Annotated in this window: 342 protein-coding genes, 3 tRNA genes, 3 pseudogenes and 4 riboswitches; of the genes and pseudogenes, 97 read left to right on the forward strand and 251 right to left on the reverse strand. The window is 71.1% G+C overall.

The genetic code is table 11. The features are described 5' to 3' along the window. Positions 1–385 precede the first annotated feature (385 nt). Both EIL87_RS13125 and EIL87_RS13130 read left to right on the forward strand, forming a co-directional pair. The gene (locus tag EIL87_RS13125; protein WP_125090707.1) at positions 386–2,749 is read left to right on the forward strand and encodes a LuxR C-terminal-related transcriptional regulator; all 2,364 of its coding nucleotides are present in this window, start codon (positions 386–388) and stop codon (positions 2,747–2,749) included. Positions 2,750–2,878: 129 nt separating this feature from the next. Then, positions 2,879–3,721 (forward strand): transglycosylase SLT domain-containing protein, encoded by an 843-nt coding sequence (locus EIL87_RS13130; RefSeq protein WP_233576220.1) that lies wholly within the window; start codon positions 2,879–2,881, stop codon positions 3,719–3,721. 82 nt (positions 3,722–3,803) lie between these two features. Here the strand turns inward: EIL87_RS13130 and EIL87_RS13135 are convergent, their stop codons facing one another. Then, on the reverse strand, positions 3,804–4,496 hold the full coding sequence (locus tag EIL87_RS13135; protein ID WP_125090708.1) for a FadR/GntR family transcriptional regulator: 693 nt from the start codon (positions 4,494–4,496) through the stop codon (positions 3,804–3,806). A gap of 168 nt (positions 4,497–4,664) precedes the next feature. Between EIL87_RS13135 and EIL87_RS13140 the strand changes: the two genes are divergently transcribed. Both EIL87_RS13140 and EIL87_RS13145 read left to right on the forward strand, forming a co-directional pair. Further along, on the forward strand, positions 4,665–6,053 hold the full coding sequence (locus tag EIL87_RS13140; RefSeq protein WP_125090709.1) for a GntT/GntP/DsdX family permease: 1,389 nt from the start codon (positions 4,665–4,667) through the stop codon (positions 6,051–6,053). Positions 6,054–6,329: 276 nt separating this feature from the next. Next, on the forward strand, positions 6,330–8,579 hold the full coding sequence (locus EIL87_RS13145; RefSeq protein WP_199740419.1) for a HelD family protein: 2,250 nt from the start codon (positions 6,330–6,332) through the stop codon (positions 8,577–8,579). A 3-nt stretch (positions 8,580–8,582) separates the two neighbouring features. Here EIL87_RS13145 and EIL87_RS13150 read toward each other — a convergent pair whose 3' ends face one another. The 3 genes from EIL87_RS13150 to gltB form a co-directional block, all read right to left on the reverse strand. Continuing rightward, positions 8,583–9,083: a hypothetical protein gene (locus tag EIL87_RS13150; RefSeq protein WP_125090711.1), complete on the reverse strand. Its 501-nt coding sequence runs from the start codon at positions 9,081–9,083 to the stop codon at positions 8,583–8,585. 747 nt (positions 9,084–9,830) lie between these two features. Then, on the reverse strand, positions 9,831–11,333 hold the full coding sequence (locus EIL87_RS13155; protein WP_125090712.1) for a glutamate synthase subunit beta: 1,503 nt from the start codon (positions 11,331–11,333) through the stop codon (positions 9,831–9,833). Further along, a complete protein-coding gene (gene gltB / locus EIL87_RS13160) occupies positions 11,326–15,876 on the reverse strand; it encodes a glutamate synthase large subunit (protein ID WP_125090713.1) in 4,551 nt (1,516 codons plus the stop codon). The genes EIL87_RS13155 and gltB overlap by 8 nt, the downstream gene beginning before the upstream one ends. A 554-nt stretch (positions 15,877–16,430) precedes the next feature. Between gltB and EIL87_RS13165 the strand changes: the two genes are divergently transcribed. Genes EIL87_RS13165 through EIL87_RS13175 form a run of 3 tightly spaced genes read left to right on the forward strand, consistent with a single transcriptional unit; the run spans position 16,431 to position 19,149 of the window. Then, positions 16,431–17,372, forward strand: coding sequence for an ABC transporter substrate-binding protein (locus tag EIL87_RS13165; RefSeq protein ID WP_125090714.1), 942 nt, complete (start codon positions 16,431–16,433; stop codon positions 17,370–17,372). Then, positions 17,369–18,382, forward strand: coding sequence for a FecCD family ABC transporter permease (locus tag EIL87_RS13170; RefSeq protein ID WP_125090715.1), 1,014 nt, complete (start codon positions 17,369–17,371; stop codon positions 18,380–18,382). The genes EIL87_RS13165 and EIL87_RS13170 overlap by 4 nt, the downstream gene beginning before the upstream one ends. Further along, complete coding sequence (locus EIL87_RS13175; protein ID WP_125090716.1) at positions 18,379–19,149, forward strand: ABC transporter ATP-binding protein; 771 nt, start codon at positions 18,379–18,381, stop codon at positions 19,147–19,149. Before EIL87_RS13170 ends, EIL87_RS13175 begins: the two co-directional genes overlap by 4 nt. 536 nt (positions 19,150–19,685) lie before the next feature. Here EIL87_RS13175 and lgt read toward each other — a convergent pair. The 6 genes from lgt to EIL87_RS13205 form a co-directional block, all read right to left on the reverse strand. Further along, entirely contained in the window at positions 19,686–20,858 is a 1,173-nt protein-coding gene (lgt, locus tag EIL87_RS13180; RefSeq protein ID WP_125090717.1) for a prolipoprotein diacylglyceryl transferase, read from the reverse strand. Positions 20,859–20,985: 127 nt separating this feature from the next. Then, positions 20,986–21,765 carry a tryptophan synthase subunit alpha gene (gene trpA, locus EIL87_RS13185; RefSeq protein WP_125090718.1) on the reverse strand — a complete coding sequence of 260 codons (780 nt, stop codon included), beginning with the start codon at positions 21,763–21,765 and terminating at the stop codon, positions 20,986–20,988. Next, entirely contained in the window at positions 21,765–23,024 is a 1,260-nt protein-coding gene (trpB, locus tag EIL87_RS13190; protein ID WP_125090719.1) for a tryptophan synthase subunit beta, read from the reverse strand. Before trpB ends, trpA begins: the two co-directional genes overlap by 1 nt. A gap of 42 nt (positions 23,025–23,066) precedes the next feature. Continuing rightward, complete coding sequence (gene trpC / locus EIL87_RS13195; RefSeq protein WP_125090721.1) at positions 23,067–23,879, reverse strand: indole-3-glycerol phosphate synthase TrpC; 813 nt, start codon at positions 23,877–23,879, stop codon at positions 23,067–23,069. A gap of 266 nt (positions 23,880–24,145) precedes the next feature. Continuing rightward, complete coding sequence (locus tag EIL87_RS13200) at positions 24,146–24,742, reverse strand: Trp biosynthesis-associated membrane protein (protein WP_125090723.1); 597 nt, start codon at positions 24,740–24,742, stop codon at positions 24,146–24,148. Then, positions 24,726–26,288 carry an anthranilate synthase component I gene (locus EIL87_RS13205; protein WP_125090725.1) on the reverse strand — a complete coding sequence of 521 codons (1,563 nt, stop codon included), beginning with the start codon at positions 26,286–26,288 and terminating at the stop codon, positions 24,726–24,728. The genes EIL87_RS13200 and EIL87_RS13205 overlap by 17 nt, the downstream gene beginning before the upstream one ends. Before the next feature lie 85 nt (positions 26,289–26,373). Between EIL87_RS13205 and EIL87_RS13210 the strand changes: the two genes are divergently transcribed. Next, the gene (locus EIL87_RS13210; protein WP_233576222.1) at positions 26,374–26,976 is read left to right on the forward strand and encodes a TetR/AcrR family transcriptional regulator; all 603 of its coding nucleotides are present in this window, start codon (positions 26,374–26,376) and stop codon (positions 26,974–26,976) included. Positions 26,977–27,354: 378 nt separating this feature from the next. Here the strand turns inward: EIL87_RS13210 and hisI are convergent, their stop codons facing one another. The 8 genes from hisI to EIL87_RS13250 form a co-directional block, all read right to left on the reverse strand. Further along, positions 27,355–27,702: a phosphoribosyl-AMP cyclohydrolase gene (gene hisI, locus EIL87_RS13215; protein WP_125090728.1), complete on the reverse strand. Its 348-nt coding sequence runs from the start codon at positions 27,700–27,702 to the stop codon at positions 27,355–27,357. Next, the gene (hisF, locus tag EIL87_RS13220; protein ID WP_125090730.1) at positions 27,699–28,472 is read right to left on the reverse strand and encodes an imidazole glycerol phosphate synthase subunit HisF; all 774 of its coding nucleotides are present in this window, start codon (positions 28,470–28,472) and stop codon (positions 27,699–27,701) included. Before hisF ends, hisI begins: the two co-directional genes overlap by 4 nt. A 53-nt stretch (positions 28,473–28,525) precedes the next feature. Beyond that, positions 28,526–29,971, reverse strand: coding sequence for an alpha/beta hydrolase (locus EIL87_RS13225; RefSeq protein WP_125090732.1), 1,446 nt, complete (start codon positions 29,969–29,971; stop codon positions 28,526–28,528). Positions 29,972–30,080: 109 nt separating this feature from the next. Beyond that, positions 30,081–30,812 (reverse strand): bifunctional 1-(5-phosphoribosyl)-5-((5-phosphoribosylamino)methylideneamino)imidazole-4-carboxamide isomerase/phosphoribosylanthranilate isomerase PriA, encoded by a 732-nt coding sequence (gene priA, locus EIL87_RS13230; RefSeq protein WP_125090734.1) that lies wholly within the window; start codon positions 30,810–30,812, stop codon positions 30,081–30,083. Between the two features lie 45 nt (positions 30,813–30,857). Next, on the reverse strand, positions 30,858–31,058 hold the full coding sequence (locus tag EIL87_RS13235) for a hypothetical protein (protein WP_125090736.1): 201 nt from the start codon (positions 31,056–31,058) through the stop codon (positions 30,858–30,860). After that, positions 31,055–31,684 (reverse strand): imidazole glycerol phosphate synthase subunit HisH, encoded by a 630-nt coding sequence (hisH, locus tag EIL87_RS13240; protein WP_125090739.1) that lies wholly within the window; start codon positions 31,682–31,684, stop codon positions 31,055–31,057. Before hisH ends, EIL87_RS13235 begins: the two co-directional genes overlap by 4 nt. Before the next feature lie 18 nt (positions 31,685–31,702). Beyond that, complete coding sequence (locus EIL87_RS13245) at positions 31,703–32,614, reverse strand: transketolase family protein (protein ID WP_125090741.1); 912 nt, start codon at positions 32,612–32,614, stop codon at positions 31,703–31,705. After that, positions 32,611–33,312, reverse strand: a complete 702-nt coding sequence (locus EIL87_RS13250) for a thiamine pyrophosphate-dependent enzyme (RefSeq protein ID WP_125090743.1) — start codon at positions 33,310–33,312, stop codon at positions 32,611–32,613. Before EIL87_RS13250 ends, EIL87_RS13245 begins: the two co-directional genes overlap by 4 nt. A gap of 85 nt (positions 33,313–33,397) precedes the next feature. Between EIL87_RS13250 and soxR the strand changes: the two genes are divergently transcribed. Beyond that, a complete protein-coding gene (gene soxR / locus EIL87_RS13255) occupies positions 33,398–33,859 on the forward strand; it encodes a redox-sensitive transcriptional activator SoxR (protein ID WP_125090745.1) in 462 nt (153 codons plus the stop codon). A gap of 313 nt (positions 33,860–34,172) precedes the next feature. Here soxR and EIL87_RS13260 read toward each other — a convergent pair whose 3' ends face one another. Beyond that, positions 34,173–34,853 (reverse strand): response regulator, encoded by a 681-nt coding sequence (locus EIL87_RS13260; protein ID WP_125090747.1) that lies wholly within the window; start codon positions 34,851–34,853, stop codon positions 34,173–34,175. Then, entirely contained in the window at positions 34,850–36,430 is a 1,581-nt protein-coding gene (locus EIL87_RS13265) for a sensor histidine kinase (RefSeq protein ID WP_125090749.1), read from the reverse strand. Before EIL87_RS13265 ends, EIL87_RS13260 begins: the two co-directional genes overlap by 4 nt. Positions 36,431–36,587: 157 nt before the next feature. Between EIL87_RS13265 and EIL87_RS13270 the strand changes: the two genes are divergently transcribed. Continuing rightward, complete coding sequence (locus tag EIL87_RS13270; RefSeq protein WP_125090751.1) at positions 36,588–37,961, forward strand: cation:dicarboxylate symporter family transporter; 1,374 nt, start codon at positions 36,588–36,590, stop codon at positions 37,959–37,961. A 117-nt stretch (positions 37,962–38,078) separates the two neighbouring features. On the opposite strand, the gene hisB is transcribed toward EIL87_RS13270, so the two are convergent. From hisB to hisD, 3 genes are all read right to left on the reverse strand, one after another. Next, complete coding sequence (gene hisB / locus EIL87_RS13275) at positions 38,079–38,699, reverse strand: imidazoleglycerol-phosphate dehydratase HisB (RefSeq protein ID WP_125090753.1); 621 nt, start codon at positions 38,697–38,699, stop codon at positions 38,079–38,081. Next, a complete protein-coding gene (locus EIL87_RS13280; protein WP_125090755.1) occupies positions 38,696–39,814 on the reverse strand; it encodes a histidinol-phosphate transaminase in 1,119 nt (372 codons plus the stop codon). The genes hisB and EIL87_RS13280 overlap by 4 nt, the downstream gene beginning before the upstream one ends. Positions 39,815–39,946: 132 nt before the next feature. Beyond that, on the reverse strand, positions 39,947–41,257 hold the full coding sequence (gene hisD / locus EIL87_RS13285; protein WP_125090757.1) for a histidinol dehydrogenase: 1,311 nt from the start codon (positions 41,255–41,257) through the stop codon (positions 39,947–39,949). Between the two features lie 225 nt (positions 41,258–41,482). On the opposite strand from hisD, the gene EIL87_RS13290 reads away from it, so the two are divergent. Then, the gene (locus tag EIL87_RS13290) at positions 41,483–42,748 is read left to right on the forward strand and encodes a M14 family metallopeptidase (RefSeq protein WP_125090759.1); all 1,266 of its coding nucleotides are present in this window, start codon (positions 41,483–41,485) and stop codon (positions 42,746–42,748) included. Between the two features lie 73 nt (positions 42,749–42,821). Continuing rightward, positions 42,822–43,499, forward strand: coding sequence for a YqeB family protein (locus EIL87_RS13295; RefSeq protein WP_125090761.1), 678 nt, complete (start codon positions 42,822–42,824; stop codon positions 43,497–43,499). A gap of 800 nt (positions 43,500–44,299) precedes the next feature. Here EIL87_RS13295 and EIL87_RS27080 read toward each other — a convergent pair. From EIL87_RS27080 to EIL87_RS13325, 7 genes are all read right to left on the reverse strand, one after another. Next, on the reverse strand, positions 44,300–44,455 hold the full coding sequence (locus EIL87_RS27080) for a hypothetical protein (protein WP_199740402.1): 156 nt from the start codon (positions 44,453–44,455) through the stop codon (positions 44,300–44,302). 67 nt (positions 44,456–44,522) lie between these two features. Next, positions 44,523–45,185 carry an ABC transporter ATP-binding protein gene (locus EIL87_RS13300; protein ID WP_233576223.1) on the reverse strand — a complete coding sequence of 221 codons (663 nt, stop codon included), beginning with the start codon at positions 45,183–45,185 and terminating at the stop codon, positions 44,523–44,525. Beyond that, positions 45,158–46,123 (reverse strand): ABC transporter ATP-binding protein, encoded by a 966-nt coding sequence (locus EIL87_RS13305; protein ID WP_233576224.1) that lies wholly within the window; start codon positions 46,121–46,123, stop codon positions 45,158–45,160. Before EIL87_RS13305 ends, EIL87_RS13300 begins: the two co-directional genes overlap by 28 nt. Then, the gene (locus EIL87_RS13310) at positions 46,120–46,986 is read right to left on the reverse strand and encodes an ABC transporter permease (protein ID WP_125090763.1); all 867 of its coding nucleotides are present in this window, start codon (positions 46,984–46,986) and stop codon (positions 46,120–46,122) included. Before EIL87_RS13310 ends, EIL87_RS13305 begins: the two co-directional genes overlap by 4 nt. Further along, positions 46,979–47,953: an ABC transporter permease gene (locus EIL87_RS13315; protein WP_125090765.1), complete on the reverse strand. Its 975-nt coding sequence runs from the start codon at positions 47,951–47,953 to the stop codon at positions 46,979–46,981. Before EIL87_RS13315 ends, EIL87_RS13310 begins: the two co-directional genes overlap by 8 nt. Continuing rightward, a complete protein-coding gene (locus EIL87_RS13320; RefSeq protein ID WP_125090766.1) occupies positions 47,950–49,533 on the reverse strand; it encodes an ABC transporter substrate-binding protein in 1,584 nt (527 codons plus the stop codon). Before EIL87_RS13320 ends, EIL87_RS13315 begins: the two co-directional genes overlap by 4 nt. Positions 49,534–50,711: 1,178 nt before the next feature. After that, complete coding sequence (locus EIL87_RS13325; RefSeq protein ID WP_125090768.1) at positions 50,712–51,380, reverse strand: DUF2848 domain-containing protein; 669 nt, start codon at positions 51,378–51,380, stop codon at positions 50,712–50,714. Between the two features lie 80 nt (positions 51,381–51,460). Between EIL87_RS13325 and EIL87_RS13330 the strand changes: the two are divergent. Beyond that, positions 51,461–52,761: pseudogene (locus EIL87_RS13330) on the forward strand (MFS transporter). Here EIL87_RS13330 and EIL87_RS13335 read toward each other — a convergent pair. Further along, complete coding sequence (locus EIL87_RS13335) at positions 52,727–53,350, reverse strand: GntR family transcriptional regulator (protein WP_125090773.1); 624 nt, start codon at positions 53,348–53,350, stop codon at positions 52,727–52,729. The pseudogene EIL87_RS13330 and the gene EIL87_RS13335 sit on opposite strands and share 35 nt — an antisense overlap. A 197-nt stretch (positions 53,351–53,547) precedes the next feature. Here EIL87_RS13335 and EIL87_RS13340 point away from each other — a divergent pair, with 197 nt between their 5' ends. Next, complete coding sequence (locus EIL87_RS13340) at positions 53,548–54,339, forward strand: carbon-nitrogen hydrolase family protein (RefSeq protein WP_125090775.1); 792 nt, start codon at positions 53,548–53,550, stop codon at positions 54,337–54,339. On the opposite strand, the gene EIL87_RS13345 is transcribed toward EIL87_RS13340, so the two are convergent. From EIL87_RS13345 to nadA, 4 genes are read right to left on the reverse strand one after another with little or no spacing between them, the layout of a single operon-like run. Beyond that, complete coding sequence (locus EIL87_RS13345; RefSeq protein WP_125090777.1) at positions 54,303–55,217, reverse strand: CPBP family intramembrane glutamic endopeptidase; 915 nt, start codon at positions 55,215–55,217, stop codon at positions 54,303–54,305. The two genes, EIL87_RS13340 and EIL87_RS13345, sit on opposite strands and share 37 nt — an antisense overlap. A 39-nt stretch (positions 55,218–55,256) precedes the next feature. After that, positions 55,257–56,105: a carboxylating nicotinate-nucleotide diphosphorylase gene (gene nadC, locus EIL87_RS13350; protein ID WP_125090778.1), complete on the reverse strand. Its 849-nt coding sequence runs from the start codon at positions 56,103–56,105 to the stop codon at positions 55,257–55,259. Beyond that, positions 56,102–57,700, reverse strand: a complete 1,599-nt coding sequence (locus EIL87_RS13355) for an L-aspartate oxidase (protein ID WP_125090780.1) — start codon at positions 57,698–57,700, stop codon at positions 56,102–56,104. The genes nadC and EIL87_RS13355 overlap by 4 nt, the downstream gene beginning before the upstream one ends. Next, complete coding sequence (gene nadA, locus EIL87_RS13360) at positions 57,697–58,710, reverse strand: quinolinate synthase NadA (RefSeq protein WP_125090782.1); 1,014 nt, start codon at positions 58,708–58,710, stop codon at positions 57,697–57,699. The genes EIL87_RS13355 and nadA overlap by 4 nt, the downstream gene beginning before the upstream one ends. Positions 58,711–58,860: 150 nt before the next feature. Between nadA and EIL87_RS13365 the strand changes: the two genes are divergently transcribed. The 3 genes from EIL87_RS13365 to EIL87_RS13375 all read left to right on the forward strand — a co-directional run bounded on the left by EIL87_RS13365 (position 58,861) and on the right by EIL87_RS13375 (position 61,474). Further along, a complete protein-coding gene (locus EIL87_RS13365) occupies positions 58,861–59,511 on the forward strand; it encodes an NUDIX hydrolase (RefSeq protein WP_125091101.1) in 651 nt (216 codons plus the stop codon). A gap of 56 nt (positions 59,512–59,567) precedes the next feature. After that, positions 59,568–60,248 carry an LON peptidase substrate-binding domain-containing protein gene (locus EIL87_RS13370; RefSeq protein WP_325049461.1) on the forward strand — a complete coding sequence of 227 codons (681 nt, stop codon included), beginning with the start codon at positions 59,568–59,570 and terminating at the stop codon, positions 60,246–60,248. Between the two features lie 452 nt (positions 60,249–60,700). Continuing rightward, positions 60,701–61,474: a hypothetical protein gene (locus EIL87_RS13375; RefSeq protein ID WP_125090784.1), complete on the forward strand. Its 774-nt coding sequence runs from the start codon at positions 60,701–60,703 to the stop codon at positions 61,472–61,474. Positions 61,475–61,742: 268 nt separating this feature from the next. Here EIL87_RS13375 and EIL87_RS13380 read toward each other — a convergent pair whose 3' ends face one another. Continuing rightward, entirely contained in the window at positions 61,743–62,354 is a 612-nt protein-coding gene (locus EIL87_RS13380; protein WP_233576225.1) for a DUF2567 domain-containing protein, read from the reverse strand. A gap of 193 nt (positions 62,355–62,547) precedes the next feature. Between EIL87_RS13380 and EIL87_RS13385 the strand changes: the two genes are divergently transcribed. Beyond that, entirely contained in the window at positions 62,548–64,518 is a 1,971-nt protein-coding gene (locus tag EIL87_RS13385) for an arabinofuranosyltransferase (protein ID WP_233576226.1), read from the forward strand. A gap of 16 nt (positions 64,519–64,534) precedes the next feature. Here the strand turns inward: EIL87_RS13385 and EIL87_RS13390 are convergent, their stop codons facing one another. The 3 genes from EIL87_RS13390 to dnaE form a co-directional block, all read right to left on the reverse strand. Further along, positions 64,535–65,773: a cytochrome P450 family protein gene (locus EIL87_RS13390; RefSeq protein WP_125090790.1), complete on the reverse strand. Its 1,239-nt coding sequence runs from the start codon at positions 65,771–65,773 to the stop codon at positions 64,535–64,537. Positions 65,774–66,496: 723 nt separating this feature from the next. Next, positions 66,497–67,711: a cytochrome P450 family protein gene (locus tag EIL87_RS13395; RefSeq protein ID WP_125090792.1), complete on the reverse strand. Its 1,215-nt coding sequence runs from the start codon at positions 67,709–67,711 to the stop codon at positions 66,497–66,499. Positions 67,712–67,815: 104 nt separating this feature from the next. Next, positions 67,816–71,400: a DNA polymerase III subunit alpha gene (gene dnaE / locus EIL87_RS13400; RefSeq protein WP_125090794.1), complete on the reverse strand. Its 3,585-nt coding sequence runs from the start codon at positions 71,398–71,400 to the stop codon at positions 67,816–67,818. Between the two features lie 199 nt (positions 71,401–71,599). Between dnaE and EIL87_RS13405 the strand changes: the two genes are divergently transcribed. Beyond that, a complete protein-coding gene (locus tag EIL87_RS13405) occupies positions 71,600–72,520 on the forward strand; it encodes an AsnC family protein (protein WP_199740403.1) in 921 nt (306 codons plus the stop codon). A gap of 191 nt (positions 72,521–72,711) precedes the next feature. Here EIL87_RS13405 and EIL87_RS13410 read toward each other — a convergent pair whose 3' ends face one another. The 12 genes from EIL87_RS13410 to ftsZ all read right to left on the reverse strand — a co-directional run bounded on the left by EIL87_RS13410 (position 72,712) and on the right by ftsZ (position 85,543). Continuing rightward, complete coding sequence (locus EIL87_RS13410) at positions 72,712–72,996, reverse strand: hypothetical protein (RefSeq protein ID WP_125090796.1); 285 nt, start codon at positions 72,994–72,996, stop codon at positions 72,712–72,714. Between the two features lie 367 nt (positions 72,997–73,363). Next, positions 73,364–74,248, reverse strand: coding sequence for an RluA family pseudouridine synthase (locus tag EIL87_RS13415; RefSeq protein WP_125091104.1), 885 nt, complete (start codon positions 74,246–74,248; stop codon positions 73,364–73,366). 41 nt (positions 74,249–74,289) lie between these two features. Continuing rightward, positions 74,290–74,901 (reverse strand): signal peptidase II, encoded by a 612-nt coding sequence (lspA, locus tag EIL87_RS13420; RefSeq protein ID WP_199740404.1) that lies wholly within the window; start codon positions 74,899–74,901, stop codon positions 74,290–74,292. Positions 74,902–75,071: 170 nt separating this feature from the next. Beyond that, positions 75,072–76,394 carry an aminotransferase class V-fold PLP-dependent enzyme gene (locus tag EIL87_RS13425; RefSeq protein WP_125090800.1) on the reverse strand — a complete coding sequence of 441 codons (1,323 nt, stop codon included), beginning with the start codon at positions 76,392–76,394 and terminating at the stop codon, positions 75,072–75,074. Between the two features lie 34 nt (positions 76,395–76,428). Beyond that, a riboswitch (SAM riboswitch) is annotated at positions 76,429–76,544 on the reverse strand. A gap of 121 nt (positions 76,545–76,665) precedes the next feature. Further along, a complete protein-coding gene (ileS, locus tag EIL87_RS13430) occupies positions 76,666–79,818 on the reverse strand; it encodes an isoleucine--tRNA ligase (protein WP_125090802.1) in 3,153 nt (1,050 codons plus the stop codon). Between the two features lie 254 nt (positions 79,819–80,072). Next, entirely contained in the window at positions 80,073–80,489 is a 417-nt protein-coding gene (locus tag EIL87_RS13435) for a hypothetical protein (protein ID WP_125090804.1), read from the reverse strand. A gap of 96 nt (positions 80,490–80,585) precedes the next feature. Next, positions 80,586–81,434 (reverse strand): DivIVA-like cell division protein Wag31, encoded by an 849-nt coding sequence (gene wag31 / locus EIL87_RS13440; RefSeq protein ID WP_125090806.1) that lies wholly within the window; start codon positions 81,432–81,434, stop codon positions 80,586–80,588. A 47-nt stretch (positions 81,435–81,481) separates the two neighbouring features. Further along, the gene (locus EIL87_RS13445) at positions 81,482–81,769 is read right to left on the reverse strand and encodes a YggT family protein (protein ID WP_125090808.1); all 288 of its coding nucleotides are present in this window, start codon (positions 81,767–81,769) and stop codon (positions 81,482–81,484) included. A gap of 20 nt (positions 81,770–81,789) precedes the next feature. Further along, on the reverse strand, positions 81,790–82,446 hold the full coding sequence (locus EIL87_RS13450) for a cell division protein SepF (protein WP_125090810.1): 657 nt from the start codon (positions 82,444–82,446) through the stop codon (positions 81,790–81,792). Positions 82,447–82,517: 71 nt separating this feature from the next. Continuing rightward, positions 82,518–83,252 (reverse strand): YggS family pyridoxal phosphate-dependent enzyme, encoded by a 735-nt coding sequence (locus EIL87_RS13455; protein WP_125090812.1) that lies wholly within the window; start codon positions 83,250–83,252, stop codon positions 82,518–82,520. Then, the gene (gene pgeF / locus EIL87_RS13460) at positions 83,249–83,968 is read right to left on the reverse strand and encodes a peptidoglycan editing factor PgeF (RefSeq protein ID WP_125090814.1); all 720 of its coding nucleotides are present in this window, start codon (positions 83,966–83,968) and stop codon (positions 83,249–83,251) included. The genes EIL87_RS13455 and pgeF overlap by 4 nt, the downstream gene beginning before the upstream one ends. Before the next feature lie 69 nt (positions 83,969–84,037). After that, on the reverse strand, positions 84,038–85,543 hold the full coding sequence (gene ftsZ / locus EIL87_RS13465) for a cell division protein FtsZ (RefSeq protein ID WP_125090816.1): 1,506 nt from the start codon (positions 85,541–85,543) through the stop codon (positions 84,038–84,040). A gap of 489 nt (positions 85,544–86,032) precedes the next feature. Here ftsZ and EIL87_RS13470 point away from each other — a divergent pair, with 489 nt between their 5' ends. Continuing rightward, complete coding sequence (locus EIL87_RS13470) at positions 86,033–86,950, forward strand: SDR family oxidoreductase (RefSeq protein WP_125090818.1); 918 nt, start codon at positions 86,033–86,035, stop codon at positions 86,948–86,950. Here EIL87_RS13470 and EIL87_RS27705 read toward each other — a convergent pair. From EIL87_RS27705 to EIL87_RS13535, 13 genes are all read right to left on the reverse strand, one after another. Continuing rightward, positions 86,941–87,903 carry a helix-turn-helix transcriptional regulator gene (locus EIL87_RS27705; RefSeq protein ID WP_125090820.1) on the reverse strand — a complete coding sequence of 321 codons (963 nt, stop codon included), beginning with the start codon at positions 87,901–87,903 and terminating at the stop codon, positions 86,941–86,943. The genes EIL87_RS13470 and EIL87_RS27705 overlap by 10 nt on opposite strands. A gap of 32 nt (positions 87,904–87,935) precedes the next feature. Further along, positions 87,936–88,730 carry a carbohydrate ABC transporter permease gene (locus tag EIL87_RS13480; RefSeq protein ID WP_125090822.1) on the reverse strand — a complete coding sequence of 265 codons (795 nt, stop codon included), beginning with the start codon at positions 88,728–88,730 and terminating at the stop codon, positions 87,936–87,938. After that, on the reverse strand, positions 88,723–89,493 hold the full coding sequence (locus tag EIL87_RS13485; RefSeq protein ID WP_125090824.1) for a carbohydrate ABC transporter permease: 771 nt from the start codon (positions 89,491–89,493) through the stop codon (positions 88,723–88,725). The genes EIL87_RS13480 and EIL87_RS13485 overlap by 8 nt, the downstream gene beginning before the upstream one ends. Beyond that, complete coding sequence (locus EIL87_RS13490; protein ID WP_233576227.1) at positions 89,427–90,866, reverse strand: ABC transporter substrate-binding protein; 1,440 nt, start codon at positions 90,864–90,866, stop codon at positions 89,427–89,429. Before EIL87_RS13490 ends, EIL87_RS13485 begins: the two co-directional genes overlap by 67 nt. 206 nt (positions 90,867–91,072) lie before the next feature. Continuing rightward, complete coding sequence (locus EIL87_RS13495; protein ID WP_125090826.1) at positions 91,073–91,270, reverse strand: hypothetical protein; 198 nt, start codon at positions 91,268–91,270, stop codon at positions 91,073–91,075. A 466-nt stretch (positions 91,271–91,736) separates the two neighbouring features. Then, positions 91,737–92,462, reverse strand: coding sequence for a cell division protein FtsQ/DivIB (locus EIL87_RS13500; RefSeq protein ID WP_125090828.1), 726 nt, complete (start codon positions 92,460–92,462; stop codon positions 91,737–91,739). Beyond that, on the reverse strand, positions 92,459–93,916 hold the full coding sequence (murC, locus tag EIL87_RS13505) for a UDP-N-acetylmuramate--L-alanine ligase (protein ID WP_125090830.1): 1,458 nt from the start codon (positions 93,914–93,916) through the stop codon (positions 92,459–92,461). Before murC ends, EIL87_RS13500 begins: the two co-directional genes overlap by 4 nt. Further along, positions 93,913–95,004, reverse strand: a complete 1,092-nt coding sequence (gene murG / locus EIL87_RS13510) for an undecaprenyldiphospho-muramoylpentapeptide beta-N-acetylglucosaminyltransferase (protein ID WP_125091106.1) — start codon at positions 95,002–95,004, stop codon at positions 93,913–93,915. The genes murC and murG overlap by 4 nt, the downstream gene beginning before the upstream one ends. A 53-nt stretch (positions 95,005–95,057) precedes the next feature. After that, positions 95,058–96,479 (reverse strand): putative lipid II flippase FtsW, encoded by a 1,422-nt coding sequence (gene ftsW, locus EIL87_RS13515; protein WP_125090832.1) that lies wholly within the window; start codon positions 96,477–96,479, stop codon positions 95,058–95,060. 4 nt (positions 96,480–96,483) lie between these two features. After that, the gene (gene murD / locus EIL87_RS13520) at positions 96,484–97,887 is read right to left on the reverse strand and encodes a UDP-N-acetylmuramoyl-L-alanine--D-glutamate ligase (protein ID WP_125090834.1); all 1,404 of its coding nucleotides are present in this window, start codon (positions 97,885–97,887) and stop codon (positions 96,484–96,486) included. 132 nt (positions 97,888–98,019) lie between these two features. Beyond that, complete coding sequence (mraY, locus tag EIL87_RS13525) at positions 98,020–99,087, reverse strand: phospho-N-acetylmuramoyl-pentapeptide-transferase (RefSeq protein WP_125090836.1); 1,068 nt, start codon at positions 99,085–99,087, stop codon at positions 98,020–98,022. Continuing rightward, the gene (locus EIL87_RS13530) at positions 99,084–100,556 is read right to left on the reverse strand and encodes a UDP-N-acetylmuramoyl-tripeptide--D-alanyl-D-alanine ligase (RefSeq protein WP_125090838.1); all 1,473 of its coding nucleotides are present in this window, start codon (positions 100,554–100,556) and stop codon (positions 99,084–99,086) included. Before EIL87_RS13530 ends, mraY begins: the two co-directional genes overlap by 4 nt. 93 nt (positions 100,557–100,649) lie before the next feature. Beyond that, positions 100,650–102,296 (reverse strand): UDP-N-acetylmuramoyl-L-alanyl-D-glutamate--2,6-diaminopimelate ligase, encoded by a 1,647-nt coding sequence (locus EIL87_RS13535; RefSeq protein WP_125090840.1) that lies wholly within the window; start codon positions 102,294–102,296, stop codon positions 100,650–100,652. A gap of 262 nt (positions 102,297–102,558) precedes the next feature. Here EIL87_RS13535 and EIL87_RS13540 point away from each other — a divergent pair, with 262 nt between their 5' ends. Further along, complete coding sequence (locus EIL87_RS13540; protein ID WP_125090843.1) at positions 102,559–103,062, forward strand: CHAP domain-containing protein; 504 nt, start codon at positions 102,559–102,561, stop codon at positions 103,060–103,062. Positions 103,063–103,962: 900 nt separating this feature from the next. Here the strand turns inward: EIL87_RS13540 and EIL87_RS13545 are convergent. Beyond that, positions 103,963–105,681 carry an IlvD/Edd family dehydratase gene (locus tag EIL87_RS13545; RefSeq protein WP_125090845.1) on the reverse strand — a complete coding sequence of 573 codons (1,719 nt, stop codon included), beginning with the start codon at positions 105,679–105,681 and terminating at the stop codon, positions 103,963–103,965. 200 nt (positions 105,682–105,881) lie between these two features. Here EIL87_RS13545 and EIL87_RS13550 point away from each other — a divergent pair, with 200 nt between their 5' ends. Beyond that, positions 105,882–107,213 carry an MFS transporter gene (locus EIL87_RS13550; RefSeq protein ID WP_233576228.1) on the forward strand — a complete coding sequence of 444 codons (1,332 nt, stop codon included), beginning with the start codon at positions 105,882–105,884 and terminating at the stop codon, positions 107,211–107,213. A 217-nt stretch (positions 107,214–107,430) separates the two neighbouring features. On the opposite strand, the gene EIL87_RS13555 is transcribed toward EIL87_RS13550, so the two are convergent. From EIL87_RS13555 to mraZ, 4 genes are all read right to left on the reverse strand, one after another. Beyond that, complete coding sequence (locus EIL87_RS13555) at positions 107,431–109,272, reverse strand: peptidoglycan D,D-transpeptidase FtsI family protein (RefSeq protein WP_125090847.1); 1,842 nt, start codon at positions 109,270–109,272, stop codon at positions 107,431–107,433. Continuing rightward, positions 109,272–109,979 carry a hypothetical protein gene (locus EIL87_RS13560; protein WP_125090849.1) on the reverse strand — a complete coding sequence of 236 codons (708 nt, stop codon included), beginning with the start codon at positions 109,977–109,979 and terminating at the stop codon, positions 109,272–109,274. The genes EIL87_RS13555 and EIL87_RS13560 overlap by 1 nt, the downstream gene beginning before the upstream one ends. Continuing rightward, positions 109,976–110,974 carry a 16S rRNA (cytosine(1402)-N(4))-methyltransferase RsmH gene (rsmH, locus tag EIL87_RS13565; RefSeq protein ID WP_125090850.1) on the reverse strand — a complete coding sequence of 333 codons (999 nt, stop codon included), beginning with the start codon at positions 110,972–110,974 and terminating at the stop codon, positions 109,976–109,978. The genes EIL87_RS13560 and rsmH overlap by 4 nt, the downstream gene beginning before the upstream one ends. Before the next feature lie 215 nt (positions 110,975–111,189). After that, complete coding sequence (gene mraZ / locus EIL87_RS13570; protein WP_125090852.1) at positions 111,190–111,621, reverse strand: division/cell wall cluster transcriptional repressor MraZ; 432 nt, start codon at positions 111,619–111,621, stop codon at positions 111,190–111,192. A gap of 521 nt (positions 111,622–112,142) precedes the next feature. On the opposite strand from mraZ, the gene EIL87_RS13575 reads away from it, so the two are divergent. The 3 genes from EIL87_RS13575 to EIL87_RS13585 are packed head-to-tail and all read left to right on the forward strand — an operon-like array spanning position 112,143 to position 116,675. Then, positions 112,143–113,174, forward strand: coding sequence for an AAA family ATPase (locus EIL87_RS13575; RefSeq protein ID WP_407690539.1), 1,032 nt, complete (start codon positions 112,143–112,145; stop codon positions 113,172–113,174). A 1-nt stretch (position 113,175) separates the two neighbouring features. After that, complete coding sequence (locus EIL87_RS13580; RefSeq protein WP_125090856.1) at positions 113,176–114,423, forward strand: DUF58 domain-containing protein; 1,248 nt, start codon at positions 113,176–113,178, stop codon at positions 114,421–114,423. Next, entirely contained in the window at positions 114,420–116,675 is a 2,256-nt protein-coding gene (locus tag EIL87_RS13585) for a transglutaminase TgpA family protein (protein ID WP_125090858.1), read from the forward strand. The genes EIL87_RS13580 and EIL87_RS13585 overlap by 4 nt, the downstream gene beginning before the upstream one ends. 244 nt (positions 116,676–116,919) lie before the next feature. On the opposite strand, the gene EIL87_RS13590 is transcribed toward EIL87_RS13585, so the two are convergent. Together EIL87_RS13590 and EIL87_RS13595 are read right to left on the reverse strand one after the other, a co-directional pair. After that, positions 116,920–117,336 (reverse strand): DUF3040 domain-containing protein, encoded by a 417-nt coding sequence (locus EIL87_RS13590; RefSeq protein WP_125090860.1) that lies wholly within the window; start codon positions 117,334–117,336, stop codon positions 116,920–116,922. Between the two features lie 292 nt (positions 117,337–117,628). After that, positions 117,629–118,351: a class I SAM-dependent methyltransferase gene (locus tag EIL87_RS13595; RefSeq protein WP_125090862.1), complete on the reverse strand. Its 723-nt coding sequence runs from the start codon at positions 118,349–118,351 to the stop codon at positions 117,629–117,631. A gap of 149 nt (positions 118,352–118,500) precedes the next feature. On the opposite strand from EIL87_RS13595, the gene EIL87_RS13600 reads away from it, so the two are divergent. Together EIL87_RS13600 and EIL87_RS13605 are read left to right on the forward strand one after the other, a co-directional pair. Next, positions 118,501–119,334: a ParA family protein gene (locus EIL87_RS13600; RefSeq protein ID WP_125090864.1), complete on the forward strand. Its 834-nt coding sequence runs from the start codon at positions 118,501–118,503 to the stop codon at positions 119,332–119,334. 4 nt (positions 119,335–119,338) lie between these two features. Next, positions 119,339–120,118 (forward strand): DNA-formamidopyrimidine glycosylase family protein, encoded by a 780-nt coding sequence (locus EIL87_RS13605; protein ID WP_125090866.1) that lies wholly within the window; start codon positions 119,339–119,341, stop codon positions 120,116–120,118. Between the two features lie 117 nt (positions 120,119–120,235). Here the strand turns inward: EIL87_RS13605 and EIL87_RS13610 are convergent, their stop codons facing one another. The 7 genes from EIL87_RS13610 to rimO form a co-directional block, all read right to left on the reverse strand. After that, complete coding sequence (locus EIL87_RS13610; protein WP_125090868.1) at positions 120,236–121,504, reverse strand: uracil-xanthine permease family protein; 1,269 nt, start codon at positions 121,502–121,504, stop codon at positions 120,236–120,238. Between the two features lie 162 nt (positions 121,505–121,666). After that, positions 121,667–122,479: a phage shock envelope stress response protein PspM gene (gene pspM / locus EIL87_RS13615; RefSeq protein WP_125090870.1), complete on the reverse strand. Its 813-nt coding sequence runs from the start codon at positions 122,477–122,479 to the stop codon at positions 121,667–121,669. Between the two features lie 19 nt (positions 122,480–122,498). Then, positions 122,499–123,329 (reverse strand): PspA/IM30 family protein, encoded by an 831-nt coding sequence (locus tag EIL87_RS13620; RefSeq protein WP_125090872.1) that lies wholly within the window; start codon positions 123,327–123,329, stop codon positions 122,499–122,501. Positions 123,330–123,616: 287 nt separating this feature from the next. Next, positions 123,617–124,051 (reverse strand): helix-turn-helix domain-containing protein, encoded by a 435-nt coding sequence (locus EIL87_RS13625; protein ID WP_125090874.1) that lies wholly within the window; start codon positions 124,049–124,051, stop codon positions 123,617–123,619. A gap of 206 nt (positions 124,052–124,257) precedes the next feature. After that, positions 124,258–124,749, reverse strand: a complete 492-nt coding sequence (locus EIL87_RS13630; protein ID WP_125090876.1) for a CinA family protein — start codon at positions 124,747–124,749, stop codon at positions 124,258–124,260. After that, positions 124,746–125,336 (reverse strand): CDP-diacylglycerol--glycerol-3-phosphate 3-phosphatidyltransferase, encoded by a 591-nt coding sequence (gene pgsA, locus EIL87_RS13635; protein WP_125090878.1) that lies wholly within the window; start codon positions 125,334–125,336, stop codon positions 124,746–124,748. Before pgsA ends, EIL87_RS13630 begins: the two co-directional genes overlap by 4 nt. Beyond that, positions 125,333–126,751, reverse strand: a complete 1,419-nt coding sequence (gene rimO, locus EIL87_RS13640) for a 30S ribosomal protein S12 methylthiotransferase RimO (RefSeq protein WP_125090880.1) — start codon at positions 126,749–126,751, stop codon at positions 125,333–125,335. Before rimO ends, pgsA begins: the two co-directional genes overlap by 4 nt. Positions 126,752–127,367: 616 nt before the next feature. Between rimO and EIL87_RS13650 the strand changes: the two genes are divergently transcribed. Further along, complete coding sequence (locus tag EIL87_RS13650; RefSeq protein WP_125091108.1) at positions 127,368–127,886, forward strand: amino-acid N-acetyltransferase; 519 nt, start codon at positions 127,368–127,370, stop codon at positions 127,884–127,886. A gap of 166 nt (positions 127,887–128,052) precedes the next feature. Beyond that, positions 128,053–128,559, forward strand: a complete 507-nt coding sequence (locus EIL87_RS13655; protein WP_125090882.1) for a phospholipase — start codon at positions 128,053–128,055, stop codon at positions 128,557–128,559. A gap of 687 nt (positions 128,560–129,246) precedes the next feature. Here the strand turns inward: EIL87_RS13655 and EIL87_RS13660 are convergent. Both EIL87_RS13660 and EIL87_RS13665 read right to left on the reverse strand, forming a co-directional pair. Next, complete coding sequence (locus EIL87_RS13660) at positions 129,247–130,488, reverse strand: sialidase family protein (protein WP_233576259.1); 1,242 nt, start codon at positions 130,486–130,488, stop codon at positions 129,247–129,249. Positions 130,489–130,741: 253 nt separating this feature from the next. Beyond that, on the reverse strand, positions 130,742–133,249 hold the full coding sequence (locus EIL87_RS13665) for an FtsK/SpoIIIE family DNA translocase (RefSeq protein ID WP_125090886.1): 2,508 nt from the start codon (positions 133,247–133,249) through the stop codon (positions 130,742–130,744). 183 nt (positions 133,250–133,432) lie between these two features. Here EIL87_RS13665 and EIL87_RS13670 point away from each other — a divergent pair, with 183 nt between their 5' ends. The 6 genes from EIL87_RS13670 (at position 133,433) to EIL87_RS13695 (ending at position 139,101) form a co-directional block, all read left to right on the forward strand. Continuing rightward, entirely contained in the window at positions 133,433–134,179 is a 747-nt protein-coding gene (locus EIL87_RS13670; RefSeq protein ID WP_125091109.1) for a lysophospholipid acyltransferase family protein, read from the forward strand. Between the two features lie 126 nt (positions 134,180–134,305). After that, positions 134,306–135,883 (forward strand): alpha/beta hydrolase, encoded by a 1,578-nt coding sequence (locus tag EIL87_RS13675; RefSeq protein ID WP_407690540.1) that lies wholly within the window; start codon positions 134,306–134,308, stop codon positions 135,881–135,883. A 237-nt stretch (positions 135,884–136,120) separates the two neighbouring features. Further along, on the forward strand, positions 136,121–136,441 hold the full coding sequence (locus EIL87_RS13680; RefSeq protein ID WP_125090888.1) for a hypothetical protein: 321 nt from the start codon (positions 136,121–136,123) through the stop codon (positions 136,439–136,441). Between the two features lie 40 nt (positions 136,442–136,481). Beyond that, entirely contained in the window at positions 136,482–137,048 is a 567-nt protein-coding gene (locus tag EIL87_RS13685) for a DUF3558 domain-containing protein (RefSeq protein WP_158628638.1), read from the forward strand. A 28-nt stretch (positions 137,049–137,076) separates the two neighbouring features. Continuing rightward, complete coding sequence (locus tag EIL87_RS13690; protein WP_199740405.1) at positions 137,077–138,273, forward strand: hypothetical protein; 1,197 nt, start codon at positions 137,077–137,079, stop codon at positions 138,271–138,273. A gap of 3 nt (positions 138,274–138,276) precedes the next feature. Next, positions 138,277–139,101: an ESX secretion-associated protein EspG gene (locus EIL87_RS13695; protein ID WP_125090892.1), complete on the forward strand. Its 825-nt coding sequence runs from the start codon at positions 138,277–138,279 to the stop codon at positions 139,099–139,101. Positions 139,102–139,150: 49 nt separating this feature from the next. On the opposite strand, the gene EIL87_RS13700 is transcribed toward EIL87_RS13695, so the two are convergent. The 5 genes from EIL87_RS13700 to thyX all read right to left on the reverse strand — a co-directional run bounded on the left by EIL87_RS13700 (position 139,151) and on the right by thyX (position 144,022). Further along, positions 139,151–139,390 carry a hypothetical protein gene (locus EIL87_RS13700; RefSeq protein WP_233576229.1) on the reverse strand — a complete coding sequence of 80 codons (240 nt, stop codon included), beginning with the start codon at positions 139,388–139,390 and terminating at the stop codon, positions 139,151–139,153. 327 nt (positions 139,391–139,717) lie between these two features. Then, positions 139,718–141,406: a ribonuclease J gene (locus EIL87_RS13705; RefSeq protein WP_199740422.1), complete on the reverse strand. Its 1,689-nt coding sequence runs from the start codon at positions 141,404–141,406 to the stop codon at positions 139,718–139,720. A gap of 43 nt (positions 141,407–141,449) precedes the next feature. After that, positions 141,450–142,382, reverse strand: coding sequence for a 4-hydroxy-tetrahydrodipicolinate synthase (gene dapA, locus EIL87_RS13710; protein ID WP_125090896.1), 933 nt, complete (start codon positions 142,380–142,382; stop codon positions 141,450–141,452). 137 nt (positions 142,383–142,519) lie between these two features. After that, positions 142,520–143,146, reverse strand: a complete 627-nt coding sequence (locus EIL87_RS13715) for a TIGR03085 family metal-binding protein (RefSeq protein ID WP_125090898.1) — start codon at positions 143,144–143,146, stop codon at positions 142,520–142,522. Between the two features lie 123 nt (positions 143,147–143,269). Next, positions 143,270–144,022, reverse strand: coding sequence for an FAD-dependent thymidylate synthase (thyX, locus tag EIL87_RS13720; protein ID WP_125090900.1), 753 nt, complete (start codon positions 144,020–144,022; stop codon positions 143,270–143,272). Positions 144,023–144,163: 141 nt separating this feature from the next. On the opposite strand from thyX, the gene EIL87_RS13725 reads away from it, so the two are divergent. Together EIL87_RS13725 and EIL87_RS13730 are read left to right on the forward strand one after the other, a co-directional pair. Further along, complete coding sequence (locus EIL87_RS13725; protein WP_125090902.1) at positions 144,164–144,796, forward strand: toxin-antitoxin system HicB family antitoxin; 633 nt, start codon at positions 144,164–144,166, stop codon at positions 144,794–144,796. 28 nt (positions 144,797–144,824) lie between these two features. After that, positions 144,825–145,808 (forward strand): DUF4097 family beta strand repeat-containing protein, encoded by a 984-nt coding sequence (locus tag EIL87_RS13730; protein ID WP_158628639.1) that lies wholly within the window; start codon positions 144,825–144,827, stop codon positions 145,806–145,808. Positions 145,809–145,814: 6 nt separating this feature from the next. Here EIL87_RS13730 and EIL87_RS13735 read toward each other — a convergent pair whose 3' ends face one another. Next, on the reverse strand, positions 145,815–147,038 hold the full coding sequence (locus EIL87_RS13735; RefSeq protein WP_125090904.1) for a winged helix-turn-helix domain-containing protein: 1,224 nt from the start codon (positions 147,036–147,038) through the stop codon (positions 145,815–145,817). Positions 147,039–147,314: 276 nt separating this feature from the next. Here EIL87_RS13735 and EIL87_RS13740 point away from each other — a divergent pair, with 276 nt between their 5' ends. After that, the gene (locus EIL87_RS13740; RefSeq protein ID WP_125090906.1) at positions 147,315–147,878 is read left to right on the forward strand and encodes a GNAT family N-acetyltransferase; all 564 of its coding nucleotides are present in this window, start codon (positions 147,315–147,317) and stop codon (positions 147,876–147,878) included. Positions 147,879–147,898: 20 nt separating this feature from the next. Beyond that, entirely contained in the window at positions 147,899–148,390 is a 492-nt protein-coding gene (locus EIL87_RS13745; RefSeq protein WP_233576230.1) for a VTT domain-containing protein, read from the forward strand. A 988-nt stretch (positions 148,391–149,378) separates the two neighbouring features. On the opposite strand, the gene EIL87_RS13750 is transcribed toward EIL87_RS13745, so the two are convergent. The 5 genes from EIL87_RS13750 to EIL87_RS13770 form a co-directional block, all read right to left on the reverse strand. Beyond that, positions 149,379–149,642, reverse strand: a complete 264-nt coding sequence (locus tag EIL87_RS13750) for a hypothetical protein (RefSeq protein ID WP_125090908.1) — start codon at positions 149,640–149,642, stop codon at positions 149,379–149,381. A gap of 64 nt (positions 149,643–149,706) precedes the next feature. Next, positions 149,707–149,898: a hypothetical protein gene (locus tag EIL87_RS13755; protein WP_125090910.1), complete on the reverse strand. Its 192-nt coding sequence runs from the start codon at positions 149,896–149,898 to the stop codon at positions 149,707–149,709. 47 nt (positions 149,899–149,945) lie between these two features. Next, the gene (locus tag EIL87_RS13760) at positions 149,946–151,184 is read right to left on the reverse strand and encodes a YeeE/YedE family protein (protein WP_125090912.1); all 1,239 of its coding nucleotides are present in this window, start codon (positions 151,182–151,184) and stop codon (positions 149,946–149,948) included. Positions 151,185–151,192: 8 nt separating this feature from the next. Further along, positions 151,193–152,833, reverse strand: a complete 1,641-nt coding sequence (locus EIL87_RS13765; RefSeq protein ID WP_199740406.1) for a hypothetical protein — start codon at positions 152,831–152,833, stop codon at positions 151,193–151,195. Positions 152,834–152,971: 138 nt separating this feature from the next. Next, positions 152,972–154,792, reverse strand: a complete 1,821-nt coding sequence (locus EIL87_RS13770) for a selenium-binding family protein (RefSeq protein WP_233576231.1) — start codon at positions 154,790–154,792, stop codon at positions 152,972–152,974. A 594-nt stretch (positions 154,793–155,386) separates the two neighbouring features. Between EIL87_RS13770 and EIL87_RS13780 the strand changes: the two genes are divergently transcribed. After that, positions 155,387–156,565: an FAD-dependent monooxygenase gene (locus EIL87_RS13780; RefSeq protein WP_125090914.1), complete on the forward strand. Its 1,179-nt coding sequence runs from the start codon at positions 155,387–155,389 to the stop codon at positions 156,563–156,565. A 3-nt stretch (positions 156,566–156,568) separates the two neighbouring features. Here EIL87_RS13780 and EIL87_RS13785 read toward each other — a convergent pair whose 3' ends face one another. From EIL87_RS13785 to EIL87_RS13830, 10 genes are all read right to left on the reverse strand, one after another. Next, on the reverse strand, positions 156,569–157,030 hold the full coding sequence (locus tag EIL87_RS13785; RefSeq protein WP_125090916.1) for a hypothetical protein: 462 nt from the start codon (positions 157,028–157,030) through the stop codon (positions 156,569–156,571). Between the two features lies 1 nt (position 157,031). Next, on the reverse strand, positions 157,032–157,775 hold the full coding sequence (dapB, locus tag EIL87_RS13790; protein ID WP_267898846.1) for a 4-hydroxy-tetrahydrodipicolinate reductase: 744 nt from the start codon (positions 157,773–157,775) through the stop codon (positions 157,032–157,034). Between the two features lie 122 nt (positions 157,776–157,897). Next, entirely contained in the window at positions 157,898–159,235 is a 1,338-nt protein-coding gene (locus EIL87_RS13795) for a M16 family metallopeptidase (RefSeq protein ID WP_125090918.1), read from the reverse strand. 100 nt (positions 159,236–159,335) lie between these two features. Next, positions 159,336–161,579, reverse strand: a complete 2,244-nt coding sequence (locus EIL87_RS13800) for a polyribonucleotide nucleotidyltransferase (protein ID WP_125090920.1) — start codon at positions 161,577–161,579, stop codon at positions 159,336–159,338. A gap of 259 nt (positions 161,580–161,838) precedes the next feature. Then, entirely contained in the window at positions 161,839–162,108 is a 270-nt protein-coding gene (gene rpsO, locus EIL87_RS13805) for a 30S ribosomal protein S15 (RefSeq protein ID WP_125090921.1), read from the reverse strand. A 151-nt stretch (positions 162,109–162,259) separates the two neighbouring features. Further along, a complete protein-coding gene (locus EIL87_RS13810; protein WP_125090922.1) occupies positions 162,260–162,820 on the reverse strand; it encodes a 2'-5' RNA ligase family protein in 561 nt (186 codons plus the stop codon). 132 nt (positions 162,821–162,952) lie between these two features. Further along, positions 162,953–163,435, reverse strand: coding sequence for a helix-turn-helix domain-containing protein (locus EIL87_RS13815; protein WP_125090923.1), 483 nt, complete (start codon positions 163,433–163,435; stop codon positions 162,953–162,955). 122 nt (positions 163,436–163,557) lie between these two features. After that, positions 163,558–164,544 (reverse strand): bifunctional riboflavin kinase/FAD synthetase, encoded by a 987-nt coding sequence (locus tag EIL87_RS13820; RefSeq protein WP_125090924.1) that lies wholly within the window; start codon positions 164,542–164,544, stop codon positions 163,558–163,560. 50 nt (positions 164,545–164,594) lie between these two features. Beyond that, positions 164,595–165,431, reverse strand: a complete 837-nt coding sequence (truB, locus tag EIL87_RS13825) for a tRNA pseudouridine(55) synthase TruB (RefSeq protein WP_233576261.1) — start codon at positions 165,429–165,431, stop codon at positions 164,595–164,597. 116 nt (positions 165,432–165,547) lie between these two features. After that, positions 165,548–166,876 carry an MATE family efflux transporter gene (locus tag EIL87_RS13830; protein WP_125090926.1) on the reverse strand — a complete coding sequence of 443 codons (1,329 nt, stop codon included), beginning with the start codon at positions 166,874–166,876 and terminating at the stop codon, positions 165,548–165,550. A 66-nt stretch (positions 166,877–166,942) separates the two neighbouring features. Here EIL87_RS13830 and EIL87_RS13835 point away from each other — a divergent pair, with 66 nt between their 5' ends. Next, a complete protein-coding gene (locus EIL87_RS13835; protein WP_125090927.1) occupies positions 166,943–167,476 on the forward strand; it encodes a CGNR zinc finger domain-containing protein in 534 nt (177 codons plus the stop codon). A gap of 8 nt (positions 167,477–167,484) precedes the next feature. Here EIL87_RS13835 and EIL87_RS13840 read toward each other — a convergent pair whose 3' ends face one another. The 7 genes from EIL87_RS13840 to rimP form a co-directional block, all read right to left on the reverse strand. After that, the gene (locus tag EIL87_RS13840) at positions 167,485–168,474 is read right to left on the reverse strand and encodes a DHH family phosphoesterase (RefSeq protein WP_125091119.1); all 990 of its coding nucleotides are present in this window, start codon (positions 168,472–168,474) and stop codon (positions 167,485–167,487) included. Between the two features lie 128 nt (positions 168,475–168,602). Next, entirely contained in the window at positions 168,603–169,103 is a 501-nt protein-coding gene (rbfA, locus tag EIL87_RS13845) for a 30S ribosome-binding factor RbfA (protein WP_125090928.1), read from the reverse strand. Positions 169,104–169,341: 238 nt separating this feature from the next. After that, positions 169,342–169,635 carry a DUF503 domain-containing protein gene (locus tag EIL87_RS13850; protein WP_125090929.1) on the reverse strand — a complete coding sequence of 98 codons (294 nt, stop codon included), beginning with the start codon at positions 169,633–169,635 and terminating at the stop codon, positions 169,342–169,344. Between the two features lie 62 nt (positions 169,636–169,697). Next, the gene (gene infB, locus EIL87_RS13855) at positions 169,698–172,631 is read right to left on the reverse strand and encodes a translation initiation factor IF-2 (protein WP_125090930.1); all 2,934 of its coding nucleotides are present in this window, start codon (positions 172,629–172,631) and stop codon (positions 169,698–169,700) included. Positions 172,632–172,723: 92 nt separating this feature from the next. Then, complete coding sequence (locus EIL87_RS13860) at positions 172,724–173,065, reverse strand: YlxR family protein (protein ID WP_325049462.1); 342 nt, start codon at positions 173,063–173,065, stop codon at positions 172,724–172,726. Positions 173,066–173,151: 86 nt separating this feature from the next. Continuing rightward, a complete protein-coding gene (nusA, locus tag EIL87_RS13865; protein ID WP_125090931.1) occupies positions 173,152–174,222 on the reverse strand; it encodes a transcription termination factor NusA in 1,071 nt (356 codons plus the stop codon). Further along, entirely contained in the window at positions 174,219–174,776 is a 558-nt protein-coding gene (rimP, locus tag EIL87_RS13870; protein ID WP_125090932.1) for a ribosome maturation factor RimP, read from the reverse strand. Before rimP ends, nusA begins: the two co-directional genes overlap by 4 nt. A gap of 263 nt (positions 174,777–175,039) precedes the next feature. On the opposite strand from rimP, the gene EIL87_RS13875 reads away from it, so the two are divergent. Continuing rightward, entirely contained in the window at positions 175,040–175,528 is a 489-nt protein-coding gene (locus EIL87_RS13875; protein ID WP_125090933.1) for a hypothetical protein, read from the forward strand. Beyond that, entirely contained in the window at positions 175,525–175,971 is a 447-nt protein-coding gene (locus EIL87_RS13880; protein WP_125090934.1) for a ferritin-like domain-containing protein, read from the forward strand. The genes EIL87_RS13875 and EIL87_RS13880 overlap by 4 nt, the downstream gene beginning before the upstream one ends. Before the next feature lie 4 nt (positions 175,972–175,975). Here the strand turns inward: EIL87_RS13880 and EIL87_RS13885 are convergent, their stop codons facing one another. After that, complete coding sequence (locus tag EIL87_RS13885; RefSeq protein ID WP_125090935.1) at positions 175,976–176,812, reverse strand: hypothetical protein; 837 nt, start codon at positions 176,810–176,812, stop codon at positions 175,976–175,978. Between the two features lie 61 nt (positions 176,813–176,873). Continuing rightward, entirely contained in the window at positions 176,874–177,899 is a 1,026-nt protein-coding gene (locus EIL87_RS13890; RefSeq protein WP_125090936.1) for an aminotransferase class V-fold PLP-dependent enzyme, read from the reverse strand. A 56-nt stretch (positions 177,900–177,955) separates the two neighbouring features. On the opposite strand from EIL87_RS13890, the gene EIL87_RS13895 reads away from it, so the two are divergent. Then, positions 177,956–178,366: a YjbQ family protein gene (locus EIL87_RS13895; RefSeq protein WP_125090937.1), complete on the forward strand. Its 411-nt coding sequence runs from the start codon at positions 177,956–177,958 to the stop codon at positions 178,364–178,366. Between the two features lie 50 nt (positions 178,367–178,416). On the opposite strand, the pseudogene EIL87_RS27850 reads toward EIL87_RS13895, so the two are convergent. From EIL87_RS27850 to EIL87_RS27710, 3 genes and pseudogenes are all read right to left on the reverse strand, one after another. Then, a pseudogene (locus EIL87_RS27850) lies at positions 178,417–179,208 on the reverse strand (phosphatidylinositol-specific phospholipase C/glycerophosphodiester phosphodiesterase family protein); the annotation flags it as partial. Between the two features lie 80 nt (positions 179,209–179,288). Next, positions 179,289–181,034, reverse strand: a complete 1,746-nt coding sequence (locus EIL87_RS13905) for a proline--tRNA ligase (RefSeq protein WP_125090939.1) — start codon at positions 181,032–181,034, stop codon at positions 179,289–179,291. A gap of 546 nt (positions 181,035–181,580) precedes the next feature. Then, positions 181,581–181,709, reverse strand: a complete 129-nt coding sequence (locus EIL87_RS27710; RefSeq protein ID WP_267898847.1) for a hypothetical protein — start codon at positions 181,707–181,709, stop codon at positions 181,581–181,583. 232 nt (positions 181,710–181,941) lie between these two features. On the opposite strand from EIL87_RS27710, the gene EIL87_RS26835 reads away from it, so the two are divergent. The 3 genes from EIL87_RS26835 to EIL87_RS13920 all read left to right on the forward strand — a co-directional run bounded on the left by EIL87_RS26835 (position 181,942) and on the right by EIL87_RS13920 (position 185,080). Further along, entirely contained in the window at positions 181,942–182,091 is a 150-nt protein-coding gene (locus tag EIL87_RS26835; protein ID WP_158628640.1) for a hypothetical protein, read from the forward strand. Positions 182,092–182,390: 299 nt separating this feature from the next. Further along, complete coding sequence (gene yaaA / locus EIL87_RS13915) at positions 182,391–183,131, forward strand: peroxide stress protein YaaA (RefSeq protein ID WP_125090941.1); 741 nt, start codon at positions 182,391–182,393, stop codon at positions 183,129–183,131. Between the two features lie 455 nt (positions 183,132–183,586). Continuing rightward, complete coding sequence (locus EIL87_RS13920; RefSeq protein ID WP_125090942.1) at positions 183,587–185,080, forward strand: DEAD/DEAH box helicase; 1,494 nt, start codon at positions 183,587–183,589, stop codon at positions 185,078–185,080. Between the two features lie 1,126 nt (positions 185,081–186,206). On the opposite strand, the gene cobA is transcribed toward EIL87_RS13920, so the two are convergent. Genes cobA through EIL87_RS13940 form a run of 4 tightly spaced genes read right to left on the reverse strand, consistent with a single transcriptional unit; the run spans position 186,207 to position 189,983 of the window. Next, positions 186,207–187,418, reverse strand: a complete 1,212-nt coding sequence (gene cobA, locus EIL87_RS13925; protein ID WP_125090943.1) for a uroporphyrinogen-III C-methyltransferase — start codon at positions 187,416–187,418, stop codon at positions 186,207–186,209. Continuing rightward, the gene (locus tag EIL87_RS13930; RefSeq protein ID WP_125090944.1) at positions 187,399–188,304 is read right to left on the reverse strand and encodes a sirohydrochlorin chelatase; all 906 of its coding nucleotides are present in this window, start codon (positions 188,302–188,304) and stop codon (positions 187,399–187,401) included. Before EIL87_RS13930 ends, cobA begins: the two co-directional genes overlap by 20 nt. Then, positions 188,301–188,912, reverse strand: coding sequence for a precorrin-8X methylmutase (locus EIL87_RS13935; RefSeq protein ID WP_125090945.1), 612 nt, complete (start codon positions 188,910–188,912; stop codon positions 188,301–188,303). The genes EIL87_RS13930 and EIL87_RS13935 overlap by 4 nt, the downstream gene beginning before the upstream one ends. 15 nt (positions 188,913–188,927) lie before the next feature. Beyond that, positions 188,928–189,983, reverse strand: coding sequence for a HoxN/HupN/NixA family nickel/cobalt transporter (locus tag EIL87_RS13940; RefSeq protein ID WP_125090946.1), 1,056 nt, complete (start codon positions 189,981–189,983; stop codon positions 188,928–188,930). Between the two features lie 78 nt (positions 189,984–190,061). Then, positions 190,062–190,186: riboswitch (cobalamin riboswitch) on the reverse strand. Between the two features lie 183 nt (positions 190,187–190,369). On the opposite strand from EIL87_RS13940, the gene EIL87_RS13945 reads away from it, so the two are divergent. Further along, positions 190,370–190,639: a DUF1876 domain-containing protein gene (locus EIL87_RS13945; RefSeq protein WP_125090947.1), complete on the forward strand. Its 270-nt coding sequence runs from the start codon at positions 190,370–190,372 to the stop codon at positions 190,637–190,639. A 122-nt stretch (positions 190,640–190,761) separates the two neighbouring features. On the opposite strand, the gene EIL87_RS13950 is transcribed toward EIL87_RS13945, so the two are convergent. The 3 genes from EIL87_RS13950 to EIL87_RS13960 all read right to left on the reverse strand — a co-directional run bounded on the left by EIL87_RS13950 (position 190,762) and on the right by EIL87_RS13960 (position 194,151). Continuing rightward, positions 190,762–191,400 (reverse strand): response regulator transcription factor, encoded by a 639-nt coding sequence (locus EIL87_RS13950; RefSeq protein ID WP_125090948.1) that lies wholly within the window; start codon positions 191,398–191,400, stop codon positions 190,762–190,764. Continuing rightward, positions 191,385–193,178 carry a sensor histidine kinase gene (locus tag EIL87_RS13955; protein ID WP_125090949.1) on the reverse strand — a complete coding sequence of 598 codons (1,794 nt, stop codon included), beginning with the start codon at positions 193,176–193,178 and terminating at the stop codon, positions 191,385–191,387. Before EIL87_RS13955 ends, EIL87_RS13950 begins: the two co-directional genes overlap by 16 nt. 118 nt (positions 193,179–193,296) lie before the next feature. After that, complete coding sequence (locus EIL87_RS13960) at positions 193,297–194,151, reverse strand: LysR substrate-binding domain-containing protein (RefSeq protein WP_125090950.1); 855 nt, start codon at positions 194,149–194,151, stop codon at positions 193,297–193,299. A gap of 91 nt (positions 194,152–194,242) precedes the next feature. Between EIL87_RS13960 and EIL87_RS13965 the strand changes: the two genes are divergently transcribed. Beyond that, positions 194,243–195,130 carry a DMT family transporter gene (locus tag EIL87_RS13965; RefSeq protein ID WP_125090951.1) on the forward strand — a complete coding sequence of 296 codons (888 nt, stop codon included), beginning with the start codon at positions 194,243–194,245 and terminating at the stop codon, positions 195,128–195,130. Between the two features lie 222 nt (positions 195,131–195,352). Here the strand turns inward: EIL87_RS13965 and EIL87_RS13970 are convergent, their stop codons facing one another. The 9 genes from EIL87_RS13970 to cobO all read right to left on the reverse strand — a co-directional run bounded on the left by EIL87_RS13970 (position 195,353) and on the right by cobO (position 205,199). Then, positions 195,353–196,777 carry an aminotransferase class I/II-fold pyridoxal phosphate-dependent enzyme gene (locus EIL87_RS13970; RefSeq protein ID WP_125091121.1) on the reverse strand — a complete coding sequence of 475 codons (1,425 nt, stop codon included), beginning with the start codon at positions 196,775–196,777 and terminating at the stop codon, positions 195,353–195,355. Between the two features lie 125 nt (positions 196,778–196,902). After that, the gene (locus EIL87_RS13975) at positions 196,903–197,085 is read right to left on the reverse strand and encodes a DUF362 domain-containing protein (protein ID WP_125090952.1); all 183 of its coding nucleotides are present in this window, start codon (positions 197,083–197,085) and stop codon (positions 196,903–196,905) included. Then, a complete protein-coding gene (gene cobJ, locus EIL87_RS13980) occupies positions 197,075–198,829 on the reverse strand; it encodes a precorrin-3B C(17)-methyltransferase (protein WP_125090953.1) in 1,755 nt (584 codons plus the stop codon). Before cobJ ends, EIL87_RS13975 begins: the two co-directional genes overlap by 11 nt. 121 nt (positions 198,830–198,950) lie before the next feature. Further along, on the reverse strand, positions 198,951–200,150 hold the full coding sequence (gene cbiE, locus EIL87_RS13985) for a precorrin-6y C5,15-methyltransferase (decarboxylating) subunit CbiE (RefSeq protein ID WP_125090954.1): 1,200 nt from the start codon (positions 200,148–200,150) through the stop codon (positions 198,951–198,953). After that, positions 200,135–201,298: a cobalt-precorrin-5B (C(1))-methyltransferase gene (locus EIL87_RS13990; RefSeq protein ID WP_125090955.1), complete on the reverse strand. Its 1,164-nt coding sequence runs from the start codon at positions 201,296–201,298 to the stop codon at positions 200,135–200,137. Before EIL87_RS13990 ends, cbiE begins: the two co-directional genes overlap by 16 nt. Then, positions 201,282–202,493: a precorrin-4 C(11)-methyltransferase gene (cobM, locus tag EIL87_RS13995; protein WP_125090956.1), complete on the reverse strand. Its 1,212-nt coding sequence runs from the start codon at positions 202,491–202,493 to the stop codon at positions 201,282–201,284. Before cobM ends, EIL87_RS13990 begins: the two co-directional genes overlap by 17 nt. Continuing rightward, positions 202,487–203,224 carry a precorrin-2 C(20)-methyltransferase gene (gene cobI, locus EIL87_RS14000; protein ID WP_125090957.1) on the reverse strand — a complete coding sequence of 246 codons (738 nt, stop codon included), beginning with the start codon at positions 203,222–203,224 and terminating at the stop codon, positions 202,487–202,489. The genes cobM and cobI overlap by 7 nt, the downstream gene beginning before the upstream one ends. Continuing rightward, the gene (locus tag EIL87_RS14005) at positions 203,221–204,591 is read right to left on the reverse strand and encodes a cobyrinate a,c-diamide synthase (RefSeq protein WP_233576234.1); all 1,371 of its coding nucleotides are present in this window, start codon (positions 204,589–204,591) and stop codon (positions 203,221–203,223) included. Before EIL87_RS14005 ends, cobI begins: the two co-directional genes overlap by 4 nt. After that, positions 204,585–205,199, reverse strand: a complete 615-nt coding sequence (gene cobO, locus EIL87_RS14010; RefSeq protein WP_125090958.1) for a cob(I)yrinic acid a,c-diamide adenosyltransferase — start codon at positions 205,197–205,199, stop codon at positions 204,585–204,587. Before cobO ends, EIL87_RS14005 begins: the two co-directional genes overlap by 7 nt. A gap of 122 nt (positions 205,200–205,321) precedes the next feature. On the opposite strand from cobO, the gene EIL87_RS14015 reads away from it, so the two are divergent. Continuing rightward, on the forward strand, positions 205,322–206,482 hold the full coding sequence (locus EIL87_RS14015) for an MFS transporter (protein WP_125090959.1): 1,161 nt from the start codon (positions 205,322–205,324) through the stop codon (positions 206,480–206,482). 783 nt (positions 206,483–207,265) lie between these two features. On the opposite strand, the gene EIL87_RS14020 is transcribed toward EIL87_RS14015, so the two are convergent. From EIL87_RS14020 to EIL87_RS14030, 3 genes are all read right to left on the reverse strand, one after another. Continuing rightward, entirely contained in the window at positions 207,266–209,284 is a 2,019-nt protein-coding gene (locus EIL87_RS14020) for a putative cobaltochelatase (RefSeq protein WP_125090960.1), read from the reverse strand. 34 nt (positions 209,285–209,318) lie between these two features. Further along, a riboswitch (cobalamin riboswitch) is annotated at positions 209,319–209,491 on the reverse strand. A gap of 55 nt (positions 209,492–209,546) precedes the next feature. Further along, entirely contained in the window at positions 209,547–210,029 is a 483-nt protein-coding gene (locus tag EIL87_RS14025; RefSeq protein WP_125090961.1) for a GNAT family N-acetyltransferase, read from the reverse strand. Positions 210,030–210,107: 78 nt separating this feature from the next. After that, on the reverse strand, positions 210,108–210,926 hold the full coding sequence (locus EIL87_RS14030) for a S1 family peptidase (protein ID WP_233576235.1): 819 nt from the start codon (positions 210,924–210,926) through the stop codon (positions 210,108–210,110). Between the two features lie 299 nt (positions 210,927–211,225). Between EIL87_RS14030 and EIL87_RS14035 the strand changes: the two genes are divergently transcribed. Then, on the forward strand, positions 211,226–211,852 hold the full coding sequence (locus EIL87_RS14035; protein ID WP_125090963.1) for a LysE family translocator: 627 nt from the start codon (positions 211,226–211,228) through the stop codon (positions 211,850–211,852). On the opposite strand, the gene EIL87_RS14040 is transcribed toward EIL87_RS14035, so the two are convergent. The 7 genes from EIL87_RS14040 to EIL87_RS14070 form a co-directional block, all read right to left on the reverse strand. Beyond that, positions 211,766–212,983, reverse strand: a complete 1,218-nt coding sequence (locus tag EIL87_RS14040; RefSeq protein WP_233576236.1) for an MFS transporter — start codon at positions 212,981–212,983, stop codon at positions 211,766–211,768. The genes EIL87_RS14035 and EIL87_RS14040 overlap by 87 nt on opposite strands. 65 nt (positions 212,984–213,048) lie before the next feature. Next, positions 213,049–213,177, reverse strand: a complete 129-nt coding sequence (locus EIL87_RS27715) for a hypothetical protein (RefSeq protein ID WP_267898848.1) — start codon at positions 213,175–213,177, stop codon at positions 213,049–213,051. 531 nt (positions 213,178–213,708) lie between these two features. Beyond that, positions 213,709–214,512 (reverse strand): S1 family peptidase, encoded by an 804-nt coding sequence (locus tag EIL87_RS14050; protein WP_125090964.1) that lies wholly within the window; start codon positions 214,510–214,512, stop codon positions 213,709–213,711. Positions 214,513–214,755: 243 nt separating this feature from the next. Further along, positions 214,756–218,433, reverse strand: coding sequence for a cobaltochelatase subunit CobN (gene cobN, locus EIL87_RS14055; protein WP_125090965.1), 3,678 nt, complete (start codon positions 218,431–218,433; stop codon positions 214,756–214,758). Positions 218,434–218,482: 49 nt separating this feature from the next. Then, a riboswitch (cobalamin riboswitch) is annotated at positions 218,483–218,602 on the reverse strand. A 317-nt stretch (positions 218,603–218,919) separates the two neighbouring features. Then, complete coding sequence (locus EIL87_RS14060; protein WP_125090966.1) at positions 218,920–219,831, reverse strand: D-isomer specific 2-hydroxyacid dehydrogenase family protein; 912 nt, start codon at positions 219,829–219,831, stop codon at positions 218,920–218,922. 62 nt (positions 219,832–219,893) lie between these two features. After that, positions 219,894–220,487, reverse strand: a complete 594-nt coding sequence (locus EIL87_RS14065; protein ID WP_233576237.1) for a bifunctional 4-hydroxy-2-oxoglutarate aldolase/2-dehydro-3-deoxy-phosphogluconate aldolase — start codon at positions 220,485–220,487, stop codon at positions 219,894–219,896. A 3-nt stretch (positions 220,488–220,490) separates the two neighbouring features. Continuing rightward, the gene (locus EIL87_RS14070; RefSeq protein WP_125090967.1) at positions 220,491–221,477 is read right to left on the reverse strand and encodes a sugar kinase; all 987 of its coding nucleotides are present in this window, start codon (positions 221,475–221,477) and stop codon (positions 220,491–220,493) included. Between the two features lie 172 nt (positions 221,478–221,649). Between EIL87_RS14070 and EIL87_RS14075 the strand changes: the two genes are divergently transcribed. The 3 genes from EIL87_RS14075 (at position 221,650) to EIL87_RS14085 (ending at position 224,717) form a co-directional block, all read left to right on the forward strand. Beyond that, positions 221,650–222,195, forward strand: a complete 546-nt coding sequence (locus EIL87_RS14075; protein ID WP_125090968.1) for a YbhB/YbcL family Raf kinase inhibitor-like protein — start codon at positions 221,650–221,652, stop codon at positions 222,193–222,195. A gap of 120 nt (positions 222,196–222,315) precedes the next feature. Beyond that, positions 222,316–223,305, forward strand: a complete 990-nt coding sequence (locus EIL87_RS14080; RefSeq protein WP_158628641.1) for a VanZ family protein — start codon at positions 222,316–222,318, stop codon at positions 223,303–223,305. Between the two features lie 14 nt (positions 223,306–223,319). Next, entirely contained in the window at positions 223,320–224,717 is a 1,398-nt protein-coding gene (locus EIL87_RS14085) for a mycothione reductase (protein WP_125090970.1), read from the forward strand. Here the strand turns inward: EIL87_RS14085 and EIL87_RS14090 are convergent. From EIL87_RS14090 to EIL87_RS14100, 3 genes are all read right to left on the reverse strand, one after another. After that, the gene (locus EIL87_RS14090) at positions 224,710–225,441 is read right to left on the reverse strand and encodes a Type 1 glutamine amidotransferase-like domain-containing protein (protein WP_125090971.1); all 732 of its coding nucleotides are present in this window, start codon (positions 225,439–225,441) and stop codon (positions 224,710–224,712) included. The genes EIL87_RS14085 and EIL87_RS14090 overlap by 8 nt on opposite strands. Before the next feature lie 48 nt (positions 225,442–225,489). Continuing rightward, positions 225,490–225,720: a type II toxin-antitoxin system Phd/YefM family antitoxin gene (locus EIL87_RS14095; RefSeq protein ID WP_125090972.1), complete on the reverse strand. Its 231-nt coding sequence runs from the start codon at positions 225,718–225,720 to the stop codon at positions 225,490–225,492. A 73-nt stretch (positions 225,721–225,793) separates the two neighbouring features. Next, entirely contained in the window at positions 225,794–227,314 is a 1,521-nt protein-coding gene (locus EIL87_RS14100) for a cobyric acid synthase (protein WP_125090973.1), read from the reverse strand. Positions 227,315–227,430: 116 nt separating this feature from the next. Between EIL87_RS14100 and EIL87_RS14105 the strand changes: the two genes are divergently transcribed. The 5 genes from EIL87_RS14105 to EIL87_RS27460 all read left to right on the forward strand — a co-directional run bounded on the left by EIL87_RS14105 (position 227,431) and on the right by EIL87_RS27460 (position 230,645). Beyond that, positions 227,431–227,874, forward strand: coding sequence for a YbaB/EbfC family nucleoid-associated protein (locus EIL87_RS14105; RefSeq protein WP_125090974.1), 444 nt, complete (start codon positions 227,431–227,433; stop codon positions 227,872–227,874). Continuing rightward, positions 227,871–228,050, forward strand: coding sequence for a hypothetical protein (locus tag EIL87_RS27455; protein WP_233576238.1), 180 nt, complete (start codon positions 227,871–227,873; stop codon positions 228,048–228,050). Before EIL87_RS14105 ends, EIL87_RS27455 begins: the two co-directional genes overlap by 4 nt. Before the next feature lie 119 nt (positions 228,051–228,169). Then, on the forward strand, positions 228,170–229,270 hold the full coding sequence (locus EIL87_RS14115) for a WXG100 family type VII secretion target (protein WP_125090975.1): 1,101 nt from the start codon (positions 228,170–228,172) through the stop codon (positions 229,268–229,270). A 2-nt stretch (positions 229,271–229,272) separates the two neighbouring features. Next, complete coding sequence (locus tag EIL87_RS14120) at positions 229,273–229,896, forward strand: DUF6346 domain-containing protein (protein ID WP_125090976.1); 624 nt, start codon at positions 229,273–229,275, stop codon at positions 229,894–229,896. After that, a complete protein-coding gene (locus EIL87_RS27460; RefSeq protein WP_233576239.1) occupies positions 229,893–230,645 on the forward strand; it encodes a DUF6346 domain-containing protein in 753 nt (250 codons plus the stop codon). Before EIL87_RS14120 ends, EIL87_RS27460 begins: the two co-directional genes overlap by 4 nt. Positions 230,646–230,658: 13 nt before the next feature. Here EIL87_RS27460 and EIL87_RS14130 read toward each other — a convergent pair whose 3' ends face one another. The 8 genes from EIL87_RS14130 to dxr all read right to left on the reverse strand — a co-directional run bounded on the left by EIL87_RS14130 (position 230,659) and on the right by dxr (position 239,894). After that, positions 230,659–231,219: a hypothetical protein gene (locus EIL87_RS14130; protein ID WP_125090978.1), complete on the reverse strand. Its 561-nt coding sequence runs from the start codon at positions 231,217–231,219 to the stop codon at positions 230,659–230,661. Positions 231,220–231,261: 42 nt separating this feature from the next. Then, positions 231,262–232,119 carry a type I methionyl aminopeptidase gene (map, locus tag EIL87_RS14135; protein WP_125090979.1) on the reverse strand — a complete coding sequence of 286 codons (858 nt, stop codon included), beginning with the start codon at positions 232,117–232,119 and terminating at the stop codon, positions 231,262–231,264. 101 nt (positions 232,120–232,220) lie between these two features. Then, entirely contained in the window at positions 232,221–232,610 is a 390-nt protein-coding gene (locus EIL87_RS14140; RefSeq protein ID WP_125090980.1) for a type II toxin-antitoxin system VapC family toxin, read from the reverse strand. A 407-nt stretch (positions 232,611–233,017) separates the two neighbouring features. Further along, a complete protein-coding gene (locus tag EIL87_RS14145; RefSeq protein WP_199740407.1) occupies positions 233,018–234,802 on the reverse strand; it encodes a penicillin-binding transpeptidase domain-containing protein in 1,785 nt (594 codons plus the stop codon). 65 nt (positions 234,803–234,867) lie between these two features. Further along, positions 234,868–235,704: a GNAT family N-acetyltransferase gene (locus EIL87_RS14150; RefSeq protein WP_125090981.1), complete on the reverse strand. Its 837-nt coding sequence runs from the start codon at positions 235,702–235,704 to the stop codon at positions 234,868–234,870. Between the two features lie 158 nt (positions 235,705–235,862). Beyond that, on the reverse strand, positions 235,863–237,017 hold the full coding sequence (gene ispG / locus EIL87_RS14155; protein WP_125090982.1) for a flavodoxin-dependent (E)-4-hydroxy-3-methylbut-2-enyl-diphosphate synthase: 1,155 nt from the start codon (positions 237,015–237,017) through the stop codon (positions 235,863–235,865). Positions 237,018–237,366: 349 nt separating this feature from the next. Continuing rightward, positions 237,367–238,650 (reverse strand): M50 family metallopeptidase, encoded by a 1,284-nt coding sequence (locus EIL87_RS14160; protein ID WP_125090983.1) that lies wholly within the window; start codon positions 238,648–238,650, stop codon positions 237,367–237,369. Further along, entirely contained in the window at positions 238,650–239,894 is a 1,245-nt protein-coding gene (gene dxr / locus EIL87_RS14165) for a 1-deoxy-D-xylulose-5-phosphate reductoisomerase (RefSeq protein WP_125090984.1), read from the reverse strand. The genes EIL87_RS14160 and dxr overlap by 1 nt, the downstream gene beginning before the upstream one ends. Before the next feature lie 103 nt (positions 239,895–239,997). Here dxr and EIL87_RS14170 point away from each other — a divergent pair, with 103 nt between their 5' ends. Then, positions 239,998–240,267: a GlsB/YeaQ/YmgE family stress response membrane protein gene (locus EIL87_RS14170; RefSeq protein ID WP_125090985.1), complete on the forward strand. Its 270-nt coding sequence runs from the start codon at positions 239,998–240,000 to the stop codon at positions 240,265–240,267. A gap of 204 nt (positions 240,268–240,471) precedes the next feature. Further along, positions 240,472–240,750 carry a DUF2631 domain-containing protein gene (locus EIL87_RS14175; protein WP_125090986.1) on the forward strand — a complete coding sequence of 93 codons (279 nt, stop codon included), beginning with the start codon at positions 240,472–240,474 and terminating at the stop codon, positions 240,748–240,750. A gap of 78 nt (positions 240,751–240,828) precedes the next feature. On the opposite strand, the gene EIL87_RS14180 is transcribed toward EIL87_RS14175, so the two are convergent. Beyond that, complete coding sequence (locus tag EIL87_RS14180) at positions 240,829–241,710, reverse strand: alpha/beta hydrolase family esterase (RefSeq protein ID WP_233576240.1); 882 nt, start codon at positions 241,708–241,710, stop codon at positions 240,829–240,831. 757 nt (positions 241,711–242,467) lie between these two features. Continuing rightward, complete coding sequence (gene rlmN / locus EIL87_RS14185) at positions 242,468–243,580, reverse strand: 23S rRNA (adenine(2503)-C(2))-methyltransferase RlmN (protein ID WP_125090988.1); 1,113 nt, start codon at positions 243,578–243,580, stop codon at positions 242,468–242,470. A 131-nt stretch (positions 243,581–243,711) separates the two neighbouring features. Here rlmN and EIL87_RS14190 point away from each other — a divergent pair, with 131 nt between their 5' ends. The 4 genes from EIL87_RS14190 to EIL87_RS14205 are packed head-to-tail and all read left to right on the forward strand — an operon-like array spanning position 243,712 to position 246,897. Further along, on the forward strand, positions 243,712–244,605 hold the full coding sequence (locus EIL87_RS14190) for a metal ABC transporter substrate-binding protein (RefSeq protein ID WP_125091127.1): 894 nt from the start codon (positions 243,712–243,714) through the stop codon (positions 244,603–244,605). Continuing rightward, positions 244,602–245,321 carry a metal ABC transporter ATP-binding protein gene (locus EIL87_RS14195; RefSeq protein ID WP_125090989.1) on the forward strand — a complete coding sequence of 240 codons (720 nt, stop codon included), beginning with the start codon at positions 244,602–244,604 and terminating at the stop codon, positions 245,319–245,321. The genes EIL87_RS14190 and EIL87_RS14195 overlap by 4 nt, the downstream gene beginning before the upstream one ends. Next, positions 245,318–246,205: a metal ABC transporter permease gene (locus EIL87_RS14200; RefSeq protein WP_125090990.1), complete on the forward strand. Its 888-nt coding sequence runs from the start codon at positions 245,318–245,320 to the stop codon at positions 246,203–246,205. The genes EIL87_RS14195 and EIL87_RS14200 overlap by 4 nt, the downstream gene beginning before the upstream one ends. A 5-nt stretch (positions 246,206–246,210) precedes the next feature. Further along, positions 246,211–246,897, forward strand: coding sequence for a metal-dependent transcriptional regulator (locus EIL87_RS14205; RefSeq protein WP_125090991.1), 687 nt, complete (start codon positions 246,211–246,213; stop codon positions 246,895–246,897). Here the strand turns inward: EIL87_RS14205 and EIL87_RS14210 are convergent. Then, positions 246,881–247,360 (reverse strand): hypothetical protein, encoded by a 480-nt coding sequence (locus EIL87_RS14210; RefSeq protein ID WP_125090992.1) that lies wholly within the window; start codon positions 247,358–247,360, stop codon positions 246,881–246,883. The two genes, EIL87_RS14205 and EIL87_RS14210, sit on opposite strands and share 17 nt — an antisense overlap. Before the next feature lie 157 nt (positions 247,361–247,517). Here EIL87_RS14210 and EIL87_RS14215 point away from each other — a divergent pair, with 157 nt between their 5' ends. Then, positions 247,518–248,285 carry a VOC family protein gene (locus EIL87_RS14215; RefSeq protein WP_125090993.1) on the forward strand — a complete coding sequence of 256 codons (768 nt, stop codon included), beginning with the start codon at positions 247,518–247,520 and terminating at the stop codon, positions 248,283–248,285. Positions 248,286–248,583: 298 nt separating this feature from the next. On the opposite strand, the gene EIL87_RS14220 is transcribed toward EIL87_RS14215, so the two are convergent. Next, positions 248,584–249,462 (reverse strand): sigma-70 family RNA polymerase sigma factor, encoded by an 879-nt coding sequence (locus tag EIL87_RS14220; RefSeq protein WP_125090994.1) that lies wholly within the window; start codon positions 249,460–249,462, stop codon positions 248,584–248,586. Positions 249,463–249,540: 78 nt separating this feature from the next. Between EIL87_RS14220 and EIL87_RS14225 the strand changes: the two genes are divergently transcribed. Next, positions 249,541–249,996 carry a carboxymuconolactone decarboxylase family protein gene (locus EIL87_RS14225; protein WP_125090995.1) on the forward strand — a complete coding sequence of 152 codons (456 nt, stop codon included), beginning with the start codon at positions 249,541–249,543 and terminating at the stop codon, positions 249,994–249,996. Between the two features lie 186 nt (positions 249,997–250,182). On the opposite strand, the gene EIL87_RS14230 is transcribed toward EIL87_RS14225, so the two are convergent. The 6 genes from EIL87_RS14230 to rpsB all read right to left on the reverse strand — a co-directional run bounded on the left by EIL87_RS14230 (position 250,183) and on the right by rpsB (position 255,283). Beyond that, positions 250,183–250,914: a class I SAM-dependent methyltransferase gene (locus tag EIL87_RS14230; protein WP_125090996.1), complete on the reverse strand. Its 732-nt coding sequence runs from the start codon at positions 250,912–250,914 to the stop codon at positions 250,183–250,185. Continuing rightward, complete coding sequence (locus tag EIL87_RS14235; protein ID WP_125090997.1) at positions 250,914–251,762, reverse strand: phosphatidate cytidylyltransferase; 849 nt, start codon at positions 251,760–251,762, stop codon at positions 250,914–250,916. Before EIL87_RS14235 ends, EIL87_RS14230 begins: the two co-directional genes overlap by 1 nt. Before the next feature lie 36 nt (positions 251,763–251,798). Continuing rightward, positions 251,799–252,356, reverse strand: coding sequence for a ribosome recycling factor (frr, locus tag EIL87_RS14240; RefSeq protein ID WP_125090998.1), 558 nt, complete (start codon positions 252,354–252,356; stop codon positions 251,799–251,801). A gap of 101 nt (positions 252,357–252,457) precedes the next feature. Then, entirely contained in the window at positions 252,458–253,207 is a 750-nt protein-coding gene (gene pyrH, locus EIL87_RS14245) for a UMP kinase (RefSeq protein WP_125090999.1), read from the reverse strand. Between the two features lie 243 nt (positions 253,208–253,450). Then, positions 253,451–254,266, reverse strand: a complete 816-nt coding sequence (gene tsf, locus EIL87_RS14250; protein WP_125091000.1) for a translation elongation factor Ts — start codon at positions 254,264–254,266, stop codon at positions 253,451–253,453. Between the two features lie 189 nt (positions 254,267–254,455). Next, on the reverse strand, positions 254,456–255,283 hold the full coding sequence (gene rpsB, locus EIL87_RS14255) for a 30S ribosomal protein S2 (RefSeq protein ID WP_125091001.1): 828 nt from the start codon (positions 255,281–255,283) through the stop codon (positions 254,456–254,458). Between the two features lie 368 nt (positions 255,284–255,651). On the opposite strand from rpsB, the gene EIL87_RS14260 reads away from it, so the two are divergent. Beyond that, positions 255,652–256,155: a M23 family metallopeptidase gene (locus tag EIL87_RS14260; protein ID WP_125091002.1), complete on the forward strand. Its 504-nt coding sequence runs from the start codon at positions 255,652–255,654 to the stop codon at positions 256,153–256,155. A 5-nt stretch (positions 256,156–256,160) separates the two neighbouring features. Here EIL87_RS14260 and whiG read toward each other — a convergent pair whose 3' ends face one another. From whiG to ftsY, 23 genes are all read right to left on the reverse strand, one after another. Then, on the reverse strand, positions 256,161–257,111 hold the full coding sequence (gene whiG / locus EIL87_RS14265) for an RNA polymerase sigma factor WhiG (protein WP_125091003.1): 951 nt from the start codon (positions 257,109–257,111) through the stop codon (positions 256,161–256,163). After that, positions 257,086–258,054, reverse strand: coding sequence for a tyrosine recombinase XerC (locus EIL87_RS14270; protein ID WP_125091128.1), 969 nt, complete (start codon positions 258,052–258,054; stop codon positions 257,086–257,088). The genes whiG and EIL87_RS14270 overlap by 26 nt, the downstream gene beginning before the upstream one ends. Positions 258,055–258,254: 200 nt before the next feature. Further along, complete coding sequence (gene dprA, locus EIL87_RS14275; RefSeq protein WP_125091004.1) at positions 258,255–259,415, reverse strand: DNA-processing protein DprA; 1,161 nt, start codon at positions 259,413–259,415, stop codon at positions 258,255–258,257. Next, positions 259,415–260,926, reverse strand: a complete 1,512-nt coding sequence (locus EIL87_RS14280; protein ID WP_125091005.1) for a YifB family Mg chelatase-like AAA ATPase — start codon at positions 260,924–260,926, stop codon at positions 259,415–259,417. Before EIL87_RS14280 ends, dprA begins: the two co-directional genes overlap by 1 nt. Then, entirely contained in the window at positions 260,927–261,328 is a 402-nt protein-coding gene (locus EIL87_RS14285; RefSeq protein ID WP_267898850.1) for a YraN family protein, read from the reverse strand. Positions 261,329–261,790: 462 nt separating this feature from the next. After that, positions 261,791–262,114, reverse strand: a complete 324-nt coding sequence (locus tag EIL87_RS14290) for a DUF2469 domain-containing protein (protein WP_125091006.1) — start codon at positions 262,112–262,114, stop codon at positions 261,791–261,793. Between the two features lie 33 nt (positions 262,115–262,147). After that, positions 262,148–262,867 (reverse strand): ribonuclease HII, encoded by a 720-nt coding sequence (locus EIL87_RS14295; protein WP_233576241.1) that lies wholly within the window; start codon positions 262,865–262,867, stop codon positions 262,148–262,150. Between the two features lie 40 nt (positions 262,868–262,907). Further along, positions 262,908–263,813 (reverse strand): signal peptidase I, encoded by a 906-nt coding sequence (gene lepB / locus EIL87_RS14300; RefSeq protein WP_125091008.1) that lies wholly within the window; start codon positions 263,811–263,813, stop codon positions 262,908–262,910. 227 nt (positions 263,814–264,040) lie between these two features. After that, positions 264,041–264,400, reverse strand: coding sequence for a 50S ribosomal protein L19 (gene rplS / locus EIL87_RS14305; RefSeq protein WP_125091009.1), 360 nt, complete (start codon positions 264,398–264,400; stop codon positions 264,041–264,043). Positions 264,401–264,595: 195 nt separating this feature from the next. Then, positions 264,596–265,387, reverse strand: a complete 792-nt coding sequence (gene trmD, locus EIL87_RS14310; RefSeq protein WP_125091010.1) for a tRNA (guanosine(37)-N1)-methyltransferase TrmD — start codon at positions 265,385–265,387, stop codon at positions 264,596–264,598. Positions 265,388–265,554: 167 nt separating this feature from the next. After that, a complete protein-coding gene (gene rimM / locus EIL87_RS14315) occupies positions 265,555–266,115 on the reverse strand; it encodes a ribosome maturation factor RimM (protein ID WP_125091011.1) in 561 nt (186 codons plus the stop codon). Between the two features lie 5 nt (positions 266,116–266,120). Then, positions 266,121–266,360 (reverse strand): RNA-binding protein, encoded by a 240-nt coding sequence (locus tag EIL87_RS14320; protein ID WP_093413382.1) that lies wholly within the window; start codon positions 266,358–266,360, stop codon positions 266,121–266,123. Continuing rightward, the gene (gene rpsP, locus EIL87_RS14325) at positions 266,357–266,833 is read right to left on the reverse strand and encodes a 30S ribosomal protein S16 (RefSeq protein WP_125091012.1); all 477 of its coding nucleotides are present in this window, start codon (positions 266,831–266,833) and stop codon (positions 266,357–266,359) included. Before rpsP ends, EIL87_RS14320 begins: the two co-directional genes overlap by 4 nt. Positions 266,834–267,010: 177 nt before the next feature. Continuing rightward, complete coding sequence (locus tag EIL87_RS14330) at positions 267,011–267,766, reverse strand: CPBP family intramembrane glutamic endopeptidase (RefSeq protein ID WP_125091013.1); 756 nt, start codon at positions 267,764–267,766, stop codon at positions 267,011–267,013. Positions 267,767–267,895: 129 nt separating this feature from the next. Beyond that, positions 267,896–268,654, reverse strand: a complete 759-nt coding sequence (locus EIL87_RS14335) for a CPBP family intramembrane glutamic endopeptidase (protein WP_125091014.1) — start codon at positions 268,652–268,654, stop codon at positions 267,896–267,898. Positions 268,655–268,796: 142 nt separating this feature from the next. Next, positions 268,797–269,867 (reverse strand): metal-dependent hydrolase family protein, encoded by a 1,071-nt coding sequence (locus tag EIL87_RS14340; RefSeq protein ID WP_125091015.1) that lies wholly within the window; start codon positions 269,865–269,867, stop codon positions 268,797–268,799. After that, a complete protein-coding gene (ffh, locus tag EIL87_RS14345; protein ID WP_125091016.1) occupies positions 269,864–271,426 on the reverse strand; it encodes a signal recognition particle protein in 1,563 nt (520 codons plus the stop codon). Before ffh ends, EIL87_RS14340 begins: the two co-directional genes overlap by 4 nt. 333 nt (positions 271,427–271,759) lie before the next feature. Further along, entirely contained in the window at positions 271,760–273,499 is a 1,740-nt protein-coding gene (locus EIL87_RS14350; protein WP_125091017.1) for a DEAD/DEAH box helicase, read from the reverse strand. A gap of 295 nt (positions 273,500–273,794) precedes the next feature. Continuing rightward, a complete protein-coding gene (locus tag EIL87_RS14355; protein ID WP_233576242.1) occupies positions 273,795–274,376 on the reverse strand; it encodes an AAA family ATPase in 582 nt (193 codons plus the stop codon). Between the two features lie 481 nt (positions 274,377–274,857). Continuing rightward, positions 274,858–275,196: a P-II family nitrogen regulator gene (locus tag EIL87_RS14360; RefSeq protein ID WP_125091018.1), complete on the reverse strand. Its 339-nt coding sequence runs from the start codon at positions 275,194–275,196 to the stop codon at positions 274,858–274,860. Continuing rightward, a complete protein-coding gene (locus EIL87_RS14365; protein ID WP_125091019.1) occupies positions 275,193–276,530 on the reverse strand; it encodes an ammonium transporter in 1,338 nt (445 codons plus the stop codon). The genes EIL87_RS14360 and EIL87_RS14365 overlap by 4 nt, the downstream gene beginning before the upstream one ends. A 120-nt stretch (positions 276,531–276,650) precedes the next feature. After that, a complete protein-coding gene (locus EIL87_RS14370) occupies positions 276,651–277,868 on the reverse strand; it encodes a CynX/NimT family MFS transporter (protein WP_233576243.1) in 1,218 nt (405 codons plus the stop codon). 245 nt (positions 277,869–278,113) lie between these two features. Further along, positions 278,114–279,655 (reverse strand): signal recognition particle-docking protein FtsY, encoded by a 1,542-nt coding sequence (gene ftsY / locus EIL87_RS14375; RefSeq protein ID WP_125091020.1) that lies wholly within the window; start codon positions 279,653–279,655, stop codon positions 278,114–278,116. A 126-nt stretch (positions 279,656–279,781) separates the two neighbouring features. Here ftsY and EIL87_RS14380 point away from each other — a divergent pair, with 126 nt between their 5' ends. Together EIL87_RS14380 and EIL87_RS14385 are read left to right on the forward strand one after the other, a co-directional pair. Further along, positions 279,782–280,966: an anhydro-N-acetylmuramic acid kinase gene (locus tag EIL87_RS14380; protein WP_125091021.1), complete on the forward strand. Its 1,185-nt coding sequence runs from the start codon at positions 279,782–279,784 to the stop codon at positions 280,964–280,966. An 8-nt stretch (positions 280,967–280,974) separates the two neighbouring features. Next, entirely contained in the window at positions 280,975–282,474 is a 1,500-nt protein-coding gene (locus tag EIL87_RS14385) for a sodium:solute symporter (protein WP_125091022.1), read from the forward strand. Between the two features lie 162 nt (positions 282,475–282,636). On the opposite strand, the gene EIL87_RS14390 is transcribed toward EIL87_RS14385, so the two are convergent. Beyond that, positions 282,637–283,290, reverse strand: coding sequence for a hypothetical protein (locus EIL87_RS14390; protein ID WP_125091023.1), 654 nt, complete (start codon positions 283,288–283,290; stop codon positions 282,637–282,639). Positions 283,291–283,489: 199 nt separating this feature from the next. Between EIL87_RS14390 and EIL87_RS14395 the strand changes: the two genes are divergently transcribed. Further along, the gene (locus EIL87_RS14395; RefSeq protein ID WP_158628642.1) at positions 283,490–283,825 is read left to right on the forward strand and encodes a zf-HC2 domain-containing protein; all 336 of its coding nucleotides are present in this window, start codon (positions 283,490–283,492) and stop codon (positions 283,823–283,825) included. 130 nt (positions 283,826–283,955) lie between these two features. Here EIL87_RS14395 and smc read toward each other — a convergent pair whose 3' ends face one another. The 8 genes from smc to EIL87_RS14440 form a co-directional block, all read right to left on the reverse strand. Then, positions 283,956–287,600 (reverse strand): chromosome segregation protein SMC, encoded by a 3,645-nt coding sequence (gene smc, locus EIL87_RS14400; protein WP_125091025.1) that lies wholly within the window; start codon positions 287,598–287,600, stop codon positions 283,956–283,958. 88 nt (positions 287,601–287,688) lie between these two features. Next, entirely contained in the window at positions 287,689–287,973 is a 285-nt protein-coding gene (locus tag EIL87_RS14405) for an acylphosphatase (RefSeq protein ID WP_199740408.1), read from the reverse strand. Between the two features lie 333 nt (positions 287,974–288,306). Continuing rightward, positions 288,307–288,648, reverse strand: a complete 342-nt coding sequence (locus EIL87_RS26840) for a hypothetical protein (protein ID WP_199740409.1) — start codon at positions 288,646–288,648, stop codon at positions 288,307–288,309. 145 nt (positions 288,649–288,793) lie between these two features. Further along, complete coding sequence (locus EIL87_RS14420) at positions 288,794–289,408, reverse strand: nucleoside/nucleotide kinase family protein (protein WP_125091029.1); 615 nt, start codon at positions 289,406–289,408, stop codon at positions 288,794–288,796. A 33-nt stretch (positions 289,409–289,441) separates the two neighbouring features. Next, complete coding sequence (locus EIL87_RS14425) at positions 289,442–290,287, reverse strand: ESX secretion-associated protein EspG (protein ID WP_125091030.1); 846 nt, start codon at positions 290,285–290,287, stop codon at positions 289,442–289,444. Between the two features lie 2 nt (positions 290,288–290,289). After that, positions 290,290–291,621 (reverse strand): PPE domain-containing protein, encoded by a 1,332-nt coding sequence (locus EIL87_RS14430; protein ID WP_125091031.1) that lies wholly within the window; start codon positions 291,619–291,621, stop codon positions 290,290–290,292. A gap of 9 nt (positions 291,622–291,630) precedes the next feature. After that, positions 291,631–292,236, reverse strand: coding sequence for a DUF3558 family protein (locus tag EIL87_RS14435; RefSeq protein WP_125091032.1), 606 nt, complete (start codon positions 292,234–292,236; stop codon positions 291,631–291,633). Further along, positions 292,233–292,598: a hypothetical protein gene (locus EIL87_RS14440; protein ID WP_233576244.1), complete on the reverse strand. Its 366-nt coding sequence runs from the start codon at positions 292,596–292,598 to the stop codon at positions 292,233–292,235. The genes EIL87_RS14435 and EIL87_RS14440 overlap by 4 nt, the downstream gene beginning before the upstream one ends. Before the next feature lie 557 nt (positions 292,599–293,155). On the opposite strand from EIL87_RS14440, the gene asnB reads away from it, so the two are divergent. Beyond that, a complete protein-coding gene (gene asnB, locus EIL87_RS14445) occupies positions 293,156–294,982 on the forward strand; it encodes an asparagine synthase (glutamine-hydrolyzing) (protein WP_125091033.1) in 1,827 nt (608 codons plus the stop codon). A 324-nt stretch (positions 294,983–295,306) separates the two neighbouring features. On the opposite strand, the gene mutM is transcribed toward asnB, so the two are convergent. The 4 genes from mutM to EIL87_RS14465 all read right to left on the reverse strand — a co-directional run bounded on the left by mutM (position 295,307) and on the right by EIL87_RS14465 (position 297,861). Continuing rightward, the gene (gene mutM, locus EIL87_RS14450; protein ID WP_125091034.1) at positions 295,307–296,191 is read right to left on the reverse strand and encodes a bifunctional DNA-formamidopyrimidine glycosylase/DNA-(apurinic or apyrimidinic site) lyase; all 885 of its coding nucleotides are present in this window, start codon (positions 296,189–296,191) and stop codon (positions 295,307–295,309) included. Between the two features lie 109 nt (positions 296,192–296,300). Continuing rightward, entirely contained in the window at positions 296,301–297,089 is a 789-nt protein-coding gene (gene rnc, locus EIL87_RS14455) for a ribonuclease III (protein WP_125091035.1), read from the reverse strand. A 14-nt stretch (positions 297,090–297,103) separates the two neighbouring features. Then, positions 297,104–297,286 carry a 50S ribosomal protein L32 gene (gene rpmF / locus EIL87_RS14460; protein WP_125091036.1) on the reverse strand — a complete coding sequence of 61 codons (183 nt, stop codon included), beginning with the start codon at positions 297,284–297,286 and terminating at the stop codon, positions 297,104–297,106. A gap of 2 nt (positions 297,287–297,288) precedes the next feature. Beyond that, the gene (locus EIL87_RS14465; protein ID WP_199740410.1) at positions 297,289–297,861 is read right to left on the reverse strand and encodes a YceD family protein; all 573 of its coding nucleotides are present in this window, start codon (positions 297,859–297,861) and stop codon (positions 297,289–297,291) included. Between the two features lie 275 nt (positions 297,862–298,136). Here EIL87_RS14465 and EIL87_RS14470 point away from each other — a divergent pair, with 275 nt between their 5' ends. Beyond that, on the forward strand, positions 298,137–298,661 hold the full coding sequence (locus EIL87_RS14470) for a hypothetical protein (protein ID WP_125091038.1): 525 nt from the start codon (positions 298,137–298,139) through the stop codon (positions 298,659–298,661). Here the strand turns inward: EIL87_RS14470 and EIL87_RS14475 are convergent, their stop codons facing one another. The 3 genes from EIL87_RS14475 to rsmD form a co-directional block, all read right to left on the reverse strand. Then, positions 298,662–299,390 carry a DivIVA domain-containing protein gene (locus tag EIL87_RS14475; protein WP_125091133.1) on the reverse strand — a complete coding sequence of 243 codons (729 nt, stop codon included), beginning with the start codon at positions 299,388–299,390 and terminating at the stop codon, positions 298,662–298,664. A gap of 231 nt (positions 299,391–299,621) precedes the next feature. Further along, entirely contained in the window at positions 299,622–300,104 is a 483-nt protein-coding gene (coaD, locus tag EIL87_RS14480) for a pantetheine-phosphate adenylyltransferase (RefSeq protein ID WP_125091039.1), read from the reverse strand. A 53-nt stretch (positions 300,105–300,157) separates the two neighbouring features. Beyond that, positions 300,158–300,718 (reverse strand): 16S rRNA (guanine(966)-N(2))-methyltransferase RsmD, encoded by a 561-nt coding sequence (gene rsmD / locus EIL87_RS14485; RefSeq protein WP_125091134.1) that lies wholly within the window; start codon positions 300,716–300,718, stop codon positions 300,158–300,160. 170 nt (positions 300,719–300,888) lie between these two features. Here rsmD and EIL87_RS14490 point away from each other — a divergent pair, with 170 nt between their 5' ends. Both EIL87_RS14490 and EIL87_RS14495 read left to right on the forward strand, forming a co-directional pair. Continuing rightward, the gene (locus EIL87_RS14490; RefSeq protein WP_125091040.1) at positions 300,889–302,952 is read left to right on the forward strand and encodes a HelD family protein; all 2,064 of its coding nucleotides are present in this window, start codon (positions 300,889–300,891) and stop codon (positions 302,950–302,952) included. Between the two features lie 126 nt (positions 302,953–303,078). Next, positions 303,079–304,416 (forward strand): MFS transporter, encoded by a 1,338-nt coding sequence (locus EIL87_RS14495; protein WP_158628645.1) that lies wholly within the window; start codon positions 303,079–303,081, stop codon positions 304,414–304,416. Positions 304,417–304,454: 38 nt separating this feature from the next. Here EIL87_RS14495 and EIL87_RS14500 read toward each other — a convergent pair whose 3' ends face one another. Next, positions 304,455–305,147 carry a GntR family transcriptional regulator gene (locus tag EIL87_RS14500; protein ID WP_267898851.1) on the reverse strand — a complete coding sequence of 231 codons (693 nt, stop codon included), beginning with the start codon at positions 305,145–305,147 and terminating at the stop codon, positions 304,455–304,457. 117 nt (positions 305,148–305,264) lie between these two features. On the opposite strand from EIL87_RS14500, the gene EIL87_RS14505 reads away from it, so the two are divergent. Further along, a complete protein-coding gene (locus EIL87_RS14505; RefSeq protein WP_125091042.1) occupies positions 305,265–306,818 on the forward strand; it encodes a thiamine pyrophosphate-binding protein in 1,554 nt (517 codons plus the stop codon). Here the strand turns inward: EIL87_RS14505 and EIL87_RS14510 are convergent. Both EIL87_RS14510 and EIL87_RS14515 read right to left on the reverse strand, forming a co-directional pair. Beyond that, complete coding sequence (locus tag EIL87_RS14510) at positions 306,795–307,874, reverse strand: Ldh family oxidoreductase (RefSeq protein WP_125091043.1); 1,080 nt, start codon at positions 307,872–307,874, stop codon at positions 306,795–306,797. The two genes, EIL87_RS14505 and EIL87_RS14510, sit on opposite strands and share 24 nt — an antisense overlap. A 363-nt stretch (positions 307,875–308,237) precedes the next feature. Further along, the gene (locus tag EIL87_RS14515) at positions 308,238–308,981 is read right to left on the reverse strand and encodes a ribonuclease activity regulator RraA (protein WP_125091044.1); all 744 of its coding nucleotides are present in this window, start codon (positions 308,979–308,981) and stop codon (positions 308,238–308,240) included. Between the two features lie 120 nt (positions 308,982–309,101). Between EIL87_RS14515 and araD the strand changes: the two genes are divergently transcribed. Both araD and EIL87_RS14525 read left to right on the forward strand, forming a co-directional pair. Further along, positions 309,102–310,832, forward strand: a complete 1,731-nt coding sequence (gene araD / locus EIL87_RS14520) for an L-arabinonate dehydratase (RefSeq protein ID WP_125091045.1) — start codon at positions 309,102–309,104, stop codon at positions 310,830–310,832. A 15-nt stretch (positions 310,833–310,847) separates the two neighbouring features. Next, a complete protein-coding gene (locus EIL87_RS14525; RefSeq protein WP_125091046.1) occupies positions 310,848–311,750 on the forward strand; it encodes a dihydrodipicolinate synthase family protein in 903 nt (300 codons plus the stop codon). On the opposite strand, the gene EIL87_RS14530 is transcribed toward EIL87_RS14525, so the two are convergent. The 7 genes from EIL87_RS14530 to EIL87_RS14560 all read right to left on the reverse strand — a co-directional run bounded on the left by EIL87_RS14530 (position 311,744) and on the right by EIL87_RS14560 (position 322,100). Next, a complete protein-coding gene (locus EIL87_RS14530) occupies positions 311,744–312,265 on the reverse strand; it encodes a hypothetical protein (protein ID WP_125091047.1) in 522 nt (173 codons plus the stop codon). The genes EIL87_RS14525 and EIL87_RS14530 overlap by 7 nt on opposite strands. A 161-nt stretch (positions 312,266–312,426) precedes the next feature. Continuing rightward, positions 312,427–315,804, reverse strand: coding sequence for a pyruvate carboxylase (locus EIL87_RS14535; RefSeq protein WP_125091048.1), 3,378 nt, complete (start codon positions 315,802–315,804; stop codon positions 312,427–312,429). A 322-nt stretch (positions 315,805–316,126) separates the two neighbouring features. Further along, entirely contained in the window at positions 316,127–318,361 is a 2,235-nt protein-coding gene (gene recG / locus EIL87_RS14540; protein WP_125091049.1) for an ATP-dependent DNA helicase RecG, read from the reverse strand. A 39-nt stretch (positions 318,362–318,400) separates the two neighbouring features. Continuing rightward, positions 318,401–318,859, reverse strand: a complete 459-nt coding sequence (locus tag EIL87_RS14545) for a hypothetical protein (RefSeq protein WP_125091050.1) — start codon at positions 318,857–318,859, stop codon at positions 318,401–318,403. 291 nt (positions 318,860–319,150) lie between these two features. Next, positions 319,151–320,101, reverse strand: a complete 951-nt coding sequence (locus tag EIL87_RS14550) for a DUF1648 domain-containing protein (protein WP_158628646.1) — start codon at positions 320,099–320,101, stop codon at positions 319,151–319,153. Beyond that, positions 320,098–320,445: a GntR family transcriptional regulator gene (locus EIL87_RS14555; protein WP_199740411.1), complete on the reverse strand. Its 348-nt coding sequence runs from the start codon at positions 320,443–320,445 to the stop codon at positions 320,098–320,100. The genes EIL87_RS14550 and EIL87_RS14555 overlap by 4 nt, the downstream gene beginning before the upstream one ends. 95 nt (positions 320,446–320,540) lie before the next feature. After that, positions 320,541–322,100, reverse strand: coding sequence for a DAK2 domain-containing protein (locus tag EIL87_RS14560; protein ID WP_125091052.1), 1,560 nt, complete (start codon positions 322,098–322,100; stop codon positions 320,541–320,543). Between the two features lie 291 nt (positions 322,101–322,391). Between EIL87_RS14560 and rpmB the strand changes: the two genes are divergently transcribed. Then, on the forward strand, positions 322,392–322,583 hold the full coding sequence (rpmB, locus tag EIL87_RS14565; RefSeq protein WP_010305739.1) for a 50S ribosomal protein L28: 192 nt from the start codon (positions 322,392–322,394) through the stop codon (positions 322,581–322,583). 130 nt (positions 322,584–322,713) lie between these two features. On the opposite strand, the gene EIL87_RS14570 is transcribed toward rpmB, so the two are convergent. Further along, on the reverse strand, positions 322,714–323,388 hold the full coding sequence (locus EIL87_RS14570) for a uracil-DNA glycosylase (protein WP_125091053.1): 675 nt from the start codon (positions 323,386–323,388) through the stop codon (positions 322,714–322,716). A gap of 360 nt (positions 323,389–323,748) precedes the next feature. On the opposite strand from EIL87_RS14570, the gene EIL87_RS14575 reads away from it, so the two are divergent. Then, the gene (locus EIL87_RS14575) at positions 323,749–325,080 is read left to right on the forward strand and encodes an MFS transporter (protein WP_125091054.1); all 1,332 of its coding nucleotides are present in this window, start codon (positions 323,749–323,751) and stop codon (positions 325,078–325,080) included. A gap of 315 nt (positions 325,081–325,395) precedes the next feature. Here the strand turns inward: EIL87_RS14575 and EIL87_RS14580 are convergent, their stop codons facing one another. Continuing rightward, positions 325,396–326,385 (reverse strand): thiamine-phosphate kinase, encoded by a 990-nt coding sequence (locus EIL87_RS14580; protein WP_199740412.1) that lies wholly within the window; start codon positions 326,383–326,385, stop codon positions 325,396–325,398. A gap of 73 nt (positions 326,386–326,458) precedes the next feature. Here EIL87_RS14580 and EIL87_RS14585 point away from each other — a divergent pair, with 73 nt between their 5' ends. Together EIL87_RS14585 and EIL87_RS14590 are read left to right on the forward strand one after the other, a co-directional pair. Further along, positions 326,459–326,692: an Lrp/AsnC ligand binding domain-containing protein gene (locus EIL87_RS14585; protein WP_125091056.1), complete on the forward strand. Its 234-nt coding sequence runs from the start codon at positions 326,459–326,461 to the stop codon at positions 326,690–326,692. A 39-nt stretch (positions 326,693–326,731) separates the two neighbouring features. Then, on the forward strand, positions 326,732–327,319 hold the full coding sequence (locus EIL87_RS14590) for a DUF3515 domain-containing protein (protein WP_233576245.1): 588 nt from the start codon (positions 326,732–326,734) through the stop codon (positions 327,317–327,319). A 50-nt stretch (positions 327,320–327,369) separates the two neighbouring features. On the opposite strand, the gene EIL87_RS14595 is transcribed toward EIL87_RS14590, so the two are convergent. Both EIL87_RS14595 and pdxR read right to left on the reverse strand, forming a co-directional pair. Then, positions 327,370–328,461: a D-alanine--D-alanine ligase family protein gene (locus EIL87_RS14595; RefSeq protein WP_125091057.1), complete on the reverse strand. Its 1,092-nt coding sequence runs from the start codon at positions 328,459–328,461 to the stop codon at positions 327,370–327,372. A gap of 77 nt (positions 328,462–328,538) precedes the next feature. Continuing rightward, positions 328,539–329,957 (reverse strand): MocR-like pyridoxine biosynthesis transcription factor PdxR, encoded by a 1,419-nt coding sequence (gene pdxR / locus EIL87_RS14600; protein WP_125091058.1) that lies wholly within the window; start codon positions 329,955–329,957, stop codon positions 328,539–328,541. Between the two features lie 60 nt (positions 329,958–330,017). On the opposite strand from pdxR, the gene EIL87_RS14605 reads away from it, so the two are divergent. After that, positions 330,018–330,662, forward strand: a complete 645-nt coding sequence (locus tag EIL87_RS14605; protein WP_233576246.1) for a pyridoxamine 5'-phosphate oxidase family protein — start codon at positions 330,018–330,020, stop codon at positions 330,660–330,662. A gap of 5 nt (positions 330,663–330,667) precedes the next feature. Here EIL87_RS14605 and EIL87_RS14610 read toward each other — a convergent pair whose 3' ends face one another. The 4 genes from EIL87_RS14610 to EIL87_RS14625 all read right to left on the reverse strand — a co-directional run bounded on the left by EIL87_RS14610 (position 330,668) and on the right by EIL87_RS14625 (position 334,993). After that, complete coding sequence (locus EIL87_RS14610; RefSeq protein WP_125091060.1) at positions 330,668–331,105, reverse strand: cysteine dioxygenase; 438 nt, start codon at positions 331,103–331,105, stop codon at positions 330,668–330,670. A 960-nt stretch (positions 331,106–332,065) separates the two neighbouring features. Then, positions 332,066–333,181: a cystathionine gamma-lyase gene (locus EIL87_RS14615; protein WP_233576247.1), complete on the reverse strand. Its 1,116-nt coding sequence runs from the start codon at positions 333,179–333,181 to the stop codon at positions 332,066–332,068. A gap of 38 nt (positions 333,182–333,219) precedes the next feature. Next, entirely contained in the window at positions 333,220–334,227 is a 1,008-nt protein-coding gene (locus tag EIL87_RS14620) for an NAD(P)H-dependent glycerol-3-phosphate dehydrogenase (protein WP_125091062.1), read from the reverse strand. Next, complete coding sequence (locus EIL87_RS14625; RefSeq protein WP_125091063.1) at positions 334,214–334,993, reverse strand: lysophospholipid acyltransferase family protein; 780 nt, start codon at positions 334,991–334,993, stop codon at positions 334,214–334,216. The genes EIL87_RS14620 and EIL87_RS14625 overlap by 14 nt, the downstream gene beginning before the upstream one ends. Before the next feature lie 121 nt (positions 334,994–335,114). Between EIL87_RS14625 and cofC the strand changes: the two genes are divergently transcribed. The 3 genes from cofC (at position 335,115) to EIL87_RS14640 (ending at position 339,131) form a co-directional block, all read left to right on the forward strand. Beyond that, on the forward strand, positions 335,115–335,762 hold the full coding sequence (gene cofC / locus EIL87_RS14630) for a 2-phospho-L-lactate guanylyltransferase (RefSeq protein WP_233576248.1): 648 nt from the start codon (positions 335,115–335,117) through the stop codon (positions 335,760–335,762). 220 nt (positions 335,763–335,982) lie between these two features. After that, positions 335,983–338,124 (forward strand): RNA degradosome polyphosphate kinase, encoded by a 2,142-nt coding sequence (locus tag EIL87_RS14635; RefSeq protein ID WP_407690541.1) that lies wholly within the window; start codon positions 335,983–335,985, stop codon positions 338,122–338,124. 38 nt (positions 338,125–338,162) lie between these two features. Continuing rightward, positions 338,163–339,131, forward strand: coding sequence for an NUDIX hydrolase (locus tag EIL87_RS14640; protein WP_233576250.1), 969 nt, complete (start codon positions 338,163–338,165; stop codon positions 339,129–339,131). Between the two features lie 281 nt (positions 339,132–339,412). Here EIL87_RS14640 and EIL87_RS14645 read toward each other — a convergent pair whose 3' ends face one another. The 3 genes from EIL87_RS14645 to leuC form a co-directional block, all read right to left on the reverse strand. Continuing rightward, positions 339,413–340,078: an HU family DNA-binding protein gene (locus tag EIL87_RS14645; RefSeq protein WP_125091066.1), complete on the reverse strand. Its 666-nt coding sequence runs from the start codon at positions 340,076–340,078 to the stop codon at positions 339,413–339,415. 232 nt (positions 340,079–340,310) lie between these two features. Continuing rightward, the gene (gene leuD / locus EIL87_RS14650; protein ID WP_125091067.1) at positions 340,311–340,913 is read right to left on the reverse strand and encodes a 3-isopropylmalate dehydratase small subunit; all 603 of its coding nucleotides are present in this window, start codon (positions 340,911–340,913) and stop codon (positions 340,311–340,313) included. Between the two features lie 30 nt (positions 340,914–340,943). After that, complete coding sequence (gene leuC / locus EIL87_RS14655; RefSeq protein WP_125091068.1) at positions 340,944–342,347, reverse strand: 3-isopropylmalate dehydratase large subunit; 1,404 nt, start codon at positions 342,345–342,347, stop codon at positions 340,944–340,946. Positions 342,348–342,436: 89 nt separating this feature from the next. On the opposite strand from leuC, the gene EIL87_RS14660 reads away from it, so the two are divergent. Then, positions 342,437–343,138, forward strand: a complete 702-nt coding sequence (locus EIL87_RS14660; protein WP_199740414.1) for an IclR family transcriptional regulator — start codon at positions 342,437–342,439, stop codon at positions 343,136–343,138. Between the two features lie 73 nt (positions 343,139–343,211). Here the strand turns inward: EIL87_RS14660 and EIL87_RS14665 are convergent. The 5 genes from EIL87_RS14665 to gltX all read right to left on the reverse strand — a co-directional run bounded on the left by EIL87_RS14665 (position 343,212) and on the right by gltX (position 346,851). Beyond that, positions 343,212–343,284: transfer RNA gene (locus EIL87_RS14665), tRNA-Glu, on the reverse strand. A 756-nt stretch (positions 343,285–344,040) separates the two neighbouring features. After that, positions 344,041–344,113: transfer RNA gene (locus EIL87_RS14670), tRNA-Glu, on the reverse strand. 31 nt (positions 344,114–344,144) lie between these two features. Further along, a tRNA-Gln gene (locus EIL87_RS14675) sits at positions 344,145–344,216 on the reverse strand. 155 nt (positions 344,217–344,371) lie between these two features. Beyond that, positions 344,372–345,139 carry an HAD family hydrolase gene (locus EIL87_RS14680; RefSeq protein ID WP_199740415.1) on the reverse strand — a complete coding sequence of 256 codons (768 nt, stop codon included), beginning with the start codon at positions 345,137–345,139 and terminating at the stop codon, positions 344,372–344,374. A 206-nt stretch (positions 345,140–345,345) separates the two neighbouring features. After that, entirely contained in the window at positions 345,346–346,851 is a 1,506-nt protein-coding gene (gene gltX, locus EIL87_RS14685; RefSeq protein ID WP_125091069.1) for a glutamate--tRNA ligase, read from the reverse strand. Positions 346,852–346,967: 116 nt separating this feature from the next. Here gltX and EIL87_RS14690 point away from each other — a divergent pair, with 116 nt between their 5' ends. Beyond that, positions 346,968–348,197 carry an FAD-dependent oxidoreductase gene (locus tag EIL87_RS14690; protein ID WP_125091141.1) on the forward strand — a complete coding sequence of 410 codons (1,230 nt, stop codon included), beginning with the start codon at positions 346,968–346,970 and terminating at the stop codon, positions 348,195–348,197. Positions 348,198–348,280: 83 nt separating this feature from the next. On the opposite strand, the gene EIL87_RS14695 is transcribed toward EIL87_RS14690, so the two are convergent. The 8 genes from EIL87_RS14695 to EIL87_RS14730 all read right to left on the reverse strand — a co-directional run bounded on the left by EIL87_RS14695 (position 348,281) and on the right by EIL87_RS14730 (position 358,094). Beyond that, the gene (locus tag EIL87_RS14695) at positions 348,281–349,063 is read right to left on the reverse strand and encodes a fumarylacetoacetate hydrolase family protein (RefSeq protein ID WP_125091070.1); all 783 of its coding nucleotides are present in this window, start codon (positions 349,061–349,063) and stop codon (positions 348,281–348,283) included. A gap of 103 nt (positions 349,064–349,166) precedes the next feature. Continuing rightward, the gene (gene cimA, locus EIL87_RS14700) at positions 349,167–350,786 is read right to left on the reverse strand and encodes a citramalate synthase (RefSeq protein WP_125091071.1); all 1,620 of its coding nucleotides are present in this window, start codon (positions 350,784–350,786) and stop codon (positions 349,167–349,169) included. A 268-nt stretch (positions 350,787–351,054) separates the two neighbouring features. Next, positions 351,055–352,098: a 3-isopropylmalate dehydrogenase gene (locus tag EIL87_RS14705; RefSeq protein WP_125091072.1), complete on the reverse strand. Its 1,044-nt coding sequence runs from the start codon at positions 352,096–352,098 to the stop codon at positions 351,055–351,057. Positions 352,099–352,368: 270 nt separating this feature from the next. Beyond that, a complete protein-coding gene (gene serA / locus EIL87_RS14710; protein ID WP_125091073.1) occupies positions 352,369–353,964 on the reverse strand; it encodes a phosphoglycerate dehydrogenase in 1,596 nt (531 codons plus the stop codon). Positions 353,965–354,230: 266 nt separating this feature from the next. Next, positions 354,231–354,476, reverse strand: coding sequence for a DUF397 domain-containing protein (locus EIL87_RS14715; RefSeq protein ID WP_125091074.1), 246 nt, complete (start codon positions 354,474–354,476; stop codon positions 354,231–354,233). Positions 354,477–354,648: 172 nt separating this feature from the next. Beyond that, on the reverse strand, positions 354,649–355,644 hold the full coding sequence (ilvC, locus tag EIL87_RS14720; RefSeq protein WP_125091075.1) for a ketol-acid reductoisomerase: 996 nt from the start codon (positions 355,642–355,644) through the stop codon (positions 354,649–354,651). Positions 355,645–355,746: 102 nt separating this feature from the next. Further along, positions 355,747–356,253: an acetolactate synthase small subunit gene (ilvN, locus tag EIL87_RS14725; RefSeq protein ID WP_125091076.1), complete on the reverse strand. Its 507-nt coding sequence runs from the start codon at positions 356,251–356,253 to the stop codon at positions 355,747–355,749. A gap of 8 nt (positions 356,254–356,261) precedes the next feature. Further along, positions 356,262–358,094: an acetolactate synthase large subunit gene (locus EIL87_RS14730; protein ID WP_125091077.1), complete on the reverse strand. Its 1,833-nt coding sequence runs from the start codon at positions 358,092–358,094 to the stop codon at positions 356,262–356,264. Between the two features lie 390 nt (positions 358,095–358,484). On the opposite strand from EIL87_RS14730, the gene EIL87_RS14735 reads away from it, so the two are divergent. Together EIL87_RS14735 and ilvD are read left to right on the forward strand one after the other, a co-directional pair. After that, on the forward strand, positions 358,485–358,955 hold the full coding sequence (locus EIL87_RS14735) for a PH domain-containing protein (RefSeq protein WP_233576252.1): 471 nt from the start codon (positions 358,485–358,487) through the stop codon (positions 358,953–358,955). A gap of 347 nt (positions 358,956–359,302) precedes the next feature. Next, positions 359,303–361,147 (forward strand): dihydroxy-acid dehydratase, encoded by a 1,845-nt coding sequence (gene ilvD / locus EIL87_RS14740; RefSeq protein ID WP_125091078.1) that lies wholly within the window; start codon positions 359,303–359,305, stop codon positions 361,145–361,147. 67 nt (positions 361,148–361,214) lie between these two features. On the opposite strand, the gene EIL87_RS14745 is transcribed toward ilvD, so the two are convergent. After that, positions 361,215–361,961 (reverse strand): DoxX family protein, encoded by a 747-nt coding sequence (locus EIL87_RS14745; protein WP_125091079.1) that lies wholly within the window; start codon positions 361,959–361,961, stop codon positions 361,215–361,217. A gap of 283 nt (positions 361,962–362,244) precedes the next feature. On the opposite strand from EIL87_RS14745, the gene EIL87_RS14750 reads away from it, so the two are divergent. The 3 genes from EIL87_RS14750 to EIL87_RS14755 all read left to right on the forward strand — a co-directional run bounded on the left by EIL87_RS14750 (position 362,245) and on the right by EIL87_RS14755 (position 364,652). Further along, positions 362,245–363,033 (forward strand): alpha/beta fold hydrolase, encoded by a 789-nt coding sequence (locus tag EIL87_RS14750; RefSeq protein WP_158628647.1) that lies wholly within the window; start codon positions 362,245–362,247, stop codon positions 363,031–363,033. A 336-nt stretch (positions 363,034–363,369) separates the two neighbouring features. Further along, positions 363,370–363,501 (forward strand): hypothetical protein, encoded by a 132-nt coding sequence (locus EIL87_RS27720; protein ID WP_267898852.1) that lies wholly within the window; start codon positions 363,370–363,372, stop codon positions 363,499–363,501. Beyond that, positions 363,501–364,652 carry a PQQ-dependent sugar dehydrogenase gene (locus EIL87_RS14755; protein ID WP_199740416.1) on the forward strand — a complete coding sequence of 384 codons (1,152 nt, stop codon included), beginning with the start codon at positions 363,501–363,503 and terminating at the stop codon, positions 364,650–364,652. Before EIL87_RS27720 ends, EIL87_RS14755 begins: the two co-directional genes overlap by 1 nt. Before the next feature lie 131 nt (positions 364,653–364,783). On the opposite strand, the gene gatB is transcribed toward EIL87_RS14755, so the two are convergent. Genes gatB through gatC form a run of 4 tightly spaced genes read right to left on the reverse strand, consistent with a single transcriptional unit; the run spans position 364,784 to position 368,329 of the window. Beyond that, positions 364,784–366,289 carry an Asp-tRNA(Asn)/Glu-tRNA(Gln) amidotransferase subunit GatB gene (gatB, locus tag EIL87_RS14760; protein WP_125091081.1) on the reverse strand — a complete coding sequence of 502 codons (1,506 nt, stop codon included), beginning with the start codon at positions 366,287–366,289 and terminating at the stop codon, positions 364,784–364,786. Further along, the gene (locus EIL87_RS14765; RefSeq protein ID WP_125091082.1) at positions 366,286–366,483 is read right to left on the reverse strand and encodes a hypothetical protein; all 198 of its coding nucleotides are present in this window, start codon (positions 366,481–366,483) and stop codon (positions 366,286–366,288) included. Before EIL87_RS14765 ends, gatB begins: the two co-directional genes overlap by 4 nt. 35 nt (positions 366,484–366,518) lie before the next feature. Then, positions 366,519–368,030 carry an Asp-tRNA(Asn)/Glu-tRNA(Gln) amidotransferase subunit GatA gene (gatA, locus tag EIL87_RS14770; RefSeq protein ID WP_125091083.1) on the reverse strand — a complete coding sequence of 504 codons (1,512 nt, stop codon included), beginning with the start codon at positions 368,028–368,030 and terminating at the stop codon, positions 366,519–366,521. Further along, the gene (gatC, locus tag EIL87_RS14775; RefSeq protein ID WP_093146731.1) at positions 368,030–368,329 is read right to left on the reverse strand and encodes an Asp-tRNA(Asn)/Glu-tRNA(Gln) amidotransferase subunit GatC; all 300 of its coding nucleotides are present in this window, start codon (positions 368,327–368,329) and stop codon (positions 368,030–368,032) included. The genes gatA and gatC overlap by 1 nt, the downstream gene beginning before the upstream one ends. 518 nt (positions 368,330–368,847) lie before the next feature. On the opposite strand from gatC, the gene EIL87_RS14780 reads away from it, so the two are divergent. Next, complete coding sequence (locus EIL87_RS14780) at positions 368,848–369,501, forward strand: ACT domain-containing protein (protein WP_199740427.1); 654 nt, start codon at positions 368,848–368,850, stop codon at positions 369,499–369,501. Positions 369,502–369,524: 23 nt separating this feature from the next. Here the strand turns inward: EIL87_RS14780 and EIL87_RS14785 are convergent, their stop codons facing one another. The 5 genes from EIL87_RS14785 to EIL87_RS14805 form a co-directional block, all read right to left on the reverse strand. Beyond that, complete coding sequence (locus EIL87_RS14785; protein WP_125091085.1) at positions 369,525–370,010, reverse strand: GNAT family N-acetyltransferase; 486 nt, start codon at positions 370,008–370,010, stop codon at positions 369,525–369,527. A 38-nt stretch (positions 370,011–370,048) separates the two neighbouring features. Beyond that, positions 370,049–372,217, reverse strand: a complete 2,169-nt coding sequence (gene ligA / locus EIL87_RS14790; RefSeq protein WP_125091086.1) for an NAD-dependent DNA ligase LigA — start codon at positions 372,215–372,217, stop codon at positions 370,049–370,051. A 43-nt stretch (positions 372,218–372,260) separates the two neighbouring features. Continuing rightward, positions 372,261–372,926, reverse strand: coding sequence for a hypothetical protein (locus EIL87_RS14795; protein WP_125091087.1), 666 nt, complete (start codon positions 372,924–372,926; stop codon positions 372,261–372,263). A 50-nt stretch (positions 372,927–372,976) separates the two neighbouring features. Continuing rightward, the gene (locus EIL87_RS14800) at positions 372,977–373,963 is read right to left on the reverse strand and encodes a DUF6461 domain-containing protein (RefSeq protein WP_125091088.1); all 987 of its coding nucleotides are present in this window, start codon (positions 373,961–373,963) and stop codon (positions 372,977–372,979) included. 165 nt (positions 373,964–374,128) lie between these two features. Then, a complete protein-coding gene (locus EIL87_RS14805; protein WP_125091089.1) occupies positions 374,129–375,160 on the reverse strand; it encodes a methionine synthase in 1,032 nt (343 codons plus the stop codon). A 167-nt stretch (positions 375,161–375,327) separates the two neighbouring features. Here EIL87_RS14805 and EIL87_RS14810 point away from each other — a divergent pair, with 167 nt between their 5' ends. Continuing rightward, entirely contained in the window at positions 375,328–375,801 is a 474-nt protein-coding gene (locus tag EIL87_RS14810; RefSeq protein ID WP_125091090.1) for an SRPBCC family protein, read from the forward strand. 78 nt (positions 375,802–375,879) lie between these two features. Here EIL87_RS14810 and EIL87_RS14815 read toward each other — a convergent pair whose 3' ends face one another. Further along, positions 375,880–377,409 carry an acyl-CoA synthetase gene (locus EIL87_RS14815; protein ID WP_125091091.1) on the reverse strand — a complete coding sequence of 510 codons (1,530 nt, stop codon included), beginning with the start codon at positions 377,407–377,409 and terminating at the stop codon, positions 375,880–375,882. A gap of 755 nt (positions 377,410–378,164) precedes the next feature. After that, the gene (locus EIL87_RS14820) at positions 378,165–378,935 is read right to left on the reverse strand and encodes an alpha/beta fold hydrolase (protein ID WP_199740417.1); all 771 of its coding nucleotides are present in this window, start codon (positions 378,933–378,935) and stop codon (positions 378,165–378,167) included. Positions 378,936–379,029: 94 nt separating this feature from the next. Here EIL87_RS14820 and EIL87_RS14825 point away from each other — a divergent pair, with 94 nt between their 5' ends. Next, positions 379,030–379,275 (forward strand): hypothetical protein, encoded by a 246-nt coding sequence (locus tag EIL87_RS14825; protein ID WP_125091092.1) that lies wholly within the window; start codon positions 379,030–379,032, stop codon positions 379,273–379,275. Here the strand turns inward: EIL87_RS14825 and mnmA are convergent. The 5 genes from mnmA to EIL87_RS14850 form a co-directional block, all read right to left on the reverse strand. Further along, positions 379,256–380,344, reverse strand: coding sequence for a tRNA 2-thiouridine(34) synthase MnmA (mnmA, locus tag EIL87_RS14830; protein WP_125091093.1), 1,089 nt, complete (start codon positions 380,342–380,344; stop codon positions 379,256–379,258). The genes EIL87_RS14825 and mnmA overlap by 20 nt on opposite strands. A gap of 3 nt (positions 380,345–380,347) precedes the next feature. Next, entirely contained in the window at positions 380,348–381,574 is a 1,227-nt protein-coding gene (locus tag EIL87_RS14835) for a cysteine desulfurase family protein (protein WP_125091094.1), read from the reverse strand. Positions 381,575–381,636: 62 nt separating this feature from the next. Continuing rightward, positions 381,637–383,004 carry an MFS transporter gene (locus EIL87_RS14840; protein WP_233576253.1) on the reverse strand — a complete coding sequence of 456 codons (1,368 nt, stop codon included), beginning with the start codon at positions 383,002–383,004 and terminating at the stop codon, positions 381,637–381,639. Positions 383,005–383,092: 88 nt separating this feature from the next. Beyond that, entirely contained in the window at positions 383,093–383,917 is an 825-nt protein-coding gene (locus tag EIL87_RS14845) for a lysophospholipid acyltransferase family protein (RefSeq protein WP_233576254.1), read from the reverse strand. Further along, entirely contained in the window at positions 383,914–384,678 is a 765-nt protein-coding gene (locus EIL87_RS14850; RefSeq protein WP_125091096.1) for a GNAT family N-acetyltransferase, read from the reverse strand. The genes EIL87_RS14845 and EIL87_RS14850 overlap by 4 nt, the downstream gene beginning before the upstream one ends. A 432-nt stretch (positions 384,679–385,110) precedes the next feature. On the opposite strand from EIL87_RS14850, the gene rnhA reads away from it, so the two are divergent. Next, complete coding sequence (rnhA, locus tag EIL87_RS14855) at positions 385,111–385,557, forward strand: ribonuclease HI (RefSeq protein WP_125091097.1); 447 nt, start codon at positions 385,111–385,113, stop codon at positions 385,555–385,557. Positions 385,558–385,614: 57 nt separating this feature from the next. Here rnhA and EIL87_RS14860 read toward each other — a convergent pair. Next, positions 385,615–385,763, reverse strand: a pseudogene (locus tag EIL87_RS14860) (electron transfer flavoprotein subunit alpha/FixB family protein); the annotation flags it as partial.

Raw genomic sequence — 385,763 nt, forward strand, 5'->3', positions numbered from 1 at the left:
CCGGGGAAGTTGCTGGTGACGATGTCGCGCAGCACCCCGCGGGGGATCACGGTGTAGGCCTCGGTGACCACGGCACGGTCGGTGAGCAGATCGGTCTGCGGCGGCAACCCACCGGCAGGCGCGAAGTACGACGGCTCGCTCAACTCCAACTCCCCACGTTAAACATTTTGTTGAATCCGCCGTCGAGCTTAAGCACCCGCGAGCGGATGCGGAAGACGTGAGCAGATGCCGCGGCCACCCGGATCGCCACCGCCAGCCCCCGTCCGAGTGAAGTCCGCGACTACCGGACGTCGGCTGATCTTCGAAGTCCCCGCGAACGAGCGACAGCGGCCAGGTGGATCAAGATCCCAGGTCAACGGCCGATTCGCGAGCTAAGCTCGGACGCGTGGTCTCCGCTGCCAACGCCCGCACACGCGAATCCGCGGGCAACCTCCCGGCCGACGTGACGAGCTTCGTCGGCCGTCGTCATGAGATCACCCTCACCAAGCGGCTGTTCTCCGAGTCGCGCGTGGTCACCCTCACCGGCCCCGGCGGCGTGGGCAAGACCCGGCTGGCCATCCGCGTGGCGACCAGCATGCGCCGTTCGTTCCGCGACAAGGCCTGGTTCGTCGAGCTGGAGAACCTCGACGACGGCACGCTCGTGCTCGACAGCGTCATCGAGCAGCTGGGCTTGGGCGGGCCGTCCTCGGCCGCGGGCCTGGAGACGATCGTCGACCAGCTCAAGAACCGCGAGATGCTGCTGGTCCTGGACAACTGCGAGCACGTCATCGAGGACGTCGCGCTGCTGGTCGACGCGCTGATGCGCTGGTGCCCGGGCGTGCGCGTGCTGGCCACCAGCCGGCAGTCGCTCGGCGTGGCCGGCGAGTCGACCGTCGTGGTGCCACCGATGCAGGTGCCCGACCCCGACCACCTGCCGCCGCCCGAGGCCTACGAGCAGTTCTCCTCGGTCCGGCTGTTCGTCGACCGCGCCAAGGCCGCCGTGCCGGAGTTCGAGGTCACCGCCGACAACGCCGAGGCGCTGATGCGGCTGTGCCACCACCTCGACGGGAACCCGCTGGCCATCGAGCTGGCCGCGGTCCGGTTGCGGTCGCTGTCGTTGCAGCAGTTGGAGGAGCGTCTCGCCGAGCGCTACGACCTGCTCACCGAGGGCCGTCGCGGCGCGCCGCCCCGGCAGCAGACCCTGCGCGCGCTGATCGACTGGAGCTACGAGCTGCTGGAGGAGCGCGACCGGCGGGCGTGGGCGCGGATGTCGGTGTTCTCCGGCAGCTTCGACCTCACCGCCGCCGAGCACGTCGTCGGCGAGGGCAAGGGCGTGGACGTGCTCACCGCCGTGCACTCGCTGGTGGACAAGTCGGTGCTGATGCGCGAGGAGGGCGGCGACGAGGTCCGCTACCGCCTGCCGCACACGCTGCGCGACTACGGCCTGGGCAAGCTCGGCCAGTACGGCGAGACCGCGCTCGTGCGGCACCGGCACTGCGCGTACTTCGCGGACCTCAGCGCGCGGTTCGCCGCCGAGTGGATCGGCCCCGACCAGGCGTCCTGGGTGAAGCGGCTGCGCCTGGAGCAGGACAACCTGCGCGCCGCGCTGCGGCACGCCGCTGAAGGCTCCGAGACCGGCGGGGTGGCGCTGCGCCTGGTCACCGACCTCTGGCAGTACTGGGGCATCCGCGGCCTGAACACCGAGGCGCGGCACTGGCTCGACGAGGTCCTCGACAACACCTCGCGCGACCTGCCCGAACGCGTCAAGGCGATGCGGGTCAGCGCTTGGTTCGCACTGCTGCAGGGCGATCTGGACAAGGCGCTGCCGACGCTGGAACGCGCGACCGTGCTGGCCACCCAGCGCGGCGACGAGGTCGAGCGCGCCTACCTGGCGCTGCTGCACGGGCTCGTCGCGTTCTTCCAGCAGGACCAGGAGCGCGGGGCCGAGCTCGCCGGTGGCGCGCTGGAGAGGTTCCGCAAGCACGGGGAGCTCGCGGGCGAACTGTGGTCGCTGCACGCGTTGGGCCTGATCAAGGGCGTCGGCGACCCCGACGAGGGGATGCGGCTGCTCGCGGAGTGCGTCCAGCTCTCCACCGAGCACGGCGAGCTGTACTGGCGCTCCTACGCGCAGTGGGCGATCGCCCAGGTGCAGATGCGGCGGGACCGCGCCGACCGGGCGGAGAACTCGGTCAAGGAGGCGCTGCGGCTGCAGCGCCAGCTCGACAACCGGCTGGGCATGGCGTTCAGCCTCGACACGCTGGCGTGGATCGCGCACCGGCAGCAGCGCTTCGAGCGCGCCGCGCGGTTGCTGGGCACGTCCTCGGCGCTGTGGGACGCCGTGCGCTCGGCGCCGGGTTTCTGGGCGCGGATCGCCGGTGACCACGACGAGCACCTGATGCAGATCCGGACCGCGCTGGGACCGGAGGCGTTCGACGACCAGTACGAGCGCGGCCGGGAGATGTCGCTGACGCACGCGGTGGACTACGCGCTGGAGCTCAAGGGCGGCCCGAGCAAGCGGTCAACGACCGCGGAGTCCGACGACAACGTGCACCCGATGCCGCTGACCCGCCGCGAGCGGCAGATCGCCGACCTCGTCGCGCAGGGGCGCACCAACAAGGACATCGCCGAGAACCTGGTGATCGCCCAGCGCACGGTCGAGGGGCACGTGCAGAACATCCTGACCAAGCTCGACTTCACCTCCCGCGCGCAGATCGCCGGGTGGGTCGCCGGACAGCGATCGGGTGACGGGGCTGACACCTCCGCCCTGTAACCTCCGTGCTGGCTGTCACTTTCAGTAGCGTTCGACCGCCTTCAAAGCGCCCGAACGGCGCAATCTAGGTAGTCGACCCCGTAGAAACCACCATGCACGGTTACGCTCCGTTCCGGAGTCTGGTTCCCCGTGACCCCCGACGAAACGAAGACCCCCGGACAGAGCCAGACCAACCCCGACACCCAGCAGGTCAGCACGACCGGCCGGCACCGTAGGGAGAGGACGGTGCCGTTCGGCGGCCGCCTGCGCGCGTCCTTCCTCGGCGAGCCCTCCGACCGGGCCCACCGCGTCGCACCGAAGGTGCGCTCGCTGCAGGTCGGTGCCGCGGTTGCCGCGTTCGGCGTGCTCGGCGTGTTCTCCGCCGCGGCTGGCGGCGACGACGTCTCGACCGAATCCGCTCCGGTGCACCAGGCCGCCGAGGTGGCCCCGATCGCCGGCCCGGCCCCGCAGGCGCCTGCCCCGGTGGCCGCACCGAAGGTCGCGCCTGCGCCCGCGCCCGTCGTGCAGCCGGCTCCCGCCGCCCAGCCGAAGGCCGAGGAGGCACCCGAAGCCGCCCTCGAATCCGCTCCCGAAGCGGCTGCCGAGGCGACCCCGGTGAAGGAGAGCAAGCCGAAGGACCAGGTCGAAGCCTGGATCAAGGAGGCGGCCAAGGAGCTGGAGAAGAACGGGGTCTCCCGTGACCAGATCGACGAGGACGCCATCCGGACGATCATCATGAAGGAGTCCAACGGCAACCCGAAGGCCAAGAACAACTGGGACTCCAACGCTTCGGCCGGCACCCCGTCGATCGGTCTGATGCAGACCATCGAGCCGACCTTCAAGTCCTTCGCCCTGCCGGGCCACCAGGACATCTACAACCCCGTCGACAACATCATCGCCGCCACCCGCTACGCGATCGACCGCTACGGTTCGGTCTCGGACGTGCCGGGCGTCTCCGGCATGCGTTCCGGCGGCAGCTACCAGGGCTACTGATCGACGCCCCCTCGGCTCCCCCGCGGCCACTCCCCCGAGGTCGCGGGGGATTCGTGCGTCCGGGGCGGGCAGCGGGGACCGATCAGGAGTCGAGGCCCTCGAGGGTGCCTTCGAGGGCTTCGGCGACGAGCTCGCGCATGGCCCACTCGGCCCGGAACTTGTCGCCCGCGCGGATGCACTCGGCGATCTCGCAGTGCAGGCGGACGGCCACCGGGCGCGGGTGCACCGGCATCAGCCCGTGGCCGGCGCGCCAGCGCAGCAGCTCCTCGACGACCTCGTGGAGCTGGGCGAACAGCTCGTTGCCGGACGCGGTGAGGATCAGGCGGTGGAACTCGACGTCGGCGTCCATGAAGGAGTCCAGATCGCCGGCGCGCGAGGTGGCCACCATCCGCTCGGAGAGCGCGACGAGCCGGGCGACGTGCTCGTCCTCCGCGCGGTCGGCCGCTGCTGCGGCGGCGACGGGTTCGACGGCGGTGCGCAGCTCGGCGAGGGTCTTGAGCTCGGCCGAGCGGTCGGCGGCCAGCCGCCAGCGGATCAGCACCGGGTCGAAGCTGTTCCACTCCTCGCGGGGGCGGACCACGATGCCGACCCGCTTGCGGCCCACGACGAGGCGGATCGAGGCCAGCGTGCGGACGACCTCGCGGGCAACGCTGCGCGAGATGCCGAAGCGCTCCTCCAGCTCCTCGATGCGCAGCACGCTGCCGGGCGCGTGGGTGCCTGCGGCGATCTCCTGCCCGAGCACTTCCAGCACCTTGCCGTGCAGCCCGCCACCCATCCCGCACGCTCCTTCGCCGGTGAAAAACGCGTCAACCAGTGCCCGAGAGTAGGCCCCGGACCGGCGTGATGGGGGTAACAAACATACTTAATCGGTACGGATACTCCAAAAGTCATACTTAATGCTTAGGCTGTGGCGCGATCCAGCTGCTCAACGAGGAGCCCCTCCATGCTTTCCAGCCTTTCCGCCCCGCTGGCCCAGGCTTCGTCCTGGACAGCGCACGACACCCGCCTGCTGAGCGCTGCGGTCGCCGGCATCGCGGTGATCGTGCTCCTGATCAGCTGGGCGAAGCTCCACCCCTTCCTCTCCCTGGCACTCGGTGCGACCACGCTCGGCGTGGTGGCCGGCATGCCTTTCAGCGACCTCGTGGACACGTTCACCAAGGGTCTCGGGGAGACCGTCGGGGACGTCGGCCTGCTCGTCGCGCTCGGCGCGATGCTCGGCAAGCTGCTCACCGACAGTGGCGGTGCCGACCAGGTGGTCGAAACGGTGATGCGCCGCACCACCAGCAAGACCCTGCCGTGGGCGATGGTGTTCATCGCCGCGCTGCTGGGCCTGCCGATGTTCTTCGAGGTCGGTGTCGTGCTCCTGGTCCCGGTCGTGGTCATGGTGGCCGCCCGGACCGAGCAGCCGATGCTGCGCGTCGGCATCCCCGCGCTGGCCGGACTGTCGATCCTGCACGGTCTCGTCCCGCCGCACCCCGGCCCGCTGGCCGCCGTCGACTCGCTGCACGTCGACCTCGGTCTGACGCTGGCCCTGGGCATCGTCGTGGCGATCCCGACCGCGGTCGTGGCCGGCCCGGTGTTCGGCTCCTACATCTCCAAGCGCGTCAAGCTGCTGCCGGTCACGGACCTGCTGGGCACCTCGCCCGACGAGGAGGAGCACCCGCACCGGCCCAGCTTCTTCGCGGCCGTGGCGATGCTGCTGCTGCCGGTCGTGCTGATGCTGGGCAAGTCGGTCGCCGACCTGACGCTGGCCGAGGACTCGCTCGGCTACACGATCCTCGACACCATCGGCACGCCGGTCGTGGCGATGATGCTGACCGTGCTGATCGCGATCGTGGTGCTGGGCCGGGGTGCCCGGTTCTCCCGCTCGCGGCTGGCCGACGTCGTCGGCGGTTCGCTGCCCGCGATCGCCGGCATCATCCTCATCGTCGGCGCCGGCGGCGGTTTCAAGCAGACGCTGGTCGACTCGGGCGTGAACGAGACCATCACCGACCTGGCGTCCGGCGCGCACCTGTCCCCGCTGGTGCTGGGCTGGCTGATCGCGGTCGGCATCCGCGTGGCGACGGGTTCGGCGACGGTGGCCACCATCTCGGCCGCGGGCATGGTCGCTCCGCTGGTCGTGGGGCTCCCGCCGGCCCAGGGCGCGCTGGTCGCGCTGGCCATCGGCTCCGGGTCGCTGTTCCTCTCGCACGTCAACGACGCCGGCTTCTGGCTGGTCAAGGAGTACTTCGGCATGACGGTCGGCCAGACCCTCAAGACCTGGTCGGCCATGGAGACGCTCCTCTCCGTCGTCTCCTTCGTCGTCATCCTCGCGCTCTCCTCAGTCGTCTGATCCCGCCCCGGGGCCGCTGCACCCCCGGCACGGGAGATCAGCGGCTCGGGGTGGTTCGAGGTGGAGGCCCTCGGTGATCGGTCGTCGATCACCGGGGGCCGCCGCTTTCTCCCGAGGTCTCGCGCTCGGCGTCGTGCGCGCCGGGGTTCCGCCTCCGGTGGGCGCGGTATATTGGCAGGTCGGGCCTTGGCGGCCCGTTGTCCCGTCCGCACCTGCTTTCGAGGTGGCTCAGTGTCCGACGCCCGAGTTGATCGGGAAGCCGTCCGCGAAGAGGAGATGGCGGCCGAGCAGCGCTATCTGAACGTGCTGTACGGCAAGCTCGACGACCTCCGAACGGAGACCACCCAGCGGCTCAAGGCCACGCTGCGCGACAGCGGTGGACCGCCGCAGGCGCGCACCGAGCGCGACATCTCCACCCGGATGTACACCGACAAGCTGAACCAGCTCAGCTCGGTGGAGCACGGCATGTGCTTCGGGCGCCTCGACCTCGACGGCGGTGAGACCTTCCACATCGGCCGGATCGGCCTGTTCGACGAGGACAACGAGTACGAGCCGCTGCTGCTGGACTGGCGCGCCCCGGCGGCGCGGCCGTTCTACCTGGCCACCGCCGCCGCGCGCGACGGCGTCCGACGGCGACGGCACCTCAAGACGAGCTGGCGCAAGGTGCTCGACTACGAGGACGAGATCCTCGACCTCGACGCCGCCGAGCAGGGCAGCGACCTGGGCTTGGCCGGCGAGGCGACGCTGCTGGCGCGGTTGGACGCCCGCCGCACCGGGCAGATGCAGGACATCGTCTCGACGATCCAGGCCGAGCAGGACCGCATCATCCGCGCCGGCATGAACGGCGTGCTGGTCGTGCAGGGCGCGCCCGGCACCGGCAAGACCGCCGTCGCGCTGCACCGGGCGGCCTACCTCCTGTACACCTTCCGCGAGCAGCTGTCCAAGCGCGGTGTGCTGGTCGTGGGGCCGAACCCGACGTTCCTGCACTACATCGGCCAGGTGCTGCCGTCGCTGGGCGAGACCGGCGTGCTGCTGTCCACTGTGGGCGGACTGTACCCCGGGATCACCGCCACCGGAGCGGAATCCGCGCGCACCGCCGAGATCAAGGGCCGGTTGAGCATGACCGACGTGCTCACCGCCGCCGTCCGCGACCGGCAGCAGGTGCCGCGCGATCACGTCGAGGTCACCTTCGACCGGGAGTCGTTGCAGCTCAAGCGCAAGGACGCCACGGCGGCGCGCACCCGCGCCCGCCGCACCCGCCGTCCGCACAACCTGGCCCGCCGGGTGTTCCAGGACGAGATGTTCAAGGCCCTGACGTTGCAGGTCGGCGAGCGGCTGGGCCTGGACCTGCTGGACCGGCGCGACCTCGACGAGATCAACGTCGAGCTGCGCGCCGACCCGGAGGTGACCCGCGCGCTCGACGAGCTGTGGCCGGAACTGACCCCGCAGCACCTGCTCGACGAGCTGCTGAGCTCGCCGGAGCGGTTGGCCACCGCGACCGCCAAGGTCCTCGACGACGCAGAGCGCGACGCATTGCTGCGCCCGGCCGGAGCGCCGTGGACCCCGGCCGACGTGCCGCTGCTCGACGAGCTGGCGGAACTGCTCGGCGAGGACGACGCGGCCGAACGCGCCGAGCGCGAACGCCAGGAGCGCGAGGAACTTGCCTACGCGCAAGGTGTTCTGCACATCATGGAGCAGGACGAGGAGATCGCCGACGAGGAGCGGTTGCGGGTCTCCGACGTGCTGGACGCGGAACTGCTGGCCGAGCGGTTCCGGACCAGCAGCGACCTGACCGCGGCCGAACGGGCCGCCGAGGACCGGACCTGGACCTTCGGTCACGTCATCGTCGACGAGGCGCAGGAGCTCTCCGAGATGGCGTGGCGGGTGCTGATGCGCCGCTGCCCGAGCCGGTCGATGACGCTGGTGGGCGACGTGGCGCAGACCGGCGCGCTGGGCGGTGCGAGCTCCTGGGACGACGTGCTCGACCGGTACGTGCAGGACCGCTGGAAGTTGGCGGAACTGACCGTGAACTACCGAACGCCGTCGGAGATCATGGACGTCGCCGCCGAGCTGCTGTCCGACATGGACACCGAACTGGAACCGCCCAAGTCGGTGCGTTCCACCGGGAACCTGCCGTGGGCGCAGCAGATCGCGCGCGAGGACCTGAACACCGAACTCCCCCAGCTGGTCTCGGAGGAGCTCGACGAAGTCGCCGACGGGCGGCTGGCAGTGCTCATGCCCGCGGACCTGCTCGCCGAGATCGGGCCCGGCCTGGCGGAGGCACTGCCGGAAGCGGTGGTCGGCACCCGTCCCGACGACCTCGAGTCCCCGGCGGTGCTGCTGACCGTGGACGAGGCCAAGGGGCTGGAGTTCGACTCCGTGCTGCTGGTCGCACCGGAGGTGGTGGCCGAGTCCTCCGACCGCGGTCTCAACGACCTCTACGTGGCGTTGACCCGGGCCACCCAGCGCCTGGGCATCGTGCACTGCGGCGATCTGCCACCCGGTCTGGCGCGCTCGTTCGAGTGAGCCTCAGCGCAGCACGGGTGCCGCGTACCGGCGCATCGCTTCGGTGAGCTGGTCCGCGGACTCGCGGACGTCGTCGACGTCGAGCAGCCGGTACCCGGTCGAGCCGTCGTGCTGGAACCCCCAGTCGTGGGGCACGCCCGGGTTGAGACCGCCGTGCGTCCACACCACCAACCAGGTCGCGCTGCGCCTCGGTTCCCCTGGCTTGGACAGCTGCCTGACGGTCGCTCCCGCGACGTTCTGCCAGCCCAGCGCCACCTTCACCCGCCTCGCCGGGTGGTCGACCAGGATGCCCCGCTCGTCGATGCGCACCTGCATCGCGCGCAGGCTCTTGACCAGCACCACGACGCCACCCACCGCCGCGACGGGCGCCAGGAAGAAGACGCCGTGGATCCGCACGCCCGATCCGCCGGTCAGTCCGCCGACGAGCATCACGGTCCCGAGCGCGCCCAGCGCGATCACGATCAACGCCACGACCGTGTTCATCCGGCTCTTCTGGAAGTCCACGCGTCCCCTCTCGATCCATTGTGGACGTGCAGCGGTTCGCCACACCGGGGAAGGATCTCAGGGATCGAGCGCCCCACGCGAGGAAGATCGACCGGATGCGAGACCGTGAACTGTCCCACGAGCTCGGGCTGGTGAGGAACGGAGCAGGAGCGGCCGATCGCGCCCTGGACGGGCACGGGCGTCACCGGAGAAGGAGCCCGGGGCAAAGCCCGGTACCACCCACCCTGGTCGAGAGAGCACTGCGGCTCGGAGGACACCGGCACCGCTGAGCAACCACCTCGTGCGGCGCCGCCCAGCAACCACCTCGTGCGGCGCCGCGGAACAACTGCGGCGTCCCCGCCCCGGCGACACGGAGTGCTGCCAAGACACCACCGGACCTGCGGCGGTCCCGCTCCCGCTCTCGGCGCCGGACGTCGGGTGCCGGGCTGAGTCCCCCCGTCGAATGTCGCGCGCATGTCGACGGCCGAAGTTCCCCCTCGAAGTTCGCGCGAAATGCGAAGACGCCTGCGCGGCGCGGGACCGGGCCTGGCGGCTGCGCCGCGTCAGGAACAGCTCCGAGGTGGCGAAGACTTCGATGTGACCGAAGTTCCGAGCCGCCGGACGCTCGAGGTGGCTGAAGCTCGAGGCACTCGAAGCCCCGAGGTGGGGCCGGAGTTCCGGGATGGCTGACACTCCGGAGCGGCTGACACTCCGGAGCGGCTGACACTCCGGGGTGAGGGGCGGGCGTTCCGCCCCTCACCGTGGGGATCAGACCGCGAGCGGCAGGGCGGTCGGGTGGACCGGCGACGGCAGCTCGGAGACGCCCATCAGGTGGGCGTCCACCGCGTGCGCGACCGAGCGGCCCTCGGCGATGGCCCACACGACCAGCGAGGCACCGCGCTTGGCGTCACCGCAGACGAACACGCCCGGCGAGGTGGTCTCCCAGTTCGAGCCGGAGCCGATCGTGCCGCGCTTGGTGAGCTCGATGCCCAGGCCGTCCAGCAGCGGCATGTGCTCGACACCCTCGAACCCGATCGCCAGCAGCGCCAGGTCGCAGGGCAGCTCCTCGACCTCGTCGGTTACCGGGACCACCTGGCGGCGACCGTTCTCGTCGCGGCGGACCTCCACGTGGCGCAGCCGCACCGCGCGGACGTTGCCCTCGTCGTCACCGACGAACGACTCGATGGCCACCGCGAACTTCCGCTCACCCGCTTCCTCGTGCGCCGGGTAGGTGCGCAGGATGTAGGGCCAGGTCGGCCACGGCGAGCGCTCGTCGTCACGCTCGGTCGGCGGCTGCGGGTAGTTGTCCAGCTGCGTGACCGACAGTGCGCCCTGGCGGGTCGCGGTGCCGTAGCAGTCGGCCCCGGTGTCACCGCCGCCGAGGATGACGACGTGCTTGCCCTCCGCCGAGATCGACGTCGGGCCATCGCCTTCCAGCTCCTTGTTGGCCGGCACCAGGTGCTCCATCGCCAGGTGCACGCCGTTGAGCTCGCGTCCCGGGACGGTGGTGTCGTCGCGGCCGCGCAGCGCGCCCACCGCCAGCACCACGGCGTCGTAGCCGGCCCGCAGGTCCTCGACCGTCAGGTCCACGCCGACCTCGCAGCCGGTGATGAACCTCGTGCCTTCCTCGCGCATCTGCCCCAGGCGCCGGTCCAGGACGGACTTCTCCATCTTGAACTCGGGGATGCCGTAGCGCAGCAGGCCGCCGATGCGGTCGTCGCGCTCGTAGACCGTCACCTCGTGGCCGGCGCGGGTCAGCTGCTGAGCGGCGGCCAGCCCGGCCGGACCGGAACCGACCACGGCCACGCGCTTGCCGGTCTGCTCCTCCGAGGTGTGCGGGGTCGCGTACCCGTTCTCCCAGCTGACCTGGGCGATGGTCTCCTCGACCCGCTTGATCGCGACCGCTCCCCCGGCCTCCGGCGAGATCGCCAGCACGCAGCCGGCTTCGCACGGCGCCGGGCACAGCTTGCCGGTGAACTCGGGGAAGTTGTTGGTCGCGTGCAGCCGGTCGCTGGCGGCTTCCCACTGGCCGCGGCGGACCAGGTTGTTCCACTCGGGGATCAGGTTGCCCAGCGGGCAACCCGCCGAACCCGAGTGGCAGAACGGGATACCGCAGTCCATGCAGCGCGCGGCCTGCGTGGAGACCTGCGCGTTGCGGTCCTCGGTGGACAGCTGCGCGTAGACCTCGTGCCAGTCGCCCAGCCGCTCGTCGACGGGGCGCTTGGGGGCGTCGGCCCGCGAGTACTTGAGAAAGCCCTTCGGGTCAGCCACGGGAAGCCTCCATGATCGCCTCGTTCACGTCGCGGCCTTCGATCTTGGCCATCCGGGTGGCGTCCAGGACTCGCTGGAAGTCACGCGGCATGACCTTGCTGAACGCCGCCGAACGCCGGGTCCAGTCACCCAGCAGCGACGCGGCCACCGCCGAGCCGGTCAGCTCGTGGTGCCTCTGCACGACCTCGCGCAGCCACTTCAGCTCCTTGGCACCGCACGGCTTCAGGTCCACCATCGCGGTGTTCACCCGCACCGGGTCCAGGTCCAGCACGTAGGCGATGCCGCCCGACATGCCGGCGCCGACGTTGCGACCGGTACCGCCGAGCACGATCGCCCGGCCGCCGGTCATGTACTCGAAGGCGTGGTCGCCCGCACCCTCGCACACCAGCTGCGCACCGGAGTTGCGGACGGCGAAGCGCTCGCCGACCTGGCCGCGCAGGTAGATCTCACCGCTGGTGGCGCCGTAACCGATCACGTTGCCCGCGATGACCTGGTTCTCGGCGCGGAAGGACGAGTCCGGGTGCGGCCGGACGACGATCCGGCCGCCGGACAGGCCCTTGCCGACGTAGTCGTTGGCGTCGCCGACCATGTCCAGCGTGATGCCGTGAGGCAGGAACGCGCCCAAGGACTGGCCCGCGGAGCCCTCCAGCTCCACGTGGAGGGTGTCGTCGGGCAGCCCGTCGCCGCCGAAGCGCCGGGACACCTCCGCGCCCAGCAGCGTGCCCACCGTGCGGTTGACGTTGCGCACCGGCAGCTGCAGCTTCACCGGCCGGGCGTCCTCCAGGGCCGCCTCGGCGAGCTGGATCAGCGTGCGGTCCAGCGCCTTGTCCAGGCCGTGGTCCTGCTCGCGGACCTTGCGGCGCACCGGCGAGTACGGGGTCTCCGGCTCGGTGAACACCGGCTCGAGGTCCAGGCCGCGGGACTTCCAGTGCTGCACGGCCTTGTCGCGCCTGAGCGCGGAGACCTGGCCGATGGCCTCGTCCAGCGTCCGGAAGCCCAGCTGCGCCAGGTACTCCCGCACTTCCTGGGCGACGAACTCGAAGAAGTTCACCACGTGCTCGACCTGGCCAGTGAACCTCTTGCGCAGGTCCGGGTTCTGGGTCGCCACGCCCACCGGGCAGGTGTCGAGGTGGCAGACGCGCATCATCACGCAGCCCTCGACCACCAGCGGCGCGGTCGCGAAACCGTACTCCTCGGCGCCCAGCAGCGCGGCGACCACGACGTCGCGGCCGGTCTTGAAGCCGCCGTCGCACTGCACGGTGATCCGGTCGCGCAGGCCGTTGAGCAGCAGCGTCTGCTGGGTCTCGGCGAGCCCGACCTCCCACGGCGTTCCCGCGTGCTTGAGCGAGGTCAGCGGCGCGGCACCGGTGCCGCCGTCGTGACCGGAGATCAGCACGACGTCGGCGTGAGCCTTCGACACACCCGCCGCGACCGTGCCCACGCCGACCTCGCTGACCAGCTTGACGTGCACGCGGGCCTGCTCGTTGGCGTTCTTCAGGTCGTGGATCAGCTGCGCCAGGTCCTCGATCGAGTAGATGTCGTGGTGCGGCGGCGGTGAGATCAGCCCGACGCCCGGCGTGGAGTGGCGGGTCTTGGCGATCCACGGGTACACCTTGTGCGCGGGCAGCTGACCGCCCTCGCCGGGCTTGGCGCCCTGCGCCATCTTGATCTGCACGTCGCTGGCGTTGACCAGGTACTCGCTGGTGACGCCGAAGCGACCGGAGGCGACCTGCTTGACCGCGGAACGGCGGTCCGGGTCGTAGAGCCGCTCGACGTCCTCGCCGCCCTCACCGGAGTTGGACTTGCCGCCGATGCGGTTCATCGCCATCGCGAGCACCTCGTGGGCCTCGGCGGAGATGGCGCCGTAGCTCATCGCCCCGGTGGAGAACCGCTTCATGATCTCCGAGACCGGCTCGACCTCGTCGATGTCGATCGGGTCGCGCCCGCTGTCGAGCTCGAAGAGCCCGCGCAGCGTGCCGCCCTCGGCCGACAGCCGGTCGCACTCCGCGGTGTACTCGCGGTACTTGTCGTACCGGCCGGTCTTGGTCGAGTGCTGCAGCAGGAACACCGTCTCCGGGGTGAACAGGTGCAGCTCGCCGTCGCGGCGGTAGGAGTAGTCGCCGCCGACCTCCAGCTTGCGGTGCGCGCGCTCGGTCGGGTTCTCGGGGTAGGCGCGGCGGTGCCGCTGCGCGACCTCCTCGGCCAGCTCGTCCAGGCCCACGCCGCCGAGCTTGGAGGTGGTGCCCAGGAAGTAGGAGTCCACGACCTCCTTCGACAGGCCCACGGCCTCGAAGACCTGCGCGGCGGTGTAGGCGCCGACGGTCGAGATGCCCATCTTGGACATCACCTTCAGCACGCCCTTGACCAGACCCTGCACGTAGTTGCGGATGGCGACCTTGGGCCGCACGCCGGCGATCTGCCCGGTCGAGATCATGTCCTCGATGGCCTCGAACGCCAGGTACGGGTTGACCGCGGCGGCGCCGTAGCCCAGCAGCGCGGCGACGTGGTGCACCTCGCGGGCGTCACCGGTCTCCACGACCAGCGCGACGCGCAGCCGCTCCTTGGTCTGGATCAGGTACTGGTGCACGGCCGACACCAGCAGCAGCGACGGGATCGGCGCCCACTCGTGGTCGGCGTCGCGGTCGGAGAGCACCAGGACCCGCGCGCCGGCCGCGATGGCCTCGGAGGCTTCGCGGCGGACCCGCTCGATGGCCTCGCCCAGCGCCTGACCGCCACCGTCCACCTCGTACAGGCCGGACAGCACCGCGGAGGAGAACCCGGGCAGGTCGCCGTCGTCGTTGACGTGGATGAGCTTGGCCAGCTCGTCGTTGTCGATCACCGGGTTGGGCAGCACGATGTGCCGGCACGACGCCGGTGACGGCGTCAGCAGGTTCTGCTCCGGACCCATGATCCGGGCCACCGAGGTGACGATCTCCTCGCGGATCGCGTCCAACGGCGGGTTCGTGACCTGAGCGAACTGCTGCACGAAGTAGTCGTAGAGCATCCGCGAGCGCTGCGAGAGCGGCGCGGGCGGGGTGTCGGCGCCCATCGACCCCAGCGGCTCGGCGCCGTGGGTGGCCATCGGCGCGAGCAGCAGCGCCAGCTCCTCCTCGGTGTAGCCGAACGCCAGCTCGCGGCGCACCACCGACTCGTGCGTGCTCACCACGTGCTCGCGGTCGGCGAGCTCGTCGAGGTTGAGCAGACCGGCGTGCAGCCACTCGTCGTAGGCGTGCTCGGAGGCCAGCTCGGACTTGAAGTCCTCGTCGTCGACGATGCGGCCTTGCTCGGTGTCGACCAGGAACATCCGGCCCGGCTGCAGGCGGCCCTTGGCGACCACCTCGGAAGGCTCGACGTCGAGCACGCCGGACTCGCTGGCCAGCACGACCCGGTCGTCGGCGGTCTGCCACCAGCGGGCGGGGCGCAGACCGTTGCGGTCCAGCACCGCTCCGACCAGCGCGCCGTCGGTGAAGGTGACGCACGCCGGGCCGTCCCACGGCTCCATCAGGCTCGCGTGGAACTGGTAGAAGGCCTTGCGCTTGGGATCCATCTCGGCGTGGTTCTCCCACGCCTCCGGGATCATCATCAGCACCGCGTGCGGCAGCGAGCGGCCGCCCAGGTGCAGCAGCTCCAGGACCTCGTCGAAGGAGGCCGAGTCGGAGGCGTCATCGGCGCAGATCGGGTACAGCCGGGACAGGTCGCCCGGGATGAGGTCGGAGGCCAGCAGCGCCTCGCGGGCCCGCATCCGGTTGCGGTTGCCGCGGATGGTGTTGATCTCACCGTTGTGCGCGACGTAGCGGAACGGGTGCGCCAGCGGCCACGACGGGAAGGTGTTGGTCGAGAACCGGCTGTGCACCAGCGCGATGGCGCTGGCCAGCCGCTCGTCGCCGAGGTCGGGGAAGAACGCGGGCAGCTGCTCGGTGGTGAGCATGCCCTTGTAGACGAACGTGCGGGCAGACAGCGACGGGAAGTACAGCTCGAGGCCCTCCCGCTCGGCCTCCCGCTCGGCGCGCTTGCGCAGGCAGAAAGCCAACCGGTCCAGCGCCAGCCCGGACTCGCCGCCCTTGCCGGCCACCAGCAGCATCGCGAAGTGCGGCATGCAGCGGCGGGCCGTGGTGCCCACGTCGGCCTGGTCCGGTGTGGTGGGCACGTCGCGCCACCCCAGGACGGTCAGGTCTTCCTCGGCGGCGATCCGCTCGACCAGCTCCACGACGCGCTCGCGCTGCTCGGCGTCGGCGGGCAGGAAGCCCATGCCGGCGGCGTAGCGGTGCTCGCCGTCCTCGGCGGGCTCGGGCAGGGTCACTCCTGCGGTGGCGCGCAGCAGCTCGTCAGGCAGCTGCAGCAGGATGCCCGCGCCGTCACCACTGGTCGGCTCGGCGCCGGCGGCACCGCGGTGCTCCAGGTTCGCCAGGGCCGTCAGGGCGTCCGCGACGATGCCGTGCGAACGCCGACCACGGATGTCGGCGACCATGGCCACACCGCAGGAATCCTGCTCCGCGGCCGGGTCGTAGAGCCCCTGGGCCGCTGGGACAGCAGAGAAGACCACTGCAGACCTCCCTCGTCGTGCTCGTGCTTGGAAGTCGGTGGTCGGTCGGTGACCTGACTTCGTCGACTTCTGGGCACGGGACGGCATTGGCCCGCAGCTGGAAAAATGATCCGGTTCTGCCGTGGAAGATTTCGGGCGCGCGCACCCGCTCGCTGAAACCGGAGCGTTTAGCAAACTTTAACAGCCAGGATACCCAGAAGCAGCACCTCAGAAGTGATGCTGACCATCTTGTTGTCTCGCCTGTCGCTGGCTGGACGCCCACGATTCGGCTGCTCAGCGCACCGCGTGGAACCGCGACAATGCACAACGCGGCCGACGTGGCGGTGAGCACGTCACACGACTCCGCGCCGACCGGCCCGCGGCTTCCGCAAGCGAACCGCACGTCGGCGGGCACGGTCCGTCATCGAATCTACCCGCTGCGTCGCGCGCTGGGTACCGCTCCGGCGAGATCCACCCTCCGGCGGCCCCCACGCACGATCTTTGCTGATATCTTTCCAGCTCAGAGCACCCACCACGGTGGGTGCTCGTTCGCCAGCTCCGACCCGAGGGAAGACATGACCGGGTACCGCCGTCTCGCCGCCCTGATGATGGCCGCGTTCGCCCTGCTCACGATGGTCACCGCGTGCGCGACCCGCCAACCCTCACCGGTGCCGGAGGTGCCCGACGACCCCGCCTCGGCGTTCCCCGCGAAGGTCTCGCTGCCCGGAGGTGAGCCGGTCACGCTGCTGCAGCAGCCCAAGCGGATCGTCTCGCTGTCACCGTCGGCCACCGAGACGCTGTTCGCGCTCGGCGCCGGCGACCAGGTCGTTGCCGTGGACCAGTTCTCGAACCACCCGCCGAACGCGCCGCGCACCGAGCTGACCGGGTTCACCAGCGACGCCGCCGCCGTGGCGAGCAAGGAGCCGGACCTGGTCATCGCCCCGGACAACGCCACGCAGCTCGCCGAAGGCCTGCGCGTGGTCGACGTCCCGGTGCTGCTGACCCCCTCGGCGGCCAGCCTCGAAGACGCCTACCAGCAGATCCAGGTGCTCGGGCGCGCCACCGGGCACGGCAACCAGGCGCGGGCGATGGTGCAGAAGATGCGCACCACCATCGCCGACATCGTGGCCAGGACGCCGAAGCCGCCGCAGCCGATCACCTACTTCCACGAGGTCAGCCCCGACCTCTACACGGCGACCTCGCAGAGCTTCGTCGGCAACGTCTACTCGCTGTTCGGCATGGTCAACATCGCCGACCCGGCCGGCGGCCCCTTCCCGCAGCTCTCGCAGGAGCACGTCGTGCAGGCCAACCCGAACCTGATCTTCGCCGCCGACACCAAGTGCTGCGGCGTCAACGCGGAGGCGATCGCCGCGCGGCCCGGCTGGGGTGACATCGACGCCGTCCGGCGCAACAACGTCGTGGAGCTCGACGACGACGTCGCCAGCCGGTGGGGGCCGCGCGTGGTGGACCTGGTGCGGGCCATCAGCGAGGCGGTCGGCAAGGCCCAGCGGGGTTGATCGCGCCGACCCGGCTCCGGCCGTGGCACCTGGTCGTCGGTGTGGTGGTGCTGGCGGGAAGCGTGCTGCTGTCGGTGCTGCTGGGCGCCGCCGAACTCGGCTCGCGGCGGGTGCTCGCCGAGGTCGTCGCGCAGCTGACCGGTGGCGTGTCACCGCTGTCCGAACGGGAAGCGGCGATCCTGTGGGAGCTGCGGGTGCCGCGCACCGTGCTCGGCGTGCTGGTCGGTGCGGCGCTGGCCGTCTCCGGAGCGGCGTTCCAGGGCGTGTTCCGCAACCCGCTCGCCGACCCCTACCTGCTGGGTTCCGCGGCAGGCGCGGGCCTGGCCGTGACAGCGGTGCTCACGGTCGCACCGCAGGCGGGCCTGTCGATCCCGGTGCAGGCGGCCGCGTTCGCCGGGGCGCTCGGCGGGGTCGGGCTGACGTGGCTCGTCGGCCGCTCGGCGGGCCGCGACACCGCCACCCTGGTGCTGGCTGGAGTGGCCGTCGGAGCGTTCCTGACAGCCGGGCAGACGTTCCTGCAGCAGCTGCGCGTCGAATCGCTGCAGCAGGTCTACCTGTGGATCCTCGGGCGGCTGAGCACCACCGGCTGGCGCGAAGTGCTCATCGTGCTGCCCCACCTCGTGGTCTCTGCCGTGGTGCTGTGCCTGTGCGCGCGGCTGCTGGACCTGCTGGGCACCGGTGACGAGGAAGCCGCCTCGCTCGGCGTCCACCCGGGGCGGGTCCGGATGCTGGTGCTCGTCGCGGCTTCGCTGGCCACCGCCGCGGCCGTGTCGGTGGCCGGTCTGATCGGCTTCGTGGGACTGGTCGTGCCGCACCTGGTGCGCTTGGCGGTGGGAGGCGGCTTCCGGATCATCGTGCCGATGTCGCTGCTGTTCGGCGGGGTGTTCCTGGTGCTGTGCGACATGCTCGCGCGGACCCTGCTGGCGCCCGCGGAGATCTCGATCGGCGTGATCACCGCGTTCACCGGCGCCCCGTTCTTCGCCGTCCTGCTGCACCGGAGCCGGGCATGAGCCGGCTCGAGGTCCGCGACCTGGCGGCCGGGTACCGCCGCACGACGGTGGTGTCCGGGGTGTCGGCCACTGTGGACGCCGGAGGGTGGCTGGGGATCATCGGCCCCAACGGCGCGGGCAAGTCCACGTTGCTCAAAGCCATCGCCGGGCTGCTCGGCCGCTCCGGTGAGGTGCTGGTCGACGGCCGCCCGCTGATGTCGCTGCCGCGCCGGGAGCGCGCCCGCACCATCGCCTACGCCCCGCAGATCCCGCAGCTGCCGATGGGCCTGACGGTCACCGACTACATCCTGCTGGGCCGCACGCCCCACCTCGGCCCGCTCGGCTGGGAAGGCCAGAGCGACCTCGAGGTCGTCAACGAGCTCCTCACCCGCCTGGACCTCACCCACCTCGCCGGTCGGGCGCTGCACACCCTCTCCGGAGGCGAACGGCAGCGCACGGTCCTGGCTCGCGCCCTCGCTCAGCGAGCGGGGGTGCTGCTCCTCGACGAACCCACCACCGGTCTCGACATCGGCCACGCCCAGGCGCTGCTCGACCTCGTCGACGAACTCCGCACCGAGCTGGGCACCACGGTCATCACCACCCTCCACGACCTGACCCTCGCGGCGCAGTACGCAGACGACCTCCTGCTCATCGCCGACGGCACCCCCGCCGCGCACGGCACTCCGGCCGAGGTGCTCACCCCGGACACGCTGCACACCCACTACGCAGCCCGCACCGAAGTGCTCCACACGCCCCACGGCACCCCGGTCATCGCCCCCACCCGCTGAACCCGCCTGCAGCACCAGCCGAGTTCCGGGCAGCGGTTCGCAGGCACCCGGCACCACGAACCCCCGCAGTGCTCCAGCCGTGAACCACGGCTGTCGGCCCCCGGTCGTCAGTGACCCGGTCACTCCGGTGATCCGCCAACCGCTGCTCTTCCGACACCCGCTCACGGCAGCAGCCCACACCGCGCCACGAGCAGAGCACCGGCATGGAACGTGCACCCGGGAACCGCCGGTGGGTGTTCGACCACCCCGGTAGATCCGGAACCCCCGGTGGTCGGGGTCTCCCACACCACACGCTGCGGTCGCCCGCGGGCAGTGTCACGGACGTCACTGCCGGCGATGAGCGTGAACCCGCACGTCGCGGTGATCAAGTGGCTGATCACCGCGGTTTTCCGTCATCCGATCACCCGGGTGATCCGCGGCAACCGACCGCGGGGGCGGTGCCGGGTGGGTGGCCGGCTTCCCGATGGGGCCTGGAGAAGACCGAGGCCGCGGCTCCTGCGGGGAGTCGCGGCCTCGGCCTTGGTCGGTGGTGGAGGTCAGGACTGGGTCTTGGCGTCCTGGTCGTCCTTCTCCGCCTTGGTGGTCTGGTCGTCCTGGGCCGACCCGGTGGGCTCGTCGCCCTCGTCAGACTTCGAGGAGGCCTCGGTGGTCTTGGCCTCCGGGTCCTCTCCCTCGGACTTGTCGTCGTCCCGCTTCGGGCTGTCGCCCGGCTTCTCGGAACCTCCCGAGTCCTCAGCGCGGGGCTCGACGTCGGAGTCCTCGGACTCCGGTGCGTCGGTTCCGGAGCCGCTCGACTTGGGTGCCGCCGTCGAGGGGATGTCCTCCGGGTAGGGCTTGCCGACAAGCAGCGCCGGGTCTTCCCGCTTGCCGCGGACCACGAGGAGGTAGATGACCGCGGCGAGGAAGACCAGCAGCGAGGTGAAGACGTTGATGCGGATGCCGAGGACGTGGGTGGCCTCGTCGGTGCGCATCATCTCGATCCACACGCGACCGGCCGTGTACCCGGCGACGTAGAGGGCGAAGACGCGCCCGTGCCCCATCCGGAACTTGCGGTCGGCCCACAGCACGAGCAGGAACACGCCCACGTTCCACACCAGCTCGTAGAGGAACGTCGGGTGCACGACGGTGATCGGCATCGGGTCGACCGCCACGCCCGCGATCGGGTCGGCCAGGCCGGTGTCCGGGTCGATGCGCCGGTAGATCTCCAGACCCCACGGCAGGGTCGTCGGACCGCCGTAGAGCTCCTGGTTGAACCAGTTGCCGAGCCGCCCCACGGCTTGCGCGATCACCAGGCCCGGCGCGACGGTGTCGGCGAACGCGGGCAGTGGAACGCCGCGCTGGCGGCAGCCGATCCAGGCACCCACGGCACCGAGCGCGACCGCGCCCCAGATGCCGAGACCGCCCTCCCAGACCTTCAGCGCGTCCAGCGGGTTCTTGTCCGGGCCGAAGTACTTGTACCAGTCCGTTGCCACGTGGTAGAGGCGCCCGCCGATGAGGCCGAACGGCACGGCCCACACCGCGACGTCGACGACGGTCCCCTCCCGGCCGCCGCGCGCGATCCAGCGGCGACTGCTGATCCACACCGCCAGCACGATGCCGGCGATGATGCACAGCGCGTACGCGCGCAACGGGATCGGTCCGATGTACCAAACCCCCTGCGGGGGACTCGGAATGTTGGCCAGTAGTGGACTCGCCGAAGCAGTGTTCACGGTGCTTACGGTATCGGGCGGCCCACCGGCGGTGAGCACCCCCCGTACCGCATCACGGCTGGGCAACGAACCTGTGACCCGTTCACGAAGATCGTTCCACCGCGGACCGCGCCGCCCCTGCTCGCGGTCAGGCTCCGCGCACGCCCGCAGCGAGGTCCTGGGCCAGCGCCCGGACGCCCTCGGGGCCGTCCTGCTGAGCCCGGGTGACGAACGCCGAGCCGACGATCACGCCGTCGGCGAAGCGCGCCACCTCGGCCGCCTGCTCACGGGAGCGCACGCCCAGGCCGACGCCGATCGGCAGGTCGGTGTGGGCGCGGGTGCGCTTCACCAGCCCCGACGCGGCCGAGCCGACCGAGTCGCGCGCACCGGTCACGCCCATGACGGAGGTGGCGTAGACGAACCCGCTGCTGGCCTTGGCGGTCAGCGCCAGCCGCTCCTCCGTGGAGGAGGGCGCCACCAGGAAGATGCGGTCCACCCCGTGCTCGTCGGTGGCGGCGATCCAGTCCTCGCCCTCGTCCGGGATGAGGTCCGGGGTGATCACTCCGAGGCCGCCGGCCTTCTTGAGGTCGCCGGCGAAGGCGTCCACGCCGTAGCGGTGGACGGGGTTCCAGTAGGTCATCACCACGGCGTTGCCGCCGGAGTCGGCGATGCCGGACACGATGTCGAAGACCTGCCGCACCCGGAAGCCGGCGCGCAGCGCGGTCTCGCTGGCGGCCTGGATCGTCGGGCCGTCCATCACCGGGTCGGAGAAGGGCAGCCCGACCTCGACGAGGTCGCACCCGCCCTCGATCATCGCCTTGAACAGCTCCTGGCTGCCCTCGACCGTCGGGTACCCGGCGGGCAGGTAACCGATCAGGGCCGCGCGGGACTCCTCGCGGCAGGCCTGGAAGACGTCACGCAGGCTCATCACGCCTCCTCGTCGTCGACGAGCCCGAAGTACTTCGCCGCGGTGTCCATGTCCTTGTCGCCCCGGCCCGAGAGGCTGACCACGATGACGCCCTCCGACCCGAGCTCCTGGCCGAGCCGGACAGCCCCGGCCAGGGCGTGCGCGGACTCGATGGCCGGGATGATGCCCTCGGTCCGGGTGAGCAGCTGGAAGGCCTGCATCGCCTCGTCGTCGGTCACCGAGCGGTACTCGGCCCGGCCGGTGTCCTTGAGGTAGGAGTGCTCCGGGCCCACGCCCGGGTAGTCCAGGCCCGCCGAGATCGAGTAGGCCTCGGTGACCTGCCCGTCCTCGTCCTGCAGCAGGTAGGAGCGGGCACCGTGCAGCGTGCCCGGGCTGCCCTCGCCGAGGGTCACGCCGTGCTCGCCGGACTCGATGCCGTGCCCAGCCGGTTCGTAGCCGACCAGCCGCACGCCGGGGTCGTCGATGAAGCCGTGGAAGATGCCGATCGCGTTGGAGCCGCCGCCGACGCAGGCCACGACCGCGTCCGGCAGCCGGCCTGTCATCTCCAGGACCTGCTCGCGGGCCTCGTCACCGATGACCCGGTGGAAGTTGCGCACCATCATCGGGAACGGGTGCGCCCCGGCGGCGGTGCCCAGCAGGTAGTGCGTGTGGTCGACGTTCGCGACCCAGTCGCGCAGCGCCTCGTTGATGGCGTCCTTGAGCGTCGCCGAACCGTTGGCCACCGGGATGACCTCGGCGCCCAGCAGCCGCATCCGCGCCACGTTGAGGGCCTGCCGCTCGGTGTCGACCTTGCCCATGTAGATGACGCACTCCAGGCCCAGCAGCGCGCAGGCGGTCGCGGTGGCCACGCCGTGCTGGCCCGCGCCGGTCTCGGCGATGACGCGGTGCTTGCCCATCCGCTTGACCAGGAGCGCTTGACCCAGCACGTTGTTGATCTTGTGCGAGCCGGTGTGGTTGAGGTCCTCCCGCTTGAGCAGCACGCGAGCCCCGCCCGCGTGCTCGGAGAAGCGCTTGGCCTCGGTCAGCAGGGAAGGCCGACCGGCGTAGTTGCGCAGCAGGTCGTCGAGCTGCGCGAGGAAATCCGGGTCCTTCTGGGCCTTGGCGTACTCGGCGGCGAGCTCGTCCTGCGCCGCGATGAGCGCTTCCGGCATGAACCGGCCGCCGTACTCGCCGAAGTGCCCGCGGGCGTCCGGATCGTGCCCCTCGGGCACGGGGGCGCCCTGGCGGTGGGCGCGCGCGGCGTCAGCCCCGACGGTCATTGCCTTACCTCCTGTGCTTCGCACGCCGCGCCACCGAGCGCCTCAACGGCTCGGACGCGGGCATGCCGGGTGCGATCCGGCCGTCACCAGCTGGTTCACCGCGGACTTCGGGTTGTCGCTGGTCACCAAGCCCTCGCCGACCAGCACGGCGTCGGCGCCGGAACCCGCGTAAGCCATCAGGTCGCTCGGGCCGCGCACACCGGACTCGGCGACCTTGAGGACGTCCTGCGGCAGCCCGGGAGCGATCCGGCCGAAGACGTCGCGGTCGACCTCGAGGGTATGCAGGTTGCGCGCGTTGATGCCAACGATTTTGGCCCCCGCCTCCAGGGCGCGGTCGGCCTCCTCGGCGGTGTGCACCTCGACGAGCGCGGCCATGCCCAGCGACTCCACCCGGTCGAGCAGCGCTTCCAGCACGTTCTGCTCCAGGGCGGCCACGATCAGCAGCACCATGTCGGCGCCGTGCGCGCGGGCCTCGTGCACCTGGTACGGGCTGACCACGAAGTCCTTGCGCAGGACCGGCGTGGTCGGGACCCGCTTGCGGACCGCGTCCAGGTCGGCCAGCGAGCCGCCGAAGCGGCGCTGCTCGGTGAGGACGCTGATCACGCGGGCGCCCGCGTCGGCGTAGTCGGCGGCGAGATCGGACGGCTCGGCGATGACGGCCAGCTCGCCCTTGGACGGGCTGCGCCGCTTGACCTCGGCGATGACGCCCACGCCCTGCGCCTTGAGGGCGGCCAGCACGTCGTGCGGCGGCGCCGCCGCGGCCGACAGCTGCTTGATCTCGTCGAACGGCACCGCCGACTCGCGCACCGCGAGGTCCTCGCGAACGCCTTCGATGATGTCTTCCAGAACGGTCACGCGAACACCTCGCCGGCTGTGCCCCGAACACTCACCCGCAATGTCCAGACCCTGCTGAATGCGCGGTTGAACAGATTGCGCTCGATCACGACACTCCCCTTCCCGCCGTGCCGTCGCATGGCCGATGCTAAACCTCGCCGAACGGCCCCCTCACCAAGGGGTGGGCCCGGAGTCCCAGCGCAACAAGGACCTTCGTCCCTGGTGCGGCGAGCGCGAACCGTCTCTCGACGACGTCGAACAGCAGTTTTGACGGACTCGGTGATCCTTCAGCGATCGTCTTCGTCAGTGGGATCGCGACCGGCGTCCAGTTCGTTCCACAGCCGCCTGTCCGGATCCTGGGACACGCGCTCCTTCGCGGTCCCCGGCGCCGAGTAGCGCGCGCCCATCGCCGGCATCCTGCCTGCGCGCACCACCACCAGCAGACCGGCGACGACCAGCAGCACCGCACCCAGCGCCATCAGCACCGGCCCGAAGGGCGAGCTGGAGAGCTCACCGATCGGCGTGCTGCCTGCCGGGACGTCCCCGCCGAACGTGACCGCTGCCCCGCTGACGTGCTGGTAGACCCGCCAGGCCAGCAGCGCACCGGCCAGCGCGATGAGCAGGCCCACCAGGCGCCGCAGCAGCCCGCCGGTGGCCAGCACCGCGGCGACCGCGGCCAGGGCCGCCAGCGCCATCGGCCCCAGCTCCGGGCGCAACACCGCGCCGGTCGCGCTGCTGGTCGTCTCGGTGCCCATCGGCGTGCTGAAGCGCTGGCTGGCCCAGGGCAGGCCCGACGCGCCCCACAACGCTCCCGCGCCCGCGAGCACCAGCAGCAGCACCGACCAGAGCAGTCCCTTGGACCGGGGTTCAGACGCGCTGGTCAACGCGTGCCTCCCGGTCGCCGGGCGCTGCCAGGGTCTCGGCCGTGGCGACGGCGTTGAGCACCGCGCGCGCCTTGTTCAGGCACTCCTGGTCCTCGGCCACCGGATCGGAGTCGGCCACGATCCCGCCACCGGCCTGCACGTAGGCGCGACCGTCGCGGACCAGCGCGGTGCGGATCGCGATCGCGGTGTCGGCGTCCCCGGCGAAGTCCAGGTAGCCGACCACGCCGCCGTACTGGGCGCGCCGCGTCGGCTCCAGCTGCTCGATGAGCTCCAGCGCACGCGGCTTCGGCGCGCCCGAGAGCGTGCCGGCCGGGAAGCAGGCGGTGATCGCGTCGAACGCCGTCTTGTCGTCGGCCAGCTGGCCGGTGACGGTGGAGACGATGTGCATCACGTGGCTGTAGCGCTCGATGCGGAAGAAGTCGACGACCCGCACCGACCCCGGCTTGCAGACGCGTCCGAGGTCGTTGCGGCCGAGGTCGACCAGCATGAGGTGCTCGGCCCGCTCCTTCTCGTCGCTGATCAGGTCCTTCTCCAGCAGCGCGTCCTCGTCCTCGTCGGCGCCGCGCCAGCGCGTGCCCGCGATCGGGTGCGTGGTGGCTTGGCCGTCGTGCACGGTGACCAGCGATTCCGGGCTGGACCCGACGATGTCGAACGGGCTGCCGCCGTTGGGGTCCTCCAGCCGCAGCAGGTACATGTACGGGCTGGGGTTGGTCGTGCGCAGCACGCGGTAGATGTCCAGCGCGTCGGCCTGGGTGTCCATCTCGAAGCGCTGCGACACCACCACCTGGAACGCCTCGCCGGCGCGGATGGCCTCCTTGGCCTCCTCGACCGCCGCGTGGTGCTCGTCGGGCTGGCGCTTGCGCACGAAGTCTGGGACCGGCCGGGCGAAGGTCGCCACCGTCGGCGCGGCCGGGGTCTGCAGCCGCTCGGTCATCTCGTCGAGCCTGCGCACCGCGTCGTCGTAGGCCGCGTCCACCCGCTCCGGGCTGTCGTCCCAGTTCACCGCGTTGGCGATGAGCGTGATCGTGCCCTCGTGGTGGTCCAGCGCCGCGAGGTCGGTGGCCAGCAGCATCACCATCTCGGGGATCTGCAGGTCGTCCTCGGTGAGGTCGGGCAGCCGCTCGATCCTGCGCACGGTGTCGTAGCCCATGTAGCCGACCATGCCGCCGGTCAGCGGCGGGAGCCCGGGCAGCGGGTCCGTGTGCAGCAGCCGAACTGTCTCGCGCAGCGCCTGCAGCGGGTCGCCGCTGTCGGGCAGCCCGACCGGCGGGGTGCCGGTCCAGTGCGCCTCGTCGTCGCGGACGGTGAGGGCGGCGGCGCTGCGGGCGCCGATGAACGACCACCGCGACCAGGACCGGCCGTTCTCGGCGGACTCGAACAGGAAGGTGCCGGGGCGGTTCCCGGCGAGCTTGCGGTAGACCCCGAGGGGGGTCTCGTCATCCGCGAGCAACCGCCGCACCACCGGGATCACCCTGCGGTCCACCGCCAGCGCTCGGAACTCCTCACGTCCTGGGCTGATGCTGCCGATCTCACCGTCGCCGACCATGCCCGCCATTGTGCCGCGCACCTGTGCCGCCCGGTGCGCGACCTCCGCTTTGCCTCGTCGGCGCCGGTGCGGCGAGGATGGGTGGGTGAGCACGACCGAACCGAAGCGGCGAGGACGCAGGCCCAACGGCGCCGACACCAAGGAGGCGTTGCTGACCGCCGCGCGCGAGGTGTTCGCCGAGCAGGGCTACGAGGCGGCCACCGTGCGCGTCATCGCGAGCAACGCCGGTGTCGACCCTGCCATGGTCAACCACTGGTTCGGTGGCAAGGAGGGCCTGTTCATCGCCGCGGTGCAGATCCCGGTGAACCCGGTGGAGATCCTGCGGCAGGTGCTCGACGGGCCTCGCGAGCAGATCGGCGAGCGGATCATCCGCGGGTTCGTCACCACCTGGGACGGCGTCGGCGGCGGGCAGTTCGCAGCTTTGATGCGCAGCGTCGCGGGCAGCGAGCAAGCGGTGTCGATGCTCCGCGAGTTCGTGCAGAACCTGCTGTTCCGGCAGCTGATCAAGAGCTTGGACGTCGACCACCCGGAGATGCGGGTGGCGTTGTGCGGCTCGCAGCTCGTCGGCCTGGGCATGGCTCGCTACGTCGTCCGCATCGAACCCCTCGCCTCGGCCGAGCCCGACGTCGTCGCAGCCACCATCGGCCCCAACCTCCAGCACTACCTCACGGGCAACCTCGACCTCTGAACCCAGTGCGGCAGAAGAGGTTTCACCGACAACTCCACCTGACGAGCACACCTCCCCCGAAGGAGAGGAAGCCCGAACGGAAACCCTCATGGGAGACCGGAGTTCCAGCCGGGCCCCGAACCCGCCGCCTCAGCTGCCGGAGTCCGACCGACACCGCCGCAGAGGACAAAGCCGTGCGCGACTCAACCCGCACCGCCCCAGCGATCCAGGGAGCCGCGGCAGCAGCCGCTCCGCCCGGTGTGGGACTCACCTCGCACCGCCGCTGAGCGGCGTCGTGGCGAGTACGCCGCGACGCCGCGCATCGACATGCTCCAGGAGCGGCGCACGGAGTCCACGGAGCCGCTCAGGTCCTGCCACCCGCACCGCCACGCAAGCCGATCAGTCGGCCGGCAGGAGCAGGTCTGCGTCGAAGCAGGTGGGGTCTCCTGTGTGACACGCGGCCCCCTCCTGCTCCACCACCAGCAGCACGGTGTCGCCGTCGCAGTCGAGGCGGACCTCGTGCACGTGCTGGGTGTGGCCCGAGGTCTCCCCCTTGACCCAGTAGGTGCCGCGGCTGCGGGAGAAGTAGGTGCCGCGGCGGGTGGTGAGGGTGCGGTGCAGCGCCTCGTCGTCCATCCACGCCATCATCAGCACCTCGCCGGTGCCGCGTTGCTGCGCGATCGCCGCGACGAGCCCGTCGGCGTTGCGCTTGAGCCGGTCGGCGATCTTCGGGTCGAGCTCGCTCATCGGACCGTGATCCCCTCCGCGCGCATGGCGTCCTTGACCTCGCCGATGCGCAGCTGTCCGAAGTGGAAGACGCTCGCGGCGAGCACCGCGTCAGCGCCGGCGTGCACGGCGGGGGCGAAGTGCTCGACCGCACCGGCACCGCCGCTGGCGATCAGCGGCACGTCGACGACTTCCCGCACCGCGCGGATCATCTCCAGGTCGAAACCCGCTTTGGTGCCGTCGGCGTCCATCGAGTTCAGCAGGATCTCGCCGACGCCGAGATCCTGGCCCTTCGCGGCCCACTCGACCGCGCAGATGCCGGTGCCGCGTCGTCCGCCGTGCGTGGTGACCTCGAACCCGGATGGCGTGGGCTGCCCGCCCTCGGGCACCCGGCGGGCGTCCACGGACAGCACCACGCACTGCGCGCCGAAGCGCGTCGACGCCTCGTTGAGCAGTTCGGGACGCGCGATCGCAGCGGTGTTCACGCTGACCTTGTCGGCCCCGGCGCGCAGCAGCCGGTTGATGTCCTCGGTGCTGCGCACGCCGCCGCCGACGGTCAGCGGGATGAAGACCTGCTCGGCGGTCCGCCGGACCACGTCGAAGGTCGTCTCGCGGTCCGACGAGGACGCCGTGACGTCCAGGAAGGTCAGCTCGTCGGCGCCCTCGGTGTCGTAGGCCGAAGCCAGCTCCACCGGGTCACCGGCATCGCGAAGATCGGTGAAGTTGACTCCCTTGACGACCCGCCCCTGGTCCACGTCCAGGCACGGGATCACACGCACAGCGACACCCATGCGCACCAGGGTAGACGTCCCCACCCCGGCTCGGGCCGGGGTGGGGACGCGGGTCACCAGGGCCGGTCGGGCCGGGTCGCGGTCTGCACCGGCTTCGGCTGGACCGGCGGGCAGTGCGCGTCCTCCTGCGGCAGCACGCCGTCGACCAGGTAGGCGTGGGTCGCGTTGAGCGTGCACTCGTTGCGGTCGTAGACGCCGTGGCCCCAGCCGTCGTAGGTGAGCATCGTGGCCTGCTCGATCTGGGAGTCCACGTTGGTCGCCCAGTTGTAGCCGGTGGCCGGGTCGTGCAGGGCGTTGAGGATGAGGACCGGGGCCTCGGTGCGGATGTCCGGGACGTGCTGCGGGTTCTGCACCGGCGCCTTCCAGCCGAGGCAGTACGGCGCCTGCACGCCACCGACGCCGGCGCGCAGGTGCGGAGCCGCCTGGTGCTGCTGCGCGAACAGCCGGGCGTACTCCTCGGCCGATCCGGCCTCGATCCGGTGGTCGTTGCAGAACGCCGCGGTGGGGTTCGGGACCGGATCCCGCTGCTGCGCAGCGGTAGTCGGCCGGCCGTCGCGCAGCTCGTCGAGCTGCGCGGCCAGCGAGTGCCAGTCCGGCCCGTAGAAGGCGCTCATCGCGGTCCGGGAGAGGTCGACCGGTGTCATCGGCTCCGACCCGCCCGGCTGCGGCAGCTCACCCGCCTCCGCCCGCTCGTAGAGCTCGTCGAAGACCGCGCCGACGTCCTCGCCGTGCAGGGCGCACGCCGCGTCCCGGTCGCACCACGCCGCGAACTCGTCGAACGAGTCCTCGGCGGCTTCGGCCTGGGTGACCACGAACCCGGTCGTGTCCTGGCTGTGGTCGAAGACGCTGTCGAGCACCAGGGCTCGGACGCGCTCGGGGAACTGCTCGGCGTACATCTGGCCGACCAGGGTCCCGTAGGAGATGCCGTAGAGGCTCAGCTGCTGCTCGCCCAGCGCCGCGCGGAACGCGTCGATGTCGCGGGCGACGCTCGCGGTGTCCACGTGGTCCACGATCGGGCCGCTGCGCGCCCGGCAGTCCTCCGAGGCGCGGCGGTTGTGGTCCTCGAGCTGCCGGAAGTGCTCGGGCCCGTCCGGACGGACGTCGGGCTGCTCCTCGATCAGCGCCGGATCGCACTGCAGCTGGTGGCTGCCGCCGAACCCGCGCGGGTCGTAGCTGACCACGTCGAAGCGGGCGGCCAGCTCGGGCGCGAAGGGGTTGCCGGCGATCAGCTGGCTCACCCCGGTGCCGCCGGGCCCGCCGGGCATGTGCACCAAGGTGCCGACGCGCTGGGCGGGGTCGGTCGCAGGACGCCGGGCCACCGCGATGTCGACCTGCTCGCCCTGCGGGTCGGCCCAGTCCAGCGGGACCCGCACGGTCGAGCACTCGACCTCGGGGTTCTGCTCGCAGGGCCCCCAGTCCAACCCGGGTTCGGCGTGCGCCGGCGCGGTCAACCCGACCAGCGCCCCGGCGGCCAGCAACGCCCCCAGTGTTCGTCGCATGGAGTTCCTCCCAGTGGTGGTTCGGACCCGTGTTCCGGATCACGACCACCACCGTGCTGATCTCGCAGCGCGACGTCGATCAGGGTTTCCCCGGAGAACGCACCGGCTTTCAGCGCACCGCGGCCAGGGCTTCCTCGAGGGTGAAGTTCTGGGCGTAGAGCGCCTTGCCGACGATGGAGCCCTCCAGGCCGACCGGGGCCAGCTGCGACAACGCGACCAGGTCGTCCACGCTCGAGACGCCACCGGAGGCGATCACCGGGGCGTCGGTGCGCTCGCAGACCGCGCGCAGCAGCTCGGTGTTCGGGCCCTGCAGCGTGCCGTCCTTGCTGACGTCGGTGACGACGTAGCGGCGGCAGCCGGCCGCGTCGAGGCGGTCCAGCACCTCCCACAGGTCGCCGCCGTCCTTGGTCCAGCCGCGGGCGGCGAGGCGGTGGCCCTGCTCGGTGATGCGCACGTCCAGGCCCACGGCGACGCGGTCGCCGTACTCGGCGACGACGCGGTCGGCCCAGTCCGGGTTCTCCAGCGCGGCGGTGCCGAGGTTGACGCGGGCGCAGCCGGTGGCCAGCGCGGCCTCCAGCGAGGCGTCGTCGCGGATGCCGCCGGAGAGCTCGACCTGCACGTCCAGCTTCCCGGTCACCTCGGCCAGCAGCTCGCGGTTGCTGCCGCGGCCGAAGGCGGCGTCGAGGTCGACCAGGTGGACCCACTCCGCACCCGCGCGCTGCCACGTCAGCGCGGCCTCCAGCGGATCACCGTAGGAGGTCTCGGTACCGGCAGCGCCCTGCACGAGGCGGACGGCCTGGCCATCGGCAACATCAACAGCGGGAAGCAAAGTGAAGCTCACGCCCACAACCCTATTCGAGCCCCGCGTGCGCGCCCGACGAGGGCCTCAGCGCTTGGACTTCTCGCTGCGGAGGATGGCCAGCACCGGCACCGCCAGCACCACCAGGCACAGCACGATCACCGCCGGCAGCGGCACCCCGGCCTGGATCAGGTACGGAGCGCCGATGCTGGAGGCCAAGCCGAGGGCGAGGACCAGCGCGATGATGCGCACGGTGTTGGGCCCGAACAGGCCGTGCCGGCGGGTCACAGCGCGTCCAACCAGTTGCGCAGCAGCCGGGCGCCGGCGTCGCCGGACTTCTCCGGGTGGAACTGGGTGGCCATCAGCGCTCCGTTCTCGACGGCCGCCACGAACGGCTCGCCGTGCTCTGCCCAGGTCACCTGGGGCGGGGCGATCGTGTCGGACGGTTCCAGCACCCACTTGCGCACCGCGAAGGAGTGCACGAAGTAGAAGCGGGTGTCGGCGTCCAGCCCGGCGAACAGCACGCTGTCGGTCGGCGCCTGCACGGTGTTCCAGCCCATGTGCGGCAGCACGTCGGCCTGCAGCCGCTCGACGGTTCCCGGCCACTGGCCGCAGCCGTCGGCCTGCACGCCGTGCTCGACGCCCTGGTTGAACAGCACCTGCATGCCCACGCAGATGCCGAGCACCGGGCGGCCACCGGCGAGCCGCTGGTCGATGATCTTGTCGCCGCCGACCGACAGCAGACCCTCCATGCAGGCCGCGAACGCGCCGACGCCGGGAACCACCAGACCCTGGGCCTCGACTGCGGCACGATGGTCGTCGGTCACCTCGACGTCGGCGCCCGCGCGCTGCAGAGCGCGCTCGGCGGAGCGGAGGTTGCCTGATCCGTAGTCCAAGATGACGACTCGTGCCACGGGTTCAGGCTACCGGCCTCACGCCACGCGCCTGCCCGCCCCGTGCAGGAAGTGCGCCACCTCGCCCGCGATGCCGGTCGGGCCGAGCCCGTGCGCCGCCTCGTGCTCCTCGGCGGTGCCGTAGGCGCGCAGCTCCCGGTCCCGCCGGACACCCAGGGACAGCACCCGGTGCGGGATGTCGACCAGCGCCGCGGTGACCTCGTGCGTCGAGGTGCCCCGCAGGTAGGGCTCGACCAGCACCACGTCCGGCTCGGACACGCGCACCGCAGCGCGCAGGCCCTCGGCGTCGAAGGGCCGGACCGTGGCGGTGTAGAGGACGGTGACGTCCATCGCGGCGGTGGCCGCGAGCACCGGACCCAGCGTCGGGCCGACCGCGAGCACCACCCCGTCCCGGCCGTGCCGCACCTGGTGCCAGCCGGGACCGGTCACCAGCGGCTCGGCGTTGACCCGGTCGGACAGCCGCAGGTAGACGGCCCCGTCATGGCCGAACTCGGGGCTGAGCAGCGCGTCGACCTCGGCCGGGTGGCCGGGCACGTGCACGGTCCAGCCGGGCAGCGTGTCGATCAGCGCGACCTCTCCGGGGGCCATGTGCGTGCGGCCCGCCTCCGGGTAGTCGTAGGAGGCTCCCGTGCTGACCGCGATCGCCCCGGCGCCCTGGTGGCCGAGGTCGAGCTTGAGCTGCTCGAAGGGGCGTTCCACGAGGAACGGCGTGATCGAGTGCAGCACCGGGCGCATCCCGGCCAGCGCCAGACCTCCGGCGACGCCGACCATGGCCTGCTCCCGGATGCCGACGTTGAACACGCGGTCGGCGTGCCGGTCGAGGGCGTCGGTGAAGCGGTCGCGGGAGACCTCGGCCAGCACCAGCGCCACCCTCGGGTCGGCGTCCATCGCCTCCGTGGTGGTGCGCACGAACTGCTCGCGCATGCTCATCGGGTTCCTCCTCGGTGTTCGACCTCGGCGACGACCGCGAGCGGCCGGCCGGTGGGGGTGCTGGTCAGGGCCTGGCGGAGCGCGGTGTGGTCGCGGCCGTCGGCGACGCGGGTCTCCCAGCCCTCGCGCGCGAAGCGGTCCGCGATGCCGCCCGGCCACCCGGTGCTGGAGGAGCGGTTGTCGACCACCACGGTGGTCAGCCGGTCCAGTCCCCAGCGACCGGCGACCTGGATCGCCTCGTGGTTGCTGCCCTCGTCGAGTTCGGCGTCGCCGACGAGCACGACCACCCGCGGCCGGTGCAACCCCCGGGTGCGCAGCCCGAGGGAGACGCCGAGGGCGAGCGGGAGCCCGTGGCCGAGCGAGCCACTGCTGATCTCCACCCCGGGTGCGAGGACCCGGTCGGGGTGGAAGCCGAGCCGGGAGTCGAACTCGCCGAAGCGGTCCAGCTCGGCCGGGTCCAGGAAGCCCTTGGCCGCCAGGACCGCGTAGTAGGCCATCGGCCCGTGCCCCTTGGAGAGCAGGAAGCGGTCGCGTTCCGGGTCGTCGACCCGGTCGGGCGCGACCGACAGGACCTGGTCGTAGAGCACCCAGAGCACGTCGAGGGTGGAGGTGGCGGCAGCGTCGTGCTTCTCGTCGCCGGTCATCCGGGTCATCAGCGGACGCAGGTCCGCGTACTGGTACTCCGTCGCGATCGTCATGCGACCAGCGTGGAACTTCGAGTTAACTCGAAGTCAAGGGTTTCGGGGCTCCACCAATGTGGAGGTTCGCGCTACCCTGTCGGACGTGACGAAACTACCTGCTCTGCTGACCATCGGAGAGGTCTCGCACCGCAGCGGCGTCGCGCAGACCGCGCTGCGGTTCTACGAGGAACGCGGCCTGATCACCTCCACCCGCACCACCGGCAACCAGCGCCGCTACCAGCGGGCCGTGCTGCGCAGGCTGGCGTTCATCCGCGCCGCGCAGCGGGTCGGGCTGAGCCTGGAGCAGATCTCCGACGCGCTGTCCACGTTGCCCCAGGACCACGCTCCCACCAAGGCCGACTGGACCCGGCTCTCCCGGCGCTGGCGCGACGAGCTCGACGCCCGCATCGACGGGCTGCAAAGGCTGCGGGACAACCTGACCGGCTGCATCGGCTGCGGCTGCCTCTCCCTGCGCACCTGCATCCTCAACAACCCGGACGACCAGCAGGCCGAGAACGGCCCCGGCGCACCCCTCCTCCGCCCCCAGACCGACCGCGCCGGCTGAGCACCCGCCCGGCGCTCCTCGAACGCTGCGGTGGTCCACCGCGCCGCGTCTTGCTCCGAGGACGCGCCGACCTCCCGAACCCTGTCACACCGCCGAGGTCCACCGCGCAGAGTGGCCTTCCGCGCGTGGGGACACGGATCATCCCGCCCACCAGGGTGATCCGAGCACCCGCGCACCCACCTCGCCCAGGGTTCCGCAGGAGATCCCACCTCCACGGTGGCCCCACACGCGAACGCATGGGCCTTCCGCGGACGGGCGGACGGATCGGAGCCCGATCACCGGGGTCGAAGCCCACGGCGTGCGTGGAGGCGGTTCAGGACTCCCCGACCCAGGTGTAGGTCATCTCCGGGCGGCCGACCGTGCCGTAGGTGGGGAGGCGTTCGACCATGCCCGCGCCGGCGAGGTACTCGAGGTAGCGACGGGCCGTGACCCGGGAGACGCCGGCAGCCTCCCCGACGGCGCCCGCCGAGCCGCCGGACGGCATCGCACGCAGGGCTCTGACGACGGCGGCGAGGGTCTCCTCCCCCATGCCCTTCGGCAGACCCGCCCGGTCGACGCCGCGCAACGTGGAGAACGCCCGGTCGATCTCGGCCTGGCCGGCCGCCTCACGGTCCTGTCCCAGCGTGGCGCGGAACCGGGCGTAGTGCTCCAGCTTCTCCCGCATCGCGCCGAAGGTGAACGGTTTGAGCAGGTACTGCACGACTCCGCTGGAGACGGCCGCGCGCACCACCTTCAGGTCGCGGGCAGAGGTCACCGCGATGACGTCGATGTGCAGCCCGGCCGTGCGCAGCGCGCGGGCCACCTGCAGGCCGTCCACGTCCGGCAGCCGCAGGTCCAGCAGCACCAGGTCGACGGTGGTGTGCTCGACGAACTGGAGGGCGGCCTGACCGGTGCGGACCCGCCCGGCCACCTCGAAGCCCTGGACCCGGTTGACGTAGGCCTCGTGCGCCTCACCCGCCACCGGGTCGTCCTCGACGACGAGCACCGTGATCACCGCGACGCCTCCGGGATCCGGACCGTGAACACCGCGCCGTCCTCGCCGCTGACGTCGAGGGTGCCGCCGTGCCGGCGCACGCTCTGCCCGACCAGCGCCAGACCGATGCCGCGGTCCCCGGACTTCGTCGACCAACCGCGCTGGAACAGCTCGGCGGTGTCGGCGGGCACGCCGGGCCCGTTGTCGGCGACCCGGATCAGCACACCGTCCGATGTGGACCGCAGCGTGACCTCCACGCGCGGGTGGGGCCGGTCGGTCACGGCCTCCACCGCGTTGTCGATGAGGTTGCCGAGGATGGTCACCAGGTCCCGCGAACCGACCTGCTCCAGCGCGGCGTCGTCGACCTCGGTGTCCTCGCCGAGCACGACCTCGACGCCGCGCTCGCCCGCCTCGGCGCTCTTGCCGAGCAGCAGCGCCGCCAGCACGGGTTCCCGGACGGCGCCGACGACCTGGTCGGTGAGCCGCTGGGCGAGGTCGAGCTCGGCGGTGGCGAAACCGATGGCCTCCTCGGTGCGCCCGAGTTCGATCAGCGAGACGACGGTGTGCAGCCGGTTCGCCGACTCGTGCGCCTGCGAGCGCAGCGACTCGGCGAAACCGCGCATCGAGTCGAGCTCCCCGCTGAGCGCCTGCAGCTCGGTGTGGTCCCGCAGCGTGACGACGCTGCCCAGGTCGCGGCCGTCGCTGCGCACCGGGGAGACGTTGACCAGCAGCACCCGGTCGTCGGTGAGGTGGACCTCGTCGCGGACGGTGCGGCGGCCGAGAGCACCCACGAGGGACGGCGGCAGGTCCAGCTCGGACACCTGCTCGCCCTCGACCTCGGCGGGATCCAGCGAAAGCAGCACAGCGGCACCATCGTTGCACAAGGTCACGCGCCCGTCCGGCGCCACCAGCAGCAGTCCTTCGCGCACCGCGTGCAAGATCGCGTCGTGGTACTCGTACATCCGCGACAGCTCCGCGGGGCGCATCCCGTGGGTGTGCCGCCGGATCCGCGCGCTCACCAGGTACGTCAGCGCCCCGCCGAGCAGCAGCGCGCCACCGGCGACGAGCACCAGGACGGTCACCTGCCTGCGGAGCTCGTCGGTGAGCACGCGGACGGTGATGCCGTCGGCCACGAGCCCCACCAGCTGCGAACCGCGGTGCACGGGGACGACCGCGCGCACGGACGGGCCGAGCGTTCCGGTGTAGGTCTCGACGAGGGTCCGGGTCGGGTCGACGTTGCCCTGGAACGGCTCGCCGATGCGTGACGGGTCGGGGTGGGTGTACCGGGTGCCCTGCGGCGACATGATCGTGATGAAGTCCACGCCTGTGTCGGCCCTCACGCGCTCGGCCAGCGGCTGCAGCGTCGCGCTGGGATCGGGTGAGACCAGGGCGTCGGCCACCGCGGGCTGGGCGGCCAGTGTGCGGGCCACCGCGACGACCTCGTCGCGCGCGGCCTCCTCGGTCCGACGATCGGCGTCGTACCAGGCCAGAGCGGCTCCGGCGAGCACGACGACGGCCACGACGATGACCTGCAGCACGAACAGCTGCCGCGCCAGGCTCCACCGCGGTGGGCGGAAGCGGTTCCGGTGCTGGGGCATGGCTCAACTCATGTCGACGGTGTGAACACAATGAACGAAAGCGAGACGGGGTCGGTGCGAAGCTCGCATAGTCTCCGTCCAGATCTTCCCGTGACCTGGGACACGCACGGTGCATCGTATGTGACCCGGAGACACCGGCCCTGCAAGGAGTTCAACAGTGGCAAGCAATGGTGCTGCGCCGGCGAAACGTCGGGACAGAACGCATTACCTCTACATCGCGGTGATCGTCGCTGTGGCGGCCGGCATCCTCGTCGGATTCGTCGCCCCTGACGTCGGCAAGGCCCTCAAACCGCTGGGCACCGGTTTCATCAACCTCATCAAGATGATGATCTCGCCGATCATCTTCTGCACGATCGTGCTCGGCGTCGGCAGCGTCCGCAAAGCCGCCAAGGTCGGCCGGGTGGGCGGTCTGGCGCTCGCCTACTTCATGGTCATGTCGGTGGTCGCGCTGGTCATCGGCCTGATCGTCGGCAACGTGCTGCACCCGGGTGAGGGGCTGCAGATCACCGAGTCGCTGCGCGGCTCGGGCGCCGAGCAGGCCAGCGAGGAGTCGAAGACCACCACCGAGTTCCTGCTCGGCATCATCCCGAGCACCTTGGTCTCCGCCCTGACCGAGGGCGAGGTGCTGCAGACGCTGCTCGTGGCGCTGCTGGCCGGTTTCGCGTTGCAGGGCATGGGCGAGAAGGGCCAGCCGATCCTGCGCGGCATCGAGCACATCCAGCGCCTGGTGTTCAAGATCCTGGCGATGGTCATGTGGGTCGCCCCGATCGGCGCGTTCGGCGCGATCGCGGCGGTGGTCGGCGCCACCGGCGTGGACGCCCTCAAGGGCCTCGCGGTGATCATGCTCGGCTTCTACACGACCTGCGTCGTGTTCATCTTCGCCGTGCTGGGCACGGTGCTCTGGCTGTTCGCCCGCGTGAACATCTTCTCGCTGCTGCGCTACCTGGGCCGCGAGTTCCTGCTGATCGTGTCGACCTCCTCGTCGGAGGCCGCGCTGCCGCGGCTGATCGCGAAGATGGAGCACCTGGGCGTGAGCAAGCCGGTCGTGGGCATCACGGTGCCCACCGGCTACTCCTTCAACCTCGACGGCACGATGATCTACCTGACGATGTCGTCGCTGTTCATCGCGTCCGCCCTGGGCGACCCGCTGTCGATCGGTGAGCAGATCGGTCTGCTGCTGTTCATGATGGTCGCCTCGAAGGGCGCGGCGGGCGTCAGCGGCGCCGGCCTGGCGACCCTGGCCGGCGGCCTGCAGTCGCACCGGCCGGAGCTGCTCGACGGCGTCGGGCTCATCGTCGGCATCGACCGCTTCATGTCGGAGGCCCGCGCCCTGACGAACTTCGCGGGCAACGCCGTCGCCACGGTGCTCATCGGCTCCTGGACCAAGGAGCTCGACCGCGCCCAGATGCAGCAGGTGTTCACCGGCAACTCGCCGTTCAACGAGCAGTCCTTCGTCGACGACGGCGACGCCGCGGACAGCGCGTCCGGCGAAGGCGGGGCGACCGAGGAGAAGGTCCCCGAGAAGGTCTGACCCCGTCGCGGAAGAACCGCCTCTCGCCCACCGGCGAGAGGCGGTTCTTCCGTCGCGCGGTCGAGGACCCCGGGAGGCGTGGCTCCCGGGGTCCTCGACCGGTTCACGAGAACCGGGTCACAGGGCGCCCTTCGTGGAGGGGACAACCCCGGCGAAGCGCGGGTCGGGCTCCACGGCGGCGCGCAGGGCGCGGGCGATGGCCTTGTACTCGGCCTCGGCGATGTGGTGCGGGTCGCGGCCGTGGATCACCCGGGTGTGCAGGTTGATCTGCGAGTGGAAGGCCAGCGACTCGAACACGTGCCGGTTGAGCACGAACGGGTAGTTCCCGCCGATGGTGAAGGCGTTGTACTGCTCCGGCTCGCCCGCCATCACGCAGTAGGAGCGGCCGGAGACGTCGACGGCGGCGTGCGCCAGGGTCTCGTCCATCGGGATCCACGCGTCGCCGAAGCGGCGGATCCCCTTCTTGTCGCCCAGCGCCTGGCGCAGCGCCTGACCGAGCACGATCGCGGTGTCCTCGACCGTGTGGTGGGCGTCGATGTGGACGTCACCGGAGGCCTTGACCTTGAGGTCGAACGCGGCGTGCGTGCCCAGGGCGGTGAGCATGTGGTCGTAGAAGGGCACCGTGGTGTCGACCTCGACCTGGCCGGTGCCGTCGAGGTCCAGCTCGACCAGCACCGACGACTCCTTGGTGGTGCGCTCGACGCGGCCCGTCCGCGTGCCCGGCTGGAAAGTGCTCACCGTTCGATCTCCTCCGCAACTGCCTTGCTCGCCGCCAGGAACGCGTCGTTCTCGGCGGGCGTGCCGATGGTGACCCGCAGGTGACCGGGGATGCCGACGTCGCGGATCAGCACGTCGGAGTCCAGGTAGCGCTGCCAGGCGCGGTGCGCGTCGCTGAAGCGCCCGAACAGCACGAAGTTCGAGTCGCTGGGCACCGGCCTGCAGCCCAGCTCGGTCAGGCCGGCGACGACGCGCTCGCGCTCGTCGATCAGCTTGCGCACCGACCCCAGCGTCGCGTCGGCGTGCCGCAGCGACGCGCGGGCGGCGGCCTGGGTGACCGCCGACAGGTGGTACGGCAACCTGACCAGCAGCAACGCGTCGATCACCGCCGGTGCGGCGGCCAGGTAGCCGAGCCGTCCACCGGCGAAGGCGAAGGCCTTGCTCATGGTGCGGCTGACGATCACCTTCGCCGGGAACCGCTCGATCAGCTCGATCGCGCTGGGCTGCGCGGAGAACTCGGCGTAGGCTTCGTCGACCACGACCACGCCTGGCGCCGCCTCGAGGATCGCGAGCAGGTCCGCCGGTTGGACCGACTGCCCGGTGGGGTTGTTCGGGCTGGTCACGAACACCACGTCGGGCTGCTTCTCGGCCACCACGCGGGCAGCTTCGGCGCCGTCGAGGCTGAAGTCAGCGCGGCGGGGCGCGGGCAGCCAGTCGGTGCGGGTGCCGGCCGACAGGATCGGGTGCATCGAGTACGAGGGCTCGAAGCCCAGCGCGGTGCGGCCGGGACCGCCGAAGGCCTGCAGGATCTGCTGGAGGACCTCGTTGGATCCGTTGGCTGCCCACACGTTCGCCGTCGCCAGCGTCACCCCGGTCGCTCCGCTCAAGTAGGCGGCGAGGTCCGCGCGCAGCTCCGTGGCGTCGCGGTCCGGGTAGCGGTGCAGGTCAGCCGCCGCGTCCCGGACGGCCGCGGTCACATCGGCGACGAGTTCCGCGGGCGGCGGGTAGGGGTTCTCGTTGGTGTTCAGCCGGACCGAGACGTCCAGCTGCGGCGCCCCGTAGGGGCTGCGGCCGCGCAGGTCGTCCCGCAGCGGCAGGTCGGCCAGCGTCGTGTCGGCGCCGAGCACGTCACTCATGGATGTCCTTCATCGTCTTCTCGCCACCTCGAGCAGCCGGGTTCCGCCCCGGGCGCCTCGCGCACCGGCGTCCCTGCGGGCGTCTGGAGTTCTCCCACCTGCGCTGCTGCGGTAGCTGAACTGTTCATCTTCTCAGAAGCGCGCGGTCACGGCCTGGCCGTGAGCGGGCAGGTCTTCCGCATCGGCCAAGGCCACGACCTGGTCCGCCACGTCGCGGAGCGCCTGCTCGCTGTAGGAGACGACGTGGATGCCGCGCAGGAAGCTCTGCACGCTCAGGCCCGAGGAGTGCCGGGCGCAGCCACCGGTGGGCAGCACGTGGTTCGAACCGGCGCAGTAGTCGCCGAGCGAGACCGGAGCGTACGGGCCGACGAAGATGGCGCCCGCGTTGCGGACCCGCGCGGCCACCGCGTCGGCGTCGGCCGTCTGGATCTCCAGGTGCTCGGCGGCGTAGGCGTCGACCACGCGCACGCCGTCGTCGAGGTCGGAGACGAGGATGCAGCCCGACTGCCGCCCGGTCAGGGCGGTGCGGATGCGCTCGACGTGCTTGGTCTGGGCGACCTGGCGCTCCAGCTCGGCGTCGACGGCGTCCGCCAACTCCTCCGAGGTCGTCACCAGCACGCTGGCGGCGAGGGTGTCGTGCTCGGCCTGGCTGATCAGGTCGGCGGCCACGTGCACCGGATCGGCGGTGCCGTCGGCCAGCACGGCGATCTCGGTGGGACCGGCCTCGGAGTCGATGCCGATGAGGCTGCGCAGGTGGCGCTTGGCCGCGGTGACGTAGACGTTGCCGGGCCCGGTGACCATGTCGGCGGGCAGCAGCTCGGAGCCGTCGGTGTCGTGGCCGCCGTAGGCGAGCAGCGCCACGGCCTGCGCACCGCCGACCGCCCACACCTCGTCGACGCCGAGCAGCTGCGCGGCCGCCAGGATCGTCGGGTGCGGCCGTCCGCCGAACTCGGCCTGCGGCGGGCTGCACACGACCAGCGATTCGACGCCCGCGGTTTGCGCGGGGACGACGTTCATGACCACGCTCGACGGGTAGACCGCCAGGCCGCCCGGCGCGTAGAGGCCGACCCGGGCGACCGGCACCCAGCGCTCGGTGACCGTGCCGCCGGGCACCACCTGGGTGGTGCTGTCGGTGCGCCGCTGGTCGGCGTGCACGCGGCGGGCGCGCGCGATCGACTCCTCCAGCGCGGAGCGCACGGTGGGGTCGAGCTCTTCGAGCGCGCGGCTGAGCTCCTCGGCCGGCACCCGCACACGTTCGGGGCGCACCCCGTCGAACTTCTCGGTGTGGTCGAGCACGGCCTTGACGCCGCGGTCGCGGATGTCCTCGATCACCGGCCGGACCCGATGCAGCACGTGCTCGACGTCCATCTCGGCGCGCGGCAGCGTGGCGCGCAGCTCGACGGTGGACGGAACACGACCGCGCAGGTCGGAACGGGTGAGCATGGGCATCCTTCCGAGCAGGGAACGTCACCGACCAGGGTAATCGCCGCCCACCCCCGGTGTCCGCGAACCCGGCCCCGGCTCACACCGACACACCGACGGCGTGTCGCAACCCCCTGTGAAATGGGGAAACTTTCACACAGCGGCCATAGTTCGCCATCATGTTGCCAACGGTCCGCGCCTCTTGGAACCTTCGGTGGTCACCTCCTGTGATCGATCGGAGACCCGATGTTCAGTTCACGGCGCAAGGCAGCGCTGGTCGCCGCGGCGGCCGGGCTCGTCCTGCTGGCACCGGTCCAGGCCGGCCTGGCCGCAGAACCGACCGAGACGCCTGGCCAGGACGAGGCGATCTACACGGTCCCCCACACCGACAGCGCGTCGCGCACGGAGATCAACCGCAGCGGCGCGGAGGTCCTCGGCGTCAGCGAGGACCAGGTCGCCACCGTGGAGGCAACGCCGGAGGAGGCCGAAGGGCTGCGCGCTCGCGGCTTCCAGCTCACCGAGCGGACCAAGGTCGCCGACGCGCTGCAGCGCCGCAACGGCACGCAGCCGAAGGCCCCCGGTGACTTCCCACCGGGCGACGAGGCGTACCACAACTACGACGAGATGGTCGCCGAGCTCGACAAGACCGTGGCCGACCACCCGGACATCGCGTCCAAGGTCAGCGCGGGCAAGTCGTTCGAGGGCCGTGACATCCCGGTGCTCAAGATCAGCGACAACGTGGCCACCGACGAGGACGAGCCCGAGGTCCTCTTCGACTGCAACCAGCACGCCCGCGAGCACCTGACCACCGAGATGTGCCTGCACATCGCGCAGCGGTTCACCGACAACTACGACGACCCGGCGGTGAAGGAGTCGGTCGACAACCGCGAGATCTGGATCGTCCCGTCGGTCAACCCGGACGGGTCGACCTACGACGTGGCCTCGGGCGAGTACCAGGGCTGGCGCAAGAACCGCCAGGACCAGGGCACCGACGTCAACCGCAACTGGGGCTACCTGTGGGGCTGCTGCGGTGGCTCCAGCGATGACCCAGCCGACGAGACCTACCGGGGCACCGAAGCGTGGTCCTCGCCGGAGGCCGCCGCGATGCGCGACTTCATCGACTCGCGCGTGGTCGGCGGCACCCAGCAGATCAAGGCGGCGGTGGACTTCCACACCTACTCGGAGCTGGTGCTGTGGCCCTTCGGCCACACCTCCGACGACGTCACCGAGGGGATGACGCAGGAGGAGTACGACCGGTTCGCCAAGGTCGGCACGGAGATGGCGCAGACCAACGGCTACACGCCACAGCAGTCCAGCGACCTGTACGTCACCGACGGCGACAGCCTCGACTGGATGTGGGGCCAGCACAAGATCCTGGCCTTCACCTTCGAGATGTACCCGTCGTCGGGCGGTGGGCTCGACGGCTTCTACCCACCAGGTGACGTGATCGAGCGGGAGACCGCCCGCAACGACGCGGCCGTGGACATCCTGCTGCGCGAGGCAGGTGCCTGACCCGTCCAGGAGGGGGATCGGGAGGGCCCGGGGTGTGCGCACCCCGGGCCCTTTCCACCGCGATAATGAGGGCATGACCACCGCGACGACGATCCGCCCGCCCGCGCTGGTGCGCCGGGGCTCGTGGATCTACTGCCCGTTGCTCGGCGCGTTGGCGGGATTCCTGCTGCGGGTCGTCGCGGCGTGGGTGGCGGGCCTGCCGTGGGCGCCGTTCCAGGGCGTGTTCGAACTGGCGGCCTCGGGCGCGGACCCGTGGGGCCTGCTCGTGGCGATCGCGCTGGGCGCGCTCATCGGCTTGGGCTTCGCCGGGTTGCTCGCCCAGGAGCGGCTGGTCGTGACAGTCGGGCCAGAGGAAGTGGTGCTGGCGACGGGCCGCCACGCGCGCGAGATCCCCGGCGACGAGGTCGACGCGGTGTTCACCGAACGCGGCCACCTGGTGCTGCTGGACGGGACGGGCGCCGAGCTGGCGCGCCGGAAGTCCGGGCTGGACCGCTTCGCGCTGCGCGACGCGTTCCGCGAGCACGGCTACCGCTGGCGCGACTCGGACCCCTACGCGGGCCGCTACGTGCTCTGGACCGAGGACACCCCGGAACTGTCGCTGCGGGGCAACACCTTGATGGCCGAGCGCGACCGCGCGTTGCGCAGGCGCGACCACAAGGAAGCCGCATTGCTGCGGGCTCAGCTGGCGGAGCAGGGGGTCGTCCTCCGCGACGGCCACCGCAAGCAGTACTGGCGCAAGACCGAGGCCTGACTCCCCCGGAACCGCTCGCGACGCACCTGAACACGCCTCACCCACCGGAGCCTCGATCACGCACCCGTGTGCGGTGTCGAGCCCTCAGCCCATCGCAGTGCAGGAGAACGCGAGAACCTCCCCGGAAGCTCAGCGGGCGGAGGCATGACGGTGTTCGACCTGACGTGCGGCGGCGAGCCGAGGAACGCTGCTGCGGTTCCACCGAAACCGCTGCAGTTCCACTGAGGTTCCCCGCGCCCGCTCAGCGAGCTGAGGCGTGCCGGTGTTCGACCTGTGTGCAGGTTGGACGCGGCGACCAGCCGCGGAACGCATGGGCTTCCGCCGAAAGCGCCGGCAGGCGGGCGCAAAGCGGTCCCGGGAGTCGCCGATGTCGAGGACAGGATGCTGGGATCCCGCTGGAACCGCGGTGGGAACGCGGCGCCAGCCGCGGAACAGCGGGAATTCCGCCGAAACCACCGGAGTGGCGGCGATCCGCTTCACCCCACCCCGGGGACCCACCATCACCACCGAGGTTTCCACCGAGAGAGGGTCAAGAAAGCGGCCGGACGGCTGTTCTGGACCCACACCCCGCGCAGGTGCCGTCGAACTTCGCGCGAAATTCGAACGAGGACCCGTCACTGCCACCGCGCGGGTTCTGGGCGGCCTCGTGCGGGCATGCCGACACGCCGGGGCGTCGTGCTCCGGCGTGCAGCAGGTGGCGGCGCACGGACTCCGCGAAGCCGTTGGGCCCTCCTCCGAGTGCTCTTGCTACGGGAACCGCTGGGATTCCCGCATCGCCGGCGAGGAGGGCGCGGGAAGTCTTAGGACAGCATCAGCACGATCGTGCCGACCACGATGCCGGCCATCACGACCGCGGCCGCCACCATCATGAGGAGGCGCATCTGGGGGCGTTCACCGGCTTCGTCGTGCACGCGCTCTCGCCACTGGAGGAAGGTGGTGCCTTCTTGCTCGCTCACGTCTGCTCCTGAGAGTCGTTCCGTACTACTTCGAGCGGCTCCCCGAGCACCGCATTGCGCCACGATGTCATATCAACTCGGATACGTGAACCACACGGTGCGCCCAGCGAGTCAGCAACGCTTCGTCGTGGCTGATGGCCAGCACGCCCATGCCGTTCTCCCAGGTCCGGCGGTCGACAACGCGCACCAGGGCGGCCGTCGTGGAGGCGTCGAGCATCGCCGTCATCTCGTCGCACACCAGGTAGCGGGGCTGCGGCGCGAGAGCGCGGGCCAGGCAGGCGCGTTGCAGTTGACCGTCGCTGACCTCGTGCGGCCGCCGGGTGAGCAGTTCCCCGGTGAGGCCCACTTCGTCGACGAGCTCGTCGACGTCCCCGGGTTCTCCGCGCGCCAGCAGCGGTTCGGCGATGATCTCGCGCAGCGTGAAGCGCGGGTCGACGGCGGGCCGCGGGTGCTGGAAGACGATTCCGACAGACCTTCGCGTTCCCGGGGGTGTGCGGTGCCGGAAACGCGAGATGTCACTGCCATCGAGCGACACCCGTCCGGACCACGGCCGGTGCAGCAACGCCAGCACGCGTCCCAGCGTGGACTTGCCCGAACCACTGGGTCCGCCGAGCCCGAGCACTTCCCCGGCGGCGAGGTCGACGCTCGCGCCGTCGAGCACCGGCCGCCCGCGCCGGTAGCCGACGACGACGTCGGTGGCGCTCAGCACGGCGCGTGGGCGGCGATCCACCGATCGCCCCGGGCGAGCAGTTCCGGGTCCCCCGTGCAGGGCGCGAAGCCCGGTTGGTCCGGACGGCGTTGGCAGTACACGCAGCCCCACTCCTGTTCGACGCGGTCGAGTTCGGTCAACGACGGCGGGTGGCCGGGGATCGGCTCGAACCCGCCCTCCGGCAGCGCCGCCAACAACGCGGCGGTGTACGGGTGCCAGGGTTCGCTCAGCACCTCCTCGGCCGGGCCTGCTTCGACGATGCGGCTGGCGTACATCACCGCGACGTCGGTGGCGACGCGGCGGGCGGCGGCCAGGTCGTGGGTGATGAGCAGGACCGCTCGGTCGTCGGTGGCGGCCTCGGCGAGCAGGTCGACTGCGTGGTGCACCAGCGGCCGGTCCAGGCCGGTGGTCGGCTCGTCGGCGAGGACGATCCGGGGGTCGCCCGCCAGCGCCAGGGCGAGCGCGACGCGTTGCGCCATGCCGCCGGAGAGCTCATGCGGGTAGTGGTCGAGGTCCGCGGGGTCGAGACCGACGCGCTCGGCGAGCTCGTCGGCCCGGCTCGGGCCGCCCAGCGCGGCGACGGTCTCGACGAGCTGGGCGCGTGCGGTGCGGACCGGCGTCAGGTGGGTGCTCGCCGACTGCGGGACGAGCCCGATGCGACGACCGCGGACCCGCCCGGCCAGCACCGGTTCCGGCGCCGAGATCAGGTCGGTGCCGTCGTCGAGGAGCGCGTGCCCGCGGACTTCGGCGTTGCCGGGCAGCAGCCCGAGCAGTGCGGAGGCCAGGACCGACTTGCCGCAACCGGACTCGCCGACCAGCGCCAGCACCCGGCCGGGCCGCACGTGCAGGGCCGCGTCGGTGACCGCGCGCACCAGAACCCCGCGCGGGAGCCGGAACCGGACCGAAAGCCGGTGCAGCTCCAGCAGACCGGTCCTCTCGGGGGCGTGGGTGTCGGTCACAGCGACAGCTCCGATCGTCGTTTCGGCACGAGCCGGTCCCGCCAGGTCGCCGCCAGCCCCGAGACCGCCAGCGTGGTGGCCACCAGCAGCGCCGACGGGAACAGCACGATCCACCAGGCCCCCAGCAGCACCGCCTCGCGGCCGTCGCCGAGGAGGTTGCCGATGCTGGCCAGGTGCGGTGGGAGGCCGAGTCCGAGGAAGCTCAGGGCGGTCTCGTGCCACACCGCGTGCGGCACGAGCAGCACCGCCGACAGCGCGGCTTGCGGCACGATCGCCGGCAGCAGGTGCCTGCGCAGGATGCGCGCCCGCGAGGAACCACCGGCGATGGCGGCCTCGACGTGGGGGCGCTGCCGCAGCGAGAGGACCTCGGAACGCACGATTCTCGCGACCGTGGTCCAGTGCGTCAGCGCGATCGAGCAGACCACCGTCACCAGGCTCCCCCGGTACAGCGCGACGACGACCACGCCCAGCAGCAGGTGGGGCACCGAGTTGACGATGTCGACCAGGCGCATCAGCAGCCGGTCGGTCCAGCCGCCGAGCCCGCCGGCCACGACCCCGACCAGCGAACCGAGCACAGTGGACACCACCGCGCTGAACCCGGCCACCAGCAACGACACCCGCAGCCCCGCCATCGACTGGACGAACAGGTCGCGGCCGTTCGAGTCGGTGCCGAAGGGGTGCAGGAGGCTCGGCGCGAGGCGTACCTCCTCGTAGCTCACGCCCTGCCCGCCCACCAGCAGCGGGACGACCACCGCTGCGAGCACCAGCACCCCGAGCCCGACGCCGGAGGCGAGCAGGCGGGAGCGTGGCCGCGCGCGGGCGGCACCGGCTCGACCGGCGGGCTTCCAGGTCAGCTCAGCCATCGGCGGCCACCCTCGGGTCGAGCACGACCGCGGCGACGTCGGCCAGCAGCGAGCCCAGCAGCACGGCGGCGGTGGCCACCAGGGTCACCATCGCCAGCAGCGGGTAGTCCACCGCGGTCGCCGCCGTGACCACCGCACCGGCCAGCCCCGGCCACGAGAAGACCTCCTCGACCAGCACCGTTCCGGTGACCAGTTCCGGGATGCGAGCACCGATCAGGGTCACGAACGGCAGCAGCGCGGTCGGCAGCGCGTGGCGCAGCACCACGATGCGCTCAGCCAGTCCGCGTGCTCGAGCACCGGTGACGTGGTCCTCGGCCAGCGATCCCAGCATCGACTGCCGGACGTGCAGCACCAGCCACGGCGTCTGGGACGCGGCCAGCACCAGGGCGGGCAGCGCGAGGTGTTCGGCCACCTGCCCGAACGACAGCTGCTCACCGGCGTCGGTCAGGCCCGCGACCGGCAGCCAGCCCAGGCCGAGCGAGAAAACCGCGATCGCCAGCAGCGCCAGCACGAACGGCGGCACGCCCTCCAGCGCGTGACCCACGGCGGTGACCAGCCGGTCCACCACACCGCCCTGCCGCCAGGCCGCGATCGTGCCGCCGACCAGCGCGAAGACCACCGCCAGGGCGAGTCCGCTGACGGCCAGCAGCGCGGTCCACGGCAGGCGCTCGGCGACGACCTGCGCGACCGGTTGCCGCAGGGACCGCGACACGCCGAGATCACCGCTGAGCAGGCCGTGGAACCACTGCCAGAACTGCTCCAGCACCGGCCGGTCGAGGCCGAGCTCGGCGCGCACCCGCGCCACGTCGGCGGCCGAGGCGGTGTAGAGCCGCACGCCGAAGTACTGCTCGACCGGGTCGAACGGCGAGGCCGCAGCCAGCAGGAACACGCCGAACGCGACGATCACCAGCACCGGGACGGCGAACGCCAGGCGCCGCAGCGCCAGGCGCGTGATCGTCCGGCTCATGCTCGCGGTTTCCAGGTCTCGACGTTCCACCACGGACCCCAGGTGGTGCCGTGGGTGTGCGGTTCGACGGGCGCCTGGTAGCCGGTGAACGAGTCGTCGCGCAGCACGTAGCTGTGGTCGACGAACGCCAGGTACACCAAGCCCGGGTCGGCGACGTAGGCGCGCTGGACCTGCCGGTAGAGCTCGGCGCGCTTGCCCGGGTCCAGCTCGCGGCGGGCCGCGTCGAGCGCCGCGTCGACCTCGGCGTTGCGGTACTGACCGGGGTTGTCGTAGGTGCCGGTGCCGATCGCCGAGGAGCTGAGGCTGGAGTAGGCCTGCGGATCCGGGTCGATCGGGTTACCGCCGCCGAGCACGATGCCGTCGGTGTCCAGCCGGTCGGCGACCGCGGAGCGGTCCACCCCGGCGAGCTCGACCTCGATGCCGATCTCGCGGGCGTCGGAGGCGAAACCCGTTGCCAGGTCGCGGCGGAGGCTGTCGTCGGCGAAGTACAGGACGGTGAACGTCGCGCGGGTGCCCCCGCGTTCGCGGATGCCGTCGGGACCGACGCGCCAGCCGGCCTCGTCGAGGACGCGGGCCGCTTCCCGCGGGTCGTGGGCGAAGGTCGCTGCGGGCTCGTGGTGCGCGCCCATCGACGGCGGGATCGGGGTGTGCGCGGGCTTCCCGTGCCCGCCGAGCAGCGCCTTGATCATGCCCTCGCGGTCGACGGCGAGGTTCAGGGCGGTTCGGACCGCGCGGTCGCCGGTCACGGGGTTGTTGTGGGGCAGCGCGATGCTGCGGTAGTCGGCTGTCTCGTGGTGCACGGCGCGGAACCCGTCGCGAGCGGCACCTCCGGCGAGCACCGGCGGGAGCACGGTGCCGTCGAACTCACCGGCCGCCAGCCGCTGGGCGCGGGTGTTGTCGTCCTTGGCGAACACGACGGTGATGTCGTGCACGGCCGGCGCGCCGCCCCAGTAGTCGCGGTTGGCGGCCCAGGTCATCTGGTCGCCCTGCCGCCACTCGACCAGCCGGTACGGCCCGGTGCCGACCGGACGGGTGTTGAGCGGTGAACTCTCCTGCGGGGCAGGCGTGCTCAGCGACTCGTTCGGCATGACGCCCAGCACGAGCTTGGACGGCCACGCGGAGTAGGGGAACTTCAGGTCGAAGCGCACGGTGTGGGCGTCCACGGCCTCGACCCCGGCGAGCATGTCGTAGTCGGAGGAGATCGTGGAGGCGTAAGCCGGATCGATCGCCGCGCGGTAGGTGGCCACCACGTCCTCGGCGTCGAAGGGCGTGCCGTCGTGGAACCGCACGCCGTCGCGGAGCTTCACCGTCCAGCTCGTGGCATCGGCGTTGGCCTGCGGCGGATCCACCGCCAGCGCGGGCCGCAACTGCGCCCGCCCGTCGAAGGCGAGCAACCCGTCGTAGAACTTCGCCGCCCCCTCGGCTCCGTACCCGAGCAGCGGGTTCAGGCTCTCCGGCTCGAAGCCGTCGGCCAGCAACAACTCCCCGGGCTTCCCCGGCTGGGAGGGCGCGGAACACCCCGCCACCACGACCCCCAGCACGAGCGACAACCCGACAACCCAACTTCGACGCTTCAGCACTCCCGCACCATAGGGGCTGTTGCAACTATTTCTCAATAACTTGAGATCTTGCTCCCCTCCACTTCGGAGGGGCCTCCGGTGCTTCGAGGCGGCATCCGGCACCCACAGAGGCTGCAGCGGCAAGGGCAAGCAGGTTCGGGGGATCGCGAAGTCGCGTAGCGGCGTCAGGGGTTCGCGCCCGCGACCTCGCCCGGTCAGGGGGATCGCGAAGTCGCGTAGCGGCGTCAGGGGTTGGCGCCCGCGACCTCGCCCGGTCACCTGCCCGCGCGAGGTGCCCGTCCGTCCGAGGTGCCCATCCGCCTGAGGTGCAGCGATGCTCACGAAGCGGAGCGGCGTGGTCCAGCAGGCAGGACCAGGTGATCGAAGACCGTCTCATCACCTCCCGCAACCGCACAGCCGCGTCAGATGCCGGGTCACCACGACGTCGACGCAGCCGAGAACGTGCTCACGAGCCGTGGACTGGTTGGTCCGGCCGCCCAAGCCGGGGAGTGGCGGACGCGGCACCCTCGCCCCTGCGGCGATCAGAGGACTCGCCCGCACCTCACGCGAACCGCTCGTTGTCGTGACCTGCGCCATCACGACGGTGTTCGAGCACCCGGGAACTCCAGCAACCCGAGGTCGGTCCACCCGGGTGATCCGGCATTCAACCCGGGGAACTGTGGACACGACGACCGCACCCCCAAGTAGCGATCAGGACACCGCGACATCTCCGCCGCAGCCTTGCGCGGACCGCTCATCCGCGGGACGTGCCCGACCTCCGGGACGATCGGCCACCGGAAACTAGCGGAATCGGGGTGCCGGATCACCGGAGATCCGGCACCCGAGCTGAGGACATGCCGACGCGACGGCCCGCAACCTCGGTAGCGATCAAGAGACCCCACACGTCGGGCGACACCGCCGGACGGCGTGACCCGCGCTCTCGCCACGCGTTCACGCACCCGTGGTCACCCCGGCGCTCGGAGGGTCGGATCACCGGGTGATCCGGCACCCGAGCTGGAGACCCTCGGATCCGACGGTCACACGCCGAGGGCGATCGCACCATCGCGAGAGCTGGCCCTCGGACTCTCGTGGACCGGTCATCCGCGGGAGCCACACCGCACCCGGAAACCGGTGCTCGGGTGCCGGACCACCGGGGTGGTCCGGCACCGAGCCCGGGACGGGAAGGCCAGCACCAGGGGTCAGGAAACCGGGTCGGGCATCTGGTTGACCTCGTAGGAGCAGGTGATGGTGCGGCGGGTGCGCGGGTCGGTGAGGTCGACGCGCCAGGTGCCCGCGAACTGGTCGACGTCCGGGAGCATCGGGATGGTGCCCGAGATGAGGATCGTGCCGGGCTCGTCCAGACCCCGGGCGCGGAGCTCGTCGAGCCAGTAGCGGGGCGTGAGCAGGTCGGCGAGGGTGCCGTCCTGGATCTTCTGGCCACCCGCCCACGCCGTGAGCGTGAGCTCGTCGAGGCGGTCCTCGACCTCGGAGAGCCGCCAGGCCTCGCGCGCGAGGACGTCCGGGCCCGCCTGCTTGCTCCAGGCCACGCCGTGGACCTCGAGCTCGCGGTCGGTGTGGTCGCAGGCGGCGGTGAGCAGCACGTCGCGGTCGGTGATCACCAGTGCCCACTCGGCCTCACCGGAGGTCCGGCCGTGCTGGACCGGGACCACGTCGGCCTGCATGGCCAGGTACGGCGCCACCGGGTACAGGCAGGGCGTGCGGGTCGGAGCGGGCACGCCGAGCTCCGCGAGTTCGGCGACGTGGGCGGCCACGTCCTCCTGGCTGCGACCGGCGTAACCGGCGTTGAGCAGCGTCGTCACCTGGACCTCGACGGTCTGGCCGTCGACGTCGAAACACAACGGGAACACGAGAACCCTCCCCAATCGGCATACCTCTTGTATACAGTTCGTATCACACTCTGCAGGTCCACCTGGAAATCGAGGAGCCCATGACGAACGCGCCCGTGACCGCCGCAAGACCGGCGCGCAAGGACCTGATCAAGGCCTTCGTGGCGAGCCTGAGCGGAACCTCCCTCGAGTGGTACGACTTCGCCGCCTACTCGGTCGCCTCGGCGCTGGTGTTCGGCCAGCTGTTCTTCCCCAGCCACGACCCGCTGTCCGGGACGTTGCTGGCGTTCTCCACCTACGCAGTCGGCTACGTCTCGCGCCCGCTGGGCGGTTTCGTCTTCGGACGCCTCGGCGACGTGCTCGGCCGCAAGCAGGTCCTGGTGATCACACTGCTGATCACCGGCATCGCCACCGTCCTGATCGGACTGCTGCCCACCCACGACCAGGTCGGCTCGCTCGGCGCGGTGCTGCTCGTGGTCCTGCGCTTCGCCCAAGGCGTGGGCATCGGCGGCGAGTGGGGCGGTGCGGTGCTGCTGTCCAGCGAGTACGGCAGCGAGAAGCACCGCGGTTTCTGGGCCTCCGCCGCCCAGATCGGACCCCCGGCGGCAACCTGCTCGCCAACGGCGTGCTCGCCGCGCTCGCCGCCGGCCTGACCTCCCAGCAGTTCATGTCCTGGGGCTGGCGGGTCGCCTTCCTGCTGTCGGCCGTGCTGGTCATCTTCGGCCTGTGGATCCGCGTCAAGCTGGAGGAGACCCCGGTCTTCCAGGAGATCCAGCAGAAGGGCGAGCAGGCGGGCGCCCCGGTGCGCGAGGTCCTCACCCAGGAGCCGCGGGCGCTGATCTCCGGCATCCTCTCCCGCGTCGGGCCGGACGTGCTCTACGCCCTGTTCACGGTCTTCGTGCTGACCTACGCCACCCAGCAGCTGGACATGGGCAAGAGCTGGGCGGTCACCGGCGTGATGCTCGGCTCCTCGCTGCAGCTGTTCCTGATGCCGCTGGCCGGTGCGCTGTCGGACCGCTTCGGTCGCCGCCGGGTCTACGCGGTCGGTGCTGTGGGCGGACTCGTGTGGCCCTTCGTGTTCTTCCCGCTGGTCGGCGGCGGTTCCGCCGGGCTGCTCATCCTCGGCGTGGTCGTCGGGCTGATCTGGCACGCGCTGATGTACGGCCCGCAGGCGGCGTTCATCGCCGAGCAGTTCAGCCCGGCGCTGCGCGCCACCGGTTCCTCGCTGGCCTACACCCTCGCCGGGATCATCGGCGGGGCGCTGGCGCCGCTGCTGTTCACCTCGCTGTACGCCTACTTCGACACCTGGGTCGCCCCGGCCTGCTACCTGGCCGCGACCTGCGCGGTGACGCTGGTCGGCCTGGGGCTCAGCCGGCTTGGAGCACCCGCCGCGTCGCGTTGAGGTGTTCGGTGATCGCCGCGGTCGCGGCCTCCGGGTCGCCCGCGGCGAGCGCCGAGCAGATCGCCTCGTGCTCAGCCAGCACCGACTTGCGCCGCCCGTCGGACCGGAACAGGGCTTCCACGCCCGCGCGGACCTGGCGGGCGCGCAAGCCGTCGTAGGTCTTGGACAGCATCTCGTTGCCCACGGCCCCGACCAGCGCGGAGTGGAACCGGTGGTCGTGGTCGATGAACTCGCGCGCCTGCTCGTCGCCGAGCTCGCGCTGCGCGTCGAGCTCCCGTCGCATCTCGGCCAGCGGCACCGCGCCGAGCTCGACGGCACGGCGGGCCGCGTAGCACTCGATCATCGCGCGGATCTCGAACAGCTCGCGGATCTCGCGGCCGCCGACCGGCGCGATGTAGGCGCCGCGCTTGGGCACCAGCTGGACGAGCTCCTCGGCGGCGAGCAGCAGCAGTGCTTCGCGGATGGGCGTGCGCGACACGCCGATCTCGTCGGCGAGGGCTTGTTCGTTGACGAACTGCCCTTGCATGCCGGGGTCGCTCAGGACGGTGTCCTTGAGGTGGGCGTAAGCGAGTTCACGTCCGGACGGCAACTTGACCCCTTGCTTGCATATCGTCGGTATACAAGCATCATATCGGTTCTCAGCAGGTGACCACTCGTCCTGCGGTGGCGTGCTCGCTGCGGAGCCGTGCAGGAACCCGGCGGTGCGCACTGCGAGGGACACTCACCGGGAAGAGGAAGTGGCTCCGCCCCTTCCGAACAGACGGTCGTCGAAGGATGGTTGTGGTTATGCGGATCGCGTTGTGCCAGATCGTGTCGGGGCCGGACCCGAAGGCGAACCTCGAGCTGGTCGCCGACGGCATCCGCCGTGCGGCCGAGGAGGGCGCCGACCTCGCGGTGTTCCCTGAGGCGACGATGGCGTGCTTCGGCGTGAAGCTCGCGCCGCTGGCCGAACCCCTCGACGGCCCGTGGGCCACCGAGGTCCGCCGCCTCGCCCGGGAAGCCGGCATCGCCGTGGTGGCGGGCATGTTCACCCCCGCCGACGACGGCCGCGTCACCAACACGCTGCTGATCACCGGCCGTGGCCTGGACACCTCCTACGACAAGATCCACCTCTTCGACGCGTTCGGCTTCGCCGAGTCCCGCACGGTCGCCCCCGGCTCCGAGCCGGTCGTGGTCACCCTCGACGGCGTCGGCATCGGGTTCACCACCTGCTACGACGTCCGCTTCCCCGGGCTGTTCCAGAAGCTCGCCGACGAGGGCGCCTCGGTGATCGTCACGCCCGCGTCGTGGGGCGCCGGCGAGGGCAAGGTCGAGCAGTGGGAGCTGCTGGTGCGCGCCCGCGCGCTGGACTCGACCTCGTGGGTCGTGGCCTGCGGTCAGGGCGACCCGCGCAGCATCGGCCGCGAGCCCTCCGGCAAGGCGCCGACCGGCGTCGGCCACAGCCTGGTGGCCACCCCGCTCGGACTGGTCCACGCCGAGCTGGGCGCCGAGCCCGAGGTCGAGGTCGTCGAGTTCGACCCGGACGAGGTCGACGCGGCCCGTCAGGCGGTGCCGGTGCTGGCCAACCGCCGCTTCTGAACCGCCCGGAAGGCCGCGGCGCCGGCCACCAGCAGCACACCGGTGGTGACGAGGCTGCCCTCGACGCCGAACCCACCGCCGGTGAGCAGCTCCGCTGATCCGGGGCCCGGTGCGAGGCTGAGCAGCGTGGCCTGGAGGTCCATCCCGGACACCTCGATCCCGGCCACGTTGCCCTGGCACCAGTTCCACACGACGTGGAACGCGCACACACCCCACAGCGAGCCCTCGGCGACCGCCCACATCCCCAGCACCAAGCCGATCAGCAGGATGTTGAGCAGCGCCACCAGGCCGACGTCGAAGTTCACGCCGTGCAGCAGCGCGAACACCACGGCCTGGAAGGCGATCGCCGCGGTCAGGCCCCACTGCCGGTAGGCGGTCTGCAGCAGGTAGCCGCGGGTCACGACCTCCTCGGTGCAGGCCTGCGCGGTGAACCCGAGCAGCGCCAGCAGCACCGCGGCGACCTGCGCCGCCCGGAGCGGCCCGACCCGGTACTGCCCGCTGAGGAGGTTCACCGCAACCGGGATCGCCAGCAGCAGCACGGCGGTCCCCGCTCCCAGCGCGAGGTGCGCGCCGATCCGCGAGGCCGGGAAGAACCCGAGGCTCGCCAGCGGGCGCCCCTCCTTGAAGCGGACCCAGAGCGCCAGCAGACCGCTGGCGCCGAGGAAGCTCAGCAGCAGCACCAGCTGCGCCTCGAGCACCACCGGGCCGTCCACCAAGGGCAACGCGGACCGGTCGAGCAGGGGGAGCCACGCCAGCGTCACCAGGGCCGGCCCGACCAGCAGGCAGACGATGACCACCAGCAGGGCCAGCAGCGGGCCGGTCGGCCGGCGCGCCGACCCGGGACCATCCAGCAGAGCCGTCGACACGTGCTCGATCATGCCCGGGTCCAGCAGGGGTCCGCTCGGTGGGGCTGCTGATCACATGTCCAGGCCCAGGTCCAAGGACGGGGAGGAGTGGGTCAGAGCCCCCACCGCCAGGTAGTCGACCCCGGTCCTGGCGTAGGTCTCGGCCACGTCGAGGGTGAGGCCGCCGGAGGACTCCAGTTCCGTGCCCGGCGAGACCGCCCGGGCCCGGCGCACGGCTTCGACGCAGTCCTGCGGGGTGAAGTTGTCGAGCAGCACGAGCGAGACCTCCTCGGCCAGCACCTCGTCGAGCTCGTCGAGGTCGCCGACCTCGACCTCCATCGGGAGGTCCGGGTAGCGGGCACGGCAGGCCCGCACGGCGGCCGCCGGGGAGCCCGCGGCCACGACGTGGTTGTCCTTGATCAGGACGGCGTCGCCCAGGCCCTTCCGGTGGTTGACACCGCCCCCGCAGCGCACGGCGTACTTCTGCAGGTCGCGCAAGCCCGGCAGGGTCTTGCGGCTGTCCCGGACCCGGCAGCCCGTGCCGGCCACCGCGTCGACCCACCGGGACGTCGCGGTGGCGATGCCCGACAGGTGCGTCAGCAGGTTCAGCGCGGTGCGCTCCGCGGTGAGCAGGCCCCGGACCGGGGCTTTCACGCGCAGCGCGCAGTCGCCCGGCGCCAACCGCTCGCCGTCGGCGCGTTCCTCGAGCACCTCGTAGGCGTCGGCGCCCAGCACCTCGTCGAGCACCAGCCGGACCAGCGGAAGCCCGGCCAGCACCCCGGATCGGCGCGTGTTGAAGGCCGCCTCGGCGATCGCGTCCGCGGGCACCGTGGCCTCGGTGGTGGCGTCGGGCCCGTAGCGCAGGTCCTCGGCCAGCGCCGTGCGGACGACCTCGCGGGCTCCGTCGACGTCGAAGATCATGCCGCTGTCCTCGCAATCCCGGTTCCGGCGGGGATCAGCCACCCCGACGCGTCCAGCCGGAGCACCGTGCTGCGCCGCCAGCGCAGGTCGTCGGTCTCCGGGAAGTCGGTGCGGCGGTGGCAGCCGCGGGATTCCTCGCGGAGCCGGGCCGCGGCCAGCAGGGCGTGAGCGGTCAGCGTCAACGACGCGTCCTCGACCGCCTGCCGGGTGCGCAGCGGGCGAACCACGGAGTGGCGGTCCAGCACCGCGCACGCCTCGGCCATGCCTTCCTCGCTGCGACCGATGCCCGCGTACCGGCTCATGGTGCGCTGCAACAGGTCTCGCTCGACGACGGCGAACGCGGGCGGCTCGACCTCGCCCACCGGCGTGCGCGGCAGCAACCCGCGGCCGATGTCCTCGGCCACCGCCGAGGCGGCCCGGCCGCCCACGACCAGGCCCTCCAGCAAGCTGTTGGACGCCAACCGGTTCGCGCCGTGCAGGCCGGTGCACGCCACCTCCCCCGCCGCGTACAGGCCGGGTACCGCGGTGCGACCCTCCCCATCGGACACCACGCCGCCGCACGAGTAGTGCGCCGCGCTGGCCACCGGGATCGGCTCGGTCAGCGGGTCGATCCCCGCTTCCCGGCAGGAGGCGTGCACGGTCGGGAAGCGCTCGGCGAACCCGGCGATCCCGGTGGCGTCCAGGAAGACGTGCTGAGCACCGGTGTCAGCGGCCCGCTGGGTGATCGCGGCCGACACGACGTCGCGCGGTGCCAGGTCACCCAGCGGGTGAACGCCGTCCATCACCCGCTCGCCGTGCACGTCGACCAGCACGGCACCCTCGCCGCGGACCGCCTCGGTCACCAGCGGACGTCGTCCGCGCGCCTCGCCCGGCGCGTAGAGCACGGTCGGGTGGAACTGCACGAACTCCAGGTCCGCCACGCCCGCACCGGCGCGCAGGGCCAGCGCAACACCGTCCGCAGTGGACACCTCGGGGTTGCTCGTCGCGGCGTAGAGGTGGCCAAGACCGCCGGTGGCCAGCAGCACCGCGGGCGCGTGCAGCACACCAGGCCGGCTGTGCCGATCCACCGCCAGCGCACCGGCGATCGCACCGCCCTCGCCGCGCAGCAGCTCGACCACGCAGTGCTCTTCGAGCACCGGGATGCCACCGCCGCGCACGGCCGAGACCAGCGCCCGCTGGACCTCGGCGCCGGTGGCGTCCCCGCCCGCGTGGATGACGCGGAAGGCCTGGTGACCTCCCTCGCGAGTGCGGGCGAGCCGGCCTTCGGTGGTGTCGAACCGCGCTCCGGCCGCGCGCAACCGGGCGATGGCCTCGGCCCCGCCGGCGAGGATCGCGCGCACCGCGTCCGGCGCGCAGAGCCCCACCCCGGCGGTGAGCGTGTCCTGCACGTGCCCGTCCAGGCTGTCGCCCGGGTCGAGGTCCCCGGGCCGGACGACAGCGATGCCGCCCTGCGCCCAGCCGGTGTTGCCGGCCGACACCGAATCCTTGCTCACCACCAGCACCCGCAGCCCGGCTTCGCGAGCGCGCAGCGCGGCCGTCAGCCCGGCCACGCCGGTGCCGACCACCAACAGGTCAGCGCCGGCTTCCCAGGTCATTCGCCACCCCCCGGCTTGCCGATGGCGATCATGCGCTCCACCGAGGCCCGCGCGCGGTCGGCGACGTCGGTGGGCACGTGCACCTCGTCGGCGCCCTCGCGCAGGCAGCGCAGCAGAGCCGCCGGGGTGATCATCTTCATGTAGCGGCAGGACGCCCGGTCGTTGACCGCGCGGAAGTCGATCTCCGGCGCGGCCCGGCGCAGCTGGTGCAGCATGCCCACCTCGGTGGCCACCAGCACCGAGGTGGCGCCGGTCTGCTTCGCGGCGGTGAGCATGTCGCCGGTCGAGAGGATCTTCACCCGATCCGGCTCGACGGTCCCCTCGCCCGCGAGGTAGAGCGCGGAGGTCGCGCAGCCGCACTCCGGGTGGATGAACAGGTCGGCCTCCGGGGAGGCGGCGGCCCGCTCGGCCAGCTCCGGGCCGTTGATCCCGGCGTGCACGTGGCACTCGCCGGCCCAGACGTGCAGGTTCTCCCGGCCGGTCTCCCGCTTGACGTGCGCGCCCAGGAACTGGTCCGGGCAGAACAGCACCTCGCGGTCGTCCGGGATGGAGCGGACGACGTCCACCGCGTTGGAGGAGGTGCAGCAGATGTCGGTCTCGGCCTTCACGTCCGCGGTGGTGTTGACGTAGGAGACCACCACCGCGCCCGGGTGCTCGGCCTTCCAGGCGCGCAGCTGCTCGGCGGTGATCGAGTCCGCCAGCGAGCACCCCGCGCGCTCGTCGGGGATGAGCACCGTCTTCTCCGGGCCGAGGATCTTGGCGGTCTCGGCCATGAAGTGCACGCCGCAGAAGACGATCGTGCTCGCGTCGCTCTCAGCCGCGATGCGGCTCAGCGCCAGCGAGTCACCGGTGTGGTGAGCGACGTCCTGGATCTCGGGCAGCTGGTAGTTGTGCGCCAGCAGCACGGCGTCGCGCTCCTCCGCCAGCCGCCGGACCTCCGCCGCCCAGGCGGCGTCGGCTTCGACGCCGGTGAACCCGACATCGGTCCGCTGCCACGTCGCAGTCGCCATCTCGTCCTCCTCGCCGGGTCCCTCCGGGGGTGCGCCGGAGACCCCGCTTCCACCCCGGATCAACGGCCCCGAGGTTTTCGCCTTAGAATCGAAAACGTGCCACATCGTAACACCGGGTCCCGCGCTCCCGGGAGAGACGCAGCTCACGAAGTGCTCGCCGGCGTGCTGCAGAGCCGCGACCAACGGCTCCAGGTGATGCTCTGGCAGCGGGCCGAGGAGCCTGCGCTGCACCGCTGGTCGCTCCCCCGAGGCTGGCTGGCCCCCGACGAGGACGTCGAAGCCTCGATCCGGCGGCAGCTGGCCGAGAAGGTCGACGTGCACAAGCTCTCCCACGTCGAGCAGCTGTCGGTGTTCAGCGCGCCCGGCCGGGTGCCGGACCGGCGGGTGATCGCCACCGCGTTCCTGTGCCTGGTGCCCGCCGACGTCGACCCCGAGGTGCCCGACGACACCCGCTGGTTCCCGGTCGACGACCTGCCCGCGACCGCCTTCGACCACGAGGAGGTCGTGCTGGCCGCGCGAGACCGCCTGCGCGCCAAGCTCTCCTACACCAACATCGGGTTCGCGCTGGCCCCCGCCGAGTTCACCGTCTCCGAGCTGCGCGGGATCTACTCGGCCGCGCTCGGCTACCAGGTCGCGGCGACCAACCTGCAGCGCGTGCTGTCGCGCCGGGGCGTTCTGGAAGCCACCGGGCGCACCCTGCCCGCCGGCCGCTCCGGCGGCAGGCCACCCGCGCTGTTCCGCTTCACCTCGCGCGACCTGCAGGTGACCGACCCGTTCGCCGTGTTCCGCCCACCGTCCTGAGAGGAGGCTGCTTGACTGGAGCAGCCTCGTCGCGACGATCGAAGTAGTTTGGGGGCGTGTTGGACACGTTGCCGCTGTTCCCCCTGGGGTCCGTGCTGTTCCCCGGCGGGCACCTGCCGTTGCACATCTTCGAGCCGCGCTACCGCGAGCTCGTGCAAGACCTGCTGAACGAGGACGTGCCCGACCGCCGGTTCGGCGTGGTCACCATCCGGCAGGGCTGGGAGGTCGGCGAGGACAACGTCGACTCGATGTACGACGTGGGATGCACGGCGGTGCTCGACCAGGCCCGGCAGCTGCCCGGCGGACGCTACGACGTCACCGCCTTCGGCGAACGGCGGTTCCGGCTGCTGCAGATCGACACCGAGTCCGCGCCGTACCTGCTGGCCCGGGTGCAGTGGCTGCCCGACGTCACCCCGGAGCGCGACTCGCCCGGCCGTCGCGAACGGCTGTCCGCGGCGGCGCGCGACGCCCACCAGCGCTACCACGCCTCGGGCATGCGCAGCGGGCCCCGCGAGGTGCCCGGTGAGGCCGCTGACCTGGGCGACCTGTCGTACCTGCTGGCCGACGACTGCGTGCTCACCACCGAAGACCGCCAAGAGCTGCTCGAGGAGACCGACCCGCTGGTGCGCCTGCGCACCGTCCGCAAGCTGCTGCTGCGCGAAGCCGAGTTCCTCCGCGAACTGCGCGCGGTGCCCGCCCCGCTGGCCGAGTTCGCCCAACAACCAAGCCTGAACTGAAGCGGAACCACCCCTCCGGAACACGCCCGCCGCGGACCACCCCGTTCGTCCGGTGCCCGATCACCAAGCGGTCCGACGCTCCCAGGCGAGGTCACCAACTCCGCTCAGCAGCGCCTGCCGAGAACCAGCGGCGGTGCACGGCGGAGAGTCCCGCCCTCGACCTCGCGAGAACTTCGACGGGGAGCTTCCGGCTTCGAACTTCGCGAGAAGTTCGACGGGGAATCGACGGGAGGAGCCCGGGCTGTCACGTTTCGCGCGAAGTCGAGGGCGGACTTCGGCCCGCGAACTTCACGAGAACGTCGACGTGGAGCTTCGGGCGTCGAACTTCGGGTGAAGTTCGACGGCACCCCTGCGGGGTGCGGGGGCGTGGGGGCAGCGGCTTCGGCGGTTCCTCGAGAGGATCCTCGCGGCACCAGGGTTGGTGAGGGGCGGTTCGATCTAGGATCGGCCGCATGTCCTCAGCTGGTGGCCCGTGGGACCCGCGGCAGCAGTACCGGGGCTTCGGCGCGTTCCCGCAGCCCGAACCGCCTCGCCGGAAGCGGCGCGGGTGGCTGATCGCCGCGAGCGTGCTGGGCGCGGTCGTCTTGATCGCCGCGATGGCGGCCGTGGTCGTGATCGGTCTCCGGGAACAGCGGACCGCGGCTGTACCGGCCCCGCCGCCGTCGCCCGAGGCGTCGGCGGTCCGAGCCGGCTGGCAGGTGGTCGCGGTGCCGAAGCGGGGCGCGGTCTACGACGTGCCGCAGGACTGGGAGATCGACGCCGACCCGGGAGCGGTGCACGCGGTCGGACCACCGGACGACGCCGTCACGCTGACCGGCGTGGCGCACCAGCAGCGGGGTTTCTGCCCTGGGGACGACAACAGCTTCCGCGCGATGTCGGGAGCCAGCGCCCGCCTCGGACCGGATGACGCCGCTGTCGCCGAGGAGACCCTCGGCACCTTCATCAGCCACGCCTTCACGCGCGGCGGGGTGGCCCCGCTCGTCGAGCAGTCGCCGCCGGAGCGCCTCCAGCTCACCGGCGGGGTCCCGGCCACCCGCGTCAACGCCCGGGTGACCCTGCCCGCCCCGACGGGCTGCGACGCGCGCAGCGTCGCGGTCGCCGTCGTGGCCACCAACAACGACGGCACGAGCTCGTTGGTCTTCGTGGGCGCGGCCGACCAGGACGTCCCCGGCGGCGTCAGCGAAACAACCCTCCACGAGGTCAGCACCTCGCTCCGCCCGCAGTGAGGCGCCTCCTGCTCAGGAGCCCCCTTGCGGGTTCTGGGCGGCAGGCCCGGGCGCTGCTGGGTGCAGCGGCGGCGCCACCTGAAGCTCCCGTTCGACGTTCTCGCGCAATGCGACGAGGAACTTCAGCGTTCGAGTTTCTCGCGAGATCCGAACGGAGCTTCTCGGGCACGGAGCTTCTCGGGCACGCAGTTGGTCGGGAACGGAGCCGCTCGAGCACGGGGTGCGGGGGTGGGAACGGCAGCTGCGCCGCGGACTCGACCCGGCGTGCTCACTGGAGGCGTCGGCCCAGGTCGTCGAAGCCGTTCCAGGACGTGGCGATGCCGTAGCCGAGCGAGAGGGCCAGCGGCATCGCGACCAGCACCCAGTTCGTGGTGATCTCGGGGGCGATGGTGACCAGGTCGCCGACCTGCGGGTTCGGCGGCATCGGGTAGAGCCCGGCCGCGAGCGACCCGCCCACCTGGACGCCCAGCCACGACGCCACCGCGGACCCCAGCACGCCGCCGAGCAGCAGCACCGGGCCGCGCCGGCCCCGCATCCGCCACAGCACGGCAGCGGTGAGCACACCGGCTGCGAAGGCCAGCAGCGCGAAGATCGCGATGCCGTCGAACTCGTGGTAGCTCTCCACCAGCAGCGGGGTCACCGAGCCGCCCGGGCGCAGCACGCTCTCCTGCGGCGGCGCCAACCGCGACCACAACCACCCCACCGGCAACCCCAGCAACGCGATCAGCGACACCGCGCTGACCGCAGGCAGCAGGTCGGCCTTGACGACGACCTTCGGCGTGGGCGGGGCGAGGACCGGGAGCAGCGCCGCGTCCTCGGGCTCGATCCGCTCGGGGAGGGCACGCGTCGTGCCCGCGTCGTCCACAGAGCTGTCGGACACCCGCCGACCTCCTCCTCGCGTCCGCCGCCACCGGTTCGGCTTGCGAAATCTTCCGGCCACCATAGCGTTTCCCCGCACGTGTCCCCGTCACCCGATGGCTGAGCACGGCCCGTGCTCAACTATTCTGCGCGAGCCCTCATGTCGGCTACGCCGAAGGACGAGTGAAGTGGTGGGAATCCTGCCGTCTCCCCAGGTGACCGGACCGAGCCCGATCGACGAGCCCAGGCAGGCCTCGGTTGTCCGGCTCCCGTTGCGCACCACCGTAGCCGAACTGATCGGTGGTTCCGCGGTCGCCGTGCTGGTGAGCATGGTGCTGCAGTTCGCCGCCACGCGGCTCAGCATCAGCGAACCCAGCAACGCGCCCGAGGCGCTGACGATGCTCAGCAGCACCCTCGTCCTCGCAGTGCTGTTCGTGGTGCTGGCCTTCGGGTACCGCGCGACGCGCCTCGGCCGCTGGGGCAAGGTCGTCGCGACCTGGGTGGCGCTGAGCGCGTTCACCACCTTGCTGCTGGCGATCCCGCTGCAGTCGACGCGCTTCTACTACGGCGGGTCCTCCACCGACAACGGCTTCCGCCTGCAGCTGATGACGCGGATGGCCTCCACGCTCGGCCTGGCCGACATGAACTACGCCGACACCGCGCCCTACTACCCCAGCGGCTGGTTCTGGCTCGGCGGACGCTTCGCCAACCTGCTGGGCTGGGAGGGCTGGGCGGCCTACAAGCCCTACGCCCTGTGCTGGGTCGCGGTGACCACGGTCGTGGCCTTCACGTTGTGGAGCGTGGTGCTGCGCCGCCGGCTGGCCGTGCTGGCCGCGGTCGTCACGACCCTGTCGGGCATGCTGCACGGCATCGTGGAGCCCTACGCGTGGCCGTCAGCGGCGTGGATGGCGCCGGTGGCGGTGCTGACCTGGCGCGCGCTGCGGCTGGACGACGGCGCACCGCGCTGGACGCTGGTCTGCATCGGCGGCTACGTCGGGTTCGCGGCGATCACCTACACGCTGCACTTCGGCTTCGCCGTCGCGCTGATCGTGCTGATGGCGCTGATCGTGGGCGTCGACCGGGTGCGCCGGGGTGACGCGATGGGCGCGGCGGTCAAGCGGCTGTTCCTGCGGCTGCTGCCGATCGGTCTGGTCAGCCTGGTCATCTCGTTGCTCGTGTGGTTGCCCTACCTGGTGTCCACCCACTTCCTGCTGGACAACCCGCGCAGCGCCGCGCAGCACTACCTGCCCGAGGACGGGGCGCTGCTACCGGTGCCGATGGCCGAGGCCTCCGCGTTCGGCGCGTTGTGCTTGGTGGGTTTCGCGTGGCTGCTGCTGCGCTGCCGCCACAGCGAGATCGCCGCCTCGATGCTGGTGGTCGTGGTCGCGATCTACGGCTGGTTCGGCCTGTCGACGCTGGCCCTGCTGGCCAAGACGACGCTGCTGTCGTTCCGGCTCAACGTGGTGCTGGACCTGGTCCTGCCGATCGCTGGTGTGCTCGGCCTGGTGGAACTGTTCGGCTACCTGCGGCCGAAGATCGACCCGCGTTACGGGCTGCAGGCCACCGCCCTCGTCTGCGCGCTGGGCCTGGGCGGCGCGGTGGCCGTGAGCCAGACCGCGCTCACCGAGGAGCTGGGCGCCTACACCGAGCAGGCCTACAGCGACTACTACCCGACCGGCGACAACGCCAAGGGAGGTCGAGACCCCGAGGAGGCGGGTTCCTGGCTCGACGACGAGATCCGCGCCGTCGACGCCCTCACCGGGCGCGAGCCCGATCAGAACGTGCTGCTGAGCACCGACTACAAGGTGATGTCGTTCCAACCCTACTGGGGCTTCCAGCAGGAGACCCCGCACTACGCCAACCCGCTGGCCGACTACGACGAGCGGGCCGCCGAGGTCGAGCGCTGGACGAAGGCCCGGACGAGCGACGAGCTGCTGGCGATGCTGCGGGACTCGAAATTCAAGAGCCCCACCGTGTTCGTGCTCACCAACCCGCGGAGCCCGCACTCCACCGCGGAGTTCCCGCCGGAGCACCAGGACGACCTCGCGGTGCAGCTCAAGGGCGACTCGTTCCCGCAGAACCCGAACGTCCGCGACTACTACGCCTACTTCGACCGCGAGCTGTTCGACTCCCCGGCGTTCGTGAAGCGCGAGGTCGGTCCGTACACGATCATCGCGCTGCGCTGATCAGCACGCGTCCGCCTCACGCTCGGGGTGTGAGGCGGACCGGCAGGGCCTGCAGCCCGTGGATCAGGCTGGAGTTCCGCCGCGACAAGTTCTCCGGAGCCGTGGCCAGCTGCAGGTCCGGGAAGTGGGCGAGCAGGCCGCGCAGCGCGATCTGCGCTTCCCTCCGCGCCAGCGGAGCGCCGAGGCAGAAGTGGACGCCGTGCCCGAAGGCCAGGTGCCCGTGGCTGTCCCGGGTGATGTCGAACGCCTCCGGCTCCGGGAACTTCTCCGGGTCGCGGTTGGCCGCGGCGAGCCCGGCCCAGACGAATTCGCCTGCGGGGATCACGGTGTCGCCGACCGTGATCGGCTCGGTGGTGAAGCGGAACGTGGCGTGCATGAGCGGACCGTCGAAGCGCAGCATCTCCTCGACCGCGCCGTCCACCAGCTCCGGGTTCGCCCGCAGCGCGGCGAACTGGTCGGGATGGGTCAGCAGCGCCAGCACGCCGTTGCCGATCAGGTTCACCGTCGTCTCGTGCCCGGCCACCAGCAGCAGGAACACCATCGAGATCAACTCGGTCTCGCTGAGCCGGTCCTCGTCCTCGGACACCTCGATCAACGCGGTCAGCAGGTCGTCGGCCGGGTGCTGCCGCTTGGCCGCCAGCAGCTCGGTGAGGTACTGCGCCATCTCCCTGGCCGCCTGCGCGGAGGCTTCACCGTCGATGTCGTCGAGCAACTGGTTGGTCCAGTGCCGGAAGTCGTCGCGGCGGCTCTCGTCGATCCCCAGCAGTTCGCAGATGACCCGGATCGGCAGCGGGAAGGCGAAGGCGTCCAGGAAGTCCACCTCGGCCTCGCCGGCCATGGCGGTGAGCAGTTCGTCGCTGATCTGCTCGATGCGCGGGCGCAGCGCCTCGATCCGGCGCGCGGTGAAGGCCTGCACGACCAGCTTGCGCAGCCGGGTGTGGTCCGGCGGGTCCATGTTGAGCATGTGCATGTCGAACCCGGCGCCGGCGAACCTGCCGTCCTCGGAGTCCTGGCGCTCGGACTCGGAGGCGAACCGGTCCAAGATCAGCCGGAAGATGGCCTGCGCGTCTTTGCTCAGCCGGGGGTCGGTCAGCATCGCGCGAGCGTCGGAGTAGCGGGTGAGCACCCACACCGGCAGTCCGCTGTCGCTGATCAACCGGTGCACCGGCCCGGCCTCCCGAAGCTGCGCGTAGCGGGCGTGCAGGTCCTGGGCGAAGGCGCTGTCGAACGGGATCGCATCGGTGTGCGCGGTCATGGAACCCCCATCCACGAGTCGTCGTCCCAGTAAACCGCAAGCGCACGACTCCGCGCCGGGGTGTGAGCTCTGCAGGTCTGCGGCTACCCCGCACCTCCAGCCGCACCCCCGCGCCGCGAAGCCACGAAGCTGCGAAGCCACGAAGCTGCGAAGCCGCGAAGCCGCGAAGCCACGTAGCTGCGAAGCCGCGAAGCTGCGAAGCCACGTAGCTGCGAAGCCGCGAAGCTGCGAAGCCGCGAAGCCGCGAAGCCACGTAGCTGCGAAGCCGCGAAGCTGCGAAGCCGCGAAGCCGCGAAGCCGCGCAACTGCGCGGGGACGTAGGTGCGAAGCCGCGTTCGAAGTTCTCGCGAAGTTCGACGCCCGAAGTTCCCCGTCGAATTTCGCGCGAAGTTCGACGGGGAAACTGGGACGGCACCGCCGCGGGTGCCCCGATGGCTTCGTGGCGAGGACTCCCGTTCGTGGCGAGTGCGTCGGTGTGCGGCGAGTGCGCCCGGACATGGCGGGAGCGCCGGTTCGTGGCGAGGGCCCTTTCTTGTGGCCAGCACGCCGGGACGCGGTGGCGCGTTCGTGGGAACGAGATGGGACGAGGGCCGCGGAGCGGCCTCTCGCTGCCGAGGACGGTCGCGATCGAGTTCGTCCGGGGACCTTTGAAGTGGTCTTCTCCCCTTCCGGGAAACGTCCGCCACCTCCGCCGCACGCGACGGTCGCCGCAGGCCTTCGGCCTTACCCGAGGTGCACCGGGAGGCGCTGCAGTCCGTGGATGAGGGTGGAGAAGCGCCACTCGACGTCGTCGAGCTCGGCAGCCCCGCGCAGGCCGGGGAAGCGCTCGGCGAGCTGGCGCAGCGCGATCTGGGCCTCCATGCGGGCCAGCTGGGCGCCCAGGCAGAAGTGGATGCCGTGCCCGAACGCCAGGTGCCCGTGGCTGTCCCGGGTGATGTCGAAGGCGTCCGGCTCCGGGAACTTCTCCGGGTCGTGGTTGGCCGAGGCCAGCCCGACCCACACGATCTCTCCCGCGGGGATCTCCACACCGCCGAAGGTCACGGCTGCGGTGGTGTGCCGGAAGGTCCCGTGCATCACCGGACCGTCGAAGCGCAGGGCCTCTTCCACCGCGCCCGTCACGCGGTCGGGGTCCTCGACCAGCGCCGCCCACTGCTCGGGGTTGCGCAGCAGCGCCAGCACTCCGTTGCCGATCAGGTTCACCGTCGTCTCGTGCCCGGCCACCAGCAGCAGGAACACCATCGAGATCAACTCGGTCTCGCTGAGCCGGTCCTCGTCCTCGGACACCTCGATCAACGCCGTCAGCAGGTCGTCGGCCGGTTGCTGCCGCTTGGCGGCGGTGAGTTCGGCCAGGTAGGCAGCCATCGCGGCAGCCGCTGCGGCCTTCGCCTCCTCGTCGGAGGCGTCGAGCAGGGTGTTGGTCCAGTGCCGGAAGTCGTCGCGGCGGCTCTCGTCGACGCCCAGCAGTTCGCAGATCACCCGGATCGGCAGCGGGAAGGCCAGCACGTCCAGCAGGTCGACCTCACCGGAGGTGTCCGCGCCGTCGAGCAGCTCGGCGGTGATCTCCTCCACGCGCGGCCGCAGCGCCTCGACCCGGCGGGTGGTGAAGGCCTTGACCACGAGCTTCCGCAACCGGGTGTGGTCGGGCGGGTCGAGGTTGAGCATCTGCTCGCTGAGGTCGTCGTTGAAGGGACTTCCGGCGGCACCGGCTTTGGTGCTGACCACCTCGCGGGTCCGCCGGAAGTCCTTGGCGAGGCGCGGGTCGGCCAGCGCGGCCCGGGCGTCGTCGTAGCGCGTGATCACCCACACCGGCAGTCCGTACGGGGTGATCATGCGCTGGACCGGTGTGGCGGAACGGATCTCGCCGTACCGGTCGTGGAGGTGGGAGACGAACTCGCTGTCGAAGGTGACCGCGTCGGTGCGCGCCTCGGTGGTGGACATGGAGTTCCCTTCGGGTAGGCGGGAAGACCCTCGAAGCCAGTGAACTCCGCTCCGCACGGCTTGTCACACAGGACCGAAGGAACGTCCCGCCACGAACCCGACGATCAGGACATCTCGAAGCAGCCCGCGCCGAGCAGACCTTTGAGCTCGCCCTGGAGCCCGTTCTCCGTCGAGACGAAGAAGTCGCTGGACAGCGCCAGCCGCGTGGTGCCGCGCGGGCTCTGCAGCTTCAGGTGCACCGGTGTCGTCCCGGAGTGCGCCCGCAACGTCCGCTTGAGCTCGGTGACCAGCGACTGGTCGACCCTGCCCACCGGCACCTTGATCACGAACGCCGGGTTGGTGCCCACGTCGGTCTCGGCCGCCGAGATGTCCACCGGGACCGCGTCCGAGGCGAACACGCTGATCGTGCCCTCCCGCTCGTTGATCCGGCCCTTGACCGCCAGCGCGGTGTCCTCCACCAGGCAGTCGGCGAACAGCTCGTAGGACTTCGGGAAGAACAGCACCTCGACGCTGGCGTCCAGGTCCTCCAGCGTCACGATCGCCCACGGGTGGCCGTTCTTGTTGATGCGGCGCTGGATCCCCGAGATCATCCCGGCGATCTTGATCTGGTCCTTGCCGTTCCCGGTCTCGCGCTCACCGCCGACGAGTTCGGCGATGCTGCTGTCCTGGTAGGGCGCCAGCAGCAGCTGCGCACCGTCGAGCGGGTGCGCGGAGACGTACAGGCCCAGCATCTCCCGCTCGTAGGCGAGCAGCTGCTTGCGCGGCCACTCCTCGTCGGTGAACTGCAGGTGCGCCAGCGGAGACGACTCGGCCGTGCCGGTGTCGTCCTCCGCGCCGAACAGGTCGAACTGGCCCATCGCCTGCTGCCGCTTGAGCCCGATCACCGCGTCCACCGCGGCCTCGTGGTGCTGGGCCAACGACATCCGGGTGTGGCCGAGCGAGTCGAAAGCGCCTGCTTTGATCAGCGATTCGATGACCCGCTTGTTGCAGGCCAGGATCTCCGCCTTGTCCAGGAAGTCGGTGAACGAGGTGTAGCGGCCCGTCTCCTCGCGGGTCTTGACGATCGAACCCACCACGTTCGACCCGACGTTGCGGATGGCGCTCATGCCGAAGCGGATGTCGCCGTCGACCGCGGCGAAGGTGTCCTTGGAGTCGTTGACGTCCGGAGACAGCACCCGCACGCCCATCCGGCGGCACTCCGCCAGGTAGACGGCCATCTTGTCCTTGTTGTCGCCGTTGGAGGTCAGCAGCGCGGCCATGTACTCGGCCGGGTAGTTGGCCTTGAGGTAGGCCGTCCAGTACGCCACGAGGGCGTACCCGGCCGCGTGCGACTTGTTGAACGCGTAACCGGCGAACGGCAGGACCGTCGCCCACAACGTGTCGATCGCCTCGTCGGAGAAGCCCTGGTCGCGCATGCCGGCCTGGAAGCCCTCGAACTCCTGGTCCAGGACTTCCTTCTTCTTCTTGCCCATCGCGCGGCGCAGCATGTCCGCTCGACCGAGGCTGTACCCGGCGACCCGCTGCGCGATCGCCATGATCTGCTCCTGGTAGACGATCAGCCCGTAGGTCTCGGCCAGGATGTCCTTGAGCGGCTCGTCGAGCTCGGGGTGGATCGGTTCGACCGGCTTCTTGCCGTTCTTGCGGTCGGCGTAGTCCAGGTGCGCGTTGACCTCCATCGGGCCCGGCCGGTACAGCGCGTTCGCCGCCACCACGTCGCCGAACTCGGTGGGGTGCATGCGCTTGAGCAGTTCCCGCATGCCGCCACCTTCGAGCTGGAACACGCCCAGGCTCTCGCCCCGCGCCAACATCTCGTAGGTCTTGGCGTCGTCCAGCGCGAGGTGGGAGAGGTCGATCTCGCGGCCGTGGTTCTCCTCCACCATCTCCAGCGCGTCACCGAGGATGGTCAGGTTCGACAGCCCCAGGAAGTCCATCTTGAGCAGGCCGATGGCCTCGCACGACGGGTAGTCCCAGCCCGTGATGATCGAACCGTCCTCACGCGCCCACAGCGGCACCGTGCCCATCAGCGGCTGCGAGGACAGGATCACCGCGCACGCGTGCACGCCGGCGTTGCGGATCAGACCCTCCAGCCCGCGCGCGGTCTCGAAGATCTGCGACACCGACGGGTCGGTCTCGATCAGCGAGCGGACCTCGGCGGCCTCGGTGTAGCGCTCGTGCTGCGGGTCGACGATGCCCGACAGCGGGATGTCCTTGGCCGCGATCGGCGGCGGCAGCGCCTTCGAGATCCGGTCGGCGATCGCGAACCCTGGCTGGCCGTGGTGCACGCGCGCAGCGTCCTTGATCGCCGCCTTCGTCTTGATCTTGCCGAAGGTGATGACCTGGGCGACCTTGTCCCGCCCGTACTTGTTGATCGCGTACTGCAGGACCTCGTCGCGACGCCGGTCGTCGAAGTCGAGGTCGATGTCGGGCGGGGAGTCGCGTTCCGGGTTCAGGAACCGCTCGAAGATCAGGCCGTGCTCCAGCGGGTCCAGGTTGGTGATGTGCAGGATGTAGGCCAGCAGCGATCCCGCGGCCGAACCACGCCCGGGTCCGACGTGGATGCCCTGCGACTTCGCCCACCGGGTCAGGTCGCCGACCACGAGGAAGTACGCGCAGTAGCCCTTGGTGTCGAGGACGTCGAGCTCGGTCTTGATCCGCTCCAGGCACTCCTGGCTGGGGCCGTCCGGGTAGCGGGTCGGCAGGTACTGCTCGACCTCGGCCTCCAGCAGCTCCCGCTCGGACTTGCCGCTGCCGTCGGTCACGCGCGGCATCCGGTCCTGGAAGGACCAGACGTCCTCGTAGGACTCCACCATCTCGGCCACCCGCAACGTGTTGTCCGCCGCGCCCGGGACCTCCCTGTCCCAGTACTCCCGCATCTCCTCGGCCGACTTGAGGTAGTAGCCGTCGCCGTCGAACTTGAACCGGCTGTCGTCGGAGAGCGTCTTGCCCGACTGCACGCACAGCAGCGCGCCGTGCGATCCGGCCTGGTCGACGGTCACGTAGTGGCTGTCGTTGGTGGCCAGCGGCGGGAGGCCGAGCTTCTTCGAGATCTCCAGCAGGCCTTCGCGGACCGACCGCTCGATCGGCAGCCCGTGGTCCATCAGCTCCAGGAAGAAGTTCTCCTCGCCGAAGATCTCCTGGTACTCCGCCGCAGCCTGCAACGCCTTGTCGAACTGCCGCAGCCGCAGCCGCGTCTGCACCTCACCGGACGGGCACCCGGTGGTCGCGATGATGCCCTCGGCGTGCTCGCTGATCAGCTCCTTGTCCATCCGCGGCTTGCGGTACTGGCCCTCGAAGCTGGCCAGGCTGGACAGCGTGAACAGGTTGCGCAGACCGGTGGCGTTGCGGGCGAACATCGTCATGTGCGTGTAGGCACCGGCACCGGAGACGTCACCGCCCTCACCGAACTCGTCGGTGCCCCGCTGCTTGGCCTCACCCCAGAAGACGGGTTTCTTGTGGAACCGGTTCTCCGGCGCCACGTACGCCTCGATGCCGATGATCGGCTTGATACCGGTCTTCTTCGCCTGCTGGTAGAACTCGTCCGCGCCGAACATGTTGCCGTGGTCGGTCATCGCGACCGCCGGCATCTCGAGCCGCTGCGCCTCGGCGAACAGCGCCCCGACCTTCGCCGCACCGTCGAGCATCGAGTACTCGGTGTGCACGTGGAGATGGACGAAGGGGTCGACAGGCACGGGTGAAGTCCTCCTTCGCGGGCGGGTCCACTGAGGTGCCAGATTAACTCCGGGCACCGACGAGACCGGCCATTCACCCAGGCGTTGCTCGTGGTTCCACGGGCCCGGCGTGTCGGAGATCATGCGCTGGTCGTCGGGGGTCTCGCCGAACTCGTGCCTCGCACCCACGCGCCCGCGGGAGCGGGTAGCGTGGCACGACGTGACTGGCCCTGATCCCGAGGACGTGCGCCTGCTGAGCCTCGTCGCCGAGATGGGCCGGGCGGCGGTCCCGGACATCGCCGGCCGGCTCGGCATGGACGTGCGCGAGGTCGGCGCACGACTCGCCGCGTTGTCCACCACCGGACTGCCGTTGATCGTCGGTGTCGAGTGCGATCAGCAGGGCATCCGCAACGCCGTCGCCGCAGCTCAGCAGTGGGCCGCGCAGAACGCCCCGCACCCGGGAGCGCAGTACAGCGGCCCGCACCCGATGTCCGGTCCGCACCAGGTTCCGGGCGCCCAGCACCTCTCGGGACCCCACCAGGTCCCGGGTGTCTCTGGGCCGCAACACGTCTCAGGACCCCGGCAGGCCACGCACGCGATGCCGCACCCCCAGCAGCCGGTCGCGCCGCAGCCGCCGATGAGCACGTGGGGCCCGCCCGGGTCCGCCGCGTGGGCGCGCGGGGACCAGCCCGCGCCGGTGCCCGCCCAGGCACCCGCCACGACAGGTCAGGTCGGCACCAGGCTGGAGGTGCAGGGCGTGTCGGGCGAGCGGATCAGCATCCAGCTCATCGAGGTCGTCGACCCGGCGGACTTCCTGTACACCGCCGCCGGCTACGAGCTGCAGCCCGGGGAGCGCTCCGTCGTGGTGCACACCGAGCTGACCAACCACGGGCAGGTGCCGTTCCCGTCGCTGCCCGACATGTACCTGGAACTGATCACCAAGGACGGTGCGCCGGTGGGCAAGGCCCCGGTGTCGATGTCGTCCCGTCCGCCGCACCGGATGGGCGTGCAGCCGGGCGAAACCGCCGGAGGCCACACGGTTTACGTGCTCCCGGAATCGACGGAGCTGGCCGCCGTCCGCTGGACCGCCCAACCCGGCGACCCGCAGCGCACGCTTCTCTGGGACATCACCGACCTCTAGGAACGGTTCACCCCACGGCGAAGCCGCGTGTTCCAGGTGCGGGCCTCGACCCGCACCTCCGAAGGTGGTGAGCGGCTTCGTGGCGGGCACGCCGGGACGCCGCGTGGTGACTGCTCGAGGAACAGCACACGGAGTCCACGGAGCCGCTCAGGTTCCGCCGCGCGAAGCGAGTCCGGACCAGTTCTCAGACGTCAGGACTCGCCCCGGAAGAAGTCCAGCGGGTTCCGCCGGGGCTTCTCGGTGCGCTGCCTGCTGCGGTACTGCAGGGTCGGCCAGTCGCCGGCGTCGTCCCGCGGGCGCTCGGGTTCGGGCTCGCCGATGACCGAGGGCGTGGCCGGTGCGACGTCCTGAGCGCTGATCACGTCACCGAGGCTGGTCAGCCCCTCCGGTGGGGTGTCCAGGTCGGCCTCCGGGTCGACGGCCGGGATGCCGCGCGGCGGGGTCGGTGCGTCCGACCCCGGGAACTCCTGAGCCATCGAAACCCCCTTGGTAGCCCGCTGAACGAACACCACGGTACCTGCTCCCAGAGCCGTGCATGACGCACAGCAGCGGCGTGTTCCACGGGCGTGGGCCCAAACCGGCACCACCGCACGACCCCAGGCGCCCCGCAGCAGCAGCCGCTTCGCCAGGCGAGGGACACCCGACACCGCAGCGACCCAGCAGCCCGCAGCAACAGCCGCTTCGCCAGGTGCGGGACACACCTCGCACCGCCGCAGGTGCTGAGCGGCTTCGTGGCGAGTACGCCGCGACGACGCGCACCGAAGCTCAAGGAGCGGCGCACGGAGTCCTCGGAGCCGCTCAGGTCCTGCCACCCGCACCGCCGCGCAAGGCGATCACATCCCTCTAACCATCCTGGTCGCGCAACTCGTCCAGGGCGTGCTGCAAGTCTTCCGGGTACTCGCTCTCGAACGTCACCTGCCCGCCCGAGGGGTGCTCGAAGGACAGGCTCCGCGCGTGCAGCCACTGCCTGGTGATGCCCAGCCGCCGCGCCAGGGTCGGGTCGGCGCCGTAGGTGAGGTCGCCGACGCAGGGGTGCTTGATCGCCGCGAAGTGCACTCGGATCTGGTGCGTGCGGCCGGTTTCCAGCTTGACGTCGATCAAGGACGCGGCGCGGAAGGCCTCCACCGTCTCGTAGTGCGTGATGCTCGGCTTGCCGCCGGTGACCACGGCGAACTTGTAGTCGTGCCGGGGGTGCCGGTCGATCGGGGCGTCGATGGTGCCGCGGCTCGGGTCCGGCAGGCCCTGCACGACCGCGTGGTACCGCTTCTCGACGGTGCGTTCCTTGAACGCGCGCTTGAGCACCGTGTAGGCGTGCTCGCTCTTGGCCACCACCATCACGCCGGTGGTGCCCGCGTCGAGCCGGTGCACCACGCCCTGGCGTTCGGCGGCGCCCGAGGTGGCGATCCGCACGCCCGCGGCGGCGAGCCCGCCGACGACGGTGGGGCCCTCCCAGCCGGGGCTCGGGTGCACGGCGACGCCGATCGGCTTGTCGACCACGACGATGTCCTCGTCCTGGTGCAGGATCTTCATGCCCTCGACCGGCACGGCCACGACCTGCAGCGGTTGCTCGGCGGCCGGGAGGGTGATCTCCAGCCACGAACCGGCGATCAGGCGCTCGGACTTGCCCGCGGGTGCGCCGTCGACGAGCACGTCACCGGCCTCGGCGAGCCCGGCGACGGCGTTGCGGGACAGGCCGAGCAGCTTGGACAGACCGGCGTCGATCCGCATGCCGTCCAAGCCCTCGGGCACCGGGAGGGTTCGGAGTTCGCTCACGAGTGGGCGGCCTTCTTCTGCTTGCGGTGGATGGTCCCGTCGAAGTCGCGGCCCAGCAGCGACAGCAGCACCACGAGGATGCCGCCGCAGGTGATGCAGCTGTCGGCGACGTTGAACACCGGGAAGACCTGGCCGCCGGGGGCCAGGAAGGACAGGAAGTCCACCACGTGGCCCTGCAGCGGGCCGGGCGCGCGGAACAGCCGATCACCGAGGTTGCCGCAGGCACCGCCGAGCACGAGCCCCAGACCGACGGCCCACCCCGGCGAGCGGAGCTTCGGCGCAAGCCACACGATGACGCCGACCACCGCGATGGCCAGCAGCGCCAGCAGCCAGGTCAGGCCGGTGGCCATGGAGAACGCGGCACCGGGGTTGCGCAGCACGTCGAGGTAGAACAGGCCGCCGAGCACCCGCACCGGCGGGTTGCCCTCCAGCTCAGCGACCACGGCGATCTTGGTCACGACGTCCAGGGTCAGGCCTGCCGCCGCCACTCCGAACAGCAGCGCCAGCAGCGTGCCGGACCCGCCCTGCCGGGCGTCGGGGGCCGAGGTCGACTTGGCGTCCTCCGCCGCGGAGTCCGCCTGCTCAGGAGGGGGTTGCTCGGTGCTCACCCCGCCATTGTCCCCGACACGGGCGAACGCCGGCGCACCAGCCCGAGCCCACGCCCTTCCCCCGGGAGGTTGGGCCTCTCCAGGCGGGGGAGGTGTCACCTGGAACTGCCCCCACCAGCGCGGTGCAGAGCCCCAGGTGTCACCACCTCCCCTCGAGGGGGAGCGCGGGGTCAGGGCAGGAACGGAGGCAGCGGCCGTGGGTCGTCGACGGGCGCCCAGTGGCCGTCGACCTGCTCGTAGGCCGCTGCCGGGCCGTCCGCGACCAGGGATTTCAGGGCCGCGACGAGCCGGTCGACGTGCTCGGTCGTGGTGCCGAGGCCGATGCTGGCGCGCAGCGCGCGTCCGGAGTCCGCGCCGGCCTTGGTCAGCAGGTGGCGGGTGCCGAGGTGGGCGCAGAACAGCCCGTCGCGGACGCCGATGGCGTGCTCGGCCGACAGCGCGGCCGCGATCAGACCCGGGTCCTGCCCGTCGAGGGTGAAGCTGACGACGCCGACCCGGTCGTGCTCCGAGCCGAACAGGCTCAGCTCGCGCAGCCCGGGGACCTCCACCAGCCCGGCGCGCAAGCGGCTGAGCAGCGCCGATTCGTGGGCGACGACGTCGCCCCACCGGGTGGTGAGGGTGCGACAGGCGGTGGCCAGCGCGTGCACGCCGACGGTGTTGGGAGAGCCGGCCTCGTGCCGCTCCGGCCCGGTGGTCCAACTGACCGCGCGCTCGGTGACCGCGCGGGACGCGCCGCCACCGGCCAGGTGCGGGTCGGCGGCGTTGAGCCAGTCGGCGCGGCCGACCAGCGCACCGGATCCGAAGGGCGCGTAGAGCTTGTGCCCGGAGAGGGCGGCGTAGTCGACGTCGAGCTCGGCGAGCCGGATCGGCCGGTGCGGGGCGAGCTGCGCGGCGTCCAGCACGGTCCGGGCACCCCGGCGTCGGGCGGCGCGGGCGAGTTCGGCGACCCGCCACAGCTCGCCGGTGACGTTGCAAGCGCCGGTGAGCACGGCCAGCCGCGGCCCCTCGGGGCATTCGGCCAGCGCCTCGTCCAAGGCTTGGACGGCCTCGGTGGGGCTCTGCGGTGCGGGGATGCGGCGCACGTGGCGCCAGGGCAGCAGCGCGGCGTGGTGGGCCGTGTCGAAGGCCACCACCGAGGTGCCGCGCGGTGCCGCCGAGGCGAGCAGGTTCAGCGCGTCGGTGGTGTTGCGGGTGAACACGACCTGGTCGCCCTGCCTGGCTCCGGTGAAGTCCGACAGCACCTGCCGCGCGCCCTCGTAGACGCGGGTGCAGACCTGCGAGGCGAACCCGGCACCCCGGTGCACGCTGGCGTAGTGCGGCAGCAGCTCGTCCACCGCGTCGCGCACGGCTGACGAGCACGGCGCGCTGGCGGCGTGGTCGAGGTTGGCGTAGGCGGCGGTGCCGCCGGTGACCAGCGGTACCCGCAGATCGGCTCCCACGACGCCGGGAACGGCGGCGGAGCGGCTCGGAACATCGATGACAGCTGGGGACATCGCGACCCTCCCAGGGCTTCGAGGGCCCTCGTCGGGCCCGCGCTTGCCGAACCGCGCTGCGCGGCCGGCCAGGTCCTCACCCGGGGCACCCCACCGCGGTAGGAGGGTTGCCGGCCAGCGAGCCGGGGCTTGGCGCTGGCGCTCATGACCTTCGCCGCGAACGCTATCGCCCGGTCGGCTCCGCGACAACGCCGTCCCACTCCGCGGGCGGAACGGCGAAGGCCCCGGGAGCTCGTGGCTCCCCGGGGCCTTCGCGCTGCTCAGCGGGGGATCAGTCGCGGGAGACCGCGACCTTGACCTCCACCCCGTCGCCGACCGCGCCGGTCGCGGCGTCGCCCGCGTCGCCGGCCTCGACCGCGTTGGCGAGGGTCTCACCCGCGATGAACTCGCGGTGCGCCTCGACCGCCGCGACGACCTCGGCCGGCGCCTCGACGACGACCCGGATGCGGTCCGAGACCTCGAAACCGGCGTCCTTGCGGGCGTTCTGGATCACCCGGACCACGTCGCGGGCCAGGCCCTCCGCCGCCAGTTCCGGCGTGACCTCGGTGTCGAGCACGACCAGCCCTGCACCGCCCGGCAGCGCCGCAGCGGCGCCCGGGTCGGTCGAGACGAGCCGCTCGGTGTACTCGCCGTCCTGCAGCTCGACGCCCGCGGCGACCACAGTGGACCCGCGGCGCTCCCAGTCACCTGCCTTGACGGCCTTGATCACCTTCTGCACGTCCTTGCCGAGCCGCGGGCCGGCCGCGCGGGCGTTCACCGCGATCTCGAAGCGACCGTGCGCGGCGACGTCGGTGCTCAGCTCCAGGCTCTTGACGTTGACCTCGTCGGTGATCAGGTCCGCGAACGGGCGCAGCGCCTCGGCCTCCGGCGTGGCCACCACCAACCGCGCCAGCGGCAGCCGGACCCGCAGCTTGTTGGACTTGCGCAGCGCCAGCGCCGAGGAGCAGACCTGGCGCACCTGGTCCATCGCCGACACCAGCGCGGCGTCCGCCGGCAGTTCGTCGACCAGAGGCCAGTCGGTGAGGTGCACCGAGCGGCCGCCGGTGAGCCCGCGCCACACCGCCTCGGCGGTCAGCGGCAGCAGCGGCGCCACCACCCGGCAAGTCACCTCGAGCACGGTGTGCAGGGTGTCGATGGCGTCCTTGTCGCCCGCCCAGAAGCGGTCCCGGGAACGGCGCACGTACCAGTTGGTCAGCACCTCCAGGAACTCCCGCACCGTCGCGGTCGCGGTGGCCAGGTCCAGCGAGTCCATCGCCGACTGCACGTCCCCGACCAGCTCGTGGGTCTTGGCCAGCACGTAGCGGTCGAGCACGTGCGTGCTGTCGGTGCGGAACTCACCGGTGGCGCCCTCGGCGTTGGCGTAGAGCGCGAGGAAGTACCAGGAGTTCCACAGCGGCAGCACCGCCTGGCGCACCGCGTCCCGGATGCCGCGCTCGGTGACCACCAGGTCGCCGCCGCGCAGGATCGGGCTGGACATCAGGAACCAGCGCATGGCGTCCGAGCCGTCGCGGTCGAAGACCTCGTTGACGTCCGGGTAGTTCTTCTTGGACTTCGACATCTTCAGGCCGTCGTGGCCCAGCACGATCCCGTGCGCCACCACGTTGCTGAAGGCCGGTCGGTCGAACAGCGCCGTGGCCAGCACGTGCAGCGTGTAGAACCAGCCGCGGGTCTGCCCGTGGTACTCCACGATGAAGTCGCCCGGGAAGTGGTGCTCGAACCACTCGGCGTTCTCCATCGGGTAGTGGACCTGCGCGAACGGCATCGAGCCGGACTCGAACCAGCAGTCCAGCACCTCCGGCACCCGGCGCATGGTGGACTGCCCGGTCGGGTCGTCCGGGTTCGGCCGGGTCAGCTCGTCGATCTCCGGGCGGTGCAGGTTCGTCGGCCGCACGCCGAAGTCGCGCTCGAGCTCGTCCAGCGAACCGTAGACGTCGGTGCGCGGGTGCTCCGGGTTGTCCGAGACCCACACCGGGATCGGCGAACCCCAGTACCGGTTCCGCGAGATGTTCCAGTCGCGGGCGTTCTCCAGCCACTTGCCGAACTGGCCGTCGCGGATGTGCGAGGGAACCCAGTTGATCTGCTTGTTCAGCTCGACCATCCGGTCCTTGAACTGGCTCACGGCCACGAACCAGGACGACACCGCACGCTGGATCAGCGCGTTGTCGCAGCGCCAGCAGTGCGGGTACTGGTGGTCGTAGGTCTCGTGGCGCAGCAGCAGACCGCGGTCCTTGAGGTCGCGGGCGATGTGCTTGTTGGCCTCGAAGACCTGCATGCCCTCGAACGGCGGCACCTCGGCGGTGAACTTGCCGTGCGCGTCGACCGGGACGACCGGCACGATGTCCGCGGCGTCGGTGACGACCTTGTCGTCCTCACCGAAGGCCGGGGCGATGTGCACGACACCGGTGCCGTCGTCGGTGGTGACGTAGTCCGCGGCCAGCACCTGGTGGGCGTTCTCGCGGCCGGCGAAGAAGTCGAACGGCGGCTCGTAGCGGATCCCCAGCAGGTCGGACCCCTTGTAGCGGGCGACGACCCGGTCGGCGATGTCCTCGCCGAGCTCACGGGCGTAGGCCGACAGCCGCGCTTCCGCGAGCAGGTAGCGCTCGGTGCCCTGCGCGGGCGCGACCAGCGCGTAGTCGACGTCGGGGTGCACGGCCGCGGCGAGGTTCGACGGCAGCGTCCACGGGGTCGTCGTCCACACCAGCGCCAGCGCGCCGTCGAACTCCCGGCCCGGGGCGGTCAGCCGCAGTCCGACCGTCACGGCCGGGTCCTGGCGCGGCCGGTAGCCGTCGTCCATGCGGGTCTCGGTGTTGGACAGCGGCGTCTCGCAGCGCCAGCAATACCAGAGCACCCGGTAGCCCTCGTAGACCAGACCCTTGTCCCACAGGGTCTTGAACGCCCACATGACGCTTTCCATGTAGTCGAGGTCGAGCGTCTTGTAGTCGTTCTCGAAGTCGACCCACCGCGCTTGGCGGGTGACGTAGTCCTCCCACTCAGCGGTGTAGCGCAGCACGGAGGTCTTGCACGCCTCGTTGAACGCGGCGACGCCCATCTTGTCGATCTCGGCCTTCGAGGTGATGCCGAGCTGCTTCTCCGCCTCGACCTCAGCGGGCAGACCGTGCGTGTCCCAACCGAACCGGCGCTCGACGCGCTTGCCGCGCATCGTCTGGTAGCGCGGAACCGCGTCCTTGACGTAGCCGGTGAGCAGGTGGCCGTAGTGCGGCAGACCGTTGGCGAAGGGCGGACCGTCGTAGAAGACGTACTCGTTCGACCCGTTGTGACCCGCCTCGCGGGCCTCGACGGAGGCGCGGAAGGTCTTGTCATCGGCCCAGAAGTCCAGCACTTGGCGCTCGATCTCCGGGAACGCGGGCTGGGCCGCCACGCCGCGCTCGTCGGACGCGCCGAAGGGAACCTTGGGGTATGCCATCGCGGAGCTGCTCCTCGCACTGTGTCGTTGCCGCCCTGGAGGACGGGGACGACCCCCGGACGCACCGGGCACCGCGGTACCACCCCGCTTGCCGACGGCGCGGAACGCCGACGGCCACTCGATTGCCGGCTGTGACGGGCCGGACCCGTCCGGTTCTACTGAGGCGCGCCGCGCCCGTTCTTCCGGAGGCTCCCCGGTGATGGCCGGATCAACGCCTGGTCTTCCCAGAGTACCGGGACTTCGCCAGTGCGCTCTCACCGGCTCCGGCGCGGCTCCGCGGCGATGGTCGCGTTGGGCGCGCACCGGGCGCACGGCGTGAAGCCGAGACCCCGGGCGTCGACCAGCGTCAGCGGCAGCGCGTCCGCTTCGCCGAGCCAGTCGCAGGTCCGCACGTGGTAGCGCGGACGTTCGTCGATCACCACGACCTCGGCGTCCGGATCGGCCGCCTCGGCAGCGTTGCTCCGCTCCTCGCCCGGTTCCTCGCCCTGCGGCCGGACCCGGGTGGTCCTCGTCCTGCTGCGGCGGGTCCGGAGCCGGTCGACGACCAGCAGCGCGGCCCCGAGGACGCTGGCCAGGACCGAGGTCCACGCGAACCCGGCCCCGGCACCGAACACCGCGGCCACCAACGTCGCGGCGGCCACCAGGACCAGCAGCAGTACGACCAGCAGCACTCGACTTCCGCCCCTTCGCCGATCCCCTCTCGGCAGATACCGGCGGTGACGGGCCATGACCTATCACCGCCGGTGCGCCAAGTCGTGAACGGGGAATCAGCCCGCTTCGGCCGCCCTGGCGCCGAAGCTGTAGCTGGTGGCCTGCTGACCCGAGGAACGGCTTCCGCTGCTGCTGCTGCTCTCCGCTGGAGCGGCGGACCCGCGGTCCTGCAGTTCTCGCAGCTGGGACTCCAGGTAGGTCTGCAGCCGGGTGCGGTACTCGCGCTCGAACGTGCGCAGAGTCTCGATCTTCTTCTCGAGGGCGTTCTTCTCGTTGGTGATGTTGCCCATCACCTCGGCGTGCTTGCGCTGCGCGTCGCGCTCCAGGCTGGCGGCCTTGTCGCGCGCCTGCCGCTCAAGCGTCTCCGCCCGCGTGCGGGCGTCGTTGAGCATCGTCTCGGCTCGGGTCCGAGATTCGTTCACCATGCTGTCGGACTTCGAACGAGCCTCGGACAGCAGCTGCTCGGACTTCGTCCGGGCCTCGGACAACATGCCGTCGGCCTCGGCCTTGGCCTCACCGGTCAGCCGGTCGGCCATCTCCTGCGCCAGGCCCAGGACCTTGGCGGCCTGAACGTGGTGATCACCACCGGGCGAAGTCTGCTCGGCAGCGGTCGGCGCCGGGACCGGGGTGAGCCGGCGCGGTTCCTCCGCGGGGGCGGCTTGGGTCGAGGCGGCAGCGGACGCGGCCTGGCTGCGGGCCTCGTCCAAGTCGACCTGGGCGGTCTGCAGCTGGTTCTCCAGCTGCTCGACCTGGCCGCGCAGGTCGTTGTTCTCCTCAACCAGCCGGGCAAGCTCGGCTTCAACCAGGTCGAGGAATGCGTCCACCTCGTCCTCGTTGTAGCCCCGCTTGCCGATCGGAGGTTTGCTGAACGCGACGTTATGCACGTCGGCGGGGGTCAGGCCCACAAGATCACCTCACGCACTCCTTCGGCTGCGGTTCGGCGGGTTCCCCGTCACCCGGCCGGTTGCACCAGTCGCATCGCGATGAACACGACCAGCAGCAGCACCATAATCGATAGGTCCAGTCCGACGCCGCCGATCCGGACCGTCGGAATCACCCGACGCACCAACTTCACAGGTGGGTCGGTCACTGTGTAGATGCTCTCCAACGCGATTGCAACCCCCCCAACGGGTCGCCAATCGCGAGCGAACACTCTCACGAGTTCCACCACGATACGCGCCGTGAGAAGGAGCCAGAAGAAGAACAGAACGTAGAACAGGACGATCTGCACTGGGTTCACGCCTTCAACTGTGCCACCACTCACCCGTAGTTGAAAAAGGCCCCCTCTGCTAGCCGCCTCTTGTCCTCGGCCGCCACGTCCACGTTGGGCGGTGAGAGCAAGAACACGCGGTTGGTGACCTTCTCGATCGAACCCCGCATCGCGAACGCCAGACCTGCGGCGAAGTCGACCAGGCGCTTGGCGTCGGCCTCCTCCATCTCGGTCAGGTTCATGATCACCGGGGTGCCGTCGCGGTACTGCTCACCGATCGTCCGCGCCTCGCTGTAGCTCCGCGGATGCAGTGTTGTGATCTTGCTCAAGTTGAACTGAGTACCGGTGTCGGTCACCGCCCGCAGACGCGAAACTCCGTCATTCCGCGGCTGATCGTTGGGCAGAGTGCTGCGGGACGCCGTCTCCGGCGCCCACTGCCGCCGGGGTCGCGGCGTCTCGCGGAACTCCTCGGCGTAGGACTCGGTCTCCGCGTCGGCCTGGAAGCCGCCGCGGGTGCCCGCTGGCCTGCGCCGGGGTGCTCCCCGGTCGTCGTCGTAAGCGATCCGGTCGCCGTAGGCGGGACGGGAGTCGTACGCAGGACGCTCGTCGTCGTACCGCTCGCGGTAGGCGATCTCGTCCTCGAACTCGTCCACCTCGTCGGCCGGGACCATGCCGAAGTAGGCCTTCAACTTGTGCAGAGCGCTCATCGGCATGCCCTTCCTCTGCGGCTCCCTGACACCGAGCACGAGGTGGCCGGCCTTCGACCCCCTTTTGACGGCTACGGCGAGGTTAACCGCCGCCCGCCGAGCAGCGCGGTTCCGACACGCACCCTGGTCGAGCCGTGCGCAACAGCACTTTCCAGGTCGGCGGACATCCCCGCCGACACGTCCACAGCTTCGGGGTGATCAACGCGCAGACGCTCGGAGATCGCCCGAAGTGTGGCGAACGCCACATCCGGGTCGCCGCCGAGCGGAGCCACCGCCATCACTCCCCGCAACCGAAGATCGCTCGTTCCGGCGATCTTGTCGGCGAGCCGCGGAACGTCGTCCGGTGGGCAGCCTCCCCTGCCGACCGTGCCGTCCAAGCTGACCTGCACCAGCACGTCCAGCGGGTGCTCGCGATCGCCCGCCGCGCGGGCGTTGGCGGTCGCGCGGGCCAGCGCCTCGGCGAGCCGCTCACTGTCGACCGACTCGACGACGTCCGCCCAGCGGGTCACCGCCCGCGCCTTGTTGCGCTGCAACTGGCCGACCATGTGCCAGCGCCGCACGGCCTGCGGACGCAGCTCGGCGAACTCGGCGACCTTGCCGCGCGCCTCCTGCTCCCGGTTCTCGGCGAACGCGACCAGCCCGAGATCGGAGAGAAGTGCCACATCGGACGCGGGGAAGGTCTTCGTCACAGCCAGCAGCTCGACCTCGTCCGCGGAGCGGTCGGCGGCGTGGCACGCCTTCACCAACCGATCCTGGACCTCCGCGAGCGACTCGGCCAGCTCCGCGCGACGTTCCTCGGGCGTCACCGGTCCTCCTCCGGGTCGATCCAGATGACCGACGCGAACCGGCCGGTCCTGCCGTTGTCCCGGCGGTGGCTGAACAGCTCCGGCGACTCCATCGTGCAGCGCGGGTCGACGCCGATCTTGGCGATGCCGACCTGCGCGAGCTGCTCGAAGAGCCCGGCGCGCAGGTCCAGTCCGGTGGTCCCCTTGCGGGTCTTGCAGGCACTTCCCGGCAGGTGCTCCTCGACGTCGGCCTGCATCGCCTGGGGCACCTCGTAGCAGGCGCCGCACGCGGCGGGCCCGATCAACGCCTCCACCCGGTCCAGCTGCGCCCCGGCCTGGCGCATCGCCTTCAGCGCTTCCACCAGCACGCCCACGCGCGCGCCGACGCGCCCAGCGTGCACCGCGGAGATCACCCCGGCCTCGGGGTCGCCAAGCAGCACCGGCACGCAGTCGGCGGTCAGCGCCACCAGGGCGAGGCCCGGTTGAGCCGTGACCAACGCGTCCGTGGCCTCCACCGGACCCGGCTGCGGACCGTCCACGACGGTCGCGGTGCGGCCGTGGATCTGCTCCATCCACACCAGGTGGTCCTCCGGCAGACCGATGCCCTCGGCCAGCTTGCGCGTGTTGGCCGCGACCGCCTCGGGCGCGTCACCCACCCTGCCGCCGAGGTTGAAGGAGTCGAACGGCGCCTTGGAGCTGCCGCCCTCCCGCGTGGTCGTCACGCGCCGAATCCGCACTTGCCCAGCCTCCTGAAAATGAATCGACACCGGAGACCAGCGGTCTCCGGTGTCGATTCTCGCCCATGCTCAGCGCCGCATGAACGGCGGAATGTCCACGTCGTCGTCGGTGTCGTCACCGACCGGAACGGCGCGGTTCGGCAGCCCGCCCGACCGCGTGGTCCCGGTCCCGGTGGAGTGCGTCGGGTAGCCGCTGGTGCGCCCCGGCACCGACACGCCCTGCTGCCCGGTCGACGAACCGTCGGAGCCGAAGGAGCGCTGCTGGCTGCCCTGCGGCTGGCTCGCCTGCTGCGGGTAGCTCGACTGCTGGTACCCGGTGGCCTGCGGAGCCGACGGCTGCTGGGAGACCGGGGTCGTCGGCTGCTGCGGAGCGGCGGGCTGCTGCGGGGCCGCTGGCTGCTGCTCGACCTGCGGGGTCGACGGCCGCTCGGGCTCCGACTGCTGCGCCGGCTGAGCTGGGGCGGTCGTCGGCTGCGCCGGTTCCGGAGCGCTCGGCGTGGCCGGGGCCTGCTGCTGAGCTTCCTCGGTCCCGTCCGGGGCCGCGGGCTTCTCGGCCTTCGGCGCGGGCGCCTCGGCCTCCTCGCTGCGGCCGCCGACCCGGGTCGGCTCCAGCTTCTTGTGCGTCGGCGTGCCCGAGTCGAAACCGGCCGCGATCACCGTGACCCGGACCTCGTCGCCGAGCGAGTCGTCGATGACCGTGCCGAAGATGATGTTGGCCTCGGGGTGCGCGGACTCCTGCACCAGCGACGCCGACTCGTTGATCTCGAACAGGCCGAGGTCCGAACCGCCCGCTATGGCCAGCAGAACTCCGTGTGCGCCTTCCATCGAGGCCTCCAGCAGCGGCGAGTTGATCGCCTTCTGCGCGGCTTCGACGGCTCTGCCATCACCTCTCGCCGAGCCGATGCCCATCAGGGCGCTGCCGGCACCGGACATGACGCTCTTGACGTCCGCGAAGTCGAGGTTGATCAGACCCGGCGTGGTGATCAGGTCGGTGATGCCCTGGACACCGGAGAGCAGCACCTCGTCGGCTGAGCGGAAGGCGTCCATCAGGCTCACGCCGATGTCGCCGAGCTGCAGCAACCGGTCGTTCGGGATGACGATCAGGGTGTCGCAGCAGTCGCGCAGCTCCTTGATGCCCTGCTCGGCCTGGGACGCGCGGCGCTTGCCCTCGAAGGAGAACGGCCGGGTCACCACGCCGATGGTCAGCGCACCGAGCTTGCGCGCGATGTTGGCGACCACCGGGGCACCACCGGTTCCGGTGCCACCGCCTTCGCCGGCGGTCACGAACACCATGTCGGCGCCCTTGAGGACCTCTTCGATCTCCTCGGCGTGGTCCTCGGCGGCCTTGTGGCCGACCTCGGGAGCGGCACCGGCGCCGAGACCGCGGGTGAGCTCACGCCCGATGTCGAGCTTGACGTCGGCATCGGACATCAGCAGGGCCTGCGCGTCGGTGTTCACCGCGATGAACTCGACACCTTTGAGCCCGACCTCGATCATGCGGTTCACGGCGTTGACGCCGCCGCCACCGATGCCGACGACTTTGATCACCGCGAGGTAGTTGTGCGGGGGCGTCATCGGATCCGCCTTCCTGATCGTGGCTGGTGTGCTCTCTGCATCGACCGCCGGGACGGCCGCTGAGCCGGTGCCGCCGATGCGGCTCCCCCTGGTCGTCGGCGCGGGAGCGGTTGTTCGACCGATCCCGTGCCCGGTTCGGACGGTAGGCGTGATCGCGCCCCTGCGTCCAGCAGCCACGCCGGTGTCGGCAGCAGTGGTGTTGTGCCGTCCACCTCGTCGTTTCCGCCCCGACGTCGTCCGTGTCGCTCAGCGGGTCCGCCCGTTGCCGCAGCGAGCCCAGTTTCCTCGTTCCTCCCCGTGCGGCGGTCACGTTCGCGAACGTGATCACCACAACGGACACCGTACCTGGCCACCCGCTCACCCGGTTGAGGCAGTCGTGATTCGAAACCGGCTTCGTCGCAGCGGACAGCGCTGGAAATCCGGACTGCGGGTGTCTGGTTCAGCTGCCACCGTCCAGCCTCGTAGCGGCACGACGGAGGAACGGTGGCCATGGCAGGGGAATTGCGGGAGAAGGTCGCGTTGGTAGCGGGAGCGACGCGGGGAGCCGGGCGCGGGATCGCGGTGGAGCTCGGCGCAGCCGGCGCGACCGTGTACTGCACCGGGCGCACGACGCGCACCCAGCGCTCGGACTACGACCGGCCGGAGACCATTGAGGACACGGCCGAGCGGGTCACCCGCGCCGGCGGGCAGGGGATCGCCGTGCGGGTCGACCACACCGTCCCGGAGGAGGTGCGGGAGCTGGTGCGCCAGGTCGAGTCCGAGCAGGGACGGCTCGACGTGCTGGTCAACGACCTCGGCGGCGAGCACCTGATGGACTGGGACAGGCCGATCTGGGAGCAGGACCTGACGAAGGGGTTGCAGCGGCTGCGCACCGGCATCGAGGCGCACATGATCACCGCGCACTTCGCGCTGGCGCTGCTGAGCCGGCGCCCGGGCGGGCTCGTCGTGGAGCTCACCGACGGCACCGCGGAAGTGCACGAGGAGTTCTACCGCCGCGAGTGCGGCGCGTTCTTCGACGTCGCCAAGACCGCGATGCACCGGCTGGCCCGCGCCGAGGGCGAGGAGCTGGCCCCGCTGGGCGGCACCGCGGTGTCGCTGACCCCGGGCTGGCTGCGCTCGGAGATGATGCTGGAGCACTTCGGGGTGACCGAGGAGAACTGGCGCGAGTCCACGACCGCCCCACCGGCTTTCGCCATCGCCGAATCCCCCGCCTACGTGGGCCGGGCGGTGGCGGCACTGGCGAGCGATCCGGACGTGGCGCGGTGGAACACGCAGTCGCTCTCCAGCGGTTTCCTCGCGAAGGAGTACGGCTTCACCGACGTCGACGGCTCGCAGCCGGACTGCTGGCGGTTCGCGCTCGAGGTCGAGTGGGTCGGCGGGCAGGGCGACCCGGCCGACTACCGGTAGAGCGCGGCGAAGCGCGCGGCGGCCCGGGCCAGGTCCTGGCGCAGCGCTTCCGGCGCCAGGACCTCGGCTTCCGGACCGAGCGCGAGCAGTTGCGAGTAGGCGACCTGCAGCGATTCGGTCCGGAACGCGGTGCGGACCCAGCCGTGCTCGTCGGGTTCACCGGCGCCAGCCTCGGCTTCGTCGGCCGCCGGACCGTCGACGGTGGCGCGCAGCCGGCGGAGCCCTGCGGTGCTGAGGCGGACCTCCACGTCGAGGGTGAGCAGCGAACGCGCGAACTCCTCGGCGGTGCGCTCCCAGAACTCGGCGAGGTCGAAGCTCTCGTCGCGGACGAACTCCTCCCCCACGACGACCTCGCGGAACCGGTCGACCCGGTAGGTGCGGAACCGCCCGTCGCAGCGCGCGACGAGGTACCAGACGCCGGCCTTGAGCACGAGACCGTGCGGTTCGAGCTCGCGCCGGACGAGCCGGTCGCCGCGCTGGTAGTCGCCGGTGATGCGCAGGTCGCCCCACACCGCCCTGCCGATCTCCGGCAGCACGGCGGGCGTGCCGGCCTCGCGGAACCACCGGGGCGCGTCGAGGTGGAACCGCTGCCCCACCCGCTGCGGCGCGTCCCGGAACGGCGGCGCCAGCGCGGCCGCCGTCTTGCGCCGCGCGGCCTCGACCGCCTCGCCCAAGCCCATGTCGACCGCGGCCCCCGGCACTCCGGACAGGAACAGCGCCTCGGCCTCCTGCCGGTGCAGCCCGGTGAGCTTGGACCGGTAGCCGCCGAGCAACCGGTAGCCGCCCGCGCGCCCGCGCTCGGCGTAGACCGGAACCCCGGCCTCGGCCAGCGCCAGCACGTCACGCGCCACGGTCCGCTCCGACACCTCCAGCTCGCGCGCCAGCTCAGGCCCGGTCATCGCCCCCCGGACCTGCAACAAGCACAACAACGACACCAACCGAGCCGCCCGCACACCCCGACGCTACGACCCACCCCCGACAAAGCTCAGCGCAGCCCGGTGGTCTTGAGGGACCGCACCAGCCAGCGCTGGCCGAGGAGGAAGACCAGCACCGTGGGCAGTGCGGCGAGCATCCCGGCCGCGATGACGTAGTGCGTCTTCGACGCGTACTGGCCCTGCAGGGACGCGATCCCGACCTGCACCACGCGCAGCGACTCGTCCTGGGCGACCGCCAGCGGCCAGAGGAACGAGTTCCAGTTGGCCAGGAAGAACAGCACCGCCAGGGCGGCCAGCACAGGCCTGCTCAGCGGCAGCACCACGTGCCAGTAGATCCGCCAGTGCCCGCAGCCGTCCAGCTGGGCGGCGTCCTCCAGCTCGCGGGGAACGCCGAGGTAGAACTGGCGCAGCAGGAAGATGCCGAAGGCGTTGAACAGGCCCGGCACGATCAGGCCGGCGTAGGTGTCGACCAGGCCCAGGGCGCGGACCACGATGAGAGCGGCACCAGGATCACCGGCAGCGAGATCAGCAGCGTCGCCACCACCGAGGCGAACGCGAAACCGCGTCCGCGGACAGACAACCGGGGCCAGCGCGTAGGCGGCCATCGAGTGCAGGAACAGGGCAATGACGGTGACGGTGACCGCCACGAAGGCGCTGTTGGCCAGGTAGCGCAGGAACGGGACCTCGGTGAGCACGTGGGCGACGTTGTCCAGCGTGAGATCCTGCGGCCAGCCGAGGCTGTAGAGCTCCGACTCCGGCCGGAAGGCGCTGAGCAGGAACCACAGCAGCGGAGCGACCGTGACGAAGACGATCAGGTAGGCGGCGAGCATCCGGGCCCTAGGCATCGATCCGGCCTCCTCTGGTCAACGCGAACAGCACGCCGGTGACCGCTCCGAGGGCCACGACCAGCAGCGCGCAGATCGCCGAGGCGTAGCCGAACCGGCCGAACAGGAACGCCTGCTGGTAGGCGTAGTAGACGACCGTGGTGGTGGAGTTCGCCGGACCGCCCGAGGTCAGCACGTAGACCAGGTCGAAGACCTGCAGCCCGGTGACCGCGTTGATCAGCGAGGTCACCAGCACGAAGAAGCTCGTCGGCCGCAACATCGGCCAGGTGACGGCGCGGAACCGCTGCCAAGGTCCTGCACCGTCCACAGTGGCCGCGTCGTAGTGCTCGCGCGGGAGGTCCTGCAGCCCACCGAGGAAGATCAGCATCTGGTACCCCATCAGGAACCACACGCTGATCAACACCAGCGTGATCAGCGCCAGGGTGGGGTCGCCCAGCCAGGAGACGTCGTCCAGCCCGGTGAGCTTCGCGACCGCGCCGGTCTTGTCGGTGAGCAGGAACTGCCACAGCAGGCCGATCACGACCAGGCTCACGGCGTTCGGCAAGAACAGCGCGGCGCGCACCACGGCGACACCCGGGAAGTGCTCCGACACCAGCAGCGCAAGGCCGAGTCCGGCGACGAACGCCAGCGGCACGAACAACACGGTGTAGCCGACGGTGATGCCGAAGCTCTTCCACAGCAGCGCGTCCCCGGCCATCAGGCGGAAGTTCTCCAGGCCCGCGCAGTCGACGTTGCCGAAGCCGTCGACCTCGAAGAAGCCCACCAGCAGCGCGAGCAGCGCGGGCAGGGCGATGAACAGCAGCAGACCGAGCGCGTCAGGCGCAGGAAGGCAGCTGCGGCGGTGGCGTCGGACCTCCTCGTGCGGCTCACCCGATCTGCGCCCTCGTAGGTGGACAGGAACGTGTCGATCTGCTCGGCGGCGGCACCGGCGACCTCCGCGGGGTCACCGCCATCGAGGTGGCAGGACTGCAGCGCGTCGGAGACTGCGCGGTAGACCTCCGGCGGGTAGCGGGGCTCCGAACGAGCCTCGGCCATCACCTCGTCGGCGAAGACTCGCATCGGACCGTCGTCGAACGCTCCACGTTCCTCCGCTGCGCGTTGCACCGATCGACGGGGCGGGATGTTGGTCTTGGCGACCGTGTTCCAGCGTCGCATGCGATCGATGCTCGCCGGATCGGTCGATCCCAGCGCCCACACGACGAACTCCGCTGCGGCGTCGGCGTTCTCGCTCCGGGCGTTGGCGACCACCGCCCAGCTGCCCAGTGCCGTGGTGTAGGCGCCATCGGCCGGAGCGGGCATCGGCAGGACGCCGTAGCGGAAATCGGGGGCCTGCTCGGCGATCTCAGCGATGCCCCAGATGCCGAGGTGCTGCATCGCGCAGTAGCCGTCGGCGATGTTGGAGATCGAGTCGTTGCCGCCGGTCCCGCGCACGCGACGAGGTGCGACGCCGAGCCTGACGGTGTCCTGCCAGAAGCGCAGGGCTTGGTGGACTCCTGGGCTGTCGAAGGCGGCGCGGCGGTGATCGGGGCTGAAGACTTCGCCGCCGGCCATCCACATCGACTGGTAGAAGGTGGAGTTCGCGTAGTACCCGGGGTTGGTCTCGAGGAGCAGGCCGAACCGGTCCCGGTTCGTGAGGCGCTGGGCGAGGTCGAGCAGCTGGTCCCAGGTGCGCGGCAGGTCGCCTTCGGAGAGGTGCTCCTGCTCGAAGATCTCCTCGCTGTAGTACAGCGCCAGCGGCTCGATCTCCATCGGCAGGCCGTAGACCCGGTCGGCGACGAGCCGGGTCTCCAGCACCAGCGGCAGGAAGTCCTCGCGCACCGACGGGTCCAGGTGCGGGGTGAGGTCGGCGAGGGCCCCGCCGTTGTAGTAGCGCAGGAAGTCGCCGGGGCTGAGCAGGAAGACGTCCGGACCAGCTCCGGCGCTGAAGGAGGTCTGCAGGGTGGGTCCGGACTTGTAGTCCTTGTTCGGGACGTAGCGCAGCCGGACCTTGATGTCGTGGGTGTCGTTCCACTCCTCGGCCAGCTGCACGAACCAGTCGCTCTGCGACTTCTGCTGTCCGCCGGGGCCGTAGAAGTTCCACAGGCTCAGCTCCCGTGGCTTGGGCGAGCACCGCACCAGCGCGGGTCCGGCCGCCACCGCGGCCACTCCCCCCAAGAACGTCCGCCGCCCCACCGATCCGGTCACTCGACCACCCCCAAGCCGGCCCAGCAAACGATTACCCCGCACGCTGGGTGACCTCGATCACCCAGTCAACACCACCCGGACGAGGCGGCTTCGTCGTCGCAGCGGTGGACGAGGAGCGTTGCGCCGCACCCGCACCCACCCGCAGCGGTGTCACCTGCTCACGGCGTCGGTGTCACCGTGCCGCCGCTGAGGTGGAAGACGGCTGCGCGGACGTCGTTCCAGCTCAAACCCGTGTCCGTCAGCGGGGTGATCAGCTCGCCGGCCAGGGCGGCGTTGCTGATCGGTCCGCCCCAGCCCGGCACCTTCACCGAGACCCAGCGGCCGCGCCGGAGGCGGCGCGCGCGACCGCGCTCCACGGTGCGGTGAACACCCCAGCAGCCGAGGAGTAGGTCACCCCGCCCGGCGAGAAGATGAGGTGGAGGTCGCTCATCGTGGCGTGCACCCGGTACGCCCGCAGGCTGAAGCCGAATCCCAGGGCGAAGAGCAGGCAACCACGAGGTGCATCGCACTGGAGAGGCTGTGGAGGCTCCCCAACGCCGCGAAGACGGCCACCGCCACCAGGCTGACCGCCGCCCCCACGGGTTGGGTGATGACCGAGATCCGCATCCGCTGGAGCTCCCGCCGGTGCGCGAGCGGCGTGCGGGTGATGGCGAAGGTCGCGGCAGGAACGGGATGCACCCGGACATCCTCCCAGCAGAACTCCGGCCGCTGCGGCCGAACGGAAGAGGAGACCCCAGCGGTGACCGGGCCTCCCGGTGATCACCGCGAGGTGCGCACCGCGGTCCCGAGGACGGCAGGGGGAAAGGGGGGCCTCCTCGACGTTCAGGCGACGGTAGGCAGGGCGGGGGTGGTCACGTCGTAGATCGTGCCCGGGCGGGTCAGCAGCGGCGGCAGGATCTGCGCCTTGCGCGGGGTGTCCTTCACCGACCCCCAGTCGACGCGGCGACCTCCGGTGAGCTCCAACCGGATGTCGTTCGGGGCCTGCGCGAGCACCGCGGTCACCTCGGAGCGGACCGGGGCCGGCAGGGCGACCAGCACCGACAGCCCCGCGCGGGTGGCGGGGTCGGAGGCGGACGCCTGGGGCGCGCGCAGTTCCGGGACTCCGGCGGGCGGGTCGGCAACCGTCTCGAACGGGACCCCGGAGACGTCGAGCAGCCGGACGCCGTCGGTGGCGCGGAAGTACGCCGCCGGGGTCCGCTCGGTGACCTGGATGCGCACCGTGGAGGGCCAGTCCAGCACCGCGCGGGCGTCGGCGACCTCGGCCAGCGCGCGCAGGTGCTCGCGGATCTGCTCCGGGTCGACCTGCAGCATCGGCGTGCCCTCGGCGACCTCGGCCGCCCGGACGACCTCCTGGGCGGGCAGGCTGTCGTTGCCCTCCACCTGCACGGAGCGCACGCCGAGCAGCGGCGAGAAGTACGCGACCAGGAAACCGGTGGTCGCCACCGCCAGCAGGCCCGGCAGCAGGAAGCGCCGCCAGGCGGGAGCGGGCGGCGCACTCCGGCGCACCGGCCGGCGCCGCGCTCGTTCCGCCGCGCCCCGGTCGGTCACCCTTGCTCCTCCCCGCTGCCGTTGCCGCCGGAACCGGCGGCACGGTCGAGTTCGCTGAGGATCTCCGGGCCGAGCATGGTCACGTCACCGGCACCCATGGTCAGCACCAGGTCGCCGGGCCGCACGAGGCCCGCGACGCGCGGCCCGGCGTCGGTGAACGACGGCTCGAAGTGCACGCTCTCCGGCGGCAGCGGGATGGCGTCGGAGATCAGCTTGCCGGTCACGCCGGGCTGCGGGTCCTCCCGCGCGCCGTAGACGTCGAGCACGACGACCTCGTCGGCCAGGCCGAGCGCTTCGGCGAACTCGGCGGCGAAGGCCGCGGTGCGGGAGAACAGGTGCGGCTGGAACACCACGACCAGCCGGCCGGTACCGGCGACCGGGCGGGCCGCCCGCAGCTGCGCGGCGACCTCGGTCGGGTGGTGGGCGTAGTCGTCGTAGACGCGGATGCCGTTGACCCGGCCCTTGAACTCGAAGCGGCGTCGCACGCCGCCGAACGCGGCCAGGCCTTCCAGCATCCCCTCCAGCGGGGCGCCGAGCTCCAGGCCCGCGAGCAGCGCGGCAACGGCGTTCGCCGCCATGTGCTCGCCGGGGACGGCGACCTGCACGTCGACCGGCTCGGACGAGACGCCCACCAGCTCCACCGAGACCACGCCGACGCCCTGCTCGGCGCGGTAGCCGACCAGCCGGGCGTCACCGTCGGCGGTGGCTCCGGCGCCGTAGCGGCGGACGCGGACACCGGTGGACTCGGCTTGGTCGGCGAGGGCCTTCGCGCCCGGGTCGTCGGAGCAGGCGATGAGCACGCCGCCGGGCTCGACGCGGCCGATGAAGTCCTGGAAGACCTCGGTGTAGGCCTCGGCGGTGCCGTGGTGGTCCAGGTGGTCGGGCTCGACGTTGGTCACGACCGCCACGGACGGGGAGAACGCCAGGAAGGACCCGTCGCTCTCGTCGGCTTCGGCGATGAAGGTGCCGCCGTCGCCGTGGTGCGCGTTGGCGCCGGACTCGTTGAGGTCACCGCCGATGGCGAACGACGGGTCGACGCGGCAGTGCTGCAGCGCGACGGTGAGCATCGAGGTCGTCGAGGTCTTGCCGTGCGTGCCCGCGACGCAGGCGACGCGGTGGTCGGCCATCAGCCCTGCCAGCGCCTCGGCGCGGCGCAGCACCGTGATGCCGCGTTCCTCGGCAGCGAGGAGCTCGGGGTTGTCCGGGCGGATCGCGGTGGAGACCACCACGGCCGTCGGCTCCTGGTCGAGCAGGTCGAGGTTCTCGGCGTGGTGCCCGATCCCGATGCTCGCGCCCTGGGCGCGGAGCGCCAGGACGGTGCGCGAGTCGCGCGCGTCGGAGCCGGAGACCTGGCGGCCGCGGGCGAGCAGGATGCGCGCGATGCCGCTCATCCCGGCACCGCCGATGCCCACGAGGTGGACCCGCTCCAGCTGTCGGTCCCTGTCGGCGGTCATTGCCCCGCCACCTCCATCACGATGCGGGCGAGCACCTGGTCGGCCTCGCGGTGACCGCTGCCCATGGTGGCCTGGCTCATCATCTGCAAGCGCTGGGCGTCCAGGGCCATCGGGATGATCTCGTCGACGACGCGCTGCGGCGTGAGCTCGGCGTCGGAGACCACCCGGGCGCCACCGGCGTTGACCACGGGCTGGGCGTTGAGCGCCTGCTCGCCGTTGCCGTGCGGCAGCGGCACGAACACGGCGGGCAGGCCGACGGCGGAGACCTCGGCGACGGTCATCGCGCCGGAGCGGCACACCACCATGTCGGCGGCAGCGTAGGCGAGGTCCATCTGCTCCAGGTACGGCACGGTGCGGTAGATCGGCGCGCCCATGACCTGCTGAACAGCGACGCTGTTCTTGGGCCCGTGCGCGTGCAGCACGCCGATGCCCGCGCGGCCGAGGGCCTGCGCGGCCCCGGAGAAGGCGGTGTTGAGCGTCTGCGCGCCCTGCGAGCCGCCGAAGACCAGGATGGTCGGGGCGTGCGGGTGCAGCCCGAAGTGCTGGCGAGCCTGCATGCGCAGCTTCCAGCGGTCGAGCCGGGTGATCGACTCGCGCAGCGGGATGCCGATGGGCTGCGCGCCGGACAGCCCGCTGTCGGGGGTGGCCGACAGGACCCGGGTGGCGAGCTTGGCGCCGACCTTGTTGGCCAACCCGGCGCGGGCGTTGGCCTCGTGCACCACGATCGGCACCCGGCCGCGCGCGGCGAGGTAGGCGGGCAGCGAGACGTAGCCGCCGAAGCCGACGACGACGTGCGCGCCGACCTTGTCGAGCACGTCACGGGTCTGGTGGACCGACTCGCGCACCTTCATCGGCAGCTTGAGCAGGTCGGCGTTGGGCTTGCGGGGCATGGGCACCGGCGGGATCAGCTCGAGCGGGTACCCGCGAGCAGGGACCAGCCGGTTCTCCAGGCCTCGTTCGGTGCCCAGGGCGGTGATCTGGGCGTCGGGGCGGACGCGTCGTACCGCGTCGGCCAGCGCCAGGGCCGGTTCGATGTGCCCGGCGGTGCCACCTCCGGCGACCACCACCGAGAGCCGGCGCATGCCCATCGTCGCGCCCTGCGGGGCACCCAGGTGGTGGATGCGGACCGTCTCGTCCCCGCTCAACGGTGTCCTCCTCGTGTCTGAGCCCGGGAGCCGGGCCCGCTGCGCGCACCTCGTGCGCGGGGTTCTGCTCCACTCCGGCGCGTCCCGGACGCGCCGGCGCTCTTGGCGCCGGGCCTGGTCCGGGGGACGGGCCGGGAAGTCTTCCGCCTGGCCGGCGGACGGTACGGCGCCGGGGTGGGCAGTCGCAGCAGCTTGCCGACCCGCCCCGGTCCCAAAGACCGTAGCGCGGCGATGGCTTCGGGTTCGTGCCGGGCGAAGTTCGCGAGCAACCCGAACACGAGCATGCTCGTGACCACCGAGGACCCGCCGGAGGAGATCAGCGGCAGCGGCAGCCCGGTGGTGGGCAGCAGGCCGACCACGTAACCCATGTTGATCACTGCTTGGCCGACCAGCCAGGTGGTCAGCGTGGCCGCGACGAGCCGGATGTAGGGGTCGGTGTTGCGGAAGGCGATGCGCATGCCGACGTAGGCGGTGGTCGCGTAGAGCATGAGCACCACGGCGCAGCCGATGAACCCGAGCTCTTCGCCGATGACCGCGAAGATGTAGTCGTTGTGCACGTTGGGCAGGTACTGCCACTTCGACCAGCCCTGCCCCAGGCCGCGGCCCACCAGCCCGCCGTCGGCGAGCGCGAACAGCGCCTGCATGGCCTGGTAGCCGTTGCCCATCGGGTCCGCGGCCGGGTCGAGGAACGAGGTCAGCCGCGCCATCCGGTACTCGGCGATCATCGCCAGCACGATGCCGCCGGTGAGCGCGCCGAGCGCCATCATGAGGAACAGCCGCAGCGGCGCTCCGGCGAACCACAGCAACGCGAGCAGCACCACGAACAGCGTGATCGTCGAGCCGAGGTCGGGCTGCAGCATGACGAGCGTGAACATCAGCAGCGCGGCCGGCACCACCGGCACCAGCAGGTGGCGGTACTGGGTCATCAGGCCGCGCTTGGTGACCAGCACGTGCGCGCCCCACAGCGCGAAGGCGACCTTGGCGAACTCGACCGGCTGGAACGACACGCCCGCGACGACGAACCAGCTGCGGGCGCCGTTGAGCTCGACGCCCACGTGCGGGATGAGCACGAGCACCAGCAGTCCGAGGCAGAAGGCCAGCAGCCCGAGGCTGTAGCGGCGCAGCAGCCGGACCGGGAGCCGCAGCGCGATGTAGAACAGCACGAGTCCGGCCCCGCAGTACATGACCTGCTTGACGAACACGCTGTAGGAGGAGCCGGCCTTGTTGAACGAGTCGACGCTGGACGCCGAGAGCACCATCACCAGGCCGAACACCGTGAGCAGGCCGAAGACGGCCAGCAGCAGGTGGAACGAGGCCAGCGGCCGGGTCAGCCACGCCGTCAGGGGGGACAGCACGGTCACCCCGGCGCGCTTGCGGGGCTCGCGCGCGCCGGAGGTCTTGGTCGCAGCGGTGGCCACGGGATCACCCGCCGCGCTGGGTCGCCGCCGGGGTCTCGGACAGCACTGCGCGCACGGCGTCGGCGAAAGCCCGCCCGCGGTGGGCGTAGTCGGTGAACATGTCCATGGACGCAGCGGCCGGTGCGAGCAGCACCACCGAGCCGGGCCGCGCGGATCCGTGCGCCAGGCGAACTGCTTCGAGCATGCCCGCATCGTCCCCCGCTGCGACCTCGTGCACGGGCACATCCGAGGCGTGTCGGCCGAGTGCGGCGGTGAACTCGCCGCGGTCGCGACCGATGAGCACGACGGTGGCGAGCCGTCCGGCGTTGGCGCGGACGAGGTCGTCGACCTCCGCGCCCTTGAGCAGGCCGCCCGCGATCCAGACCACGGAGTCGTGGGCGCGCAGCGCGGCGTCGGCGGCGTGCGGGTTGGTCGCCTTCGAGTCGTCCACGTAGGACACCCCCGCGGACTCGGCGACGACCACCGAGCGGTGCGCGCCGGGTTCGAAGGTGCGCAGGCCTTCGGCGACCGCCTCCGGCGAGACGCCGTGCGCGCGGGCGAGCGAGGCCGCGGCCAGTGCGTTGGCGACGTTGTGCGGGCCCGCGGGACGGACCTCGGAGAGCTGGGCGAGCACCTCGTCGTCACCGAAAGCCCGGTCCACGAGCCGTTCCCCGGCCACGCCGAGCTGGCCGTCGGCCGGGTCGCCGAGGGTGAAGGCCACGTGCCGCGCCTGGGCCGCAGCGACGAGCCGGGTGGACCACTCGTCGTCGGCGTTGAACACCGCGACCTCGTTGCCCGCGAAGATCTTCGCCTTGGCCTCGCCGTAGGTCTCCAGCGAGCCGTGCCAGTCGAGGTGGTCGTCGGCGAGGTTGAGCACCGCCGCAGCCTTCGGGCGCAGCGCCTGCTGCCAGTGCAGCTGGAAGCTGGAGAGCTCGACCGCGAGCACCCGGTGCCCGGCGCGGACCGCGTCGACCACCGGCAGACCGACGTTCCCGCAGGCCACGACGTCCTCGCCGTGGGCGCGCAGGATCGACTCGAGCATGCTCACGGTGGTCGTCTTGCCGTTGGTGCCGGTGACCGCGAGCCAGGTCGACGGGCCTTCGGGCTTCTCCTGGTCGAGCCACCAGGCGAGCTCGACCTCGCCGATCACCTCGACCTCGGCCGCGGCGGCGGCCGCGGGCAAGGGTGCTTCGGGACGCCAGCCGGGGCTGGTCACGACCAGGTCGGTGCCCTGCGGCGGTGCGTCGAGCCCGGGGACCAGTTGGGCGCCTTGGGCTTCCAGCGAAGCGAGCGCCGCCAGCCGGTCGGCAGAGCCGTCGGTGACGGTCACCTCGGCGCCGACCGCCAGCAGCGCTTCCGCCGCGGACCGCCCGGACACCCCGGCACCGGCCACCAGCACCCGCAACCCTCGGTACCGGCTCGCAGCCACGGCCCCGCCTCCCCACTCGTCGACAACCGAACTCGTCCTGCACGCGGACTCGCCGCTCAGCCCCACCCTAGGCACCTGCACCGCAGCGGGTTCCGGCGGCGGGGACGACACCCCGCCGCACCCGTCCGGCGACTACCGGGCCAGGGCCAGCCAGTCGGCGTAGAAGAGCCCGACGCCGAACATGCAGCTGATGCCCGCGAGCACCCAGAACCGGATGATGACCGTGGTCTCGGCCCAGCCCGCCAGCTCGAAGTGGTGGTGGAACGGGGCCATCCGGAACAACCGTCGCCGGGTCGTGCGGAACACCACGATCTGCAGCACCACCGACAGCGCCTCGACGACGAACACGCCACCGATGACGATCATCAGCAGTTCGGTGCGGGTCGCCATCGACAGGCCCGCGAGCAGACCGCCCAGCGCCAGCGAACCGGTGTCACCCATGAAGATCTTCGCGGGCGCGGCGTTCCACCACAGGAACCCGACGCACGCGGCCATGCCGGCCGCCGCGACCACGGCGATGTCGAGCGGGTCGCGGACCGTGTAGCAGCCCGGGGCCGGGCCGGCGCCGAAGCAGTCGTTGCGCAGCTGCCAGAACGCGATCAGCACGTAGGTCGCCAGCACCATCGCCGCGGTGCCACCGGCCAACCCGTCCATGCCGTCGGTGAAGTTCACGGCGTTGGACCAGCCGCTGATCGCGATGTAGGCGAAGATCACGAACCCGACCGCGCCGAACGAGATCACCGTGATGTCGCGCAGGAAGGACAGGTCCACCGAGGCCGGCGTGACTCCGTTGCGGTTGGGGAACTGGATCGCCAGGATCGCGAACAGCACCGAGGCCACCAGCTGGCCGACCAGCTTGGCGGTCTTGTTCAGGCCGAGGTTCCGCTGCTTGCGGATCTTGATGAAATCGTCGAGGAACCCGACGATGCCCAGCGCCGTCGTCAGGCCCAGCACCAGCAGACCGGTGACGGTGGGCTGCTCGCCCAGCATCAAGTGGGTGACCAGGTAGCCGCACCACATCGCGACCAGGATCGCCATGCCGCCCATCGTCGGGGTGCCGCGCTTGGCCGCGTGCGTGCCCTGCACCTCTTCGCGGATCTCCTGCCCGAAGCCCTGCCGGGAGAACACCCGGATCAGGTACGGCGTGAACAGGATCGAGACGACCAGCGCCACCGCGGCGGAAATCAGAATCGGCTTCACTGCTGCTGCTCCCCACCACCGCCATCGGCGAACAAGGCTTCCGCGACCCGCCACAGACCGGCGGAGTTGGACGCCTTGGTCAAGACCACATCACCGGGACGCAGTTCGGCGCGCAGCAGCGCGACGGCCGCGTCGATGTCCGGAACCAGCACCGACTCCTCTCCCCACGAGCCCTCCAGCGACGCCGCCTGGTGCATCGCCCGGGCCTGTTCTCCGACCACCACGAGCCGGTCGATGTTCAGCCGGACGGCCAGCCGTCCGATCTCGTCGTGCGCCTCCACGTCGAGGTCGCCGAGCTCGGCCATCGGCCCGAGCACGGCCCACGCCCGCGCGGGACGGCCCCGCGTCATGGCGGCCAGCGTCTTCAGCGCGGCCCGCACCGACTCGGGGTTGGCGTTGTAGGCGTCGTTGACGACGGTGACGCCGCCGGGGGTCTCGGCGACCTCCATGCGGCGGGCCGAGACGCGCTGGACCGCGCCCAGCCGCTCGGCGACCTGCGGCAGCGTCGCGCCCAGCTCCAGCGCGACGGCCGCGGCCGACAGCGCGTTGCCGACGTGGTGCTCGCCGAACAGCGGCAGCGTCACGCGTGCCTCGCCGGCCTCGGTGACCAGCGTGAACGTCGGCCGGGCCTGCTCGTCGACCTCGACGTCGGTGGCGCGCACGTGCGCGTCCGGGGATTCGCCGACCAGCACCACGCGCGCCCGGGTGCGCTCGGCCATCGCCGCCACCAGCGGGTCGTCGGCGTTGAGCACCGCGACTCCGTCCTCGGACAGCGACTCGACGAGCTCGCCCTTGGCCTGGGCGACCGCCTCCTGCGAACCGAACTCGCCGAGGTGGGCGTGGCCGACGTTGAGCACGACGCCGATCTTCGGCGGCGCGACCTCGCAGAGGCTCGCGATGTGCCCGACGCCGCGAGCCGACAGCTCCAGCACCAGGTGCCGGGTCTGCTCGTCGGCGCGCAGCACGGTCCACGGGTGGCCGAGCTCGTTGTTGAACGAACCGGGCGGCGCCACGGTCGGGCCCATGGGGGTCAGCAGCTGGGCGATCAGGTCCTTGGTGGACGTCTTGCCCGACGAGCCGGTCACGCCCACCACGGCCAGCTGCGGCAGCCGGTCCACGACGTGGCGGGCCAGCTTCGCCAGCGCGGCCAGCACGGCCACACCGGTCCCGTCGGCGTCGCCGGCCAGCGCCATGGCGCTGGAGCGCTCCTCGACCGGAACCGTCGGCACCAGCACTGCGGGGGCGTCGACCTCGCGCGCGGCCAGCACGCCGGTCGCGCCGTCGGCGATCGCCTGCGCGGCGTAGTCGTGCCCGTCGACGCGCTCGCCCGGCACGGCCACGAACAGCCCGCCCTCGGTGATCTTGCGCGAGTCGAACTCGACCCCGGCGCTGACGACCTCCGCACCTTCCGCACGGTGAAGCCTGCCGTCCACCGCCGAAGCGATGTCAGCGAGGCTGAGCCGGATCAACCTGCCTCCTCGGTGTTCTTGCGGGACACCCGCGCCCGGCGGGCCGGGTCGGCACCCGGTCGCCTGGTCTGCTGCGGATCAGCGGCTCGGCGCTCACGCGCCCGCTGTCGCGTCCCGCCCCCGACGATCTTGGGTTTCTTCGTTGCGGCCAAGCCTATGGCGCAGCGCGGCGGCCAACTCCTCCCGGTCCGAGAAGGGGTGCACCACGCCCGCCACCTCCTGTCCTGTCTCGTGGCCCTTGCCCGCGACGACCACGATGTCGCCGGGCTGAGCGCGTTCGACCGCGGCGATGATCGCAGCCCTGCGGTCGCCGATCTCGATCACCTCACCACGCTCGCCGGCGGGGACTTCCTGGGCCCCCGCCAGCATCGCGGCCCGGATGTCGGCCGGGTCCTCGCTCCGCGGGTTGTCGTCGGTGACGATGAGCAGCTCGGACCGCGTCGCGGCGGCCTCGCCCATCAGCGGGCGCTTGGCCGTGTCCCGGTCCCCGCCGCAGCCGAGCACGACGATCACGTCGCCGTCGACCTGCGCACGCGCCGCGTCCAGCACGGCCGAGACCGCACCGGGCTTGTGCGAGTAGTCCACCACGGCGGTGAAGTCCTGCCCGAGCGCGACACGCTCCATGCGGCCGGGCACGTCGACCTCGGCCAGTCCCTGCTCGATCGCTTCCAGCGGCACCCCGGCCGCGTGCAGCGCACCGATCGCCAGCAGCGCGTTCGCGACGTTGAACGGTCCGGGCAGGCGCAGCCGGACCGGCATCTCGAGGCCGTCGGGGCCGTGCGCGGTGAAGGTCTGCTCACCGGTCGGGTAGGCGGTGACGCCGGTGGCGGTCCAGTCCGCGTCGGCGGACTCGGTGGAGACGGTGACCGTGCCGGACTTGACCAGCCTGCGGCCCCACTCGCCGTCCACGCAGACCACCTCGCGCTCGGCGCGGCCGTCGAACAGCAACGCCTTGGCCTGGAAGTAGTCCTCCATGTCGCGGTGGAAGTCCAGGTGGTCCTGCGAGAGGTTGCTGAATGCGCCGACGGCGAAGCGGGACCCCGACACGCGGCCCATGGCCAGCGCGTGGCTGGAGACCTCCATCGCCACCGTGCGGACGTCGTGCTCGACCATCACCGCCAGCAGCGCCTGCAGGTCGGGGGCCTCGGGGGTGGTGAACGCGCTGTCCAACCGCTCCCCCGCGATGCGGGTCTCCACGGTGCCGATCTGGCCTGTGGTCCACCCGGCGGCGCTGAGCGCCGACTCCAGCAAGTAGCTGGTGGTCGTCTTGCCGGAAGTCCCGGTGACGCCCAAGATCTTGAGCTTGCTCGACGGGTCGCCGTAGATCAGCGCGGAGGCCTTCCCGAGGACGCCGCGCGGGTCTTCGTGCTCCAGCAACGCGACCCGACCTTCGCGCACCGCCGGGTGCTCGGTCAGGCCGGCGCGGAGGATGCCGTCGGCATCGGTGAGCACCGCGTGCGCACCGGCCGCCAGCGCCTGCTCGGCGAAGTCGGCACCGTGCACGCGGACGCCGGGCAGGGCGGCGAAGAGGTCGCCGGGGCGCACGTGTTGAGCGCGGAGTGTGGCACCGGTGACCGCCGCCTCGGCGGCGGGGCAACCGGGTACGCGCACCACGCGCGCGCCGATCTCATCGGCGAGCTTGTTGAAGTCCACCGGCTCGACGTGGGTGGGTCGAGGCGGGGCAGTCGCGACCGCGGAAGGCACGTCGCGACAGGCTACCGGTACCACTGGTGGGCGCATCTCCATGGTCGCCCGCCCGTTCGGCGGTGCGACCGTTGCGCCGAAGCGAGCAGTGCTCGGCGGACGCTCGTCCGCTCCGGGGGCCGACTCCCGCACCCGCCGTGCTCGTCCGTTCCGCAGCGTGACGAGCGTGCGTCCGCGATGTCCGTTCTCGCGGCTCGGAGGGGCCGTGGCGGGAACTGGTCGGCCTCTGGTCCGCGACATTCCGGACCTATAACGTTCCGCAGGTTCGTGAGAGATTCACCGAACTCTGGAGGAACCTGTGAGGAACCATCGCCTCGGCCGTCTGGCCGCCACCTCGCTCGCCACCGCCCTGCTCGCCGCCCCGCTGGCCGCTCACCCCGCCGTGGCCGACACTCCGCCCGCACAGGTCGCGCACGCCGCTGCTACCCAGCTCTCACCCGGTGACGGCACCGCGCAGGGCGCTGTCGAGTGGTTCCAGGCCAACGCCGGGGACACCTCCTACGAAGGCCTGTGCGAGATGGCCGTCGAGAACGCCTACGGGGTCACCGGTGTCTGGCCGTCGGCCATCGACCACTGGAACGGCGCGGTCGCCGCGGGCAAGGCGCACACCGACGGCTCCACCCCGCCGGCGGGCGCCTTCGTCTACTGGAACACCAGCGAGTACGGCCACGTCGGCATCGCCGACGGCAACGGTGGCTTCCACAGCAGCAGCGTCGGCGGCACCCTCGGCCACTCCGACAGCCTCTCCTACTTCCCCAACTACCTCGGCTGGAGCGACCCCCAAGTCCCCGCCGCCCGCTGAGCCACCGAACCTCCCGCGAGCCCGACAGCCACACCACCCACCTCGACTTCGCGAGAACCTCGAACGCCAACCATCCGCCTCGAACTTCGCGCGGAGTTCGACGGCCGAGTTCTCACCTCGAAGTTCGGGCGAAGTTCGAAGGCCACGCTGTCCCCGCACGTCACGGCGAAGACACGAGGGCGGGCTCAACCCCGCGCGACCCCCGCGACCTAGCTCCACCTTCGGACGCAAGACGGGTCGCTTTCCGGCCCCAGGCGGGTCGACCTCCCGGGCCCAGGCGGGTCGACCTTCCAGGCCCAGGCAGGGCCACCTTCCGAGACCCAGGCAGGGCCACCTTCCGAGACCCAGGCAGGGCCACCTTCGCACGATGTTCGAAGGCAACTCGAACTTCGCGCGAAGTTCGAAGGCCAACGTCCCGCCTCGAAGTTCTCGCGAACTTCGACGGGAGGTGGCCGCACGCGTCACCCAACAGGCGCGGGGGCCAGAAGGCTGCGCGAGGCTCCGTGGCCGGTGGCCAACCTTGCGCACGGGCGAAACACCAGGCTCGAACTCGCCCGAAGGAGTCCGGGGGGCGAATTCGCGCGGAGTTCGAAGGCCGCGCTGCCCCTGCACGTCACGTCAGAGGCACGAGGGCGGGCTCGACCCTTCGCGCGGCCTCCCGCCCTTCGCGCGACCTTCCGGCTCCTCGGCGGGTCGACCTTCCGGCCCCAGACGGGTCGGCCTTCGCGCGATGTTCGAAGGGCCACTCGAACTTCGCGCGACCTCCGGAGGCCTGCACCTCGCCTCGAACTTCGCGCGATGTTCGAAGGCCAACGTCCCGCCTCGAAGTTCTCGCGAAGTTCGACGGGCGCGACCGCGCCGAGCGGCCGGGTGGGTCGCTCGGCGCGGTTCGTCGTCGGGTCAGTGGCCGTCTCGGGGCACGTAGCTGCCGGAGCCGCCGACCAGGAAGTCCAAGTCCGCGCCGTCGGAGGCCTGCAGCACGTGGTCGTAGTAGAGGCGCTGCCAGCCGCGCTCGTAGGGGTTGTCCGGGTCCTTCCACTCGGACCGGCGCCGCTCCAGTTCCTCCTCCGGGATCTCCAGGTCCAGCCTGCGGTGGGGCACGTCGATGCTGATCGTGTCGCCGGTGCGGACGAACGCCAGCGGACCGCCGGCGGCCGCCTCCGGGGTGACGTGCAAGATCACCGTCCCGTAGGCGGTGCCGCTCATCCGGCCGTCGGAGATGCGGACGATGTCGTCGAACCCCGCGTCCTGCACCTTCTTCGGGACCGGGACGTTGGCGACCTCCGGCATGCCCGGGTAGCCCTTCGGCCCGGCGTTGCGGACCACCAGCACGGTGTTCTCGTCAACGTCGAGGTCGTCGTCCTTGCACACCGCGTAGTACTCGTCGACGTCCTCGAACACCATCGCCGTGCCCCGGTGCACCAGCAGCCGCGGGGAGGCGGCGGACTGCTTGACCACCGCGCCGCCGGGCGCCAGCGAGCCGCGCAGCACGGCGGTGCCGGTGCCCACGGCCTGGAACGGCTCGTCGAAGGAGGTGATGACCTCGCGGTTGTGCACCTCGGCGTCGGCGATGTTCTCGCCCATGGTCTTGCCGCTGACGGTGATCGCCTCGCGCTCGACCAGCCCGCCGAGCTCCTTGAGCACGGCCGGGAGACCCCCCGCGTAGCAGAAGTCCTCCATCAGGAACGTGCCGCTGGGCTGCAGGTTCACCAGCGTCGGCACCTCGCGGCTGTCCAGGTCGAAGTCGTCGACGCTGAGGTCGACGCCGACCCGCTTGGCGATCGCGATCAGGTGCACCACGGCGTTGGTGGACCCGCCGATGGCGGCGTTGGCGCGGATGGCGTTGCGGAACGCGTCGCGGGTGAGCACGTCGGAGGGCTTGAGGTCCTCGCCGATCATCTCCACGATCCGCCGCCCGGTCTGCTGAGCGGTGGCGTAGCGGCGGGCGTCCACGGCGGGCCAGGAGGCGGCGTAGGGCAGCTGCATGCCCAGCGCCTCCACGACGCAGGCCATCGTCGAGGCGGTGCCCATCGTCATGCAGTGCCCGTTGGACCGGGACATGCAGCCCTCGATGAAGTAGCACTCCTCCTGGTCGATGCGGCCCGCGACGAGGTCGGCCTCGGCCTGCCAGACGGCGGTGCCGGAGCCGATGTCAGTGCCCCGGTACTTGCCGTTGAGCATCGGCCCGCCGGTGAGCATCATCGTCGGCAGGTCGACGCTGGAGGCCGCCATCAGCAGGCCCGGAGTGGTCTTGTCGCAGCCGGAGAGCAGCACCAGGCCGTCGAGCGGGTTGGCGCGGATGGTCTCCTCGGCCTGCATCGCCAGCAGGTTCCGGTAGAGCATGGTGGTCGGCCGCATCAGCGTCTCGCCGAGCGCCATGTTCGGGAACTCCAGCGGGAACCCGCCGGCCTGCCACACCCCACGCTTGACCGCTTCGGCGATGCGCTGCTGGTGAGCGTTGCACGGCGCCAGTTCCGACCAGGTCGTGCCGATTCCGATGACCGGCCGGCCGTCGAACACCTCGTCGCTGTAGCCCTGGTTCTTCACCCAAGAGCGGGCGGTCATCCCCGCTCGTCCGTAGGCCCCGAACCAGCTGGCGCTGCGCCGCGGCGTGCTCATGCGTCCTCCCGTGCTGTGGTCTCCACCAGTGGGGACGACGTAATCAGTTCGGCTCTCGCCGCGCAATAGCTGATCCGCAATACCGAACGTCGGTTGCCATTTCGAACACGACTGTTGACGCTGGTGATCTGCACCTCTACGCTTCGGTGACCCAAATCACGAACAACGTTCGACATACCGAACCTCGCCGAGGAGGCCAGGTGCAACCCGACTCTCCGGCGCTGCACGCAGCGGTACGCCGAGTCATGGTGCGGCTGATCCCGTTCCTGTTCCTCATGTACGTCATCGCGTTCTTGGACCGCGTGAACGTCGGCTTCGCCAAGGAGGAGTTCCAAGCCCACGCCGGCATCTCGGACGCCGCGTACGCCATGGGCGCAGGTCTGTTCTTCATCGGCTACGCGCTGTTCGAAGTCCCCAGCAACCTGATCCTGACGCGGGTGGGTGCCCGCTGGTGGATGTGCCGGATCATGGTCACCTGGGGCCTCATCTCGGCCGCGATGTCGCTGGTCAACAGCGAGTTCCTGTTCTACCTGATGCGCTTCCTGCTCGGCGTCGCCGAAGCCGGGTTCTTCCCGGGCGTGATCCTCTACATCACCTACTGGGTCCCGCACGCCTTCCGCGCCCGCTGCAACGCGATGTTCTACTTCGGCATCCCGCTCGCGTCGGTGCTCGGCGCCCCGCTGTCCGGCGCGCTGCTGGAGATGGACGGCGTCGCCGGGATCCTGGGCTGGCAGTGGATGTTCGCCATCGAGGGCCTGATCGCGTGCGTCGTGGGCGTGTGGGCGTTCTTCTACCTCGACGACTCCCCGGCGCAGGCCAAGTGGCTCACCGACGACCAGCGCACCACCCTGCAGGCCGCGTTGGACGCCGAGGACGGCGCCAAGCAGGGACCGCACCGGCTGCTCTCGTCGCTGGTGGACCCGCGCGTGCTGTACTTCTGCCTGATCTACTTCCTGATCCAGTGCAGCGTCTACGGCATGACGTTCTACCTGCCGACGCAGGTGTCGGAGGCCGTGGGCAGCGAAGAGGTCGGACTGCTGGTCGGCCTGGTCACCGCGATCCCGTGGACGATCGCGCTCGTGGTCAACATCGTGGTGAACACGGCTGCGGACCGCCTGGCCCAGCCGAAGAAGCGCTTCGTCGCGGCGGCCTGCGTCGCGGCCGGCTCGGTCGGCATCGCGGCGTCGGCGGCGTTCAGCAACCCGTACCTGGCCATCGCGGGGCTGTCCGTGGCGGCTGCGGGGTACATCTCCGTCCAGCCGGTCTTCTGGACCTTCCCAGCGGCCTACCTGACCGGGACCGCAGCTGCGGCGGGCATCGGGCTCATCAACTCGCTGGGCAACCTCGGCGGTTTCGTCGCGCCGGTCGCCAAGACCTGGGTGGAGAGCACCCTCCACTCCGACACCGCGGGCCTCTACCTCCTGGCCCTCTGCGGCTTCGGGGCGGCAGCCCTCTTCCTCACCCTCTCCCGGGCCGAGGACCCCAGCCGGACCCCGCAGGCCGACGCCGACCCCGAGGCCAGCCACCACTGAGGCAGTCACGCAGGAACGGATGACGACGGTGCGGGGGGAAGTTCCGCGGAACTTCCCCCCCGCACCTCCCAGTGCGAGCAGGGAGGTTTCAGGTGGACCTCCCTGCTCGACGCGTGTTTCGAGGGTGCGCCGCAAACCCTTCTTCAGGTGTGGGACTCGAACAGCACCGGCTCTGCCACCCGCACGGCGAAGCAGAGCGAGTGCGTCCACCACCAGATCAACGGACCTGGAGCTCCTGGAAGGGCGCGGGCTCCTTGGACAGCGGGATCTGGTACCGCTGCGTGAGGAACGTGGCGATGGTGTTGAACAGCGGCGCCGCCGACTTGGATTCCCGAGCACCGGAGGGCGCGTCGAGCATGAGACCCACCACGAACCGCGGGTCGTCGGCGGGAACCATGCCGGCGAAGGTGATCCAGTACTTCGACTGGCTGTAGCAGCGGCACGCCGGGTCGATCTGCTGCGCCGTGCCCGTCTTGCCCGCCACCTGGTAGCCCGGCATCGCGGCGTCCGAGCCCGTGCCGTCGTCGGAACTGCCCGGTCCGTCCTGCACGACCGAGCGGAGCATGTCCCGGACGACGTGCGCGGTCTGCGGGCTGACCACCCGGACCGGTTCCGGGGCCGGCCGCGCGACCCGCGTCCCGTCCGGTTGCACTTCGGCCTCGATGATGCGCGGCGGGACGCGGACCCCGTCGTTGGCGATGGCCTGGAACATGCCGGCCATCTGCAGCACCGTCATCGAAAGGCCCTGCCCGATCGGCAGGTTCGCGAACGTCGAGCCCGACCAGTCCTCCCGCGCAGGGAGGCTGCCCGCGCTCTCCCCGGGCAGCCCGATGCCGGTCGGCTTGCCGAGCCCGAACGCCTTGGCCAGGTCGTACCAGCGCTGCTCTCCGAGCTGCTGGGCCACCATCAGGGTGCCCACGTTGGAGGACTTGCCCATGACACCGGTGAAGGTGAGCCCGATCGTGCCGTGCTTCCAGGCGTCGCCGACGGTGCGGTCGGCGACCTTGATGCTGCCCGGGACCTGCAGCACCTGGTCGGGCTTGACGATGCCGTGCTCGATCGCCCCAGCCGCGGTGATCACCTTGTTCACGGACCCGGGCTCGTAGGGCGTGGTGACCGACGGGTTGCCGAGGTTGCCGACCCACGGGCCGCGCGGGTCGAAGGTCTTGTCGTTGGCCAGCGCGTAGACCTCACCGGTCTTGGCGTCCAAGACCACCGCGCTGGCGCTCTTGGCACCGGCGCGCACGGCGTAGTCGGAGACCTCCCGCTGCACCACGTGCTGCAGGTCGGAGTCGAGCGTCAGCTGCACGTCCGAGCCCGGGGTGGCCGCTACCAGCTCCCGCTCGGTGCCGGGGATGACCAGGTTCGAGCCGCGGGCGGTGTCGGAGACCTTGGTGCCGTTGCGGCCGCCGAGGACGTCGTTCATCGCCAGCTCCAGGCCGATCTGGCCCTTGACCTTGCGCTCGTCCATCCGCCAGTTCGCGGCCCCTATGACGTTGGCCGCCAAGTTGCCCGCCGGGTACTCGCGGGTGGCGCGGTACTCGGCACCGATGTGCGGGTACTTCTCGGTGATCACGTTGGCCTGGCTGGGATCGATCTCCGGGCCGAAGTAGGTGAACGCGGCGTCCTTGAACAGCGCGTCGAGCACTTCGTGCTCGGTGATCTGCCCGCGCAGCGTCGTGGCGATGAACCGGGCGACCTCCTGCTTGTACTGCGCCGAGGTCGGCTTGCTGGGGTCCTTGGCGTGCTGCTCGTCGAAGTCCTCGGTGAGCTGGCGCGGGTTGGCGTAGAGCTGCCGCGCTTCGCTGGAGAAGGCGAGCACGTTGGAGTTGCGGTCCACGATGGACCCGCGTTCAGCGGGGATCGCGTCCTTGGTGATCCGCTGCTTCTCGCCCTCGCTGGACAGCTCGCCGGCCTGCACGCCCTGGACCTGCACCAGCTTGGCGCCGGTGAGCAGCAGCGCGATGACCATGAGCAACCGCCCGACCAACAGCCGCCGGTTGCTGCCGGCGACGTTGGTGCGGGCGGTGCGACCTCGTGCTCGGGTCGTGCGCGGCATCAGCGCCCCATCGCCTGCGCTCGGGCCGGGTCCTGCTGCGGAGCGTGCTGCGGGGACGCCGGGGGCGTCGGCTGCCCGGGCTCACCCGCGGGCGCGGGCGGCGCGGGCGGCGGCGCCGGCGCGGTGGCCTTCTCCGGCTCGCCCACGACGACGACCGAGCCGTCCGGCTGCGGCACCAGGTGCGCCGGGGCGGGGGCCTTGACCATGCCCAGCTCCTGCTCGGCGCGGCGCTGGATCTCCGGCGTCGATCCCATCGAGCTGACCTCGCGCTGCAGCTGTTCCTTGCGCTCGTTGAGCGCGTTGACGCGGGCTTCGCCCTCCTGCAGCCGGTAGCTGCCGGACACCGCCGAGATCGACAGCCACAGCGTCGCCGCCAGACCGGTGGCCAGCACGACCATGACCACGACGACCAGCGGGAGCCGGGCGAGGGTGTTCACGCGCTCGTGGACCAGCTGCTTGGCGCGCGGCATGGCCGCGACGGGACGCCGCTCCTCGCCGCCCTGGCGGACCTGGCGCGGGCGTCGCGCGGGCTGGTCGCGCCGCTCCTCGCGCCGCGCGTAGGCCCGCTCGGCCGCGGCCGAGCGGGTCCGCCGCTTCTCGGACTTCTTCGGTGCCTGCTTCAGCCCCGAGGGCCCGGTCGCGGTGCCCTCCGCGGTCTCGGCGCTGTCGGTCCGTGAAGCCGCGTTGGCACGTGCAGGTGCAGTCATGTCGCCTCCTCGCCGTTGCCCCCGCGGATCCGCTCGGCGGCGCGCAGCCGCACCGAAGCCGCCCTGGGGTTGGTTTCGATCTCATCGGCACCGGCCTGCTCGGAGCCCCGGGTGAGCAGCCGGAACTCCGGCCCGTGCCCGGGGAGTTCGACCGGCAGGTCGACCGGGGTGCGGGACTTCACGCGGTCGGCGAACTCCCGCTTGGTGATCTTGTCCTCCAGCGAGTGGTAGGACATGACCGCGATCCGGCCTCCCACGGCCAGCGAGTCCATGGCCGCGGGCAGGGCCCGCTCCAGCACGTCGAGCTCGGCGTTGACCTCGATGCGCAGCGCTTGGAACGTGCGCTTGGCCGGGTGCCCGCCGGTGCGCCGGCTCGCGGCCGGGACGGTGTCGTAGAGCAGCTCGACCAGCCGCCCGCTGCCGCTGAAGAGCTCCTTCTCGCGCTCGCGGACGACCGCCGAGGCGATCTTGGCCGCGAACTTCTCCTCGCCGTAGACCCGCAGGATCCGGGCGAGGTCCTCGCGCGGGTAGGTGTTGAGCACGTCGGCGGCGGTGCGCGGCGCCCCCGGGTCCATCCGCATGTCCAGCGGCGCGTCCTGCGCGTAGGCGAAACCGCGTTCGGCTTCGTCCAGCTGCAGCGAGGACACCCCCAGGTCGAACAGCGCGGCGTCCACCGTGGACAGACCGAGCTCGTCGAGCACCCGGTCCCACTCGTCGTAGACGGCGTGCACCAGGTCGATCCGGTCGGAGTGGGGGGCCAGGCGCTCACCGGCCAGGCGCAGCGCGTCCGGGTCCCGGTCCAGCCCGACCAAGCGCAACCCCGGGAACCGGGCGAGCATCGCCTCCGAGTGCCCGCCCATGCCCAGCGTCGCGTCGACGACCACCGCCCCGTCCCGGGACAGCGCCGGCTCCAGCAGTTCCAGCGTGCGCTCCAGCAGCACCGGAACGTGCCTGTCGCGGGCGGAACCGCCCTTCTCCTGCGGCTCGTCGGCCACTGCGGCCCCTCCCTCCCGCGTGCCGGACTTGCTCAGAACCACCGATCGGCGCGCACCCGGCAGTGCGCACCGACCATCTCGCTGCGTCGATCCCCCTCGTCGAGCGCCGGATCTCGTCAGGTCCCCGCCCGCCCGTCGCTTCCTGGTACCGGGGAAGATGCACCAGGAGGCGAAAGCCGAGCGGACCGAGGCCTCACGAGGCCCGACAGCCACTCCTAAAACACGCCGGGCAACACCTCCTCGCGCGCCTGCGCGTAGCCCTCCTCGTGCTCCTCGAGGTAGTTCTGCCACCGCTCCGCCTGCCAGATCTCCAGGCGGGTGATCGCGCCGATGACCACGCACTCCTTGTTGAGATCCGCGTAGCGGCGCAGCTCCGGCGCGATGGAAATCCGACCCTGGCCGTCGGGACGCTGCTCGTCGGTCCCGGCGAACAGGTACCGCTGGTAGGCGCGGACCGCCTCGTTGGTGAACGGCGCCTCGGCGACCTTGCGCGCCATCTGCTCGAACTCGTCGCGCGGGAAGACGTAGAGGCAGTGGTCCTGTCCCTTGGTGACCATCAGACCCCCCGCCAGTGCGTCCCGGAACTTCGCCGGCAGCGTCAAGCGCCCCTTGTCGTCGAGCTTGGGGTGGTGGGTGCCGAGAAACATCCCGGTCCACCTCCCCCGACCCGGATCGCCTCCGCCGACGACCGCCCCCGCGCCGGGAGCGCGGGATCCCGCCGCCGACCGGGGCAGCTACGACGAAAGCAGCAGGACCCCCTTTTGCCCCACCGGGCCCCACAGTACCCCACTTCGCTCCACGGTCAACACGAAACGCCCCGGTCACCCGAGCGTGATCGCGACTGTTTTCGCAGGTAGCACCACGTGGGGGTGAAGTGGGGGAGATCGGGGGCGCCGCGCGGCCCCCACCCCACCACGCGCCACCGCGGGTCCACCAGCCAGGATGGGCGGGGATCAGGCGAAAACCGCCGGTCAGCACGCGTGTAGATCAACTGGACGACCGGCCGGTTATGCTCAGTCCGTTCGGTGTCCGGCGCGACCGGGTACCGGTGGTGGGGTGAAGTGGGGGCAGTGCGACCCTCGGCTCCGCCGGCCCGGTCCGGGTGCCCTCCCGGCACCCCCGGTCTGCGGGCCAGACATGGCCGGGAGGGCGAGATCCAGGAGGTGGCGTGACGCCGAAAACCCAGCTGACCGGCACCGCCGGTCCGACGACCGGCGCGCCCGCCCCAGCCGCGCCCGGCATCGACCGCGTGCACGGCACGATCCAGCGCATCGCCGCCAACGTGGAGCAGGTCCTGGTCGGCAAGCCCGAGGTGGTCCGCGTCGCGCTGGTCACGCTGCTCGCCGAGGGCCACCTGCTGGTGGAAGACGTGCCCGGCGTGGGCAAGACCTCGCTGGCCAAGGCGCTCGCGCGGTCCATCGACTGCACGGTCAGCCGGATCCAGTTCACCCCGGACCTGCTGCCCAGCGACATCACCGGCGTGTCCATCTACAACCGGCAGACCGAGAGCTTCGAGTTCCGGCCTGGACCGGTGTTCGCCAACATCGTGGTGGGCGACGAGATCAACCGCGCCTCGCCGAAGACGCAGTCCGCGCTGCTGGAGTGCATGGAGGAGCAGCAGGTCACGGTCGACGGCGACACCTACGCGCTCGGCGCGCCGTTCATGGTCATCGCCACCCAGAACCCGGTCGAGATGGAGGGCACCTACGCCCTGCCGGAGGCGCAGCGCGACCGCTTCACCGCGCGGGTGTCGATCGGCTACCCGGACGCCAAGGCCGAACTGGCGATGGTCGACGAGCACTCCGGGCACGACCCATTGGGCCAGCTGCGCCCGGTCACCGACAGCGCCGAGGTCCAGGAGCTGCTGCGCGTCGTCAGCCAGGTGCACACCTCCACCGACATCCGCCGGTACGCGATCGCACTGGTCACCGCGACCCGCAACCTCGCCGAGCTGCGGCTGGGGGCCTCCCCGCGGTCGACGCTGCAGCTGGTGCGCGCCGCCCGCGCGCAGGCGGCGCTGGCCGGTCGCGACTTCGTCATCCCGGACGACCTGCAGGCGGTGGCCGTCCCGGTCCTCGCGCACCGGCTGGTGCTCACCAGCGAGGCGCGTGCCGCGCGCCGCTCGGCGACCGACCTGGTGCGGCAACTGCTGGAGCGCATCCCGGTGCCGCGCGGCGACACCCACGACGAACGAGGCTGACGTGCTCTCCGGGCTGACCATCCGCGGTCGCTGCCTGCTGGCGGCGGGCGTGGCAGCCGGGATCTGCGCGCTGGTCCTCGACGAGCGGGACCTGCTGCGGGTCTCGGCCTTCGTGATCGCCCTGCCGCTGCTGTCGCTGGCGCTGTCGGGACGGGTCCGGTTCGGCGTCGGCGCGCGCCGGGTGATCGACCCGCCGCGCGTCCCCGTCGGTTCCCGGGCCGACGTGCAGCTGCACATCACCGGCCGTGGCCGGCTGCCCGCCGACGGGCTGGTTCTGGAGGACGGCACCCCGCACGCGCTCGGCGGCCGTCCCCGCTTCCGGCTGCCGATCGTGCCGCGCCAGCGCGGCCAGGTGGTCAGCTACCCGGTGACGCCGGCGCTGCGCGGTATCCACCACATCGGGCCGCTGCGCACCTGGGTCGGGGACCCGTTCGGACTGGCCCGCTTCGAACGGGAGCTGGCCGGTCGTTCCCGGCTCGTGGCCACGCCCGAGGTCGTCGAGCTGGCCGGGTTGCCCGCCGGGTCCGGTCTGGGCACCGGCGAGGACGGGACGGCGCGGCTGCGTGCCGGGCACGGCGAGGACGACGCGATGGTCCGCCAGTACCGGCAGGGCGACGACATCCGCCGCGTGCACTGGAAGTCGACCGCCCGCCGCGACGAGTTGATGGTGCGGGTCGAGGAGCGGCCGTGGCACGGCGGCGTCACGGTGATGCTGGACCGGCGCTCGGCCGCCCACCGCGGCAGCGGCGCGCGCAACAGCGTCGAGTGGGCCATCTCCGCCGTGGCCAGCATCAGCCTGCACCTGGCGCGCAACGGCCAGCAGGTCCAGCTGGTCACCGAGGACGGGAACCCGCTGGCCCGCGAGATCGGCGGTGATGACGGGAGCCGGGAGGAAGCGCTGCTGGACTCCCTCGCCGCCGTGCGCCCCTCCCCCCAGCGCGACCTGCAGTGCAGCCGCGACCCCGGCGACGGGCACGAGCTCATCGCCGTGCTCGGCGAAACCACCACCGCGGGCGTCGCCGAGCTGACCAAGCTCCGCCCGCAGGAGACCCGCAGCATCGCGGTGCTGCTCTCGGTCCGGTCCTGGAACGGCGAGAACGGCGTCGACCCGGAGGACGCGGCGCGCAGGCTGCGCGCGGCGGGCTGGACGGTCGTGGTGGCCGAGGGTCCGCGGACCCCGATCTCCGAGGTGTGGCGGGACCTGTGCCAGCAGACCAAGTCGGCCGACCCCGCAGGAATGATGCCGTGAGCAAGGAGAACACCGGTTCCCTCGACACGTCGCTGGTGGCCGCCGCAGCCGGTGCGTTCGCGGTGCTGTGCGCCTCGGCGTCGTTCGCCGGCGTGCTCGCCGACGCCCGCTGGCTGTTCCCGGCGCTCATCACGGTGCTGGCCGTGGCGGGCGTGGGCGTGCTCGGCAGGCGCCTGAGCTGGCCGACCGCGGGCGTGGTGGCGGCCCAGCTCGTGGCGCTGCTGGAGGCGCTGACTGTGCTGTTCGCCTCGTCCAGCGCGTTCCTCGGACTGCTGCCCACCCCGGGCGCGCTGGTCGAGCTCTCCCGACTGCTGGGCGGAGCCGACGAGCTGATCCGCACCGGTGTTCCGCCGGTCGCCGCCGACCCGCCGCTGCAGGCGCTGGTGTGCCTGGGCCTGGGCGTCGTCGCGCTGCTGGTCGACCTGATCGCGGTCGGCTTCGGCACCCCGGCCGTGACCGGGCTGGTGCTGCTGTGCGTGTTCGCGATCCCGGCGTCGCTGGCCGACCGGATGCTGCCGTGGTGGTCGTTCGCGCTGGGCGGTGCCGGCTACGCGCTGCTGCTCGCCGCCGGTGGGCACCACCGCAGGTGGCGGCGGTACGAGGAACCGGACAGGGTGGCGCAGACCCTGTTCGGCCGGACCTCGGCGACCGTCGCCGGCACGGCCGGTGTGATCGCGGTGCTCGCGGGTTCGGTGTTCACCGGGGTGGGCACCGAAGGCCGGTTGCCGGGTTCGGTGCCGGAGGAGTTCGGCGGCACCGACGGCATCGGCCTGCAGCCGTTCACCTCGCTGCGCGGGCAGCTCAACCGCGACCGGGTCGTGGAGCTGTTCCGCGTCCGGGGCCTGCAGCAGGACAGCTACCTGCGGGCGATGACGCTGCGCAAGTTCGACCCGAACACGGGATGGCAGCTCGAGGGCCTGACCCAGGGCGTGGAGGCGAACGCCCCGCTGCCGCTGCCGGAGGGCACCACGATCGGGCGTGGAAGGCCCGAACGCGTGGAGGTGCAGCCGATCGGTTACCGGGACCCGTGGCTGCCGGTCTTCGGCACGCCGGTCTCGGTGTCGGGCATGGGCCGCGACTGGCGGTACGACCCGGCCGCCGGGATCGTGTTCACCCAGACCAACCAGGAGACCCGGCCCTACACCCAGCAGGTGGTCGTCCCGGACCCGTCGCCGGACGAGTTGCGCTCCGCGCGCGGGCCGATGCCGATCGACCCCGCCTACCTCGACCCCTCCGGCATCTCGCCGGAGGTCGCCGAACTGGCGCGGCAGCTCACCGAGGACCAGCCCACCGAGTTCGACAAGGTCGTCGCGATCAACCGCTTCTTCACCGATCCGGCCAACGGCTTCCGCTACGACCTGAGCACCGCGCCGTCGACCGGGCAGGACGCGCTCAGCGACTTCCTGTTCCGCGGCAAGCGCGGGTTCTGCGAGCAGTACGCCTCGTCGATGGCGGTGCTGCTGCGCTCGATCGGCATCCCCTCGCGGGTGGCGATCGGGTTCACCGCCGGGTACCAGGACGGCACCGAGCAGGTCATCACCACCGAGGACGCGCACGCGTGGGTGGAGGCCTACTTCCCCGGGTGGGGCTGGCAGACCTTCGACCCGACGCCGCTCGCCGACGGCCGCACGGCGCTCCCGCAGTTCCTCGACACGGCGCTGCACCCGCCGCAGCCCGCGGCACCGCTGCCGGGCCAGCCGCTGCCGCCGCCCGAGCCGGGCGCGCCGGCCCCGCCGGTCGCGGGCGCGCAGCCGGACCAGCCCGACTCCCGCGATCGCCCGCAGCAGCGCCGGGAGCCCGTCGAACGCGGCTGGTCGCTCACGGCCTTCGGGGTGCTCGCGCTGCTGGCTTGCACAGGCGCGGCCGCGCCGTTGGCGGTCCGCGAGATCCGCCGCGGCCAGCGGCTGCAGGCGATCACCGAGGGCCGCGAGGGCGCGGCGAGCACTGCGTGGCGCGAGGTGCTCGACGAGTTCCGGGACCGCGGCTACCAGCCGCGCGCCACCGACACCGCCCGCCAGCTCGCCGACCGCCTGGTCACCGACCACGAGCTGGACACCGAGGGCGCCGACGCCCTCAAGCGGCTGGTGACGGCCGTCGAGCGGGAGTGGTACGCGCCGACGCCGCAGGCGGACGGCACCTTGTCCGAGACGCTGAAGTCGATCACCACGAGCCTCCAGCTCAACGCCCCGATGGACCTGCGCTCCCGGCTCTTCCCGCGCTCGGCGCTCCCGCCCTGGCGCACCCACCCCTGACGGTCCCGCCTCGACGCCCACGAGCGGAAGCGCGACGTTCCAGCCGGGGTCGTCCCCGAGGCCGAACCCCGGTTCGTCGGCGGCGGTTCCAGCCGGAACCTGCCTCCCACGGGAGCGGGGACAGCTCAAGCCCACCACCGGAGATCCGTCTCCACGAAGGCTGTTCCTGTGAGCTGCGCCGGGCGCGGACAAACGAAGATCGCCGCCGGGCCCCACGGCCCGGCGGCGATCTTCGACGTAGCCCCTACTGCTCGAAGCGCTTGCGGAAGCGCTCCTCCATGCGTTGGGCGAGGGAACCGCGCGCTGCGGGACGGTTCGAGCCGCGCTTGGGCTTCTCGCCTCCGCCCCCGTCGTCCGCCGCCTGGTCGTCATCGCCGCCACCGCGCAACGCGGCCAGCACGATCACTGCTCCGCCGAACATCACGAGGAAGCCGACCACGCTCAACACCGGGATCTCCGCCGGCCGCAGGGCGGGGATCACCGCACCGATGACCAACAGAGCAAGACCCAGCACGAAGACGGCGATGCCCTGCAACCGCCGACGTCGAGATGGGCGTTGGAGCCGTCCTCCGCGCACGGTGGAGGCGAACTTTGGGTCCTCGGCGTAGAGCGCGCGCTCGATCTGCTCGAGCTGTCGCTGCTCGTGCTCGGAGAGTGGCATGACTCCTCCTCCGGCACAGGTTCTCGGTGGCGCCGGGCTTGCCGACCGGCGAACGCTTGGGGGCGTCACCATCGAGGATACGGTTCCGGCGACGCGACGACTACCCGGTCCGGCCACCGGAAACCTGCGACATCGCGGACACCGCCAGGTCGGGTGTGTGATCAACTTCGCATTTCGCCTCGGCGACCAGCGGTAATCATGCGAGGCACCCTGGGTAGTCGCGTTGGGTGATGATCGTCGCAGGTGTGCGGCCGATCGGCGGAATTTCCGGAACGAGGCGGTCCGGCACAGGTCAGGCGGGTTTCCGCGCGATCGCGTGCAGCCGCGTGGCGATGTCGCGGAGGGGCGGGCGGGTCGCGGCGGCCTGCTCCAGCTCCGCGACCGTCTCCGCCGTGTGGTCGTCGGTCACCGAGCCCGGCACCAGGTCGCTGAGCACGCCCTGCCCCTGGACGAGCTCGACGGTGAACCCGCCGGCGCTGAGGGACCGCTGCAGCGCCTCGGTGTCGAACCGGCGCTGCAAGGTCTCCGATCCCGCGTCCAGGACGCCATCGGTGTCGTTGAGCAGCCGCAGCGCCTCGCCGACCCGACCGGCCAGCGCGCGGGCGAGGACCGCCGCGTAGCGGTTGGCGACGAGCACCGACACGGCTCCGCCGGGGGCGGTGGCGGCTGCCAGCGCGGCGATGGCGGTGTCGACGTCGTCGACGACCTCCAGCAACCCGTGCGCCAGGACGAGGTCGGCACCGCCGTCCGGGCTCAGCGCTTCGAGGGCCTCGGTGTCGCCCTGCAGCGGCGTCACGCGGTCGGCCACGCCGGCGTCCTCGGCGCGGCGCTGCAAGGTCGCCAAGGCGTTGGGGCTCGGGTCGATCACGGTGACCGCGCACCCGGCCTCGGCGAGAGGCACCGCCCACACGCCGCTGCCGCCGCCGACGTCGAGCACGCGCGGTCGGCGGCCGAGCCGCTGCGCCGCGTTGGCGATCTCGGTTTCCAGCACCTCGTGGACGGCGTCCGATCTCATGGCCAAGAGCGTAATGCCGGGTGGCGCGCACCTCGCACCGGCGGGGTTGGTACGCGGCGCCGGTCCGGGCGAGGACGAGTGGCGGAGTCGTCATGAGCAAAACTCGGCCGGCACTGCTCAGGGGGTCGCCGGTTCCGTAGGCTACGTGCGTGCAGACGGTTGCGGTGCTGAGTCTCAAAGGTGGCGTGGGCAAGACGACCGTGGTGCTCGGGCTCGCCTCGGCCGCCATGCGGCGCGGCGTGCGGACGCTCGTGGTGGACCTCGACCCGCAGTGCAACGCCACCGCCGCCTTGGAACCGGAGGAGACCGCCCAAGGTCTCAGCGACGTCCTCGCCGATCCCCGCCCGGAGGTGCTGCGCGCGGCGGTGACCGCCAGCGCGTGGGGGGACGAGGTCGATGTCCTGGTCGGTTCCGAGGACGCCGAGAACCTCAACGGGCAAGGCTCGGGTGACGGACACCTGTCCCGCCTGGACGAGGCGCTGTCCGAACTGGACGACCTGATCGTCGAGGGCCAGCTCCCCTACCAGCTCGTGCTGCTGGACTGCCCGCCCTCCCTGGGGCGGTTGACGCGGTCCGCGCTGGTCGCGGCCGACCGCGCTCTGCTGGTCACCGAACCGACGATCTTCGCCGTCTCGGGCGTGCAGCGCGCCTTCGAGGCGGTGCAGGCCGAACGCGCCAACAACCCGGACCTGCAACCGCTGGGCGTGGTGGTCAACCGCGTCCGCCCGAGGTCGCACGAGCACCAGTACCGCATCGACGAGCTGCGGGACATCTTCGGCCCGCTGGTGATGCCGGTGGCGCTGCCCGACCGGCTCGCCGTCCAGCAGGCGCAGGGCGCCTGCATGCCGATCCACCAGTGGGGCACACCGGGAGCCCGCGAGGTGGCGCTGGCGTTCAACCTGATCCTGGCCCGCACGCTCCGCGCGGGCCGGCAGCGCCGCTGGGAGCCCGAGGACGAGGACCTCGTCGAGGAAGCCGAGTGATCCGGTGCCCGAGGGCGACACGGTCTTCTTCACCTGCCACCGGCTGAACGAAGCCTTGGCCGGGAAGGAGCTGGTCCGCGGCGAGCTCCGGCACCCCCGACTGTCCACCATGGACCTCGCCGGCCGGGTGGTGAGCGAGGTCCGCCCGGTGGGCAAGCACCTGCTGATCCGCTTCGAGCACGGCCGCACGCTGCACCACCACCTCCGGATGGACGGGTCGTGGCACCTCTACCGGCCGGGCGGGCGGTGGCGGCGCCCCGGCCACCAGGCCCGCGCGGTGCTGGCGACGGCCGAGCAGGTGGCGGTCGGCTTCTCGCTGCACGACATGCGGTGGATCCCGACGGACAGGGAGTCGGCGCTGGTCGGGCACCTGGGCCCGGACCTGCTCGCACCCGACTGGGGCCCGGAGCACGTGGCCGAAGCGCTGCGCAGGCTCACCGCGGACCCGGACCGCGAGATCGGGGAGGCCCTGCTCGACCAGCGGATCATGGCCGGTGTCGGCAACCTCTACAAGACCGAGGTCTGCTTCCTGCTCGGCCGCACGCCGTGGACCCCGGTCGCCCAGATCGACGCCGAGAAGGCGGTCCGGCTCAGCCACGAGCTGCTGCTGCGCAACGCCTGGCGACCCGAGCAGGCGACCACCAAGAGCCTCCGCCACGGCGACGAGCACTGGGTCTTCCACCGCCGGACCTGCCTGCGCTGCGGCACCACGGTCCGCCGCAGCCGGCAGGGGAAGCCTCCGGAGGACCGCATCACCTACCACTGCCCCCGCTGCCAGACCTGAGACCTCCCGCGCCTCCAGCAGTTCCGCCGCTCAGCGGCGCGGAAAGCAGGCATGTCACCCGTGCGAGGGAGGGGCGACATTGCACGGGTGACGGTGGAAGGACGGGCGCGCGCCGAGTCAGCGGAGGGAGCGGAGGTCGGCGAGGTTCCGGAGGAGCGGGTAGACGATGACGATGCCGATGGAGCCCCAGACCAGGCCGGTGATGCGCAGGTCGCCCACGCTGAGGGTCAGGTCGCCCACCCCGGCGATGACGGCCGTGCCGATCACCGCGAGGTTCACCGGGTCCGCGAAGTCGACCCGCGATTCGAGCCAGATGCGCACGCCGACGAGCGCGAGCATGCCGAACAGGACCAGCGTCGCCCCTCCGAGCACGCCCAGCGGGACCGTGTTGATCAGCGCGGCGAGCTTCGGGCTGAACGAGAGCACGATCGCCGCCACCGCCGCGACCAGGCACGACGCCGTGGAGTAGACGCGGGTCGCGGCCATGACGCCGATGTTGGCGGCGTAGCTGCTCACCGCCGACCCACCGGCGGATCCCGACAGCATCGTGGCGAGACCGCCGCCGATGAGCGCATCGCCGACGTAGGGGTCGAGGTCGCGGCCGGACACCGCCGCGACGGCCTTGAGGTGGGCGACGTGCTCGGCGACCAGCACGATCGCCAGCGGCAGCACGAACGGCACCACCGAGACGTGCACCTGCGGGGTGATCAGCTCCGGAACCCCGATCCACGGCGCCGCGGACAGCTCGGCGACCCGCTCCGGCACGAGCTGGCCCATCGACGCCGCGTAGACCCACCCCACCAGGACACCGGCCAGCACCGCGACGCGGCCGGCCATGCCGCGGCTGATCACCGTCAGCAGCACGACCGTCCCCAGCGTCAACGCCGCCGGAACTCTCTGCTGGTCGAAGGAGGACACCGACTGCGGTGCCAGGCTGAGCCCGATCATGAGCACGATCGCGCCGGTCACCACCGGCGGCATCGCGGTCTCCAGCAGGCGGACGCCCAGGGCCTTGACGGCCACTCCGAACGCCAGCACCACCAGCCCGACCACCATGATCCCGCCGAGCAGTGCCGCGGGTCCCGCGCCGACCTCGCTGACGGCCGCGCTGATCGGCACCACGAACGCCACCGAGGAACCGAGGTAGCTGGGCACCCGGTTGCGGGTGATCACCAGGAACAGCAGGGTGCCGATGCCCGACATGAGCAGCGTGGTGGCGACCGGGAACCCGGTCAGCAGCGGTACCAGCGTGGTGGTGCCGAACATGGCGAGCAGGTGCTGAACACCGAAGCCGATCGTCAGCGGCCAGCTGAGCCGTTCCTCGGACGTGACGACGGAATCGCGCAGCAGCCGCCGACCGTTGCCGTGCACGGCCCACAACGCCACACTGGCCTCCCCGAGCCACCCAGTCGGGCGGATTCACTGTCACGGCATGTGATGACTGGGGGAAAGATTACTATTCGGCATCACGCAATCAAGTCACACGGCCCCAGCGTCATGGAAAACATCGACTACCGTTAGTGACGCAAGCGCAGCGCGCGGTGAGGATCAGTGCTGAGCGGACCCGTCCGCTTCGCCGAACACCTCGCGCATCCCGGCGGCCAGACCCGCGAGCCGGTCGGTGGCGTCCTGCAGCAGGTGCCGCTGCTCGCCCGAGCCGCTCGCGGCCACGGCCTTGCCGGCGGCGGCGACCACTCCGCCGTACCGGGCCACGCCCTCGTCCAGCTCGGCCCGCAACCGCTCGACGTCCGCGCGCAGCTCCTCCTGCTCCGCGGACGGCGCGTAGCGCATCGCCGACTCGACCGCGACCAGCCGCTGCGCACCCCGGCGCAGCTCCGCAGCCGCCGCGTCCGCGGTCGCCCGCGCCTCGGCGGCCGAGGCCCCCGCGCCCGCCGAGGTGAGCTCGGCGAGGGCGGTGTCGAGCGTCTGCTCGGCCTCCTTGAGCCGCTGCATCGGCGGCCGTGCCGCCGACCCCGGCGCGGGGAGCAGCTCGGTGGCGCTCGGCGCGGGCAACGGGGTGTTCTTCAACTTCCGGTACTTCAACCCGGCCTGCACCGCGCCGACCCCGCCGGCCAGGGCGACACCGCCGAGACCGACCGCGGCGGTCTCCCCCGCGTACTGCCAGAAGAAGATCGAATCGACGACCGGCGTCATCCAGGAGGCGACGGCGCCCAGCCCGAAAACTCCGGCACCGGCAGCACTGGTGTTCGCGATCCGCTTGGCCGCCCGGCGCCGCCGGATCAGCCGGGCGCGCGGATCGCGCCAGTCGGCCCACCGGCGCCGGACCTCGGTCGCCACGGGCCCGCGCAGGGTCTCCAAGGCCGCCTCGCCCAGCTGCGCGAGCTCCTGCTTCCGGGACATGGCGCCGCCTCCGCCTCGGTCAGGCCTGGTCTGCCTGCGGCTTCTCCTGCTTCGTGGTCTCCGCCGGGGTGCTCGCCTGCTCGCCGCTGGAGAGCTGCTGCTGCGAACCGCCGGTGACCTGCTGCTGGTCTCCACCCATGGTCGCGCGCAGCTGTGCGAGCCGGCTGGCACCGGCCGCGTCGACGGAGGCCTGCTCGACCTCCATCATCCGGCCCTGCACGCTGTTCTGCGCCAGCTCGGCCTCGCCGAGCGCGGTGGTGTAGCGGCGCTCGATCTTGTCCCGCACCTCGTCCAGCGAGGGCGTGTTGCCCGGGGCCGCCACCTCGGTCATCGACTTCATCGACGCCGAGACCTGCTCCTGCATCTTGGCCTGCTCCAGCTGGCTGAGGAGCTTGGTGCGCTCGGCGATCTTCTGCTGCAGCACCTGCGCGTTGCGCTCGACGGCCTGCTTGGCCTGCTCGGCGGCACCCAGCGACTGGTCGTGCAGCGTCTTGAGGTCCTCGACGCCCTGCTCGGCGGTGACCAGCTGGCTGGCCAGCTGCGTCGCGGTCTCCTCGTACTTCTGGGCCTTGGCCTCGTCCCCTTCGGCGCGGGCCTGGTCGGCCATCACCAGCGCCTGCTTGGCCGAGGCCTGCAGCTTCTCGACCTCACCGAGCTGGCGGTTCAGCTTCATCTCCAACTGGCGCTGGTTGCCGATCACCGACGCGGCCTGCTGGGAGAGAGCCTGGTGCTGCCGCTGGGCCTCTTCGATGGCCTGCTGGATCTGCACCTTGGGGTCGGCGTGCTCGTCCACCTTCGACGAGAAGGACGCCATCAGGTACTTCCAGGCCTTCACGAACGGGTTGGCCATCTCCTCCGCCTGCCTTCTTTCCGCTTGCCGGCTGCCCCCAGCCGATCTCTCTCCGGTACAACGCACCACGAGCCTCGGCTGGTTCCATCGTGTCAGGTAGTTGTGTCCGCTTCCACCAAACACGGCAGATCTCCGGGTATTTCCCGGACGCCTCGCGTTGATCGAAGCAGGCCCGCCCGAGCACCGCCGCCCCGGGGCACGAACGGACGTCCCACCGTGATCAACATACGCGACCGCCCCGCGCGCCGTGGGGCACGCGGGGCGGGTCAGCGGTGTCGTCTAGTCGTTCAGGCGGCCACTACCTGCTTCCGCACAGGAGCGCTGATGCGCTGGCTGAGCACCGGCTGCAGACCCGAGCGGGACGAACCGTCCCCGGCTTCGGCGAACTGGTCGGAGTCGGAGAGCTCGGCACCGATGAGGCTCGGCACCAGCTGACCACCGTCGATGTCGGCCGTGGCGGGCTCCTCGACGACCGATGGCACGACCATGGTCCCGTCGAGGTCACCGGCAACGGTCACCAGCAGCTCTGGCAGCGGCAGGTCCAAGGCGTCGCAGATCGAGGACAGCAGCTCGCTGGACGCCTCCTTGCGGCCCCGTTCGACCTCGGACAGGTATCCGAGGCTCACCCGGGCAGCGCGCGAAACGTCCCGCAACGTCCGAGACTGTGCGGTCCGGGCGCGGCGCAGCCGTTCACCGACCGCCTCCCGCAACAATGCGGTCATCGCGCGCCTCCCTTCCTTCGTCGCCTTCCGCGTGCACTACGCGTGAACGCCCCCTACGTTACTCATCGATGGGCCGGAACGAGAACGATCGAGCCGAAGTCCGCCCAGGGCGAACGGGTCATGATCGATCGGACTAGTCCCCTCTGGGCCATGTTCGCGCAGCGCACGGGGGCGTGCGGACACATGACGGCCCGCTTGCAGATTGTTCAACGCAGCAGCCCCGTGAGGTGTTCCAGGGCCACCCGAACGGCGGCTGCGCGCACCGCGTGCCGACCACCGCCGAGCGAGGCGGTGCGCACCTGGACCCCCTGCGGACCGCAGAACCCCAGGTGAACGGTGCCCGGTGCGACCCCGTCCTGCGGGTCGGGGCCGGCCACGCCGGTCAGCCCGACGCCCCAGTCCGCTCCGCACCGCTCCGACGCGCCGACGGCGAGTTGGCCGGCGACGTCCGGGTGGACCGCACCGTGCTCGGCGAGCAGCTGCGGGTCGACCCCGGCGAGCCGGTCCTTGAGGTCGGTCGCGTAGACGACCAGGCCGCCGCGCACCACCGCGCTGGAGCCCGGCACCTCGGTCAGCGCGGCCGCGACCAGGCCGGCGGTCAGCGACTCGGCGGTCGCGACCGTCTCGCCGCGCCGCCGCAGAGCGTCGATCAGCTCCGCCACCTGCGCGAACGGCAGACCGAGGGGTTCGAGGATCATGCGTCGGCCTTCGCTCCGCCCGTGGCCCGCAGCCGCAGCGCCCGGATCACGTAGTCCAGGCCGGTCACGACGGTGGCGATCAACGCGGCGCCGAGCACGATCCAGCGCACGACGTCGGCCCAGGTGCCCAACGGCATCAGGTAGAGGCCGATCGCGATGGCCTGCAGCAACGTCTTGATCTTGCCGCCGTGGCTGGCGGCGATCACGCCGTGCCGGATCACCCAGAACCGCAGCAGCGTCACGCCCAGCTCGCGGACGATGATCACCCAGGTGGCCCACCACCACAGGTCGCCGAGCAGGCTCAGGCCGACGAGCGCGGCGCCGGTGAGCGCCTTGTCGGCGATCGGGTCGGCGATCTTGCCGAAGTCGGTGACCAGACCGCGCTTGCGCGCCACCTCGCCATCGATCCGGTCGGTGACCGAGGCCAGGACGAACACTCCGGTGGCGATCCAGCGCCACACCCCGTCGTGCCCGTCGTTCCAGAACAGCGCCACCAGGAACACCGGCACCAGCACCAGCCGGGACATGGTCAGCACGTTGGCGATGTTGAGGACGGGCGCCTGCGGGGCCTGGCCTTCGGCCGTCATGGCTGCTCCCCGGACTCCTCGACCGGGCGCACCACCAGGTCGACCCCGTCGCTGTCGACGACCTCGCACCGCACCAGCTCGCCGACGGCCAGGTCCTCGGCGTCGACGACCAGGCACTCGCCGTCGACCTCGGGGCCCTGGTGCTCGGCGCGGCCGAGGACGTCGTCCTCGTCGAACCGCTCGACCAGCACGGTGACCTCGGTGCCGATGCGGTCCTCGGCGCGTTGCGCGATGAGCTCGTCGGCGAGGGCGGTGAGCTGCTCGACGCGCGCGTCGACCTCCTCGGGGGCCAGCTTGTCGTCGAAGCCGGCAGCCTCGGTGCCGTCCTCGTCGGAGTAGCCGAACACGCCGATGGCGTCCAGCCGGGCCCGGGTCAGGAACTCCTGCAGCTCGGCGAAGTCCTCCTCGGTCTCACCGGGGAAGCCGACGATGAAGTTGCTGCGGATCCCGGCTTCCGGCGCCAGCTCCCGGATCTGCTCGATGAGCTGCAGGAACGACTCGGTGGAGCCGAACCGGCGCATCCGCCGCAGCACGGGCTCGCTGGAGTGCTGGAAGGACAGGTCGAAGTAGGTCGCCACGCCCGGTTCGGTGGCGATGGTGCGCACCAGACCCGGACGGGTTTCGGCGGGCTGCAGGTAGGAGACCCGGACCCGCTCGACGCCGTCGAGCTCGGCCAGCCGCGGCAACAGCAGCTCCAGCGCGCGCTGGTCGGCGAGGTCCTTGCCGTAGGAGGTCGAGTTCTCGCTGACCAGGAACAGCTCCTTGGCCCCGTTCTGGGCCAGCCAGGCGGCCTCGCCCAGGACCTCTTCCGGCGGGCGCGACAGGAAGGAGCCGCGGAAGGACGGGATCGCGCAGAACGAGCAGCGGCGGTCGCAGCCGGAGGCGAGCTTGAGCGCGGCGACCGGCGAGTCGTCGAGCCTCCGGCGCGAGACCTCGCGCGCGGCGGGTACCCAGCCGTGGCCGGGAACGACGACGTCGGCTGCCACCGCGGGACGCGAGACCGGGCTGATCGGCAGCATCTTCCGGCGGTCCTGCGGCTGGTGGGGCTGCACCGCGCGGCCGGCGAGCACGTCGTCGAGCCGGTCGGCGAGGTTGCCGTAGTGGTCGAAGCCCAGGACGGCGTCAGCTTCGGGCATCTGCTCGGCCAGTTCCGCGCCGTAGCGCTCGGCCATGCAGCCGACGGCGACGACCCTCGCGCCGGTGTCGGACGCGGCGAGCAGCGTGTCGACCGAGTCCTTCTTCGCGGACTCGACGAATCCGCAGGTGTTGACCACCACGACCTCGGCCTCGTCGGGGTCGACGAGGTCCCACCCCTGGCCGTGGAGGTTGCCCGCCAGCTCTTCGGAATCCACCTCGTTGCGCGCGCAACCGAGCGTGACCATGGCGACTCGGTGGTGTTGCTGCTCGGTTGACATGGGTCGAGCCTAACGTCCCTGGTGTCACCGTCCGGCAACGAGCCTGCCACCGCAGAACGCGGTCGAGCTAGCACCGTGATGACGGTCATCCGGACGACCCTCGTCACGCTGGGCCGGTGGGGCTTGACGTGGATGCCATCCAGGAACGGTCGGCCCAGGTTCGCGGTGCGCGAGCGATCAAGTCGTTGGTCGCTCGCTACGCGGGGAAGGTGTCCTCGGCGAGGAGCTCGTGACCCTCTACGAGGGCATCCAGGAGTTCCAGCTCGCCGAGCACGGCGGCCCGTCGGCTGCGGCGCGCTGCGCGTCCTCTGGGAAGACCTCGCCGCAGCCGTCGCCGTCGACCCGGCGGAGAAAGGGCGCGGCGTCGGGCGCTTCGTCGTCGACGAGCTCGGCGAAGCAGGCGGCCGCTCTGGGCCTGTCGCGGATCTTCACCTTCGAGGCGGAGTTCCTCGGCCGCCACGGCTTCCGTCCGTTCGCCGACACCCCGGTTCCGCCCGAGGTTCACGCCGAGATCCGCCGCTCCCCCGATGAGTGCGTGGCGCAGTTCCGGGGCCTGGCGCACGTCAAGCCGAACTGCTGGAGTTGGCCTGACCGTGCGCAGAGCTACGATGGCCGCATGAATGGTTATGCGCCGTCGGAGATAGTGATTCGACGGGCTCGGATCGCCGACGTGCCGACGATCAAGGCGCTGGTCGACACCTACGCCGGCGAGGTGTTGCTGGAGAAGGAACTCGTCACCCTCTACGAGGACGTCCAGGAGTTCTGGGTCGCGGAGGACGACGGCAGGGTCGTCGGATGCGGCGCCCTGCACGTGCTCTGGGAGGACCTCGCCGAGATCCGCACCGTGGCGATCGACCCGGCGGTCAAGGGGCGCGGCATCGGGCACCGGGTCGTGCGACGGCTCGTCGAACTGGCCACCGAGCTCGGGCTGTCCCGGGTCTTCGTGCTGACCTTCGAGACGGAGTTCTTCGGCCGCCACGGCTTCCGCACCATCAACGGCGCCCCAGTCAGCCGGGAGGTCTACGAGGAGATGCGCCGGTCGGTGGACGCCGGTGTCGCGGAGTTCCTCGACCTCGCCAACGTCAAGCCCAACACCCTCGGCAACACGCGCATGCTCCTCGAGCTGGACCGCTGAACCGCGTCCTCAGCTGCTGCCGGGCACCGGAAGGTCCGGGGGCGCTCACCCCGTGCAGCGTCGTTCATCCACCGTTCGCGTTCGTAAGTTCGCAACTTCCTCACAGGTACCTCTGGCTCCGGTTATAAACACCGGTGGTCATCCGTTCCACCCAGAGGAGACTGCCTTGGAACGCAACCGACGCCGTGGCCTGATCGCCACCGTGGCCGCCACCGGTGCCCTGCTGCTGACCAGCGGGACCGCGCTCGCCGCCGACCTCACCCCCGAGCAGCTGCGCAAGACCACCGACAGCTACCTGTTCGAGCACTCCCTCGACGAGTTCACCGAGACCCGCTCGGAGAAGCCGCACGCCGACCAGCTCGACTGGTCCTCCGACGGCTGTTCCTACTCCCCCGACTCGCCGTTCGGCTACGAGTTCCTGGAGAGCTGCGACCGGCACGACTTCGGTTACCGGAACTACAAGAAGCAGGACCGGTTCTCCGAGGACAACCGGCTCAAGATCGACGACAACTTCCGCGACGACATGTACTCCGCGTGCGACGGGGAAGGCGCGTGCGAGGCCACCGCGGACCTGTACTACGAGGCCGTGCGCCAGTTCGGCGGTTCCGCGTCCTCGCTCGCCGAGGCCGTCGAGATGGCCGGCGTCCCGGAGAAGGCCCGGCAGCTGCGCTGAGGCGGAAACCCCCACCCGGCAGGAGGACCAACTCCCCGGGTGGGGCGCACCGACACCCCACGCTCACGCAGGGGACCGCCAAACGCACGCGGCGGGCACCCGCTCGCGCAAGGGCACCCGTCACGACGCCCGCAGGCCCCACACTTCGCGCGCGAATGTCGACTCGGAACTTCCGGTCGCAATTTCGCGCGACATGTGAATCCCCGGCGTGTGTGCGCGCAACACGCCGGGGTGAGTCGGGACTCGGGGATGCGGGCAAGCCTCGGCGCCCTGGTCGTCTTCTCGGAACTCTCGGTCGCTTCACCGGGATCCCTGGTCGCCCGAAACTCCCTGGTCACCTCCCGGAATTCGGGTCGCCCCCAGCACTTCGTGGTCGCCCGTCAGAGAGCCCCTGGTTCCCTGGCCGCCGTATCCCGGGATTCCTGGCCGTATCCCGGGATTCCTGGCCGTATCCCGGGGTTCCCGGTCGTATCCGCGGACCTCCCGGTCGTACCCCCGACGAATCCTCGGCCGCACCGACGGATCCCCCGGTCGCACCCACGGATTCCCGGTCGCACCCACGGATCCCCCGGCCGCACCCACGGATTCCCGGTCGCACCCACGGATTCCCGGCCCCGACGGATCCCCCGGTCGCACGCACGGATCCCCGGTCGTCTCCCGGGAGGCGTGGCGGTCGGGCGCGGGATGTCAGCGGCCGATCCGGGGGTCCACCGGGCGGGTTTCGGACTGCGTCGCGGCCGATCCGCCGTCGATCGGGCCGACGCCGTAGAACGCCTCGCACGGCCCGCCGATGTAGTGCTCGAAGTCCGTGGTCACGTGGATCATGGACTTCCCGTCCGCGGTCGGCAGCAGCGTGGGGCTGAAGTTGCGGCACACGCTGCCCCGGTTGTAGCTGATCTCCACGGGCGCCGGGACCTCGCGCCACGGCCCGCCCGGGTCCTCGGGGGTGTCGTTGACCATGACCGTCTTGCCGTTGCCGGGCGCCCAACCACCGTTGTCCCCGGCGAGCATCTGGTAGGCCAGGAGCAGCCGTCCGTTGGGGTTCGGACCCGGCGCGAGCGCGACGGTCGGCGTGCCGAGCGGCTGGCCGCCGGACTCGGACACGATCTCGGTGCCGAGGTCGTACGGGTCGCCCCAGTCCCACCCGTCGGAGGAATTGCGGATCCACACCGTGCAGGTGTGCACCGGGTCGTCATTGCACACCTCGTACACCATCACGTAAGTGCCGTTCGGCAGCTTGCGAACTCCGGACATACCCGGCCGCACGGTGAACTCGTCGTTCTTCACCGTCTCCTTCAGACCAGTCCAATTCCGGCCGTCCGAGGAACGGACCTGCACCAGCTTCTGATCGTGCTTCGGATCGCCGTCGTCGGAGTAGAACGCGACCAGATCACCCTGTTCGGAAACGGTGAACTCGGGTTCCCACACACCCGGGCCGACCGGGGCCTGCACGATGTCGGAGAGGTGGCTCCAGGTGGTGCCGTGGTCGTCGCTGCGCCACACCCGGATGCTGGACTGCCGCTCCTCCGCGTCGTCGCCGACGCCGGCGGTGCCCGCCCACAGCAGCGTCCCGGCGGGCATGTCGCCGACCTGCTGCGGCAGCTCGTAAAGAGTCGAGCAGCACATGCCCTTGGTGTTCCCACCTGCGGGATCGTGGATCTCGGCGAGCGGCTGGAAGGTCTTGCCGTCGTCGCGGCTCTCGTGGATGACAGCGAACCCGGCGTTGTCCCGGTAGGTCGTCATGCTCGCCAGCACGCGGCCGTTGGCCTCGCCGGAGTGCTCCAGCCGCACCAGCCGCGGGTAGCTGGACCCGCCGACGCGCAGCAGCTCCCCCTTCTCGACGTCCTGCGCCCCGACATCACCGGGAGCGGGTGCGGACAACGCCGCGTGCTGCGCTCCGGCGGCCACCCATGCCGCTGAGAAGAGCACGACCAATGACGCGCGAATCCTTCGGACGACCATGCGCGAACAACCCCTCGACCGCGGGCGGATCAAACCGTCAGCGGCGGAAAGGTTATCTCAGGAGAATGCAGGATCGAGCCCTCTCACAATTCCGTTCAGAGCAATTGATCCCTCGCAAACGGAGCAAGTGGAGGAAAGGCGGTGAAGAGTGGTGAACGACCGTGAAAAACGCGTGGAAAAGGAGGGCCCGCGGCGTGAACTCGCCGCGGACCCTCTCCTCTCACTCCTCCTCGTCCGGCGGCGGTCCGCCGCGGATCGCGTACAGCGCGTTCTCCAGCTCGTCGGGCTTGACCAGCACGTCGCGCGCCTTGGAGCCCTCCGACGGGCCGACGACGCCGCGCGACTCCAGCAGGTCCATCAACCGGCCGGCCTTGGCGAAACCGACCCGCAGCTTGCGCTGCAGCATCGATGTCGACCCGAACTGGCTGGTCACGACGAGCTCGGCGGCCTGCAGCAGGACGTCGAGGTCGTCACCGATGTCGGAGTCGACCTCCTTCTTCTCGCCCGCCTTGGCCGCGGTGACCCCGTCGGTGTAGTCCGGTTCGGCCTGATCCTTGGTGTAGGCGACGATGCGGTGGATCTCGTCGTCGGCGACGAAGGAGCCCTGCACGCGCACCGGCCGCGAGGCGCCCATCGGCAGGTACAGCGCGTCACCCATGCCGATCAGCTTCTCGGCGCCGGGCTGGTCGAGGATGACCCGCGAGTCGGTCAGCGACGAGGTCGCGAACGCCAGCCGCGAAGGCACGTTGGTCTTGATCAGACCGGTCACCACGTCCACCGACGGCCGCTGCGTGGCCAGCACCAGGTGGATGCCGGCGGCACGGGCCTTCTGGGTGATCCGCACGATCGCGTCCTCGACGTCGCGCGGCGCGGTCATCATCAGGTCGGCGAGCTCGTCGACGATCGCCAGGATGTAGGGGTAGGGCTTGTACTCGCGCTCGCTGCCCGGGGGCGTCGTGATCTCCCCGGAACGCACCTTGGCGTTGAAGTCGTCGATGTGCCGCACCCGGTTGGCCTGCATGTCCTGGTACCGCTGCTCCATCTCCTCCACCAGCCAGGCCAGCGCCGCGGCGGCCTTCTTCGGCTGGGTGATGATGGGCGTGATCAGGTGCGGGATGCCTTCGTAAGGCGTCAGCTCCACCATCTTCGGGTCGATCAGGATCATCCTGACCTCCTGCGGGGTGGCCCGCGCCAGCAGCGACACGAGCATCGAGTTGACGAAGCTCGACTTGCCGGAACCCGTCGACCCCGCGCACAGCAGGTGCGGCATCTTGGACAGGTTCGCGGTGACCATGTGGCCCTCGATGTCCTTGCCGAGGCCCATGACCAGCGGGTGCGAGTCCTTGGCGGCCTCGGCCGAGCGCAGCACGTCGCCGAGCCGCACCATCTCCCGGTCGCTGTTGGGCACCTCGATGCCCACCGCGGACTTTCCGGGGATCGGTGCGAGCAGCCGCACGTTGTCGGTGGCGGCGGCGTAGGCGATGTTCTTGGTCAGCGCGGTGATCTTCTCAACCTTCACGCCGGGACCGAGCTCGACCTCGTAGCGCGTGACCGTCGGCCCGCGGGTGAAGCCGGTGACCTGCGCGTCGATGTTGAACTGCTCGAGGACCGCCGTGATCGCCTCGATCATCGAGTCGTTGACCTTGCTGCGGGTCTTCGGCGGCTCCCCGTCGGTGAGCACGTCCAGCGGCGGGAGCTGGTAGTCGCCCTCGACGTCGCGGCTGATCTGCGGCCGGTCGCTCGTCTTCGGCGGCTTCTCGGCCTTCTCCGGCTTCGCGGCGGGGACCTCGGCGGCCTTGGCCTTGGCGGGCTTGGCCGGTTCGTCCGGGACGTCGTCGAGGGAGAGCTGCTCGTCCTCGGAGGACATCGCCGCCTGGCGGCGCCGGGACGGCCGCCGCAGCTTGACCGTCGACGGGTCGCCCTCGAGCTCGGCCTTGCCGGGTGCGGGCTCGAAGCCGCCCTCCTCGTCGTGGCCCTCGCCGCGCAGCGTCGCGAGCACGTCGCGCACCGAGGTGCCGGTGAGCACGAGCAACCCGAACAGCCCGGCGAGCACCAGCACCGGCACGGCGACGTAGCCGGTCAGGCCGTAGGCCAGGGCTCCTCCCGCGACGAAGCCGAGCGCACCACCGGCGGTGGGCCATGCTTCGGGCTCGAGCGGGGAACCCGACAGGACGTGGATGGTTCCGAGCGTCGCGAACAGCAGCAGCACCGAGCCGATGACCACGCGCGGTCGGGCTTCGGGGCTGGTCTCGGTGCGCATCAGGATGATCGAGGTGACCAGCAGGACGACCGGCAGCACGACTGCGCCGATGCCGATGACCGAGCGCAGCGCCCAGTCGAACCAGTGGCCGACCGGCCCACCGGCCTGCCACCACACACCGGCGGCGACGATGACCGCCAGCGCGAGGTAGATCAGCGCGATCCCGTCGCGGCGGTGGGCGGGGTCGAGCTCGCCGGTCCTGCCGACCGCGCGGACGACGCCGCCGAGCCCGCCGCCCTTCTTCGCGGTGCTCTTGGCGGGGGCGCGCTTCGGGGGCGCCTTGCGGGGAGCGTGCGTCGACCCGGGACGCGGAGCGCTCTGCCCCTTGGAGGTCTTCGACGTGGAGCTCTTGGCCCCCGCTCCCCGGGACGCGGTGCTACCGCCACGCTTCGCAGTGGAGCCGCCACGCTGCGTCGCCGACTTGCCGCGCGACGAGCCCCGCCCCCCGTTCGATGTCCGGCTCGCCATGCCCCACACGGTATCGGCACCCGCCTCTCCCGTCACAACAACCACAGGGGTTCGCGCCCGTCCGGCGCCAGAGCCATGAGACCCTTGCCCATCATGGTTGCCCTGCCCAGCGGCCCGGAGCCGACACACCGGAGCGATCGCGAGGAGCTGTTCCGCGCCACTCCGAGGCTGTGGCGCGCGCTGATGCGCGTGGACCGCGCGGTGATCGCCCTGACGGGGAGGCTGGTCGTCACCGGCGACGTGCCGGACGACCTGGGCGGCCGCCCGCTGCTGCTGGCGGCGAACCACATCGGCAACCTGGACCCGCTGGTGCTGATCGCGGCCTGCCGGGAGCGGCGGATCGCGCCCCGGTTCGTGGCCACGGGCGGATTGTTCGACGCGCCGGTGCTGGGGTCGATCATGCGCGCGGGCCGGCACGTGCGCGCTGACCGGGGCAAGGCGACCGCCGCTGAAGCGCTGGACAAGGTCGTCACGGCGTTGTCGGAAGACGCGAACCCGGTTCTGGTCTACCCGGAGGGGCGGCTCACGCTGGAGCCGAACATGTGGCCCGAGCGCGGCAAGACCGGCGTGGCCCGGATGGCGCTGGCGGCGGGGACCGAGGTGGTCCCGATCAGCCAGTGGGGTGCCCACGAGGCCATGTGCTACGGCATGGTCCGCGTGGAGCGCACTCATGACCTGTGGGTCCTGTTCTCGTCCTGGCTGCGGGCGATCGTGCGCCGACCCACGATGCGGGTCCACTTCGGCGACCCGGTGGACCTCTCGGACCTGTCCGCGGACCGCGTCGGTGACGCCGCGCGCGCCCGCGACCGCATCATGCGCGCCATCACCAACGGGCTGGTCCCGCTGCGCGCCGACGAACCGGAGGCACCGCGCCACCAGGACCCGACCCGCCCGGTCAGCGAGAAGCCCACCCCCTGGCTGAGCCGCTGAGCGAACGAGGCCGCGGTCGCCGCGACGACTTCTCGCCAACTCCACTCCGCGGCCACGTCGGATCTCGTTAACTGTCCCCACTTCACCGCCGCCACCGGCGGGAGACCCGGACAGACGAGGACGATCGTGAGAAAAGCCGCCACCACTGCGCTGGCGCTCGGGCTGTTGATCGGCTCAGCGCCGATGGTCGGCTCGGCAGCCGCCGCGCCACCGCCACCCGAGTTCACCCCGACCCCGATCCAGTGGGGACCTTGCGAGAGCGAGACGCTGCAGAAGGCAGGCGCCGAATGCGGCGTCGTCTCCGTCCCCTTGGACTACGCGGACCCGGCGGGCGAGCAGGTCGAGCTCGCGGTCTCGCGCGTGAAGCACACCGTGCCCGACGACCAGTACCAGGGCGTCATGCTGGTCAACCCCGGCGGACCCGGCGGGTCCGGGCTGAACCTCAGCGTGCTCGGCCAGTACGTGCCCAAGGGCGCCGGCGCCGCCTACGACTGGATCGGCTTCGACCCGCGCGGTGTCGGCAGCAGCCGGCCGGCGCTGTCCTGCGACCCGAACTACTTCGGGTACGACCGGCCGCACTACGTCCCCGACGCCGAGCTGGAGAAGGCCTGGCTGGACCGCGCGGAGGGTTACGCGAAGGCCTGCGGGAACGCCGGCAAGCTGCTCGACCACATCAAGACGACCGATTCGGTCGAGGACATGGACAGCATCCGCAAGGCACTGGGCGAGGAGCAGATCAACTACTACGGCTTCTCCTACGGCACCTACCTCGGGCAGGTCTACGGCACGCTGCACCCGGAGCGGGTGCGGCGGCTGGTGATGGACGGCGTGGTCAACGTCGAGGACGTCTGGTACCAGGCGAACCTGAACCAGAGCCTGGCCTTCGACCGCAACATCACGATCTTCTTCGACTGGGTGGCCCGCCACGACGCGACCTACCACCTCGGCACCACCGCGGAGGACGTGGAGAAGCGCTACTACGACGCGCTCGCCGCGCTCGACCAGGCACCGGCCGGTGACGTCATCGGCTCCGCCGAGTGGACCGACCTGTTCCTGCCGGCCGGGTACTCGACGTCGGCGTGGCCGGAGCGCGCGCAGGCGTTCGCGGCGTGGGTCAACAACGGCGACTGGGCTCCGGCCAAGGCGCTCTACGACGACACCAACGCCCCCGGTGACGACAACGGCTACGCGATCTACACCGGCGTGGAGTGCACGGACGCCAAGTGGCCGACCAGCTGGGAGCAGTGGCGCAAGGACAACTGGGAGGCCCACGCCCAGGCGCCCTTCGAGACCTGGGGCAACGCCTGGTACAACGCCCCGTGCCTGTTCTGGCCCGCCAAGCCGGGCAAGCCGGTCGAGGTCGACGGCAGCGAGGTCGACAGCGCGCTGCTCATCAGCGAGGAGCTCGACGCCGCCACCCCGTTCCCGGGCGCGCTGGAAGCCCGCGAGCGCATCCCGAGCGCCAGCCTCATCGGGCTGCCCGGCGGGACGACCCACTCGGGATCGCTGAGCGGGAACGCCTGCGTGGACGACAAGATCGCGGACTACCTGCTCACCGGCGCCCTGCCACCCCGCCAACCCGACGAGGGCCCGGACACCACCTGCGAACCGCTGCCCCAGCCCACCCCGGAACAGGTGGGCACCCAGGCGGCCACCGGCCAACCAGCGGTCCTGCAAGAAGCTCTGCAGTCCCACCACCACTGATCCGATGAGGACGGGCCGGTCCCCGCGGGGGGACCGGCCCTTCTTCTTGGTCTTCACCGGCCCCACTGCAGCCGTCCGATTGCGACATCCAGGTGACGGCCGGGAGGAATTCCCTCACTCGGTAAGGTGATCACGTTCATACTGTGCGCCGGTCGGGAACCGCTGTGACGACCACAGGAGATCGTCGAAGGTGGACCGGCAGCCGAACGTGCAAGACGACGATGGGGGAACACCGCCGTGGCCGGGTTCGTGGTCGATCCAGCAGGACTGCAGAGCGCCATCAAGCGCTTGGAGAAGATTCGCGACGACGCGCTCGCCATGGTCGACAGTGCGGCGCGTGTTGAGCCGGGTGAGCTGACGGCGAAGGACACCTACACCAACAAGGCACGCATGGCGATCACCGAACGCGCAGCGGGCGAGACCGGCTCGTTGCGCATGACGGCGCAGGAGCTCTCCAAGAAGCTGCAGGAGAAGATCGACGCTTACCACGCGGTTCTCGCCGAATACCGCGCAGCGGACGAGCACGGGAGCGACGTCCAGCGTCCCCTCGCGAGCTAATGTGCCCGGCGTGATCCGTACCGTGACGACGAGGAGTGACGTGGTCAAGCGCAGCGCGATTCTCTGTGCAGGCGCAGCCTTTCTGGGCAGCGCCCTCACCGCCTGTGGTGGTGAGCAAGGAGACGCACCCGCACCTGAGACGCATCAGCCGAGCGGAGTCACGATCAGCGCGCCGAAGGACGCCATGGCGACAGATCGCTGCAGCCTCCTCCCCGCCGCCGCTGCTACCGAGTTGGGCTTGGCACCTCAAGGGCAGGAGCAGGCCGACCCGCTTGACCCGGAAGCTCCCTCACCGTGCGTTTGGAACTCCGAAGACGGCCGGAACCGCCTCTCGCTGACGCCGCTCGATGGCCGTTCGATCCAGGCGTACCACGACAACAAGTCGAAGTACGTCGACTTCCAAGAGCTTTCCGTCGCGGGGCACCCGTCGGTCCGTGCCAACCAGGGTGATCCGAAGCAGGACGGTGCCTGCGACATCTTCCTCGCAACGAAGGAAGGGCAGGTCCTGTCCGCTCAAGCCCATGTGATGGACACGAGCCAAGACGCTTGCGGCCTCGCCCAGAAGGCGCTCGAAGCCGCTGTTCCCACCCTTCCTGCTTCGAAGTAGTCATTGGGGGCCACCACACATGCTCGACATGTGCTACGCGAGTAGCGCCAAGGAGTACCGCAAGCAGATGGGCGGTTCTCCGGACGCCGCCAGCTTGCCCACACCGACCGACGAAGGTGTGAAGCGCTGGGAGAACGCTGCGAAGAAGTTCGACGACATGGTGGACGACATCGCCGATGCGCTTCGCGCAGCCGAGGTCGCGCACACGGGTGCTGCTGCCGAGGCCGCCGGTGCTTCGATCGCCGAGATCCAGCCGCTCGCGCGGGCGGCCGCCGAGACCTCGCGCGGGGTCAAGGATGCCCTGGAGGAGCAGAACACCTACCAGCGCGAGGCTTTCCAGGCCCTGCCGCGGCAGGACGACCCGCTGCCCAGCGGACACGGAGCCGTCCTGGACCCGCCGCAGAAGGGGTGGGTCGAGGACTGGGGGCTCGACTCCAACCCGGTGACCGGGTGGATGTCGGACTACGAAGAGCGCCAGCAGGCCTACGTGGACACCAACCAGCAGGCCAACCAGGTCATGGAGCGCTACAGCCAGCAGACCGAGGGCGTGATCGCGCGGCTGCCCGAGTTCCAGCCCGCTGACCAGCCGCCGCCCGCGGCTCCGCCAGCGTCGTCGTACCCGACTCCCGGCACTCACGCCGGTGGTGACGGCGGTTCCTCGTACTCCGGCGGCACCTACTCCTCGCCCGCGGGCACCTCCTCGGCGTGGGCGTCGGCTCCGGCGGCACCGGCGGTGCACGCGCCGTCCGCGCCTCCGGCGGCGTCGAACCCGGCGTGGGCCACGCCGGCGCCGTCGACCCCCGGTCTCCCGCCGGGTGTCGTGCGCGGCCCCGACGGCACGTTGTTCCGGCAGAACCCGCAGACGGGTGCCTGGGAACGGCAGAACCCGCACAACGGTCGCTGGGCTCCGTCGCCCCACGGTGGTCCTGGTGGCCGCCGCGCGGCCGAAGGCGCCGGTGCGCCCGTGGGTCGCGGTGCGGGCGGTCGCCCCGGGATGGGCGGTCTGGGTGCCGCCGGTGGCGCGAACGGTGCCGGTGCAGCGGCGGGTCGTGGCGGACCGGCCGGAGCCCCCGGAGCGGGTGCGGCCGGACGCGGTCAGCAGGGCGAGTCCGAGGAGCAGGAGCACCAGCGTCCTGGCTGGTTGGTGGAGCAGGACGACGTGTTCACCAACGACATGCAGCGCACCGCACCTGCTGCCTTCGGCGACGCCGACCGAGGCCGGTGATCCGTGGCCAGGCGTGAACTGAGCCTGCCTCCCGCCTCGGCGAACTACCTCTGCACACGTTTCGACCTGCAACTCCACCCGCTGCTGCGGGTGGGGTGGTTGCCGCTGGAGGCGACCGAGCAGGACCGCCGTGAGCCGGCCGAGCTCGGTCGGCGCCAGCTCATCCAGCAAGGCCTGTTCGACGGCGACGAGCTGCACCCGTTCGTCGAGGACGCCGTGCGGCTGCTGGCCCGGCCGCCGCTGGCGGTCGGTGTCGCGGTCAACGCGCGGGACGGCGAGAACTTCAACGCCGTGCTCGTCGAGTACGAGCGCAGCACCATCCAGGCCTACCAGGCCGATGGCGACACCCCGGACGACCTCCGGGACATCCGCGTCAAGCGGCACGTGCACGGAGGTCCTGCGGGCAACACCGTGAACCTGCTCGGCGCGATCACCGCGGCCGAGGGCACGTCGGTGTCGCTGCCCCACGCCCACCTCGAGCAGGTCACCCAGCGGATGGGCGGTTCGAACCGAACCCTGTCCGCGGCACTGGGATACGCGGGAGTGCGTGGTGCGCAAGCGAACACGCTGCTCCAGGCGTTCACCGCGAAGCGTCGGCTGGAGGGCCTCATCACCGTGCGGGCCTACGACCAGCAGGTCCGGCGGACGCGGTCGCTGCCGTTCCACGCGCAGTTCTTCGCCACCGACGCCGGCTGCTACCTGGCTCAGCGCAAGCCCGGCCGGGACGGGCAGGACTGGTACACGCTGGCCCCGGCCGATTCGCGGAAGCTCGTCGGGACCATCAACGAGATGATCCGGTTGCTGACCCGGCCGACCGCCCGGGTCTGACACGAGGAGGGCTGGTCCCCGGCGGAGACCAGCCCTCCTCGTGTGCGGCTCAGCCCTCCGTGATCGGAGCGTTGACGCAGGAGCTGTCCTGCGGGGACGCGATGGGTGCCGTCAAGCCCAGCACCGCGGCGTTGTTGCCGCACAGCTGGACGGGGAGAACGCTCGCGTTGTTGTCGTTGAGCAGGTTGACCCCCTCGTTGTCCGAGCTGTCGGCGAACGCCGGGCCACCGATGGCCATGAGTGCCGTCGCCGCAGCGGCAACGCCGAGAAGTCGAGCGGAAGTGCGCACTTCAGACCCCAATCTTGCCGAGTGCTGTGTTCAGCGGAACGAAGAGCTCGAACCGGCGGGGTTCACCCTGGCAGCGGACCTGTCCCCCAGCTCGGTGGGTCAGCCTGACGTGCCACGACCACCACACGGCCGGTGCCCGACATGACCCGCGGTGCACCACGAGATCGGACATTCCCCCCGACCGGAACCGCACGACCGGGTGGTGGGGGATCGGCGACCGGTGCGGAGCGGGTCGCCACCACGACCGCGCCGGCTACTGGCCGTGGACCGCACACGCGAACGGGGTGGCGCGGAAGGGTTTCCGCGCCACCCCGTTCGTGGAAGAGATCAGGAACCGACTGGCAGGACGTTCGGCACGATCATCGGACGTCTCCGGTACTTCTCGGCCACCCAGCGGCCGACCACCCGGCGCACCGCCTGTGCGATGCGGTGCGTGTCGGTGATGCCCTCCGCCTCGGTGCGCGCGAGCTCCATCTCGACCATCGGCACCACTTCGTCCAGCGCCTTCGGATCGTCGGAGAAGCCCCGTCCGGAGAGCGTGGGCGGGGAGACCGCGCGCCCGCTCATGGCGTCGACCGCGACGGTGATCGCGATGAAACCGCCCTCGCCGAGCACCAGCCGGTCGGACAGCGTCGATTCGCCCACGTCGCCCACCGACAGGCCGTCGACGTAGACGTGACCGACCTCGACGCGGCCGGCGATGCTCGCGATGCCGTCCACCAGGTCGACCACCACGCCGTCCTCGGCGATGACCACGCGGTCGCCGGGCACCCCGGTCAACCGGGCCAGCTCGGCGTTCGCCCGCAGGTGGCGCCACTCGCCGTGCACCGGCATCACGTTGCTCGGCCGCACCGCGTTGTACAGGTACAGCAGCTCGCCGGCCGAGGCGTGGCCCGAGACGTGGACCTTCGCGTGGCCCTGGTGCACCACCTGGGCTCCCAGCCGGACCAGGCCGTTGACCACGCCGAACACCGCGGTCTCGTTGCCCGGGATCATCGAGCTCGCCAGCACGACAGTGTCGCCGGCGCGGATGTCGATCTGCTTGTGCTCACCACGCGCCATCCGCGACAGCGCCGACAGCGGCTCGCCCTGCGAGCCCGTCGAGACGAAGGCGACCTCTTCCTCGGGCATCTCCAGCGCCTGGTCGAGGTCGACCAGCAGTCCCTCCGGGACGTCCAGCATGCCCAGGTCGGCGGCGATGCCCATGTTGCGCACCATCGACCGGCCCACGAAGCAGACCTTGCGGCCGTGCCGCTGCGCGACCTCCAGCACCTGCTGCACGCGGTGCACGTGGCTGGCGAAGCAAGCCACGATGACCCGCTGCGTCGCCGCGCCGATCACGCGGTCGAGCACCGGACCGATCTCGCGCTCCGGGGTGACGAACCCGGGCACCTCGGCGTTGGTCGAGTCGACCAGGAACAGGTCCACGCCCTCGTCGCCGAGCCGGGAGAACCCGGCCAGGTCGGTCAGCCGGCTGTCCAGCGGCAACTGGTCCAGCTTGATGTCACCGGTGTGCAGCACGACCCCCGCGGGCGTGCGGATCGCCACCGCCAGCGCGTCCGGGATCGAGTGGTTGACCGCGAAGAACTCCAGGTCGAAGGAGCCGTGCTTGCTGCGCTGGCCCTCCGCGACCTCGATCAGCTCCGGGTTCAGCCGGTGCTCGCGGCACTTGGCCGCCAGCAGCGCCAGGGTGAACTTCGAGCCGACCACCGGCAGGTCCGGCCGCAACCGCAGCAGGAACGGCACCGCGCCGATGTGGTCCTCGTGGCCGTGCGTGAGCACCAAGGCCTCGATGTCGTCCAGCCGGTCCTCGATCGCGCCGAAGTCCGGCAGGATCAGGTCGACGCCCGGCTGCTCGTCCTCCGGGAACAGCACGCCGCAGTCGACGATCAGCAGCCGGCCCTCGTGCTCGAAGACCGTCATGTTGCGACCGACCTCGCCGATACCGCCGAGCGCGACGACCCTGAGACCACCTTCGGCCAGCGGGCGTGGTGGTGCCGACGAAGTCGGCGTCACCGGGTGGTACTCAGTGGCTGTCGCCTGTCCGCTCAACGCTGTGTCACCTCTGTGCTGCATCCGGGTTGACCAATACCAGGCCAGCATCCCACAGGTCGCTGGTGATCAGCCGCACCTGCTCCTCGGTGGCGGCCGGGAGCGGCAGCCTCGGCTGCCCCGTCTCGTAGCCGCACAGCCGCAGAGCGGTCTTGGCGAAGATGACACCACCGACGAAGTTCATCGACCGGTAGACCGGCAGGAGTCCCTTGTGGACCTCCAAAGCGCCTGCGACGTCACCGGCTTCGTAGCTGTCGAGCATCTTGCGGAGCCGGTCGCCGACCACGTGGCCGATCACGCTGACGAAGCCGACCGCGCCCACCGACAGCCACGGCAGGTTCAGCGGGTCCTCACCGGAGTAGTAGGCCAGGCCCGCGTCGTTCATGGCCTCGCTGCCCGCCCACAGGTCGTGCTTGGAGTCCTTGACCGCCACGATCTGCGGGTGCTCCGCCAGCCGCTTGAGCGTGTCGACCTGGATCGGCACGACGCTGCGCGGCGGGATGTCGTAGAGCATCACCGGCAGCTCGGTGGCGTCGGCGACCGTCCAGAAGTGCTGGAAGACGCCTTCCTGGGGCGGCCGGGAGTAGTAGGGGGTCACGACCAGCAGGCCGTGCGCACCGGCCTTCTCAGCGGAGCGCGCCAGCTCCACGGAGTGCTCGGTGTTGTTGGTGCCGGCACCGGCGACGACGGTCGCCCGGTCGCCCACCGCCTCGACCACCGCGCGCAGCAGCCGCTCCTTCTCCTGGTCGGTGGTGGTGGGGCTTTCCCCGGTGGTGCCGTTGACGACCAGCCCGTCGTTGCCGACGTTGTCGACCAGGTAGGCGGCGAGCTCCTGCGCCACTTTCAGGTCGACATTCCCGTCCTCGTCGAACGGCGTGACCATGGCGGTCAGGACGCGGCCGAACGGGCGGCCCGGAATGGCGGTAGGGCAGTCGGTCATAGCACTGACGCTACCTGGTCAGGAGCCCGGTGAAGAAAGCCGGACCAGGCCGGGACGAGCTCGCCGGAAAGGTGTTCCCGGCGAGCTCGAACAGGCGTGTTTCTTCCGGTCGACCAGGTTGCTGACGAGCACTTTTCCTAGAACGAGCGGCGCAGGTCCTGCATCGCCACGATGTCGGCCTCGTTGCCCTCGAAGGTGACCTCCGCTTCACGGCGGCCGAAGGCGTACAGCAGGAGTTCGGCTGGCTCGCCGATCACGCGCACCGTGCGCGGACCGCGCTTGGCCTGGATCTCGGTGCCGTCGGTGCGGCGGAACACGACGCCGACCGGGCTGCGGCCGTAGAACATCCGCGCGACCCTGCCCAGCGACTTCCACAGGGTCTCGTCGCGGGTCGGGTCGGACGGGCGCGGCTTCCAGTTCGGCTGCGCACGGCGCACGTCCTCGTGGTGCACGAAGAACTCGGCGGCGTTGACCGTCTCGTCGACCCCACCGATGCTCATCGGGTTCCACTTGGGCGGCCCCTGCCGCACCTGGTCCACCAGCTCCGGCCAGGCCAGTTCGCGCAGCTCCTGCTCGGCGCGCTCACCGCGATCGGCCAGTGCCTTGATCAACTTCCCCGCCAGCGCGTCCGGACGGCGTTCGCGCACCACCAGGTGCACCGCGAGGTCCCTGGTCGTCCACCCCTCGCACAGCGTCGGCGCATCCGGGCCGACTTGCTCGAACAGATCGCACAACAGCTGGCGCTCATCGCTGGCCACACCCATGGAGCACACTCTAATCGCCCGGGACGTCACGTGTCCGCCGCATCACCGTGCGACACGGGAACGGCACCCCGGATTCCTCCGCGAGTGCCGTTCCTGCGCTGGTGATCAGCCTCCTGCGAGGAGTCAGCCCTCGGTGACGAAGGGGCTGGAGGCGACCTCCGTGCCGTCCTTGAGCGTGGTGATCTCGAAGTCGCTGAAGACGTTCGGCACGGCCTTCTGCAGCTGCTTCAGGCACTCCACGGCCAGGTTGCGGATCTCCACGTCGGCGTGCTCCGAAGCGCGCATCGCGATGAAGTGGCGCCAGGCGCGGTAGTTGCCGGTCACCACGATGCGGGTCTCGGTCGCGTTGGGCAGCACCGACCGGGCCGCCTGCCGGGCCTGCTTGCGCCGCAGCGTCATCTTCGGCTCGTCGGCGAACTTCTCTTCCAGCGCGGCCAACAGGTCGCTGTAGGCCTGCACGCTCGCCTCGGCCGCCTGCACGAACTTCTCGTGCAACTCCGGGTCCTCGGCGATGACGTCCGGCTCGACCATGGCGGCGTCGCGCTCCGGGACGTAGCGCTGCGACAGCTGCGAGTAGGAGAAGTGCCGGTGGCGGATCAGCTCGTGGGTCAACGAGCGGGACATCCCGGTCAGGTAGAACGACACCGACCCGTGCTCCAGCACGGAGAGGTGACCCACCTCCAGGATGTGCTTGAGGTAGCCGGCGTTGGTGGCGGTCGCCGGGTTCGGCTTGCGCCACGACTGGTAGCACGCGCGACCGGCGAACTCGGCCAGCGCCTGCCCACCGTCGGCGTCGGTCGACCAGTCCACGTCTTCCGGTGGGAAGAACTCGGTCTTGCCGATCAGCTGCACTTTCGGCCGGACGATCTCGGTCACGACGGGCGTGCCCCTTTCCTGCTCTCACGACTCCCCATGTGCTGCCCGAAAGCCTAACCGCCGGACCCGACAAGATCGCCTGACGCCAGTTGACACCATCGGGCGGTTGCATGACGTCACTTCTGGCGGCATCGTGGTGTCATGGACTTGAACCCCTACATCGACCAGCTCCGCGAAGACCTCACCTCCGCCGCTGCCGCCGGCGACGACCAGACGCGGCAGACCGCGGCGGTGCTGTCCGGCGCGATCGAGCCGGCCGCGCGGCTGGCGATCATGAACGCGCTGTCGGACCTCGCAGCCGAGGTCACGACGAACCTCGACGGCCAGGTGGTGGACCTGCGGTTGGACGGCCGCGACGTCCGCGTCGTGGTCAGCGGCAGCAGCCCACCGCCGCCCGCCTCCGACGAGGAGGCCGAACCTCCTCCACCACCGCCCCCCAGCGGCGACAACGGCGACATCAGCCGCATCACCCTGCGGCTGGTGGAAGAGATCAAGTCCCAGGCCGAGCAGGCCGCGTCCGCCCAGGGCGTGTCGCTGAACACCTTCGTCTCGCAAGCGGTGCAAGGCGCTCTGCAGGGACGCGGCCGTGGTGGCCCCTGGGACCGGCCGCGGCGTGGACGGCCTGGTCATGGGCACGGCGGTCACGGGCACGGTCACTCGCACGGTGGCCACGGGCGTGGCGGTCGCGGCGGCCCGTGGGACGGCCCCGGCTTCGGCGGCTGGCCCGGCGGCGAAGGCGGCGGCTCCCGCGTGCGCGGTTGGGTGCAGGGCTGAGCGGCCGAACGGTGGAAAGGCGGCTTGTATGAGCAAGGACGACTCACCCGAGGACCCGGACCTGAGCCGGGAGTGGTCCGAGTCCGAGGAAGAACTGACTGACCTGCTGCGCAGCCAGGACTTCGACACCGACGGCCCGGTCCGGATGGACATCGGCACCCACCGCGGTTCGGTCGTGGTCGAGCTGGGCGAGACGGCGGTGACGCACGTCGAGGTCCGGCACGCCACGTCGGCGGCCGGGCAGGACTGGCAGAACGGGCTCTCCGGACTGCTGAGCTGGGTCAGCGAGCAGTTCGGCACCGCCGCGCAGGCCGGCGGGCGCGGCGGCTTCGACCTGGGCAACCTGCCGCAGGCGCCGATCACCGAGGTGGTGCGCCGCACGCGGATCGACCTGAGCGGCAACCGGCTCGTCGTGCGGGCGCCGACGAACGGGCCGCTGCGCGGGGTCCCGCTGGCGGTGCGGGTGACGGCACCGGTCGGCTCCGAGGTCGGCGTGCAGACCGGCTCCGCCGAGGTCTCCGTGAGCGGCGCCGCGGGCAAGGTCTCCGTGCAGGGCGGCACGGGCACGGTCTCGGTCGAGGAAGCGACTGACCGGGCCACCGTGCGCAGCGGTTCCGGCCCCGTCCGGCTGGGCAGCATGCGCGGAGGCGTGCACGCGCGCTCCGGGCGAGGTGACATCGAGGTCGGCGCCATCGGGGCGCCCTCCTCGGTGGTCAACGGCTCCGGAGCGATCTGGCTCGGCGAAGTCTCGGCCGACGTGCTGGTGCGCACCGGGAGCGGTGACATCACCGTGGCCGACGCCGTGGACGGCCAGGTCGAGCTCATCAGCGGGTCCGGTGAGCTGCAGGTGTCGGTCCACCGCGGCACGGCCGCCGAGGTCGATCTGACCTCGACGACGGGCACCGCGCGCAGCGAGCTGGACGTCGCCGAGCAACCACCGGAGGCCGAGCCGACGCTGCGGGTCTTCGGCCGCACCGGCAGTGGTGACGCGGTGCTGACCACCGCGGGCTGATCGCCGCTACCCCGCCGCGAGTGCGGCCTGGAGCGGGCGGACCAGATCGCCGCGTTCGCCGGCCACGACGTCGTCGAGCCCGAGCCAGGCCGCCATCTCGCGCAGCGAGGCGGCCAGCTCGGGCCCGACGCGGCCGGCGTCGCGACCGGGTTCCAGGAAGGCCCCGGGCACCCGCAGCACTCCGGCCGCCCGGTCGGCCTTGAGGTCGACGCGGGCGACGAGCTCACCGTCGAGCAGGAAGGGGAAGACGTAGTAGCCGTACTGCCGCTGGGCTTCCGGGACGTAGATCTCGATGCGGTAGCGGAAGCCGAAGAGCCTCTCGGTCCGCGCGCGTTCCCAGATCAGCGGGTCGAACGGGGACAACAGGGCCCTGCCGGTGATCGCCCGCGGAGTACGAGCCTCCGCGTGCCGGTAGGCGGTCTGACGCCATCCGCGCCCCGCCACCGGCTCCAGCACGCCGTCATCGACGAGCTCGGCGACGGCCTGCTTCGACTGCTCCGGGGACAGCCGGTAGTAGTCGCGCAGATCGGCCTCGGTCCCGACGCCCAGCGCTTCGGCTGAGCGCTCCACCAACCCGCGCACCGCTTCAGCGTCCTCGGGCTCGTGGGCGAGGACCTCCGCAGGCAGCACGCGCTCCGGCAGGTCGTAGAGGCGCTCGAAGCCGCGCCGGGTGCCGGTGGTCAACTCCCCCATCGCGAACAGCAGCTCGCAGACGCGCTTGGTGTCGGTGCGGTTCCACCACGGACCGCGGCCCTGCCGCTCGCCTCCGCCGAGCTCGCGCTCCAGCCGCCCCGCACCGATCGGCCCGAGCTCCTTGACGGCGTTGAGCACGTCGTTGATCAGCTCGGGGTGCTGCTCCAGCAGCTCGCGGGAACGCTTGCGCCACCCGCCGCCGTGCTCGCGCATCCGCCAGCGCAGCAGAGACCAGTCCTCGACCGGGATCAGCGACGCCTCGTGCGCCCAGTACTCGACGAGCATCCGCGGCTGCCGAGCGGTGGGTGACCACGCAGCGGTGTCGACCAGCTCCCCCGGGTACGGGCCGAGCCTGCTGAACAGCGGCATGTAGTGGGCGCGGACCGCGACGTTCACCGAATCCAGCTGCAGCAGCTTGGTCCGGGACAAAGCGCGCTGGAGGTGCCTGCGGGTCACGGCTCCGCGCGGCCGCGGATCGGCGAAGCCCTGCGCTGCCAGCACCGTGCGACGGGCCACGTCCTTGCTGATGGTCTGCACCTGGGGAATCGTGCCACCACTCCCCGACACTCCGGTACTCACGACCGCGCGCCAGGTGCTTCGAGGACGCGGCGGCTCTGGGTGCGGGGACTCAGCTCGCATCACTTCAGGTCCTGAGCGGCCCTACGCCGCGTCGACATGCTTGGGGAGCGGCGCACGGAGCTACGGAGCGCTGTGCTCCCCCGTTAGGATCTTTCAGCCCGCACCGCCAGGCGACGAACGTGGAAGATGCCCTGACTGAGGGGAGTTGTCGAGCGGCACGTTAGGTTGTCGCGCATGGCCGAAGCCGATGTGCGCGAAGCAGTGGCGTCCGATGCCGCCGAGATCGCACGCATTCAGGTCCAGACGTGGGAGACCGCGTACGCCGAGGTGCTCCCGCCGGCCGTGCTGGCCGGTTTGGACACCGCCGAGGCCGAGCAGGAGTGGCGAGAGGCCGTCACGTCCGGAGCAGCGACTGTGCTGCTCGCGATCGAGGGTCGCTGGACCGTGGGTTTCTGCGCGGCAGGCCTCGCCCCGGAGTCGGAGGTGGCCGCCGCCGACGGCACGCTGCCGGAAGACAGCTCGACGACTGTGCTGGTCAGCGCCTTGCTGGTGGAGCCGCGCTGGGGTCGTCGGGGCCACGCCGGCAGGCTGCTGGCGACGATGGGCCGCCGGTTCACCGAACGCGGGGCCACGCGTGGCATCACCTGGGTGCCCGAGTCGGACTCGGCGTCGTTGTCGTTCTACCGCTCTGCGGGCTGGGACCCGGACGGTACGGTGCGCACGTTGGACGCGGGTGGGCGCCCGCTCCGCGAGATGCGCCTGACCGGTCCGCTGGACCTCGAGCTCGAGCACCACTGACGCCTGCCCCGGAGCCGACCGTGCTGACCATCATCGGGTTGCTCTCGACCACCTTCGGTGTCTCGGTGGCGTCCGCACTGCTCCCGTTGATCAGCGTCGAACTGTTCGCGATCGGGCTGGTGCTGAAGGAGCCGGAGATCCCGTGGTGGGTGCTGGCGCTGGTCATCGCCACCGGCCAGATCGGCGGCAAGCTCTTGCACTACTACGCGGCGCGCGGCGCCATCCGGCTGCCCCGGTTCCTGCGCCGCGAGAAGTCCGGGAAGAGCTCCCCCGGCCGTTGGAGGGCCTGGCTGGAGTCGTTCCGGGAGAACTGCCGCAACCGCCCGGTTTGGGCGGGCTCGGTCCTGCTGATCAGCGCCGTGGCCAGCCTGCCTCCGTTCGCGGCGGTGGCCGTCATCGCCGGCTGGGCCAAGGTCCCGGTGTCGACCTTCCTGATCACCGGATTCATCGGCCGCTTCGCCCGCTTCGGAGTCCTCGCAGCAGCCCCAGCAGCCATGGCCACCTGGCTCTGACACTCGGACCACACGCCCCCAGCCCGCGCTGAGCACCACCTCGCGAGATGCACGCCTCACCACCAACAATCCACTGAGCAGGCAAGCCACAGCGCAGGCACAACCCCGCCGCGCATGTCGGAGCGACCGGAGCCCCAACACCAGGAGCCCGGGCGATCAGATCTCGCGGGAAGTTCGACGTCCCACCACCCCGACAGGCCCGTCAGCCGACATGACCGGGGGCGGTTCTCGTGCCATGCCTCACCAGTGAAGAAAGCGGCGCCCCGAAGGCTGGAGCAGAACTCGCAGCGCCTTACCTTCCTCAAGCGGGCTGGAGTCGAATTCTCGAGAAGGTCGACTCAGCCGAACCGCGGCCTTCAGTGCCAACACAGCAGAGCGCCTGCGGTGCTGAAGCGGAGCGCTGGAAAGCGCAGGCTTTCCGAGCACCGAAGGTGCAGCACATCTCCAGGGCCACCTCGTCCGACCCGGGGGTCGAACGTCACGAGAAGTTCGTCGCGACCAAGCCGCAACGGCCCACCGATGCCGAACACATCGGGGAATGGCCGGTCCCGACTCGAGGGAGCATTGGAAGCGCAGTTCTCTCGAGCGCCAAAGGCGCAACAGACCTCCGGCGCTCCACCTGCTCCGAAGCGGGGGTCGCACTTCGCGAGATGTTCGACCCCACCGAGCCGCACCGGCCAGGAGTGCCGACACGGCAGGGAGCCGCGGGTCGCGGCCCGGAGCACTGAAAGCGCAGGTCTTTCGGGTGCGGAGGGCGGAGCGTGCTCTCCGGCGACTCACCTCCACGAGGCGGGCAAGGAGTCGAACTTCTCGCGAGGTTCGACGGTCGGTGCCTGGGGGTTCCGGGAGGCTTCGGCTGTCAGCTGGCCAATTGCGGGCCGGCTTCGGCGGCGAAGCCCCCGTGGTCGCAGCCCTCTCCGAACGGCGGACGCCCCCTCGCAGTGGGGTGCGAGGGGGCGTCCGGGAAGGGTTGGTCAGAGGCGGTCGGTCAGAAGTCCGGGAGCTTGGGCAGGTCCGGGAGGCCGAGGCGGCCGGGGACTCCGAGGACGGAGTCGATCAGGCCGAAGACCGGCACGCCGAGCGGGGCGAAGGTGTACTTGTCGTTGAGGTCGCCGGTGTCGGGTTCGTCGACGATGGCCGGACCGTCCTGCGCGGCCTGTGCCGGGGCCGCCATCGCGGCCGGGGCGAGGGTGAACAGGGCGGCGCCCGCCAGGAGCGAGGCGGTGAGGGCGCGGGGTGCGGTGTTGCTCATCTGCGTTCCTTTCGTCGGAGCGACCTGCCTCGTGGTGCGCGCCACGAAGCGGGCCGAGCGGGGGTCACGGGGTCAGCAGGTCCACGACCGGAGCCAGCAGCTGCGTGGGCAGCTGGACGGTCAGGCCGAGCACCGGCCCTAGGTCGACCCCCGGCACGAGCCAGATCGACTCCGCGTTGGCAACACCGCTGGTGAGCAGCGCAGCGCTCACCGCGACGACCACCGTGGTGGCGACGCGACGGACGGACTGAGACATGGTGGTTTCCTCCTCACAGCTCTCCACCGGCGGCGGCCGGCGGAAGATCAGCAGACGGCGTCCGAGGGCTTCGGGTTGCCGAGTCCGAACAGTGGGCGCAGCGCGACACCGGCGTAGGTGCCGATGATGGCCATCACGCCCCACAGCCAGCCGTGCAGGCTGAACGAGGCGATGCCGGAGAAGTAGGCGCCGATGTTGCAGCCGCCCGCGAAGCGCGCGCCCACGCCCATCAAGATCCCGCCGAGGACCGCGCCGACGGCCATCTTCCACGGGACCTTCCGGTGCAGGGTGAACGCGCCGGCCAGCGCAGCGGCGATCAGCGCGCCGATCATGATCCCGAAGTCCATCACCGAGATCCGGTCGGTGAGCACCGACGAGGCGAGCTTCGCGGCGTTGTCCGGGTCCTGCCAGAACGGCGCGCTGGAGATGTCGATGCCGACGGCGCCGAGGATCTTCGCTCCCCACAGGCCGAACGCGGACGTGATGCCCCAGGAGTTGCCGGAGACGAACAGCGTCACCGCGTTGAGCACGGCCAGCAGCACCGCACCGACCCACAGCGGCCAGGAACCGCGCAGCGCGCGGACGATGCCCTTGGCGACCGGCGGCTGGCCGATCGGCGGAGGCGTGCGCCGCCGCTCCACCAGCACCGAGATGCCGACGACCGCACCGATGATGAGCAGCGTGAACAGCACGCCGCCCGCGTAGCCCAGCGGGGTGTCCGCCAGCGAGACCTTCGGGCCGATGCTCTGCACGCTCTTGATGAACGGCGAGATGAACGCGCTGAACACCGAGCCGACGATGAATCCGCCGAGGGTGAGCACGATCGCAGTCTGGCCGCTGCCGACCGCGAAGAGCGTGCCCGAGGCGCAGGAACCGCCGACCTGCATGCCGACGCCGAACAGGAACGCCCCGAAGACGACGCCCAGCCCGGCCGTCTGCAGCTGGGGTTGTGGCTCACCCGACAGCGAGAACCCGGTTCCGAGGATCCCGGCGAACAGCAGGGCCGCGACACCGAGCATGAGCATGTGCGCTCGGATCGCGCGTCCCTGCCCGACCGTGATCAGCTGGCGCCACGCGGAGGTGAAGCCGAACCGGGAGTGGAACAGCACCAACCCCAGCGCCAGGCCGACCGCGTAGAGCACGGTCATCTTCCAGCCGGCCACGCTGTGCACGGCCACGCCGAGCACTGCGGCGATCGCGATGCCGATCGCCACGACACCGCGTTGCGCGGGCGGGGCCTCGCGCACCAGCGGCGGGGCAGGTCTTCCTGCTTCCACAACAGACATGGGCACTCCTACTTCTCCGTGAGCGGACCTGAAACGGCCACGATTGTTCCCTGCGGGATCCACTGGCCGTGGTTGCCGCCGTGCTGGTGTCCAGTCATCTGCATCACGTTGACCTGGGCAGACGCGTACATGGTCACCTCACCTGCGAGGCTCTCCCCGCGGGCGCGGGCCCACTGCCGGTACCCGGACAGCGATGGCGGGTCGCCGAACGCGCTGGCCTGGGTCATCCCGTAGGTGAGGGCGCCGCGGTCCCGGGGGTCGAACCGCAGGGGCACGGCGACACCGGGGGCGGAGGTCACCACCGGACCGTGCAACAGCCAGGGCGCGACGTGCATTCCGTACACGAACTGGGCTCGTTCCAGAACGTGGGACGTCTTCTCCCAGCCGGACACCAGCACCAACGCGCCCTCGGGACTGTCGTTGACCGGTAGGCCGCGGCGGGTGGCTTCCTCGCGCACGACGTCGGCGGCGGCCCTGCTGCGCGGTGTGTCGTCACCCACGACCGAGAGGGACGGGGCCCGCACCTCGGCGAGGAAGGCGACGTGCTTGCGCAGTGCGTCGGCGTCCTCCGGCAGCAGCTGGGTGTCCGGGCAGGACACGGGTGTGGGAGCGCCGGCGGCGAGGGCGCCCAGCGCCGCGCTGGCGCATTCGGGCCTGGCAGCGCCTGCGATCTCCGGGAGCTCACCGGTGTCGACGTCGACGGTGCCGGTCTCCTCGCCCTTGCGGATGACCAGGTCGCTGCGGCCCGCGGGGAGGTCGACCTCGGCCCACGTGCCGCTGGCTCCGGGGCGGGGAACCGCTCGGGCGACGGTCCCGCCCTGCTTCACCGTGATGCCCTGGCCGGCACTCTCCGGGAAGTGCACCAGGTTCTTCCCGGCGCGGTGGGGGCTGACCAGCACCGGGGTGCCGGCGGTCTGCGCCAGCCGGGCGACGCCGGGCACCGGCAGGTCGTGCGGGAGCGGGATGCCGGGCAGGGCGCCCCAGGCGAGGACGACGGCGAGCACCCCGATCGCGCCGTAGCGGTAGACGCGCACGTCGTCGCGCGTGAGCAGGGTCACCGCCAGCACGACCGCAGCGCCGAGCACGACCACCAGCACCGCGATGCCGTAGCCGGTGCTGAGCAGCCTGCGGTCGAACAGCCCGGACAGCAGCAGCTGCCCGGTCCCGGCGCCGAGGAGCGCGAGGGCGGCGGTCAGCGCGATCGGGCGTGGCCGCAGCCCGCCGTCGGAGTTCCAGGTCTTGGCCAGCGCGAGACCGGACCAGACGACGGCGACGACGACGACGATCGTGTCGAGGAAGAAGTTCAGCGAGGTGTGGCCGAGCGCGGCTTCGGCGATGAGCAGCAGCGCCAGCCCGAAACCGAGGAAGGCGGACGGGCCGCGCCAGCGCAGGGCCAGCGGTACTGCGAGGGCGAGCACCACGTGCGCGATCGCGAAACCGGTGTTGATGTGCAGCAGGACCGCGGAGAGCCCGGCGAGCGCGGCGGTGGCACCACCGCAGGCCCAGGCGAACGACGGTCGCATCACGGCCCCGGCCCGCAGGAGGCCGATCCCGGCGGTCAGCGCGGTGCCGGTCAGCAGCAGCACGCGCAGCACCAGCGCGAGGAGGTCCACGCCGGGGACTCCGGTGTGGGTGTGCATGTCTTCCATGTCCGCTCTCATCGAGAAGAAGGGGCTGGGGCGTGCGGTGTGGAGGTCGTCGAGGGCGGGGCGCGGGTGGGTGGCCGCCGCGGGACGGCGGCCACCCGGTTCGCCACTGCGTCCAGGGTCTGGCCTCTGCCCGAGGACTTACTTCAGGTGCTCCTCGGACACGACGAACAGCTCCGAGTGCGGTTTGGCGTTGCCGAACTCACCGTGCGGCCAGGACCGCCGGTTGAAGTTGATGCCGACTTCGCCGGTCACCTCGTCGCGGAACGTGTCGTCGACCGAAACCTTCCCGTCCGGGCCGAGGTTGACCATGTTGACCTTGTGGTCACCGTCGTTGCCGGTCCGCGCGACGAAGTAGTTCGACACCGCGAGCCGTCCCGGGGTCTGCGTTTCGCCGTACTTGCCGTCGGGGCCCAACGTGAAGTTGTCGTAGGCGCCCCAGTGCGGTCCAGCAGCCGCGATGCCCGGGTTGATCGGCGTGGTGCCGGCCAGCGTCGGGCAGTCGGACTCGGTGCCGCCCTGCTCCGACTCCTCGATGGTGTCGATGTTGCACTGGTAGTCGTCGCCGGCGTTGACCAGCTTCTGGACGTCCAGTGTGTACACACCACCTGTGGTGCCGGGGTCGTCCTTGCCGAAGGTCCCCGGGGCGCGGCCCTGGATGGCCCGGTACAGGAACCGGTCGTCAGGACTGGTCTGCATCCAGCCGCCGTTGGAGCTGCCGCCGTTGGCGTCGTTGGCCGGGTCGAAGTTCACGGACGCGGCTCCGTCGTCGAACACCTGACGCCAGTGCGGTTCCGGCGCGGTGATGTCCGGCGTGTAGAACACCGCACCGCCCTGCATGGTCTGCGCGAACGCGCCCTTGTGACCGGGCAGGTTGGTCACCGTGGTCTCCATGGCCGCACGGCTTTCGTTGTGCAGCGGGTCCTTCGGGTTGGCCCGCGGACCGTCCGGGAGGTACGAGACCGACTTGAGCTTCGGGTGGTTGCGGTCCGAGATGTCCCAGGTCCGCACGGTCGGCCGCCGCAGGTACGGCGATGGGGCCTTCACCGGGTCGAGGATGATGTTGCGCGGCTCGGCGTAGTCCGAGGTCACCAGCGTGTTCAGGTCCTCGCGGGCCTGGATGCCGTGCGGGTTGGCGCAGGTCGGCGTACCGATCCGCGGCAGGTTGTCGCACAGCTTGGCGTTGTCCCCGCCCGGAGTCGCTGCCGGGGATTCGGAGAGCACTTGCGCGTTCTGGTCGAACCGCACGACCTCGCCGGGGCTTCCGGCGAAACCGTTGCCCAGGTGCACCGAACCGTCCGAGTACCGGTACGGGCCGGGGACGACCGGACCACCCATGTAGGTCGCGTAGGCGGTGCCGTCCTTGAGCGTCCAGTACGCGTCGGGGACGGATCCACCCAGGGTCTGGGTCGGCAGGCTGATCCCCTTGAGCTTGACGTTCGGCAGCGCCGAGACGTCGAAGGCGTAGGTGGCGCCGAGGAAGAGCGACCCCGCGTAGATGGTGTCGCCCTTGTGCCACACGTACTGCATGTGGTGCGGCTCGTTCTCCACCAGCGGTCCGACGGTGATCGTGTTGACCACCTGGCCGTAACCGGGTGATCCCTTCGTCGCGTCGATGACCGCGAGGAAGTCCGGTCCTGGCAGGGCGTTCGCGGCCTTTCCGGTGCCACCGGCCAGCGAGCCGGGCAGGTTGCGGACGTCGGGAACCACGGTGTCCGCGATGTTCTCGTCGCCCGCCCAGACGACCAGCCACTCCTTGGGCTTTCCGTCCGACGTGGACTTCTCCAGCGCACTCTTGTCGACGTGGTTGGTGATGGTGTAGTCCTTGCCGTCCGCTCCCTTGAGGGACTGCGTGGACACGTCGACATCGGCGTTGGCGTCGGGCACCGGTAGCGTGACCGCGCTGACCGCCACGGCCAACGCGGCCAGCCCGGTGGGCAGCCTTCGAAGACTCTTTTTCATGTGTGCTCCGGTTTTCGTGGAGAATTCCGAAATTGGGCACGACGAAGCAGCACGTCCGGAAGGCGCGCAGCGACCGGACGCGTTTCGTCGTGGACTGCTCGGAGAGGGAGAAGCGCCTAACAGCGGCGGGAGAAGAGGGTCCTCAGGCGTGACACAGAGCGCTGGCCTGATGCCGGAGATCGACATGCAGGCGAGCCACCAGACAGGCGAACCTGGACATGCCAGCAATAATCAAGAAGTGCCCACCTGGTGTCAACGATCAACCAATTGCTGAGATCAGGACCCAGAAGATCCTGTGAACCGCCTGGTAAGACCACCCGGTAGCCCGAACAGCGGTATGCTCGTGGTGCAAGCGGAACTAGAGTGACCGCTTTTCCGCTCCCGCCAGCGCGGTGAGACCCCGCTCCTCGCCCCGGGATTCGTGTCGGCTCGACGCCGGTTCCGGACCCTCGGCCCGAGGATGAGCGGTGCCGCGCGCGAAGCGGGTGACGCCAGCGCGGTCGACCTCGCGGGGCCTGCCGTTGACCGGTCCGCCCGGCTACCGTGCGAACGACGCACCGGTCGGTGCGCTCCAGTCGACTGCCAGAGGTGGCCATGCCGAGAAGGTCAACACCGGTCGCGATCGTCGGGGCGGGCATCGGCGGACTCACGCTGGCCGTGGCGCTGCGACGCCGGGGCATCGCGGCGACCGTCTACGAACAGGTGCTCGAGCTGCGCGAAGTCGGTGCGGCGGTGGCCCTCTCGGCCAACGGGACGCGCGTGCTGCACTCCCTCGGCCTGCGGGACCGGCTGGCGGCATGCAGCGCCGTGCCGACCGAGCTGGTCTACCGCGACTGGCGCACCGGTGACCGCGTGGTCTCCTACCGGGTCGGCGACGACTACGCCGCGCGCTTCGGCGCTCCGTACTACGGGGTGCACCGCGCCGACCTCCAGATCGCCTTGGCGGAGGCCTGCGGGGAGGACGCCCTCCGCCTCGACCACCGACTGGTCGACCTGTCGGCGAAGGCCGAGGGCTACGAGCTGGTCTTCGCCCACGGAGCCACGGCGCACGCGGATCTCGTCGTCGGCGCGGACGGGGTGCACTCCGCGGTGCGCAGGTGGGTCACCGAGGACGACCCGGCGGTGTACTCCGGCACCAGCGGTTTTCGCGGCCTGGTCCCGGTCGGCTCGATCCCTTCGGTGCCCGATCCCGGCGCCCTCCAGTTCTGGATGGGCCCGGGCGCTCACCTGCTGCACTACCCGATCGGCGACGGGTCGTTGGTCAACTTCCTGGCCGTGGTCGACGAGCCGGCGCAGTGGCCGGGTTCCAGCTGGGTCCAGGACATCTCCCCCGACCAGCTCTGCGCGCCCTTCGACGGGTGGCACCCCGGTGTGCGGGAGGTGGTGGCGACCGGTCTGCACAAGCGGTGGGCGCTGTTCGGGCAACGACCGCTCCAGCGCTGGCACCGGGACGGGGTCGTGCTGCTCGGCGACGCCGTGCACGCGATGCTCCCGCACCACGGGCAGGGCGCGAACCAGACCATCGAGGACGCGGCCACGCTCGCGTCGCTGCTGCACCGCTACGAGCCGCACCAGGCGCTGCCGCGCTACGAGAGCTTGCGCCGGGCGCGCACCCGCTCGGTCCAGCGCAGCTCGTGGGTGGCCTCCGAGCTGCTGCACCTGCCCGACGGCCCGGACGCCGAGGCGCGCGACGAACGGCTCGCCGCCATCCACGAGACGCTCCAGTGGATCCACGGCCACGACGCCGAAGCCGTCGCCGAGGCGTCGGGCTGAAGCTCAGGACTTGTCGTCGCGCTCCAGGTCGATGGCCTTGCGCATCGCCTTGCGGCCGCGGTTGCGGTCACCGGCGAGGTCGTAGGCCTGGGCGAGGGCGAACCAGCGCCGCCAGTCCTGCGGTTCGGCCTCCAGCTCGGCCTGCTTGGCGTCGAACCACTCGTCGGCCGCGTCCTGCTCGACCCGGCCGGAGGGCCGCCGAGGCAGGTGCGAGACGTCCGGCAACGCGCCCTCGTCGTCGAGCCTGCGGGCCAGCCGCTCGGTGGACGCGCCGAAGCGCAGCTGGTCGGCGACCAACACCGCGCCCAGCACGGGGAAGACCAGGATCGCCGCGCCCAGCACGATGAAGACCGGGTGGCCGCTGGTGATCATCGTGATCGCGCGGCCGCTCATCAGCACCAGGTAGACCAGCAGCACCAGCGCGACCAGGAACGCGGCGTTCCGCCCGGTCAGGAGCTTGGTCACCTCAAATGCCCATCAGCACGTCGAGGCCCACCGTCAGCCCCGGACGGCTGGGGACCTCCCGGATGCCCAGCAGCACGCCCGGCATGAACGAGCGGCGGTCGTAGGAGTCGTGCCGGATGGTGAGGGTCTCGCCCTCGGTGCCGAACAGCACCTCCTGGTGCGCGACGAGCCCAGTCATCCGCACGGCGTGCACGTGGACGCCGTCGACCTCGGCGCCGCGAGCGCCGTCCGGGTCCTTCGTGGTCGCGTCGGGCATCGCGCCGAGTCCCGCCTCCTCGCGCGCCTTGCCGATGACGTGCGCGGTGCGGGCCGCGGTGCCCGAGGGCGCGTCAGCCTTCTTCGGGTGGTGCAGCTCGACGATCTCGGCCGAGTCGAAGTACTTGGCCGCCAGCTCGGCGAACCGCATCGACAGGACCGCGCCGATCGCGAAGTTCGGCGCGACGATCACGCCGACCTGCGGCTTGTCGGCCAGCCAGGAGCGGATGGAGTCCAGCTCGGCCGGGCCGAGACCGCTGGTGCCGACGACGACGTTGATGCCGTTGTCGACGCAGAACTTGATGTTGTTCAGCACCGAGTCGGGGTGGGTCAGGTCGACCGCGACCTGCGCACCGGACTCGACGAGCCGCTCGATGGGGTCGTCCTGGTCGACCTCGGCGACGAGTTCGGTGTCGGCCGCCTCGCCGACGGCTCGCACGGCCTCGGAACCCATCCGCCCGCGGGCGCCCAGCACACCAACCTTGATCACCGTGGAAACACCTCTCCGCACCGACGCTGCACACCCGGAGTCTAGGCACCGCGCCCACGAGCACAGGACGACCCACCCCACCTGGTGACCCGCACCATTCCCGGCACCCGGGGCACCACCCGCTACACGCCGTCCGGGAGGTCTTCCGGGGTCTTGTAGGGGCCGACGACCGCGGTGGTGAACGGGCGGTTGAGCAGCTCCTCCGCGAGCTCCGCGACGTCGTCGGGGGTGACCGCCTCGATCTTGGCGAGGGTCTCCTCGACCGCGTAGTGGCGTCCGTAGTTGAGCTCGGTCTTGCCGATGCGGCTCATCCGGGCCGCGCTGTCCTCCAGGCCCAGCACCAGACCGCCGCGCAGCTGACCACGGCCGCGCGCGACCTCGTCGGGCGAGAGTCCGTGTTCCGCGACGTCGGCGAGGACCGCGCGGATCACCGAGGCGACCTCGCCCAGGCGCTCCGGCGTGCAGCCGGCGTACACCGAGAAGGTGCCCGCGTCCGAGAAGGCCGTGCTCGACGAGTACACCGAGTACGCCAGCCCCCGGTTCTCCCGGATCTCCTGGAACAGCCGCGAACTCATCCCGCCGCCGAGCGCCGCGTTCAGCACCCCGAGCGCGAACCGGCGCTCGTCGTAGCGGTCCAGGGCCCGGCAGCCCACCAGCAGGTGCGTCTGCTCGGTGTCGTCCGGGTGCAGCACCAGCGGCGCCTGCTTGGGCAGCCGGGTCCGGCCACCGCGCGGCGCCTCCGGGCGCTCGTCGCCGGCCAGCCGGTCGCCGAGCGCCTTGCGCACCAGCCGCACGACCTTCGCGTGCTCGACGTTGCCCGCCACGGACACGACCATCTTCGGCATCCGGTAGCGGCGCCGGTAGAAGCCGTGCACCCGGGTGCGGGTCATCGCGCTGATCGACTCCTCGGTGCCCAGCACCGAGCGGCCCAGCGGGCTGTCACCGAGCACGGCGGTGGAGAACAGCTCGTGCAGCAGGTCCTCGGGGTCGTCGTCGCGCATCGCGATCTCCTCGAGCACCACGCTGCGCTCGACGTCGACGTCGGCGGTGTGGTTGACCGCGTCGAAGACCACGTCGCAGAGCATGTCGACGGCCAGCGGCAGGTCCTCGTCGAGGACGTGCGCGTAGTAGCAGGTGTGCTCCTTGGCGGTGAAGGCGTTGAGCTCGCCGCCGACCGCGTCGATCTCCTGCGCGATGTCCACCGCGGTCCGCTTCGCGGTGCCCTTGAACAGCAGGTGTTCCAGGTAGTGCGCCGCACCCGCCTGCGCCCTGGTCTCGTCGCGCGACCCGACGCCCACCCAGATGCCCACCGACGCGGATCGGACTCCCGGCACCGGCTCGGTGACGACCCGCAACCCGCCCGGCAGGACCGTTCGCCGCACTTCGGAGGCACCGTTGTGCCCGAGGACCTGGGTGGTCCCGGGCCGCTGCAGGTGTCCGGCTGTCTGCTTGTGCTTCATGTGCCCGTTCTCGTCGCCTCTGCGCTGCCCGCGCACTCACGACAATACGGCCCGCCCCGGCATCGCCGGGACGGGCCGCATGGCGTTCGCGATCAGAGGATCACTCGGCGGAGGCGTCGGCCGGAGCGGCGTCGCCCTCGCCCGACTTCTCCTCCTCCTCGTTGACCAGCACGAGGCTGATCTTGCCGCGGTTGTCGATGTCCGCGATCTCCACGCGCAGCTTGTCGCCGACGTTCACGACGTCCTCGACCTTGCCGATGCGCTTGCCGTTGCCCAGCTTGGAGATGTGCACCAGGCCGTCCTTGCCCGGCAGCAGCGAGACGAACGCGCCGAAGGCCGCGGTCTTGACCACGGTGCCCAGGAAGCGCTCGCCGACCTTCGGCAGCTGCGGGTTCGCGATGGCGTTGATCTTGTCGATCGCCGCCTCCGCGGACGGGCCGTCGGCCGCACCGACGTAGATGGTGCCGTCGTCCTCGATGCTGATCTCGGCGCCGGTCTCCTCGGTGATCGAGTTGATCATCTTGCCCTTCGGGCCGATGACCTCACCGATCTTGTCCACCGGGACCGAGACCGAGGTCACGCGCGGCGCGTGCGGGCTCATCTCGTCGGGCTTGCCGATCGCCTCGGCCATGACCTCCAGGATGGTGAACCGGGCGTCGCGCGCCTGGCCCAGCGCCTGGCCCAGCACCTCGGACGGGATGCCGTCCAGCTTGGTGTCCAGCTGCAGGGCGGTCACGAAGTCCTTCGTGCCCGCGACCTTGAAGTCCATGTCACCGAAGGCGTCCTCGGCACCGAGGATGTCGGTCAGCGCCACGTAGTGGGTCTTGCCGTCGACCTCGTCGGAGACCAGGCCCATCGCGATGCCCGCGACCGGGGCCTTCAGCGGCACACCCGAGTTGAGCAGGGACAGCGTCGAGGCGCAGACCGAGCCCATCGAGGTCGAACCGTTGGAACCCAGGGCCTCGGAGACCTGCCGGATGGCGTACGGGAACTCCTCGCGCGAGGGCAGCACCGGCACCAGCGCGCGCTCGGCCAACGCGCCGTGGCCGATCTCGCGCCGCTTCGGGCTGCCCACCCGGCCGGTCTCACCGGTCGAGTACGGCGGGAAGTTGTAGTGGTGCATGTACCGCTTCGTCGTCTCCGGGGAGAGCGAGTCGATGGTCTGCTCCAGCCGCAGCATGTTCAGCGTGGTGACACCCAAGATCTGGGTCTCGCCGCGCTCGAACAACGCCGAACCGTGGGTCCGCGGGATCACGCCGACCTCGGCGGACAGGCTGCGGATGTCGGTCAGGTTGCGGCCGTCGATGCGGACCTGGTCGCGGATGATGCGCTGGCGGACCAGCTTCTTGGTCAGCGAGCGGAACGCCGCGCCGATCTCCTTCTCGCGGCCCTCGAAGGCCTCGCCCTCGCCGGTGCCGACCTTCTCCAGGACCGACGCCTTGATCTCGTCGAGGCGGTCCTCGCGCTCCTGCTTGCCGGCGATCTTCAGCGCCTCTGCCAGCTCGGAGGACGCGGCCTGCTCGACGGCGGTGTACGCGTCGTCCTGGTAGGCCGGGAACACCGGGAACTCCTCGGTGGCCTTGCCGACCGCCTGGGCCAGCTGCTGCTGGGCCACGCACAGGGTGCGGATGAACGGCTTGGCGGCCTCGAGGCCCTGGGCGACGACCTCCTCGGTCGGCGCCTGGGCACCGCCGTTGACGAGCTCGACGGTGTTGTCGGTGGCCTCGGCCTCGACCATCATGATCGCGACGTCGTCACCGACGACGCGGCCCGCGACGACCATGTCGAACACGGCGCGCTCGAGCTGCTCGTGGGTCGGGAACGCGACCCACTGACCATCGATCAGCGCCATGCGGGTGGCACCGATGGGGCCGGAGAACGGCAGGCCGGAACCCTGGGTCGACGCCGACGCGGCGTTGATCGCCAGCACGTCGTAGAGGTCGCCCGGCTTCAGGCTCATGACCGTGACCACGACCTGGACCTCGTTGCGCAGCCCGTCGACGAACGACGGGCGCAGCGGGCGGTCGATCAGGCGGCAGGTCAGGATCGCGTCCGTGGACGGCCGACCCTCGCGCCGGAAGAACGAGCCGGGGATGCGACCCGCGGCGTACATGCGCTCTTCGACGTCGACGGTCAGCGGGAAGAAGTCGAAGTGCTCCTTCGGCTGCTTGGAGGCCGTGGTGGCCGACAGCAGCATGGTTTCGTCGTCGAGGTACGCGACGACGCTCCCGGCGGCCTGCTTCGCGAGCCGGCCGGTCTCGAAACGAACGGTACGGGTGCCGAACGCGCCGTTGTCCAGCACGGCGGTCGACTCGTACACGCCCTCTTCGATCTCTTCAGTCAAGGTGACTCCCTATCGTCACAACGCCCACGGCAGGAGCATCCGGATCGGTGATCCGACAAGGCCGGCCATCGATCGAAGCTCCCGGGACCGTCTCGTGACGACTTGCCCGGCAGCCACTACCGAGGACCGGCGGACGCCTGCACCCAGTGCTTGCCACCGTGAGCGCTCTGTGTTGTTGCTGACGGTGCCTCCTGGGCACCGCCTGGTTCTACTTACGCACCGGGGGGAGCGGCCCGTGGCCACTCCCCCCGGTGTCATGTCAACGACGCAGACCGAGTCGCTGGATCAGCGAACGGTAGCGTTCGATGTCCACCTTGGTCAGGTAGTTGAGCAGACGACGGCGGCGACCCACCATCAGCAGCAGACCCCGACGCGAGTGGTGGTCGTGCTTGTGCTGCTTGAGGTGCTCGGTCAGGCCGATGATCCGCTTGGTCAGCAGGGCCACCTGGGCCTCGGGCGAACCGGTGTCGCCCTCCTTCACGCCGTACTCGGCGAGGATCTGCTTCTTCTCTGCAGTGGACAGCGCCACGTACTACTCCTTCTCACGATGTCCCGTGTCGGTGGGCGGCGAGCTGCCTGGCGGCGCCACCGCCGTGAGGAGTGGATACCTCGGACTCCGGCCACCACGGACTGCAGCCGGTCCACAGGTCAGGATAACAGGGAAGCGCTCCTCACCCCGGTTACCCCAGCGCTGCGCGCGTCACCGGCACCCGGTGCACCGCCCGGTACGCCGGAACCCCTTCGCCCTGGTCACTGCGCATCACCGCGATCTCGCCGACGGTCCACCACGGGCCTGAGTAGCCGGTGAGCAGGCCGGCCACCGACCGCCGGTCGGCCCGGCCCGACGCCCACCTGGCGACGGTCAGGTGCGCCCGGAACCCACCGGGGTCTCCGTCGGCCGCGCGCACCAGCCCGCCCAGCGCCCGCCGGTCGCCGTCGGTGGCCGGTTCGACGCCGACCCACAGCACGCCCCGGAACGTCCCGGAACCGCTCAGCCGCAGCCGCGGCGCGTCACCGCTGACCCGGGCGGCGCGCCGGTCGAGGCGGTCGGCGACGCGCTGCGGGTCGGCGTCGTCGCCGTGGAAGCGCAGCGTCAGGTGCCAGCGCTCGGCGGCGGCGAAGCGGAACTTGCGCAGACCCGACGTCGCCTCGGTCACCCGGGCCGGGTCCAGCGCCGCGATCGTCCCGGCCAGGTGCGCCACCGCCTCCTCGGACGGCCACAGCGCGGTGAACAGCCGCATGCCCCGAGTATCCCGCCCAAGCAGAGCGGCGGTCCATCCGCGCACGATCCCCGGCGGACGCCCTCCCGGACGCCGCGGCCTCGGGGCCACCGGAACTCCGCGGCGGAATCGGGCGTCTGCGAGGGGCGGGCCTCACTCGCTCTCGGCGGCCCGGCGCAGCAGGCCCGCCAAGCGCGGGTAGCGGCCCTCCAGCAGGGAGGCGGCCGCTTCCAGCTCGGTGGGCTTGGCGACCTCGAGCAGGACCGGCCAGGCGATCTGCTCGCCGTTGGTGGCCTGCTTGACCGGCAGGTCGTCGCGCCCGACCGAGGGTTGCGACTGGCGCACGTCCTCCAGCGCTTGCTTGATCGCGTCCGACTCGCCCGCGGCGACGCCCGGGATGAGCACCTTGCGCTCCAGCATCACCAGCCGGGCCAGCACCTGCGGGTTGCCGATCTTGGCGCGGCGACCGCTCATGACCTGGCTGAGCATCGGCGCGCTGATGCCGAGCACGTCGGCCAGCTGGGCCTGCGAGATGCGGAAGGCGACGACCAGTCGGCGCACCCGGTCCCCCAGCGGCTCGCCGTACCACTGCCGCTGCAGAGCCAGGTTCCGCTGGACGCTGCTGCTCTCCGCCACCTTCGCTCCCCCTGCGTGACCGCCGCCCCGGCGAGCCCGGGATGATCCGGAACCGAATCTTGCCAGCTCATCGCCCCGGCGGGGTCGAGAATCCGAAAACCTCTGCATCTCAGCGGCGGAGCTCACTCGTGCACGCCGAGGACGCGCCGGGTTTCGGCGACGTCGGCGTTCATCTGCTCGACCAGCGCCTCGACGGACTCGTAGCGCTCCATGGCCCGCAGGCGCTGCACGAAGTCCAGGTCGACGTGCTCGCCGTAGAAGTCGGCGTCCACGTCGAGCACGAAGGCTTCGACCGTGCGCTCGGTGCCGGAGAACGTCGGGTTGCTGCCCACCGACACCGCGGCCGGCATCGCCGGTCCCGGCTGGTCGGCGCCCCTCCTGCGGTGGGTGAACCACGCGGCGTAGACACCGTCGGCCGGGATGGCCGTGTAGTCCGGAGTGGACAGGTTGGCGGTCGGGAAGCCCAGCTCCTTGCCGCCGCGACCGGCGCCGCGCACGACGATGCCTTCGATCCGGTGGTGGCGGCCCAGCGCGGAGGCGGCCGCGACCACGTCACCCGCGTCGATGCAGGCGCGGATGTAGGTCGAGGAGAAGGTCACCGAGGTCCCGTCGGTCTCGTCGGACCGCTCCACCGGACCGGAGACCAGCGCGTCGGAGGCGACCTCGAAGCCGAAGCGCTCGCCGAGCTTGGTGAGCAGCTCGATGTTGCCCGCGGCCTTGTGGCCGAAGGTGAAGTTCTCGCCCACCACGACCTCGGCCGCGTGCAGCTTCTCCACCAGGATCTCGTGCGCGAAGCCCTCGGCGGGCACCCGGGAGAGCTCGCGGGTGAACGGCAGCACGCAGAACACGTCCACGCCCAGCTGCTCGACGAGCTCGGCCCGCCGCTGCAGGGTGGTCAGCTGCGCCGGGTGGCTGCCCGGGCGCACGACCTCCGCCGGGTGCGGGTCGAAGGTCATCAGCACGCAGGGGACACCACGCTTCCGGGCCTGCTGCACCGCGTGCGCGATGAGCTTCTGGTGACCGCGGTGCACCCCGTCGAAGACACCGATGGTGACCACGCACCGGCCCCAACCACCGGGGAGCTGATCCAAACCACGCCAACGCTGCACGGTCCGGAAGCCTACTTGCCCTTCACGATCAGGCGCTCAGCGGTGGTTCGTCAGTTGCCCGGAGTGATCACCAGCACGGCCTTGGCCGTGCGGCCCCGGTCGCGGACCAGCGCCACGGCCCGGCCGTCGGGGCCGAACATGCCGTAGGTGCCCTCCACCCCGGCGGCGGTGACGACCTGCCCGTGCGAGAGGGCGCGGGCGGTGGCGGCGTCGACGTTGCGGCGCGGGAAGGCCGTCTCGACGGCCTGGTCGAGGTTCATCGACAGCTCGGGGGTCTCCTCCAGCTGCTCCAGCGTCCGCGCGGTGGCCAGCCCGAACGGACCGACCCGGGTGCGCCGCAGGGCGGTGAGGTGCCCGCCGACGCCGAGCGCGTCCCCGAGGTCGCGTGCCAACGCGCGCACGTAGGTGCCCGACGAGCACTCCACGAGCACGTCGAGCTCGCTGGTCCGCTCGGTGCGCCGCAGCGCGAGCACGTCGAAGCGGGAGACGGTGACCGGCCGGGCTTCGAGCTCCACGGTCTCGCCGCTGCGGGCGATCTCGTAGGCGCGGCGGCCGTTCACCTTGACCGCGCTGACCGCGCTGGGCACCTGCTGCAGCTCACCGGTCAGCGCGGCGACGCCCTCGCGGATCGCGGTCTCGTCCACCTCGGAGGCGTCGGCGGTCGAGATCACCTCGCCCTCCGCGTCGTCGGTGCTGGTCGCGGCGCCGAGCGTGATCGTGGCGAGGTAGGCCTTGGTGTCCAGGGCGAGGTGGCCCAGCAACTTGGTGGCCCGCTCCAGGCCGAGCACGAGCACGCCGGTGGCCATGGGGTCGAGCGTTCCGGCGTGGCCGACCTTGCGGGTGCCCATGATGCGGCGGACTCGGGAGACGACGTCGTGCGAGGTCATCCCCGCCGGCTTGTCGACGACCAGCAAGCCGGGGTCGACGGCGGGACTCTTCTTGCGGGATTGCGCGGACACGGCGACCCATCATCCCCGACCCCGCGCGACCCGGGCTCCCAGGGTCAAGCCGTGGCGGAGGCTTCGCGCGGCGCGCCCGTCACGGCCCACCCGCCGGAGCGGGCGCGCAGCAGCAGCGTGACCATGCGCAGCACCATGAACAGGCTCAACCCGGTCCAGATCCCCGAGAGGCCCCAGCCGAAGGCGAGCGACAGCCAGATCAGCGGCAGGTAGCCGACGACGGCGCTGAGGAGGGTCGCGGTCCGCAGGTAGGCGGCGTCGCCGGCACCGAGGAAGACGCCGTCGAGCGCGAAGACCACGCCCGCCACGGGCTGCAGGGCGACGAAGAACCACCACGCGTGCGGCACCTCGGCGAGCACCGCCGCGTCGGTGGTGAACACCGACGGCAGGAGCCCGGACAGCGCGGCGAACAGCAGCGCGAGGCTGCAGCCGAAGGCCAGGCTGTACCAGGTGACCTGCTTGGCGACGCCCTTCGCCCGCGGCACCGAACCGCTGCCGAGCGCCGCACCGACCAGCGACTGGGCGGCGATCGCCAGCGAGTCCAACACCAACGACTGGAACATCCACAGCTGCCACACCACCTGGTGCGCGGCGGCGGTCTCGGCGCCGGTGCGGGCGGCCACCGAGGTCGCCGACAGGAAGCAGACCTGGAAGGCCAGGGTGCGCAGCACCAGGTCGCGGCCCATGCCGAGCTGAGCCCGCATCGTCGGCCAGCTCGGGCGCATCGGGACCTTCTCGACCAGCAGCGCGCGGATGAACAGGGCCGCGGCGATGGACTGGCCGATCAGGTTCGCGATCGCCGACCCCTCCAGGCCCCAACCCACCGGGTAGACCAGGACCGGGCACAGCACGGCGGAGAAGCCGTTGCCGATGAGCGTGTAGCGAAGCGGGCGGATGGTGTCCTGCACACCGCGCATCCAGCCGTTGCCCGCCATGGTGATGAGCACCAGCGGCGCGCCGCACAGGGCGATGCGCAGCCAGGTGCTCGCGGCGTCGGCGACCGGCCCGGGGCCGGCGAGCAGTTCCGCGACGGGAGTGGCGACCAGCTGCGCGACGAGCGACAGCACCACGCCCACCGCCACGCCGAGCCAGGTGGCCTGCACGCCTTCGGCGACGGCGTCGGTGCGCCGGCCCGCGCCGTGCAGCCGCGCCGTGCGCGCGGTGGTGCCGTAGGTGAGGAAGGTCAGCTGGCTGGAGACCAGCGTGAACAAGGTGCCGCCGAGCGCGAGCCCGGCGAGCGGGACGGCACCGAGGTGGCCCACCACGGCGGTGTCCACCAGCACGTACAGCGGCTCCGCCGCGAGCACGCCCAGCGCGGGGACCGCGAGCCCAAGCACCTTGCGCGGTGACACCCGTTCCCCGGCCTCGGACACGTCATCTCCTTGTAAGCTGCGGTTGCTGGGTTCGCCCCTGACACAGGGTAGCGGTAAGGAGCAGCAGTGGACAGCGCCGATTACACCGAGGTCGCGCTCCGGCTGGCGAACGCGGACCTGGCCGACCTCGCTTCCGTCCGCGCGGCGCTGCACGACGAACCCTGGTGGGCCGACCGCCTCCGGGACTCCGACCTGCCGCTGCTGCGCGAGGTCGCGGACGGCCTGCGCCGCGCGCTGGCGGCGATGGTCGACGATCCCGGGGCGGACGAGGCGGTCCGCGACGAGGTCAACGCGCTGCTCGCCTCCCACCCGCCGCGCCCGCGGCTCTCCGGCCACGGCGGCCACGCCCGGAACCCCCACTGGCACCTGCACGTGGCGGGCCCGGACGCGCCCGCGGTGGACGAGGTCGTCGCCGCTGCGGCGTGGGGTCTGGCGCAGGGCGTCGTCGACCACGGGACCCACCGCTGGGGCCGTTGCCAGGCCGAGGGGTGCGGGGCTTACTTCCTCGACACCTCGACCAACCAGGCCAAGCGGTTCTGCTCCCCGCGCTGCGCCAACCGGGTCCACGTCGCGGCCTTCCGGGCCCGCAAGCGCGCCTGACAGCGGGGTCACCTGAGCAGCGGAGCCGCCTCCAGGGCCGTGCGGATGGACGCGAGGACCTGCTGCTCGTGGCCGTGGGTGGTGAAGCCCGAGGCCAGCCGGTGGCCGCCGCCTCCGCAGGCGTTGGCGACGTGGCTGACGTCGATGCGGCTGTCGGCGCGCAGCGACACCGACCAGTGGTCGGTGCCGATCTCCTTGAGCACCGCGGCGACCTCGGCCTCGCTCGTGGTGCGCAGGACGTCGATCACGCTGTCGACGTCCTCGCTGCCCAGCCCGTCGGAATCGGCCTTGCGCACGGTCGCGTGCACGAAGCCCATGCCGCGGGCGGCCGAGGTCTCCAGCTCGGCCTTGCCGAGCACGCCGGAGAGCATGCCCAGGAACCCGAAGGGGTGCGTGTCGAGCAGCGTCTTGGTCGTCGCCTCGGGATCGACACCGGCCTCGAGCAAGCGGGCCGCGACCCGGTGCACCTCGGCACCGGCGTGCCGGAACGAGCGCGTGTCGGTGACCAGCCCCGCGTACAAGCACCGGGCGATCGGCATGTCCAGCTCGGCACCGAGCTCGTCGAGCACCCGCAGCACGATCAGCGCCGTCGCCTCGGCGGACTCGTCCACGACGTGCAGCGTGCCGTAGCGGGTGTTGGCCACGTGGTGGTCGAGGACGACCACCTCACCACCGGCCGCGATGGTCTTCTTGACCCGGTCGGCGAGCCGGCCCAGCCGGCCCAGGCTCCCGGAGTCGCAGACCACCAGCAGCGGCGGCGCGGCCGGCACCTGCGAGGCGGGCACGACGAGCCCGTCCACGTCGAGGTCGCGCAGCGAGTGCGCGGGCTTGTCCGGGTGCCCGAACGAGACCCGGACGGTGCTGCCGCGCTGCTTCAGCGCCCTGCCCAGCGCGAGCGCGCTGCCCAGGGCGTCGGCATCGGGGTTGACGTGCCCGAGCAGGGTCACGTCGGGTGCCGCCGCGAGCGCGTCCGCAGCAGCCGCGACTGCCTTCGGCAGGGACTCGCCCGCCTCAGGGCGGTCCTGCGCTCCCGCGGTGTCGGGTTGCCCGCGCACACGTCACCTCCACGTCATCGGAGACCGTCTCCGGTCACCGGTGACCAACGGACCCGATCCGACGGCGTGGCTCAACCACCTTGTGAACCTCGACGCAGATCGGCATCGGTCACGTCCTCGTCGTCGACACCGTCGGTGCCCTCGTCGTCATCCTCGGCGTCCGTGCGGTACGGATCGGCGTCACCGGCCGGCACCGCGCCGGAGGCCAACCGGGCGACCTCCTCGTCGGCCTCCTTGGCCTTGGCGAGCAGCTCCTCCATCCGGCGGGCCTGGTCGGGCACGGTGTCCGCGACGAACGTCAGCGTCGGGGTGAACCGCACTCCGGTCTGGTCGCCGACGCGGGAGCGCAGCACGCCGGTCGCGCTGCTGAGCGCGGCCGCCGTCGAGGCGTAGTCGGCGTCGTCGCCGAAGACGGTGTAGTAGACAGTGGCGTCGCGCAGGTCCGGGGTGACCCGCGCGTCGGTGATCGTCACCATCGCCAGCCGCGGGTCCTTGACCTCGTGCTCCAGCCCGGACGCGACGATCTGGGCGATGCGCTTGGCCAACCTGCGGGCGCGCGCCGTATCAGCCACGACGCACCTCCTTCGTGCAAGAGAGCTTCGAAACCCGCGGTGATCCGGCGGGTGGGTGTTGTCTTCGGAGTGGCGAGGGCCACTCCCTCCTGGTACCCCGGCAGCGCGCACCACCCGGGGTGGGCGACGGCTCCCGCGGCGAGGGCCGCGGTGCCGCGCCGGCACGCACCCGCAGCGCGCGGCGCGGGCGGTCAGGTGTCCCTGGCCGCGCCGCCACGCACGATGACGGGTGCACGCTTCAGTCCTCCGGCCCCAGCATCCGCTGCCTGGCGGAGAGCAGGTCCAGTTCGGGGCGGGCGGCGACCGTGCGCTCGCACGCTTCCAGCACGTGGCGGACGTGCGAGGCGCCGCCGGAGACCACCGCGACACCGAGCAGGGCGCGGCGGTAGAGGTCCTGGTCGCCGGCCTCGGAGGCGGCGACCTCGAAGCGGCGGCGCAGTTCGGCCAGGACCGGCCGAACGACCGAGCGCTTCTGCTTCAACGAGTGGACGTCACCCAGCAGCACGTCCAGCTCGAGCGCTCCGACGTACATGAGCGACTCTCCCGCCGTACCTGCGCAGGGGGCCCGGTCCGGGCCCCCTGCGCAGGTCCACGTCACACGCGAGGCTTCTCGCGCATCTCGTACGGCTCGATGATGTCGCCGACCTTGAGGTCGTTGTACGACCCCAGGGTCAGACCGCACTCGAAGCCGTCGCGGACCTCGGTGGCGTCGTCCTTGAACCGCTTCAGCGAGTTGATGCTGAGGTTCTCGGCGACCACCACGTTGTCCCGCAGCAGGCGCGCCTTCGCGTTCCGCTTGACGATGCCCTCGGTGACCATGCAACCGGCGATCGTGCCGACCTTCGAGGACTTGAAGACCTCGCGGATCTCCGCCCGGCCGAGCTCGACCTCCTCGAACTCGGGCTTGAGCATGCCCTTGAGGGCCTGCTCGATGTCCTCGATGGCGCGGTAGATCACCGAGTAGTACCGGATCTCGACGCCCTCGCGGTTGGCGACCTCGGCCGCCTTGCCCTCGGCCCGGACGTTGAAGCCCAGGACGATGGTGTTCTCCGCGGTGGCGAGGTTGATGTCCGACTCGTTGATGCCACCGACGCCGCGGTGGATCACCCGGAGCTCGACCTCGTCGCCGACCTCGATCTTCGTCAGGGACTCCTCGAGGGCCTCGACGGTACCCGAGTTGTCACCCTTGATGATCAGGTTCAGCTGGTTGGTCTCCTTGAGCACCTTGTCCAGGTCCTCCAGGCTGACCCGCTTGCGCTTGGCGGCGTTCTGCGCCTCGCGGATGCGGGCCCCTCGGCGGTCGGCGATCTGCCGGGCGACCCGGTCCTCGTCGACCACCAGGAAGGAGTCACCGGCACCGGGCACCGACGTGAAGCCGATGACCTGCACCGGACGGGACGGCAGCGCCTCGGTGACGTCCTCGTCGTTCTCGTTGATCATGCGGCGGACGCGGCCGTAGGCGTCACCGGCGACCACCGAGTCACCCACGCGCAGCGTGCCCCGCTGCACGAGCACCGTGGCCACCGGGCCGCGACCGCGGTCCAGGTGCGCCTCGATCGCGACGCCCTGGGCCGACATGTTCGGGTTGGCCCGCAGGTCCAGCGACGCGTCGGCGGTCAGCAGGATCGCCTCGAGCAGACCTTCGATGTTGGTGCCCTGCTTCGCGGAGATCTCGACGAACATCGTGTCGCCGCCGTACTCCTCCGCGATCAGGTTGTACTCGGTCAGCTGCTGGCGGATCTTGTCCGGGTTCGCACCCTCGACGTCGATCTTGTTGACCGCGACCACGATCGGCACACCGGCGGCCTGGGCGTGGTTGATCGCCTCGACCGTCTGCGGCATGACGCCGTCGTCGGCGGCGACGACGAGCACGGCGATGTCCGTCGACTTCGCACCGCGGGCACGCATGGCGGTGAACGCCTCGTGACCAGGGGTGTCGATGAAGGTGACGGGCCGCTCGGCGCCCTCCAGCTCGGTCACGACCTGGTAGGCACCGATGTGCTGGGTGATGCCTCCGGCCTCGCCGGCCTGCACGTTCGCCTTCCGGATGGTGTCCAGCAGCCGCGTCTTGCCGTGGTCGACGTGACCCATGACGGTCACGACCGGCGGACGGGCGGCCAGTTCCTCGTCGGAGGAGCCCGGGTCGCCGTAGCTGATGTCGAACGACTCCAGCAGCTCCCGGTCCTCGTCCTCCGGCGAGACCATCTCGACCTTGTAGTTCATCTCCTGGCCGAGGAGCTCGAGGATCTCGTCGGAGACGGACTGGGTCGCGGTCACCATCTCACCGAGGTGGAACATCGCCTGCACCAGCGAAGCCGGGTTGGCGTTGATCTTCTCGGCGAAGTCGGTCAGCGAAGCGCCGCGGCGCAGGCGGAGGGTCTCCCCGTTGCCGCGCGGGAGGCGGACGCCGCCGACCGACGGCGCCTGCATGTTCTCCATGTACTCCTGGCGCTTCTGCCGCTTCGACTTGCGACCGCGCTTCGCGGGACCGCCGGGGCGACCGAAGGCACCGGCCGTGCCGCCACGACCACCGGGACCGCCGGGACGGCCACCGCCGCCCGGACGACCGCGGAAGCCACCGCCGGCCGGAGCTCCACCCGGAGGGCCGCCACCGCCGGGGCGGAAGCCACCGCCGCCGCCACCGGGACGACCGCCGCCACCGGGACGACCGCCGCCACCGCCGCCGGGGCCGCCCCGACCGCGACCGCCGCCACCGGGACCGCCACCGCTGCGCGCCGGGCGCGGCGGCATCATGCCGGGGTTCGGCCGCGGCGGCATCATGCCCGGGTTCGGGCGCGAGCCGCCGCCACCGCCGCCTTCGCCGCGCGGGGCGTTGCCGCCCCCGGCGGGAGCGGTGCCGGCACCCTGACCGCCACCGCGGCGCTGGTCGTCACGACCGCGACCGGGGCCCTGCTGGCCACCGCGGTCCTGGCGCGGACCCGGGCCGGGACGACCCGGGCGCTGCTGCGGAGCACCCTGGCCGACGCCGAACGGGTTGTTGCCGACGCGCGGGGGTTTCGGACCCGGCTTGGGCGACTTCGGGCGCGGAGCGGCGTCGCCGTCGCCACCCGGCTTCGGGCCGGGCTTGGGACCCGGCTTGGGGCCGGGCTTCGGCTTGTCCGCCTTGGGCTGCTCGAACTTCGGCTCGTCGACCTTCGGAGCCTCGGCCTTCGGCTCGGCCTGGGCGGCCGGGGCCTGCTCGGCCGGTTCGGGCGTAGGGGTTGGTTTCGGACCCGGCTTCGGACCGGGCTTGGGCGCCTCGGTGCGCGGGCCGGGCTTGGGGCCGGGCTTGGGCGCCGACTCACCGGCGCTCGCGGCCTTGGGCTCGCTCTGAGCGGGCTTGCCGTTGTCGCCGCTCTTCTTCGACGACTTGGCGTACGCGTCGCGCAGCCGACGTGCCACCGGGGCTTCCACGGTGGAGGACGCCGACTTGACGTACTCGCCCTGCTCGGCGAGCTTGTTCAGTACTTCCTTGCTGGTAACACCGAGCTCTTTCGCGAGCTCATGCACGCGGGCCTTGCCTGCCACTGCTCTCCTCATCTGGGTGAGGCCGGGCGGCAGTCCCGCTCGACCTCGTCCTATCGCCGATGCGCGTTCATGGCTTCAGCTTCACGGCTGATTCATGACGGGTCGACCTGCTTTCCTTCGGTTGCCTGGCGCGGGACGGATCCCGCGTCGGTCGTGTCCTGAGCCGCCGAGCGCGGTTGCCCGGCACTCAAGTGGTGTTGCACGGCTGAGGTGTCGAGAGATCCCGGCACTCGAAGTGCCCGCGGAAACGCCCGGCGCCGCTCGGCCAGGCGGAGGCAAGCCGGATCAGGGTGCAGCCAGGCTCCCCGACCCGGTCGCCGATGCCTCGGATCGGGAACCACGAGGGGTCCCGGTCCACCGACCTCAGCCACCACACGTAGCAGCTCACCGGCCGACGTCCGAGCACGACAGCCCACACAGGTACGAACGGGCACATGGCGTCCGCCATTCCCGGGTGCACTCGTGTGGATTGATCGCTCCCTCGCGTCGAGCCTCGATTGACGATTCTAACCCGTGGGCGTCACTCGGCCGAACCCACCGTGGGCAGTCCCTCAACCGCCGGGTCCGGGCCGGCCGGCTGCACGGGGGCGTGACCGCTCGTGGTCGTCGGCGACGACGGGTCCGCATCGCTGCGGATGTCGATCCGCCAGCCGGTCAGCCGGGCCGCCAGCCGCGCGTTCTGGCCTTCCTTGCCGATCGCCAGCGACAGCTGGAAGTCCGGCACGATCACCCGCGCGGTCTTGGTGCGCTCGTCGACGACCTCGACCGAGACGACCTTGGCGGGCGAGAGCGCGTTGCCGACGAAGGTCGTGGGGTCGTCCGAGTAGTCGATGATGTCGATCTTCTCGCCGCCCAGCTCGCTCATCACGTTGCGCACCCGCGCGCCCATCGGGCCGATGCAGGCGCCCTTGGCGTTGACGCCGCTGACCGTGGACCGCACCGCGATCTTGGACCGGTGTCCGGCCTCGCGGGCCACGGCCGGGATCTCGACGGTGCCGTCGGCGATCTCCGGGACCTCCAGCGCGAACAGCCGGCGGACCAGGTTCGGGTGGGTGCGCGACAGCGAGATCTGCGGGCCGCGCGCGCTGCGCGCCACGCCGTAGACGTAGCACTTGATCCGCGTGCCGTGCTCGTAGTTCTCGCCGGGCACCTGCTCGGCGCCCGGGATGACGCCCTCGCTGTCACCGATCTGCACGATGACCATGCCGCGCGAGTTGGCGCGGGCGTCGCGCTGGATCACGCCGCCGATGATCTCGCCTTCCTTGGCGGCGAACTCGCCGAAGGTGCGCTCGTGCTCCGCGTCGCGCAACCGCTGCAGGATGACCTGCCGCGCGGTCGTCGCCGCGATCCGCCCGAAGCCCTCCGGGGTGTCGTCCCACTCCTCCGAAACGCTGCCGTCGGCGTTGAGGGAGTGCGCGATGACGCGCACGATGCCGGTCTTGCGGTCGACCTCCACCCGCGCGTGCGGCTGGTGCCCCTCGGTGTGACGGTATGCGGTGAGCAGTGCCGATTCGATCGCTTCCAGGACCGTCTCGAACGGGATGTCCTTGTCGCGTTCGATCGCCCGCAGCGCCGCGATGTCGACGTTCACCTCGACTCCTCCGTGTCTTCCCGGTCGTCCCCCTGCTGGGAAACGCCGCTCGCAGCCCGCTCCAGCTTGCGCAGCTCCTCAGCCGGTGGCTGCTGGAACTCCACCTCGACCACCGCGCGCTCCACATCACGGTAGGCCACCTGGCGGAGCTCGGCGCCGACCAGCACCTGCACGCCCTCATCATCCGCGTTGCCGACCCGCGCCACCAGCTGCTCGCCGCCGGTCAGCCGGATCTTGACCAACCGGTGGCGAGCTCGCTTCCAGTGTCGCGGCTTGGTCAGGGGCCGGTCCACGCCGGGCGAGGTGACCTCCAGCGTGTACGAACCGGCCAGCACGTGCTCGTGCGCGTCCAGGACCTTGGCGACCGAGCGGCTCACCTCGGTGATGTCGTCGAGGCCGACACCGTTGTCGGAGTCGATGACGACCTTGACCAGCCGGCGACGACCGGCCTGCTGCACGTCGAGTCCCTCGAGGTCGAAGCCCTTCTCGGCGACGGCCTCGGAGACGACGGGCTCCAGCTGCGCGGTGATCTCACCACGCGGCGGGCTGGACACGTTGGCACTCCTAGGTTTCGGTTCGTGGTCTGGTTCCAGACCTCATGCGGTGCGACCCGGGTCGACCGCGGGCGCGACGCGCCCACGTCCGATGATCCCGGCCGCAGTCGCCCAGGGTATCGCGTCCGTCCGCGCCCGAGCGCGACGCGGGACCCCTACGATCGGCGGATTGCCGAGACCCGAACGGAGCACCGCTCTGACCACTTGACCGGTGGCACCCAGGGTGCGGGCGGTGATCGCGGTGCCTGGCAGGATAGGTCGCCGTGGAACCCTCCCGCGCATCCCTGCCGGTCCTGAGACGTCGGCGCGCGTTGCGGTTGTTCGCCGCCGCGCCCGCGGTCGCCGTGCTGGCCGCGTGCGGTGGCGAGCCCGAGGAGCCCGATCAGCTGCTGCCCCTGGCCACCGCCGCGAAGGCCGACGCCGCGCTGGCGAACGCGATCGCGCGAACGCACTCCGGGCTGGCCGAGACCGCCCGGGAGCTGGCCGCCGCGCGGACCGCGCACGCCAAGGCGTTGCAGCGGGAGATCGACCGGGTCGCGCCGCGCGATCCCGAGGACCCGCCGTCGGTGCCCGACCCCGCCCCGCGGAAGGCGCCGCCCTCCGCCAACGCCGCCGCCGACGCGCTCCGCACGGCGGTGCGACGGGGACAGCAGCAGTCGGCGGAGCTCGTCGCCCGGCTGCCCGCCCACCGCGCGGGCCTGGTGGCCTCGGTGTCGGCCGGCTGCGCGAGTCTTCTGGAGGTCCTGGGATGAGCGAGTTCTCCGAGCAGGTCGCCGCGGCGCTCGGTGACGCGCTGGGTGCCGAGCACGCGGCGCTGTGGGTGTACGGCCTGGCCGGCGCCTTCGCCGGTGAGGCCCGCGTGCGCAGCGCCGTGGACGAGGCCCTCGAGCAGCACCGCCGGCTGCGCGACACCGCCGAGCAGGCGATGCGGCAGGCGGACCTGACCCCGACCCCGGCTCAACCGGCCTACGACGTCGGCCCGGTGGCGAACCAGTCCGCCGCGATCGAGCTGCTGATCACCGCCGAGCGGGACTGCGAGGTCGGCTGGCGCGCGGTGCTGGACACCACCGAGGACCGGGGGCTGCGCCGCACCGCGCTGGACGGCCTCACGACCGCGGCGACCCGCGCCACCCGCTGGCGGCTGACGCTGGGCCGCCAGCCCGCCGTGGAGCACCTGCCCGGTCAGCGCTCCTGAGCGCTCACTTCGGGGCCTGGTCCTGCGGCCAGCCCAGCTTGAGCGCCTCGTTGGTGACGTCGCTGAGCGCCGGGTCCTTCTTCGAGGACTTGCCGTAGAACGCCGAGTCCCCGATGACGACCAGCCGGTCCTGCCGCGCCGAGGCGTAGGCGGCGTCGTTGAGCGAGGGCATGCCCTTGGTGCCGTCGCGCTCGTCCTCCACCAGGTCCCGGATGTTGCCGGTGCCGTCCTTGGTGGTCAGCGCGTTGAGCTGGGTCGCGACCTGCGGCGTGGGCATGAGCACGGTGATCACCGAGGTGAGCACGCGGCGCCCGTCGGGCAGCGTCGTGGTGTAGAGGGCGCGGGTGAGGTGGTCGCACTCCTGCTTGCCGAAGAACTTCTGGATGTCGTCGTCCGACACGTTCTTGCAGCCCTGGAAGGCCTCTTCCTTGCGGACCAGGGTGAAGTCGTAGCGCAGCTTCGGGGGTGGCGGAGCGGCGGCCTCGTCGTCGGGCTTGATCGCGCTCCAGATCAGACCGGACACGACGGCGATCAGCACCAGCACGAGCCCGCGCAACGCCCAGCCCACCGGCGTGACGCCCTGCCGCCTCGCCTGCGGTGGCGGGGGCGGCGGCGCGGGCTGCCTGCTGGTACCCGGGTAGGACTGCTGCGGCCCCTGGTGAGGCTGCTGCGGCGTCGGTGAATGCGTGATCACCGGTCGTGTGGCGTGGTCCGGGGTCGGTGCGGCCACCTGGCGGTCCTGCCTGATGTAGGCGTTGTCCCGCCGCAGCGGAGTGGTCTCACGCTGCGTGTTGCCTTGTGCTCCCGTCACGTCTTCGGGGACACCCTGTCGGTCTGACACGAGTGCCTACGGTAGCGGTTGCGCCGGGCGGGACGAACAGCCCGATGCCCTGTTGCGCTGATCAGAGCAGCGCACGCACCGCCCGTTCGACGTCGTCTTCGGTGTTGTAGAGGTGGAACGACACCCTGGTCTGCCCGCCCCGGCTGGCGCAGGCGACACCGGCGTCGGTGAGCGCCGCCACCGCGTCCGGCCTGGCCAGGGACACGATCGCCGAACCGGCGGGCGGCAGCCCGAGCTCGGCCCGGAACCCGTCGGCGAGCCCGCGGCAGTGCGCGGCGACCTCCTCGCGGTCCAGCCGGGCCAGCCACTCCATCGACGCGGCCGCGCCGACCTGCGCCAGCCACACCGGGGAGAGGTCGAGGCCACGAGCCCCCTCGGCCAGCCGCAGGGGAAGGCCGTACGTGGCCTCCCACGGGTCCTCGGCCGCGTACCAGTTGGCGCTGTGCGCGACCGGTCGCGGTGCGTCGGGGTGGACGGCCAGCCACGCCGAGCCGCGCGGAGCCATGAGCCACTTGTAGCCGGCCGCGGCGACCCAGTCCGCCCAGTCCAGGCTCAGCGGCATCCAGCCGGCGGCCTGCGTGACGTCGAGCAGCACGCGGGTGCCGTGCTCGTTCCTGGCGCGCTGCAGGGCCTCGAAGTCGGCGGTGCGGCCGTCCTTGGACTGCACGGCGCTGACCGCGACGACGTCGAACTCCGCTGCGCGACGACCGATCTCGTCCAGGTCGACCTCGGTCACGGTGACACCCCGCCCGGCTTGCGCGGCGAACGGGAACAGCACGCTGGTGAAGTCATCGCGGGCCACCAGCACCCGCGACCCGTCGGGCGTGCTGGCGGCGACCAGGCCGATCACCTGGGACGCGCTGGCACCGACGGCGACCCGGTCGGTGGGAACGCCGACGAGCCGGGCGAAGGCGTCCCGGGCGGTGGCGACGGCCTCGTCGAAGTCGCCGGGCCGGTCCTGGCCGCGGCCCCAGCGCTCCACTGCTTCGGCGACCTTCCGGGAGGTCTCGGTCGGCGGGATGCCGATGCTGGCCGTGTTGAGGTACCCGTCGGGAACGTCGAAAACCGCGTCGAAGGCCTTCCGCATGGCCTCATCCTCGCACCGATCGGGCCGCTGCGGTGATCTCTGCATACGGTTGGAGCATGCACAGCGAAGAGATCGAGGTCCGCACCGGCAGCCGCGAGGTCGTCCGCGACCTGCGCGACGAGTGCCACCGCTTCCTGCGCTCGGCAGGTGCCGGCGACGGGCTGCTCAACGTGTGGGTGCCGCACGCGACGGCGGGGCTGGCGATCATCGAGACCGGCGCGGGCAGCGACGACGACCTGCTCGCCGCGCTGCGGGAGCTCCTGCCCGGCGACGACCGGTGGCAGCACCGCCACGGCTCCCCGGGCCACGGCCGCGACCACGTGATGCCGGCGTTCGTGCCGCCCTACGCGACGATCCCGGTGCTGGGCGGGCAGATGGAGCTGGGCACCTGGCAGTCGGTGTGCCTGGTGGACACCAACGTCGACAACCCGGTCCGGAAGGTGCGGCTGAGCTTCCTGGCCGGCTGACCGGCCGAGACCGACCGGCTCAGGAACTCCTGCAGCCCGGCCAGGTCGTCGGTGTTGATGTGGTCGACGCCGACCTCCGCCAGCGCGGTCCACACGGCCTCGCGTTCGGCTCCCGGGTCGTCGGGTGTGGCCCAGAACCGCACCCGCTGGCCCGCGGCGTGCGCGTCGTCGATGATCCGCTGCAGCTCGGCGCGCTCCTCGGCGGGCATGTCGCCGGAGCCGTCCCAGGAGAACACCTCGGTCCAGTCGTCGGACACCAGCGGCACGACGGCCGGGTCGGCCCCGATCGACCCGCCGGTGCTGCCGTCGAGGAAGGCGTAGCGGTCGGTCTGGCCCTCGACCAGCTCGGTCGGCTTCTCCCCGGAGAGCACCACGGTGACCGGGCCCTCGGTGACGGTGCCGTTGTCGTAGTGCGTGAACAGCCCGGCGTACTTCTCGTCGCGCATGACCGCGTCGAGGCGCCGGTACCCGTCCTCGCCGAAGGTCTTGAAGTCGACCAGCAGCTGGAAGTGGACGTCGTGGCCCGGGTAGACGCTGCCGCCGCCGTCGTCGATCCGCTCCAGCAGCGGGTCCAGGTACAGCGACTCGACGGTCCGGTCGGGGCGGAGCTGGAACGGGTCGTGGCCGACCAGCAGCGCGTCGCCGAGCGGGTATACGTCGGCTTCGACGCTGGTGAACCCGTGGTCCAGCGCGTCCAGCAGCGGTCGTGCGTGCAGGTAGTCGTTGTGCGCGTGCGCCTGGTCCAGCGGTGGGACGTCGACCGCTCCGGCGGCCGAGGCCCCGGGCGCGATCAGGGTGAGCGCGGCGAGCGCGGGGAGCAGCGAGCGCGTGAGGGACCGCATGACGAAGCCTCCGGTGTGATCAGTCGATCATCACCGGAGGCTAGTGCGACGGCCCTGGTCAGGGCGTGCGGTGACGTGATTCAGCCACGCACGACACCGACCAGGTGGGAGACCGCCTCGTCGGCGGCGACCTCGGCGCGCTCACCGGAGACGCGGTCGCGGACCTCGACGACGCCGTTGGCCAGGCCCTTGCCGACCACCAAGATCGTCGGGATGCCGACCAGCTCGGCGTCGGCGAACTTCACGCCCGGCGACACGGTGCGGTCGTCCAGGACCACCTGCACACCGGCCGCGTCGAGCTCGGCGGCCATCTCCTCGGCGCGGTTGCGGACGGTCTCGTCCTTGCCCGCGATGACCACGTGCACGTCGGCCGGGGCGACCTCGCGCGGCCACGCCAGACCCATGTCGTCGTGGTTCTGCTCGGCGATCGCCCCGACCAAGCGCGAGACGCCCACGCCGTAGGAGCCCATGGTGATCCGCTTGGGCTTGCCGTCCTGGCCGAGCGCGTCCAGGCCGAACGCGTCGGAGTACTTGCGGCCCAGCTGGAAGATGTGGCCGATCTCGATGCCGCGCGCGGCCACCAGCGTGCCGTGGCCGTCGGGCGAGGGGTCGCCCTCGCGGACCTCGGCGGCCTCGATGGTGCCGTCCGGGGTGAAGTCGCGGCCGCAGACCAGGTCCACCACGTGGTGGTCGGTCTTGTCCGCACCGGTCACCCAGGCGGTGCCGGTGACCACGCGGGGGTCGACCAGGTAGCGAACACCGTTGTCCTGCAGCGACTTCGGGCCGATGTAGCCCTTGACCAGGAACGGGTTGGCGGCGAAGTCCGACTCCTCCAGCAGCGCGACCTCGGCCGGCTCCAGCGAGGCTTCGAGGCGCTTCACGTCGACCTCGCGGTCGCCGGGGACGCCGATGCCCAGCAGCTCCCACTCCTGCTCGCCCGGGCGGCGGGTCTTGACCAGCACGTTCTTCAGCGTGTCGGCTGCGGTGAACTTGCGGTCGGTGTTGGCGTTGAGGAAGTCGACCAACGTCTCGATGGTCGGCGTGCCCGGCGTGTGGTGCACCTCGGCGGCCGGCTTGTCCTCGACGGACTCGGCCGGCGGCGCGGGGGTGATCACGGCTTCCACGTTCGCCGCGTAGTCGGAACCGGTGCTGCGGACGAACGTGTCCTCACCGGTCTCGCTCTCGGCCAGGAACTCCTCGGAGGCCGAGCCGCCCATCGCACCCGAGGTCGCGGCCACGATCACGTAGCGCAGGCCCACGCGGTCGAAGAGCTTGACGTAGGCCTCGCGGTGGCGCTGGTAGGACTCCGACAGGCCCTCGTCGTCGAGGTCGAAGGAGTAGGAGTCCTTCATCACGAACTCGCGCCCGCGCAGGATGCCCGCGCGGGGCCGCTCCTCGTCCCGGTACTTGGTCTGGATCTGGTACAGCATGACCGGGTAGTCCTTGTAGGAGCTGTACTCGCCCTTGACCGTGAGCGTGAACAGCTCCTCGTGGGTGGGCCCGAGGAGGTAGTCGGCGTTCTTGCGGTCCTTGAGTCGGAACAGGTTCGGGCCGTACTCGGTCCAGCGGTTGGTCGCCTCGTAGGGCTCCTTGGGCAGCAGCGCGGGGAAGTGGATCTCCTGCGCGCCGATCGCGGCCATCTCCTGACGCACGACCTCCTCGACGCGCCGCAGCACGCGCAGGCCCAGCGGCAGCCACGAGTAGATGCCGGGCGCGACGCGCCGCACGTAACCGGCCCGCACGAGCAGCTTGTGGCTCGGCACCTCGGCGTCGGCCGGATCCTCGCGCAGCGTACGCAGGAACAACGTCGACATCCTCGTGATCACGGCTACTGGCTCCTCGTTCGGCCCGATGGGAATACAGGAAGGGTATCGACCACCCCGACTCGCGGTGCTGCGCGGTCGCAGCTCACGCGGAGCCTCGATGTTCCCGCACCCCGAACAACCAGGTCAAACGAAAACCGGCCTCGCCCGTGCGCCCGGGAGTCCAGCAGCCCGCCACCCCGGGCGGCGACCCACCCACGCCCTCCACCCCGGTCAGCCACCGCACGCCGACACCGTCCCGATCCGCCTCTGCGTCCCCTTCCCCGCCACCCGCCTTCGCGGCCCACTTCACGCGCCCGTCCTCTCCCCATCCCGGCTCTCCGAGGACCGCTGATCACCCCGGTGGTCAAGCACCGGATCCCCGCGGTCCTCCGGAACCCGATGACCGTGCGTTTCCGGGCAACCCGGGAAACCGGTGATCGGTGGGCGGATGACCGGGTGTTCCGGCCGGAACCCCCGCCAAAACGAGACGTGGAAGTTCACACCTTCGGGGAACTTCGGGGCGGAACGGCCCGCCGGTGCACCTCAGGAGGAGGCTCGACATGCGCCTCAACGACGTCCCCGCGCCCTCGACGAGGTGCCGATCACCGTCCTCCGGTCCGAGGGACGCGGGGGCTTCCCGACGAGCAGGTCCACGCCCGCTTCCTCCGCTTCCTCCGCGTCTTCCACGGCGTCCACGCGCTGGCCACCACCGCCCGCACCCACGCGCTGAAGTGCGCGGCTGCCGCGGCGACCGTCCCCGACGGGGCGGTCACCACCGGCAGATCAGCCGCCACGCCGCGGCGTGGAGCTCGCCGGCGTCGGCCCAACCCGGTCGAGGTGATCGTGCCGACTCCCGGCCTCGTGATGCGCAGGAAGGGCCTGCGCTGCTCCGCGGTGCGCATCGCGGAGCGCGAGCACTCGCCGTGGTGTGGGGTGGGCGTCGCCGGGTCTCGCCCGCACCACCTCCGACCTGCTCGAGCAGCGGTCCACCACGCAGGCGGTCGCCCGGTGCGATGCCCTGCTGCACGCGGGAGCGATCACGGTGGACGAGATCGTGGACTTCCTCGTCCCGCGCTGACGACGGCATCCCGCGCGGCGGCGGCTCCGCTACCTCGACGAGCGGGCATCCTCCGGTCGAGTTCGCGTGCGCGGAAGGCATCCCGCCCCGCAGCGGGAGGTCTGCGACGATGATCGGTTCGTCGCCTGCCTGGACCTCGGAAGCGGAGGTCGCGGTCGAGCGGCTCCGGGCGTGGGAGTGGACCGTAGTGGTCGTGACCGACGACCGGCTCCGCAACCACGCGGAGGGGCGGGCGCCGAAGTCGCAGCAGCGCTGGGAGGCCGACCAGGGTGGCCGCGAGACCGCTTACCCTGGTGGGCGTGTTGGTTCTGCTTCCTCCGTCGGAGACCAAGGCTGCTGGTGGGGACGGCGCTCCGCTGGGGCTGACCCGGATGTCCCACCCCGAGCTGAACGGGACTCGCCACGAGCTCGTCGACGCTCTGTCCACTTTGGCCACCGATGTGCCGAAGAGCCTCGACGTGCTGGGGCTCTCCGAGCGGCAGGTCGAGGAGGTGCAGCGCAACGCGCAGCTGTGGTCGGCGCCCACGCGGCCCGCGCTGGAGCGCTACACCGGCGTGCTCTACGACGCCCTGGACGTCGGCTCGCTGGAGCCGGCCGAGCGCAAGCAGGCGGATGCGCGACTGGCGGTGGCCTCGGCGCTGTTCGGCCTGGTGCGCGGGACCGACTCGATCCCCGCTTACCGGCTCTCCGGCGGCGGTTCGCTGCCCGGCTTCGGCACGCTCCGCAGCGTCTGGCGCCCGGTGCTGGAACCGGCCCTGGCCGAGGCGGACGACCTCGTCGTCGACCTCCGCTCGGGCGCGTACGCGGCGCTGGCCAAGGTGCCGGGTGCCGTGTCGGTGCGCGTGCTGTCGGAGGACGCCTCGGGCAAGCGCAAGGTCGTCAGCCACCACAACAAGTCGCACAAGGGTCGTCTGGCGCGCGCCCTGGCCTCGGCTCCGGAAGAACCGGCGAGCGTCGAGGACGTCCTGGACGTCGCCGCTGACGCGGGCTTGGACGTGGAACGCGAAGCCGACCGCGCGCTGTGCGTCGTGGTGCGGTGAGGAGCCGGTCGCGCACGGAGACCGGAACCGGCCGTCGACGTGCAGCGGGGATCGCGCACGCTCGTCGCGTGCGCTGAGATCGCCGCTCCGGCGAAGGACGAGCTCTTCCGGGGCCCACGCGCAGAACCGAGACGTGACGCACGCAACAGGCGCGCCGGTTCCGCTTCCGCAGCGGCGAAAACGCTGCCCTCCTCCGAAGAACCGACGAACCTCCGGCCGCCGAAGCGGAGGTGTCCGGGCTGGGTGTCCTGACCCGCGAACGCCGTGAGACGGGGGCCGGGTTGATCAGGTAGACTTCACGGGTCCGCGGCCGCAGATCGGCCGCATGCGAGCGGCGTCCGCCGCTGTCGCCCACCCATCGGCGCAGTACCGCGCCGGGCTCGTCCTCGTGATCGCCCGCGGGAAGACCCGCGAAGCTCTCCCCGTGACGTGCCTACCTCCGGGGAGTGCTCTGAGTGCCATCTTCTTCCGCCACACCCGCACGCCGCAGCCAGTCAGGTCGGCCGCGTCGCCGCCGTCCGCAGTCGGGAGCGGTCAACGCCAAACCGGCGAAGCGCAGCCTGTTCGACGAGGTCGGCGTGACCGCCGTGGACCCGGCGCCGTTCGCCGACCTCGGCCTTCCTGAGCGCCTGGTGCGTGCCCTGCACGACGGCGGGCTGCGCGAGGCCTTCCCGATCCAGGCCGCGACGATCCCGGACGCGCTGACCGGGCGCGACGTGCTCGGCCGCGGTCAGACGGGATCCGGCAAGACGCTGGCCTTCGGCCTGCCGCTGCTGGCCCTGCAGAGCGGGAACGCCCGCCCGGTGCGCCCGCGCAGCCTGGTGCTGGTGCCCACCCGCGAACTGGCCACGCAGGTCACCGACTCGCTCAAACCGCTGGCCAAGGCCGTCGGCCTGTACGTCCGCGAGGTCGTCGGCGGCACGTCGTTCAACCGGCAGGTCGACACGCTGCGCCGCGGCGTGGACGTCCTGGTGGCCACTCCCGGCCGGCTCAACGACCACCTCCGGCAGGGCACCTGCGATCTGTCCGAAGTGGAGCGGACCGCGCTCGACGAGGCCGACCAGATGGCCGACATGGGCTTCCTGCCGCAGGTCCGGGAAATCCTGGACCACGTGCCCTCCGACGGGCAGCGGCTGCTGTTCTCCGCCACTCTCGACGGGGACGTGGACAAGCTCGTCGAGCGCTACATGACCAACCCCGTGGTGCACTCGCTGGCGCCGCCGGCGGCGAGCGTGGACAGCATGGAGCACCACCAGTTCCTGGTGTCGGCGGCCGAGAAGCAGTCCGTGCTGGCGCGCATCGCCGCTCGTGAGGGCCGCACGATCATGTTCGTGCGCACCAAGCACCACGCGGACCGGCTCGCCAAGAAGTTGCGCGCGGTCGGTGTCGAAGCCGGAGCGCTGCACGGCGGGAAGGCGCAGAACGCGCGCACCCGCATCCTCGACGAGTTCAAGAGCGCCTCGACCAGCACGTTGGTGGCCACGAACGTCGCGGCCCGCGGCATCCACATCGACGACGTGAGCCTCGTGGTGCACGTCGAGCCCCCGGCGGACCCGAAGGACTACCTGCACCGCGCCGGGCGCACCGCACGCGCTGGTTCCAGCGGGACGGTGGTCACGCTGGTGACCGACGACCAGAAGCAGGCCTTCCGCGCCATGACCAACCAGGCCGGGGTCAAGGCCATCACGACCGAAGTCAGGCCGGAAGACCCGGAGCTCGCCCGCCTCACCGGCGCCCGCGAGCCCTCCGGCACGCCCTTGGCGGCACCGCAGCGGCAGCAGCAGAAGCCCGCGAAGTCCCGCGGCGAGCACCGCCCGCAGCGCGCTCCCCGCGGCACCGAACCGCCCCGCCGGAACGGCTCCGGCGGCGGCGCGAACCGCAACCGCCGCGGAGCCCCCAGCGCTCGTACCGGCAATGCCCGCCCACGCCGCTCCAACGCCCCGCGCTGACCCACCCGGACCACCGCCGCGATCCACTCGATCGCGGCGGTGGTCTGTTCAGCACTGCGGCTCGTCTGTCCTCTTAGGACGATGGACGAGGCCCGACCCTGCCGCAGCCGCTGACCGATCTCCCCGATCGCAGCGGCATGCGTGTACCCGGAACAGCGCGACGCCCGAGGACCCGACACGCCCGTCCTCGACAAACCACGCGGGCCTTCGCTTGTCGTCCGCGGCGAGAAGACTCATCGGACCACGACCGGGCAGTGCTCGTGACCGGGCCTCACGACATTTCGCGCGAGATCGCCGCCGCCCCCGGGGACCCGCCCGGTCACCCCAGCCGATGTCTGGCGCGAGATGCTCGCCCAGCACCACGTGTTCCTCGTCCTTGGGCGGTCGGGAGCCACAGCAACAAGCACTTTGCTCGCGAAGCCTGTGAGCCGTGGGGCACGAGGACCCGAGACCTTCGAACCTCGCGCGAACTTCGAGCCGTCCCCACCTGGTGCGGCGTTCCGGACCGCCCTGCCCCTCACCGAGTGATCGTCGTGGAACGGCCTGATGACGTGCGCGCGACATCGTGCTCCACCAGGCCCCCGCCGAACGCCTCCGCTTGGTCAGCCCACACCTCTTCCTGGGGCAAGGCCACCGGCCGACGCACCGAGAACTCGAGCGGTAGACGTGCCGCACGCGAAAAGCCGCGCACGCCTTTCGTTCTCACGGCGAGCGGACGACCGCCCACACCGACGGACACTCCCGGCCGGGTCTGACGACATCGCCCACGACGTCGTCGTCACCGTCGATCCTCGCGCGAAGGTCGAGTGTGAGTTCGCGGTCGAAGTTCGCGCGAAGTTCTCTTCAGCACGCTGTGCTGTGAGCCAGGGAACGCCGGTGAACCGGCCGACGGTCCGCGCTTCTCCACGCACGTGGAGGTGATCCGAAAGCGAAGGATGCCGAGCGAACCCCGACTGCCGAGGCGAAGCGAAGCGAGGCGATCGACCACGCCGCACACCGCCAGGCAGCGGCGGTGGAGCTTCCGCCCACCGGCTCAGGCCGGGACGATGGAGCGCTCCACGCCGCACCGGGCCGGGACGATGGAGCGCCCCACGCCGGGCCGGACTGCCCCCTCCGTGGAGGGGTGTCAGTCCTTCAGGCCTGCTACCGGGCCGATGACGATGACCGCCGGGGGCTTGATGTCGTGGGTGCGGACGTCCTCGGCGACCTGGGCGAGAGTGGTCTTCACGGACCGCTGGGACCCGGTGGTCGCTTCCTGGACGACCGCGACCGGCGTGTCGGCGGGACGGCCGTTCTTGATCAGCACCTCGGCGAAGGCTTCGACGCGCTGCACCGCCATCAGCAGCACGAGGGTGCCGCGCAGCCGGGCCAGGGCCTCCCAGTCCACGAGCGAGCGCTCGTCGTCGGGGGCGACGTGGCCGGAGACCACGACCGCCTCGTGCGCCACACCGCGGTGCGTCACCGGCACGTCGGCCATCGCCGGAGCGGAGAAGGCGCTGGTGATGCCGGGCACGACGGTCACGGGGACGCCGGCTTCGGCGCAGGCCAGCAGCTCTTCGAAGCCGCGCCCGAACAGGTACGGGTCACCGCCCTTGAGACGGGCGACGAACTTGCCGGCGCGGACCTTCTCGATGAGCGTCTCGTTGATCACCGTCTGGCTCGCCGAGCGGCCGTAGGGGATCTTCGAGACGTCGATGACCTCGACGTGCGACCCCAGCTCCTCCAGCAGCTCCCGCGGTGCGAGGTGGTCGGTGAGCACCACGTCGGCCTTGGCCAGCAGCCTTCGCCCGCGGACGGTGATCAGGTCGGGAGCACCGGGACCGCCGCCGATCAGCGCGACGCCGGGAACGTGCGGCTCGGGGTGCTCGTCGATCACGCCGGACTGCACCGCTTCCAGCACCGCGTCGCGGACACCGGCGCTGCGGCGCGGCTTGCCCCCGGCGAGCACGCCGAGCAGCAGCCCGTCGTGCTCGGCGACGGCGGGGGTGACCGCGGTGCCTTCGGTGGCGTTGTCGGAGCGGACGCAGAACACCCGGTGGCGCTCGGCCTCCGCCCCCACCGCGGCGTTGACCTCGTCCGACGAGGTCGCCGCGACGGCGTACCAGGCGTCGTCGAGGTCGCCGTCGCGGTACTCGCGACGGCTCCAGGTGATCTCGCCCGAGTCGGCCAGCGACTCCACCGCGGGCGTCGCCTCCGGGGCGATCACCTCGACGGCGGCGCCCGCCTTGATCAGCCGGGGGAGCCGACGCTGCGCGACGGGGCCGGCGCCGACCACCACGACGCGGCGACCGGTGAGGTCGAGCCCGGCGAGGTAGTGGTTATCCGATGGAGTGGCCATGTGCGTGTCCGTGTGCGTGACCGTGTCCGGTCGGGTCGTCGGGGTGGTGGTGCGGCGTCTGCGGTGCGCCCAGCTTGTCCTCGAAACCCGGCAGCAGCACCCGGTACGCGCAGGTGTCGCAGTTCATCCGGATGTCGCCGTGCAGGGCCTCGTGGTAGCGCTCCACGACGAGGTCCACCAGGGCATCGCAGTCTCCCAGGTACCCCGCGACGTGGACTTCGACCTCCGGGTCGGTCTGGGCCCACTCGCGCGCCTGCGACACGACGCGCTGCGGCAGCACACCGTCGAACAGGAAGTACGGGGCGACCACGACGCGCTTCGCCCCGAGCTTGCGAGCCCGGTCCAGCCCACCAGGGACGTCCGGCGGTGCCAGGGAGATGAACGCGGTTTCCACCGTCTCGAAACCGCAGGTCTCCTGCAAGAGGCGTGAGACCTTGCACACCTCGGCGTTGGCGTCGGGGTCGGTGGAACCGCGGCCGACGAGAACCACTGCGGTGTCGGCCCATTCCTCGCGCGGGACCTCCGCGGCGATCCGCTCGGCGAGCAGCTCGAGCAGGATCGGGTGCGGCCCGAGCGGGCGGCCGAAGACGAAGGACGTCCCGGGGTGGCGGCGGACTTCGCGTTCCAGCGCGGCGGGGATGTCGCCCTTGCCGTGCCCGGCGGCGACGAGCACCAGCGGCACGGCGGCCATCCGCCGGTGGCCCTTGTCGGCGAGCTCGGCCCAGGCTTCGGTGACCGCGGGGGCGGAGAGCTCGATGAAACCGCCGGAGGCGTCGACACCAGCGGCCGCCATCCGCGCTTGCAGCCGCTCGAGGAAGGCGTGGAACTGCGCCACACCTCGTTCGTCCACCGTGCCGTGGCCCACGACCAGCAGCGGTTCGGTCACCGGTTACCTCCAGGTTCTGCCCAGTAGAGCAGGGCGTTGATGGCGGCGGCGGCGATCGCCGCGCCACCACGTTCGGTCAGGGTGCTCACGGCCGGTAGGCCGCTGCGCCGCAGTGCGGCCTTGCTGTCCACGGCGCCGACGAAGCCGACGGGGACTCCGACGATCAGCGCGGGTTCCAGCTCACCGTTCTCGGCGAGCCGGAGCAGTTCGGTGAGCGCGGTGGGGGCGTTGCCGATCGCCCACACCGCGCCGCGCGGGTGCTCCGCCGCCGCGAGCCGCATCCCGGCCGCGGAGCGGGTGAGCTCTTCGGAAGCGGCGGCATCGGCGACGCCGGGGAAGTCCAAGCCGACCCGCACTTCGCGGGCGGTGATGCCGGAGGCGGCCATGCGCACGTCGGTGATCAGCGGCGCACCGGCCAGCAAGGCGTCGCGGCCCTGCCGCAGCGCGGCCTCGTCCGCGACGACCTCGCCGGTCCAGCTGGGGTCGGCGGTGGTGTGCACGACGCGTTCGACGACCGCCCGGGTCAGCGGCTCGAACCGGTCGAAGTCGGCACGGGACCGCATGATCCGGTAGGACTCGGTCTCGATCGGGTGCACTGTGCGCCTCATGGTCGTTGCTGTCCCCTATGCCGTTTCCGCGCTCTTCCGTTCGGCGGTGAGCCGCCACCACGCCGCCGCGCCGCCCCACACCAGCAGGAACAGCGCCAAGGTCAGGTACCCGAGCAGCTCGAACTGGTCGCCGATCGCCGCGATCCCGTCGAGGAAGCCCCATCCCGACTCCGCGAGAAGTCCACAGAGGACGACGAAGGCGACGAGCGCGGCGAGCCCGACGGTGAGCGCGGTGGTGGTGATGTTCACCCACAGCCGCCGCAGCGGCCGGGCCAGCGACCAGGTGTAGGCGCGGGACATCAGCATGCCGTCCACGCTGTCCACGGTGCACATCCCGGCGGCGAACAGCAGCGGCAGGCTCAGCACGGCGACCGCCGAGAGGTCCGCGCCCGGGGTCACCATCGCGAGCACCGTGATCTCGGTGGCCGTCTGCATCCCGAGCCCGAACAGCAGTCCGATGCCGAACAGGTGCCAGGAGCGGGCCACACCGCGCATCCGCCCGCGCAGCACCCGCGCGAGCAGACCCCGGCGACCGAGGACGAGCTCGACCTCGGCCTCGTCGACGGTGCCGCGGCGGGCCCGGCGCAGCAGCCGCCAGGCGTCGCGCAGCACGAGCGCGTTGAGCACGGCGAGGGTGGTCAGCACGGCGACGACCACCAGGTCGACGGCGGTGGCCATGCGCACGCCGGTCTGCTCGGCCCACTGCTGCGCGGCGGGTCCGGCGATGAAGGCGACCGCGCAGGCCAGCAGCATCACGACGCTGGCGTGCCCGAGGGCGAACCACATGCCCGTGGAGACCGGACGCCTGCCGCGCTGCATCAGCAGCCGGGTGGCGTCGTCGATCACGGCGACGTGGTCGGCGTCGAAGCCGTGCCGCAGGCCGAGCAAGTAGGCGGTGGTGCCGGCGGCGGCGAGGCCTCCGGCGGCGCTGAACGCCTGCTCGTGAAGCAGGTAGGCGCCCCATCCCGCGAGGTGCAGGGCTCCGATGGCGGCGAGCAGGACCGCTGACTTCCGGCGCTCGCGTGCGCCCCAGCCGGCCGTGTGCCGGCTCACTTCGGTATCCCGATCCATGGGAATCCGACCTCCTGGGTTCTCCCGCCCGGGGTTCGGTGGCCACGCGCCGCGGGTTCGCGGCACGGGGCCGGCGCGCAGTGTCCTGACTCCCGGATCGACGTGGCTCCCCTGCCTTCCAGCTGGTGTCAGCCGTGGCGGTGGGTGGGGACCACTCCCCGGTCACAGTGGCGGGACCGTCCCGGATTCGCACCGGGTTCCTGCACTGTCGGCGGCAGTCATCCTTGCCTGATCTACGGTCCGAGGTCAAACCCGGTGAAATCGATCACGATGCGTGATCTGCGGCGTGCCCCGTTCAGCGGACGGCGCTTTCAACGGGCCCGACCAGGGGTACTCACCCGGGTGAGCCCGTTGCTCCGGCTCGTTGCTGCGTCAAGGAGGGCACCATGAACGAGACGCACTCGATCACGTTGAACTTGCAGGTCGTGGAGGCGGGAGCGAAGACGACCGCCGACGTCGGCTTCACCACGCCGAGCGGGCAGGCGCTCCACGGCCACGGCACGGCCCGCCGGCACCCCGACGACCCGGAGGTGCCGCAGATCGGTGACGAGATCGCCATCGCGCGCGCGTTGTTCGAACTGGGCCACAAGCTCCTCGACAACGCCTCCGACGACATCGGTGAGCGCCTCCACCGCAGGGTCCACCTCCCTGCCTGAGGACCACCACCGGCACCGAGAACTCGGTGGTCACGCAGGTCTGCACGTCTCCCCCGCCCGGGAGGGGACGTGCAGTTCCACGTCGAACGGACTGTCGCTGTCGCGCCGGAGGTGGTCCCCCTTCAGCGCTTGAGGTACTCCAGGACCGCGAGGACTCGGCGGTTGGTGTCCTCGGTGGTGGGCAGGTCGAGCTTGGTGAAGATCGCGGCGATGTGCTTGCTCACCGCGCCGTCGCTGACGTGCAGCCGCTGCGCGATGGCGGCGTTGGACCGTCCCTCCGCCATGAGCGACAGCACCTCGCTCTCCCGCTCGGTCAGCCGCTGCAGCGGGGTCGAGCGCCGCGCGAGCAGGCTCGAGACGACCTCGGGGTCCATCACCGTCCCGCCGGCCGCGACGCGACGCACGGAGTCGACGAACTGCTCGGCGTTGAACACCCGGTCCTTGAGCAGGTACCCCACCCCGCCGCTTCCGTCAGCGAGGAGTTCGCGCGCGTAGAGCTGCTCGACGTGCTGGGACAGCACCAGCACCGGCAGCCCGGGCACCTCCCGGCGCGCGGTCAGCGCCGCCCGCAGGCCTTCGTCGGTCTGGGTCGGCGGCAACCGGACGTCCACCACCGCGACGTCGGGGCGCAGCTCCAGCAGCGCGCGCTCCAGCTCGGGACCGGTCTCGACCGCGGCGACGATCTCGAAGCCGTGCGCGGTCAGCAGCGTGCTCAGCCCGTCCCGCAGCAGGAACAGGTCTTCGGCTAGGACAACGCGCACGGGATCTCCACGGTCGCTTCGGTCGGTCCGCCGGGCGGGCTGTGCAGCACCAACGTCCCGTCGAAGGTACCGAGCCGCTTGCGGAGACCCCGCAGTCCGCTGCCGCGCGCGGGGTTGGCACCGCCGACCCCGTCGTCGGTGACCGAGACCCGCAGCACCCCGTCGTGGGCCAGGCGCACGCGCACGGTGTCGGCGCGGGCGTGCTTGATCGCGTTGGTGACCAGCTCGCGGGTGGCGAAGTAGGCGGCGGCCTCCACCGCCGACGGGCAACGGCCGGGCAGGTCGCCTTCGACCTCGATGCGCACGTCCAGGTCGAGCACCAGCGCGCGCACCGCGTCAGCCAGACCGCGTTCGGTGAGCACCGGAGGCCGGATGCCCCGCACCAGCACCCGCAGCTCGGCCAGCGCCTGACCGGAGTCGGTCTTGCTCTGCTCGATCAGCTGACGCGCGCGCTCGGGGTCACGGGCGAACAGCTCTTCGGCGGCCGACAGCTTCAGCCCGAGGGCCACCAGCCGCGCCTGGGTGCCGTCGTGCAGGTCGCGCTCGATGCGTCGCAGCTCGGCGTCCTCGGAGTCGGTGGCGTCGGCCCTGGTCCGGGCCAGGTCGCGGACCCGCTGGGCGAGCTGCGCGCGACCGGTCGGCGCCAGCAGGAGCCGGGTCCAGTGGCCGTGCGCGCGCAGCAGCAGCGGTGCCAGCGCGAGAGCAGCGACGGCGCTGGCCAGCCCGAGCGGCACGCCGACGACCGGGGTTTGGGCGAGCGAGCGCGCGGGCGCGGCCATCTGCGGGACCGGGTCGCCGGTGCCCAGCAGCAGCTCGCCGACCCCGACCCACAGCGGGATCCACACGCCGGTCCCGAACACCCACACGCACAGGGCGATCGGGGCGAGCAGCAGCGCGGTGACCGGGGTGTCGCCGAGCAGCCACAGCAGGTCGCGCCAGGTCGCCGGATCGGTCATCGCCCGCCGGTAGCGGGCGCGCCACAGCGAGGCGGCGGGCGTGCGCTTGAGCGAGCGGCCGACCCGGTAGAAGCCGTCGCTGGTGGGCTGCGGCTCCTCGACCGGCAGGTACGTCTCGGGCACCGGCACGCCCGACCAGGAGCCGGCGAGCCTGCGGCCGAGGCCCGCTGCCCGCGCCGCCCAAGCCGTGCCGACCGGCCACAGCTGCAGCACGAACAGCACGTGGCTGAGCACGAAGATCACCAGGACCAGAACCGCGACCAGCAGGTTCAGCACCGCCAGCCCACCGGTCAGGGCTAGCCGCCCCAGGTCGCGCAGGCCGCGCGCGGCCCAGCGCTGCCAGGCGCGCTGGTTCCGCGGGCCGAGCCGGCTGCGCACCCAACGCCCGTGCAGCCGCAGCGGGCTGTGCCCGAACAGCACGACCGCGAGCCCGAGCACCGGGCCGATGACGGTGTCGAGCAGGAAGAAGTCGAGATCGCGCCCGGTCGCCGGGTCTTCGCCGATCCACTTCACGCGCTGCAGGTAGCGGACGGCGAACGGCCGCCGGTAGAGCGTGCCGTCGAAGCGGTACCAGCCCTCGTCGTCGGGCCGGGGTTCCGGCGGTGCGGGCGTGTAGGGCTCTTCCACCACCACGCCGCTCCAGTCCCGGGCCAGCCGCCGGTGCAGGTCCGCGACGGCGCGGCACCGGTGGATCAGCCACTCGCCGAGCTGGAGCAAGCCCATCGAGATCGTGGTCAGCCCGGCCACGTAGCCGAGGAACAGCAGCGGCCCGGCCGCTCCCAGGAGCAGCAGGCTCGGTCCGATCACCAGTCGTCGCCTCATGACACCGAGTCTTTCCGCCGCCACCGGCCGGGACAGTCGTGCTGCGTCCCGAACCGGGGTGGAGCTACCTCCACCACTCGGTTCCGAGGAGCGCTGCGGTGCACGGCCTTCCGCCCGGTCACGCGAGTTCGGCGAGCACGGTGCGGACGACCTTGGCCGCGAGCTCGGCGACGTCCATCGACAGCCCAGGCCGGGCCCGCACCCGCAGCGGGGCGGGTTCCAAGCGGGGCAGGTCGCGCCGTTCGAGGAGCCCGGCCGGCCGCACCTTGGTCGAGGGCAGCAGCGTGACGCCGAGGCCGGCGCGGGTCGCGGCGAGCACCCCGGAGAGGTCGGCCGCCTCGCACACCAGGTCCGGTGCTCGGCCCATCCCCTCCATCGCGTCCATCGCGTGCCTGCGCAGCGTGCAAGGCTGGTCGAACACCACGAGCGGCAGCGGCGCGTCCTCGGCAGGTGGCTGCCAGTCCGGTGCGGAGAACCACTCCAGGCGCAGCTGACCTGCGTCGAGGCTGCGGCGGCAGACGGTGTCGTCGATGAGCAGCGCGATGTCGATGCCGCCGCGTTCGACGGAGTCGGCCAGCCGCGCCGTGCGGTCCAGGCGGAAGCGGACCTCGCGGTCCGGGAACGCCGAGCGCATCCCGGAGGCCAGCTCCGGCAGGAAGCGGTCGGCCGCGTGCTCGGTCGAGCCGAACACCAGGGTGCCGCGGCCCTCGGCGCCGAGCCTGCGCACCGCGTCGTCGTGCACGTCGAGGATGCGGCGCGCCTCGGCGAGCACCAGCTCGCCGTCGGCGGTGAACCGCGCCTGCCGCCCCTCGCGCACCACCAGCCGGCGGTCCAACGCCCGCTCGAGCTTGCGCACGTGCTGGCTGATCGCCGACTGCGTCAGGTACAACGCGGCTGCCGCCCGGTGGAAACCGCCGCAGTCGGCCACGGCCACCAGGCTGCGCAGCGCGATGACGTCGAGCACCGCACTCATGCGCTCAGGGTAGACCGATCAGCCGCCACGATCGATCGCGATCGCTTATCGTTGTTGGACGCCGGTGCGGTGCGCGGTGAACGCTTCAACCATGCACACGTCGCGGTCGATACCGCTCTCGCTCGCCGCTCCCGTCGTGTTCTTCTGGGCCAGCGGCTACCCGACCGGAGCGCTCGGTGTGGCCGCCGCGTCCCCGTTCCTGCTCACCGCCGTGCGCCTCGCGCTGGCGGCAGCGGCGCTCGGGGTGATCGCGCTGGTGGGCGGAGCGGTCTGGCCGAGCGGTGGCGCAGTCGGGCACAGCGCCGTCGCGGGCCTGCTGACGCACGCGATGCAGTTCGGCGGCTGCTACGGCGGGATGGCCGCCGGTGTCCCCGCCTCGATCACGGCACTGGTGATCTCGATGAACCCCGTGCTCACCGCCGCGCTGGCGGCGCTGCTGCTGCGGGAGAAGCTGAGCCGGACGCGGGTGCTGGGCCTCGTGCTCGGCGTGCTCGCGGTCCTGATCACCCTGGGCGGGCAGGTGGCGGCCGAGGGCAGCTGGAACCCCGCCATCCTGCTGACGCTGCTCGGTCTGCTGGGCTTCTCCGCCGGGGGCCTGTACCAGCAGCGCTACTGCGGGGGCATCGACATCCGCTCCGGCGGTGCCGTGCAGACCTCCGCCGCCGCGCTGGTCATCGCGGTGATCGCGGTGTTCGAGCACGGCCACGTCACGCACTGGGCGCAGGCCGGCATCGCCGTGCTGTGGCTGGTGATCACCGGCTCGGTGCTGGGCGTGAGCGCCTACCTGCGGGCGGTGGCGGTCGGCGGAGCAGCGCGGGCGAGCGCCCTGTTCTGCGCGGTGCCGCCCTGCACCGCTGTGATCGCCTGGCCGCTGCTGGGCGAGACGCCGTCGGCCGCAGTGGTCCTCGGCATCGCCCTCGCCGCCGCGGCCTGCGTCCTCGGCACGCGCACCGAAGCCCGCACCCCGACCCCCGCCTGAGTCGCTTCCCCAGCACCCCCGGAGCAGCGACGCCAGCCTGACTCCCCGAAGGCACCACCGGCCGAGCCCCGTTCGAACGTCGCGCGAAGTTCGACGATCGAAGTCTCCCCTCGAAGCTTTCGCGGAATTCGAGGTCCGAGGTTCCCCCTCGAAGTTCGCGCGAAGTTCGACGGCGCCTGGGGACCGCGAGGCGTGGAGCAGCGGGGCGCCGCGTCCTCGGCGTCAGACCGCTTGGCGGATGCGGGCCCAGGCTTGTTCGACGTGGCGGCGTTCTGTGGCCGGGGAGCCGATCGCGAGGCGCAGCAGGGTCCGGCCGTCGACCTTGGTGTGGGTGAGGTGGAGGTCGCCGGAGTCGTTGAGCGCGTCCATCACCCGGTGGGTGCGCTCGTTGGCCTCCTCCACCGGCAGGTCGGGGTACCGCGGCCGGAAGCAGACCAGCGAGAACGGGTGCGGTTCCAGCAGCTCGAAGTCCGGGTCCCGGCGCACCCACCCGGCGAACTCCTGGGCGAGCGCGACGGTGTGGCGGATGTGCTCGCGCAGGCCCTCGGCACCGAACCAGCGCACCACCGACCACAGCTTCAACGCGCGGAACCGGCGGCCGAGCGGGACCTGCCAGTCCCGGTAGTCGATCACCTCACCGGATTCGGTGGCCTCGTCGCGCAAGTACTCCGGCAGCACCGACAGCGCCTCGATCATCGGCGCCCGGTCGGCCAGCCACAGGGCGCTGCAGTCGAAGTTCGTCAGCAGCCACTTGTGCGGGTTGGTGCAGTAGGAGTCGGCGTGCTCGGCGACGCCGTCGTTGATCCAGCGCAGCTCCGGGCACACCGCGGCCACCCCGGCGTAGGCGGCGTCGACGTGCAGCCACACGCCGTGCCGGCGGCAGACCTCGCCGACCTCGGGCACCGGGTCGATCGCGGTGGTCGAGGTGGTGCCAATCGTCGCGCACACCATCGTCGGCACCGCACCGGCTTCGACGTCGGCGGAGATGAGCTCGTCGAGGTGGCGGGGGTCCATGGCGAGGGTGTCCGGATCGGTGTCGACGACCCGCACGTTGTCCGCGCCGACGCCGGACAGCCGGGCGGCCCGCTCCAGCGAGGAGTGGGTGTGCGCGGAGGCGTAGAGGACGTGCCGGCGGGTGATCCCGCGCCGCGCGACCTCCTCGCCGGTGCGTTGCAGCGCGGCGAGGCAGGCGACGAGCACGGCGCTGGAGGCGGAGTCCTGGATGACGCCGCCGCCGACGGCGTCGGTGCGGAAGTGCTCCGGCAGCCCCAGGAGTTCGACCAGCCAGTCGAGCACGACGGTCTCCAGCTCGGTGCAGGCGGGACTGGTCGCCCACACCATGCCCTGCACGCCGAGGCCGCTGGAGAGCAGGTCACCGAGGACGGAAGGGCCGCTCGAGTTCGCCGGGAAGTAGGCGAAGAAACCCGGGTGCTGCCAGTGCGTCACCCCGGGCAGCAGGACCTCGTCGAGGTCCCGGAGCACCTGTTCGAAGTCCTCACCCCGCTCCGGCGGGTGCTCGGGCAGCTTCGCCCGCACTTCGCCGGGCCGCACCTGCGACCGCACCGGGAACGACTCGATCCCCGCCCGGTAGTCGGCGATCCAGTCGACGACCACCTTGCCGATCCGCCGGAACTCCTCCGGCGACATGTCCGCTGCGCTGCGGTGCCCGACCATGCGTGTGCTCCTCGTGAGCGTGCGATCCCCGCGGGGTGGTGTGCCCACCCGAGCCCGAGCCTGGCCACCCGATCACCCGCCGCGCAAGCCCGAGGTCCTCAGCGCAGGAGGTCGATGGCGTCCCTGGGGCAGATCTCGACGCACTCGCCGCAGGACGTGCAGGCCTCGGTCACGACGCGGGGCTTGCCCGGTGCCGGGCGCAACGCGTGCTCCGGGCAGGTCAGCAGGCACGCACCGCAGGCCGTGCAGGCGTCGGTGATCAGCAGCGGCTCACCGGACATCGCCCGCCATCCAGCGGTAGCCGCGCGGGGTGACCATCCGGTGGCCGACCACAGCGGACTGCGAGGAACCGACCAGGACGGTGGTGAACATGTCCACGTCGGCTGGGTCGAACTCGCCGATCGGAGCGCACCACACCTTCTGGTCCGCGCGGCTGGCCTGGCGGACCGCGCCCACCGGGGTCGTGGCCGGCCGGTGCTCGGCGAGGATCTCCAGGGCACGTCCGAGCTGCCAGTGGCGCTGCGCCGAACGCGGGTTGTAGAAGCACACCACCAGGTCGCCCTCGGCGGCGGCGCGCACCCGGCGCTCGATCACCTCCCACGGCGTGTGCAAGTTCGAGAGGCTGATCAAGGCGTGGTCGTGGCCCAGCGGAGCGCCCAGCAGCGCCGAGGCCGACAGCGCGGCGGTCACGCCCGGGACGCCGACGACCTCGATGTCCACATCGGCCTTCTCCAGCGCCGGGCTGGCCATCGCGTACACGCCGGCATCGCCGGAGCCGATCAGCGCGACCGCCCGGCCCTGCTGCGCCAGCTCGACCGCCTCGGCCGCGCGGGCCTCCTCGGCGCCCAAGCCGGTGGCGCGCTCCTCGGTGCCGGGTCGCAGCAGGTGCCGGACCTGGTCGAGGTACTGGTCCAGGCCGACGACCACCGACGCGCGGCGCAGCTCGGCGTCGGCGCGCGGGGTGCGCAGGTCGGGGGCGCCGGGACCGATGCCCACGATCGCGAGCCTGCCGCGCGGGCTGATCCGGGCGGCGGCGACGGTGACGTTGTCACCCTTGATCTTGTCGGCGATCAGCTGGACCGGTGCGCCGTAGGCGAGTTCGGCGGCGGCGTGCAGCGCGGAGGCCTCGGCGACGCTGGGAGTGCCGACCTCGTCGCGCACCACCTCGCTCGGGTTGGGCACCTCCACGCCGGAGAGCACCTCCGCCGGGTAGGTCAGCAGCGAGAGCTCGTCGCCCTCGTGGGAGTGCCAGAAGCCCAGGTCCTGCACGGCGTCGAGGATCCCGTCCTCGTCGGCCTTGAGGTCGACGCTGGCGAACGCGCGGATGGCGCGCGGGTCCAGGCCGTGCTCGCTGTCGAGACGGGCGATGGTCTCGGTGACCGCGGTGCGGGAGACACCGCGCGCGGACCCGACGCCCACGACCAGCGTGCGCGGGACGAGGCGGAGCGTGCGCTCCTCGTCCTCGGCCGGGCGGCGGTCGTCGATCACCACCGTCCACTCCGGGTTCTCCACCTCGGGGGAGACGTTGGCCGGCAACGCGGGCAGCGGAAATCCGAGCGGGTTGACCAGCCGGACCGGTGCGCCGTCGAGGATCGCCACACCGCAGGAGGGCAGGTCGCCGTCGACGGCTGCGTCGAGCTGGTCGACGAGCTCGTCCAGCGCGGTGGTGCCGGTCGAGTCGGTCGCGGTGGTGATCACCGGGGTGCAGTCGAGGACGTCGGCGACCTGCTCGGCCAGCGCGTTCGCGCCGCCGCCGTGGCCGCCGGTGAGGGCGATGGCGAAGCGCTGCGCCTCGTCGACGCTGACGATGCCCGGATCGGTGTGCTTGTCCTGCAGCAGCGGGGCGACGAGACGGATCGTGGCGCCGCTGGCCAGGAAGAACACGGCGGCGTCGAGGTGGTCCCAGAGGCGCCGGACGGCCGGTCCGATCGGACCATCGGCGACCAGGGCTTCCGGCCCCAGCCGTCCGGCGAGTTCGGCGGCCGCCCGCCGTCCCGCCGCGGTCACCGCGAACAGACCGATCACTGCTACTCCCCTACTCGTCGTCGTCAGGTCCCCGGAAAGGATGAAAACACCCTACGACACCCCGGGGCGTGGGCGGTTCGTCCCAGTACCGCCCCTGGTTCCACTTCGGACCGGGACGCGCTCAGTCCTTCTTGCGGCCCGAGACGAGGACCACCGGGTTGGCCGCCTCCAGGCGCGAGGAGCCGTCCGGCAGTTCCGCCAAGCGCGAGGCCGCGAGCTGGACGCCCTCGACCTCGTAACCCGCCGAGCGCAACGTCTCGCGGGTCGGGCCCACCCTGTCCAGCGCCGCCAGGGCGACCACCACGCGGGAGGCCCCCGCGTGGGCGCAGGCGGTGACGACCTCGTTGCCGCCGCCGCCCACGAAGATCGCGTCCGGCCGCGGGAGCTCGCGCAGCGCCTGCGGGGCTTTGCCCTCCTCGATGCGCACGTCCACGCCGTGCCCGGCCGCGTTGGTGACCATCCGGACCACCTGGGTCTCGTCGGACTCGATCGCGATGGTCGCCGCGCCCAGCCGGGCGCACTCCACCGCCACCGAACCGGAACCCGCGCCGACGTCCCACACCAGCGTGCCGGGACGCGGGGCGAGCCGGGCCAGCGCCACCGCGCGCACCTCGGCCTTGGTGATCATGCCGTCCCGGTGCGAGAACTCGTCCTCCGACAGCGCCCACCCGGTGGCGGGCGGGATCGGCTCGCCACCGGCGATCCAGCCGCGCTGCGGCACCTCGTCGACGTCGGCCAGGCACAGCACCACGTTGGGCTCGAACCAGGTGCGCTTGGCCGCGTCCGCCGGGTCGATGGTCACCACCGACTCGTTCGGCCCACCCAGGTCCTCGGCGACGATCATGGTGCGGCGCCACCCGGCCAGGCCGGAGGCGATCTGCGCAGGCCCGGACTTCGGCGCGGTCAGCACCGCCACCGCCGACCGGGCACGGCACACGTTGATCGCCGCCGCCAGGTCGCGCCCGTGGGCGCTGACCACCACGACGTCGTCCCAGGATCGCCCGGCCCGCGCCATCAGGCGCTGCACGCTGGAGGTCGCCGGCAGCACCGTGCACCTCAGGCCGCGCTCCCGCAGCGCGCGCACCGCACCGAAGAAGCCCGGATCGCCCGAGGCCAGCACGACGCCCCGCTCGTCACCGGACAACGAGGACAGCGCGTTGAGCGCCGGTTCCAGCGGGCCGAGCTCCAGCCGTTTCGCGTGGGCCGGCGCGTGCGCGTCGAGGTGGCGCTTGCCGCCCACGACCAGCCGCGCCTGCTCCATCGCCTCGGCACCACCAGGTGGCAGAGTCGCCCCGTCCACCCCGATCACCGTGACTGCCACGTCACCCACCTCGCCTCGGTGGCCGCGACCACGTGCTCACCCTCGAAGTCGACCATGGCGACCCGGACACGCAGCCTGCGACCGCACTCCTCGCTGAACCGCTCCAATACTGCTGCCACGAGCTCGCACAACCGGTGCGCACACGCCGAGAAGTGTTCACCTCGCTGCCAGACCTCGTAGGCGCGGCGGGCGGTGGCGGCCTCGGCGACGTCGGCGACGTCCTGCTCCGTGCCGCCGAACTCGGCGGTCAGCCGCGCCAGCAGCTCGGTGTCCACCTTGGACCGGGTGTAGTGGGTCATGACCACGCCGGAGGCGAGCTTCGTGAGCTTGCCGATCATGCCGACGAACACGAGTTCGTCCAGCCCGTGCTCGACGGCCCGGCGCACCGCGGCGCCGGTGAAGTCACCGACCTCGATGAACGCCACCTCGGGCTCGTCGGGCAGCAACCGCATCGCGACCCGCTCGGTGCGCCCGCCGGTGGACAGCACGGCCACCCGGCCCTGCTGCGCGGCGAGCACCGACACCGCCTGCTCCACGCTGGAGCGCCACGAGGCCGTGGAGAACGGCCGGACGATGCCGGTCGTGCCGAGGATCGAGATGCCGCCGTAGATGCCCAGCCGCCGGTTGGTGGTCTTGCGGGCCATCTTCTCGCCGCCGGGCACGGTGATCGTGACGTCCGCGCCGCGCTCGCCGAGCACCTCGCGCACCGTCTCGCCGATCATCTGCCGCGGCACCGGGTTGATCGCCGGACCGCCGACCTCCAGGCCCAGCCCGGGCTTGGTCACGGTGCCGACGCCTTCACCACCGTGCAGCACGACCTCGCCGTCCCCGCGCGGCGTGACGCTGACCGTCAGCCGCGCGCCGTGCGTGACGTCCGGGTCGTCGCCGGCGTCCTTGACCACGACCGCCGTGGGCGGGTCGGCGCTGCCGGAGTCGACCGCGAACCGGCGTCGCACGCCGTCCGGGAAGTCGATGTCGACTGTGGCCGGGATCTCGCCGGTGACCAGGAACTCGGCCGCTGCGCGTGCTGCCGCCGCGGAGCACGCGCCGGTGGTGAACCCGGTGCGCAGCGCCTTGGGCCGGACCTTCGCGGTGCGCGGGAGGTCCGGCTCGCGCAGCGGCGGCTGCGGATCACTCTGACTGCTCATCCGGCTTCGCCGCGGGCTTGCGCTTGGCTGGCTGCTTGGACTTCGCCGCCGGCTTGGCCGGGGCCTTGCGCTTGGTTGACCCGGACTTCGCCGCACCGCCCGACTTGCGCGCGGTCCCGGTCTTGGCAGCAGTGCGGGTCGCCGTGGTGGTCGACTCCTGCTGCGGCGCAACGGCTTCCGGCTCCGGCTCAGCCGCCTCCTCGGCGGAGAACAGCTGCGACTGCGACTCGTCGGCCTGGTGGATCGGGATGCTGCGGCTGGCGCCGAAGCGGGCCGCGCCGCGCGCGGACTCCTGCCAGTCCCGCACGGCCCACCACGCCGCGTCGGACTCCTTGAGCTTGGTCGCGTCGGGCTCCTCGGGCTGCTCGCGCGGCGTCTCGGTGCGCCGGCTCGAGCGCTCGGCGCGCAGCGCGCGACGGGCCTCCTTGTCGGCCTTGCGGTAGGTGTGGAAGTGGCCCGCGTGGTACAGGTGCGAGCGCGTGCCGCCAGCGGTGAGGCCCTTGCCGATGATGAACAGCGTGTGCCGCCACAGCTTGTGCTTCTTGCAGTCGGCTTCGAGCTCGCCGAGCGTGCTGCGCACCAGCAGTTCGTCCGGCCAGGTCACCTTGTAGGCCACCAGCACCGGGGTGTCGTCCGGGTAGCCGCCTGCCCGCAGCTCCTCGACCAGCTGGCCGGTGCGCGCGGCGGAGAGGAACAGCGCCATCGTGGTGCCGTGCTTGGCGAACTCGCGCACCTTCTCGCCGTCGGGCATCGGCGTCTTGCCGCCCTCCAGGCGGGTCAGCACCAGGGACTGGGCGACCTCGGGGACGGTGAGCTCGCGGCCGACCGCCGCCGCGGCGGCGGAGAAAGCGGCCACGCCGGGCACGATCTCGACCTCGACGTTCATCCGGACCGCGGCGTCGTACTGCTCCTGGACCGCGCCCCACAGCGACGGGTCGCCGGAGTGCACGCGGGCGACCTTGAGCTTGTCGCGCTCGGCACGGCGGTAGATCTCCACCGCCTGCTCGTGGGTGAGCCGGGAGGAATCGACGAGCTCGGCGTCGGCCCGCGCGTGCTCCTGCACGCACTCCGGCGTCACCAGGCTGGCGGCCCAGACCACGATGTCGGCTTCGGCGATTCGCTTGGCGCCGCGGACCGTGATCAGGTCGGCCGCGCCGGGTCCGGCGCCGATGAACGAGATCCGGCCAGTCACCATTGCTCTCCTCTTCCGCCTCGGGGTGGCAGCACTACCACTGTCGACAAGTAAGGCGCATCGTCCACATCGGACACTTCGGCAAGCGGTAGCACCCGCGCATCCGGCGTGCCCAGGTGCTCGGCGTAGACCGAGCGGCCGAGAGCCCCGCTCTCGCCGATCGCGTCGCGCAGCTCACCCAGGCGTCGCCCGCCTTTGTAGGCAACGACCGTACCCCGTGCCTGCAACGCCGCCCGCAGCGCGGTGACGTCCCGCAGCACCGGCATCACGGTGAGTTGCTCCGAGCCCTCGGTGAGCGCGATGCCGGCTTGGGACGCGGTCGCCTGCATCGCGGTGATCCCGGGCACCGTCGCGATCTCGACCTCGGGCAACAGCTCCGCGACCGCCGCTGCCAGATAGCTGAAGGTGGAGTAGACGGCGGGGTCGCCCAAGGTGGCGAAGACCACCGTGCCGCCCTGATCACGCAGCCGCTCCGCCACGGTCTCGGCCGCGTCGTCCCAGTGCCTGCGGCGGCGTTCCTGCGGGCCGTCGACCGGGTCGGCGAGCGCGAACACCAGGCGCCGCACCCGCTCATCCCCGCCCAGGTGGGAGCGCACGATCGCCTCCGCGCGCCCCTGCTCGTCGGGGGCGAGGACCGGCACGTAGACGGTGTCGGCGTCGCGGATCTCACGCAGCGCGGCCAAGGTCAGCATCTCCGGATCGCCGGGTCCGACCCCGACTCCGACGAGTCTCATCGCAGGCACCTCATGACGAATCGTTCGACCGAGCCGGGGTGGCCGGCCGGGTGGGTGTGCAGGTAGGAGGCGTGCACGCCGCCGCGGACGAACCCTTCGCGGTGCGCACCGGCGGGACCGCGCCAGAACCAGGCCGGGGCGTCGCCGTGGCCGGGGTCGGTCGCGGTGCGGTGGAACTCGTGGCCGCTGATGCGGGTCCCCTCGGCGAACAGCGGGGACTCGGTCGCGGCCACGGCGTCGCGGTAGCCCAGGACCAGCCGCGGGGCCATGGCCGCGCGCACCGGCAGCGCTCCGCACATGGGCTCACCGTCGAGCTCCTCACCGAGGTAGAGCAGACCACCGCACTCGGCGTGCACCGGAGCGCCGGAAGCGGCGAAGGCGCGGATCTCGGAGCGCAGCGCGGTGTTCGCCGACAGCGCCGTGGCGTGCTGCTCGGGGAACCCGCCCGGCAGCACCAGCCCGGCCGTGCGCTCCGGCAGCCGCTCGTCGCGCAGCGGGTCGACGAGGACGACCTCCGCCCCCGCGGTTTCGAGGAGTTCGACGTGCTCGGCGTAGCCGAAGCTGAACGCGTGCCCACCGGCCACGGCCACGACCGGCTTGCCCTGCGGGGTCACTTCCGCCGCCGGGTCCCACGCGGGGCCCGGCAGCTCGCCCGCGCTGCGGGCGAGCGCGGCGACGGCGTCGAGGTCCACGGAGCGCTCGACCACGTCGGTCATCGCCTCCACGGCGCGCAGCGCGTCGGCTCCGTGCTCGACGGCGGTGACCAGGCCGAGGTGCCGCGAGGGCACTTCGAGGTCGTCGGTGCGCGGGACCGCCCCCAGCACGGGGAGGCCCGCGTCCTCGGCCGCCGAGCGCAGCACGTCCTCGTGGCGCTCCGAGCCGACGCGGTTGAGCAGCACTCCGGCGACCCGGACCTGCGGTCGGTAGCTGCGGAACCCGTGCAGCAGCGCGGCGAGGCTGTGGCTCTGGCCCTTGGCGTCGACGACGAGCACGACCGGCGCGTCGAGGAGCTGCGCGACGTGCGCGGTGGAGCCGAACGCGACCTCCTCGTCGGCGCCGATGCGGCCGTCGAACAGGCCCATCACGCCTTCCACCACGGAGATGTCGGCACCGGCCGATCCGTGGTGCAGCAGTGGCGCGATGCGGTCGGCACCGACCAGCACCGGGTCCAGGTTGCGCGCGGTCCGCCCGGCGGCGATCCGGTGGTAGCCGGGGTCGATGTAGTCGGGTCCGACCTTGAAGGGAGCGACGCGATCGCCACGCCTGCGCAGCGCACCGAGCAGGCCGGTCACCGCGGTGGTCTTGCCCTGCCCCGAGCCCGGAGCCGCGAAGACCACCCGTGCGGGTGACTGGGTCGTGCCTACCACTCGATGCCCTTCTGACCCTTCTGCCCGGAGTCCATGGGGTGCTTGACCTTGCCGGTCTCCATCACGAGGTCGGCGGCGTCGATCAGCGCCTGCGGCGCGTACCGGCCGGTGATGACGACGTGCTGGTGACCGTCGCGCTCGCGGAGCTTGGCGACGACCTCGTCGACGTCGACCCAGCCCCAGTGCAGCGGGTAGGTGAACTCGTCGAGGACGTAGAGGCCGTGGCGCTGCTCGTCGAGGCGGCGGGCGATCTCCTGCCAGCCTTCGAGCGCGGCTGCGGCGTGGTCCTCCTCGGTGCCCTTCTTGCGGGTCCAGGACCAGCCCTCGCCCATCTTGTGCCACTCGACGGGGCCGCCCTCGCCGGTCTCGTCGTGGAGGCGGCCGAGCGCCCGGAACGCGGACTCCTCGCCGACTCTCCACTTGGCGGACTTGACGAACTGGAAGACCCCGATGGACCAGCCCTGGTTCCAGCCGCGCAGCGCGAGGCCGAACGCGGCGGTGGACTTGCCCTTCATCTCACCGGTGTGCACCACGACGAGAGGTCGGTTGCGGCGCTGGCGGGTGGTCAGTCCGTCGGCTGGCACGGTGGAAGGCTGTCCCTGAGGCATGTGCCGACCCTAACCGGGATCATTCCCTGGGCACGGCCCCGCACCGGGTGGCCAACTTCACCGCGGCGCGCGGCGTTCGAGGCGTGAAGATGGACGGGCGTCTCAGAACAAGGAGCATCCGCATGCCCACCAGACCTCCGCTGGTGCTCGCCGCGTCCTCGTTCATCAGCAGTTTCGACCGGTTCGCCGTGACCCCGATGCTGGTGTTGATCGCGTTGAGCATGAACGTCCCGATCGCCTCGGCGGTCACCGTCGCCAGCGGGTACTTCCTGGCCTACGGCCTCTCGCAGCCGGTGTGGGGCCTGCTCTCCGACCGCTTCGGCCGGATCCCGGTCATGCGCGCGGCACTGCTGGCCGCGGCCGCGACCGGTTTGATCTCCACGTTCGCCCCGTCGCTCGCGGTGCTGATCGCGGCTCGGGTGCTCGCCGGCGCCTTCATGGGCGCCGTGGTCCCCACGACCTTGACCTACGTCGGCGACACGGTGACGCACCAGCACCGCCAGAGCGCGCTGTCGGACCTGATGGCGGCCCAGGCGCTCGGCACGGCGATGGCCACGGCGGTCGGCGGCGTGCTGGCCCACTGGCTGGACTGGCGCGTGGTCTTCGCGGTCCCCGCCCTGTGCGCGGCGGTCTGCGCCGTGCTGCTGGGCGGACTCGCCGAACCGGCCCGGGCGGCGGTGACCGGCGGCGTCGGCTCGCACATCGGCGGCGTGCTCCGCAACCGCTGGGCTCTGCTGGTGTTCGGCCTGGTCTTCGTGGAGGGCGCTGTCCTGCTCGGAACCATGACGTTCCTGGCGTCGGCCCTGGTCAACGAGGGCATGGACGTCGCCGTCGCAGGCCTGGCGACCGGCGCCTACGGCGTCGGGGTGCTCGTGTTCTCCCGGCTGGTCAAGGCCATCAACGGCGCGCTCCCGGTCTCCCGCCTGATCGCCATCGGCGGCACTCAGATGATCGTCGGCTACGGCCTGGTCACCCTGGACACGAACCTCGCCACGGTGATCATCACGGCCCTCCTGCTGGGCGGCGGCTGGTCGTTCATGCACTCCTCGCTGCAAGCCTGGGCCACGTCGGTCGCCCCGGAAGCGAGAGGAACGGCCGTGGCCCTCTTCGCCTGCGCCCTCTTCCTCGGCAGCGCAGCGGCCTCCGCAGCAGCAGGCCCCCTGGCGGACAGCGGCAACTACGCGGTCCTCTTCGCCACGGCAGGAGCAGTGGCCATCCCCCTGGTGGCCACCGCTACCTACACCAGGAACCGCTACCACCACACCCAACCCACCCCGGCCTGACCAGGAGCACCACCCCGGTCCCATCGACCAGCGGTGCGGTGGAACAAGAGCGGCGCTGCCGGGTGCTGAGGCGGTGAACCACCTCGCTCGCCACCCGCCCGCTCTGAAACTCGTGGCGGAGCCAGCCTTCCTGCTGCTCAGCGCAGGAAAGCGCTTGTCGTCAGCGAAACGCAGCACCATGATCGGTCAACCTCCCGATCACGCCACCAAGTACGCGACCCCCTGCGACACCAGCACCGCCGCAAGGCCCCATGAGCGGCCAGGCGCGGGAACCCTGTGGGTGGCTGGCGCAGGGGCAGAAGCACTGGGTGCAAGCGATGCTCAACGAGAGCGCGAGAAGTCCGAGGGGACCTGCGTGACGCGGGTGCCGATGAAACGGGTGCCTGTGCCGTTCCCGGAGCGGCTCAGGTCGGCCACCTCACCGGAACCCAGCGGACCGCGAAAGCCCCCGACAACGGGCTTTCCACCACCCCAGAATCCGGCACCGCCGCGGGTTCTCAGCGGGTCTTCTGGGGCCGGGCGCCGCGACGCCGTGTTCTTGGGGCCACATCAGGAGTGGCGCTCGGTTCCAGAGGGCCGCTGAGGTTCCGCCACCCGCGCCGCCCAGCGAGGCGACCAGGGACACCCCGAAAAAGAGCCCCGCGCTCAACCGGCCTGGGGGTCGCTGGGAGCGCGGGGCACTTCGGAGGTCCACCCCTGGGGGTCAGGTGGACTGGTGGTCACCGTACCAATCCGACCGATGGGTCGGTACTGACCGGGTTGCATGTCGTGACCAAAACGAGACTACGCCGCCAGACCGCTGCCACCGCTGACTGCGCGCACCACGCCGGCGACGTGTTCGGCGGAGAGCTCTTCGAGCTTGAGGCTGGGCCCGCCCAGGGCGGTGGCCAGCTGGTTCGCGAGTCCGAGCTGGACCGGACCGTTCTCGCAGTCGACGACGACCGAGGCGGTTCCGGTGCTCGCGAGGACACCGGCGGCGCGCACCGCGTCGTCGACGGCCTGCTTGGTGCCGGAGCCCTGGACGCCGACGGTGGCCTTGCCGTCGGTGAGCAGCACGACGAGCGGCCTGCGCTGCGGGTCGCGGGTGCTCTCGGTCTGGATGACCTGCTTGGTGCGCAGCAGGCCGTCGGCGAGCGGGGTGCGGCCGCCGGTGCGCAGCCGGCGGAGCCGCGCCGCGGCGATGTCGACCGACGAGGTGGGCGGCAGCGCGACTTCGGCCGCGTTCCCGCGGAAGGTGATCACGCCGACCTTGTCGCGGCGCTGGTAGGCATCGCGCAGCAGCGACAGGACAGCACCGCTGACGGCGTTCATCCGGTCGCGGGCGGCCATGGAGCCGGAGGCGTCGACGGCGAAGAGCACGAGGTTGCCCTCGCGGCCTTCGCGCAGGGACCTGCGCACGTCCTCGTTGCGCAGCACCAGCCCGGGTCCGGTGCGGCCGCGCACGGCCTGGTGGGGCGCGGCGGCGGCGAGGGTGGCGGTGACGTGCAGGCCGTGGCCGCCGGTGGTCGTGGCGCGGGTGGTGCGACCGCTGCGGGAGCGGGCGCGGGAGCGGCGCCCGGGTGCACCTTCGCCGAGGCCGGGGACTTCCAGCAGCCGCGCGCGGAAGGACGGACCGGCGCCGACGGGGGCGCGTTCGGAGTCCCCGCCGCTGGGCTGGTCCTGCTCCCCGCCTCCGCCGCCGGTGGGTCCGGTGGGCTCGTCCTGGGGTTCGCCGCCCCCTCCGGGCCCGCCGTCCGGTCCGCCGTCGGGGTCGTCGTCGGGGTCTTCGGGCGGCTGGTCCTCGGCTTGTTCCGCGGCGTCGGAGAGGGCCTGCTGCAGCTGGTCTTCGGCCATGCCGGGCTCGTCGAACGGGTCGCGGCGACGGCGGTGCGGCAGGGCGAGCCGGGCCGCGGCTTCGACGTCCTCCTCGGCGACGGCGTCGGCTCCGCGCCACGCGGCGTGGGCGACGGCGGTGCGCGCGAGCACGAGGTCGGCGCGCATGCCGTCGACGTCGAAGGCCGCGCACAGCGCGGAGATCCGGCGCAGCTCGGAACCGGGGAGCACGACGGCGTCGACGCGGTCGCGAGCAGCGCGGATGTGCTCGGCGAGTTCGGCGTCGGCATCGGCCCACTGGGCTGCGAACCCTTCGGGGTCGGCCTCGAAGGCGAGCCGGCGGCGGATGACCTCGGTGCGGGTGGCGACGTCGCGGCTGGCGGCGACTTGCACGGTGAGGCCGAAGCGGTCCAGCAGCTGCGGCCGGAGTTCGCCCTCTTCCGGGTTCATGGTGCCGACCAGCAGGAACGACGCGGCGTGGGACACGGAGACGCCGTCGCGCTCCACGTGCGCGCGCCCCATGGCCGCGGCGTCGAGCAGCAGGTCCACGAGGTGGTCGTGCAGCAGGTTGACCTCGTCGACGTAGAGCACACCGCGATGGGCTCCGGCGAGCAGTCCGGGCTGGAAGGCGCGCACGCCTTCGGTCAGGGCGCGTTCGAGGTCGAGCGACCCGATGAGCCGGTCCTCGGTTGCACCGACGGGCAGCTCGACGAGCTGCGCGGGCCGCCGGGTGGCGGTGTCACCGTGCGGCGCGTCGGGGCACTGGGCGTCGGGCGCGGCGGGGTCGCAGCCGAAGCGGCACCCGTCGACGACGTCCAGCGCGGGGAGCAGCGAGGCGAGCGCCCGCACCACGGTCGACTTCGCCGTGCCCTTCTCACCGCGCACCAGGACACCGCCGACGCGCGGGTGCACCGCGTTGAGCAGCAGCGCGAGCCGCAGGTCGTCGTGACCGACCACGGCGGAGAAGGGGAAGCGAGGGGCAGCGGACATGCCGGCGTGTTCCTTCCTCGGGGTGCGGACGCCCCGCTGTCGGGAACAAGGGGCCGCAGTGTCCTGACTCCCGGATCGTCACGTCCCTCCGGCCTTCCCAGGTCACCCCGGTGGCTCGCGCGGGAGGTCCGCTCCTCGGTCACAGTGGCGCCGACCGTGCCGGACTCGCACCGGCTTCCTGCCAACACCCCTTGCGTACGGATTCACCGACATCGTCCCAGACGTCGATCAAGCGCCCAACCGCCCGGCGCCGCAACTCACATCAGCGCTTGGCGCTGACGCCCGCGCGGCGGGGCTCGCGCCGCATGTCGACGTGCGGGATGCCGTCTTCGAGGTATTCGTCCCCGGACTCGACGAAGCCGAAGGACGCGTAGAAGTCCTTGGCGTAGGTCTGGGCGGACAGCACGGCGGGCGAGTTCTGGACCTCGGCGACGGCAGCGCGCATCAGCTTGCGGGCGATGCCCAGGCCGCGGGCGCTCTTGGCGGTGCAGACGCGGCCGATGCGGTAGGTGCCGTCGGGGTCTTCCAGCAGCCGGAGGTACCCGAGCACGTAGTCGTCGGCGGAGTCGACCCAGAAGTGGCGGGTGGCGTCCTCCAGGTCGCGACCGTCGAGCTCGGGGTACGGGCACTCCTGCTCGACGACGAAGACATCGACGCGCAGCCGCAGCATCCGGTAGAAGTCGTAGGCGTCCAGATCTGCGGTGTAGGCGCGTTGCACGGCTGTCGCGAGCGGCTGAAGGGTCACCCTTACCTGGATATCACAGGACTTCACCCGATTCCGCACCCGCGAGCACCGGGAGTTGTGCACACCACGTGCTGATGTTCACGGCGTGTAGTTGGACAACCTCGTGTAGACGCCGGGCGTGCCGGGGCGTCCGCAGCCGGTCCCGTAGGACACCACGCCGATGAGCCGTCCGTCGGCGACGATCGGGCCGCCGGAGTCACCCGCGCAGGCGTCGCGCCCGCCTTCGGGGTAACCGGCGCAGAACATGCTGCGCGGGTCGTAGTTCGGGTAGGCCGTGCGGCAGCTCTCGTCGTCGGTGATCGGCACCTCGACGGAGCGCAGGGTGTCGGAGGCGGGGCCGTTCTCGCTGGTTCGACCCCAGCCGTAGACGCGGGCGGTGCCGCCCGGCCGGTACGGCGCGTTGTCCCCGGGTGCGACCACGGGCAGCGGGGGCTGCGGCAGCGGCGCGGTGAGCTTGAGCACGGCGAGGTCGTTCCCGGTGGTGAAGTCCTCGTAGCCGGGGTGCACCCAGACGTCGGCGACTTCGGCTTCGGTGCCCTGCGAACTGCGCAGGTCGGTGCGCCCGGCGATGACGTGGATGTCCTCCGGTGCGCGTTCGGAGCCGGTGAGCGGGTCGTGCGCGCAGTGGGCGGCGGTGATGACCTCGCCGGCGCGGATGAGCGTGCCGCCGCAGTACTGGTTGCCGTAGCGGTCGGTGAGCGCGACGGCCCAGGGCGCGTCTTCGGTGGTGGCACCGGTGCCGCCGAGGATCCGCGACTGCGGCTGCTCGTCGCCGGTGATCGCCGGTCCGGCGTGCGCGGCCGGGCTCGTGCCGGCCAGCGCCGCGACCGCTCCGGCGAGGGCGAGCGCGTGCAGCGCTCTGGTCTTGTCAGCGGATCCCTGTGCGTCGCGGCCCAAGTCGGTGCCTCCAGCTCTCGCGGTCGTGGTGCGGGGCGGACACACCGTATTCAGCCGGTCACCGAAACATCCCGAGGTGCAACTCACAGTCCTACAGGAAAACATCCCGCTAAACTGACTGGCGGGGACAAATTCTTCTGCGCACGTCGACGTTGACGATCGCACCTCCATCCCGCGGCACTGCTGGCCCGGGGCGCCTCCGCCTCGGCCGCCCGCCGATATCGCCTGACCGGATGACGAGAAGAACCTGATCAAGTGACGCGGCAGCACGTGCTGCCCTGAGGAGAGAGGAATTCGCCGTGCTCCTGGACCCGACGCCGGTGCCCGCCTTCCTGCTGGCGAGCGCGGTCGTGATCATCACACCGGGAGTGGACGTCTTCCTGCTGCTGCGCACGTCGCTCAACCACGGCCGCAAGGCGGGCCTGCTCGCGCTGGCCGGCATCCACACCGCCAGCGCGCTGCAGGTCGCCCTGGTCATCTCCGGGCTCGGCGCGCTGATCACCAACGCCCCGGGCGTGCTGGTGGCGTTGAAGTGGGTCGGCGCGGCCTACCTCCTCCACCTCGCGGCGACGATCGTGCGGGGGTACTGGCTGACCAAGCGCGAGTCCGGTTCGCTGGACGTGCCGCCGCCGGAGGACGTCAACCCCTACCTGCGCGGACTGCTCAGCAACCTGACCAACCCGAAGATGCTGCTGTTCACCCTCGCCTTCCTGCCCCAGTTCGTCGGCGAGTCCACCCAGCCCGCGCTGCAGCTGGTCGCGCTGGGCGTGGTGTTCCTGGTGCTGGCGGCGATCTGGGAGGTCACGATCGTGCTCTGCGCCGCCGGCATCGCCGACCGGCTACAGAACCCCCGAGTCTCGAAGTCGCTGGACGCGCTGAGCGCGACGGCTTTCGTGACGATCTCCATCGGGCTCGTCGCGAGCTGACAACAAGGTCAGCAGCGCCAGCCCGGCCAGCACCAGCAGCACGACGGGCACCGCGACCACGCCCGAGAGCAAGCTGACCACGAACGGCGTGCAGAAGCCCAGGTAGGCCAGCACCCACATGATCGCGGTGAGGCCGGCGAGCTCCGACGGCGCGGCGATGCGGCCGACCACCGTCAGGCAGTAGGTCGACACGAAGCCGTACCCCGTGCCCAACGTCAGCGCGGCGATGAGGCCCAGCCACGGCTGGGCCTGCCACGCCGCCACAGCTGCCAGCACGAGCCCGGCGGCGATGGTCACGAGACCGACCACCGCCGTCGCGCGCACCCCGCGTCGGGCGAGGCGGCGCGCCCAGGGCTGCACGACCGCCCCGAACCCCGGAGCGCACAGCGTGGAGATCCCGGCGTAGAGGACCTCCTGGTCGGCGGCGGTGGTGACCTGCGCGGGGAGGACCGCGAAGCCGACCGTGGGGCACAAGAAGATCCACGGCGCCACCGGCACCACCCGCCGCAGGAACCGGGGGTCGCGGACGCCGCGCCCGCGCGGTGCCCCCGCGACCGGCTCGGCGCGCGTCTCCGGGCAGCGCAACGCCGCCGGCAGCGTCACCGCGCACAGCACCAGGTGCGGCAGGTAGGCGCTCACCAGCGGGAGCGGGCCCCAGGTCGCCACGAGCGCGGAGACCAGGCCGCTGATGCTGAACCCGGCTGCCAGCAGCACTCCGGCCCGGCGCGCTCCGGCACCGTCCTCGGTCGCCGTCCCGAACGGCGGGTGTGACAGGTCGCGCACCCAGGCGCTCCCGGCCGCCAGGACAGCACCGGTGCTCAGCCCGACCAGCAGTCGCCCGACGGCCAGCCACGGGACGACGTGCGCGCCGAGCATCAGCGCCACGGTGGCGACCGCGTTGAGCACGATCGCCCAGATGACCACGGGCTTGCGCCCGCGTCGGTCCGCCAGCGGACCGCCGAACAGCAATCCCGGCACGAGCCCCACGACGTACAGGGCCAGCAGCCCCGTGGCCGCCGACGGGCTCAGCCCCAGTTCACCCCGGTAAGCCCCCAGCAGTGGCGAGAACTGGTTCGCGCCCCACCCCGCCACCATCAGCAGCAGCGCGGCCGGCACCCAGATGTTTCGCATCCCTCACGTTCTACGTGACCGACCCCTCGAGCCACCACCCGTTCGCCGTCCAGGAGCGACGGGGATCACCACGGCCCGGTCCCGTCCTGGGGTCGCTTGGCGTTGTTCGGAACATCGTCGAGCTCTCCTGCGGCCACCGCCATGACGACGACGTAGGCCTCGGTGTTCGAGGAGGTCAGGCGAACTCCGTTCACACCGAGGGAGGTGGAGGTCGTGGCCAGAGCGAGGAGCTTGTTCCCGTCGACAAGACCACGGGTCCGAGCGAGGGAGTGGAGCAGAGCCGCACCCTTCTCCACCACCGTCGGGTGGGTCTCCACCCCGAACGCCGTCGTCCTCCAACTTGGCGAGAGCCGACTCGAGCAGCCGTGGTCATGAACCTCGACCTCGCCTCCCGGAGTTCGCTCACCGACGTGGAGAGGCTCGTCCAGGGTGAGGTGGATCATCGACCGAGGCGCTCCCGCGCTTCCGCACACCGCGGGAGTTCCTCGTCGAGCACCCGATCGATCAGACCAGCCCTGCTGTGCCCCTCGATGTGCTCCCGCACCGCCTGGCGGGCGACGTCCTGCGTGGAACGGTGTTCGAGCTCAGCACGACGCCGCAGGGCCTCGGCTTCTCGTCTGACGATCGCAACGTCATTGCCATGTGGAGTGGTACCAGTGCTTGCACCAGGCGGTCCGTGCTCCCGCCGCGCCCGGTGGAGGACGCAGCGGGAGCACAGCGCTGTCTCAGCGCCCGGCCGCGAGCTGGGCCTGGATGTCGGCTGCGTAGGTGGAGGTCCGGGTGTAGATCCCCGGGTTGCCCGGCCGGGCGCAGCCGTTCCCGGTGGAGACGATGCCGACGAGCTTGCCGTCGACCACCAGCGGACCGCCGGAATCGCCCTGGCAGGCGTCCACGCCACCTTCCGCGTACCCGGCGCAGACCATCGCCTGCGGGTCGTACTGGCTGTAGGCCTGCTTGCAGTCGTCGTCCGAGGTCAACGGGACCTCGGCCTTCTGCAGGACGTCGGCGGAGCTGCCGCCCTCGGAGGTCGCGCCCCAGCCGAGCACGGTGGCCACCCGGCCTGGCTCGTAGACCGCGGTGTCCTCCGGTGTCGCGACCGGCAGCGGGGCCTGCGAGAGCTCCTTGTCGAGGGTCAGCACCGCCACGTCAGACCCGGTGTTGGCGTGCTGGTAGTTCGGGTGCGTCCAGATCCCGGTGACCCCGGCCTCGACCCCCTCGGTGGAGGACTTGTCCTCCCTGCCCGCGATCACGCGCACCGACGTGGGCTGCTCGCCCTCGACGCAGTGCGCGGCGGTGATGACCTTGTTGGCTGCGCCGATCGTGCCCCCGCAGAACTGGTTCCCCTGCCCGTCGGTCAGGTGCACGACGTACGGGTGGTCGGCGATCCGGGCCGCCTGCCCCCCGACGATCGGCGGAGCGGCCGTTCCCTGCTGGCCGGCGTGGGCAGTGGTGGCGAGCAGGCCCCCGACCAGGCTCATCGCCGCAAGCGTTCCTGCCGCTGCCCGCACCCCGAATGTCCTGTCCAACATGGTTCGTCTCCTCCCCCGGAGCCTCCGGGCGGCCGTCCGACCGCCGCTCCGGCTCGTCCAAAGTGTCCACGAGTAAGAGGAAACGAACCCCTTGTCAGATACAGCTCAACCAGGAGCGCAACACGAACGAGTGGAAATCTGAGGACTTTTCCACCCGGTCGACCCACCATCTGAGTCCACAGTGGAGAGACGTGCGGAGAGGTGTCCGCCCCGGGGCCGACACGCCCGGCCCCGGGGTGGGTTTCAGTCCTCCAGCTGGCCTTCCAGCTCCAGGTACACCGACCGCAGGTCGTCGAGGACCTGCTGGTCGGGCTCGGCCCAGAGACCCCGGTCCGCGGCCTCGAGCAGCCGTTCGGTCATGCCGCGCAACGCCCACGGGTTCGAACCGCGCATGAACTGCTGCACCTGCTCGTCGAACACGTAGGACTCGGCCAGCTTGGTGTACATCCAGTCGTCCACCACCCCTGCGGTGGCGTCGAACCCGAACAGGTAGTCCACGGTGGCGGCGAGCTCGAACGCGCCCTTGTAGCCGTGCCGCTGCATCGCCGAGATCCACTTGGGGTTGACCACCCGGGCGCGGAAGACCCGCTTGGTCTCCTCGCCGAGCGTGCGCGTCTTCACCGCGTGCGGGACCGCCGAGTCACCCACGTAGGCGGCGGGGTCCTCACCGGACAGCGAGCGCACCATCGCGACCATGCCGCCGTGGTACTGGAAGTAGTCGTCGGAGTCGGCGATGTCGTGCTCGCGGGTGTCGACGTTCTTCGCCGCCACCTGGATCCGCTTGAACGCCGTCTCCATGTCGCCGCGCGCTTCGCGCCCGTCCAGCCCGCGCCCGTAGGCGTACCCGCCCCAGGTCGCGTACACCTCGGCGAGGTCGGCGTCGCTGCGCCAGTTGCGCGCGTCGATCAGCGGCAGCAGGCCGGCACCGTACGCGCCGGGCTTGGAGCCGAAGATGCGGGTCGACGCCCGCCGGTCGTCACCGTGCTCACCCACGTCGGCGCGGTAGTGCGCGGCGACGTAGTTGTCCTCGTCGGGTTCGTCGAGCTTGGCGACGGTCTGCACCGCGTCGTCGATCAGCGACACGACGTGCGGGAAGGCGTCCCGGAAGAAGCCGGAGATGCGCACCACCACGTCGATGCGCGGCCGCCCCAGCTCGGCGACCGGCACGACGTCGAAACCGGTGACGCGCCGGGAGGCCTCGTCCCACTTCGGGCGGCACCCCAGCAGCCAGAGGACTTCGGCGATGTCGTCGCCCTGGGTGCGCATCGCCGAGGTGCCCCACACGGTCAGGCCGACCGAGCGCGGGTTCTCGCCGGTGTCGGCCACGTGCCGGGCGATCAGCGAATCCGCGAGCGCGGAGCCGACGTCGAAGGCGTTGCGGGACGGGATCGCCTTGGGGTCGACCGAGTAGAAGTTGCGGCCGGTCGGCAGCACCGAGATCAACCCGCGGGTCGGCGAACCCGACGGCCCGGCCTGCACGAAACCGCCGTCGAGGGCGCGCAGCACGTTCGTGACCTCGTCGGTGGTGCGCTCGAGTCGCGGCACCAGCTCGTCGCAGGCGAACCGCAGCACCCGCACGAGCTCCACGACGCGCGCACCCATCGCGTCGGTGACGACCTGCTCAGCGGAGCCGGAGTCCCAACCGGTGTCGGCCAGCGCCTCGACCAGCTTGCGCGCCAACGACTCCAGCAGGTCCACCGCGTCCGACGCCGAAGCCGACGGGCCCTCGACGAGCGCGGTCAGCTCACCCGGGACGTCCGCGCGGGCACCGGGCTCGGCCAGCAGCGCCTGCTCGTCGAGTCCGAAGTGGTCGGACAGCGCCGAGCGCAGACCCGGCAGCGCGCCGACCGTGCCGCCGAAGACCTGCTTGGCGCGCAGGATCGCCAGCACGTCGTTGACGAGCTCCTCGTCGCGCGGCGCACGGCCGAGGATGTGCAGGCCGTCGCGGATCTGCACGTCCTTGATCTCGCACAGGTAGCCGTCGATGTGCATCACGAAGTCGTCGAAGGACTCCGCGTCCGGCTGGTCCTCCTGGTGCAGGTCGTGGTGCAGCTCGGCCTGGGTGACCAGCTCCCAGATCTGGCTGCGCAGCGCCGGTTTCTTCTCCGGGTCGAGGTCGGTGACCAGCGCGTACTCGTCGAGCAGCTGCTCGAGCTTGGCGATGTCGCCGTAGGCGTCGGCGCGCGCCATCGGCGGGATCATGTGGTCCACCACCGTCGCGTGGCCGCGCCGCTTGGCCTGCGTGCCCTCGCCCGGGTCGTTGACGATGAACGGGTACACCAGCGGCGTGTCACCGAGCACCGCGTCCGGCGCGCAGTCCGCGGCCAATCCCAGGCCCTTGCCCGGCAACCACTCCAAGGTCCCGTGCTTGCCCAGGTGGATCACCGCGTGCGCGCCGAACTCCTCGGCCAGCCAGCGGTACGCCGCCAGGTACTGGTGCGAGGGCGGCAGGTCCGGGTCGTGGTAGATCGCGATCGGGTTCTCGCCGAAACCGCGCGGCGGCTGGATGAGCAGCACCACGTTGCCGCAGCGCAGCGCGGCGACGTAGAGGTGGCCCTCGTCGTCGACGTAGAGGCTCCCGGGCGGGGCTCCCCAGTGCTCGGTCATCGACGCCCGCAGCTCTTCGGGCAGCGCGTCGAACCACTCGCGGTAGCGGGTCGCCGGGACGCGGATCGCCGCCTCGGCCATCTGCTCCTCGGTCAGCCACTCCACGTCGTGCCCACCGGCGGAGATGAGCCGGTGGATCAGGGTGTCACCGTCCAGGCCGGTCACGTCCAGGCCGCCGAGGTCGTACCCGGCCTCCTCGAGAGCCCGCAGCAGCACGACCGCCGAAGCGGGGGTGTCCAGGCCGACGGCGTTGCCGACGCGGGAGTGCTTGGTCGGGTACGACGAGAGCACCACGCCCAGGCGCTTGGCGGAGTTGTCCACGTGCCGCAACTTCGCCAGCGACACCGCGGTGGAGGCCACGCGCGCAGCCCGCTCGGCATCGGCGACGTAGACCGGGATGCCCTCCGGCCCCTCCTCCTTGAAGGAGAACGGCACGCTGATCAGCCGGCCGTCGAACTCCGGCACGGCGACCTGCATCGCAGCGTCCATCGGCGACAGCGCGGCATCGCTCTCCGACCACACCGCGCGACTGGTGGTCAGGCACAGGCCCTGCAGCACCGGGATGTCGAGTTCGGCCAGCGCACCGGCGTCCCAGGAGTCCTCGTCACCACCCGCGCTGGCGTCGGCGGCGACCGCACCGCCGGCGGCGAGCACGGTGGCGATGAGCGCGTCGCACCCGGCGAGCAGCTCGCGCAGACCCGCGGCGTCGGACAGGCCGCGCAGCGAGCCGCAGAAGACCGGCCGCACGTTCGCACCGGCGGCTTCGACCTGGTCGGCGAGGGTGTCGACGAACGCGGTGTTGCCCGACAGGGCGTGCGCCCGGTAGAAGACGACGCCGATGGTCGGCCGCGACGGGTCGTGCGCGCGCTCGCCGTGCAGGCCGAACTCCGGCATCGACTGCGGCTCGGTGAACCCGGTCCCGGTCAGCAGCACCGTGTCGGACAGGAAGTGCGCGAGCTGCGCGAGGTTCTCCGGACCGCCTTCGACCAGGTAGGCCAGGGCCTGGGTGGAGACACCAGCAGGAACGGTCGACAGCGACATCAGCTCGGCGTCCGGGGTCGCCTCACCGCCCAGCGCCACCGTCGGCAGGCCCGAGGCCAGCACGGCGTCCAGACCTTCTTCCCAGGCGCGGCGGCCGCCCAGCAGCCTGACGACCACGACGTCGACGCCCTCCAGCAGTGCCGGGACGTCCTCGGCGACCACTCGGGAGGGGTTGGCCACGCGGTAGTCGGCCTCGGCGGCACGCGCGGCCAGCAGATCGGTGTCCGCAGTGGACAGCAGCAGAACTCGGGCGTCGCGGGCAGGCTCGCTCACGGTGATCCTCTCTCGGGGTGCGCGCCCCGGCGGGGTTCCCGGCGGCAGGAGTTCCTGGCTCCCGGATCCTCGCGGTGTCCCCGCCTTCCAGCCCGTGAGGGCCGTGGCTGCCAGGGGTCCGCTCCCCGGTCACAGTGGCGCGACCGCCCCGGCTTCACACCGGGTTCCTCCACGTCACCGCCGTACTGGCGCAGCCATCCTATCGGCCGAGCGGGAGGGCACCACACGGCAACCGGATTCCGCGAGAAAGATCTCCCTCGGAGTTCCTCCGCTCATCTTGCCCAGCGGTGCGGGTGGGGGAACCCGAACCGTGCTGTGGACTCCGCGCGCCGCTCCTGATGCCTGCCAGTGCACGGCGTCACGGCGTGCTCGACACAACACCGCTCAGCACCCCCGGCAGCGCCGGTTGCTCAGGTGGGGTGAAGAGGAAGCGCCTCCGGCGCTTGCCTGACGCAGTCGTCGGGCGTGCAACGACGGCGCTGTCTGTCAGTAGCCTGCTGCGACGTCGACGAGGCCCAGGAGGGGCTGGCCGGCCATGTGGCGGCGGACGTTCTCCTCCACCCGACGGGCGAGCGCGGGCATCTGCAGCGACGGCGGGTTGGCGGTGTGCGGGGAGATCAGCGCGCGCGGGTGGCTGAACAGCGGGTGCCCGTCGGGCAGCGGTTCCGGGTCGGTCACGTCGAGCGCGGCCCCGCCGATGCGGCCGGCGTCGAGCGCCTCGACCAGGGCGTCGGTGTCGACCAGCGAACCGCGCGCGATGTTGATCAGCCAGGCGTCGGACTTCATCGTGCGCAGCGCCTCGGCGTCGATCAGCTTCGAGGTCTCCGACGTCGCCGGAGCCGCGACCACCACGAAGTCCGACTCCGCGAGCACCTGGCGCACACCGTCGGTGTCCTCGGCGGGCCAGGTGCGCTCGGCGCCCAGCACAGGCTTGCCGGAGCGGTTCACCGCCAGCACCCGCACGGCGAAGGGCCGCAGCACCTCGATCAGCGCCTTGCCGATGCCGCCCGCGCCGATGATGCCGACGGTCGATCCGGTGAGGCTGCGCATGCCCTCCGGTCGCTGCCAGGTGGTGGCCCGGGCCATCGTCGCCAGCTGCCGGGCCCCGGTGAGCACCAGCCCGAGCGTGTGCTCGGCGACGGTCTGCGCGAACGTCCCCGCGGCGGAGGTGAAGGTGAGGTCCTCGCGCAGCACTCCGGCGGCCACCCAGGACTCGATGCCCGCCGACGGCAGCTGCACCCACTGCAGGCCCGGGCGGTCGTACTCGGCGAAGCGGCTCGGCTCCGCGCCGAACCACACCAGCGCGTTCGCCTCCTCGGCGGAGCTCAGCTCAGCACCGGCGGCCACCACGGCGGCCTCGAGCTCGGCGTTCGCCTCCGGACCAACGTGGACCTTCACGACTTCTCCCTCTCTCACGACCTGCTGGACCCCCGTCGCACGGGGATCGGTGGGAATGGCGGTCAGCCCTCGACGAGGTCCGCCAAGGCGGGCAACTGGGTGTCATCCTCCAGCGCCGATCCGACGGCGACCACGTCGGCTCCCGCCTGCGAGAACTCCGGCGCGTTGCGAGCGTTCATGCCGCCCGTGGCCACGAGGCGCAGCGCGGGGAAAGGGCCCTTGATCGCGCGGAACCAGCTGCTGCCCAGCTCTGCTGCCGGGAAGGCCTTCACCCACGACAGGCCGAGCCGCAGCGCCTGCTGGATCTCGCTGGGCGTGGCCACACCGGGCAGGTGCGGTAGGTCGAGGTCGGCGCTGAGCCGCACCACGTCGGCGTCCAGACCAGGCGCGACGGTGAAGGCGGCGCCGATCCGGTGCGCCGTGCGCAGTTGCTCCGGCGTGGTGATCGTGCCCGCGCCGACCGGGCGGCCGCGTTCGGCACCGGCGCGCACCGCCGCTTCCAGGGACGGCTCGGCCTTCGGCGTCTCGATCGGGACTTCCACGGCGTCGATGCCCAGGTCCCAGGCGCGCTCGGCGAGTTCGACGGTCCGCTGCGGGTCCATGCCGCGCAGGATCGCCATCACCGGCTTGGCGAACAGCTCGTCCAAGAAGTGCACGTCTCACTCGCTCCCGTCGAATCGCAGTGCGCCCCAGCCCTGTTCGTCGAGCGCCAGCCAGCGGTCCACCGACGCGGCGTCGGGTGCCGCGCTGTGGTCCTCGGTGCTGCGGAGGCTGTGCGCGGCCAGCAGGTGCCCGCGGCGCAGGCAGCGCTCGTCGTCCTCGCCGCGCAGCAGGCCGGAGAGGAACCCGGCGGCGAAGGCGTCACCGGCGCCGACCGGCTCGACGACCTCGACGCTGGGGGCGGGCACGACGGTGGTGCGCTCGCCCAGCGCGTAGGCGGCCTCGGCCCCGTCCTTGACCACGACGGTGACCGGCGAGTCGAGGAGTTCCCGCACGTCGGCGGCGGTCTTCACGCCCCACAGGGTCGCGGCTTCGTCGAGCCCGACGAACACCACGTCGGCGAGCTGGGCGAGCTCGGCGAGCACCGGAGCGGCCTGCCGGGCCGACCAGAGGGCGGGCCGGTGGTTGACGTCGAAGGAGATCGGGGCGCGGCGAGGGCGGGTCAGCAACCGCCGGATGAGGCGGTCACAGCTCTCCGACACCGCCGGGGTGATGCCGCTGATGTGCAGGACGCGCGCGGCGTCGACGTCCTCGTCGGCGAGGAAGTCGTGGTCCATGGTCGAGGCCGCCGAACCCGCGCGGTAGTAGTGCACGCGGGTTCCCTCGGGGCCGGGGTCCTTGAAGTAGACGCCGGTGGGGGCGTCGGTGCGCACCTCGACCAGCCCGGTGTCGACGCCGGCGTCCGCGATGGAGGCGACCAGCCGCCGTCCGAGCGGGTCGTCGCCGACGCGGCTGGCCCACCGCACGCGGTGACCGAGCGAGGCCAGGTGCACGGCCACGTTGGACTCGGCACCACCCGCGGAGAGGGTGAAGGAAGGGGCCCGTTCGAGCGGGAGCGGGTCCGCCGGGGCGACCAACGACATCGTCTCGCCCAGGCACAACACCTCGGCCTCGTTGCCCGGCTGCGCCACATGTCCTCCCGTCATCGCTGGGTCGGGCGACAGCTTAGCCACACGTCGGTGCAAAGCGCACACCCTTCGTTGCATCAGACGCAACGACGCCGATCGGTCCGACGCGCCGAACCGGCGCGAGGTCTCCTAGGCTGGCCCCGTGATCGCCGACGATCACCCCTAGCCACAGGAAAAGGAGGATGCTCGCATGACTCTGGAGCGCCCGGTCGATCCTGATCCGTACTCGTTCCTGCCCCCGGCCCCCGAGTTCACCGTCACCTCGGACGACGTGAACCACGGCGAGGCGATGCCGAAGGACCACGCCTACGACGGCATGGGCGCAGGCGGGCAGAACGTGTCGCCGCACCTGAGCTGGTCCGGGTTCCCGGAGACGACCAAGAGCTTCGTGGTCACGTGCTTCGACCCGGACGCCCCGATCCCGGGTGGGTTCTGGCACTGGATCCTGGTCGACGTGCCGGCCGACGTGACCGAGCTGCCGCGCGACGCGGGCAACCGCAACGGCCAGAACATCCCGTCCGGTTCCTTCCACGTCGCCAACGACATGGGCGAGCGCGCCTTCGGCGGTGCCGCTCCGCCGCCCGGCGACCGGCCGCACCGCTACTACTTCGTGGTGCACGCGGTGGACACCGAGAAGCTGGGCGTGGACGAGACCGCCTCCCCCGCGGTGGTCAGCTTCAACCTGGCCTTCCACACCGTGGGCCGCGCGGTCCTCACCCCCACCTACCAGCACTGACGCAGTTCTCCGTCGAGCCCGTCCGGACCGCTCCGGGCGGGCTCGACGTCGTCATCACCCGATCGAGATGTATCTGTTCGGGGTGTCCGCGCCTCTTTATCCATGAGGGAGGTGCGAGGGATGAGCCTGGTTCCGGGGTCCGTCGCCGCGGTGATCGCGACCGGGGTCGCCGCGCTGCTGTTCCCGTCGTTCGTCGCCGGCCAGCACCGGCGGCACGGCGAGCTGCGCGTCGGTGCGGCCGTCCTGCGCTTCGCGACGCTGCTCTACGCGATCGCGGTGGCCTGCTACGTGCTGCCGCCGCTCGGGCGCACCTGCTACCCCGCGCAGCTGCGACCGCTGTTCGGGCTGACCACTGCGGTCGGCCTCGAGCAGTTCGTCTGCAACATCGCGCTGTTCGTGCCGCTGGGGGCGCTGCTGCGGCGAGCACCACCGGTGGCGGCCCTGACGGGAACCGGGCTGTCGGTGTTCATCGAGGTCACGCAGCTGACCGGGTTGTGGTTCCGGTTCCCGTGCCCGGTCCGGGTGTTCGACGTCGACGACGTCATCGCCAACACCGCCGGAGCGGCGCTCGGCAACCTGCTGGCCCCGCTGCTGCAGCGATTTCCCACCGGCAGCGCCCGGCCCGCGGACGAGCCACGCCCGGTGACGGCCGGTCGCCGACTGCTGGGGATGTGCTGCGACGGCCTGCTGCTGATGTGGCTGGGCCTGGTGTGGGCGCAGCTGAGCGGGATCGCGCTCCGCTGGGCCGAGGTCGCGCCGCCGGCCGGGCTGCAGGCGGGCGCGGCGTGGCTCATCCCGGCAGCGGTCGTGCTGGCCGTGACCCTGCGTGCGGGTGCCACGCCTGGCCAGCGGCTGGTCCTCCTGCGAGCCCGCGCCCCGGACCGGCGGGCCGTCCTGTGGGGCTGGACGCTCGGCGCCGGGGGGCTGGCACTGCTGCAGACCTGCTCGGTGCTGCTGCGCGGTGCACCGAGCGCGGCGCTCGGCCTGCTGTGGTGCACTGCTCACGCACTCGGTGTGATCTGGGACAGGCAGCGAGGCGGAATCAGCGGGCGGCTGGCCGGGTTGGAACTGACCGACGCCCGCGGACCGGCAGCGGTCCGCACCCCGTGAGGCAGGATGGAACCGTGCGGCACTTCGACCTAGTCATCATCGGCTCCGGCTCCGGCAACTCGATCCTCGACGACCGGTTCGCCGACTGGAACGTGGCCATCGTCGAGAAGGGCATCGGGCCCAACGACGCCTACGGGGGCACCTGCCTGAACGTCGGCTGCATCCCGACCAAGATGTTCGTGCACACCGCCGACGTCGCGGGGGCGCCCGAGGCCGGTGCCGGGCTGGGCGTCGACCTCGAACGCCGAGGTGTGCGCTGGCCGGAGGTCCGCGACCGCATCTTCGGCCGCATCGACCCGATCTCGGAGGGCGGCCGCCACTACCGGGCCGAGGGCTCCTCCAACGTCACGCTCTACACCGGCCACGCCTCGTTCACCGGCGTCAAGCAGGTGAGCGTGCGCACCGCGGAGGGGACCGAGACGATCACCGCCGACCGGTTCGTGGTCGCCGCCGGTGGGCGCCCGCTGATCCCCGACGTCCCGGGCTTGGACCAGGTCGCGGTGCACACCAGCGACACCGTGATGCGGATGGCCGAGCTGCCGCGCCGGATGATCATCGTCGGCACCGGCTTCATCGGCGCCGAGTTCGCGCACGTCTTCAGCGCGCTCGGCGTCGAGGTCACCATGATCGGCCGCTCCAGCAAGGTCCTGCGCAGCGAGGACGTCGACGTGTCCAGCCGCTTCACCGAGCTCGCCGGGCAGCGCTGGGACCTGCGGCTCAACCGCAAGGTCCTCGCCGCCCAGAAGGAGGGCGACCAGGTCAGGCTGGAACTGGAGGGACCGGAGGGCAAGGAGACCGTCGAGGCCGACGAGCTGCTGGTCGCGATCGGCCGGATCCCGAACTCGGACCTGATCGACGCCGCCGCGGGTGGGTTGGAGCTCAGCGACGGGGGCAAGATCGCCGTCGACGACACCCAGCAGACCTCGGTGGAGGGTGTGTGGGCGCTGGGCGACATCAGCTCCGAGTACGAGCTCAAGCACGTCGCCAACCACGAGACGCGCGTCGTGCAGCACAACCTGCTGCACCCGGACGCGCCGATCTCCGCCGACCACCGCTTCGTGCCGCACGCGGTGTTCTCCGGCCCGCAGATCGCCGCAGTCGGGTTGACCGAGCAGGACGCCCGGCAGCGCGGCATCGAGTACGTGACGTCCACGCAGGACTACGCGGGCATCGCCTACGGCTGGGCGATGGAGAACACCACCGGGTTCGCCAAGCTGCTGGCCGACCCGAACACCGGGCTGCTGCTCGGCGCGCACATCATCGGCCCGCAGGCGCCGACGCTGCTGCAGCCGATCATCCAAGCCATGCACTTCGGCTTGGACGCGCACAGCATGGCCCGTAGCCAGTACTGGATCCACCCGGCGATGCCCGAGCTGCTGGAGAACGCGCTGCTCAACCTGCCGCTCAACTGATCCGGCGCACGTCCAGCGGAGTTTCGACCGCGGTCCCGTCCGGGCCGCGGTCGACCCGGTAGGCCCCGGCCCGCTTCCGCTCGGCGAGCGCTTCGACGAGTTCGGTACCCCGGTAGAGCAGGCCCGCGCCGTCGTCGGTGGCGAAGCCGGGTGGCAGCGTGCCGTCGGCGATGAGCCGCTGGAACAACGGCCTGCGTCCCGGCTCGCTGTCGTAGTGCACGCCGTTGGAGTGCGGCAGCAGGCCGAGCCCGTTGGTGATCGGCCGCAGCTCAGGCCCGAAGGAGTCGGTGGTGCCGCCGGTGTGCCAGCAGATCGACCCGGCTGACACCCCGGTGAGCACGACGCCGGCCTGCCACACCTCCCGGAAGACCTCGTCGAGCCCGTGCAGCCGCCACATCGCCAGCAACCCGGCGACGCTGCCGCCCCACACCCACACGACGTCCCGGGTGAGCAGGTGTTCGCTCAGGTCCTCGAGGTTCGGCATCGGGAACAGCGCCACGTGGCTGGCCTGCCACCCTTCAGCCGACGCGTTGGCGTAGAAGGTGCTGATCAGGCTCGCGTCGTCACCGACGGCAGTGGCCAGGAAGCACACGCGGGGTGCGCGGCCGTTCGTCCCGGCCAGGTCGACGGCGTGGCGGGTCAGCGGGCCGATCCCCCACGGCAGGCGGTCGGACCGGCGGATACCGCCGCTCGTGGCGAGGATCGTCGGAGCATCAGCGGGCACGCGCGGAGACTATCCGAGCGGCGCGGGCGCGTGGATCTCCGGATCGGCTCAGTAGTCGGTGCCGACGTCGAACGAGCCACCGGCCTCCGGCGCCACCCAGGAGGCCGCGACCACTCCGGCGGCGAACTCCTCGCGACGCTGGGCAGGTACCCGCGACGGCTCCAGCGACACCGCGGCCGCCCCGGAGCGGGTGATCACCACGTGCTCGCCGGCTTCCGCCCGTTCGATCAGCTCCGTCAGCCGCTCGCGGGCTTCGTCCACCGAGAACTCAACAGCCATGGCCCCACGTTACCCGCATCACGCTGATCAGTGCGCCATCCGCACCTGTCCGTTGAGCAGTTCGGGTGAGCGCTCAGCCCAACGCCGCGGTCACCCCAGGCAGCCCCGAGGGCACGCCGCCGTCGAGGAGGCGGCGCAGGGCGTCGGTGTCGAGGTGCTCGGCCACGAGGTCACCGAGCAGGTCGAGCTGAGCGTTGCGGATGTCGGCGAACACCGTGTCCTCGGCTGCGCGGAAGCCGTCGCGCCCGGCCAGACCCGCGGCCCAGCCCAGGAATTCGCGCCGGAAGGCGTCGTTCTCGAACAGGCCGTGCCAGTGCGTGCCGAGCACGCAGCCGTGGACGCCGCCTTCACCCTCACCGTCGGGCAGCGTGACCAGCGGTGGCAGGTCGCCGCGGCGGACCGCGACACCGTGGTGGATCTCGTAGCCGCCGACGTCGTGGCCGAAGGCGGCACCTCGCGGCCTGGTCAGCGTCTTCTCCGCCGCGAAGTCGATCTCCAGGTCGAGCATTCCGAGCCCGTCGACCACGCCGGTGCCGGACTCGACGTCGTCGTGGATGCGCCTGGTCAGCATCTGGAAACCACCGCAGATCCCGGCCACCGGCAGCTCGGCGCGGGCGTGCTCGCGGATGGCTGCGGCCAGCCCGGTCTCGCGCAACCAGGCCAGGTCCGCGACGGTCGACTTCGACCCGGGCAGCACCACGAGGTCGGCATCGGAGAGCCGCGACGGCTCGGTGACGAACCGCACCGCCACGCCGGGTTCAGCGGCCAGCGCCTCGACGTCGGTGGCGTTGGAGATCCGGGGAAGCCTGGGCACGGCGACCCGCAACCACTGGTCACCGCGCGGCGGAGCAGGACGTCCCACGACACCGTCGGCGACGTAGGACAGCGAGTCCTCGGCGTCCAGCCACAGGTCCTCGGCCCACGGGAGCACCCCGTGCACAGGCCGCCCGGTCAGCGCGCGGAGCTGGTCGAGCCCCGGCCGCAGCAGCTCGGGGTCACCTCGGAACTTGTTGACCAGGAAGCCGGCCACCAGCGCCTGGTCGGCGGCGTCGAGCAGCGACAGGGTGCCGAAGAGCTGCGCGAACACGCCGCCGCGGTCGATGTCACCGACCACGAGCACAGGCAGCTGAGCGGCTTGGGCGAGGCCCATGTTGGCGATGTCGTGGGACCGCAGGTTGATCTCGGCGGGCGATCCGGCGCCCTCGCACACGACGTAGTCGTTCTCCCGCCGCAACTCGTCCAGTGTGGACACGACGGTGTCGAGCAACGCGGCCTTGCGGTCCCGGTAGGACAACGCGGTCACCTCTCCCGCGACCCTGCCGAGCACCACGACCTGCGACTGCCGGTCGCTGCCGGGCTTGAGCAGCACGGGGTTGAACCGCACGGAGGGCTCGACCCCGCACGCAGCCGACTGCACCGCCTGCGCCCGCCCGATCTCACCACCGTCCGGCGTGACCACCGAGTTGTTCGACATGTTCTGCGCCTTGAACGGCGCGACCCGAGCCCCGGACCTGGCCAACCACCGGCAGATCCCAGCGGTCACCACGCTCTTCCCAGCATCCGAAGTCGTCCCAGCCACCAACAGCGCATTCACACCCCGTTCCTACCCCATGACCCTGATGTGGGGACGAACACCCGGTTTCACGACACCGGGAAGAGCGCCTCAACTACTCTCCCGCGTGATCCGGCAACTTCGACTCACGGAACGCGATGACCACACCTGATGAATGGCTGAGCGACTACAACGCCAAGCTGCAGAAGATCAAGGCCGACACCGACCGCGCCCAGCAGGAGCTCACGCAGGTCGGAGCCTCCGCGACTTCGCCTGACGGCCAGATCACGGTGCGGGTGAACAGCAGCGGCGTGCTCGAGGACATCCGCTTCGGCAACGGCTTCCCACATCCGAAACCGGACCAGGTGAGCGCCACGATCATGGACTGCGTCCGCCAAGCCCAGCGCCAAGCCGCAGGTCAGATGGTCGAGGTCATGCAGCAGTTCGTCGGCGATGGCGCCGCCCTCGACTTCGTCAAGAGCAACCTCCCGCACGGCTACTCCGGCGACGGCACCGACGAGGACGAACAGCAGGCCCCCGGCCGCCCGGCTTCCCCGCCCGACGACGATGACGACTACTCGAACGGGAGCTTCCTGCGATGACCGACGGCTTCCGCGCCGACGTCCCGGTGATCAAGCAGCACAGCAATCAGGTCCAAGGCTTCGCCGACCGGGTCGGAACCGCCCACAGCGCAGCCGAACCACCATGGACACCAACGCCTTCGGCATTTTCGGCCAGTTCCTGGCGACGCAGTGCATCGCGCAAGGCGACCAGGTGAAATCGGCTGTGGAAAGCGGCGAACGGGGCTCGAGGCGATCAAGAAGGCCCTCGACGAAACCGCCGCCGAGTACGAACGCACCGACCGGGAGAACGTGGCCATCATCCAGGGGGTCAAGGTTGACTTCTAAGGACGAGATGGTCGTCACGGCAGACGAGTCGACCAAAGAGGCCGAGAAGAACAACACGGCCAACCCGCTGAGCGGTGCCGGCGGAGCGGAGAACTTCTACGGCGTCTGCCAAGCCATCGACAACAACGACTGGGATTCGGCAGGCCTGAACGCGCTCGGGCTCGGCGTCGACGCGGTCGGTTTGGCGGCGGACCCGCTCGGCACGCTGCTCAGCTGGGGCTTCGGCTGGGTGATCGAAAACGTCTCTTTCTTGCGAGAGCCCTTCGACGCCCTCATGGGCAACCCTGACGCGATCGGCGGAATGGCCTCCACCTGGGAGAACGTCGGAATTGAGTTGAAGGCGGTCGGACAGGAGTACGGCCAGTCCGTCAACGGGACGACGGGGTGGGAAGGTCAGGCTGGCGACGCCTACCGCAAGCTCGGTAGCGATGTCTCGCAAAAGGTCGACCAACTAGCCGCCGCGAGCACGAGCATGAAATCGGCCGTGAACGGCGCCGGTGCAGTTGTTGGGGCGGTGCGAGGCATCGTCCGCGACATCATCGCGGGTGCCGTCGGCGAAATCGTCAGCTGCCTGCTCAAATGGGGCATCGCCGCAGCGTGCACCGCCGGGATCGCAGCAGGTGGCGCCATTGCAGATGCAGTGCGGATCGCGATGAAGTGGGCCGAGAAGATCTCTGAGTGGATGAAGAAGCTCGGAACGGTCCTCCACAACCTGTGGAGCAAGCTCGATGAACTGGGCTCGGTCGCAGCCTCGCTCCGCAAAGGCGTCGACGGGTTCTTCCGCAACCTCGGTGAGGCACCTGGCCTCAACCCGAACCAGAAAGCCATCACTGAGCAGTCAGTGACCGAGGCCGCCCGCAAGATCGCACCGAGCACGACCACCGCTAGCTCAGCGAAGCGCGGCTTCCTCGCAGGTGGTGCGGACTTCAAGCCGGCCTTCCGCGGTGACCTCGCTGACGCGAGCTACAGCCCGGTGACTGCGGGCTGGGATGACTACGGAGCCAGCAAGTTCGGATACGAGGTCGTCAAGGAGACCGCGAAGCTCGACGACGGCTCCGACGAACCCGAGAACAACCGCGACGGAGGCTAGTCATGTGGAAGTCGGACAACCCCCTCGTTCGCTTCGTCCGCTTCGTGGTCGGTTTGGGCATCGTCGCGGTCATCCTGCTCACCGCGCTCACGATCATCTTCTCCTTCCCGGAGAAGAGCACCGCAACCAACGCAACCGCGAAGGTGCAGTCGTGCGTGGACACCGGCCCCATCACCCGTCGAGGCTTCGGACACAACTGGGACTGCAAGATCGCAGTGCGTGATGACAAGACGGGTGAGAGGTGGACCGACCAGGTCGACATGAACGTGTTCAGCCCGGAAGACGTCGGGAAGGAGAAGCCCGTCGCGTGGGGGTATGCAGGGGGTCGGATCGTGAAGTCCGACAACCGGCACTACTCGACCCCGGAGGGTTCTTCCACCGGTACGCACCTGGTGGTCATGTTCGCCACGGGCGCCGTGGCAATCGTCGCCGCGTTGTGGTTCCTCTCGAGGGCGATCATCTGGTCCTTCTCGCAACAGGGACAGCGGAAGTTCTGGGAGAAGATCCACGGGTCGTCCGAAGAGAAAGCAGCCAAGAAGGAGAAGGACGACGAGTTCTGGGCTGAGATGCGCCGCAACCGTGAACTTCGCAAACAGGCCAAGGAGCGACGCAAGAACCGCTCATGACCTGGCCCTTCAGTGGTGGGGCGGTTCCTGCCGAACCGCCCCACCACACCATTCAGGTCTGGGCACCAGGAGTCTTCGGCTGCAAGAGCAGAAGTAGGAGATGTCGGTGTGGAAACCGAACAACCCACTCGTCCGCGCGCTGCGGGTGCTCGTCGGGTTCGGCATCGTCTTCCTCATCGCACCATCGCAGGCGCACCGTCATCTTCGCGTTCCCGGCGAACACCGCGGGTAGCAACGCGACGGCGGTCGCGGAATCGTGCGAGGACCACGGGCCGATCAGTCGCCGTGGGTTCGGGCACCACTGGGGATGCACCGCCCGCATCCGCGATGACAAGACCGGCGAGACGTGGACCGATGTCGTCGACATGAACGTGCTCCAGCCTCAGGACGTCGGACGGTCGGAACGCATCACCCGGGACTACAGCTTCGGTCGTGTCGGCAAGTCCGAGAACCGCGTGTACCGGTCACCCGAGGGCTATTCGGACGGGGTCAACTTGGCCGTCACCGCGGTCGTCGGCTTCGCCGCGATCGGGGCGATGCTCTGGTTCTCCGCAAAAGCCGTTGTCTGGGGCTTCTCCCAAGAAGGGCAACGCAGGTCCTGGGAGAAGATCCACGGCAGCGATGCAGACCGCGCGGCCCAGAAGCAGCGTGAGATCGAGGAACGTGAACGTCGGCGACGACGGCGTTGGGCCGAGGTGAAAGCGCACCGTCAGCGGGTGAAGGAGGAGAAGCGGCGTTCACGCCGCTGACGCCCCCGGGCCGTCAGCTCAGGAGGTCCGGGCGGAGGTCCCCGATCGCCTGGGTGAGGCGTTGGACGGCCCCTCTGCCGGGGAGCGCCAGGCGCGGGACTTCCGGGTTCTCGCGGTCGGCGAGCTGCGGGTGCCTGGCGAGGAAGCCGTTGTCCGCGGGCTGGATCAGCAAGGCGGCTGGGGTCGGCTTCGAGTTCCGGTCGTCCTTGACCTTGGGCTGCGGAAACCGACCGTGCAGGGCGCGCACCTCGGTCCAGGAGATGAGCTCGAACTCGCCGTGGCGGCGCAGCCAGATCCCTCGCTCGTCGAGGTGCACCCGTTCCGGCCGGAGGAGCACGACGAGACCGGCGATGAGCATCAGCACGCCGGGCACGAAGACCAGCACGGTGAAGAACCAGCCCATGACAGCCGCCACGGACGCCGGGCTCTTCACCGCTTCCTCGGGGTACAGGGCGAGGTAGAGGAACGCACTTCCCACCACCGCCAGGAACAGGCCACCGCCGAGGCAACCGAAGCCTTCGCTGTAGCGGACGACCTTGGCCGAGTCGCTGGGAGCCACCAGTTCGGTTCGCACGGCCCCACCTTGGGGAACTGCCCGGCGCCGGTGGTGCCGGTGTCAGAGCTGGGTGAGGATCTCGTTGCCGTCCTCGGTGATGAGGATGGTGTGCTCGAACTGGGCGGTCCAGCTCTTGTCCTTGGTGGTGACCGTCCAGCCGTCTTCCCACACGTCGTACTCGTGGGTGCCGAGGGTGATCATCGGCTCGATGGTGAAGGTCATGCCCGGTTCGAGGATGGTCTGCACCGACGGCTCGTCGTAGTGCAGGATCACGAGTCCGCTGTGGAACGAGCGGCCGATGCCGTGACCGGTGAAGTCCCGGACGACGCCGTAGCCGAAGCGCTTGGCGTAGGACTCGATGACGCGGCCGATCACGTTGAGCTGGCGGCCCGGCTTGGCGGCCTTGATGCCGCGCATCGTCGCTTCGCGGGTGCGCTCGACCAGCAGGCGGGCCTCCTCGGAGACGTCACCGGCCAGGAACGTCGCGTTGGTGTCACCGTGCACGCCACCGATGTAGCCGGTGACGTCGACGTTGACGATGTCGCCGTCCTCGATGATCGTCGAGTCCGGGATGCCGTGGCAGATGACCTCGTTGAGCGAGGTGCAGCACGACTTCGGGAAGCCCCGGTACCCCAGCGTCGACGGGTACGCGCCGTGGTCGAGCAGGAACTCGTGCACCACGGCGTCGACGGAGTCGGTGGTGACGCCCGGCTTGATCGCCTTGCCCGCCTCTTCCAAGGCCTGCGCGGCGATCTTGCCCGCGACGCGCATCGCCTCGACGACCTCCGGCGGCTGCACGTCCGGGTCGGTGTTGCGCTGCGGAGCCGGCTTGTCCACGTACTCAGGACGCTCGATGTGCGCTGGGACTTGGCGGCGCGGCGTCGCAACGCCTGGCTTCAACGGGGCTCGAACCGGCATGCCCCCACTCTAACCACGCTGCCGGGGGCGATTCCGGGCGGTAACCGCAGGCTGCTCACGTTTCCGCGATGCGAACCGGCGCCGCCCGGATGCCGGAAGGATCAGGCCGGAGAAGCCGTGGCCAGCCCTGCCGCCTTCGCAGCCTCGAGCAGCACGGGGTCGTAGGAGACGTAGGTCACCAGCTCGTTGCGGATCCCGCAGGCCGAGGCCAGGTGGATCGCCTCCACCGGGCCGAGGTCGGCGCGCAGCTCGCTGGCGCTGTCGAGCACCTCCTGCTGCACGGGCAGCGTCTCGAGCTTGGAGACGACGATGGAGGCCAGATCTTCGGCGGCGGGCCCCTGCTCGCGGAAGCTGCGCAGCACGTCGACCCTGGACAGCGCGCTGGTGACCCGTGGCTGCTCCCACCGGTCGCGGATCCACTGGCTCAGCGCCTGGCTCTCCGGCTCCGGCGCGATCATCTTGATCAGCGCGGAAGAATCGAAGTAGATCACAACCACTCCTGTTCACACCTGGGGCAGCGCCGACGGCCTTCGGGGCAGGCGTTGCCGGCGCCTTCGTCGGGGTGCCCGCCGAGCACGGGCGGGCCGGTGCGCGTCCGAACGGGGCCGGACACCAGGTCGCTCGCCGCGACGACGCAGCGTGGCGGCCGTATCGCGCATCAGTGGACCTGATATGACGACCGCCCGCCGAGCACAGCACCCGCTGGGCTCGTTGGGCTACAACCTAGCACCCGACTGACCCTGAGTGATCACCCAATCACGTGAAGCAACATCTACTTCACGTGATCGCGTTGCGGAGCAGCGGAAAGCAGACGTCGCCTGGCTCGGGTGCCGCTCCCGGTGCACCAGGAACGACACCCTCGCCAGACGACGTCAGAGAACTCGCGGATGCGCCGCGATCAGATCCCGTCGAGGAACTTCTTGGCCACGTCCACCGCGGGACCGGAGGCTCCCGCATCGGTGAGGAGCACCGCGAACGCCACGTCGTCGCGGTAACCGACGAACCAGCCGTGGGCGCGTTTGCCGTCGCCGTACTGCGCGGTGCCGGTCTTGCCGTGGACCTCGCCCGCACCGGCCAGCCCGCGAGCGGTCCCGCCGGTGACGACCTCGCGCATCATCGAGCGCAGCTGGTCCATCGCGGCCGGGGAGAGCTTCTCCGGGTTGCCGTCCGAGGTCGTCTGCTGCCCGCGCATCAGCGTGGGCGTCGGCATGCTGCCGTTGGCCACCGAGGAGGCCGCCAGCGCCATGCCGAACGGGCTCGCCAGCACCTTGCCCTGGCCGATGCCGTTGGCCGCGTGCTGGGTGACGGTCTCGGCGTTGGTGACCTTGCCGGTGATCGTCGTGGCACCCGGCATGTCGAAGTCGACGCCGATGCCGAGCTTCTTGGCAGTCTTGGGCAGCGCGTCGTCGGGCATGTCCACCGACAGCTGCGCGAACGTGGTGTTGCAGGAGGCCGCGAACGCGGTGTGCAGCGGCACACGGCCCAGGTCGAACTCCTTGTCGTTGGGCAGGGTCATGCCGTCGAAGACCTTCTTCGGCGGGCACTCCACCGGCGTGTCCACCCGGACCTTGCCGCTCTCCAGCGCCGCGGCACCGGTGATCATCTTGAACGTCGAGCCGGGCGGGTACTGACCGGACAGCGCCATCGGCCCCTGCGCGTCGGCCGGGTCGTTCTGCGCGACCGCCAGGACCTCACCGTTCGACGGCCTCATGGCCACGATCATCGCGGGCTGCGGGACCGGGTCCAGCGCCTGCTCAGCGGCGCGCTGGGTCTGGTCGGACAGCGTCACCGAGGTCGGCGGGACCGGCTTCTCGGCCACGGTGTGCAGCTTGCTGATCTCGTTGCCCTTGGTGTCGGCGACGGCGACCTGCCACCCGGCGTTGGCCTTGACCTGCTCGTCGACCTTCTTCGACACGCCGGCGAGCACCTGGGAGGCGTACCCGCGCTCCGAGGCGAGCAGCCGCATCTGCGTCGGGAACCGCAGGCCGGGCAGGTCGTAGATCCGGGAGCGGACCTTGTCGAAGTCGGCCTGCCGCAGCGTGATGACCTGGTAGGGCTGCCCGGGCGGCGTCTTGCCGACACCGTCCATGATGGACTTCTGGGTGATCTCCGGGTCGACCTGGCGCAGCGCGTCGGCCAGCTGTCCCGCCACGCGCGGCGCGTCGCCGGCCTCCTGGCCGTCGAAGCTGACCGTCACGACCGGCTCCGGCGCCATCAGCTGCTTGCCCTCCGATCCCGTCACCGGGCCGGGGGCGGGCATGACCTCGCTGAAGGCGAGGGTCTGGCCGGCCTGCAGCTTCGGGTGGACGACCGAGGGTGCCCACAGGACCTTCCAGCCCTCGGACTCCTCGGCCAGCTGCATCGTGCTGGTGTACCGCCAGACCTTGCCCTCGCCGAAGTCCCAGGAGAGGTCGAACTTCGCGGACGCGCCCTGCTCGTTCTCGGTCACCTGGCCGAGCGTGGCGTGCGACGCGGTCGGGGCGAGGTCCTCGCGCACCTTCTCCAGCGTGCGGCGCGCGGCGTCGGGGTTGTTGGTCTGGGCCGCCGCGCCCGCCACGTCACCTGCGGCGACGGCGTTGACGAACGAGGTGGCCACGTCCTTCTCGGATGGTCCGGTGCTGCACCCCGCCACTGGAACCAGCAGCAGTGCGGTGAGCCCGACCATGATCCGCGAGGCAAGCATGCCCGCGAGTATGCCTAAGACGTGCGTGGCGCCGAATGCGGGCTCCCGGCAGAACGGGCGAAACGTCACAGCAGCACGGTGGCGAACTCCCCGACCCGGCGGAAACCGACCTTCTCGTAGGCGGCGCGGGCGGCGAGGTTGAAGTCGTTCACGTACAGGCTCGCGGTCCGCCCGAGCTCGCGCACGAGCCGGTCGGCGACCGCGGCCGTGCCCGCGGTGCCCAGTCCGGTGCCGCGGCGTTCCGGGTGGGTCCACACGCCCTGGATCTGGCCGACCGTCGACGACAGCGCACCGATCTCGGCCTTGAACACCACCTGGCCGTCCTCGAAGCGGGCGAACGCACGGCCCGAGGAGATGAGGTCGGCCACCCGCGCCCGGTACCCGGCGGCACCGCCGTCGGTCGAGGGGTCGACGCCGACCTCCTCGGTGAACATCGCCACCGCGGCAGGCAGGTACCGCTCCAGCTCGTGCGGGCGCACCTGGCGCACCAGCGGGTCCGGTTCGAGGCGAGGACGCTCGGAGAGGACCATCAGCGGCTGCTCGGCGCGGACCTCGCGCGCCGGCCCCCACTGGGCCTCCACCTCGTCCCACAGCGCCAGGACCTGCTCGGACGGTCCGACAAGCGACGAGCACACCCGTCGGCGGCGCAGCGCGCGGTCGGCGAAGGCGCGCATCGCGTCCGGGCCGCCGCGCAGCGGGACCAGGTTCGCGCCGGAGAAGCACAGACCGGACAAGCGGTCGCCGTGGCCCCAGAGCTCGCCGCCGAGGCGCAGCGGGTGCAGGCCTGCTTCCTCCACGCGCGCGGCGACCATGCAGGCGGCCACGGGCGCGGACTCCAGCACCGAGCGGACCAGATTGGCGTCCCGCTCGTCCAGCAGACGGGCACCGGCAACCTTGAGCACCAATCAAGACTGCCAGAAATGCCGGGCGAACGGCTGCTCAGCGGAGCTCGACCGCCTCGAACGCGACCCTGCTCACCCGTTCGGAGCAGCGATGACGCCCGGAAAGCACGTCGGCCGCCCGGACGAACCGGGCGGCCGACGTGCGGTGCGATGTCAGATCAGCCGACGGTGACGGTCGGGCTCGCGTCGCCCCCGACGGGCTCGCCCATCTCCTCGGCGATGCGCATGGCCTCTTCGATGAGGGTCTCGACGATCTGGTGCTCGGGCACGGTCTTGATGACCTCGCCCTTGACGAAGATCTGCCCCTTGCCGTTGCCGGAAGCCACACCCAGGTCCGCCTCGCGGGCCTCACCGGGACCGTTGACGACGCAGCCCATGACCGCGACGCGCAGCGGCACCTCCATGCCCTCCAGACCGGCGGTGACCTCGTCGGCGAGCTTGTAGACGTCGACCTGCGCGCGTCCGCAGGACGGGCAGGAGACGATCTCCAGCTTGCGCGGGCGCAGGTTCAGCGACTGCAGGATCTGGGCGCCGACCTTGATCTCCTCGACCGGCGGGGCCGACAGCGAGACGCGGATGGTGTCGCCGATGCCCTGGCGCAGCAGCGCGCCGAAGGCGGTGGCCGACTTGATGGTGCCCTGGAAGGCCGGACCGGCCTCGGTGACGCCGAGGTGCAGCGGGTAGTCGCACTGCTCGGCGAGGATCTCGTAGGCGCGCACCATGACCACCGGGTCGTTGTGCTTCACCGAGATCTTGATGTCGTGGAAGTCGTGCTCGGCGAACAGGCCCGCTTCCCACAGCGCTGACTCGGCCAGCGCCTCCGGGGTGGCCTTGCCGTGCTTCTCCATCAGGCGCGGGTCGAGGGAACCGGCGTTGACGCCGATCCGGATCGGCGTCCCGTGGTCCTTGGCGGCCTGCGCGATCTCCTTGACCTTGTCGTCGAACTTCTTGATGTTGCCGGGGTTCACGCGCACCGCGGCACAACCCGCCTCGATCGCCGCGAAGACGTACTTCGGCTGGAAGTGGATGTCGGCGATGACCGGGATCTGCGACTTCTTGGCGATGGCCGGCAGGGCTTCGGCGTCGTCAGCGCTCGGGCAGGCGACCCGGACGATGTCGCAGCCCGCAGCGGTGAGTTCGGCGATCTGCTGCAGCGTGCTGTTGACGTCTGCGGTCACGGTCGTGGTCATGGTCTGCACGGAGATGGGGCTTTCACTGCCCACTCCGACCGGTCCGACCTGCAACTGGCGAGTCTTACGCCGCTCCGCGAGCACCGGGGCGGGGCCCGCAGGCATGCCCAGATCGACGGTCATCGATACCTCTCCACCTCTTCTGGTGTGCTTCGGACGGTGTCCCGCCCGCGTTCAACGATACCGGGGCACCTTCATCCGGCTGGACGTCCGGGCGTATGAAGGATCACGTTGAGTGATCGACATCTCGTGTTCATGTCCCGTTCGGCCCACGAGTTCGAGCCGCGCGTCACCCTATCGGTGATCTTGCGCTCACCGGCACGAGCCTGCGTCCTCGACGAGGACGACACCTCGTCCCCTGCTGTGAACCCCCTCCACCACAGAGGTGAAAACCAGCACCGGGAGCCGGCCAGGAGCTTCTCCCGGTGGCACCCCCACCTCACCGCCACGCGGAGCGACCTCCGACAACGCCCTAGTTCAACGTCACGGGGTTGACGATGTCGGCGACCAGGACCAGCAGCGAGTACGCGATGAAGAGCAGGCTCACCGCGTAGGCCAGCGGCATCAGCCGTGCCGTGTCGAACGGGCCGGGGTCCGGTCGTCGGACCAGCTTGGCGAAGGCCCGCCGGATCGACTCCCACGCGGCACCCGCGATGTGCCCGCCGTCCAGCGGCAGCAGCGGCAGCATGTTGAACACGAACAGTGACAGGTTCACGCCCGCGAGCAGGTTGAACATCAGGATGATGCGCTCGTCGACCGCGATCTTCTCCGTGGCCAGCACCTCGCCGCCGAGCCGGCTGGCTCCGACGATGCCCACCGGCGAGTCCTTGTGCCGTTCACCACCGAAGATCGCCGAGACCAGGTCGGGGACCCGTTGCGGGAGTTCGACGATCTTCTGCGCGGTCAGCCCGACGAACCCGCCGATGGTGTCCACCACACCGCCGACGTCCTGCTTGACCAACGTGGACGTCGGCGACAGGCCGAGGAAGCCGACGGTCTCGTACTCGCTGGTCGAGTTCAGCTTGGGCCGCTCGGTCTGCATCAGCTGCGCGGTCAGGGTCGCCCGGTGGCCGTCGCGCTCGACCACGACCGGCACCGTGCCCTTCGAGGTGCGGATCTCCTGCTGCAGGTCCTCCCACGTGTGGAAGGGCTTGTCGTTGAACTCCACGATCCGGTCACCGGGTTTGAACCCGGCCGCGGCGGCCGGCGACGGCTTGGCGCCGGGCGGGCACTGCTGCGTGTCGGGGGCGTTGGCGGGCAGCACGCACTCGCTGACCGTGGACACCGTGAGCGTGGGGGTGTTGATGCCGTACCCCATGAGGATCGCCGAGAAGATGCCGACGGCCAGGATCAGGTTCATGACCGGCCCGGCCATCATCACGATGATCCGCTTCCACGGAGACCGCTGGTAGAACTGCCGGTGCGCGTCCTCGGGCTTGACGTCCTCGGCCGACATCTGCCGGGCGTCGTCGATCATCGCGCGGAACGGCGACGACGAGGCGGACCGGCCGTGCTCCTCGTCATCCTTGGGCGGGAACATGCCGATCATCCGGATGTAGCCGCCGAACGGGATGAGCTTGACGCCGTACTCGGTCTCGCCCTTCTTGCGCGACCAGATCGTGCGCCCGAAGCCGACCATGTACTCGGTGACCTTGACGCCGAACATCTTCGCGGTCGCCAGGTGGCCCAGCTCGTGCCAGGCGATGGAGAAGAGCAGCCCGAAGAAGAAGATCAGAATGCCAATGATGACCAGCACTACTCCGCCTTCCCTCCGGCCAGCTCGCGCGCCCGGGCCCGCGCCCAGTCCTCAGCTGCGAAGACCTCGTCCAGTTCCGACGGCTCCTCGCGCCACTGGTCGGCTGCGGCGAGCGTCTCACCCACAGTCTGCACGATCTCGGTGAACCGGAGCCGGCCGTCGACGAAGGCCGCCAGCGCTTCTTCGTTGGCGGCGTTGTAGATGGCGGGCAGGCACCCGCCGCCGGAGCCGGCCGCGCGGGCCAGCTCGACGGCCGGGAACGTCTCGTCGTCCAGCGGCTCGAACGTCCACGCCTGCGCCTGGTCGAAGGTCAGCGGCGGTGCGACGCCCGCCACGCGGCGCGGCCACTCCAGGCCCATCGCGATCGGGATCTTCATGTTCGGCGGACTGGCCTGCGCGATCGTGGTGCCGTCGGTGTAGGTGACCATCGAGTGCACGATCGACTGCGGGTGCACCACCACGTCGATGCGCGGGTAGTCGATGCCGAACAGCAGGTGCGCCTCGATGAGCTCGAGGCCCTTGTTGACCAAGGTCGCCGAGTTGATGGTGACGACGTTGCCCATCGCCCAGGTCGGGTGCGCCAGGGCCTGCTCCACGGTGACCTCGGCGAGGTCGTCCCGCTTGCGGCCGCGGAAAGGGCCACCCGAGGCGGTCAGCACCAGCCGGTCGACGTCGGAAGCGTCGTTGCCGAGCAGGCACTGGGCCAGCGCCGAGTGCTCCGAGTCGACCGGCACCAGCTGGCCGGGCGCGGCCTTCCCCAGCACCAGCGAACCACCCGCGACCAGCGATTCCTTGTTGGCCAGCGCCAGCTGCGCGCCGGTGCGCAACGCGGCCAGCGTCAGGCGAAGTCCGCGCGAGCCGTCAACACCGTTGAGCACCACGTCGGCCGGTGCCGAGTCGATGAGCTCCAGCGCGGACTCCGGCCCGGCCAGCAGCCGGGGCAGCGTGAACTCGCCCTCGGCGTAGCCGCGCTTCTGCGCCTCGGTGTAGAGGGCGAGCTGGACGTCCTCGGCGGCTGTGCCCTTGGCCACGGCCACCACCGGGACCTGGAACTCCAGCGCCTGCGCGGCCAGGGCCTGCGGATCGCTGCCGCCGGCGGCGAGCCCCACGACCCGGAAGCGGTCGGGGTTGTCGCGCATCACGTCGAGTGCCTGAGTACCGATCGAACCGGTGGAGCCGAGCACCAGAACGGTGCGCGGGGTGGTGTCGCTCTGTGTGCTGGTGTCGGCGTGCATCACGGCCATTGTCCCCGAAGGAGGTGAGTAGGTGCCCCTCGCGGTGCACAAATCACCATTCAGGTTCACGATCGGCCTATCGGCCGCTGCCGGACGAATGGAGGAGGCCGTCATGGGCATCATCGGATGGATCGTTCTCGGCTTGATCGTGGGGGCCATCGCAAAGCTGATCATGCCGGGCAAAGACCCGGGCGGGATCCTGGTCACCATGCTGCTCGGCGTGGTCGGTGCCTTCGTCGGGGGACTCATCGGCAAGTTCATCTTCGGGACCGGGCTCAACGAGTTCTGGTCGCTGCAGACGTGGATCCTGGCGATCGTCGGCTCGCTCATCGTGCTCGGCATCTACCGGGTCATCGTCGGCCGCAAGGCCGTCAAGCACTAGCCACCACCGCACGTCCACCCAGGTGCCGCGCGAGCTCGGCTCGCGCGGCGCCTTTTTCGCTGCTGGTGACCGGCAGGTGGGCGTTCACGCCCCGATCGGGTGTGCGAGGATGAAGGCGATCGTGGACCGCCACCCGGCGGTGCGCAGGATTCCGAGCAACAGGCTTTCCGGCCGCGCGTGGCCGGTGTGGCGCAGGAGGGGAACGTGGCGAGCACCGAGCTGGAGAAGAAGCCCAGCCAGGCCATCGACCCGGCCGAGGAACCGTCGGTCGAGTGGGGCTGGCACGGCGGCTTCCCGAAGGGCACCCAGATCGCCGGCTGGTTCTCGGTCGTCGCGATCCTGCTCATGCTCATCGGCAACCACCAGGGCATCCTCAGCGGTGGCGGGCACTTCAAGCTGGAGGACCTCTGGCTGATCGGCACGGCCGCGGTCCTGGCCATCGGCCTGTTCATCGACCTGGGCAAGAAGAAGCGGCGTCGCTGACCTGGCACTTCGCGGAAAGCCGCCCCCGGGATCTCCCGAGGGCGGCTTTTCGCTGTTCATGGCCTGTGACCGACCGGCTCAGAGCAGCCGGTGCCGGGCGAAGAAGTCCATGATCAGCGGCGTCGCGTCGATCGGTGCGGGCTGGTCGGTGTCCGGGTTCGGGTGCGTGGCCGGCCAGTCGTGGCCGACGGTGTCCATCCGGTAGTGGACGACCTCGGCGTGGGCGTCGCAGCCCCGGTACCGGACGCGGTGCACCCCGTCGCCCTCCTCACGCGTGACGGGATCGGGCCGGCACTCGTCGCGCTGGCCCCACGCCGCGAGCCAGTCCGGGATCGGCGGGAGCCCGCGCGCCTCGTCCCCGTCGTAGGGGATCGTCGTGTCGACCGCGCCGTGGAAGTTGAGGATCGGCGCCGGACGGGACGGGTTGCAGTCACCACCTTGCGGGTAGAAGGCACCGGCGACCGGTGCGAAAGCAGCGATCCGGTCGCTCATGCGGCACGCGAGGACACCGGTGAATCCGCCGCCGTTGGACTTGCCCGCCGCGTAGACGCGGGTCCGGTCGACGCAGGTCTCCTGCTGCAGCTGGTCGAGCAGGTCGCCGACGAACCGCACGTCGTCGACGTCGGCCGAGTACGGCGCACCCTGCCAGGCCGTCTCGCCATCGGTGCCCACGAGCCCCTGCGGGTAGACCGCGATGGCGTTCGTCTCGGAGAACTCCGACAGCTGTTCCTGGTAGGCGGCGTCGCGGGTGTGCCCGTGGAAGGACAGCACCGCCGGAGTCGGCAGGAACGGCAGGTAGGTCTCCGGGACGTGCATCAGGTAGGTGCGGGTGATCCCGCCGGACACGACCTCCCGGGCCACCGTCTCCCCGGGCTGCACGGCGGTGTTCCCGCACCCCGGCGACGCGGCCGCTCGGTCCGGCACCTCCGCGTGGGCGGGTGCGGCGAGCAGCACCAGCATCGCCGCGACGATCGAATGAACCGCCGTGCCACGAATTCTCAGGCCAGGCACCATTGCCTCCCCAGATCGATCACTCGGACCAGGAGATCATCGATCAACGGGAAGCGTTCCGCCCCGGTTGTGTTCATTGCGGTCACGACTTCGACCCGAACGCGTGCATCCGAACGGGTGTCTCGATCGATCAGCCTGCCGCACCTGCGAGCGCTAGGTCCTGTTCGAGGCTGCGGAGCAGCTTCTCCAGGTGAGGCTCATCCGGCACCACCGGAGGTTCCGAGGCGGATCGCGGCGGCAACCGCTGTTCCCGGTGCCCGATTCAACCCGCACCGCCCCGTGTGTTCCCCCTGGCGAGCACGCCGCGACGCCGCGAGCACGACAACGGCGCACGGACGTCACGGAACGGCTCAGACGACTCCGCGGTTCTCGGCGACGTCGCGCGGCACACGAACCCGTGCCCAGCGGGTCTCCCCACCGGCCCGTTCGAATCCCGGCACGAACCCCGACGGTTGCGGACCCCGGTCGAACTTCGCGCGAGTTGTGACCGGCACAGCGCTGACCTCGTGCGGATCCCGCCACGCTCCCGCCCTGGCCTGTCGGGCTCCCGGTTGAACGTGGTTCATGTCGGGCGCACGACGTGGTGGCCAGCCAGGGCTGCGCCGACGTCCCACAGCAGCCGGGCGAGGGCCTGGTTCGACAGCCCACCTGACCACCAGGTCTGCTCCCGGGCACCACCACGCGGAGCGACCACCGGGCGGAGGAACTACTCCTCGGCGGCGAGCTGGCCGCAGGCCGCGGCGATCTCCTGGCCGCGGGTGTCCCGGACCGTGCAGGACACGCCCGCTTCGCGGACCCGGCGGACGAACTCGCGCTCGACCGGCTTGGGGCTGGCGTCCCACTTGCTGCCCGGCGTGGGGTTCAGCGGGATCAGGTTCACGTGCGCGAACTGGCCGAGGTGCTTCTTGAGCAGCTTGCCGAGCAGGTCCGCGCGCCACGGCTGGTCGTTGATGTCGCGGATCAGCGCGTACTCGATCGAGACCCGGCGACCGGTGTGGTCGGCGTAGCCGCGGGCCGCTTCCAGGACCTCGGCGACCTTCCAGCGGTTGTTGACCGGCACGAGGGTGTCGCGCAGCTCGTCGTCCGGGGTGTGCAGCGAGACCGCGAGCGTGACGTGCAGGTTCTCGGCGGTCATCTTCCGGATCGCGGGCACCAGGCCGACGGTGGAGACCGTCACCGAGCGCTGCGACAGGCCGAGGCCATCCGGAGCGGGATCGCAGATGCGGTGGACGGCGTCGATCACCCGGCGGTAGTTCGCCAGCGGCTCGCCCATGCCCATGAACACCACGTTCGACAGCCGCCCCGGACCACCCGGGACGTCACCATCGCGCATCATGGCCGCCGCCGAGCGGACCTGGTCGACGATCTCGGCGGTGGAGAGGTTGCGCTGCAGACCGCCCTGGCCGGTGGCGCAGAACGGGCAGGCCATCCCGCAGCCGGCCTGGCTGGAGATGCACACCGTCGCGCGGTCCGGGTAGCGCATCAGGACGCTCTCGAGCAGCGTCCCGTCGTGCGCCTTCCACAGCGTCTTGCGGGTCGTGCCCTCGTCGGTGTCGAGGTTGCGGACGGGGCTGAGCAGCTCCGGCAGCAGCGCAGACCCGAGCGCCTCGCGACTGCTCGCGGGGATGTCGGTCATCGACTCGACGTCGGCGTTGAGCCGTCCGAAGTAGTGGTTCGCGAGCTGCTTGGCGCGGAACGGCTTCTCCCCGAGCTCGGCGACAACGGCCTTCCGCTCCTCGGCGGCGAGGTCGGCGAGGTGGCGCGGCGGCTTGCCGCGGCGCGGGGCGTCGAAGACGAGCGGCAGGGATTCCGTAGGCATAGCGTCCCCCAGTGTCCCACGTCCGCCGACGATCTCAGCCAGGAGCCGGTACCTTCGTCCCGTTGGCGATCTCGGACGACCGAGGTATGGTTTTCGGCGTGGCGAAACCCGGACTCGCAGGCCACCGAAACATGGCCGCCCTGGTCGTGCTCGCGTTGCTGGTCTCGAGCTGCAGCACCGGGCTGGGCCGCGACGACGACGGCCGCAAGCACGTCGTCACGACCTTCACCGTGCTCGCCGACATGGCGCGCAACGTCGCCGGTGACGCCCTGGTGGTCGAGTCGATCACCAAGCCGGGCGCCGAGATCCACGAGTACGAACCCACCCCGAGCGACATGCTCAAGGCCGCCAAGGCCGACGTCGTGCTGGACAACGGTCTCGGGCTGGAGCGCTGGTTCGACCGGTTCCTGCAGCGCAGCGAGGCCCGGCACGTCACGCTGACCGAGGGCGTCGACCCGGTCCCGATCCGCAGCGGCGAGTACCACGGCAAGGCCAACCCGCACGCGTGGATGTCGCCGCGCACCGCCGCGCTCTACGTCACCAACATCCGGGACGCCTTCATCCGGATCGACCCCGCGCACGAGGCCACCTTCCGCGCGAACGCCGACGCCTACCTGGCGCGGCTGGCCGAGATCGACCGCTACCTGCGCGACGAGCTCGCCGCGCTGCCCGACAGCCAGCGTGCACTGGTCAGCTGCGAAGGCGCGTTCTCCTACTTGGCCCGCGACGCCGGGCTCAGCGAGGCGTACCTGTGGCCGGTCAACAGCGAGTCCGAAGGCACTCCGCAGCAGATCAAGGCCGCCACCGAGTTCGTCCGCCGCAACGCGGTGCCGACGGTGTTCTGCGAGTCGACCGTCAACGACGGCGCGCAGCGGCAGGTCGCCCGCGAGACCGGGGCGGAGCTCGGCGAACCGCTCTACGTCGACTCGCTGTCCGGGCCCGGCGGACCCGTCCCCACCTACCTGGACCTCCTGCGCCACGACGCGCGGGTGATCGTCGCCGGACTGCGCGGAGGAGCACCGTGAACGCCATCACCGCCCACCACGTGACCGTCCGCTACGGCGAGGTCCTCGCCGTCGACGACGTGACGGTCGACATCGGCGAAGGACGCGTCTGCGGCCTGCTGGGGATGAACGGGTCGGGAAAGTCGACGCTGTTCAAGGCGCTGATGGGCCTGGTCCGGCCGGACACGGGCGAGATCCGGATCATGGACCGCGACCGCAAGCAGGCGCGGCGCGAGGGGCTGCTCGCCTACGTGCCGCAGTCCGAGGCGGTGGACTGGACGTTCCCGGTGACGGTCTCCGACGTGGTGCTCATGGGCCGCTACGGCCACCTCGGGCCCACCCGGCGCCCGCGCCGCGCCGACAAGGCCGCGATGCGCGCGGCGCTGACCCGCGTGGGCCTGACCGACCTGGCCGACCGGCCGATCGGGGAGCTCTCCGGCGGTCAGCGCAAGCGGGCCTTCGTCGCCCGAGGCATCGCCCAGGACGCGCGACTGCTGCTCCTCGACGAACCCTTCGCCGGGGTGGACACCAAGTCCGAGGCCACGATCAGCGACCTGCTGCGGGAGCTGCGCGACGAAGGGCGCACCGTGGTCATCTCCACCCACGACCTGGCCAGCGTCCCCGAGTTGTGCGACGAAGCGGTCCTGCTGCAGCAACGCGTGGTCGCCCACGGGCCGACCAACGACGTCCTGGCACCGGAGGTGCTGGCCCGCACGTTCGGGGTGGAGGCGCGATGATCGAGTGGTTGGTCGAACCCCTGCAGTTCGGGTTCATGCAGCGAGCGTTGCTGGTCAGCCTCGTCGCGGGGCTGGTGTGCGCGGTGCTGTCCTGCTGGGTGACGCTGATCGGCTGGTCGCTGCTGGGCGACGCCGTGTCGCACGCCGTGCTGCCGGGGGTCGTCCTCGCCTACGTGCTGGGGATGCCCTTCTCGGTGGGGGCGTTCCTGTTCGGCAGCCTCGCGGTCGGGTTGATCGCCGGGGTGCGCAGCACCACGCGGCTCAAGGGCGACGCGGCGATCGGCGTGGTGTTCACCGGGCTTTTCGCGCTCGGGCTGGTGCTGGTGTCGCGGATCCCCAGCCAGGTCGACCTCAACCACATCCTGTTCGGCAACGTCCTGGGCGTCACCGACTTCGACATCGCGCAGGTCTTGATCATCGCGGCCGGGGTGCTCGCGGTGGCCGCGCTGAAGCGGCGCGACTTCACGCTCTACGCCTTCGACCCCACCCACGCGCACGCGATCGGCATCTCCCCGCGCTGGACCGGCACCCTGCTGCTGGCGATGCTGGCGCTGACCGTGGTGGTCGCCCTGCAGGCCGTCGGGGTCGTGCTGGTCACTGCGATGCTGATCATCCCGGGCGCGACGGCGTTCCTGCTGACCAAGAGGTTCCCGCGGATGCTGCTGACGGCCGCCGGGCTGTCGGTGCTGTGCTCGGTGACCGGCACGTACCTGAGCTTCCACGTCGACACCTCCACGGGCGGGATGATCGTGCTCTGCCAGGCAGTGGTGTTCGCGATCGCCCACCTGCTGGCACCCGGGCAGGGTCTGCTCCCGCGCGCGCTGCGACGGCGTGCGGTGGTCGGTGACCGCACGACCGCGGTGACGACGCCGCCCGTATCGTGAAAGTCATGCCGAGCGGAACCGAGCGCCCCTCCCCTTCGGTGGAGGACTACCTCCGGGCGATCTACGGGCTCAGCGAACGGGGAGAGCCCGTGACCAACGCGACGCTGACCGCGCGCCTCGGGCTCAGCCCTTCCTCGGTCTCCGGCATGATCAACAAACTGGACCAGCTGGGCCTGGTCACCCACGTGCGCTACCGCAGCGTCGAGCTCACCCCCGAAGGCCGCCGGCTCGCCCACTCCGTGCTGCGCCGGCACCGGCTCATCGAGCTGTTCCTGGTCGAAGAGCTGGACTACGGCTGGGACGAGGTGCACACCGAAGCCGACGCGCTGGAGCACGCCGTCTCCGACGAGCTCGTCGAGCACATCGCCACCAAGCTCGGCAACCCCACCGTCGACCCGCACGGCGACCCGATCCCCACGGCCGAGGGCGAACTGGCCGCACCCCGGACCCGGCAGCTGGACCAGATCGAGCCCGGCACCATCGGCACCATCGCGCGCGTCTGGGACACCGACTCGGAGCTGCTGCGCTACCTCACCGAGCACGGCATGACCCTGGGGTCGCGGATCGAGATCGTGGAGCGCAAGCCCTTCGGCGGTCCGCTGGTGGTGCGCGTGGGCGAACCTCCGGACGCCGAAACGCACTTCGTCGGTGACGAGATCGCGGCGGCGCTGTCGATCAGTGTGCCGAGCTAGGTTCGCCGGTCAGCCGGGAACCGACCGCGTGTGAGGGCACGACCTTCTGCTGCGGGCGCTCCGGCTGCCGTTCGACCTGGGCGATCTCCTCGCCGTAGACCTGCTCCGTGATCAACTTGCTGTGCAGCTCGTCGGTGCGGTGGGCGCCGAGGACCGCCATCAGCAGGTCGAAGCGGCTGTTGGTCAACGTCACCGCGACGTAGCAGAACCCGCCCATGCCGGCGAAGACGAGACCCGCCACCACCCACATGTTCACGCCCTGCGCCAGCGCCATGACCGACGTGCCCAGCAGCAGCGCGGACGCGAACGCGGCGGCCCGCGCGACGACCGCCTGGCGGAACATCGACCGGAATGCCGGGTACTCGTGCCGCAGCTGGCGCACGATGCGCGCACGTTCGTGACGGTCCAGCTGAGCAAGCCGGCTGAGGCCCGCGGTCACCGGCTGCGCCGCGCGGTGTGCCATGGCTGCTCCTGAGATGACCGTGTGCGTGCAGAGGACGTTTCCCAGTCGATCACGCGGTCGTGCCCCTATCAAGGCGTCATTCGGGGGCTTCGCATTGCGGAAGGACGACGAAACCGTGACGCTGCCTGTGGACCGGCGTCTTTCGGGAGTGATCGCTGTGGGCATCGCACTGGGCGCACCCGGCTGGGTGGATCTCGCGTCGCGCGACACCGAGGCCGTGCGCGAGTTCTACACCGGGTTGCTGGGCTGGCGCTGGGTGCAGCGCTGCGACTACGCCGTCGCCTTCGCCGACGACACCCCGGTTGCGGCGGTGTTCGCGCCGGAGTCCGACGACATCCCGACCGCCTGGACGCTGTACCTGGAGTGCGGCTCGGCCAGGCGCGCGACCGAACGGGTCCGCGCGCTCGGCGGCAAGGTGCTCGTGCCGCCGACCGAAACCCCAGGCCACGAGGTGTTCCTCATCGCCGAGGACCCGACCGGCGCGGTCGTCGGCCTGTGGGAAGCACCGGAGAACGCGACCTTCGGCTGGGAACGCGCCAGTGCGCTGTGCTGGGCCGAGCTGCACACCCGCGACGCCTCCGCGGCCGACCCCTTCTACGCCGAGCTGCTCGGTTACCGCCAGGAGCAGATCGGCCAGCCGGGCGGCGCGTTCGACTACACCGTCTGGTACGTCGACGAGCAGCCCACGCTGGGCCGCTTCGAGGCCGGCCTGACGCTGCCGGAGTCGACCCCGCCGCACTGGTTGCTGTACTTCCAGGTCAGCCAGGAGGACGACACCGATTCCGCCATCGCGAAGGTCCGGAAGCTGGGCGGTGAGGTGCTGCGCGAGCCCACCGACAGCCCGTACGGCCGGCAGGCCGTGGTGCGCGACGTCGTCGGCGCACGCTTCGCGCTGATCGACACCGCGCAACGCACCGGCGAGTGAGCCCTGCGCGACCACCTGGAGCACCGCGGCGGTACCGGCCTGAGACCCCGTCGAACTTCGACGGCTCTCCGTCGGAGTCGAACATCGCGCGAAGTTCGAACGCACCCGCGCGAGGTGGAGGTCCGGAACAGAGGCTCCGCCGTGTTCCCGAACGGTTCTCGGGTTTCGCTGATGTGGCGGACCCGCTCCCGCGACCCGTTTCGTGGCGAGCTCGCCGGGACGACGCGTGACGTGCTCGCGGAAAGGCGTACGAGGTTCCGCAGCCGGGCTCGCTGAGCGGAGCGGAGCCCACCGGGGACTAGTCCAGCACGACCGGGTCGAGCTCGGTGAGGTGGTCGCGCTCGGCGATGACTTCGATCTCGGTGATCCGGCCGGCGCGGATGGTCATCAGGAACACCGAGTGCGCCTTGCCGCGTGGCGCGTAGGCGGCACCGATGGCATCGGCGACCAGCGCCGGGCGTGCGAGCTTGGCCCCGCCCTGGAACGCCCGGGCCACCAGCTCCGCACCGCGCGACTCGGTGGTGAGCGCCGGGGCACCGGCCTTGCGAGCTCGGGCCGCGGCGTCCACCGCGCGCTGATCGGCACGCAGCACCACGTCCGGGTCGAGCACGGTGAGCAGGCCCTCGAAGTCACCCTCCCGGGCCGCGCGCAGGAACGCGTCGACGACCTCGCGCTGGGCGACCAGGTCTGGCTCTGACCGCTCCCTGCGCACCCGCCGACGGGCCCGGCTGGCGAGCTGCCGGGTGGCCGACGGGCTGCGCCCCACGATCGCCGCGATGTCGTCGAAGGGCACCGCGAACATGTCGTGCAGGACGAAGGCGAGGCGCTCGGCGGGTTCGAGGGCGTCGAGCACCACGAACAGCGCCAAGCCCACCGAGTCGGCCATCACCGCCTCGGTCTCCGGCGTCGGCCCTTCAGAAGGCTCGGGCAGGTCCTCGGCGGGCGACTCGGGCCGGGACCGCCGGGAGCGCAGCACGTCCAGGCAGATGCGACCGACGACCGTGGTCAACCAGCCGCCGAGGTTGCTCACCTCGTCGGTGCCCGCGCGGGACACCCGCAACCAGGCCTCCTGCACGGCGTCCTCCGCCTCGGCGTGGGACCCGAGCATCCGCAGCGCCACCGCCGCGAGTCGCTTGCGGTGCTGCTCGAACTGCTTCGCCAGGAATTCCTCGTCCATCGGTCACATTCCTCCGCCTCGACCCGTCATGAGGAATGACGAGCCGGAACGGGCTCGTGTGACAGGGAGGTACCCACCATGCAAGCACGGATGAACAACCCCGCGATGCTGCTCCCGGAGGCGTTCACGTCCATCCAGGCGCTGCTGAAGGCCGTCCACTCGGTCGACGTCCCGGCGCAGATCCTGGAACTGGTGCACTTGCGCTCCAGCCAGATCAACGGCTGCAGCTTCTGCGTGCACTACAGCGCGAAGCAGCTCAAGCAGGCCGGCATGAGCGACGACCGGATCTGGTCGGTGGCCGCGTGGCGGGAGGCTCCCTGGTTCAGCGACGCCGAACGAGCGGCTCTGGAACTCGCCGAGGCCACGACCCGGATCGCCGACCGCGGCGAACCCGTAGACGACGAGCTGTTCAAGCGCCTCACCGAGCACTTCAGCGAGGAGCAGATCGCGGCGCTGACCCTGATGATCGGCGTCTCCAACATGTTCAACCGGATCAACGCCGTCACCCGGCAACCCGCGGACGCCACCTTCTGACCCGGCCCGCCGGAATCCGCGTCCCCCTGGACGCGGATTCCCACCGCGTTGGGGACGTCCTCGACCGGTTCGAACGCCCTCTCGACGTCCGTTCACCGCGCTACGGGAGCAGAACCGCGCTCGCAGGACAGCCGGTTCCGCCGAGGTCACGTCAGCACCGGCTGGAGCAGCGCAGGGACCTCTCTCTCAGGGAGTGACGAGACCGGTCGGCTTGGTCCGGGTCCGGAGGCGGTAGCTGACCGGGATCGTGCGGCCCGGGGACTCGGCGGCCGCCCGGGCGGCGGTCCCGGCCGAGAACTCGATGCGCAGGACCGCCTCCAGCGTCTCCCGGTCGTCGAAGCGCCAGAGCGTGGAGACCGTCGTGCTGGTGAAGTGGTGGCGGGTGAAGAACGACTCGATGGCGTCCGGATCGATCTGCGGAGCATCGGCGCGCATCCAGTCGCCGTAGGGCGGGGCGGCCGCGTCCAGGTCGATGATCGCGAGCGTGCCGCCTGGGCGCAGGACCCGCTCCGCCTCGGCGAGGCCCGGTTCGCAGCCGGGCCCGAAGAAGTAGGCCGTGCGGGCGTGCACCAGGTCGGCGCTGCGGTCCGCCAGCGGGAGGCGCTGCGCGGGGGCGAGGCGGACGTCCACCCCGGGCGTGCCCGCCGTGCGGGCGCGAGCGCGCTCCACCAGCGGCTCGTGCGGCTCGACACCGATCACCGAGCGAGCGGTGGCGGCGAAGACCGGCAGGTGGAAGCCGTCACCGCAGCCCACGTCGACCACGTCCAGGCCTGCCCAGTCCCGCTCGGCTCGCAACGCCTTCCACAACGCTCCGGTCGAGTCCTGAGCGCGGTTCTCCGCCTCGTAGACCTCCGGCCAGTTCCAGATGTTCGGGCTCGGCCGGACCTCCGGAGCCCGCTTCGCGCGCCGGGTCCGCATCAGCCCGGGATCAGCCAGAAGAGCATCATCCAGGCGAGCGGTGCCGACGGCAGCAGCGAGTCCATCCGGTCCATCAGGCCGCCGTGCCCGGGCAGCAGGTTGCCCATGTCCTTGATGCCCAGGTCGCGCTTGATCACCGACTCCATCAGGTCACCGATCGTCGCGCTGCAGACCAGCGCCGCGCCGACCAGCGCACCCATCCACCACTGGCCGTCGAGCAGCAGCCACACCGACAGCACACCGGCGAGCACGCCGCCGATCATCGACCCGGCGAAGCCCTCCCAGGACTTCTTCGGGCTGATCACCGGCGCCATCGGGTGCTTGCCGAACAGCACGCCGGACGCGTAGCCACCGGTGTCCGAGGCGACCACGCAGATGAGGAAGACCAGCACTCGGAAGGCGCCGTCCTCCGGTCGCACCAGCATCGCGGCGAAGGCCGTGAACAGCGGGACGTAGGCGACGGTGAACACCGATGCGGTCACGTCGCGCACGTAGCCCTCGATGCCGTTGCGGAACCGCCACACCAGGCAGCCCAGCACGGTGATCGCGAACGAGATCAGGATGCCGCGCAGGCCGAACGGCCAGGACAGCCACATCATGGCCTGCCCACCGATCAGCACGGGTGCTAACGAGACCCGGATGCCCGCCGCGCGTCGCACGGCGTGGGCCAGTTCGATGGTCGAGACCAGAGCGGCCGCTGCGGCGATGCCGATGAACACGAAACGGACCATCAGCAACGAGAGGATGACGGCCGCCCCGAGCACGACCCCGACGCCGATGGCGGCGCGGAGGTCACGTCCGGCCCGGGAGGGACGCGAAGGCGGGTCCGGAACGTCGTCGGCCGACATTCCGGACTCGTCTGCACACTGGCCGGGCGTCACCACTCAGACCTCGAGGAGTTCCGCTTCCTTGTGCTTGAGCAGCTCGTCGACCTGACCGGTGTAGCGGTGGGTCAGGTTCTCGAGTTCCTTCTCCGCACGCGAGCCCTCGTCCTCACCGGCTTCACCCTCCTTGACGATGCGCTCGATCTCCTCCTTCACCTTGCGGCGGATGCCGCGGATGGTGACCCGGCCTTCCTCGCCCTTGGCCTTGGCGAGCTTGACCATCTCCTTGCGGCGTTCCTCGGTCATCTGCGGGATCGCGACGCGGATGAGCTGACCGTCGTTGGACGGGTTGACCCCGAGGTCGGAATCGCGGATCGCCTTCTCCATCGCACCCAGCTGACTGGCGTCGTAGGGCTTGATGACGACCAGCCGCGCCTCCGGGACGGAGATGCTGGCGAGCTGGTTCAGCGGCGTCGGCGATCCGTAGTAGTCGACGACGATGCCGGAGAACATCGCGGGGTTCGCGCGACCGGTGCGGACGGAGGCCAGCTCATCCTTGGCCACCTCCACAGCCTTTTGCATCTTCTCCTCGCCTTCGAGAAGAGCTTCGTCGATCACGGCTGCTCCTTAAGTGTGCCGACCAGTGGACGTTGCAAGTGTGGCGTGTCGTTCGGCGCGCCTCCTGGGCGGCCCCACGACCAGATCAGGATCCAGCACCCTCAGAGCTCCTCGGCGGCCGGGGTGCTGACCAGCGTGCCGATCTTCTCACCGCCCACGGCGCGGGCGATGTTGCCTTCCTCCAGGAGGTTGAACACCAGGATGGGCATCTGGTTGTCCATGCACAGGCTGAACGCCGTCGCATCCGCGACCTTCAGGCCGCGTTCGAGCACCTCGCGGTGGGTGATGTGCTCGAACAGCTTCGCGTCGGGCGTGGTCTTCGGGTCGGCGGTGTAGACGCCGTCAACGGCCTTGGCCATCAGCACGACCTCGCAGCCGATCTCCAGCGCCCGCTGCGCGGCGGTGGTGTCGGTGGAGAAGTACGGCATGCCGGTGCCGGCGCCGAAGATGACCACGCGGCCCTTCTCCATGTGCCGGGACGCCCGCCGCGGGATGTAGGGCTCGGCGACCTGGCCCATCGTGATCGCGGTCATCACCCGGGTGTCGATGCCGTGCTCGCGTTCCAAGAAGTCCTGCAGCGCCAGGCAGTTCATGACCGTGCCCAGCATCGCCATGTAGTCGCCGCGCGCGCGGTCCATGCCGCGCTGCTGCAGCTCGGCGCCGCGGAAGAAGTTCCCGCCACCGATCACGATGGCCACCTCGACCCCGTCGGCGACGATCTCACCGATCTGGCGTGCCACGGTGGCGACCACTTCGGGATCGATCCCGACGGCGCCGCCCCCGAACATCTCGCCGCCGAGCTTGAGCAGCACGCGACCGTAACCACGCTGAGCCGGGCCGTCGTCGGTCACTTGGATCCTCCCGCGAGGTCTTGACAGTGCACTTCATCGGTGTGTGCGGGTTGTGAACCGGGTACCCGCCTGGTGAGCGACCGATACCCGGGCGCGGCTCCGCTCCGCGGAACCGCCGCTACTTGCAAAAGCGCCCCGCCTCGTTGACGAAGGCGGGGCGCCGTGCCGTGTCCCACGGCCGCCGGGGCCGGTGCGCCGGCCGAACCCCCACCGGGGTGCGGCCGGCATCCGCCGCGGCGTGGATCAGGCCTGACCGACCTCGAACCGGACGAAACCGGTCACGGTCACGCCGGCCTCGTCCAGCAGGGCCTTGACGGTCTTCTTGTTGTCCTGCACGGACGGCTGGTCCAGCAGGCAGTTCTCCTTGAAGAAGCCGTTGAGACGACCCTCGATGATCTTCGGCAGGGCCTTCTCCGGCTTGCCCTCCTCCTTGGCGGTCTCCTCGGCGATCCGACGCTCGTTGGCCTGGATGTCCTCGGGGACGTCGTCGCGGGAGAGGTAGGTGGGCTTGAGCGCGGCGACCTGCATCGCGGCGCCGCGAGCGGCCTCCGAGTCGTCACCGGTGTACTGCACCAGGACGCCGACCTGCGGGGGCAGGTCCGCGGAGCGGCGGTGCAGGTAGGTGGCCACCTGGCCGTCGAAGTTCTTGACCCTGCGCAGCTCCAGCTTCTCACCGATCTTGGCGGAGAGCTCCTGGATGGCCTCGCCGACGTTCTTGTCGTCCAGCTTCGCGGCCAGCGCGGAGTCCACGTCGGTCGCACCGGCGGCGGCCGCAGCGGAGACGACCTTGTTGGCCAGCTCGATGAACTCGTCGTTCTTGGCGACGAAGTCCGTCTCGCTGTTCAGCTCGATCAGAACGCCGTTCTCGGCGGCGACCAGGCCCTCGGCGGTGGCGCGCTCGGCGCGCTTGCCGACGTCCTTGGCGCCCTTGATGCGCAGGCCCTCGACGGCCTTGTCGAAGTCGCCGTCGTTCTCCTCAAGAGCCTTCTTGCAGTCCATCATGCCGGCGCCGGTCAGCTCGCGAAGACGCTTGACGTCGGCCGCACTGAAGTTCGCCATCGTGCGTAGTCCGTCCCTGTTGATACGGAGGTGGAAGATCTTTCCGGATTGCGGACCCGACACCGAGCGGAGCGCCGCGATCAGCGGCAGTGCTCTCGGCCCGACGTGGGTCTGGTGCCAGTGTGACTGGCGAGCAGCCTGATCGCGCTGCGCACCCGGTGAGGTCCAGCGGGTGCGCAGCGCGGGTGATCAGGACTGCGCGGGCTGCTGCTCGCCGCCCTCGGCGGCCTGGCCGGAACCGGCCAGCAGTTCCTTCTCCCACTCGGCCAGCGGCTCGTCGCCGGCCGGCTTGTCCTCGCCACCCTCGGCGGCGGCACCGTTGTTGCGGCCGGAGCGGGCCATCAGGCCCTCGGCGACACCATCGGCGACCACGCGGGTGAGCAGCGCGGCGGAGCGGATCGCGTCGTCGTTGCCCGGGATCGGGTAGTCGACCTCGTCCGGGTCGCAGTTGGTGTCCAGGATCGCCACGACCGGGATGCCGAGCTTGCGAGCCTCACCGACGGCGATGTGCTCCTTCTTGGTGTCCACGATCCACACGGCGCTGGGCACCTTGGACATGTCGCGGATACCGCCGAGCGTCTTCTCCAGCTTGTCCTTCTCGCGGGTCAGCATCAAGATCTCCTTCTTGGTGCGACCCTCGAAGCCACCGGTCTGCTCCATGGTCTCGAGTTCCTTGAGACGCTGCAGACGGCGGTGGACGGTCTGGAAGTTGGTCAGCATGCCACCCAGCCAGCGCTGGTTGACGAACGGCATGCCGACCCGCTGGGCCTGCTCGGCGATCGCTTCCTGCGCCTGCTTCTTGGTGCCGACGAACAGGATCGTGCCGCCGTGGGCGACGGTCTGCTTGATGAAGTCGAACGCACCATCGATGTAGGTCAGCGTCTGCTGCAGGTCGATGATGTAGATGCCGTTGCGCTCGGTGAAGATGTAGCGCTTCATCTTCGGGTTCCAGCGCCGGGTCTGGTGCCCGAAGTGCACGCCGCTGTCGAGCAGCTGCTTCATGGTGACGACGGCCATGGCCTGTGTTCACCTCTTGAGTCAGGCGCGTCCTGCGCGGACGCGCGATTTCCGGTTGCTGCGACGAGCCGGGTGACCCGCCGCCCTGGTGCCCGCCCGACTCCCCCACCCACCCCTCGACGAGGCGGGACCGCGGGAGACCCGGTGGCCGACCGGCGCAGCACCCGGAGCGATCCGGGAGCAGTTCGGTGGCGCACGCGCGGGCACGCGTAGTCGGTCCGTGCGCACACGAAACCGCGTGGACAGTGTACTGGACGCGCAACCCACCACCCGATCGCGGACCGGGAGTGGTCCACAGGCGCCCGGTTTGTCCACAGATCTTCCGTCCGTCCTGGTCATCGCGCACGTGAGTGGGCCACGGTGGAGGCATGCGGATCCTGATCCCGGCCCTGCTCGGCGTCACCCTGGCCTGCTTCGCCGGGCCGGCTGTCGCCGACGCCCCACCTGCGGCTCCGGCCCCGCCCGCCGCGGTGGGGTTCGGCTGGCCGCTGGACCCGCCCGCGGTGGTGCGCCCGTTCGAGGAACCCGAGTCGGCGTTCGGCCCGGGGCATCGCGGGGTGGACCTGGCGGGACGGGCCGGCCAACCGGTGCTGGCAGCGGCCGAGGGCGTGGTGGTGCACGCCGGGTTGCTGGTGGACCGCGGCGTGGTCTCCGTGGAGCACCCCGGCGGGCTGCGCACCAGCTACGAGCCGATCACCCCGCTGGTCGCGCGCGGCGACCGCGTCACCCGCGGGCAGGTGATCGGCCACCTGGAACCCGGGCACCCCGGTTGTCCGGCGCAGGCGTGCCTGCACTGGGGCCTGCGGGAGGGCGGGGACTACCGCGATCCCCTCTCGCTGATCGGAAGCCAGGTGCGGCTGCTGCCGTGGTGATCAGGTCAGCTCTGCTCGGTGAGCTTCGTGCGCAGCCGCAGCACCGCGCGGGTGTGCAGCTGGCAGACGCGGGACTCGGTGACGCCGAGGACCTTGCCGATCTCGGCGAGCGTCAGGTTCTCGAAGTAGTAGAGGGTCACCACGATCCGGTCCCGCTCGCTGAGGCGCTCGACGGCTTCGGCGAGCTGGCGCCGGCTGTCGCGGTCGACCAGGGCGGCCACCGGGTCCTCGGCCCGGTCGTCGGGCAGCGTCTCGGCCAGCGAGGCCTGCGCGTTCCCGGCGCCGATCAGGTCGTCCAGCGCGACGACGCTGGTCATCTGCAGCTGGGCGAACAGCTCGCGCAGCTCCTCGATGGACAGCTCCAGCTCTTCCGCCAGCTCCGCGTCGGTGGCCGTGCGCTGCAGCTTCGCCTCGAGCCGCTCCAGCGCCCGCTCCACGTCGCGGGCCCGGCTGCGCACCGAACGCGGAACCCAGTCCTGGGCGCGCAGGTCGTCGAGGATCGCACCGCGGATCCGCTGCATCGCGTAGGTCTCGAACTTCAGCCCGCGCTCGGGCTCGAACTTCTCGATCGCGTCGACCAGCCCGAATATCCCTGACTGGATCAGGTCGGAGATCTCCACGTGCGATGGCAGACCGGTGCCCACCCGGCCCGCGACGTACTTGACCAGCGGCGCGTAGTGCAGCACCAGCCGGTCGCGCAGCTCCTGCGTGGGGTGCTCCCCGAACTTCTGCCACAGCGCGACGATGCCTGCCTCGACCTCATCACCGCTGCGCTGGCCGTTGGTGTCCCACACCGCCTGGGCGGTGGCCAGCGCCAGAGCTCCGGGCAGCTTCGGCCGGTGGCCGTTGGCGGCGCCGCCCTGGTCGCGGTCGTTCACCGGTGCCGAGTTCGATCTCGCGGCCACCGTGTCGGCGCCGCCCCCGGCATGGTCAGGAACGGGGGTGGGTTCGGTCATGGATCGCCTTCAGCCGTTCAACGGTCACGTGGGTGTAAAGCTGGGTCGTTGCGAGCGTAGCGTGACCAAGCAACTCCTGAACGCTACGGAGGTCTGCGCCACCCTCCAACAAATGGGTCGCAGCCGAGTGCCGAAGTCCGTGCGGCCCCATGTCAGGCGCACCACCGACCGCGCCGAGTGCGTCGTGCACGGTTCGCCGCACTGCCCTCGGATCGAGTCGTCCACCCCGGACTCCCAGGAACAACGCGGAGTTCGACGGATCGCGGACCAGTTTAGGCCGTCCGGAGTGGAGCCAACGCCCGAGTGCCTCATCGGCGGGTAGGCCGAACGGCACGACCCGTTCCTTGTCCCCTTTACCGATCACGCGCAGGACACGACGTTCGCGGTCGACGTCCTCGACGTCCAATCCGCACAGCTCGGCCACGCGAACACCGGTGGCGTACAAGACCTCCACGACTGCGTGATCACGCAGAGCAACCGGATCACCTTGTTCCGCACCGGAGGCTGAGGCGCTCATGGCCTGATCGGCCTGGTCGGCGCGCAGCACCGGCGGCAGCTTGCGTGGACGCGAGGGCACGGCGAGCCTCGGGCCGGGGTCGGAGGGCAGCAGCCCTGCCTTGAACGCCCACGCCGTGAAGGCTCGCGCCGACGCCGTCCTGCGGGCCAGCGTGGATCGGCTGCGCCCCGTGCTGTGCTGCGCGGACAACCACTCTCGGAGCACCTGCAGGTCGAGCCCGCCCAGACCGGCGTCACCCGCGGCAGCGGCCAGGTGCGCCAGCAGCGAGACGACGTCGGTGACGTACCCGCGCACGGTGTGCGCGGAGAGCCCGCGTTCGACGTCGAGCTGCCGCTCGAAGGCGTCCACAGCGGAACCCAGTTCTTCGGGCAGACCGGCACGGACCTCGCGGAGGCCGGGCCGGCTCGCGGGACGTCCACCGGTCATGCCCCCGACGCTCGTCGCAAACCGTTCGCCGGTCAAGCATCGCCACGCTCCTCGCACTGTTCCCGATGTCACGTTGCGAGGTCGTGCCACCACCTCCCGTCACGAAATCCGCTGCGCACAGCGCTGATCCGCGCTCGGACCACGAGCCCGGACCGGCTCCTTCCACGTCGCTTTCACCAGGCTTTCCCGCGGCTTGCCCCTCATGTCGCCACCGGGCTCCACCCGCCTTCCGTCCGTCGCGCGAAACCGTCGAGTTCCAGTTCCGGAAGGACCGCGCGAACTCGCTTCAGCGGCAACCCGCAATCGCGAGCGAGCTCCACGTCCGCTGCCGAGACCATCCCGGTCAACGCGTCGTAGACGCGCCGCGCGTCGGGGTGCAGCCGGTCCGTGGCGCGCGAGCGGCCCGCGATCGCTTCGGCCGGGTGCACGCCCAGCGGGCTGAGCAGCTCGACCACCTCCGCGGCGCGGGTGACCAGCACCGCTTGCCCGGAACGCACCATGGAGTGGCAACCGACGGAGTTCTGCGAGGTCACCGGGCCGGGCACGGCCAGCACCGGGCGCCCCAGCAGGTCGGCGGTGTTCGCGGTGTTGGCCGCGCCGCTGCGCGCGCCCGCTTCCACCACCACGGTCGCCTGCCCCATCGCGGCGATCAGGCGGTTGCGCACCAGGAAGCGGTGTTTGCGCGGAGGCGTTCCCGGCGGGTACTCGCTGACCACCACGCCCTGGTCGGCGATCGCGCGCAGCAACCGGCTGTGCCCGGCCGGGTAGTCCACGTCCGCACCGCAGGCCAGGAACGCCACCGTGCGCCCGCCCGCCGAGAGCGCACCCCGGTGCGCCGCCCCGTCGATGCCGTAGGCCGCGCCGGAGACGACGGTGAAGCCCGCCTGGGCCAGGTCGTGCCCGAACTCGGCCGCTACGTGCTCGCCGTACCCCGACGCCGCACGGGCGCCTACGACACCCACCGCCTGCTCGGCGACCTCCGCGAGCTCGGCCCGGCCCCGCACCCACAGCGCCAGCGGCTCCGCCACGTCCGGCAGGTCGACCTCGCGCGCACCGGCGAGCTCGGCGAAGGCCTCCGCCGGCCACTCCGGGCCTTCGGGGATCAGCAGCCGGAGCCCGGCCGCGTCCCCGGCGCGCAGCAGCTGCTCCCCGGAGACCTCGCCGCGCCGCGCCTCGACCTCCGCCAGCACCGGCGCGGGAGCTCGCTTCCGCAGGATCGCGTCCACGGCGGCCCGTGCTCCGCGCTCGGCGACGAAGCGCGCCAGCGCCTGCGCCGGTGGCTCGGCCACGGCCGCCAGGAAGGCCCTGGCCTGCAACAGCTCTTGCCTGCTCTTCTCGCTCAGCGACGCCCACCTGCCCATCAGACCGCCCTCCTGTCCCGGAACTCCAACGCGGCGGCGACGTGGTCGGGCCCTGGCCACGGACTGCCGTCGAGGTCGGCCAAGGTCCAGGCGACCCGCAGGCAGCGGTCGGCACCGCGCGCGGTGATCGCACCCGCCTCCAAACCGCGCTCCAGCAACGCGGTCGTCTCCTCCGGCAGCGCGAACTCCTTGCGCAGCACCGGCCCTGGCACCTCGCTGTTGGTCTGCCACCCGTGGTCGGACCAGCGCTCGCGCGCCAGCTTCCGGGCCTGCGCGACCCGCTCGCGCACGACCGCGGTGCTCTCCGGCTCGGCACCCGCGCCGGTGCTCATCGCCGAGATCGGCCGGGTGCGCACCCGCAGGTCGACCCGGTCCAGCAGCGGACCGGAGAGCTTGCCGAGGTAGCGCCGCCGCACCTGCGGCGGGCACTGGCAGTCCAGCTCACGCGCAGGTGCGCACGGGCACGGGTTGGTGGCCAGCACCAGTTGGAAGCGCGCCGGGTAGCGCAGCGTCCCGTCGCGGCGCGCGAGCCGGACCTCGCCTTCCTCCAGGGCCGTGCGCAGCGCCTCCAGCCGCTTCGGCCCCAGCTCGCAAGCCTCGTCCAGGAGCAGCACGCCCCGGTGGGCCCGGCTCACCGCGCCGGGCGTGGCCACACCGGTGCCACCACCGATCAGCGCTGGGATCGACAGCGACGGGTGCGGAGCCACGAAAGGCGGCCTGCGCACCAGGAACCGCGTCGACGACTCGCTCAACGACCGCAGCGCCGTGACCTCCAGCGACTCCGCCCGGGTCAGCTCGGGCAGCAGCCCGCACAACCGCTTGGCCAGCATCGTCTTACCGGTCCCCGGTGGCCCGACCATGAGCAGGTGGTGGCCGCCTGCCGCGGCGACCTCCAAGGCCCAGCGGGCCTCCGGCTGGCCGAGGACGTCGGACAGGTCCGGCACCGGCTCCGGTCCGGGCTCCGCCGCCGTCGGCGCGTCCTCGCGCAGGTCGGCCAGTTCGCGCAGCCAGGCGATCACCTCCCGCAGGTGCTCCGCGCCGAGGACCTCGACCCCCTCCACCAGGTGCGCCTCGGCCAGCCCCTCGAGCGGCACGACCGCGCGGCGCACGCCCGAGCGCCGCGCGGCCAGCAACGCCGGTAGCAGCCCGCGCACACCACGCAGGCGCCCGTCCAACGCCAACTCGCCGAACAGGACCGTGCCGCGCAGCCGGTGCGCCGGCACCTGCTCGCTGGCCGCCAGCACCGCGCACGCCAGCGCCAGGTCGTAGGTCGTGCCGGCTTTCGGAAGGGCTGCCGGGGACAGCGCGAGCGTGATGACCCTGTCCACGGGCCACTCCTCCCGGCAGTTCTGGACCGCCGCCGCGACCCGGTTCTTCGCCTCCTTCAGCGCGCTGTCGGGCAGGCCGATCAGCTGCACCGACGGCAGGCCGGAACGCACGTCGGCCTCGATCTCCACCAGCACGCCGTCCACGCCGAACAGCGCGACCGCCCACGTCGTGCGCAGCGCCATTCAGAACACCCCCGGCAGGTGCTCGACGCGTGCCCCCTCGCCCGGGGGCCACAGCACCGAGACGACGTCGAAGCGGACCCGGCACCCGACCAGGTCGCGCTCGGCCAGCCAGGCGCGGGCCACCGAGCGGAGGCGGGCGACCTTGTCCGGGCCGATGGCGCCGAGCGGGCCGCCGTAGTCCACCCCCGACCGGGCCTTGACCTCGCAGAACACCACCAGCTCCCCGTCGGTGGCGACGACGTCGAGCTCACCTCGTGGGCAGCGCCAGTTGCGGTCGAGCACGACCAGCCCGGCGCGCTCCAGCAGCTCGGCGGCCATCCGCTCGGCAACTCTGCCCAACTCGTGCCTGCGGCCGCCCGCCAGGTGGTCTGACAGCGGTGCGGTGATCTTGCCGGTGCGCACGAGAACCTCCCCCGGAATCGAATCGGCGATCCCGATCCGGAGGGGCGACGAGAATTCCGCGACCACATCTCCGAGAACGGGATGCACCTCACGGTGCCCATACAGGGGCGAAAAACCAAACAGGTTCGAGGAATTGGGGATGGAATGGTCTTCTGTGGATGATCACCACTCACACCTGCGTGTGGTGGATTTCGCGTATCCGGGTTTTCATCGAACAAATCCCGTTGCGCACAGCAAGAAAAAGCCCGGGCGGCCACATCTGGCCGCCCGGGCATCACGTAGTGCTTCTCCTCAAGAACGCGGCGGAGCCGCCGCCCCACACGTGGGACCTCAACCGGCACCGCCGCGAGTTCTGAGCGACGTCGTGGCGAGCCGACCCCGCCCCGCACCGGCGCACACCCAGAGGTGGGCACGGAGCAACTGCGCTCTCCCCGTCCGCAGGTTCCTGGCCCTCACCAGGGACTAAGCCCCGAAGGGGCCGTTCTCCGGGAGACGGAGGTCCGGCTTGTCCAGCTCCTCGACGTTGACGTCCTTGAACGTGATCACCCGGACGTTCTTGACGAACCGCGCTGGGCGGTACATGTCCCAGACCCAGGCGTCGGACATCGACACCTCGAAGTAGACCTCCGAGTCTGAGTTGCGCACCTGCACGTCCACCGCGTTGGCCAGGTAGAAGCGCCGTTCGGTCTCCACGACGTAGGTGAACTGACCGACGATGTCGCGGTACTCCTTGTAGAGCTGCAGCTCCATCTCGGTCTCGTACTTCTCGAGATCCTCGGCGCTCATCGCTGTGCGAGCCCTTCTGCGTTTCCGTTCGGACTACAACGCTTCATTGTCCACCACATCCTCCGTCGAGGCATCGAACAAACCGGGCTTGCTGGTCACAGCGCGCGGCGAGCGCATCCCGTGCCGCGTGGCGGCCGCCACCACGTTGGCGTAGGACCAGCGGTGCTCGACGCACGGGCCGTGCTCGGTCAGCCGCGCCGTGTGCAGCGGGGTGCAGTAGCCCTTGTGCTCGTCGAAGGCGTAGCCCGGGAACTGCTCGTGCAGCTCACCGGCCATCAGGCGGTCCCGGGTGACCTTGGCCAGCACCGAGGCCGCCGCCACGCACGCGGCCACCAGGTCACCCTTGACGACCGCGACGCTCGGCGTCGCCAGACCCTGCACCTTGAAGCCGTCGGTCAGCACGTAGCCCGGGTGCTCGGTGAGCTGCGCGACCGAACGGCGCATGCCCTCCAGGTTGGCCACGTGGATGCCCAGCGCATCGACCTCCTCGGCGGGGATGACCACGGTCGAGCAGCTCAACGCGCGGGCGGTGATGCGGTCGTAGAGCCGCTCCCGGTCCGCCTCGTTCAGGACCTTCGAATCGGTCAGGCCGTCGAACCGCTTCCCGTCACCCGGCTTGAGCACGCACGCCGCGACCACCAGAGGGCCCGCGCAGGCTCCTCGACCGGCTTCGTCGACACCGGCGACCGGGCCCAACCCCCGGCGGTCCAGGGCGCTCTGCAAGGCCCAGTTGCCACTGCTGCGTCGGATCACCGACCGAGGTGGCCGGAAGTCCGTCACCGTCACTTCGAGGTCACTCCGACTGCCGTTGCTTGGTCACTGCACCGACGAGCCTACGACCCACCCACACGGTGGGGAACGCCGCAGCGAACCCGACCCCCAGCGGCAGCCCGCCCTGCCATGCCGGCGCACCCAGCGCCGCCGACTGCGGGTTGGGCTCCGGGATGCTCTGCCAGCGGGTCGGCGGGAGCACGATGACCTGGGCCTTGCCGATCACGTTGTCGACCGGGACCGCACCGTTGATGCCACCGCCGCCTTGCACGCGGGAGTCCGAGGAGTCGTTGCGGTTGTCACCCATCACCCACAGGTGCCCCGGAGGCACGGTGACCGGTGCGAACTCGTCCTGGCCGACGCCGCGGCCCGGCTCCCAGTACAGGTAGGGCTCGTTGAGCGGCTTGCCGTCGACCAGCACCCGGTTCTGCGGGTCGCAGCACTCGACGGTCTGGCCGCCGACGGCGATGACCCGCTTGACGAAGTCCTTCTCGTCCGGGGCACCGAAGCCCAGCAGCGACGCAGCGCCCTGGAAGAAGCCGGCCACCGGGTTGGTGGTCTCCTCGCTGGTGAACTCGTTCTGCGCCCACGCCTGAGGGCCGCGGAAGACCACGACGTCGCCGGGCTCGGGGTCGGAGAAGCGGTAGGAGACCTTGTCGACCAGCACCCGGTCGTTGTTGCAGCCGGTGCAGCCGTGCAGGGTCTGCTCCATCGACTGCGACGGGATCACGTACACCCGGGCCAGGAACGCCTGGATGAGGACGGTGAGCACCAGGGCGGTGACGATCAGGATGGGCAGCTCCACCCAGAAGGAAGACTTCTTCTTGCCCTTCTGATCGGGCTGGTGAGCCGCTCCGCCGGAGGCACCTCCCCGGTGCTCCGAGTCGTGGGGCTCTTCCGCTGATCCGCTGCGCATGACGTCGGCCACGCGGCCAGGCTACTCGAACCGCGAGCGGGGGCGTCGCGCTGCCCCGGCGCGGCGGCGCGGGAACCCCGTCCGGTGATGCCGCGATGACGTGCTCCTTCGCGGATCATGCCGGTCCAGCGGCGCCTCCCGCGAGATGTCGGCCTGCGCCGATCACCCGAAGGTGGAGAAGAGGGAGGGCCCGGGTGCGATCGCACCCGGGCCCTCCGTTACTGCTCGTCTCGCGTCGATCAGGACGCCGAAGCGGTCTCCCGCTTCTCCTTGATCTTCGCGGCCTTACCGCGCCGGTCGCGCAGGTAGTACAGCTTCGCCCGCCGAACATCACCGCGAGAGACGACCTCGATCTTCGCGATGTTCGGGGTGTGCACCGGGAAGGTCCGCTCCACACCGACACCGAAGGAAACCTTGCGCACGGTGAAGGTCTCCCGGATGCCATCGCCCTGGCGGCGGATGACAGCGCCCTGGAAGACCTGAGTCCGCTCGCGCGAACCCTCGATGACGCGGACGTGAACCTTCAGCGTGTCACCGGGCCGGAAAGCCGGGATGTCGGAACGCAGCGACTGGGCGTCCAACGCGTCCAGGGTGTTCATCGGTGGTCCGTCCTCATCCGTGTCGAAGGCACCCGTGTTCTCACATGTCGATGACCCGACCTGGAAGGTGGGCACCGCCCGACACGGGGTGAACTTGCTCTTTGCGCATGTCGAACCGGTCTGCTCGACCGCATCAACCTGTCCAGTGTGCCAGACCCGCGAATCGCGCCTGATCGGGCCCCTGCAGCCAGGAGCTCAGCGCGACGCGTCTCCGGTCCCACTGGAGTCGTCGGAAGCATCCGACGCGCGTAGTTTATCGAGCTGCTCCCGGTCAGCCGCATCCAGGTCCCCTTCCGGCAGGGCTGCGAGCAGCTCCGGCCGCCGGTGGTAGGTGCGCTCCAGGGCCTGATCGCGCCGCCAGCGGGCGATCGCGGCGTGGTTGCCCGACCGCAGCACGTCCGGGACCGGGCGGTCGCGCCACACCTCGGGGCGCGTGTAGCAGGGGCCTTCCAGCAGGCCGTCGGAGAACGAGTCCTGCTCCGCCGACTGCGGGTTGCCCAGCACGCCGGGGAGCAGCCGGACCACGGCTTCGATCATCGTCAGCGCGGCGACCTCGCCGCCGACCAGCACGTAATCGCCGATGGAGACCTCTTCGACCGGCATCCGGGTGGCCGCGTCGTCGATGACCCGCTGGTCGATGCCCTCGTAGCGACCGCAGGCGAAGACCAGCCACGGGTCCTTCGACCAGCGCACGGCGGTCTTCTGGTCGAACGGGCGGCCCGCCGGGGTCGGGACGACCAGGCGGGGTGTGACGTCGCGGCCGGAGCAGACCTCGTCGAGGGCCTCACCCCAGACGTCGGGCTTCATCACCATGCCCGGGCCCCCGCCGTAGGGGCTGTCGTCGACCGCGCGGTGCACGTCGTGGGTCCAGTCGCGCAGGTCGTGCACACCGACGGAGATCCGCTCGCGCTCGATGGCCTTGCCCAGCAGCGCTTCCCGCAGCGGGTTCAGGTAGTCGGGGAAGATCGTGATGACGTCGATGCGCATGGTGGCCTCGTCTGGAGAACGCCCGGTCCACGGGCGTGACTGCGGTGGGAGCGGCGGCGTTCGCACCCGAGCGACGTGCGCCGCCGCGGGACGTGCTGGGCGGCTACCTGCAGCGTGGCACCTGAGCAGGCGCGTTCAAGCCCCGCAGGACGACCGCGCTCCCAGGTCTACTCGAGCAGGCCTTCGGGCGGGTCGAGCACGACCTTCCCGGCGTCGACGTCCACTTCGGGGACGATCGCCGCGACGAAGGGCACCAGCGCCTCGCGCTCGCCCTTCTCGGCGTCCGGGTCCTCGACCGCGATCGAGAGGAGTTCGCCGGCCGGGGAGTGCAGCACGTCGCGCACCACACCCACCTCAGAACCGGAGACCAGGACCGCGCGGAGCCCGATCAGCTCGGTGTCGTGGAACTCGTCCGGGTCCTCGGGCGACTCGGCCTGGTCGGCGGAGACCGTGAGCAGCGCTCCGCGCAGCTCCTCCGCGGCGTCCCGGCCGTCCACGCCCTCAGCGCGCACCAGAAGCCGCCCGGCGTGCTGCCGGGCGGCTGTCACGGTGAGGCTCTGCGCGCTCTTCTTGCCCTGACCGGACCGGTGCTTCAGACCGAGCACCGACCCGGGAACGAACCGCAGCTCCGGGCTGTCGGTGAGCACCTCGACGACGAGCTCGCCCCGCACGCCATGCGGTCGCACCACGCGCCCCACTGCGAGGGCCTCCGGCTGGAGTTCGTTCATGCTGGTCAGCGGTCGGTGTCGACCACGTCGACCCGGATGCCACGACCACCGATGCCGGTCATCACGGTGCGCAGGGCCGTGGCGGTGCGACCACCACGGCCGATGACCTTGCCCAGGTCGTCCGGGTTGACGTGCACCTCGAGGGTGCGACCACGCCGGGTCGTCAGCAGCTGGACGCGGACATCGTCGGGGTTGTCGACGATGCCGCGAACCAGGTGCTCAAGCGCGTCCGAGAGGACTGTCACGCCTGACCGTCCTCGGACTTCTGCTCGTCAGCGGCCTCGGCCTTGGTCTCGTCGGCCTTGTCCTCAGCCTTGGCGTCGGACTTCTTGCCACCCTTCTTCTTCGGGGTGGTGGCCTCGACGGTCGGCTCCTCGCCGGCGGCTGCCAGAGCCTCTTCGAACAGCTCCTGCTTGCTCTTCTTCGCCTCGGCGACCTTGAGGTTGCCCTCGGCACCCGGCAGGCCCTTGTACTTCTGCCAGTCGCCGGTGATCTCCAGGATGTTCTGCACCGGTTCGGTCGGCTGCGCGCCGACACCCAGCCAGTACTGCGCCCGCTCCGAGTCGACGACGATGCCGCTCGGGTTCTCCTTCGGGTGGTACTGGCCGATCGTCTCGATGACCCGGCCGTTGCGACGGGTGCGGGCGTCCGCGACGACGATGCGGTAGTGCGGCTCCCGGATCTTGCCGATCCGCGCGAGCTTGATCTTCACAGCCACGGGTGCTGGTGCTCCTCAGACTCTCATTGGTGCTCCGGTGAGCGATGCGCAAACCGCGTGGGGCAGCGATTCGCAAAGCTCGTAGGTCATATCGCCAGCGAGGGGTGAGAGGGACCCCGCGCAGCGAACAGCAACTCATTCTGCCAGACCGCACCCCGAACGGGCCTGCGGGGTCGCTCAGGTGGGCATCAACCCCAGGGACACGAGCAGCAGCCCGAGGGCGGGCAGGAAGTTGTTGACCTGGTGGGCGATCACACTGGCGGTGAGGCGGCCGGTCACCATCCTGGCCAGCCCGATCGGGATGGTGATCACCAGCAGCAGCCAGGTGCGGGCGGGTTCCAGGTGCCCGATCGCGAACACCGCCGTGCTCAGCACGAACACGTTGAGCTGGCTCCAGCGCAGCCGCTCCATCGCACCCCACAGCAGGCCGCGGTAGAGCAGTTCCTCGCACAGCGGTGCGACCAGCCAGACGTGCAGGAACACCAGCACCGCCACCACCGGCGGCAGCCGGACGCCGTCGAGGAGGCTGCTGACCGTGGACGTCTGCCCCGGATCGGCGAAGTGGGTCCACACCGCGGTGGCGGCCGTGGTGGTCACCAGCCCGACCCCGCCGATGGCCAGCCCGGTCCGCACGTCCGACCAGCGCCACTGCAACCCGAAGTCCAGCAGCGGACCGTTGCCGCGCAGCACGGTGATGAGCACGGCCAGGCCCCCGGCCAGCAGGGTGGGCAGCACCAGCATCAGCACGACCGACCAGACGCCCGGTGTGCCGAACGCGGCGGCCAGCACCACCGAGGTCAGCACGAAGACGCCTTCGGCCAGGAAGAACGCCCCGAGCCCCCAGCGGTGCGTGCGCACCGGCGGGTCGGCCACCCAGGTGCGGCCGGAAGGTGCGGGCTCGCCGGCCACCCCGGGTTCTTGTGTTGAGCGCACGTGCCCCCTCCGCAATGCCGAACGGCGGGTCGACGACCCGCGTGACGATGTCGGCTGACACCGGCGGAAGCCGTCAGGCTATACCGGAACCCGGCCGTGCCACGATCACCACGAGGTGGGGCGGGGTGTTCATCCGGCCACAGCGAACAGCAGGAGGGCGGGCAGGAAGTTGTTCGTGGCGTGGGCGACCATGCTCGCGGCGACCCGCCCGGTGATGAGCCGGGCCATGCCGATGGCGAGTCCCCCGACGAACAGGACAGGGGTGCGCCACGCCTCCTGGTGGATGAGCGCGAAGATCACCGAGGTGAGGATGAGGATGGCCACGCGCGGGATCCGGTAGTGCTCCATGGCACCCCACAGCGCGCCGCGCATGAGCAGCTCCTCGGTCAGCGGGGCGCCCAGGAAGGCGAACAGGGCGAACAGGAACAGCCAGACGGTCCGGTCGCCCTGCATGAGCCGGGACAGGTCGGTCTCCGGCGGCGGACCGGTGAGCGCGATGATGACCAGCGTCGCCATCCAGGACCCGAACAGCGCGCAGAGCCCGCACACCAGGCCGACCTTGAAGTCGCGCTTCCTGGGCACGATGCCGAAGTCGGCGCGCAGGCCATGCCCGCGCCACCACGAGAAGATCGCCGGCACCAGGCCGAGCAGGATGTTCGGTGCGAAGGCGAGCAGCAGCAGCGGACCGGTGTTGGGCGGCTGCGCCGGGTCGAACCCGCCCTCGGGCTGGGGCTTGACGGCCCCCAGGACCACCACGGCCAGGTAGTAACCGCCGTAGCCGAGGAAGAACGCGGCGAAACCCCAGGCCAGCGAGCCGCGCCGGGCCGCTTCCAGCCGCGCTTCCCAGAACGTGCGGTACAGGTCGGCGGAGCCGTCCACCCGGTGCATCGGCTGAAGGTACGGATCCCGCTTCTCCCCCACAAGACGCTCCCCTCGACACCTCAACCCTAAGCGCTCGCACACGGGGTCGCCGTGTTCGCCAGGCGAGGTGGAAACGATTGCGGTGACCGTTCCCAGCGTGTTCGAAGGGTCAGAAGACCTTGCCGCCTAGGAGGATTCGCTTCGGGTCGCGGAGGGCGTCCAGGTCCTTGCGCGGATCGGCCTCGTAGCACACCAGGTCGGCGGGAGCACCGTGCTCGACGCCCGACCAGCCCAGCCACTCGCGGGCGCCCCACGAGGCGGCGCTGAGGGCCTGCTCGGTGGACATGCCCACCCGGTTGAGCGCGGCGACCTCGTCGGCCAGCACGCCGTGCGGGATGCCGCCGCCGGCGTCGGTGCCCGCGTAGACCGGGATGCCCGCCTCGATGGCCTTGGCCACGGTGGCGTCGGCCCGCTCGTAGAGGGCGTTCATGTGCGAGGCGTAGTCCGGGTACTTCGTCGCAGCGGCGGCGAAGCCCGGGAAGTTCTCCACGTTGACCAGCGTCGGAACCAGCGCGGTGCCGCGTGCGGCCATCAGTTCGACCGTCTCGTCGGTCAGCCCGGTGCCGTGCTCGATGCAGTCGATGCCCGCCTTGACCAGGCCGGGCAGGGCGTCCTCGCCGAACACGTGAGCGGTGACGCGAGCACCGAGCCGGTGCGCGGTCTCGATGGCCTCGGCCAGCACCTCGTCGCTCCACAAGGGAGCCAGGTCGCCCACCGAACGGTCGATCCAGTCACCGACGAGCTTGATCCACCCGTCGCCGTAAGCGGCCTGCTCGGCGACCGCGGACGGCAGGTCCCGCTCGTCCTCGAGGTCGTCGGACAGCTTCGGGATGTAGCGCTTGGGCCGGGCCAGGTGCTTGCCCGCGCGGATGATGCGCGGCAGGTCGTCGCGCTCCTGCAGCGGCCGGGTGTCGATCGGCGCGCCGCAGTCGCGGAGGAGCAGGGTGCCCGAGTCCCGGTCGGTCTCGGCCTGGCTCGCGGCCTCGTCGAGCTCGACCGGGCCCTGGGTGCCGATGCCGACGTGGCAGTGCGCGTCGACCAGCCCGGGCAGCACGTAGCCGCCGTCGAAGACGGTCTCGGCTCCGGCGACCGGTTCCAGCGAGATCCGGCCGTCGACGATCCACAGGTCCCGCTGCGCGCCCTCGGGCAGCACCGTGGCGCGCAGGTGCAGCGCGGTCACTTGTCCTTCTTGTCGAAGTTGAGCTTCGACGGGTCGAAGCCCGGCGGCAGCTGGTTCGCCGTCGGGTCCAGCTTGGACAGGTCCGGGCCGGCACCGCCGCCCATGCCGGGCATCCCACCCGGAGGCAGGCCGGGCAAGCCACCGGGCATGCCCTTCATGCCCTTCGGCGGGGTCGGGCCGCCCTTGCCCTTCTTGCCCTTCTTCCCCTTCTTGCCCTTGCGGTTCTTGCTACCGCCGCCTCCGCCGCCGAAGCCGCCGAACTGGCCCGCCATGCGCTGCATCATCTTGCGGGCCTCGAAGAACCGGCTGACCAGGTCGTTGATGTCGCTGACGGTCACACCGGAGCCGCGCGCGATGCGCTGGCGGCGCGAGGCGTTGATGATCTTGGGATCGGCCCGCTCGGCCGGGGTCATGCCGCGGATGATCGCCTGGATGCGGTCCAGCTGCTTCTCGTCGAAGTTGGCCAGCTGGTCCTTCATCTGACCCGCGCCCGGGAGCATGCCCAGCAGGTTCTGCAGCGGACCCATCCGCCGCACCGCCTGCATCTGCTCCAGGAAGTCCTCCAAGGTCAGCTGGCCGGTGCCCAGCTTCTCCGCGGCCTTCTCGGCCTGCTCCTGGTCGAATGCCTGCTCGGCCTGCTCGATCAGGGTGAGCACGTCACCCATGCCCAGGATCCGGTTGGCCATCCGGTCCGGGTGGAAGACGTCGAAGTCCTCCAGCTTCTCGCCGCTGGAGGCGAACATGATCGGCTGGCCGGTGACCTCGCGGACCGACAGCGCGGCACCACCGCGGGCGTCACCGTCGAGCTTGGTCAGCACCACGCCGGAGAAGCCCACGCCGTCGCGGAAGGCCTCGGCGGTGTTCACCGCGTCCTGACCGATCATCGCGTCGAGGACGAACAGGACCTCGTCCGGCGTGACCGCGTCCCGGATGTCGGCGGCCTGCTTCATCATCTCCTCGTCGACACCCAGCCGTCCGGCGGTGTCGACGATGACGATGTCGTGCTGCGCGCGCTTGGCCTCGTCGATGCTGTCGCGGGCGACCTGCACCGGGTCGCCGACGCCGTTGCCCGGCTCGGGCGCGTACACCGGGACCCCGGCGCGCTCGCCGACGACCTGCAGCTGGTTCACCGCGTTCGGCCGCTGCAGGTCGCAGGCCACCAGCATCGGCGTGTGGTTCTGACCGGACAGCCACTTGGCGAGCTTGCCCGCCAGCGTAGTCTTACCGGAACCCTGCAGACCCGCGAGCATGATCACCGTCGGCGGGTTCTTCGCCAGCTCCAGGCGACGGGTCTCGCCGCCGAGGATGGTGACGAGCTCCTCGTTGACGATCTTGACGACCTGCTGCGCCGGGTTCAGCGCCTGCGAGACCTCGGCACCCTTGGCCCGCTCCTTGACACCCTTGATGAACCCGCGCACGACGGGGAGCGCCACGTCCGCTTCGAGCAGGGCGATGCGGATCTCCCGCGCGGTGGCGTCGATGTCGGCTTCGGACAGCCGCCCCTTGCCGCGCAGGTTCGTCAGGACCGAGGTGAGCCGGTCGGAGAGTGTGTCGAACACGGGTTCACGGGCTCCAGAGTCGATGAGGGTGTACCTGGGTACCTGTCTGAGGGTAACCGGCCCGCGCCGAGCATCGGCGCGGGCCGGTTACCACCGGAGGTTCCCGATCAATTCAGCTTGGGCTCCACGACCAGTTCCGCGCACGAGCGGCGCAGCCGGAAGGTTCGCGGACCACGCTCGCAACCGGCACCGCCGCGGGTTCTGACACGTCGTCTGGCGAGTACGCGCGACGCCGTGCAACGGGCATGCATCAGGAGTGGCGCGGAGTCCAGACGGCGTGTCAGCTCCCGCTACCTGCACCGCCACGCAGAACGAGCGGTGACAGGCGATTCCTCAGGCGCCCGTGTGGCGGAGGTCCCTCTTGGGGCCCGTGCGGTGCTGCGGGGAGCGCTGGCCCGCGGACTGGCCCTTCCGGTGCGGGCGCGGCTTGTTGTCGCGGTCCCGGCCACCGGCGGGGCGGCGCGGACGGCGACTGATGATCTCCCCGTCGGCGCGGGTGATCTTCAGGCCGCGGCCGGCGACCTGGGTGGTGCGCAGCTTGCTCAGCAGCTCCTCGGGCAGGTCCGCGGGGAGCTCGATCAGCGTGTGCTCGTTGCGGATGTCGATGTGCCCGATGTGCTTGCTCGGCACACCGCCCTCGTTGGCCAGCGCACCGACCAGCGCGCGCGGCGTGACCCGGTTCCGGCGGCCGACCTCGACCCGGTAGGTGTCGGTGTCGCCGTTGCTGCCGTGGAAGGCCGCACCGTTCTGGCGCACCGGCTCGGACTCAGGCTCGAGCAGCAGCGGCCGGTCGCCCTGGGCCATGGCGGCCAGCGCGGCCGCGATCTGCGAAGCGGGCACGTCGTGCGTCCGCTCGTACTCGTTCACCAGCTCCTGGAAGACCTCCAGGCCGCCCTTGGCCAGCGTGTCGGTGATGCTCTGGGCGAACTTGGCCAGCCGGCGGTCGTTGACCGCGTCGATGGTCGGCAGCTCCATCTGCTGGATCGGCTGACGGGTGGCCCGCTCGATGGCGCGCAGCAGGTGGCGCTCGCGCGGGGAGACGAACAGGATCGCCTCACCGCTGCGCCCGGCACGACCGGTGCGGCCCACGCGGTGCACGTAGGACTCGGTGTCGTGCGGGATGTCGTAGTTGAGCACGTGCGAGATGCGCTCGACGTCGAGACCGCGGGCCGCCACGTCGGTGGCCACCAGGATGTCGACCTTGCCGTCGCGCAGGTGGCCGATGGTGCGTTCGCGCTGGGCCTGGGCGATGTCGCCGTTGATGGCCGCCGCGCTGAAGCCGCGGGCCTGCAGCTTCTCCGCGAGCTCCTCGGTGAGCTGCTTGGTCCGCACGAACACGATCATCGCGTCGAAGCTCTCGACCTCGAGGATGCGGGTCAGCGCGTCCAGCTTGTTCGAGGGCCGCACCGGCACGTGCCGCTGGTTGATGTTGGTGGCCGTGGAGGTCTTGGTCTTGACCGAGATCTCCGCCGGGTCGTTCAGGTAGTTCTGCGTGATCTTGCGGATGCCCTGCGGCATCGTCGCGGAGAACAGCGCGACCTGGCGGCGGGCCGGGACCGACTGCAGGATCTTCTCGACGTCCTCGATGAAGCCCATGCGCAGCATTTCGTCGGCCTCGTCGAGCACCAGGTTCTTCAGCTCGGTCAGGTCCAGCGACCCCTTCTCCAGGTGGTCGATGATCCGGCCGGGGGTGCCCACGACGACGTGCGCACCGCGGCGCAGGCCCGCCAGCTGCGGGCCGTAGCCGGTGCCGCCGTAGATCGGCAGCACGTGGAAGCCGGGCAGGTGCGAGGCGTAGCGCTGGAAGGCCTCGGAGACCTGGATCGCCAGCTCACGGGTCGGCGCCAGCACCAGGGCCTGCGGCTTGGTGCTGGTCAGATCGATGTTGGACAGGATCGGCAGCGCGAACGCGGCGGTCTTGCCGGTCCCGGTCTGCGCGAGGCCCAGCACGTCGCGGCCTTCCAGCAGCAGCGGGATCGTCTGCTCCTGGATCGGCGACGGGGCCTCGTACCCGATCTCGTTCAGCGTTTTCTGGACGCGCTCGTCGAGGTCGAGTTCAGCGAAAGTAGGCATGCGGAACGCAGGTCTCCCTAGGTGGGTCGTCGGGGGGCTGATCGCGGAAAGGTCCGGCGCCACCCCGTGCGTGCTGACGAGGTCGTGCGTCCACTCGGTGGCGTGCGGCGAACCTGAGGGACTCCGCTTGCGCTTGTCGAACCGCGCGCTCCACCCGACGCACACCCTGTTGCCAGTGACCCGCAGCTCGAAAAATCTCAGCCTGGCGCAGCGACATCTGGCCGCAGCACCGGGTCTCCAGAGTAGTCATCACGATCAGTTGATGTCGGCCCGCCCCCACCCAACGGGACGTAGGTCACGTCTCGACGTCCAGCCGCAGGCCACCGGCCACCTCGGAGCGGGTGAACAGGTGCACCCGCCGCCAACCGGGCAGCGGGCGGCCCGCGAGCAGGCGCTCGTGCATCCGCTCGGCGCGCCGGACGTGCCGGCGGAAGGAACCGGACCGGATCACCCTGCCCCGCGCGAGCTGGCCGTCGAGCGCCGAGCCGGCGTCGACGTGCAACCACAGCAGGACGGTGCGCCGCCCGGTCAGCCAGGCGAACAGGAGCAGCACCAGCCGGGTGGTCGCCCGGGTCGCGGGCTCGTGCGCGACGACCGGACCCGAGCTGACCAGGCAGGCCCAGGCGATCCGGGAGCGGTGCACCAAGTGCACCACCGGCCGGTAGTAGCGGTACGGGACGTCCGGCGAGAGCTCCCGCAGCCGGGTGCGCACCTGCTCGGAGTCGAGCCGGACGACGTCCTCGGCCGCGTGCATCTTGGCCAGCACCGTGCTCTTGCCGGCGCCCGGGACGCCGGCGAGGACGACCAGCGAGCGTCGGCCGACCCGCACGGAAGGGGTCGGGTCGGCGGCGAGGGGAGAAACGTCCGGGATGTCCACGGCCGCTCCAGGTTACGCGGCGTCGATCTTGGATGAACGAGATTGGAGGACTCACCCGCCGCAGTGCTGGACAGCGCCGGCGGGCGAGGCCACGCGGAGGCGGCGGCTCCGGTCACGCGCTCCCGGTCTGGCGTGAGAAAAGGCGGCCCGCTCCCCCAGGGCGGGCCGCCTCGTGCGCTCCCGGGTACCGCACCCGGCCTTCCACGCGGGAGGCGCACCCCCTCGCCTCCCACGCACCCCCTGCGATCGCGGCCACTCCCGACGAGCCCGCCCGACCCCCAGCACGGGCGCGATCTCCGGGTCTCCCCTGATCGCCGCGTCGCACTGAGAAGTCTGCCCGCACCGGCGTTCTCGCGAGACCGTGACAATGCCCGAGTACGCCTGCGTAGTTGTACGCACCCGCACCGGGGGAACCTGCCAACGACGGAGGGCGCCTCCCGACCCGTGGTCGGGAGGCGCCCTCCAGCGCTGCTCCGGGAGCTCAGATGGCGGCCACCCCGGTTTCACCGGTGCGGACCCGCACAACGGTCTCCACGGCGGTGACCCAGACCTTGCCGTCGCCCACCCTGCCGGTGCGGGCGGCGTTCACGATCCCGTCCACCACCTTGTCGACGTCGGTCTCGTCGACGAGGACCTCGACGCGGGACTTCTCGACGAAGTCCACCGAGTACTCCGCACCCCGGTAGACCTCGGTGTGGCCCTTCTGCCGGCCGTAGCCCTGCACATCGCTCACGGTCATGCCCAGCACGCCGATCTTGCCGAGCGCCTCCTTCAGGTCGTCCACCTTCTGCAGTTGGACGATCGCGGTCACCATCTTCATGCGCGGCTTCCCTCCAGCTTCCGGTCTTCGAGCTCTGCCGGAGCCGAGGCGCGGCGACCGGAACGGTCATCGCCGAAGTGGTAGGCGGTCTCAGCGTGCTCGGTCTCGTCGATGCCCGCTGCCTCGTCCTCCTCGGTCAGCCGGAAGCCGACCACCGCCTTGACGAGGTAGGCCAGCACCAGGCTGAGCACGAAGGAGTAGACCAGGACCGCGACGGCTCCCACGGCCTGGCGCCACAACTGGTCGAGTCCGCCGCCGTAGAACAGCCCGGCCACTTCCGCCGGCGCTTCCGCCGAGGCGAACAGCCCCACCAGCAGCGTGCCCATCAGACCGCCGACCAGGTGCACGCCGACGACGTCGAGCGAGTCGTCGTAGCCGAACTTGAACTTGAGGCTCACCGCCAAGGCGCAGACCGCGCCCGTGATCGCGCCGACCGCGATGGCGCCCAGCGGCGTCACCGAGGAGCAGGCCGGGGTGATCGCGACCAGACCGGCCACGATGCCCGACGCGGCACCCAGCGTGGTGGCGTGGCCGTCGCGGATGCGCTCCACGAGCAGCCAGCCCAGCATCGCTGCGCTCGTCGCGACCAGCGTGTTGACCAGCACGAAGGCCGCGGTGTTGTCGGCGGCCAGCGCCGAGCCGGCGTTGAAGCCGAACCAGCCGAACCACAGCAGGCCGGCACCGAGCACGACGAACGGCAGGTTGTGCGGCTTGCCGACGCCCTTGGGCCAGCTCGTGCGCTTGCCCAGCACCAGGACCAGGGCCAGCGCCGCAGCACCGGCGTTGATGTGGACCGCGGTGCCACCGGCGAAGTCGATCGCGGCCAGCCGGTTGGCGATCCACCCGCCGACGGCGGTCACGCCGCCCGCCTCGTCGGTGTCGTCGAAGTCGAAGACCCAGTGGGCGACCGGGAAGTACACCACGACCGCCCACAGGGCAGCGAACAGCAGCCACGGACCGAACCGCGCGCGGTCGGCGATGGCGCCGGAGATCAACGCGACCGTCAGGATCGCGAACATCGCCTGGAAACCGACGAAGGCCAGCGACGGGATCGTGTCGGACAGCGAGTCCTCACCCAGCAGCCCCGACAGGCCGAAGTTCTCGAAGGGGTTCGCGAGCAGGCCCACGCCACCGACGTCGGTGGAGAAGGCCATCGAGTAGCCGAACAGCACCCACAGCACGCCGATCACGCCAATCGAGCCGAGGCTCATCATCAGCATGTTCAGCACGCCGCGGGACCGGACCATGCCTCCGTAGAAGAACGCCAGACCTGGTGTCATCAGCAGGACCAGAGCGGCGCTCACGAGCACCCATGCGGTGTCGCCTGAATTCACATTGCCTCCCCGTGCGAACCGAGTTGGCCGCATCATGGGAAATGCCTGTTTCAGGCGAACCGTCCTGCTGTTACGGCGGCGTGAAAGGGGACACGCCGGCGGTTACGTCCTGTTGACACGTCACGCCCGTGCGCGGTCGACCACAGACGGGACCTGCACCGGCCGTCCGACCGAGAGCCCGCACGCGAGCCAGCCCGCTGCGCAGCCGAGGATCAACGCCAGCGGTAGCGCCCACGCGCCGGTGACGTCGTGCAGCAGGCCGATGAGCAGCGGTCCGGCCGCGGCGATGAGGTAGCCGCCGCCTTGCGCCATGCCGGACAGGGCGGTGGTGGTGTCGCTGTCCGGCGAGCGCAGCCCCAGCAGGGTCAGCGCGAGGCCGAACGCGGCGCCCTGCGCCAGGCCGAGCACCGCGACCGCGGGCCACAGCAGCGCCGTCGGGCCCAGCAGGATGCCGCCGAAGCCGGACATGAGCATCAGCGCCAGGACGACGATGATCGGCCGCTGGTCGTGCATCCGCCGGCACAGCACCGGGATCGACATCGAGCCGGCGGCCTGGATCGCGGCCTGCACGCCCAGTGCCAGGCCGGCCAGGCCCGGGCTCATCCCGCGGCTCTGCAGCATCGTCGGCAGCCAGCCGAACACCACGTAGGCCAGCGAGGACTGCAACCCCATGAAGAAGGTGACCTGCCAGGCCAGCGGGCTGCGCCAGAGGAGGCCCGGGCTCACCGGCTTCGGCGCGGCGACCGCGCTGCCGCGCACCGCGACCAGGCTGATCACCAAGGCCACGAGCACGGGCACGGCCAGCAGACCCAGCGGAGCCCGCCACTCGGAACCCAGCGCCTCGCCGATCGGCACCACGGCGGCGGCCGCCACCGCCCCGCCCAAGGTCAGGCACATCGTGTAGACGGCGGTGACCACCGGGACCCGGTGCGGGAAGTCCCGCTTGATCAGACCGGGCACCGCCACGTTGGCCACCGCGATGCCCGCGCCGACCACGACCGTGCCCACCAGCAGCGTCGGGATGTCGCCGAAGGCGCGCAGCGAGTTGCCGACCAGCAGCACCACCAGGCAGCCCAGCAGCACCCGCTCGTCGCCGAAGCGCTGCCGCAACCTCGGCGCCACGAACGCGAACGCGCCCAGGCACACCACCGGCAGCGTCGTCAGCACGCCGCTGAAGGTGCCGGTGACCCCCAGGTCGCGCTCGATGCGCTCCAGCAGCGGCGCCACCGCGGTGAACGGCGGCCGCAGCGCCACGGCCACCAGCACGACCACGACCACGGTCACCACGGCGGTGACCCGCTGGGTCCGCGGCGGCCTCCCCTGCACTCCGGTGCCCACGCAACATCCCTCTCTCGAGCAGTCAGCACAGCGTGACCGCCCTGAGCAGCCAGCCTCCGCTCAACCCAACTACACCGCACAGCGCGGAAGCACCCTCCCGCTTGGTGAGTCTCTGCACATCACGGCGCGGAAATCCGCCGAATCCACCCAATCCGCCCCAAAGCCAGCGACCAGGGCGAACACCCGGCCGAGGAACGCGAGAGCCCCCGACGCCGCGGTGGCTGCCGGGGGCACTCGGAGGAGGGTCAGTTCAGCAGGGCGTCGACGAAGGCGCCCGGTTCGAACGGCGCCAGGTCGTCGGGGCCCTCGCCGAGCCCGACGAGCTTGACCGGGACGCCGAGCTCGCGCTGCACCTGGAAGACGATGCCGCCCTTGGCGGTGCCGTCGAGCTTGGTCAGCACGATGCCGGTGACGTCGACGACCTCGGAGAACACCCGGGCCTGCATCAGCCCGTTCTGGCCGGTGGTGGCGTCGAGGACCAGCAGGACCTCGTCGACCTGCGCCTTCTTCTCGACGACGCGCTTGACCTTGCCGAGCTCGTCCATCAGGCCGGTCTTGGTGTGCAGCCGGCCGGCGGTGTCGACCAGCACCGCGTCCACGGCGGTGTCGCTGCCGCGGCTGACGGCCTCGAAGGCGACGCTGGCCGGGTCGGCGCCCTCGTTGCCGCGCACGACCTCGGCGCCCACGCGCTCGCCCCAGGTCGCCAGCTGCTCCACGGCGGCGGCCCGGAAGGTGTCGGCGGCGCCCAGCAGCACGTGGCGGCCGTCGGCGACGAGCACCCGGGCCAGCTTGCCGGTGGTGGTGGTCTTGCCCGTGCCGTTGACACCCACGACCAGCAGCACCGCCGGCTTGCCGCCGTTGGCCGGGTCGCCGTGCGGCAGGGCGCGCACGGAGCGCTCCATGTCCTGGCCGAGCGCGTCGACGAGCACCTCGCGCAGGACCGTGCGGGCCTCCTCCGGGCTGCGGACGGCGCGCGAGGCGATCTCGGAGCGCAGCCGCTCGGTGATCTCGGTGGTGGTGGCCGCGCCGAGGTCGGCCATCAGCAGGGTGTCCTCGATCTCCTCCCAGGAGTCCTCGTCGAGGTCACCCGCACCGAGCAGCCCCAGCAGGCCCTGGCCGAAGGTCGAGCGGGACCGGGAGAGCCGTCCGCGCAGCCGCTCCAGACGACCCGCGGTGGGCTCGATCTCCTCGGGCTCGACCACGGGGGTCTCGGGTTCCGGCGGAGCGGCCGGCTTCTCGGCCTCCGGCTCGACCGCGGGCTTCTCCGGTTCCGGCGGAGCGGCCGGCTTCTCGGCCTCCGGCTCGACCGCGGGTTTCTCCGGCTCCGGCTCGACCGCGGGCTTCTCCGGCTCCGGCGGGGCAGCGGGCTTCTCGGCCTCCGGCGGAGCGGTGGCCTGCTCGGGAACCTCCGGCTGGGTGACCGGCTCGGCCGTCGCGGTCTCGTCGGGGAGCTCGACGTCGACGATGCCGCGCCGCTCGGTGTCGCGCGGGACCGCCGCGTCGTCGCCGACGCCCGGTTGGCCCTCCACCTCGGTGCGCTCGTCGACCGGGTGCACCGGCGCGGCGGGATCCGCCGCCTCCGGCTCAGCGGTGGCGGCGCCGCTGGCGAAGCTGATGCCGCCACCCGCTTGGTAGCCGCCGCCCTTGACCTGGGTGCGGCGTTCGGCTTCGTCCTTCTCGCGCAGGCTGATCCGCCGCCGTCGGTTGAGCACCACACCGGCGACCACGGCGAGAGCCAGCACCACCGCGACAACGACGATGATCAGGATCAGGTTTGAGGTGGTCACCCGCTCATCCTCCCACCCGCTCCGACCGATCCGGCCAGGCACCTGCTGCGCGGTCGTGTGAGCAATTCACCAACAATGAAGGCGAAGTGCTTGCCTTTTCATGGCCGGGTGCAATACACCACAGGTATGCGCTGGTGGCGAGTGGTGGGACTGCTCTCGGGGACGTCGATGGACGGCATCGACGTGGCCGTGGCCGATCTGCGGCTCGACGGCGAGTCGATCGAGCTCCGCCCGCTCGGCGAGGAAACCTGCCACTACCCCACCGACCTGCGCGAAGAGCTCCGCCTCGCGCTGCCTCCCGGCGACCTCGACGCCGAAGCCCTCTGCCGGTTGGACACGCGCGTCGGCCAGGCCTTCGCCGACGCCGCACGCACGGGTGCGGAGCTGGCCGGTGGCAGCGCCGACTTCGTCGCCTCGCTCGGCCAGACCCTCTTCCACTGGGTCGACGGCGGCCAGGCCCGCGGCACCCTGCAAATCGGCCAGCCCGCCTGGATCGCCGAGGCCACCGGCCTCCCGGTGATCTCCGACCTGCGCGCCCGCGACGTCGCCGCCGCCGGGCACGGCGCTCCGCTCGCCGGAGTCCTCGACGCGCTCTGGCTCGCGGGCGACGACTCCCAGGGGACCCAGGTCGCCCTCAACATCGGCGGCATCGCCAACATCACCGTGGTCGGAGGCAGCCGACCGCTCGCCTACGACACCGGGCCCGGCAACGCCCTGATCGACCTCGCCGCGCAGCAGCGGACCGGCAGGCCCCAGGACACCGACGGGGCGTTGGCCGCAACCGGAACGGTGCACGGGGACCTGCTGAAGCTCCTGCTGGCCGACGAGTACTACCGGCTGCCCGCCCCGAAGTCGACCGGCAAGGAGCACTTCGGCTCCGCCTACCTCACCCGGGTGCTCCAGGAGCTCGGCGAACCGGTCTCCGACGGCGACCTGCTGGCCACCCTGACGGAGCTGACCGCGCGCACCATCGCCGACGCCTGCCGCGCTGAAGGGGCGGGGCGCGTCGTCGTCGCGGGCGGCGGGGTGCACAATCCTGTGCTGCTGACCGCACTGCGCCGCTCGCTGGACGTCCCGGTGCTGGTCAGCGACGAGCTCGGGATGCCCGCCGACAGCAAGGAGGCCCTGCTCACCGCCCTGCTCGGCTTCCTGACCTGGCACGGGCTCCCCGGCAACACACCCGGGACCACCGGGGCGGTCGGCCCCAGGATCCTCGGCAGCATCACACCCGGCGCCACTGGATTGCGGCTGCCCGAACCAGCCACCACACAGCCCCGGCGGCTGATCATGCGATCAGCCGCGACGAACTAGGAGGCCAGATGCGATCGCTCGACCTCGTCGTGATCGGGTTGTACCTGATCGCGATGCCGGCCCTGGGATTGCTGCTCAGCGGCAAGCAGAAGAGTTCCCAGGACTACTTCGTCGGCGGGCGCACCCTGCCCTGGTGGGCGGTGTGCTTCTCGGTGGTGGCCACCGAGACCTCGACGCTGACGGTGATCAGCGTGCCGACGGTCGCCTACCTCGGCAGCTTCACCTACCTGCAGCTGGCCATCGGCTACCTGATCGGCCGCGTCGTGGTCGCCTTCGTGCTGCTGCCCCGCTACTTCGCCGGGAACCTGGTCAGCGCCTACGCCTTCCTCGGTCAGCGGTTCGGCACCGGCCTGCAGGGCACCGCGTCGGTGACCTTCCTGGTCACCCGGCTGCTGGCAGACGGCTTGCGGCTGTTCGCCACCGCGATCCCGGTCAAGGTCATGCTGGCGGCGTTCGACGTGCACCTGGCGTACTGGCAGATCATCGCCCTGCTGTCGATCCTGACCGTGATCTACACCTACTTCGGTGGCATCCGGGCCGTCGTGTGGGTGGACGCGATCCAGATGTGCGTCTACGTCGGAGGTGCCGTCCTGGCCGGGTTCGTCCTGGCGGGCAAGCTGCCCGGTGACTGGTTCTCCACCGCCCTGGCCGAGGGGAAGTTCCAGCTGTTCGACTTCTCCTCGTCGGTCATCACCGACCAGTACGCGTTCTTCACCGCCGTGATCGGTGGCGCGGTGTTCGCGATGGCCTCGCACGGCGCCGACCAGCTCATGGTCCAGCGGCTGCTGGCCTGCAAGGACCTCAAGGACGGGCGGCGGGCGCTGATCGCCAGCGGTGTCGTGGTGGCCCTGCAGTTCGGGCTGTTCCTGTTCATCGGCACCATGCTGTGGTCGCTCTACAAGGGCGCCACGCCTGATGCGATGGGCCTGTCCAGCTCCGACGAGCTGTTCCCGCAGTTCATCGTCAACGAACTGCCACCGGGCGTCTCGGGCCTGTTCATCGCGGGCATCCTCGCCGCCGCGATGAGCACCCTCGGCTCCTCGCTGAACTCGCTGTCGACCTCGACCGTCAGCGATCTCTACCAGCGGCTGTCGAAGAAGCCGCTCAGCGACGCCTCGGTCCTGAAGATGGGCAAGGTGTGGACGCTGGTGTGGGCCGTGGTCTTCGTGGTGTTCGCCTCGATGTTCACCAGCACCGAGAACCCGGTGGTCGAGGTCGGCTTGAGCATCGCCAGCTACACCTACGGCGCGCTGCTGGGGTCGTTCCTGCTGGGGCTGCTGGTCAAGCGCGCCCGGCAGGCCGACGCGATCATCGCCTTCGTCTCGACCATCGCGGTCGTGCTGGTGTTCGTCGTCGGCGTCAGCTTCCCCGACGGCGAAGGGGGCGAGACCTCGCTGGCCTTCCCCTGGTACACCCCGCTCGGCGTGATCGTCACCCTCGCGGTCGGCGGTCTGCTGTCGCTCCGCCACAGCCGCACCACCGAGGAAGCGGAGCGCGAAACCGTCTGACCCCGCTCCCACAGCAAACCGGATGGCCTCGGTGATCGGCACTCGGACCACCGAGGTCATCCGGCGCCCGGGAGAAGGCACCCCGACCACCACGGCGCACCCCGGCGATCCGGACTCCGACCAGATGGGCCGGCCGGTCTCAGGACGTGCAGAACCGCGTGATCAGAGGGTCAGCGGCAGCAGGCCGGCGAGCAAGACCAGGACGAACACGGCGATGCTCACGCCGATCATCAGGCCGAAGCCGGGGGTCTCCTGCGGCGTGGGGCCGATCGCGCCGTCGATGAACGCGATGGCCGGCGCCCGGTAGTAGACGTCGAGCTGCTGCCCTGCGCCGACCGGGATCACCGCGGTCGCGTTGCCGACCTTCCACAGGTAGTTCACGTGCACCTGGATCTGGTGCTGCCCCGGCGGGAGGTCGATCGGGTTCTTGCCCCAGGTCAGGTTCGGACCCGGCTGTCCGTTGATCGTCACCTGCGGCTTGAACAGCAGGAACGCCCACGCCAGCCAGTGGTGCGAGCAGTCGATCAGCAGCCGGCCCATCCCGGGAGGAGGCGGCGGGAACTGCGGCGGCAGCTGCTGCTGGGGCATCTGCTGCGGCGGCATCTGCTGCATCGGTCCGGACTGCGGGTAGCCGGGCGGCATGCCCTGCTGCGGGTAGCCCTGCGGCGGCGACTGCGGGTAACCCTGCTGCGGGTAGCCGGAAGGCATCGGTTGCTGCGGCATGGGGCCGGAAGGCGGGCCGTACCCGGGCGAATGCGGGTAGCCCTGCTGCGGATACGGCGACTGCCCTGGCGGCGGGCCGTACGGGTTGGTCATCACGATCTCCTAGTGCCTGCCTCGGTCCCCGCGCTCGGGGTGGTGCTCGCGGAAGCACGACGCCGACGCCTCGCCCGGTGAGATGCCGGATCACGCACATCTTCGCGCATCCGTTCCCCTCCTCCCAAACCCCGGTCGACAACACCTGGGCACAGCCCTTCAGGACCGCCGACCACGCGCCGATCACACATCAATGGGGATGATCATCCGCACCGGGCGGGCTGGAACGGGGACCACGCACAGCACCGGGCACGAGCGGTTCCAGGACTTGCTGAGCGCCTACGCCACCGGCGACCTCGACGACGTCGAGTGGCTGATGATGCGCACCCACCTCTCCGAGTGCGCCCACTGCCAGGCCCAGATGAGCCGCCCGCCGCTGTGGAACCGCGCCGCTCCTCGGCTCATCACCTCTGAGCACGAGGTTCCGGACCGATCGGCGCGCGACGCCGCCCCCGGTTGGACCGTCGCGCTCGGCGTGGTCCTGGTGGCCACCCTGGTCGCCTTCGGAGTCGGCTACGCCCTCGGCGGCAGCTAGCTCAACACATGCGGCGGTAACCGCTCCGTCAGATGTGGGCCTCAACCGCCATCGCCGCAGGTTCTGAGCGGCTCGCGAGGAGCACGCCGGGTTCCTGCCACCCGCACCGCCGCGCAAGCCGACAACCGGCCTACTCCAGCACCGAAGCCACGTCACCTTCTTCTGGTGCGCCTTCGGGTTCCGGCTCGCTCCGGTCCGACTTCCCCTTCAGACGCTGCGAGATCACCTGCGTGATGCCGTCGCCGCGCATGGTCACGCCGTAGAGCGCGTCGGCGATCTCCATGGTCGGCTTCTGGTGCGTGATGATGATCAGCTGCGAGGTGGTGCGCAGCTGGTCGAGCAGCGTGATCAGGCGGCGCAGGTTCGTGTCGTCGAGCGCGGCCTCGACCTCGTCCATCACGTAGAACGGCGAGGGGCGGGCGCGGAAGATCGCCACCAGCATGGCCACCGCGGTCAGCGACTTCTCGCCACCGGACAGCAGCGACAGCCGCTTGACCTTCTTGCCCGGGGGACGCGCCTCGACCTCGACACCCGTGGTGAGCATGTCCTCCGGGTCGGTCAGCGTCAGGCGTCCCTCGCCGCCGGGGAACAGGACCTTGAAGACGACCTCGAACTCCTTCGCCACGTCCTGGAACGCCGAGCTGAAGACCTCGAGGATCTTCTCGTCGACCTCCTTGACCACGCTGAGCAGGTCGCGGCGGCTGTCCTTGAGGTCCTCGAGCTGGGTGGACAGGAACTTGTAGCGCTCCTCCAGCGCGGCGAACTCCTCCAGCGCCAACGGGTTCACCTTGCCCAGCAGCGAGAGGTCCTTCTCGGCGCGCTTGGCGCGGCGCTCCTGGGTGGCGCGGTCGTAGGGCACCGGCGGCGGAGCGCTGACCTCGTCGCCGCGCTCCTTGGCCGCCTCGTACTCGGCGACCTCGGCGGGGCTCGGCGGCACCGGCACGGTCGGGCCGTACTCGTCGACGAGGTCGTCGAGACCGATCCCGAAGTCCTCGATGATCTTGGTCTCGAGCTGCTCGATGCGCAGCCGCTGCTCGGCGCGCACCACCTCGTCGCGGTGCACGGCGTCGGTGAGCTTCTCCAGCTCGCCGGAGAGCTCGCGCACCCGCGCGCGGACGACGCCGAGCGCTTGCTCGTGCTCGCTCTGCTTGGCCTGCGCGACGTCCCGCTCCTCGGTGGCGGCTTGCAGCGACACCGAGATCCGCTCCAGCGCGGTCTCGGCGCCGTCCACGACGGCCTGGGTGACGCGGGCGGCGCGTTGGCGCGCCTCCCGGGCCGCTTCGGCGCGGGCGCGGGCCTCGCGCTCGTGACGCGCGGCGCGGCGCAGCTGGTCGGCCTTGCCCTGCACGGCGCGGGCGCGTTCCTCCGCGGTGCGCTGGGTCAGCCGGGCGTCCATCTCCTGCTGGCGCACAGCGGTGAGCTCGCTGGAAAGCCGGTCCCGCTCGTCGGTGTCGGGCTCGGCGGCCTCCTCCTGCTCGTTCTTGACCGCCTCCAACCGCTCTTCGAGCTCGGCGAGCTTCGTCAGCGACTGGTCGCGGGTTTGCTCGACCTTGGCCCGCTGCTCGGTGATCCGCTCGACCTCGGAGGAGGCGTTGCGGGCCGCGCGCTGCAGGCTCGACAGCCGCTCGGTGCTGCGAGCCCGGGCGACCTTGGCCTCGTTGATCTGCTCCTGCGCGGCGCGGGCCTCGGCCCGACGCGATTCCTCTTCGGCGCGGGCGCCTTCCAGGGCGGCCGAGTGCTGCTCGAGGCGGCGTTCGGCGCCGGCGAGCTCGGCTTCGGCCTCGTCGACCGCGGCGCGGACCTCGATGACGCTCTGCTGGTCGTCGGACCCGCCGGTGGCCCAGTGCGCGCCGAGCACGTCACCGGCCGAGGTCACCGCGCGCACGCTCGGCTCGGCTTGCACGAGGTCCCGCGCGTCGTCGAGCGTGTCCACCACGGCCACCCGGTCGAGGGCGCTGAGCACCGCGCCCTTGAGCTCGTCGGGGGCGCTGAGCAGGTCCACCGCCCAGCGGGCGGATCCGGGCAGCTGCGGCCAGTTCGAGCGGTCGACGTCGGCGTCCGACCCGATCACGACACCGGAGCGCCCGGCGTCGTCGGACTTGAGCAGGTTCAGCGCTTCCACCGCGTCGGTGACGCCGCGGACCACCACCGCGTCGGCGACCGCACCCAGCGCCGCGGCGAGCGCGGCCTCCGCGCCCGGCTCCACGGTCAGCAGCGCGGCGACCGAACCCAGCAGGCCGGGCACCCGGTCACCGGCGGAGAGCAGCGCTCCAGCACCATCCTTGCGCTGCAAGCCCATCGACAGGGCGTCGACGCGCGCCTTCCAGGACGCGATCTCGCGTTCGGCGGCCCGCTCCTCCTTGACCAGCTCCTCCACCCGGGCGCGGGCCGCGTCGCGGGCTTGCGCCGCGTTCTGGTGGCGCTCTTGGAGTCCGGCGTCGTCGGAGTCCTGGCCGCCGCTCTCCTCCTCGGCGTCGGCGACCGCGCTGTGCGCCTCCTCGGCGCGCGCGGTGGCCTCCTCCAGCTGTTCGGTGAGGCGCTCGATCTCGGCGGCGCTGTCGCTGACCTTCCCGCGCAGCGACTCGACCTGCCCGGACAGCCGCGCGGCCCCTTCACGTCGGTCGGCGATGGCGCGCACCGCCGCCATGTGGGCCTGTTCGGCCTGCTTGAGCTGCGATTCCAGGTCGGAGCGGTGCTGCACGACCTCCTGCAGCGCCTCGCGGGCCTCTTCGACCTGCTCGCGGAGCTCCACCTCGTGCTCGGCGGCCTCCTCGGCCTCGGCGTCGAGCTGGTCGGGGTCGCGGCCGGGGCGGTGCTCTTCGGTCTGCTCGGTGAGGTGCCGGTGCCGTTCGGCGGCCAACCGCAAGGTGCCGCGCAGGCGCTCTTCCAGCGCGGACAGCCGGTACCAGGTCTCCTGGGCCTTGTTCAGGCGCGGCGCGTCGGCGGCGACGGCCTCTTCGAGGGTCTTCTCCTCGGACTGGGCGAACTGCAGCGCGCGCTCGACCTCGGTGCGCTTGGCGCGCGCGGTTTCCTGGTCGGCCTCGTCGCGGGCCAGCTCCGCCCGCGCGGTGACCAGGTCGTCGGCGATCAGCCGCAGCCGGGCGTCGCGCAGGTCGGCCTGCACGGTCTGCGCCTTGCGGGCGATCTCGGCCTGCTTGCCCAGCGGTTTGAGCTGGCGCCGCAGCTCGCTGGTGAGGTCGGTCAGACGCGTCAGGTTGGCCTGCATCGCGTCGAGCTTGCGGAGCGCCTTCTCCTTGCGCTTGCGGTGCTTGAGCACACCCGCGGCCTCTTCGACGAGGCGGCGCGTCTCGTCGGGCTTGGCCTGCAGGATCGACGACAGCTGGCCCTGACCGACGATGACGTGCATCTCGCGGCCGATGCCGGAGTCCGACAGCAGTTCCTGCACGTCCATCAGCCGGCAGCTGTTGCCGTTGATCTCGTACTCGCTGGCGCCGTCGCGGAACATCCGGCGGGTGATGGAGACTTCGGTGTACTCGATCGGCAACGCGCCGTCGGCGTTGTCGATGGTCAGCGTGACCTCGGCGCGACCCAGCGGGGCGCGGCCCGCGGTGCCCGCGAAGATCACGTCCTCCATCTTGCCGCCGCGCAGGTCCTTGGCGCCCTGCTCGCCCATCACCCAGCGCAGGGCGTCGAGCACGTTGGACTTGCCGGAACCGTTCGGGCCGACGACGCAGGTGATCCCCGGCTCGAAGCGCAGCGTGGTGGCCGAAGCGAAGGACTTGAACCCCTTCAGCGTCAGGCTCTTGAGATGCACGGCTGCCGTCGACCTTCCCGTCGGTTGCGCGACCACGTCCGGGAGACTCTACCGTCGATCGACGCGAACTCGACGCAGAACCGCAGGTTCAACGCTCGACGAAGCCCGTGAGGTCGCCCTTGGGTTCCATCCACAGCTCGGCCACGTGGTCCACCCGGCCCGGGGTCGCGCCGGAACGCAAGGCTTCGAGGAGTTGCTCGCAGGCCTCCCGCGGCCCTTCGGCGACGACCTCGACGCGGCTGGCGGGCAGGTTGGTGGCGCTGCCGACCAGCCCGAGCTCCAACGCGCGAGAACGCGTCCACCAGCGAAAACCCACGCCCTGCACCTGTCCGTGCACACGCGCGATCAGTCGTGCCCGTTCCGAATCCGTCACGGCCCCGATGATGCCGCGTCCTCGCGGAGCTCACACCAGCGGCGGTTGATCGAACCGCAACCAGGCCCCGGTATGATCCGCCAGATCCCGGCGCGAGCCGGGGTGGACGGGGGACGAGACGGACCGACACGAGTTGGGGCACCCGATGGACCCGTTAGACGTGGAAGACCCGGACGCCCGGCCGAAGCGGCTGGTGGTGCTCGCCGCGTCCGGCATCGCCGTCGCCACGGTCTTCGCCACCACCGCTGCAGTCGTGGCGGGTTCCAGCCGGCAGGAGTCCGCCGGTCCGGACATCACGCTGCACCCCACGACCTCGCGGACGACGGCCACCTCCTACACGACCGCGCCGCCGATGCCGCCGGGCCCGCCGATCACCGGCACCACGAGCTCGGAGACCTCCAGCAGCGGCGAGACGTCGTCGTCCACGCGCACCTCCACGTCGACGACGACCTCGACGACCGAGGCACCGCCACCGCCTCCCACCACGACGACGCGCACGCCGAAACCGACGCCCACCCGGCCTTCGCCGACCCGGCCGCCGACGTCGCCTCCCACCACGACGACGACCAAGCCCAGCCCGACGCAACCGACTCCGTCGGCCAGCTCCAGCTCGACCCAGTTCCCGAACTGATGTCCCTGGCAGTGCACGCGTGCCGGTCGCTGTGCTCGTGGCACCGGACTCCCCGGGAGCTCGACGGGCTTCCGCTGCTGGCCTGCCGGGGGTGCGGTTCGCAGTGGATCCGCAGCGAGGGCTGGACCCCGATCGACCACACCGGCCGCATCCCGGACGACGTCCGCGCGGAGCTGCGGAAGCGCTGAGTCAGCTCGGGTCGCCGTCCACCACGAGATCCGCCCGGCCCCGGGTCGCGGCGACGGCCTCGGCGTTGCGCTCGTCGCTGCGGTGGACCCATTCCGCGGCCTGCTCCGGTGTCCGGCCGTAGCGGACGTGCCGGTCGATCAGCCGCTGCACGCGAACCTCGTCCGAAGGCGCGAGGAACCAGCACTCGTCGAGCAGACCGCGCACCTGCGACCAGGGTTGGGTGTCGAGCAGCAGGTAGTTGCCCTCGGTGATCACCAGCGGGACCTCGGGTTCCACGGCGATCTCGGCGGCGAAGGACTCCTCGACCTCGCGGTGGAAGTTCGGCGCGTACACCGTCTCGGCGCCCTCGCGGATCCGCCGCAGCAACGCGACGTACCCGGCGGCGTCGAAGGTGTCCGGAGCACCTTTGCGGTCGGTGCGGCCCAACCGCTCCAACTGCGCGTTGGCCAGGTGGAACCCGTCCATCGGGACCATGACGGCGGAGTCACCGAGCTCACGCAGGACCCGCTCGGCCACGGTCCCCTTGCCGGCCCCGGGCGCTCCGGTGATCCCCAGGAGCCGCCGTTGTCCACCCTCCGCGAGCCGCTTCGCCCGCGCGATCAACTCCGAGTACACGCCCTCATCCTCCTCCACCCGTTCCCGGGTGGTTCAGCGGAGGCCGGGGTGGAGGCCTGCGCCGGGAGCGTTGGCCGAGGCGTCGTCCCACACCTCGGCGAGGAGGTCCCGAACGTACTCGGCCAGGCGGGCGTTGTCGGCCGGGGCGAGGGTGCTCCACGCCCGCCCGTCGCCGCTGCGACGGACGACGTGCAGGTAACGGCCCCGGCCGGTGTCGTGGAAGGCGACGACGCGACCGGCCCGCTCGGGCTTGCCGCGACCGGGGTTGCCTTCTGCGCCGAACTGGCCGCGCACCCCCATGCCGTCGGCCATGTTCGCGACGTCAGCGGCGTCGTCGTGCGTGATGCCGAGGATGCGCAGCTCGTCGGTGAGACCCAGCGGGTTCCCCGCGCCGGCGGCGTCGGCTGCCTGGCGCAGGACGTCGTTGGGCAGGCTCACCGCGCGTCCCGGACCGGGCGGCACGTCACCGGCCACCGACACGGCGGCTTCGGCCAGCGCACCACCCCGGACCGGGGTCAGCTCCACCACGTCGCCGTCGACGACCGTCAGCAGCCCTTCACCGCCGTTGGCGCAGGCCAGGGCACGGATCGAGCGGTCGGCCCAGATCCGGCCGTCGATGCTGCGCTGCGGCCGGTCCAGCAGCCCGAGCAGGTCGGCGAGCTCGACCTCGACGCGATCGCGCTTCGTCTCGGCGAGCCGCTTGTGCCGCAACGATTCCCACGCCCCGGCGACGAGCTCCGCGCGCTTCGAGTAGGTGCTCCCCGGGCTGGGCACGTCGAGGACGACGTGCCGTCGTTCGTCGAGCCCGGCTGCTTCGCAGACCACGTCGAACTCCAGCGCGGACAGGTGGATCGGCTCTGCTTCGGCTCCGGGACGCACCGTCAGCCCTGCTTCTCCGGCTCGTCGCCGTCGGCGTCGTCCCCGGTCGGCTCGGCCTCCTCGGCCTCCGGCTCGACCTCCTCGGCCTCCGGCTCGACGTGGCCGAGCACAGCGGGCGCGACCAGGCGGTCGTCGTCGAACGGGGTTTCCTCGGCGGTGTACTTGTTCTCGTGCTCGGTGTCCTCGCCGGGCTTGTCGCCACGCGTCGCCGCCGGGGACATCACCGACCCCGGCGCCGGCCGGCTGCCGGGGGTGCCGCCCGCGGCCTTGCCCGCCACGGTGTCGCCGGGACCGCCGCCGACGGACCCGCCACGCGGGTTCGCCGGGGTCTTCGACTCGCCCGCGCCTGGAACCACCCCGGGCCCGGTCGCGGTCGCCGGGGTCCGCCCACCGACGAACTTGCTCGCCGCGTAGGCCCCGATCCCGGCCACGGCCGCACCGCCTGCGGCGATCCCGAGAACGGTGCCGGTGCCGAGCCCATCTCCGGTGCTCTGCCCGGCCTGCGGGTCCGGTTCGGTGCCGAACTCGGCGGCGTGCTCGTCCGGCTGCTGCTCGTCGGGACGCGGCTGCTCGTCCGGACGACCACCGGGGCGCTGGCCTGCGGGTGGTGGCGCCGCAGGAAGTTTCGGCGGAGCGTGCCGGTCCCCGCGGGGCTGCCCGCCACCGGCCGTCCCACCGACGACGGCACCGGTGCCCTCCCCCGCGGAGCCTCCCGGGGTGGACCCGAACGACCCGATCCCGGCCGACGGCGTCGACCCGGGCGGGGCCGCGGGCACGACCGCGGCGGCCGGCATCGACGGCAGCGGCTGGTAGGTCTGGGCCTGCTCGACCGAGGTGTCGCGGTAGTTCGACAGCGCCGCCTGCGCCGCCCGCTTCTGCGCCTCGATCTGCTTGGCCTCCTGGTCGTAGTCGCTCTCATAGCCGAAACCGCCGCCAGCCCACTCGAAGACGTTCTCCGACTGCTCGTGCCCCAGCTCGTCGGGGTTCGGCAACGTGTGCCGCGCCGACTCGTAGCCGCCTGCCTGCGCGGCCACGCTGCTCGCGGACACCGCGAGCGGATCGGGGGCGTCACCGAGGGCCACGCTCTGCTGCCGGGTCGCCTCCGCCGCCAGGCTTCCCGCGCTGCCGTGCCACTCGACCTGCAGCTTCGCCAGTTCGCGGCGCAGCGTGTCGTCGAGGTCGACGACGACCTGCACGCACTTGTCCAGGGCGCGCACAGCCCCCTGCATCGCCTGGGTGCCCTGGCCCTGCTTGATCTGGGCGATCCACTCCTGCAATTCCGGGATGTCCATCCCCTGGAAGCGGATGTCGCGGAGCGGGTCGATGTAGGTCACCGCAGCCCCCTAGCTCCGAGCCTGCAACGTGCTGACGACGGAATGCGCCGCCGTCTGGGCCTTCTCGCACATCTGGTCCGCGGTCATGGCGTTCGGCGTCTGGAGCTGCATGTTGACCCACACCGTCTGGCCCGGCGCCGCATCGACGAACGCATCGCACCCGAGGCTCTCGCCGCCGTTGATCTGGCTTTGGACCGCGCCGAAACCGTTCAGCTCGTAGCTCTGGCAAGTTCCCGGACTGGAGTTGATCTTGCCCAGGAACAGGTCGATGGCCTCAGGAACGATCCGCACGCCGATGGCGAAGCGCGCCGCACCGGTGTCCCCGAGGTAGCCGCACCCGTTGTAGTTGCTGCCGTCCTTGGGCAGCGGCTCTCCCGGCCCCACCTGCAACGACGTCAGCTGCTCGACGCTCATCCAGGTGCAGACGTCGGAATCCTGCTTGCCCGCCACCGGGAGCTCCCCCGGTCGCTGCGGGAGGTCCGGCGATGCGGGCGTAGCCGGCGGAGGAGCCGGATCGGGGCCGTTGACCGTGCACCCGGCCAGTGCGATGACGGCGGCAGCGGAGGCAACCGCCGCTGCGAACCCACTACCGAGGCGCACCGGCAGTCTCCTCACCTCGTGCTCCGCTTCGACTGGAACGAAGCGCTGATCTCTTCGTCGGTGTAGCCGTAATGCTTGGCCGCCTCGCCCAGCTGCTCACCGAGCGCGAGCACGTTGTCCACGTACTGCTGGAGCCGGTGGAAGTGCGAGTCGGGGTTCCCCAGCAGGTTCGCGGTCCACACGGCCGCAGCGCGCTGGGAGATCTGGTCGCCGGCCGGCGGACTCACGGCGAGGCTCGGGGCGAGGTCGTTCAACCGCTGGCTCGCTTCTTCGGCCGCGGCCAGGATGGTCTTGCGCACTTCGAGCACGTTGTCCTTGTTGACCGTGATGGCCTGGCCGGCCGCTCCGGGCGGCGCGGGCGGCGGTGGTGTCGTCATCGCGGGAGCCCCCCAGGTCGCGGCGGCACTGATCACCAGGTCGGGCCCGACACTAGCAGCGCCGCAGGACGCCGAGCACCGCTTTGCGCGAACTTCCCCGCCCCTCCTCAGCATTGTTGGATGTCATTAGCGATGATCTTCATCCACTGCTGTGCTGCCAGGCACACCCCCGCGCGGGCGGGGCGGACACCCCGCTGGAAACCCCGGCCCCTCCGCGAAGGGGGCGCGAGCCCAGGCGAGGCCCTGTCGCCACCGCGAGAGGACGGTTCCACCTGAAGCCCCCCGACCTCGTCGAGCCACCGAGGGCAACCGACTGACAGCGAGGGCAGCAACCCACGAACCCAACGGGGCCACACCCCGGCACGGCCTCCCCGAGCGCCGCTTCCTCCCGGTTTCGGCTGGTCTGCGCGGTTTGCGGGTGGGTGACTTCACTCCGGAGTTGGTTTCATCGATGCAACGATCTCGTTACCCTAGCTAACAAGTCGGTGCGTGGGAAACCTCGTTGCGAAGCGCCCGAAAACCGCAGGAAACGTACGAGATTGGGGATACGTCCGGACATGTGCGGAATCTCCGGCTGGATCGACTTCCAGCGCGACCTGACCGAGCACCGCTCCACAGTCGACGCCATGTGCGACACGATGACGTGCCGTGGCCCGGACGCCGGCGACACCTGGGTGAGCAGGCACGCCGCGCTCGGGCACCGGCGACTGGCCATCATCGACCTGCCCGGCGGCGCCCAGCCGATGGAGGCCGAGGGCGGCCAGGTCGCCATCGTCTACAGCGGTGAGGCCTACAACTTCACCGAGCTGCGCGACGAACTCCGCCGCCGCGGCCACCGCTTCGACACCGACAGCGACACCGAGGTCGTCCTGCACGGCTACCTCGAGTGGGGCGCCCAGGTCGCCGAGCACCTCAACGGCATGTTCGCCTTCGCCATCTGGGACTCCCACGAGGAGAGGCTGCTGCTGATCCGCGACCGGATGGGCATCAAGCCGCTGTACTACTACCCCACCGAGGACGGCGTGCTCTTCGGTTCCGAGCCGAAGGCGATCCTGGCCAACCCGCTGGCCGAGAAGGTCGTCGACGCCGACGGGATGCGCGAGCTGTTCGGCATGGTCAAGACCCCGGGCCAGGCCGTGTGGGCCGGCATGCGCGAGGTCGAGCCGGGCACGGTCGTCACCCTCGACCGCACGGGGCTGCGCGAGCAGGCCTACTGGAAGCTGCAGGCCACGGAGCACACCGACGACCAGCAGGCGTCCGTGGGGCACGTGCGCGAACTGCTCGACGACATCGTGCAGCGCCAGCTGGTGTCGGACGTCCCGCGCTGCGTGCTGCTCTCCGGCGGTCTCGACTCCAGCGCCATCACCGCGCTGTCCGGCCTGCACCTCGCCAAGAGCGGTGAGCAGGTGCGCAGCTTCGCGGTCGACTTCCTCGGCCAGACCGAGAACTTCGTGCCCGACCCGCTGCGCGCGACCCCGGACGGTCCGTACGTGCGCGACGTCGCCGAGCACGTCGGCTCGCAGCACCAGGACATCATCCTCGACCCCGACACCCTCGCCGACCCGGAGGTGCGCCGCGCGACCGTGCAGGCCCGCGACTTCCCGATGGGCCTGGGCGACATGGACCAGTCGCTGTACCTGCTGTTCAAGGCGATCCGGCAGCACTCCACGGTGGCGCTGTCCGGTGAGTCCGCCGACGAGGTCTTCGGCGGCTACAAGTGGTTCCACGACCCGGACGTGCGTGCGGCGGACACCTTCCCGTGGCTGGCGGCCGTGCAGAGCCAGGGTGCGGGCTTCGACGTGCTCGACCCGGAGGTCTCCGCGGCGCTGGACATGCCGTCGTTCATCGCCGACGGCTACCGCACCGCGCTGAGCGAGGTCCCCACCCTTGACGGGGAGAGCGACCTGGAGCGGCGGATGCGGGAGATCTGCTACCTGCACCTGACCCGCTTCGTGCGCATCCTGCTCGACCGCAAGGACCGGATGAGCATGGCGGTCGGCCTCGAGGTGCGCGTGCCCTTCTGCGACCACCGCCTGGTGGAGTACGTCTTCAACACCCCGTGGTCGCTGAAGACCTTCGACGGTCGCGAGAAGAGCCTTCTGCGACACGCCACCGCCGACACGCTGCCGAAGTCCGTGGTCGAGCGGGTGAAGAGCCCGTACCCGTCCACTCAGGACCCGAAGTACGCGGCGGCGCTGCAGCGCCAGGTCCGCGACCTGGTCAAGGCCGGCAACCCCGGGCTGTCGGTGCTCAACCAGAAGTGGATCGCCGAGGCGGTCGAACAGGACCCGGCGAGCATCGACACGGCCGCCCGTCACACCTTCGAGCGCGCCCTCGACCTCGCGGTCTGGTTCGACCTGCACAACCCGACGATCAAGCTCTGACCCACACCCCGAAGGGCACCCGCACCAGGCTCCACTTCGGGGGGAGGGGTGGACAACTCGCGCGAAATGTCCACCCCTCCCCCGGGCGGGTGACGGATGCAGCACACCCGGCGCCGTGACCTCGAGCTCGACTCGTGAGGTGGGCGCGAGGCACCCGGTGGCGGGGCTGCCGCCGCCAGCGGTGCGGGGTGTCGTTCGGGTGGTTGGTCGCGGCCCTGGCCGGCCGCACGATCGCCCGGACCGGTCGCCGCCTTCCCGGACGTCGGAAGAGAGCCGGAGTCTTCAGGCCCTGCCCCGTTCGACGGGGCAGGGCCTGAACTCGCCCTAGAGGTGGGCGTTGCGGGGTTTGGGCTGGCAGACCGGGCAGCTGAAGGCGGAACGGTTCATCCAGGGGTCCCGGCGGATCGACGCCCCGCAGCGCGGGCACGGGTTGCCGGCCTGCCCGTAGACCGCGAGCGAGCGGTCGAAGTAACCCGACTCGCCGTTGACGTTGACGTAGAGCGCGTCGAAGGACGTGCCGCCCGCGTGCAGGGCTTCCCCGATGACGTCGGTGACCGCTCGGACCAGCTCGCGGACCTTCGGCCGCGTCATGGTCGACGTCGGACGGGCCCAGTGCAGCTTGGCCCGCCACAGGGCCTCGTCGGCGTAGATGTTGCCGATCCCGGACACCAGGCTCTGGTCGAGCAGCGCGCGCTTGATGCCCGTGCGGCGGGAGCGCAGCCGCTCGGTCAGCCGCGTCAGGTCGAACACCGGCTCGAGCGGGTCCGGGGCGATGTGCGCGACCGGCTCCGGCAGGGCGACCCCGTCGACCTCGACCAGCTCGGCGAGCTGCAGCCCGCCGAAGGTGCGCTGGTCGACGAACCGCAGCTCAGGACCGTCGTCGGTGAAGCGCATCCGCACCCGCAGGTGCTTCTCAGCGGGCGCGTCGGTGGGCTGGACGAGCAGCTGACCGCTCATGCCCAGGTGCACGACGAGGGCTTCGCCGTCGGTCTCCCCGGAGCCGCCTCCGAGTTCGATCCACAGGTACTTGCCCCGCCTCCGCGCGGCGGTGAGCACCCGTCCGGCGAGCCGGGCCGCGAGGTCCTGCGCGCCGGGGACGTGGCGGCGGACGGCGCGCGGGTGCAGGACTTCGACGCTGGAGAGCTTCCGGCCCGCGGCGTGTTCGGAGACTCCGCGGCGGACGACCTCGACCTCGGGCAACTCAGGCACGAGCACATCCTCACCCACGGACGAGGAGCCTCCGGAGGCGGGCGCGCAAAAAGGGGTGTGAGCAGGGCGGGCCCTGCTCACACCCCTTCCGGTCAGAGGACTCGCGCGCTCAGGACGCGGAGTCGGCCGCCGAGCTCTCCTCGGCTGCGGTCGAGCCGTCCTCGGCCGCAGCGGCGGCGTTGACCTGCTCGTCAAGCTGGCGCCAGGCCGCTTCGGCCGCTTTCTGCTCGGCTTCCTTCTTGGTGCGGCCGTCGCCGCGACCGTAGGTCTGACCACCGACCACGACGAAGGCGCTGAACTCCTTGCGGTGGTCCGGGCCTTCCTCTTCCACGCGGTACTCGGGCACCCCGAGCCCCGCGGAGGCGGTCAGCTCCTGCAGGCTGGTCTTCCAGTCCAGGCCGGCACCGCGCTGCGGCGCTTCGGCCAGCAGCGGCTGGAAGAGCTTGTGCACGACCGCACGGGCGACGTCGATGCCCTCGGCCAGGTAGACGGCGCCGAGCACCGCCTCCAAGCCGTCAGCGAGGATGCTCGCCTTGTCACGGCCCCCCGTGAGCTCCTCGCCACGTCCCAGCAGCAGGTACTCACCGAGTCCGCCCTCACCGAGCCCGCGCGCCACTCCGGCCAGCGCGTGCATGTTGACCACGCTGGCACGCAGCTTCGCGAGCTGCCCCTCCGGCAGGTCCGGGTGCTCGTTGTAGAGGTGATCGGTGATCACCAGGCCGAGCACCGCGTCGCCGAGGAACTCCAACCGCTCGTTCGGCGGGAGACCGCCGTTCTCGTACGCGTACGAGCGGTGGGTGAGGGCAAGGGTGAGGAGCTCGGCGTCGAGTTCGACGCCGAGCGCTGCCAACAACGGAGCCCGGTCCACCTGACGGGCTCGTGACTGCTTTCCCCCCACTACGTGACCGCCGCTCAGGCGGGCTGGACGACCTGACGGCCGTCGTACTGACCGCAGGCCGGGCAGACGACGTGCGGCAGCTTCTGCTCACGGCAGGAGCGGTTCGAGCACTCGACCAGCGTCGGCGCCGAGGTCTTCCACGACGAACGGCGGTGACGGGTGTTGGCCCGGGACATCTTGCGCTTCGGGACGGCCACGACTACTTCTCCTCTTCGGTACCGCCGAACCGCTCTTGAAGCGCGGCCCAGCGAGGATCAATGGTCTCATGCGTGTGCTCGGGGGCGAGCTCGGCCCACTTCACGCCGCACCCGGAGCACAGCCCCTGGCAGTCCGGCGAGCACAACGGTGAGGAGGGAAGCGACAGCAACATCGCGTCCCGCACCACCGGTTCGAGGTCGATCAGGTCGTCCACGACCCGCTCCACCTCGTCGTCATCGGTGCTGGTGTCGGTAGCGCTGTCCGGGTAGGCGAACAGCTCGCGGAGCTCGACCTCGACCTCCTCGGAGACCGGGTCCAGGCACCGCGCGCACTCGCCGGCCAGCGCGGCCGATGCCGTGCCCGACACCAACACGCCCTCCACCACGGACTCGGCCAGCAGGTCCAGCTCCACCGGCTCGCCCTCGGGCACCTTGATCATGTCCAGCCCGAAGCCGGCCGGCGCCGGGGCCTTGCGCGTGTAGGCACGGCTGCTGCCGGGCCGGTGGCCGATCTCCCGGGTGTCGATCACCCAAGGGCCGGCTTGCGCAGTGCGCGGTTCATGGCTCTGAGACATCACGAATTTCGGTGCTTGATGAACGGGCATTGGTCCGACGTTGGGAACGGACCCCGACGAATCGGGCACTGCGTCCCAAGTCAGCCCTCCCAGCGTACGTGACGCCCCGCGATGAACGACACCAGCCCCGGTCCAGCGCGGCACGGCCCGGCTCGACTGGTTGGACCACTCGGCCGATCAGCTGGTCCGGCAGCCAGAACTTCCCCTCCCGCCAACAGCGGATTACCGTGCGGGGAAAATCATCAGTCGGGGAATTCGCGAAGCGTGGACGAACCATGACCGACGAGAGACCCCGGCTCGGCGAACCCGTGCACCGGTTCGCCGACCTCCCGCCCGACCAGGTGCGCGGGACCAGGAACGCCTGCACCGCGCTGGGCTCGCTCGCGATCGCGCTGAGCGTGCTGTCCTGCGCTGTGATCCTCCTCTGCGGCTACTTCGCGCCGCACCCGACCGTCCCCATCCCGGTGCTGGCCGTCGTGCTGGGCTCTGCGGCAGCCGTCATGGCGCTGGTGTGCTCGCTGGCGCTGTTCACCGGCAAGCGGTGCGTGCGCGCCGGGCGCTTCCACGCGGACGAGGCCGCCCGCTGGCGGCACGCCGGCTTCGTGTGCTGGCTGCTCGCGCTGCTGACGTCCGCGGTGTCCGCGCTGTCGTTCCACAGCGCGGTCCGGATCGACGCCATCGTCTACGGGCACCTGGCCTACACCGGCCCGATCACGGCCCACCTGGTGCTGCTGATCTCGCCGCTGCTGGTGGCGACCGCCGCGACCGTGGCCACGCACCAGGTCCTGAAGGAGCCGTGATCAGTTCGCGCCAGCGGAGGGCTGCCACTCCTCGTAGTCGAACGGAGCGCCCATCGGGCTGCGCAGCTGCTGGCGGCCCTTGCCGACCGTGCGCAGGGTGCGGCTGAGCAGGTCTTCGAAGTCGGCCAGGCGGGCGTCGACGTAGGCGTCGCACTCGCTGCGCAGCCGCTCCGCCTCCTCGTGGGCCTCGTCCACGATCCGCTTGGACTCGGCGTTGGCGGCCTGCGCGACCTCGGTGTCGGTGACCAGGCGGGCCTGCTCGGCCTTGCCCTCGTGCACCGACTGCTCGTAGGCGGCGCGACCGGCCTGCACCATGCGGTCGGCCTCGGACTGCGCACGGCTGACGTAGTCCTCGTACTCGCGCCGACCGGCCGTGACGGTCTGCTCGGCCTGGCCGCGCGCGTCCGACAGCACGTGGTCGGCCTGCTCGCGGGCCTCGGCGAGCAGCTGCTCGGCCTCGGCGCGGGCTTCGGCGAGGGTGCGCTCGGCCTCGGAACGGGCCTCGGCCACGGACTTGTCGGCCTCGGTCTGCGCCTTGGTGACCACCTCGTCGCGGTGGTCGAGCACGTCCTGAGCGTCGTCGAGCTCCTGCGGGATCGCGTCCCGCACGTCGTCGAGCAGTTCCAGCACGTCTCCGCGGGGCACCACACAACCCGAGGTCATGGGGACGCCACGCGCCTCTTCGACGATCGTGACGAGCTCGTCGAGGGCCTCGAACACCCGGTACACCATGATCTCCCTGCAGTCGTTCAGCGCCGCGCCGCTCAAGCATCTCAGAACGCCACGCGATGCCGATCACGGGCCGTTCCCCTCACAGTCTGCCTGCGCGGGGCGCACACCAGCGGGAAATCAGCCATCCGCGTGTCAAGCCACCGATCGAGCACGAAGGGGTGAGGCCGCGGCTCTCGTGGTGGTCGGCGGACCCACGCCAGGGGCGTCAGCCCGCCGGCGCCAGGGCGCTCAGCCGTTCTCGGCGATGCGCTCGCGGAGCCGCTGCTCGATCTTGGGCGGGAGCAGGTTGGAGACGTCCCCACCGTAGGTGGCGACCTCCTTGACCAGCGACGACGCCAGGAAGCTGTAGAGCGGGTTGGTCGACATGAACATCGTCTCGACCCCGGACAGCTGCTGGTTCATCTGCGCCATCTGCAGCTCGTAGTCGAAGTCGCTCACGGCGCGCAGGCCCTTGACGATCGCGCCGATGTCGTTGGCCTTGCAGTACTCGACCAGGAGGCCGTGCCAGGCGTCGATGCGCACGTTGGGCCAGGGGGCGGTGACCTCGCGCAGCATCTCGAGGCGCTCCTCAACGCTGAACAAGCTCTTCTTGCTCTTGTTGATCAGCACCGCGACGACGACCTCGTCGAACAGGCCGGACGCTCGCTCGATGATGTCCAGATGACCGTTGGTGACGGGGTCGTATGAACCTGGACATACCGCACGCCTCATGTGCGGGACGTTAGCAGCACGACCACGGGATCCCCAGGCCCACGTGTCCTGGGTCACCGCTCGTCGATCACGGCCCAGTGCACCGCGGTGTCGCCGTAGCGCTTCGAGCGCACCGCCTCGAGCGGAGCCGGCCACTCCGGGTCCCCGCTGCGGACCGCGCGTTCCACGACCACCACGCTCCCCGGCCCGACCCAGCCGTGGGCCACCAGCCCGTCCAGCACGCGTTGCAGCAGCTCAGCGGAGAGGTCGTAGGGCGGGTCGGCGAGCACCACGTCGTAGGGTTCGTCGGCCGTGGTGGCGGTGAGCGTCTCGGCCTTGGCCTGCTCGACCCGAACGTCGCGGAAGCCGAGGGCGGTCGCGTTGCGCTTGAGGACTTGGGCCGCACGGCGGTCGGACTCGACGAACGTGGCGTGCCCGGCACCGCGGGAGAGCGCCTCGAACCCGAGCGCCCCGGAACCGCCGTAGAGGTCGAGCACGCGCAGGCCCTCGATGTCGAGCATCGTCTCCAAGGAGTTGAACAGCGCTTCGCGGACCCGCTCGGAGGTCGGCCTGGTCCCCTTCGGGGGCACTTCCAGGCGTCGGCCGCCCGCGCTCCCCGCCACGATCCGCGTCACCCGCTCATCGTCGCGCACCGCTGGTCGGCGGCTGTTCCGCGGGTCCGCCACCACCCCGCATCTTACGCCCGCCGACCTCCCCCGGTGGAGGGCGGGACACGTTGGGCTGCACGGGTTCGCGCGTATTCTGTCAGGTCTGCCCACCGCGCCAGACCGGGAGAAACTCACAGGTGTCCGAAGCATCCGAGAAGCAGGCCGAGATCGCGGTCGAGCAGGAGCACGTGGACCGCGTGTACGCCCGGCTCGACGAGCTGCGCTCCGAAGCCGAGGCGATGCGCGACAAGAGCTACGAGTACGGGCGTGAGGCCACGCCCGAGGCGCTCAACGAGCGCGACGTGATGCTCCACCACGCCAACCGGACGCTGCAGGCGCTCAACGCCGAATCCGAGGGCCTGGTGTTCGGCCGCCTCGACCTGGGCACCGGCGACGTGGTCCACATCGGCCGGTTGGGCATCCGGGACGAGCGCTTCGACAACCTGCTGGTGGACTGGCGGGCTCCGCTGGCCGCCGCCTTCTACCAGGCCACGCCCGAGCACCCGCAGGACGTGGTCCGCCGGCGGGTGATCCGCTGCTCGCGCGAGCAGGTGGTCGACGTCTCCGACGACCTGCTCGCCCCCGACCGGGCCCCGACCGACATGCGCGTCATCGGTGACGGCGCGCTGATGGCGGCCTTGACGCGGTCGCGCGGCGAGACGATGCGCAACATCGTCGCCACCATCCAGAAGGAGCAGGACGAGGCGATCCGCGCACCCGAGGGCGGCGTCACCGAGATCACCGGTGGCCCGGGCACCGGCAAGACCGCCGTCGCGCTGCACCGCGCCGCCTACCTCCTCTACCGCGAGCAGCGGAAGCTGGGCGGCCCCGGCGTGCTGGTCGTCGGACCGTCGCCGGTGTTCATGAGCTACATCTCGCGGGTGCTGCCGTCGATGGGCGAGCACAACGTGGAGCTGCGGGCGCTCGGCGAGGTGCTCGACGGGATCAGCACCGCCAAGATGGACGATCCGCGCACCGCCGAGGTCAAGGGCTCCTCCCGGATGGTCAAGGTGCTGCGCCGCGCGCTGCGCCTCCCGCCGCCGGACGCGCCCGACACGCTCCAGCTGTTCTACCGGGGCACCGTGCTCAAGCTGGAGGCCGACGAGCTCAAGCGGATCCGCCGGAGCCTGCACAACAAGGGCGGTCAGCCGAACAAGATGCGGATGAAGGCCGCCGACGCGTTGCTGGAGGCCCTGTGGCAGCAGGCGCGCGGACTGGCGGGCGAGAACTTCCAGCCCGACCGCGACCAGCTGATCAGCGAGATCGGTGAGCGCATCGAGTTCCACCGGTTCCTGGTCGCCTGGTGGCCCCCGCTGTACCCGGTGCAGGTGCTGCGCTGGCTGTCCGACCCCGAGCGCCTCGCGCGCGCTGCGCGGCGGCTGCTGGCGGCCGACGAGGTCGACCTGCTGGCGAAGTCCTGGGCGTCGCTCACCAATTCGAACCCGTCCGAGTGGACGGTGGCCGACATCGCCCTGATCGACGAGCTGCGGACCACGATCGGTCCGCCGCCGAAGCGCCCCGCCCGCACCGACCCGGAAGCCGAACAGCCGCGCCGCGCGGTCAACTACGACGAGTACGCGCACGTGGTGGTCGACGAGGCGCAGGACCTCTCGCCGATGCAGTGGCGGATGGTCGGCCGTCGCGGCCGGCACGCGAGCTGGACCATCGTGGGCGACCCGGTCCAGTCCTCCTGGCCGGACCCGGCGGAGGCCGCCACGGCCCGCGCGGAGGCGCTGAGCGCCCAGCGCGCGCACCGCACGTTCACGTTGCGCACGAACTACCGGAACTCGGCGGAGATCTTCGACCACGCCGCGAACGCGGTGCGCGACCTGGTCAACCCGGACGACCTGCCGACAGCGGTGCGCACGACGGGCGTCGAACCGGACGTGCGCGAGGTGCCCGCGGACGAGCTGCCCACCACCACCCGGGACGTGATCGCGGACCTGCTGCAGCGTGCGGAAGGCACGGTCGGCGTCATCACCACGATGTTCCGCAGGGACGAGGTCCGAGCCTGGCTGTCCGATGTGGACGAGCCGCGGCTGCGGGTGGTCGGCAGCCTCGACGCCAAGGGCATGGAGTACGACGCGGTGGCGGTGGTCGACCCCGAGGGGCTGGCCGCCGAGTCGACCACGGGTCGGCGTGCGCTGTACGTCGCGCTCAGCCGCGCCACCCAGCTGCTCACGGTGCTCTCCCCGCAGTAGTCGCCGAGCGGGAGGGCGGTCCGGCTGGAACGGGCCGCCCTCCGCTCGCGCACCGGTTGTTGACCACGCCACACCGCTCACCTAGCGTGGGATATGAGATATCATGCGTCACAACGGGGTGGTTGCATGCACGATCCCGCCACGTCCACGGCCGCCACCGGGCAGGCCACGGGCAAGCGGTCCCAGGTCCGCTGGCTGATGGTCGTCCTGGTCGCCTTGGCGACCGCCATCGCCTACATCGACCGCGCGAACCTCAGCGTCGCCAGCGATCCGATGCAGCAGGAGCTCCAGTTCTCCGACGAGCTCAAGGGCGTCATGCTGTCGTCGTTCTTCTGGACCTACGCGATCTTCCAGCTGCCGGGCGGCTGGCTGGTCGACCGCTACGGACCGCGGGTGCTCTACGCGGTGGCCGTGGTGTGGTGGTCGATCGGCACCGCGGCGACGGCTCTGACCCGGGGTTTCGCCGGAGTGATCGGGTGCAGGCTCGCGCTGGGCGTCGGCGAGGCGCCCGTGCAGTCGGCCAACGCCCGCGTGGTGTCGGAGTGGTTCCCCCGCAAGGAGCGGGCTTTCGCGTCGTCCCTCTTCGACACGGGCTCGGAGTTCGGCAGCGCGCTGTCGGTTCCGCTGGTGACGTTGCTGATCGCGCTGGTCGGCTGGCGCGGCTCGTTCCTCGTCACCGGTGCGCTGGGCCTGGTGTGGGTCGCGGTGTGGCTGCTCGTCTACCGCTCACCGCGGAAGCAGAAGTGGGTCAACCAGGCCGAGATCGACTACATCGAGCGGGGCGGCGGCCGCACCGAGGAGAAGGAGCTCGACGAGGGCGGCAAGCAACCGATGAAGTGGCGGGACCTGTTCCGCTACTCCACGACGTGGGCGCTGGTGGCCGGCTACACCTGCCGCGGCGTGATCATCTACTTCTTCATCACCTGGTACCCGGACTTCCTGGTCAACCAGCAGGGCTTCTCACTGCTGGAACTCGGCCTGTACGGCGCGATCCCGGGCCTGGCGGCGATGGTGGCCAACTGGCTCGGCGGCTTGTTCTCCGACTGGCTGGTCCGGCGCGGCACCCCGCTGGCGTTGGCGCGCAAGATCCCGCTGGTGGTCGGCATGCTCGGAGCCTCGACGATCGCGCTGGCCTCGATCGCGCCGAACCCGGTGTGGGCGCTGGCGTTCCTGACGGTGTCCTACTGCAGCGCGGCGGTGTCCACCGGCGCGCTGCTGTCGCTGCCCGCGGACGTCGCGCCGACGCCGCGCAACGTGGCGTCGCTGACCGGGGTGCAGAACTTCGGATCGCAGCTCGGCGGCATCATCGGGCCGATCGTGATCGGTTTCCTGCTCGGCACCGGGCAGTTCGCCTACGTGTGGCCGCTGGTGTTCGCCGGCGCGATGTGCGTGCTGGGGGCCCTCGTCTACGCGTTCGTGGTGAAGGTCAAGCCCCTCGACGAGCAGGCACCGATGTTCGGGTGATCCACGACGGTCCCCTCCGCGGAGGGGACCGTTCTCGTTCAGGACTCGGCCTTCTCGGCCGCTTCGAGGTTGGTGAGGGACTTCTGGATGTGGTCCCGGACGAGGCGTTCGGCTTCGTCCTCGTTGCCGTCGCTGACCGCGGCGAGGATCTCGGCGTGCTCGACGAACTCCTCCCGCCAGGTCGGCCAGCGGTCCCACAGCAGGTTGACGACACCGAGCGCGGTGAGGTCCTGCAGGTCGTCGAGCTGGTCGACGACCAGGGCGTTGCCGCAGCCGGAGTACAGCGACCGGTGGAAGCGGCGGTTGGCCATGCTCAACTCGTGGTTTTCGCCCGCGCTGAGCAGTCCGGCGGCCTCGTTGAGCGCGCCCTGAGCACGGTGCACCACGTCGGCGGACTCGCAGCGGGTGGTGGTCCTGACGGCCCACGGCTCCAGCAGCAGCCGGACCTCGTAGACCTTGCGGACGTCTTCGAGGGTGAGCGTGCGGACGGTGATCCCCTTGTTCGGCACCACCGTGACCAGGCCGGTGTGGGCCATGCCGATCAGCGCCTCGCGCACCGGTGTCTTGGACACGCCGAGCAGCTCCGACAGGCGCCGCTCGACCAACGTCTCCCCGGGGCGCAGCTCACCGGCGAGGATCGCGTTGCGGAGGGAGTCCGCGACCAGGTCGGTGCGGCTGGCAGGCCCGTTCAGGGGACGCAGCCTGGAAGAGTCACTGGCCAGCTGGGTCACACCCCCGATGATATGTCACGGGCGCCCGACACGGCCGGACGACCTGCGGGTTCCCGACCTGGCGTCCTCACGGTGTATGATATACCACACTGCGAGATCGAATGCTGCGAGGGAACCATGCGCACCGTCGCCCAGACCGTGACCCGCGTGCTCGCCGACGCGGGAGTCGAACACGGCTTCACCGTGCCCGGCGAGTCGTTCCTGGGCCTGCTCGACGCGTTCACCGGGACACCCGAGCTGACGCTGGTCTCGACGCGGCACGAGAGCGGTGCCGCGTTCATGGCCGAAGCGTGCGCCAAGTTGAGCGGGGTGCCCGCGGTGGCGATGGCCAGTCGCGGCCCGGGCGCGACGAACCTGTCCATCGGCGTGCACACCGCGCGGCAGGACCACACCCCGATGGTGGTCCTGCTCGGCCAGGTGCCCTCGACCAAGCTGGGCCGCGAGAGCTTCCAGGAGGTCGACCTCGCGGCCCTGTACGCGCCGCTGGCGAACTGGACGGCGCAGCCCGCCACGGCGGCCGAGGTGCCCGGTCTGGTCGCCGAGGCGCTCGCGCAGGCCACCGGCCCCCGCCCTGGGCCGGCCGTGGTGGCGGTGCCCAGCGACTTCTGGGACGAGCCCTTCCCCGGGCCGCTCCCGGCCCCGGGTGCCGTCGTCGCCGAGGAACCGGACGTCGCCGGGGTGGCTGAGCGCCTGGCCGCAGCGCGCAGCCCCGTGGTGATCTCCGGTGCCCGGGATCCCCGCAGCCACCGGGAGCTCGTCGCCGCAGCCGAGGAGCTCGGACTCGCGGTGTACACGGGTTTCCGGCGGCAGGACTCCTTTCCGGAGGACCACCCCCACTTCGCCGGGCACCTCGGCCTGGCCGTGCCGGACGCGCAGCTCAAAGCGTTGGAGAACGCCGACGTGGTGCTCACGGTCGGCATGCGGCTCGACGAGGTGACCAGCCAGGGCTTCCGCTTCCCGCTCCCCGAGCAGGAACACCTCCAGCTGCCGACCTCGGCGCTCGGCGCGCTGCGCGCGACGGCCCCGGCACGGCGGCGCGACTGGTCAGCGGCGCACGCGGCGGTCACCGAGTTCATGGCACCACCCGAGTTCCCGGCGCGCTCGGCGCTGCACCCGACCGAGGTGGTGCGCGCGCTGCGGCGGCTCGCGCCGCGCGACGCGGTGGTCACCAACGACGCGGGCAACTTCTCCGGGTTCGCGCACCGCTACTGGTGCTTCACCGAACCCCGCACCCAGCTCGGCCCCTGCAACGGCGCGATGGGCTACGCGGTCCCCGCCGCCGTGGCCGCCAAGCTCGTCGCTCCGGAGCGCACCGTGCTCGCGATGGTCGGCGACGGCGGCGCTCTGATGACCGGCCAGGAGGTCGAGACCGCGGTGCGGCACGGGGCTCCCGTGGTCGTGGTGGTGTTCCAGAACGGCCTGTACGGCACGATCGCGCTGCACCAGGTGAAGAGCAGCCGTGCGATGTCCGCGGTCGACATCGGCGCGGTGGACTTCGCCGGGTGGGCGCGGAGCCTCGGCGCCGCCGGGTACACAGTCGACGCCCGCGAGCAGCTGGAGCCGGCGATCCGGGCCGCCCTGGGCGAGGACCGGCCGTGCGTGCTGGACGTGCGCACCGATCCTGACGTGCTCACCGCGGACGCGAGGCTAGGGGACTTCCTGGAGAGCTGAGGTCACCCCGGCGCGCTCGGCGACACCGCGCAGCTGCTCGACGAGCGAGTCGGGCATCGGGATCCCGTTGCGGGAACGGTCCTCTCGTGCGGCGGCTTGCGGATCTCCCGCCACCAGGACGGGTTCGTCCGGGTTCAGCGGCGGGGTCGCGTGCAGGTGGTCGATGGCGTCGTCGAGGTCGTCCTCGAACTCGCCCGGTGGCCGGAACCCGCTCGGGTCGAGGGCGAGGAAGAAGTGCCCGATGTTGTGCGGATCCTCAGGTGCGCGGCTGGCCGGGAAGGCACCGCCGCAGAGCGTGGCGGCCAGGACGTGTGCCATCACGCTCAGCCCGTAGCCCTTGTGCGAGCCCAGCTCGGGTGTGCCGCCGAGCGGGGTCAGGCCGCCGACGTCCTCGTGGCGCAGGATGTTCAGGGCCCGGTGCGAGTCGGTCACCGGGCGGGCGTCGGCGTCGACGACCCAGCCTTCGGGCAGCGGGCGTCCCTGGAAGTCGTAGACCTTGACCTTGTTGACGGCGGCCGTGGTGGTGGCGATGTCGAGCAGGAAGTGCGGGTTGCGCCGGGCCGGTGCGGCGAACGCGATCGGGTTGGTGGCCAGCACGGGAACCACCGAGCCGGTCGGTGGCGAGGCGGGGAGGTTGGCCGAGCTGGTGACCAACCCGATCAGCCCTCGCCGGGCGGCCATCTCGGCGTAGTGGCCGGCCGCGCCGAAGTGGTGCGAGTTGACCACCGAGACCACGCCGACGGTTCCGGCACTGGCCTTGTCGATGGCCAGGCGCATGGCCTGCTCGCTCGCCGGGTGCCCGAGGCCGCCGTGCGCGTCGACCAGCGCGGACGCGGCGTCCTCGCGCACCACGGTCGGTCTCGCGCGCAGGTCGAGCCTGCCTTGAGCGCGGAACTGCTCGTAGGTCATCAGCATCGACACGCCGTGCGAGTCGATGCCCGCCAAGTCCGTCCCGACCACCACCTCGGCAGTGGTCTCAGCCAGGTCCTGGTCCATGCCCCACGCCACGAGGACGTCGACCACCAGCTCGCGCACCACGTCCGCAGACACCCGCACCACGCCTCCTCACCTCCGCACCACAGCGGAGAACATCCAGGGTTGTTCAGAACGCAGCGGAGGTCACCGTCTTCAGCTGTGGCACCAACCAGCACCGCCGCAGATCCAGACGGCCCGCGGCGGCAGCCGCATCTTCAAGTGAGGGACTCACCTCGCACCGCCGCAGATCCAGACGGCCCGCGGCGGCAGCCGCATCTTCAAGTGAGGGACTCACCTCGCACCGCCGCAGGTCCGGAGCGGCTCGGGGCGAGTGCGCCGCGACGCCGCGTGTCCAGACATGCTCAAGGAGCGGCGCACGGAGCCACGGAGCCGCCCAGGTCCTGCCACCCGCACCGCCACGCAGACCAATCTTGTGAACAAGTTTCAACGCCAGGGGTTTTCGGTGGCCCACTCCTGGTACGCGACGCGGCTCGTCTCATCCGGCGGGTAAGTTCCGCGCAGGGGCAGCCCGGATTCCACCCGGGAGAGGACGAACTCCTCGAGGTGCTCCTGGGCAGCGGCGGCCTCGGCGACCTCCTCGACGAGGTGGCGGGGGATGCACACCACGCCGTCGGCGTCGCCGACGAGCACGTCGCCCGGGTAGACGGCGACCTCGCAGCACCCGATCGGCACCTGCATGTCGACCGCGTGGTGCTGGATCAGGTTCGTGTTGGCCGACGGGTTCACCGCGAACGTCGGCATCTCCAGGCTCGTGAAGCCGTCGGAGTCGCGCACCGATCCGTCGGTGACCACGCCCGCGCAACCCCGGTGCAACAGCCGGGTCGCCAGGATGTGGCCGAGGGACGCCGCGCGCTGCTTCCCGCGCGAGTCGATGACCAGCACCTCACCGGGGCTCACCGACTCCACGGCCTTGCGCTGCGGGTGGTCGTAGTCCTGGAAGACCGACAGCACGTCGACGTCCTCCCGGGCCGGGATGTAGCGCAACGTGAAGGCGACACCGACCATGGTGGTCTGGTCGGGGTTCAAGGCGCGCAGGCCTTGCATGAACTGGTTGCGCAGCCCGCGCGAGAGCAGCTGCGTGGTGATGGTCGCCGTGCTGGCGTAGCGCAGCGCCCGGACCGTGCCCTCCGGCAGCGGATCGGAAGCCGTGACCGCGGTGTCCACCATCTTCGCCCCTTCGCATCGTCGGAGGTCTGAGATATCATATACCGCGAGGCAAGGTCGCGGCCCGCGATCGCCAGCCAAGACGCCCGAACAGCGAAGTTCCAGGAAGGGAGCGAGCCCGCCATGTCGCGTCCCCGGCTCACCGCCGAGCAGCTGCGCAGTCACCGCTGGTTCGGCGTGGACACCATGCGCTCGTTCGGGCACAAGTCCCGCGCCAAGCAGATGGGCTACGACGCTGAGGACTACTCCGGCAAGCCCGTGATCGGGATCGTCAACACCTGGAGCGACATCAACCCGTGCCACACGCACTTCCGCGAGCGGGTGGCCGACGTCAAGCGCGGGGTGCACCAGGCGGGCGGGTTCCCGCTGGAACTGCCGGCGATGTCGCTGTCGGAGCCGTTCCAGAAGCCGACCACGATGCTCTACCGGAACATGCTCGCAATGGAGACCGAGGAGCTGCTGCGCTCCTACCCGGTCGACGGCTGCGTGCTGATGGGCGGCTGCGACAAGACCACGCCAGGCCTGATCATGGGCGCCACCAGCGTCGACGTGCCGTCGCTCTTCCTGCCCGCCGGACCGATGCTCAAGGGGCGCTGGAAAGGCGTGACCTTGGGCAGCGGGTCGGACACCTGGAAGTACTGGGCGCAGCGCCGCGCCGGCACCCTCGGCGAGCGGGAGTGGGGCGAGATCGAGGACGGCATCGCCCGCTCCCCCGGGCACTGCATGACGATGGGCACCGCCTCGACGATGACCGCGGCGGCCGAGGCGCTCGGCCTGGTGCTCAGCGGCGGCTCGTCGATCCCGGCGGCGTTCTCCCACCACCCGCAGCTGGCGGTGGCGACCGGGCGCCGGATCGTCGACCTCGTCTGGGAGGACTTCAGGCCGCGCGAGATCTTGACCCGGGAGGCGTTCGAGAACGCCGTCGCGGTGGTGATGGCCATGGGCGGTTCGACGAACGCGGTGATCCACCTGGTCGCGATGGCCGGGCGCGCGGAGGTCGACCTCCCGCTGGAGGTCTTCGACGACCTGTCCCGCCGGGTCCCGGCGCTGGCCAACATCCGGCCGTCCGGTGAGTACCTGATGGAGGACTTCCACGACGCGGGCGGCTTGCGCGGGCTGATGGCCGAGCTCGGCGAGCTGCTGCACCGGGACGCGATCACGGTGACCGGCCGGACCCTCGGGGACGACCTCGACGGCGCCGAGGTGCACGACACCGACGTGATCCGCCGCCGCGACAACCCGCTGTCGGAGCAGGGCGGGCTGGCGGTGCTGCGCGGGTCGCTGGCACCCGACGGTTGCGTGGTCAAGACCAGCGCGGCCAGCCCGGGCCTGCTGCAGCACGCGGGCAGGGCCGTGGTCTTCGACTCCTACGAGGACATGGAGGAGCGCATCGACGCCGAAGACCTCGACGTCGACGAGAACTCGGTGCTGGTCCTGCGCGGTGCCGGGCCGCTCGGCGGTCCGGGCATGCCGGAGTGGGGGATGCTGCCGATCCCGAAGAAGTTGCTGCAACGCGGGATCACCGACATGGTCCGGATCTCCGACGCGCGGATGAGCGGCACCAGCTACGGCACCTGCGTGCTGCACGTGGCACCGGAGTCGTACGCGGGCGGGCCGCTCGCGCTGGTCCGCGACGGCGACCTGGTCGAGCTCGACGTGCCCGGCCGGCGGCTCGACCTGCGCGTCGACGCCGAGGAGCTGGAGCGCAGGCGCGCCGAGTGGAAGCGGCCGGAACCGACCTTCGCGCGCGGTTACGGCAAGTTGTTCGCCAAGCACATCACCCAGGCCGACAAGGGCTGCGACTTCGACTTCCTCGAGGGTGCAGGCGGCGCGCCCGAACCGGCCATCCACTGATCGAGCGGAGGAGCGATGCCCACCAGCGTCGAAGCGCTGCACGGGGTCACCGCGATCACCGTGACCCCCTTCGACGGCACGGTCGCCCCGGACTGGCCCGGTTACGAGGCGGTCGTGGCGCGGATGGCCGAGGCCGGGGTGCAGGTGATCACACCCAACGGCAACACCAGCGAGTTCTACGCGCTGTCCCGCGACGAGTGGCAGCGCGCCAACGAGGTGACCGCGGCCGCGGCGGGTGGTTCGGTGGTGATGCCGGGCATCGGCTACGACATCGCCACGGCCCAGGACATGGCGGTGGCGGTTCAGCAGCTCGGTGCGTCGCTGGCGATGCTGCACCAGCCGGTGCACCCCCACCAGTCGGTGGCGGGGTGGGTGGCTTACAACCGCCAGATCGCGCAGTCCGCGCCCGGTCTCGCTTTCGTGCTCTACGTCAAGGACCCCCGCGTTGGCGCCGACGCGCTGGGCGCGTTGTTCGACGCCTGCCCGAACGTGGTCGGCGTGAAGTACGCGGTGGCCGACCCGCCGCGATTCGGCGAGCTTTGCGCCACGCTGGGCGAAGACCGGGTCGCCTGGTCGTGCGGGTTGGCCGAGCGCTGGGCACCGGCGTTCTGGCCGCTGGGCGCGGCCGGGTTCACCTCGGGCGGGGTCAACGTGGCCCCGAAGCTCTCGCTCGACTACCTCGCCGCCCTGCGTGCGGGCGATCAGGCCCGCGTCCAGCGGTTGTGGTCGCTCATCGCTCCGTTCGAGGAGATGCGCGCCGCGGACGCCACCGCCTGCAACGTCGCGGTGGTCAAGGAGGCGCTGGCGCAGCAGGGCCTGTGCGGGGCGGGCGTGCGGCCACCGGCCGGTGTCCTGTCCCCGCAACAGCGGGAACAGGTCACCGGCATCCTGGCTTCCTGGTCCGAGGCCGGTTATTGACCGTCGATCCGCACGAACGCCTTGGCCGAGGAAGCCCAGCGGTAGTGCTCGGTGTGCCCCTGTCCGGTGTCGAAGTCGGTGATCCACACGGCGATGTCGCCGTGGAACACCTGGTACTCCTCGGGCACCTGCGTCCACACCGGCGGGCTGACCACGGTGCCCAGCGTCTGCGGCTCGGTGCCGCCCGGGTCCGTGGTCATGCCGATCAGCGCCCGGGAGTACTCCGCATCGCGGGGCCCGCACTCCACCAGGATCAGCGCGTCCTCGACCCCTTCACCGGTGACGTCGGCGAAGCCGATCGGCTTGTCCGGCGCGAACCGGTAGACGTGGTCTCCCGCTTCCCCGGCGCCGTCGGTGAACGAGACGACTTGCCGCGGGCACGATCCCACTTCAGGTACTTCGAATTCGGCGTTGCGCCAGTCGACTTGCTGCACGTCGGCTGAAGCCGCACCGCTGCCGGCGAGCAGGCCGGCAGCCACGAGCGCCCACGCGCTCGACATGAACCGCTTGCGCATTCACGTCCCCCATGTCTCGATCGCGTCCTGTTCCGCTAACGACGACACGGGCGGTCAGTTCCCTCCTGTTGCCTCGTTCCGGCGTGTTCACCGCATCGGATGACGAACGGGCCGCCCCTCCGAGGAGGAGCGGCCCGTTCCCAGGGGTCCGGCGAAGGGGATCAGCCGATCTCGAGGATCAGGTCGCCACCCTCGACCTGCTGCACGGAGCCGATGGCGAGGCGCTTGACCTGGCCGCCCTGCGGGGCGGTGATCGCGGCCTCCATCTTCATGGCTTCGATCGTCGCCACCGTCTGGCCGGAGTCGACCGCGTCACCCTCGGCGACCGCGAGCGTCACCACGCCGGCGAAAGGGGCTGGGACGTGGCCGGGGTTGCCGCGGTCGGCCTTCTCCGCGACCGGCAGGTCGCTGGCCACCGAGCGGTCCCGGACCTGGATGGGCCGCAGCTGCCCGTTGAGCACCGCCATCACGGTGCGCATGCCGCGCTCGTCGGGCTCGCTGATCGCTTCCAGCCCGAGGAGCAGTCGCACACCGGGCTCGAGGTCCACCGAGTACTCCTCCCCGGGCTTGAGGCCGTAGAAGAAGTCCTTGCTGCGCAGCAACGAGGTGTCGCCGTAGGCGTCCCGGTGTTCCTGGAACTCCTTGGTGGGCTTGGCGAACATGAGCCGGTTCAGCGTGTTGCGACGGTCGTTGACGAGCCCGTCGCGGTCCTCGGTGGACAGTTCGGCGACCTTGCGGGTCGTGGTGCGGCCTTCCAGCGCGCGGGTGCGGAACGGCTCCGGCCACCCACCGGGCGGGTCGCCCAGCTCGCCCTGCAGGAACCCGATCACCGAGTCCGGGATGTCGAACTTGCGCGGGTCGGCTTCGAAGTCGGACGGGTCGACGCCAGCGCCGACCAGGTGCAGCGCCAGGTCGCCGACGACCTTCGAGGACGGGGTGACCTTGACCAGCCTGCCGAGGATCCGGTCCGCGGCGGCGTACATGGCCTCGATCTCCTCGAACTTGTCGCCGAGTCCGAGCGCAACGGCCTGGGTGCGCAAGTTGGACAGCTGACCGCCGGGGATCTCGTGGGAGTAGACCCGGCCGGTCGGCGAGGCCAGCCCGGCTTCGAAGGGCTGGTAGATCTTGCGCACCGACTCCCAGTACGGCTCGAGGTCGCACACGGCTTCCAGGTCGAGGCCGGTCGTGCGGTCGGTGTAGTCGGTGGCCGCGACCAGCGAGGACAGCGCGGGCTGCGAGGTGGTACCGGCCATCGACGCGGTCGCCGCGTCCACGGCGTCCACACCGGACTGGATCGCGGCCATGTAGGTGGCCAGCTGCCCGCCCGGGGTGTCGTGGGTGTGCAGGTGCACGGGCAGGTCGAACTCCTGGCGCAACGCGGAGACGAGCTTCGCCGCGGCCGGCGGGCGCAGGAGCCCCGCCATGTCCTTGATGGCCAGCACGTGCGCACCGGCGTCGACGATCTGCTCCGCCAGGCGCAGGTAGTAGTCCAGTGTGTACAGCTTTTCGTCCGGGTTGGACAGATCAGCGGTGTAGCACAGCGCGACCTCGGCGATGGACTTCCCGGTGTTGCGCACCGCTTCGATGGCCGGGCGCATCTGCTCGACGTCGTTGAGCGCGTCGAAGATCCGGAAGATGTCGATGCCGGTGTCGGTGGCCTCCTGCACGAAGTGGTCGGTCACCTCCGTCGGGTACGGCGTGTAGCCGACGGTGTTGCGACCGCGCAGCAGCATCTGCAAGCAGATGTTCGGGATCGCTTCCCGCAGCTTGGCCAGCCGCTCCCACGGGTCCTCTGCGAGGAACCGCAGCGCGACGTCGTAGGTGGCGCCGCCCCAGCACTCGACCGAGAACAGGTCCGGCGTCATGCGGGCCACGTGCGGCGCGACGGCCAGCAGGTCCTTGCTGCGCACCCGGGTGGCCAGGAGCGACTGGTGGGCGTCGCGGAAGGTGGTGTCGGTGACACCGACGTTGTTGGCCTCGCGCATCCACCGCGCGAAGCCCTCCGGGCCGAGCTCGGTGAGCTTCTGCTTGGTGCCGGGCAGCGGGGTGGCGGTCAGGTCGATCTCGGGGAGCTTGAAGCTCGGGTCCGCCGCGCTCGGGCGCGAGCCGTTGGGCTTGTTGACCGTGACGTCGGCGAGGTAGTTCAGCAGCCGGGTGCCGCGGTCGGCGGAGTGCCGGGCGGTGAGCAGGTGCGGGCGCTCGTCGATGAACGAGGTCGTGACGCGGCCCGCGCCGAAGTCCTCGTCGTCCAGCACCGCCTGCAGGAACGGGATGTTCGTCGCGACGCCGCGGATCCGGAACTCGGCGAGGGCTCGGCGGGCGCGCGCCACCGCGGTCTGGAAGTCGCGGCCCCGGCAGGAGAGCTTGACCAGCATCGAGTCGAAGTGCGCGCTGATGCTGGTGCCCGCGAAGGCGGTGCCGCCGTCGAGGCGGATGCCCGCGCCACCCGGCGAGCGGTAGGCGCTGATCATGCCGGTGTCGGGGCGGAACCCGTTGGCCGGATCTTCGGTGGTGATGCGGCACTGCAGGGCCGCACCGCGCAGCCGGATCGCGTCCTGGGTCATCCCCAGGTCCTCGAGCGTCTCACCGGCGGCGATGCGCAGCTGCGACTGGACGAGGTCGGCGTCGGTGACCTCTTCGGTCACGGTGTGCTCGACCTGGATGCGCGGGTTCATCTCGATGAAGACGTGGTTGCCGCGCTCGTCGACGAGGAACTCCACGGTGCCGGCGTTGACGTAGCCGATCTTGCGGGCGAAGGCGACGGCGTCGGCGCAGATCCGCTCCCGCAGCTCCGGGTCGAGGTTCGGCGCCGGGGCGATCTCGATGACCTTCTGGTGGCGCCTCTGCACCGAGCAGTCGCGTTCGAAGAGGTGGACGACGTTGCCGTGGCCGTCGGCGAGGATCTGCACCTCGATGTGCCGCGGGTTGACCACGGCCTGCTCCAGGAAGACCGTCGGGTCGCCGAACGCGGATTCGGCTTCGCGCATGGCCGCTTCCAGGGCTTCGCGCAGCCCGGCCGGGGCGTCGACGCGGCGCATGCCGCGACCGCCACCCCCGGCGACCGCCTTGACGAAGACCGGGAAGGTCATGCCCTCGGCGGCGGACAGCAGCGCGTCGAGGTCCTGCGACGGCTCGGAGGAGTCGAGCACCGGTACGCCGGCTTCGCGCGCGGCGTTGACGGCGGTGGCCTTGTTGCCGGTCATCTCGAGGATCTGCTGGCGCGGTCCCACGAAGGTGATGCCGGCTTCGTGGCAGGCCTCGGCCAGCTCGGGGTTCTCCGAGAGGAAGCCGTAGCCCGGGTACACCGCGTCGGCACCTGCCTGACGTGCGGCGTTGATGATCTCGTCGACGGAGAGGTACGCGCGGACCGGGTGGCCGGCTTCGCCGATCTCGTACGACTCGTCGGCTTTCAGCCGGTGCAACGAGTTGCGGTCTTCGTGCGGGAAGACCGCGACGGTCCCCGCTCCCAGCTCGTAGGCGGCGCGAAAAGCGCGAATCGCAATCTCGCCGCGGTTCGCGACGAGCACCTTGCGGAACATGCCGGCTCCCTCGGATAACAGGCGTCGGTCGGTGTGGAAGACACTACCGCGAAAATTCCCCGCAACGGGAGAACCCGTCAGGTGATGAAGACCTCGGGACCCCTTGTGACCAGCCTAAACGCTGGACGCGCACAAGGCGTGGCCAGAAGAAAATCTAGAGAACTTCTCGGCCGGGGAAGTTTCGCTCGCCTATTCGACACCGGGAGGTCATCTCGCGGACACGCGCAGTCGATCTCGGCCGCTTCGCGCCCGACACGCCCGGAACCACGTCGAGAGGAAATTCCGGCAGGACTGCCCAACATGCGAGATCCCGCCCGGGCGATCACGACTTCTCGAGGTACTCCGCGCGCTGCTCGTCGACGACCTCCGACACCATGCGCGCCAATCCCGAGTGCTCCCGCAGCTCCGGGTCGGCCGCGACGAACCGGTCCGCCTCCTCGCGGGCCTGGGCGATGACCTCTTCGTCGCGCAGCAGCGAGAGCATCTTCAACCCGGACTTCCGGCCCGACTGGGCGGCACCCAGGATGTCGCCCTCCCGCCGCAGCTCCAGGTCCAGCCGCGCCAGCTCGAACCCGTCGGTGGTCGAGGCGACCGCGTCCAGCCGCTCGCGGGTCGTGGTGCCGCCCATCGCCTCGGTGACCAGCAGGCACAGCCCGGGCGCGCTGCCCCGGCCGACCCGGCCGCGCAGCTGGTGCAGCTGCGACACGCCGAACCGGTCCGCGTCCATGATCACCATGACGGTCGCGTTCGGCACGTTCACGCCGACCTCGATCACCGTGGTCGCCACCAGGACGTCCAGCTCACCCGCGGCGAAGGAGCGCATCACCGCGTCCTTGTCGTCGGGCGCCAGCCGGCCGTGCAGCACCCCCAGTCGCAGGTCGGAGAGCGGCCCGGCGGCCAGCTGCTCGGCGACGTCCACCACCGCCACCGGCGGCCGCCGCTGCGCGCCACCGTCCTCCGGCGGCGGCTCCTCCCCGTCACCGTCATCCACAGTGGACTTCTTCGAGGACTTGCCGCCCTTGCCCGAGCTCTCCTCGTCGTCACCGATCCGCGGGCACACCACGTACACCTGGTGGCCGGCGGCGACCTCCTCGTGGATGCGCGCCCACGCCCGGTCCAACCACGCGGGCTTCTCCGACACCGGCACCACGCTGCTGCTGATCGGCGACCGTCCCTGCGGGAGCTCGCGCAGCGCGGAGGTCTCCAGGTCGCCGTAGGCCGTCATCGCCACCGTGCGCGGGATCGGCGTCGCCGTCATCACCAGCACGTGCGGCGCGGTCTCCTCCCCCGCGCGAGCGCGCAGGGCGTCGCGCTGCTCGACGCCGAAGCGGTGCTGCTCGTCGACCACGACCAGCCCGAGGTCGGCGAAGGAGACCTTGTCCTGGATCAACGCGTGCGTGCCGACCACGATCCCGGCCTCCCCGGAGGCCGCCTGCAGCATCGCCTCGCGCCGCTGCGCGGCCGTCAGCGACCCGGTCAGCAAGGTCACCCGGGTCGCGCTCTCGGCCGCGCCCAGCTCACCGGCCATGGCCAGGTCACCGAGCATCTCGCGCAGCGAACGCGCGTGCTGCGCGGCCAGCACCTCGGTGGGCGCGAGCATCGCCGCCTGCCGACCGGCGTCGACGACCTGCAGCATCGCGCGCAGCGCGACCACCGTCTTACCGCTGCCGACCTCGCCCTGGACCAACCGGTTCATCGGGTGCTCGGTGCCCAGGTCGGCAGCGATCTGCTCGCCGATCTCCCGCTGGCCCGCGGTCAGCTCGAACGGCATCCGCTCGTCGAAGGCCGCCCGCACCCCGTCGTCGCGGCTCCGGCACACCGGCGCCGGGTGCGACTGGGCGGCGCTGCGGCGCTGGGCGAGCGTGAGCTGGATCGCCAGCGCCTCGTCCCACTTGAGCCGTTCCTGCGCGGCGGCGACCTCGCCGAAGTTCTGCGGGCGGTGGATCTTGCGCAGTGCGTCCTCGAGCGAGGTCATGCCCAGGCGGTCCCGGAGCTCGGCCGGCAGCGGGTCGTCGGTGCCGTCCCAAACGTCGAGGACCTGGCTCACGCAGCGCGCGATCGACCACGACGGGAGGCCCTGCGCCGACGGGTAGACCGGCAGCAGCGCGCCCGCGAACTCCTCGGCGGCGGCCCCCACGTCCGTGGCGTCCGAGTCGAACAGGTGGTACTCGGGGTGAGCCAGCTGCAGCTGGTCGCGGAAAGCGGTGACCTTGCCCGCGAACATGCCGCGCTTGCCGGGGACCAGTTCCCGCTCGCGCCAGGCCTGGTTGAAGAACGTGCACGTCAGGGAGCGGTGCCCGTCGGTGATGCGGGCCTCGACGATCGTGCCGCGGCGGGACTTCATGGACCGCTTGGTGACCCGCTCGACCTTGGCCAGCACGGTCGCGTGCTCGCCGAGCTCCAGTCCGGCGATCGCGGTCAGCTCGCCGCGTTCGGCGTAGCGGCGGGGGTAGTGGCGCAGCAGGTCGCCGACGGTGACCAGCCCCAGCGCGGACTCGAGCGCCTTGCCGGTCTTGGCCCCCAACAACCGGTCGAGCTTGGCGTCCAATGTGGTCACGGCAGTCCTCCGCCTGCGTACTCGGTCAGCACCGCGAAGCTACTCGGCAGCACCGACGGCCTCCCGGCCACCGAACCGCCAGCCCGCCCACGCGACGGGCAACGCGCCGAGCAGCAACCAGCCTTCACCATCCAGCTGGGTGGCGTCGCGGAAGTCCGGCGCGTCCAGGTTGGCCACCGTGGTCAGCACCACCGTTCCCAGCACCACCCAACCGAAGACCGCCAGCACCGCCCCGGTCAGCGCAGCGCCGCGCTCGCGCAGCACACCGCGCAGCACCAGCGCGCTCCACACCGCCGCCACCACCAGCCACCACACCAGCTTGCTGAGCAGGAAATCGCGCAGCGAGCTGGAGCTCTCCGGCGTCCCGGTCGAGGTCCACTCGACGGCGATCGGTTCGGGCAACCGAGCCCGCACCGCCATCGGCACGGTCAGCATCAGCACGGCCACGAGCAGCGTCCAGCCGGTGATCAACCACAGGTACCGGCTCCGGACTCGCACTGCTGGCTCCCTCGACGACGTCGCCTCGAGATTAGCGCCACCCGCCACCGGACCGTCCGAGGACCCGCGCCGACGCGCACCGGTGACAGGAAGGATCCCCTCCACCCGCGGAGGCTTCTCGAGCACGGGTGAGAGGGACGTTCCCATCTACGCGTGGAGGGAACTTCCGGTTCACGCGTTGAGGACCCTCCGCCCGTGGGCGGGAACTCCGGGGCTTCGCGGCAGGAGAGTTCCCCTGCACTGGTGAGAGGGACGTTCCCCTCCACCGCCGACCAGGGGGAGTTCCCGTGCTCACATCGCGGAGCGTTCCGCCAGCAGCGCGTTGACCAGTTCCGCGCCGCGTTCGGGCTTGTCGACGCTGATGACGAAGTCGCGGCCCGAGGTCAGGCGCAGCACCAGGCACTCGCCGCCGCGCAACATGATCGCGGTGGTGGCGGGTAAGACCCGGTAGCCCCAGCCGCCGACGGCGAGGGCGCGGTGCCGGGCGACGCCGGCGCTGCTGATCTGCTCCAGCCGGATCCGGCGCGTGGGGAAGCGCTGCGGTCCGAAGGTGGTGTGCACCCCGCGCTCGTCGACGCGGACCCGCGCAGTCGACAGCGCCGTCACGACGACTCCCGCGAACAGCTCGGGCAGCGCGGCCTGCCAGCTCCCGAGCGCGGCCACCACCACGCCGACCACCAGCACCGCGGAGCCGGTCACGACGAGGACCGGGCTGGTCACCGAGGAGACCCACACCGCGCGCTGCCCGGGTGCCAGGTCGAGCTCGCCGCTCTGGGGTGCTGGTCCGGCGTCGCCCTCGTCCGGCCCGCGGTTGCCGAGCAGCCACCCGACGCCGCCCGCCGCCGCAGATGCCAGCAGCACCACGAGCACGTGCCACAGCGGCAGCCGGGCGTCCCGCCAGTCGACGTGGTCGAGGTTGGCCCCCACCGTGGAGAGGACCAGGCTGCCGAAGAAGACGGCCGTGGCAGCGAGCAGGGCGGCGGACCCGGCTCGCTGCGCCCGGCGCTTGCCGACCGCCCCGCCGACCACGCCGAACGCCGCCGCCAGCAGCCACCCGGGGAGCACGACCAGCGGGAACACCGCGTGCGACATCGACCCGTCGGGAACACCGGCACCGGTGAAGTGGGTGGCCACGGGGTCGGGGAGCCGGTCGCGCAGCAGCACCAGCGGTGCCACGAGAGCAACCGTCGCGACGACCGTCCAGGTCAGCGAGACGGCCAGGAAGGTCTTCCGGGGGTTCACATCTCCTCCTCGATCCACCGCGTCAGGTCGGCGGTGGTGAAGCCGCGGCGTCGCGCCTCGGCCAGCAGGTCGCGCAGCTGCCCGCGCAGCGCCGCTTCCGGGTCGGGGCGGTGCAGCACGGTCACGCCGCGCCCGCGCCGGAACTCCAGCAGTCCTTCGGCGCGCAGCTGCCGCAACGCCCGCAGCACGGTGTTGGCGTTGATGCGCATCGCGTCGGCCAGGTCGCGGGCGGGTGGGAGCCGGTCACCCGGCCCGACCTCCCCGTCCGCGATGGCGCGGCGGATGGCGTCGGCTGCCTGCTCGTGCAGCGGACGCTCGTCCTCAAGGTCCAACGAGAGCAACATGGTGCTAATAAAACTAGCACCATCATACTCATCTGAGAAGCGCGCTCGACCGCGGGGAACCTCCCGGACGGGAGGCTCCCCTGGTCAGGAGGCGACTACTCGATGCCGATCAGCAGCAGGGCGTCCAACGCGCCGGCCGGATAGCTGACCACCTCCACCTCGGGGTGCTCGCGGCGCAGGTGAGCGGACAGCTCCCCGGGCAGCTCAACCGGGGTGTTGTCACCGACCAGCGCGGTGAGCAGCTCGCCGCCGGTGGTGAGCATCCGGGTCAGCAGCTCCCGGGCCGTGCCGGCGAGGTCTTCGCCGATGAGCACGACCTCTCCGTCGATCAACCCCAGGATGTCTCCAGGACGGCAGCGCCCGACCCAGGTCAGCGCTTCGGCGTCGGCGACGTAGAGCTCCCCGCGCCGGGTGGCCGCAGCGGCCTCGGCCATCGCGACCTGGTCGTCCGCGCGGCGCCGGTTCGGGTCGTGGACCGCGAGCGCGGCCAAGCCCTGCACCGGTGAGGCCGTCGGCACCACGACGACCTCCGGTGAGTCCTTCGGCAGGTCGGTGACCACGCGTTCCACCACCAGCGCGGTGTCCAGGTCGTTGGGCAGCACCACCACGTGCGCGGCACCGGTGCCGGCGAAGGCCTCCCGCAGCTCGGCCGGCACCGGCAACGAGCCGCTGACCAGCACGTCGGCACCCTCGGCGGTGAAGAGCCGGCCGAGCGCCTCCCCCGGCACGCACGCCAGCACCGCCACGTCGCGGGCGTACGCGGCCTGCTGGTCCGCGAACCGGGTCACCTTGATGCGGTGCACGCGCCCGCTCTCGATGCCCGACTCGACCGCTCCGCCGATGTCGTCGCAGTGCACGTGCACCGCCCACGACCCGGAGCCGTCCCCGACCACCGACACGCAGTCACCGAGTTCGGCCAGCCGCTCGCGCAACGCCTCGGCACGCGGCGCCTCGGTGTCGGTGAGCATGTACATGACCTCGTAGTCGAAGCTCGACTCGTGCTCCAGCAGGTCGGACTCCGCAGGCACCGGAAGGTCCGGGGCCAGCCACTCCCCGTCGCAGACCACCGCGTGCAGCGCGTCGAGCAGCAGCACCACGCCCCGACCACCGGCGTCGACCACGCCTGCTTCGGAGAGCACCGGCAGCTGGGACGGGGTGGCGGCCAGCGCCTCGACAGCCGCGCGGGTCGCGCCGCGCACCACCTCGACCAGGTCGTCCGAGCCCTGACCGCCGGCGGCAGCCCCGCGCAGCACCGACAGCGCGGTGCCCTCCTGCGGCTCCGCGACCGCCTGCCGGGCCAGGCCTTCCGCGCGCAGCAGCGCCTCGCCCAGCGCCGCGCCGTCCGCGGTCACCGCGTCCTGCAGCTGCTCGGACAGACCCCTGATGGCCTGCGACAACAACATCCCGGAGTTGCCGCACGCGCCTCCGAGCGCCCCCTTGGACAGCGCGGACAGCACGCCGCCGAGCGTGTCCGGAGCGGCTTCGTCCAGCGTGCGCACCGCCGAGCGCATCGTCTGCAGCAGGTTGGTGCCGGTGTCGCCGTCGGCGACCGGGAAGACGTTGATCCGGTCGATCGTCTCGCGCTCGGCGGCCAGCGCCGACAGGGCCAGGTCCGCCCAGCGGCGGGCAGCCGCCGCGTTCAGCGTCCGCAACACCCGGGACCTCCCACGCAGCTACGATCGGTCGGACCCGAGACTATCCGCAGTCAGCCGCGCCGCGGTGCTCCGCCGCACATCGGCCCCCACCTCGGAAGGCGCAGGTAGCGGTGGGCTAGACTGATCCGGTCCCAGGGTGGCGATGACCCCGGGCAACCGGGTTCTCCGGGCTCAGGCCGCCGCACGGCGGTGAGCAGGAAGCGCTCCCGACAGTGCCTCTCCGTTGTGGTGCGGCACGAACGCGGGGCTCTCATCGCTGTGACCGCTCAAGCAAAGTAAGGGGTGTCTGACGTGGCTGCCGTCTGCGACGTCTGTGGCAAGGGACCAGGCTTCGGCAACTCGGTCTCGCACTCCCACCGGAAGACCAAGCGCCGGTGGAACCCGAACATTCAGACCGTGCACGCCAAGATCGGTCTGTCCCAGCGCAAGCGCATGAACGTCTGCACGTCGTGCATGAAGGCCGGCAAGGTCGTCCGCGGCTGAGGATCGTTCTTCGCTAGGAGCCCCGGGGTGGTATCGCCTCGGGGTTTTCTGCTGTCCGGGGGGCGGCTCCCTCCCGGACCGCCCCTGCCTGGAGCACCCGCGAACCGGCCGGACCCGGTTCGCGGGGTCCTCAGGGAAGCTTCCAGTCGATGGGCTCCCAGCCCTTCCGCTCCAAGATCTCGTTGGCGCGGCTGAACGGCTTCGACCCGAAGAAGCCCCGGTCCGCCGACATCGGGCTCGGGTGCGGGGACTCGACGCACTCCACGCCGGGCATCAGCGGCCGCAGGTCCCGCGCGTCGCGTCCCCAGAGGATCGCCACCAGCGGCTCTTCGCGGTCGGCCAGCGCCCTGATCGCCTGGGCCGTGACCTGCTCCCAGCCCTTGCCCCGGTGCGACCCCGGCTTGCCGGGGCTGACGGTGAGCGCGCGGTTGAGCATCAGCACGCCGCGCTCGGTCCACGGGGTGAGGTCACCGCTGGAGGGCTTGGGGTGACCGAGGTCGTCGCAGTACTCCCGGAAGATGTTGACCAGGCTGCGCGGCGGCGCCACGCCCGGCGCGACGGAGAAGCTGAGCCCAACCGGATGCCCCGGCGTCGGGTAGGGGTCCTGCCCGACGATGAGCACCCGCACGTCGTGGAACGGCTGCTGGAAGGCCCGCAGCACGTTCTCGGGCGCAGGCAGGTACGTGCGGCCTTCGGCGACCTCGGCGCGCAGGAAGTCCCCCATCGCCGCTATCTGGTCCGCAACCGGTGAGAGCGCTTCCGCCCAACCGGCCTCGACGGTTTCGTGCAGTGGACGTGCTGCCATGCGGAGCAGGTTAGCGATCGACACCGCGCGCCTGTCGCGCAACCCCACTTCACCCGCGAGTGTTACAGGTCACATACCGATGAGGTAACGGTGATCGCGAGTTACCTCACATGCGTAACCGGAACTACTCCGAAAGTGCCATTTGCGCCCGTCATCGCGGAAATCCCCCTGTCAAATCGGTGACGCTCCGGCAGCGCCTTTCCCGCTCGCCCGGCGTGCGGTTTCGCATGGAGGAAATAACGTGGAAATGCCTGATGTCGTGCTTTTGGTGGCCACACCATGGTCACTCGGCTAGGTTCTGGCGAAGTTCCAAAATGACCACGGCCGTGGAGACAACACCCGGAGGTGGGCCGCACAATCATGACTTCTCAGGAAACAGCCGAAACAGAGGCCGAGCAGAAGTCGTTGCTGCGCCGCGCTGTTGGCGCCGCGGCGATCGGCAACTGCACGGAGTGGTACGACTTCGGCGTCTACGCGTACGTGGCAGCCTACGTCGGACACCAGTTCTTCCCCGGCCCTTGGGAGACCATCTCCGCGTTCGGCGTCTTCGCCATCTCATTCCTGTTCCGCCCGCTGGGCAGCCTGTTCTTCGGTCCTCTCGGGGACCGGATCGGCCGGCAGAAGGTCCTCGCGGTGACGATCCTGCTGATGTCGGGCTCCACGTTCGTCATCGGCCTGCTGCCGACATACGGGATGATCGGCCTGTTCGCACCGATGCTGTTGCTGCTGTGCCGGTTGGTCCAGGGCTTCTCCACCGGTGGTGAGTACGGCGGGGCCGCGACCTACATCGCCGAGTACGCCCCCGACCGCAAGCGCGGCTTCTGGGGCAGCTGGCTGGAATTCGGCACCCTGGTCGGGTTCGGGCTCGGTGCGCTGGTGCCGACCATCCTGATCCTCACCCTCGACAGCGGTTCGATGGAGAGCTGGGGCTGGCGGATCCCGTTCCTCATCGCCGGTCCGCTGGGCGGCGTCGGCCTGTACCTCCGGTCCAAGCTGGAGGACACTCCGGCGTTCAAGCAGCTGGAGAACACCCACCAGGTCGCCAAGTCCCCGCTGCGGGACCTGATCCGCGACTGGTGGCGCCAGCTGCTGATCCTGATGGGCATCGTGATCCTCATCAACGTCGCCAACTACACGATCCTGACCTACATGGAGACCTACCTCTCGGACACGCTCCACGTGCCCGAAGGGCAGGAGCACCAGGTGCTGGTGCCGCTGCTGCTGACGGTCGTGTTCATGCTGGTCCTCATCACGCCCGTGGGCGCGCTGTCGGACCGGGTCGGCCGCAAGCCGCTGTTCCTGTCCGCAGCGATCTGCTTCCTGGTGCTGCCGGTTCCGGCGTTCTGGCTGATCGGCCAGGGGACGGTCATGACGACGATCCTGGGCTTGGGTCTGCTGGCGATCGGGCACGTGCAGCTGATCGGGCCGTTGGCCGCGACGTTGCCGGCGATGTTCCCGACCAAGGTCCGCTACGCGGCCTTCTCGGTGGGCTATAACATCTCCACCGCCGCCTTCGGTGGCACTGCGCCGCTGATCAACGACTCCGTCGTGACCAGCACCGGCAACAGCTACTTCCCCGCCTTCTACCTGATGGGCGCGGCACTGGTCGCCATGGTGCCGATCCTGCTCATGAAGGAGACCGCGAAGAAGCCGCTGATGCAGGACGCCCCCGCGGCGGCACCGGCGAACTGACGCCGACACCACCACATCTGGAAGGGCCCCCTGGCAAGCCAGGGGGCCCTTTCGTTCACGGTCGGCCCGCGGCGACAGCCGATCCCCAAGTGAAGGACTCGACCCGCACCGCCCCAGGAACCAGGCGGCCCGCGGCGACAGCCGCTTCCCCAGGTGAAGGACTTGACCCGCACCGCCCCAGGTCCTGAGCGGCGTCGTGGCGAGTACGCCGCGACGCCGCTGCGCAGACCTGCTCAAGGAGCGGCGCACGGAGCCACGGAGCCGCCCAGGTCCTGCCAGCCGCACCGCCACGCAGGACGAGCCATCAGCGAAGGATCAGCGCCAGTGTTCCCAGCCTGTGGGCCCGTCGTAAGGCTGCCCGTCGAGGGTGACGCCCGAACCTTCCGCCACGACGCCGATCTCGCGGAAGTCGGGCGGCAGGGGGCTGTCGGCCGGGAAGGTGGCGACCAGGGCCTGGTCCTCCCCACCGGTGAGCACCCAGTGGCGGGCGTCGGCGCCGAGGGCCGAGGCGACTTCGACGAGCCGCTGCGGGACCTCGACCTGCTCCACGCGCAGGTCGATGGCGACCCCCGAGGCGGCGGCGATGTGCCCGAGGTCGGCCAGCAGGCCGTCGGAGGTGTCCACCATGGACGTGGCGCCCGCGAGGGCGGCGCGCGGCCCGGCGCCGTACGGCGGTTCGGGCACGCGGTGCGCCCCGACGACGGCGACCGGTGAGCGGAACCCGCGCCCCAGCACGGCTAAGCCCGCTGCGGACCAGCCGAGCCGACCGGCGACCGCGACGACGTCACCCGGCCGAGCTCCGGAGCGGGTGACGGGCTCCCGCCCCTCCAGATCGCCGAGGGCTGTGATCGAGATCGTCAGTGACGGCGACGACACCATGTCGCCCCCGGCGATCCCGATCCCGGCCTGCTGTGCCTCTTCCCACAGGCCGTCAGCGAGTTCGTCGACCGTCGCCGCGGGGGTGTCGGGCGGGCAGCCCAGACCGACCAGCAGCCCGGTGGGAACCGCGCCCATCGCGTTGATGTCGGAGAGGTTCACCGCGACCGCCTTGCGCCCCACCTGGTGTGGCGTCGACCAGTCGAAACGGAAGTGGACCTGCTCCACGAGCACGTCGGTGGTGGCCACCACCCGGCCGTCCGGGGCGGCCAGCACAGCCGCGTCGTCGCCGGGGCCGAGCACCGTGCCCGGCGACTGCTCGCGACCAGACGTCACGCGATCGATGAGGTCGAACTCACCCACCTGGGAAATGGTCAGTGGTTCCTGGGACGAGTCAGGACCCAACTGGGACCTTCCTTCCTTGAGCATCAGCTCGGTCAGATGGGGTAGCTTTCTGCCAGTTTCCTACCCCGAGCACATGGGCTAGACGAAGGGGCACGCCGTGGTACAGGCATACATCCTCATCCAGACCGAGGTCGGCAAGGCGGCCGCCGTCGCCGGCGAGATCGCCGGCTCCCCCGGCGTCATCAGCGCCGAGGACGTCACCGGCCCGTACGACGTCATCGTGCGCGCCGAAGCCGAGAACGTCGACCTCCTCGGCAAGATGGTCGTCGCCAAGATCCAGAACGTCGAGGGCATCACCCGGACGCTGACGTGTCCGGTGGTTCACCTCTGAGGTACCCCTCCTCCGGACGGACCGGCCCGTGGTGCTGTAGTGGGGAACGTGGTGGAGAACGAGGGAACCGGCGTTCCGAAACCGGTTCTGATCATCGCGATCGCGCTGGGTGTGCTGCTGGCCGCCGGGGTGGCCGGTGTCGGCCTGTACGGCTGGTACGGCGAGCAGCGGATGCGGGAAGAGGCCGAGGCCGCCGCGGCCGCGCGCCGGACCGGGCCGCTCGCGGCAGCGCCGATCCCGGCCCCTGAGGCGCAGTCCCCGGAGTGCGCCTCGGTGATGTCCGCGCTGCCCGCGGCGCTGACCGTCGAGGGGACGCCGGTGCCGCGCAGGCCGCTGGCGGAACCCGCGCCGGCCGCCACCGTCGCGTGGGGCGACGCCGGTCACGACCCGATCACCGTGCGCTGCGGCATCGACGCCCCGGCCGAGCTGACGCCGACCTCGCCGCTGGTGGAGGTCTCCGGGGTCAGCTGGCTGGAGATCAACCAGGGTGGCGACTCCTCGTGGCTGGCCGTCGACCGCCCGGTCTACGTCGCCCTCAGCGCGCCCGCCGACATCGGCACCGGGCCGCTGCAGGACCTGTCGAACCTCATCGGCCAGAAGCTGCCCGAGCAGCCCGTCTTCCCCTGACCGGACCGCACCGGGAGCGAGGACCGCGGTCGTCGCTCCCGGGCGCGGGGTCAGCGCAGGCCGGTGCCCCGGGCCAGAGCGGTGTCGATGAGGGTGGTCAGCAGAGTCGGGTAGTCGATGCCGCTGTGCGCCCACATCCGCGGGTACAGCGAGATCGACGTGAAGCCCGGCATCGTGTTGACCTCGTTGATGATCAGGTGGCCCTCGTCGGAGAGGAAGGAGTCGACGCGGGCCAGGCCCTGGCACTCCAGGGCGGCGAAGGCGCGGACCGCCATGTCGCGCAGCTGGGCCGTGTGCTCGTCGCTGATCTTGGCGGGCAGGTCGAACTCGGTGACGTCGTCGAGGTACTTCGACTCGTAGTCGTACCAGTCGCTCTCACCGGTGACCCGCAGCTCGGCGGGCTGAGAGGCCTCGACCCGGCCGTCCGGGAACTCCAGCACGCCGCACTCGATCTCGCGGCCGGTCACGCCGCTCTCGATGATGACCTTCGGGTCGGTGCGCCGGGCCTCGGTGATGGCCTCGTCCAGGTCGGCCCAGTCGGTGACCTTGGTGATGCCCAGCGACGAGCCGGCGCGCGCGGGCTTGACGAACACCGGCAGGGTGAGCCGCTCGCGCTGCGCGTCGGTCAGCGTTCCCTGGCCGCGGCGCAGGACTTCGTAGGTGCCGACCTCGAGACCTTCGGCCGCGAGCAGCTTCTTCGTGTACTCCTTGTCCATCGACACCGCGCTGGAGAGCACGCCCGGCCCCACGTAGGGGACGTCGGCCATCTCCAGCAGGCCCTGGATGGTGCCGTCCTCACCGAAAGCGCCGTGCAGCACCGGGAAGACGACGTCCACACCCGAGAGCACTTCGCCGCCCTTGCCGGGTTCGAGCAGCACCAGCTCCTGGCGCGTCGGGTCCCCCGGCAGGGCCAGCGCGGTGCCGGAGACGACCTGGGGTTCCTTGCGGTCCCGGATCTCCAGCTGCTTCGGGTCGTCGGTGCCGAGCACCCAAGCGCCTTCCTGGGTGATGCCCACCGGCACGATCTCGAAACGGTCCTGGTCCAGGTGGGCGAGCACGCTGCCACCGGAGACGCAGGAGATGCCGTGCTCGGTGCTGCGCCCGCCGAAAACGACGGCCACCCGGGTCTTGCGCGAAGTCATGGGCGGGACCATACCCCGGGCCGGCTCCGGTCGTTCCACGAAGCCCTCTCGCGAGCGACACGATGCGGTCTCGGCGTTCACCCGTCCGTCCTGCGGCACAACTCGGCCACGACGGGCAGGGCGGATTCGAGTTCGTGGCGGCTGCAGGCGGCGTAGCCGAGGGCCAGTCCGCACCACCGCTGGGGCCCGTCGTGGTGGCGTCGCAACCCGTCGAGCACGAGCCCTTCCTCGGCACCTCGGTCCAGCACGCGCCGCTCGGTCTCGGCGTCGGGCAGCGGCAGCACCACGTGGGCCCCCGCGCGGTCGCCGAAGACCTCGATGCCCTCCGCGGCGAGGGAGTCGACGACGAGGGCGCGGCGCTGCGACAGCTCGCGGCGCAACCGTCGCAAGTGGCGCCCGAGGTCCCCGTGCCGCGCGAGTTCCACCAGCACGCGTTGGCCCGCCAGCGCCGGCCCTTGCCCGATGCGCTCGCGGTGCCGCTGGACAGCGCTGGTGATCGGTTCGGCCGCCAGCATCCAGCCGACGCCGAGCGTGGGGGTGAGGATCTTGCTGGTGGTGCCCAGGTGCACCACGACGTCCGGAGCCATCGAGGCCAGCACCGGGAGCGGGGCGACGTCGTAGCGGAGTTCGCCGTCGTAGTCGTCCTCGACGATGAGCCAGTCCTCGTCGCGGGCGCGCTCGATGAGGGCGATGCGGCGTTCGGCGGGCAACCTCCCGCCGATGGGGAACTGGTGCGCGGGCGAGCAGTAGACGGCCGCGACTCCCCTCGGGACGTCCTCGACGACCAGTCCGGAGTGGTCGACCGGCGCGGCAACGACCTCGATGCCTGCCGCCTTCAGCGCACCGACCGCGCGCTGGTAGCCGGGTTCCTCGACGGCGACCTTCGCTCCGCGCGGCAGCACCGCGGCGGCCAGCTCGCCGAGGGCGGTGCTGGTCCCGCCGGTGGCCAGCACGTTCTCCGCGGTCCACCCGCCGGGCACCAGACCCCGGTGCCGCAGCAGGTGTTCCACGACGGCCTCGCGGTAGCTGAGCAGCCCGGCGCGCTGCGGGCGCAGGTCGGGCGCGGTGTCGGCGGCGGCGCGCCACGCGCGGCGCCACGCGGCGCGGTCGAGGCCGTCGGCCCAGGGGACTCCGGCGAACAGCTGCACCATCGGCCGCTCGGCGTGCGGCGGTTCCAGGACGGGTGGCGGCACGGCGTCGGTGCGGGCGCCGGGCGGGCTGGTGGTGACGAAGGTGCCCGAGCCGCGGCGTCCGACGATCCAGCCCTCGGCGTGCAACTGCTCGTAGGCGGCGGCGGTGACGGTCCGGCTCACGGACAGGTGCCGAGCCAGGGCGCGCGTCGACGGCAAGCGGTCGCCGCCGCGCAGCTGGCCGATGGTGGCTGCGTGCCGCAACGCGTCGGCGAGCTGCACCGCGAGCGGCAGATCGGCGTCCCGGTGCAGGTCGATCGGCAGTTCCAGCAGCGGCGAGCTGGCCGCGGGCACGTCATGTGGCATTTCGGGATTCTCCCTGATTGGCACTTCGATGATGCCACTCGTGCGGGCGATGCTGGCGACGTGACTTCGCAGCTCTCCCCCACCGAACGGTCCACCGTCCGCCGCGGCGCCCACCGGGCGCGCACCGACCGCGCCGACCTGCACGCGACCCTCGACGCCGGGCTGGTCTGCCACCTCGCCCTGGTCGTCGACGGAGCGCCACGGGTGCTGCCCACCGGCTACGGACGTCGCGACGACACGCTCTACCTGCACGGGTCGACCGGGGCGCGAAGCCTGCGAGAAGCCGACGAGGTGTGCGTGTCGGTGACCCTCGTGGACGGCGTCGTCTACTCGCGGGCGATGATGCACCACTCGATGAACTACCGGTCAGCGGTGATCCACGGCCGGGTCCGGCGCGTCGAGGACCCGGACGAACGCTGGGAAGCCCTGCGGGCGATCACCGAGCACCTCGCGCCCGGGTCGTGGGACTACGCGCGGCACCCGAACCGGAAGGAGCTCGCCGCCACCACGGTGCTGGCGCTGGACCTCGGCGAGGCGTCGGTCAAGATCCGGAACGCCGACCCCGGCGACGACCCCGAGGACGTCGAGGCGAACGAGGTCTGGGCCGGTGTCCTCCCGCTGCACCGGACCTGGGGCGAGCCAGTGCCCGCCTCCGACCTCGTCGCGGAACTGCCCGTCCCGGAGCACGTCCTGCGCAGGAGGTGAGCGGCTCAGCCCTGGATCGTGCGGTTGGCCCGCTGCGGGCGGTAGACGTGGATGGTCACCGCCGGGTCGACGCCGAGGTTGCTGACCTGGTGCGCGTAGTGCGGGCCGAACACGCGCGACTGGCCGACCGCCAGCGAGTGCAGGACCTCGGCGTGGCCGGGGCGGGCGACCCGCTCGGTCAGGTTGCCCTGCACCACGGTGAAAGCGCCGGTGGCACCGCCGTGGTCGTGCAGGTCGGTGTGCTGGCCGGGCAACCAGCTCAGCAGCCACGCCTCGTAGGCGTCGGTGCGGGCGAGCAGCCCGGCCCAGCGCTCGTCGGCGTCGTAGCGGAGCAGGTGCGCCCAGGAGCCGCGGTCGGCGGCGAACTCACGGGCGATGCGAGCCGGGTGCGCGGTGCTCAGGTCAGCTGGTGCGGCAACGGTGTTGGGCGGAACGGCGAACACGGTGGAGTCCTTCGGAGATCGTGAGCTGACCCCGGGGCGCAGGCGCGCGAGGGCGCCGCGATCAACCCGGAGAGGAGTGCGAGGTTCGATCAACACGAAGAACAGGAACAGAGCGCGCTGGCGACGCGGTGCAGGTCGATGTGACCCCGTCGGCCGGTGAACGCACGCTTCAACACGCCACGTACTGAACCAGCGCCCCTCCCCGTCGTCAACCAGATCCGCACCGCGTCCCCACGACCCGCGACGCACTTCACACCCGTCGGGGTGAGAGCTCCGGGTCGCGGCGGTGTTCCCACCCGCCCTCGCGGCCGGGTGGTCCGCACCACGCGCCGGCAGGGGTTCCCCGGGAGCGGCACGGACCACACCTGCACCCGAACCCCGACCACCGCGGTCGGCGCACCCCAGGGTGCCCAAGCGCCGAAGGAGCTCGGAAGACGTCCTCGACCGGGCTTTCGGCCCCTGAGCACCCCCTGCGAACCCACGACTCGTCACGCACCGGTAGGCCCTCGAGGTGCCGATGCGCCGGTCTCGGCGGTGGGTCGCCCCTCGAGCACTTCCCTCCATCCCGATGCCGTCGCGTCCGAACCCGGATCACCGGGGATCCGTCACCCCGGCATCCGGAACGAGGCGTGACGAGGTCAGGACGAGGCTCGGACAGGGCCTCGGGTCCGCAGCCCTCCGTCGACCAGGTCACGACTCGCCGCGACCGTCGAGGCGCTCCACGCCTGGTCGAGTGCGTCCCCGGTGATCAGGAGCCGGATGTGGGGTTCCGGACGGACAGGAGACTCGCGTGGCGCAGCCGTCACGACACACCGCACCCCCGTTTCCACCTGGTCGCACGCGCTCTGGTCCGAGGGGGAGTCCTTCTACGCAGCCCGGGGTCCACCGCAGAACCCGGAACACCCGGTGATCAGGAGCCGGAACCACCGCGGTGATCCCCCGGCACCGGTCGCCGATGCGTCAGGAGAGGGCTTGGAGGACGTCCCGGACGAGGTCGTCGGGGTCTTCGCAGCCCGCTGAGAAGCGGACGAAGCCCTCGGGGACCGGGTCGCCCCACTGGGCTCGGCGGTCGGCGGTGCTGTGCAGGCCGCCGAAGCTGGTGGCCGCGACGACGAGCCGGCTGCGGCCGAGGAAGGCCTGCACCGCGTCGGCGTCGGCGAGCTCGAAGCGGAACACCCCGCCGAAGCGGCGCATCTGCTTGCTCGCCAAGGCGTGCGCTGGGTCCTGCGACCAGCCCGGCCAGCGCAGCTCGCTCACCGCCGGGTGGCCGGAGAGGGCTTCGACGAGGGCCGCGGCGTTCTCCGCCTGCCGCGACAACCGCAGGTCGAGGGTTCCCATGCTGCGGTGCGCCAACCAGCTCTCGAACGGGCCGGGGATCGCACCGGACAGGGATCGCGCGCGCACCAGGCGGTTCGCGAGCTCCTCGTCGCGCACCGACACGTGTCCCATGAGCAGATCGCTGTGCCCGGACAGGGCCTTGGTGTCGCTGGCGACGACGACGTCCGCGCCCAGTTCCAGCGGCCGCTGCCCCAACGGGGTCGCGGTGGTGTTGTCGACCGCCAGCAACGCTCCCGCGGCGTGGGCACGCCCGGCCAGTTCGGCGATGTCGCAGACGTCCCCGCCCGGGTTGGACGGGGTTTCCAGCAGCACCAGGCGCGCACCGTCGAAGACGTCGTCGGTCCACGGCCCGGTCGTGGCGATCTCGCGCACGTCGAGCTGGAGTTCGGTCAGCTCGTCGGTGACGAACTGGCGCGTCGCGTAGTAGCCGTCCGAGGGCAGCACGAGCTTGTCGCCGGTGCGGAGGACCGCCCGCAGCAACGTGCTGATCGCGGCCATGCCCGAGGGCAGCAGCACGCAGTGCCCGCCGTCGAGCTCGCCGATCGCGGATTCCAGCGCGCGCCAGGTGGGGTTCCCCGCGCGACCGTAGAAGTCGCTGCTCGGACCGGACGCGCCGAGGTGGTACGGCGCGGCGAACACCGGCCCCGGCAGCAGCGGCGAGCCCGCCTCCGGTTCCGGGTGCCCGCCGTGCACCACGCGCGTTCCGTCGCCGAACTCCCCAAGATCCACTGTGGTCACTCCTGCACTCGCGATCGGCGCGAGCGCGGTGACCGGATTCATTCGGCCTTGCGCTCGCGTCCCAGCAACTCCGCCGCCGCCGGCCCCGGCTGCAGCCCTTCGTGGCACACCCGGTGCACCACGTCGGTGATGGGCATCTCCACGCCGTGCCGCTCGGCCAGCTGGCGGATCGAGGAGCAGGATTTCACGCCCTCCGACACCTGGCCGTGGGCAGCCTCCTGCGCCTGGGCGAGCGTCTCCCCGCGGCCCAGCCGCTCGCCGAAGGTCCGGTTGCGCGACAACGGCGACGAGCAGGTCGCCACCAGGTCGCCCAGGCCCGCCAGCCCGGCGAAGGTCATCTGGTCGGCTCCCAGCGCCACGCCCAGCCGCGCCGTCTCCGCCAGACCCCGGGTGATCAGCGACGACATCGTGTTGTGCCCGTACCCGAGCCCTGCGGCGATGCCGCAGGCCAGCGCGATGACGTTCTTGCAGGCACCGGAGATCTCGATGCCGACCATGTCGGTGTTGGTGTAGGGCCGGAAGTACGGCGTGAAGGAGGCCTTCTGCAGCGCCACCGCCCGCTCCTCGTCGGGGCAGGCGACGACGGTCGCGGTGGGCTGTCCGGCGGCGATCTCCTTGGCCAGGTTCGGTCCGGAGACGACAGCGACCCGTCCCATCGGCACGTCGGCGACTTCTGCGACGACCTGGCTCATCCGCTTGAGGGTGCTCAGCTCCACCCCCTTGGCCAGGCTCACCAGCGTCGCGTCCGGCGGCAGCAGCGGCTGCCAGCCGGCGAGGTTCTCCCGCAGCGTCTGGCTGGGCACCGCCAGCACCACGAACTCGGCGGCGTGCACCGCCTCGGCCGCGTCGTCGGTGGCGCGCAGCTTGACGGGCAGTTCGACTCCGGGCAGGTACGCGCTGTTGCAACGGGTTTCGTTGATCTCCGCCGCGACCTGCGGGCGCCGCGCCCAGAGGGCGACGTCGTTGCCCGCGTCGGCGAGGACCTTCGCGAACGTCGTCCCCCAGGATCCGGCGCCCAGCACCGCGATCCGCTCAGGCTGCGCCATCGGTTCCCTTCTTCTTGCGCGCGGGGGCGTAGAACTCGGTGGGCGGCTCCTCCTGCCGGATCTCACCGAGCAGTTCGCGGACCCGGGACATCGCCAGGTGCGTGACCTCGCGGACCGTCTCCACGTCCGGCTCCACGCCGCCGCGGTAGGCCGACAGGTCCAGCGGTTCACCGAAGACGTAGTTCACGGTCTTGCGCGGGAAGGGCCGGAACTTCTTGTTGTAGTGGTCGTAGATCTCGCGGGTCCCGTAGCGGGCGGCCGGGATGACCGGCACGTCGTTGGTCAGCGCGAGCCGCGCGACGCCCATCTTGGGCGTCATCGGCCAGCCGTCGGGGTCCTTGGTGATGGTGCCGTCCGGGTAGATCACCAGGACCTTGCCACCCTCCAGCCCGGCGTGCGCGTCGCGCAGGCTCCGCTGCGCGTCAGCGGTGCCCCGGTAGACGGGGATCTGCTCGACGCCGACCAGCACGTTCCGCAGCACCGGCACGTCCCACAGGCTGTTCTTGGCCATGAACCGCGGCACCCGCGCGGCGCGGTGAACCATCACCGCGTCGAAGACCGGGTCCAGGTGGGAGACGTGGTTGAGCACGAGCAGCGCGGGGCCCTCGGCCGGGATGTGGTGCGCCCCGCGCACGCGGACGCGCGCCAGCAGGTGCGTCAGCGGGTAGAACACCCAGCGGGCCAGGCCCAGCCAGAAGATGCCCATCCCGTGTGCCTTCTCGCGGGTCTTCCTCCGCTGGCGTCGGAGGTTCCTCTGTTCCGCCACGGCCACTCCTCCATGTCTCGAGCGCCAGCCAAATTACCCGTCCCCGGACCCAGCCACGTCAACCAGGCTGCAGTTCGGAAGCCCACCACCGCATCGGCGGACGTTGACGCAAGATGGACCCGTGACCTCCGACAACACGCCCGGTACCACCGGGGTGCACCTGCTGGTACCGCTCAAGCCCCTGGCCCGGGCCAAATCCCGGCTGCTGGCCGGGCGCGGCTCGGCCGGGCACGTCGAGCTGGTCACCGCGATGGCGCTGGACACCGTCGCCGCCGCCCGCCGCGCCCGCGGTGTGGTGGAGGTCGTGGTCGTCTCCTCCGACCGCGCGCTCACCGAGGCATTCACCGGCCTCGGCGTCGAAGTCGTGCCCGACGACCCCGGCGACGGGCTCAACGCCGCCTTGCGGCACGGCGACGAGGTGCTGCGCGCCCGGGGAGCCTTCCGCGTGGGTGCTCTGCAGGCGGACCTGCCGGCGCTGCGACCGGGAGAGCTCGGGTGGGCGCTGCGCGCGGCGGGAACCGATCGCTCGTTCTGCCCCGACCTGGGCGGCGACGGTACGACGCTGCTGCTGGGTGAACCGGACCAACCGCTGGACCCGCGGTTCGGCCCGGGTTCGGCCGAGGCCCACTTCGAGTCCGGTGCGAAAAGCCTGCTCGGCCCGTGGGAGTCGCTGCGCCGCGACGTCGACACCGAAGCGGACCTCACCGCGGCGGAGGTCGTGGGGCTCGGCCCCCGCACCGCCGCGCGGCTCTTCCGGTCCGGCGGGTGAGCCGCTCGCGCGCGTCACGCGTGGTGCGCCTGTGCCCAGGCGAACATCAGGCGGACCTCGGCAGCGGTCGATCGGGGACGGCTGGTTGGGTGACAATGGCGCGGTGAGCACCAACAGCAGCGACGGGTCGCCGGAGCGGCCCGCCCAGCGCACCTCGTCCTCCGGCACGGCCGCGAACAGCACGTCGCGTCCTGCTCGTGGTGGCGCCTCCGGCACCAAGGTGCCCGAGGCGCTGCCGGCGGTGAACAGCGGTGCGCGCGTGCCGTCCGCCCCGCCCGCGGTGACCAGGGCGGCGGCCACCACGGACCTGCCGGACGACCGGTACCTCAACCGGGAGCTCTCCTGGCTGGATTTCAACGCGCGCGTGCTCGCCTTCGCCGAAGACCCGTCGCAGCCGGTGCTGGAGCGGGCGAAGTTCATGGCGATCTTCGCCTCCAACCTGGACGAGTTCTACATGGTGCGCGTCGCCGGGCTGAAGCGCCGCGAGGAGACCGGGCTGTCGGTGCGCAGCGCCGACGGGCTCACCCCGCACGAGCAGCTTGTGCGCATAGCCGCGCGCAACCAAGACCTGATGGAGAAGCTCGGCCGGGTCTTCGTCGACGAGCTGCAGCCGGAGCTCGAGGCCCACGGCATCCGCATCCTCGAGTGGGACGAACTGGGTGTCGAGGACCAGAACAAGCTCACCCGGTACTTCGAGGACCACATCTTCCCGGTCCTCACCCCGCTCGCGGTGGACCCCGCGCACCCGTTCCCCTACATCTCGGGGCTTTCGCTGAACCTCGCGGTGACGGTGACCGACCCGGACGCCGGGATGCGCCGCTTCGCCCGCGTGAAGGTCCCCGACAACGTGCCGCGGCTGATCCGGGTGGAGGCCGACCGCGAGACCGAGCTCGCCACCTTCCTGCCGCTCGAGGAGCTCATCGCCGCGCACCTGAGCAAGTTGTTCCCCGGGATGCGGGTTTCCGAGCACCACATCTTCCGCGTCACCCGCAACGCCGACCTGGAGGTCGAGGAGGACCGCGACGAGGACCTGCTGCAGGCCATGGAGCGCGAGCTCGCGCGCCGCCGCTTCGGCCCGCCGGTGCGCCTGGAAGTCACCGACACGATGAGCGAGAACATGCTCGAGCTCCTGTTGCGTGAGCTGGAGGTCGACCAGCACGACGTGGTGGAGGTCAAGGGTCTGCTGGACCTGTCCTGCCTGTTCCAGCTCGACAAGCTGCAGCGCCCCGACCTGAAGAACGCGCCGTTCGTGCCCGCCACGCACCCGGCCTTCGCCGAGGGTCAGACGCCCAAGAGCATCTTCTCCACGCTGCGCGAGGGCGACGTGCTGGTGCACCACCCCTACGACTCGTTCTCCACCTCGGTGCAGCGGTTCATCGAGCAGGCCGCCGCCGACCCGCACGTGCTGGCCATCAAGCAGACCCTGTACCGCACCTCGGGCGACTCGCCGATCGTCAACGCGCTCATCGACGCCGCCGAGGCGGGCAAGCAGGTCGTGGCGCTGGTCGAGCTCAAGGCGCGCTTCGACGAGCAGGCCAACATCCAGTGGGCGCGCACGCTGGAACGTTCGGGCGTGCACGTCGTCTACGGCCTGGTGGGGCTCAAGACGCACTGCAAGACCGCGCTCGTGGTGCGCCAGGAGGGTTCGACGATCCGCCGCTACTGCCACCTGGGCACCGGCAACTACAACCCCAAGACCGCCCGCATCTACGAGGACCTGGGGCTGCTGACGGCCTCGCCGGAGATCGGCGCCGACCTCACCGACCTGTTCAACGTGCTCACCGGCTACGCCCGGCACGGCGACTACCGCCGGATCCTGGTGTCCCCGCACGGCATCCGCACGGGGATCGTGGAACGGGTGGAGGCCGAGATCGAGCGCGCCCGCGAGGGCAAGAGCTGCGGTGTGCGGATGAAGGTGAACTCGCTGGTCGACGAGCAGATCATCGACTCGCTGTACCGGGCGTCGCTGGCCGGGGTGCCGGTGGAGGTCGTGGTGCGCGGCATCTGCTCGCTCAAGGCCGGGGTCGAAGGCCTCAGCGAGAACGTCGAGGTGCGGTCGATCCTGGGCAGGTTCCTGGAGCACTCCCGGGTCTTCCACTTCGTCGGCATCGACGAGCACTGGATCGGCAGCGCTGACATGATGCACCGCAACCTGGACCGCCGCATCGAAACGCAGGTCCGCGTGACGGACCCGAAGTTGACCGCCCAGCTCGACGCGTTGCTCGACTCCGCGCTGCACCCGTCGACGCGCTGCTGGGTGCTCAACTCCAAGGGAGACTGGGAAGCCTCCCCGCGCAGCGGTGAACAGGTCCGTGACCACCAGACCGAGATGCTGTCCGGCCACGGCGCGAAGGTCTCCTAGGTAAACCGTTCACAACAGGCTTGTTGAGGAAGAAGAGCGTGACCGAAGACATCCCGGTTGCCGAGGCGGTGGAGGTTCCGGCCCCCCTGGTGCGCGCGGCGGGCGCGGTGCTGTGGCGCCCGAGCGCGCAGGACCCCGAGGTGGTGCTGGTGCACCGGCCGCGCTACGGCGATTGGTCGCTGCCCAAGGGCAAGCTGGACCCGGGCGAACTCCCCGCGCACGCCGCCGCCCGCGAGGTCACCGAGGAAACGGGGTTCACGGCGACGCTGACCCGTCCTCTCACGCGCGTGAGCTACTCGGTGCCGGCGCGTGCGGGCGGATCGGCGCCGAAGGTCGTGGACTACTTCTCCGCGCGCCTGTCCGGCGGCCGGTTCACGCCCAACGACGAAGTGGACGAACTGCGCTGGCTCCCGCTGAAGGAGGCGCGAGCGGAGTTGAGCTATCCGCACGACGCGCGCGTGCTCGACGCATTCGAGGAGTCCCGCTCGGAAACGGCGACGGTATTGCTGGTTCGGCACGCAAAAGCGGGCAAGCGGTCCGAATGGTCCGGGGATGACGCTCTCCGGCCGCTGAGCCCCGCGGGGCGCGAACAACGGGACGCGTTGCATTCCCTGTTGCCGTTGTTCGCGCCTTCCCGGGTCTATTCCGCGCCGCGCGTGCGCTGCGAACAAACCGTGGCCCCGGTGGCCGCCGACGCCGGGATCGACGTCGTGAGCGAACCGCTGTTCTCCGAAGAGGTCTACTCCGCCGACCCGGCCGCGGGCGTGCGGGCCCTGCTGGAGGTGGCGGCCGAGGGCGGCACGAGCGTGGTGTGCAGCCAGGGCGGCGTCATCCCGGACCTGGTGCGGCGGCTGGCCGGTTCGGCCGGGCTCGACCTGGGCGAGGTGGCCTCGCGCAAGGGCAGCGTGTGGACCTTGGCGTTCCGCCCGGGCGAACCCGCGGTCGACGGGCGGTCGCCCGCCTTGAGCCTCACGGCCGCCCACTACCTCGCCGACCCGCTGCCCTGAGCCCGGAAGCGCCCTTGCCGGCGCTGATCCCGCCGCACAGCTCTTCGGCGGGCGTGCCCGCCGGACGGGCCCGGCAACCCGGATTCCTGCGCTCTGCGGGCTTCTGAGCGCTCACAACCGAGGGGCGGGCTTCCGCGGCCGAGAACGGGAGCGGCCCGCCGCGCGTGGGTGCGGCGGGTTCTCGCGCTCCGCAGGTGCTTTGAGCGGGCGGCGGCACGCCCCCGGAAGGGGCTAGTCCGCCGCCCGCTCGGTCCACTGGAGCTCGCAGTCGAGGCGAGCGATCACTTCTTGGTGGACTTGCGCGTCGTCGTGGCCTTCTTGGCGGCCGGGCGCGTCGTCTTGGCGGTCGACTTCGGCGACGACTTGGTCGTGGCCTTGGCGGTGCTGGTGCTCCGCTTGGTGGTCGAAGCCTTCGCCGGCGTCGACTTGGTCGTGCTCGCCTTGGACGTGGACCGCTTCGGAGCCGCCTTGGTGGTGCTCGCCTTGGTGGACTTGGCGGTCGAGGCCTTGGCGGTGGACGCCTTGGCCGTGGTCCGGCCGGTGCTCTTGGTCGCCGCGGCCCGCGTCGTGCTGGCCTTGCGAGCGGTCGTGGTCTTGCTCGCGGAGGCGGTGCGCGTGGTCACGCCGCGCGTGGTGGCCGCCTTGCCGGAGGTCGTCGCGCGCGGGAGCTTCCGCTGGCCGCCCACGACTTCCTTGAACTGGGTGCCGGCGCGGAACGCGGGAACGTTGGTCTTCTTGACCTTCACGCTCTCACCGGTGCGCGGGTTCCGGGCGACGCGCGCCGCGCGAGCGCGCTTCTCGAAAACGCCAAAACCGGTGATGTTGACCTTCTCGCCTTTGTTCACGTTGCGAACGATGATGTCGACGACGTCTTCAACGGCCTGGCTGGCGGTCTTCTTGTCTCCGAGGCGTTCTGCCAGAGCCTCGATCAGTTGGGCCTTGTTCACTTCAGTCCCTCCCAGGACACAACAACGGCCCCGTTGGGCCGACTCAATGTCAACGGTAAAGCCCCGGAACTACAAATGCCATTCGCCACGCCCCATTTTTTCCTTGGGACGCGGGCATTCGAGTCCGGGCAACGGGGTCCCTGCAGCGCGCGGAGCGACTGTTCAGTTGTCCCGGCCGGAACGGGTTTTTCCCGTCGTGGTGGGAAAAACCCGTCCGCCTCGGGGGTGCTCCTCAGCCCTCGCGGGCGGGCAGCGTGGTGGGCTTGAAACTCTGGCGCCCACGCTCAAAAGTGTCGATCGTCTCGGCGTGGCGAAGCGTCAAACCGATGTCGTCGAGCCCTTCCAGCAGCCGCCAGCGGGTGTAGTCGTCGATGCTGAAGGGCACGGTGAGGTCCTTGGCCTGCACGGTGAGTTCCTCGAGATCGACCGTCACCGCGGTGCCCGGCTCGTTCTCCAGCAGCTTCCAGAGGAGTTCCACATCGGACTGCTCGCACTGGGCGGCCAGCAGGCCCTGCTTGCCCGCGTTGCCCCGGAAGATGTCGGCGAAGCGGCTCGAGATGACCACCCGGAAGCCGTAGTCGTTGAGCGCCCACACCGCGTGCTCGCGGGAGGAGCCGGTGCCGAAGTCGGGTCCGGCCACCAGCACGCTCCCGGACGTGAAGGGTTCCTGATTGAGGATGAAGTCCTCGTCGCCGCGCCAGGCGGCGAACAGCGCGTCCTCGAAGCCGGTGCGGGAGACCCGCTTGAGGTAGACCGCGGGGATGATCTGGTCGGTGTCCACGTTGGACCGGCGCAGCGGGACGCCGATCCCGGTGTGCGTCTTGAACGGTTCCATCGTTGCTGCTCCTGGTGGGTGGGAGGTTGCTCAGTCGAGATCTTCGGGGGAGGACAGCTTTCCGCGCACGGCGGTCGCAGCGGCCACCAGCGGCGAGACGAGGTGGGTGCGCCCGCCCTTGCCCTGCCTGCCCTCGAAGTTGCGGTTGGAGGTCGAGGCGCTGCGCTCACCCGGGGTCAGCTGGTCCGGGTTCATGCCCAGGCACATCGAACAACCGGCCGAACGCCATTCCGCTCCGGCGGAGGTGAAAACCTCGTGGAGCCCTTCGCTCTCGGCCTGCAGCCGGACCTTCATCGAGCCGGGGACCACGAGCATCCTGGTGTCGGCGGCGACCTTGCGCCCCTTGATGACCTCCGCGGCGGCCCGCAGGTCCTCGAGCCGGCCGTTGGTGCAGGAGCCCAGGAAGACCGTGTCGACGTCGATCTCGCGCAGCGGCATGCCCGGGGTCAAGCCCATGTAGGCCAGCGCCTTCTCGGCGGCGTAGCGCTCACCCTCGTCGACGATCGCCTCCGGGTCGGGCACCTTCTCGCCCAGCGGCAGGCCCTGGCCGGGGTTGGTGCCCCAGGTGACGAACGGGCTGAGTTCGTCGGCGTTGACCGTGACTTCCGCGTCGAAGGTCGCGTCGTCGTCGGTGCGCAGCGTCTTCCAGTGCTCGACGGCCGCGTCCCACTCGTCGCCCTGGGGCGCGTGCGGACGACCCTTCAAGTACTCGAAAGTCGTGTCGTCGGGCGCGATCATGCCCGCGCGAGCGCCCGCCTCGATCGACATGTTGCAGATGGTCATGCGGGCTTCCATCGACAGCTGCTGGACGGCCTCGCCGCGGTACTCCAGCACGTAACCCTGCCCACCACCGGTGCCGATCTTGGCGATGACGGCGAGGATGATGTCCTTGCTCGTCACGCCGGGGCGCAGCGCGCCCTCGATGTTGACGGCCATCGTCTTGAACGGCCGCAGCGGCAGCGTCTGGGTGGCCAGCACGTGCTCCACCTCGGAGGTGCCGATGCCGAAGGCCAGCGCCCCGAACGCGCCGTGCGTGGAGGTGTGGCTGTCCCCGCAGACGACCGTGGTGCCGGGCTGCGTCAGGCCCAGCTGCGGGCCGACGACGTGCACGATGCCCTGCTCGGCGTCGCCCATGGGGTGCAGCCGGATGCCGAACTCCTCGCAGTTCTTGCGCAAGGTTTCGACCTGGGTCCGCGACACCGGGTCGGCGATCGGCAGGTCGAGGCCGACGGTGGGGACGTTGTGGTCTTCGGTGGCGATCGTCAGGTCGGGGCGCCGCACTTCGCGGCCGGCCAGCCGGAGCCCTTCGAAGGCCTGCGGGCTGGTGACTTCGTGCACCAGGTGGAGATCGATGTAGAGCAGGTCGGGCTCGTGCCCTTCACCTTGGCGCACGATGTGCGCGTCCCACACCTTCTCCGCGAGCGTTTTTCCCATCACTGCTCCCAGTCGAGCGCGCCGAGACCCGGGGAGGGGCCTCTCCCACACAGTGGACTTCCCAGATTCCGGGAAGTTAGTATCGGTACGTGGGACAGCATAGCGGCATCGGAGTGTTGGACAAGGCAGTGGCCGTTCTGCAGGCGGTGGCTCAGGAGCCGTGCGGCCTGGCGGAACTGTGCGGCCGCACGGGGTTGCCCCGGGCGACTGCGCACCGGTTGGCGGTGGGCCTGGAGACGCACCGCCTGTTGCGCCGCGGATCGGACGGCCGGTGGCGGCCTGGCACGGCCTTGGCCGAGCTGGCCGGCGGCGCGGTGGATCCGCTGCTGGAAGCGGCGTCCACCGTGCTGCCCAAACTACGGGATGTCACGGGTGAGAGCGTCCAGCTCTACCGCCGGGACGGCATGCAGCGGTTGTGCATAGCGACGGCGGAGCCGCCGAGCGGTCTGCGGGACACGGTGCCGGTGGGCACGGCGTTGTCGATGACGGCGGGTTCGGGCGCGAAGGTGCTGGCCGCGTGGGCGGACCCGGCGACGCAGCGCGCGGTGCTGGCGGAGGCGGTCTTCGGCGAGCGGACGTTGTTGGAGGTGCGCCGGCGGGGCTGGGCGCAGAGCGTCGCGGAGCGGGAAGCGGGCGTGGCGAGCGTCTCGGCTCCGGTGCGCGACACCCAGGGCCAGGTCGTGGCGGCCATATCGGTTTCGGGCCCCATCGACAGGATGGGCAGGAGGCCGGGCGCCAGGTGGGCGGCCGACCTGCTGGCAGCAGCGGAAGGCCTGCAGAACAGGCTCTGAGGCGCGAGCGAGCGGTATCGCGGCCAAGAACGGCGAAGGGCCCCGGACTGATCCGGGGCCCTTCGCCTTGTTGTAGTCCCGACGGGATTTGAACCCGCGCTACCGCCTTGAGAGGGCGGCGTCCTAGGCCGCTAGACGACGGGACCGCGCAACGGGGACAACGATACAACACCCCCCCCCCCCCCCCGAAAACCCCCCACCCACAACCCGAACCCGGGACCAACCACCCCCCCCCCAACCAGCCAGAACAGCAACAAGAGCAAGCCGAGCACCCCACCCAAGAGCGAAGAAGAAGAAAAGGAGACGAACACCACACGAGGACAAAAGGGAAGGCGGGAAAGGGAAGAACACACTCCTCACCAAAACCAACCCAACCGAAGCGCAGACAAGAACCCAAGACCCCCAACCAAAGCCAAGGCCAAGCCCACCCACAACAACCCAAGCAAAGCCAAGGCGAACACCCCAACAAGCCAACCGAAGCGCAAGCGGCCACCCCCACAGAGAGCCAACCGAAGCCCAGGCGGCCATCCCCACAAGCCAAGCGAAGCGTAGGCGGCCACCCCCACAAAGAGCCAAGCGAAGCGCAGGCGGCCACCCCCACAAAGAGCCAAGCGAAGCGCAGGCGGACGGCCCGCAAAGAGCCAAGAAAGCCAAGCGAAGCGCAAGCGGCCACCCCACAAGGAGCCAAGCGAAGCGCAGGCGGACGGAAGAAGCCCGGCAACCGCAAGAGATGCAGATCAAGGGATGCTGGTCGGAAACCAGGCCAGGAAGGAGAAGAGAAGCGAGGAGCCCTCCCCAATGCGACCACCGCACCGTGGGGGGCATGGGGGGTTCGACCCCCCAACACAATGACGAAGGAGGCGCGGCCTGCGCATTCCGCAGGCACACGCCTCCCACCTCTGTAGTCCCGACGGGATTTGAACCCGCGCTACCGCCTTGAGAGGGCGGCGTCCTAGGCCGCTAGACGACGGGACCGCGTTGAGAGATCACCGGAGCGATCTGCTCGCTGGGGTACCAGGACTCGAACCTAGACTAACTGAACCAGAATCAGTCGTGCTGCCGATTACACCATACCCCATTGTGATCGACGGCCAGTTGTCCCGAATTCCGATCTCCCTGGGGAGTCTCGGCTTCCGGGCCGCTGTCCGCCGCGTTGGTGAATATATTAGCCCACCGCCGGAGGGGGGTTTCCACCACCCCCCTCTTCTGGCGTTCTCGCAGGTGGCGGGCTGTTCAGCGGGCCTGACCGACGAGGTCGGCGAAGTGCGGCGCGGCGATCTCGGTGACGAGCAGTTCGGGGAGTTCGGCGAGCCCGGTGATGGTCGGGACGCGGTCGTCGGCGGAGTCGCGCGGGGCCGGGACCTGATCGCGGTTGAGCCAGATTCCCCGCAGCCCTGCCCGGGTGGCGCCTTGGGCGTCGGTGGTGAGCCGGTCGCCGACGTGGGCGACTTCGTGGGGCTGGAGGCCGAGGTGGTCGCAGGCGGTGTGGAAGATCCGCGGGTCGGGCTTGGCGACGCCGATCTCGCCGGAGATCACGACGGCGTCGAAGGTGTCGGCGAGGCCGACGGCGGCGAGCTTGGTGCGCTGGTAGTCGCCGGGCGCGTTGGTGACGGCGGCGAGGCGCAGGCCGCTGGCGCACATCCAGTCGAGGCTGGCGGCGACGTCGTCGAAGAGGCACCAGGCGCGCTGCATGGCGGCCATCCGCCGTTCTTCGCGGCGCCGGGCTTCGGCGTGGTCGATGTTCTCGCCGAAGGCGGCGAAGAAGGCGCGGGTGCGTTCGACGCACATGACGTCGAAGGGCAGCTGTCCGGAGACGAATCGCGCGTAGTACCGGTCGGTGGTGCGTTGCCACACGGGCCACGCCCGGTCAGTGCCGAGGAGTTCCTTGAGGGAGCTGCGTGCCGCGCTCTGGCTGTCGAGCAAGGTGTCGTCGATGTCGAGGCAGACGGCCTTGATCGGCGCGGGATTGCAGGGATTCGAATCGTCAGCCGCGGATGTCACCCCGAGAGGCTAGGCGTTCACCGACCGCGTCCGACTCTGCCAACCTAGTGAAGTCTGCTGTGGGGGCGGGAACACTGCGCAACCAGATCACGCCCCCGTTCCGTCCTAGAAGTTGGGCTCGAACGGGCGCGGCACGGTTCTCGCAGGTGACGCACCCGCCGCCGCGGCGCTCGGGGTGAGCACCGCGGCGGCGGGTGCGGGTCCGCTCAGCCGAGGGCCTTGCGCAGCCGGGCCAGCGAGACGTCGCGGCCGAGGAGTTCCATCGACTCGTACAGCGGCGGCGACACGGTGCGGCCGGTGACGGCCACGCGGACCGGGGCGAAGGCCTTGCGGGGCTTGATGCCCAGGCCGTCCACGACGGAGACCTTGAGGGCCTCCTCGATGGCGGCGGCGGTCCACTCCTCGAGCGCCTCGAGCGAGGCGATGGCGGCCTGCAGGACGGGCTTCGCGTCTTCGCCGAGGGCCTTCTGGGCGGAGTCCTCCTCGGGCTGGAAGTCGTCGCCGGCGAACAGGAAGCCCATCATGCCGACGGCGTCGGAGAGCACGACCAGCCGTTCCTGCACCAGCGGCGACGCGGCGCGCACGGTTTCCAGCTGCGGTTCGCCGGGCTGCTCGGGCAGCACACCGCCGCGGACGAGGTAGGGCACGATGCGCTCGACGAAGTCGTCGGGCGCCAGCGCCCGCAGGTGCGCGGCGTTGATGGCGTCGGCCTTCTTCTGGTCGAACCGGGCCGGGTTGGAGCTGACCCGCGAGATCTCGAAGGCTTCGACCATCTCGTCGAGGGTGAACACGTCGCGGTCCTCGGCGATCGACCAGCCCAGCAGCGCCAGGTAGTTGAGCAGGCCTTCGGGCAGGAAGCCGCGGTCGCGGTGGTGGAACAGGTCGGACTTCGGGTCCCGCTTGGACAGCTTCTTGTTGCCCTCGCCCATGACGAACGGCAGGTGGCCGAACTCGGGCGTGAAGCCGGTGACGCCGATGCGCTGCAGCGCCTCGTAGAGGGCGATCTGGCGCGGCGTGGACGACAGCAGGTCTTCACCGCGCAGCACGTGGGTGATCTGCATGAGCGCGTCGTCGACCGGGTTGGTGAGCGTGTAGAGCGCATCGCCGTTGCCGCGCACCAGCACCGGGTCGGGGACGCTCCCGGCCGGGAAGGTGATCTCACCGCGCACCAGGTCGGTGAAGGTGATGTCGCGGTCGGGCATCTTCAGCCGCAGCACCGGTTTGCGGCCTTCGGCCCGGAAGGCCTCGCGCTGCTCCTCGGTGAGGTCGCGGTCGAAGTTGTCGTAGCCGAGCTTGGGGTCGCGCCCGGCGGCCTTGTGGCGGGCTTCGACCTCTTCCGGGCTGGAGAAGGACTCGTAGAGCTCACCGGCGGCCAGCAGCCGCTGGCCGATGTCGGTGTAGATCTCGCGCCGCTCGCTCTGCCGGTAGGGGCCGTAGTCGCCGCCGACCTCGGGGCCTTCGTCCCAGTCGAGCCCCAGCCAGCGCAGCGCGTCGAGCAGCGCCTGGTAGGACTCCTCGCTGTCCCGGGCGGAGTCGGTGTCCTCGATGCGGAACACCAGCCGGCCCTTGTTGTGCCGGGCGAACGCCCAGTTGTAGAGGGCGGTGCGGATCAGGCCGACGTGCGGGATGCCGGTCGGCGACGGGCAGAACCGGGCGCGGACCGGCCGGCCTGCCTCTTCCTTGGCTGCGTCACTGGCTTCTGGCGTGCTCATAACGGATTCAGCGTAGCCAGACGCTTGACGGCCGCACTCGGTAGGTGCATGCTGAGGTTATTCAACACTCGTTGAAAACCCCACGTGGAACACCTGAGGACCGTGGAGGGATCGTGATGGAGCGCACCACCTGCTGCGTCGTCGGCGGCGGACCCGCCGGCATGGTGCTCGGACTGCTGCTCGCCCGGGCGGGCGTGGAGGTCACGGTCCTGGAGAAGCACGGCGACTTCCTGCGCGACTTCCGCGGGGACACGGTGCACCCCACCACTCTGCAACTGCTCGACGACCTCGGCTTGGCGGAGCGGTTCGCGGAGCTGCCGCAACGCCGCCTGGACACGGTGCAGCTGCCGCTGGGACCGGACGGCGAGCTGTTCACGATGGGCGACTTCACGCAGCTGCCGATCAAGTACAACTACATCGCCATGGTCCCGCAGTGGGACTTCCTGGACATGCTGGCCGAGGCGGGCAAGGCGGAGCCGACCTTCACGCTGCGCATGAACACCGAAGCCACCGAGCTCATCCAGGAGGGCGGTCTCGTCCGGGGCGTCCGGTACCGCACGGCCGGCGGCGAGACCGGTGAGCTGCGCGCCACCCTCACGGTGGCCTGCGACGGGCGGAAGTCGTTCGTGCGGGACCTCCCGGAACTGGGGTTGCGCGACTTCCCCACCCCGATGGACGTGCGGTGGTTCCGGGTGCCGCGCGAGCCCGGGGACCCCGTGGGGGCGGTCGGATCGATCCGCGACCGCAGCTTCCTGGTCCAGATCGACCGGGGTGACTACTTCCAGATGGCCTCGATCATCCACAAGGACACCGACGCCGCGGACCGGCAACGGCCGATCTCGGAGTTCAACGCCGAGCTCACCGAGCAGGTCCCGTGGCTGAGCGGGCGCGAGCTGGTCACCGGCTGGGACGAGGTCAAGCTGCTGCACGTGACCCTGGACCGGCTCCGCAAGTGGCACGTCCCGGGCCTGCTGTGCATCGGCGACGCCGCGCACGCGATGTCCCCGGTGGGCGGCATCGGCATCAACCTCGCGGTGCAGGACGCCGTCGCGGCGGCCCGCTACCTGGCCGAGCCGCTCAAGCAGCGCCGGTTGCGGCGCAGGCACGTCGCTGCAGTGCAGTGGCGGCGCTGGCCGACGACGGTGCTGCTGCAGCGCCTGCAGCGCGTCGTGCACGACAACGTGGTGGGTCCCGCGCTCCGCGGCGAGATCGACTTCGGCCGGACGGCGCGGTTGCCGCTGCCGGTCCGCCTCGTCTCGCGACTGCCGTTCCTGCGCAAGGTCCCGCCGTACCTCCTCGCCTACGGCGCCGTCCGCGAACGCCCGCCGAAGGCCGCGCTGCGGTGAGCCCGGAACGCTGAAGGGGCAGTCCCGATCGGGACTGCCCCTTCAGCGCACGGTCCACCCGAACGTGGGTGCTCCGCGGTGGCTCAGGCGTTCTGGACCGGGTTGGTCAGGGCGCCGAGGCCGTCGATGGAGACGGTGACCTTCTGGCCGTCGACCATCGGGCCGACACCGGCCGGGGTGCCGGTGAGGATGACGTCGCCCGGCAGCAGGGTCATGATCCGCGACACCCACGAGACCAGGCCGCCGATGCTGTGCACCAGCTGCGAGGTGCGGCCCCCCTGCTTGACCTCACCGTCCAGGTCGGTGCGGATCGCGAGGTCCGACGGGTCGAGCTCGGTGTCGATCCACGGACCCAGCGGGCAGAACGTGTCGTAACCCTTGGCGCGGGTCCACTGCCCGTCGGCCTTCTGCTGGTCGCGGGCGGTGACGTCGTTGGCGATGGTGTAGCCCAGCAGCACGTCGGTGCCGCGCGCCTCCGGGACGTCCTTGCAGGGCTGGCCGATGATCGCGGCGAGCTCGCCCTCGAAGTCCACCTGTTCGGAGTTCGGCGGCAGCTTGATCGGCGCGTTCGGACCGATGACCGCGGTCGAGGGCTTCATGAAGATCAGCGGGTTCTCCGGCGCCTCGCTGCCCATCTCGCGCGCGTGGTCGGCGTAGTTCTTGCCGACGCAGATCACCTTGCTGGGCAGGATCGGCGCGAGCAGCCGCACATCGGCCATCGGCCACTTGCGACCGGTGTAGGTGGGCGTTCCGAACGGGTGCTGGTCGATCTCGACCGCGACGATCTTCTCGCGCGGCGCAGCCGGATCCGGCTCCAACGCCACGAAAGAGACCCCCTCGGAGTGGGCCACACGAGCCAAACGCAACACGAACCTCCGCGATGTGATCTGCTGTGGACCTATCCAAACATAGGAACTGGTCGCGTCGCCCAGCGGTGCGGGCGGCACCCGTGCGCGACCGGCCAGGGCCTCAGCGTGAGGTCGCGGTCAGGTTCCGGCGCAGCGCCTTGTAGAGCAGGGCGTCGCACAGCGCCAGCCAGCTGGCCTCGACGATGTTGGCGTGCACGCCCACGGTGGTCCACTCCTGCTCGCCGTCGCGGGATTCGACGAGCACGCGGGTGACGGCGTCGGTGCCGGGTTCGTCGACGAGGATGCGCACCTTGTAGTCGGACAGCTCCACCGATTCCAGCCACGGCAGGTGCGGCACGAGGGCCTTGCGCAGCGCCGCGTCGAGCGCGTTGACGGGACCGTTGCCCTCGGCGGTGGCGATCACCCGCTCCCCTGACACGCTCACCCGCACGGTCGCCTCGGACACCGCCTCGCCGTCGTCGCGGTGGTCGAGCACCACGCGGTACGACTCGAGCTCGAAGGGCGCCTCGAGCGCGGAGTCCGACACCTCGCGACGCAGCAGCAGCTCCAGCGACGCGTCGGCGGCCTCGAAGGACCAGCCGCGCGCTTCGAGCTCCTTGACCCGCCGCACGGCTCCGCCGACAGCCTCGTGCGGGAGCTCCAGCCCGAGCTCGGCGCCCTTGAGCTCGAGGCTCGCGCGACCGGCCATCTCGGTCACCAGCACCCGCATCCCGTTGCCGACGTCGTCCGGGTCGAGGTGGTTGTAGAGCTCGGGATCCACCTTGATCGCGCTCGCGTGCAGACCGGCCTTGTGCGCGAACGCCGACTGGCCGACGTAGGCCTGGTGGGTGTCCGGTGCCAGGTTGGCGATCTCGGCCAGCGCGTGCGAAACCCGCGTCAGGTCGCGCAGTTTCCCGTCCGGCAGCACCGGCAGGTCGAGCTTCGTGCCCAGGTTCCCCAGGACCGCGAACAGGTCCGCGTTGCCCGCGCGCTCGCCGTACCCGTTGGCGGTGCACTGCACGTGGGTGGCGCCGGCCTGCACCGCGGCGACGCTGTTGGCCACGGCGCACCCGGTGTCGTCCTGGCAGTGGATGCCGACGCGGAACCCGGTGCGCGCGACGACCTCCTCCACGGTCTCGGCCAGCTGCAGCGGAAGCTGGCCACCGTTGGTGTCGCACAGCACGAGCACGTCGGCCCCCGCGCCCGCCGCGGCCTCCAGCACCCGCAACGAGGTGTCGGGGTCGAACGCGTAGCCGTCGAAGAAGTGCTCGGCGTCGACGAAGACGCGCCTGCCGTGGTCGACGAGGTGGCGGACGGTGTCGGCGATCATCGCGCAGTTCTCGCCGACGTCGGTGCGCAGCGCCCGTTCGACGTGCCTGCGGTCCGACTTGGCCACCAAGGTCACCACGGGCGCCTGGGATTCGAGCAACGCCGCAACTTGAGGATCTTCGTCCACTCTGGATCCCGCGCGGCGGGTGGAGCCGAACGCGACGAGCGCGGCGTGGTCGAGTTCGAGCTCCCCGCTCGCGGCGCGGTGGAAGAACTCGGTGTCCTTGGGGAGCGCCCCGGGCCAGCCGCCCTCGACGAACCCGACCCCGAGACCGTCCAGCAGGCGCGCGACGGCCAGCTTGTCGGTCACCGAGTACGCAATCCCCTCGCGCTGCGCGCCGTCCCGCAGCGTCGTGTCGTAGACGTGGAAGTCGTCGCCCAAGGGCGTGCCGACCGGTTCGGTGCGCGTCACTGGATCGTCTCCCGTCGGATCGTTCGGTTCGGCGTGGACACGGCGCAGGCAACAAAAAAGACCCCCCGCGGGTGCGAGAGGTCAGCGCGTCGGGATGCGGAGTCGTCTACCCGACGCGCCTGGCAATGATGATCGCACTGCGGAAGGCCACGGGCCCATGCTGCACACCTCACCCGGCGATGTCCACCGAACACGACGGGCTCCCACGATCCGGAAAACGCAGAAGGGCGCCTCCCCGACCGGGGAGACGCCCTTCGCCAGGACCGCATCAGGGCTGCGGGGCGACCTCGCGGGAGGACACCAGAGCGGCCAGCCGGTCGCCGATGGCGAACGTGGCGCCCGGCGAGGAGTGGTCGCGGGTGGCCAGGTCGAAGGCCACCGAGGCCTCGACGCGCTTGGCGGCCTCGGTCAGGCCGACGTGGTCGAGCAGCATCGCGACCGACAGCACGGCGGCGGTCGGGTCGGCCACGCCCTGTCCGGCGATGTCCGGGGCGCTGCCGTGCACCGGCTCGAACATGCTCGGGTTGCGGCGGGTGGCATCGATGTTGCCGCTGGCGGCCAGGCCGATGCCACCGGTGATCGCGCCGGAGAGGTCGGTGATGATGTCGCCGAAGAGGTTGTCGGTGACGATCACGTCGAACCGGCTCGGGTCGGTGACCATGTGGATCGTGGTGGCGTCCACGTGCTGGTAGGCCACGGTGACGTCCGGGTACTGCAGCGAGACCTCTTCGACCACGCGCGACCACAACGACCCGGCGTGGGTGAGCACGTTGGTCTTGTGCACCAGGGTGAGGTGCTTGCGCGGCCGCGAGGCGGCGCGGGCGAACGCGTCGCGCACGACCCGCTCGACGCCGAACGCGGTGTTGAGGCTGACCTCGGTGGCGATCTCGTGCGTGGTGTCCTTGCGCAGCAGGCCACCGTTGCCCGCGTACGGGCCCTCGGTCCCTTCGCGCACGATGACCATGTCGACCTCACCGGGCTCGGCCACCGGGCTCTTCACGCCCGGGTAAAGCCGCGCGGGGCGCAGGTTCACGTGGTGGTCGAGCTCGAAGCGCAACCGCAGCAGCAGACCGCGCTCCAGGATGCCGCTGGGCACCGATGGGTCGCCGACCGCGCCGAGCAGGATCGCGTCGTGCTGGCGGAGCTCACCGAGCACGGACTCGGGGAGTAGCTCCCCCGTCGCGTGCCAGCGAGCGGCCCCGAGGTCGTAACGGGTGATCTCGGTATCCGGCACCACCTCGCCGAGCACCTTCAGTGCCTCGGCAACGACCTCCGGCCCGATCCCGTCGCCGGGGATCACAGCGAGCCGCATCTACACACCTCCCGAGAACCACCCCGAACTGCGGGGCTCGAACTGTTGAGCCGAAGGCTACCGGCATGGCAGCGACACGCGGCACGCCGGGCCCACCAAGTGGATGATAAGTCCCGGACTGTGGGACACCCGTCTGGGTGACACGCTGCTCCGGTCCAGGGACGCGCGAGGGGCCGTCCCCAAACTGGAACGACCCCTCTTCACGCTTTCGAGTTATTCCGAGGTGCGAACACCGTTCAGCACCCTACTCAGCGACACGTCGTTGCGGACTCACTCAAAGCTGACGGTGCGCACGATCCGAGCGCCCACGGCGGCCCCGATCGGCTCCAGCACGCCCTGCTCGACCGGACGGTCCACGCGCAGCAGCATGATGGCTTCGGAGCGCTCGGTGGTCTGGCTGACCGTGGCCGCGTCGATGTTCACGCCGACCTCTCCGAGCAGGGTGCCGACCTTGCCCATCACGCCCGGGCGGTCCGGGTACTCCAGCAGCAGCACGTTGCCCTCGGCCCGCAGGTCGAAGTGCCGGCCGTTGACCTCGACCAGCTTCTCGACCTCGTTCGAGCCCGACAGCGCACCGGAGACCACCGAGGTGCTGCCGTCGGCCATGTGCGCGCGCAGCGACACGACGCTGCGGTGGTTCGGGCTCTCCGGGGTCGTCTTGACCTCGACCTGGACGCCCAGCTCCTCGGCCAGCTGCGGGGCGTTGACGAAGGTCACCTGGCTCTCGACCGCGCCGGAGAAGACACCGCGCAGCGCCGCCAGCTGCAGCACCGAGACGTCCTCGTCGGCCAGCTCGCCGCGGGCCTCGATGGTCACCGAGCTCGGCGTGCCGCCCTGCAGCGCGGCCAGCAGCTGACCCAGCTTCTGGGTCAGCGACAGGTACGGGCGGACCTCCTCGCCGACCGCACCGCCCTGGACGTTGACCGCGTCCGGGACGAAGTCGCCGCGCAGCGCCAGCCGGACCGACTTGGCCACGTCGGTGCCCGCGCGGTCCTGCGCCTCGACGGTGGAGGCACCCAGGTGCGGGGTGACCACGACGTTGTCCAGCTCGAACAGCGGGCTGTCGGTGATCGGCTCGGACTTGAAGACGTCGATGCCGGCGCCGGCGATGGTGCCGTTGCGCAGCGCGTCGACCAGCGCGTCCTCGTCGACCAGGCCGCCGCGAGCGGCGTTGATGATGATCAGGTTCGGCTTGGCCTTCTTGAGCTCCTCGGCCCCGATCAGGCCCAGCGTCTCGGCGGTCTTCGGCAGGTGGATCGACAGCGCGTCGGCGCGGCTGAGCAGCTCCTCCAGCGAGACCAGCTCGATGCCCAGCTGGGCGGCGCGGGCCGGCGACACGTAGGGGTCGTAGGCGATGAGCTTGGTGCCGAAGGCGGCGACGCGGGCGGCGAACAGCTGCCCGATCTTGCCGAGGCCGACGACACCGATGGTCTTGCCGTTGAGCTCGACACCGCCGTAGGAGCTGCGCTTCCAGGCGCCGCCCTTGAGGCTCGCGTCGGCCTGGGGCACGTTGCGGACCACCGCGAGCAGCAGCGCCATGGCGTGCTCAGCGGCGGAGACGATGTTCGAGGTCGGTGCGTTGACCACCATCACGCCGCGCTCGGTGGCGGCGGGCACCTCGACGTTGTCGAGGCCGACGCCTGCGCGGGCGACGACCTTGAGGTTCTTGGCGGCCGAGAGGACTTCGGCGTCGACCTTGGTCGCGGAACGGACCAGCAGCGCATCGGCGTCGGCGACAGCGTCGAGCAGCGCCGGACGGTCGGTGCCGTCCACGTTGCGGATCTCGACCTCTTCGCCGAGGGCGTCGATCACGGACGGGGCCAGCTTCTCGGCGAGAAGAACGACAGGACGGCTTGCGTTGGTCACGGGCGAACTCCAAGCTGGAAGATCACGATCGGCACGACGATGTGCCCGGACGTCAGGAGTTTAACGGGAGATTGAGAAAGCGTTCACAAGGGTGTAGCTCGGATCACCGCTCTGCCTCACAGCTCGGCAACTCCCGCCTCGCGCGCATTCTCGCAGATCAACCCGCGTTCGGAAGGCGTCCGTTCCACAACGTGGGATCGATCGCCCACTCGAAAGGACCCGCGTCCCACCCCCGCTGCGACGCCAGGCCCGCACGGCGAGCGGGCTCACGGTTCGTCGAACTCGCCGTCCTTGGCGCCCGCGACGAACGCGTCCCACTCCTCGGGGGTGAACACCAGGACCGGCCCTTCCGGGTCCGCCCCGTTGCGCATCCCCACGTAGCCGTCGACGAAGGCGATCTCGACCCCGGGCTCCGCCAGATCGTCGGTGCTGGTGATCCACTCGGCGTCCGAGAAGTCCAGCTTGTCGCGGACGTGCGCCTTGTCGTCGATGATCTCGTCATCAGTGTTCACGATGCGTACCGCTTCCCTCACTCCTCGCGATGTCCCGTTGTGGGAGACCCGCCCGGCGGCAACCTACCCACCACCGCCGGAACACGCGAGGCCCGGTGAAACCTCGTCCACGAGGTGACACCGGGCCTGCGGATCAGCGATGCCGAGCGCTCCGAGGAGCTTCGGGATCAGCTCACTTGTTGGTCCAGGACATCAGCGAGCGCAGCTTCTTGCCCACCTCTTCGATCTGGTGGGCGTTGCCCTCGGACTGCAGCTTGGTGAAGTTCGGACGACCCGCCTCGTCCTCGGCCACCCACTCCTTGGCGAAGGTGCCGTCCTGGATCTCGCTGAGGACCTTGCGCATGTTGTCCTTGACGTGCGAGTCGACCACGCGCGGGCCGCGGGTGAGGTCGCCGTACTCGGCGGTGTCGCTGCAGGAGTAGCGCTGGCCGGCGATGCCGCCCTCCCACATGAGGTCGACGATCAGCTTGAGCTCGTGCAGGACCTCGAAGTAGGCGATCTCCGGCTGGTAACCCGCCTCGACCAGGGTCTCGAAGCCGGCCTGGACCAGCGCCGAGGTGCCACCGCAGAGGACGGCCTGCTCACCGAACAGGTCGGTCTCGGTCTCCTCCTTGAAGGTGGTCTTGATGACGCCGGCGCGGGCCCCGCCGATGGCGGCCGCGTAGGACAGCGCCAGGGCCTGGGCGTTGCCCGAGGCGTCCTGCTCCACGGCGATCAGGCACGGCACGCCCTTGCCGTCGACGAACTGGCGGCGCACCAGGTGACCCGGGCCCTTCGGGGCGACCATGGCGACGTCGACGTCCGACGGCGGCTGGATCAGGCCGTAGCGGATGTTGAAGCCGTGGCCGAAGAACAGGGCGTCACCCTGCTTGAGGTTCGGCGCGACGTCGTTGGCGTAGATCTCGCGCTGCTTGGTGTCGGGCGCCAGGATCATGATCACGTCGGCCTCGGCGGAAGCCTCCGACGGGGTGAGGACCTTCAGGCCCTCCTCCTCCGCCTTGGCCCGGGACTTGGATCCCTCCGGCAGGCCGATCCGCACGTCCACGCCCGAGTCCCGCAGGCTCAGCGCGTGGGCGTGGCCCTGGCTGCCGTAGCCGATGACCGCAACCTTGCGGCCCTGCACGATGCCGAGGTCCGCGTCCGCGTCGTAGAAGATTTCAACTGCCATGGTGATTCAGCGTTTCCTTTCGGGACTTCATCGGTTGTCGGCCGTGGCTGGCAACCGCTAGCTCGTGGGCCTGGTGGGCCCGTGTGGCGGGGTGGTCGGTTGTCAGCGCACTGCGGTGGCCGTGATGGAGCGGGGGCCACGCCCGATCGCGATCGTTCCCGACTGCACCATCTCGCGGACGCCGTAGGGTTCCAGCATTCGCAGCAACGCGTCGAGCTTATCGGCGGTGCCGGTGGCTTCCACGGTCAACGCCTCCGGCGAGACGTCGACCACCTTCGCGCGGAACAGCTGCACGGTCTCCAGGACCTGGCTGCGCACCGAGGAGTCGGCGCGGACCTTGACCAGGAGCAGCTCGCGCTGCACCGAGGCGTCGTCCTCCAGCTCGACGATCTTGATCACGTTGACCAGCTTGTTGAGCTGCTTGGTGACCTGCTCCAGCGGCTGGTCGCTGACGGCCACCACGATCGTCATCCGGGAGATCTCCGGGTGCTCGGTCGGGCCGACCGCGAGCGACTCGATGTTGAAGCTGCGTCGCGAGAACAGTCCGGAGACCCGGGCCAGCACCCCGGGGACGTTCTCGACCAGAACGCTCAGCGTGTGCCTCGACATGGGCGCAGTCACCCCTCGTCCTCTTCGAAAAGCGGGCGGATGCCGCGCGCCGCCATGATCTCGTCGTTGCTGGTGCCTGCCGCCACCATCGGCCACACCTGTGCGTCCTTGCCCACCACGAAGTCGATCACGACGGGTCGGTCGTTGATCTCCATAGCCCGCTGGATGACGCTGTCGACGTCCTCTTTGGACTCACACCGCAGGCCGGCGCACCCGTGGGCGTCGGCCAGCAGCTTGAAGTCCGGGATGCGGTGCTTGTGGGTGCCGAGGTCGCTGTGTGAGTAACGCTCGGCGTAGAACAGGTTCTGCCACTGCCGGACCATACCGAGGTTGCCGTTGTTGATGACGGCCACCTTGATGGGGATGTCCTCGATGGCGCAGGTGGCGAGCTCCTGGTTGGTCATCTGGAAGCAGCCGTCGCCGTCGATGGCCCACACGACCTTGTCGGGCATGCCGGCCTTGGCGCCCATCGCCGCCGGAACCGCGTAGCCCATGGTCCCCAGCCCACCGGAGTTCAGCCAGGAGCGCGGGTTCTCGTAGCCGATGAACTGCGCGGCCCACATCTGGTGCTGGCCCACGCCGGCCGCGTAGACCGCCTCCGGCCCCGCGATCTTGCCGAGCCGCTCGATGACGTACTCCGGCGAGAGGGTGCCGTCACTGGGCTCGGCGTAGCCCAGCGGGAACCGGCCGCGGATGTCGTCGAGCATCGCCCACCAGGGCTTGAGGTCGGCGACGCCCTGCTCGGAGTCGGCGGTGTCGAAGGCCTCGGTCAGCTCGGCGATGACGTCCTTGCAGTCACCGACGATCGGGACGTCGGCGTAGCGGTTCTTGGAGATCTCGGCCGGGTCGATGTCGGCGTGCACGACCTTGGCGTCCGGCGCGAACGACGAGAGCTGCCCGGTGACCCGGTCGTCGAACCGGGTTCCCAGCGCGACCAGCAGGTCGGCGCGCTGCATCGCGGCGACGGCGGCGACCGTGCCGTGCATGCCGGGCATGCCCAGGTGCTGCGGGTGCGAGTCCGGGAACGCGCCGCGCGCCATCAGCGTGGTGACCACCGGGATGCCGGTGCGCTCGGCCAGCTGCCGCAGCTCGGCGTGCGCCTCGGCCTTGACGACCCCGCCACCGACGTAGAGCACCGGCTGCTTGGCCTCGACCATCAGCTTCGCGGCCTCGCGGACCTGCTTGCCGTGCGGCTTGCTGGTCGGGCGGTAGCCGGGCAGCTTCATCTCCGGCGGCCAGGAGAAGGACATCGTGGCCTGCTGGACGTCCTTGGGGATGTCGACCAGAACAGGGCCCGGACGGCCGCTGGAGGCGATGTAGAAGGCCTCGGCGATGACCCGCGGGATCTCCTCGGGGTCGGTGACCAGGAAGTTGTGCTTGGTGACCGGCAGCGTGATGCCGCAGATGTCGGCTTCCTGGAAGGCGTCGGTGCCGATCAGCCCGGTCGACTGCTGACCGGTGATCGCCACGACCGGGACGGAGTCCATGTGCGCGTCGGCGAGCGGGGTGACCAAGTTGGTCGCACCCGGGCCGGAGGTCGCCATGCACACCCCGACCTTGCCGGTGGCCTGCGCGTATCCGGTCGCCGCGTGCCCGCCGCCCTGCTCGTGGCGAACCAGCACGTGCCGGACCTTCTGCGAGTCGAGCAGGGGGTCGTAGGAGGGGAGGATGGTGCCACCCGGGATCCCGAAGACGACCTCGCACCCCACCGACTCCAGCGAGCGCACGAGCGCCTGCGCGCCCGTGATCTTCACCGGAGCTCCGCTGGGCGGTGCGGGCTTGGGTCGGCGTCCTGGCGGGGGCGCCGGGACCGGATTCTGCCTGGTGTTGGCGCTGGTCATCGGGTCAACCTCGGTGGTTGGGAGTGGGACCGGACACGAAAAAACCCCCGCAGGCCACGGAACGGCCCGACGAGGGTTGGCGCGTCGACGCTGCGAGAACTTCCTCAGGCGTCGACGCGCCGGGGAAGTACGAGGATGTCGTGCAGTCGCAGCATGGCCTGGACGTTAATGGGATCGATCCCGCCGCGTCAAACGATCCGGGATGATCGTCCCGGATGCTGGGCACCCGTTCGGGGGAACACGATCTTGACCTTCCTCGATTTTACCTGTTCAACGATGTTGTTCCGGGCCGATCTCGGCCGAGTGTGATGCGCGCCGCCACGGCCCGTCCCAGCGAGCGGGAAAGCGGTGCCCGTCCGGCCGGATCCGGTCAGGTGAGACCATCGGGGTGTGAGCGAGACACCCCAGGAGCCCGGGCGGGACGACGCCGCCGAACCGGAGAGCACCGAGCCCGCGGAGCAGCAGCCCACCGAGATCCCGGAATCGCTGAACTTCCGGGTGCCTCGCGTGTCGCTGCTGGCCGTGCTCGCGGTCGCCGCCTGCGCGGTGCCGCTGGCCACCACCTCCGGCCCGCTGGGACTGCTGGTCTTCCTGATCCCGCTGGCCCTGCTGTGGGCGGTGCTGTGGCCGCGCACCACCGTCGACGCCGAACGCATCGCGGTGCGCAGCCTGTTCGGCGGTCGCACCCTGAGCTGGGAGTCGCTGACGGGCTTGGCGATCACCAAGCAGTCCAAGGTCCGCGCCAGCACCACCGAGGGCGCGGAAGTCACGCTGCCCCACGTGCGACCGCGCGACCTCCCGGCGATCTCCCTGGTCAGCCGCGGTCGCGTCCCCGACCCGTCCGCGCAGGACGAGGGCTGACACCTCCTGCGCGCGTGGGGCTCCGGCGCGAGCGGCGCAGCCGCGAGCTGTGAGATCACCCTCGCCACCGCAACCGCCGCGGACGCTGCGACGTCAGCCGGCCGCGCCGGAACGCGGTGCGTGGACGCGCATCCGAAGCCGCGCACGGCGTCTCAGGTCCCACCCGCACCGGCTCGCAACGCGACCACGAGCACGAGCACCGCTGTTCGCAGGAGTAGGGTCGGGCCTACCGCCACGCTTAGCGCCCACAAGGCGACGTCAGCGGGCTGGGCCGTTCGCGTCGAAGCTCGCCGGCTCCGCACCCCGACACAGATCCGCACAGAGCCTGGAATCGAAGAAGGTCCTCAATGCCTCAGCTGCGTTCCCGAACCACGACTCACGGCCGGAATGCCGCCGGCGCCCGTTCGCTGTGGCGCGCCACCGGCATGACCGACGACGACTTCGGCAAGCCGATCGTCGCCATCGCCAACTCCTACACCCAGTTCGTGCCCGGTCACGTGCACCTGCGCGACCTCGGCGACGTGGTGGCCGAAACCATCCGCGAGGCGGGGGGCGTGCCGCGCGAGTTCCACACCATCGCCGTCGACGACGGCATCGCCATGGGCCACAGCGGCATGCTCTACTCGCTGCCCTCGCGCGAGATCATCGCCGACTCGGTCGAGTACATGGTCAACGCGCACCAGGCCGACGCGCTGGTGTGCATCTCCAACTGCGACAAGATCACGCCGGGGATGCTCAACGCCGCGATGCGGCTCAACGTCCCCACCGTGTTCGTCTCCGGCGGCCCGATGGAGGCCGGCAAGGCGGTCGTGGTCGAGGGCGTCGCGCACGCGCCCACGGACCTCATCACCACCATCTCGGCGTCGGCGAACTCCGCCATCGACGACGAGGGCCTGTCCACGGTGGAGCGCTCCGCGTGCCCGACCTGCGGTTCCTGCTCGGGCATGTTCACCGCGAACTCGATGAACTGCCTCACCGAGGCGCTGGGCCTGGCGCTGCCGGGCAACGGTTCGACGCTGGCCACACACGCGCTGCGCCGCGAGCTGTTCCGCGAGGCCGGGCGCACGGTGGTCGACATCGCCAAGCGCTACTACCAGGAGGACGACGAGACCGTCCTGCCGCGCTCGGTGGCCGGCAAGAAGGCCTTCGAGAACGCGATGGCGCTGGACATGGCGATGGGCGGTTCCACCAACACGGTGCTGCACACCCTCGCCGCCGCGCAGGAGGGCGAGATCGACTTCACCCTCGACGACATCGCCGAGATCAGCCGCAAGGTGCCGTGCCTGTCGAAGGTCGCGCCGAACTCGGACTACCACATGGAGGACGTGCACCGGGCCGGCGGCATCAGCGCGATCCTGGGCGAGCTCGACCGCGCGGGCCTGCTGCACCGCGACGTGGCCTCGGTGCACAGCCCGAGCCTGACCGAGTGGCTGTCCACGTGGGACGTCCGCGGTGAGTCGCCGTCGGAGCAGGCGCTCGAGCTGTTCCACGCGGCTCCGGGCGGAGTGCGCACCACGGAGGCGTTCTCCACCGACAACCGCTGGTCCTCGCTGGACACCGACGCCGCGGGCGGCTGCATCCGCGACGTCGAGCACGCCTACACCGTCGACGGTGGCCTGGCCGTGCTCAAGGGCAACCTCGCCGAGGACGGCGCGGTCATCAAGGCCGCCGGTGTCGACGAGGAGCTCTGGCACTTCCAAGGTCCGGCGAGGGTCGTGGAGAGCCAGGAGCAGGCCGTGTCGGCGATCCTCAACAAGGAGATCCAGCCGGGCGAGGTGCTCGTGGTCCGCTACGAGGGACCCGCAGGCGGCCCCGGGATGCAGGAGATGCTGCACCCGACCGCGTTCCTCAAGGGCGCGGGTCTGGGCAAGAAGTGCGCGCTGATCACCGACGGCCGGTTCTCCGGCGGCTCCTCGGGCCTGTCGGTCGGCCACATCTCGCCGGAGGCCGCGGGCGGCGGCACGATCGGCCTGGTGGAGAACGGCGACCAGGTCCTCATCGACGTCCACGAGCGCAAGCTGGAGCTGCTGGTCGACGAGCAGGTCCTGGCCGAGCGCCGGGCGAAGATGGAGGCCAGCGAGCACCCGTGGCAACCCGCGGGCCGCGAGCGCCCGGTCACCGCGGCGCTGCGCGCCTACGCCAGGCTCGCCACCTCGGCGTCCTACGGCGCCGTCCGCGACGTCACCAAGTGACGCCCGCCTGACATGAGATCGGGCCCCGCTTCTGGGTGGAGCGGGGCCCGATCTCGTGGTGCACGTCCTACGGGCGGTGGAAAAGGATCAGGACCGCCGCGGCCGCGCCTGCCGCGATGATCAGGCCGAAGAAGCCGAATCCCAACGGGCGGCGGAACCACACGCGCCCGTAGTCCAAGGCCACCCGGCCCGGACCGGTGAACAACAAGCCGATGCCGACGGCCCCGAGGATGGCCTCCATCTCGAACCCGCCCTCGGCGTTGAAGAAACCGGAACCCAGGTTGACGAACACCGCGCTGGCCATCAGCCCCACCACACCGGCCGCGGCGGCCGGCGTGAACAGGCCCAGGACCAGCAGCGCACCGGTACCGAGCTCGGTGCCGCCGGTGACCAGCGAGAGCGCCGCGCTCTGCTGGAAGCCCTTGTCGGAGAGCACCTCCGCGAAGCCTTCGGGTCCGGGACCGCCGAACGCGCCGAACAGCTTCTGCGCACCGTGCAGGAGGAACACGCCTCCCAGCGCGAGGCGCAGGACCAGCAGCCCGAGGTCGGTTCCGCCGTTCCAGCCGAAGGGCTTGCGCTGCTTGCCGAGCTCTTCGGCGTAACCCGAGTCTTCACCGACGCCGCCTACCAGCGATGTCGCTTCGCTCGCGCTGTAGCCGTCGTCCTCGTCGTAGTAGTTGTACTGGCGTGCGTTGAGGCCCTGCGTGCTCTTGGCCGCACCCTTGCCGCCGCGTGGCCGCTGGGCGTGCGCACCATAGCTGCGATCGTCGGGGGAGCCGCCCGCACCGCCGGGGCGATCGTCGTGGATCCTCACGCCGCAGGAGGCTAGGGCATCTTCACTCGAAAGTGCGACCCTTTGCGGTAAACCTGTCCCACACGTGACAGGTTCGATATCCCGGGCGTCCGATCAGGTGGAAAATGTGCCGATGGAAGACCCGGGATTTCGCGAAACCACGTCCAGCAGATCTGACGTCTCCGCAGGCGGACCGGGTGTGCTGGACAGCGGGCTGATCACGTCGTTCGCACCGCGAGCGGTCCTGGTGCTTCCCGAACTCGTTCCCGGGTCAGAATTGCTCCCCCTCGATTGCTCGGCCGAGGTGCTGAATTGGTCGCCCGAGCACAATTCCGCCGGCACGAGTGCGCACATCGCCGAGGCGATCTCGCTGCTCGACGACGCCGAGGTCCCCGCCTGCGTGGTGCTGGCCTGGTCCGGTGGCACCGCGACCGCCGTGGAGCTGGCCGCCCGCCACCCCGACCGGGTGCGCGGGCTGTTGCTGCTGGCCGGGCCTCCCACCGTCGGCGCGGAGGCGCTGCTGTCACGCCTGGGCGTTCCCGAGTCGCTGCGGCGACTGCTGGCCGGGGGCGGAGCGGCGTCGCTGCGCCTGACCGGCGACCTGCTCGAGTCGGTCACCGCGCAGCTGCCCGTCGGCGACTGGTCGGCTCGGCTGCTGCAGCAGGCCGGACTGCTGCCCGCGGGCATCGACCGCGCCACCGCCACTGCGGTGCTGCGCAACCTCGTGCAGCACGACTGGCGGACCCACGCCGAGCTCGCGCTGGACTGGAGTTCCTCGGTCCGCGACAGCCTGCCGCGCATCACCTGCCCGGTCACCCTGCTGGCCGGACGCCACGACCCCTTCGGCACTCCGCTGGCCACCGCGAAGCAGGTCGGGTCGCTCCCGCAGGCCAGGGTCCGCCTGCTCGACACCTCCCACTTCATCCCGCTGGAAGACCCGGCTGCGGTCCGCGAGGAGCTCGACCTGCTCCTCCGGCGCGTCGAAGCCGTCGAGTGCGCCCGCCTGGGCGTCGATCCACCGCCCCCGCCGGTCCGCAGACTCCGCCTCCCGGCACCACCCGCCCGCCGCAGAACCCTCCACCCACCCCTCTAGCAGCTGTTCCCCCGATCCAGCAGCTGTCCCCCGGGTCGAGGAGCTGTCCCCGGGGGCGAGGAGGCTTCCCTCTCGAACGCCACCTCCAGCCCGAGTACCTGTCTCGGATCAAGTACCCGCCCGAGCACCTGCACCGCCCCAGAACCTGGTCCACGGATGCGACGAAACCGCTGTTGGAGGGCCCGCGCGCGCTGCGATGCCTTCGAACTTCGCGAGAAGTTCGAAGGGGAGAGCCGGACCTCCAACGTCGCGGAAGAACGGGGCTCACCCGGGACCCCGCCGCAGGTTCAGAGCGGTTCGCTGCGTGCACGGCGTGGCGCCGCACCTCGCCTCGGCGTGCTCGGGGAGCCGCGCCCGGAGATCGCGCAGCAGCAGAGCGGGACGATCGCTGAGCAGGGCCTGGCGCTGGCGGCTGATCCGGTGGCTCACCCCGGGTTCACCGAGCTGCCGATAAGGTCGTGGGCGTGATGCGTCGGTCTCGTGTGCTGGTGGGCGCCTGCGCGGTGCTCGGATTCGTGCTGAGCGGGTGCGCCGAGTTCCCGGACGAGCACACCCAGCCCTTCACCGAGCAGCCGTCGCTGGCGCCGCAGGCCGGACCGCAACCCTCGTTCGAGAGCGAAGCGCCGCCGTCCGAACCACCGCAGGGTCCGAACCCGCAGCAGCCGCCGCAAGCCACCGGCTGCGAAGACCCGGACCCCGCGGTGATCACCACCTGCCTGGACCCGGTCGGTGCGGTCGCGGTGCTGCCCGACGGGCAGAGCGCGCTGGTCGGCGAGCGCACCACCGGTCGCGTGCTGCGCGTGCAGAAGGGCGCCAAGCCCGTCGAGCTGGCCCGGGTCCCGGTCGACGCCAGCGAAGGTGGCGGGCTCACCGGTCTTGCCCTGTCCCCGACCTACCACGAGGACGAGCTCTTCTACGCCTACGTCACCTCGAGCTCGGACAACCGGGTCGTGCGCGTGGCCACCGGCGACCGCCCGAAGCCGGTGCTGACCGGCATCCCGAAGGGGTCGACCGGCAACTCCGGGGCGCTGCTGGACGACGGCAAGGGAGCCCTGCTGGTGGCCACCGGCAACGCCGGCGACCCGGGCTTCGCCGCCGACCCGGCGTCGCTGGCCGGGAAGCTGCTGCGCATCGACGGGTTCGGCAAGCCGGCCCAGGGCAACCCGCAGCAGACCTCGCCGGTGGTGACCTCCGGGCTGAACGACCCCACCGGGATCTGCGGCACCCCCGCGCTGAACTCGTTCTGGGTGACCGACCGCAACGGCGGCCAGGACGCGCTCTACCGGGTCAGGTTCGGCGAGCCGCTGGGCAACCCGGCCTGGACCTGGGCGGACCGGCCGGGTGTCGCGGGGTGCGCGGCGGACCCGACGACCGTGATCGTGGCGCTGCGCGACGCCGCCGCGCTCTACACGCTGCACCCCGCGCCCGACGGGAGCTTCACCGGTCAGCCCACGAAGGTGCTGGAGAACCGCTACGGCCGCTTCTCCACCGCGACTCTGGCCCCGGACGGCCTGGTGTGGCTGGGCACCACCAACCGCGACGGAGGCCGACCGGTCCCGAGCGACGACCGGGTGCTGCGGCTGGAACCACCCACAGGCGGCACCGCGGGGAAGGACTGACCTTCCTCAGGAACCGCCTCGCGTGGCGGTGCACGCACCCAGACCTGCACGTGCCCTGCCCCTCGAGCGTGCGACCCCGGAACGCGAGAACGCCCCCGGCCTGATCGGCCGGGGGCGTTCTCGGAAGTGCGTCACTGGCCGCAGGCCTTGAGGACCAGCTCGCGGACGCGCTTGGCGTCGGCCTGACCCTTGGTGGCCTTCATGACGGCGCCGACCACCGCACCGGCGGCCTGGACCTTGCCGCCGCGGATCTTCTCCGCCACGTCCGGCTGCGCCGCCAGCGCCTCGTCGACCGCCTTCTGCAGCTCCGAGTCGTCCGAGACGACCTCGAGGCCGCGGGACGCGACGACCTCGTCCGGTTCGCCCTCGCCGTCGAGCACGCCGTCGACGACCTGGCGGGCCAGCTTGTTGGTCAGCTTGCCCTCGGCGACCAGCTCCGCGACCCGCGCGACCTGCTTCGGCGTGATGCTCAGGTCGGCCAGCTCGACACCGCGGGTGTTGGCCTGCTGCGCCAGGTACGCCACCCACCAGGAGCGGGCGTCGCCCGGAGCGGCGCCGGCCTCGACGGTCTCGGCGATCAGTTCCAGCGCACCGGCGTTGACCAGGTCGCGGAGCTCCTCGTCGGACAGGCCCCACTCATCCTGGGCGCGACGGCGACGCTCCCACGGCAGCTCGGGCAGGGTCTGGGACAGCTCCTCGACCCACTCGCGGGAGGGCGCGATCGGCACCAGGTCCGGCTCCGGGAAGTACCGGTAGTCCTCCTGGGTCTCCTTCGGCCGGCCCGCCGAGGTGGTCCCGGTGGACTCGTCGAAGTGCCGGGTCTCCTGCCGGATCGTCCCACCGGAGGTCAGCACGGCCGCGTGCCGCTGCATCTCGTGGCGGACCGCCCGCTCGACGCTGCGCAGCGAGTTGACGTTCTTGGTCTCGGTGCGGGTGCCGAACTCGCTGCTGCCCTTGGGCATCAGCGACACGTTGGCGTCGCAACGCAGCGAACCCTGGTCCATCCGCACGTCCGAGACGTGCAGCGCCCGCAGCAGGTCCCGCAGCGCGCTCACGTAGGCGCGGGCGACCTCGGGGGCGCGCTCACCGGCACCGGTGATCGGCTTGGTGACGATCTCGATCAGCGGCACGCCGGCCCGGTTGTAGTCCAGCAGCGAGTAGTCGGCGCCGTGGATGCGACCGGTGGAGCCGCCCATGTGCAGCGACTTGCCGGTGTCCTCCTCCATGTGCGCCCGCTCGATCTCGACCCGGAAGGTCTCGCCGTCGTCGAGCACCACGTCGAGGTAGCCGTCGAAGACGATCGGCTCGTCGTACTGCGAGGTCTGGAAGTTCTTCGGCATGTCCGGGTAGAAGTAGTTCTTCCGGGCGAACCGGCACCACTCCGCGACCTGGCAGTTCAGCGCCAGGCCGATCCGGACCGCGGACTCGACCGCCTTGCCGTTGACCACGGGCAGCGCACCCGGCAGCCCGAGGCACACCGGGCAGACCTGGGTGTTGGGCTCGGCGCCGAACTTGTTGGCGCAGCCGCAGAACATCTTGGTGTTGGTGGAGAGCTCCACGTGGACCTCGAGGCCCAGCACCGGGTCGAACCGGTCCAGCACCTCGTCGTAGTCCATGATCTCGGCGACCGCCGTCACTCGTCGTCACTCCCCTTGCGCAGCGCTCGCACCGCCAGCGCGGTGCTCGTGATCAGGCTGAGCGTCGTGATGAGGACGTCGGCCAGTTCGAGCTTGTCGTTGTTCTCGCGGGCGGACTTGTAGCTCGCCTTCAGCCCGAAGGCCGCCGAGATCACGGAAGCGAGCTGGAACGCTGCCTTCATCTTCGGGTTCATCTTGCGACCTCCTGCATCGGTGCGGGGAGAACGGCTCATACGGCCGCTCCCAGCTCGGGCACGCGGTTGATGAGCGGACCGCCCTCGGCCTCGTCGCGAGCGGTCTCGTAGGCCGCGCCGACCCGGTAGAGCCGGTCGTCGGCCATCGCCGGAGCCATGATCTGCAGACCGACCGGAAGACGGTCCTCATCGGACAGTCCGCAGGGGACGCTCATGGCGGCGTTGCCCGCCAGGTTCGACGGGATGGTGCACAGGTCGGCGAGGTACATCGCCATCGGGTCGTCGACCCGCTCCCCGATCTTGAACGCCGTGGTCGGGGTGGTCGGCGAGACCAGCACGTCGACCTGCTCGAACGCGGCCGTGAAGTCGCGGGTGATCAGCGTCCGCACCTTCTGCGCCTGGCCGTAGTAGGCGTCGTAGTAACCCGAGGACAGCGCGTAGGTGCCGAGCATGATGCGCCGCTTGACCTCGGGGCCGAAACCGGCCTCGCGGGTCAGCGACATGACCTGCTCGGCGTCGTTCTCGCCGTCGTCGCCGACGCGCAGGCCGTAGCGCATCGAGTCGAAGCGGGCCAGGTTCGACGAGCACTCGCTCGGCGCGATCAGGTAGTAGGCGCCCAGCGCGTAGTCGAAGTGCGGGCAGGAGACCTCGACGACCTCGGCGCCCAGCTTCGTCAGCTGCGCGACGGCCGTCTCGAACGCCCGCTGCACGCCGGGCTGGTAGCCCTCACCGGAGAACTCGCGGACCACGCCGACCTTCACGCCGGTCAGGTCACCGTTGGCGCCCTGCTTGGCGGCCTCGACGACCTGCGGCACCGGCTGGTCGATCGAGGTGGAGTCCATCGGGTCGTGCCCGGCGATGACCTCGTGCAGCAGCGCCGCGTCCAGCACGGTCCGCGCGCACGGGCCCGGCTGGTCCAGCGAGGAGGAGAACGCCACCAGGCCGTAGCGGGACACCCCGCCGTAGGTGGGCTTGACGCCGACGGTGCCGGTCACCGCGCCGGGCTGGCGGATCGAGCCACCGGTGTCGGTGCCGATCGCCAGCGGAGCCTCGAACGCGGCCAGCGCCGCGGAGGAGCCGCCGCCGGAACCGCCCGGGATGCGCTCGGTGTCCCACGGGTTGCGGGTCGGGCCGTAGGCGGAGTTCTCGGTGGACGAGCCCATCGCGAACTCGTCCATGTTCGTCTTGCCCAGCACGACCACGCCGGCTTCGCGCAGCTTGCGCGTCACCGTCGCGTCGTACGGCGACATCCAGCCCTCGAGCATCTTCGACCCGACGGTGGTGGGCATGTCGGTCGTGGTCAGCACGTCCTTGAGCGCCAGCGGCACACCGGCCAGCGGCGAGGCCGCCCTGCCGGCGGCCCGGTCCTCGTCGGCCTTGCGGGCCGCGGCGAGCGCACCCTCGGCGTCGACGTGCAGGAACGCGTGGACCAGCGGGTCCACGGCGGCGATGCGGTCCAGGTGCGCCTGCGTCACCTCGACCGACGTGACCTCCCCTGCCGCCAGCTTGGCGGCCAGCTCGGACGCGGTCAGCCCGGTCAGGCTCATCAGGCCTCCTCAGTCAAGATGCGGGGAACGCGGAAGCGGTCCTCTTCGGCCGCGGGCGCCGCAGCGAGCGCCTGCTCGCGCGTCAGGCCCGGGCGGACCTCGTCCTCGCGGAAAACGTTGGTCACCGGCACGGCGTGCGACGTCGGTGGGATGTCGTCCGCAGCGACCTCCCCCACCTTGGCCACCGCGTCGAGGATCTGGTCGAGCTGGCCTGCGAAGGTGTCGAGCTCGGCCTCGGTGACGGCCAGCCGCGCCAGGCCGGCGAGGTGTGCGACCTCGTCGCGGGAGATCTTGGACACTGCGAAGGCTCCCTGGTCATGTCCGGTTTACGAGTACGTCCCAGTCTATGGCGACCACGCTGCCAGACCCGGCAGGGGTCGTGCCTGGCGAGGCGCACCCGGCGGCGCCCGCGAATCCCCTGGTCGCACTCCGCCGGTGCAGCGCACCGCCCGGAACGGGCGCCACGACCGCGGACCGCGATCACACGACCGGGCAACCGCCACAACGACCACTCCCGCCCCGTGCGGAGGCTCCCCGCTCACACTCCGGGAGCCCGCGCACGAGCGGCATCGGCGGCGGTGTTCGGCCGTCTAGACTGGAACTCCCACCCCCTGGCGGATTTCCACGCGGTGCTCCACCCCGCCACGCGGGGCGAAGCACTGCACCGCAAAACCTGCAGCACGATGACCACGCCGCGTCTGACACAATTTCTTCGCGGTTGGCTCCTCGCGCGAGCGGCCGCGGAAGCGGATCAGCACGCGAAGGAGAACGCGCGGCCGGCGAGGTGTCGCGCACGAAACTGGAGGCGTTGAGTCCGGTGTCCTTCCTCATCCGGGTGCAGATACCGGACCGGCCCGGCAACCTCGGGTCGGTGGCGAGCGCGCTCGGCGAGATCGGTGCCGACATCCTCAGCGTCGACGTCGTCGAACGCATCGGCGGCCTGGCCATCGACGACCTCGTGGTGGAGCTGCCCTCCGGGCGCCCGCCGGACGTGCTGATCACCGCCGCCGAGTCCATCGACGGCGTGGAGGTCGACGCCGTCCGCCCCTACGCGGGCGTGCTGGACACCCACCGCGAGCTCGAGCTGGTCGAGGAGATCGCCGCAGAACCCTCCCGTGGCCTGCAGATCTTCGCCGAAGGCGTCCCCAAGATCATCCGGTCGGGGTGGGCGATCGTGTTCGGGCACCGCTCGGGCGGCGCCGAGCAGCTGGCCGCCTCCACCTCCGCCCCGCAGGAGGGCTACCTCGAACTCCCGTGGCTGCCGCTGCCGCGCGCCACGATCCTCGACGGCGACGAGGCGTGGGTGCCGGAGACCTGGCAGGAGCTGGGCACCGAGCTGGCCGCCACGCCCATCGGCAAGCCCGACCGCGTGCTGCTCGCCGGTCGCCCCGGCGGTCCGATGTTCCGCGCAGCGGAACTCGCCCGCCTCGCACACCTCGCGGGCATCGTCTCCGTCGTCCTCGACGGCTGAGGCCCCGCCTAGGAGCGCCCGGCTCAGAGGTCGAGGTAGTAGCCGAGCAGGCGGATGTCGTCGGTCGGACGCCAGTCCCGGTCGGGCAGCCGCCGGAAGCCCATGCGCTCGTAGAGCCGCCGCGGGCTCTCGGCCGTCTCCGACACGCACAGCACCACGCGCCCGAAGCCCTCGCCCCGGGCACGCTCCAGGACCGCCTCGACCAGCTGCCGGCCCACGCCCCGGCCGCTCGCCTCCGAGGCCACCGCGAGCATCCGGAACTCCACCTCGCCCGGTCGCGCGATCTCGACGTAGGCATCGCCCGGCCGGACCACGGTCACGGTGCCGACCGGGCGGTCGCCGTCGAGCGCGACCAGCAACTCGGCCCTGACCGCGCGGTCGGCGGCGTTGCGCAGCTCGGACACGTACGAACCGTCGGCGGGGAGGTTGCCCGTGTCGGCGTAGGCCTTCGCCGCGATCTCCCCCACGACCGCGTGCTCCGCCGGCAGGGCGGCTCGAATCGTCGCCATGGCGGTGATCCTGCCACCCCGCACCGACGACCTCCTCGCTACTCGGGCGGCAGGGCTCGCTCCGCGGCGGCCTCGGGACCCTGCTGCAGGAGCACGGTGAACCCGTCCTCGTCGAGCACCGGAACCTTCAGCTGCATCGCCTTCTCGTACTTCGACCCGGGCGAATCACCGACCACGACGAACGCGGTCTTCTTCGACACCGAACCAGCGGCCCGGCCGCCGCGGGTCATGATCTGTTCCTTCGCGTCGTCCCGGGAGTACTGCTGCAGCGTGCCGGTGACCACGATCGACATCCCCTCCAGCGTCCGGGGGATCGACTCGTCGCGCTCGTCGGCCATCCGCACACCGGCCTCGCGCCACTTGCGCACGATCTCGCGGTGCCAGTCCACGGCGAACCACTCGCGCACTGCGGTGGCGATCGTCGGCCCGACCCCGTCGGTGTTGGCCAGCTCCTCCTCGGAGGCGTGTTCGACGCGCTCCAGCGTCGCGAACTCCCGAGCCAGGGCCTGCGCGGCGGTGGGCCCGACGTGGCGGATGGACAGGCCGACCAGCACCCGCCACAGCGGTTTCTGCTTGGCCTCCTCCAGGTTCGCCAGCAGCTTGGCGCCGTTGGCCGAGAGGTTGCCCTCCTTGGTGGTGTAGAGCGGGGTTTTCAGCAGCTTGGCCTCGTCGAGGTCGAACAGGTCGCCTTCGTCCCCGAGCACGCCCGCGTTGAGCAACGCCGAAGCCCCTTCGTAGCCGAGCGCGTCGATGTCGAGGACCTTGCGGCTCGCCAGGTAGAACAGCCGTTCGCGCTGCTGGCCGGGGCAGCCCTGGGCGTTCGGGCAGCGCAGGTCGACATCGCCTTCCTTCTGCCGCGCCAACCGGGTCCCGCACTCCGGGCAGGTCTCGGGCATCTCGAACTCGCGCTCGTCGCCGGTGCGCACGTCGACGACCGGGCCCAGCACTTCGGGGATGACGTCGCCGGCCTTGCGGATCACCACGCGGTCACCGATGAGCACGCCCTTGCGCCGCACCTCGTCGGCGTTGTGCAGAGTGGCCATCGAAACGGTCGACCCGGCGACCTTGACCGGCTCCATCACCGCGAACGGGGTGACCCGGCCGGTGCGCCCGACGTTGACCTGGATGTCGAGCAACCGCGTGGTGGCCTGCTCCGGCGGGTACTTGTAGGCGATGGCCCAGCGCGGCGCGCGCGAGGTGGTGCCGAGCCTGCGCTGCAGCGGGACCTCGTCGACCTTGATGACGATGCCGTCGATCTCGTGCTCGGCCGAGTCCCGGTTCTTGCCCCAGTGCTCGATGTGCTCCAGCAATTCATCCACAGTGGACAGCACGACGGTGTGGCGGGACACCGGCAGGCCCCAGGCCTTGAGCGCCGCGTAGGACTCCGACTGGCGCTGCGGCTCGAACCCCTCGCGCTTGCCCAATCCGTGGCAGATCAACCGCAGCGGGCGGGACCTGCTGATCCGCGGGTCCTTCTGCCGCAGGGACCCGGCGGCGGCGTTGCGCGGGTTGGCGAAGGGGGGCTTGCCCGCGTCGACGAGCTTGGCGTTGAGCTCGGCGAACTCGTCGATGCGGAAGAAGACCTCGCCGCGCACCTCCACCAGCTGCGGGACCGGGTACTCGTCGGTGCCGGTGAGCTGCTCAGGCACGTCGCCCATGGTGCGCACGTTGAGCGTGACGTCCTCACCCGTGCGCCCGTCACCGCGGGTCAGCGCCCGCTCCAGGTGGCCGTCGCGGTAGAGCAGGTTGACCGCGAGTCCGTCGATCTTGAGCTCGCAGAGGTAGTGCGCGTCGCCACCGACCTCCCGCTCCACGCGCTCGACCCACGCCCGCAACTCCTCGGAGTCGAAGGCGTTGTCCAGGCTCAGCATCCGCTCCAGGTGCGGGACCGCGGTGAACGCGGTGGAGAAGGTGCCGCCGACGACCTGCGTCGGCGAGTCGGGTGCCCGCAGCGCCGGGTGCTCGTCCTCCATCCGCTGGAGCCGGGTGAACAGCTCGTCGAACTCGCCGTCGGAGATCGTCGGCGAGTCCAGCACGTAGTAGCGGAACTGGTGGCCGCGTACCTCCTCGGCCAGCTCCGCGTACTGTTCGCGCACGTCGGGCGGCACGTCCTCGACGCCTTCGGCCGTCCCCGAGGTGACGGGGTCGGCGGGCACGCCCTCGGCGTCCTCGGTGGGGTGGAGCTGGTCAACGTCCTTGCTGGTCACGCCCCGAGACTAGCGAGCAACCCCGACACGGGCACGCAGCGGCTCACTGCGCGTTGCGGTCCACCTCGCGCACCAGCTCGCGCAGCTCGAGCAGTCCGATGGCACCGTCGGGTTCGGCCTCGGCGGTCTCCACCCGTCCCAGCCGGTCGGCGGCCAGCCGTTCGCCGAGGGTGGCGTCCAGCGGCAGGAAGGTCAGGGCCTGGCGCGCGTTGTCGTCGAGCTTGTGGAAGCCGGGGTGGTAGACGGCGACGTCGACCAGCGCCTCGGCCTCGTCGACCTGCGCGGCCACCCGCACCTGCTCCAACGGGTACTTCTCGCCGCGCAGGTTGACCGTGACCTGCGTCGGGTCGGGCACGGCCGGCACCGAGTCGTGGTACTCCCAGAGCGTGTCGGCCGGAGGCGCGGCAGCCATCCACGCATCGGTGCAGGGCCGCAGCTCCGGATCGGCCTGGCTGCTGATGACCAGCGCGTACGCGGCTTCTTCGCCGTGCTCGATGCTGAAGGTCAGGTCCGGGTGCACGCCCGCGACGGCCTCGGCTACGAGGTTCTCGACGCGCTGCGGTTCGCTGTCGCCGAGCGCGGAAGCGATCTCGGGCAGGTGTTCCTCCCACCACGACCAGAACGCCGCCGCCCGCTCCGCCGCTTCGGCGGACACGTCGACCGGTTCGGCGGGCGCTTCGGCGTCACGACGACGCAGGAACCTGAACATGCGGACCATTGTGCCGCCCCGCGCGTCCCGCCGTGGCGGGACGCGGACTTTCAGGCCAGCTCGTCGCGGACGATGGCGGTGATCGCAGCCGGTTCCGCACCGCGCACGGCGGTCGCGCTGGTGAGCACGCCGGAGAGGGCACTGCGGGGGTCGTCGTGCATGACCTCCCGGAGCACCTGCATCGCGTGCAGCCGGTTGCGGCTGACCAGCGCGGGCCGCTCCCAGATGCCCCGCCACACCAGTTCGCGCACGGTCTCGTCGACCTCCGAGCACGTCGGCCGGGTGCCGGCGAGGATCCGCTGCACCACCGGGAGGTCGAGGCAGTCGGCGGTGGTCGCGACGTAGCGCGCGAGGGAGCGCAGCACCCTCCGCTGCTCCGGCTCACCGGCCGACCGCAACGCGGTCAGCATCTCCGCCGGGTAACCGTCGAGGTCGCCCAGCGGCAGCGACACGAGGTCGTCCGGCCACGGAGCGACCGGGTAGGTGCAGAACTCCCCGCTCAACCAATCTGCGCTGGGCACCACTCCGGTGAGGCGGCCGGCCAGCGCCAGCATCAGCTGCACCGGGCAGCCCTCCGACCACGGCAGGTGCGCGCGGTGCTCCTCCAGCCCGTCGGGGTGGGTGCCTTCGCGGTACTCGGGGAGCACGGCCTCGAACGACGTGTGGATCACGCCGTCGACGGCGTGCGCGAACCGCGTGCGCCGGTCCTCGTCCCAGAAGCAGGACACGGCTTCGGGACGCGCGACCCGCCGCAGCACCTCGGGGCGGCTTCCCTGGTCGCCGCTGTCCTCGACCACCAGCGTCCAGTCCCCGACCACCCGCAGCGCGATCATCGGGTGCTTCTCCTGGTAGGCGAACGCCTCTTCGCAGAACTCGTCGATGTCCAGTGACCTCCCGTGGGAGGTGACCGCCCCGAACGACTCGGCCACCCGACCGAGGTCGCTGTCGCGGACCAAGGTCAGGCACGCCGCGTCCTGGATCGTGCTCCGCCCGATCCACGCGACCCGGTCAAGCTCGCTGACACAATGACTCCCCACGGGGATTCTTCCTACCAGCGCAAAAGCCGGACCACGCGCATTTCCGCGAAACAGTCGAGCAACAAGAGCACCTCAGGTTGGTCTGATCAGGTTTAGGTCAGCAGAACCCCTGCTCGACCGGCGCGGGGAGTGAACACGTTGAGCACGTGCGGGTGCGGTCGTTCGTCATGATTCGGACTCGTCGGCGAAGAGCTTGGCGAGGTCGTTGGTGAGGGAGATCGCGCGACGGGCCCAGTCCGGGGAGGCTCCGGCGAGGCCGCAGGTGGGGGTGGGCACGGCGCGTTCGGCGAGGGTCTTCTTCCCGAATCCGAGTCGGGTGGCGAGGTCGAAGGCGGGTTGGGCGATGCTGCGCAGCTCGGCCTGTCCCGCGGGTTCGGTGCTGGGCACCAGTCCGAGGAACAGCGTGGTGCCCTCTTCCCATGCTTCACCGAGCTCGTCGGCGAACTGGCCGGTGACGTCACCGAGCCCGGAGGCGTCCAGCGAGATCGCGGCGGCTCCGGCGCGGCGCAGCAGCTCCACCGGCGGACTCGGAGCGCAGCAGTGCACGACGACCGGCGAACCCGTTGCGGCACTGAGCTTCTCGATGACTCCGCCGAGCAGTCGCTGCACCTCCGGCTCCGGCACGGCCGCCACGTTGCCGTAGCCGGACGGCGTCGGCAGCGAACCCCTCAGCACAGCGGGCATCGACGGCTCGTCCAGCTGCACCACCACGCGCGAACCGGTGCGCGCGGCGACCTGCTCGGCGTGCGCGATGAGGCCTTCGGTGAGCGAATCGGTGAAGTCGCGCAACGCTCCGCGGTCGGTGAGCACCCGGTGCCCGCGCGCGAGTTCGACCCCGGCGGTGAGCGTCCACGGCCCGGCCGCCTGCACCTTCACGACCTCAGGCGCACCGGCTTCGCCCACGGCCTGCTCCAGCGCGTCGAGGTCCCAGCGCAGCAGGTCCACGGCACGCCGGTGGTCCTTCCCGGGCGTCCCGGCCACCCGGTACCCGGACGGCACGACCTCGACCGCCAAGTCGACCAGCAGCCCGGCCGTCCGCCCGAGGACGTCGGCTCCGACCCCGCGGGCGGGCAGTTCGGGAACCGGCATCAGCTCCGGCAACTCCCCGACCACCATCCGCGCGGCCTCCACCGGATCCGTCCCCGGCACAGACCCGACGGCAGACGCCACACCCGGACCCCACGCTGCATCACTCACCCTTCCATTATCGACCGCCGCGCACCCGCCGCACACGTGGGTGATCGCGAGGAAGACTCGGATCACGAGCCTCCCCGGCTCGGGGAGTCCTCGACCGATGAGTTCCGTCTCCACGAGCGGTCTCCCTGTGTGGAGCCCACCCGTACCGGCGGAGAGGAGCGCACATCGTGCCCCGGGAGAACGTGAGCGCCACCCTGTCCGTCGCCGCGCCGGCTGCCAAGGTGTTCGCGGTGCTGGCAGATCCGACGACACATCCCACGATCGACGGCACCGGTTGGGTGCAGGAGCCGGTGGACCGAGCTCCGCTGACCGCCGTGGGGCAGACCTTCCGCGTGGACATGCACCACGCCGCCCACCCCGACGGGGACTACCGGGTGGTCAACGAGGTGCGCGCGTTCACGGCGAACCGCACCATCGGCTGGGCGACCGGGTACGAGAAGGACGACGGAGAAGTCGAGTTCGGCGGCTGGACCTGGCGCTACGACCTCGCTCCGACGAGTCGGACCGGAACGGACGTGACGCTCACCTACGACTGGTCGGCCGTGCCGCAGCACGTCCGGGATCGCGGCATCACGTTCCCGCCGTTCGGCCCGGACCACCTCATCAACTCGCTGCGCCACCTCGCCGGCATCGCGGCGTGAGAGTCGATCCGGCACCCGCGCGAGGCGGTGGCGGTCGAGTCGATCGAGCGCTCGGCACCGACCGCCTCGGGGCAGGCGTCAGGCGAGCTCGTCGCGGAGCACCCTCTTGAGGAGCTTCCCGGAGCTGTTGCGGGGCAGGTCGTCGACGAAGCGGATCTGCTTGGGGAGCTTGAACCCGGCCAGGTGCTCCCGGGCGTGGTCGAGCAGTTCCTGCTCGGTGATCTCGCCCTTGGGGACGACGACAGCCGCGATGCGCTCGATCCACTTCGGATCGGGGACAGCGATGACGGCGACCTCCTGGACGGCCGGGTGGGTGTAGAGGGCGTCCTCGACCTCGCGGGAGGCGACCAGCACACCCCCCGTGTTGATGACGTCCTTGATGCGGTCGACGACGAAGCAGTACCCGGCTTCGTCGCGGCGCACCAGGTCGCCCGAGTGGAACCAGCCGCCGCGGAAGGCCTCGTCGGTCTCCTCCGGCTTGTCCCAGTACCCGGTGCACAGCTGCGGCGAGCGGTAGACGATCTCGCCGAGCTCACCGGGCGGGACCTCCTCGCCCTGGTCGTCGACGACCTTGGCCTCGACGAACAGCACGGGCCGACCGGCCGAATCCGGGCGCTCGTCGTGCTCCTCCGGGCGCAGCACGGTCGCCAGCGGGGCGATCTCCGACTGCCCGAAGCAGTTGTAGAAGCCCAGCTCGGGCAGCTGCTCGCGCAGTCGCTGCAACACCGGGCCGGGCATGATCGACGCGCCGTAGTAGGCCTTGCGCAGCGACTTCAGGTCGCGCTGAGCGAAGTCGTCGTGGTTGGCCAGCGCCACCCACACCGTCGGCGCGGCGAAGAACGAGGTGATCTGCTCGCTCTCGACGCGGCGCAGGACATCGCCGGGCTCGGGGGCCTCGACGAGGTGGTTGCCCGCTCCGATCATCAGGTGCGGCAGCAGGAACACGTGCATCTGCGCCGAGTGGTACAGCGGCATCACGTGCAGCGGCAGGTCGTGCTCGTCGAAGTCCAGCGCGTGCAGGCAGGAGATGTACTCGTGCAGCAGCGCCCGGTGCGTCATCATCGCGCCCTTGGGCAGCGAGGTGGTGCCGGAGGTGTAGAGCAGCTGCACGAGGTCGTCGTCGGCGACGGAGACGTCGAGGTCGGGCACTCCGCCCTCGAGGCTGCGCGACAGCAAGGAGCCCTCCTCGTCCCGCAGCGGGAGGAGCTGCTCCAGCGAGGTTTCCCCGCGCACCTCCTCGACGTTGCCGGTCAAGGCCGGATCGACAAGCACGAAGCGGCTGCCCGACTGGGAGAGGAGGTAGGAGAGCTCCCCTCCGCTGAGGTTGTAGTTGATCGGCACGTGCACGAGCCCCGCCCTGGCGCAGGCCAGGAACCCGATCAGGTAAGCGTCGGAGTTCTTCCCGTAGGCGGCGACCCGATCACCCTTGACCGCCCCTGACGCCAGCAGGAACCCGGCCGCCCGACTCACCGCGGCGTCGAGCTCAGCGTACGTCCAGACCCGCTGCTGACCTGCGGAATCGTCGAACCGCAACGCCTCCCGGTCGCCCACGCGCGCCGCGCTCCGCCGCACCACGTCCGCGACCGTGCTCCCCCGAAGCTCCACCATCGGACCTCCCACTCCGTCGTGTGGGGCCAGACATTAACCCGACAGACAGGTCGGCACTAGGCCAAGAGCCACCCCACTCCGCAACAGCGAGGACCTTCGCTCCCCTGATGACATTTCGCGCGAAGTGTCGTTGGCGAGGCGAGCGACATTTCGCGCGACATGTCGCCACCTCCGGCGTGTCCGGACCCGACACGCCGAAGCCGGCCCGTTCGCGGGCTGCGCGGCTTCGGAGCGCTTCGGGTTGACGATCTGGAGCTGGGCGGAGGCACCTGAGCACGCCCACCGGGGAGGTCAGGGTCGAAGCGGCCGGACCTCGCGGCGTCTTGGGACGGTCTTCGTCGCGCGCCGCAGCAACGAATCGTGCGCTCGCCCCCCGGCAACTCGTGGTTCGGCCCGTCGGCTCGCACCACGGCGCCGGGGTGCTTCCTCGGCCACTCGCAGACGACTGGCATCCCGCTTCGAACGGTGGGACGGGCCAAGATCATGAGTGTTGAGCGACCTTCGCGAGGTTCCACCTGCCGAGCCACCCTCGGCCTCGTGCCGTCACCTCAAACCTCTGCGCTCGAACCTCCCCGCCTCGTCGAACGATCGGCCTCCAGGGCCGTCGAATCCACACCACAGCAACGGGACTCGCGGGGAGCGACCTCTACGCGGCTCACCTGCGAATGACTGTGCACACTCGTTGGTTCCTGCAACTGTGGCCCCCGCACGACGATCTCCGGCGAGCACACCGCATCTGCTCTCCCACGCGAGTTCTAGGGGCGCCAGAACCTGCGGAGCTCGGGGTTGACGACGTCCGCGCGCTGGCTGTGCGGCCAGTGCGAGGTGCCGGGAACTCGCAGCACCTCGGCATCGAGGCGCTGCGCCGTGGCGCGGGCGCACTCCAGCAGCGGCTCGCCGCCGTGGGTTCGGTAGGCGGGTGGCGCGACGTCCCAGGTGCCGGTGATCACCTGCACCGGGAGCCGCGTCAGTCCTTCGACCGGGATGTGCGCCTCCCAGGACGGGAACTCGCGGAGCGCGGTGCGCGTCGCGCGCACCAGTTCCGGAGTGGGCTCGGGAGCGGGGAAACCGACGGATTCGAAGTTCAGCCGCACGAGGTCTTCGTCCGAGGTGCCCTCGGGGAACGCGGCGAGTGCTTCCCGGTTGCGCCGCACGGCCTCGGCCACGACCGGCGCGTCGAGGGCGATCTGGAAGCACGCGGGTTCGATCAGGGTCAGCGACCGGACCGCTGCCGGGTTGTGCAGCGCGGCGAGCATCGCGACGACACCACCCGAGGAGTGCCCGACCAGGTGGGCCCCTTCGCCGACCAGCTCGGCGACGTCCTCGGCGTCCTGCCGGTAGTCGTTGCGTTCCACGTCCGGGCTGCCGCCGTAGCCGCGGCGGTCCGGCAGCACCACCTGGAACTCGTCCGCCAGCTCCAGCTGCGCCCCGAACCCGAAGGTGTCGTGCCGCGCCCACGTCCCGGGCCCGTGCACCAGAACGACCCGCGGGCCCTCACCGAACTCCGCCACCTGCAGCTCACCCACGGGACCAGAATGGCAGGGTTCGCGGGCGACCGGACGGATTTCCACCACACAGATCTGCGGAGCATCGACCGGCCACGAGCAACTCGTGGAGTGGATGACGGTGGTCGCCCGGCACCAGCCTGAACCCCGGGACCGCACCACCCAACAGGGACGTCGACCGCGTCGTCGTGGCCGGGACCACGACCGGCTCTACCCGCCGAGCGCGCTCACCGGGCCGGTCCGGGACGGTTGCGGTCAGGAGGTGACGGTGTGCCCCGACAGCGGCCACCTGCTCGTCGAGGAACACCCCGAGGCGCTCGCCGAGCGCCTCGCGACGTGGGTCAGCGGGTGGCGGAGATGATGCCGCTGCCCAGGACGAGGTCTCCCGACTCTTCCGGGCGGTAGAGCACGACCGCTTGGCCCGGCGCCACGCCCTGCAGCTCCTGGCGGAGCTGGATCGTGATGCCCGCACCGTCGAATTCGGCGACCGCGTCGGCGGTTCCACCGTGGGCGCGGACCTGGATGACGCACTCCGTCGGGCCGTCGAGCGGCTTCTCCGACGGCCAGATCGGGCGCTTGGCGTCGATCTCGGTGACCGCGAGGCGGTCTCGCGAACCGACCTTCACCGTGCCCGACACCGGTTCGAGGGACAGGACGTAGCGCGGATTGCCGTCCGGGGCAGGGGAATCGATGCCGAGTCCCTTGCGCTGGCCGACGGTGAAACCGTGCACGCCGGTGTGCTCGCCGAGGACCTCACCGGTCTCGTCGTCCACCAGCTGCCCCGGCGTCTGGCCGAGCTTCTTCTCCAGGAAGCTCTTCGTGTCGCCGTCGGGGATGAAGCAGATGTCGTGGCTGTCCGGCTTCTTGGCGACCGCGAGGTCCTGCTCGGCGGCCTCCTCGCGGACCTCGGACTTCAGCGAGCCGCCGAGCGGGAACATCGAGTGCCGCAGCTGCTCGGAGGTCAGCGACGCCAGCACGTAGGACTGGTCCTTGCCCTCGTCGCGGCTGCGCCGCAGCTCCGGAACACCGTCCACCACGGACAACCGGGCGTAGTGGCCGGTGCACACGGCGTCGAATCCCAACGCCATCGCCTTCTCCAGCAACGCCTCGAACTTGATCTTCTCGTTGCAGGTCAGGCACGGGTTCGGGGTGCGGCCTGCGGCGTACTCGCCGACGAAGGTCTCGATGACCTCCTCGGTGAAGCGCTCGGCGAAGTCCCACACGTAGAACGGGATGCTCAGCAGGTCCGCCGCGCGGCGCGCGTCGCGGGAGTCCTCGATGGTGCAGCACCCGCGCGCACCGGTCCGCAGAGTCCCCGGCTTGGCGGACAGGGCGAGGTGCACCCCGGTCACGTCATGACCTGCGGCGACCGCCCGGGCGGCCGCGACCGCGGAGTCCACTCCCCCGCTCATGGCTGCCAGCACTCGCACGACTCACACCTCCGTGGCGGCCGTGGCCGCCGAAGATCGGCGCAACCCGGCCAACCCGGCGCTACGCGCTCGTTGCACCACCGGTCCGATGACCTCGGTGAGTGCCTGTACATCGGCCGCGGTCGAGCTGTGCCCCAGCGAGAAGCGCAGCGACCCCCGCGCGGCCTTCGGGTCAGCGCCCATCGCCAGCAGCACGTGGCTGGGTTCGGAAACACCAGCGGTGCAAGCCGATCCGGTGGAGCACTCGATTCCCTTGGCGTCCAACAGCATCAACAGGCTGTCGCCCTCGCAGCCGGGGAAGGTGAAGTGCGCGTTGCCCGGCAGCCGGGACGGCCCACCACCGATGGCCTCACCACCGGGGTCGCCGTTGAGCACCACGTCCGGCACGGCCGCGCGCACCCCGCTGATCAGGTCGTCCCGCAACTTCGCCAGCTGCGGCCCGTGCACCTCGCGGCCGTCGACGGCTTCCCGCACCGCCGCCGCCAGCCCGACGACACCGGGGGTGTCCAGCGTGCCGGACCGCACCTCGCGCTCCTGGCCACCGCCGTGCAGCACCGGAGTGCAGGTGACGTCGCGGGACAGCAGCAGGACACCGGCCCCGTAGGGGCCGCCGACCTTGTGGCCGGTCATCGTCAGCGCCGCGGCGCCCGAGGCCGCGAAGTCCACCGGCAGCGTTTCCACCGCCTGCACCGCGTCGGTGTGCAGCGGAACGCCGTGCCGGTCGGCGATGGCGGAGAGCTCGGCGATGGCGTTGACCGTGCCGACCTCGTTGTTCGCCCACATCACCGTGGCCAGCGCCACGTCGTCGGCGCTGCTCAGCGCCGCTTCGAAGACCTCGGGGGAGATCCGGCCCGCTGCGTCGGCCTCCAGCCAGGTCACCTCGGCGCCTTCGTGCTCGGCCAGCCACTCCACGGCGTCGAGGACCGCGTGGTGCTCGACCGTGGAGGCCAGGATCCGGCGCCGCGCCGGGTCGGCGGATCGCCGCGCCCAGAAGATGCCCTTGACCGCGAGGTTGTCGCTCTCGGTCCCGCCGGCGGTGAACAGCACCTCCGAGGGCCGCGCACCCAAGGCGTCGGCGATGTCCTCGCGGGACTCCTCGACCTTGCGCCGCGCCTGCCGACCCGAGGTGTGCAGGGACGAGGCGTTGCCGATCCAGGTCAACGCCTCGCTCATCGCGGCCACCGCTGCGGGCCGCATCGGGGTCGTAGCGGCGTGGTCGAGGTAAGTCATCGCTCATCCAGGGTAATGCAAGCCGACCACCGCTTTCCTCGCGGTCCAGCAGAACACGCAGGTCAGACCCGTTCGACCCGCCCTGCGCGGAGCAGCACCACAGCCGCCGGCAGTGTCGCCACCAGCAGCCCCAGATCCAGCGGCAGCACGCCCCGGGTCGGCGCGTCCGCGGTGGCCAGCGCGCTGACCACCACACCACCGGCGCCCACCAGCAACGCCTGCCCGAGCATGTCGGAGATCTGCAGCGCCGAGGAGTTGAACCCGCGCGCGGCCTCGGGGGACAGCGACAGGACGACGACGGCCGTCGTGGCGACCGAGATGCCCATGCCCATCCCGGCCACGAACCACCCGACGAACACCAACCACGGCGCACCCCACGACGGCAACGCCTGCAGCAGCGCGAAGACACCCGTCCCCACCAGGCAGAACCCGGCCGCGACGATCTGCTCCCCGCGCAGCCGCCGCTGCCTGCTCTGCCACAGGGCGCCCACCGACCACCCCAGCGACCCCACCGTCAGCGGGAGGCCCGCGGCCGAAGCGGAGAACCCGTGCACGACGGTGAGGCTGAGCGGGACGAACGCCTGCGCGGTGAAGAACAGTCCCGCCAGCAGACCGCGGGCCAGCACCATCACCGGCAGCCCCGGGCGGGCACGCAGCGTCCCTGGCGGCAGCAACCGCAGCAGGGACGGGACCAGCACCACCAGTCCCACCACCGCGACCCCGAGCGCGAGCAACGACGCCTGCTGCGCCGACCAGGTCAAGGCCACCACGGACACCGCCGCGCCCACCGCCGCCCACGGCAGCCTGGGCCGGGCCTCGGCGGGCTCGGCACCGCGCTCGCCGAACCGGCGCAACGTGGGGACCAGCAACCCGGCGCCGAGGCAGACCAGCGGTGCGAGGCCGCCGAACACCCACCGCCAGCTGGCGTGCTCGGTCAGCAGCCCGGCGATCAAGGGACCCACCAGCGCAGGCACCACCCACGCCGCGGACAGCGCGCCGAACGCGGCGGGCCGGTGCCGCTCCGGGTAGACGCGGGCGATCATCACGTACAGCGAGACGATCAGCACACCACCGCTGAGCCCCTGCACCACGCGCGCCACCAACAGCACGGCCATGCCCGGCGCGAGGGCGGCGAGCAGCAGGCCCGCGGCGAACGAGGGCAGCGCCACCAGCAGCGGTACGGCCGGTCCGCGGGTGTCGGCCACCCTCCCGCCGAGCACGGTTCCCGCAGCGCTGGCGGACAGGAACACCGTGAGGGGCCACGAGTACCACTGCGAGGCGTGGAAGTCGGCGACGATCGTGGGCAGCGCGGTGCCCACCCCCATCGCCTCGAACGCCACGAGCGTGATGACCAGGATCAGACCGGCTGTGAAGGCGCGGCGGTGCGGGTGCCACAGCGCGCTGTCGGAAGAGGGGCTCGCGGTGTCCACCCGGCTAGCCTGCTCCCTCGACCGGGGTGGAGGTCCAGGTGTCCCACCCGCCTGGCGCAGCCGACCGCTCATCCCGGTGATCGTGCGATCAGGCCGCGACGGGCTCCCGGGTCTCCTCGTGCCCCAGGCGTGCGCCGGTGACGCGCGTGATCCCAGCCTGGGCTTCCCGGGCCATCGCCCGGCGGTCGGTGGCGGTCAGTTCCGGCAGCACCACGACTTCCACGACCAGGTCTCGCACGCGGGCCACCGACAGCACCGAGCTCACCAGGCTCTCCTCGCCCAAGAACGCCGCCGCGGCGGTCGCGTTCCCGTCACCGTCGCGGAAGCGCACCGCGACCGGCTGCGTGCGGACGCCCGCGTCCAGGGCTGCCTGGAACACGGCGGGGCGGAACGTGCCGCTCGCGGCACCGCACCACGTGGTGCCCTCGGGGAACGTGGCGACCACCGCACCCGCTCGGAGTTCGTCGGCGATCGTGGACACCGCTTCCGGGAGGGCCGACAGCTGGTCGCGGTCGATGTAGACGGTCCCGACCCGGCCGGCCAGCGCACCCAGCAGCGGCCACGAGCGGACCTCGACCTTGGCCAGCACCTTCATCGGGGTCAGCACCTGCAACGCGACCACGTCCAGCCACGAGACGTGGTTGCACACGACCAACGCACCACCCGGCGCCGACGCACCGTGGATTTCCAGGCGGATCCCCAAGGCACGCAACAACATCCGGAAGCACCGGGGGACCGCCCTCCGCCGCAGCGGTGAAGGGAGCCCCAGCACCATCGCGCTGCCCAGCAGCAGCAGGCCGACAGTGCACCCGAGGCGCACGGCCAGCCGCAGCCGACCCACCTCGGTGCCGGGGTCGCGCGGAGGGAGGCACTCAAGCCCGCACGGCGACTCCGGCATCCACGGGTGGCTCATGCCGCGTCTCCGAGGAAGAACCGCATGTACCGCTGGTCCGCGCGTTCCAGGTCGAGGAGCACGAAGAAGTCCGCGACCCCGAAGTCCGGGTCGTGCGCGGGCCGGCCGCAGACCTCGGCGCCCAGCCGAAGGTAGCCGCGCAGCAGCGGCGGGATCGCGGAGCGCTCGTCGAGGTCGCCGGCGTCCCACGGCCGGTGCGGGTGCACTCGCCGCTCCGCCGGCGCGTAGTGCTTCTGCGACACCGTCCGCCACACGTGCGCGGCCTGCACACCGCCGTCGTCGAGCGGAACGGACGCGCAGCCGACGAGCATCGTGTGCCCGTGCAGCAGCATGTAGCGGGCGATCCCGGTCCACACCAGACTCACCACGGCACCGTTGCGGTGCTCCGGGTGCACGCAGGAGCGGCCGGTCTCCACCAGCGAAGGGCGGAGCTCGTCGAGCGAGGAGAGGTCGAACTCGGTTTCGGAGTAGAGCATCCCGGCGGACCAAGCCCGTTCGGGCGGCAACATCCGGTAGGTGCCGACCACCTCGCCGCTGCGGTCGTCCCGCACGATCAGGTGGTCGCAGTGGTCGTCGAAGGAGTCCTGGTCGACGCCGAACTCCCCGCCCGTGACCGTGGCTCCCATCTCCTCCGCGAACACCCGGTGGCGCAGGCGTTGCGCGGCGTGGACCTCATCGGCATCACGAGCGACGAGCAGCGAGTAGTGTGCGTCGGCCGTCGCGCTCGGCGCGGCGCTGGCCAACAGCTGCATCTCGGACATGTCCCAGGTGTATCGCCGGGCGGCGAAAGCCCAACACACCGGCGGATGACACGGAGCCAGAACTTTCGGTGAATGCCAGGTGCGTGCTGCGCCACCCGGACCTGCGACACCGCCGAGTCCAGCACGTGTCCGGCTCGTCGAGCAGCCGTCGCACCCACCACCCGGACGACGGAAGTTCTGGCTACTGGGGAACCGTCCTGCCACGCACTCCGGAACCGGTGCGGACGTGCGCATGGGAACCTTCCTCCCACTCCGCCGGCACCCGGGCCGGGGGGCACGTGGGAACCGTCCTGCCACTCACAGCGGACCGGGGCCGACGTGCACGGGGAACCTTCCTCGCGCTCCGCCAACAACGGCGCCGACGTGAGCGTGGGAACTTTCCTCGCATGCCGCTGCCCGGACCCTCCGGACGGGACGGCTAAGTTCGAGCGCATGCAGACCGAGCGCGTCGACCTCTTCACCGATGGCGCATGCAGCGGCAATCCCGGCCCGGGCGGTTGGGGCGTGGTGCTGCGCTACGGCGATCACGAGCGGGAGCTCTACGGCAAGGACCCGACCACGACGAACAACAAGATGGAGCTGACGGCCGTGATCGAGGGGTTGGCCGCCCTGACCCGGCCGATCCCGTTGGTGCGCGTCCACACCGACAGCACCTACGTGCTCAAGGGCATCACCGAGTGGATGCGCGGGTGGAAGCGCAACGGCTGGCTGACCTCGGCCAAGAAGCCGGTCAAGAACGCCGAGCTCTGGCAGCGGTTGGAAGCGGAGTGCTCCCGCCACGGCGAGGTGGCGTGGGAGTGGGTGAAGGGCCACGCCGGTCACCCGGAGAACGAGCGCGCCGACAAGCTCGCCTGCAAGGGCCGGGACGAAGCGCGCTGAGAGACGGAACCGGGCCGTGCTCCGCCTGGAGCACGGCCCGCTTCGCGCGTCTGGGGATCAGCCCTTGCGCTTGGTGATCTCCTCGGTGAGCTGCGGGGCGACCTTGAACAGGTCACCCACGACGCCGTAGTCGGCGATCTCGAAGATCGGCGCCTCCGGGTCCTTGTTCACCGCGACGATCGTCTTCGACGTCTGCATGCCCGCGC

The organism is Saccharopolyspora rhizosphaerae, assembly GCF_003931915.1.
Taxonomy (GTDB): Bacteria; Actinomycetota; Actinomycetes; order Mycobacteriales; family Pseudonocardiaceae; genus Saccharopolyspora; species Saccharopolyspora rhizosphaerae.

Bases quoted from the DNA above. Each gene is read 5' to 3' on its own strand.
- EIL87_RS13135 (WP_125090708.1), bottom strand. From the start codon at position 4,496: ATGGGTGGCGGGCTGCACGGCAAGGTGCTGGAAGTGCTCGGGCAGGAG.
- EIL87_RS13140 (WP_125090709.1), top strand. From the start codon at position 4,665: ATGCTTTCCAGCCTTTCCGCCCCGCTGGCCCAGGCTTCGTCCTGGACA.
- EIL87_RS13145 (WP_199740419.1), top strand. From the start codon at position 6,330: ATGGCGGCCGAGCAGCGCTATCTGAACGTGCTGTACGGCAAGCTCGAC.
- EIL87_RS13165 (WP_125090714.1), top strand. From the start codon at position 16,431: ATGACCGGGTACCGCCGTCTCGCCGCCCTGATGATGGCCGCGTTCGCC.
- EIL87_RS13175 (WP_125090716.1), top strand. From the start codon at position 18,379: ATGAGCCGGCTCGAGGTCCGCGACCTGGCGGCCGGGTACCGCCGCACG.
- trpA (WP_125090718.1), bottom strand. From the start codon at position 21,765: ATGAGCCTGCGTGACGTCTTCCAGGCCTGCCGCGAGGAGTCCCGCGCG.
- trpB (WP_125090719.1), bottom strand. From the start codon at position 23,024: ATGACCGTCGGGGCTGACGCCGCGCGCGCCCACCGCCAGGGCGCCCCC.
- EIL87_RS13205 (WP_125090725.1), bottom strand. From the start codon at position 26,288: ATGGTCGGCGACGGTGAGATCGGCAGCATCAGCCCAGGACGTGAGGAG.
- hisI (WP_125090728.1), bottom strand. From the start codon at position 27,702: ATGAGCGAGCTCGACCCGAAGATCGCCGACCGGCTCAAGCGCAACGCC.
- hisF (WP_125090730.1), bottom strand. From the start codon at position 28,472: ATGGGTGTCGCTGTGCGTGTGATCCCGTGCCTGGACGTGGACCAGGGG.
- EIL87_RS13225 (WP_125090732.1), bottom strand. From the start codon at position 29,971: ATGCGACGAACACTGGGGGCGTTGCTGGCCGCCGGGGCGCTGGTCGGG.
- EIL87_RS13245 (WP_125090741.1), bottom strand. From the start codon at position 32,614: ATGAGCATGCGCGAGCAGTTCGTGCGCACCACCACGGAGGCGATGGAC.
- EIL87_RS13250 (WP_125090743.1), bottom strand. From the start codon at position 33,312: ATGACGATCGCGACGGAGTACCAGTACGCGGACCTGCGTCCGCTGATG.
- EIL87_RS13265 (WP_125090749.1), bottom strand. From the start codon at position 36,430: ATGCCCCAGCACCGGAACCGCTTCCGCCCACCGCGGTGGAGCCTGGCG.
- EIL87_RS13280 (WP_125090755.1), bottom strand. From the start codon at position 39,814: ATGAGTGACGTGCTCGGCGCCGACACGACGCTGGCCGACCTGCCGCTG.
- hisD (WP_125090757.1), bottom strand. From the start codon at position 41,257: ATGCTCACCCGTTCCGACCTGCGCGGTCGTGTTCCGTCCACCGTCGAG.
- EIL87_RS13290 (WP_125090759.1), top strand. From the start codon at position 41,483: ATGTTCAGTTCACGGCGCAAGGCAGCGCTGGTCGCCGCGGCGGCCGGG.
- EIL87_RS13295 (WP_125090761.1), top strand. From the start codon at position 42,822: ATGACCACCGCGACGACGATCCGCCCGCCCGCGCTGGTGCGCCGGGGC.
- EIL87_RS13310 (WP_125090763.1), bottom strand. From the start codon at position 46,986: ATGGCTGAGCTGACCTGGAAGCCCGCCGGTCGAGCCGGTGCCGCCCGC.
- EIL87_RS13315 (WP_125090765.1), bottom strand. From the start codon at position 47,953: ATGAGCCGGACGATCACGCGCCTGGCGCTGCGGCGCCTGGCGTTCGCC.
- EIL87_RS13340 (WP_125090775.1), top strand. From the start codon at position 53,548: ATGCGGATCGCGTTGTGCCAGATCGTGTCGGGGCCGGACCCGAAGGCG.
- EIL87_RS13345 (WP_125090777.1), bottom strand. From the start codon at position 55,217: ATGATCGAGCACGTGTCGACGGCTCTGCTGGATGGTCCCGGGTCGGCG.
- nadC (WP_125090778.1), bottom strand. From the start codon at position 56,105: ATGATCTTCGACGTCGACGGAGCCCGCGAGGTCGTCCGCACGGCGCTG.
- EIL87_RS13355 (WP_125090780.1), bottom strand. From the start codon at position 57,700: ATGACCTGGGAAGCCGGCGCTGACCTGTTGGTGGTCGGCACCGGCGTG.
- nadA (WP_125090782.1), bottom strand. From the start codon at position 58,710: ATGGCGACTGCGACGTGGCAGCGGACCGATGTCGGGTTCACCGGCGTC.
- EIL87_RS13375 (WP_125090784.1), top strand. From the start codon at position 60,701: ATGTCCTCAGCTGGTGGCCCGTGGGACCCGCGGCAGCAGTACCGGGGC.
- EIL87_RS13390 (WP_125090790.1), bottom strand. From the start codon at position 65,773: ATGACCGCGCACACCGATGCGATCCCGTTCGACAGCGCCTTCGCCCAG.
- EIL87_RS13395 (WP_125090792.1), bottom strand. From the start codon at position 67,711: ATGTCCACCACCGAGGCGCGCACCGACGCGGTCACCTTCGACAGCGAG.
- EIL87_RS13410 (WP_125090796.1), bottom strand. From the start codon at position 72,996: ATGGCTCAGGAGTTCCCGGGGTCGGACGCACCGACCCCGCCGCGCGGC.
- EIL87_RS13415 (WP_125091104.1), bottom strand. From the start codon at position 74,248: ATGCGGATCGACGCCGGTCTGTCCAAGCTGCTCGGCCTGTCCCGCAAC.
- EIL87_RS13425 (WP_125090800.1), bottom strand. From the start codon at position 76,394: ATGTCCCCAGCTGTCATCGATGTTCCGAGCCGCTCCGCCGCCGTTCCC.
- ileS (WP_125090802.1), bottom strand. From the start codon at position 79,818: ATGGCATACCCCAAGGTTCCCTTCGGCGCGTCCGACGAGCGCGGCGTG.
- EIL87_RS13450 (WP_125090810.1), bottom strand. From the start codon at position 82,446: ATGAGCGCTCTGCACAAGTTGAAGGCCTACTTCGGCATGGTCCCGGCC.
- ftsZ (WP_125090816.1), bottom strand. From the start codon at position 85,543: ATGACGCCCCCGCACAACTACCTCGCGGTGATCAAAGTCGTCGGCATC.
- EIL87_RS13470 (WP_125090818.1), top strand. From the start codon at position 86,033: ATGGCAGGGGAATTGCGGGAGAAGGTCGCGTTGGTAGCGGGAGCGACG.
- EIL87_RS13480 (WP_125090822.1), bottom strand. From the start codon at position 88,730: ATGCCTAGGGCCCGGATGCTCGCCGCCTACCTGATCGTCTTCGTCACG.
- murC (WP_125090830.1), bottom strand. From the start codon at position 93,916: ATGACCGCCGACAGGGACCGACAGCTGGAGCGGGTCCACCTCGTGGGC.
- murG (WP_125091106.1), bottom strand. From the start codon at position 95,004: ATGGGCATGCGCCGGCTCTCGGTGGTGGTCGCCGGAGGTGGCACCGCC.
- EIL87_RS13535 (WP_125090840.1), bottom strand. From the start codon at position 102,296: ATGCGCCCACCAGTGGTACCGGTAGCCTGTCGCGACGTGCCTTCCGCG.
- EIL87_RS13545 (WP_125090845.1), bottom strand. From the start codon at position 105,681: ATGAGCACGCCGCGGCGCAGCGCCAGCTGGTTCGGGGCCTACGGACGA.
- EIL87_RS13555 (WP_125090847.1), bottom strand. From the start codon at position 109,272: ATGCCGCGCACGACCCGAGCACGAGGTCGCACCGCCCGCACCAACGTC.
- EIL87_RS13560 (WP_125090849.1), bottom strand. From the start codon at position 109,979: ATGACTGCACCTGCACGTGCCAACGCGGCTTCACGGACCGACAGCGCC.
- mraZ (WP_125090852.1), bottom strand. From the start codon at position 111,621: ATGTTTCTCGGCACCCACCACCCCAAGCTCGACGACAAGGGGCGCTTG.
- EIL87_RS13590 (WP_125090860.1), bottom strand. From the start codon at position 117,336: ATGCCACTCTCCGAGCACGAGCAGCGACAGCTCGAGCAGATCGAGCGC.
- EIL87_RS13595 (WP_125090862.1), bottom strand. From the start codon at position 118,351: ATGAGATCGGACGCCGTCCACGAGGTGCTGGAAACCGAGATCGCCAAC.
- pspM (WP_125090870.1), bottom strand. From the start codon at position 122,479: ATGTCCCGGAAGCAGGAGCTCGCGCAGCTGGGCGAGGCGGCCTTGGAG.
- EIL87_RS13620 (WP_125090872.1), bottom strand. From the start codon at position 123,329: ATGGCCAACCCGTTCGTGAAGGCCTGGAAGTACCTGATGGCGTCCTTC.
- EIL87_RS13625 (WP_125090874.1), bottom strand. From the start codon at position 124,051: ATGACCGCATTGTTGCGGGAGGCGGTCGGTGAACGGCTGCGCCGCGCC.
- EIL87_RS13630 (WP_125090876.1), bottom strand. From the start codon at position 124,749: ATGATCCTCGAACCCCTCGGTCTGCCGTTCGCGCAGGTGGCGGAGCTG.
- pgsA (WP_125090878.1), bottom strand. From the start codon at position 125,336: ATGACGGCCGAAGGCCAGGCCCCGCAGGCGCCCGTCCTCAACATCGCC.
- rimO (WP_125090880.1), bottom strand. From the start codon at position 126,751: ATGTCAACCGAGCAGCAACACCACCGAGTCGCCATGGTCACGCTCGGT.
- EIL87_RS13650 (WP_125091108.1), top strand. From the start codon at position 127,368: ATGAATGGTTATGCGCCGTCGGAGATAGTGATTCGACGGGCTCGGATC.
- EIL87_RS13665 (WP_125090886.1), bottom strand. From the start codon at position 133,249: ATGGCGAGCCGGACATCGAACGGGGGGCGGGGCTCGTCGCGCGGCAAG.
- EIL87_RS13670 (WP_125091109.1), top strand. From the start codon at position 133,433: ATGCGCGTGGACCGCGCGGTGATCGCCCTGACGGGGAGGCTGGTCGTC.
- EIL87_RS13690 (WP_199740405.1), top strand. From the start codon at position 137,077: ATGTGCTACGCGAGTAGCGCCAAGGAGTACCGCAAGCAGATGGGCGGT.
- dapA (WP_125090896.1), bottom strand. From the start codon at position 142,382: ATGACCGACTGCCCTACCGCCATTCCGGGCCGCCCGTTCGGCCGCGTC.
- EIL87_RS13715 (WP_125090898.1), bottom strand. From the start codon at position 143,146: ATGGGTGTGGCCAGCGATGAGCGCCAGCTGTTGTGCGATCTGTTCGAG.
- EIL87_RS13725 (WP_125090902.1), top strand. From the start codon at position 144,164: ATGGACTTGAACCCCTACATCGACCAGCTCCGCGAAGACCTCACCTCC.
- EIL87_RS13730 (WP_158628639.1), top strand. From the start codon at position 144,825: ATGAGCAAGGACGACTCACCCGAGGACCCGGACCTGAGCCGGGAGTGG.
- EIL87_RS13740 (WP_125090906.1), top strand. From the start codon at position 147,315: ATGGCCGAAGCCGATGTGCGCGAAGCAGTGGCGTCCGATGCCGCCGAG.
- EIL87_RS13750 (WP_125090908.1), bottom strand. From the start codon at position 149,642: ATGAGCAACACCGCACCCCGCGCCCTCACCGCCTCGCTCCTGGCGGGC.
- EIL87_RS13755 (WP_125090910.1), bottom strand. From the start codon at position 149,898: ATGTCTCAGTCCGTCCGTCGCGTCGCCACCACGGTGGTCGTCGCGGTG.
- EIL87_RS13760 (WP_125090912.1), bottom strand. From the start codon at position 151,184: ATGTCTGTTGTGGAAGCAGGAAGACCTGCCCCGCCGCTGGTGCGCGAG.
- EIL87_RS13765 (WP_199740406.1), bottom strand. From the start codon at position 152,833: ATGGAAGACATGCACACCCACACCGGAGTCCCCGGCGTGGACCTCCTC.
- EIL87_RS13770 (WP_233576231.1), bottom strand. From the start codon at position 154,792: ATGAAAAAGAGTCTTCGAAGGCTGCCCACCGGGCTGGCCGCGTTGGCC.
- EIL87_RS13780 (WP_125090914.1), top strand. From the start codon at position 155,387: ATGCCGAGAAGGTCAACACCGGTCGCGATCGTCGGGGCGGGCATCGGC.
- EIL87_RS13795 (WP_125090918.1), bottom strand. From the start codon at position 159,235: ATGAAGCACAAGCAGACAGCCGGACACCTGCAGCGGCCCGGGACCACC.
- EIL87_RS13810 (WP_125090922.1), bottom strand. From the start codon at position 162,820: ATGCGGCTGTTCACCGCGCTGTGGCCGTCCGAGGAGGCGGTGGCGCAC.
- truB (WP_233576261.1), bottom strand. From the start codon at position 165,431: ATGACCTCGCACGACGTCGTCTCCCGAGTCCGCCGCATCATGGGCACC.
- EIL87_RS13850 (WP_125090929.1), bottom strand. From the start codon at position 169,635: ATGTACGTCGGAGCGCTCGAGCTGGACGTGCTGCTGGGTGACGTCCAC.
- EIL87_RS13880 (WP_125090934.1), top strand. From the start codon at position 175,525: ATGAGCGAGTTCTCCGAGCAGGTCGCCGCGGCGCTCGGTGACGCGCTG.
- EIL87_RS13890 (WP_125090936.1), bottom strand. From the start codon at position 177,899: ATGCGGAAGGCCTTCGACGCGGTTTTCGACGTTCCCGACGGGTACCTC.
- EIL87_RS13895 (WP_125090937.1), top strand. From the start codon at position 177,956: ATGCACAGCGAAGAGATCGAGGTCCGCACCGGCAGCCGCGAGGTCGTC.
- cobA (WP_125090943.1), bottom strand. From the start codon at position 187,418: ATGGCCACTCCATCGGATAACCACTACCTCGCCGGGCTCGACCTCACC.
- EIL87_RS13935 (WP_125090945.1), bottom strand. From the start codon at position 188,912: ATGAGGCGCACAGTGCACCCGATCGAGACCGAGTCCTACCGGATCATG.
- EIL87_RS13940 (WP_125090946.1), bottom strand. From the start codon at position 189,983: ATGGATCGGGATACCGAAGTGAGCCGGCACACGGCCGGCTGGGGCGCA.
- EIL87_RS13945 (WP_125090947.1), top strand. From the start codon at position 190,370: ATGAACGAGACGCACTCGATCACGTTGAACTTGCAGGTCGTGGAGGCG.
- EIL87_RS13955 (WP_125090949.1), bottom strand. From the start codon at position 193,178: ATGAGGCGACGACTGGTGATCGGACCGAGCCTGCTGCTCCTGGGAGCG.
- EIL87_RS13960 (WP_125090950.1), bottom strand. From the start codon at position 194,151: ATGAGTGCGGTGCTCGACGTCATCGCGCTGCGCAGCCTGGTGGCCGTG.
- EIL87_RS13965 (WP_125090951.1), top strand. From the start codon at position 194,243: ATGCACACGTCGCGGTCGATACCGCTCTCGCTCGCCGCTCCCGTCGTG.
- EIL87_RS13970 (WP_125091121.1), bottom strand. From the start codon at position 196,777: ATGTCGCCGGAGGAGTTCCGGCGGATCGGCAAGGTGGTCGTCGACTGG.
- EIL87_RS13975 (WP_125090952.1), bottom strand. From the start codon at position 197,085: ATGTCCGGTGAGCCGCTGCTGATCACCGACGCCTGCACGGCCTGCGGT.
- EIL87_RS13990 (WP_125090955.1), bottom strand. From the start codon at position 201,298: ATGAGCAGTCAGAGTGATCCGCAGCCGCCGCTGCGCGAGCCGGACCTC.
- cobM (WP_125090956.1), bottom strand. From the start codon at position 202,493: ATGGTGACTGGCCGGATCTCGTTCATCGGCGCCGGACCCGGCGCGGCC.
- cobI (WP_125090957.1), bottom strand. From the start codon at position 203,224: ATGAGACTCGTCGGAGTCGGGGTCGGACCCGGCGATCCGGAGATGCTG.
- cobO (WP_125090958.1), bottom strand. From the start codon at position 205,199: ATGCCTCAGGGACAGCCTTCCACCGTGCCAGCCGACGGACTGACCACC.
- EIL87_RS14015 (WP_125090959.1), top strand. From the start codon at position 205,322: ATGCCCACCAGACCTCCGCTGGTGCTCGCCGCGTCCTCGTTCATCAGC.
- EIL87_RS14020 (WP_125090960.1), bottom strand. From the start codon at position 209,284: ATGTCCGCTGCCCCTCGCTTCCCCTTCTCCGCCGTGGTCGGTCACGAC.
- EIL87_RS14040 (WP_233576236.1), bottom strand. From the start codon at position 212,983: ATGCGAAACATCTGGGTGCCGGCCGCGCTGCTGCTGATGGTGGCGGGG.
- EIL87_RS14050 (WP_125090964.1), bottom strand. From the start codon at position 214,512: ATGTTGGACAGGACATTCGGGGTGCGGGCAGCGGCAGGAACGCTTGCG.
- EIL87_RS14070 (WP_125090967.1), bottom strand. From the start codon at position 221,477: ATGACGGGAGGACATGTGGCGCAGCCGGGCAACGAGGCCGAGGTGTTG.
- EIL87_RS14075 (WP_125090968.1), top strand. From the start codon at position 221,650: ATGACTCTGGAGCGCCCGGTCGATCCTGATCCGTACTCGTTCCTGCCC.
- EIL87_RS14080 (WP_158628641.1), top strand. From the start codon at position 222,316: ATGAGCCTGGTTCCGGGGTCCGTCGCCGCGGTGATCGCGACCGGGGTC.
- EIL87_RS14095 (WP_125090972.1), bottom strand. From the start codon at position 225,720: ATGGCTGTTGAGTTCTCGGTGGACGAAGCCCGCGAGCGGCTGACGGAG.
- EIL87_RS14105 (WP_125090974.1), top strand. From the start codon at position 227,431: ATGACCACACCTGATGAATGGCTGAGCGACTACAACGCCAAGCTGCAG.
- EIL87_RS27455 (WP_233576238.1), top strand. From the start codon at position 227,871: ATGACCGACGGCTTCCGCGCCGACGTCCCGGTGATCAAGCAGCACAGC.
- EIL87_RS14120 (WP_125090976.1), top strand. From the start codon at position 229,273: ATGTGGAAGTCGGACAACCCCCTCGTTCGCTTCGTCCGCTTCGTGGTC.
- EIL87_RS27460 (WP_233576239.1), top strand. From the start codon at position 229,893: ATGACCTGGCCCTTCAGTGGTGGGGCGGTTCCTGCCGAACCGCCCCAC.
- map (WP_125090979.1), bottom strand. From the start codon at position 232,119: ATGCCGGTTCGAGCCCCGTTGAAGCCAGGCGTTGCGACGCCGCGCCGC.
- EIL87_RS14145 (WP_199740407.1), bottom strand. From the start codon at position 234,802: ATGCTTGCCTCGCGGATCATGGTCGGGCTCACCGCACTGCTGCTGGTT.
- ispG (WP_125090982.1), bottom strand. From the start codon at position 237,017: ATGACCGTCGATCTGGGCATGCCTGCGGGCCCCGCCCCGGTGCTCGCG.
- dxr (WP_125090984.1), bottom strand. From the start codon at position 239,894: ATGGCCGTGATGCACGCCGACACCAGCACACAGAGCGACACCACCCCG.
- EIL87_RS14170 (WP_125090985.1), top strand. From the start codon at position 239,998: ATGGGCATCATCGGATGGATCGTTCTCGGCTTGATCGTGGGGGCCATC.
- EIL87_RS14180 (WP_233576240.1), bottom strand. From the start codon at position 241,710: ATGCTGGTGCTGCTCGCCGCACCCGCCCACGCGGAGGTGCCGGACCGA.
- rlmN (WP_125090988.1), bottom strand. From the start codon at position 243,580: ATGCCTACGGAATCCCTGCCGCTCGTCTTCGACGCCCCGCGCCGCGGC.
- EIL87_RS14190 (WP_125091127.1), top strand. From the start codon at position 243,712: ATGGCCGCCCTGGTCGTGCTCGCGTTGCTGGTCTCGAGCTGCAGCACC.
- EIL87_RS14200 (WP_125090990.1), top strand. From the start codon at position 245,318: ATGATCGAGTGGTTGGTCGAACCCCTGCAGTTCGGGTTCATGCAGCGA.
- EIL87_RS14205 (WP_125090991.1), top strand. From the start codon at position 246,211: ATGCCGAGCGGAACCGAGCGCCCCTCCCCTTCGGTGGAGGACTACCTC.
- EIL87_RS14210 (WP_125090992.1), bottom strand. From the start codon at position 247,360: ATGGCACACCGCGCGGCGCAGCCGGTGACCGCGGGCCTCAGCCGGCTT.
- EIL87_RS14220 (WP_125090994.1), bottom strand. From the start codon at position 249,462: ATGGACGAGGAATTCCTGGCGAAGCAGTTCGAGCAGCACCGCAAGCGA.
- EIL87_RS14225 (WP_125090995.1), top strand. From the start codon at position 249,541: ATGCAAGCACGGATGAACAACCCCGCGATGCTGCTCCCGGAGGCGTTC.
- EIL87_RS14230 (WP_125090996.1), bottom strand. From the start codon at position 250,914: ATGCGGACCCGGCGCGCGAAGCGGGCTCCGGAGGTCCGGCCGAGCCCG.
- EIL87_RS14235 (WP_125090997.1), bottom strand. From the start codon at position 251,762: ATGTCGGCCGACGACGTTCCGGACCCGCCTTCGCGTCCCTCCCGGGCC.
- tsf (WP_125091000.1), bottom strand. From the start codon at position 254,266: ATGGCGAACTTCAGTGCGGCCGACGTCAAGCGTCTTCGCGAGCTGACC.
- rpsB (WP_125091001.1), bottom strand. From the start codon at position 255,283: ATGGCCGTCGTCACCATGAAGCAGCTGCTCGACAGCGGCGTGCACTTC.
- EIL87_RS14260 (WP_125091002.1), top strand. From the start codon at position 255,652: ATGCGGATCCTGATCCCGGCCCTGCTCGGCGTCACCCTGGCCTGCTTC.
- whiG (WP_125091003.1), bottom strand. From the start codon at position 257,111: ATGACCGAACCCACCCCCGTTCCTGACCATGCCGGGGGCGGCGCCGAC.
- EIL87_RS14270 (WP_125091128.1), bottom strand. From the start codon at position 258,054: ATGACCGGTGGACGTCCCGCGAGCCGGCCCGGCCTCCGCGAGGTCCGT.
- dprA (WP_125091004.1), bottom strand. From the start codon at position 259,415: ATGGGCAGGTGGGCGTCGCTGAGCGAGAAGAGCAGGCAAGAGCTGTTG.
- EIL87_RS14280 (WP_125091005.1), bottom strand. From the start codon at position 260,926: ATGGCGCTGCGCACGACGTGGGCGGTCGCGCTGTTCGGCGTGGACGGC.
- EIL87_RS14290 (WP_125091006.1), bottom strand. From the start codon at position 262,114: ATGAGCGCCGAGGATCTCGAGAAGTACGAGACCGAGATGGAGCTGCAG.
- rplS (WP_125091009.1), bottom strand. From the start codon at position 264,400: ATGAACACCCTGGACGCGTTGGACGCCCAGTCGCTGCGTTCCGACATC.
- trmD (WP_125091010.1), bottom strand. From the start codon at position 265,387: ATGCGCATCGACGTCATCACGATCTTCCCCGACTACCTGAACCCGCTG.
- rimM (WP_125091011.1), bottom strand. From the start codon at position 266,115: ATGAACGAACTCCAGCCGGAGGCCCTCGCAGTGGGGCGCGTGGTGCGA.
- EIL87_RS14335 (WP_125091014.1), bottom strand. From the start codon at position 268,654: ATGCACCGGGTGGACGGCTCCGCCGACCTGTACCGCACGTTCTGGGAA.
- EIL87_RS14350 (WP_125091017.1), bottom strand. From the start codon at position 273,499: ATGCCTACTTTCGCTGAACTCGACCTCGACGAGCGCGTCCAGAAAACG.
- EIL87_RS14360 (WP_125091018.1), bottom strand. From the start codon at position 275,196: ATGAAGATGGTGACCGCGATCGTCCAACTGCAGAAGGTGGACGACCTG.
- EIL87_RS14380 (WP_125091021.1), top strand. From the start codon at position 279,782: ATGCGCTGGTGGCGAGTGGTGGGACTGCTCTCGGGGACGTCGATGGAC.
- EIL87_RS14385 (WP_125091022.1), top strand. From the start codon at position 280,975: ATGCGATCGCTCGACCTCGTCGTGATCGGGTTGTACCTGATCGCGATG.
- EIL87_RS14390 (WP_125091023.1), bottom strand. From the start codon at position 283,290: ATGACCAACCCGTACGGCCCGCCGCCAGGGCAGTCGCCGTATCCGCAG.
- EIL87_RS14395 (WP_158628642.1), top strand. From the start codon at position 283,490: ATGATCATCCGCACCGGGCGGGCTGGAACGGGGACCACGCACAGCACC.
- EIL87_RS14440 (WP_233576244.1), bottom strand. From the start codon at position 292,598: ATGACGACACCACCGCCGCCCGCGCCGCCCGGAGCGGCCGGCCAGGCC.
- asnB (WP_125091033.1), top strand. From the start codon at position 293,156: ATGTGCGGAATCTCCGGCTGGATCGACTTCCAGCGCGACCTGACCGAG.
- EIL87_RS14465 (WP_199740410.1), bottom strand. From the start codon at position 297,861: ATGTCTCAGAGCCATGAACCGCGCACTGCGCAAGCCGGCCCTTGGGTG.
- EIL87_RS14470 (WP_125091038.1), top strand. From the start codon at position 298,137: ATGACCGACGAGAGACCCCGGCTCGGCGAACCCGTGCACCGGTTCGCC.
- coaD (WP_125091039.1), bottom strand. From the start codon at position 300,104: ATGAGGCGTGCGGTATGTCCAGGTTCATACGACCCCGTCACCAACGGT.
- EIL87_RS14495 (WP_158628645.1), top strand. From the start codon at position 303,079: ATGCACGATCCCGCCACGTCCACGGCCGCCACCGGGCAGGCCACGGGC.
- EIL87_RS14505 (WP_125091042.1), top strand. From the start codon at position 305,265: ATGCGCACCGTCGCCCAGACCGTGACCCGCGTGCTCGCCGACGCGGGA.
- EIL87_RS14515 (WP_125091044.1), bottom strand. From the start codon at position 308,981: ATGGTGGACACCGCGGTCACGGCTTCCGATCCGCTGCCGGAGGGCACG.
- araD (WP_125091045.1), top strand. From the start codon at position 309,102: ATGTCGCGTCCCCGGCTCACCGCCGAGCAGCTGCGCAGTCACCGCTGG.
- EIL87_RS14525 (WP_125091046.1), top strand. From the start codon at position 310,848: ATGCCCACCAGCGTCGAAGCGCTGCACGGGGTCACCGCGATCACCGTG.
- EIL87_RS14530 (WP_125091047.1), bottom strand. From the start codon at position 312,265: ATGCGCAAGCGGTTCATGTCGAGCGCGTGGGCGCTCGTGGCTGCCGGC.
- EIL87_RS14535 (WP_125091048.1), bottom strand. From the start codon at position 315,804: ATGTTCCGCAAGGTGCTCGTCGCGAACCGCGGCGAGATTGCGATTCGC.
- EIL87_RS14555 (WP_199740411.1), bottom strand. From the start codon at position 320,445: ATGTTGCTCTCGTTGGACCTTGAGGACGAGCGTCCGCTGCACGAGCAG.
- EIL87_RS14570 (WP_125091053.1), bottom strand. From the start codon at position 323,388: ATGGCAGCACGTCCACTGCACGAAACCGTCGAGGCCGGTTGGGCGGAA.
- EIL87_RS14575 (WP_125091054.1), top strand. From the start codon at position 323,749: ATGACTTCTCAGGAAACAGCCGAAACAGAGGCCGAGCAGAAGTCGTTG.
- EIL87_RS14580 (WP_199740412.1), bottom strand. From the start codon at position 326,385: ATGCTCAAGGAAGGAAGGTCCCAGTTGGGTCCTGACTCGTCCCAGGAA.
- EIL87_RS14595 (WP_125091057.1), bottom strand. From the start codon at position 328,461: ATGACTTCGCGCAAGACCCGGGTGGCCGTCGTTTTCGGCGGGCGCAGC.
- pdxR (WP_125091058.1), bottom strand. From the start codon at position 329,957: ATGCCACATGACGTGCCCGCGGCCAGCTCGCCGCTGCTGGAACTGCCG.
- EIL87_RS14620 (WP_125091062.1), bottom strand. From the start codon at position 334,227: ATGGCGCAGCCTGAGCGGATCGCGGTGCTGGGCGCCGGATCCTGGGGG.
- leuD (WP_125091067.1), bottom strand. From the start codon at position 340,913: ATGGAACCGTTCAAGACGCACACCGGGATCGGCGTCCCGCTGCGCCGG.
- leuC (WP_125091068.1), bottom strand. From the start codon at position 342,347: ATGGGAAAAACGCTCGCGGAGAAGGTGTGGGACGCGCACATCGTGCGC.
- gltX (WP_125091069.1), bottom strand. From the start codon at position 346,851: ATGAGCACGCCAGAAGCCAGTGACGCAGCCAAGGAAGAGGCAGGCCGG.
- EIL87_RS14690 (WP_125091141.1), top strand. From the start codon at position 346,968: ATGGAGCGCACCACCTGCTGCGTCGTCGGCGGCGGACCCGCCGGCATG.
- EIL87_RS14705 (WP_125091072.1), bottom strand. From the start codon at position 352,098: ATGCGGCTCGCTGTGATCCCCGGCGACGGGATCGGGCCGGAGGTCGTT.
- ilvC (WP_125091075.1), bottom strand. From the start codon at position 355,644: ATGGCAGTTGAAATCTTCTACGACGCGGACGCGGACCTCGGCATCGTG.
- ilvN (WP_125091076.1), bottom strand. From the start codon at position 356,253: ATGTCGAGGCACACGCTGAGCGTTCTGGTCGAGAACGTCCCCGGGGTG.
- EIL87_RS14730 (WP_125091077.1), bottom strand. From the start codon at position 358,094: ATGACCAGCGCCAACACCAGGCAGAATCCGGTCCCGGCGCCCCCGCCA.
- ilvD (WP_125091078.1), top strand. From the start codon at position 359,303: ATGCCTCAGCTGCGTTCCCGAACCACGACTCACGGCCGGAATGCCGCC.
- EIL87_RS14755 (WP_199740416.1), top strand. From the start codon at position 363,501: ATGCGTCGGTCTCGTGTGCTGGTGGGCGCCTGCGCGGTGCTCGGATTC.
- EIL87_RS14765 (WP_125091082.1), bottom strand. From the start codon at position 366,483: ATGAACCCGAAGATGAAGGCAGCGTTCCAGCTCGCTTCCGTGATCTCG.
- gatA (WP_125091083.1), bottom strand. From the start codon at position 368,030: ATGAGCCTGACCGGGCTGACCGCGTCCGAGCTGGCCGCCAAGCTGGCG.
- EIL87_RS14785 (WP_125091085.1), bottom strand. From the start codon at position 370,010: ATGGCGACGATTCGAGCCGCCCTGCCGGCGGAGCACGCGGTCGTGGGG.
- EIL87_RS14795 (WP_125091087.1), bottom strand. From the start codon at position 372,926: ATGTTCAGGTTCCTGCGTCGTCGTGACGCCGAAGCGCCCGCCGAACCG.
- EIL87_RS14815 (WP_125091091.1), bottom strand. From the start codon at position 377,409: ATGGTGGAGCTTCGGGGGAGCACGGTCGCGGACGTGGTGCGGCGGAGC.
- EIL87_RS14825 (WP_125091092.1), top strand. From the start codon at position 379,030: ATGACGGTGGTCGCCCGGCACCAGCCTGAACCCCGGGACCGCACCACC.
- EIL87_RS14835 (WP_125091094.1), bottom strand. From the start codon at position 381,574: ATGACTTACCTCGACCACGCCGCTACGACCCCGATGCGGCCCGCAGCG.
- EIL87_RS14845 (WP_233576254.1), bottom strand. From the start codon at position 383,917: ATGAGCCACCCGTGGATGCCGGAGTCGCCGTGCGGGCTTGAGTGCCTC.
- EIL87_RS14850 (WP_125091096.1), bottom strand. From the start codon at position 384,678: ATGTCCGAGATGCAGCTGTTGGCCAGCGCCGCGCCGAGCGCGACGGCC.
- rnhA (WP_125091097.1), top strand. From the start codon at position 385,111: ATGCAGACCGAGCGCGTCGACCTCTTCACCGATGGCGCATGCAGCGGC.